415 protein-coding genes, 1 tRNA gene, 6 pseudogenes and 3 riboswitches (1 of these 425 only partly in view) are annotated in these 455694 nt (G+C 70.1%); of the genes and pseudogenes, 171 read left to right on the top strand and 251 right to left on the bottom strand.

Features of this window, described 5'->3' with window-relative positions; all coding sequences use genetic code 11:
* The first annotated feature begins 55 nt into the window (after nt 1-55).
* Nucleotides 56-1258, top strand: coding sequence for a phosphoserine phosphatase SerB (gene serB, locus ACW4TU_RS35770; protein ID WP_457420140.1), 1203 nt, complete (start codon nt 56-58; stop codon nt 1256-1258).
* A 99-nt stretch (nt 1259-1357) separates the two neighbouring features.
* On the opposite strand, the gene ACW4TU_RS35765 is transcribed toward serB, so the two are convergent.
* From ACW4TU_RS35765 to ACW4TU_RS35750, 4 genes are all read right to left on the bottom strand, one after another.
* Nucleotides 1358-1876: a SixA phosphatase family protein gene (locus tag ACW4TU_RS35765; RefSeq protein WP_457420138.1), complete on the bottom strand. Its 519-nt coding sequence runs from the start codon at nt 1874-1876 to the stop codon at nt 1358-1360.
* 85 nt (nt 1877-1961) lie between these two features.
* Nucleotides 1962-2168: a hypothetical protein gene (locus tag ACW4TU_RS35760; RefSeq protein ID WP_457430489.1), complete on the bottom strand. Its 207-nt coding sequence runs from the start codon at nt 2166-2168 to the stop codon at nt 1962-1964.
* Between the two features lie 157 nt (nt 2169-2325).
* On the bottom strand, nt 2326-2442 hold the full coding sequence (locus ACW4TU_RS35755; RefSeq protein ID WP_105974872.1) for an SGM_5486 family transporter-associated protein: 117 nt from the start codon (nt 2440-2442) through the stop codon (nt 2326-2328).
* Between the two features lie 66 nt (nt 2443-2508).
* The gene (locus tag ACW4TU_RS35750) at nt 2509-3834 is read right to left on the bottom strand and encodes a CynX/NimT family MFS transporter (protein ID WP_457420136.1); all 1326 of its coding nucleotides are present in this window, start codon (nt 3832-3834) and stop codon (nt 2509-2511) included.
* A 46-nt stretch (nt 3835-3880) separates the two neighbouring features.
* Here ACW4TU_RS35750 and ACW4TU_RS35745 point away from each other — a divergent pair, with 46 nt between their 5' ends.
* Complete coding sequence (locus ACW4TU_RS35745) at nt 3881-4570, top strand: FadR/GntR family transcriptional regulator (protein ID WP_457420134.1); 690 nt, start codon at nt 3881-3883, stop codon at nt 4568-4570.
* Here ACW4TU_RS35745 and ACW4TU_RS35740 read toward each other — a convergent pair.
* The 6 genes from ACW4TU_RS35740 to ACW4TU_RS35715 all read right to left on the bottom strand — a co-directional run bounded on the left by ACW4TU_RS35740 (nt 4545) and on the right by ACW4TU_RS35715 (nt 8493).
* Nucleotides 4545-4898, bottom strand: coding sequence for a hypothetical protein (locus ACW4TU_RS35740; RefSeq protein WP_457420132.1), 354 nt, complete (start codon nt 4896-4898; stop codon nt 4545-4547). The genes ACW4TU_RS35745 and ACW4TU_RS35740 overlap by 26 nt on opposite strands.
* 196 nt (nt 4899-5094) lie before the next feature.
* The gene (gene fabI / locus ACW4TU_RS35735) at nt 5095-5862 is read right to left on the bottom strand and encodes an enoyl-ACP reductase FabI (protein WP_457420130.1); all 768 of its coding nucleotides are present in this window, start codon (nt 5860-5862) and stop codon (nt 5095-5097) included.
* A 5-nt stretch (nt 5863-5867) separates the two neighbouring features.
* Nucleotides 5868-6572: a 3-oxoacyl-[acyl-carrier-protein] reductase gene (gene fabG / locus ACW4TU_RS35730; protein WP_457420128.1), complete on the bottom strand. Its 705-nt coding sequence runs from the start codon at nt 6570-6572 to the stop codon at nt 5868-5870.
* 160 nt (nt 6573-6732) lie between these two features.
* Complete coding sequence (locus ACW4TU_RS35725; protein WP_457420126.1) at nt 6733-7119, bottom strand: PIN domain-containing protein; 387 nt, start codon at nt 7117-7119, stop codon at nt 6733-6735.
* A 5-nt stretch (nt 7120-7124) separates the two neighbouring features.
* The gene (locus tag ACW4TU_RS35720) at nt 7125-7310 is read right to left on the bottom strand and encodes a hypothetical protein (RefSeq protein WP_457420124.1); all 186 of its coding nucleotides are present in this window, start codon (nt 7308-7310) and stop codon (nt 7125-7127) included.
* Between the two features lie 19 nt (nt 7311-7329).
* Complete coding sequence (locus ACW4TU_RS35715) at nt 7330-8493, bottom strand: SEC-C metal-binding domain-containing protein (RefSeq protein WP_457420122.1); 1164 nt, start codon at nt 8491-8493, stop codon at nt 7330-7332.
* A gap of 326 nt (nt 8494-8819) precedes the next feature.
* On the opposite strand from ACW4TU_RS35715, the gene ACW4TU_RS35710 reads away from it, so the two are divergent.
* From ACW4TU_RS35710 to tyrS, 3 genes are all read left to right on the top strand, one after another.
* Complete coding sequence (locus ACW4TU_RS35710; protein ID WP_457420120.1) at nt 8820-10343, top strand: TldD/PmbA family protein; 1524 nt, start codon at nt 8820-8822, stop codon at nt 10341-10343.
* Complete coding sequence (locus tag ACW4TU_RS35705) at nt 10340-11734, top strand: metallopeptidase TldD-related protein (RefSeq protein WP_457420118.1); 1395 nt, start codon at nt 10340-10342, stop codon at nt 11732-11734. Before ACW4TU_RS35710 ends, ACW4TU_RS35705 begins: the two co-directional genes overlap by 4 nt.
* Nucleotides 11735-11802: 68 nt before the next feature.
* Nucleotides 11803-13068 carry a tyrosine--tRNA ligase gene (gene tyrS, locus ACW4TU_RS35700; RefSeq protein ID WP_457420116.1) on the top strand — a complete coding sequence of 422 codons (1266 nt, stop codon included), beginning with the start codon at nt 11803-11805 and terminating at the stop codon, nt 13066-13068.
* Nucleotides 13069-13153: 85 nt separating this feature from the next.
* On the opposite strand, the gene ACW4TU_RS35695 is transcribed toward tyrS, so the two are convergent.
* On the bottom strand, nt 13154-13429 hold the full coding sequence (locus ACW4TU_RS35695) for a GlsB/YeaQ/YmgE family stress response membrane protein (RefSeq protein WP_457420114.1): 276 nt from the start codon (nt 13427-13429) through the stop codon (nt 13154-13156).
* Between the two features lie 246 nt (nt 13430-13675).
* On the opposite strand from ACW4TU_RS35695, the gene ACW4TU_RS35690 reads away from it, so the two are divergent.
* Nucleotides 13676-14074, top strand: a complete 399-nt coding sequence (locus ACW4TU_RS35690) for a DUF3099 domain-containing protein (protein WP_457420112.1) — start codon at nt 13676-13678, stop codon at nt 14072-14074.
* 208 nt (nt 14075-14282) lie between these two features.
* A complete protein-coding gene (locus ACW4TU_RS35685) occupies nt 14283-14507 on the top strand; it encodes a hypothetical protein (protein WP_457420110.1) in 225 nt (74 codons plus the stop codon).
* A 6-nt stretch (nt 14508-14513) separates the two neighbouring features.
* On the opposite strand, the gene moaA is transcribed toward ACW4TU_RS35685, so the two are convergent.
* From moaA to ACW4TU_RS35670, 3 genes are all read right to left on the bottom strand, one after another.
* Complete coding sequence (moaA, locus tag ACW4TU_RS35680) at nt 14514-15503, bottom strand: GTP 3',8-cyclase MoaA (protein ID WP_457420108.1); 990 nt, start codon at nt 15501-15503, stop codon at nt 14514-14516.
* A 177-nt stretch (nt 15504-15680) separates the two neighbouring features.
* On the bottom strand, nt 15681-17306 hold the full coding sequence (locus ACW4TU_RS35675; protein WP_457420106.1) for a solute symporter family protein: 1626 nt from the start codon (nt 17304-17306) through the stop codon (nt 15681-15683).
* Complete coding sequence (locus ACW4TU_RS35670) at nt 17303-17659, bottom strand: DUF485 domain-containing protein (RefSeq protein ID WP_457420104.1); 357 nt, start codon at nt 17657-17659, stop codon at nt 17303-17305. Before ACW4TU_RS35670 ends, ACW4TU_RS35675 begins: the two co-directional genes overlap by 4 nt.
* A gap of 460 nt (nt 17660-18119) precedes the next feature.
* Between ACW4TU_RS35670 and ACW4TU_RS35665 the strand changes: the two genes are divergently transcribed.
* From ACW4TU_RS35665 to ACW4TU_RS35655, 3 genes are all read left to right on the top strand, one after another.
* The gene (locus ACW4TU_RS35665) at nt 18120-19652 is read left to right on the top strand and encodes a S8 family peptidase (protein ID WP_457420102.1); all 1533 of its coding nucleotides are present in this window, start codon (nt 18120-18122) and stop codon (nt 19650-19652) included.
* A gap of 67 nt (nt 19653-19719) precedes the next feature.
* Nucleotides 19720-21258, top strand: coding sequence for a S8 family peptidase (locus ACW4TU_RS35660; protein WP_457420100.1), 1539 nt, complete (start codon nt 19720-19722; stop codon nt 21256-21258).
* A gap of 153 nt (nt 21259-21411) precedes the next feature.
* On the top strand, nt 21412-22440 hold the full coding sequence (locus tag ACW4TU_RS35655) for a CopD family protein (RefSeq protein ID WP_457420098.1): 1029 nt from the start codon (nt 21412-21414) through the stop codon (nt 22438-22440).
* Here ACW4TU_RS35655 and ACW4TU_RS35650 read toward each other — a convergent pair.
* A complete protein-coding gene (locus ACW4TU_RS35650) occupies nt 22406-23107 on the bottom strand; it encodes a lysoplasmalogenase (RefSeq protein ID WP_457420096.1) in 702 nt (233 codons plus the stop codon). The genes ACW4TU_RS35655 and ACW4TU_RS35650 overlap by 35 nt on opposite strands.
* Nucleotides 23104-23991, bottom strand: a complete 888-nt coding sequence (locus ACW4TU_RS35645; protein ID WP_457420094.1) for a sterol desaturase family protein — start codon at nt 23989-23991, stop codon at nt 23104-23106. The genes ACW4TU_RS35650 and ACW4TU_RS35645 overlap by 4 nt, the downstream gene beginning before the upstream one ends.
* A 142-nt stretch (nt 23992-24133) precedes the next feature.
* Between ACW4TU_RS35645 and ACW4TU_RS35640 the strand changes: the two genes are divergently transcribed.
* The 5 genes and pseudogenes from ACW4TU_RS35640 to ACW4TU_RS35620 all read left to right on the top strand — a co-directional run bounded on the left by ACW4TU_RS35640 (nt 24134) and on the right by ACW4TU_RS35620 (nt 30520).
* Complete coding sequence (locus tag ACW4TU_RS35640; RefSeq protein WP_457420092.1) at nt 24134-25156, top strand: DEDDh family exonuclease; 1023 nt, start codon at nt 24134-24136, stop codon at nt 25154-25156.
* A 249-nt stretch (nt 25157-25405) separates the two neighbouring features.
* A complete protein-coding gene (locus ACW4TU_RS35635) occupies nt 25406-25990 on the top strand; it encodes a hypothetical protein (protein WP_457420090.1) in 585 nt (194 codons plus the stop codon).
* A gap of 566 nt (nt 25991-26556) precedes the next feature.
* A pseudogene (locus tag ACW4TU_RS35630) lies at nt 26557-26754 on the top strand (transposase family protein); the annotation flags it as partial.
* Nucleotides 26755-26852: 98 nt separating this feature from the next.
* Nucleotides 26853-27203, top strand: coding sequence for a trypco2 family protein (locus ACW4TU_RS35625; protein WP_457420088.1), 351 nt, complete (start codon nt 26853-26855; stop codon nt 27201-27203).
* Nucleotides 27200-30520, top strand: coding sequence for an NACHT domain-containing protein (locus tag ACW4TU_RS35620; RefSeq protein ID WP_457420086.1), 3321 nt, complete (start codon nt 27200-27202; stop codon nt 30518-30520). Before ACW4TU_RS35625 ends, ACW4TU_RS35620 begins: the two co-directional genes overlap by 4 nt.
* Before the next feature lie 135 nt (nt 30521-30655).
* Here ACW4TU_RS35620 and ACW4TU_RS35615 read toward each other — a convergent pair whose 3' ends face one another.
* Complete coding sequence (locus tag ACW4TU_RS35615; RefSeq protein WP_457420084.1) at nt 30656-30904, bottom strand: hypothetical protein; 249 nt, start codon at nt 30902-30904, stop codon at nt 30656-30658.
* 659 nt (nt 30905-31563) lie between these two features.
* Here ACW4TU_RS35615 and ACW4TU_RS35610 point away from each other — a divergent pair.
* Nucleotides 31564-35766: a hypothetical protein gene (locus ACW4TU_RS35610; protein WP_457420082.1), complete on the top strand. Its 4203-nt coding sequence runs from the start codon at nt 31564-31566 to the stop codon at nt 35764-35766.
* A 56-nt stretch (nt 35767-35822) separates the two neighbouring features.
* On the opposite strand, the gene ACW4TU_RS35605 is transcribed toward ACW4TU_RS35610, so the two are convergent.
* From ACW4TU_RS35605 to ACW4TU_RS35595, 3 genes are all read right to left on the bottom strand, one after another.
* Nucleotides 35823-36440 (bottom strand): HAD family hydrolase, encoded by a 618-nt coding sequence (locus tag ACW4TU_RS35605; RefSeq protein ID WP_457420080.1) that lies wholly within the window; start codon nt 36438-36440, stop codon nt 35823-35825.
* A gap of 14 nt (nt 36441-36454) precedes the next feature.
* Nucleotides 36455-36877, bottom strand: coding sequence for a cupin domain-containing protein (locus ACW4TU_RS35600; RefSeq protein WP_457420078.1), 423 nt, complete (start codon nt 36875-36877; stop codon nt 36455-36457).
* Between the two features lie 219 nt (nt 36878-37096).
* Nucleotides 37097-37393: a hypothetical protein gene (locus ACW4TU_RS35595; protein WP_457420076.1), complete on the bottom strand. Its 297-nt coding sequence runs from the start codon at nt 37391-37393 to the stop codon at nt 37097-37099.
* A 67-nt stretch (nt 37394-37460) separates the two neighbouring features.
* Between ACW4TU_RS35595 and ACW4TU_RS35590 the strand changes: the two genes are divergently transcribed.
* The 3 genes from ACW4TU_RS35590 (at nt 37461) to ACW4TU_RS35580 (ending at nt 38914) form a co-directional block, all read left to right on the top strand.
* Entirely contained in the window at nt 37461-37862 is a 402-nt protein-coding gene (locus tag ACW4TU_RS35590; protein ID WP_457420074.1) for a hypothetical protein, read from the top strand.
* A gap of 102 nt (nt 37863-37964) precedes the next feature.
* Nucleotides 37965-38114 carry a hypothetical protein gene (locus ACW4TU_RS35585; protein ID WP_457420072.1) on the top strand — a complete coding sequence of 50 codons (150 nt, stop codon included), beginning with the start codon at nt 37965-37967 and terminating at the stop codon, nt 38112-38114.
* A 38-nt stretch (nt 38115-38152) separates the two neighbouring features.
* Nucleotides 38153-38914 carry an SMI1/KNR4 family protein gene (locus ACW4TU_RS35580; protein ID WP_457420070.1) on the top strand — a complete coding sequence of 254 codons (762 nt, stop codon included), beginning with the start codon at nt 38153-38155 and terminating at the stop codon, nt 38912-38914.
* A 259-nt stretch (nt 38915-39173) separates the two neighbouring features.
* Here the strand turns inward: ACW4TU_RS35580 and ACW4TU_RS35575 are convergent, their stop codons facing one another.
* Nucleotides 39174-39422 (bottom strand): hypothetical protein, encoded by a 249-nt coding sequence (locus ACW4TU_RS35575; protein ID WP_164316347.1) that lies wholly within the window; start codon nt 39420-39422, stop codon nt 39174-39176.
* Between the two features lie 403 nt (nt 39423-39825).
* Here ACW4TU_RS35575 and ACW4TU_RS35570 point away from each other — a divergent pair, with 403 nt between their 5' ends.
* The 4 genes from ACW4TU_RS35570 (at nt 39826) to ACW4TU_RS35555 (ending at nt 43591) form a co-directional block, all read left to right on the top strand.
* Nucleotides 39826-40017 (top strand): hypothetical protein, encoded by a 192-nt coding sequence (locus ACW4TU_RS35570; protein WP_164316404.1) that lies wholly within the window; start codon nt 39826-39828, stop codon nt 40015-40017.
* A 76-nt stretch (nt 40018-40093) separates the two neighbouring features.
* Nucleotides 40094-40900 carry an SURF1 family cytochrome oxidase biogenesis protein gene (locus ACW4TU_RS35565; protein ID WP_457420067.1) on the top strand — a complete coding sequence of 269 codons (807 nt, stop codon included), beginning with the start codon at nt 40094-40096 and terminating at the stop codon, nt 40898-40900.
* 61 nt (nt 40901-40961) lie between these two features.
* Entirely contained in the window at nt 40962-42830 is a 1869-nt protein-coding gene (locus ACW4TU_RS35560) for a glycoside hydrolase family 15 protein (protein ID WP_457420065.1), read from the top strand.
* 5 nt (nt 42831-42835) lie between these two features.
* Nucleotides 42836-43591 (top strand): SDR family oxidoreductase, encoded by a 756-nt coding sequence (locus ACW4TU_RS35555; RefSeq protein WP_457420063.1) that lies wholly within the window; start codon nt 42836-42838, stop codon nt 43589-43591.
* A gap of 85 nt (nt 43592-43676) precedes the next feature.
* Here the strand turns inward: ACW4TU_RS35555 and ACW4TU_RS35550 are convergent.
* Nucleotides 43677-44411: pseudogene (locus ACW4TU_RS35550) on the bottom strand (SDR family oxidoreductase); the annotation flags it as partial.
* Between the two features lie 92 nt (nt 44412-44503).
* On the opposite strand from ACW4TU_RS35550, the gene ACW4TU_RS35545 reads away from it, so the two are divergent.
* The 4 genes from ACW4TU_RS35545 (at nt 44504) to ACW4TU_RS35530 (ending at nt 49232) form a co-directional block, all read left to right on the top strand.
* The gene (locus ACW4TU_RS35545; RefSeq protein WP_457420061.1) at nt 44504-45343 is read left to right on the top strand and encodes a LysR family transcriptional regulator; all 840 of its coding nucleotides are present in this window, start codon (nt 44504-44506) and stop codon (nt 45341-45343) included.
* A 457-nt stretch (nt 45344-45800) separates the two neighbouring features.
* A complete protein-coding gene (locus ACW4TU_RS35540) occupies nt 45801-47807 on the top strand; it encodes a CASTOR/POLLUX-related putative ion channel (protein ID WP_457420059.1) in 2007 nt (668 codons plus the stop codon).
* A 167-nt stretch (nt 47808-47974) separates the two neighbouring features.
* Entirely contained in the window at nt 47975-48769 is a 795-nt protein-coding gene (locus tag ACW4TU_RS35535) for a hypothetical protein (protein WP_457420057.1), read from the top strand.
* Nucleotides 48762-49232 (top strand): GntR family transcriptional regulator, encoded by a 471-nt coding sequence (locus tag ACW4TU_RS35530; RefSeq protein ID WP_457420055.1) that lies wholly within the window; start codon nt 48762-48764, stop codon nt 49230-49232. The genes ACW4TU_RS35535 and ACW4TU_RS35530 overlap by 8 nt, the downstream gene beginning before the upstream one ends.
* Nucleotides 49233-49251: 19 nt before the next feature.
* Here ACW4TU_RS35530 and ACW4TU_RS35525 read toward each other — a convergent pair.
* From ACW4TU_RS35525 to ACW4TU_RS35485, 9 genes and pseudogenes are all read right to left on the bottom strand, one after another.
* Nucleotides 49252-50168: pseudogene (locus tag ACW4TU_RS35525) on the bottom strand (DUF6891 domain-containing protein).
* A gap of 42 nt (nt 50169-50210) precedes the next feature.
* Nucleotides 50211-50789 carry an alkaline shock response membrane anchor protein AmaP gene (gene amaP / locus ACW4TU_RS35520; protein ID WP_457420053.1) on the bottom strand — a complete coding sequence of 193 codons (579 nt, stop codon included), beginning with the start codon at nt 50787-50789 and terminating at the stop codon, nt 50211-50213.
* Nucleotides 50790-50795: 6 nt separating this feature from the next.
* Nucleotides 50796-51497 carry a DUF6286 domain-containing protein gene (locus ACW4TU_RS35515; RefSeq protein WP_457420051.1) on the bottom strand — a complete coding sequence of 234 codons (702 nt, stop codon included), beginning with the start codon at nt 51495-51497 and terminating at the stop codon, nt 50796-50798.
* Nucleotides 51494-51907, bottom strand: a complete 414-nt coding sequence (locus ACW4TU_RS35510; RefSeq protein WP_457420049.1) for an Asp23/Gls24 family envelope stress response protein — start codon at nt 51905-51907, stop codon at nt 51494-51496. Before ACW4TU_RS35510 ends, ACW4TU_RS35515 begins: the two co-directional genes overlap by 4 nt.
* A gap of 6 nt (nt 51908-51913) precedes the next feature.
* A complete protein-coding gene (locus ACW4TU_RS35505) occupies nt 51914-52099 on the bottom strand; it encodes a hypothetical protein (protein ID WP_457420047.1) in 186 nt (61 codons plus the stop codon).
* Between the two features lie 53 nt (nt 52100-52152).
* A complete protein-coding gene (locus tag ACW4TU_RS35500; protein ID WP_457420045.1) occupies nt 52153-52653 on the bottom strand; it encodes an Asp23/Gls24 family envelope stress response protein in 501 nt (166 codons plus the stop codon).
* A gap of 265 nt (nt 52654-52918) precedes the next feature.
* Nucleotides 52919-53740, bottom strand: coding sequence for an enoyl-CoA hydratase/isomerase family protein (locus ACW4TU_RS35495; RefSeq protein ID WP_457420043.1), 822 nt, complete (start codon nt 53738-53740; stop codon nt 52919-52921).
* A gap of 135 nt (nt 53741-53875) precedes the next feature.
* Complete coding sequence (locus ACW4TU_RS35490; RefSeq protein ID WP_006123601.1) at nt 53876-54097, bottom strand: helix-turn-helix domain-containing protein; 222 nt, start codon at nt 54095-54097, stop codon at nt 53876-53878.
* Nucleotides 54098-54461: 364 nt separating this feature from the next.
* A complete protein-coding gene (locus ACW4TU_RS35485) occupies nt 54462-56060 on the bottom strand; it encodes an ABC-F family ATP-binding cassette domain-containing protein (protein WP_457420041.1) in 1599 nt (532 codons plus the stop codon).
* Nucleotides 56061-56262: 202 nt separating this feature from the next.
* On the opposite strand from ACW4TU_RS35485, the pseudogene ypfJ reads away from it, so the two are divergent.
* Both ypfJ and ACW4TU_RS35475 read left to right on the top strand, forming a co-directional pair.
* Nucleotides 56263-57153, top strand: a pseudogene (ypfJ, locus tag ACW4TU_RS35480) (KPN_02809 family neutral zinc metallopeptidase).
* Nucleotides 57154-57300: 147 nt separating this feature from the next.
* Nucleotides 57301-57714, top strand: coding sequence for a VOC family protein (locus ACW4TU_RS35475; protein ID WP_457420039.1), 414 nt, complete (start codon nt 57301-57303; stop codon nt 57712-57714).
* A 181-nt stretch (nt 57715-57895) separates the two neighbouring features.
* Here ACW4TU_RS35475 and ACW4TU_RS35470 read toward each other — a convergent pair whose 3' ends face one another.
* The 3 genes from ACW4TU_RS35470 to ACW4TU_RS35460 form a co-directional block, all read right to left on the bottom strand.
* Nucleotides 57896-59308, bottom strand: a complete 1413-nt coding sequence (locus ACW4TU_RS35470; protein WP_457420037.1) for a hypothetical protein — start codon at nt 59306-59308, stop codon at nt 57896-57898.
* A gap of 234 nt (nt 59309-59542) precedes the next feature.
* Complete coding sequence (locus ACW4TU_RS35465; RefSeq protein WP_457420035.1) at nt 59543-60679, bottom strand: alpha/beta hydrolase family protein; 1137 nt, start codon at nt 60677-60679, stop codon at nt 59543-59545.
* Nucleotides 60680-60773: 94 nt separating this feature from the next.
* A complete protein-coding gene (locus ACW4TU_RS35460) occupies nt 60774-61496 on the bottom strand; it encodes a class II aldolase/adducin family protein (protein ID WP_457420033.1) in 723 nt (240 codons plus the stop codon).
* Between the two features lie 197 nt (nt 61497-61693).
* Here ACW4TU_RS35460 and ACW4TU_RS35455 point away from each other — a divergent pair, with 197 nt between their 5' ends.
* The 10 genes from ACW4TU_RS35455 to cobI all read left to right on the top strand — a co-directional run bounded on the left by ACW4TU_RS35455 (nt 61694) and on the right by cobI (nt 75589).
* On the top strand, nt 61694-62440 hold the full coding sequence (locus ACW4TU_RS35455) for a lysozyme (protein ID WP_457420031.1): 747 nt from the start codon (nt 61694-61696) through the stop codon (nt 62438-62440).
* Between the two features lie 144 nt (nt 62441-62584).
* On the top strand, nt 62585-63859 hold the full coding sequence (locus tag ACW4TU_RS35450; RefSeq protein ID WP_457420029.1) for an inorganic phosphate transporter: 1275 nt from the start codon (nt 62585-62587) through the stop codon (nt 63857-63859).
* 52 nt (nt 63860-63911) lie between these two features.
* Nucleotides 63912-64133, top strand: a complete 222-nt coding sequence (locus ACW4TU_RS35445; protein WP_457420027.1) for a hypothetical protein — start codon at nt 63912-63914, stop codon at nt 64131-64133.
* Nucleotides 64134-64293: 160 nt separating this feature from the next.
* Nucleotides 64294-64433: riboswitch (cobalamin riboswitch) on the top strand.
* Between the two features lie 101 nt (nt 64434-64534).
* Nucleotides 64535-65521, top strand: a complete 987-nt coding sequence (locus ACW4TU_RS35440) for a cobalamin biosynthesis protein (protein WP_457420025.1) — start codon at nt 64535-64537, stop codon at nt 65519-65521.
* Nucleotides 65518-67041 carry a cobyric acid synthase gene (locus ACW4TU_RS35435; protein WP_457420023.1) on the top strand — a complete coding sequence of 508 codons (1524 nt, stop codon included), beginning with the start codon at nt 65518-65520 and terminating at the stop codon, nt 67039-67041. The genes ACW4TU_RS35440 and ACW4TU_RS35435 overlap by 4 nt, the downstream gene beginning before the upstream one ends.
* On the top strand, nt 67038-70694 hold the full coding sequence (gene cobN / locus ACW4TU_RS35430) for a cobaltochelatase subunit CobN (RefSeq protein ID WP_457420021.1): 3657 nt from the start codon (nt 67038-67040) through the stop codon (nt 70692-70694). The genes ACW4TU_RS35435 and cobN overlap by 4 nt, the downstream gene beginning before the upstream one ends.
* On the top strand, nt 70691-72715 hold the full coding sequence (locus ACW4TU_RS35425; protein ID WP_457420019.1) for a putative cobaltochelatase: 2025 nt from the start codon (nt 70691-70693) through the stop codon (nt 72713-72715). The genes cobN and ACW4TU_RS35425 overlap by 4 nt, the downstream gene beginning before the upstream one ends.
* Nucleotides 72715-73314, top strand: a complete 600-nt coding sequence (gene cobO / locus ACW4TU_RS35420) for a cob(I)yrinic acid a,c-diamide adenosyltransferase (RefSeq protein ID WP_457420017.1) — start codon at nt 72715-72717, stop codon at nt 73312-73314. The genes ACW4TU_RS35425 and cobO overlap by 1 nt, the downstream gene beginning before the upstream one ends.
* A complete protein-coding gene (locus ACW4TU_RS35415) occupies nt 73308-74861 on the top strand; it encodes a cobyrinic acid a,c-diamide synthase CobB (RefSeq protein ID WP_457420015.1) in 1554 nt (517 codons plus the stop codon). Before cobO ends, ACW4TU_RS35415 begins: the two co-directional genes overlap by 7 nt.
* The gene (gene cobI, locus ACW4TU_RS35410) at nt 74858-75589 is read left to right on the top strand and encodes a precorrin-2 C(20)-methyltransferase (protein WP_457420013.1); all 732 of its coding nucleotides are present in this window, start codon (nt 74858-74860) and stop codon (nt 75587-75589) included. The genes ACW4TU_RS35415 and cobI overlap by 4 nt, the downstream gene beginning before the upstream one ends.
* 8 nt (nt 75590-75597) lie before the next feature.
* On the opposite strand, the gene ACW4TU_RS35405 is transcribed toward cobI, so the two are convergent.
* On the bottom strand, nt 75598-76338 hold the full coding sequence (locus ACW4TU_RS35405; protein WP_457420011.1) for a ZIP family metal transporter: 741 nt from the start codon (nt 76336-76338) through the stop codon (nt 75598-75600).
* Nucleotides 76339-76436: 98 nt separating this feature from the next.
* Here ACW4TU_RS35405 and cobM point away from each other — a divergent pair, with 98 nt between their 5' ends.
* The 5 genes from cobM to cobC all read left to right on the top strand — a co-directional run bounded on the left by cobM (nt 76437) and on the right by cobC (nt 82370).
* A complete protein-coding gene (cobM, locus tag ACW4TU_RS35400) occupies nt 76437-77276 on the top strand; it encodes a precorrin-4 C(11)-methyltransferase (RefSeq protein ID WP_457420009.1) in 840 nt (279 codons plus the stop codon).
* Complete coding sequence (gene cbiE / locus ACW4TU_RS35395) at nt 77273-78559, top strand: precorrin-6y C5,15-methyltransferase (decarboxylating) subunit CbiE (RefSeq protein ID WP_457420007.1); 1287 nt, start codon at nt 77273-77275, stop codon at nt 78557-78559. The genes cobM and cbiE overlap by 4 nt, the downstream gene beginning before the upstream one ends.
* Nucleotides 78556-80286 carry a precorrin-3B C(17)-methyltransferase gene (cobJ, locus tag ACW4TU_RS35390; RefSeq protein ID WP_457420005.1) on the top strand — a complete coding sequence of 577 codons (1731 nt, stop codon included), beginning with the start codon at nt 78556-78558 and terminating at the stop codon, nt 80284-80286. Before cbiE ends, cobJ begins: the two co-directional genes overlap by 4 nt.
* Before the next feature lie 82 nt (nt 80287-80368).
* The gene (locus tag ACW4TU_RS35385; RefSeq protein ID WP_457420003.1) at nt 80369-81307 is read left to right on the top strand and encodes a sirohydrochlorin chelatase; all 939 of its coding nucleotides are present in this window, start codon (nt 80369-80371) and stop codon (nt 81305-81307) included.
* Entirely contained in the window at nt 81297-82370 is a 1074-nt protein-coding gene (gene cobC / locus ACW4TU_RS35380; RefSeq protein ID WP_457420001.1) for an Rv2231c family histidinol phosphate aminotransferase CobC, read from the top strand. The genes ACW4TU_RS35385 and cobC overlap by 11 nt, the downstream gene beginning before the upstream one ends.
* Before the next feature lie 183 nt (nt 82371-82553).
* Here cobC and ACW4TU_RS35375 read toward each other — a convergent pair whose 3' ends face one another.
* From ACW4TU_RS35375 to ACW4TU_RS35355, 5 genes are all read right to left on the bottom strand, one after another.
* Nucleotides 82554-83441, bottom strand: coding sequence for an SCO1860 family LAETG-anchored protein (locus ACW4TU_RS35375; RefSeq protein ID WP_457419999.1), 888 nt, complete (start codon nt 83439-83441; stop codon nt 82554-82556).
* Nucleotides 83442-83597: 156 nt separating this feature from the next.
* Nucleotides 83598-84689 carry an amidohydrolase family protein gene (locus ACW4TU_RS35370; RefSeq protein ID WP_457419997.1) on the bottom strand — a complete coding sequence of 364 codons (1092 nt, stop codon included), beginning with the start codon at nt 84687-84689 and terminating at the stop codon, nt 83598-83600.
* Between the two features lie 10 nt (nt 84690-84699).
* Nucleotides 84700-85551 carry an amino acid ABC transporter ATP-binding protein gene (locus ACW4TU_RS35365; RefSeq protein WP_457419995.1) on the bottom strand — a complete coding sequence of 284 codons (852 nt, stop codon included), beginning with the start codon at nt 85549-85551 and terminating at the stop codon, nt 84700-84702.
* Entirely contained in the window at nt 85548-86384 is an 837-nt protein-coding gene (locus ACW4TU_RS35360; RefSeq protein WP_457419993.1) for an amino acid ABC transporter permease, read from the bottom strand. The genes ACW4TU_RS35365 and ACW4TU_RS35360 overlap by 4 nt, the downstream gene beginning before the upstream one ends.
* Complete coding sequence (locus tag ACW4TU_RS35355; RefSeq protein WP_457419991.1) at nt 86381-87223, bottom strand: transporter substrate-binding domain-containing protein; 843 nt, start codon at nt 87221-87223, stop codon at nt 86381-86383. Before ACW4TU_RS35355 ends, ACW4TU_RS35360 begins: the two co-directional genes overlap by 4 nt.
* 169 nt (nt 87224-87392) lie before the next feature.
* On the opposite strand from ACW4TU_RS35355, the gene ACW4TU_RS35350 reads away from it, so the two are divergent.
* The 4 genes from ACW4TU_RS35350 (at nt 87393) to ACW4TU_RS35335 (ending at nt 91088) form a co-directional block, all read left to right on the top strand.
* The gene (locus tag ACW4TU_RS35350) at nt 87393-88496 is read left to right on the top strand and encodes a pyridoxal-phosphate-dependent aminotransferase family protein (RefSeq protein WP_457419989.1); all 1104 of its coding nucleotides are present in this window, start codon (nt 87393-87395) and stop codon (nt 88494-88496) included.
* Between the two features lie 275 nt (nt 88497-88771).
* Complete coding sequence (ectA, locus tag ACW4TU_RS35345) at nt 88772-89323, top strand: diaminobutyrate acetyltransferase (RefSeq protein ID WP_457419987.1); 552 nt, start codon at nt 88772-88774, stop codon at nt 89321-89323.
* 30 nt (nt 89324-89353) lie between these two features.
* Nucleotides 89354-90634 (top strand): diaminobutyrate--2-oxoglutarate transaminase, encoded by a 1281-nt coding sequence (gene ectB, locus ACW4TU_RS35340; RefSeq protein ID WP_457419985.1) that lies wholly within the window; start codon nt 89354-89356, stop codon nt 90632-90634.
* A 19-nt stretch (nt 90635-90653) separates the two neighbouring features.
* Entirely contained in the window at nt 90654-91088 is a 435-nt protein-coding gene (locus ACW4TU_RS35335) for an ectoine synthase (protein WP_457419983.1), read from the top strand.
* A gap of 152 nt (nt 91089-91240) precedes the next feature.
* Here ACW4TU_RS35335 and ACW4TU_RS35330 read toward each other — a convergent pair whose 3' ends face one another.
* Nucleotides 91241-92485, bottom strand: coding sequence for an RNA-guided endonuclease InsQ/TnpB family protein (locus tag ACW4TU_RS35330; protein WP_457419981.1), 1245 nt, complete (start codon nt 92483-92485; stop codon nt 91241-91243).
* Between the two features lie 90 nt (nt 92486-92575).
* On the opposite strand from ACW4TU_RS35330, the gene ACW4TU_RS35325 reads away from it, so the two are divergent.
* The gene (locus tag ACW4TU_RS35325; protein WP_457419979.1) at nt 92576-92782 is read left to right on the top strand and encodes an Arc family DNA-binding protein; all 207 of its coding nucleotides are present in this window, start codon (nt 92576-92578) and stop codon (nt 92780-92782) included.
* Nucleotides 92783-92958: 176 nt separating this feature from the next.
* On the opposite strand, the gene ACW4TU_RS35320 is transcribed toward ACW4TU_RS35325, so the two are convergent.
* From ACW4TU_RS35320 to ACW4TU_RS35300, 5 genes are all read right to left on the bottom strand, one after another.
* The gene (locus ACW4TU_RS35320; RefSeq protein WP_457419977.1) at nt 92959-94071 is read right to left on the bottom strand and encodes an aminotransferase class V-fold PLP-dependent enzyme; all 1113 of its coding nucleotides are present in this window, start codon (nt 94069-94071) and stop codon (nt 92959-92961) included.
* Nucleotides 94072-94143: 72 nt separating this feature from the next.
* Nucleotides 94144-94866, bottom strand: a complete 723-nt coding sequence (locus tag ACW4TU_RS35315) for a DsbA family oxidoreductase (protein ID WP_457419975.1) — start codon at nt 94864-94866, stop codon at nt 94144-94146.
* A 47-nt stretch (nt 94867-94913) separates the two neighbouring features.
* Nucleotides 94914-95420 carry a GNAT family N-acetyltransferase gene (locus ACW4TU_RS35310; RefSeq protein WP_457419973.1) on the bottom strand — a complete coding sequence of 169 codons (507 nt, stop codon included), beginning with the start codon at nt 95418-95420 and terminating at the stop codon, nt 94914-94916.
* Between the two features lie 39 nt (nt 95421-95459).
* A complete protein-coding gene (locus ACW4TU_RS35305; protein WP_457419971.1) occupies nt 95460-96068 on the bottom strand; it encodes a DUF1349 domain-containing protein in 609 nt (202 codons plus the stop codon).
* Nucleotides 96069-96173: 105 nt separating this feature from the next.
* The gene (locus ACW4TU_RS35300; RefSeq protein ID WP_457419969.1) at nt 96174-97703 is read right to left on the bottom strand and encodes an aldehyde dehydrogenase (NADP(+)); all 1530 of its coding nucleotides are present in this window, start codon (nt 97701-97703) and stop codon (nt 96174-96176) included.
* A 144-nt stretch (nt 97704-97847) separates the two neighbouring features.
* Here ACW4TU_RS35300 and ACW4TU_RS35295 point away from each other — a divergent pair, with 144 nt between their 5' ends.
* From ACW4TU_RS35295 to ACW4TU_RS35285, 3 genes are all read left to right on the top strand, one after another.
* Complete coding sequence (locus ACW4TU_RS35295; RefSeq protein WP_164413102.1) at nt 97848-98621, top strand: IclR family transcriptional regulator; 774 nt, start codon at nt 97848-97850, stop codon at nt 98619-98621.
* Between the two features lie 3 nt (nt 98622-98624).
* Nucleotides 98625-99116 (top strand): GNAT family N-acetyltransferase, encoded by a 492-nt coding sequence (locus ACW4TU_RS35290; RefSeq protein ID WP_457419966.1) that lies wholly within the window; start codon nt 98625-98627, stop codon nt 99114-99116.
* 146 nt (nt 99117-99262) lie between these two features.
* Nucleotides 99263-100717, top strand: a complete 1455-nt coding sequence (locus ACW4TU_RS35285; protein WP_457419964.1) for a peptidoglycan D,D-transpeptidase FtsI family protein — start codon at nt 99263-99265, stop codon at nt 100715-100717.
* Between the two features lie 107 nt (nt 100718-100824).
* Here the strand turns inward: ACW4TU_RS35285 and ACW4TU_RS35280 are convergent, their stop codons facing one another.
* On the bottom strand, nt 100825-102276 hold the full coding sequence (locus tag ACW4TU_RS35280; RefSeq protein ID WP_457419962.1) for an NCS2 family permease: 1452 nt from the start codon (nt 102274-102276) through the stop codon (nt 100825-100827).
* A gap of 285 nt (nt 102277-102561) precedes the next feature.
* On the opposite strand from ACW4TU_RS35280, the gene ACW4TU_RS35275 reads away from it, so the two are divergent.
* The 4 genes from ACW4TU_RS35275 (at nt 102562) to ACW4TU_RS35260 (ending at nt 106150) form a co-directional block, all read left to right on the top strand.
* Complete coding sequence (locus ACW4TU_RS35275; protein ID WP_457419960.1) at nt 102562-103128, top strand: SigE family RNA polymerase sigma factor; 567 nt, start codon at nt 102562-102564, stop codon at nt 103126-103128.
* Nucleotides 103125-103997: a hypothetical protein gene (locus ACW4TU_RS35270; protein ID WP_457419958.1), complete on the top strand. Its 873-nt coding sequence runs from the start codon at nt 103125-103127 to the stop codon at nt 103995-103997. Before ACW4TU_RS35275 ends, ACW4TU_RS35270 begins: the two co-directional genes overlap by 4 nt.
* Before the next feature lie 107 nt (nt 103998-104104).
* Nucleotides 104105-104413 carry a hypothetical protein gene (locus ACW4TU_RS35265; protein ID WP_457419956.1) on the top strand — a complete coding sequence of 103 codons (309 nt, stop codon included), beginning with the start codon at nt 104105-104107 and terminating at the stop codon, nt 104411-104413.
* A gap of 48 nt (nt 104414-104461) precedes the next feature.
* Entirely contained in the window at nt 104462-106150 is a 1689-nt protein-coding gene (locus ACW4TU_RS35260) for a rhamnogalacturonan lyase B N-terminal domain-containing protein (protein ID WP_457419954.1), read from the top strand.
* Nucleotides 106151-106223: 73 nt separating this feature from the next.
* Here ACW4TU_RS35260 and ACW4TU_RS35255 read toward each other — a convergent pair whose 3' ends face one another.
* The 22 genes from ACW4TU_RS35255 to ACW4TU_RS35150 all read right to left on the bottom strand — a co-directional run bounded on the left by ACW4TU_RS35255 (nt 106224) and on the right by ACW4TU_RS35150 (nt 131335).
* Nucleotides 106224-107378: a right-handed parallel beta-helix repeat-containing protein gene (locus ACW4TU_RS35255; protein ID WP_457419952.1), complete on the bottom strand. Its 1155-nt coding sequence runs from the start codon at nt 107376-107378 to the stop codon at nt 106224-106226.
* A gap of 172 nt (nt 107379-107550) precedes the next feature.
* The gene (locus ACW4TU_RS35250; RefSeq protein WP_457419950.1) at nt 107551-108345 is read right to left on the bottom strand and encodes an HAD family acid phosphatase; all 795 of its coding nucleotides are present in this window, start codon (nt 108343-108345) and stop codon (nt 107551-107553) included.
* A 155-nt stretch (nt 108346-108500) separates the two neighbouring features.
* Nucleotides 108501-109643 carry a right-handed parallel beta-helix repeat-containing protein gene (locus ACW4TU_RS35245; RefSeq protein WP_457419948.1) on the bottom strand — a complete coding sequence of 381 codons (1143 nt, stop codon included), beginning with the start codon at nt 109641-109643 and terminating at the stop codon, nt 108501-108503.
* Nucleotides 109644-109781: 138 nt separating this feature from the next.
* Nucleotides 109782-109853 carry a hypothetical protein gene (locus ACW4TU_RS35240; RefSeq protein WP_457430487.1) on the bottom strand — a complete coding sequence of 24 codons (72 nt, stop codon included), beginning with the start codon at nt 109851-109853 and terminating at the stop codon, nt 109782-109784.
* 158 nt (nt 109854-110011) lie between these two features.
* The gene (locus tag ACW4TU_RS35235; protein ID WP_457419946.1) at nt 110012-111055 is read right to left on the bottom strand and encodes a pectinesterase family protein; all 1044 of its coding nucleotides are present in this window, start codon (nt 111053-111055) and stop codon (nt 110012-110014) included.
* Nucleotide 111056: 1 nt separating this feature from the next.
* Nucleotides 111057-112178: a pectinesterase family protein gene (locus ACW4TU_RS35230; protein WP_457419944.1), complete on the bottom strand. Its 1122-nt coding sequence runs from the start codon at nt 112176-112178 to the stop codon at nt 111057-111059.
* 2 nt (nt 112179-112180) lie between these two features.
* Entirely contained in the window at nt 112181-113500 is a 1320-nt protein-coding gene (locus ACW4TU_RS35225; RefSeq protein WP_457419942.1) for a pectate lyase family protein, read from the bottom strand.
* A 53-nt stretch (nt 113501-113553) separates the two neighbouring features.
* The gene (locus tag ACW4TU_RS35220) at nt 113554-114354 is read right to left on the bottom strand and encodes a rhamnogalacturonan acetylesterase (RefSeq protein WP_457419940.1); all 801 of its coding nucleotides are present in this window, start codon (nt 114352-114354) and stop codon (nt 113554-113556) included.
* Between the two features lie 128 nt (nt 114355-114482).
* On the bottom strand, nt 114483-115820 hold the full coding sequence (locus ACW4TU_RS35215) for an ABC transporter substrate-binding protein (protein ID WP_457419938.1): 1338 nt from the start codon (nt 115818-115820) through the stop codon (nt 114483-114485).
* 52 nt (nt 115821-115872) lie between these two features.
* A complete protein-coding gene (locus ACW4TU_RS35210; RefSeq protein ID WP_457419936.1) occupies nt 115873-117900 on the bottom strand; it encodes a pectinesterase family protein in 2028 nt (675 codons plus the stop codon).
* Nucleotides 117901-117933: 33 nt separating this feature from the next.
* On the bottom strand, nt 117934-119487 hold the full coding sequence (locus ACW4TU_RS35205; RefSeq protein WP_457419934.1) for a glycoside hydrolase family 43 protein: 1554 nt from the start codon (nt 119485-119487) through the stop codon (nt 117934-117936).
* Nucleotides 119484-120335, bottom strand: coding sequence for a DUF6807 domain-containing protein (locus tag ACW4TU_RS35200; protein ID WP_457419932.1), 852 nt, complete (start codon nt 120333-120335; stop codon nt 119484-119486). Before ACW4TU_RS35200 ends, ACW4TU_RS35205 begins: the two co-directional genes overlap by 4 nt.
* On the bottom strand, nt 120335-121525 hold the full coding sequence (locus ACW4TU_RS35195; RefSeq protein WP_457419930.1) for a Gfo/Idh/MocA family protein: 1191 nt from the start codon (nt 121523-121525) through the stop codon (nt 120335-120337). The genes ACW4TU_RS35200 and ACW4TU_RS35195 overlap by 1 nt, the downstream gene beginning before the upstream one ends.
* Nucleotides 121522-122820 carry a pectate lyase family protein gene (locus ACW4TU_RS35190; RefSeq protein ID WP_457419928.1) on the bottom strand — a complete coding sequence of 433 codons (1299 nt, stop codon included), beginning with the start codon at nt 122818-122820 and terminating at the stop codon, nt 121522-121524. The genes ACW4TU_RS35195 and ACW4TU_RS35190 overlap by 4 nt, the downstream gene beginning before the upstream one ends.
* Nucleotides 122817-123716 (bottom strand): carbohydrate ABC transporter permease, encoded by a 900-nt coding sequence (locus ACW4TU_RS35185; RefSeq protein ID WP_457419926.1) that lies wholly within the window; start codon nt 123714-123716, stop codon nt 122817-122819. The genes ACW4TU_RS35190 and ACW4TU_RS35185 overlap by 4 nt, the downstream gene beginning before the upstream one ends.
* A complete protein-coding gene (locus ACW4TU_RS35180) occupies nt 123713-124648 on the bottom strand; it encodes a carbohydrate ABC transporter permease (RefSeq protein ID WP_457419924.1) in 936 nt (311 codons plus the stop codon). The genes ACW4TU_RS35185 and ACW4TU_RS35180 overlap by 4 nt, the downstream gene beginning before the upstream one ends.
* A gap of 111 nt (nt 124649-124759) precedes the next feature.
* On the bottom strand, nt 124760-126499 hold the full coding sequence (araD, locus tag ACW4TU_RS35175) for an L-arabinonate dehydratase (protein ID WP_457419922.1): 1740 nt from the start codon (nt 126497-126499) through the stop codon (nt 124760-124762).
* Nucleotides 126496-127407 (bottom strand): dihydrodipicolinate synthase family protein, encoded by a 912-nt coding sequence (locus ACW4TU_RS35170; protein WP_457419920.1) that lies wholly within the window; start codon nt 127405-127407, stop codon nt 126496-126498. Before ACW4TU_RS35170 ends, araD begins: the two co-directional genes overlap by 4 nt.
* Nucleotides 127404-128072: a GntR family transcriptional regulator gene (locus ACW4TU_RS35165; RefSeq protein ID WP_457419918.1), complete on the bottom strand. Its 669-nt coding sequence runs from the start codon at nt 128070-128072 to the stop codon at nt 127404-127406. Before ACW4TU_RS35165 ends, ACW4TU_RS35170 begins: the two co-directional genes overlap by 4 nt.
* A gap of 188 nt (nt 128073-128260) precedes the next feature.
* Nucleotides 128261-129013: an MBL fold metallo-hydrolase gene (locus tag ACW4TU_RS35160; RefSeq protein ID WP_457419916.1), complete on the bottom strand. Its 753-nt coding sequence runs from the start codon at nt 129011-129013 to the stop codon at nt 128261-128263.
* A gap of 157 nt (nt 129014-129170) precedes the next feature.
* The gene (locus tag ACW4TU_RS35155) at nt 129171-130343 is read right to left on the bottom strand and encodes a hypothetical protein (RefSeq protein ID WP_457419914.1); all 1173 of its coding nucleotides are present in this window, start codon (nt 130341-130343) and stop codon (nt 129171-129173) included.
* A complete protein-coding gene (locus ACW4TU_RS35150; protein ID WP_457419912.1) occupies nt 130340-131335 on the bottom strand; it encodes a 5-dehydro-4-deoxyglucarate dehydratase in 996 nt (331 codons plus the stop codon). Before ACW4TU_RS35150 ends, ACW4TU_RS35155 begins: the two co-directional genes overlap by 4 nt.
* Before the next feature lie 251 nt (nt 131336-131586).
* On the opposite strand from ACW4TU_RS35150, the gene ACW4TU_RS35145 reads away from it, so the two are divergent.
* The 8 genes from ACW4TU_RS35145 (at nt 131587) to ACW4TU_RS35110 (ending at nt 139353) form a co-directional block, all read left to right on the top strand.
* Nucleotides 131587-132396, top strand: a complete 810-nt coding sequence (locus tag ACW4TU_RS35145; RefSeq protein ID WP_457419910.1) for an NAD-dependent epimerase/dehydratase family protein — start codon at nt 131587-131589, stop codon at nt 132394-132396.
* 254 nt (nt 132397-132650) lie between these two features.
* The gene (locus ACW4TU_RS35140; RefSeq protein ID WP_457419908.1) at nt 132651-133421 is read left to right on the top strand and encodes a DeoR/GlpR family DNA-binding transcription regulator; all 771 of its coding nucleotides are present in this window, start codon (nt 132651-132653) and stop codon (nt 133419-133421) included.
* A gap of 93 nt (nt 133422-133514) precedes the next feature.
* On the top strand, nt 133515-134885 hold the full coding sequence (locus ACW4TU_RS35135) for an ABC transporter substrate-binding protein (protein WP_457419906.1): 1371 nt from the start codon (nt 133515-133517) through the stop codon (nt 134883-134885).
* A complete protein-coding gene (locus tag ACW4TU_RS35130; RefSeq protein ID WP_457419904.1) occupies nt 134882-135823 on the top strand; it encodes a carbohydrate ABC transporter permease in 942 nt (313 codons plus the stop codon). Before ACW4TU_RS35135 ends, ACW4TU_RS35130 begins: the two co-directional genes overlap by 4 nt.
* Entirely contained in the window at nt 135820-136680 is an 861-nt protein-coding gene (locus tag ACW4TU_RS35125; RefSeq protein WP_457419902.1) for a carbohydrate ABC transporter permease, read from the top strand. The genes ACW4TU_RS35130 and ACW4TU_RS35125 overlap by 4 nt, the downstream gene beginning before the upstream one ends.
* Nucleotides 136677-137666 (top strand): zinc-dependent alcohol dehydrogenase family protein, encoded by a 990-nt coding sequence (locus tag ACW4TU_RS35120; RefSeq protein ID WP_457419900.1) that lies wholly within the window; start codon nt 136677-136679, stop codon nt 137664-137666. The genes ACW4TU_RS35125 and ACW4TU_RS35120 overlap by 4 nt, the downstream gene beginning before the upstream one ends.
* A 170-nt stretch (nt 137667-137836) precedes the next feature.
* The gene (locus ACW4TU_RS35115) at nt 137837-138058 is read left to right on the top strand and encodes a hypothetical protein (RefSeq protein ID WP_330291892.1); all 222 of its coding nucleotides are present in this window, start codon (nt 137837-137839) and stop codon (nt 138056-138058) included.
* Nucleotides 138059-138135: 77 nt separating this feature from the next.
* Nucleotides 138136-139353 carry a TerD family protein gene (locus tag ACW4TU_RS35110; RefSeq protein ID WP_457430486.1) on the top strand — a complete coding sequence of 406 codons (1218 nt, stop codon included), beginning with the start codon at nt 138136-138138 and terminating at the stop codon, nt 139351-139353.
* An 82-nt stretch (nt 139354-139435) separates the two neighbouring features.
* On the opposite strand, the gene ACW4TU_RS35105 is transcribed toward ACW4TU_RS35110, so the two are convergent.
* Nucleotides 139436-139927 carry an FBP domain-containing protein gene (locus ACW4TU_RS35105; RefSeq protein ID WP_457419898.1) on the bottom strand — a complete coding sequence of 164 codons (492 nt, stop codon included), beginning with the start codon at nt 139925-139927 and terminating at the stop codon, nt 139436-139438.
* Between the two features lie 70 nt (nt 139928-139997).
* On the opposite strand from ACW4TU_RS35105, the gene ACW4TU_RS35100 reads away from it, so the two are divergent.
* Both ACW4TU_RS35100 and ACW4TU_RS35095 read left to right on the top strand, forming a co-directional pair.
* On the top strand, nt 139998-140576 hold the full coding sequence (locus ACW4TU_RS35100) for a TetR/AcrR family transcriptional regulator (RefSeq protein ID WP_457419896.1): 579 nt from the start codon (nt 139998-140000) through the stop codon (nt 140574-140576).
* Between the two features lie 20 nt (nt 140577-140596).
* Entirely contained in the window at nt 140597-141808 is a 1212-nt protein-coding gene (locus ACW4TU_RS35095) for an SGNH/GDSL hydrolase family protein (RefSeq protein WP_457419894.1), read from the top strand.
* Here the strand turns inward: ACW4TU_RS35095 and ACW4TU_RS35090 are convergent.
* The 5 genes from ACW4TU_RS35090 to ACW4TU_RS35070 all read right to left on the bottom strand — a co-directional run bounded on the left by ACW4TU_RS35090 (nt 141805) and on the right by ACW4TU_RS35070 (nt 148810).
* Nucleotides 141805-142821 carry a 1-aminocyclopropane-1-carboxylate deaminase gene (locus ACW4TU_RS35090; RefSeq protein WP_457419892.1) on the bottom strand — a complete coding sequence of 339 codons (1017 nt, stop codon included), beginning with the start codon at nt 142819-142821 and terminating at the stop codon, nt 141805-141807. The two genes, ACW4TU_RS35095 and ACW4TU_RS35090, sit on opposite strands and share 4 nt — an antisense overlap.
* A gap of 20 nt (nt 142822-142841) precedes the next feature.
* Nucleotides 142842-143489 carry a GntR family transcriptional regulator gene (locus ACW4TU_RS35085; protein ID WP_457419890.1) on the bottom strand — a complete coding sequence of 216 codons (648 nt, stop codon included), beginning with the start codon at nt 143487-143489 and terminating at the stop codon, nt 142842-142844.
* A 126-nt stretch (nt 143490-143615) separates the two neighbouring features.
* Nucleotides 143616-145199 (bottom strand): TROVE domain-containing protein, encoded by a 1584-nt coding sequence (locus ACW4TU_RS35080; RefSeq protein WP_457419888.1) that lies wholly within the window; start codon nt 145197-145199, stop codon nt 143616-143618.
* Nucleotides 145200-145673: 474 nt separating this feature from the next.
* Nucleotides 145674-147116 carry an alkaline phosphatase PhoX gene (locus ACW4TU_RS35075; protein WP_457419886.1) on the bottom strand — a complete coding sequence of 481 codons (1443 nt, stop codon included), beginning with the start codon at nt 147114-147116 and terminating at the stop codon, nt 145674-145676.
* 233 nt (nt 147117-147349) lie between these two features.
* Nucleotides 147350-148810: a hypothetical protein gene (locus ACW4TU_RS35070; protein ID WP_457419884.1), complete on the bottom strand. Its 1461-nt coding sequence runs from the start codon at nt 148808-148810 to the stop codon at nt 147350-147352.
* A gap of 480 nt (nt 148811-149290) precedes the next feature.
* Between ACW4TU_RS35070 and ACW4TU_RS35065 the strand changes: the two genes are divergently transcribed.
* Nucleotides 149291-151120, top strand: a complete 1830-nt coding sequence (locus tag ACW4TU_RS35065; RefSeq protein WP_457419882.1) for an endonuclease/exonuclease/phosphatase family protein — start codon at nt 149291-149293, stop codon at nt 151118-151120.
* Between the two features lie 37 nt (nt 151121-151157).
* On the opposite strand, the gene ACW4TU_RS35060 is transcribed toward ACW4TU_RS35065, so the two are convergent.
* The 5 genes from ACW4TU_RS35060 to ACW4TU_RS35040 form a co-directional block, all read right to left on the bottom strand.
* On the bottom strand, nt 151158-151913 hold the full coding sequence (locus ACW4TU_RS35060; protein WP_457419880.1) for an SRPBCC family protein: 756 nt from the start codon (nt 151911-151913) through the stop codon (nt 151158-151160).
* Nucleotides 151914-151918: 5 nt separating this feature from the next.
* Entirely contained in the window at nt 151919-152590 is a 672-nt protein-coding gene (locus ACW4TU_RS35055) for an ArsR/SmtB family transcription factor (protein WP_457419878.1), read from the bottom strand.
* Nucleotides 152591-152658: 68 nt separating this feature from the next.
* Nucleotides 152659-153366 carry an antibiotic biosynthesis monooxygenase gene (locus ACW4TU_RS35050; protein WP_457419876.1) on the bottom strand — a complete coding sequence of 236 codons (708 nt, stop codon included), beginning with the start codon at nt 153364-153366 and terminating at the stop codon, nt 152659-152661.
* 92 nt (nt 153367-153458) lie between these two features.
* Entirely contained in the window at nt 153459-154154 is a 696-nt protein-coding gene (locus ACW4TU_RS35045; protein ID WP_457419874.1) for a hypothetical protein, read from the bottom strand.
* Nucleotides 154151-154324, bottom strand: coding sequence for a hypothetical protein (locus tag ACW4TU_RS35040; RefSeq protein WP_457419872.1), 174 nt, complete (start codon nt 154322-154324; stop codon nt 154151-154153). Before ACW4TU_RS35040 ends, ACW4TU_RS35045 begins: the two co-directional genes overlap by 4 nt.
* A gap of 132 nt (nt 154325-154456) precedes the next feature.
* Here ACW4TU_RS35040 and dapA point away from each other — a divergent pair, with 132 nt between their 5' ends.
* Nucleotides 154457-155359, top strand: coding sequence for a 4-hydroxy-tetrahydrodipicolinate synthase (gene dapA, locus ACW4TU_RS35035; RefSeq protein WP_457419870.1), 903 nt, complete (start codon nt 154457-154459; stop codon nt 155357-155359).
* A gap of 150 nt (nt 155360-155509) precedes the next feature.
* Here the strand turns inward: dapA and dapD are convergent, their stop codons facing one another.
* The 3 genes from dapD to ACW4TU_RS35020 form a co-directional block, all read right to left on the bottom strand.
* A complete protein-coding gene (gene dapD, locus ACW4TU_RS35030; protein WP_457419868.1) occupies nt 155510-156499 on the bottom strand; it encodes a 2,3,4,5-tetrahydropyridine-2,6-dicarboxylate N-succinyltransferase in 990 nt (329 codons plus the stop codon).
* A 238-nt stretch (nt 156500-156737) separates the two neighbouring features.
* Nucleotides 156738-157277: a TetR/AcrR family transcriptional regulator gene (locus tag ACW4TU_RS35025; RefSeq protein ID WP_457419866.1), complete on the bottom strand. Its 540-nt coding sequence runs from the start codon at nt 157275-157277 to the stop codon at nt 156738-156740.
* A complete protein-coding gene (locus ACW4TU_RS35020) occupies nt 157277-157597 on the bottom strand; it encodes a DMT family transporter (RefSeq protein ID WP_164316260.1) in 321 nt (106 codons plus the stop codon). The genes ACW4TU_RS35025 and ACW4TU_RS35020 overlap by 1 nt, the downstream gene beginning before the upstream one ends.
* Nucleotides 157598-157809: 212 nt before the next feature.
* Here ACW4TU_RS35020 and ACW4TU_RS35015 point away from each other — a divergent pair, with 212 nt between their 5' ends.
* Complete coding sequence (locus ACW4TU_RS35015) at nt 157810-158688, top strand: AbfB domain-containing protein (protein WP_457419864.1); 879 nt, start codon at nt 157810-157812, stop codon at nt 158686-158688.
* Nucleotides 158689-158764: 76 nt separating this feature from the next.
* Here ACW4TU_RS35015 and ACW4TU_RS35010 read toward each other — a convergent pair whose 3' ends face one another.
* From ACW4TU_RS35010 to ACW4TU_RS34975, 8 genes are all read right to left on the bottom strand, one after another.
* Nucleotides 158765-159097 carry a metal-sulfur cluster assembly factor gene (locus tag ACW4TU_RS35010; protein ID WP_164316258.1) on the bottom strand — a complete coding sequence of 111 codons (333 nt, stop codon included), beginning with the start codon at nt 159095-159097 and terminating at the stop codon, nt 158765-158767.
* The gene (sufU, locus tag ACW4TU_RS35005) at nt 159094-159561 is read right to left on the bottom strand and encodes a Fe-S cluster assembly sulfur transfer protein SufU (protein WP_457419862.1); all 468 of its coding nucleotides are present in this window, start codon (nt 159559-159561) and stop codon (nt 159094-159096) included. The genes ACW4TU_RS35010 and sufU overlap by 4 nt, the downstream gene beginning before the upstream one ends.
* A gap of 104 nt (nt 159562-159665) precedes the next feature.
* Nucleotides 159666-160922: a cysteine desulfurase gene (locus tag ACW4TU_RS35000; RefSeq protein ID WP_457419860.1), complete on the bottom strand. Its 1257-nt coding sequence runs from the start codon at nt 160920-160922 to the stop codon at nt 159666-159668.
* Complete coding sequence (gene sufC / locus ACW4TU_RS34995) at nt 160919-161713, bottom strand: Fe-S cluster assembly ATPase SufC (protein WP_457419858.1); 795 nt, start codon at nt 161711-161713, stop codon at nt 160919-160921. The genes ACW4TU_RS35000 and sufC overlap by 4 nt, the downstream gene beginning before the upstream one ends.
* Before the next feature lie 7 nt (nt 161714-161720).
* A complete protein-coding gene (locus ACW4TU_RS34990) occupies nt 161721-162050 on the bottom strand; it encodes a non-heme iron oxygenase ferredoxin subunit (RefSeq protein ID WP_053741505.1) in 330 nt (109 codons plus the stop codon).
* Nucleotides 162050-163237, bottom strand: a complete 1188-nt coding sequence (sufD, locus tag ACW4TU_RS34985; protein ID WP_457419856.1) for a Fe-S cluster assembly protein SufD — start codon at nt 163235-163237, stop codon at nt 162050-162052. The genes ACW4TU_RS34990 and sufD overlap by 1 nt, the downstream gene beginning before the upstream one ends.
* A gap of 58 nt (nt 163238-163295) precedes the next feature.
* Nucleotides 163296-164720 (bottom strand): Fe-S cluster assembly protein SufB, encoded by a 1425-nt coding sequence (gene sufB / locus ACW4TU_RS34980; protein WP_457419854.1) that lies wholly within the window; start codon nt 164718-164720, stop codon nt 163296-163298.
* Complete coding sequence (locus ACW4TU_RS34975) at nt 164717-165493, bottom strand: helix-turn-helix transcriptional regulator (protein ID WP_457419852.1); 777 nt, start codon at nt 165491-165493, stop codon at nt 164717-164719. The genes sufB and ACW4TU_RS34975 overlap by 4 nt, the downstream gene beginning before the upstream one ends.
* Nucleotides 165494-165719: 226 nt before the next feature.
* On the opposite strand from ACW4TU_RS34975, the gene ACW4TU_RS34970 reads away from it, so the two are divergent.
* The 3 genes from ACW4TU_RS34970 (at nt 165720) to ACW4TU_RS34960 (ending at nt 168512) form a co-directional block, all read left to right on the top strand.
* Nucleotides 165720-166643, top strand: a complete 924-nt coding sequence (locus tag ACW4TU_RS34970; protein ID WP_457419850.1) for an ABC transporter ATP-binding protein — start codon at nt 165720-165722, stop codon at nt 166641-166643.
* Nucleotides 166640-167422 (top strand): ABC transporter permease, encoded by a 783-nt coding sequence (locus ACW4TU_RS34965; protein ID WP_457419848.1) that lies wholly within the window; start codon nt 166640-166642, stop codon nt 167420-167422. The genes ACW4TU_RS34970 and ACW4TU_RS34965 overlap by 4 nt, the downstream gene beginning before the upstream one ends.
* A gap of 73 nt (nt 167423-167495) precedes the next feature.
* Nucleotides 167496-168512: a COX15/CtaA family protein gene (locus ACW4TU_RS34960; protein WP_457419846.1), complete on the top strand. Its 1017-nt coding sequence runs from the start codon at nt 167496-167498 to the stop codon at nt 168510-168512.
* A 46-nt stretch (nt 168513-168558) separates the two neighbouring features.
* Here ACW4TU_RS34960 and ACW4TU_RS34955 read toward each other — a convergent pair whose 3' ends face one another.
* The 4 genes from ACW4TU_RS34955 to ACW4TU_RS34940 all read right to left on the bottom strand — a co-directional run bounded on the left by ACW4TU_RS34955 (nt 168559) and on the right by ACW4TU_RS34940 (nt 172012).
* Nucleotides 168559-169329, bottom strand: coding sequence for a nucleotidyltransferase (locus ACW4TU_RS34955; protein ID WP_457419844.1), 771 nt, complete (start codon nt 169327-169329; stop codon nt 168559-168561).
* A gap of 21 nt (nt 169330-169350) precedes the next feature.
* Nucleotides 169351-170454: an amidohydrolase family protein gene (locus ACW4TU_RS34950; RefSeq protein WP_457419842.1), complete on the bottom strand. Its 1104-nt coding sequence runs from the start codon at nt 170452-170454 to the stop codon at nt 169351-169353.
* 119 nt (nt 170455-170573) lie between these two features.
* On the bottom strand, nt 170574-170930 hold the full coding sequence (locus ACW4TU_RS34945) for a hypothetical protein (protein WP_457419840.1): 357 nt from the start codon (nt 170928-170930) through the stop codon (nt 170574-170576).
* Between the two features lie 95 nt (nt 170931-171025).
* Entirely contained in the window at nt 171026-172012 is a 987-nt protein-coding gene (locus tag ACW4TU_RS34940; protein ID WP_457430484.1) for a heme o synthase, read from the bottom strand.
* A 359-nt stretch (nt 172013-172371) separates the two neighbouring features.
* On the opposite strand from ACW4TU_RS34940, the gene tkt reads away from it, so the two are divergent.
* From tkt to pgl, 5 genes are read left to right on the top strand one after another with little or no spacing between them, the layout of a single operon-like run.
* A complete protein-coding gene (gene tkt, locus ACW4TU_RS34935) occupies nt 172372-174459 on the top strand; it encodes a transketolase (RefSeq protein ID WP_457419838.1) in 2088 nt (695 codons plus the stop codon).
* Between the two features lie 35 nt (nt 174460-174494).
* Nucleotides 174495-175613 carry a transaldolase gene (gene tal / locus ACW4TU_RS34930; RefSeq protein ID WP_457419836.1) on the top strand — a complete coding sequence of 373 codons (1119 nt, stop codon included), beginning with the start codon at nt 174495-174497 and terminating at the stop codon, nt 175611-175613.
* 4 nt (nt 175614-175617) lie between these two features.
* A complete protein-coding gene (zwf, locus tag ACW4TU_RS34925; protein WP_457419834.1) occupies nt 175618-177141 on the top strand; it encodes a glucose-6-phosphate dehydrogenase in 1524 nt (507 codons plus the stop codon).
* A complete protein-coding gene (gene opcA / locus ACW4TU_RS34920; protein ID WP_457419832.1) occupies nt 177138-178214 on the top strand; it encodes a glucose-6-phosphate dehydrogenase assembly protein OpcA in 1077 nt (358 codons plus the stop codon). Before zwf ends, opcA begins: the two co-directional genes overlap by 4 nt.
* A gap of 41 nt (nt 178215-178255) precedes the next feature.
* Nucleotides 178256-178996 (top strand): 6-phosphogluconolactonase, encoded by a 741-nt coding sequence (gene pgl, locus ACW4TU_RS34915; RefSeq protein WP_457430483.1) that lies wholly within the window; start codon nt 178256-178258, stop codon nt 178994-178996.
* Between the two features lie 219 nt (nt 178997-179215).
* Here pgl and pgi read toward each other — a convergent pair whose 3' ends face one another.
* The 12 genes from pgi to uvrC all read right to left on the bottom strand — a co-directional run bounded on the left by pgi (nt 179216) and on the right by uvrC (nt 194926).
* Nucleotides 179216-180868 (bottom strand): glucose-6-phosphate isomerase, encoded by a 1653-nt coding sequence (gene pgi / locus ACW4TU_RS34910; protein ID WP_457419830.1) that lies wholly within the window; start codon nt 180866-180868, stop codon nt 179216-179218.
* Between the two features lie 57 nt (nt 180869-180925).
* The gene (locus ACW4TU_RS34905) at nt 180926-182194 is read right to left on the bottom strand and encodes an MFS transporter (RefSeq protein WP_457430481.1); all 1269 of its coding nucleotides are present in this window, start codon (nt 182192-182194) and stop codon (nt 180926-180928) included.
* Between the two features lie 133 nt (nt 182195-182327).
* A complete protein-coding gene (locus tag ACW4TU_RS34900; protein WP_054243002.1) occupies nt 182328-182615 on the bottom strand; it encodes an RNA polymerase-binding protein RbpA in 288 nt (95 codons plus the stop codon).
* Between the two features lie 291 nt (nt 182616-182906).
* On the bottom strand, nt 182907-183143 hold the full coding sequence (gene secG / locus ACW4TU_RS34895; RefSeq protein ID WP_079054207.1) for a preprotein translocase subunit SecG: 237 nt from the start codon (nt 183141-183143) through the stop codon (nt 182907-182909).
* A gap of 122 nt (nt 183144-183265) precedes the next feature.
* A complete protein-coding gene (gene tpiA, locus ACW4TU_RS34890; protein WP_457419828.1) occupies nt 183266-184042 on the bottom strand; it encodes a triose-phosphate isomerase in 777 nt (258 codons plus the stop codon).
* A gap of 8 nt (nt 184043-184050) precedes the next feature.
* Nucleotides 184051-185262 carry a phosphoglycerate kinase gene (locus tag ACW4TU_RS34885; RefSeq protein WP_457419826.1) on the bottom strand — a complete coding sequence of 404 codons (1212 nt, stop codon included), beginning with the start codon at nt 185260-185262 and terminating at the stop codon, nt 184051-184053.
* 131 nt (nt 185263-185393) lie between these two features.
* On the bottom strand, nt 185394-186398 hold the full coding sequence (gene gap, locus ACW4TU_RS34880) for a type I glyceraldehyde-3-phosphate dehydrogenase (RefSeq protein ID WP_164316235.1): 1005 nt from the start codon (nt 186396-186398) through the stop codon (nt 185394-185396).
* 224 nt (nt 186399-186622) lie between these two features.
* Complete coding sequence (locus ACW4TU_RS34875) at nt 186623-189574, bottom strand: M14 family metallopeptidase (protein ID WP_457419824.1); 2952 nt, start codon at nt 189572-189574, stop codon at nt 186623-186625.
* Nucleotides 189575-189742: 168 nt separating this feature from the next.
* Nucleotides 189743-190726, bottom strand: coding sequence for a DNA-binding protein WhiA (gene whiA / locus ACW4TU_RS34870; protein ID WP_318324018.1), 984 nt, complete (start codon nt 190724-190726; stop codon nt 189743-189745).
* Nucleotides 190717-191784, bottom strand: a complete 1068-nt coding sequence (locus ACW4TU_RS34865) for a gluconeogenesis factor YvcK family protein (protein ID WP_457419822.1) — start codon at nt 191782-191784, stop codon at nt 190717-190719. The genes whiA and ACW4TU_RS34865 overlap by 10 nt, the downstream gene beginning before the upstream one ends.
* Nucleotides 191781-192836 carry an RNase adapter RapZ gene (gene rapZ / locus ACW4TU_RS34860; RefSeq protein ID WP_457419820.1) on the bottom strand — a complete coding sequence of 352 codons (1056 nt, stop codon included), beginning with the start codon at nt 192834-192836 and terminating at the stop codon, nt 191781-191783. Before rapZ ends, ACW4TU_RS34865 begins: the two co-directional genes overlap by 4 nt.
* On the bottom strand, nt 192833-194926 hold the full coding sequence (gene uvrC, locus ACW4TU_RS34855) for an excinuclease ABC subunit UvrC (protein ID WP_457419818.1): 2094 nt from the start codon (nt 194924-194926) through the stop codon (nt 192833-192835). Before uvrC ends, rapZ begins: the two co-directional genes overlap by 4 nt.
* Nucleotides 194927-195240: 314 nt before the next feature.
* Here uvrC and ACW4TU_RS34850 point away from each other — a divergent pair, with 314 nt between their 5' ends.
* From ACW4TU_RS34850 to ACW4TU_RS34840, 3 genes are all read left to right on the top strand, one after another.
* Nucleotides 195241-196206: a hypothetical protein gene (locus ACW4TU_RS34850; RefSeq protein ID WP_457419816.1), complete on the top strand. Its 966-nt coding sequence runs from the start codon at nt 195241-195243 to the stop codon at nt 196204-196206.
* 102 nt (nt 196207-196308) lie between these two features.
* On the top strand, nt 196309-197373 hold the full coding sequence (locus ACW4TU_RS34845; protein WP_457419814.1) for a LacI family DNA-binding transcriptional regulator: 1065 nt from the start codon (nt 196309-196311) through the stop codon (nt 197371-197373).
* Nucleotides 197370-198281: a carbohydrate kinase family protein gene (locus ACW4TU_RS34840; RefSeq protein ID WP_457419812.1), complete on the top strand. Its 912-nt coding sequence runs from the start codon at nt 197370-197372 to the stop codon at nt 198279-198281. Before ACW4TU_RS34845 ends, ACW4TU_RS34840 begins: the two co-directional genes overlap by 4 nt.
* 109 nt (nt 198282-198390) lie before the next feature.
* Here the strand turns inward: ACW4TU_RS34840 and uvrA are convergent, their stop codons facing one another.
* Nucleotides 198391-201381: an excinuclease ABC subunit UvrA gene (gene uvrA, locus ACW4TU_RS34835; protein WP_457419810.1), complete on the bottom strand. Its 2991-nt coding sequence runs from the start codon at nt 201379-201381 to the stop codon at nt 198391-198393.
* 223 nt (nt 201382-201604) lie between these two features.
* Here uvrA and ACW4TU_RS34830 point away from each other — a divergent pair, with 223 nt between their 5' ends.
* The 5 genes from ACW4TU_RS34830 to ACW4TU_RS34810 all read left to right on the top strand — a co-directional run bounded on the left by ACW4TU_RS34830 (nt 201605) and on the right by ACW4TU_RS34810 (nt 205851).
* Nucleotides 201605-202291, top strand: a complete 687-nt coding sequence (locus ACW4TU_RS34830) for a maleylpyruvate isomerase family mycothiol-dependent enzyme (RefSeq protein ID WP_457419808.1) — start codon at nt 201605-201607, stop codon at nt 202289-202291.
* A 30-nt stretch (nt 202292-202321) separates the two neighbouring features.
* Nucleotides 202322-202978, top strand: a complete 657-nt coding sequence (locus ACW4TU_RS34825; protein ID WP_457419806.1) for an MBL fold metallo-hydrolase — start codon at nt 202322-202324, stop codon at nt 202976-202978.
* Between the two features lie 316 nt (nt 202979-203294).
* Nucleotides 203295-204182 (top strand): ABC transporter substrate-binding protein, encoded by an 888-nt coding sequence (locus tag ACW4TU_RS34820; protein ID WP_457419804.1) that lies wholly within the window; start codon nt 203295-203297, stop codon nt 204180-204182.
* Nucleotides 204179-205087 (top strand): amino acid ABC transporter permease, encoded by a 909-nt coding sequence (locus tag ACW4TU_RS34815; RefSeq protein WP_457419802.1) that lies wholly within the window; start codon nt 204179-204181, stop codon nt 205085-205087. Before ACW4TU_RS34820 ends, ACW4TU_RS34815 begins: the two co-directional genes overlap by 4 nt.
* Nucleotides 205088-205122: 35 nt before the next feature.
* Nucleotides 205123-205851, top strand: coding sequence for an amino acid ABC transporter ATP-binding protein (locus ACW4TU_RS34810; RefSeq protein ID WP_457430479.1), 729 nt, complete (start codon nt 205123-205125; stop codon nt 205849-205851).
* On the opposite strand, the gene aroQ is transcribed toward ACW4TU_RS34810, so the two are convergent.
* Nucleotides 205852-206295 (bottom strand): type II 3-dehydroquinate dehydratase, encoded by a 444-nt coding sequence (aroQ, locus tag ACW4TU_RS34805; protein ID WP_457430477.1) that lies wholly within the window; start codon nt 206293-206295, stop codon nt 205852-205854.
* Nucleotides 206296-206480: 185 nt separating this feature from the next.
* Between aroQ and ACW4TU_RS34800 the strand changes: the two are divergent.
* Nucleotides 206481-206653 (top strand): annotated as a pseudogene (locus ACW4TU_RS34800) (MFS transporter); the annotation flags it as partial.
* Nucleotides 206654-206666: 13 nt separating this feature from the next.
* Here the strand turns inward: ACW4TU_RS34800 and ACW4TU_RS34795 are convergent.
* The 7 genes from ACW4TU_RS34795 to ACW4TU_RS34765 form a co-directional block, all read right to left on the bottom strand.
* Nucleotides 206667-207767 (bottom strand): calcium:cation antiporter, encoded by a 1101-nt coding sequence (locus ACW4TU_RS34795; RefSeq protein ID WP_457419800.1) that lies wholly within the window; start codon nt 207765-207767, stop codon nt 206667-206669.
* Between the two features lie 321 nt (nt 207768-208088).
* Nucleotides 208089-208403, bottom strand: a complete 315-nt coding sequence (locus ACW4TU_RS34790) for a DUF1330 domain-containing protein (protein WP_457419798.1) — start codon at nt 208401-208403, stop codon at nt 208089-208091.
* Nucleotides 208404-208529: 126 nt separating this feature from the next.
* Complete coding sequence (locus ACW4TU_RS34785) at nt 208530-209531, bottom strand: TerC family protein (protein WP_457419796.1); 1002 nt, start codon at nt 209529-209531, stop codon at nt 208530-208532.
* Nucleotides 209532-209817: 286 nt separating this feature from the next.
* Entirely contained in the window at nt 209818-211872 is a 2055-nt protein-coding gene (locus ACW4TU_RS34780) for a TerD family protein (RefSeq protein WP_457419794.1), read from the bottom strand.
* A gap of 50 nt (nt 211873-211922) precedes the next feature.
* Nucleotides 211923-212489, bottom strand: a complete 567-nt coding sequence (locus ACW4TU_RS34775) for a TerD family protein (protein ID WP_164316392.1) — start codon at nt 212487-212489, stop codon at nt 211923-211925.
* Between the two features lie 247 nt (nt 212490-212736).
* Nucleotides 212737-214872 carry an excinuclease ABC subunit UvrB gene (gene uvrB / locus ACW4TU_RS34770; protein ID WP_457419792.1) on the bottom strand — a complete coding sequence of 712 codons (2136 nt, stop codon included), beginning with the start codon at nt 214870-214872 and terminating at the stop codon, nt 212737-212739.
* Between the two features lie 39 nt (nt 214873-214911).
* Nucleotides 214912-215778 carry an MHYT domain-containing protein gene (locus ACW4TU_RS34765; protein WP_457419790.1) on the bottom strand — a complete coding sequence of 289 codons (867 nt, stop codon included), beginning with the start codon at nt 215776-215778 and terminating at the stop codon, nt 214912-214914.
* Nucleotides 215779-216098: 320 nt separating this feature from the next.
* Between ACW4TU_RS34765 and ACW4TU_RS34760 the strand changes: the two genes are divergently transcribed.
* The 4 genes from ACW4TU_RS34760 (at nt 216099) to ACW4TU_RS34745 (ending at nt 220066) form a co-directional block, all read left to right on the top strand.
* Nucleotides 216099-216674: a methylated-DNA--[protein]-cysteine S-methyltransferase gene (locus ACW4TU_RS34760; RefSeq protein ID WP_457419788.1), complete on the top strand. Its 576-nt coding sequence runs from the start codon at nt 216099-216101 to the stop codon at nt 216672-216674.
* A 155-nt stretch (nt 216675-216829) separates the two neighbouring features.
* Nucleotides 216830-218122: an MFS transporter gene (locus ACW4TU_RS34755; RefSeq protein WP_457419786.1), complete on the top strand. Its 1293-nt coding sequence runs from the start codon at nt 216830-216832 to the stop codon at nt 218120-218122.
* Between the two features lie 130 nt (nt 218123-218252).
* Nucleotides 218253-219158, top strand: a complete 906-nt coding sequence (locus ACW4TU_RS34750) for a pseudouridine-5'-phosphate glycosidase (RefSeq protein ID WP_457430475.1) — start codon at nt 218253-218255, stop codon at nt 219156-219158.
* Complete coding sequence (locus ACW4TU_RS34745; RefSeq protein ID WP_457419784.1) at nt 219155-220066, top strand: carbohydrate kinase family protein; 912 nt, start codon at nt 219155-219157, stop codon at nt 220064-220066. The genes ACW4TU_RS34750 and ACW4TU_RS34745 overlap by 4 nt, the downstream gene beginning before the upstream one ends.
* 39 nt (nt 220067-220105) lie before the next feature.
* On the opposite strand, the gene ACW4TU_RS34740 is transcribed toward ACW4TU_RS34745, so the two are convergent.
* Nucleotides 220106-220900, bottom strand: coding sequence for a methyltransferase domain-containing protein (locus tag ACW4TU_RS34740; protein WP_457419782.1), 795 nt, complete (start codon nt 220898-220900; stop codon nt 220106-220108).
* A gap of 209 nt (nt 220901-221109) precedes the next feature.
* Here ACW4TU_RS34740 and ACW4TU_RS34735 point away from each other — a divergent pair, with 209 nt between their 5' ends.
* Entirely contained in the window at nt 221110-222237 is a 1128-nt protein-coding gene (locus ACW4TU_RS34735) for a magnesium and cobalt transport protein CorA (protein WP_457419780.1), read from the top strand.
* A 55-nt stretch (nt 222238-222292) separates the two neighbouring features.
* Here ACW4TU_RS34735 and ACW4TU_RS34730 read toward each other — a convergent pair whose 3' ends face one another.
* Both ACW4TU_RS34730 and ACW4TU_RS34725 read right to left on the bottom strand, forming a co-directional pair.
* Entirely contained in the window at nt 222293-222721 is a 429-nt protein-coding gene (locus ACW4TU_RS34730) for a CBS domain-containing protein (protein ID WP_457419778.1), read from the bottom strand.
* A 135-nt stretch (nt 222722-222856) separates the two neighbouring features.
* Nucleotides 222857-223498, bottom strand: coding sequence for a nucleoside/nucleotide kinase family protein (locus ACW4TU_RS34725; protein ID WP_457419776.1), 642 nt, complete (start codon nt 223496-223498; stop codon nt 222857-222859).
* Nucleotides 223499-223575: 77 nt separating this feature from the next.
* On the opposite strand from ACW4TU_RS34725, the gene ACW4TU_RS34720 reads away from it, so the two are divergent.
* The 3 genes from ACW4TU_RS34720 to ACW4TU_RS34710 all read left to right on the top strand — a co-directional run bounded on the left by ACW4TU_RS34720 (nt 223576) and on the right by ACW4TU_RS34710 (nt 226569).
* Nucleotides 223576-224331, top strand: a complete 756-nt coding sequence (locus ACW4TU_RS34720) for a DUF2293 domain-containing protein (RefSeq protein WP_457419774.1) — start codon at nt 223576-223578, stop codon at nt 224329-224331.
* A 153-nt stretch (nt 224332-224484) separates the two neighbouring features.
* The gene (locus ACW4TU_RS34715; protein ID WP_457419772.1) at nt 224485-224964 is read left to right on the top strand and encodes an anthrone oxygenase family protein; all 480 of its coding nucleotides are present in this window, start codon (nt 224485-224487) and stop codon (nt 224962-224964) included.
* A 117-nt stretch (nt 224965-225081) separates the two neighbouring features.
* Entirely contained in the window at nt 225082-226569 is a 1488-nt protein-coding gene (locus ACW4TU_RS34710) for a glutamate synthase subunit beta (RefSeq protein ID WP_457419770.1), read from the top strand.
* 37 nt (nt 226570-226606) lie between these two features.
* Here ACW4TU_RS34710 and ACW4TU_RS34705 read toward each other — a convergent pair whose 3' ends face one another.
* Nucleotides 226607-227119 carry a carboxymuconolactone decarboxylase family protein gene (locus ACW4TU_RS34705; RefSeq protein WP_457419768.1) on the bottom strand — a complete coding sequence of 171 codons (513 nt, stop codon included), beginning with the start codon at nt 227117-227119 and terminating at the stop codon, nt 226607-226609.
* A 41-nt stretch (nt 227120-227160) separates the two neighbouring features.
* On the opposite strand from ACW4TU_RS34705, the gene pdxR reads away from it, so the two are divergent.
* On the top strand, nt 227161-228636 hold the full coding sequence (gene pdxR, locus ACW4TU_RS34700) for a MocR-like pyridoxine biosynthesis transcription factor PdxR (RefSeq protein ID WP_457419766.1): 1476 nt from the start codon (nt 227161-227163) through the stop codon (nt 228634-228636).
* A gap of 104 nt (nt 228637-228740) precedes the next feature.
* Nucleotides 228741-228902 carry a hypothetical protein gene (locus tag ACW4TU_RS34695; protein WP_457419764.1) on the top strand — a complete coding sequence of 54 codons (162 nt, stop codon included), beginning with the start codon at nt 228741-228743 and terminating at the stop codon, nt 228900-228902.
* 52 nt (nt 228903-228954) lie between these two features.
* Here the strand turns inward: ACW4TU_RS34695 and ACW4TU_RS34690 are convergent, their stop codons facing one another.
* The 3 genes from ACW4TU_RS34690 to ACW4TU_RS34680 form a co-directional block, all read right to left on the bottom strand.
* Nucleotides 228955-229758: an SAM-dependent methyltransferase gene (locus ACW4TU_RS34690; RefSeq protein ID WP_457419762.1), complete on the bottom strand. Its 804-nt coding sequence runs from the start codon at nt 229756-229758 to the stop codon at nt 228955-228957.
* A gap of 126 nt (nt 229759-229884) precedes the next feature.
* On the bottom strand, nt 229885-230100 hold the full coding sequence (locus ACW4TU_RS34685; protein ID WP_055525969.1) for a DUF397 domain-containing protein: 216 nt from the start codon (nt 230098-230100) through the stop codon (nt 229885-229887).
* Nucleotides 230101-230210: 110 nt separating this feature from the next.
* Nucleotides 230211-231071, bottom strand: a complete 861-nt coding sequence (locus tag ACW4TU_RS34680) for a helix-turn-helix domain-containing protein (RefSeq protein ID WP_457419760.1) — start codon at nt 231069-231071, stop codon at nt 230211-230213.
* Nucleotides 231072-231294: 223 nt separating this feature from the next.
* Between ACW4TU_RS34680 and ACW4TU_RS34675 the strand changes: the two genes are divergently transcribed.
* A complete protein-coding gene (locus ACW4TU_RS34675; RefSeq protein ID WP_457419758.1) occupies nt 231295-231969 on the top strand; it encodes an ATP-binding protein in 675 nt (224 codons plus the stop codon).
* On the top strand, nt 231960-232412 hold the full coding sequence (locus tag ACW4TU_RS34670; RefSeq protein WP_457419756.1) for a hypothetical protein: 453 nt from the start codon (nt 231960-231962) through the stop codon (nt 232410-232412). Before ACW4TU_RS34675 ends, ACW4TU_RS34670 begins: the two co-directional genes overlap by 10 nt.
* Before the next feature lie 29 nt (nt 232413-232441).
* Here the strand turns inward: ACW4TU_RS34670 and ACW4TU_RS34665 are convergent, their stop codons facing one another.
* The 3 genes and pseudogenes from ACW4TU_RS34665 to ACW4TU_RS34655 form a co-directional block, all read right to left on the bottom strand.
* On the bottom strand, nt 232442-232615 hold the full coding sequence (locus tag ACW4TU_RS34665) for a hypothetical protein (RefSeq protein ID WP_457419754.1): 174 nt from the start codon (nt 232613-232615) through the stop codon (nt 232442-232444).
* A gap of 169 nt (nt 232616-232784) precedes the next feature.
* Nucleotides 232785-233291, bottom strand: a pseudogene (locus tag ACW4TU_RS34660) (DUF899 family protein).
* A 142-nt stretch (nt 233292-233433) separates the two neighbouring features.
* Nucleotides 233434-234798, bottom strand: coding sequence for an amidohydrolase (locus tag ACW4TU_RS34655; protein ID WP_457419752.1), 1365 nt, complete (start codon nt 234796-234798; stop codon nt 233434-233436).
* A gap of 147 nt (nt 234799-234945) precedes the next feature.
* Between ACW4TU_RS34655 and ACW4TU_RS34650 the strand changes: the two genes are divergently transcribed.
* The gene (locus ACW4TU_RS34650; protein WP_457419750.1) at nt 234946-235896 is read left to right on the top strand and encodes an endonuclease/exonuclease/phosphatase family protein; all 951 of its coding nucleotides are present in this window, start codon (nt 234946-234948) and stop codon (nt 235894-235896) included.
* A 22-nt stretch (nt 235897-235918) separates the two neighbouring features.
* Here ACW4TU_RS34650 and ACW4TU_RS34645 read toward each other — a convergent pair whose 3' ends face one another.
* Nucleotides 235919-237784: an FUSC family protein gene (locus tag ACW4TU_RS34645; protein WP_457419748.1), complete on the bottom strand. Its 1866-nt coding sequence runs from the start codon at nt 237782-237784 to the stop codon at nt 235919-235921.
* Between the two features lie 588 nt (nt 237785-238372).
* Here ACW4TU_RS34645 and ACW4TU_RS34640 point away from each other — a divergent pair.
* From ACW4TU_RS34640 to ACW4TU_RS34630, 3 genes are all read left to right on the top strand, one after another.
* A complete protein-coding gene (locus ACW4TU_RS34640) occupies nt 238373-239074 on the top strand; it encodes a hypothetical protein (protein ID WP_457419747.1) in 702 nt (233 codons plus the stop codon).
* Nucleotides 239075-239159: 85 nt separating this feature from the next.
* A complete protein-coding gene (locus tag ACW4TU_RS34635) occupies nt 239160-240116 on the top strand; it encodes a GNAT family N-acetyltransferase (RefSeq protein ID WP_457419745.1) in 957 nt (318 codons plus the stop codon).
* 354 nt (nt 240117-240470) lie between these two features.
* Complete coding sequence (locus ACW4TU_RS34630) at nt 240471-240941, top strand: GNAT family N-acetyltransferase (RefSeq protein ID WP_457419743.1); 471 nt, start codon at nt 240471-240473, stop codon at nt 240939-240941.
* Nucleotides 240942-240974: 33 nt separating this feature from the next.
* On the opposite strand, the gene ACW4TU_RS34625 is transcribed toward ACW4TU_RS34630, so the two are convergent.
* Nucleotides 240975-242048, bottom strand: coding sequence for a glycoside hydrolase family 6 protein (locus ACW4TU_RS34625; protein ID WP_457419742.1), 1074 nt, complete (start codon nt 242046-242048; stop codon nt 240975-240977).
* Nucleotides 242049-242359: 311 nt separating this feature from the next.
* Between ACW4TU_RS34625 and ACW4TU_RS34620 the strand changes: the two genes are divergently transcribed.
* Complete coding sequence (locus ACW4TU_RS34620) at nt 242360-242770, top strand: (2Fe-2S) ferredoxin domain-containing protein (RefSeq protein WP_457419740.1); 411 nt, start codon at nt 242360-242362, stop codon at nt 242768-242770.
* A 15-nt stretch (nt 242771-242785) separates the two neighbouring features.
* On the opposite strand, the gene pip is transcribed toward ACW4TU_RS34620, so the two are convergent.
* Together pip and ACW4TU_RS34610 are read right to left on the bottom strand one after the other, a co-directional pair.
* On the bottom strand, nt 242786-243757 hold the full coding sequence (gene pip / locus ACW4TU_RS34615) for a prolyl aminopeptidase (RefSeq protein WP_457419738.1): 972 nt from the start codon (nt 243755-243757) through the stop codon (nt 242786-242788).
* Complete coding sequence (locus ACW4TU_RS34610) at nt 243757-244530, bottom strand: uracil-DNA glycosylase (protein ID WP_457419736.1); 774 nt, start codon at nt 244528-244530, stop codon at nt 243757-243759. The genes pip and ACW4TU_RS34610 overlap by 1 nt, the downstream gene beginning before the upstream one ends.
* Nucleotides 244531-244670: 140 nt before the next feature.
* On the opposite strand from ACW4TU_RS34610, the gene ACW4TU_RS34605 reads away from it, so the two are divergent.
* Nucleotides 244671-245192, top strand: a complete 522-nt coding sequence (locus ACW4TU_RS34605; protein ID WP_457419734.1) for an RNA-binding S4 domain-containing protein — start codon at nt 244671-244673, stop codon at nt 245190-245192.
* Between the two features lie 137 nt (nt 245193-245329).
* Here ACW4TU_RS34605 and ACW4TU_RS34600 read toward each other — a convergent pair whose 3' ends face one another.
* From ACW4TU_RS34600 to ACW4TU_RS34585, 4 genes are all read right to left on the bottom strand, one after another.
* The gene (locus tag ACW4TU_RS34600; RefSeq protein WP_457419732.1) at nt 245330-245797 is read right to left on the bottom strand and encodes a DoxX family protein; all 468 of its coding nucleotides are present in this window, start codon (nt 245795-245797) and stop codon (nt 245330-245332) included.
* An 89-nt stretch (nt 245798-245886) separates the two neighbouring features.
* On the bottom strand, nt 245887-246429 hold the full coding sequence (locus ACW4TU_RS34595; RefSeq protein WP_457419730.1) for an MOSC domain-containing protein: 543 nt from the start codon (nt 246427-246429) through the stop codon (nt 245887-245889).
* A 48-nt stretch (nt 246430-246477) separates the two neighbouring features.
* The gene (locus tag ACW4TU_RS34590; RefSeq protein WP_457419728.1) at nt 246478-247167 is read right to left on the bottom strand and encodes a class I SAM-dependent methyltransferase; all 690 of its coding nucleotides are present in this window, start codon (nt 247165-247167) and stop codon (nt 246478-246480) included.
* Nucleotides 247168-247229: 62 nt separating this feature from the next.
* Nucleotides 247230-248180, bottom strand: coding sequence for an acyltransferase domain-containing protein (locus ACW4TU_RS34585; RefSeq protein WP_457419726.1), 951 nt, complete (start codon nt 248178-248180; stop codon nt 247230-247232).
* Nucleotides 248181-248283: 103 nt separating this feature from the next.
* On the opposite strand from ACW4TU_RS34585, the gene ACW4TU_RS34580 reads away from it, so the two are divergent.
* Nucleotides 248284-248550, top strand: a complete 267-nt coding sequence (locus ACW4TU_RS34580; protein ID WP_457419724.1) for a DUF6343 family protein — start codon at nt 248284-248286, stop codon at nt 248548-248550.
* A 52-nt stretch (nt 248551-248602) separates the two neighbouring features.
* On the opposite strand, the gene ACW4TU_RS34575 is transcribed toward ACW4TU_RS34580, so the two are convergent.
* The 4 genes from ACW4TU_RS34575 to rpsA form a co-directional block, all read right to left on the bottom strand.
* Nucleotides 248603-248992: a tetratricopeptide repeat protein gene (locus tag ACW4TU_RS34575; RefSeq protein ID WP_369033646.1), complete on the bottom strand. Its 390-nt coding sequence runs from the start codon at nt 248990-248992 to the stop codon at nt 248603-248605.
* Nucleotides 248993-249042: 50 nt separating this feature from the next.
* Nucleotides 249043-249651 (bottom strand): dephospho-CoA kinase, encoded by a 609-nt coding sequence (coaE, locus tag ACW4TU_RS34570; protein WP_457419722.1) that lies wholly within the window; start codon nt 249649-249651, stop codon nt 249043-249045.
* A gap of 72 nt (nt 249652-249723) precedes the next feature.
* Entirely contained in the window at nt 249724-250662 is a 939-nt protein-coding gene (locus ACW4TU_RS34565; RefSeq protein WP_457419720.1) for a PAC2 family protein, read from the bottom strand.
* Nucleotides 250663-250935: 273 nt separating this feature from the next.
* A complete protein-coding gene (gene rpsA / locus ACW4TU_RS34560) occupies nt 250936-252444 on the bottom strand; it encodes a 30S ribosomal protein S1 (RefSeq protein ID WP_457419718.1) in 1509 nt (502 codons plus the stop codon).
* A 385-nt stretch (nt 252445-252829) separates the two neighbouring features.
* Here rpsA and ACW4TU_RS34555 point away from each other — a divergent pair, with 385 nt between their 5' ends.
* The gene (locus ACW4TU_RS34555) at nt 252830-253639 is read left to right on the top strand and encodes a class I SAM-dependent methyltransferase (protein ID WP_457430474.1); all 810 of its coding nucleotides are present in this window, start codon (nt 252830-252832) and stop codon (nt 253637-253639) included.
* Between the two features lie 81 nt (nt 253640-253720).
* The gene (gene hrpB / locus ACW4TU_RS34550) at nt 253721-256246 is read left to right on the top strand and encodes an ATP-dependent helicase HrpB (RefSeq protein ID WP_457419716.1); all 2526 of its coding nucleotides are present in this window, start codon (nt 253721-253723) and stop codon (nt 256244-256246) included.
* Here the strand turns inward: hrpB and pgfA are convergent.
* The 3 genes from pgfA to ACW4TU_RS34535 form a co-directional block, all read right to left on the bottom strand.
* Nucleotides 256236-257228: a cell envelope lipid trafficking protein PgfA gene (gene pgfA / locus ACW4TU_RS34545; RefSeq protein WP_457419714.1), complete on the bottom strand. Its 993-nt coding sequence runs from the start codon at nt 257226-257228 to the stop codon at nt 256236-256238. The two genes, hrpB and pgfA, sit on opposite strands and share 11 nt — an antisense overlap.
* A gap of 30 nt (nt 257229-257258) precedes the next feature.
* Nucleotides 257259-257393, bottom strand: coding sequence for an SPW_0924 family protein (locus tag ACW4TU_RS34540; RefSeq protein WP_164314740.1), 135 nt, complete (start codon nt 257391-257393; stop codon nt 257259-257261).
* 159 nt (nt 257394-257552) lie between these two features.
* The gene (locus ACW4TU_RS34535) at nt 257553-259319 is read right to left on the bottom strand and encodes a lytic transglycosylase domain-containing protein (protein ID WP_457419712.1); all 1767 of its coding nucleotides are present in this window, start codon (nt 259317-259319) and stop codon (nt 257553-257555) included.
* A 429-nt stretch (nt 259320-259748) separates the two neighbouring features.
* On the opposite strand from ACW4TU_RS34535, the gene ACW4TU_RS34530 reads away from it, so the two are divergent.
* The gene (locus ACW4TU_RS34530) at nt 259749-260660 is read left to right on the top strand and encodes a DUF4184 family protein (RefSeq protein WP_457419710.1); all 912 of its coding nucleotides are present in this window, start codon (nt 259749-259751) and stop codon (nt 260658-260660) included.
* Nucleotides 260661-261172: 512 nt separating this feature from the next.
* On the opposite strand, the gene polA is transcribed toward ACW4TU_RS34530, so the two are convergent.
* A complete protein-coding gene (gene polA / locus ACW4TU_RS34525) occupies nt 261173-263899 on the bottom strand; it encodes a DNA polymerase I (RefSeq protein WP_457419708.1) in 2727 nt (908 codons plus the stop codon).
* Between the two features lie 176 nt (nt 263900-264075).
* Here polA and ACW4TU_RS34520 point away from each other — a divergent pair, with 176 nt between their 5' ends.
* The 8 genes from ACW4TU_RS34520 (at nt 264076) to ACW4TU_RS34485 (ending at nt 273615) form a co-directional block, all read left to right on the top strand.
* On the top strand, nt 264076-266394 hold the full coding sequence (locus tag ACW4TU_RS34520; protein ID WP_457419706.1) for an FdhF/YdeP family oxidoreductase: 2319 nt from the start codon (nt 264076-264078) through the stop codon (nt 266392-266394).
* Between the two features lie 69 nt (nt 266395-266463).
* A complete protein-coding gene (locus ACW4TU_RS34515) occupies nt 266464-266928 on the top strand; it encodes a PaaI family thioesterase (RefSeq protein WP_457419704.1) in 465 nt (154 codons plus the stop codon).
* Nucleotides 266929-267067: 139 nt separating this feature from the next.
* Nucleotides 267068-267745 carry a hypothetical protein gene (locus ACW4TU_RS34510; RefSeq protein WP_457419702.1) on the top strand — a complete coding sequence of 226 codons (678 nt, stop codon included), beginning with the start codon at nt 267068-267070 and terminating at the stop codon, nt 267743-267745.
* A gap of 240 nt (nt 267746-267985) precedes the next feature.
* A complete protein-coding gene (locus ACW4TU_RS34505) occupies nt 267986-269203 on the top strand; it encodes a branched-chain amino acid ABC transporter substrate-binding protein (RefSeq protein ID WP_457419700.1) in 1218 nt (405 codons plus the stop codon).
* Between the two features lie 110 nt (nt 269204-269313).
* A complete protein-coding gene (locus ACW4TU_RS34500) occupies nt 269314-270246 on the top strand; it encodes a branched-chain amino acid ABC transporter permease (protein ID WP_457419698.1) in 933 nt (310 codons plus the stop codon).
* Nucleotides 270247-270251: 5 nt separating this feature from the next.
* Nucleotides 270252-272024 carry a branched-chain amino acid ABC transporter permease gene (locus ACW4TU_RS34495; protein WP_457430473.1) on the top strand — a complete coding sequence of 591 codons (1773 nt, stop codon included), beginning with the start codon at nt 270252-270254 and terminating at the stop codon, nt 272022-272024.
* Nucleotides 272021-272902, top strand: coding sequence for an ABC transporter ATP-binding protein (locus tag ACW4TU_RS34490; protein WP_457419696.1), 882 nt, complete (start codon nt 272021-272023; stop codon nt 272900-272902). The genes ACW4TU_RS34495 and ACW4TU_RS34490 overlap by 4 nt, the downstream gene beginning before the upstream one ends.
* On the top strand, nt 272899-273615 hold the full coding sequence (locus ACW4TU_RS34485; protein ID WP_457419694.1) for an ABC transporter ATP-binding protein: 717 nt from the start codon (nt 272899-272901) through the stop codon (nt 273613-273615). The genes ACW4TU_RS34490 and ACW4TU_RS34485 overlap by 4 nt, the downstream gene beginning before the upstream one ends.
* Before the next feature lie 98 nt (nt 273616-273713).
* Here the strand turns inward: ACW4TU_RS34485 and ACW4TU_RS34480 are convergent, their stop codons facing one another.
* Nucleotides 273714-274370: an ANTAR domain-containing response regulator gene (locus ACW4TU_RS34480; protein WP_457419692.1), complete on the bottom strand. Its 657-nt coding sequence runs from the start codon at nt 274368-274370 to the stop codon at nt 273714-273716.
* 93 nt (nt 274371-274463) lie between these two features.
* Between ACW4TU_RS34480 and ACW4TU_RS34475 the strand changes: the two genes are divergently transcribed.
* Nucleotides 274464-274547, top strand: a tRNA-Leu gene (locus ACW4TU_RS34475).
* A gap of 81 nt (nt 274548-274628) precedes the next feature.
* On the top strand, nt 274629-275417 hold the full coding sequence (locus tag ACW4TU_RS34470) for a helix-turn-helix domain-containing protein (protein WP_457419690.1): 789 nt from the start codon (nt 274629-274631) through the stop codon (nt 275415-275417).
* 45 nt (nt 275418-275462) lie between these two features.
* On the opposite strand, the gene pyk is transcribed toward ACW4TU_RS34470, so the two are convergent.
* Both pyk and ACW4TU_RS34460 read right to left on the bottom strand, forming a co-directional pair.
* Nucleotides 275463-276899 carry a pyruvate kinase gene (gene pyk, locus ACW4TU_RS34465; RefSeq protein WP_457419688.1) on the bottom strand — a complete coding sequence of 479 codons (1437 nt, stop codon included), beginning with the start codon at nt 276897-276899 and terminating at the stop codon, nt 275463-275465.
* Between the two features lie 157 nt (nt 276900-277056).
* Entirely contained in the window at nt 277057-277773 is a 717-nt protein-coding gene (locus ACW4TU_RS34460; protein WP_457419686.1) for an SIMPL domain-containing protein, read from the bottom strand.
* Between the two features lie 150 nt (nt 277774-277923).
* Here ACW4TU_RS34460 and ACW4TU_RS34455 point away from each other — a divergent pair, with 150 nt between their 5' ends.
* Nucleotides 277924-279729 (top strand): bifunctional metallophosphatase/5'-nucleotidase, encoded by a 1806-nt coding sequence (locus tag ACW4TU_RS34455; RefSeq protein ID WP_457419684.1) that lies wholly within the window; start codon nt 277924-277926, stop codon nt 279727-279729.
* A 53-nt stretch (nt 279730-279782) separates the two neighbouring features.
* On the opposite strand, the gene ACW4TU_RS34450 is transcribed toward ACW4TU_RS34455, so the two are convergent.
* From ACW4TU_RS34450 to ACW4TU_RS34425, 6 genes are all read right to left on the bottom strand, one after another.
* Nucleotides 279783-281249 carry a lysine N(6)-hydroxylase/L-ornithine N(5)-oxygenase family protein gene (locus ACW4TU_RS34450; protein ID WP_457419682.1) on the bottom strand — a complete coding sequence of 489 codons (1467 nt, stop codon included), beginning with the start codon at nt 281247-281249 and terminating at the stop codon, nt 279783-279785.
* Complete coding sequence (locus ACW4TU_RS34445; protein ID WP_457419680.1) at nt 281246-282610, bottom strand: pyridoxal phosphate-dependent decarboxylase family protein; 1365 nt, start codon at nt 282608-282610, stop codon at nt 281246-281248. The genes ACW4TU_RS34450 and ACW4TU_RS34445 overlap by 4 nt, the downstream gene beginning before the upstream one ends.
* Nucleotides 282611-282988: 378 nt before the next feature.
* Nucleotides 282989-285505, bottom strand: a complete 2517-nt coding sequence (gene pepN, locus ACW4TU_RS34440) for an aminopeptidase N (protein ID WP_457419678.1) — start codon at nt 285503-285505, stop codon at nt 282989-282991.
* A gap of 126 nt (nt 285506-285631) precedes the next feature.
* A complete protein-coding gene (locus tag ACW4TU_RS34435) occupies nt 285632-286108 on the bottom strand; it encodes a response regulator (RefSeq protein ID WP_457419676.1) in 477 nt (158 codons plus the stop codon).
* 140 nt (nt 286109-286248) lie between these two features.
* Nucleotides 286249-286593 carry a chorismate mutase gene (locus ACW4TU_RS34430; protein WP_457419674.1) on the bottom strand — a complete coding sequence of 115 codons (345 nt, stop codon included), beginning with the start codon at nt 286591-286593 and terminating at the stop codon, nt 286249-286251.
* An 86-nt stretch (nt 286594-286679) separates the two neighbouring features.
* Nucleotides 286680-287570 (bottom strand): helix-turn-helix domain-containing protein, encoded by an 891-nt coding sequence (locus tag ACW4TU_RS34425; RefSeq protein WP_457419672.1) that lies wholly within the window; start codon nt 287568-287570, stop codon nt 286680-286682.
* Between the two features lie 150 nt (nt 287571-287720).
* On the opposite strand from ACW4TU_RS34425, the gene ACW4TU_RS34420 reads away from it, so the two are divergent.
* Entirely contained in the window at nt 287721-289490 is a 1770-nt protein-coding gene (locus tag ACW4TU_RS34420) for a glycoside hydrolase family 35 protein (protein ID WP_457419670.1), read from the top strand.
* A gap of 344 nt (nt 289491-289834) precedes the next feature.
* Here ACW4TU_RS34420 and ACW4TU_RS34415 read toward each other — a convergent pair whose 3' ends face one another.
* Nucleotides 289835-290629: a S1 family peptidase gene (locus ACW4TU_RS34415; protein WP_457419668.1), complete on the bottom strand. Its 795-nt coding sequence runs from the start codon at nt 290627-290629 to the stop codon at nt 289835-289837.
* A gap of 178 nt (nt 290630-290807) precedes the next feature.
* Between ACW4TU_RS34415 and ACW4TU_RS34410 the strand changes: the two genes are divergently transcribed.
* Nucleotides 290808-291746: a hypothetical protein gene (locus ACW4TU_RS34410; protein ID WP_457419666.1), complete on the top strand. Its 939-nt coding sequence runs from the start codon at nt 290808-290810 to the stop codon at nt 291744-291746.
* 75 nt (nt 291747-291821) lie between these two features.
* Nucleotides 291822-292559 (top strand): ankyrin repeat domain-containing protein, encoded by a 738-nt coding sequence (locus tag ACW4TU_RS34405; RefSeq protein WP_457419664.1) that lies wholly within the window; start codon nt 291822-291824, stop codon nt 292557-292559.
* Nucleotides 292560-292650: 91 nt separating this feature from the next.
* Here the strand turns inward: ACW4TU_RS34405 and ACW4TU_RS34400 are convergent, their stop codons facing one another.
* The 5 genes from ACW4TU_RS34400 to ACW4TU_RS34380 are packed head-to-tail and all read right to left on the bottom strand — an operon-like array spanning nt 292651 to nt 296848.
* The gene (locus ACW4TU_RS34400; RefSeq protein ID WP_457419662.1) at nt 292651-293433 is read right to left on the bottom strand and encodes an SDR family oxidoreductase; all 783 of its coding nucleotides are present in this window, start codon (nt 293431-293433) and stop codon (nt 292651-292653) included.
* On the bottom strand, nt 293430-294587 hold the full coding sequence (locus tag ACW4TU_RS34395) for an acetyl-CoA C-acetyltransferase (protein ID WP_457419660.1): 1158 nt from the start codon (nt 294585-294587) through the stop codon (nt 293430-293432). Before ACW4TU_RS34395 ends, ACW4TU_RS34400 begins: the two co-directional genes overlap by 4 nt.
* 41 nt (nt 294588-294628) lie before the next feature.
* Nucleotides 294629-295267, bottom strand: coding sequence for a TetR/AcrR family transcriptional regulator (locus ACW4TU_RS34390; RefSeq protein WP_457419658.1), 639 nt, complete (start codon nt 295265-295267; stop codon nt 294629-294631).
* 31 nt (nt 295268-295298) lie between these two features.
* Nucleotides 295299-296084, bottom strand: a complete 786-nt coding sequence (locus tag ACW4TU_RS34385) for an SDR family oxidoreductase (protein WP_457419656.1) — start codon at nt 296082-296084, stop codon at nt 295299-295301.
* Between the two features lie 44 nt (nt 296085-296128).
* On the bottom strand, nt 296129-296848 hold the full coding sequence (locus tag ACW4TU_RS34380; RefSeq protein WP_457419654.1) for a VWA domain-containing protein: 720 nt from the start codon (nt 296846-296848) through the stop codon (nt 296129-296131).
* A gap of 92 nt (nt 296849-296940) precedes the next feature.
* On the opposite strand from ACW4TU_RS34380, the gene ACW4TU_RS34375 reads away from it, so the two are divergent.
* Complete coding sequence (locus ACW4TU_RS34375; RefSeq protein WP_457419652.1) at nt 296941-297783, top strand: chitosanase; 843 nt, start codon at nt 296941-296943, stop codon at nt 297781-297783.
* Nucleotides 297784-297906: 123 nt separating this feature from the next.
* Here ACW4TU_RS34375 and ACW4TU_RS34370 read toward each other — a convergent pair whose 3' ends face one another.
* The 3 genes from ACW4TU_RS34370 to ACW4TU_RS34360 all read right to left on the bottom strand — a co-directional run bounded on the left by ACW4TU_RS34370 (nt 297907) and on the right by ACW4TU_RS34360 (nt 305086).
* The gene (locus tag ACW4TU_RS34370; protein WP_457419650.1) at nt 297907-299367 is read right to left on the bottom strand and encodes a glutamate synthase subunit beta; all 1461 of its coding nucleotides are present in this window, start codon (nt 299365-299367) and stop codon (nt 297907-297909) included.
* Nucleotides 299360-303991, bottom strand: a complete 4632-nt coding sequence (gene gltB / locus ACW4TU_RS34365) for a glutamate synthase large subunit (RefSeq protein ID WP_457419648.1) — start codon at nt 303989-303991, stop codon at nt 299360-299362. Before gltB ends, ACW4TU_RS34370 begins: the two co-directional genes overlap by 8 nt.
* A 363-nt stretch (nt 303992-304354) precedes the next feature.
* Entirely contained in the window at nt 304355-305086 is a 732-nt protein-coding gene (locus tag ACW4TU_RS34360) for a VIT1/CCC1 transporter family protein (protein ID WP_457419646.1), read from the bottom strand.
* A 294-nt stretch (nt 305087-305380) separates the two neighbouring features.
* Here ACW4TU_RS34360 and ACW4TU_RS34355 point away from each other — a divergent pair, with 294 nt between their 5' ends.
* The 7 genes from ACW4TU_RS34355 (at nt 305381) to ACW4TU_RS34325 (ending at nt 313380) form a co-directional block, all read left to right on the top strand.
* Nucleotides 305381-306487 carry an ADP-ribosylglycohydrolase family protein gene (locus ACW4TU_RS34355; protein ID WP_457419644.1) on the top strand — a complete coding sequence of 369 codons (1107 nt, stop codon included), beginning with the start codon at nt 305381-305383 and terminating at the stop codon, nt 306485-306487.
* Nucleotides 306488-306695: 208 nt separating this feature from the next.
* Nucleotides 306696-307814: an ADP-ribosylglycohydrolase family protein gene (locus ACW4TU_RS34350; RefSeq protein WP_457419642.1), complete on the top strand. Its 1119-nt coding sequence runs from the start codon at nt 306696-306698 to the stop codon at nt 307812-307814.
* 8 nt (nt 307815-307822) lie between these two features.
* Nucleotides 307823-309010, top strand: a complete 1188-nt coding sequence (locus ACW4TU_RS34345) for an ADP-ribosylglycohydrolase family protein (RefSeq protein ID WP_457419640.1) — start codon at nt 307823-307825, stop codon at nt 309008-309010.
* Nucleotides 308998-310380 (top strand): ADP-ribosylglycohydrolase family protein, encoded by a 1383-nt coding sequence (locus ACW4TU_RS34340; RefSeq protein WP_457419638.1) that lies wholly within the window; start codon nt 308998-309000, stop codon nt 310378-310380. Before ACW4TU_RS34345 ends, ACW4TU_RS34340 begins: the two co-directional genes overlap by 13 nt.
* Nucleotides 310377-311309: a ribokinase gene (locus tag ACW4TU_RS34335; protein ID WP_457419636.1), complete on the top strand. Its 933-nt coding sequence runs from the start codon at nt 310377-310379 to the stop codon at nt 311307-311309. Before ACW4TU_RS34340 ends, ACW4TU_RS34335 begins: the two co-directional genes overlap by 4 nt.
* Nucleotides 311306-312541: a CaiB/BaiF CoA transferase family protein gene (locus ACW4TU_RS34330; protein ID WP_457419634.1), complete on the top strand. Its 1236-nt coding sequence runs from the start codon at nt 311306-311308 to the stop codon at nt 312539-312541. The genes ACW4TU_RS34335 and ACW4TU_RS34330 overlap by 4 nt, the downstream gene beginning before the upstream one ends.
* The gene (locus ACW4TU_RS34325) at nt 312538-313380 is read left to right on the top strand and encodes an HpcH/HpaI aldolase/citrate lyase family protein (protein WP_457419632.1); all 843 of its coding nucleotides are present in this window, start codon (nt 312538-312540) and stop codon (nt 313378-313380) included. Before ACW4TU_RS34330 ends, ACW4TU_RS34325 begins: the two co-directional genes overlap by 4 nt.
* 64 nt (nt 313381-313444) lie before the next feature.
* On the opposite strand, the gene lgt is transcribed toward ACW4TU_RS34325, so the two are convergent.
* From lgt to hisI, 11 genes are all read right to left on the bottom strand, one after another.
* Nucleotides 313445-314515, bottom strand: coding sequence for a prolipoprotein diacylglyceryl transferase (lgt, locus tag ACW4TU_RS34320; protein ID WP_457419630.1), 1071 nt, complete (start codon nt 314513-314515; stop codon nt 313445-313447).
* A gap of 137 nt (nt 314516-314652) precedes the next feature.
* Nucleotides 314653-315429 (bottom strand): DsbA family protein, encoded by a 777-nt coding sequence (locus ACW4TU_RS34315; RefSeq protein WP_457419628.1) that lies wholly within the window; start codon nt 315427-315429, stop codon nt 314653-314655.
* An 89-nt stretch (nt 315430-315518) separates the two neighbouring features.
* Nucleotides 315519-316337, bottom strand: a complete 819-nt coding sequence (gene trpA / locus ACW4TU_RS34310) for a tryptophan synthase subunit alpha (protein ID WP_457419626.1) — start codon at nt 316335-316337, stop codon at nt 315519-315521.
* Nucleotides 316334-317617, bottom strand: coding sequence for a tryptophan synthase subunit beta (gene trpB, locus ACW4TU_RS34305; protein ID WP_457419624.1), 1284 nt, complete (start codon nt 317615-317617; stop codon nt 316334-316336). The genes trpA and trpB overlap by 4 nt, the downstream gene beginning before the upstream one ends.
* A gap of 203 nt (nt 317618-317820) precedes the next feature.
* Nucleotides 317821-317994, bottom strand: coding sequence for a tryptophan biosynthesis modulator TrpM (gene trpM, locus ACW4TU_RS34300; protein ID WP_457419622.1), 174 nt, complete (start codon nt 317992-317994; stop codon nt 317821-317823).
* A 22-nt stretch (nt 317995-318016) separates the two neighbouring features.
* Complete coding sequence (gene trpC, locus ACW4TU_RS34295; protein WP_457419620.1) at nt 318017-318826, bottom strand: indole-3-glycerol phosphate synthase TrpC; 810 nt, start codon at nt 318824-318826, stop codon at nt 318017-318019.
* A 166-nt stretch (nt 318827-318992) separates the two neighbouring features.
* On the bottom strand, nt 318993-319442 hold the full coding sequence (locus ACW4TU_RS34290; protein ID WP_457419618.1) for a DUF2752 domain-containing protein: 450 nt from the start codon (nt 319440-319442) through the stop codon (nt 318993-318995).
* Nucleotides 319443-319534: 92 nt separating this feature from the next.
* A complete protein-coding gene (locus ACW4TU_RS34285) occupies nt 319535-319789 on the bottom strand; it encodes an HGxxPAAW family protein (RefSeq protein ID WP_457419616.1) in 255 nt (84 codons plus the stop codon).
* 284 nt (nt 319790-320073) lie between these two features.
* Complete coding sequence (locus ACW4TU_RS34280; protein ID WP_457419614.1) at nt 320074-320721, bottom strand: TIGR02234 family membrane protein; 648 nt, start codon at nt 320719-320721, stop codon at nt 320074-320076.
* A 70-nt stretch (nt 320722-320791) separates the two neighbouring features.
* A complete protein-coding gene (locus tag ACW4TU_RS34275) occupies nt 320792-322270 on the bottom strand; it encodes an anthranilate synthase component I (protein WP_457419612.1) in 1479 nt (492 codons plus the stop codon).
* A gap of 11 nt (nt 322271-322281) precedes the next feature.
* Nucleotides 322282-322707, bottom strand: a complete 426-nt coding sequence (hisI, locus tag ACW4TU_RS34270; protein WP_457419610.1) for a phosphoribosyl-AMP cyclohydrolase — start codon at nt 322705-322707, stop codon at nt 322282-322284.
* Nucleotides 322708-322789: 82 nt separating this feature from the next.
* On the opposite strand from hisI, the gene ACW4TU_RS34265 reads away from it, so the two are divergent.
* Nucleotides 322790-323425, top strand: coding sequence for a TIGR03085 family metal-binding protein (locus tag ACW4TU_RS34265; RefSeq protein ID WP_457419608.1), 636 nt, complete (start codon nt 322790-322792; stop codon nt 323423-323425).
* Nucleotides 323426-323465: 40 nt separating this feature from the next.
* Here ACW4TU_RS34265 and hisF read toward each other — a convergent pair whose 3' ends face one another.
* The 8 genes from hisF to hisD are packed head-to-tail and all read right to left on the bottom strand — an operon-like array spanning nt 323466 to nt 329192.
* Nucleotides 323466-324227 carry an imidazole glycerol phosphate synthase subunit HisF gene (gene hisF / locus ACW4TU_RS34260; RefSeq protein WP_457419606.1) on the bottom strand — a complete coding sequence of 254 codons (762 nt, stop codon included), beginning with the start codon at nt 324225-324227 and terminating at the stop codon, nt 323466-323468.
* Entirely contained in the window at nt 324224-324622 is a 399-nt protein-coding gene (locus ACW4TU_RS34255) for a RidA family protein (RefSeq protein WP_457419604.1), read from the bottom strand. The genes hisF and ACW4TU_RS34255 overlap by 4 nt, the downstream gene beginning before the upstream one ends.
* A complete protein-coding gene (priA, locus tag ACW4TU_RS34250; protein ID WP_457419602.1) occupies nt 324619-325359 on the bottom strand; it encodes a bifunctional 1-(5-phosphoribosyl)-5-((5-phosphoribosylamino)methylideneamino)imidazole-4-carboxamide isomerase/phosphoribosylanthranilate isomerase PriA in 741 nt (246 codons plus the stop codon). The genes ACW4TU_RS34255 and priA overlap by 4 nt, the downstream gene beginning before the upstream one ends.
* The gene (gene hisH / locus ACW4TU_RS34245; RefSeq protein ID WP_457419600.1) at nt 325359-326012 is read right to left on the bottom strand and encodes an imidazole glycerol phosphate synthase subunit HisH; all 654 of its coding nucleotides are present in this window, start codon (nt 326010-326012) and stop codon (nt 325359-325361) included. The genes priA and hisH overlap by 1 nt, the downstream gene beginning before the upstream one ends.
* Nucleotides 326003-326167: a hypothetical protein gene (locus tag ACW4TU_RS34240; protein WP_203690639.1), complete on the bottom strand. Its 165-nt coding sequence runs from the start codon at nt 326165-326167 to the stop codon at nt 326003-326005. Before ACW4TU_RS34240 ends, hisH begins: the two co-directional genes overlap by 10 nt.
* A gap of 3 nt (nt 326168-326170) precedes the next feature.
* On the bottom strand, nt 326171-326764 hold the full coding sequence (hisB, locus tag ACW4TU_RS34235; RefSeq protein ID WP_006377508.1) for an imidazoleglycerol-phosphate dehydratase HisB: 594 nt from the start codon (nt 326762-326764) through the stop codon (nt 326171-326173).
* A complete protein-coding gene (locus ACW4TU_RS34230) occupies nt 326761-327870 on the bottom strand; it encodes a histidinol-phosphate transaminase (protein ID WP_457419597.1) in 1110 nt (369 codons plus the stop codon). Before ACW4TU_RS34230 ends, hisB begins: the two co-directional genes overlap by 4 nt.
* Entirely contained in the window at nt 327867-329192 is a 1326-nt protein-coding gene (hisD, locus tag ACW4TU_RS34225; protein ID WP_457419595.1) for a histidinol dehydrogenase, read from the bottom strand. The genes ACW4TU_RS34230 and hisD overlap by 4 nt, the downstream gene beginning before the upstream one ends.
* A gap of 195 nt (nt 329193-329387) precedes the next feature.
* Between hisD and ACW4TU_RS34220 the strand changes: the two genes are divergently transcribed.
* The 4 genes from ACW4TU_RS34220 to ybaK all read left to right on the top strand — a co-directional run bounded on the left by ACW4TU_RS34220 (nt 329388) and on the right by ybaK (nt 333439).
* Nucleotides 329388-330986, top strand: coding sequence for an oxidoreductase (locus tag ACW4TU_RS34220; RefSeq protein WP_457419593.1), 1599 nt, complete (start codon nt 329388-329390; stop codon nt 330984-330986).
* Nucleotides 330987-331084: 98 nt separating this feature from the next.
* A complete protein-coding gene (locus tag ACW4TU_RS34215) occupies nt 331085-332161 on the top strand; it encodes a hypothetical protein (protein WP_457430471.1) in 1077 nt (358 codons plus the stop codon).
* Between the two features lie 11 nt (nt 332162-332172).
* Nucleotides 332173-332913: an LON peptidase substrate-binding domain-containing protein gene (locus tag ACW4TU_RS34210; RefSeq protein ID WP_457419591.1), complete on the top strand. Its 741-nt coding sequence runs from the start codon at nt 332173-332175 to the stop codon at nt 332911-332913.
* Nucleotides 332914-332935: 22 nt separating this feature from the next.
* Nucleotides 332936-333439 (top strand): Cys-tRNA(Pro) deacylase, encoded by a 504-nt coding sequence (gene ybaK / locus ACW4TU_RS34205; protein WP_457419589.1) that lies wholly within the window; start codon nt 332936-332938, stop codon nt 333437-333439.
* Between the two features lie 207 nt (nt 333440-333646).
* On the opposite strand, the gene ACW4TU_RS34200 is transcribed toward ybaK, so the two are convergent.
* The 4 genes from ACW4TU_RS34200 to ACW4TU_RS34185 form a co-directional block, all read right to left on the bottom strand.
* Nucleotides 333647-334375 (bottom strand): hypothetical protein, encoded by a 729-nt coding sequence (locus ACW4TU_RS34200; protein ID WP_457419587.1) that lies wholly within the window; start codon nt 334373-334375, stop codon nt 333647-333649.
* Nucleotides 334376-334409: 34 nt separating this feature from the next.
* On the bottom strand, nt 334410-335237 hold the full coding sequence (locus tag ACW4TU_RS34195) for an ABC transporter permease (protein ID WP_457419585.1): 828 nt from the start codon (nt 335235-335237) through the stop codon (nt 334410-334412).
* 121 nt (nt 335238-335358) lie between these two features.
* Nucleotides 335359-336330 carry an ABC transporter ATP-binding protein gene (locus ACW4TU_RS34190; RefSeq protein WP_457430469.1) on the bottom strand — a complete coding sequence of 324 codons (972 nt, stop codon included), beginning with the start codon at nt 336328-336330 and terminating at the stop codon, nt 335359-335361.
* A 118-nt stretch (nt 336331-336448) separates the two neighbouring features.
* Nucleotides 336449-337669: an NYN domain-containing protein gene (locus ACW4TU_RS34185; protein WP_457419583.1), complete on the bottom strand. Its 1221-nt coding sequence runs from the start codon at nt 337667-337669 to the stop codon at nt 336449-336451.
* Nucleotides 337670-337918: 249 nt separating this feature from the next.
* Here ACW4TU_RS34185 and ACW4TU_RS34180 point away from each other — a divergent pair, with 249 nt between their 5' ends.
* Complete coding sequence (locus ACW4TU_RS34180) at nt 337919-338092, top strand: hypothetical protein (protein ID WP_457419581.1); 174 nt, start codon at nt 337919-337921, stop codon at nt 338090-338092.
* A gap of 124 nt (nt 338093-338216) precedes the next feature.
* Here the strand turns inward: ACW4TU_RS34180 and dnaE are convergent, their stop codons facing one another.
* Nucleotides 338217-341756: a DNA polymerase III subunit alpha gene (gene dnaE, locus ACW4TU_RS34175; RefSeq protein WP_457419579.1), complete on the bottom strand. Its 3540-nt coding sequence runs from the start codon at nt 341754-341756 to the stop codon at nt 338217-338219.
* 236 nt (nt 341757-341992) lie between these two features.
* Between dnaE and ACW4TU_RS34170 the strand changes: the two genes are divergently transcribed.
* The 4 genes from ACW4TU_RS34170 to ACW4TU_RS34155 all read left to right on the top strand — a co-directional run bounded on the left by ACW4TU_RS34170 (nt 341993) and on the right by ACW4TU_RS34155 (nt 346853).
* Nucleotides 341993-343318: a DUF2252 domain-containing protein gene (locus ACW4TU_RS34170; protein WP_457419577.1), complete on the top strand. Its 1326-nt coding sequence runs from the start codon at nt 341993-341995 to the stop codon at nt 343316-343318.
* Nucleotides 343319-343411: 93 nt separating this feature from the next.
* Nucleotides 343412-344107: a hypothetical protein gene (locus ACW4TU_RS34165; protein WP_457419575.1), complete on the top strand. Its 696-nt coding sequence runs from the start codon at nt 343412-343414 to the stop codon at nt 344105-344107.
* 87 nt (nt 344108-344194) lie between these two features.
* Nucleotides 344195-345043 (top strand): thioredoxin domain-containing protein, encoded by an 849-nt coding sequence (locus tag ACW4TU_RS34160; RefSeq protein WP_457419573.1) that lies wholly within the window; start codon nt 344195-344197, stop codon nt 345041-345043.
* Nucleotides 345044-345179: 136 nt separating this feature from the next.
* Nucleotides 345180-346853, top strand: a complete 1674-nt coding sequence (locus ACW4TU_RS34155) for an alkaline phosphatase D family protein (protein ID WP_457419571.1) — start codon at nt 345180-345182, stop codon at nt 346851-346853.
* Nucleotides 346854-346895: 42 nt separating this feature from the next.
* Here ACW4TU_RS34155 and ACW4TU_RS34150 read toward each other — a convergent pair whose 3' ends face one another.
* Nucleotides 346896-347465: a dienelactone hydrolase family protein gene (locus ACW4TU_RS34150; protein ID WP_457419569.1), complete on the bottom strand. Its 570-nt coding sequence runs from the start codon at nt 347463-347465 to the stop codon at nt 346896-346898.
* A gap of 80 nt (nt 347466-347545) precedes the next feature.
* Here ACW4TU_RS34150 and ACW4TU_RS34145 point away from each other — a divergent pair, with 80 nt between their 5' ends.
* Nucleotides 347546-348661: a mechanosensitive ion channel family protein gene (locus ACW4TU_RS34145; protein WP_457419567.1), complete on the top strand. Its 1116-nt coding sequence runs from the start codon at nt 347546-347548 to the stop codon at nt 348659-348661.
* Nucleotides 348662-348698: 37 nt separating this feature from the next.
* Here ACW4TU_RS34145 and ACW4TU_RS34140 read toward each other — a convergent pair whose 3' ends face one another.
* The 4 genes from ACW4TU_RS34140 to ACW4TU_RS34125 form a co-directional block, all read right to left on the bottom strand.
* Nucleotides 348699-349169 (bottom strand): GNAT family N-acetyltransferase, encoded by a 471-nt coding sequence (locus ACW4TU_RS34140; RefSeq protein WP_457419565.1) that lies wholly within the window; start codon nt 349167-349169, stop codon nt 348699-348701.
* Nucleotides 349166-350110: an RluA family pseudouridine synthase gene (locus tag ACW4TU_RS34135; protein WP_457419563.1), complete on the bottom strand. Its 945-nt coding sequence runs from the start codon at nt 350108-350110 to the stop codon at nt 349166-349168. Before ACW4TU_RS34135 ends, ACW4TU_RS34140 begins: the two co-directional genes overlap by 4 nt.
* A gap of 66 nt (nt 350111-350176) precedes the next feature.
* A complete protein-coding gene (gene lspA / locus ACW4TU_RS34130; protein ID WP_457419561.1) occupies nt 350177-350749 on the bottom strand; it encodes a signal peptidase II in 573 nt (190 codons plus the stop codon).
* A gap of 99 nt (nt 350750-350848) precedes the next feature.
* Nucleotides 350849-351667 carry a TraR/DksA family transcriptional regulator gene (locus ACW4TU_RS34125; protein ID WP_457419559.1) on the bottom strand — a complete coding sequence of 273 codons (819 nt, stop codon included), beginning with the start codon at nt 351665-351667 and terminating at the stop codon, nt 350849-350851.
* Nucleotides 351668-352247: 580 nt separating this feature from the next.
* Here ACW4TU_RS34125 and ileS point away from each other — a divergent pair.
* Nucleotides 352248-355406: an isoleucine--tRNA ligase gene (gene ileS / locus ACW4TU_RS34120; protein WP_457419557.1), complete on the top strand. Its 3159-nt coding sequence runs from the start codon at nt 352248-352250 to the stop codon at nt 355404-355406.
* A gap of 179 nt (nt 355407-355585) precedes the next feature.
* Here the strand turns inward: ileS and ACW4TU_RS34115 are convergent, their stop codons facing one another.
* From ACW4TU_RS34115 to rsmH, 16 genes are all read right to left on the bottom strand, one after another.
* On the bottom strand, nt 355586-356848 hold the full coding sequence (locus ACW4TU_RS34115) for a DivIVA domain-containing protein (protein ID WP_457419555.1): 1263 nt from the start codon (nt 356846-356848) through the stop codon (nt 355586-355588).
* Nucleotides 356849-356894: 46 nt separating this feature from the next.
* Nucleotides 356895-357185 carry a YggT family protein gene (locus ACW4TU_RS34110; protein WP_457419553.1) on the bottom strand — a complete coding sequence of 97 codons (291 nt, stop codon included), beginning with the start codon at nt 357183-357185 and terminating at the stop codon, nt 356895-356897.
* A gap of 86 nt (nt 357186-357271) precedes the next feature.
* Nucleotides 357272-357931, bottom strand: coding sequence for a cell division protein SepF (locus ACW4TU_RS34105; protein ID WP_457419551.1), 660 nt, complete (start codon nt 357929-357931; stop codon nt 357272-357274).
* A gap of 129 nt (nt 357932-358060) precedes the next feature.
* Nucleotides 358061-358780 (bottom strand): YggS family pyridoxal phosphate-dependent enzyme, encoded by a 720-nt coding sequence (locus ACW4TU_RS34100; protein ID WP_457419549.1) that lies wholly within the window; start codon nt 358778-358780, stop codon nt 358061-358063.
* Between the two features lie 6 nt (nt 358781-358786).
* Complete coding sequence (pgeF, locus tag ACW4TU_RS34095; protein WP_457419547.1) at nt 358787-359524, bottom strand: peptidoglycan editing factor PgeF; 738 nt, start codon at nt 359522-359524, stop codon at nt 358787-358789.
* Nucleotides 359521-360708: a cell division protein FtsZ gene (ftsZ, locus tag ACW4TU_RS34090; protein ID WP_164412768.1), complete on the bottom strand. Its 1188-nt coding sequence runs from the start codon at nt 360706-360708 to the stop codon at nt 359521-359523. The genes pgeF and ftsZ overlap by 4 nt, the downstream gene beginning before the upstream one ends.
* Before the next feature lie 276 nt (nt 360709-360984).
* Entirely contained in the window at nt 360985-361803 is an 819-nt protein-coding gene (locus ACW4TU_RS34085; RefSeq protein ID WP_457419544.1) for a cell division protein FtsQ/DivIB, read from the bottom strand.
* A 25-nt stretch (nt 361804-361828) separates the two neighbouring features.
* A complete protein-coding gene (gene murG, locus ACW4TU_RS34080) occupies nt 361829-362920 on the bottom strand; it encodes an undecaprenyldiphospho-muramoylpentapeptide beta-N-acetylglucosaminyltransferase (RefSeq protein ID WP_457419542.1) in 1092 nt (363 codons plus the stop codon).
* A 6-nt stretch (nt 362921-362926) separates the two neighbouring features.
* Nucleotides 362927-364309: a putative lipid II flippase FtsW gene (ftsW, locus tag ACW4TU_RS34075; protein ID WP_457419540.1), complete on the bottom strand. Its 1383-nt coding sequence runs from the start codon at nt 364307-364309 to the stop codon at nt 362927-362929.
* 200 nt (nt 364310-364509) lie between these two features.
* Nucleotides 364510-365952 carry a UDP-N-acetylmuramoyl-L-alanine--D-glutamate ligase gene (gene murD / locus ACW4TU_RS34070; RefSeq protein ID WP_457419538.1) on the bottom strand — a complete coding sequence of 481 codons (1443 nt, stop codon included), beginning with the start codon at nt 365950-365952 and terminating at the stop codon, nt 364510-364512.
* Nucleotides 365934-367007, bottom strand: coding sequence for a phospho-N-acetylmuramoyl-pentapeptide-transferase (mraY, locus tag ACW4TU_RS34065; RefSeq protein ID WP_457419537.1), 1074 nt, complete (start codon nt 367005-367007; stop codon nt 365934-365936). The genes murD and mraY overlap by 19 nt, the downstream gene beginning before the upstream one ends.
* Nucleotides 367004-368434 carry a UDP-N-acetylmuramoyl-tripeptide--D-alanyl-D-alanine ligase gene (locus tag ACW4TU_RS34060; protein WP_457419535.1) on the bottom strand — a complete coding sequence of 477 codons (1431 nt, stop codon included), beginning with the start codon at nt 368432-368434 and terminating at the stop codon, nt 367004-367006. The genes mraY and ACW4TU_RS34060 overlap by 4 nt, the downstream gene beginning before the upstream one ends.
* A gap of 4 nt (nt 368435-368438) precedes the next feature.
* Entirely contained in the window at nt 368439-369974 is a 1536-nt protein-coding gene (locus ACW4TU_RS34055; RefSeq protein ID WP_457419533.1) for a UDP-N-acetylmuramoyl-L-alanyl-D-glutamate--2,6-diaminopimelate ligase, read from the bottom strand.
* Nucleotides 369975-370160: 186 nt separating this feature from the next.
* On the bottom strand, nt 370161-372113 hold the full coding sequence (locus tag ACW4TU_RS34050; RefSeq protein WP_457419531.1) for a peptidoglycan D,D-transpeptidase FtsI family protein: 1953 nt from the start codon (nt 372111-372113) through the stop codon (nt 370161-370163).
* Nucleotides 372114-372118: 5 nt separating this feature from the next.
* Nucleotides 372119-372658: a cell division protein FtsL gene (gene ftsL / locus ACW4TU_RS34045; RefSeq protein ID WP_457419529.1), complete on the bottom strand. Its 540-nt coding sequence runs from the start codon at nt 372656-372658 to the stop codon at nt 372119-372121.
* Nucleotides 372659-372679: 21 nt separating this feature from the next.
* Nucleotides 372680-373636, bottom strand: a complete 957-nt coding sequence (gene rsmH, locus ACW4TU_RS34040; protein WP_457419527.1) for a 16S rRNA (cytosine(1402)-N(4))-methyltransferase RsmH — start codon at nt 373634-373636, stop codon at nt 372680-372682.
* 388 nt (nt 373637-374024) lie between these two features.
* Between rsmH and ACW4TU_RS34035 the strand changes: the two genes are divergently transcribed.
* The 4 genes from ACW4TU_RS34035 to ACW4TU_RS34020 all read left to right on the top strand — a co-directional run bounded on the left by ACW4TU_RS34035 (nt 374025) and on the right by ACW4TU_RS34020 (nt 379612).
* Nucleotides 374025-374573 (top strand): beta-class carbonic anhydrase, encoded by a 549-nt coding sequence (locus ACW4TU_RS34035; protein ID WP_457419525.1) that lies wholly within the window; start codon nt 374025-374027, stop codon nt 374571-374573.
* Between the two features lie 250 nt (nt 374574-374823).
* Complete coding sequence (locus ACW4TU_RS34030; protein WP_457419523.1) at nt 374824-375864, top strand: AAA family ATPase; 1041 nt, start codon at nt 374824-374826, stop codon at nt 375862-375864.
* A complete protein-coding gene (locus tag ACW4TU_RS34025) occupies nt 375861-377225 on the top strand; it encodes a DUF58 domain-containing protein (protein WP_457419521.1) in 1365 nt (454 codons plus the stop codon). The genes ACW4TU_RS34030 and ACW4TU_RS34025 overlap by 4 nt, the downstream gene beginning before the upstream one ends.
* Complete coding sequence (locus ACW4TU_RS34020) at nt 377222-379612, top strand: transglutaminase TgpA family protein (RefSeq protein WP_457419520.1); 2391 nt, start codon at nt 377222-377224, stop codon at nt 379610-379612. The genes ACW4TU_RS34025 and ACW4TU_RS34020 overlap by 4 nt, the downstream gene beginning before the upstream one ends.
* A 105-nt stretch (nt 379613-379717) precedes the next feature.
* On the opposite strand, the gene ACW4TU_RS34015 is transcribed toward ACW4TU_RS34020, so the two are convergent.
* The 3 genes from ACW4TU_RS34015 to ACW4TU_RS34005 form a co-directional block, all read right to left on the bottom strand.
* A complete protein-coding gene (locus ACW4TU_RS34015; RefSeq protein WP_329278142.1) occupies nt 379718-380128 on the bottom strand; it encodes a DUF3040 domain-containing protein in 411 nt (136 codons plus the stop codon).
* A gap of 276 nt (nt 380129-380404) precedes the next feature.
* Nucleotides 380405-381175, bottom strand: a complete 771-nt coding sequence (locus ACW4TU_RS34010) for a methyltransferase (RefSeq protein ID WP_457419518.1) — start codon at nt 381173-381175, stop codon at nt 380405-380407.
* A gap of 133 nt (nt 381176-381308) precedes the next feature.
* Entirely contained in the window at nt 381309-381845 is a 537-nt protein-coding gene (locus ACW4TU_RS34005) for an SAV_6107 family HEPN domain-containing protein (protein WP_457419516.1), read from the bottom strand.
* Nucleotides 381846-382021: 176 nt separating this feature from the next.
* Between ACW4TU_RS34005 and ACW4TU_RS34000 the strand changes: the two genes are divergently transcribed.
* From ACW4TU_RS34000 to ACW4TU_RS33980, 5 genes are all read left to right on the top strand, one after another.
* Entirely contained in the window at nt 382022-382819 is a 798-nt protein-coding gene (locus ACW4TU_RS34000; RefSeq protein ID WP_457419514.1) for an ATP-binding cassette domain-containing protein, read from the top strand.
* Complete coding sequence (locus ACW4TU_RS33995) at nt 382791-384875, top strand: YhgE/Pip family protein (protein ID WP_457419512.1); 2085 nt, start codon at nt 382791-382793, stop codon at nt 384873-384875. The genes ACW4TU_RS34000 and ACW4TU_RS33995 overlap by 29 nt, the downstream gene beginning before the upstream one ends.
* A 44-nt stretch (nt 384876-384919) precedes the next feature.
* Complete coding sequence (locus tag ACW4TU_RS33990; RefSeq protein ID WP_457419510.1) at nt 384920-385549, top strand: TetR/AcrR family transcriptional regulator; 630 nt, start codon at nt 384920-384922, stop codon at nt 385547-385549.
* 397 nt (nt 385550-385946) lie between these two features.
* On the top strand, nt 385947-386561 hold the full coding sequence (locus ACW4TU_RS33985; RefSeq protein WP_457419508.1) for a DUF4126 domain-containing protein: 615 nt from the start codon (nt 385947-385949) through the stop codon (nt 386559-386561).
* 177 nt (nt 386562-386738) lie between these two features.
* Nucleotides 386739-388247 carry a phytoene desaturase family protein gene (locus ACW4TU_RS33980; RefSeq protein WP_457419506.1) on the top strand — a complete coding sequence of 503 codons (1509 nt, stop codon included), beginning with the start codon at nt 386739-386741 and terminating at the stop codon, nt 388245-388247.
* Between the two features lie 46 nt (nt 388248-388293).
* Here ACW4TU_RS33980 and ACW4TU_RS33975 read toward each other — a convergent pair whose 3' ends face one another.
* The 6 genes from ACW4TU_RS33975 to ACW4TU_RS33950 all read right to left on the bottom strand — a co-directional run bounded on the left by ACW4TU_RS33975 (nt 388294) and on the right by ACW4TU_RS33950 (nt 393360).
* Nucleotides 388294-389352, bottom strand: a complete 1059-nt coding sequence (locus tag ACW4TU_RS33975; RefSeq protein ID WP_457419504.1) for an SCO2102 family sporulation regulator — start codon at nt 389350-389352, stop codon at nt 388294-388296.
* Nucleotides 389353-389408: 56 nt separating this feature from the next.
* Nucleotides 389409-390332 carry a methylenetetrahydrofolate reductase [NAD(P)H] gene (gene metF, locus ACW4TU_RS33970; protein ID WP_164314545.1) on the bottom strand — a complete coding sequence of 308 codons (924 nt, stop codon included), beginning with the start codon at nt 390330-390332 and terminating at the stop codon, nt 389409-389411.
* A gap of 112 nt (nt 390333-390444) precedes the next feature.
* Complete coding sequence (gene thiE, locus ACW4TU_RS33965) at nt 390445-391131, bottom strand: thiamine phosphate synthase (protein ID WP_457430467.1); 687 nt, start codon at nt 391129-391131, stop codon at nt 390445-390447.
* Between the two features lie 108 nt (nt 391132-391239).
* On the bottom strand, nt 391240-391611 hold the full coding sequence (locus tag ACW4TU_RS33960; protein WP_457419502.1) for an Rv2175c family DNA-binding protein: 372 nt from the start codon (nt 391609-391611) through the stop codon (nt 391240-391242).
* 85 nt (nt 391612-391696) lie between these two features.
* Entirely contained in the window at nt 391697-392935 is a 1239-nt protein-coding gene (locus tag ACW4TU_RS33955; RefSeq protein ID WP_457419500.1) for an NAD(P)/FAD-dependent oxidoreductase, read from the bottom strand.
* Nucleotides 392936-392988: 53 nt separating this feature from the next.
* Nucleotides 392989-393360, bottom strand: coding sequence for an avidin-fold protein (locus tag ACW4TU_RS33950; RefSeq protein WP_457419498.1), 372 nt, complete (start codon nt 393358-393360; stop codon nt 392989-392991).
* 51 nt (nt 393361-393411) lie between these two features.
* A riboswitch (TPP riboswitch) is annotated at nt 393412-393524 on the top strand.
* Between ACW4TU_RS33950 and thiO the strand changes: the two genes are divergently transcribed.
* The 6 genes from thiO to ACW4TU_RS33920 all read left to right on the top strand — a co-directional run bounded on the left by thiO (nt 393522) and on the right by ACW4TU_RS33920 (nt 399345).
* Nucleotides 393522-394685 (top strand): glycine oxidase ThiO, encoded by a 1164-nt coding sequence (gene thiO / locus ACW4TU_RS33945; protein ID WP_457419497.1) that lies wholly within the window; start codon nt 393522-393524, stop codon nt 394683-394685. Its footprint overlaps the riboswitch before it by 3 nt.
* Nucleotides 394686-394693: 8 nt before the next feature.
* Nucleotides 394694-394894 carry a sulfur carrier protein ThiS gene (gene thiS / locus ACW4TU_RS33940; RefSeq protein ID WP_457430466.1) on the top strand — a complete coding sequence of 67 codons (201 nt, stop codon included), beginning with the start codon at nt 394694-394696 and terminating at the stop codon, nt 394892-394894.
* 3 nt (nt 394895-394897) lie between these two features.
* The gene (locus ACW4TU_RS33935; protein WP_457419496.1) at nt 394898-395692 is read left to right on the top strand and encodes a thiazole synthase; all 795 of its coding nucleotides are present in this window, start codon (nt 394898-394900) and stop codon (nt 395690-395692) included.
* Nucleotides 395693-395901: 209 nt separating this feature from the next.
* Nucleotides 395902-397860 carry a Stk1 family PASTA domain-containing Ser/Thr kinase gene (gene pknB, locus ACW4TU_RS33930; protein WP_457419494.1) on the top strand — a complete coding sequence of 653 codons (1959 nt, stop codon included), beginning with the start codon at nt 395902-395904 and terminating at the stop codon, nt 397858-397860.
* Between the two features lie 34 nt (nt 397861-397894).
* Nucleotides 397895-398767 (top strand): deoxyribonuclease IV, encoded by an 873-nt coding sequence (locus ACW4TU_RS33925; protein WP_457419492.1) that lies wholly within the window; start codon nt 397895-397897, stop codon nt 398765-398767.
* A 68-nt stretch (nt 398768-398835) separates the two neighbouring features.
* Nucleotides 398836-399345, top strand: coding sequence for a DUF4396 domain-containing protein (locus tag ACW4TU_RS33920; RefSeq protein WP_457419490.1), 510 nt, complete (start codon nt 398836-398838; stop codon nt 399343-399345).
* A 25-nt stretch (nt 399346-399370) separates the two neighbouring features.
* Here ACW4TU_RS33920 and ACW4TU_RS33915 read toward each other — a convergent pair whose 3' ends face one another.
* A complete protein-coding gene (locus tag ACW4TU_RS33915; RefSeq protein WP_457419488.1) occupies nt 399371-400018 on the bottom strand; it encodes a sulfite oxidase-like oxidoreductase in 648 nt (215 codons plus the stop codon).
* A 184-nt stretch (nt 400019-400202) separates the two neighbouring features.
* On the opposite strand from ACW4TU_RS33915, the gene bfr reads away from it, so the two are divergent.
* Nucleotides 400203-400682 carry a bacterioferritin gene (gene bfr / locus ACW4TU_RS33910; RefSeq protein ID WP_164314527.1) on the top strand — a complete coding sequence of 160 codons (480 nt, stop codon included), beginning with the start codon at nt 400203-400205 and terminating at the stop codon, nt 400680-400682.
* On the opposite strand, the gene ACW4TU_RS33905 is transcribed toward bfr, so the two are convergent.
* On the bottom strand, nt 400679-400915 hold the full coding sequence (locus tag ACW4TU_RS33905; protein ID WP_457419486.1) for a (2Fe-2S)-binding protein: 237 nt from the start codon (nt 400913-400915) through the stop codon (nt 400679-400681). The two genes, bfr and ACW4TU_RS33905, sit on opposite strands and share 4 nt — an antisense overlap.
* A 176-nt stretch (nt 400916-401091) precedes the next feature.
* Complete coding sequence (locus tag ACW4TU_RS33900) at nt 401092-402444, bottom strand: class II 3-deoxy-7-phosphoheptulonate synthase (protein ID WP_457419484.1); 1353 nt, start codon at nt 402442-402444, stop codon at nt 401092-401094.
* 334 nt (nt 402445-402778) lie between these two features.
* Here ACW4TU_RS33900 and ACW4TU_RS33895 point away from each other — a divergent pair, with 334 nt between their 5' ends.
* Complete coding sequence (locus ACW4TU_RS33895) at nt 402779-404650, top strand: anthranilate synthase family protein (protein WP_457419482.1); 1872 nt, start codon at nt 402779-402781, stop codon at nt 404648-404650.
* 45 nt (nt 404651-404695) lie between these two features.
* On the opposite strand, the gene ACW4TU_RS33890 is transcribed toward ACW4TU_RS33895, so the two are convergent.
* The 4 genes from ACW4TU_RS33890 to ACW4TU_RS33875 form a co-directional block, all read right to left on the bottom strand.
* Nucleotides 404696-405724, bottom strand: a complete 1029-nt coding sequence (locus tag ACW4TU_RS33890; protein ID WP_457419480.1) for a 6-phosphofructokinase — start codon at nt 405722-405724, stop codon at nt 404696-404698.
* Nucleotides 405725-405797: 73 nt separating this feature from the next.
* The gene (locus ACW4TU_RS33885; protein ID WP_457430464.1) at nt 405798-406445 is read right to left on the bottom strand and encodes a response regulator; all 648 of its coding nucleotides are present in this window, start codon (nt 406443-406445) and stop codon (nt 405798-405800) included.
* Between the two features lie 74 nt (nt 406446-406519).
* A complete protein-coding gene (macS, locus tag ACW4TU_RS33880; protein ID WP_457430462.1) occupies nt 406520-407716 on the bottom strand; it encodes a MacS family sensor histidine kinase in 1197 nt (398 codons plus the stop codon).
* Nucleotides 407717-407840: 124 nt separating this feature from the next.
* Nucleotides 407841-408581 carry a lysophospholipid acyltransferase family protein gene (locus ACW4TU_RS33875; RefSeq protein WP_457419478.1) on the bottom strand — a complete coding sequence of 247 codons (741 nt, stop codon included), beginning with the start codon at nt 408579-408581 and terminating at the stop codon, nt 407841-407843.
* Nucleotides 408582-408770: 189 nt separating this feature from the next.
* Here ACW4TU_RS33875 and ACW4TU_RS33870 point away from each other — a divergent pair, with 189 nt between their 5' ends.
* Both ACW4TU_RS33870 and ACW4TU_RS33865 read left to right on the top strand, forming a co-directional pair.
* Entirely contained in the window at nt 408771-409604 is an 834-nt protein-coding gene (locus tag ACW4TU_RS33870) for an alpha/beta hydrolase (protein WP_457430460.1), read from the top strand.
* Nucleotides 409597-410190, top strand: a complete 594-nt coding sequence (locus tag ACW4TU_RS33865; protein WP_457419476.1) for a hypothetical protein — start codon at nt 409597-409599, stop codon at nt 410188-410190. The genes ACW4TU_RS33870 and ACW4TU_RS33865 overlap by 8 nt, the downstream gene beginning before the upstream one ends.
* Nucleotides 410191-410339: 149 nt before the next feature.
* Here ACW4TU_RS33865 and ACW4TU_RS33860 read toward each other — a convergent pair whose 3' ends face one another.
* From ACW4TU_RS33860 to ACW4TU_RS33835, 6 genes are all read right to left on the bottom strand, one after another.
* Nucleotides 410340-411095: an endonuclease/exonuclease/phosphatase family protein gene (locus ACW4TU_RS33860; protein WP_457419474.1), complete on the bottom strand. Its 756-nt coding sequence runs from the start codon at nt 411093-411095 to the stop codon at nt 410340-410342.
* A 200-nt stretch (nt 411096-411295) separates the two neighbouring features.
* Nucleotides 411296-412249: an ROK family glucokinase gene (locus ACW4TU_RS33855; protein WP_457419472.1), complete on the bottom strand. Its 954-nt coding sequence runs from the start codon at nt 412247-412249 to the stop codon at nt 411296-411298.
* Nucleotides 412250-412363: 114 nt separating this feature from the next.
* Nucleotides 412364-412873: a DUF5304 domain-containing protein gene (locus ACW4TU_RS33850; RefSeq protein WP_457419470.1), complete on the bottom strand. Its 510-nt coding sequence runs from the start codon at nt 412871-412873 to the stop codon at nt 412364-412366.
* 57 nt (nt 412874-412930) lie between these two features.
* Nucleotides 412931-414106, bottom strand: a complete 1176-nt coding sequence (locus tag ACW4TU_RS33845; protein WP_457419468.1) for an ArsA family ATPase — start codon at nt 414104-414106, stop codon at nt 412931-412933.
* A gap of 229 nt (nt 414107-414335) precedes the next feature.
* Entirely contained in the window at nt 414336-414776 is a 441-nt protein-coding gene (locus ACW4TU_RS33840; protein WP_457419466.1) for an SRPBCC family protein, read from the bottom strand.
* A 133-nt stretch (nt 414777-414909) separates the two neighbouring features.
* Nucleotides 414910-415665 (bottom strand): metallophosphoesterase family protein, encoded by a 756-nt coding sequence (locus ACW4TU_RS33835; RefSeq protein ID WP_457430458.1) that lies wholly within the window; start codon nt 415663-415665, stop codon nt 414910-414912.
* Between the two features lie 346 nt (nt 415666-416011).
* On the opposite strand from ACW4TU_RS33835, the gene ACW4TU_RS33830 reads away from it, so the two are divergent.
* Nucleotides 416012-417808 (top strand): AMP-dependent synthetase/ligase, encoded by a 1797-nt coding sequence (locus ACW4TU_RS33830; RefSeq protein WP_457419464.1) that lies wholly within the window; start codon nt 416012-416014, stop codon nt 417806-417808.
* A 37-nt stretch (nt 417809-417845) separates the two neighbouring features.
* Here the strand turns inward: ACW4TU_RS33830 and ACW4TU_RS33825 are convergent, their stop codons facing one another.
* Both ACW4TU_RS33825 and ACW4TU_RS33820 read right to left on the bottom strand, forming a co-directional pair.
* Nucleotides 417846-419498: a GMC oxidoreductase gene (locus tag ACW4TU_RS33825; RefSeq protein ID WP_457419462.1), complete on the bottom strand. Its 1653-nt coding sequence runs from the start codon at nt 419496-419498 to the stop codon at nt 417846-417848.
* Between the two features lie 80 nt (nt 419499-419578).
* On the bottom strand, nt 419579-420721 hold the full coding sequence (locus tag ACW4TU_RS33820; RefSeq protein ID WP_457419460.1) for a glycosyltransferase family 4 protein: 1143 nt from the start codon (nt 420719-420721) through the stop codon (nt 419579-419581).
* A 178-nt stretch (nt 420722-420899) separates the two neighbouring features.
* Between ACW4TU_RS33820 and ACW4TU_RS33815 the strand changes: the two genes are divergently transcribed.
* Entirely contained in the window at nt 420900-422141 is a 1242-nt protein-coding gene (locus ACW4TU_RS33815; protein WP_457419458.1) for a glycosyltransferase 87 family protein, read from the top strand.
* On the opposite strand, the gene ACW4TU_RS33810 is transcribed toward ACW4TU_RS33815, so the two are convergent.
* From ACW4TU_RS33810 to ACW4TU_RS33790, 5 genes are all read right to left on the bottom strand, one after another.
* Nucleotides 422129-423328, bottom strand: a complete 1200-nt coding sequence (locus ACW4TU_RS33810; RefSeq protein WP_457419456.1) for a hypothetical protein — start codon at nt 423326-423328, stop codon at nt 422129-422131. The genes ACW4TU_RS33815 and ACW4TU_RS33810 overlap by 13 nt on opposite strands.
* Nucleotides 423329-423386: 58 nt before the next feature.
* On the bottom strand, nt 423387-424415 hold the full coding sequence (locus ACW4TU_RS33805) for a C40 family peptidase (RefSeq protein WP_457419454.1): 1029 nt from the start codon (nt 424413-424415) through the stop codon (nt 423387-423389).
* Between the two features lie 256 nt (nt 424416-424671).
* Nucleotides 424672-425721 (bottom strand): C40 family peptidase, encoded by a 1050-nt coding sequence (locus ACW4TU_RS33800; protein WP_457419452.1) that lies wholly within the window; start codon nt 425719-425721, stop codon nt 424672-424674.
* Nucleotides 425722-425955: 234 nt separating this feature from the next.
* Nucleotides 425956-427305 carry an NYN domain-containing protein gene (locus ACW4TU_RS33795; RefSeq protein ID WP_457419450.1) on the bottom strand — a complete coding sequence of 450 codons (1350 nt, stop codon included), beginning with the start codon at nt 427303-427305 and terminating at the stop codon, nt 425956-425958.
* 39 nt (nt 427306-427344) lie between these two features.
* Nucleotides 427345-427584 (bottom strand): hypothetical protein, encoded by a 240-nt coding sequence (locus ACW4TU_RS33790; RefSeq protein ID WP_164314491.1) that lies wholly within the window; start codon nt 427582-427584, stop codon nt 427345-427347.
* A 158-nt stretch (nt 427585-427742) separates the two neighbouring features.
* Here ACW4TU_RS33790 and ACW4TU_RS33785 point away from each other — a divergent pair, with 158 nt between their 5' ends.
* Nucleotides 427743-428486, top strand: coding sequence for a rhomboid family intramembrane serine protease (locus ACW4TU_RS33785; protein WP_457419448.1), 744 nt, complete (start codon nt 427743-427745; stop codon nt 428484-428486).
* Complete coding sequence (locus ACW4TU_RS33780) at nt 428483-428764, top strand: Lrp/AsnC family transcriptional regulator (RefSeq protein WP_164314487.1); 282 nt, start codon at nt 428483-428485, stop codon at nt 428762-428764. Before ACW4TU_RS33785 ends, ACW4TU_RS33780 begins: the two co-directional genes overlap by 4 nt.
* 119 nt (nt 428765-428883) lie before the next feature.
* On the opposite strand, the gene ACW4TU_RS33775 is transcribed toward ACW4TU_RS33780, so the two are convergent.
* The 6 genes from ACW4TU_RS33775 to ctaE form a co-directional block, all read right to left on the bottom strand.
* Nucleotides 428884-430260: an aminotransferase class V-fold PLP-dependent enzyme gene (locus ACW4TU_RS33775; RefSeq protein ID WP_457419446.1), complete on the bottom strand. Its 1377-nt coding sequence runs from the start codon at nt 430258-430260 to the stop codon at nt 428884-428886.
* Nucleotides 430261-430424: 164 nt separating this feature from the next.
* Nucleotides 430425-430542, bottom strand: a riboswitch (SAM riboswitch).
* A 110-nt stretch (nt 430543-430652) separates the two neighbouring features.
* Nucleotides 430653-431717, bottom strand: a complete 1065-nt coding sequence (gene trpD / locus ACW4TU_RS33770) for an anthranilate phosphoribosyltransferase (RefSeq protein ID WP_457419444.1) — start codon at nt 431715-431717, stop codon at nt 430653-430655.
* A 152-nt stretch (nt 431718-431869) separates the two neighbouring features.
* Nucleotides 431870-433510: a cytochrome bc1 complex cytochrome b subunit gene (gene qcrB / locus ACW4TU_RS33765; protein WP_457419442.1), complete on the bottom strand. Its 1641-nt coding sequence runs from the start codon at nt 433508-433510 to the stop codon at nt 431870-431872.
* Nucleotides 433507-434565, bottom strand: a complete 1059-nt coding sequence (gene qcrA / locus ACW4TU_RS33760) for a cytochrome bc1 complex Rieske iron-sulfur subunit (protein ID WP_457419440.1) — start codon at nt 434563-434565, stop codon at nt 433507-433509. Before qcrA ends, qcrB begins: the two co-directional genes overlap by 4 nt.
* Nucleotides 434562-435374, bottom strand: a complete 813-nt coding sequence (qcrC, locus tag ACW4TU_RS33755) for a cytochrome bc1 complex diheme cytochrome c subunit (RefSeq protein ID WP_457419438.1) — start codon at nt 435372-435374, stop codon at nt 434562-434564. The genes qcrA and qcrC overlap by 4 nt, the downstream gene beginning before the upstream one ends.
* An 83-nt stretch (nt 435375-435457) precedes the next feature.
* Entirely contained in the window at nt 435458-436078 is a 621-nt protein-coding gene (ctaE, locus tag ACW4TU_RS33750) for an aa3-type cytochrome oxidase subunit III (RefSeq protein WP_457419436.1), read from the bottom strand.
* Between the two features lie 190 nt (nt 436079-436268).
* On the opposite strand from ctaE, the gene ACW4TU_RS33745 reads away from it, so the two are divergent.
* Nucleotides 436269-436670, top strand: a complete 402-nt coding sequence (locus ACW4TU_RS33745) for a response regulator (protein WP_457419434.1) — start codon at nt 436269-436271, stop codon at nt 436668-436670.
* A 34-nt stretch (nt 436671-436704) separates the two neighbouring features.
* Here ACW4TU_RS33745 and ACW4TU_RS33740 read toward each other — a convergent pair whose 3' ends face one another.
* The 4 genes from ACW4TU_RS33740 to ctaC all read right to left on the bottom strand — a co-directional run bounded on the left by ACW4TU_RS33740 (nt 436705) and on the right by ctaC (nt 441218).
* Nucleotides 436705-437967 (bottom strand): L,D-transpeptidase, encoded by a 1263-nt coding sequence (locus tag ACW4TU_RS33740; RefSeq protein ID WP_457419432.1) that lies wholly within the window; start codon nt 437965-437967, stop codon nt 436705-436707.
* 130 nt (nt 437968-438097) lie between these two features.
* Nucleotides 438098-438496, bottom strand: coding sequence for a cytochrome c oxidase subunit 4 (locus ACW4TU_RS33735; protein ID WP_457419430.1), 399 nt, complete (start codon nt 438494-438496; stop codon nt 438098-438100).
* Nucleotides 438493-440229, bottom strand: coding sequence for an aa3-type cytochrome oxidase subunit I (gene ctaD, locus ACW4TU_RS33730; protein WP_457419428.1), 1737 nt, complete (start codon nt 440227-440229; stop codon nt 438493-438495). Before ctaD ends, ACW4TU_RS33735 begins: the two co-directional genes overlap by 4 nt.
* Nucleotides 440226-441218 carry an aa3-type cytochrome oxidase subunit II gene (gene ctaC / locus ACW4TU_RS33725; RefSeq protein WP_457419426.1) on the bottom strand — a complete coding sequence of 331 codons (993 nt, stop codon included), beginning with the start codon at nt 441216-441218 and terminating at the stop codon, nt 440226-440228. The genes ctaD and ctaC overlap by 4 nt, the downstream gene beginning before the upstream one ends.
* A gap of 363 nt (nt 441219-441581) precedes the next feature.
* Between ctaC and ACW4TU_RS33720 the strand changes: the two genes are divergently transcribed.
* The gene (locus ACW4TU_RS33720; protein ID WP_457419424.1) at nt 441582-442991 is read left to right on the top strand and encodes a cysteine desulfurase/sulfurtransferase TusA family protein; all 1410 of its coding nucleotides are present in this window, start codon (nt 441582-441584) and stop codon (nt 442989-442991) included.
* A gap of 1 nt (nt 442992) precedes the next feature.
* Here the strand turns inward: ACW4TU_RS33720 and ACW4TU_RS33715 are convergent, their stop codons facing one another.
* Nucleotides 442993-443967, bottom strand: coding sequence for a carbohydrate kinase family protein (locus ACW4TU_RS33715; protein WP_457419422.1), 975 nt, complete (start codon nt 443965-443967; stop codon nt 442993-442995).
* A 133-nt stretch (nt 443968-444100) separates the two neighbouring features.
* Here ACW4TU_RS33715 and ACW4TU_RS33710 point away from each other — a divergent pair, with 133 nt between their 5' ends.
* Together ACW4TU_RS33710 and ACW4TU_RS33705 are read left to right on the top strand one after the other, a co-directional pair.
* Entirely contained in the window at nt 444101-444346 is a 246-nt protein-coding gene (locus tag ACW4TU_RS33710; protein ID WP_457419420.1) for a hypothetical protein, read from the top strand.
* A gap of 194 nt (nt 444347-444540) precedes the next feature.
* Nucleotides 444541-446166, top strand: coding sequence for a hypothetical protein (locus ACW4TU_RS33705; protein WP_457419418.1), 1626 nt, complete (start codon nt 444541-444543; stop codon nt 446164-446166).
* 102 nt (nt 446167-446268) lie between these two features.
* On the opposite strand, the gene ACW4TU_RS33700 is transcribed toward ACW4TU_RS33705, so the two are convergent.
* On the bottom strand, nt 446269-446625 hold the full coding sequence (locus tag ACW4TU_RS33700; RefSeq protein ID WP_006380335.1) for an iron-sulfur cluster assembly accessory protein: 357 nt from the start codon (nt 446623-446625) through the stop codon (nt 446269-446271).
* 282 nt (nt 446626-446907) lie between these two features.
* Here ACW4TU_RS33700 and nadA point away from each other — a divergent pair, with 282 nt between their 5' ends.
* Together nadA and ACW4TU_RS33690 are read left to right on the top strand one after the other, a co-directional pair.
* Entirely contained in the window at nt 446908-448092 is a 1185-nt protein-coding gene (nadA, locus tag ACW4TU_RS33695) for a quinolinate synthase NadA (protein WP_457419416.1), read from the top strand.
* 109 nt (nt 448093-448201) lie between these two features.
* Nucleotides 448202-449692 (top strand): AAA family ATPase, encoded by a 1491-nt coding sequence (locus ACW4TU_RS33690; RefSeq protein ID WP_457419415.1) that lies wholly within the window; start codon nt 448202-448204, stop codon nt 449690-449692.
* Between the two features lie 104 nt (nt 449693-449796).
* Here ACW4TU_RS33690 and ACW4TU_RS33685 read toward each other — a convergent pair whose 3' ends face one another.
* The 5 genes from ACW4TU_RS33685 to ACW4TU_RS33665 form a co-directional block, all read right to left on the bottom strand.
* Entirely contained in the window at nt 449797-450258 is a 462-nt protein-coding gene (locus ACW4TU_RS33685) for a hypothetical protein (protein WP_457419413.1), read from the bottom strand.
* A 95-nt stretch (nt 450259-450353) separates the two neighbouring features.
* Complete coding sequence (locus ACW4TU_RS33680; RefSeq protein WP_457419411.1) at nt 450354-450521, bottom strand: hypothetical protein; 168 nt, start codon at nt 450519-450521, stop codon at nt 450354-450356.
* 750 nt (nt 450522-451271) lie between these two features.
* Nucleotides 451272-454376: an efflux RND transporter permease subunit gene (locus ACW4TU_RS33675; RefSeq protein WP_457419409.1), complete on the bottom strand. Its 3105-nt coding sequence runs from the start codon at nt 454374-454376 to the stop codon at nt 451272-451274.
* Nucleotides 454377-454544: 168 nt separating this feature from the next.
* Entirely contained in the window at nt 454545-455228 is a 684-nt protein-coding gene (locus tag ACW4TU_RS33670) for a response regulator (protein ID WP_457419407.1), read from the bottom strand.
* Between the two features lie 79 nt (nt 455229-455307).
* Nucleotides 455308-455694 carry the 3' portion of a sensor histidine kinase gene (locus tag ACW4TU_RS33665; RefSeq protein ID WP_457430457.1) on the bottom strand. It continues 864 nt past the right edge of the window, so 387 of the gene's 1251 nt are visible here — the last part of the coding sequence; the start codon falls outside the window, past its right edge; it ends in the stop codon at nt 455308-455310.

The following is a 455694-nucleotide window of genomic DNA, read 5'->3' as shown; positions in this document are numbered from 1 at the left end:
GTCAGGCGGACCATGTGCGCGGTAGGCACTGGGTGCCGGATACGGTGGAAACACCATGAACGCTACGCAGACCGCTGACGTACCCACTCTTCTCGTCAAAATCTTCGGCAAGGACAGGCCGGGCATCACCGCTGGTCTGTTCGACACGCTTGCCGCCTACTCCGTGGACGTGGTCGACATCGAGCAGGTCGTCACGCGTGGCCGCATGGTGCTGTGCGCGCTCGTGACACAGCCGCCTGCCGGGCTCGAAGGCGATCTGCGGGCCACCGTCCACAGCTGGGCGGAGTCCATGAAGATGCAGGCGGAGATCATCTCCGGGCTCGGTGACAACCGGCCGCGCGGGCTCGGGCGTTCCGTCGTCACCGTGCTCGGTCATCCGCTGACCGCCGAGTCGACCGCCGCGATCGCCGCACGGATCACCCAGACCGGCGGCAACATCGACCGTATCTTCCGGCTCGCCAAGTATCCCGTGACGGCGGTCGAGTTCGCCGTCTCCGGGGTCGCGACCGAGCTACTGCGCACCGCGCTGGTCACCGACGCGGCGGCACTGGGTGTCGATGTCGCGGTCGTCGCGGCGGGGCTGCACCGGCGGGCCCAGCGGCTGGTCGTCATGGACGTGGACTCGACGCTCATCCAGGACGAGGTGATCGAGCTCTTCGCCGCGCACGCGGGATGTGAGGACGAGGTCGCCAAGGTGACCGCCGCCGCGATGCGCGGGGAACTGGACTTCGAGCAGTCGCTGCACGCGCGGGTGGCGCTGCTCAAGGGGCTCGACGCGTCGGTGGTGGACAAGGTGCGCAGCGAGGTCCGGCTCACGCCGGGGGCGCGCACGCTGATCCGTACGCTGAAGCGGCTCGGCTTCGAGGTGGGTGTCGTCTCGGGTGGGTTCACCCAGGTCACGGATGATCTGAAGGAGCGGCTCGGGTTGGACTTCGCCCAGGCCAACACGTTGGAGATCGTCGACGGGAAACTGACGGGCAAGGTTGTCGGCGAGATCGTGGACCGGGCGGGCAAGGCCCGGCTGCTGCGGCGGTTCGCGGCGGAGGCCGGGGTGCCGCTGGATCAGACCGTGGCGATCGGTGACGGGGCGAACGACCTGGACATGCTGAACGCGGCGGGGCTCGGTGTCGCCTTCAACGCCAAGCCGGTCGTGCGGGAGGCCGCGCACACGGCGGTCAACTTTCCCTTCCTGGACACCGTGCTGTATCTGCTGGGGGTCACTCGGGAAGAGGTCGAGGCGGCGGATACGCAGGAGTAGTCCGCTGGGAGTTTCGTGGGGCGGCGACTCTTCGGTGGGGCCTGTGCTTCAGCCGGGCCAGCAGGCGGCACAGGCTGTGCCGCCTGCTGGCACCGGGGCCTACTCCGTCGGTGCCCAGAAGTCGAGCAGTGTTGCCGTCTTTGGCTCCAGGACCTTCCAGGAGCCTGTGAAGGACAGGGTCGCGAAGGCCGCCGCCGGGAAGCCTCGGCTGGACAGCCTTGTACGGAGGTCGCTCTCGGACTCGCCGGCCAGGATGTCGGTGAGGGCCTGCACTCCTGGATTGTGGCCGATCAGGACCACGTTCTGGATGTCGTCCGAGGTTTCGTTGAGCAGGGCGATGAGCTCGCCGGGTGAGGCGTCGTAGATCCGCTCCTCATAGACGGTCTTCGGCCGTCGCGGGAACTCCTGGACGGCGAGTTTCCAGGTCTCGCGGGTCCGGGCTGCCGTGGAGCAGAGAGCCAGGTCGAAAGGGATGCCGGTGTCGGCCAGTTTGCGCCCGGCGACAGCGGCGTCCTTGCGGCCCCGGTCAGCGAGTGGCCGCTCGTGGTCGGCGACCTGGGGCCAGTCTGCTTTCGCGTGCCGGAAGAGGACGATCCTGCGGGGTTCTGCGACGCTCATGGCACCCAGCTTCGCATGAAACACGCCATGGGGCGCAGGGAGTTGACGGGCGGCTCCGCAGGTGGGAAAGAGGTATTCACGGCGCTCAGCGCGTCACCAGGTCGCGTGCGCGCTCAAGGAAGTGAGCGATGGCCGGGTCCCCCGTCGCGGCCTGTGCGTCGGTCGGGTTCAGCATCAGTACGAGCAGTGCGACGAACGCCAGCGTCGGCAGGGCCAGGGCCCACCACGGCAGCCGTATGTCGACTCCACGCGTGGTCGCCGGGAGGGGCCGGGAGTGCGTGCGGGCCGACATGATGCCTCCGTGGGTCTTCGAGCGGTCCGTGGCCGGCATCTCGCGGCCACACCTCGAAGTTACGGAACCCCCGGCCCTCAACCCATCCGGTGATCCACCCACTTGACCCTGAGACTCGCCCCCTAGGGGTTGGTGGGGATATCCCCACCAACGGTTCTCACGGTGAGGCGATCGTCGCGATGACGGCGATGATCACGAAGATGGCGAAGAAAGAGCCGAAGACGAGCAGCATCTTCTTCTGGCCGTTCTGGGGGTTCGGGTCGAGCACTGGCATACCGCCAGTTTCGCACCCGCCCCGCCCGTCCGTACTCCCGGGGTGTCCGCATCTGGTGGGGTGGGGTCAGCGGACCGCAGCCTCGTCCTCCACGGTGCGATCACGTCCCGCCAGTACGCCCACGACCATCTGCGGCAGCAGCAGGCCCGCCATCAGCGCGAGCGGCAGCCCCCAGCCGCCGCTGTGCTGGTAGAGAACGCCGACGACGAGGGGCCCCGGGATGGAGATCAGGTAACCGGCGCTCTGGGCGAAGGCCGACAGCTGGGCGACGCCCGCGCCCGTCCTGGCCCGCATCCCGACCATCGTGAGGGCCAGCGGGAAGGCGCAGTTGGCGATGCCGAGCAGTACGGCCCAGGCCCAGGCGCCGCCCGCCGGCGCGATGTAGAGGCCCGCGTATCCGAGAAGTCCGCAGCAGCCGAGGACGACCACGATGGGCCCCTGGCGTGGCAGGCGCGTGGCGACGCGCGGGATGACGAAGGCGAGCGGCACCCCCATCGCCATGGTCACGGCCAGCAGCAGTCCGGCGGTGCCTGCCGGGACGCCCGCGTCCCGGAAGATCTGCGCCATCCAGCCCATGGTGACGTAGGCGGCGGTGGCCTGGAGCCCGAAGAACACGGCGAGCGCCCAGGCCGTGCGGCTGCGGGTGATGCGCAGTGCCCCGGCGCCCTCCTCCCCCGTGACGGACGTCCCGCGCGCGGAGGGCGCCTCCCCCTTCGACCCGCCCGTGCCCCGTTCCCGTGCCAGCGGGATCCAGGGCACCACGGCCGCCGCCGCGAGAACCGCCCAGACGGTCAGTCCCGACCGCCAACTCCCGCCCAGCGCTTCGGTCATGGGCACGGTGATCGCCGCCGCGGCGGCGGTACCGAGGGCGAGGGCCATCGAGTACAGGCCCGTCATGGAACCGACCCGGTCCGGGAACCAGCGCTTGACGACGACCGGCATCAGGACGTTGCTGACCGCGATGCCCATGAGGGCGAGCGCGCTGGCGGCCAGGAACCCGGCCGCGGTGCCCGTCCAGGGGCGGATCGCCAGGCCTGCGGCAATGGCGGCCATGCCCGCGCAGACGACCGCGCCGACACCGAAGCGGCGGGCCAGGCGCGGCGCCATGACGCCGAAGAGTGCGAAGCAGAACGGGGGTACGGAGGTGAGCACCCCGGCCGCGGTGCCGCTCATGCCGAGTCCGTCACGCACCTCTTCGAGGAGGGCGCCGAGGCTGGTGATGGCGGGCCGGAGGTTGAGGGCGGACAGCACGATGCCGACGACGACCAGCCGCGTGACCCACGCGCGCGTGGCCGGCCCCCCGCTCTGTTTCTCCGGCTCGGTCGAGCCGCGTACGGACATGGCTGTGGACGTCGTCGTCCGGGTTTCCTCGCTCACCATGACACCCAGCATAGAATCATAGGATGATTGGTTGTACTCCCTCGTGCGAAGATGTGCCATGCCGCCGCTGAGCCACCCCCGTCGATCGGCCCTGTCCGAGCAGGTCATCGCCGCACTGCGGAACCAGATCACCTCGGGTGAGTGGCCCGTCGGCTCGCGCATCCCGACCGAGCCCGAGCTGGTCGCGCAGCTCGGGGTGGCCCGGAACACGGTCCGTGAGGCGGTCCGGGCTCTCGCCCACAACGGACTGCTGGACATCCGCCAGGGCTCGGGCACGTACGTCGTGGCGACCAGTGAACTGGCCGGTGTGATGCACCGCCGGTTCGCCGACGCCGACCCCCGGCACATCGCCGAGCTGCGGTCCACGCTGGAGTCGGGCGCGGCCGAGCTGGCGGCCCTGCGACGCACCGAACGCGACCTCAAGCAGCTGGACGCGCTTCTGGGGCGCCGGGAGGAGGCCTGGGCGTCCGGCGACGCGGAGGCGTTCGTGACGGCCGACGCGAGCCTGCACATGGCGGTGGTGGCCGCGTCCCACAACGACGTGATGACGGCGATGTACGCGGACCTGGGTGAGGTGCTGCGGGACTGGCTGCGCGACGACGTGGGCGGGAAGCTGACCCCTCGGACGTACGTGGACCACGCCCCGCTCGTCGAAGCGATCCGCGCCGGTGACGCGGCGGCTGCCGCCAGGGAGGCGGCGGGTTATCCGTTCGCGTGCCGGCTCAGGTCGTCCGCTTCTGGTGGCTGACCCACACGGAGCGGACTTCCTTCCAGCAGCGGCCGGTGAGCCGTACCGTCTCCGCGGGCCCGGCCTCGACCGAGGAGCCGTCGCTGTCGAGGTCCCACCAGCGGTCGCACTCGATGTGCAGACGTACGCGGTCGGCGGGCACATAGGGGTTGTGGCAGTAGGCGGTCACCCTGGAGCCGGTGACCCGGGTGTGGCAGGTGGAGCCGAAGGGCTCGGGCCGCTCCTGTTGTCGTCCCTCCACGCGCGTGTGCGGAACGGCCTCGTACGGAAGGCCTGCTATGAGGGCGGCGGCGACGAGCAGCGGGGCGAAGCTGCGGAACAGGCGCACAAGGGGGAACCTCCTCGGCCGTGCTGGGGAGGGAACGCGAGGTGAACGCGTAATCCAGAGTGCCCAGTTACCTCTCTCCCCCGCCCGATCGGATGAGCCGAACGGGTGACGGCGCACCGGCACGCCGAAGGCCCGCGCCGGAACGGAACGCGGGCCCTCGAAATGTCGGCCGAGCCTTTGACGGCAGCGGCAGTGGTCACGCGCCGATCGCGTGCAGCCCGCCGTCCACGTGGATGATCTCGCCGGTGGTCTTCGGGAACCAGTCGCTCAGCAGGGCGACGATGCCGCGGCCGGCCGGCTCCGGGTCCTTGAGGTCCCACTCCAGCGGGGAGCGGTTGTCCCACACGGCGGCCAGGTCACTGAAGCCTGGGATGGACTTGGCGGCCATCGAGGCGAGCGGGCCCGCGGAGATGAGGTTGCAGCGGATGTTCTGCTTGCCCAGGTCGCGCGCCACGTAGCGGCTGGTGGCCTCCAGGGCGGCCTTGGCCGGGCCCATCCAGTCGTACTGCGGCCAGGCGTACTGGGCGTCGAAGGTGAGGCCGACGACCGAGCCGCCGTTCTGCATCAGCGGCAGACAGGCCATGGTGAGCGACTTCAGGGAGTACGCCGAGACGTGCATGGCGGTGGCCACGGACTCGAACGGCGTGTTGAGGAAGTTGCCGCCGAGGGCGTCCTGCGGGGCGAAGCCGATGGAGTGGACGACGCCGTCGAGACCGCCGAGCTCCTCGCCGACGAGGTCGGCCAGGCGGCCCAGGTGCTCCTCGTTCGTGACGTCGAGCTCCACGACCTTGGTGGGCTTGGGAAGCTTCCTGGCGATGCGCTCGGTCAGCGTGGGCCGCGGGAACGCGGTCAGGATGATCTCGGCACCCTGCTCCTGGGCCAGCTTGGCGGCGTGGAAGGCGATGGAGGACTCCATCAGCACACCGGAGATCAGGACGCGCTTGCCCTCGAGAATTCCGCTCATGGTGATCAGTGACCCATTCCCAGTCCGCCGTCAACGGGGATGACGGCTCCAGTGATGTACGAGGCGTCGTCCGAGGCGAGGAACCGCACCGTCGCGGCGATCTCCTCCGGCTGCGCGTACCGGCCGAGCGGCACCTGGGCGACGATGCCCTTGCGCTGCTCTTCGGTGAGGACCTTGGTCATGTCGGTGTCGACGAAGCCGGGCGCGACCACGTTGAACGTGATGTTGCGGGAGCCCAGCTCACGGGCGAGGGAGCGGGCGAACCCGACGAGACCGGCCTTGGAGGCGGCGTAGTTGGCCTGCCCCGGCGAGCCGTACAGCCCGACGACCGACGAGATCAGGACGACGCGGCCCTTCTTGGCGCGGAGCATGCCGCGGTTGGCACGCTTGACGACGCGGAAGGTGCCGGTGAGGTTGGTGTCGAGGACGGACGTGAAGTCGTCCTCGGACATCCGCATCAGAAGCTGGTCCTTGGTGACACCGGCGTTGGCGACGAGGACCTCGACCGGGCCGTGCTCCGCCTCGATCTCCTTGTAGGCCTGCTCCACCTGCTCGGTGTCGGTGATGTCGCACTTGACGGCGAGGAAGCCTGCCGGTGGCTCACCGGAACGGTACGTGATGGCGACCTTGTCGCCGGCATCGGCGAACGCGCGGGCGATGGCGAGGCCGATGCCCCGGTTGCCTCCGGTGACGAGAACCGAGCGGCTCAACGGATCACCCTTTCGATAGCGGTTCAGGACCTGTCCGAACACCCGGGTTGACAGGCTGCTTCCCCGAAAACCTATCGGTCCCCCCATGCCCGCGGACAATCGGGCACCGACAGTGGCTCACCCCTGGTCCTGTCGGGTCCCTACAGTCGGTGTGCCTGGGTCAGCCGGCCGCACCGGGCGCGTGGGCCGGCAGTCCGGCCTCCCGGGCCGCGTCCGGCATCCGTTTGTCGTAGGTGACAAGCGAGTCGAGCGCGTCCTCGATGACCAGGGCACTCGCCACCTGGATGGCGTCGAGAGACCGGAGCGTGGCCGGAACCCTGGTCGCCAGGTCTCGCACCTCCTCGGTCAGGAGGATCTCGGTGACCATACGGTCCAGTTCGGCCAACGCGTTCGGGAACGACCCGACCTTGTCGAGTTGCCGAACCGTCTCGACCATCCCGACGGTGCTGGTGCCCATGGGAAGACCGGGGCGCCGGGCAAGGAATTCCCGGAGTTCGGCCGCTCGGGTACGACCTGTCAGTGGCGTCAGCAGGGCCGAGGAACCCATGGAGATCAACGGTCGTCCTCATCACGTTCGGCCAGGAGAAGCCCGACCGGGTCGGGAGCATCGGCGGGCAGGTCGTAGCCGGGCAGGCGGTCCAGGTCGGAGGTGGTGGCCGCCTTCAGCCGGGTCCTGCCCTGGGCGACGAGGTCGGAGTAGCGGGCGACCGGCCCGGCACCCGGCAGCAGTACATTCATGCGGGGCGATCCCGTCGCTTCAGTCGAGCGCCGGGTTTCCGCAGCACTTCTTGTACTTGCGCTCCGAGCCGCACCAGCACGGACCGTTGCGGGGCGGTGGCCAGTCGGCCGCCTCGCCCCTGCGGGCGAGTTCGGCTCCGTACGCGGAACGGGTGGCCGGTGAGTCGGGTGATCCACCATCTCCGGCCGCGTAGGCCGTCAAGCCGGTCAGCGTGGCGTGACCGACCGCGAGGCTGGGGGCTCCTTCGTCGGAGAGTTCGCGTAGTGTCCGCTCGACCTGGCGCCGGTGGCCGGCCTGGTCGTCGCCGTAGGCGTCCGCCGCCTTCGGCCAGCGGGTCAGGAGCTGGGCGAACTCCTCCGGCGGCCAGTACAGGACGCAGACGCTCCGCAGGGTGGCACGGGTGGGACGGTCGTCGGCCGGCAGGCTGTCCAGCAGCCCCCTGAGCTCGTCCTCCAGCATCACCGAGCCCTCCTCCTTCAGCCGCCTGAGCCGGACCGGATCGTGCCTCTCGTCCAGCGTGTTCACCCGGCCGAGCAGGGGAGACGCGCGCCGCTCGTGCAGCGCGTCGGCCACGTCGTCCCAGTCGTCGTGCGGCTCGTCGAGCAGTCTGCGCACCCGGTGGCGCCCGATGAAGAGCGTCCCGACGTCGAAGTGGTGCGGGTCCGCCTCGACCGTGTCCACCGTCACCGGTGCACCCGTGCCGAGAGCGTGCGTGACACCGGCCGTGTAGCACTCGGCGGCCGTGGCCGTCTCACCCCGCTCTTCGAAGGCCTCGGCGACGAAGTTCCAGGCGCCCGCGTCCCGGGGGTGCCGCTTACGGAAGGCGGTGACCGCCGCGCGGGCTTCCTCTTCCCGCCCGGCGTCCCACAACGTACCGATGCGGAAGGCGTCGACGAGGTCCGGTTCCGCGCAGCCTTCGCCCTCCGGGTCCAGGAACCGCTCGTACAGGGCGACCGCCCGGTCGTACTCACCCGCGTCGCTCCACGCGTCGGCGGCTTCCATCAGCAACTGCTCACGGTCCTCGGGATACCGCTCCGCCAGTTCCTCGCTCTCCTGCGCGAACCTGGTGTGGTCGTCCCGGGTCGGAGGGGATGCGCCGGGGCGGGGTGCGAGGGCGCGCCCGTTCGTACGCGCGCTCTTGTTCTTGCTGCTCCTGCCGCTGGTGCGGCGCTTGCTGGACATGAATCCACCGTAGTACGGGCGGAGTTGACGCGACCGGACACTCCTGCGGATCACTCGCACGGGTGATCGACACCCGGTCACCCACCAGCCTCGGTTCCCTCCCTGCCGAGGACGCGTGTCCAGGAGGAGGCGATTTCGTCGTACGCGTACGAGTGCCGGGCTGTTCCGGGTTGTCCCGCTGTCCCGGCGGACCGCTCCTGGCAGGACTTTCTCCAGTTTGCGCCTCCGGCCGGGACCGTACGTATTTCCTGAGGATCCAGCGGGTGCAACATGATTCACTGCCCGTGACGGCCATCGCAGGAGAGCACCCCGAAGGGATCCCACCCGTGCCTCATGAAGTCGATCAGTCATTCCTGGCACTGCCCCTACGTGCTTTGGCCGACGCCGCCCTGGCACGCGCGCGTGCGCTCGGTGCCGACCACGCGGACTTCCGGTTCGAGCGGGTGCGCAGCGCGTCCTGGCGGCTGCGGGACGCCAAGCCGTCCGGCACGTCGGACACCACGGACCTGGGGTACGCGGTACGGGTGGTGCACGGCGGCACCTGGGGCTTCGCGTCGGGCGTGGATCTGAGCATGGACGCCGCCGCGAAGGTCGCCTCGCAGGCCGTGGCCATGGCGAAACTGTCCGCCCAGGTGATCAAGGCGGCGGGGTCCGACGAGCGCGTGGAGCTGGCCGGCGAGCCGGTCCACGTCGACAAGACGTGGGTCTCGTCGTACGAGATCGACCCGTTCACCGTGCCCGACGAGGAGAAGGCGGGCCTGCTGGCCGAGTGGAGTGGGCGGCTGCTCGCGGCGAACGGGGTCAACCATGTCGACGCCTCGCTGCTCACGGTGCACGAGAACAAGTTCTACGCCGACACCGCGGGGACCGTCACCACCCAGCAACGGGTGCGCCTCCACCCGCAGTTCACGGCCGTCTCCGTCGACGAGTCGAGCGGCGAGTTCGACTCGATGCGGACCATCGCGCCGCCCGTCGGGCGCGGCTGGGAGTACCTCACGGGCCGGGGCTGGGACTGGGAGTCCGAGCTCGAACAGATCCCCGAGCTGCTCGCCGAGAAGATGCGGGCGCCGAGCGTCGAGGCGGGGCTGTACGACCTGGTCGTCGACCCGTCGAACCTGTGGCTGACCATCCACGAGTCCATCGGCCACGCCACCGAGCTGGACCGGGCCCTCGGCTACGAGGCGGCGTACGCGGGCACGTCCTTCGCTACCTTCGACCAGCTCGGCAAGCTCAGGTACGGCTCCGAGCTGATGAACGTCACCGGTGACCGCACCGCCGAACACGGCCTGGCGACCATCGGCTACGACGACGAGGGCGTCGCCGGCCAGTCGTGGGACCTGGTGAAGGACGGCACCCTCGTGGGGTACCAGCTGGACCGGCGGATCGCGAAGCTGACCGGGTTCGAGCGGTCCAACGGGTGCGCCTACGCCGACTCGCCCGGGCATGTGCCCGTGCAGCGCATGGCCAATGTGTCGTTGCGGCCGGACCCGGGCGGGCTGGCGACCGAGGATCTCATCGGCGGCGTCGACCGCGGGATCTATGTCGTCGGGGACCGGTCCTGGTCGATCGACATGCAGCGCTACAACTTCCAGTTCACCGGGCAGCGGTTCTTCAGGATCGAGAACGGCCGGATCACCGGGCAGTTGCGGGACGTGGCCTACCAGGCGACGACCACCGACTTCTGGGGTTCCATGGCGGCCGTCGGCGGTCCGCAGACATACGTCCTGGGCGGTGCCTTCAACTGTGGCAAGGCCCAGCCGGGGCAGGTCGCGGCCGTGTCCCACGGATGCCCGTCGGCCCTCTTCAGGGGCGTCAACATTCTGAACACCACGCAGGAGGCCGGTCGATGAGCACCCGTTTGATCAAGCCGCACGAAATCGTCGAGCGGGCCATCGAGCTCTCCCGGGCCGACGGGTGTGTCGTCATCGCCGACGAGGAGTCGACCGCCAATCTGCGCTGGGCGGGCAACGCCCTCACCACCAACGGGGTCACCCGGGGGCGCACGCTCACGGTCGTCGCCACCGTCGGCGGCAAGCAGGGCACGGCCTCCGGGGTGGTCTCCCGGGCCGCCGTCACCGCCGACGAGCTGGAGCCGCTCGTACGGGCCGCCGAGGCCGCCGCGCGCGGTGCCGGGCCCGCGGAGGACGCCCAGGCGCTGGTCGCGGGTGTGCCGGAGTCCGGCGACTTCAGGGACGCGCCCGCCGAGACCTCGTCCGCGGTGTTTGCCGACTTCGCGCCGGCGCTCGGTGAGGCGTTCGCACGCGCGCGTGCGGGCGGCCGGGAGCTGTACGGCTTCGCCAACCACGAGCTGGTGTCGAGCTATGTCGGTACGTCGACGGGGCTGCGCCTGCGTCATGACCAGCCCAACGGGACGCTGGAGCTGAACGCCAAGTCCCCGGACCGTACGCGCTCGGCGTGGGCCGGACGGTCGACGCGGGACTTCAAGGACGTCGATCCGGCCGCCCTCGACGCCGAACTCGCCGTACGCCTCGGCTGGGCGGAGCGGCGGATCGAGCTGCCCGCCGGACGGTACGAGACGCTCCTGCCGCCGACCGCCGTCGCCGACCTGCTGATCTACCAGATGTGGTCGGCGTCCGCGCGGGACGCCGCCGAGGGGCGCACGGTGTTCTCCAAGCCGGGTGGCGGGACCCGTATCGGCGAGAGGCTCACCGAGCTGCCGCTGACGCTGCGCAGCGACCCGAACGAACCCGGCCTGGAGGCCTCCCCCTTCCTCCTCGCCCACTCCTCCGGCGACGACCAGTCGGTGTTCGACAACGGGCTGCCGCTGAGCGCCACGGAGTGGATCCGCGAGGGCGAACTGAACCGGCTGATCACCTCCCGGCACACCGCCGGGCTGACCGGCCTGCCCGTGTCCCCGGCGATCGGGAACATCGTCCTGGACGGGGGTGAGGACAAGTCCCTGGAGGAGATGGTCGCGAACACCGAGCGCGGGCTGCTGCTGACCTGCCTCTGGTACATCCGCGAGGTCGACCCGGCCACCCTGCTGCTGACCGGCCTGACCCGTGACGGGGTGTACCTCGTCGAGAACGGCGAGGTCAGCGGGGAGGTCAACAACTTCCGGTTCAACGAGTCGCCGGTGGACCTGCTCGGGCGGGCCGTCGAGGCGGGGCGTACGGAGAAGACGCTGCCCCGGGAGTGGAGCGACTGGTTCACCAGGGCCGCGATGCCGGCGCTGCGGGTGCCGGACTTCAATATGAGCTCTGTCAGTCAGGGCGTATAACCTCGTTGCCGGTAGTCACTCGGCTGCCGTAGAACTGCGTGAAGACCACTCAAGGAGATACGAGAACCGTGACGGACATCGTCGACGAGCTGAAGTGGCGCGGGCTGTTCGCCCAGTCCACCGACGAGGACGCTTTGCGCAAGGCTCTCGCGGACGGTCCCGTCACGTTCTATTGCGGCTTCGACCCGACCGCGGCCAGTCTGCACGTCGGTCATCTGGTGCAGGTGCTCACCATGCGCCGCCTCCAGCAGGCCGGCCTGCGTCCGCTGGCCCTGGTCGGCGGGGCGACCGGTCAGATCGGCGATCCGCGTCCCACCGCGGAGCGCACGCTGAACGACCCGGAGACGGTCGCCAACTGGGTGACCCGGCTCCGCGCGCAGATCGAGCCGTTCCTGTCCTTCGAGGGCGAGAACGCCGCGGTGATGGTGAACAACCTGGACTGGACGGCCGGCCTGTCCGCCATCGAGTTCCTCCGGGACATCGGCAAGCACTTCCGCGTCAACAAGATGCTGACGAAGGACTCGGTCGCCCGTCGTCTGGAGTCGGACCAGGGCATCAGTTACACGGAGTTCAGCTACCAGCTCCTCCAGGGCATGGACTTCCTGGAGCTGTACCGGAGGTACGGCTGCACGCTCCAGCAGGGCGGCAGCGACCAGTGGGGCAACCTCACCGCCGGTCTCGACCTGATCCACCGTCTCGAGCCGGAAGCCTCCGCGCACGCGCTGGCGACACCGCTGATGACGAAGGCGGACGGCACCAAGTTCGGCAAGACCGAGGGCGGCGCCATCTGGCTCGACCCGGAGATGACGACGCCGTACGCGTTCTACCAGTTCTGGCTGAACGTGGACGACCGGGACATCTCGGCGTACATGCGCATCCTGTCCTTCCGGTCCCGGGAGGAGCTGGAGGCGATGGAGGCGCAGACCGCGGAGCGTCCGCAGGCGCGGGCCGCCCAGCGCGCGCTCGCCGAGGAGCTGACGACGCTGGTGCACGGCGCCGGGCAGACGGCCGCCGTGATCGCCGCGTCCAAGGCCCTCTTCGGCCAGGGCGAGCTGAGTGAGCTGGACGAGCGGACGCTGAGCGCGGCCCTCTCCGAGGTGCCGCACATCCAGGTCGCCGAGGCGGGGCCGGTCGTCGACCTGTTCGCCGAGGTCGGGCTGGTGGCCAGCAAGTCCGCCGCGCGGCGCACGGTGAAGGAGGGCGGCGCCTACGTGAACAACACGAAGGTCACCGCCGAGGACGCGGTTCCCACGAAGGAGGACCTGCTGCACGGGCGGTGGCTGGTCCTGCGCCGGGGCAAGAAGAACCTCGCGGCGGTGGAGGTCACCGGCTGACCGGTCCGCAGGTGGCGGATGCCTGTCGCGTATACGTGTGAAGGGGGCGGCCCGATCGACAGGGCCGCCCCCTTCACACGTACCGCTAGGCCCGCTGTCTCCTGCCGCGCATCATCGAGTACGCCATGTCGCCCAGGAACACGATCACGACGGCCACAGCGAGCTGGAGCGCGTGTCGGCCCCAGTCGATGCCGCTCGTCTCGTCGATACCGAGACCTCGTGCGATCGCGTTGCCGATGACGGCACCGATGATGCCGAAGATGGTCGTCAGCCAGAGCGGGCTGTGCTGCTTGCCCGGAATGATCGCCTTGGCCAGCAGACCCAGCACGAATCCCACGATGATCGCCCACAACCAGCCCATGGATGCCTCCTCGTACGGCTCTACGTGAGCATTACGCCCAGTGTCGGCCTGTTCGCGCTACGGCGCATGTCGGGGACCTCGGTACGCGGTACGGCGCAGCCGGGTCACCCCGACGGAAGATGCCCCGGTCTCGTAGGCGGCGCAGGCGCGGCGTAACGTGGAATCGGTCCGGGCCTGGTTTACCGACCGGGTTCGGCGCGGGGTACGGGCCGGGGCGTGTCCGATTCGGGTGGATGGTGGAACGTGATGCGGAAGCGGAGCAACAGCGGCGGCGCCCAGGTCTTCCGGATCACCGGGGCCCGGCAGGGGCTCGCGGACGATGTCCGTGCCAGACAGCGCCGGTACATCATCTCCATGTCCGTGCGCACGGTGGCCGTGGTCCTCGCGGCGGTGCTCTGGAACGTCGAACGGCACGTCGCGTTCGTGGCGTTGGTGCTCGGCATGGTCCTGCCCTACATCTCCGTGGTGATCGCCAACGCGGGCCGGGAGAACGCGCCGGGGCTCCCGTCGACGTTCGTGACGGTTCCGGTGCGGCCGATGATCACACCGCCCCGGCCTGAAGAGGGCTTCGCCGAATCCTCGGCGGATGACGCCGGGGGCGATCAGGGGGCCGGAGTACGGGGCAATCCGCGCGAACGATCCTGACCAGAAGTCAGTGCGTACAGCGTCGCGAAGCTCAAGAAAAGCTCAGATCAATCATGAAGTTCCGGTGCCGGTCGGACGGTTCCCCGTGACATACTTCGTACGCGCTCCGCATCCCCCGTCGGAGCGACAGACCGACGCCGGGCAGCTCCCCCCGTGGCTGCTCGGCGTCGCCTTTTGAGCCCTGTTTCCGCCGGGTTAGGGTCAGCAGATGATCAGTCCAGACCCTGATTCCCCCATCTGTTCCGCCAAGGCATGCCGGGCGGACGCGGAGTGGGTGCTCGCCTGGAACAACCCGAAACTGCACACGCCGGAGCGGCGGAAGACGTGGCTCGCGTGCGAGGAGCATCGCGAGCACCTGTCGCAGTTCCTGGGGGTGCGGGGATTCCTCAAGGACGTCGTGAAACTCGAGGCCTGGGAGTCTCCGGACAGCTGAGCCGCTTCAGCCCCCGATCGCCGACATCGGCCTGTCCGGCTGGACGAACGACGGGTCGTCGAGGCCCGCGCCCGCCTTCTTGCCCCACATGGCCTCGCGCCAGATGCGGGCCACCTCCTCGTCGGGTGCGCCGGAGCGGAGGGCCGCTCGCAGGTCCGTCTCCTCGCGGGCGAAGAGGCAGGTGCGGATCTGGCCGTCGGCCGTCAGCCGGGTGCGGTCGCAGGCGGCGCAGAACGGGCGGGTGACGGAGGCGATGACGCCCACGCGGTGCGGGCCGCCGTCGACCAGCCAGCGCTCGGCGGGGGCCGAGCCGCGTTCGTCGGTGCCCTCCTCCGTCAGGTCGAAGCGGGTGCGGAGGGAGGCGAGGATGTCACCGGCGGTGACCATGCCCTCGCGCGTCCAGCCGTGCTGGGCGTCCAGGGGCATCTGCTCGATGAAGCGCAGTTCGTAGTCGTGCTCGACCGCCCAGGCGAGAAGGTCCGGAGCCTCGTCCTCGTTGAGCCCCGGCATCAGCACCGTGTTGACCTTCACCGGGGTCAGGCCGGCCTCGCGGGCGGCTTCCAGGCCCGCGATGACGTCCTTGTGGCGGTCGCGGCGGGTGAGGGTCTTGAAGACGTCCGGGCGGAGGGTGTCCAGGGAGACGTTGACGCGGTCCAGGCCCGCCGCCTTCAGGGCGGTCGCCGTACGGCCCAGGCCGATGCCGTTCGTCGTCAGGGACATCTGGGGGCGTGGGGCCAGGGCGGCGACCCGCTCCACGATGCCGACCAGGCCAGGGCGCAGCAGCGGCTCGCCGCCGGTGAAGCGGACCTCTTCGATGCCCAGGATGCGGACGGCTATGTCTATGAGGCGGACGATCTCGTCGTCCGTGAGCAGGTCCGGCTTGGCCAGCCACTGCAGGCCCTCCTCGGGCATGCAGTACGTGCACCGCAGGTTGCAGCGGTCGGTCAGGGAGACGCGCAGATCGGTGGCGACTCGGCCGTAGGTGTCGATGAGCACGTGGGCCCCCTCCCTCGTAGCGGATCGCGTGGGTAGAAGTTTCTCCTGCACCTGCGAGCCTACGTGACCCCACCGACAACGAGGCCGGCCCGATGCCACAGGATGCGGCGTGGGGCCGCCGTAGATCCCTACGACAGCCCCACGCGGTGCCTTGCCGGCGAACCGGCCGACGAACGCCTAGTGCGCTCCGGTCCCCGTGAGGGACCGCACCTCCAGCTCCGCGTACTTGCCGGTGTCGGGCTCCTCCTTGGAGAGGACGGTGCCGAGCCAGCCCATGACGAAGCCGAACGGGATGGAGATGATCCCGGGGTTCTTCAGCGGGAACCAGTGGAAGTCGACGCCCGGGAACATCGCCTTCGGGTCGCCGGAGACGACCGGCGAGAACAGCACCAGACCGACCGCCACGATCAGGCCGCCGTAGATCGACCACAGGGCGCCCTGGGTGGTGAACCTCTTCCAGAACAGGCTGTAGAGGATCGTGGGCAGGTTGGCGGACGCGGCGACCGCGAACGCCAGCGCGACCAGGCCGGCCACGTTGAGGTCGCGGGCGAGGGCACCCAGGGCGATGGAGACGATACCGATGAAGACGGTGGCCCAGCGGACCGCCTTCATCTCCTCCTTCTCGGTGGCCTGCCCCTTGCGGATGACGTTGGCGTAGATGTCGTGCGCGAAGGACGACGACGAGGCCAGCGTGAGGCCGGCGACGACGGCGAGGATCGTCGCGAAGGCGACCGCCGAGATCGTCGCGAGCAGCACGGCGCCCCAGGTCGAGTCGACACCGCCGATGTGGAGGGCGAGCAGCGGCGCCGCCGTGTTGCCCGATGGGTTGGAGTCGGTGATCTCTTTCGGGTCGATCAGCGCGGCGGCGCCGAAGCCGAGCGCGATCGTCATCAGGTAGAAGCCGCCGATGATGCCGATCGCCCAGTTCACGGACTTCCGGGCGGCCTTAGCCGTGGGCACCGTGTAGAAGCGGATCAGGATGTGCGGCAGGCCGGCGGTGCCGAGGACCAGGGCGATGCCCAGGGAGATGAAGTCCAGCTTGGTGGTGCCGGTGGCGCCGTACTGGAGGCCGGGCTCCAGGAAGGCGTCGCCCTTGCCGCTGCGTTCGGCGGCGGTGCCGAGCAGATCGGAGATGTTGAAGTTGAACTTCAGCAGCACCAGGAACGTGATGAGGATCGTGCCGCTGATGAGCAGCACGGCCTTGACCATCTGGACCCAGGTGGTGCCCTTCATGCCGCCGATGGAGACGTACACGATCATCAGGACGCCGACGAGGGCGACGATGGCGACCTTGCCCGCGTCGGAGGTGATGCCGAGGAGGAGCGAGACGAGGACGCCCGCGCCGGCCATCTGGGCCAGCAGGTAGAAGATCGAGACGACGATCGTCGACGTACCGGCGGCGGTGCGGACCGGGCGCTGGCGCATGCGGTACGCGAGGACGTCACCCATGGTGTAGCGGCCGGAGTTGCGCAGTGGTTCGGCCACGAGGAGCAGGGCGACGAGCCAGGCGACGAGGAAGCCGATGGAGTACAGGAAGCCGTCGTACCCGAAGAGGGCGATCGCGCCCGCGATGCCGAGGAAGGACGCGGCGGACATGTAGTCGCCGGAGACCGCGAGACCGTTCTGGAAGGCGCTGAACTGGCGCCCGCCGGCGTAGAAGTCGGCGGCGCTCTTGGTCTGGCGGCCCGCCCAGACGGTGATGACGAGGGTCGCGACGACGAACACCGCGAAGAGGGTGATGATCAGCGGCCGGTGCTCGCTGGCCTCACCGGCGGCGAGAACACTCTGCTGTACGGGGCTCATGCCTCGCCCTCCATCCGGGACTTGATCGCCTCGCCCTTCGGGTCGAGGTTGGCGGCGGCGTGCCGCGCGTACCACCAGGCGATGAGGAACGTGGTGACGAACTGGGCGATGCCCAGGACGAAGGCGACGTTGATGTGGCCGACGAGCTTGGTGCCCATGAAGCCGCCCGCGTAGTTCGACAGCAGGACGTACAGCAGGTACCAGGCGATGAAGGCCATGGTCAGCGGAAAGGCGAAGGAGCGGTGGGCGCGGCGCAGTTCACCGAACTCGGCGCTCTGCTGGACCTCGACGTACTCCTCCGTGCTGGGGAGGTGGCGTTCTGTCTTCGAGGGGGGCGGTGCGTCGGTAGCCACGGAGTCTCCTCGCGTTGCGGGTGCGGTCACGACAGTGGACGGGGGTGCGTGGTCTTTCCGGGACGGGGTCGGGCTGGGTAGGGACATGTCTCTTCTCTGACCTCGCGGTGATCTGGATCACAGGTGGTCGGCTCGCGATGGTAGGGCCCCCACGCGTGATCCGACAGGGGGCCCGATGGTCCTCGCGCTCCCTTCCCAAGGTCACGGCGCCGCACGTGGACCGGTTCAACTCGCCGCGCTTCTTTCCGAACTGGTCTCCGGAAGTCATTGCTGGCCAGCGGCGATGCGGGATAGCTTCGCCCTGTACCAACCGTCATGTACCTGCAAAATCTGTGGTGCGGGCCGTGCGCCCGTGCCCGCCTTTTCGCGCGTACTCACTTGTTGTCCGTCCCTGCTACGCGCTTGCCCGGCAACCATCCTTGTCCGGGCGGGCCTCGTTTCCGGATGATGTGGAGAACCCATGGCTCATCTGCGCTCCAGACGCCGGCTCGCTCTCGCGGTGCCTGTCGTGCTGTCCCTGACCGCCTCCCTCGGCTTCCTGCCCGTGGCCGCGTCGGCCGCCGAACCGGCGGCTTCCGCCGCCCGTGCGGCGGACGGTCCGAACCTCGCGTATGTCGTCAACACCAAGAGCACCGACCGTCACACGATCGGGGCGGTGACGAAGGCGGTCTCCAAGGCCGGCGGCACCGTCGTGGTCACGTACGACAAGATCGGTGTGATCGTCGTCCACTCCACGAACCCCTCCTTCGGGGCGGAGATCCGCGCCGAACGCGGTGTGCGGTCCGCCGGCGCCACGCGGACCACGCCACTGGTCGCCGCCGGGACGACCGACGAGGGTGCGGCGGACTACCTGACGGCCGCGGAAGCGGCCAAGGTCGAGGCGGTTTCGGCCAAGACCCCCGAGAGCGAGCCCCTCGAAGCCGACCAGTGGGACCTGCGGTCGATCGGCGCCGACAAGGCGGCGAAGATCAACCCGGGCAGCCGCAAGGTCACCGTCGCCGTGATCGACACCGGCGTCGACGACACCCACCCCGACCTCGCCCCGAACTTCTCCGCGGCCCAGTCGGCGAACTGCGTCGGCGGCATCGCGGACACCAGCGCGGGCGCGTGGCGCCCGTACACCGCCGAGGACTACCACGGCACCCATGTCGCCGGTGAGATCGCCGCCGCCCGCAACGGCATCGGCGTGGCCGGTGTCGCGCCCGGTGTGAAGGTCGCCGGCATCAAGGTGAGCGACCCCAATGACGGACTCTTCTACCCGGAAAGCGTCGTGTGCGCCTTCGTGTTCGCCGCCGACCACGGCGTCGAGATCACGAACAACAGCTACTACGTTGATCCATGGCTGTACAACTGCATGGACGACCCCGACCAGCGGGCCATTGTCGACGCGGTCAACAGGGCGCAGCTGTACGCGACGAAGAAGGGCACCCTCAACCTGGCGTCGGCGGGCAACTCCAGCCACGACCTGGCCTCCGACGCGATCGTCGACGACAGCAGTCCCGACGACTCGACGCCGGTCACCCGCACGATCGACCCGCACGAGTGCTTCGACGTACCGACCCAGCTCCCGGGTGTCGTCACGGTGAGCGCCACGGGCGTCGACAACGTCAAGTCGTACTACTCCACCTACGGCAACGGTGTCATCGACATCGCGGCTCCGGGTGGCGACCGCAAGTACCAGATACCGGACACGCCGTCGCAGAACGGCCGCATCCTGTCCACCATGCCGAACGGCGAGTACGGCTTCCTGCAGGGCACTTCGATGGCCTCGCCGCACGCCGCGGGTGTCGCCGCGCTGCTGAAGTCGAAGCACCCGAAGGCGACCCCGGCCCAGCTCCAGACGCTGCTCAAGGTCCAGGCGAACAACCCGGGCTGCCCGGCGTCGTACGACCAGGACGGTGACGGCACGCAGGACGCGGTGTGCGAGGGCGGCAAGCGGGTCAACGGATTCTTCGGGTTCGGGATCGTCGACGCGCTGCGCGCGGTCAAGTGACCCGCGCGTTCCTCCGAGTCTCCCGCACGGTCCGCACGTCCCACGAACGAAGCAACTGGAGAACCTTATGACAGCGCCTCACCCGCGCTCCCGTCGCGCCGCGGCGATCCCGGTCGGGATGGTCATGGCGACGGCGTTCGCCTTCCTGCCGAACATCCAGGCCGTCGCGGCCGACGCCGACGTCACCACCGGTACCACCGCCGTCGCAGCCGACGCGACCTCGCTCAGCTACGTCGTCAACGTGTTCCCCGGGTTCGGCACTCCCCCGTACGTGAAGAAGGCCATCGCGAAGGCCGACGGCACGATCGTGACGTCGTACGACCGGATAGGCGTGATCGTCGTCCACTCGGCGAACCCCGACTTCGCGAAGATCATCCGCAAGGTGCCGGGCGTGCAGTCGGCCGGCAACACGCGCAACGCGCCGCTGCCCGCGCAGTCGACCACCGACGAGGGCGCCCCGAAGGTGCTCTCCGCGGCGGAGATCGCGAGCGCCACCGCCGACGCCGCAGCGGGCCAGGACCCGCTGGAGCCGTTGCAGTGGGACCTGCCCGCCATCAAGGCGGACAAGGCGCACGAGAAGTCGCTCGGCAGCTCCAAGGTGACCGTCGCCGTGATCGACACCGGTGTCGACGACACCCACCCCGACATCGCGCCGAACTTCGACCGCGCCGCCTCCGTCAACTGCGTGACGGGCAAGCCCGACACCACCGACGGGGCCTGGCGGCCGACCGCGGGCGAGAGCCCGCACGGCACGCACGTGGCCGGTGAGATAGCCGCCGCCAAGAACGGCGTCGGCGTCACGGGCGTCGCACCCGGCGTGAAGGTGTCCGGCATCAAGGTGTCGACCACGGCCGGCTACTTCTACACGGAGGCCGTCGTCTGCGGCTTCGTGTGGGCCGCCGAGCACGGCGTCGACGTCACGAACAACAGCTATTACACGGACCCCTGGTACTTCAACTGCAAGAACGACCCGGACCAGAAGGCCCTGGTCGACGCCATCACACGGGCCACGCAGTACGCGGAGCACAAGGGTGTCGTCAACGTCGCGGCGGCCGGCAACGAGAACTACGACCTCGCGGCCGACGAGATCACCGACCCGGTCTCCCCCAACGACGCGACGCCCTCGGACCGGGTCATCGACCCGTCCAAGTGCTACGACATCCCGACCCAGCTCCCGGGCGTGGTGACGGTCGCCTCGACCGGCGCCAAGGGCATCAAGTCGTCCTTCTCCAACCACGGCCTGGGCGTCATCGACATAGCCGCCCCGGGCGGCGACTCGACCCGCTACCAGACCCCGGCCCCGCCGGCCACCAGCGGCCTGATCCTCGGCCCGCTGCCCGGCGGCACCTGGGGCTACATGGCCGGTACGTCGATGGCGTCCCCGCACGTCGCGGGCGTGGCCGCCCTGATCAAGTCGACGCACCCGCACGCGTCGGCCGCCCTGGTGAAGGCGCTCCTGTACGCCGAGGCGGACGCCACGCCGTGCACGGACCCGTACGACATCAACGGTGACGGCAAGGTCGACGCGGTGTGCGAGGGCCCGAAGAACTACAACGGCTTCTACGGCCACGGCATCGCGGACGCGCTGGACGCGGTGACGAAGTAGGTCTTTTGTAGACCTCTTCAGATCCCTGTAGATCCCTTCGGTTCGGATTCTCCTGGAATTTTCCTCGGTGGGCCGGGCAGCATCGCGCTGTCCGGCCCGCCGTGTTGATCCAGTGCATATGTTGATACCCGGTGCGGAAGACGCGGCATTGGGGTGGGCTTGACACGATCGACAGACGGGGCGTCCGACGAGGGCGCGCCCGCGGGAGCGCCCGGCAGTCGGCGCCCCGGAACCGGACGGGCCGTCGCCCTGCTCGTGCTGGTGGCGTTGGCCGCGCTGATACCGCTGCTCGGCCCGTCCGTCGCGCTGGACGGCACCGGGGAGGCCGCCGCGCCCGGTGTGGGTGGGATCGGGCTGCTGCGGACGGTGCTGTTCGCCGCCCTGTGCGTTCCGGTGGGCGAGCTGTTCGTGCGGAGGCTGGCCGACAGGTTGCCCGGGGCGCCGCCGGAGCGGGCGCGCGGCTGGGCGCCGTACGCGACCGGGGTCGGTTTCGTCGCCGCGCTGGGCCTTGCCTCGGTGGTGTCGACCGGCAACCTCGTACCGCACAGCCTGGCCGCCATCGATGTGGGCGGCCTGTACGAGTCCCGGGACGGCAAGCTCGCGCTGCTGGAGGTCAACGGGTTCGCCGCGGCGGGCCTGTGCGCTCTCTCGGCCCGTCCGGCCACACAGGTCTGGCCGTTGGGCGCGGTGGCCGTGGCGGAGGCGCTGCGGGCCCATCCGGCGCCGGAGACCGATCCGCTGACCGGCTCGGCGCTGACCTTCGTCCACCTCACGAGCGCGGCACTGTGGGTGGGCGGACTGCTGTACGTACTGCGGACGTTGCCCCTCTGGGGGCCTGCCCGGGAGGCACGCGTGGCGTTGCTGGGCCTCTACGCGCGCGTGGCGGCCGTTCTGCTCGCCCTCATCACCGCCACGGGCATCTGGAGCACGCTGCGCCGGATGCCGCCGGACACGGTCCTGGACCAGCTGACGTCGACGGCGTACGGCCGCACCCTGCTCGCCAAGGTGATCGTCGTGGCCGCCGTCGCCGTGCTCGCCCTGTGGGCGCGGCTGCGGCTGAGCCGGGCGGCCGACCCCCTGACTGCGTGCTCCCCCGCGCGCGCGGAGGTCGCCGCGCTGGGGCTGGTGGTCGCCGCGTCGGGGCTGCTCACCGCACTGCCGGTACCGATCCACTGGACGTGACCGGTGGGGGTGTCGCGGGTCTCGCCGCCGCGAGTACGCCGCCGGTCAGGAGCCACTGGGCCGCGAGGTACGTGAGCATGATCCAGAAGTCGGGTCGGGGGAGCTGGGGCAGGTCCGCGACGCCGGTCGCGATGAGCGTGTCGGAGAGCAGGAAGAGCGCGCCGCCCGTGCCGGCGAGGAGACCGAGTGCGGTGGCCCGGTAGGCCATCGCGGTCAGGAGGAGGCTGTAACCGGCGACGGGTACCCGGAGTTCGGCGGGGAGGCCGGGCCAGAGGGCGCCGAGGGTGCCCACCAGGGCCAGGGCGTAGGCCCCCGCGAGCCTTGTGCGTGCGGCACGCGCGCGTGGGGTGCCGTTCGCGGTGAGGTCCCTTTTGCCGTACGTCCTGAAGAGGGCGAGGTAGCAGACGTGACCGGCCGCGAAACAGGCCATGCCCGCCAGGAACGCCAGGTCGGCGCCGGCGAGGAGCAGGACGTCGCCGGCCCAGCCGAGGAGGAGAGCGACGGGCAGGAGGCGCGGGGCGCCGCGCAGTTGGGCGTGGGCGGCGAGGAGGGGCATCAGGAGGGGCTTGGCGAGGGCGTGCCCGGTGCCGGAGCCCGCCGCGAGGGCGATCAGGTCGACGGCCGCGGTGAGGGCGAAGGCGGTGAGGAGGACCCGGGCCGGTCTCACGCGACGACGGTCTCTTCGGCCGGCTCCTGGCGCACGGACGCAGGGGACGCAGGGGACGCGGGCTGCCAGCCCGGCCCCCGGAACACCCGCCCGGCACACTCACGCCAACTGCCCGCCGCCTTGATGTCCTTGACGATCGCGACGTACTCATGGGTGGCGACCTTGACCGGGTTGAACGTGTTGATGTTCTTCGTCAACCCGTAGACAGGCCGTTCGGTCTCGGCGACGAACGAGCCGAAGAGCCGGTCCCAGACGATGAGGATTCCACCGAAGTTCCGGTCCAGGTAGCCGCCTTGGGAGGCGTGGTGGACGCGGTGGTGGGAGGGCGTGTTGAGGACGTACTCGAACCACCGGGGCATGCGGTCGATCCGCTCGGTGTGGATCCAGAACTGGTACACGAGGTTCGCGGAGGAGCAGAAGGCGAGCGCGGCCGGGTGCACACCGAGGGCGACGAGGGGGACGTAGAACGGCCAGACGGTGAGCGTGGTCCAGGGCTGGCGCAAAGCCGTCGTCAGGTTGAACCTCCGGCTGGAGTGGTGGACGACATGGCAGGCCCAGAGGATGCGGACGACGTGGTGGCCGCGGTGGGACCAGTAGGAGAAGAAGTCCTGCGCGAGCAGCATGAGCGGGACGGTCCACCAGAGGACGGGGACGCGGAGCGGGGTGAGTTCGTGGATCGCCGTGTAGACGGCGAGGATCGGGATCTTCCAGAGGAAGTCGAAGGCCAGGCTGCCGAGTCCCATGCCGACACTGGTCGCGGCGTCCTTCGCCCCGTACCCGGCGGCGTTCTCCTCGGGGTGGATCCGGACACTGATCATCTCGATGACGGTGAGCAGCACGAAGGCGGGTATCGACCAGGCCACGACGTCGGGAAGGTTGGGCATGACTGCACGTTAGAGCGGCTCACAGGTGGCGCATAGACGTTGTTACTGACAAGTATTCAGGGTGGTACGCGCTTGCTTGTTGGTGGCCTCCGCCAACGGGTGCGCGACGGACTGTCAGTCGCGGCCCGTATTCTCTGGGACCATGCTCGAAGACCTGACGCCCACGCCGTCCCCCGCCCCGTGGCCGACCGCATATCCCCAGGGATACGCGGTCGTTGACGTCGAGACGACCGGTCTGTCCCGGGACGACCGGATAATCTCCGCCGCCGTCTACCGGCTGGACGCGCGCGGTGAGGTCGAGGACCACTGGTACACGACGGTCAACCCGGAGCGGGATCCGGGGCCGGTGTGGATCCACGGGCTGACGAGTGACGCCCTGGAGGGTGCCCCGCTCTTCGTGGACATCGCCGAGGAGTTCGCGTCCCGGCTCGCCGACCGCGTGCTCGTCGCGCACAACGCCGTCTTCGACTGGTCGATGATCGCCCGGGAGTACGCGCGCGCGGAGCGCGAGGCGCCGGTGCGTCAGCGGCTGTGCACCATCGCGCTGTCCAAGGAGCTGGGGCTGCCGCTGCCCAACCACAAGCTGGAGACACTCGCCGCGCACTTCGGGGTGGTCCAGCAGCGGGCCCACCACGCGCTGGACGACGCGCGGGTGCTCGCCGAGGCGTTCCGGCCCAGTCTGCACGCGGCGGCCCGGGGCGGCGTACGGCTCCCACTGCTGGAGTGCCGGGCGCTGACGGAGTGGTCGGCGCCGGCGACCGGCGCCACCCGGCCGCAGATCGGGCGGCAGGCCTCCGGGGGCTACGGCGGCTACGGCGGCTACGGCGGCTACCAGCAGACCAGTTGGCGGCCGGCCCGCAAACGGCCCGCGTGTCCGTACCCCAACCCGGGGCGGTACGAGGACGGCAAGCCGCTCAGGCAGGGCATGCGGGTGGCGTTCTCCGGGGACACCTCGGTCGAGCGCGACCTGCTGGAGGACCGGGCCGTCGAGGCGGGGCTGCATGTCGCGACGAGCCTGTCCCGGCTGACCAGCCTGCTCGTCACCAACGACCCCGACTCCATGACCTCGAAGGTGGTCAAGGCCCGGCAGTTCGGCACGCCGGTCCTCGACGAGGCGGCCTTCGGGCAGTTGCTGCGGGACGTGGAACCCGCGGCGGGGCAATGACCGTACGGACGGGTGATTGGCGCCCGACTCGCCCGGCGCAGTCTCGCTCGGGCGCCACCGACGGCCCACCCTGTGGCCCATGGCCAGTTGCGAAGTCTGCGGGAACAATTACGGGATGACCTTCGAGGTGCACGCGCAGGGGTCGGTTCTGAGCATCGCCTCCTTTACCCGCTTGCAGCGGCTGGGCGTCGTGGAGTCGTGCGTGGTCGGCTGTGACAAGGCGTCCGCGGCGAGGAGACAATCCACCGCATGGATGACGCGTTCACACTGCTTCGGCAAGCCGTCGAGTTGCTGCCCGAGGATGCCGTGGCAGAGAACGGCGTGACGGTCGGGGATGTGCGTGAGGACATCGAGCGCCAGGAATGGGAGATGGTGCTCGGCCTTCTCATCGAGATCGCGGACATCCATCCCGTGACCGTGCACTTCTGGGAACTGCTCGCCGAAGCAGCTCGGCAGATGATGCTCGACCGCAGCCGCCGGTGGTGCGAGTGGCGGGGCTGGGAAGTCCAACACGGCACCTTCCGGGCGACGCTGAGCCTGTCGGAGGCAGAAGAGGGCGGACGCCAGAGTGCCTTCCACGGGGAAGGTCGCCTCAGACCACTGTGGGACATCGGCAACCTCACCGCCAGCGGAGAGCGAGACCTGAACATCGCGACGTTGTGGGTGGAGTTCGCGGAAGAACTCGGTCCCGGCGAGACCGCCGACGTTCGGCTGGCGCCCCTGAGCCCCGAGCAATGGCGGCATCTGAAGGTCGGTGACGTGATCACGATGCACGAAGGCAGACCCGTAGGAGGCACCGCCACGATCATCGAGACGATGCCTCCTCGCACCTGAGCCCACCCCATGGCCAGCCAGGTGCGAAGCGAAGCAGCCGGAGGTCGATGGTCCCCCATCCCTGCCAGGCCGTCAGTCCGCTCACCGAGAGGGCCGATCTGCTCGGCACACAAGATCGGAATGCACCCCCAGCCCACAGGAACCACCGAAGGCTGGTACGAGAGCGAAACGGACTTGGCAGGCCCACCGGTGTGGTGCTGCCGGGATGGGACGTGCCACGACGTCTGCCTGGTAGGCGAATTGGCCGCCGCTCTGCCGGGAAAACTGCGTCGGTCCCTGCGGCGTAGCGAGGACAAACAGGACGGTCGCCGACAACCGTAGGCCAGACGACTGCGCGTTACCGCTGGAACCCACCATTCGCCGCCACCCGCGAAGTACGGAGCCAGTACTGCAGCCGCAGATCTTGATCCATCGGTCAGAACCGATCAGGCTCGGTCTCCGAGCCTGACCCGGCTCCTCGCACCGTGGAGTTGGGCGGGTGTCGGAGCGCGAACCGCAGAGAAGATCTGCGGCTGTGACACTTGTTGGCTGCCTATTCTGCCGCACTCGACCTGCTTCACACCCGGGTCGGCCTGGTGTACTTGCGGCGGCACGACCCCCTCGCCCAACTCGCGGCCGGCTTCGGCATTTCCGTCGGCACCGCCCACGCCTGCACGGCAGCCCTCATCACTCTGCTCCCCGACCCCGCGCCCCGGCTCCAGCGGCCCCTGCGCGAAGCCGACCCCGACTTCGTCCTGTTGGACTGCACCCTCGCGGAGGTCGATGCCGGCGCTGCGGATGATGCTCTTCGTATTGCTGCCCAACCTGGTGGGGCTCATCATGATGTGACCCAAATGGTCTGGCGTCACGAGGAGTTGAAAAGATGTGGTTCTCTCTCGGCAGGCCGGATAGCGGTCCCGGTGAAGCCCCCGTCGAGTTGGTGTCAGCCGTGCGAGCACTCCGTGCACAGATCACCGAGGCAGCCGCAACCGATCCCGACTCAGATCTTCGCTTCCAAGTAGGCCCGATACAGCTGGAGTTCACAGTTTCACTGACCCATGATCGGACTACAAAGGGCGGCGTCAAGGCATGGGTCGTCACGGCCGACGCGGAGGCCAAGCGGTCGATGGCACGCACCCATCGTGTGACGCTCAACCTCATCCCGGTGTCGACCATAACCGGCGAGAGCCCAGAGATCCGTAACACCGACTCCGGCCACCGCATCGTCCGATGACTGATCTTGCCCGCCACCCCAGCCGCTCCCACTTGGTAGCACTCACCACGAAGGGCGATCAGGTACGCGGCAGCGGATACCTTCTCAACAGCCGCGTCATCGTGACAGCGGGGCACGTTGTCGAGGGCGTCCCGGCTGAGGATCTGCGTGTCTGTCGACTGCATACCCTGCGTACGACGACTGCCGAGGTATTGCGTATTGAGAAGGACATCGCTGTACTCCTTACGTCCGAAGACTTGGCCGTCCCCGGTGAACTGGCTCCCGTGGAATTGCGCGAGCTAGCATCTGACGCGCGCTTCGGTGACTGCTCAGCCCTGGGTTTGCCAGCAGTGATGACACGGTTGGCCGCAGGCGTCGCCCCGCTTGAGGCCAGCTTTCAGGTTGCATCAAACAGTGCAGAAAAACACGGCTACCTTTCCCTCGAGCTTGACGGGTTCCCGCCGACCGGTCCGGATCCCTGGCGCGGCATGTCGGGTGCACCTGTGTTCCACGCGGGTCGATGGCTGATCGGTGTCATCGTGCGCGACTCGACAGGTTGGAATCATTCCCGACTTGAGGCGAGCCCTATCAGTGCCGTATTCGAAGGGCTGCCACTCGCTGATACGCTGTTCCGCGTCCGTTCCTCACCGCCGGTCATCGAGTCGGACGCCCGCGACGCCATCTTTCTGGATACGTATCGTAAGGAGACGATCCGCCGCTACGGTCACATTGAACTGTTCGGCCTCGGAATCCAAGGCCACCTCGCGGACGACATCAGCATCGACCATGCGTACGTGAGCCTCCATGCGGGCGTTCCTTCGCTCCGATTATCATCCACGGCGGAGCAGACACGACCAGTCGAACCCCTGATCGCAAAGAATTCGCGACTCCTACTCCGGGGCAGCCCGGGTGCGGGAAAATCCACCCTCCTCGAATGGCTTGCCGTATCCATGGCACGCGGTTCATGCAAGGGCGAACTCGAACCGTTCAACGACCGGATCCCCTTCCTGCTGCGCCTGCGCGACATGTACGCACCGAGATGGAAGCGGATCGATGGAATGGACGGGATTCCGCCACGGCCGGGGCAGTTCCTTGAATTCAGTGGGATGGCGAGCGATTTCACCCCGCCGGACGGATGGACCCGCCGAATGCTCGAGCAGGAGCGGGCAATCTTGCTCGTAGACGGCCTGGACGAGGTGCTGGAAGGTCATCGGGACGGCGTGCTGCGGTGGATCAGCGAACTCCTGCGGGATTTCCCTGCGCTACAGGTCATTGTCACTGGGCGCCCGGAGGCGCTGCGACACTCGTCTCCTCCTGCCAGGCTCGGCTTCGCGGAGCTGAAGCTCGTTGAACTCGATGCCAACCAGCGAGCCGAACTCATCCATAAGTGGCACCAGGCCGCGATCCTCGGGGTCCGCTCGTCGCACCTTGGCGAAGAGGACCGCCATCGGCGGATTTCCCGTCTCTCCGCCTACGAAACTTCTCTGACTCGCCACATCAACGCCTCTCGGGATCTCTCCGCGCTCGCCGCGACCCCACTCCTTTGTGCGGTGCTGTGTAAACTTCACGAGGTTCACGGCACCCGGCTCCCGCGCTTCCGACAGGAACTATATGCGCGCACTGTCGACATGATGCTCGGTCTGCGGGATGCAGATCGTGAGGTTCCCGAGCCGCTGCCCGGGCTGGACATCGACCAACGCCGAGCCATCCTCTCCTGGATCGCTGGCTACCTGACAGCCGAAGGCGAACGAGAGATTACTTTTACCCGCTTCGACGAGAAGGTGCGTAGTCGGCTGCCTAGTTTGGGTCGAGAGACCGGCACTCACACCCCCGGCGAGATTCGCAAATCCTTGCATGAGCGGAGTGGCCTTCTCGTTGCTCCAGCTGAAGACACCCTCCGCTTCAGTCATCGCACCTTCCAGGACTATCTCGCGGCAACCGACCTGGTGGCCCAGCGGTCCTTCGGGCAACTCGCTGGCCATGCTGGGGACGAAATGTGGGATGACGTCCTGCGTTTCGCCATGAGTCAGTGCAACCTCGCCGACACTCGTGAGTTCGTTGCTCAGATGCGCCGCAAGGCACGTCTTATGACCAACCGGAGGCAACGTGCGCGAATGCGCCTAGCCGCCGCATCGTGCATTCCTTACGCGGTACAGATGGAGGAAGGAGACCGCGCCTCTCTGGTCTCGGGAGTCGCAAAAACATTTCGAGTTGCGGCGAAGCGAGAGAGCAAGGCAATCACTGCTGGTACGGAGAAAGTCCCTGCCCAGCCCGCAGGATTAGACGACGAAAGCCTCCCGCACGAGACGGACCAATACGCCTCGGTAGGGCCCGACCTGCTTTTGGCTTTGCAGCGTGACTTCGACTGGCAGGATATGGACCTCTGCCGCAGCGCCGCCCAGTTGGCTGGCAGACTTGGCGGATCCGAGGCTCTCGCCTTTCTTTCCCAAATGCCATTCGAGCAGCGGAAGCAGCTTGCCTCCGTACTCGTCGGCGTATGGGAGAACTGCCCGGGACAGGAATACGCCGATTCAGTACTCGCAGGTTTGGATGTTCCCCGGCTTTGGGCAGAATCGGTCGAACAGCTCGGGCAGGCGCACGTTCTAGGATCGGTCGACGGCTTGACGGTGCGAAAGGCCATACCTGTCGCAGCGGTCGTTTCCTTCGCGAAAATGCATCAGACCAGCTTGCTGAACTGGACTCCCACCGCCCTCAAGGACACCGAATCTTTCGACCTGCTACGCGAGGCACCGGGACTGACCAGCCTTCTGCTCGGAATCGCGCCGACCACGAGCGACCCGCTATTCCTTGCTTCCATGATTCTCATGCCCAATCGGCAGTACGACAAGATTCGGTTCTCAATGCCCGCGCTGCCCGGAGTGAGGGATCTGGCACTCGCCTCCATGCCCACCGATTGGCTGACACACGTTGCCGACTGGGCGAGCTTGGACCAGGTCTGGCTAACTGGCTCTGCGGTGGAAGGGATCGACTTGCTCAGGGACCTGCCGGCCCTCACACGGTTGTTCGCTTCATGCACCGCGCGGCAATTCAATACGTCGACCCACCTGGGCCACGCTGGAGTGAACCACCTCGGCCTCATGATCCATGAGGACTACAGAATGTTGGGTGGCGGAGAAATTGACCTGACGCACGTGCCGGGCATGTTTCCAGCCCTGCACAGACTCACGCTCGGCTTCACAGGGCCCATCTGGGAAGCAGACGTGACCGGGCTGGAGCACATGCCGGACCTGCGCATACAGATCCTCGGCGTACCACGGAATCACCGCGGTATCCGCGGCGCCGAAAATTTTCCCAAGGAACGGATAAAATGGAGCTGATGTACTACCTTCCGCACCATGCACGCGGCAATAGCGAGGAAACGGCGTGCTCAGAAGTCTATGAAGAACCGCAGGATCAGCGCCGCGCCCGACGCGTTCAAAGCCAATTGACTCAAACCCCAAGGGGTCCGCCGACTACACGGCAGAGCCCACCTTGTCCACGATACCTACCTTGCCCTCCGCGCGTGCACAGTGCGCCCCGCAGTACCAGTGACCCTCGGCCTCGACGCCCTGCCCGATGATCTGGACCCGGCAGTGCTCACAGATGGGGGCCATGCGATGGATCGCGCAAGCGAACGAATCGAAAACGTGGCGTGCCCCGTCCCGGGTCTCGACAGTGAACGCCAGCTCGTAGTCATTCCCACAGACTTCACAACGTGCCATAAGCCGCATCGTCAGGGACGAAGCGGACACTCGCAAGTTGACGTCGCTGGCAGACCATTCGCCCGCACCCGTGTCGCACCCCAACGGCGTACCGCACCCTCGGCTTGGGCTCTCGGCGGCTGTGCCCCGCCAGCCCTCACCGAGCACGGCGGATTGCCGTATCAGGTCAGTCTTCATCGCCTCCCACAGTCGTAAGGATGTGCTCGATGTCGTCCAGAACGTCCTCCGACAACATCGGCGCCCGTGACAACCAGTACTCAAGCCACTCACTCTTCGTCATAGCCACAGGTAATACACCCTCTTCGAAGTATCAGTTGCATCAAAGAGGAGAGTTCTCTTGGACGGGTGCACATGGTCTCGCCATCGGTCAAACTGCGGCGGATGAGCAGAGCAGTCCGTCCTCGAACGCCGTGTTCTCGCCGGTCAGTTCGACCAGCACATTTTTGCAGGGAGAGTTGCACGGTGACTCGCTTCTTGGCCAGGAGCGGCCACCCGTGTCAAGTGCGCGCCCCCGGGCAAACGCCCGTCCACTCCCACGCCTTGACCGACTGCACCACATGGCGAGCACCATGCGAGGAGAGCCGAGTCCGCCTCACACATGCGGCTGCCGAGTCACCGTTTCCGCCCGTGGGCACCCCAGAAGCTCATAGTCTGCGACCGTGTCCGTACTGGGAGGCGAAATGGTCGACGTATTGATCATGACGGCGTTGCCGATGGAGTTCGAAGCCGCACGCTTGGCCGGGTTGGCGCCGATCGCAGGCGGGGCTGGTGTCGCCCGGTGGGAAGAGCGAGGGGCTGACACTCACGAACCGTACCTCCTGGGCGAATACGTCGGTCCGGACAGCGTCAGCCTTTCGGTGGCCCTTGCCCTGTCACCCCGGATGGGGAGCCGAACAACCGCGCCGCTCACCTTGGCCCTTGCCGGGCGGTTGAAGCCACGCTGCCTGGCCATGAGCGGAGTGTGCGCCGGAAACCCGGCAAAGGCCGCACTCGGCGATGTACTCGTCGCGGAAATGGTGTACGCCCACGACGAGGGCAAGCAGACGGCAGAGGGATTCCAAGGAGACCACCGTCAGATCGCCCAGGACGAACGGGTGATCCGTGCGGCGTGGGACCTCGACACCACGAAATTGCCGAGTTTCGTCGCCGCCACCGACGAGGACGCGAAGCTCTGGTTCCTGGAACTTCTCCTCTTCGGGCAGGACCCGAAATCCCATCCCGCCCGCGAACGCTATTTTCCCCGGGGTAAGTGGCGGGGCCTGCTCGATGCGTTCGAGCACGAGGGTCTGATCACGTGGCAGGACGCCGGGTGCACGTTGACCAAACTGGGACGCTCCCTCATCGCGCGAGCCATATACGAAAATGTCGATGCACCGGAGCGGCTTCCATTCGGCCTCGTAGTAGGCCCGATGGCGACCGGCAACGCGGTCATCCAAGACGGGACAACCTGGACACGACTCGGCGGCATGGGCGTCCGTACCATCACCGGCCTGGAGATGGAGGCCGCAACCATCGCCACCATCGCGGAGACACAACAGATCCCATTCTGGCTCGTCGCCAAGGGCGTCATGGACCACGCCGATCCGAACAAGCGCGACCGATATAAGGGCTTCGCCGCGAAGGCGTCGGCAGAGGTGCTGTACGCGCTGCTCGGTAAGCTCGCCGGCACGATCACCGCCGAGCGCGCGGTCGGAGGGCAGCCTGAGAGATCTGACTGGCGGACCCGTCTGCGGAAACAGGGGCTGCACGTCTGGACCGACGAGTTGTTCGCCGCCGGGACGGCAACGACCGACGCCGTGGGTGTGCTTCCGCCTCTGCGCCAGAATGAGGCCGTCGATGCGGTCCTGCTGGGCGGCGGCCGACTGCCGAACCTGCAGCGGGAGTTCGACGGCGTCGGCCGGGCGTTCGACACGTGGGTGGTGGGTACCAACCGAAAGCACGGCGAGGGCGGCCTCCGGGTTTTCTGGCTGGTCGGCGAGGCCGGGCCGCACCGGAGCAAGGCACTGCTCGCCGCAGTGTCACGAGCCCAGGCCGCCGGACGTACCGTCTACGACCCGGGACGCAACCTCACTCTCGGCGCCGCGATCATCGCCGAGTTGGGCCTTGCCGATCTCCCGGCGGGGCCGGCGCTCATCGCCGTGGACCTCCCTGCCCAACAGCCCAGCGCCGACTGGATCAAGCTTCTTGAGGCGTTGGACGGGGTCCGTCGGTACCAGAACGCGCAGAAGAATCCCCATCCAGTTCTGGTCGTCGGGGGCACAGCGGCGCAGGAACAGCTCGCGTACGGCATCCTTGAATCGTCGATCGAGATCGAACCGTTCGATGTGATGGGTCGCCCGCACCAGCGCCCGTACAGTTACGCCGGTACGGAGAGCATGGCGAGTCAGTCGCTTCCGGCGGAGCACATCTTCAACCGGGGGCTGCCTAAAACAGCGCCGCAGTTGTTCGGCCGCGAGGGAGAGTTGGCGAGGCTGCGGGACGCCTGGCTGTCCGACGAGACCCGGATCCTGTCCGTCGTCGCCCCTGGTGGGGTCGGGAAGTCCGCACTCGTCAACCATTGGCTGCGGGAAATGCGCAACCACGACTACCTGGGCGCTCGGAAATTCCTGGCCTGGTCGTTCTACAGCCAGGGGACGAGGAAGAACCTGGTCTCCGCCGACGCGTTCGTCACCTTCGCTTTGGACTGGCTTGGCGACGACGCGCCGCCGTCCATGAGCCCGTCGGCACAGGGCACCCGCCTGGCCAAACTGATCCGTGAGCATCATTTCCTGCTTGTATTGGATGGGCTGGAGCCGCTCCAGCACCCGGAAACGGCGCCGGATGTCGGCGGCATGCTCACCGACTCGTCGATCGCGGCTCTCCTCCGCGAGCTGGCAAAACCCGGGTGGGACGGGCTCTGTCTGATCACCACGCGGGTGCCACTCACCGACCTCACGCCCCATAGGCAGAGCGCACCAGCGGCCGTCGCCCAACTGCGACTGGACAACCTCGATGACAGGGCGGGCGCAGATCTCCTCCAGTCCCTGATCGGCCGGCAGCGCGATGTCGTGGAGGCCGAGCAGGCGGTCCGGGAGGTCCACGGTCACGCACTCGCGGTCAACCTGCTCGGGCGCTACCTTCGGGACGTCCATGGCGGGAAGCTCACTGGACGCTTCGAACTGCGGGGCCTCACCGTGGCGGTAGCCGACGGCGGCCATGCACGGCGGATCACCGAGACGTATGCCGAATGGCTGAACCGGTACGGGCGATCCGGCGAGCTTGCCATCCTCGACATCATCGGCCTCTTCGACCGGCCCGCCCCGTACGCGGCGATCGCGGCCGTCTTGGCCGACACCGAGCTGGGCATGGCGGCGCCGGAACTGGGCGAAGTCGGCAGCGCCGAGTGGGATCGGTGTGTCGCGGAATTGCGACGGATGGGGCTGCTCGGCAGCGAGACGGCGGGCCTGCCGGGAACCCTCGACGCCCATCCGTTGATCCGTGAGCATTTCCGCGACCGGCTGCAGGACACGCCGAATGACCTGTGGAGAGCAGGCAACCGCGCGCTCTACACGTACTACCAGAGGCGCGCACCGGAGCTGCCGTCGAACGCAGCGGATATGAACCTGCTGTACGCGGCGGTGAACCACGGTTGTGCGATCGGGCTGCACCAGGAGGTCTTCGACACGGTGCTCCTCCCCCGAGTGTGGCGCGGTCCGCGCGCCAGCTACTCCACCCGGATCCTGGGTATGACCGGGTCTGAGGTCGTCGCGCTGTCCAACTACTTTTGCGTGTCGTCCTGGACCGAACTGCGACGGCAGGATCCCCCGTTGTCTCAGCAGGCCCGGCTCATGGTGATGACCAATGCCGGCCTACGGCTGCGACAGCTCGGTCTGCTCGACAAGGCCCGGGACAGCTGCGGTGCAGTGTTCCAACACGAATCGTCGACGGACGAGTCGGCGGTGTTACCCGACACCTCCCTGCCGGCCGGCGATCCGACGGTGATGGCAGACGCAGCCTTCACCGCGTCGCTTTACTGCGAGCTGCTGGTGATCGCCGGCCAGCTCCAGACCCCCGCCCCTGGCGCTCCCGACGGCGCCCGGTCGAGCGCCGAACGCGCCATCGCATTCGCGGATCGCTGCGACGACCCCTACTTCAAGATGTATTCCCGCTCCTGCCTCGCCGAGGTGTACTTCATGGTGGGCAAAATCCGCCGAGCGCGAGACCTGTTCGCGGAGGCCAGGGCCATCGCGGCCGAGCAGGAGGCGAAACCGCCTTTTCTGTACTCCCAGAACCTCTACCGCTACGGCTACTTCGTCATCGAGACGGGCGGCGCCACAACGCTCCTGTCCGACGCTGAGCAGGACCCCGGGTGGGGTCTGAATGGAGACGACTCCTCCCAGCTCTCGCGTGCGATCCGCCAGCTCGTCCTGGGCGCGGCCCGCCGATCACTGGTCGAGCAGGGCGCCCTGGGCCGGGAACACTTGGCGGCTGCCAGCGCACAGGTGGACGACGCGATCGTGGAACTCCGCGGCGTCGGCTACATCGACTACATCGTGCGTGGGCTCCTCGAACGGGCACACCTGCTGCGCATCCGGGGAAACCCTGAGGATTACGCAAGCGCCCTCGACGATCTCGACGAAGCGCTCACCGAGACCACCCGCGGCAGCATGAAGCTACTGACCGCCGACGTGTATCTGCAACGGGCAGCCTGCCACCTCGCAGCCTGGCCGTCCATGACGTCCGATCAGCACACGGCCATGAAGGCGCACATTGCGGAAACCCTGGTTGAGGCCGACCAACGGATCGGGGTCCTCGGGTACAAGCGCCGAGACACGATGCTGGACGAATTGGACCAACAGGCCCGCGACTACGGCGTCATCTGACCGGCGGCCCACCGCAGGATGTCCACGACCCCGCGGGTCGCGGGAAACGGCGACACCTAGTCGACCAGGGTTTCGACTTCCGGCACGGCGTTCGCCGGGCACGCCGACAGCCGGGCTGCCCGGAGCATCGGAAGGTCGTTCCAGGAGTCGCCGATCGCCAACACGTCGGACCAGCGTGCACCGGTGTGCTCAAGGAGCTTTTGGACGCCGTACTTCTTGTCGACGCCCTGGGGCGTTACATCCACAGAGGCCATCGAGCGGTTGATCTCAACCCCGGTCAGGCCGCCGGCCGAGATGAGCTCGAAGAGGGCGTCGACCGTGTAACCCGGCTCCGGGTACACGGTGTAGCACGTCACCTTGCCGAGTTCCTCGCGATAGGAGCCAGCAGGCAGGAGCGCCCGGACGGCATCGGCGTGCACCTGCCCAGCGAGAACCTCGTAACGGTCATCTCGCGGCAGGTAGAACATCCCCCCGCCCTCGCACACACACGGGGTCGCCGCGTCGATGAGACCCAACACCTGCACCATGGCCTCGACGTACGGAACGGCGCGCCCGGTGCAAATCGTGAACGTACCGGAAAAACTGGCGACAGCAGCGGCGAGGTCGTGCAGTGCCGGCAGGTCGAATCGCTGGCCTTTCGCATCGACGATGCAGCCCTCGTTGTCACAGACCACTAGCACAAACACTCCTACGGGGTCTGGGCTGGAACCACCATTCGCGAAAAGGCATCAGGGTTGTCGGCGTCATATGGGCCATCGGTCAACCCCAGCATCCTCATCGCAACCGCCCCGTCGTTGCGGATGGCATGCGACATGCCGATCGGTACCGTCACCAGGACAGCTCCTGGCCCGTCGAAACTGCGCTGCTGGACCGGCGTACCCGCACCCTCGTCCCAATGCAACGACCAGCGGTCGGCAGCCATGACGACCAACAACTCACGCCTCACGGCGTGGAAGTGGTTCCCTCGCACGGCACCGGGCTCGATGGTGGCGATGTGCATGTCCGCCACCGGGAACCGCCCGTCAAACAACTCCGCGGGAACACTGAAGCTGCTGCCACGAGCATCACCAGAGTCGTGCAATTCGACGGCCGAGAAGCTCTGATTTTTCACTACGAGACCGTCTCACAGACCTTCCCATCGACTCAACTATCGGCTGTCGCGTAGTTCGGCTCTGGCGATCCCTTGGAACCCTCATTCAGAAAGCTGGGCGTTCACAGCCAGCCAGCCGACCGTCTTCAAACCATCACGACTGTTCTCTCTGACAACCGCTGCGCCAGTACTTCGGAACAGCAGCCGCCCACCCTCGCTCGCAGCCTGGCCACCAACGCGTCACCGATCGCCCAGCGCGATATCGAGGAGCAGTGGCGCCGCTTCCAGCGCCAGGCACCCGAGCACTTCACCGGCGAGGAACGGGAAACTGTCCGGCAGGCCGCCGTGGACCTGCCCCGTCTCTCGGAGGCACCCGGGGTCACCCATGCCGACCGCAAGGAAGTCGTCCGAACCGTCCTCGACGAGATCACCGTCAGCATCCGCGGTCACAGCGAACTCGTCGACCTCACCCTGCACTGGGCCGCCGGCTCGACCACCACAGCCGTCATCCGCCGCCCGATCCAGTACTTCGAGCACCTCAGCTACTACCCCTCCCCGCCTCGAACAGCGCATCCTGCAACTCGCCGATACCGGCCTCAGCACCGTGAAGATCGCCGATCAGCTCAACCGCGACGGCGTCCGCTCGGCACGCGGTGACAACCCCATCCGCCGACGCGTCGTCGCACGGATCCTTCAGCGCAACGGCAGACCACTGCCGCCCCAGAAGGGGCCATGGCCGGTCGATCCAGCCGAAGCGCCCCGGGAACACGAGTGGTGGCTGGGCGACCTCGCCGCCCACCTCGGCTACACCCTCGGCACCGTCCGCAAATGGATCACAGACGGGCACCTCACCGGACGACAGGAGACACGACACCCCTACCGGTGGATCATGAACGCCCCACCAGACAAGATCACCGAACTCGAAGAACGCCTCGCCAAGGCGCGCGGGCCACGCACCCGCATCCACCCCCGCTTCGCCGAACTCCTCGACGAAGACAACTCATAGGTGCAGCCTGCTTGACGCATCGAGAACTCCTCGCACCACATCAGGGATGTCACCTTCGCCGAGGACGCCTCCACCGTCCACGCCGGAACCGCACCACGGGCCATGGCGACCCTCCGCAACCTCGCCATCGGCGTGCTGAAAACCCTCGGAGCCGACAACATCGCCAAGACCACCCGCGCGATCCGCGACGAGCCCCAACGAGCACTCCCCATCCTGGGCATCACCAACGAACCGGACACCTACGGAACTTGATCAAGCCCTGCCCGCCGAGTGCGCGATATACATGCTGTATGTCTCACGCATCGCTCGACACCGCACAGCTGTGGCGGCGTCTCGAACGCTGGCTGGCCGATAACGCCCCTGGTGAACACGCATCCCTGCGCGACGGGGCCACGGAGGCGGACATCGCACAGTTGGAGGAAGGGCTGGGCTTCCCTCTCCATCCGGAGTTGAAGGCGCTCCTGGCGCGACACGATGGAGTGACCCCACCACGGAGAAGCGCCGAACCGGGGACGTTTCTGCTGAACTACGCGTTGCTGGACACCCGGAGGATCCTGGAGCAGCAGCGCCACCTCGCATCGATGGCAGAGGGTGCGGCGGTGGAGGGCGACGAGGATCTAGTGGTCGGCAGGATCGCGCATGGAGAGTGGGTGCCATTCGCCCAGGGCTTCTCGGGCGACATGCTGTTCGTGGATCACCGGCGAGGTGCCCACTACGGTGAGGTCGGCGAGACGTCCTTCGGCGACCCCGATTACCGGGTGTTGTGGGCGAGTCAGGAACTGATGCTGGAGGAGCTGTGCGCGGGAGTCGAGAATGGTTCCCCGGTCACCTCGCTTCCCCGGGTCCCCTCCGTGTACGAAGGGCGCAAGCTGGAGTGGCTCGTCTTCCGGGCACGGGGCTGCGGAGCACGGCGCCGGCCTGCCAGATCCGTGGAGGGGATCTGGCAGGCCGTCGCCGTGAGGGGGCCGGATCGGTCAGCTGAGATCGCAGACCGAGTCGATGTCGCAGCCCTCCAGGCCCGTCTGGACGTAGTACGCGTCGTTGTCCAGTAGCCGTACTTCCGAGGTGAACCGCCCGACACGAGTCCGCTGCTCGCTGCCAGCCACAACGCCGTCCGCACCTCCGTTTCGCCGCCGCCGTTACCCGGCGATGAAACGGTCTGGCTCACCGACACGCGCAATGTCCGCTACGCCCTGTCCTGACCACCGTGGACCGTGCGACCCGAGCAAAGCTATGCCTGACCAGCAAGAACCAAACGGTCACGTTCGATTGAGAGACGGCTTCTGACTCAAGCCCCAAGGGGTTCGCCGACTACACGGCAGAGCCCACCTTGTCCACGATGCCTACCTTGCCCTCCGCGCGGGCACAATGCGCCCCGCAGTACCAGTGCCCCTCAGCCTCGACACCCTGCCCGATGATCTGCACCCGGCAGTGCTCACAGATGGGGGCCATGCGATGGATCGCGCAAGCGAACGAATCGAAAACGTGGCGCGCCCCGTCCCGAGTCTCGACAGTGAACGCCAGCTCGTAGTCGTTCCCACACACTTCGCAACGTGTCATAAGCCGCATCGTCAGGGGCGGAGCGGACACTCGCAAGCTGACGTCGCTGGGCCGACCAGGAGTTACCCCTGGTCGGCCCAGCGACGTCACTGACCGGCAGACCATTCGCCCGCACCCGTGCCTCACCTTTCGCGGCGCTCAACCCCACGGGATCAGATCCAGCAGCCGGAATGGACCAATGGCGTCCCGCACCCTCTGTCGGGGCTCTCGGCGGCTGTGCCCCCCGCCAGCCCTCACCAAGCACGGCGGTTTGCCGTATCAGGTCAGTCTTCATCGCCTCCCGCAGTCGTAAGGATGTACTCGATGTCGTCCAGAACGTCCTCCGACAACATCGGCGCCCGTGACAACCAGTACTCAAGCCACTCACTCTTCGTCATAACCACAGGCAACCACCCCTCCTGAGATGCCAGTTACGTCAAAGAGGAGAGTGCACGTCTTCGACTGCTTCGCCTGCGCGATCCACCGCATGGCGCCCATCTGCGAGCACTGCCGGGTGCAGATCATCGGGCAGGGCGTCGAGGCCGAGGGGCACTGGTACTGCGGGGCGCACTGCGCACGCGCGGAGGGGAGGGTGGGGATCGTCGACAGGGTCTGAGAGGGCCCGAGCGGGTCCGCGTCCGAGTCCGTACCCCCCTGAATGCACCCCACGGGCGAGTTGTACCGTCAGTGGGGTGTACCGCTTCCTCTTGTCCCGGCAGTGGGTGATCCTCACGCTGGTCGCCCTCCTCCTCATCCCCACGATGATCAGGCTGGGCATCTGGCAGATGCACCGCTACGAAGAGCGCAGCGCCCGCAACCAGCTGGTCGCCGACGCGCTGTCCGCCGAGCCGGTGCCCGTGGAGGAGCTGACCTCCCCCGGACACGCCGTCACCACCGACGAGCGCTACCACACCGTCAGTGCGAAGGGTCACTTCGACACCGCCGACGAGGTCGTCGTCCGCCGCCGCACCAACTCCGACGACGAGGTCGGCTACCACGTCCTGACCCCCTTCGTCCTCGACGACGGCAAGGTTCTGCTGGTCAACCGGGGCTGGATCCCCTCGGACGGGCCGAGCCAGACCGCGTTCCCCACGATCCCGGCGCCCCCGAGGGGCGAGATCACCGTCACCGGGCGGCTGATGCCCGCCGAGACGACCGCGGCGAGCGGCATCAAGAATCTCAAGGGGCTGCCGGACCGCCAGGTGATGCTGATCAACAGCGAGCAGGAGGCCCGGCGGCTGGGCGCCGAGGTGCTCGGCGGCTACATCGTGCTGACGACGCCCGAGCCGAAGGGCAGCACCCCCGAGCTGCTGGGCAGGCCAGGCGACGAGAACGCCGCCCTGAACTACGCCTACGCCATCCAGTGGTGGCTGTTCTCCGCGGGCGTCCCCCTGGGCTGGGTCATCCTCGTGCGCCGGGAACGCCGGGACCGGGTGGAGGCCGACGCGGCGGCGCGGGAGGCGCAGGATTCGCCGGACACCGAGCCCGCCGCCGTGTGACGTGACCGGCCGTGTGACGTAACCGGGGATTCTCGGCGTGTGACAGGACGATCTCGCCCGAATGCCGGGGCCCCACAGCGGGAACCTGCACGTCGTGCACCCCCATCAGAATGACCGTATCCCCCATATTCCCCGTATCCCGCGTATCCCCCGTATCGAGGACTACGCCCTCGTCGGCGACCACCAGACCGCCGCGCTCGTCGGCATGAACGGTTCCGTCGACTGGCTCTGTCTGCCCCGCTTCGACTCGGCCGCCTGTTTCGCCGCGCTGCTCGGCGACGAGCGCAACGGGCACTGGCGGATCGCTCCCCAGGGCGCCGACCGGTGCACCCGGCGCGGCTACCGGCCCGGCACCCTCGTCCTCGACACCGAGTGGGAGACCGACGAGGGCGCGGTGCGCGTCACCGACCTGATGCCCCAGCGCGACCGCTCCCCCGACCTCGTACGGATCGTCGAGGGCGTACGCGGTGAGGTGACCGTCCGCAGCACGCTGCGGCTGCGGTTCGACTACGGGTCGGTCGTACCGTGGATGCGCCGGGTGAACGGGCACCGGGTGGCCGTCGCGGGGCCGGACTCGGTGTGGCTGCGTACCGACGAGGGGGTGCGTACCTGGGGCCGGGACTTCACCACGCACTCGGAGTTCACCGTCGCCGAGGGCGAGCGGGTCGCGTTCGTGCTGACCTGGCATCCCTCGCACGAGCCGCATCCGCCGTTCGTCGACCCGTACGAGGCGCTGGACGCGGCCGTCTCGGACTGGCAGGACTGGTCGGCGCGCTGTACGTACGACGGGCCGCACCGGGACGCCGTCGTGCGCTCGCTGATCACCCTGAAGGCACTGACGTACGCGCCGACCGGCGGCATCGTGGCCGCCCCCACCACCTCCCTCCCCGAGGAACTGGGCGGTGTACGCAACTGGGACTACCGCTACTGCTGGCTGCGCGACTCCACACTCACCCTGAACGCGCTGCTGTCGGCTGGCTACCACGAGGAGGCCGAGAGCTGGCGTGACTGGCTGCTGCGGGCGGTCGCGGGCGACCCTGCGGACCTCCAGATCATGTACGGCCTCGCCGGTGAACGCCGGCTTCCCGAGTTCGAGCTGGACTGGCTGCCCGGTTTCGCGGGCTCGGCCCCGGTGCGAATCGGCAACGCGGCCGTACGGCAGCTCCAGCTCGACGTGTACGGCGAGGTGATCGACTCGCTGGCGCTGGCCCGGCGTTCGGGTCTGCCGTCCAAGCCGCACATGTGGCGGGTGCAGGTCGCGCTGATGGAGTTCCTGCGGACGGCGTGGCGGCAGCCGGACGAGGGGCTGTGGGAGGTGCGCGGCCCGCGCCGGCACTTCGTGCACTCGAAGGTGATGGCCTGGGTGGCCGCCGACCGCGCGGTGCGTCAGCTCGAACTGAACCCGAAGCTCAACGGCGGCGATCTCGAAGGCTGGCGGGCCATGCGCGACGAGGTGCACCGGGAGGTGTGCGAACGCGGCTACGACCCGGAGCGGAACACGTTCACGCAGTTCTACGGCTCCCGCGAACTCGACGCCGCCGTACTGCTCCTGCCCCGCGTCGGCTTCCTGCCCCCGGACGACCCGAGGATCGTCGGCACCATCGACGCCGTCAGGGACGAGCTGGGGAGCAACGGATTCGTACGCCGTTACAGCACGGACGGTCCCGTGGTCGACGGGCTGCCCGGTGACGAGGGCGTGTTCCTGGCCTGCTCGTTCTGGCTGGCGGACGCCCTGCACATGATCGGCCGTACCAAGGAGGCACGCACGCTCTTCGAACGTCTGGTCGGCCTCACCAACGACGTGGGGCTGCTGGCGGAGGAGTACGATCCGGTCGCCGACCGCCAGCTCGGCAACTTCCCCCAGGCGTTCAGCCACATCGGGCTCGTCAACACGGCCCTCGCCCTGTACGGCGACGAGCAGGCAGGATAGGGACCATGGATCTTGGACTGAAGGACCGGGTGTACGTCGTCACCGGAGCCACCCGTGGGCTGGGCAACGCCGCCGCGCGCGAACTCGTCGCCGACGGCGCGAAGGTGGTCATCACGGGGCGGGACGAGAAGACGGTCGCGGAGGCCGTGGCCGAACTGGGCCCGGGGGCGGTGGGCGTGGCCGCTGACAACTCCGACCCGGAGGTCGCCCAGCGGCTCGTCGCGGCGGCCCGCGAGCACTTCGGGCGCTTCAACGGCATCCTCATCAGCGTGGGCGGTCCGGCGCCCGGGTTCGTCGCCGACAACACGGACGAGCAGTGGCGGGCCGCGTTCGACTCGGTGTTCCTGGGGGCGGTACGGCTGGCCCGTACGGCGGTGTCGGAGCTGGAGGCGGGCGGGGTCGTCGGGTTCGTGCTGTCCGGGTCGGTGCACGAGCCGATTCCGGGGCTGACCATCTCCAACGGCCTGCGGCCGGGGCTCGCCGGGTTCGCCAAGTCCCTCGCGGACGAGGTGGGGCCGCGGGGGATCCGGGTGGTGGGGTTGCTGCCGGCGCGCATCGACACGGACCGCGTGCGCGAGCTGGACGGGTTGTCCGCGGATCCTGGGGCGACCCGGGTCGCCAACGAGTCGCGGATTCCGTTGCGGCGGTATGGGAGGCCGGAGGAGTTCGGGCGTACGGCGGCGTTTCTGCTGTCGCCCGCGGCGAGCTATCTGACGGGGGTCATGGTGCCTGTCGACGGGGGGATGCGGCACGGGTTCTGAGCGGCCGCGGGAACGGCCGCTCACACGGCGATGGCGGGACGCGCCGGGCCGCGTCCCCGTCGAGCTGGAACACCTCAGGACTTCGCCATGGCACGACTCCGTTGTCGTCGAACATCTGACCAGTGGGCCCGTCGTCGGGAAGAGCCGCCAACCGGACGGCGATCGCCGCGCCCTGCTCGGGGGTCTGGGTACCGCTGAACCCGTTGAGGTCGGTGGCCACGTAGCCGGGGCAGGCGTTGTTGATCAGAATGTTGCTGCCGCTCAGCTCCTTGGCGTACTGGATGGTGACGGCGTTGAGGTAGGTCTTCGTCGGCGCGTAGGCCCCGCTGATCCCTCCCAGGTCGACACCGGGCGTGGTCTGCAGGGCCAGCGAGCCGACATGGCTGGACTGGTTGACGATCCGCGGGTGCGCCGAGCGGCGGAGCAACGGCAGCATCGCGTTGGTGACCCGGATGACGCCGATGACGTTGGTCTCCACCAGCCGCCGCACGGTCTCCAGGTCGACGGTCGTCGGCTCCTCCGGCGGGCCGCCCGCCACGCCGGCGTTGTTGACCAGCACGTCAAGGCGCCCGACTCGCTCCTCGATCAGCCGCGCCGCGGCGGTCACGCTTCCGTCGTCGGTCACGTCCAGGGGGACGCCGAACGCGTCGGCACCTGCCGCGCGCAGTTTCGCCACGGCGTCCGTCCTGCGCCGCTCGTCCCGAGCGCCGACACCGACACTCCAGCCCAACGCGCCCAGCGCGGCCGCGATCTCGTACCCGATTCCCTTGTTCGCGCCGGTGACCAGCGCGATCGTCTTCTCGCTCATGACAACGAGCATGGCCGCGCCTCGACCAGGCACCAACACCACCTCGGTAACGCACCGATACCCGGGCGACATGGATCGATCGTCCGCCGCACTACTGTGCGGGCATGGAGATACGCGAGTTGCGGTACTTCGTCGCCCTCGCCGAGGAACTGCACTTCGGCAGGGCCGCCCAGCGTCTGGAGATGGCCCAGCCGCCCCTGTCCCGCGCGATCGCCCGGCTCGAACGACAGCTGGGGGTCACCCTGTTGGAGCGCACGAGCCGCAAGGTCACGCTCACCGAGGCCGGCGCCGTACTGCTGTCCGAGGGCCGCGCGATCCTCAGCGCGGTGGCCGCGGCCGAGCGGCGTACCCAGCAGGCTGCGCGAAGGCGCCCCCGCCTCGTCCTCGCCGTCAAATCCGGCACCGCCGACGAGTTGTTGGCCAAACTGCTCGATGTCTACCGCGCGGAGCCCGGCGCGGCCACCGTCGATCTGTTGCTCTGTGAGGCGCACCAGCAACAGGAACTACTGCGGAACGGGCAAGCCGATGTGGCTCTGCTGCATTTGCCGTTCGATTCGGTGGTCGGACTCGACACCGAGATTCTGCGCACCGAGGGACAGGTGGCGATCCTGCCCAGCTCTCACCCAGTTGCCGGCCGCTCACGGATTCGCATGGCCGAGGTCACCACACTGCCGGAACTCCCGATGGCGCGCTGGCCCGGCCCTGGCGGCAGCTACCCGGAGGGACCGGGCGCGGAGGTACGGAACCTGACACAGCTCTTCCAACTGATCGCGCTCGGCCGTACCACCGCGATCGTGCCCGAGTCCGCCGGCGCCGACCTGCGCCGGGATCTCACGGCCGTGCCGGTCCTCGACGCACCACCCGTGACAACGGTGATCGCGTGGCCGTCGCAGAGCCGACTTCGCGCAGCCGCCGACCTGATCCGCGTAGCAACACGTCTTTGACCGGCTGCTCCGCATCTGCTCGCACGAAAGCGATCGGGTGTTCGGGTCGGTGACCGGAGAACCCGTCCAACGACCCGACAACCTCACGGAGCGATCCGGGGGTCTCCACCAGAACCTGTGGGCATCGTCCGGCAGTTCCCTCGGCCGTGCCAGGCGCCGGCTCGTGCTTCCGCCACGGCGTCTGTGTCCCCCGCGCTGTCGACGACTGCAGGGCGACGCCGGGCGAACACCTCCGCACCGACCACGACTCCGGCACTCACCGATGTAACCAGGCGCACGCCCCCCTCGGCGTAACACGCCCACCGTTTCACCCGCCGTGGAACCCGTCGGGCCCGCCCAGGTTTCGGCCCGCGGCGCTGCCCGAAAGGATGAAGATCCCGGCGGAACGGCGTGTCGCGGACGGCGGGACCGGCACGCTTCGAGTCCCGACGGCGGGCACGGAGATCAGGGGGCTGACGTGGAACGGCGACTGGCACGAACTTCGTTACACCACCGGACGCGTTACCTGTTCGACAGGACACTGGCCCGCAGCACCGGCACCCTGCTCGGCTGGCTCGCCCTGTGCTGTCTGGCGATCGTCGTACCCGTCAGCGCACTGCTGGTGTGGACGGACCCCGCCGCCCCGCACTCCCTGTCCGGCCGGCTCACCCAGGTATGGCGCACCAGCGCGGAGACCCTGCGGCTCGGCGCCGCGACCGGCGCACCCCTGCGCATGCTGCTGTCCGTACTGCTCGGCCTGATCGCCCTGCTGTGCGTGTCGACAGTCGTCGGAGTCGTCACCACCGGCCTGGGAGACCGGCTCACGGAACTGAGACGAGGCCGCTCCCGGATCCTGGAACACGACCACACCGTGGTGCTCGGCTGGTCCGACCAGATCTTCCCTCTGGTCGCCGAACTGATCGCCGCCCGCCCCGCCGGCGTCCGGCATGTGATCACCATCCTCGCGGACCGGGACCCGGCCACCATGGAAACGGCCCTCACCACCGCTTTGGGAGCCACCGTCGGCGTCCGCCTGGAATGCCGCACCGGAGCACCGACCGACCCCGACGCCCTGGCCCTGGTCACCCCGGGCACGGCACGGACGGTGACGGTACTGCCCGCCGAGGACACCGGCGGCGATCTGACCGTCGTACGGACCCTGCTGGCCCTGCGCACCCTGCTCCCCGCCGAGAACGGCCCGCGTGTGGTGGCCGCCGTACGCGACGGACGCTACCTGCCGGCCGCGCGGCTCGCCGCCGGACCGCGCGGCACCGTCCTGGAGACCGACCGGACCACCGCGCGGCTGCTCCTGCAGTCCGCCGGGCGCCCCGGGATGTCGTCGGTGCTGCGCGACCTCCTGGACTTCTCCGGAGCCGAGTTCCACGTGAGCGACATCCCGCAGGCGGCGGGACTGTCCTTCGAAGAGGTGGCGCTGCGTCTCGAGACGGCCTGCGCCGTGGGAGTCCTGCGGGCGGACGGCGCTCCGCTGCTCACTCCGGCGCCGGGGACCGTGCTGGAACCGGGGGACCGGCTGGTGACCGTCGCCCACGACGACAGCCCCGTCCCGCTCACCGGCTCCCGCGCGCGGGTCGACACCACGGCCATGGCACCACCCCGCTCACGGCCCGGCCCTCCCTCCCGGCTGCTGCTCCTGGGATGGAACCGCCGCGCCCCGCTGATCGTGGACATCCTGCGCCGGACCGCCCGGCCGGGCTCCGTCCTCGACGTGGTCACGGCCGGGGACACCGGTCCCCCACCGAACCGGACCCCGGGCCGCGAAGACCCCTCGCCGCTGCGCGTCGCGCACCAAACCGGTGACCCTGCCGCCCCCGAGACCCTCAGCGGCCTCGATCTCCACGCCTACGACAGCGTCATCGCCCTGGGAGCGGACCAGGAGACGTGTCCCCAACGGTCCGACGACCGGACGCTGCTGAACATGCTGACCCTGCGGTCCTGGGAAGAGAGAAACCACCGGGTACTGCCCGTGGTGGCCGAGATGTGCGACCACCGCAGCCGGAGGGTCGCCCCGCTCGGCCGCGCGTCCGACATCGTCCTTCGGGGCGAACTCACCGCCCTGCTGATGGCACAGATCGTCCACAACCCCGAACTGGCCGCCGTGTTCGAGGAGATCTTCGCCGTGCGCGGCGGAGCACTCGCCCTGCACACAGCCGACCACTACGTGCTGCCCGGCCGGGAAGCCTCCTTCGCCACCGTGGTCGCGGCAGCACTGGGACACGGCGAGTGCGCGATCGGCTACCGCGCCCACGACCCGCACGCGCTCCGCCCCCACGACATCGTCCAGCTGTGTCCCGCCAAGTCCGGGCGGCGCGTCTGGAGCGCCGAGGACGAGGTCCTGGTGCTGACAGCGGGGCGGGGCAGCCCCGACTCCCCCGACCTCAGCCGGTACGCGCTGCCCGGTATGCGAGCGGAGCACGGGGACGGAGACTCACCGCCGAGCATGCCTCAGGCCGACGTCTCTCCTTGAACACCCTGAGTACCTGGAATACCTGGAATACGGGGAGCGGGGATCGCCGCCAGAGGCCCTCTTCTCCTTTCTCCCCACCCATCTTGTATCGAGCATTTGACACAAGATCCCGGCCAGGGCATCTTGTATCCACCGCTTGATACAAGATACTCCGGGGGGATCTCCATATGCTCGACACCGTCCCGCTCCAGGCCCGGTTCCTCGACCATGCCGACTACTACGCCCGCTGGTCCGGTCTGGCCATCGGCGTCGTGGCCGCACAGCAGTTGCTCGAGATGCACAGCGGCGACATCGCGATGCCCCTCGTGTTCGCCATCACGGCTTTCGGCCTGTGCGCGGTGGGCGGTGTCCTGCTCGGCGACGCCCTGACCCTGCGTCCCCAGGAAGCGGTACGCACCGCGAGTCTCGCCCCGCGCCTGGTACGGGACCAGGTTCCGCCCCGTATGGCGCCCCTGCTTCTGCTGCAGGCGGCGTCCCTCGTCACCCTGCTGGTGATCGGTGCCGTCACGGCCTCTTCCGACCCCGGCCGGACAGGCAGAGCGGGGCATGTCCTCACCGTCACCTGCGAAGGGCTGCGCACCTCCCTCGGTCCCTGGCCCGGCCTGTACTACAGCGGCCCGATGTTCGCCGCCCTCGCCGTCGGAACCCCCGTGTGCGTCTGGGCCCTGCGCCGCATCGCCCACGGCCCGGGTGACGACCAGCAGCGCCGGGACCGCGCGTGGGCGATCACCGGAGCCTGGGGGCTGCTGGTGTCGACCCAGGTGCTGCTCGTCGTGGTGATGATCTTCGTCGCGCTCACGGAGAAGGCATGCGCCGGCCCGCTGGGCGCCGCCACCATAGTGGCGCTCTGCCCCCTGGGCCTTTTTGGCCTGTTCACCTTCGGATGGTCGCTGGTCACGGTGGTGGCACCCCGGGCGGTCGACGACGAGGCGGCCGAGGACGGGGTTCTCGACGATGAGTGACCCCGCCGTCCGCGTCGACACCACCAGCCAGGTACCGCCGTACGAGCAGATCCGCGCCCAGCTGGCCGCGCTGATCCGCACCGGCCGGCTGGCCGAGGGTGAGCGCCTGCCGACCGTGCGCCAGCTCGCCGCCGACCTCGATCTGGCGCCGGGCACCGTGGCCCGCGCCTACCACGCGCTGGAGGCCGCCGAACTGATCCGCACCCGCCGTGGCGCGGGCACCCGGGTCGCGGCGCTCCCGTCCGAACCGCACACCCTCGATGCCGGCCAACTCACCACTCTGGCCCGTGATTTCACCTCCGCGGCGCGAGCGCTCGGCGCCGGCACCCAGGACATCCTGACCGCCGTACGCGACGCCCTGGGCCCGGGGCCCGCCTCCTCGTCGGCCGCCACCGGCAGTGGAGCGGGCGGCCCCAGGACCGCCAGCGTCGGCGCGGGCCACCGGAGTGACGAACAGGCCTGACCGGCTCCGGTGCCGAGCTCTAGCCGACCAGGCGGCGACGCCAGTCCAGCGGAGTGATGGTGATGGCCCGGTCGGGTTCACGGTCCCAGTCCACCTGGAGACCGGCTGCTTCCAGGGCGGCCACGACCTCGTGGCCGATGGCCGCGGTGGTCTCGGACGAGCCGTCGAAGCCTCCGTAGAGGAGCGTCAGGCCGCGGCCCGCCGCGGCGGAGTCCGTGCACTGGGAGTGGAAGTAGACGAAGCCGCGGGCGTCGGTCCCGCCTTCACCGCCGATCTCGGACTGGCCGCAGCCTCGGCAGCAGATGAAGTTCTCGCGGGCGGTGATTCCGGCCTCCCGCAGAGCGGTGAACGCGCGGGTGAGCCGTTCCGGGTCGGTCTCGCCCTTCCACTCGGCCTGCTCCGCGACCCGCTCCCGCCACATCCGGTCGGCCAGCGCCGCCGCCTGCTCGCGCGACACGGGCCGACGGTCCGCGGTGACCAGGTACTCCTCGGCCAGCTCCGCCAGTTCGGCACGGTCCGCGTAGCCGCCGACCAGCACCTCCCGGACGCGCTTCGCCAGTTCATCGCGCTCGCCCTCGTCCAGGTCGAGCGGCGGCACCTCGCGAGTGGGGCCCGTATCCACGAGCGACCAGGCCGGCTCGGTGTTCCGACCAGATCCTGGCCGGGCCCAGCCGGTCATCGCCTCGATCACGGCTTCGGAGCCGTCGACCAGCACCTGGAAGTGCCGGGCGGCGGCACCGTCGCGGTGCTCCAGCGTGTAGTCCCCGCCGGTCTCGTGCCAGACCTGGGCGAAGACGTCGGGCAGGTCCGGTATCCGTTGGACGACCAGGAACCGGTCACCAGCACCGCCGATTCGCCGGACCAGCCGGCCAGTTCCTCCGCGGACACACGAACGTGCCGCTCCCCGTTCTCCGTCCTCACCACGATCTCGAGCATGCCCAGACTCTGACACGTCCCACTGACAGCGGGCCCCGCGGCTCAGCTCACCCTTTCCGCCGAGTGCTTCGCGCCCCGCAGACTCACCTCTGTCGGCAGCGACTTGAGGCCCGCTGAGTCGCGGGCGTTGGCCAACGTCTCCGTCGTGAGGCGGGATACCGCCTCGCCCGGGGCCGCGTGTGGCTGCAGGAGAAGTCGGACTCGGGCCTCGGGGGCTGTTCGGCGGCCCGCCAGGGTGACATGGGCTCGCTGTACGCCCTCCAGACGGGCCGCCTCTCCCGCGATCGCGTTCTCCATGGCCCGTCCTCGCAGCAGGGCGCCCTCGCCGTCGCCCGTGTCGACCAGGACCTCCGTGAGGCGGCGTCGGCGGAGTACCGCGGCCAGCCACCACAGGGACAGGAGGACCAGGGCGGCCAGGACGGCGAGTACCGCCGGCCACCACCAGCCGGCGTCCCGGTAGTGGGTCCGTTCGGCGTTGCTCAGCAGTACGTCGTGGCGGTCGTCGTGGATCCACCACGTCGGCCATCGGCTGCCGAGCCCCACGGCCAGTACCGAGCCGCCGATGACGGTCAGGCCCAGTCCCACGAGGCCCAGCAGTACGCGGTTGACGATGCGCGACATCCGCTCTCACCCCTTCCGGCCGGCGCGGGCAACGCGCACCGACAGGGCCGGCGGCCGGGACAGGCCGAGGCTCCTGATCGCGTCGGTGAGCACGTCGTCCAGGTCGGCCCGTACGTCGTCGAGTTCGCGGAAGTGGGACACGGCCCGGATGTCGGCCCTGGTACGGGTCATCCGGACCCGTACCGACTGGATGCCGGACACCTCCACGGCCCGGTCGCGCAGCACCATCGCGGCGGCGGCCCGGTGGAGGCCCGCCCGGACCTCGGCGTGGGTGCGCCGCATCGGCAGGACGCCGCGCAGGCCGGGGGTGAGGGCGAGGACGAGCAGCCAGACGCCGAGGACCACGGCGATACCGGCGCCGACCAGGACCCAGGTGTCGTCGAGGGGGCGCTGCGCGAGCTGCCTGGCCAGTGACCTGCGCCAGCTCATGGCGGAGCGGTTGGCGCGTACGGCGGTGATGTCGTAGAGGAACGCGCCCGCGCCGCAGAGGAGCAGCAGCGCGAGAACGGCCGCGGGGACCCGGCGCGCCGACCAGAAGCGGTGGCCGGGGGCGTCGTACGTGTCGTCGAGCGTGGGCAGTGGGTCGTGGACGGGGGCGGCCGAGGGCCGCCCCGGTCCCGTGGTGTCGGTCTCCGCGTCGTTCGTTTTCTCCAGTACTGGCAGTCGTCGGGTGTTCCCGGAGCCGTCGAAGCCCTGGGGCTCGCTCATCGCGTCCTCCCCTGTGCCTTCCCTGGTGCCGCACCGTGCGGCGGTGTCAGGTGCAGCCGCTCGATCTCCACGGCGACCTCCGGCACATCCATTCCCGCCAGCCCGTGTACCCGCGAAGTGACCCGATCACGCACTGTCGCGCACTGGCCCCCGATATCGGAGGGATAGAGGAGTTCCAGGCTCACGCGGACGCGGGCCCTGTTGTGGTGGACGACGACCGTGGCGTGCGGAGGGACCGCGTCCGGGGGCAGCTCGCCCAGCGCCTCCCGGGCCGCCTGCGCGGCGATCTTCGCGACGACCCGGTCGGCGATCCGGGTGGCACCACGCTCGCCCGGCGGCACGGCCGTCGGTGCCCTGCCGGGCGTACGGGTCTGTCCGGACCGCTCCTCACCGGACTGCTCCTCGGCCACGGGGCGTCAGCGCCGTCGGTTGTCACGGGTGCGGAAGAAGTCGCCCAGGTCCAGGTCGCCGTCCAGGAACCGGCCGACGACGAAGCCGAGGGCGCCCAGGGCCGCCACCAGCAGAAACGCGCCGAAGCCGCCGAAGTACCCGGCGAATCCCAGCGCCATTCCGGCGATCATGCCGATCACGGCGATGCTCATGCTGCCCTGCCTTCCCGGTCCTTCTCCGGTCCCTTTCCGATGCCCCGAATCCGTCACTGCAGCCGGGGTCCGGGTTCTTCTTCCTCTTCCTCGGGCAGCTTGACGTCCGTCACCGCGATGTTGACCTCGACGACCTCCAGGCCGGTCATGCGCTCGACGGCCGCGATGACGTTCTCGCGCACGGCCCGGGCGACGTCGCCGATGGAGACGCCGTACTCGACGACGATCTCCAGGTCGAGGGCGGTCTGCACCTCACCGACCTCGGCCTTCACCCCGCGACCGACCGATTTGGAGGCACCGCCCGGCACCCGGTCGCGGACCACGCCGAAGGTCCGGGACAGGCCGCTGCCCATGGCGTGCACGCCGACGACGTCACGGGCGGCGAGCCCGGCGATCTTCTCGACGACTCCGTCGGCGATCGTGGTGCGTCCCCGGTCGGCGGGGTCGCCGCCGCCGCGTCGGGTGACGTTCGTCTTCCGGAGCTGCGAGGCCGACGACTCGTCGCCCTCGTTCTCGGGCTGCTCGGGCCGGTTCCGCCCGGTCATGTCGGTCATCGCCGTAGATCCCTTTCGGTCGTCCTCCACGGCCCACAGTAGGCGGGGTCGGGCGGACGCGCGCCGGGGATGCGGCAGGCAGGCGATGCGGGCGTGGGCGGACGGTCCGGGAGCCGGGCCCGATCGCCGCGGAGACGCGGCCGTCGGCGACCGCGACCAGAGCTGCCCGCCGCTCGGTTCGAACGGCGGGCCGGTGCGCCACAGACGGAGAACAGGGGCCACCGCCCACCGGCAGGGGCCCCTGAGGAGCGTGTGCGGGCAGGGATCAGTCGCCGACGCCCGCCAGGTCCCGCAGTCGGCGGGCCTGGGCAGCGCGTTCGGCGGTGCGCTGTTCGTCGTACGACCGGCCCTGGACGCCGCGCAGCAGCGCCTTCGTCTCGACGAGTGCGTCGCGGGGCGCGGCGAGCAACGCGGCGAGCAGCTCGCGTACGGCGTCGTCGAGCCGCTCGGCCGGTACGGCGATGTTGGCGAGGCCCGTGTTCACGGCCTCCTCGGCCTGGACGAAGCGGCCGGTCGCGCAGATCTCCAGCGCGCGGGCGTAGCCGACGAGGCCGACGAGCGGATGGGTGCCCGTCAGGTCGGGGACGAGGCCCAGGCTGGTCTCGCGCATGGCGAACTGCACGTCGTCGGCGACGACGCGCAGGTCACAGGCGAGCGCGAGCTGGAAGCCCGCGCCGACGGCGTGTCCCTGGACGGCGGCGATGGACACGAGGTCACTGCGCCGCCACCAGGTGAAGCCCTCCTGGTACTCGGCGATGGTGCCGTCCAGGGTGGCGTCGTCGCTGCGCGCGAGCTCGATGAACGACGGCTCGCCGTCGAACCCCTCGGGCGTGAACGCCTGTCGGTCGAGTCCGGCCGAGAACGACCTGCCCTCGGCGCGCAGCACGACGACACGCACGGTGCCCGGCAGCAGCCGGCCCGCCTCGGCCAGCGCCCGCCACAGAGCGGGGCTCTGCGCGTTGCGCTTGGCCGGGTTGGACAGCGTCACCGTGGCGACCGCGTCGTCGACGGTGAGCCGTACGCCGTCCTTGTCGAGTACGGAAACTTCGGGACCTTGGCCAACAACGTCCTGGTCGAGCGAAGCCATGGGGCGCCTCCGATGAGTGCGGTCGGATCAGATGCGGACCCCTGCGGGACGCACCTAAGTGACTGCACAGTAACCACCCGGCGGGTCAGCAGACCGACCGGGTGGTCACCATCGAAGCCGACGAGTCGTCGGGGATCAGGCCGAAGCGGCCTTCTTGCCCCGTGTCGCCCCGCCCCGACCACGGAGCGTGACGCCCGACTCGCTGAGCATCCGGTGTACGAAGCCATACGAGCGACCGGTTTCTTCGGCCAGCGCTCGAATGCTCGCACCGGAGTCGTACTTCTTCTTCAGGTCTGCCGCGAGCTTGTCGCGCGCGGCGCCGGTTACCCGGCTGCCCTTCTTCAGAGTCTCGGCCACCCGTGCCTCCTCGTGCGGAAGTGCGCTCTGGTCCTCTCATGATCACCCCTCAAGCGCCTCATGGCCACCCATTCGGCAAGGTCCGTGAGACAAGGTTTTGACGACAGGAGCACGTCCCCACAAGCGGAATCAGAAATTCCGCACGGGCTTGTCCGTACGGCCGAACGAGTTGTTCCGCGAAGTGCCTGGTCAGGAACGCGCGACGGCCGGGCCCTTGTCGATGAAGGGCCCGGCCGTGAAATGGATGTAGGACACACCTCGGTATGAGGAGATCTCACTCAGATGATGGATCACGGATCGGCCGAATGATCCAGAGGAAGTGGATCAGCGATTCGATCACGCGACCGTGAGCACCGAGGAGCGGTCAGGCGAGTGCCACCAGGTCCGCGTAGTCGGCTCCCCACAGGTCCTCGACGCCGTCCGGCAGCAGGATGATCCGCTCCGGCTGGAGCGCGTGTACGGCGCCCTCGTCGTGGGTGACGAGAACGACGGCGCCCTTGTACGTGCGCAACGCGCCGAGGATCTCCTCGCGGCTGGCCGGGTCGAGGTTGTTCGTCGGCTCGTCGAGAAGGAGCACGTTCGCGGAGGAGACCACGAGGGTCGCGAGCGCGAGGCGGGTCTTCTCGCCGCCGGAGAGCACGCCGGCGGGCTTGTCGACGTCGTCGCCGGAGAACAGGAACGAGCCGAGCGTCTTGCGGACCTCGACCAGGTCGAGGTCGGGGTTGGCGGAGCGCATGTTCTCCAGGACCGAGCGCTCGGGGTCGAGGGTCTCGTGCTCCTGCGCGTAGTAGCCGAGCTTGAGGCCGTGGCCCTCGATGACCTCTCCGGTGTCGGGCTTCTCGGCGCCGCCGAGCAGGCGCAGGAGGGTCGTCTTGCCGGCGCCGTTCAGGCCGAGGATGACGACGCGGGAGCCCTTGTCGATGGCCAGGTCGACGTCGGTGAAGATCTCCAGGGAGCCGTACGACTTCGACAGGCCCTCCGCCATGAGCGGGGTCTTGCCGCAGGGCGCGGGCTCGGGGAAGCGCAGCTTGGCGACCTTGTCGGAGACCCGGACCGCGTCGAGCCCGGCGAGCAGCCGGTCGGCACGCTTGGCCATGTTCTGCGCGGCGACCGTCTTGGTGGCCTTGGCGCGCATCTTGTCGGCCTGCGCGTTCAGCGCGGCGGCCTTCTTCTCGGCGTTCTGGCGCTCGCGCTTGCGGCGCTTCTCGTCGGCCTCGCGCTGTTGCTGGTAGAGCTTCCAGCCCATGTTGTAGACGTCGATCTGGGCCCGGTTGGCGTCCAGGTAGAACACCTTGTTGACGACCGTCTCGACCAGGTCGACGTCGTGGGAGATCACGATGAAGCCGCCGCGGTAGGTCTTCAGGTAGTCGCGCAGCCAGACGATCGAGTCCGCGTCGAGGTGGTTGGTCGGCTCGTCGAGGAGCAGGGTGTCCGCGTCCGAGAAGAGGATGCGGGCCAGCTCGATACGGCGGCGCTGACCGCCGGAGAGCGTGTGCAGGGGCTGGCCGAGCACCCGGTCGGGCAGGTTGAGCGCGGCGGCGATGGTGGCCGCCTCGGCCTCCGCGGAGTAGCCGCCCTTGGTGAGGAACTCCGTCTCCTGGCGCTCGTACTGCCGCATGGCCTTCTCGCGTGTGGCGCCCGAGCCGTTGGCGATGCGCTGCTCGTTCTCGCGCATCTTGCGGATCAGGGCGTCCAGCCCGCGCGCGGAGAGGATACGGTCGCTCGCCAGTACGTCCAGGTCGCCGGTGCGGGGGTCCTGGGGGAGGTAGCCGACCTCGCCGGAGCGGGCGATCTGGCCCGCCGCGGGGATGCCCTCACCCGCGAGGACCTTGGTGAGGGTCGTCTTGCCGGCGCCGTTGCGGCCGACCAGGCCGATGCGGTCGCCCTTGGTGATGCGGAAGGTGGCGGACTCGATGAGGACACGGGCACCGGCGCGCAGCTCGATACCGGAGGCGGAGATCACGGACAGACTCCAGGCGGGGGTTGTTGTTGGCGGGTTGGGCGGCTGAGGACGTTCCCGCCGTCTAATGCGCGAGGAGAAGGGCCATGGGGCCAGTCTAACGGGGTCGTGCAAGCACTTTCCCAGCGTGCTGGTGTTCGGGACGGGTCCCCCGTTCGGACCTCCGTCCGACGCCGCAGCTCAGGCGGCGTATCAGGATGACGCCATGCAGTTCGACGACGACGCCGATCGCGACACCTCCGAGGTGCAGGACGTACGCGGCAGCCGTGTCCCGGGTGGCAGGGCGACCGTCGGGGGTGGCATCGGCGTCCTGCTCGCGCTGCTGCTGGGGCTGTTCTTCGGTGTCGGCCCGGACCAGCTGGGCCTGTCCTCCGGCGGCGAAGGGCCCACGGCGACCGCCTCCTCCCTCGCGCGGGTGCAGCAGACCTGCCGGACCGGCCGGGACGCGAACACCAGGGACGACTGCCGCATCGTGGCGGTGGTGGGCAGCGTCCAGGACTTCTGGGACGCGGAGTTCACACGCGGCCCGGGCACGTACACGCGGTCGCCGACCGTGGTCTTCAGCGAGCGGGTGGGCACCGCGTGCGGCACGGCGACCTCGGCGGTGGGCCCGTTCTACTGTCCCGGCGACCGCAAGGTCTATCTGGACCTCGGCTTCTTCGACGAGCTGCGGACGACGTTCGATGCCGGCGGCGGTCCGTTCGCACAGGCGTAGGTGGTGGCGCACGAGTACGGGCATCACGTCCAGGACCTCATGGGCACCCTGGGCAGGTCCCAGGACGGCCGTACGGGCGCGAACAGCAACGCGGTACGGGTGGAGCTCCAGGCCGACTGCTACGCGGGCGTGTGGGCACACCACGCGACCACGACGAACGACGAGCCGACGGGCCGCCCGCTGATCACCAGCCTCACGGACGCCGACATCCGGGACGGCCTGGACGCGGCGGCGGCCGTGGGCGACGACCGCATCCAGGAGCGCTTCCAGGGCCGGGTGACACCGGAGACATGGACGCACGGCTCGGCGAAGCAGCGGCAGCAGTGGTTCCGCGAGGGGTACCGCACCGGGGACACGGCACGCTGCGACACGTTCCGCTGAGCGGGGCGACGGAACGGGGCGGGCGCGGGGCTGCTTTCCAGGGCGTTGTCAGTGGCTGGTGCAAGACTGGGCGCAGGCCATTTTTTCCGGTTTCCGGTTGTCCGGTCTCCGGTTTTCCGGCAGCGGGACCCAGGGAGTGTGATGGGCATGGCAGGCACGGGCGGCGGGCGTCCCAGCGTCTACCCGACACTGGTGTACGCGGACGCGAAAGCGGCGATCCGGCAGCTCACAGAGGCCTTCGGCTTCACCGAGGCGTCGGTGTACGAGGGGGAGGACGGCTCGGTGCTGCACGCCGAGCTGGTGCAGGGCAACGGCGCGGTGATGCTCGGCTCGAAGGGCCGCGGCGGTGTCTTCGACACGGCGATGAAGGACGCGGGCCCGTGCGGGGTGTATGTCGTCGTGGACGACGTCGACACACACCACCTGCAGGCCGTGGAGCACGGCGCGGACATCCTGATGCCCCCGACGGACCAGGAGTACGGCTCGCGCGACTACATGGCACGCGACATCGAGGGCAACATCTGGAGCTTCGGCACGTACGCGCCCGAGATACAGGCCTGACCCCGTCCTCCCCCAGGGCAGCCCGAGGCCGCCGCGCGGTACGGCTGCGCGGCCTCGGTGGAAGCCCGGCGCGCCACCGCGGCCCGCGAGGGCGGGCGACTGTGGCAGTGCGGCTCCGCCGCGTGGGCGCGGCCGGGCTGCACCGGCCCGCGACAGACCGACCGCACAGCCGGCGGAGCCTTCAGCTGCCTCCGGTGTGCACCTGGAAGGCGGCGCGGCGTACGGCCTTGGCGAGGGCCGGGTCGGGGTGGGCGGCGGCGAGGGCGACCAGGACCTGGACGGTGCGGGGGTGGCCGACCGCGCGCACCTCGTCGAGGAGCGCGGGGATGGTCGGCTGCACCGCGGACTCCAGATGGCGGACGAGCAGCGGCGCCTCGCCGTGGTCGGCGACGGCAGCGGCGGTGTCGACCCACATCCAGGTGGCCTCCTCGCGGGTGAGCACCTCGTGGGCGTCCTCGGGGTCGATCCCGTCGTGCTCGGCCAGCCACAGCAGGGCGTAGGGCCGCAGCGGGGTCTTCTCCGTCACGGCGCGCACGTCGGGCTCGGCGGGGCCGCCGACCACGCGCAGCGCCTCGAAGGCGAGACCGCGCAGCAGGGCGTCCTCACCGCGGGCGGCGTCGAGGAGCTCGGCGACCGCGCTGCCGACGGGGCGGGCGGCGAGCCAGGCCCGGTACTCGGCGCGGGCCGCGTTGGGGCGCAGCTGGGAGCAGCCGCGCAGCATGTCCTCGGCGTTCTGCTCGATGTTGCCGGCCGGGCTCTGCGCGGCGACGCAGATCTGCTCCAGCTTGACCCACACCGCCCAGCTGCCGAGCGGGGTGAGCGTGGCATGGCCGTCGCCGTAGGTGAGGGCGCCGACGGAGGCCAGGGCGCGCAGGGCCCAGTCGAGGAGGGGGGCGAGCGGGGTGTCTTCGACGGGGGTCGCCTCGGGCTGCTGCGACACCGGCTCGGGCTGGGGGCCGTAGGGGATCTCGCAGCGCTCGGTGCGCAGTTCCGTGACCCGCTGCTCCAGGAGGTCCAGGAGCTGCTCCATGGGGACGGGTCCCGCGGACAGCTGGAGGAAGGAGAGCACCTGGGGCATCGCGGAGACGACCTCGGCGACGGCGGCGGGCTCGTGGTCCGCCTCCTCCGGGTGGGCGATCGACCAGGCGTCGAAGAGCGCGACCCAGCCGCGCAGTACGGCGCTGTCGTCACGGTTCCAGGCGCGCAGGCGCCAGCCGGGGCGGGCGATGTCGCCGTGCACCTCGACGAGGCCGGCGAGCCGGGCGGTGTCCCAGTCGTGGCGGACCTGATCCGGGGTCAGCCCCAGTTCGGAGGCTGCCCGTTCGGCGGTGGCGTCGGACAGGGTGCCCCTGCCGTCGGAGGACCCGCCGTCGTGGCCGGGCCGCAGGGAGGGGTCGGCCCAGCGGGCCACGCGGGCCGCGCCGGCCAGACCGGAGCGGGCCATTCTGGCCAGTTCCGCCGGGGCGGGTGTGCCCTCGGGCGGACGCGGGGCGGGGCGGCGCGAGCGCCGCTGGTTCATCGCTCGTGGGGCGGCGGCCAGGGGTCGCGGGCGGACAAGTCGAAGCCTGGAGTCGCGCGGGATACGGGACGTCACGGGTGCAGTCTTCCGGTTGACGGTCCGAAAACCCAAACGGAATGTCACGGCGGGCCGCAGGGCCGGCCGGGGGAAGGGGTTCGGGCAGGGGTCCAGGGGGGTGTTCAAGCCAGTGGTCCAGGCTTGAACGGAAGGGAGCGTGTAGTGCGGCGGCGCGTGGACGAAGGGCCGCGGACCTGGCGTTTCGCATGACGGGCGACTGCGGGACCGCCGACGGCGGGGTGGCCTGGTCGCCTACATCAGCGGGGTCAGGAAGCGGCGCAGGGTTTCCTCGTACGTCGCCGGGTCCGCGTTCCACATCGCGCCGTGCGGGGCGTCCTGGACCGGGTGCAGGGTGATCAGGTCGGGCCGGCGGGCCGCGAGACGGCGGGAGGGGCCCCAGGGGGCGATCGTGTCGGCGGGGCCGTGGAGGATCAGGACCGGGACGGTGAGCCGGGCGGGGTCGGCGGCACGGGCGGCGGGTCCCTCGGGGCCACCGTGCAGACCGGTGCGGCCCTGGGCGGCGCGCACGGCCAGCGGGAGCAGCGCTCCCGGGGTGCGGCGGGCCGTGGCGAGGGCGCGCAGGGTGGTCTCCCAGCTGAGCACCGGCGAGTCCAGGACCAGCCCGGAGACCCGGTCGCGCAGCGCGGAGTGGGCGGCGGCCCGCAGGGCCATGGTGGCGCCGGTGGACCAGCCGTACAGGACGACGCGCTCGGCGCCGTGGCTCAGGGCGTACCGGATCGCCGCGTCGAGGTCGCGCCACTCGGTCTCGCCGAGGTGACCGAGGCCGTCCTGGGGCCGGGGCGCGCCGGGATCGCCCCGGTAGGCGAGGTCGAGGACCGGGAGGCGCCGGCGGTGCAGGAACGGCAGGACGTTCAGGGGGTGCTCGCGGGTGGCACCGAGGCCGTGCACGGTGATCACCCAGGTGCTGCGGGCCCCGGGCACGAACCACGCGGGCAGGGCACCGAGTTCGCCGGGGATCTCGATGTCGAGGTGGTCGAGTCCGAGCGCGGTGCCGGGATCGCCGACGTGCAGGTTCGGGGTGAGCCAGACCTTGCCCCGGGGTTCCAGGGTGCCGTGGGTGACCCGTTCGAGGCGGCGTACGACGGTGTCGGCGGAGTGGGCCGCGTGGTCCAGGACGGGACCGACGACCGCGTGGGTCCCGTCACCGACGAGACCGTAGGTGCCGGGGCGCTGGGAGGCCAGGGCCCGGGTGAGCACGACCCGGCCGGCGGCGGTGGAGTGCACGGTGAGCCGGGGTTCGGTGGGCAGGGGCCTGCCCGGGGGCGCCTTGAGGGCGGCGTCGCTGGCGTAGCGGCCGGCGGCGACACTGGCGGCGCCTGCTGCCAGGGCTGCGGTGACGGCAGCGGCCGTCGCGGTGACTGGGCGCACGGATCCAGTCTCCTTGCGGAGCGCTCCGACGGCCAGTGGGCGAGTGGGCGAACGGAGTGGGAGTGGGGCCTCTCCCCCCTTACCCCCGCGCTCACTACCTCCGCTGCCCGTATCCCTTGAGCCGCTCCCCCGCCTCTCTGACCTGTTCCTCCGACAGCAGCGTCGGGGACAGTCCGGGCAGGGAGGACGCCGTCAGCCAGACGCGGCACATCCACTCCAGCTGGGCGGTGCGGTCGTACGCCTGGTCGAGGGTGGCGCCGTGGGCGAGTGTGCCGTGGTTCTGCAGGAGGCAGGCGGCGCGGCCGGTCAGGGCCCGGAGCACGTTCTCGGCCAGCTCCTCCGTGCCGTATGTCGCGTACGGGGCGACTCGGACGGGGCCGCCGAGGTCGCCCGCCATGTAGTGGATCAGCGGCAGCTCCCGCACGAGCGTCGAGACGGCGGTCGCGTGGACGGCGTGGGTGTGGACGACGGCACGGGCGTCGGTGGCGCGGTAGACGGCGAGATGCATGGGCAGTTCGCTCGTCGGGGTCAGGGTGCCGAGGGTCTGGCGGCCGGTCAGGTCGACGCCGACGACACCGTCGGGGGTGAGCCGGTCGTACGGAACGCCGGACGGTGTGACCAGGACGGTGTCCCCGACGCGCACGGAGACGTTGCCGGAGGTGCCGACCACCAGACCGTCGGCCACCGTGCGGCGGGCCGTCGCGACGAGCCCGGCCCAGGCGCGCGCCGTCTCGTCGGACCCGGCGCGCCCCTCCGCCGCACCCGCCCCCTGCACGTCGTCCCGCACGTCACGTCCGTCCCGTCGCTGCTCAGCCATGCCCCGATCCTGCCAGGCGCGGCCCTGGACCGGCGCCGGGCGAGGGCACTGTAGGGGTGAACCCCAGGGACCGTAAGGGCGCGTAAGCGCGTACATCGGCGCGTGTGTGCGCTTTGGCCGGGGAACGCAGGAAATCGGTTGATCTTCCAGTAGCCTCCTGGAGATTTGTCACGCGCGCAGCCGTTCCGGGGGGACACATGGCCCGTGATCACCGACTCTTACGCCGTCGCTCCCGCGCCCTCGCGGCCACCGCGGCGGCGATCACCATCGGAGGGACCGTCCTGACGGAGGTTCCGGTGTCGGCGGCGGGTGAGCCGAAGGGGCACGACGTCTCGGCGCACCAGAAGGACGTCGACTGGCGGTCCGCGAAGGCGAAGGGCGCCACGTTCGTATACATCAAGGCGACCGAGTCCCACACCTACCGCAGTCCGTACTTCAGCCGGCAGTACGACGGTTCACGCGCCGCGGGCCTGCTCCGCAGTGCCTACCACTTCGCCCTGCCGGACAAGTCGTCCGGCATCACCCAGGCCCGGTTCTTCGTGCGCAACGGCGGGGCCTGGCGTGCGGACGGCTGGACACTGCCGCCCGCGCTCGACGTCGAGTACAACCCGTACGGGAAGAACAAGTGCTACGGCCTCGACAAGGCGGAGATGGCCGGTTGGATCACGGCCTTCAGCAACGAGGTCGACCGGCTCACCGGTCGCCGTCCGGTCATCTACACGACCGCCCACTGGTGGAACACCTGCACGAACAGCAGCAGTGCCTTCACCTCGAAGCACGCGCTGTGGCTGGCCCGCTACAACGCGTCCGACGCGGGGGCGCTGCCATCGGGCGGCTGGAAGTTCTGGACGTTCTGGCAGTACGACAACAGCGGGGTGCTGCCGGGCGACCAGAACCTCTTCAACGGGTCGTCGGCCCAGCTCAAACGGTTCGCGAAGGGGTGACGAGCACGGGCCTCACCCGTCCGGAAGCTCGGGGGGAACGGCGCTCCACTCCCGGACACCCGGCATCCCCCGTCAGTTCATCTTCCGTTCATCCAGGTTACCTACGGTCCAAGAGCCAATACCGTACGGAAGAAATCTGGGTAAATGGAAAGCTTCTCGCTGATCCTCGCGATCGTGGTCGTCACCGCGCTTGCGTTCGATTTCACGAACGGTTTCCACGACACCGCCAACGCGATGGCCACCACCATCTCGACCGGTGCGCTCAAGCCCAAGGTCGCGGTCGCCATGTCGGCCGTGCTCAACCTCGTGGGCGCCTTCCTCTCCGTCGAGGTCGCCAACACGATCTCCAAGGGCCTCGTGGACGAGAGCGGTATCCGTCCCGAGGTGATCTTCGCCGCGCTGGTCGGGGCGATCCTCTGGAACCTGCTGACCTGGCTGGTCGGGCTGCCGTCCAGCTCCTCGCACGCCCTGATGGGCGGTCTGATCGGCGCGACCATCGCCTCGGCGGGCACGGGCGCCGTCCACGGCGACGTGCTGGTGACGAAGGTACTGATCCCGGCGATCGCCGCTCCACTGGTGGCGGGCATGGCGGCCATGCTGGCCACCCGGCTGTCGTACACGCTCAGCGCCGAGCGGGCCGAGGGCAGGGCGGCGGAGAAGGGCTTCCGGGTCGGCCAGATCGCCTCCGCGGGCCTGGTGTCGCTGGCCCACGGCACGAACGACGCGCAGAAGACGATGGGCATCATCACCCTCGCCCTGGTCGCCGGCGGCGCCGTCTCCCCCGACTCCGATCCCCCGGTGTGGGTCATCCTCTCCGCGGGCCTGGCCATCGCGCTCGGCACCTACCTGGGCGGCTGGCGCATCATCCGTACGATGGGCAAGGGCCTGACCGACCTCCAGCCCCAGCAGGGCTTCGCCGCCCAGACCAGCGCGGCGACGGTCATCCTGGCCTCCTCCCACCTCGGCTTCTCCCTCTCCACCACGCACTCGGTGTCGGGCTCGGTGATGGGCGCGGGCCTCGGCCGCAAGGGCGGCGTGGTCCGCTGGTCGACGGCGACCCGGATGTTCGTGGCCTGGGGGCTGACACTGCCCGCGGCGGCTCTCGTCGGCGCGCTGGCGGAGTACGTCACCGGCCTCGGCGACTGGGGCACGGCGCTGGTGGCCGTCTTCCTCATCGCTTCGAGCACGGCGATCTGGGTCGTGTCGCGCCGCGAGGTGATCGACCACACGAACGTCAACCAGGTCGAGGGCGAGACCACCGAGTCCGGTGAGAACGCCGAGCCCGCGGGCATCGTCACGACGGCCATCGCCGCTGTGACCCCGCCCCCGGTGGGCGCCGTCTCCGTCACCGAGGACCTGACGGCGACCATCCCGTCCCCGGCCGAGGTCACGGCGAAGCCGTCGGCCACGGCCCTGTGAGTCCGGCTCCCGGCCCCAGGGCCTGTCGTAGCGAGAAGCAGAAGGAAGCAACATGAAGATCGACTGGGCAGCCCTCGGCTCCGTCTTCGGCGTCAGTCTCGTCATCACCGTGGCCATGGTGGCCGTGTTCACCCTGGGCATCGTCGGACTCTCGCGCCGCGAACGGGCGGTCGCGCAGGGCGAGTCGGCGGGGCCGGCCGTCACCGGGGCGTACGCGTGCTTCGCCGCCTGCGCGGCAGTGGTGGCGTACGGGATCTATCTGATCGTGGCCTGACAGGGCCGGACACCGGGACACCTCCTCTTCGTCGCCCGCTCCGACCGTGGCCGCCTCACTGGTGGTCACGGTCGGGGCGGGCGCTTTTTCGGCGCCTCGATCCGGTCGTGGTGTGGGGCTCAGCACAGTCCTCCTTTCCAGGTCAACGGCAAGTTGACGGGTGTTCCGGGCCCGTGGTGGACTGCCGGAGCCATGTACGGCGGCAGAAGAGGAAGCCGGTGTGAATCCGGCGCGGTCCCGCCACTGTCACCGGGGTAGGTAACCCCGGGAGCCAGGAACTCTCGCCGCCGGTCTCGTCGAACCAGGGCGTGGACACCCTGAGTGAGGACATATCGCCATGTTCGGCTGCCGTTCGAGGTACAGCACCAGGTCGCTCCCCGACCCCACGGCCGGCTGAGCCGGTGCGTGCCGATCGCGTCTTCGCGTACGGCGCCACCGCCGGACTTCTCGGTGATCTGATCCTGGGCGACCCTCGCCGCGGGCATCCGGTCGCCCTGTTCGGGCGGGCCGCCGGCGCCGTCGAGCGGGTGCTGTGGCGGGACCACCGGGGGTGGGGCGCGCTGCACACCGCCGTGTGTGTGGGAGGCGCCGTCGCCCTTGCCACGGCGGCCGGTCGCGTCGTACGTCCGTCCCGTGCCGCTTCTGTCGCACTCACCGCCGCCGCGACCTGGGCCGTCGTCGGCGGCACCTCCCTCGGCCGGGAGGCGCGGGCCATCGGCTGGTACCTGGAGACCGGGGACGTCGAGAGGGCGCGCGAGCGGCTGCCCCACCTCTGCGGACGCGATCCGCAGGCCCTCGACTCCGACGGGATCGCCCGCGCCGTCGTCGAGTCCGTCGCCGAGAACACCTCCGACGCCGTCGTGGGCGCGCTGGTCTGGGGAGCCCTGGGCGGGGTGCCCGGGCTGGTCGGGTTCCGGGCCGTCAACACCCTTGACGCGATGGTCGGGCACAGGTCGGAGCGGTACCGGCGGTACGGGTGGGCCTCCGCGCGGCTCGACGACCTCGCCGGGTGGCCGGGGGCGCGGCTGACCGCCGTGCTCGCCGCCGTCGCCGGCGGTGATCCGCGCGGGGCCGTCCGGGCCTGGCGTGCCGATGCCCGACGCCATCCCAGTCCCAACGCCGGGCCCGTGGAGGCCTCGTTCGCGGGGGCGCTGGGGGTTCGGCTCGGCGGGACGCTGTCCTACGGGGGGCGGGTCGAGCATCGGCCCGTACTCAACGCGGAGTCCGGGCGGGCTGTCGGTGTCCCCGACGTCGAACGGGCCGTACGGCTGTCGCGGCGCGTCACCTGGCTGGCCCTCGGTGTCAGTGTCGCCGCGCGGCTGCTCGTGAACACGAGCAAGAACAGGCGCATGAACGGGCGTATGAACACGAAGGGGCGTATCTCATGAGTGGCGAGAGCCTCGGTGGTGGGCTGCTCGTCGCCGGGACCACCTCCGACGCCGGCAAGAGTGTCGTCACCGCCGGGATCTGCCGGTGGCTGGTGCGACAGGGCGTCAAGGTCGCGCCGTTCAAGGCGCAGAACATGTCTCTCAACTCCTTCGTCACGCGTGAGGGCGCCGAGATCGGGCGGGCGCAGGCCATGCAGGCGCAGGCGTGCCGGATCGAGCCGACGGCGCTCATGAATCCCGTTCTGCTGAAGCCGGGGAGCGACCAGAGCAGTCAGGTCGTGCTCATGGGGAAGCCGGTGGGCGAGATGAGTGCGCGTGGGTATCACGGGGGGCGGCAGCGGCAACTTCTCGGGACCGTGCTGGAGTGCCTCGCCGAACTGCGGGGCACGTATGACGCGGTGATCTGTGAGGGGGCGGGTTCTCCCGCCGAGATCAATCTCCGGCGGACCGACATCGTCAACATGGGAATCGCGCGCAATGCCCGGCTCCCGGTGCTCGTCGTCGGCGACATCGACCGTGGCGGGGTCTTCGCCTCCTTCTTCGGGACGGTCGCCCTGCTGTCCCCCGAGGACCAGGCGCTCGTCGCCGGGTTCCTCGTCAACAAGTTCCGCGGTGACGTCAGCCTGCTGGAACCCGGGCTCGACATGCTGCTCGGGCTCACCGGACGGCCGACCTACGGTGTGCTGCCCTTCCGGCACGGGCTCGGCATCGACGAGGAGGACGGGCTGCGGGTCTCCCTGCGGGGGACGGTCCGGGAGTCGAACGTCGCGCCGCCGGTCGGGGAGGACGTGCTGCGGGTCGCCGTCTGTGCCGTCCCGCTGATGTCCAACTTCACCGACGTGGACGCGCTCGCCGCCGAACCGGGCGTCGTGGTGCGGTTCGTGGACCGGCCGGAGGAACTGGCCGACGCCGATCTCGTCGTCATTCCCGGCACCCGGGGAACCGTGAGGGCGCTGGCGTGGCTGCGGGAGCGCGGGCTCGCGGACGCCATCCTGCGCCGGGCAGCCGAGGGGCGGCCCGTGCTCGGCATCTGCGGCGGCTTCCAGGTTCTCGGCGAGCACATCGAGGACGACGTCGAGAGCCGACAGGGCCATGTCGAAGGGCTCGGGGTCCTTCCGGTACGGGTGCGGTTCGCCCGGGAGAAGACCCTCACCCGGCCCGTCGGCACCGCCCTCGGCGAACAGGTCGAGGGGTACGAGATCCATCACGGGGTCGCCGAGGTCACCGGCGGGGAGACCTTCTTGGACGGGTGCCGGGTCGGGAGCGTCTGGGGTACGCACTGGCACGGCTCGCTCGAGTCCGACGGGTTCCGGCGGGCGTTCCTGCGCGAGGTGGCCGCCGCCGCGGGCCGCCGCTTCGTACCGGCCGCCGACACCTCCTTCGCCGGGTTGCGTGAGGAACAGCTCGACCTGCTCGGCGATCTCGTCGAACAGCACGCGGACACCGACGCGCTCTGGCGGCTCATCGAGTCGGGCGCGCCGCAAGGACTGCCTTTCATTCCACCGGGAGCGCCCGCATGAGCACAGTGTTGTTGTTGTCGACCGCCGACACGGACCTGCTGGCGGCCCGGGCCGCTGCCGGTGCCTCGTACCGGATCGGCAATCCGACCCGGGTCGATGTCACGGAGGAACTGCCCGCGCTCGTCGAGGGCGCGGACATCGCCGTCGTACGGCTGCTGGGCGGCAAGCGGGCCTGGGAGGACGGGCTCGCGTATCTGAAGAGGTCCGGTGTGCCGACCGTGCTGCTCGGCGGGGAGACGGTTCCCGACGCCGAGCTGATGGCCGAGTCGTCGGTGCCCGCCGGAGTGGTCGCGGAGGCGCTGCGCTATCTCGTCGAGGGCGGACCCGCCAACCTCGTGGAGATGGCACGGTTCCTGTCCGACACCGTGCTGCTGACCGGCGAGGGGTTCGACGAGCCGCAGAAGATGCCCGAGTACGGGGTGCACGGCTCGTACGCGCGGGAGAGCGGCCGTCCGACCATCGGGGTGCTCTTCTACCGGGCCCACGAACTCAGCGGCAACACCGGGTTCGTCGACACGCTGTGCGACGCGATCGAGGCCCGGGGCGCCAACGCCCTTCCCGTGTACTGCGGTTCACTGCGCGGGGCGGATCCGGGTCTGTACGAGCTGCTCGCCGGCGCCGATGCCCTGATCGCCACCGTCCTCGCAGCCGGCGGCACGCACGCCTCGGAGGCGTCGGCCGGCGGTGACGAGGAGGCCTGGGACATCGGGGCGCTCGCCGACCTCGACGTCCCTGTGCTGCAAGGGCTTTGCCTTACGTCGTCGAGGGCCACCTGGGACGCGTCCGACGCCGCCCTCTCCCCCATGGACGCGGCCATGCAGGTCGCGATCCCCGAGTTCGACGGCCGGCTGATCACCGTCCCGTTCTCCTTCAAGGAGGACGGCCCCGGTGGTGTACCCGTCTACGTCGCCGACCCCGAGCGGGCCGCCCGCGTCGCCGGAATCGCCGTACGCCACGCCCGGTTGAAGTACAAGCCGAACGCGGACAAAAAGCTCGCGCTCGTCTTCACCGCCTACCCGACCAAGCACTCGCGCGTTGGCAACGCGGTGGGCCTGGACACGCCCGCGTCGGCGGTACGGGTGCTGGACGCGCTGCGCGCCGCCGGGTACTCCCTCACCGAATACCCGGACAACGGCGACGAGTTGATCCACCGGCTCATCGCGGCCGGCGGTCACGACGTGGAGTGGCTGACGGAGGACCAGCTGGCCGCCGCGCCCGCGCGCGTGCCGCTGGCCGACTATCAGGCGTGGTTCGACAAACTGGACGGTGAGCTGCGGGACGGGATGCTGGAGACGTGGGGCGAGCCTCCGGGCAACCTGTACGTCGACGGGGACGACATCGTCCTGGCCTCCCTCCAGTTCGGGAACGTCGTCGTGATGATCCAGCCGCCGCGTGGCTTCGGCGAGAACCCGATCGCGATCTACCACGACCCGGACATGCCGCCGTCCCACCACTACATGGCGGCCTACAGGTGGCTGGAGTCCTCGTTCGGCGCGGACGCCATCGTCCACATGGGCAAGCACGGCACCATGGAGTGGCTGCCCGGCAAGGGACTCGGGCTGAGCAAGGGGTGCGGGCCGGACGCCGTGCTCGGTGAACTCCCCCTCGTCTACCCCTTCATCGTCAACGACCCCGGCGAGGGCACCCAGGCCAAGCGGCGCGGGCACGCCACGGTCGTCGACCACCTCGTACCGCCGATGGCGCGCGCGGACACGTACGGCGACCTGGCGAAACTGGAGCAGCTCCTCGACGAGTACGCGCTCGTCTCCGACCTGGACCCGACGAAGGCGCCGGCGGTGCGCGCGCAGATCTGGACGCTGGTCAAGGCGGCCGAACTGCATCACGACCTGCATGTGGACGACCAGCCGGACGACGACGCGTTCGACTCGTTCGTCATGCACATCGACGGCTATCTGTGCGAGATCAAGGACGTACAGATCCGCGACGGGCTGCACATCCTCGGCGGCGGCCCGGAGGCCGAGCCGCGCGTGAACCTCGTCCTGGCGGTGCTGCGTGCCTCGCAGGTGTGGGGCGGTACGGCAAACGCGCTGCCGGGTCTGCGGGCCTGCCTGGCCGAGTACTTCGGGCTGGTCGAGAAGGAGCTGCTGGCCGAGCCGGGCGCTCCGCTGAAGCTGCCGGTCGAACTGACGGATCTGGTCGGGGGGCCGGCGCGTTCGGCCGCCGACGCGATCGATCTGCTGGAGCAGCTGTGCCGGCGGCTCGCGGAGGGCATGGAGGAGCGGGCGTGGGAGGCCACGACGGTTCCCGCTCTCGTACGGGACGTGCTGGGTCTCGAACTTCCGGCCGCCGTCGCGGTGTTGGAGTTCGCCTGCCGTGAGGTGGTGCCCCGGCTGGCCCGTACGACGGACGAGATCACCCACATCCTCAAGGCACTTGACGGCGGTTTCGTCCCGGCGGGGCCCTCGGGTTCACCCACGCGCGGACTCGTCAACGTCCTGCCGACCGGCCGCAACTTCTACTCCGTCGACCCCAAGGCCATTCCGTCCAGGCTGAGTTGGGAGGTCGGACAGGCGCTCGCCGACTCGCTCGTGCAGCGGTATCTGACCGACAACGGCGAGTACCCGACGTCCGTCGGTCTGACGGTCTGGGGTACGTCGGCCATGCGGACACAGGGCGACGACATCGCCGAGATCCTGGCGCTGCTGGGCTGCCGTCCGGTGTGGGACGACGCGTCGAGGCGGGTGACCGGGTTCGAGGTGGTGCCGGTGGCCGAGCTGGGACGGCCCCGTATCGACGTCACGGTCCGTATCTCCGGGTTCTTCCGGGACGCGTTCCCGCACGTGGTCGGGCTGATCGACGACGCGGTGCGGGCGGTCGCGGACCTGGACGAGCCGGCCGAGTCCAACTTCGTACGGGCCCACGTGGACGCCGATGCCGCCGAGCACGGCGACCGGCGGCGGGCCACGGCCCGTATCTTCGGGTCGAAGCCGGGGGCCTATGGGGCTGGTTTGCTGCCGTTGATCGACGCGCGGAACTGGCGGTCGGACGCCGATCTCGCCGAGGTGTACGCGGTGTGGGGCGGTTACGCGTACGGGCGTGGGCTGGACGGGCGGGCTGCCCGGGGGGACATGGAGACGGCGTTCCGGCGGATCGCGGTGGCGGCGAAGAACGTCGACACGCGCGAGCACGATCTTGTCGACGCGGACGACTACTTCCAGTACCACGGCGGGATGGTCGCGATGGTGCGGCATCTGACGGGGGCGAGCCCCGAGGCGTATGTGGGGGATTCGGCGACACCCGACCAGGTGAAGACGCGGACGCTGGGCGAGGAGACGCACCGGGTGTTCCGGGCCCGGGTGGTCAATCCACGCTGGATGGCGGCGATGCGGCGGCACGGGTACAAGGGCGCGTTCGAGATGGCCGCGACCGTGGACTATCTCTTCGGGTACGACGCCACGGCCGGGGTCGTGGACGACTGGATGTACGAGAAGTTGTCGGCGGAGTACGTCTTCGATCCCGAGAACCGTGACTTCATGAAGAAGTCCAACCCGTGGGCGTTGCGCGGGATCACGGAACGGCTGCTGGAAGCCGCCGACCGTGGGTTGTGGGCCGAGCCGGACGCCGACACGATCGAGCGGCTGCGCGCGACCTACCTGGAGCTCGAAGGCGATCTGGAGGGCGACGACAAGTGAGTACCCCGTTTCCGTTCACGGCCGTTGTCGGCCAGGACGACCTGCGGCTCGCGCTGCTGCTGAACGCCGTCTCGCCGGCGGTGGGCGGTGTGCTGGTGCGCGGCGAGAAGGGCACCGCCAAGTCCACTGCCGTGCGCGCCCTTTCGGTGCTGCTGCCCGCGGTCGATGTCGTCGCCGGGTGCCGGTTCTCGTGTGATCCCGGAGCACCCGATCCGGCCTGTCCCGACGGGCCGCACCAGACCGGGGCCCACGCGTCCCGGGCCGCCAGGATGGTCGAGCTGCCTGTCGGTGCCTCCGAGGACCGGCTCGTCGGGGCCCTCGACATCGAGCGGGCGCTCGCGGAGGGCGTGAAGGCGTTCGAGCCGGGCCTGCTGGCCGACGCGCATCGCGGGATTCTCTACGTCGACGAGGTCAATCTCCTGCACGACCACCTCGTCGACCTGCTGCTGGACGCAGCCGCGATGGGCGCCTCCTACGTCGAGCGTGAAGGTGTCTCCGTACGGCATGCGGCGAAGTTCCTGCTGGTCGGCACCATGAATCCCGAGGAAGGCGAGCTTCGGCCGCAGCTTCTCGACCGGTTCGGGCTGACCGTCGAGGTCGCGGCCTCGCGGGAGCCCGATCAGCGGGTGGAGGTCGTGCGGCGGCGGCTGGCGTACGACGACGATCCCGCAGGGTTCTCCGCGCGGTGGGCCGACGAGGAGTCCGCCGTACGGGCCCGGATCGTGGCCGCGAGGGAGCTGTTGCCGTCCGTGCGGCTGGGCGACGGGGCGTTGCGGCAGATCGCCGCCACCTGTGCCGCCTTCGAGGTGGACGGGATGCGGGCCGACATCGTGATGGCGCGGACTGCGGTCGCACTGGCCGCCTGGGACGGGCGTACCGACGTACTCGCGGAGGATGTTCGGCAGGCCGCGTTGCTCGCTCTGCCTCATCGGCGGCGGCGGAATCCCTTTGACGCGCCGGGACTTGACGAGAACAAGCTCGACGAGACGTTGGAGGAGTTCGGCGGGCAGGGGTCGGGTGAGGATGAGGATCCTGAGCCCGATCCTGGGCCGGACGGGCCCGGCGGTGGCGGTGGCGGTGGTCAGACTCCGGAGTCCGACGGGCCGCAGGGCGGCGACGCCGGTGCGCAGCCCGAGGCCGGGGAGGGCGGGGAGCCGCAGGCTTCGGGGGGTGGTGCCGGGGAGCAGCAGCCCGTACGGGCCGGTGAGCCCTTTCGTACCAAGGTGCTGAGCGTTCCCGGTGTGGGTGAGGGTGCCGCCGGGCGGCGGTCGCGGGCGCGGACCGAGCGGGGGCGGACGACGGGGTCCCGGCGGCCTCGAGGGGCGCTCACCAAACTGCACCTGGCGGCCACCGTGCAGGCCGCCGCGCCGCATCAGCGGGCGCGGGGACGGGTCGGGCGTGGGCTGGTGGTGCGGCGGGACGATCTGCGGCAGGCCACTCGGGAGGGGCGCGAGGGGAATCTGGTCCTGTTCGTCGTCGACGCCTCGGGGTCGATGGCGGCCCGGCAGCGGATGAGTGCCGTCAAGGGCGCTGTGCTGTCGTTGCTGCTCGACGCGTATCAGCGGCGGGACAAGGTGGGGCTCGTGACGTTCCGGGGGGCGGCCGGCGATGTCGCTCTGCCGCCGACCTCGTCCGTGGACGCGGCGGCCGTCCGGCTGGAGTCACTGCCGACCGGTGGGCGTACGCCGATCGCGGCGGGGCTGCTGAAGGCGCACGACGTGCTCCGGGTGGAGCGGATGCGGGATCCGGCCCGGCGCGCGCTGGTGGTGGTCGTGACCGACGGGCGGGCCACGGGTGGCCCGGAGCCGGTCGCGCTGGCCGGGCGGGCGGCACGCCTGTTCGCTGCCGAGGGGGTCGCTTCCGTGGTCGTCGACTGCGAGTCCGGGCCGGTACGGCTGGGGCTCGCCGGGCAGCTCGCGGGTGAGCTCGGGGGTACGGCGGTGACGCTGGACGAGTTGCGGGCGGACTCCATCGCCGGTCTGGTGAGGGATGTGCAGGGGACTTCGAGGAGGGCCGCGTAATGCCGCAGGGGCAGCCGAGTGTCGTACCGGAAGATGGACTGACGACCAGGCAGCGGCGTAATCGGCCGCTTGTCGTCGTGCATACGGGAGTCGGGAAGGGCAAGTCCACCGCCGCTTTCGGACTTGCGTTGCGCGCCTGGAATCAGGGGTGGCCCATCGGGGTGTTCCAGTTCGTCAAGTCGGCGAAGTGGAAGGTGGGCGAAGAGAACGCGCTCCGGGTGCTGGGGGCCAGCGGCGAGGGCGGGACCGTCGACTGGCACAAGATGGGCGAGGGCTGGTCCTGGGTTCAGCGGGACGCGCAGCTCGACAACGAGGAGAAGGCCCGGGAGGGCTGGGAGCAGGTCAAGCGGGATCTCGCCGCCGAGACGTACAAGCTGTACGTGCTGGACGAGTTCGCCTATCCCATGCACTGGGGGTGGGTCGACGTCGACGAGGTCGTCGCTGTGCTGCGGGACCGGCCGGGGACCCAGCATGTGGTGATCACCGGGCGCAACGCCCCGGAGAAGCTGGTGGAGTTCGCGGATCTGGTGACGGACATGTCCAAGGTCAAGCATCCGATGGACGCCGGGCAGAAGGGGCAGCGGGGGATCGAGTGGTGACATCTGTGCCCCGGCTGGTCATCGCCGCGCCCTCATCGGGCAGCGGCAAGACCACCGTTGCCACGGGGTTGATGGCCGCGTTCGCCGCGCGGGGGCTTGCCGTGTCTCCGCACAAGGTGGGGCCGGACTACATCGATCCCGGGTATCACGCGCTCGCCACCGGGCGGGTGGGGCGGAACCTCGACGCGTACATGTGCGGGCCCGAGTTGGTCGGGCCATTGTTCGTGCACGGGGCACGGGGGTGTGACATCGCCGTGGTCGAGGGCGTGATGGGGCTGTACGACGGGGCCGCGGGCGAGGGGGAGCTCGCGTCCACGGCTCAGGTGGCCAAGTTGCTGCGGGCGCCGGTGGTGCTGGTGGTGGACGCGTCCTCGCAGGCCCGGTCCGTGGCGGCGCTCGTGCACGGGTTCGTGTCGTGGGATCCGGAGGTGCGGGTCGGGGGCGTGATCCTCAACAAGGTCGCGACGGACCGGCATGAGGAGATGCTGCGGGAGGCGTTGGAGTCGGTGGGGGTGCCTGTGGTGGGGGTGCTTCGGCGGGTTCCGCAGGTGGATGTGCCTTCTCGGCATCTGGGGTTGGTGCCGGTTGCCGAGCGGCGGGAGGCCGCCCTGGCGGCCGTTGCGGCCATGGCCGCGCAGGTTTCGGCAGGGTGCGATCTCGAGGCGCTGTGGGGATTGGCGCGGGGCGCCGGTGAGTTGGCGTGTGTGGGGTGGGATGCGGGTGAGGTTCTGCCCGCGGCGGAGCCGCTGAAGGATGCAGCCTCGCCCCCGCCGCCCCTACCCGTCCCTCCCCCAGAGGGGGGACCCCCACCGGGGGCCGCGCCCCCAGACCCCGCTACGGCCCTGAACGGGCCTCGTCCTCAAGCGCCGGACGGGCTGGAAATGCCGGGCGGCGCCTCAAAAGTGGCCGGAGGCAGGCTGGGGACTCCGGGCGGGCACACCAGGGCACCTGTGATCGCTCTCGCCGGCGGAGCCGCCTTCACGTTCTCCTACGCCGAGCATGTCGAGTTGTTGCGGGCCGCCGGGGCCGAGGTTGTTGTGTTCGATCCGCTTCGGGATGAGCAACTGCCCGACGGGACACGGGGGTTGGTCATCGGGGGCGGGTTTCCCGAGGTGTTCGGTGCCGAGTTGTCCGACAATGAGCCCCTGCGCAAGTCCGTCGCCGCTCTTGCCGGGAGTGGGGCGCCCGTCGCCGCGGAGTGTGCCGGGTTGCTGTATCTGGGGCGGGAGTTGGACGGGCGGCCCATGTGCGGGGTGCTCGATGCCACCGCCCGGATGAGTGATCGGCTCACCCTCGGCTATCGGGATGCCGTGGCCGTGAGCGACAGTTCCCTCGCGGTGGCCGGTACCCGGATGCGGGGGCACGAGTTTCATCGGACCGTCGTCGAGCCCGGGGCGGGGGCGGAGCCGGCCTGGGGCGTGCGTAACCCGGTCCGGCGGGTCGAGGGATTTGTACAGCGCGGTGTGCACGCGAGCTATCTGCACACGCACTGGGCGTCGGCGCCCGGTGTCGCCCGTCGGTTCGTGGAGAGGTGCCGGACGTCATGAGCAGCAGGCTTATTGGTGTGGGGGTCGGGCCCGGTGATCCCGAGCTCGTGACCGTCAAGGGCGTCAACGCGTTGCGGGCCGCCGATGTGGTCGTCGTACCCGTGATGGACAGCCTTGAGCGGGGGCGGGCCGAGGCCACCGTGCTGCACTACGTGGGCGCCGAGAAGATCGTCCGGGTCGTCTTCGCGCTCAACGAGCGCTCCGACCACGCTCGGCGTGAGGCCGCCTGGGATGCCGCCGGTGCCCGGGTCGCCGAGTTGCTCGGCGCGCATTCCGTCGTCGCCTTCGCGACCATCGGCGACCCCAACGTGTACTCGACGTTCACCTATCTCGCCCACACGATCGGGGAGCTGGTGCCGTCCGCCGCCATCGAGACCGTGCCCGGTATCACCGCGATGCAGGATCTGGCGGCGCGGTCGGGGGCCGTGCTCACCGAGGGGACCGAGCCGCTCACCCTCGTGCCCGTGACCGCGGGGGCCGCTGTGCTCAAGGAGGCTCTGGGCGGGCCGGGCACTGTCGTGGCGTACAAGTTCGGGCGGCAGGCCCAGGAGGTCGCCGAGGCGTTGCGGGAGAGCGGGCGGATCGGCGACGCCGTGTGGGGGTCGGCGCTGGGGCTGGAGGACGAGTCCATCCGGCCCGCCGCCGAACTCGACGGTGCGCCGCTCCCGTACCTCTCCACTCTCATCGCGCCCGCGCCCCGCGACGGCGGCAGGGGCGGCAAGTTGTGAACCACCGCTCAGCCCGACAGGCCCACCACCAGCCAGATGAACGCCGCGCCCGCGATCGTGCACAGCACCGTCGAGTGGGTGGGGTGGTCGTGGTGGGCCTCGGGGAGGATCTCGGCGGCGGCGAGGTAGAGCAGTACGCCGGCGAAGAGGCCGAGATAGCCGCCGAGCGCCTGTTCGGGAATCGTGAAGAAGAGGGTCGAGGCCGCGCCCACGACCGGTGCCGCCGCGTCGGCGAACAGCATGGCCAGGGCCTTGCGGCGGGCGTTTCCGTACAGGCTCGTGATCGTGTAGGTGTTGAAGCCGTCGGCGAAGTCGTGGGCGATCACGGCGAGCGCGACCGCGAGGCCCATACCGCCGCCCACCTGGAAGGCGGCGCCGATCGCGACGCCGTCCATCGCGCTGTGGCCGACCATGGCCGCGGCGGCCGTCAGGCCCACCTGGGGCGTCCGGCCGCCGTGCTCGCCGGTCCCCTCGGAGGCGCCGTGCGAGGCCTGCCGCACGGCGAGCAGACGTTCCACCAGATGGGCCAGCAGGAAACCGGCGACGAACAGCAGCAGCGCGGCCGGTACGCCGAACACCTCCCGGCCCGCCGCGTACAGCGCCTCCGGCAGCAGGTCGAGGCCGACCACGCCCAGCATCAGGCCGCCGGCCAGGCCCAGGACGAGATGGCGGCGGTCGGTCACACGCAGTGCCGTCCAGCCGCCGGCCAGCGTCATCAGGAACGCGCCGAGCGCGACGAAGACCGCCATGTGCTCTTGCTATCCGATCAACCCGCCTTCGCGCACCTCCACACCCATCCGCACACTTACTGACGTTTTCGACATTCCGTACGAGAGGATCTCGACCCATGGCTCCCACGGCCGACGTTTCGACCGGCGCCCCCACCGGCAAGGTGACGTTCGTCGGTGCCGGCCCCGGCGCCGCCGATCTGCTGACCTTCCGCGCCGCCCGCGCCATCGCCGACGCGGACATCGTGATCTGGGCGGCCAGCCTCGTACAGGAGGCGGTCCTCGAACACGCTCGCGAGGGGGCGGAGATCCTCGACTCGGCGACCATGTCGCTGGAGGACGTCGTCGCCGTGTACGGGCGTGCCGTGCGCGAGGGCCTGCGCGTGGCCCGGATCCACTCCGGCGATCCCGCGCTCTGGGGCGGTACCCAGGAGCAGGTCGACCGGTGTGCCGAGATCGGGATCGAAACGGAGATCGTCCCCGGGGTCTCCTCCTTCTCCGCTGTCGCCGCCCTCGCCCAGCGTGAGCTGACCATCCCCGAGGTCGCGCAGTCCGTGATCCTCACCCGGCTGGGCGGCGGCAAGACGCCGATGCCGCCGGGCGAGGAGGTGCGGGAGTTCGCCCGGCACGGGACCACCATGGCGATCTTCCTGTCCGCCGCCCGCAGCGGACAGCTCGTACGGGAGCTGCTGGAGGGCGGTTATCCGACGTCCACAGCGGTCGTCATCGCCTATCAGGCGACCTGGCCCGAGGAGCTGGTCGTGCGGTGCACGATCGAGACGCTGGAGGAGACGGTCAAGGAGCACAAGCTGTGGAAGCACACCTTGTTCCTGATCGGCCCGGCCCTCGACGCCAGCGGCACCCGCTCGCACCTCTACCACCCCGGCCACTTCCACGGCTTCCGCAAGGCCGACCCGGCGGCCCGCCGGGCGTTGCGCGAGCGAGGGGCGAGTACGTGATCACCGTCATCGGTACGGGGACGGGGGCACCGCTTCCGCCGGACGCCACGGCAGCCGTCGCCGGGGCCGCGCTGGTCGTGGGCGCCCGACGGCATCTGGCCGCGGTGTCGGCGGCTGTGGCGGAGGGTGCCGAGCGGGTTGTCCTCGGGGCACTGGCTCCGGCGCTCGACACCATCGAGGAGTACGTCGGGAAGGAACGGCCCGTTGTCGTGCTCGCCTCCGGTGATCCGGGGTTCTTCGGGATCGTGCGGGCGCTGGCCGAGCGGTTCGGGGCCGGGCGGCTCGATGTCCGGCCGGGGGTGTCCTCCGTGGCCGCCGCGTTCGCCCGGACCGGGCTGACCTGGGACGACGCGGTGGTCGTCAGCGCGCACGGGCGGGAACTGCGGACGGCGGTCAACGTGTGCCGGGCACGGCCCAAGGTGGCGGTGCTGACCGGGCCGGGCGCGGGGCCCGCCGAACTGGGCTCGGCCCTGGTGGGCGGTCCGGGGGCGCGTGTTCTGGTCGTCGCGTCGGCGCTGGGCGATCCCGAGCTCGAACGCGTCGAGCGGGTCACGCCTGCCGAGGCGGCGGCGCGGGACTGGGGCGACGCGGTGAGTGTGGTGCTGTGTCTGGACGAGGCGCAGGCCCTCGCGCGCGTCGGTGTCACGGTCGCCGGGTCGGCTGTCGGGCCCGGTCAATGGGCCCTGGACGAGCAGGAGTTCGCCCACCGCGACTCGATGATCACCAAGTTCGAGGTACGGGCCCTGGCACTGTCCCGGCTCGGGCCGCGCCTCGGTGACCTGGTCTGGGACATCGGCGCGGGCTCCGGGTCCGTGGCCGTGGAGTGCGCGCGGCTGGGGGCGGCCGTGGTCGCCGTCGAGAAGACGCCGGATGGGGCGGAGCGGGTGCGGGCGAACGCCGCCGCGCACGGTGTCGATGTGCGGGTGGTGGAGGGGAGCGCCCCTGATGACCTGCCCGCGCTGTCCCAACTCGACGACCCCGACGCCGTGTTCATCGGCGGGGGCGGGCGCGAGCTGCCCTCGATCGTCACCGCGTGTGCGCGGCGGGCCCGGCGGACGGTGGTGGTCGCGATGGCCGCCCTCGACCGGGTCCCGGCCGTGCGTGCGGCACTCATCGGCGCCGGCCTCGACTGCGACGGCGTTCTGCTGCAGTCGTCCCGGCTCGCACCGCTGCCGGGTGAGGTGACCCGGCTCGCGGCGACCAACCCCGTTTTCCTGCTGTGGGGCACGCGTCCCGCGGCACATACAGACAGACATACCGGTAGCGAAGGAGATGCTCTGTGATCGGCCTGATTTCCGCGACGGCGGCGGGCGCGGCGGCGCGTGATCGGCTTGCCGCCGCCTGGCCCGACCGTACGCGTGTGTACGAGGGGCCGGTCGCCGACGCCGTCCGGCGCGCGTTCGGAGAGTGCTCGCAGCTCGTGTGCTTCCTGGCCACGGGGGCGGTCGTACGGCTGGTCGCCCCGCTGCTGGCCGACAAGGCGTCCGATCCCGGAGTGGTGTGCGTCGACGAGGGCGGACGGTTCGCCGTGTCGCTGGTCGGCGGGCACGGCGGCGGGGCCAATGAACTCGCCCGCGAGGTCGGGCGGTTGCTGGGTGCGGAGCCGGTGGTGACCACCGCGACGGACGCCGTGGGGGTGCCGGGGCTCGACACCCTCGGGCTGCCCGTCGAGGGCGACGTCGCGGGAGTCACACGGGCACTGCTCGACGGTGAACCCGTCGCGCTGGAACTGGAGTCGAGCTGGCCGCTGCCCGCGCTGCCGTCCAATGTGCTGCCGTCCGGTGCCGGGAGCACGGTGCCGGGCGCCGGGCCGACGATCCGGGTGACCGACCGGCTGATCGACGGTGACGGTGTGGGTGCGGGTGTGGTCGTGTTGCGTCCGCCGTCCCTCGTCGTCGGTGTGGGCGCCTCCAAGGGGGCGCCGGTCGACGAGGTACTCGGGCTGGTCGAGGGGGCGTTGGCGGACGCGGGGCTCTCGGTGGCCTCCGTCGCCGCGCTGGCCACCGTCGACGCGAAGGCGGGCGAGCCCGGGATCGTCGGGGCCGCCGAGCGGCTCGGGGTGCCCGTGGTGACGTACTCCGCCGACGAGTTGGCCGGGGTCGACGTGCCGAATCCCTCCGACGCGCCGCTCGCAGCCGTCGGTACGCCGTCCGTGGCGGAGGCTGCCGCGCTGCTCGGCGGGGGCGAACTCCTCGTACCCAAGAGGAAGTCGGAGCGTGCGGACGGGGCGCCGGCCATGGCGACCTGTGCCGTCGTACGGCGGCCGGGCCGTGGGCGGCTCGCGGTCGTGGGGCTCGGGCCCGGGGCGCGGGATCTGCTGACGCCGCGTGCCGAGGCGGAGTTGCGGCGGGCGTCCGTGCTGGTCGGGCTCGATCAGTACGTCGACCAGATCCGTGATCTGCTGCGGCCCGGGACCCGCGTCCTGGAGTCGGGGCTCGGCGCCGAGGAGGAGCGGGCGCGGACGGCGGTGGCCGAGGCCAGGAAGGGGCAGGCGGTCGCACTGATCGGCAGCGGGGACGCCGGCGTGTACGCGATGGCGTCGCCCGCGCTCGCCGAGGCGTCCGACGACATCGACGTGGTCGGGGTGCCCGGTGTCACGGCCGCCCTCGCCGCCGGCGCGATTCTCGGGGCTCCGCTCGGCCACGACCATGTGTCCATCAGCCTCTCCGATCTGCACACGCCCTGGCATGTCATCGAGCGGCGGGTGCAGGCGGCGGCCGAGGCGGACATCGTCGTGACGTTCTACAACCCGCGCAGCCGGGGCCGCGACTGGCAACTGCCCAAGGCGCTCGCCATCCTCGGCGCGCACCGGGAGCCGACGACGCCCGTGGGTGTCGTACGGAACGCGTCGCGGCCCGACGAGTCCAGCCGCGTCACGACGCTGGCCGGACTCGACCCGGCGACGGTCGACATGATGACGGTCGTGACCGTCGGCAACACCGCGACCCGGAACATCGCGGGCCGGATGGTCACGCCTCGCGGGTATCGCTGGCAGGAGACGACGCGATGACCACCGATGGTCCGGCGTTGCTGCCCGGCGCCCGTCCCAACACCCTTTCCCTTCATCCCACTTCACCGTCCGAGGAGACATCGTGACCACCCCGCCGCCCGCCCTGCTCATCGCCGGCCACGGCACCCGGGACGAGGCCGGGGCTGAGGCGTTCCGTGACTTCGTACGGGAGTTGGGGCGCCGCAACCCCGAACTGCCCGTCGCGGGCGGCTTCATCGAGCTGTCGCCGCCACCGCTGGGTGATGCCGTGACCGAGCTGGTGGAGCGGGGGGTACGGCGGTTCGCCGCCGTTCCGCTGATGCTGGTGTCCGCCGGACACGCCAAGGGGGACATCCCGGCGGCACTGTCCCGGGAGAAGGAGCGGCACCCGGGGATCTCCTACACGTACGGACGTCCGCTGGGCCCGCACCCGGCGCTGCTGGCGGTGCTGGAGCGGCGGCTGGAGGAGGCGCTGGGCGGTGGGGCTCGTACGCCCGCCGACCGGGCCGACGTGACCGTGCTGCTGGTCGGGCGCGGCTCCACCGACCCGGACGCCAACGCCGAGGTGCTCAAGGCGGCTCGGCTGCTGTGGGAGGGGCGCGGCTACGCCGGTGTGGAGACGGCGTTCGTGTCGCTGGCGGCGCCGGACGTGCCGTCGGGGCTCGACCGGTGCGTGAAGCTGGGTGCGCGGCGGATCGTCGTCCTGCCCTACTTCCTGTTCACCGGGATTCTGCCGGACCGGGTGCGGCAGCAGACGGAGGGCTGGGCCGCCGCGCACCCGGAGGTCGAGGTGCGGTCCGCCGAAGTCATCGGTCCGGAGCCGGAGTTGCTCGACCTGGTGATGGAACGGTACCGGGAGGCCGTGCGGGGGGATCTGCGGATGAACTGCGACTCGTGCGTGTACCGGATCGCACTGCCCGGCTTCGAGGACAAGGTCGGAATGCCTCAGCAGCCGCACTTCCATCCGGACGACGAAGGCGACCACGATGGTCACCATCATGGACATCACTCACACGGGCACTCGCACTCACATGCGCACTGACTCAGACACCGACGGGCATGACCTTCGGCATCACGGGGACGCCGAAGTGCGCGACGACGGCGCCAAGTTGATCGACCTCGCCGTGAACGTCCGGGCCGACGCTCCCCCTGCCTGGCTGCGTGAACACATCGCCGGGTCGCTCGGCGGGCTCGCCGCGTATCCCGACGGACGGGCCGCGCGGGCCGCGGTGGCGGCCCGGCACGGGGTGCCGGTGGAGCGGGTGCTGCTCACCGCCGGGGCCGCGGAGGCCTTCGTGCTGCTCGCGCGCGCCCTGAAGGTACGCCGGCCGGTGGTCGTGCATCCGCAGTTCACGGAGCCGGAGGCGGCACTGCGGGATGCCGGGCACAGCGTGGACCGGGTGCTGCTGCGGGCGGCGGACGGATTCCGGCTGGACCCGGCACTCGTGCCCGACGATGCCGACCTCGTGGTGATCGGCAACCCGACCAACCCGACGTCGATCCTGCATCCGGCGGCTGCCATCGCCCGACTTGCCCGCCCTGGACGGACGTTGGTGGTCGACGAGGCGTTCATGGACGCGGTGCCGGGTGAGCGGGAGGCGCTGGCCGGGCGTACGGACGTGCCCGGGCTTGTGGTGCTGCGGAGCCTGACGAAGACGTGGGGGCTGGCGGGGCTGCGGATCGGGTACGTGCTGGCGGCGCCGGAGACGATCGTGGAGCTGGAGCGGGCGCAGCCGTTGTGGCCGGTGTCCACGCCGGCGCTGGCCGCGGCGGAGGTGTGCGTGTCCGGGCCGGCGCTGGTGGAGGCGGAGGAGGGGGCGCGGCGTATCGCCGCCGACCGGGCTCATCTGGTCGCCGGGCTCGCCGAGTTCGGGTCCGACGGGGTGCGGGTGGTGACGCCGGCGGAGGGGCCGTTCGTGCTGGTGCGGGTGCCTCGGGCCGTTGTGGTGCGGGGGCATCTGCGGGGGCTGGGGTATGCGGTGCGGCGGGGGGACACGTTTCCCGGGTTGGGGGAGGAGTGGTTGCGGGTGGCTGTGCGGGATCGGGTGACGGTGAACGGGTTTCTGCAGGCGTTCGACCGGGCGGTGACGCTCGCCGGACGGTGAGTTTCTTCGCCCCCGCCGCCCCTACCCGTCCCATCCTGTTCCTGGGGGCTGCGCCCCCAGAGGGGGGACCCCCAACGGGCTGAATATTCAGCCCCTCCGGCGTTTGAGGAGCGGGGGTTCGGGGGCAGCGCCCCCGAGGACGGGACGGGTAGGGGCGGCGGGGGCGAGAAAACGCCCCCTGCGTCAGCTCTTGCCTCGGCGCGCCAGCGCGACCGCTCCTCCGCCCGCTACCAGCAGCACGGCCACCCCGCCCACGAGGTACGGCATCATCGAGCCGCCCCCCGTCTCCGCGAGCCCCGCCTGGGCCGGTGCCCCCTGCGGCTTCACCTCCGGTGCCGGTTTCGTCGGCGTCGGAGCCTGCGCCGCCGGTGCCTCGCAACTCACCTTCGCCAGCGTCACCGTGCCCTCGACCTCCGCCACGTTGAGGTCCAACGGGTTGACGGACACCTTGAGTTCGAGCGCGGTCGCAGCCGCCGTACGGGTCGTCGTCTCCGTCTGTGCCAGGTCGAGGCGTACCTCGCCGACTCCTGGCACCTTGACCTCGACGGGACCGCTCGGCGTCAGCGTCACCTTCTTTCCGAGAGCCGTCACCGCACCCAGGAGGTTCGAGGAGGCGACCGGCTTCTCCCCCGCGACGCAGGTCGCCTTCGACGTGACCTGCTCGACCTCGACGAGTGACAGGAGCGGGAGGCCGGGCACATGGAGTTTGGCGTGTACGAGCCTCGTCGACGCCTCCGCCTTCCCGTCCGACACCGCCGCCTTCTCCTCCGCGGCCTCCGCACCGAGCACGGTGAACGGCTTTCCGCCGTCCACGCCGTCCAACGTGGCGGTCAGCGCCGTCTGCTGGGCGCTCCGCGGCGCCTGGACCTCGTTCAGGGCGACCGCAAGCGGGACGTTGACGCTCTTGTTGAGGAGTGACACGTTCAGGCCGGTGCGGAGGACGACCGCGCTCGCGCGGCCCTGGTCCTCCGTCGCGTGGGCCAGGGCCGCGGGACCGGCGGCCACCAGGGCCGTGGCTGCCGCGACGGTGGCCAGACGGCGTGCGGGCATGCGGAAGTTGGTGGCGTTCACGGCTGGGGACCCCTCGGAAGAGACCCGCTCGGGACCCGGTAAGAATTACGTACAGGGCGTCAACGGTCAGCAATCTGACGGGACTTCACTCCTCCGTGGGGTTTCCGCGCAGATCTTCGAATCCCACGGCACGGATGTTCACCGCATTCACCCGGATCACCCCACGACCCGCCCGTTCAGCACCACCCGCGACGGCGCCCCCAACACCCGTACGTCCGCCCGCGGATCGCTCTCGTACACCACCAGGTCCGCCGCCGCCCCCTCCGCGAGGCCGGGCCGCCCCAGCCACTCCCGCGCACCCCAGGTCGTCGCCGACAGCGCCTCGACCGCCGGGATGCCCGCCTTGGTCAGCTCGGCCACCTCCGCCGCGACCAGCCCGTGCGGCAACGTGCCCCCCGCGTCCGTGCCGACGTACACCGGGATCCCCGCGTCGTACGCGGAACGCACCGTGTCGTAGCGGCGTTCGTGCAGGCGGCGCATGTGGGCCGACCAGGTCGGGAACTTGGCTTCGCCGGATGCCGCCAGGTTCGGGAACGTCGCGATGTTCACCAGGGTCGGGACGATCGCCACGCCGCGTGCGGCGAACAGGGGGATCGTGTCCTCGGTCAGGCCCGTCGCGTGCTCGACACAGTCGATGCCCGCCTCGACCAGGTCCCGCAGGGAGTCCTCCGCGAAGCAGTGGGCCGTGACCCGCGCACCCAGGCGGTGGGCCTCCGCGATCGCCGCCGCCACCTCCTCGCGCGGCCAGCAGGCGGAGAGGTCTCCGGTGCCGCGGTCCAGCCAGTCCCCCACCAGCTTCACCCAGCCGTCGCCGCGCCGGGCCTCCCGGGCGACGTACGCCACCAGGTCGTCCGGCTCGATCTCGTGCGCGAAGCCCCGGATGTAGCGGCGGGTACGGGCGATGTGCCGGCCCGCCCTGATGATCTCCGGGAGGTCCTCGCGGGCGTCGGTCCAGCGGGTGTCCGACGGTGAGCCGGCGTCCCGGATGAGGAGGGTCCCGGCGTCCCGGTCGGTCAGCGCCTGCTTCTCCGCCGTGTCGTCGGGCACCGGGCCGTCCGGGCCGAGGCCCACATGGCAGTGCGCGTCGACCAGACCGGGCAGCGCCCAGCCCTCCACCGTACGGATGTCCCGGGCGCCGGGCGGGCGGTCGTACGCGATCCTGCCGCCGACCACCCACAGCTCGTCCCGGATCTCCTCCGGGCCGACCAGCACCCGCCCCTTCACCCGCAGCACCGCCTGATCGCTCATGGACGGCACCTTAGTTCGGCTGCTCCGGCTTCTCCCCCTCCGCCTGTCCCTCCGCCTGTCCCTCCGCCTCCTGCGCCGTCTCCTCCTCCACGTCCGCCATCGCCGGGTCCAGCAGGCGGGAGAGGAAGTGACGGGTGCGTTCATGGCTCGGGTTGGTGATGACCTGCGCCGGAGGGCCGTCCTCGACGATCACTCCGCCGTCCATGAAGACGACCCGGTCGGCGACCTCGCGGGCGAACGTCATCTCGTGGGTGACGACCATCATCGTCATGCCCTCGTTCGCCAGCCTGCGCATCACCGCCAGTACGTCCCCCACCAGCTCGGGGTCGAGTGCCGACGTCGGCTCGTCGAAGAGCATGACCTCCGGGCCCATCGCCAACGCCCTCGCGATGGCGACCCGTTGCTGCTGGCCGCCGGAGAGGGACGACGGGTACGCGTCCGCCTTCTCCGAGAGGCCCACCCGCTCCAGGTTCTCCGCGGCCACCCGCGCGGCCTGAGCCTTGTCCCGCTTCAGCACCCGGCGTTGCGGCAGCGTCAGGTTCTGCGTCACCGTCAGATGCGGGAAGAGGTTGAACTGCTGGAAGACCATGCCGATACGACGGCGGACCTCGTCGATGTCGACGTCCGGGTGCGTGACCTCCGTACCGCCGACGAGGACCTGGCCCTTCGTCGGCTCCTCCAGCAGGTTCACACAGCGCAGCAGCGTCGACTTGCCGGACCCGGACGGGCCGATCACACACACGACCTCGCCCTGCCCGATCTCCAGGTCGATGCCGCGCAGCACCTCGTTGTCGCCGAACGCCTTGTACAGGTCCCGGACTTCGATCTCCGGCACACTCGTGTCCTCGGTAACGTCACTCACCTGGTCGCCTCCCCCGCCTTCGTCTCCAGCCGTCGTACGACGAAGCCCAGCGGCACCGTCACCAGCAGATAGCACAGGCCCGCCACCAGGATCGGCGTGGAATTGGCGGTCTGGCTGGCCAGGTCGCGGCCGTACTTGGCCAGTTCGCGTTCGTCCAGGGTGACACCGAGGAACAGCACCAGCGAGGAGTCCTTGAACAGGAGCACCAACTCGTTGGTGAGCGGCGGGATCACGATGCGGAACGCCTGCGGGATGATGATCGAGACCATGGCCCGCGCATGCGAGAAGCCCAGTGAACGGGCCGCCTCCATCTGGCCTTTGGGCACCGCCTGGATGCCCGCGCGGATCGTCTCCGCCATGTACGCCGCCGACACCAGACCGAGTGCCAGCGCCACCTTGCCGTACGTCCCGCCCGGGATCTCCGTGCCGGGGAAGGCGAGGGGCACCGCCACGCCCACGAAGATGAAGATCAGCAGGGCCGGCAGACCGCGGAAGATCTCGATGTAGATGCCGGCGACCCAGCGGTAGGGGCCCACCGGTGACAGCCGCATCAGGGCGATCGCCATCCCCAGCACCAGGCCGAAGACGAAGCCCGACAGGGTGTAGAGGACGGTGTTCTTGAGCGCCAGCGTGATGATCTCCGGGAACATCTGCTTGGCCAGGTCCGCCTGCGCGAACTGGTTCTTCAGACGGGCCCAGTCGGCCGACACCGCGAGGGCGACGACGGCCGCGACGAACAGCGCGTACTGGGCGCCACGGGACAGCGCCCGCTTCTGAGTGCGGCTCAACCCCTGCTTGCGGGGCTGCAGTTGCTTCGCTGAGGCATCGGTCATGACGCGGACGGAGCGGCGGCGGACTCGTCGTACGGGCCGATCCACTGCTCGTACAGCTTCTTGTACGTGCCGTCCGCCTTCGAGTCGGTGATCACCTTGTTGAGCGCGGCGAGCAGCTTGGTGTTGCCCTTCTTCACCGAGAAGCCGTACTGCTCACCGGTGTTGAGGTTGTCCACCACCTTGAAGGCGTCCGCGTTGGCCGGGGTCTTGAGCCAGCCCTGGACGACCGGGTAGTCGATGATCACGGCCTCCACCTGTCCGGTGCGCAGGCCGTTGAGGACGGCGTCGGAGGACTCGAAGGAGACCGGGTCGAGGTCCTTGCCCTTGGCGTAGTCCTCGCCGGTCGTCTGCGCCTGGGCGCCGACCTTCTTGTCCTTGAGGTCGGCGAAGGAGGTGATGCCGCTCTTCTTGTCGACGAGGACGGCCTGCGTCGCGGCGAAGTAGGGGTCGGAGAAGTCGACGTTCTTCTTGCGTTCGTCGGTGATGGTCATGCCGGCCGCGCCGAGATCGCACTGGTCCGAGTTGAGGAAGGCACCCGTCTTGAAGTTCTCGAAGGGCGTGTCGAGGATCTTCTGCTTCACGCCGAGGTTCTTGGCCACGAGGTCGACGAGCGACACGTCGAAGCCCTGCACCTTGCCGTCGATCTCCGACTGGAAGGGCGGGTAGGGGAGGTGGGTGCAGACGGTGAGCTGACCGCCCTTGACGAGTTCGACCCCGCCGGCGGCGGTCTTCGAGGCGCCGCCGGCGTCGTCGGAGGAGCAGCCGGCGACGAGCAGGAGCCCGGCCGTCGCGGTGGTGGCGGCCAGCATGCGGGACCGTCGGGCGAGGACCGTGTTCAAGGGGACCTCCTGTGGGGGGACTGTGGGTTCTGATTATAAGGAGAAGTTTGACTATCTCAAATCATTACTATGGCTGTGGCGCCGCGTGACCTGCGCTTTCGAGGCCGCGCGGCCTCGCGGTTAGTCTCGACTCGACTCCCCTACCCCGCGATCCGAAGAGAGCACCACCGTGACCACGCACCCCTTCCTGGACCTGGCGCCACTGACCGCCGCGCGCTTCGCGTCGATCGAGGACCGCGTGGCGCGGCTGCTCTCCACCGAGCAGGACGTCGTGATCATGCAGGGCGAGGCACTGCTGCCCCTGGAAGGCGCCATCAGGGGGACCACGGGGCCTGGCACGACCGCCCTCAACGTCGTCACGGGCCCCTACGGGCAGACGTTCGGCGACTGGCTGCGGGACTGCGGCGCCACGGTCGTCGATCTCACGGTGCCCTTCCACTCGGCGGTCACGGCCGCGCAGATCCGGGAGGCGTTCGCCGAGCATCCGGAGATCGACTTCGTCTCACTGGTGCACGCCGAGGCGGCGACCGGCAACACCAATCCGGTCGCGGAGATCGGCGAGGCGGTACGGGAACACGGCGCCCTCTTCTACCTCGACGCCGTCGCGTCGGTCGGCGCCGAGCCGGTGCTGCCGGACGCGTGGGGTGTCGACCTGTGCGTGATCGGGGCACAGAAGGCGATGGGCGGGCCGGCCGGGGTGTCGGCGGTGTCGGTGAGCGAGCGGGCGTGGGCGCGGATGGCGGCGAATCCCGGGGCTCCCCGGCGGTCGTACCTCTCGCTGCTGGACTGGAAGGAGCGGTGGATCGACGGCGGCCGGCGCACGCTTCCGCACGCTCCCGCCCAGTTGGAGATGCTCGCGCTGGAGGCGTGCGTCGAGCGGATCGAGGCGGCGGGGCTCGACTCGGTGATCGCCCGGCACACCGCCGCGGCGGCGGCCACCCGGGCGGGGGCGCTCGCGCTGGGCGGCGGCCTTGAGCCGTATGTGTACGAGGCCGTGGACGCGGCGCCGGTCGCGACGACCCTGCGGGCACCCTCCGGGGTTGTCGCGTCGGAGCTGGTGGCGAGCGCGCTGGCCGCCGATCCGGCGCTGCCGCTCGCGGCGGGCGGGGGCGCGCTGGCCAAGGAGATGATCCGGGTCAACCACTACGGGGCGGACGCCACGCGAGAGGCGGTGCTCGGGAGTCTGGCCGCGCTGGGCGCGGCGCTGGCGGACCGGGGGCCGGCGGTGGACGCCGAAGGCGCCAGACGACAGGCGGTCGCGAATTTCTCGTGAATGCGCGATGAGATTGAACAACTGAATAGCAGATACTTTACGGCAGATAGTTTCCCATGCTCTCCTGCCCGCTTTCCATCACCCTAAACGCAAAGGTTTTGCGAACGAATCAAGTGAATTGCATGTTGTGACACGCTCAACAATGCGCCCGCTTTGTCTCGTTACGAGCTGGACAAAGCGGGCGTTCCAGTACTCGCGGAATAACACATTCCGCGTCGGCGCGGAACCCCGACCGGCCATGCATTTTTGAATTTCTCTCGGTAAGTTCAATTTGCATGAGCGCAGCACGGACAGACCTGCAAATCGACCGCCCGGCGATTGCCGACGGGTCCGCGCTGTGGCGGATCGCCCGGGACTCGAAGGTTCTCGATCTCAACTCGTCGTACAGCTATCTGCTGTGGTGCCGGGACTTCGCCGCCACCTCGGCCGTCGCCCGGGACTCCTACGGGTGCCCGGTCGGCTTCGTCACCGGGTACGTCCGGCCGGACCGGCCGGGCACCCTGCTCGTCTGGCAGGTGGCCGTCGACGCCGGCCACCAGGGGCGCGGGCTCGCCGCCGCGCTGCTCGACGGGCTGACCCGGCGGGTCGGCGCCGAGCAGGGGCTCACCGCCGTCGAGACCACCATCACCCCCGGCAACACCGCCTCGGAGCGGCTGTTCACCTCGTTCGCGGAGCGCCACGGCGCCACCGTCGAGCGCGAGGTGCTGTTCGACGCGGGCCTGTTCCCCAACAGTCCGCACGACCCCGAGATCCTGTACCGCATCGGCCCCCTCTCCGAACTTGCCGGCTTCTCCGGGCACTCCCGGCTTTCCCGGCTCTCCGGCTGATCTCGCCCCCACCTCAAGGAGTTCACCGACGTGACCATCACCCAGTCCGACCTGAGTGTCTTCGAGACCGTCGAGTCCGAGGTGCGCAGCTACTGCCGCAGCTGGCCCGCCGTGTTCGACCGCGCGCAGGGCAGCCGTATGTACGACGAGGACGGCCACGCCTACCTCGACTTCTTCGCGGGCGCCGGATCACTCAACTACGGCCACAACAACCCCGTACTGAAACGGGCGTTGATCGACTATCTGGAGCGGGACGGTGTCACGCACGGGCTCGACATGTCGACCTCCGCGAAACGCGCGTTCCTGGAGTCCTTCCATGAGCTGGTGCTGCGGCCCCGTGACCTGCCGTACAAGGTCATGTTCCCGGGCCCGACCGGCACCAACGCCGTCGAGGCGGCGCTGAAACTGGCGCGCAAGGTGAAGGGGCGGGAGGCCATCGTGTCCTTCACCAACGCCTTCCACGGCATGTCCCTCGGGTCGCTCGCCGTGACCGGCAACGCCTTCAAGCGGGCCGGTGCGGGCGTTCCGCTGGTGCACGGGACGCCGATGCCGTTCGACAACTACTTCGAGGGGACCGTCCCCGACTTCCTGTGGTTCGAGCGGCTGTTGGAGGACCAGGGCTCCGGCCTCAACAAGCCGGCCGCCGTGATCGTGGAGACCGTGCAGGGCGAGGGCGGCATCAACGTGGCGCGCCCGGAGTGGCTGCGGGCGCTGGCCGACCTGTGCGTACGGCAGGACATGCTGCTGATCGTCGACGACATCCAGATGGGCTGCGGGCGCACCGGCGCCTTCTTCTCCTTCGAGGAGGCGGGCGTCGTGCCCGACATCGTCACCGTGTCGAAGTCCATCAGCGGGTACGGACTCCCCATGTCCCTCTGCCTGTTCAGGCCCGAGCTGGACGTCTGGGAGCCGGGCGAGCACAACGGCACGTTCCGCGGCAACAACCCGGCGTTCGTGACGGCCACCGCCACGCTGGAGACGTACTGGTCCGACGGATCCGCCATGGAGAAGCAGACGCGCACCCGTGGCGAGCAGGTCGAGGAGGCGCTGATCTCGATCACCGAGGAGAACCTCGCCGACGTCAAGGAGTACCGGGGCCGGGGGCTGGTGTGGGGCCTGGAGTTCCACGAGAAGGCGCGCGCGGGGCGGGTGGCGCGGCGGGCCTTCGAACTCGGGCTGCTCGTCGAGACGTCCGGTCCGGAGAGCGAGGTCGTGAAGTTCCTGCCGGCGCTCACCATCACTCCCGAGGAACTGGACGAGGGCCTGCGGATCGTCGCCCGCGCCGTACGCGAGACCGTCGAGACCGTCTGAGAGAGGGGTTGTTGAGCACGTGATCGTCCGTTCGTTCAAGGACATCGAAGGCACCGACCGGCATGTGAGGGCGGCGTCCGGTACCTGGGAGAGCAAACGCATCGTCCTCGCCAAGGAGCGGGTCGGCTTCTCGCTCCACGAGACCGTCCTGTACGCGGGCACGAAGACGTCGATGTGGTACGCGAACCACGTCGAGGCCGTCGTGTGCGTCGAGGGCGAGGCCCTGCTGACCGACGACGAGACCGGGCGGACCTACACGATCACCCCGGGCACCATGTACCTCCTCGACGGACACGAGCGGCACACGATGCGGATCAAGGAGGACTTCCGCTGCCTGTGCGTCTTCAACCCGCCCGTGACCGGCCGCGAGGACCACGACGAGAACGGCGTCTATCCCCTGCTGACGGAACCCGACCCAGATTTCGACCTCAACTCCGACTCCGAGGAGGTCTGACACCCATGTCACCCATCCCACCCACGTCCACTCTCACCGACCTGTACCCCACCCGGGGCGCCGCCGGGTCTCCGCCCCCAGTCCAGGACCCGGCCTCATGGGGGGGCGCCGGGGCCGGACATCGTGTTCAACAGCTTGACATCCTCCCCCTCTTAGAAGAGAGGGATTTCAACCCGGTTGGGTTGGGGTTCACGGACGCTCGGCCGCTGTGTGGGCGGTGTCGTCCCTCCGGCACCGGCTGTTCGCCGGGGGCGAGGGATCCCGCCCTGTCCTGCCGCGACGTTGTTTGCTGCGTTGGTGTCCGCGTTGCAGGTGAAGCCGCAGGAGGAGCAACAGAATTCGGCTTGGCTCTTGCGCGAGTTCTTGTCGATCCATCCGCAGGCGCTGCAGCGCAGGCTGGTGTAGGGGGCGGGGACGTCTTCGACCCGGCCGGGGGCCTTGTGTTCGGTACGCCGGCGAAGCACGCCCCAGCCTTGGGCGAGGATGGCCCGGTTGAGTCCGGCTTTCTGACGCACGTTCTTGCCGGGCTGTTCGACGGTGCCCTTCGCCGAGCGGGTCATGTTCGTGATGTTGAGTTTCTCGAACCGCACCAGGTCGTAGGTGCCGGCGAGTGTGGTGCTCGTCTTTTCGCACCAGTCCTTGCGCCGGTCCGCCTCTCGCGTCTTGAGCTTGGCGACCTTGGCGTACTCGACGGTCTTGGCCTCGCTGCCCTTGGGTGCTCTGGCTGCTCGCCGCTGGTGCTTGCGAACCTGTGCCCGTTCTTTGACCGTGAGCTGCGGGCAGTTCAGCTTCCGGCCGTCGGACAGTGCGGCCGTGATCGTCACGCCCCGGTCGATGCCGATGACCTCACCCGTACCGGGGGCGTCGATCGGTTCGGGGACGATGGCGAACGCCGCGTGCCACTGTCCGTTGCGCCAGGTGATCCGGAACGTCTTCGCGCTGGGCAGCCCGGTACGGGTGAGGCGGAAGCGGACCCAGCCGCAGCCGGGCACCTTCACCTGCGCCCACCGCCTGTTGAGCTTCCGCACCACCACCGAACGGCCCATGACCTGCCTGGCGGTCTTCGTGTTCACCTTCGGTGAGCCGTTCGCCTCGAACTCCGGCACGCGGTCGGTGCCGATGACCCGGAAACCCTCGTGCCGGTACTTCTTGCGCCAGGTCGGCTCGCCGAACCCGGACGTGAACCGCGCGTTCTTGGCCTGCGCGAAGTCCTTGAGTGCCTGCTGCTGCACGTCCGCGTTCCCGGCACCCAGCCATTCATTGTCCCGTCGGGCTTCGGTGAGCTGGCGGCACTGTTCGGCGAAACCGGGTGCGGCCTTGCGGCCCTTGTACCAGTGAGAGTGCTGCTCGACGGCCAGGTTCCACACGTACCGGGCGTGCGCGCAGTGCTCACGCATGACCGCCTCCTGGGCGGCCGTCGGGTACATGCGAAACCTGGAGATGGTCCCATCTTAGCATCGAGTTGGGTCCGGTGTCAGAATGGGACCATGACAAAGCATGTGAACCTCCGCCTACCCGATGACGTGCACGAGATGGCCGTCGCCGCCGCGACTGCCGACGACCGCTCCCTGAACTCGTGGCTGATCGCAGTCGTACGCCGCGCTACCGAGTCGAGTGAGGCGCTGAATCGCGTTGGCGGCAATTCGGCGATCCCTGCCCCACTACACGGGAGCGACCGTTCACCCCGACCCTGAAGGGCCGGACACCTTGCCCGAAAGCAAGGTGGAGAACCAGGCGTTGGAGCCTTTCGCGGCACCGGTGCGCAGGCCGGAGTTCGTTGGGGCGCGGGACTTCACGCCGGTGAGGTGAGCGCCCTGCCTCGGAGCCACGGCGGTGAGGCAGGACGCTCCCGGGATCGCGCGTCGCCGGTTCAGCCGGACAGCACGTCCAGGAGTCGGTCGACGTCCGACGGCGTGTTGTAGAGATGGAAGGCCGCGCGCAGGTTTCCGGCCCGGTCGGAGACCTCGACCCCGGCCCGGCTCAAGTCGGCCTGCCGGTGCCCGAGTCGCGGGACGGACACGATGGCCGAACCGGGCGCCGGTACGGGCTGGTGTCCCAGCCGGTCGAGCCCGGCGCGGAACCGGTCGGCGAGCGCGAGGTCATGGGCGCGTACGGTGTCCACGCCCAACTCCTCGATCAGGGCGAGGGAGTGGCGGGCGCCGGCGTAGGAGAACAGGCTCGGGCTCTCGTCGAACCGCCTTGCGGAGTGGGCTAGTTCGCGCACCGGGCCGTAGCAGCTGTCCCAGGGCTCCTCCCCCGCGACCCAGCCCGCGAACACGGGGGTCAGCCCGCCCAGGTCCTCGGGTACGACGAGGAAGGCCACGCCTCGCGGGCAGACCAGCCATTTGAAGGCGACGGAGGCGACGTAGTCGTAGGCGTCCGCGTCGACGGGCAGCCAGCCGGTGGCCTGGGAGGCGTCGATGTACGTACGGGCCCCGTGCTCGCGGGCGGCCTCGCGCAGCGCGGGCAGGTCGACGATGCGTCCGTCGGCGGACTGGGCGGCACTGACGGCGACAAGGGCGGTGCCGGGCCGGACGGATTCGGGGATCCGCTCCAGCGGCACGGTCCGTACCTTCAGGTCCCCGCGTACGTGGAACGGGTTGAGGACGGAGGTGAAGTCGTCCTCGGCGGTGAGGACTTCGGCGCCGGCGGGCAGCGAGGCGGCGATCAGCCCGCTGTAGACGGCGACGGAGCCGCCCGCCGCGACCCTGCGGTCGGACACCCCGACGAGCCGCGCGAAGGAGGAGCGCGCGGCCTCCACGTCGGCGAACATGTCCTGCGGCCGACCGTCGGCCACGGACTGCACGGCGTCGCGCATGGCGGCCACGGCGCGGGCGGGGAGGAGCCCGGTGCTCGCGGTGTTCAGATAGGTGGTCTTCGGAGCGAACTCGGCATGGACGAGGTCGCGGAGGTTCTCGGACGTCGAGGCTTTCGCGGAGGTCTCCATGGGACCACTCTGCGGCCCGACGATCCCCTCGTCCATTGCCGAATTCTGCACGGAGTCACGAAGGACTGCTTATGGATACGCCCTGAGCTGTGGTTTTCCTCCGCTGGGCTACTGCTGGGGTACGGCACACCCGTCGGGCCCGCAGACCTCGGCGCCGCCGCCCTCCGCCCGGACGACCTTGAGGGGAGCGGGCCGCTCGCCCCACGCCTGGGTGAGCGCCTGGGCGAAGACGTCGGCGGGCTGGGCGCCGGAGACGCCGTACTTCCGGTCGAGGACGAAGAACGGCACGCCGTTGGCGCCCAGTTCGGCGGCCTCGCGCTCGTCGGCGCGCACGGCGTCGGCGTACGCGTCCGGGTCGGCGAGTACGCCCCGGACGTCGTCGGCGTCGAGGCCGGCGGTGACGGCCAGCTCCACGAGCCGTTCGTCGTCGCCGAAGACGGACCGCTCCTCGGCGAAGTTCGCCCGGTAGAAGAGCTGGATCAGCTCGTCCTGGCGGCCCTTGTCCTTGGCGAGGTGGAGCAGCCGGTGCATGTCGAACGTGTTGCCGTTGTCACGGTCCCGGGTGCGGTACGCGAGCCCCTCGGCGGCGGCCTGCGCGCCCAGGTTCTCCTCCCCGGCCTGCGCCTGCGCCTCGCTCATGCCGTACTTCTTGGTGAGCATCTTGAGGACGGGCTGGATGTCACCCTTGGCGAGCCCCGGGTCCAGCTCGAACGACCGGTGCACCACCTCGACGCCGTCCCGGTGCGGGAAGGCGTCCAGCGCCTTCTCGAAGCGGGCCTTGCCGACGTAGCACCAGGGGCAGGCGATGTCGCTCCAGATCTCGACGCGCATGTCTTTGGCTCTCTCCAGGTCGAACGGGTACGGATTTATATGAACATTCAATCGGCTGGTTTCATTCCGTACCGCAGGAAGAGGTGGTGATCGCCCTCGGCAGGCGGGTTCTCCGGGTCCGGGACCCAGCCCAGACGCCGGTAGAAGGCCTGGGCGCGCTGGTTGTCGATGTGCACGTCGAGGGTGGCGGCCCGTTTGCCGTCGGCCCGCCAGCGCTCGACGCAGGCGGCGTGCAGGTCGGTGCCGATGCGGGCTCGCCAGAGGTCGGGGGCGACGTGGAACTGGAAGAGCTTGACCGTGTCGGCGGGGGCGCCCTCGTCCCTGCGGAAGGAGGCGACGCCGACGATGCGGTCCTGCTCGACCACGCACAGGACATGCGCGTCGGGACGCTCGATGCTGCTCCGCCAGGCGGCGACCCAGTCGCGGTCTGCGTCCGGCAGCCCGTCCGGGTAGTACGTCGACCGGGCGCGCAGGTACAGGTCCGTGATGGCGGCGGCCTCGGCGGGCAGCGCCGCCCGGATCACCCGGCTTCCGGTCACATGGTCATTGATCATGCACCGGAAGACGTGGCGGGTGGCCGCGACGGTTCCGGCTCAGCTGCCGTCCCGCAGGTCCTTCGGCCATTCCGGCCGGAACTCGATGTGGTCGTACGTCACCACGCACCCCTCCCCCATCGGCGACTGGGTCATGAAGCCGACCAGGGCCGCGTCGGCCTCCTTGTCGCCGCCCAGGGTGAACAGGCGGACGAAGGTCCACTTCTCCCCGTCGCGCGAGGCGTGGAAGGCGAAGGCACGGCCGGTGCGGCTGATCCGGAGCCAGACCGAACTGCCGTCCACGGTGAAGGAGTTGGCGTCATCGGAGTGTCCCCGGGTGACCACCGTGCAGACGGTCGGCACATCCGGGGAGTACTCCAGGCAGAGCTTGGCCCAGGCCCGTTCGCCGACATGGACGTAGAGCACCCCGGCGTCGAAGGCCGCCCCGAACCCGACGGTGACCCGGGCGATCAGCTGGAACTCCCCCTCCGGGGCGCCCAGCAGCCGCGGCGCGTCGGCGGCCGGGTCCAGCGCCTCCCCGGTGGGCGACACGAACCGATCCTGCCGGGGCCCTGCCCACCCGGTGAGCACTCCGTCCTCGAAGGACCAGTGCCCGTCGGGTCCATAAGTACGGAGGGGGAAAGGCAGTGGGGAAAGCTCCAAGTCCATTACCTGATTATCGCAGGCCCAGGCAGGCGCACCGATGGGGGCGCGGGGAACGCGACAAGCCACAACAGGCCCGCAGCCGCGAAATCCACCGCACCCCGAACGGCGTCAGCGCTCCAGGCGACCGTTGAACCGCCGAGGCAGCCCCAGCACGTTCTCGTCCCGCAGCTCGACCGGCAGCAGCGCGACAGGTGTGTTCTGGTAAGCCACCGGCCGCAGCCACCGCTCGACAGCCGTCCCACCGACCGAAGTCGACGTGGACGTCGTGGCAGGGTACGGCCCCCCGTGATGCTGGGCCGCGGCCACCGCGACCCCGGTCGGCCACGCGTTCACCAGCACGCGCCCGGCCAGCGGCGTCAGCTCGGCCAGGATCTCGGCGCCACGCCCCTCCCCCGCGGCTTCCTCCGCCGAGAGGTGGACCGTCGCCGTCAGGTTCCCCGGCAGCCGCGAGAGCACGGCGTTCGCCTCGGCGTCGTCCGCGTAGCGGGCCACCACGGTGACCGGCCCGAAGCACTCCTCCAGGAGCAGGTCGTACGCCCCCTCCACCGCCAGCTTCTCCGCCGCCACCGTGAGGAACCCCGCGCTGACCGTGTGCTCGCCGCCCGCACCCGGCGTCACCGGGGACTCGACGTCGGGCAGCTCGGCGCGCTCGGCGACCCCGGCGACGAAGTTGTCGCGCATCCGGTGGTCCAGGAGGACACCGGACGCGGTGTCGCTGACCGCCTCCGTCAGGGACTTCAGCAGGCGGTCGCCCGCCGCGCCGGCCGGCGCCAGCACCAGGCCGGGCTTCACGCAGAACTGGCCGACGCCCAGCGTCATGGAGCCCGCGAGCCCCGTACCGATCGCCTCGGCGCGCTCGTTGGCCGCCGCCTCCGTGATCACCACGGGGTTCAGCGAGCCCAGCTCGCCGTGGAACGGGATCGGGACCGGACGGGCCGCCGCCGCGTCGAACAGGGCCCGGCCGCCTCGTACGGAACCGGTGAAACCGGCCGCCGCGACCAGCGGGTGCTTGACCAGCTCGACGCCCGCCTCGAAGCCGTGGACCAGGCCGACGACACCCCCGGGGATGTCGTGCAGGGCCGCGGCCCGGCGCAGGACGGACGCGACCAGCTCGGACAGGCCCGGGTGGTCCGGGTGGGCCTTGACGACCACCGGGCAGCCGGCCGCGAGCGCGCTCGCGGTGTCGCCGCCGGCCACGGAGAAGGCGAAGGGGAAGTTGGAGGCCGAGTAGACGGCCACGACGCCCAGCGGCACCTTGTAGCGCCGCAGGTCCGGGATCGGCGGGGTCGCGGTGTCGTCGGGGTGGTTGATGACGACGTCGAGGTAGGCGCCCTCGTCGACGATGTCCGCGAAGGCCCGCAACTGGTAGCAGGTGCGGGCGAGTTCGCCGGTCAGCCGGACCGGGCCGAGCGCGGTCTCCGCGTCGGCCACCTCGACGAGCTGCTCCTTGGCCGCTTCGAGCTGCTCGGCGGCGCTGCGCAGGAAGGCCGCGCGGACCGTGCGGTCCACGAGGGCCGGGCGCGCGGCGTGCGCGGCGCGGACGGTGGAGTCCACCTCCTGGGCCGTGGCCTCGACAGCGACCTGCTCCCGCTGCTTCCCGGTACGGGGGTCGACACTCCAGACTGGTGCTGCTGCCACCGGGGGTCCCTCCAGATTGTGTTGCCATGTGTGATGCGAATTTCCCGCGTCATTCACCAGGTGCGTTCGATATGCTGAACACCGTCTCTGATGATGAATATGCTGTTGGAGACTATTTCCCGTCGAACGAAGGGGTCAAGGGCGATGTCGGCAGCCGAGACAGGCGGCGGGGCGCAGGTCAAGTCCGCGGTACGGACCGTTGAACTGCTGGAATACTTCGCCGGACGTCCCGGCATGCACTCCCTGGCAGTGGTCCAGGAGGCCGTCGGTTATCCCAAGTCCAGTCTCTACATGCTCCTGCGCACACTTGTCGACCTCGGCTGGGTCGAGACGGACGCCACGGGCACGCGCTACGGCATCGGCGTACGGGCCCTGTTGGTCGGCACCTCGTACATCGACGGCGACGAGGTGGTCGCAGTGGCCCGCCCGACCCTCGACCGGCTCTCCGACGACACGACGGAGACCATCCACCTGGCCCGGCTCGACGGCACGAACGTCGTCTACCTCGCCACCCGCCAGTCGCAGCACTACCTGCGCCCCTTCACCCGCGTCGGCCGCCGGCTGCCCGCCCATTCGACCTCCCTCGGCAAGGCGCTGCTGGCCACCCACACCGACGAGCAGGTCCGCAAGCTGCTCCCGGAGACGCTGCCCGCGCTGACCGAGCACACGATCACCGACCGGGAGAAGCTCATCGAGGAACTGCACCTGGTGCGCGAGCAGGGCTTCGCGGTGGACCGCGAGGAGAACACTCTGGGGCTGCGCTGTTTCGGCGTGGCGGTCCCGTACCGCACCCCCGCGCGGGACGCGATCAGCTGCTCGGTGCCCGTCGCGCGGCTCACCCCGGCCCATGAACAGATGGTCAAGGACGCCCTGTTCGACGCGCGCGACCGGCTGACGCTGGCCACCCGGAGGCTCTGAACGATGCGCTACTCACCTTCCCTGGACGTCGTGCTCCGCGAGGTCCACGACAGTGACCTGCCGGTCTTCTTCCGGCTGACGAACGACCCGGAGTCGCTGCGGATGGCCGCGTTCACGGCGGCGGACCCGACCGACCGGGACGCCTTCGAGGCCCACTGGGAGCGGATCCGTGCCGCGCCGGACGTTCTGAACCGCACGGTCCTCGTCGACGGTGACGTGGTGGGCAGCGCGGCGGTGTACGGCGAGCCGGGCGACCGCGAGGTGACGTACTGGATCGACCGCGCCTACTGGGGGCGCGGTGTCGCGACGGCCGCCCTGCGCGCGCTGGTCGCCGAGGCCGCGGAGCGCCCCCTGCACGCGCGTGCCGCCGCCGACAACGCGGGCTCGCTGCGGGTCCTGGAGAAGTGCGGTTTCCGCGTGTCCGGGCACGACCGGGGGTTCGCGCAGGCGCGCGGCACGGAGATCGACGAGGTCCTGCTGACGCTGGAGGCCTGACCGGACCGTCGTGCGACCGCACAGGCGGCACAGGCCCGCACAGGCAGCACAGGTGTCCCTTACAGCTTCCCGGGTTTCCTGAATGCGCCATGAGAAATCAGGCGGAGGGGAACGTTCCGTTCGGCGCCGCTCGTCTTCGGAGCGGGATGAACAAAACGATCAGGCGCGCCTCCGTCTTCTCACTGCTGCTTGTGCTCTCCCTGCTGGTCAGGGCGACATGGGTGCAGTTCTACGACGGTCAGGCGCTCGCGGACGACAGCAAGAACCGGCGGAACGCGATCGCGCTGTACGCGAACCCGCTCGGGAACATCATCGTGGCCGGCGAGTCGGTCACCGGCTCGAAGGAGACAAGCAGCGGAGATCTGAAGTACCAGCGGACGTACACGGACGGGAAGCTCTACGCCGCCGTGACCGGTTACAGCACGCCGCTGTTCACGCCGACGCAGCTGGAGGGCATCTACAAGGACGTGCTCGACGGCTCGGACAGCAGACTCACGACCGTCATGGACACGGTCACCAAGGAGCACGCGGCTCCGGGGAACGTGATCACGACGATCGACCCCGACGTGCAGAAGGCGGCCTACGCGGCGCTCGGCGACAAGAAGGGCGCGGCCGTCGCCATCGACCCGAGGACCGGCAAGATCCTCGCCATGGTGTCGACTCCGTCGTACGACCCGTCGACGATCACCGGCGCGAGCGACGGCGCCGCCTGGACCAAGCTCACCGAGGACGCCGACAAACCGCTGGTCAACCGGGCGATACGGCAGCCGCTGCCGCCGGGTTCGACGTTCAAGCTGGTGGTCGCGGCGGCGGCCCTGGAGGACGGGCTGTACGGGTCGGTGGACGAGCGCACGGACAGCCCGGACCCTTACACGCTGCCCGGGACGACCCGTGAGCTGACGAACGAGAACCCGAACGCGCCCTGTGAGAACGCCACGATGCGGGTCGCGCTGCAGTACTCCTGCAACAACGTCTTCGCGAAGATGGCCGTCGACCTCGGGCAGGACAAGGTCAGGGCGATGGCGGAGAAGTTCGGCTTCAACGACGAGAAGCAGGACGTGCCGGTGCGGGCGTACCCGAGCGTGTACCCCTCGGACATGGAGAAGTCGCAGACCGCGCTGACGGGCATCGGGCAGTTCGATGTCACGGCGACGCCGTTGCAGATGGCGATGGTGTCCGCCGCGATAGCCAACGGCGGCAAGCTGGTCTCGCCGCACATGGTGTCGCAGGTCACGAACTCCGACGGGGATGTGCTGGAGGACTACGACAACGAGGCGTCGACGAAGGAGATCGTCAGCTCCGGGACGGCTGAGCAACTGCAGTCGGCCATGCAGACGGTCGTCTCCGACGGGACGGGGACGAACGCGCGGATCGCCGGGGCGACGGTGGGAGGCAAGACGGGGACGGCTCAGCACGGGGAGAACAACAGCCAGACGCCCTATGCCTGGTTCACGTCCTACGCGAAGTCCGACTCCAACGGGAAGGAGGTCGCCGTGACCGTGCTGGTCGAGCAGTCGGGGGCGGCCCGGTCCGAGGTGAGTGGGAACGGGCTGGCTGCACCGGTTGCCAAGGCGATGATGAGCGCCGCGCTGGCTGGGTAGGTTTCTCGGCTGCTGCGCCGTCGTGGTTTTTCGCGCCCACGCAGTGGAGCCGCAAATCGATACAGCCCCGCGCCCCCATAAAGGGCGCGGGTTCCCTGCACCCCTGTCTACTTCGTACCGAAGAGCTGCTGAACGGGGTCGATCGCGAAGTAGATCAGGAACAGTGCGCTCGTGCCCCACAGGAGCCAGTGGACCTCCTTCGCCTTGCCGAGGACCGCCTTGATGAGGACGTAGGCCAGGAAGCCGGCGCCGATGCCGTTGGTGATCGAGTACGTGAACGGCATCACGGCGATCGTCAGGAACGCGGGGATGGCGACCTCGTACTTGTCCCAGTCGATGTGCTTGACCTGGGTCATCATCAGGAAGCCCACCGCGACCAGGGCGGGGGCGGCGGCCTGCATCGGGACGATCGTCAGGATCGGCGTGAAGAAGAGCGCGCAGGCGAACAGGCCACCGGTGACCAGGTTGGCGAAGCCGGTACGCGCACCTTCGCCGACGCCCGCCGCCGACTCGATGAACGAGGTCGCCGAGGACGAGGAGCTCGCGCCGCCCGCGACCGCCGCCGCGCCGTCGATGAGCAGCACGCGGCCGAGGCCCGGGACCTTGCCGTCCTCGTCGAGCAGGCCGGCCTCGGCGGTGATGCCGACGACCGTGCCCATGGTGTCGAAGAAGTCCGACAGGATCAGGGTGAAGATCAGCAGGACGACGGTGATCACCGTGGTCTCACCGAACGCGCCGAACAGGCTGAAGCGGCCGATCAGCCCGAAGTCGGGGGTGTCCGCGATCTTGTCGGGCCAGGCCGGCGTGGTCAGGCCCCAGCTCTTGACGTCGGCGACCGAGTTGATGATCAGTGCGAGGAACGTCATCGTGACGATGCTGATCAGGATCGCGCCCCTCACCTTGCGCGCGATCAGCCCGATGGTCAGCAGGACACCGAGGCAGAAGACGACGATCGGCCAGCCGCTGAGCGTGCCCGTGCCGCCGAGCTGCACCGGGACCGTGGTGTTCGCGGCGTCCGGGATACGGCTGACGAAACCGGCGTCGACAAAGCCGATGAAGGCGATGAACAGGCCGATGCCCACACCGATCGCCGCCTTGAGCGGCCCCGGGATGGCGTGCATGATCGCTTCTCTGAGGCCGGTCACCACCAGGACGCAGATCAGCAGACCTTCCAGGACGACCAGGCCCATCGCGTCGTCCCAGCTCATCAGCGGGGCGATCTGGAAGGCGACCACCGCGTTGAGGCCGAGGCCCGCGGCGAGGGCGAGCGGGAGGTTGCCGCCGACGCCCATGATGATCGTCATCACCGCGGCCACCAGGGCGGTGGCGGTGACGAGCTGGACGTTGTCGAGCTGGTGGCCGAACTTGTCCTTGGCGCTGCCCAGGATGATGGGATTCAGGACAAGGATGTAGGCCATCGTGAAGAAGGTGGCGAAGCCGCCGCGTACTTCACGGACGAAGGTGGATCCCCGCTCGGAGATCTTGAAGAAGCCGTCGACGCTGTTCGCCGCGGGAGGCGCGGCGTTCGGCCGGTCAGCCACCTTCTGTGGGTCGGACATTGCGGATACTCCTCGTTGCCTGGTTGTCGGTGTGCGGATGCAGGCTGGATTGTTCCTGTGTTGAACCGTTCTCAGGTTTTCTCCGTGTTACGGAATCAGGATCGGCCTGTCGTACGACCCTCGAAGAGCCGTACCCACGCCTGATACTCTCTCGGCTCTCGCGCCAAACGATCACCATCCCTTCACCGGCGCACCACGGCGGCCGTATACGCAGACGCCCGGTTTCGGCCGTCAGCCACCGCCGGCCTGGGAAAACTCAGTGAAACTAAGGGGGAGAGTTCGCCCGTGGGCACTGTGGTCGACGACGCAGCCTCCGTGGAGTTCCATGCCTTCTTCGAGCGGCACTACGCCGAACTCGCACGCCTGGCCCACCTGCTGACGGGCGAGGCGGACGCAGCCGACGACCTGGCGGCGGACGCGCTGCTCGCGCTGTGGCACCGCTGGGACCGGGTGCGGGCCGCCGACCATCCGGTGGCGTACGCACGTGGTGTGGTCGCCAATCTGGCCAAGACCCGTATCCGCAGCGCGGTCCGGGAACGCCGGAGGATCACCCTGTTCTGGTCACAGCGGGACGAGAAGACGGAGAATCCCGACATACCTGGCGCCGTGGATGTCCAGGAGGCCCTGCGCAGGCTGCCGTTCCGCAAGAGGGCGTGTGTGGTGCTCCGGCACGCCTTCGACCTCTCGGAGAAGGACACGGCGCTCGCACTGGGCGTTACTGTCGGTACGGTCAAAAGCCAGACGTCCAAGGGAATGGCCGAACTGCAGCGGCTCCTTGGCGCCGACGAGGCCCCGCTTCGAGTGCGTACCCCTGTACGCACCACCGGCGGAGCGGGAGGGACGAACCGATGAGGACGCCGCACGACGAGCTGCGCGCCGGGCTGCACGAGGCGGCCGAGGCGTACGAGCCCGACCGCGCGCGCATCCTCGCGCGGGTCGAGCGCGGTATGGCCGCCGGTCCCGAGGAGAAGCGCTCCCGGCGCCGGGCGACGCGTCCGCCGCTGCTGGCCTGGGCTCGGGTCGCGGGTGCCACCGCCGCCGTCTCCGGGATTCTCGCGATGGGCGGGTACGCGCTGGCCTCCGTGGTGAAGAGCGACGAGACCCCGGCCGATCCGACCGTCTCGGTCTCGCCGTTGCCGACCCCGTCGCCGGACGCGACCAGCCGTGCACCGGTCCAGCCGGCCCCGGACCCGTCGGGCGGCGGCAAGGCCCGGGACGACGAGCCGAGTTCGACGCCGACGCCCACTCCGACGCCGAAGGCCTCGAACACGGCGGCGGCGCAGGCCGCGAAGGGCACCGAGGACGGGCCCCTGTGGTCGGACGGCTCGATCGATCCGCACAGCAACGACTTCTGGGCGCAGAGCAACGTCACCATCAAGACGTCCAAGCAGCTCACCGCGCTCACCGTCGAGCTGAAGGTCGCCGACACCGGCGGGGTCACCTCCACGGGCGCCTGGCGAGCGGCTCCGGAGGACGACTTCGACCTGACGGTCGCCGAGCGCGACGGCTTCCTGGTCTACACGTGGGTCCTCAAGGAGGGCCGCACGGTCCAGCCGGGCGAGTGGGTCTTCGCGGGCCAGTACGACCACACGCGCGGTGGCCGGGACGCGAAGGACGACACCTACGGGGTGACGGCGGAAGCGGCGGGCAAACAGCTCGCCGTGAAGGGCGACTTCGCAGGCCAGGACGACAACGACAAGTCCGACGAGGGCGACTCGTGAAGCGGTAGCGGCACCTCGCGAAGAATTTCCGCGGACGCGGCAACCCTTTCCGCTCGGGCGGCGACCAGGAGACGCACACATCTCCTCGCCACCAGGGAACACGGTTCATGACCGCACGAGTCGAACAGCGCGTCCGCCGCCGGGCCACCGGCCGGCAGGCCGCGATCGCCAGTGCCGCCGCCATCCGGCCGACGGCCAGGGGCAGCGAGGACGAGGGCCGGTACCCGATCTTCGAGCCGCGCTCCTGCGGCAACCGCGGGACGCGGGTCGGGCGCACGATCGTGAGCAGCGAGATCGACGCGACCGCGCCGGGCAAGGTGCTGGTCGGCGTGAACGCGAACCAACAACAAGAGCAAGGAACCGACCGAAACCGGCAGCGGTACGGACGGAACCACAGACAAGTTCTCGCCATCTGACATCACGTACAAGTAAGTCACCCTTCCAGCACGACGGAGCCGGCAGCCGTGAGCACGCACAAGAGAAACCTCAGTCGCCGCAGGTTGCTGGCCGCTTCCGCCGTGGGCGTGGCCGGTACGGGCGCCGCGGTGGCGACCGGCAGCGGTCTGCTGTCGTCCGCTTCAGCGGCTACTTTCGGCCACACCGACGACGGCACCAACTTCGTGATCAACACCGGGGCCTCGCTCGTCTTCAAGGTCTCCAAGAAGACCGGCGACCTCACCTCCCTGGTCTACCGGGGCAAGGAGTACGAGGGCTACGGCGGCAGGCACTCGCACGTCGAGTCGGGGCTCGGGGCGTCCACGGTGACCGTCAGGCAGTCGGGCTCGACGATCCTGGTGAAGGTCGTGCACGGGCCGATCACCCAGTGGTACGCGGCGCGCAGCGGCCAGAACAACGTCTACCTGTGGACGAACAAGGCGGACGCCTCCTTCACGGCGACCCGCTTCCTCGTCCGCCTCAGGCCGGGGATGTTCCCGAACGAGGGATCCGACTCCTGGATCGAGGCCTCCGACAAGATCATCGAGGCCGGGGACGTCTGGAGGCGCGGTGACGGCACCACGCACTCCAAGCACTACTCGGGCAAGCGGGTCATCGACTACGACCACATCGGCTTCACCACCGGTTCGGTCGGCCTGTGGATCGTGCGCTCCAACCACGAGAAGGCCTCCGGCGGCCCCTTCTACCGCTCGCTGCTGCGCCACTCGAACGACAAGGGCGCGGGACTGTACGAGATCCTGCACTACAACGAGGCCCAGACAGAGCCGGAACGTTTCGGCCTGCAGGGCCCGTACGTCCTCGCCTTCACGGACGGCGGCGCCCCCTCGTCCTCCCTCGCCGCCGCCCGCCTCGACACCTCCTGGGTGGACGGGCTCGGCATCACGGGCTGGGTGGGCGCGGCCGGGCGCGGCAAGGTGGCCGGCGTCGGCATCAAGGGGATGGATGCGAAGTACCCGTACACCGTGGGCTTCGCGAACGCGGGCGCCCAGTACTGGGCGAGGGCTGCCTCCGGCACCGGCGCCTTCTCCTGCAAGGGGATGCTGCCGGGGACGTACACGCTGACCGTGTACAAGGGTGAGCTGGCCGTACACAGCGGGTCGGTGACGGTGAAGGCGGGCGGCACGACCGCCCTCAACAGCGTCACCGTGACCGGGGACCCGTCCGCCGCGAAGACCATCTGGCGGCTCGGGGACTGGGACGGCACGCCCGGCGAGTTCAAGAACGCCAAGCTGATGACGTACGCGCATCCGTCGGACGGCCGCGCCGCGAAGTGGACGGGGAACGTCACCATCGGCGGCGGCTCACAGACACCGTCGGCGGACTTCCCGGCCTACATGTGGAGCGGCGTCAACGACGGCATCCTCGTCTACTTCAAGCTGACCGCGGCCCAGGCCGCCGCCACGCACACCCTGCGCATCGGCGTGACGGACGCCTTTGCGGGCGGGCGCCCGCGCGTCACGGTCAACGACTGGGTGTCGGCGATCCCCTCGGCATCCGCTCAGCCCTCGACCCGCTCCCTCACCACTGGGTCATATCGGGGGAACAACCGTACGATCACGTACAGCGTCCCCAGTAGTGCGTGGAAGACCGACACGAGTCAGTACAACGTGCTGAAGATCAACATCGTCAGTGGTTCGAGCGGCACGGCGTTCCTCAGCCCGGGCACCTCGTTCGACTGCCTGGATCTGCTGGCCTGACCCCCCCTCGGCCAGTCAGAGAGCCCCCTGCCGGTGACGACCGGCAGGGGGCTCGTTCTCCTTACGGGGTACGTCAGTTCATGGTCGCCCCGATGACCGTCGAGGCCACGGTCAGGAACGTGGTCGCCGGCAGCGAGCCGTTCGACTGGCGGGCACCGTAGGCCGTCGTGGCGTCCTTCGACTTCAGCGCCGGTGTCGAGACGCCGCTGTCCCAGTTGTTGGCCGCCGAGACGGTGGACGAACCGAGCTTGGACAGGCCGCCCTTGTTGCCCACCGCGAGGTTTCTCGCGAGGCGGGCCTTGCCGGTGGCGAAGTAGAAGCCGGTCTGGGCGTTGGCGTAGGCGGTGTTGCGGTTGAGCAGGATCGCACCGGTGTTGGAGTTCTCCGTGAACCCGTGCAGGTTGTTGTCCCAGGCCGCGTTGTTGTTGACGACATGCGCGACCGAGGCGCCCCCGCCGCCCAGCTTGAAGCCGTTGCCGTTGCCCTCGAACGCGGAGTCGTGCCAGCGGTTCCTGCCGTTGCCGAAGGCCCAGCTGTGCTCGATGGTGACGGGGGTGGAGAACTGCCAGAGGTCGAGCCCGTCGTCCGCGTTGTTGTAGAGGCGCGCTCCGGTGATCCGGTTTCCGGTGCCGGAGCCGAACTTGATGGCGAGGCCGTCGGCGTTCTGGCCGTGGCCCGCGGGGTCGTAGTTGAGGTAACTGTCCAGGTTCTGCACGAGGTTGTCGCTCGTACCGTCGCCGCGCAGGGTGAACCCGGAGTCGCCGTTGCTCGCGGTGACGAGGTTCCTGAAGATCCCGCCGACGGACGAGGTGACGACGAAGCCCTGGGCCGGGGAGTTCTGGAAGGCCAGGTCCTGAACGGTCCAGTAGTCGCCGTAGATCCCGGCCAGCCAGGACCCGGCGGGCAGCTTGGAACCGTCGATCCTCACCTTCTCGCCGCCGTACGCCCGGAGCGTGATCCTGGCCGAACTCGTGCCGTTCGCCGTCGACTTGAGGGTGGCCTTCGGGTAGTACGTGCCGGCGCGCACCTGGATGACGGTGCCGGCCGCCGCGTTCTTCACCGCGGACTCCAGCTGAGCGGTACTGGAGACGGTGACCGTGGTGCCGGCAGCGCTCGCTCCGTCGGGCGAGAGGCCGAGATAGACGCCACCCGCACCCGAGGCGAGGGCCACCGCCGCGGCGATGGAGAAGGTGGGGTTTCTGCGGTGACGGCCGGTGCCGATGCGCACGGGGCGTTCCTTTCCTCGGGGCTGGGACCGCGTTCGTTCCCTGAGAGACAAGCCGGGCTGAGGCCCCGATGAGGTGAGGCCACAGCCCGGCTCTGCCGTCTTGTTGCCGCCCGGCCGAAAAGGGTTGCCGTGGTCCGTACGATGTGCGATCGGACCAGTGAGGAGCCGAGGCTCAGCTCACGAAGTACGTCGGGTTGGGAAGCTTGTACGTCTTGTCCGCGTAGCCGCCGTCGAGATCCGAGTACTGGTCGCCGAAGTTGGCGATGATGTCGTACCCGAGGTCCTCGATGTGCCCCCGGGTGCCGGACTTGTACTGCACGGTCGTGCAGGTCCAGGCACCGGGCGTGGCGCAGGCGCTCAGGTAGGCGGGCGGGTTGGCCGCGTCCTTGAGGAACATGTGGTCGGCGTCGAGGTTGATGTCGGCGCCGACCTTCTTCAGGTTCGCGACGGCCGCGGCGCGCTGCGACTCCTTCAGACCGGAGTTGTAGAACACCTCGACGCCCTTGGCCTTGGCGTAGGCGACCAGCTCGGGCGTGCCGAAGACGGCCGGGCGGTCGGCCTTGGCCACGTAGTCGGCCCAAGTGGCCGAGTTGTACGTGTAGTTGGTCTTCCTCTCGTAGTCGAGAGAGAGCAGCAGCGTGTCGTCGATGTCGAAGACGACCGCGGGCTTCTCGCCCTTGTGCAGCGCCTTGCGCGCCGTCTTGTCGATGTAGTGCCTGGCCGCCGACTCGATCTGAGCCAGGTCCTTGGCGTACTGGCTGCTCGTCGAGGCCTGGTACACACCGTTGGCGTCCGGCGCGGTGCCGTAGTAGGTGTCGATGTCCTTGACCAGGAGCCCGATGTTGTAGGGCTCGTGGGTGGAGTTCGCCGTGGACTGGTGGGCGGTGGCCGCGCCTGTGCCGTACAGGGCGGCGCCCGCGACGGCACAGGCGACAGTGAGCGTCGCGAACCGGAGTGACTTATGCATGTCAGGTTTCTACGCGCGTCACCCTCGCGGTTGCCAGACCTTTTGCCTGATCTATATCAAGTCGATAGGGGTAGGAAACCAGCCATTGAGGAGTGGAGGGTGCGGCAGTGACGCCGCACCCCTCGGTTCATCTCTCAGCTCGCCTTGACGGGCGGTCAGTTCATCGTCGCCCCGATCGTGCTGCTGCCCGTGGTCAGGAACGTGGTCGCGGGCAACGTCCCGTCCGCGGCACGGGAGTTGTACGTGGTCGAGGCGTTCGTGGACACGAAGGACGGGGTCGGGATCCCGGAGTCCCAGTTGTTGCCGGACGAGGTGACCGACGAGCTCCTGCTCACCGACCCGGAGCTGTTGCCGACCGCCAGGTTCTTGCCGAGTTTGGCGGCACCGGTGGCGAAGTAGTAGCCCCACTTGGCGTTGGCGTAGGCGGTGGTGCGGTTGATGACGATGGCGCCCTTGTTGCTGTTCTCGGTGAAGCCGTTGCCCGCGTTGTCCCAGGCGGCCGAGTTGTTGATGACATGGGCCACGGTCTCGCCGTCGCCGCCCAGCTTGTAGCCGTTGCCGTCACCCGCGAACGCCGAGTCGGACCAGCGGTTCCTGCCGTTGCCCATCGACCAGGTGTGCTCGACGGTGACCGGCGACGAGAAGGACCAGAAGTCCAGCCCGTCGTCCGAGTTGTTGTAGAGGCGGGCGCCGGTGATGAGGTTGCCGGTGCCGGAGCCGAACTTCACGGCGATGCCGTCGGCGTTCTCGCCGTGGTTGGCGGGGTCGTAGTTGCCGTACGAGTCGATGTTCCTGACGGTGTTGTTCGTGGTGTTGTCGCCGGTGAGCGTGAAGCCGGAGTCGCCGCCGTTGATGGTCTTGATGTTGCTCCAGACCGTGGAGGCGCAGGACTGGCAGACGACCGCGCTGTCCGGCGAGTTCTGGAACGTGATGTTGGAGACGGTCCAGTAGTCGGCGGTCAGCTTGAAGATCCAGTCACCGTCGGGCAGGTTCGACCCGTCGATCCTGACCGTCTCCGAGCCGTACGGCTGGAGGTATATGCGGCTGGCGGACGTGCCGTTGGCCGTCGACTGGAGGGTGGCCGTCGGGTAGTACGTACCGGCCCGCACCTGGATGACGGTACCGGCGGTGGCGCTGGAGATGGCGCTGCTCAGCTGGGCGGAGGTGGAGACGACCACGGTCGCGGCCTGGGCGGGGGTGGGGAGTACCGCGAGGCCGACACCGGCGGTGGTGACGGCGAGAGCGGCGAGCGAGCTCTTGGTGCGAGTGGCGCGGGTGGTACGAGTGATACGACGCATGACGTGCGGGTCCTTTCGTCGTAACGGGGAGGGGAGTCGGTGCAGCGGTGGGGGGTTGGGGAAAAGCGGTCGGGGGCGGGTTGCGGGGGTTGGGGACGGCGTCCAGCCATGTGAAGACGTCGTCCTGCGGGGGTGCGGTCACCTTCTCGGCCGTGAACCCGAGTCACAGCGCTGCGAGGTGCGGGCGGCGTTCACCTCACGAAACGCCACTCCGGCCTTGCGGGCCTCATAGGCGAGGAGGTGCTGCCCGAGCTGATGGAACGGCCTTCAGACGGCGGGCCGGCCTACGAGTGGCGGACGGTGTGTTCTTCGTCCGGAGTTCAGCACGCTTGCCGGTCTGCCGGCGCGTACGTCGCCCCACCTCCCGGTCACGGCCGTTCATAGGGGCACCAGTCGCCGAGATACGTCCGCCGCGTGTGCTCGGCGGCCTCCGCCGGTGTGAGCTGCGGCCGGTTCTCCGGCACCGGGATCACCGCGCCCGGACCGGAGTTGCCGTACTCACGAAAGCGCATGGTCTGCCAGGGGTAGGCCTCGCGCATGTTGATGTAGGGGGTCACCGCGTCGATGCCCGGGCCGAGCCAGGTGTCCCGAACGACCAACGAGGGCCAGGCGGTTGTCTCGTACGACGGCACCCAGGGCCGGGCGATCCTGTACGCGCCGTCCTCCGCGCCCGAGGTCACCAGTCCGCGCACGGCCAGGAAGCCGTAGGGGTTGGCGCGGGCCGTGGCGGGCGCGAAGACCATGCCCTCGGGCTTGAAGGCGACGTCCCGGTCGAGGGTGTGGAAGTGGCAGCGCTCGAAGACGGCCCGCGCCCGCCCGAAGACGAAGTCGACGTCGCCCTCGATGTAGCAGTCGCGGTAGTAGTGCCGGTCGAAGGCGGTCAGTGCCGTCGTGTCCGCGAACAGGGTGTCCTGGTGGGCCAGGAACCGGACACGCGTGAACTGCGACCGGTCCCCCGTGACATACGCGGCGACGGCCTGCGTCCCCGTGATCTCGGGGTGGTCCGCGCGCAGCCAGTCGTTGGCGAGGGTCAGGTCGCGTACGGTCAGGCCGGGCGCCGCCGAGGTGAGGGTGGCGGAGCCGGCGGTGCCGTAGGTGCCCGAACCGTCGGGTTTCCGGGTGCCGTTGGCGTTGTCGTACACGATGACGGTGTCGCGCGGGTCGTGGGTGGCACCGCGAATCGTCAACTCGGCTGCCGAGGCAGGGATGTTGACGACTTCGCGGTACGTCCCCGGATGCACGACGATCGTCCGGCCGGCCCCGCCCGCCGCCACCACCGTGTCCACGGCGGCCTGGACCGACCCGCCGGGACGGACATGCAGGACGCGGCGGCCGGCGGACGCGAGGGCGGGAGCCGTGCCGGTGGCGATCAGGCCGCCGGTGAACCCGGTGAGCAGTGTGCGTCGGCGCATCTCAGCACCACCGTCCGCGCCATGGCGTCCAGTCGCCGAGGTAGGTCTCCCGGGTCGCCGACCCGGCTTCGGCGGGCGTGAGTTGGGGGCGGTTCCCGGGGACGACGATCCGGGCTCCCGGGCCCGTGTTCCGGTACTCGGCGAACCGCTGGCTCTGCCAGGGATAGGTGTCCGACATGTTGGTGTAGGGCGCGACCGCGTCGATGCCCGGCCCGAGGTGGGTGTCCCGGACGGTGAGCATCGGGCGGGCGGCGGTGTCCGAGCTGGGCACCCAGGGGCGGGCCAGCTTGTAGGCGGCGTCCGGGGCTTCACTGGTGACGCGGCTGTCGGTGACCAGGTATCCGCGGGGGTTGGTGCCCACGGTGGAGGGCGCGAAGACGAAGCCGTAGGGGGTGCCCGCGAGGTCGCTGCGGTTGAGGGTGCGGAAGTGGCAGCGCTCGTACACGGCGGTGGCCCGGCCGAAGACGAAGTCGACGTCCCCTTCGGCGTAGCAGTGCGCGAAGTACTGCCGGGCGTACGCCTCACGGCTCATCGAGTCGGCGTACAGGGTGTCCTGGTGGCCGAGGAACCGGCAGTGGTGGAACGCCGCACGGTCGCCCTGCACCTTGATGGCGACGGCCTGGGTCCCCGTGATCTCCGGGTGGTCGGCGCGCAGCCAGTCGTTGGCGAAGGTGATCCAGCGGGCCGTGAAGTCGGCCGCCTGCACGAGGGTGGTGGCGGAGCCGGTGGTGCCGTAGGTGCCGCCCCCGGGTTTCGGGGTGCCGGCGGCGTTGTCGTACACGATGACGACGTCGCGCGGGTTCTCGGAGGCGCCGATCAGGGTCAGTTCCGTCCGGGCGGCCGTGACGGTGACGGTCTCGCGGTAGACGCCCGGCGCGATGACCAGTGTGTATCCCGTGCCGCCGACGGCGGTCACGGCGGCCTGGACGCCCGTGAAGTCACCGGTGCCCGCCGCGTCGACGTACAGGGTCTGTTCGGTCAGGCGGCGGGACGGGGAGCCGTAGCGGCCGAACCGGGTTCGGCCGGCCGCGCGGGCGGGGGCCGCGAGCCCCAGGGCCAGTGCGGCCCCGGAGCTCGCGACGACGAACGAGCGTCTGCTGAAGGGGAGTTGAGGACTCGCCATGATCAGCAGACCTTGCCCGCGCCCGCACCGCGGTTGACGATGTACGGCACGGCGCGCGGCGAGTCGACCTTCGTGCGGAGGGTGGGCGTCCAGCCGGCGCCCGACTGGAGCGTCTCGGCGGGGATCTCGGCGTTGTGGACGGCGATCAGGTCGGTCAGTTGGCCGTTGACGTAGTTGTTCACGGCGGTGAGCGGTGACTCCTTCCACTTCTTCAGCACCTTGCCGACACTGGTGCCGGCCGGCAGCGAGACGGCGTTGTCGCTGGCGTACAGCTGCGAGGAGATGCCGACACCGAAGATGTAGTAGTCGGACTTCTGCTCCTCGGTCACCACGTAGCTGTTGTTGTAGACGTCGACCTGTCCGAAGCGCACGCGCGGAGAGCGCTGGAGGATCCCTTCGAACTTGTTGTGGTGCATCGTGACCTTGAGCTTGCCCGCGTCCGTCGCGGCGGCGCTGTCGCTGTTTCCGATCAGCATGTTCTTGTCATGGTCCTTGAACGAGTTCCACGACATCGTGACGTAGTTGGCGCCGCGCACGATGTCCGTCAGCCCGTCGTGCTGCTGGAAGATCTTGCCGAAGTAGCTCGGCCGCTCGCTGTCGGGGTAGCGGCCGTCGGTGAGGGTGTTGTGGTCGATCCACACGTGGTCGGTGCCGTAGACGACCACGGCGTCGTACTCGGAGTTCCAGGCCCCGGTGCCGGTGTCGTCGGTCGGGTCCCACATCGGGAAGCAGTCGAGGGGTGCCTCGATGGTGAGGTTGCGCAGGATGACGTTCGAGACGCCCTTGACCTGGAGGCTGCCGCCGAGGATGCCGGAGTTCCTGCCGACGCCGACGATGGTGGTGTTGCTGGGGACGTCGGCCTTGATGACGCTGTCCTGGTTGGCGGCGGACGCGACCCGCGCGTCCTCCTGCGGACCGCTGGCGACCTTGTCGTTGCCCCAGACGGCGGGGTCGTAGTCCTTGAGGTACTGCTGGAGGTCGTACCCCCCGGCGACGAAGGCCTCGCAGCCCTCGGACACGGCCTCGATCATGCCCTTGACCTTGATGATCTTGGGCGCGTTGCCGCCGTCCTTCAGCGCGGCCTTGAACTGCGCCCAGGTGGTGACGGTGTAGACGTGATCGGCGTCGGCGGCCGAACCGCCGGTCGTGCCACCCGCGTCGGACGCCCAGCCGTCACCGGCGGCGAGGGTCTGCCGGCCGAGGTCACGGGCCGGAGCGGCGGCCTGGGCGGCGGGGCCGGTGACGGTCAGGACGAGGGCGGTGCAGCCGAGCAGGACGGCTGCCCTCATGGTGACATGATCATGACATGCGCGAGCGTTCATGGTGCGGCTCTCCTTCTGGAGGAACGGGCTGGGCGGACGTGAGGGGAAAGCGGCTACGCGGCGGCCGGCGGCCAGGTGATCCAGGACTCCGGGATCGCGTCGTCGAGGCGGCGCACGTCCCTGCGCGCCAGCACCCTTCGCCGCTCCAGGCCTGCGGCGACGAGCCGGGCCACGGCGATGGCACCCGGCGGATTGAAGTGCGTGTTGTCCTGCTCGGTCGCTGTCCAGTTGAAGTACTTCTTCGTCTCCTCGACCCCCAACTCCTGCCAGAGCGCGATCGACAGGGCCTGGATGTCGAGCAGCGCCACGTGCTCCTCCTCGGCGAGCGCACGCATCGCCGCCGGGTAGTCGCCGTGGGTCGGCAGCGCGTTGCCGCTCGCGTCGAACTTTCTCCGCTCGACGGAGGTGGCGAGCACCGGCCGGGCACCCCGGGCCCGCGCACCGTCGACGTACAGCCGCAGATGGTCCTGGTACGTCGTCCAGGGCTCGGTGTAACGGACGGGGTCGGCGCTCTTCTCGTCGTTGTGCCCGAACTGGATGAGAAGGAGGTCACCGGGGGCGATCACATCGAGAATGGCGGCCAGCCGCCCCTCATCGAAGAAACTCTTGGAACTACGCCCGTTCACCGCGTGATTGGCGACAACCAGGCCTTCCCGAAGAAAGAAGGGAAGCGCCATTCCCCACCCGGTCTCCGGGGCGGCGTCAGCGTATTTCTGGGCGGCGGTGGAATCACCGGCGATATAGATCGTGCGAGAACGACGACCGGAATGCGCTGAGGCGCTCTCCGAGGTACCGACAGCGAGAGGAACGGCGGCTAGAACAGCCGCGGTCACCTGTCGACGGCTAAGAGACACGACGTTGTGCCTTTCAGAGAGGGGGTCAGGGGACCCGCGCCCCCAAAAGGGGCGCGGGGCTGTATCTATGTGCGGCTCCGCCGCGGGGCGCGACCAGCCACGGCAGAAACCGCAGCCGAAGAGCCGACCTAGCTCACCTGCTCGTTCCACTCAGCCTGCGCAGCGTTCAGCTGCTCGGCCAGCGTGTCCAGGAATTCCTTCGCACTCATCTTCTTCAGCAACACCTTCTGGAAGTTCGGCTCGTTGTCCGCCTTCGAGATCGTGTTCCAGTCGGGCAGGTAGTACGGCAACTGCACGATCTTGATCGTGCCGCTGTTCAGCGACTCGGCCGCCAGCTTCGTCGCCTCCGCGGACTGGATCCACGCGTCCTTCGCCGCCTCCGTGTTGGACGGAATGGCGCCGGCGGACTCGTTCCACTTGCTGTTGGACGCGTGCGAGACGGCGAACTCGATGAACTTCCACGAGGCCGTCTTGTTCTTGCTGGACTTGAACAGACCGAGCCCGTCAACGGGGTTGGAGACCTGAACCCGGGTCCCGTCGTCCTGCGTCGGGTTCGGAATGCCCCGGAACTTGCCGTCCAGCGCCTTCAGGTGGTCCTGGTAGGAACCGAGGTTGTGGCTCAGCATGCCGATGTCGCCGCTGTCCCACTGGGCGACCATCTTCTTGAAGTCGTTGTTGACGTCGGCGGACGGAGTGTCCTTCTTGAACAGCGCGGTGTACTTCTCCAGCGCCGCCACGTTCTTCGGGTCGTTGACGGTGGTCTTCGCGTCCTTCCAGAACGACGTGATGCCGGACTGCCCGTACATCGCGTCCAGGGCCTGCGCGATCGACCCCTCGCCACCGCGAATGGTGTAACCGAACTTGTTCTTGCTCGCGTCGGTGAGCTTGTCCGCGGCGGCGTAGAACTTCGACCAGGTCGTCGGCGGGTCCAGCTTCGCCGCTTCGAACAGGTCGGTGCGGTACCAGAGCGTGCCGTTGTTCGCGGAGGTCGGGACGGTGAACAGGTCGTCGCCGCCGCCCGCGCTGCGCACGCTGTCGATCATGCCCGGGGTCAGCTTGCCGTTCAGCGAACTGCTCTTGAGCCGGTCGTCCAGCGGCTCCAGGGCGTTCTGGGCGGCGATGCCGGCGAGCATGGCCGCGCCGACTCCGCCGACGTCGGGCAGGCCGCCGCCCTGGATCGCGGTGTCGTACTTGGACTGGATGCTGTCCGACGGTATCCCGACGTACTTGACCTTGATGTCGGGGTTGGCCTTCTCGAAGTCGGCGATGATCTCCTTCCAGACGTCGGTACGCACACCGCCGTTGTTGTCCCAGAAGGTGATCCGGCCCTTGCCCGAGCCCTCGTTGCCCTTGTCCCCGCCCGCTCCGCTGCCGTCGTCGCCGCAGGCGGTGGCGGTCAGGGCGAGCACGGAACCCAGGGCCACGGCGATGGCCGCGCGCCTGCTTCTGCGGATGCTGATCTTCATTGGTCGGCACTCTCTCTTCTGGATCAATCGGAGACTGTGAAGTTGTGGGGGGTCAGCGGCGGACGTGGGGGGCCCAGCCGTCCGTACCGTTCAGGTAGTCGGCCACGGTGTGCGTGGCCGCGTCGGACTCGCTCATCTGCGGCCGGTCGGCGGTCACTTCGGCGCCGGGTCCGTAGGTCCGGTACTCGGTGAAGCGCGCGTCCTTCCACGAGAAGCCGCTCATGTCGGTCCACGGCGAGGCCTTGATCGCGGCGGGCAACTCGGTGTCCCGGAACAGGACCTGGGCCACGGCGTTCGGCTCGCCGCCCGGGTGCCAGGGCCGCCCGAGGTGGAAGGAGCCGGCGGGCGCGTCGCTCACGACCTTGGAGCGGGTGATCAGGAAGCCGTACGGATTGCCCGTCCAGGTCGAAGCGGCGGTGAGGTAGCCGTTGTTGGTGGTGGAACCGCGGCTCAGCGCGCGGATCACCGACCGCTCGATGACGGTCGTCGCGCGCCCGTAGACGAAGTCGACGTCGCCCTCGATGTACGAGTCGCGGACGTAGACGCGGCTGATCACGTCCAGCTTGGGGCTGTCGGTCATCAGGGTGTCCTGGTTGCCCAGGAAGGCGGTGTTCTCGAAGACGATCCGGTCGCCGGTCGTCTTCATCGCGAGCGCCTGCTCGCCCTTCAGCTCGACCGCGGCCTCGTCGAAGTCGTTGCTGAAGGTGAGGTTGCGGGCGGTGACGTCGCTCGCGGCGATGCGGACCGTGGCGCTTCCCGTCGAACCGCCGTACTCGGCGGGCGTGTTGTAGACGATGACGGTGTCGGAGCGGTTCCGGCCGGTCCCCTGGAGCAGGATGTGCGCCTTGCCGGCCGGGATGAAGACCTTCTCGCGGTACGTGCCCGGCGCGACGGCGATGGTCACCGGGCTGTCATTGCCGGCGGGCACGGCGTCGACGGCGGCCTGAACGGTCGGGTAGGCGGCGGGGACGTGGAGTGTCACCGCGGCGCCGATCCGCTGCTGCGGCCCGGAGAAGCGCTTGACCAGCGCGGGTACGGCGGCGGCCGGGTCCAGCCGGTAGGCGTAGAAGTCACGGGGTTCGAAGGCGGTACCCCACGCGTCCTGCCGCCCGCTGACGTTCCTCAGGATCGACCCGCGCTGCACCAACTCGGCGGTGGCGTCCGCCTGGTAGGGATGCTGGACACCGTCGTAGTAGCTGTTCTCGATGACCATCTTCGTCCTGCCGCGCGACCAGTTCCCGTACGTCCAGACGGGATCGCCGTCGGCGACCTGCGCCGACACGTAGTTGTTGTAGAGGTGCGCGTAGGCGCAGTTGTCGGCGGAAGGGTTGCGCTGCTTCGTGCCCGTGAACCAGTTGTGGTCGATGGTGATCTGGGTGAGCACATTGGCCGTCCAGCCGATCCCGAACGCCTTGTTGTGGTGGGTGAACTGATTGCTGGACACGGTGATGTACTGACTGTCCTTGCGGATGTCGAGCAGCCCGTCGCCCATGTGCGTGAAGCGGTTGTGGTCGATCCAGACGTGGTCGACGGTGTCCATCTGGATGGCGTCGAAGTCGGTCGTCTTGCCGTCCCAGTCGCCCTCGACATACGAGTCACGGATCGTCAGATTGCGGATGATCACGTTGCTGGTGCCGGGGTTCAGGTGCAGTTCACCGTGGACGATCTCGCCGGTGTCGTCGACGCCGATGAGCGTCTTGTTCGAGGTGACGACGACATCCGCTCCGAAGGGCGCCACGTCGATCGAGCCCGCGACCCGGATGACGTACGGCTCCTCGGCCGCCGCGTACTTCACCAGCGAGGCCTGGTCGGTGACCGTGACGACCTCGCCGCCCGCTCCGCCGGAGGTGCCGCCGGCGAGGGAGGCGAAACCGTGGGCCCGGTCGGTCCAGCGGGGGGCCGCCGTCACGGGGCCCTTGGCCGTGGAGGGAGCGGCGGCCGTCACGGAGGTGACCGCGGTCGCCTCACCGGCCGCTCCGAGGGCCAGGGCGGCCACCAGAGCCACGACGGTCGCCAGGGTTCTGCCGACGGCGACGGGGCCAGGGGCGCCCGGTAAGCGCTTGCTAGGGAAGTGCGTCATTGCGGCTCCCAACAGGCATACGAATAAGGTGAGTTACGTAGAGGTGACGCTGAACTGTGTGAACGTGGCCGCGCCGGCCTGTCCCCCGCCGACGGGTGCGAGCGCGAAGAGGCCGAGCAGGGCGCCGACCCAGCGCCAGGGGGTGGCGGCGAACACCGGCCCGGACGACTCCCAGCCCTCCCCGGCACCGAGGTCGTACGCGAACCGGCAGCGCGCCCCCGCCCCGACCGCGATCCGCAGCCGGACCCGTCCCCCGGGAGCCACCCGCGGATGACCGGCGTCCCGCTCCCGGTCGGCGACGGACTCCGCGAACCGGTGGACGAGCCGGACCGTACCGTCGTCCGCACGCTCCAGGCCGATCCAGCCGAAGGAGTCGCCCAGCACGGCGAGCCCGGCCCGGGCCCCCGGCTCCTCGCTGTCGAGGCGTAGCTCCACCTCGACCACGCATTCGACGCCGGGCAGCCGCTGGGTGAGGACGTTCGGGAGTTTCCGCAGGTCATGGGCGTCGGCACTGCGTACGCAGCTCAGCCGTAGCCCGTCCCCCGAGTGCTGGGTGGCCCAGCCGTCCTGGGGGTTGGCCGTCCACTGCCACTGACGGCCGTACCGTCCGCCGGGGAAGTCGTCGTCGGTGGCGGGCGCGGTGGGCGGCTGCGCCGGCAGACCGGGCTTGCGGTGTACGGCGACGGGGACGCCGGCGTTGCCCACGACCGGCCAGCCGTCCGCACCCTCCGGCCCCTCCGCTCCACCCCAGCTCATCGGCTGGAGGTGCACGACACGGCCGTACGGGCCGCGCTGCTGGAAGTGGAGGAACCAGTCCTCGCCGGCCGACGTGCGCACCCAGCCGCCCTGGTGGGGCCCGTTGACGTCGGTGTCCCCCTGCTCCAGGACGATTCGCTCCTCGTACGGCCCGAAGAAGTCCCGGGAGCGGAAGGCGCCCTGCCAGCCGGTCTCCACTCCCCCGGCGGGTGCCAGGATCCAGAACCAGCCGTCGTGCCGGTAGAGCTTCGGGCCCTCAAGGGTGAACCAGCCGGGGATGCGGTCGCCGTCGACGATCACCTTGCCCTCGTCCAGAAGTCCCGTGCCCTCGGGGTGCATCCGGTGGCCGGTGAGCCGGTTCTTGATGCCCGACCGGGACTTGGCCCAGGCGTGCACGAGATACGCCTCGCCGGTCTCCTCGTCCCACAGCGGGCACGCGTCGATGAGTCCCTTGCCCTCCTTGACCAGGTGCGGACTGGTCCAAGGGCCGCGTATCGCCGGGGAGTTGACCTGGAAGATGCCGTGGTCGGGGTCGCCCCAGAAGATCCAGAACCGGTCGTCGTGATAGCGCAGCGAGGGTGCCCAGACACCGCAGTCGTGGCGCGGAACCGTGAACTCACTGTCCGGTCGCAGGCGTTCGAGGGCATGGCCGACGAGGGTCCAGTTGACGAGGTCCCGGGAGTGGAGAAGGGGCAGGCCCGGTGCCCTGCCGAAGCTGGACGCGGTGAGGTAGAAGTCGTCGCCGACACGGACGACGTCCGGGTCGGACCAGTCGGCGTTCAGGACCGGGTTGCGATAGGTCCCGTCGCCGAGATCGGCACCGGTGATCACGCGCTCACCGCCTTCCGTACCAGAGCCGCGGCCTCGCCCCGGTCGAGGCGCCCGTCGGCGACGACGGTGACGATCCGGCGTACGGCGGTCTCACCGGCGTCGATCGGCAGCCGCTCGTCGTACGCGAGCGACGAGCCGACCCCCGGGTACTCCTCGGCCCGGACGAACCACGGGTCGCGGCGGGTCTGTTCGGTGGCGCCGGCGAAGACGAGCGTCCAGTTGGTACCGGCCAGGGCGAGCCAGTCTGCGCGGGTGCCGTGGACCGCCGACTCACCCTCGGTGGCGGCCGTGAAGACGTCGGGGGCGCCGGGCTCCTTGCGCGCCCGCCAGAAGAAGCCGCCGTAGGCGGCGCCGGGGCGGCCGTTGGTGGCGGGGCTGCCGATGGAGAGGGGGCCGGTGGTGGTGTTGGTGAGGGAGAAGGTGAAGTCCAACGCCCAGGCGGAGCCGGTGAGTTCGGTGGCGGCGACCGTTCGGCGCTCGCGCAGCAGCTCGGCCCCGCCCACCATCCAGCGCAGTTCCTCGACGAAGCCGTCGGGGTCGCGGAGCTGGTAGGCGGTGTGCCGCTGGGCGCCGTGGTTGTCCAGCTCGGTCGGACCCTGGTCCCGGACATAGGTGCGCCCGCCCCAGAAGTTGTTCCCCTCGACGTCGGGAATGGCGACACCGACGCCGAGGTGGTGGGTGTGGTCGGCGGGGCTGAGCTCGGTGACGGCGGTGCCGGCCAGGGTGGTGACGGGGTGCAGATACGGGCGGGGCGCGTGGCGGAGCGGCAGCTCCGGCCGGCCGGTGTAGCGGCCGACCGGGCGGCCCGCGACCCGCAGGACCAGCGACTCGTTGGGCATCTGGTTCATCAGGTGCTCACCTCTTTCGGGAGCGCCCAGGAGGCGCCCAGCTCGGAGTAGAGGGAGAGGGTGTCGGCGGCGGCAGCGACGAGACCGTCGATGCCGGGGACCACTCGGCGGGGGGTCTCCCCGGGCGCGAACTCCCATGCTTCAGAGGGGAGTTCAGCCGGGTCGGAGGCCTGGCGGATCGCCTCGACGACCCGCATGAACGCGCCGGTCACGTCGGGCACGACCAGCAGTTCCGCGCCCTCGGTGAGATGGTCGACGAGGTTCTCCAGCAGGTCGGTGCGGTCGTACTCGTACTCCTCCGGGCCGTGTCCGGAACGCTGGAGGAGCACGCGGTCCTGCTTGTACCAGAAGGTGATCCGGCCGCTGGTGCCGTGCACGAGGACATACGGGTCGCCCGGGTGTTCGGCGCACAGGGTGGCGGCGACGGTGACCGGGACGCCGTTCACCGTGGAGACGCGGACGCACGAGGTGTCGTCGGACTCGATGTCGTTGGCGCGCAGCAGCTCGGTCTCGATACCGGTGACGTCCTTGGCGCGGGTGCTCCCGGCAAGGGCGAGGCCGGTGGCGACCGCGTGCGCGAGGGGGTTGGTGAGGGCGCCGTCGATGACGTCCACGCCGTTCAGCCTGCGCTTGCCTGCCCAGGGCGCACGCCGGTAGTACGCCTCGTCGCGCGCCCACGCGCCCGCCCCGCCGACGCCGGTCACCGTGCCGATGGCGCCCTCGGAGATCAGTTCCCGGATCGCGGGCAGGGCGTGCGAGCCCAGCGACTGGAACCCGATCTGGCAGGCGACCCCGGCCGCCGCGACCCCGTCGGCCATCCGGCGGAACTCCGCGTACGAGGGCGCCGGCGGCTTCTCCAGCAGCAGGTGCACGCCCTTGGCGGCGGCGATGAGCGCGAGGTCGGTGTGGGTGGGGATCGGCGTGCAGATCACGGCGACGGCGGCGCCGGTGGAGTCGAGGAGCGCGCCGAAGTCGGCGGACTGCTCGGGGGTGCCGAGGCCGTCCAGCTCCTCGTCGGTCAGCGGGGTCAGCTCGCAGACGCCCGCCAGCCGGACGAGCCCCTTGTCCTGGAGCCGGCGGATGTTCGCCAGATGCCAGTGGCCGTGACCGCGCGCTCCCGCGAGAACCACCGGAACCGGGGTGACCAGCGACGAAGTGGCCGTCGATGTGGCCGTCGGTGTCGTGTTCATGTGAGCCTCCCTGCGCCCGCGCCGCGTGCCACCTCTCGGTCGGCCGTGTCGGCGCTGTCGATCTTTGTGTGCAGGGTAGGCGTCCAGCCGACGTCGGCCGTGAGGTCACGCTCACTGCCCGAGTTGTAGGCGTTGTAGATGGTCAGAAGATCGACCGGGAAGCCGTTGAAGAGGGTGCCGGTCTGGTGCAGGGCGGTGCCGTTCCAGCTCTTGACCAGGTCGGCGGCCTCGACGTGCCCTGGGGTGGTGAAGGCGTTGTTCTCGGCGTACACGGCGGACTCGGTGGAGACGCCGACCGAGTAGCGGTAGTCGTCGTCGTGGTCGACCAGGTAGCGGTTGTTGTAGACGTGCACCTGTCCGAAGCGGACGCGCGGGGCGCGCTGCGTCACCGAGCGGAACTCGTTGTGGTGCAGGGTGACACGGAGCTTCCCGCGGTCACCGGTGGCCGTGTCGCCGCTGCCGATGAGCATCGCCTTGTCGTGGTCGGCGAACCGGCTCCAGGAGACGGTGACCAGGTCGGAGCCGTTGGTGATGTCCAACAGACCGTCGTGGCGCAGGTAGTTGCGGGCGAAGTAGGTGGGCTCGTCGGCGTCCGGGTGGCCCTTGTCGGAGGCGGTGACGTGGTCGACCCACACATGGGTGGCGCCGTTCAGCCAGATCGTGTCGTACGCCGTCTTCCAGTCGCCCAGGCCACCGGAGTTGGGCTGCCAGACGGGGAAGCAGTCGTAGGCGTCGCGGAGTTCGAGGTTGCGGACGATCACGTTGTCCGCGTTCTTGACCTGGAGGCTCGCGCCCTTGAGGACGGCGCCCGAACCGAGCCCGAGGATGGTCGTGTTGGAGCCGACGGGCAGCACGATCCGCTCGGCCTGCCGGGCCGCCGCGATCTGCCGGGCCTCTTCCTGCGCCCCGCTCGGCTTGGCGGAACCCCAGGTGCGCGGGTCGTACGCGGCCAGGTATTTCCGCACCGTGTAGCCGGTCCCGGACGCGTAGTCACCACACCCCAAGTGCCCACCGTCATCAGCGGTGTTGGCATCAATGACCCCCGCGACACGGATGATCTTCGGGGTGGCGCTGCCGCCGTCGAGGGCGCGGACGAGTTCGGCGCGGCTGCGTACGGTGAACACGTGGGCGTCGTCCGCCGCCGCGCCGCCGGTGGTGCCGCCCTCGGCGGCGGCCCAGCCGTCGTTCGCGGGCAGGGTGTCGCGGCTGAGGTCACGGGCGTCTGCGCCGGCCGGGGTGCTCAGTACGGCGCCCAACAAGCCGATGGACGCGGCTACTTGAAGAAGGCGTCTCATCCCTTCACCGCCCCCGCGCTGAAGCCGGTGATCAGCCACTTCTGGATGAAGGCGAACACGATCACCACGGGTACGGCGGCGATGATGCCGCCCGCCGCGAGGGCGCCCAGGTCGACGCTGTCCGCGCTCATCAGGGTGTTGAGGCCGACCGGGATGGTCTGCTTGCCCTGGTCGCTGAGGAACATCAGGGCGAACAGGAAGTGGTTCCAGGAGTGCACGAAGGCGAAGGAGCCGACGGCGATCAACCCGGGCCGCAGCAACGGCAGTACGACGATCCGGAACGCGGTGAAACGGTTGCATCCGTCGACCCAGGCGGCCTCCTCCAGGGTGTACGGCACGTTCTTGATGAATCCGCTGATGAGGATCATCGACAGCGGGAGCTGGAAGACCGTCTCGGCGATGATGACCGCGCCCAGCGAGTTGATCATCTGAAGCTCGGCGAAGATCTGGAACAGCGGCACCAGCAGCAGGGCGCCCGGCACGAACTGGGAGCAGAGCAGGGCCAGCATGAAGGCGCGCTTGACCTTGAAGTCGAAGCGGGCGAGGGCGTAACCGCCGGCCAGGGCGACGAGCGTCGTCATCACCAGCGTGGCGAGGCCGACGAGGATGCTGTTCTCGAAGTACGTGCCGAAGCTTCGCTCGGTCCACACCTTGTCGAAGTGGTCGAGGGTCATCGGCCAGGGGACGAGGGAGGTCGACCCGGCCGGGCGCAGCGCGAAGAGGAGGATCCAGTAGAAGGGGATGAGGGTGAAGACGAGGTAGATCCCGAGGGGGAGGTAGATCTGCCAGCGCGGGGCCTCGTCCCAGGCGCGTCGTTGCTTCCTGGCCGGACGCGGCGGCTCGGGGATGTCGTCCACGGGCGTGGGCACGATCACGGTGGCTTCCTTGGTGATCACTTGTTCTCCCCTCCGAACTTGCTCAGCCGCAGGTAGACGATCGAGAAGAAGAGCAGGATCACGAACGCGACCGTGGTGAGGGCCGACGCGTAGCCGAAGTTGTGGGCGTCGACGCTGGTGTTGGCGATGTAGAGCGGGAGTGTCGTGGTCTCGCCGGCCGGTCCGCCGCCCGTGAGGGTGTAGAGGAGGTCGACGTTGTTGAACTCCCAGACCGCGCGCAGCAGCGTGGACAGGACGATGGCGTCCTTGAGGTGCGGCAGCGTGATGTGCCAGAACTGCTTGAACCGGCTGGCGCCGTCGACCTCGGCGGCCTCGTACAGGTCCTTCGAGACGGACTGGAGGTCGGCGAGGATGAGGATCGCGAAGAAGGGCACGCCTCGCCACAGGTCGGCGACGATCGCCGCCGGGAACACGGTGGAGGTCTCCGACAGCCAGCTCGTGCCGTACGTGCCGATGCCCGCGTCGGCGAGGTAACGGGTGATGCCCGTCTGGGAGTTGTAGAGCAGCACCCAGATCGCGGAGGTGAGTACGCCCGAGACGGCCCAGGGCGAGAAGACCAGCGCACGGCCGATCGACCGCCCCACGAAGGTCTGGTTGACGATCAGCGCGAGCGCCAGACCGAACATCAGCTGCAGGCCGACCTCGACGACGACCCACTTGCCGCTGAAGACCAGCGTGTCCCAGAACTGGGGGTCGTCGGTGAAGGCGTGCGTGAAGTTGTCGAAGCCCGCGAAGCCGTTGCGCCAGGGCTTGGTGGGGTTGAAGTGCTGCAGGCTGTAGTAGAAGACGCTGATGACCGGGTAGGCGATGAAGCCCACCATGAGCAGGGCGGCCGGTGCGATCAGCAGATACGGGAGCCTTCGCGGCGTCGCGGAGGCACGCCGCCGCCGGGGAGGCGCGGGCGGTTTCGCCACGACTGCGGCTTGGGCCATGACTGTTCTCCGTTCTCGGTACGTCGTGCGTGCGTCGTGCCTGCGTCGTACGGGAAGCGCTTTCTCCTGGTGCAGGGTTGTGCGATGTGGTGCTGCTTGCTGCTGCTGTGGTCAGCCCGCGTACGGGTCGCGCACCTTGCCCGGCCTGGCCAGGAACTCGAAGTCGCAGCCGGTGTCGGCCTGTGTGATCTGCTCGTTGTAGAGCGCGCCGTACCCGCGCTCGTACCGTTCGGCCGGCGGCGTCCAATCCGCCCGCCTGCGCGCCAACTCGTCGTCGTCCACGTTGAGTTGAAGCGACCGTCCCTCGACGTCGAGGGTGATGGAGTCCCCGGTGCGGACGAGTGCGAGCGGCCCGCCGACATGTGACTCGGGGGCCACGTGCAGCACGCACGTGCCGTAACTCGTCCCGCTCATCCGGGCGTCGGAGATCCGCACCATGTCCCGTATCCCCTGCTTGAGCAGGTGGTCGGGGATGGGCAGCATCCCGTACTCGGGCATGCCCGGGCCACCCTTGGGGCCGGAGCCGCGCAGCACCAGGACCGTGTCGGCGGTGATGTCCAACTCCGGGTCGTTGATGGTGCGTTGCATGGTCCGGTAGTCGTCGAAGACGACCGCGCGTCCGGTGTGCTGGAGCAGGTGCGGCTCGGCGGAGATGTGCTTGATGACCGCACCGTCCGGACAGAGGTTGCCGCGCAGGACGGCGACCCCGCCCTCGTTCGCGACGGGCTTGTCGCGCGGGCGGATGACGTCGTCGTTGTGCACCTGCGCGCCGTCGAGCTGCTCACGCATGCTGTCGAACGACACCGTCGGCCGTTCCAGATGCAGCAGATCCGTGATCCGGGAGAGGAATCCGGGCAGGCCCCCGGCGAAGTGGAAGTCCTCCATGAGGTACGTCTGTCCACCGGGCCGTACGTTGGCGAGCACCGGTACGGTCCGCGCGATGCGGTCGAAGTCGTCGAGGGTGAGCCGGACACCGGCCCGGCCCGCCATGGCGATCAGATGGATCACGGCGTTGGTGGAGCCGCCGAGGCCGAGGACGGTCGTGACCGCGTCGGTGAAGGCGTCGGCGGTGAGGATGTCGCTCAACTTCCGGTCCTGGTGGACCAGTTCGACGATCCTGAGGCCCGACGCGGCGGCCATCCGATCGTGCCCGGAGTCGACGGCGGGGATACTGGACGCCCCCGGCACGGTCACCCCGAGCGCCTCGGCGGCGGCGGTGAGCGTGGACGCCGTCCCCATGGTCATGCAGTGCCCGGGGGAACGGGCGAGCCCGCTCTCCAGCTCCGTCATCTCGCAGTCGCCGATGAGCCCGGCGCGCTTGTCGTCCCAGTACTTCCACATGTCGGTGCCGGAGCCGAGGATCTCGCCTCGCCAGTGCCCCGGCAGCATGGGCCCGGCCGGCACGAAGACGGCGGGCAGGTCGACGCTGGCCGCCCCCATGAGCAGGGCGGGCGTGGACTTGTCGCAGCCGCCCATCAGGACGGCCCCGTCGACGGGGTACGAGCGCAGCAGCTCCTCCGTCTCCATGGCGAGGAGGTTGCGGTAGAGCATGGGGGTCGGCTTCTGGAAGGTCTCGCTGAGGGTGGAGACCGGGAACTCCAGGGGGAATCCGCCCGCCTGCCACACACCCCGCTTCACGGCCTGCGCCCGGTCACGCAGGTGCACATGACAGGGGTTGATGTCCGACCAGGTGTTGAGGATCGCGATGACGGGCTTGCCGAGGTGCTCCTCGGGGAGGTAGCCGAGCTGGCGGGTGCGGGCCCGGTGGCTGAAGGAGCGCAGCCCGTCGGTCCCGTACCACTGATGGCTCCTGAGCTCCTCCGGTGCTTTTCGTGCCTGGCCGGGCTTCATATGGACCACCCGGCGGCTATCTCGGCGACCTCGGCGCGTTCGTCCTCGGGCAGGGCGCGGCTCGGCGGGCGGACGTCGCGGCGGCACAGGTCGAGAGAGGCGAGGGCCTCCTTGACGACGGTCACGTTGTTCGCGGAGGCGTTGGCGCCGCGCAGTTCCTCGAAGCGGCGGATCTGCTCCCAGACCTTCATGGCACCCGGGTAGTCCCCCGATCGAAGCGCTTCGATCATGTTCAGCGAAACGGCCGGGGCGACGTTCACCAGCCCGGAGGTGAAGCCGGTGGCGCCGGCCGAGAAGTAGGAGGGCGCGTAGGGCTCGGCGAGCCCGGCCACCCACACGAAACGTTCGAGGCCGGCGTCCCGTGCGAAGGCGGCGAAACGGGCGGCGTCCGGGACGGCGTACTTCACGCCGATGACGTTCGGGCAGACGTCGGCGAGTTCGGCGAGCCTGAGGCCGCTCAGCGAGGCGTTGCGGATGTACGGGACGACCCCCAGTCGGGGCACGGCCTCGGCGATGGCCCGGTGGTAGTCGACCCAGCCGCCCTGCGAGACGTACGGGTGGATGGGCTGATGGACCATCACCATCGCGGCCCCGGCGTCCTGGGCGTGCCGGGCGGCTGCCACGGCGGTCGGTACGTCGTGCCCGACCCCGACGAGAATCACGGCCCGGTCACCGACCTCGTCGACGGTCAACTCGGTGACGAGGCGCCGCTCTTCGGGGGTCAGGGTGTAGAACTCACCCGTGTTGCCGTTCGGCGTGAGGGTGGTGATGCCGCCGTCGATCAGTCGGCGCAGGAGGGCCCGGTGGGCGGTCCGGTCGACGGTGCCGTCCTCGGCGAACGGGGTCACCGGGATCGCCACCACGTCGGCCAGGGCCGCCCGTTGTGCCTCGAACGCCACGCCGCTCATTCCTGACCGTCCTCTCCCTGGGCCTCGGACTCCCCTGCCGGGTAAGCCCGTTGCACGAACGACTCGATGTGCGCGTGCAGGGCGCGCGCCGCGCCGTCCGAGTCACCGGCGAGGGCGAGCCGCAGGATCTCGCGGTGCTCGTCCGCCTCCCGCTCCCAGGAGGGGTTGGCGGCCCAGGCGACGGCGGAGACCAGGGCGGCCTGGTCGCGGACCTCGTCGAGCATCCGGCCGAGCAGCGGATTGCCGCACCGGACGTAGAGCGAGCGGTGGAACTCCCGGTTGGCCAGGGAGCGTTCGGCGGTGTCGGTGGCCTGGTCGGCGCGGGTGAGCGCGTCCCGGGCGGCATCGAGCGAGGCGCCTCTGCGCACGGACCGCTTGAGGGCCTCCGGCTCCAGCAGGAGCCGTACGTCGTAGACCTCGCGCGCCATGTCCGCGTCCACCATGCGCACCGTGACGCCCTTGTACTGGTTCATCACGACCAGCCCGGTGCCGGCCAGCGTCTTGAGCGCCTCGCGCACCGGGGTCTTCGACACCCCGAACTGTGCGGCGAGCTCGGTCTCGACCAGGGCCTGCCCCGGCGTCAACTGTCCGGTGAGGATGCGGTGTTTGATCCCTTCCTGCACGAACTGCGTGCGGGACGGGATCGGCGTGGGCACAGAGGTCATGCGTGCCTCTCGGAAGCTTGACGGACCGGATCCACCGGATCAGATCTCGCGTATCGGATCTCACATATCGCGTCTCATATATGACGTACGAAGTACGACGGCTTGAAGGTAGGAGGGGCTCCGTGTTTCGTCAACGCTTCCGACAAAGAAAGTAAAGAAGACGCATGATGCGGGGGCCGTCACGCGGGTCAGATGAGCTTCGTGGTGCCCTCGTACGCCGTGTCGGTGGGCCCGCCGAAGACGGCGGCGGCACGGTCGGTGGCCGCGTCGGGAGTGAGCGTGGGTCCGACGTGGGTGACGAGCAGCGAGCCGGCGCCCTTCGCGTACGCGCCGGCGTCCTCCGGCGTCAGATGTACCTGTTCGCCATCGTTATCACCATGCCGGTCGATGTCGGCCTCGCACAGGAACAGGTCGGCACCCTTGGCGAGTTCCCCGAGCGCCTCGCAGGGTCCGGTGTCCCCGGAGTACGCGAGAACCTTCCCCTGCGACTCGGCGCGCAGTCCGTACGCCTCCATGCCGTGGGAGACGGCACGGGTCGTGAGGCGCAGGTTCCAGTGCCGGACGGTGTGGCCGTCGTACAGCGGCCTGAAGTCGAGGATTCCGCTCAGGAAGTAGAGGTTGGGCTGCCCGAAGAACCCCGCGAGCCGGCGCGCGCACTCACGCGGCGCGTAGACGGGAATCGGCGCGGGCGGGGTCAGCCCGCCGTACGCGAACCCGTACACGGCGGCGATCAGATCGGCGAGGTGATCGGCGTGCAGATGGGAGATCCAGATCGCGGTGAGCCGTGCGGGATCGGTGTGCCTCTGCAACTCTGCGAAGGTGCCGGGCCCGGCGTCCACCCACACCTCGGCACCACCGCCGCGCACCAGATAGCCGGAGCAGGGGCGTCCCGGCTCCGGATGCGGAGAGGCGGTGCCGAGGACGGTGAGGCTCAGGGGCATGCGGGGAGCGTACGGGGCGAGGCGGTCCGCACAGGGCTGCTCGCCCTCATTTCAGCCCGTCCGGGGGTCCCCCCTCTGGGGGAATTTCAGGACGAGGCCCCTTCAACACCCTGATGTCGGCGCCCACGGCGATCGGGCCGGCCGCGGTCCCGCTGTCTCAGCGCCGGGCCAGCGCGTCCCGTACCGCGTCCAGGTCGGCGTCCGACGCCAACCCGGCGTGATAGAGCCGCAGTTCCGTGGCCCCGAGTTCGGCCGCGTGCTCCGCGTCCGCCGCGAGGGTGCCCGGGCTGCCGCCCATCCCGGAGACCACGACGAGGTTGGCGGCCAGGACGGCGCCCGGGCGGTCCGCCTCCGCGAACGGCGTCAGCAGGCCCGCTCCGCCCGTGCACGGCACCACCACACCGTCCGCGACGGACAGGATGTGCGCGGGGTCCACACCCGGGTTGGCGCCGACGTGGTACGGGACGGGGTCGGCGTGCAGCAGGACCTGGAAGCCGGCCGGGGCCGCCGCCCGGACCGCCGTGACGGCCGCCTCCTGGAGCGTGCGGGCGGTTTCCTCGCGCCACGCGCGCGTGAGGGCCGCCTTCTCCTCACCGAGGGTCTTCTCGACCCCCACCCATCCCCCGTGATCCGGCTCGCCACGCCACAGCGGCTCCAGCGCGGCGCGTACGGCCGCCGCCAGCTCGTCGGGGTCCAGGCCCTGGCCGCCGTACCCCGCCCGGCAGGACGGGCAGAAGCACAGGGCCATCAGATACTGGCCGGCGTCGCCGAGCCCGATGGCGCCGGTCTTGTCGTGGGCGTGCAGATGCGCGAGTCCGTACCAGCCGAGGGACTCCAGTTCCGTACCGCGCGCCCCGGGCCGTACGGCGGCCTCGGCGGCGAGATCGACGAGGTACGCGCGCGTGGCGGGCTGCGCGATGCAGGGCGCCCACGGGTAACGGTCCCCGTAGGCGTTGACCACGGAGGTTTCCGGACGGTCGGCGCCCAGGCGGGAGTTGTGGGCGAGGACGACCCAGGTGTGCACGTCGAGGCCCGCGTCGGCGAGGGCGTCGGCAGCCTCGCCGTACGCGTCCCCGGGGGCCCAGGCCCCGGCGGCGTAGGGGCGCAGTTCACGGCCCGCCCAGCGCTCGTCCGTGGGGTCGGTGGGGTACAGCACGGCCGTGTGCTCGGCGGTGACGATGCGGTGGCGCGGGTGACGGGGGGTCAACGCGCGCGTGGAGTGGTACGCGGAGGCGAGGGTCACCTGTTCCACGCCGAGCGCGGCGATCCGGCGGGCGGCGTCGGGGTCGCCGTTGACGTCCCAGGGATAGACGAATGCGGACGCCTTCACACGCTCTCCTCGAACTCGGAACCGACAACGGCCGCGGTCTCGGACGCGGCCTCCAGAAGCGTGTGACCACGCTCGACGAGCCGCACCAGCTGCTTGACATGATCCTCGGTCGGCTCGTGCAGCGGCGGCCGGACCTCCCCGACGTCGAGCCCGGAGTGCCGTACGCCGGCCTTGACGAGCGAGACGGCGTACCCGCGCCCCTGCGCCCGCAGCTCGACGAACGGCCGGTAGAAGCCGTCCAGGAGCCGGTTCGCGGTCACGTCGTCACCGGTGCCCAGCGCCTTGTGGAAGGCGAGCGCGATCTCGGGCGCGAAGCAGAAGACGGCCGACGAGTAGAGGGTGACGCCGATGCCCCGGTAGGCGAGCTGGGTCAGTTCCGCGGTCGGCAGCCCGTTGAAGTACAGGAAGTCACCGGGATCCTCGGCACGTACGGCGCTCACGATCCGCTGCATCAGGTCCAGGTCGCCGAGCCCGTCCTTGAGCCCGATGATCCCCTCGGTGCGTGCCAGCCCGACGACGGTCTCGGGCGTGAACACGGCGTTGTCGCGCTGGTAGACGATGACCGGCAGGGCGGTGGCCGCGGCCAGCTCCCGGTAGTGGCGCAGCAGCCCCTCCTGCCCGGCCACGACCAGATACGGCGGCATGGCGAGCAGCCCGTCGGCCCCGGCCTCCTCCGCGAGACGCGCGTAGCGCACGGCGAGCGCGGTGCCGTATCCGGCGCCCGCGACCACGGGCACGCGCCCGGCCGTCTCCTCCACCGCGGCCCGTACGCAGTCCTGGAACTCCTCGGGCGTCAGCGCGTGGAACTCCCCCGTTCCGCAGCACGCGAAGACGGCCGCGGCGCCGGCCTCCACGCCCTGGCGCACATGCGTGCGGAAGACGTCGAGATCGAGCGAGCCGTCGGGGCCGTACGCGGTGACGGGGAAGAACAGCGGACCGCTCGGAACGGTGAGTCGGGCGGCTAGGGCGGCGGTGAGAGGGGCTGGCGTCACGGGCTCTCCCTGGACATACAATCGTGCACGCTTCTGATTAACGTCTACATTTCTGAACACTTTCACGCTAAGGGCCCCCGCGGGGCGGGTCAAGGCGACCGACAGCCAACTACGGGGCAGAATCCCCAGCTCTACGTCACACTTGACGACACCGGCCACCCCTCCCTAGCGTGTCCACGGATGTGAATGTCGTACACACATGCGGCTTCACCTCAAGGAGACCCCTCCAGGACCCCCAAGGAGACCCGAGGATGCCCGCTCCCCGCACCGTTCTGCTCACCGGCGCCGCCGGCGGACTCGGCACCCTGATGCGGGACCTGCTCCCGTCCTACGGCTACGAACTCCGCCTGTTCGACCTGCTCCCCGTCGAGGGCGAACCCGACGCGATCACCGCGGACCTCACCGACAGTGCGGCGCTGCGCGAGGCCGTGCGGGGCGTCGACGCGATCGTCCACCTCGCCGGCATCTCGCTGGAATCCTCCTTCGAGAAGATCCTCAGGGCGAACATCGAGGGCACGTACAACCTGTACGAGGCCGCGCGCCAGGAGGGCGTGGGACGCGTCGTCTTCGCCTCCTCGAACCACGCGGTGGGCTTCACCCCCCGCCCCCAGGGCGCCGATCCCCTGATCCCGGTCGACACCCCGCGCCGCCCGGACACCTTCTACGGCCTCTCCAAGTCCTTCGGCGAGGACCTGGCCCAGCTCTACTGGGACAAGCACGGCCTGGAGACCGTCTCCGTCCGCATCGGCTCCTGCTTCCCCGAGCCGACCAGCGTGCGCATGCTGTCGCTGTGGATGAGCCCCGCCGACGGCGCCCGCCTCTTCCACGCGGCCCTGACCGCCGAGGAGGTCGGCCACACCGTCGTCTACGGTTCCTCCGCCAACACCCGCCTGTGGTGGGACCTGGGCACCGCGCGGGCGCTCGGTTACGCGCCGCAGGACGACTCCGAGCCGTACGCGGAGAAACTGATCGCCGAACAGGGCGACCTCGACCCGGAGAACGTGGCCCACGCCCACCTGGGCGGCCACTTCGTGAGCGACCCGCCGATCTGGCCGTACTGAGCGCACACCTGGGACGGGCGGGCACCGAACGGGCCCGCCCGTCGTCGTGTTCGGGCACCGGCCCTGCCCGATCCCACGCCCCGCTCCACAGCGCCGCAGGTCCGCGACGGTCACCGCCTCCCTCAAACGGGCCCACCCGGGCAGCATCGGGCCTGCGACAGACCTGGTCAGTGCCGCACACCGACGGTAGAACTTCCCCCATGGGTCCCACCGGGCCCGAACGGGCAGCCAAGCGGCGAAAGCGGGTGTCGGCCATGGACTCCAGGACGGCGGAGGAGCGCCAGCGGGAGATCGTGCGCGCCGCCCGTGCCACCGGCTCGGTCGACGTGACCACGCTCGCCGCCGATCTGGGCGTGGCCAAGGAGACCGTACGGCGCGATCTGCGCGCCCTGGAGGACCACGGCCTGGTCCGCCGCACCCACGGCGGCGCCTATCCCGTGGAGAGCGCCGGTTTCGAGACGACGCTCGCCTTCCGCGCCACCAGTCACGTACCCGAGAAGCGCCGGATCGCCGCCGCGGCGGCCGATCTGCTCGGGGACGCCGAAACGGTCTTCGTCGACGAGGGGTTCACCCCGCAGCTCATCGCCGAGGCACTGCCCGGGGACCGGCCGCTGACCGTGGTCACCGCGTCCCTGCCCGTCGCCGGCGCGCTCGCGGAGGCCGAGAACACCTCGGTCCTGCTGCTCGGCGGCCGGGTCCGCCCCGGCACCCTCGCGACGGTCGACCACTGGACGACGAAGATGCTGGCCGGCTTCGTCCTCGACCTGGCCTACATCGGCGCCAACGGCATCTCCCGCGAACACGGCCTGACCACGCCCGACCCCGCCGTCAGCGAGGTCAAGGCACAGGCGATCCGGGCCTCGCGGCGCACGGTGTTCGCGGGCGTGCACACCAAGTTCGGGGCGGTCAGCTTCTGCCGGTTCGCCGACATCGGCGACCTGGACACGATCGTCACGAGCACCCTGCTGCCCACGGCGGAAGCACACCGCTATTCCCTGCGCGGCCCACAGGTCGTCCGAGTCTGAGACCAAGACCCCGGCCCACCCACCTCTCACCCCTTACCGGCACCCCCACACCCACACATGCCCGCTATGCCCCCATATCTCCAGGAGCGATCCATGCGAACCCCGAGCCGACGGAGGCCGCGAGCCACACTCGCCCTGGCCGCCGCAGGGACGCTGCTCGCCCCGCTGCTCTCCGGCTGCTGGGCCGGAGCGGGCGGGTCCGGTTCCGGCGGCGACGCCGTCAACGTCCTGATGGTGAACAACCCGCAGATGGTCGAGTTGCAGAAGCTCACCGCGGCCCACTTCACCAAGGAGACCGGCATCAAGGTCAACTTCACCGTCCTGCCCGAGAACGACGTCCGCGACAAGATCAGCCAGGACTTCGCCAACCAGGCGGGGCAGTACGACGTGGCGACCCTCTCCAACTACGAGATACCGATCTACGCCCGCAACGGCTGGCTGCACGAGATGAACACGTACGTCGCGAAGGACGGCGCGTACGACGAACAGGACGTCCTCGCGCCGATGCGCCAGTCCCTGACCGGCGACGACGGCAAACTGTACGGCCAGCCCTTCTACGGCGAGTCGTCCTTCCTGATGTACCGCAAGGACGTGTTCGAAGCGAAGGGCCTCACCATGCCCCCGCACCCCACCTGGACCCAGGTCGCCGACCTGGCGGCGAAGGCCGACGGCGCCGAGTCCGGCATGAAGGGCATCTGTCTGCGCGGACTGCCGGGCTGGGGCGAGGTCATGGCCCCGCTGACAACGGTCGTGAACACGTTCGGCGGCACCTGGTTCGACAAGGACTGGAAGGCGAGGCTCGACTCCCCCGAGTGGCAGCGGGCCGTGACGTTCTACGTCGGCCTGGTCCGCGACCACGGCGAGTCCGGCGCCCCCCAGGCCGGCTTCGCCGAGTGCCTCAACAACATCACCCAGGGCAAGGTCGCCATGTGGTACGACGCCACGTCCGCGGCCGGCTCCCTGGAGTCGGCGAACTCCCCGGTCAAGGGAAAGATCGGCTACGTACCGGCCCCCGTCGAGAAGACGGAGTCCTCCGGCTGGCTCTACACCTGGGCCTGGGGCATCCAGAAGGCCTCCCGCAACCCCGGCGACGCCTGGAAGTTCGTGTCCTGGGCGTCCGGCAAGCAGTACGAACAGCTGGTCGGTGACGAGATCGGCTGGTCCGACGTCCCGGCGGGCAAGCGCGCGTCGACGTACGAGAACCCCGCCTATCGCCAGGAGGCCGCCGCCTTCCAGGAGATGACGAAGGAGGCCATCGAGGGCGCCCGCCCGGACGACCCCGGAGTACAGCCGCGCCCGGCGCCCGGCATCCAGTTCGTCGGCATCCCCGAGTTCACCGATCTCGGCACCAAGGTGTCGCAGGAGATCAGCGCGGCCATCGCGGGACGCCAGTCCGTCGAGTCGGCCCTGAAGAAGTCCCAGAAGCTGGCAGAGGAGATCTCCGAGGAGTACGAGGGACGATGACCGCGACCACGACAGCCCCGACAGCCGCCGCAGCAGCCGTCCGCGCCGAGAAGCGCCCCTCGAAGCGCATGCGCGCCTGGGCCACCCGGGCCCCGCTGCTCCCCGCCCTGATCTTCATGATCGCCGTGACCCAACTCCCGTTCGTGGCCACGCTGGTGATCTCGTTCTTCGACTGGAACGCGCTCTACCCGAAGGCCCGCCGCTTCACGGGCTTCGCCAACTACACCGAGGTCCTGACCGACGCCGACCTGCGCCACTCCGTGTGGACGACGGTCCTGCTCACCGCGGCGGTGGTCCTGGCCAGCCTGGTCCTGGGCCTGGCCCTGGCGCTCCTCCTGGACCGCAGGTTCCGCGGCCGGGGCCTCGTCCGCACGCTCCTCATCGCCCCCTTCCTGGTGGTCCCGGTGGCGGCGGCCCTGCTCTGGAAGCACGTGCTCTACAACCCCGAATACGGCCTGCTGAACGGCCTGTTGCACTACGTGGGAGGCCCCCAGCCGGACTGGATCTCGAACACCCCGCTGCTCGCGGTGGAGGCCTCGCTGGTCTGGCAGTGGACGCCGTTCATGATGCTGATCCTGCTGGCCGGACTGCAGAGCCGCGACCAGCAGCAGCTGGAGGCCGCCCGGGTGGACGGCGCGAGCGACTGGCAGTTCTTCCGGTATCTGACGCTCCCGCACCTGCGCCGCTACCTCGAACTGGGGGCACTTCTGGGCTCGATCTACATCGTCCAGAACTTCGACGCGGTCTTCACGATCACCTCGGGCGGCCTGGGCACGGCGAACCTCCCCTACACCGTCTACCAGAGCTTCTACCAGGCGCACGAGAACGGTCTGGCCTCCGCCGCCGGCGTCCTGGTGGTCATCGGCTCGATCATCATCGCGACCTTCGCCCTGCGCGTGGTCTCGTCCCTGTTCCGCGAGGAGGCGTCCCGAGCATGAGCGCCACGGCAGAATCGGCAGTACGCGTACGTCCCCGCCGCACCCGAGGAGCGGGCCTGGGTCTGCTGGCCTGGCTGGCGGGCATCCTCTTCTTCCTCCCGATCGCGTGGATGGCCCTGACGTCCCTCCACTCGGAGGAGGACGCGGCGACCAACCCCCCGTCCATCGGCGCCTCGCTGACCCTCGACGGCTACCGCGAGTTCTTCGGCACGGGAGGCGGCGCGAGCCCCTGGCCGTCGCTGATCAACTCGACGGTGGCGTCGGTGGTGTCGACGCTGTGCGTCCTGGTCCTTGCCCTCCCCGCGGCATACGCGCTCTCCATCCGCCCGGTGCGGAAATGGACGGACGTCCTGTTCTTCTTCCTGTCGACGAAGATGCTGCCGGTGGTGGCGGGCCTGCTCCCGATCTACCTGTTCGCGAAGAACACGGACATGCTGGACAACATCTGGCTGCTGGTCATCCTCTACACGTCCATGAACCTGCCGATCGCGGTGTGGATGATGCAGTCCTTCCTCTCCGAGGTCCCGGTGGCGATCATCGAGGCAGCCCAGATCGACGGCGCGAAGCTGCCGACGATCCTGGCCCGGGTGATCGCCCCGATCGCGCTCCCCGGCATCGCCGCCACCGCCCTGATCTGCTTCATCTTCAGCTGGAACGAGCTGCTGTTCGCGCGAGTGCTGACAGGTGTGGTCGCGGAGACGGCCCCCGTCTTCCTGACCGGTTTCATCACCAGCCAGGGTCTGTTCCTGGCGAAGGTGTGCGCCGCGTCGCTCGTCATCTCCCTGCCGGTGCTCGCCGCGGGGTTCGCCGCCCAGGACAAACTGGTCCAGGGCCTGTCGCTGGGAGCCGTGAAGTGAAGGCAGCCGTCATCGAGTCCGTCGGCAAGGCCGTCGTCACCGAGGTCCCGGACCCGACTCCGGGCCCCCGCGAGGTCGTCGTCGAGGTCGCGGCCTGCGGCCTGTGCGGCACCGACCTGCACATCCTCCAGGGCGAGTTCGCCCCCACGCTGCCGATCGTGCCCGGGCACGAGTTCGCGGGCGAGGTGGTGGCCGTGGGTACGGCGGTCACGGAACTGGCGCTGGGCGACCGCGTGGCCGTGGACCCCTCCCTCTACTGCCACGAGTGCCGCTACTGCCGCACGGGCCACAACAACCTCTGCGAACGCTGGGCGGCGATCGGCGTGACGACGGCGGGCGGTGCGGCGCAGTACGCGGTGGCGCCGGTCGCGAACTGCGTACGTCTGCCGGAGCACATCCGCACCCAGGACGCGGCGCTGGTGGAGCCCCTGTCGTGCGCGGTACGGGGCTACGACGTACTCCGGTCCCGCCTGGGCGCCCACGTCCTGATCTACGGCTCGGGCACGATGGGGCTGATGATGCTGGAGCTGGCCAAGCGGACGGGCGCGGCGAGCGTCGACGTGGTCGACATCAACGCGCAACGCCTGTCGACGGCCCAGCTGCTCGGCGTGACGGGGGCGGCGACGAACGCGGACGAGCTGGAGCGCCCACAGGGCTGGGACGTTGTGGTGGACGCGACGGGCAACGCGGCGGCGATCCAGGACGGCCTGGACCGGGTCACGAAGGCGGGCACGTTCCTCCAGTTCGGCGTGGCGGACTACGCGACCCGGGTCACGATCGACCCGTACCGCATCTACAACCAGGAGATCACCATCACGGGGTCGATGGCGGTCCTGCACAGCTTCGAACGGGCGGCGGAACTGTTCGCGGCGGGTGCCCTGGACCCGGAGATCTTCATCAGCGACCGCCTGCCCCTGGCCCAGTACCCCCAGGCCCTGGACCAGTTCGCCGCAGGGGTGGGCCGGAAGATAGTGGTGGTGCCGTAGGTCACCTTCTCGGTGCCGACCGGCATTTTCAGCCCGTCCGGCGTTTGAGGACGAGCGCGTTCAGCGCGAAAGGGGGGTCTGGGGGCGCAGCCCCCAGGGATGGGACGGGTAGGGGCGGCGGGGGCGAAAACCCTTCGGCGGAACCCACCCCACCCGCCTACCATCCCCCCATGCCCCGCCCCAACGGCTTCGCCTACACCCACCACCCCGACGGCACAGTCAAGATCACACACGGCACCCACCCCGCCACCACCCTCCGCGGCCCGAGGGCCACCGAGTTCCTGGCGGAAGTGGAATCCGGCGACCCCCAACTGGTCATGGCCCGCTGGACCGGCAATTACAAGCGCGGCAACGAGCGAACGGCCCGCAACCACCCCCGCAACCGGCACTGAACCAATTGACTGAACCAATTGGCGGCAAGGTAAGGGAACGGCAAAGCGGGTCCGCTCGTTCACCGGTCATGACAGCTATGACCCCCGGCTCGAACATCCCTCTCCCCGTCACCCGAGTGACGGTGGACGTCGCTGCCCCGGTGCGGCTCGACGTATCGAGCCTGCTGCTCACCGCCGACGGCAAGGTGCGCTCCGACGACGACTTCATCTTCTACAACCAGCCCAACGGCCCGGGCGTGACCTACCGCTCCGGCGGCGGCACCAGCGCCGACTCGATCACGGTCGACACCACCGCCGTCCCCCCGGGCATCGAGAAGATCGTCGTCACGGCGAGCCCGGACGCGGCCGGCCAGACCTTCCAGGGCATCGAACCGACGGCCACGATCCGCAACGCGGCCGACAACTCCGTACTGGCGACGTTCACCCCGCCCCAGCTCGGCGCGGAAACAGCGCTGGTGATCGTCGAGGTCTACCTCCGCAACGGCGCCTGGAAGGCCCGCGCGGTCGGCCAGGGCTACGCGAACGGCCTGGCCGGCATCGCCACGGACTTCGGCGTGAGCGTGGAGGAGCCGACACCGGCTGCCGCACCGGCCGCGCAGCCGGCCCCGGTCCAGCCCCCCGCGCCCCCGGCGGCACCGCCCGTCCCTGCCGGGTCGTTCTCCGCTCCCTCCGCGCCGGCCGCACCCCCGGCTCCGCCCGCCCCGGCTCCCGGCGCCGGAAAGATCAACCTCGACAAGGGTCGGGTAAGCCTCCAGAAGAACCAGACCGTCTCCCTGGTCAAGGGCGGCCGGCCCCTCCTCTCCCAGGTCAAGATGGGCCTCGGCTGGGAGCCGGCCTACCGGGGCAAGGACATCGACCTGGACGCGTCGGTCATCGCGTACGGCCCGCAGCGCAACCACATCGACAGCTGCTACTTCGGCAAGCTCTCCATCGTGAACGGCGCGATCAAGCACTCCGGCGACAACCTCACGGGCGAGGGCGGCGGCGACGACGAGGTCATCGTGGTCGACCTGGGCCGTCTCCCCCAGGAGGTCACCGGCCTGGTCTTCACGGTCAACTCCTTCTCCGGGCAGAAGTTCACCGAGGTGGCGAAGGCGTACTGCCGCCTCCTGGACGCGGCGACGGGCGAGGAGCTGGTCCGCTTCGACCTGACCAGCGCCGAACCGCAGACGGGCGTGATGATGGCGAAGATGATCAAGCAGTTCTCGGGCGAGTGGGAGATGACGGCGATCGGCGACTTCGTGAAGTCCCGCACGGTCAGGGGCATGGTGAAGCCGGCCGCCCAGTCGCTGTAGCCACGCACGGCCGAACCACCACCGAACCACCACCGAAGCGGACCGTGGGGCGACACCGCCACCCCGTCGTGCCGTTGCACCGTCAAGCCGTCACCTTGGCGACGAACGCGGCGACGTTCCCCACGGTCCGCCGGATCTTCTCCTCCAGAGTGATCGTCTCGTGGAGTCGCGACCCGGCGCCCGCGTCCTTCCTGCCCCGCACATACAGCGAGCAGCAGAGGTCGCCGCATATGTACGCACCCACCGAGTTGCCCTGTTTCCCGGCCTTCCCCGCCTTCGGCGCGACCATCAGGGAAACGCCTCCGGTGTGGGATGTCAGGCACATCGAGCACATGCTGCGCCGCGCCTGCCCGAAGGCGGGCGCCGCACTGCGCAGGGCGAGGCCGGTCACCCGGCCCTCCAGCTCGGTGACGAGGTAGGCGCGGTCGGGGGCCTGGGGGTCCCGCCAGCCGAGGTAGTCCAGGTCCACCCAGGGCCGCTCGGCGAGGTCGCGCGGCACGGACAGGCGCTGCGCCTCGCCCTTGGTGCAGTTCACGAACGCGGCGCGGATCTCTTGCTCAGTCAGCGGTTCCATAACGGCAGGCTAATTTGCCTAAAGGCCTTAGGCAAATCTATATTCACCTAAGCCAAAAGGGAGGAGGGTCATGGCACGCGCAGGACTCACCGCGGAACGCCTGACCAGAGCCGGGGCGGAACTCGCCGACGAGGTCGGATTCGACCAGGTGACCGCCTCGGAGCTCGCCCGGCGGTTCGACGTCAAGGTCGCGAGTCTCTACTCGCACGTCAAGAACACCCAGGACCTCAGGACCAGGATCGCCCTGCTCTCCCTGGAGGAACTCGCCGACCGGGCCGCCGATGCCGTGGCCGGACGGGCCGGGAAGGACGCCCTGACCGCCTTCGCGAACGTCTACCGCGACTACGGCCGAGAACACCCCGGCCGCGCCGCCGCCACCCGGATGAGGCTCGACCCCGAGACGGCCGCCGCCAGTGCGGGCGTCCGGCACGCCCGGATGACGCGGGCCATCCTGCGGGGTTACGAGCTGACGGAGCCCGACCAGACACACGCGGTCCGCCTTCTGGGCAGCGTCTTCCACGGTTACACCAGCCTGGAATCGGCAGGCGGCTTCAGCCACAGCACGCCCGACTCGGAGGAGAGCTGGACCCGGATCCTGGACGCCCTCGACGCCCTGCTGCGCAACTGGCCGACCCCTCCCACCCGTTGACCGACAGGCCGAGGACAGACATGCACACCGAGCGCAAGTGGACGACCACGCAGATCACCGCGGACCTCGTACGCGGCGCCCTCGACCTGGAACACACCGCCCACGGCGTGCTCCCCCACCGACTGCCCGCCCGGGCCCGCGCCCAGTGCGCGGACCCCCAGCTCGCCGCGGCGGAGTCCCAACCCTCCGGCGTACGGCTGGTCTTCCGCACCCGGGCGACCTCCGTCGAACTGGACACGCTGCCCACCAGGCGGGTCTACGTGGGCGCCCCACCCCGACCCGACGGCGTGTACGACCTGCTCGTCGACGGCCGGCTGACCGCCCAGTCCACCGTGCCCGGCGGGGGCAACACCCTGACCGTCGACATGACCGCCGGAACCGCGACGCACGAACCCGGCCCGCCCGGCACCCTCCGCTTCACCGGCCTGCCGGACCACATGAAGAGCGTCGAGATCTGGCTGCCCCACAACGAGACCACCGAGCTCGTCGCCCTGCGCACCGACGCCCCCGCCGAACCGGTACCGCTCCGCGACCGGGACCACAGGGTCTGGCTGCACCACGGCAGTTCGATCAGCCACGGCTCCGACGCCGCGAGCCCCACCACCATCTGGCCCGCGCTCGCCGCGGCCCTCGGCGGCGTGGAACTGATCAACCTGGGCCTGGCCGGCAGCGCCCTGCTCGACCCGTTCACCGCCCGCGCGATGCGCGACACCCCCGCCGATCTGATCAGCGTCAAGATCGGCATCAACCTGGTCAACACCGATCTGATGCGTCTGCGTGCCTTCGGCCCGGCGGTCCACGGCTTCCTCGACACGATCCGCGAGGGCCACCCGGCCACCCCGCTCCTGCTCGTCTCGCCCCTCTACTGCCCCATGCACGAGGACACGCCGGGCCCCACCGCCCTGGACCTCTCCACGATCGGCGCCGGCGAACTGCGCTTCCAGCCCATGGGCGACCCCGCCGAGCGCGCCACCGGCAAACTGACGCTCAACGTCATCAGGGAGGAGCTGTCCCGCATCGTGGAGCAGCGGTCGGCGGACGACCCGCACCTCCACCACCTCGACGGCCGCGCCCTGTACGGGGAGTCCGACTTCGCCGAACTCCCCCTGCCCGACCAGCTCCACCCGGACGCGGCCACCCACCGCCGCATCGGTGAACGCTTCGCCGAACTCGCCTTCACCGCCCCGGAACCACTCTTCCCGAACCCGGAGCCAACCCTCCGGAAGGACTAGAACAGCGCGCTGTACGCGTTCAGCGCCGGCTGTCCGCCCAAGTGCGCGTACAGCACTGTGGAGTCCCGTCCGATCTCTCCCCGCGCCACCAGATCGACCATCCCGGCCATCGACTTCCCCTCGTACACGGGATCGGTGACCATCCCCTCCGTACGGGCGGCGAGCCGCATCGCGTCCAGGGTGGCGTCGTCGGGGATGCCATATGTACCCGCGTGGTAGCGCCCGTCCAGCTCGACGTCCGCCTGCGTCAACTCCCGCTTGACACCGATGAGTTGACCGGTGCTGTGGGCGATCCGCGCGATCTGCTCCTTGGTCCGGGCGGGCGCCGCCGACGCGTCGATGCCGAGCACGCGCCGCGTACGGCCGCCCGCCTCCTCCAGCGCCGCGAACCCGGCGACCATGCCGGCCTGGGTCGACCCGGTCACCGAGCACACCACCACGGTGTCGAAGAAGACCCCCAACTCCCGCTCCTGCTCAGCGACTTCGTACGCCCAACCGGCGAACCCGAGGCCGCCGAGCGGGTGGTCGGAGGCGCCCGCCGGAATCGCGTACGGCTTACCGCCGCCTTCCTCCACCTCCCGCAGCGCCAGTTCCCAGCTCTCCTTGAACCCGATACCGAACCCGGCACGCACCAACCGCACATCGGCCCCGGCGAGCCGGCTGATCAGGATGTTGCCGACCTTGTCGTAGACGGAGTCGGGCCACTCCACCCAACTCTCCTGTACGAGCACGCACTTGAGCCCGGCGCGGGCCGCGCAGGCGGCGACCTGACGGGTGTGGTTGGACTGCACACCGCCGATCGAGACGAGCGTGTCGCAGCCCTGGGCGAGGGCGTCGGCGACGAGGTACTCCAGCTTGCGGGTCTTGTTGCCGCCGTACGCGACACCGGAGTTGCAGTCCTCCCGCTTGGCCCAGAGGGCGGCACCGCCGAGATGAGCGGTGAGCCTCTCCAGGGGGTGCACGGGCGAGGGCCCGAAGAGGAGGGGGTAACGCTCGTACGAGGCAAGGGACATGAGTCCTCCGGGAGTCGGGATCAGTCGCTGTCGGCGAGTTCGGCCAGCCCGCGCCAGATCTCCGCGGTGACCCGGACCGCTTCGTCCGTGTCACCGGCCGCGCAGGCGTCGAGGAGCCGGTCGTGCAGGCCGGCCGAACGACAGTTGCCGCCCTCGCTGAAGCGTCGCCGCTCCAGGCGGCGGATGAGTGGTGTGTAGCGGGCGGCGGTGGCAGCCGCCGCGCGATTGCCGCTGACCCGGACGAGGACGTCGTGCAGTTGGTCGTCGGCGCGCAGGGCGGACTCCACATCACCGGCACGGACGGCCGCCGCGAACCGCTCGTTGGCCGTGCGCATCGCCTCGACGTCCGCGGCGAACAGCCGGGGTACCGCGACCCGCGTGACCAGTTCATGCATGGCCCCGACCACGGCCGCCGCGTCCCGCACATCGGCGGCCACGACCGGCGTCACCTTCGTGTAGCTCTGGGGCTTGCTCTCCAGCAACCCCTCGTCGACCAGCCGCGCGAACGCCTCCCGCACCGGCGCCCGGGACAGCCCGAGCCGTTCGGCGAGCTCGGCGTCGCGCACCACCGCGCCGGGTTCGATCTCCCCGGAGACGATGGCGTCGCGGATCGCTTCGTACGCGCGATCCCTGAGCAGGGTCCGGGGGACGGGTCGTATTGCTTCCACAACTGAAATGTTAGATGTCAGAGAGGCGGGCGCACAAGGGTGCGCTGAGCGCGCGGACAAGAGTGTGGCCCGCACCGAAGTACGGGCCACAGCCCACTCAACCCACTCGACTCGCCTCTGATCAGCTCAGCCGACCCACGGCCAGTCCGAGTCGTGCGCCCCTTCCAGCAGCGGAATCATCCGGAAGGCCGCGTCCGAGAGACCGCCGAACGTGTGCCGGTTCCCCGTCCCCGACGGGCCGTGGCCCGCCCGGTAACCGGCGAGGTTCCAGGTGTAGACCGGTACGTCGGCCGGCACCTGCTCGGTCGGGTCGCCGTGCACGCTGTGCGCGTACTGCTCGTCCGTGACGATCAGGACCCGGTCGTGCCCTCGGTAGTGGCGCCGGACCGCCTCGGTGGTGTCGGTGCCGCCCAGGTCGCCGAAGCGGTCCAGGATCCTCAGCACCGACTCGCCCTCGCGGAACGACACCCGGTTGCTCGACGTACCGAACTCGACCAGATCCGCGTCCGCCGCCCGCAGTGCGAGCGCCGAGCCGAAGATCGCCGCCGCGTCGGCCCGGCTGAGTTCCGAACGATCGGACAGCCGGGAGTAGAACATCGAGCCCGAGCGGTCGACGAGGACGAGCGTCCGCCCGCCCAGGACCGGCACATTGGCCAGCGAGTGCCCGAGCGCCTGCTCCAGCGGGTACGACCAGCGCAGCGAGGGCGCGTGCCGGTACGCGGCGAGGTACCGGAAGGGGAACTGCCGCGAGCGCGCGACCTCCGACGGGTCGCTGATCTTCGCGGCGACCCGTACCGCGACCTCGTCACTCACCCCCGCCTCGTCGAAGTTCCGCAGGTTGCGCACCAACGCCATCGCGCCCATGGACGGAATCACCGCCTCCCAGGCCGCCTTGTCCATCGGTCCCTGCAGCCAGCCCGCCAGCGCCTCCCAGGTGATCCCCGCGTCCGCGAGCCGCTCGGCGCCACGCGCTCCGGTCACGACCTTGCGCCGCTTGGCCGGCCGCAGCGCCATCAGGTCACGGTGTGCGGTGAGCACGGGCAGCGACTTGGGGACGACGGCCGTGTCCGGGTTGTGGCGCCGGTCCAGCGCGTACTGGAACAGCTCGCCCTGCCACGGCTTGTCCGGGTCCGGCGCCGCGTGCACGAGGTTGAGGATGTCGCCGAAGCGGTAGCCCCTGGACGCGGTGTCGTACTTCAGCAGCGACTTGGCGCTGTAGAGCCGTCGTACGGCGTCGGCGACGCCGCGCTTCACCGGCTTGGGGATGTTCCGGCCGTACCGGGAGGTCCAGTAGGCGAGCAGCTCGCCGGGCTCGTCCGGGCGGCGCAGTACGGAGTCGACGACCTGGCGGTTGGTGGGGCCGTCGGTGGCGTTCGCGTCGAGGCGTGCCTTCACGTACTCGGCGGCGCCCACGATGGCGGCCGTACGGAGGTTGCCCTCGCCGCGCAGCCAGCCGAGCAGGCCGGCCGTCCACGCCGGGTCGGTGACGGCGAGCCGGCGTACGAGCGCGGCGAACCGGTCGTCCCGGTCCTCGCCGCTCTCGTAGAAGGTCTTCTGTGCGACGAAGTTGGCGATCGACAGCAGGAACAGTTCCGAGCGCTCGTCCCGCTCACGGCCGCGGCCACCCTGATACGTACGGAGCACTCGCCCCGTCGAGGTGACCCGCGAGGCGGGCTGCGCCTTGGCGGCCTTGGTGTTGAATCGCGCCATGATGAATTCCCCCCCATTCGCCAGCACTTCGTGCGTGGAACAGTTTTATGGAGGGAGGCGCGGCAAAAGGAGGGTGCCCGAGGTCGAAATCGGCGACGGTCGCTTATAAACTGGCGCGTCTTCCGTTCCGCCACACCGACCCGAGGTCGATGACGGGATTCGAACCCGCATGAGGAGTTACCCCCACCAGTTCCCGAAGTATCCGCTGCCTTCGCACCGGGCACCCACCATCTGCTGCGCCTCCCCGAGATCGAATCGCGTCGCACCGGGAGGTGCATGAAGTTCTGGGTGTCCAGAGATCGAAGCCGGCGGAACCGACGTAGGCGCTCTAACCCCTGAGCTACACCGGCGTGTTGTACCGGTGACGGGACTCGAACCCGCGGCCGCCCCATTATGAGTGGAAGTAGGTCCTGCCTTCGCACCTGGACGTTCATCACTCTAGGAGGCGTACCGCGGGACGAGCGACCCAATTAATTATCCGCGCTTCTGCCTCTTCCAGGGTCCCGTGATCGCCAGCATGATCCCCGGCGTCTGAATGTTGGCGTACAGCGTCTTCCCGTCGGGTGAGAAGGTCACGCCGGTGAACTCGCTGTATTCGGGTGCCTCTTCGGTGCCGGCGTTGAGTTCGTTGCGGGCGATCGGGTAGGTGCGCCCGCTGTCCGTCGCGCCGAACAGGTGCTGCACGCCTTCGCCGTCCTCGGCGATGACCAGGCCGCCGTACGGGGAGACGGTGATGTTGTCGGGGCCGTCGAAGGCGCCGTCGGCCGACGGGTCGGGGTTCACGCCCAGCAGGACCTTCAGGGTGAGCGTGCGCCGCTTGGGGTCGTAGAACCAGACCTGGCCGTCGTGCTGGACGGGGCTCTCGGCGCGGGCGTACGAGGAGACGATGTAGGTGCCGCCGTCGCCCCACCACATGCCTTCGAGCTTGCGGGCCCGGGTGATCTCCCCGGCGCCGAACTGCTTGCGCACGTCGACGGTCTTGGCGTCGCGGTCGGGCACGTCGACCCAGTCGACGCCGTACACCGTGCCGATCTTCGTGGCGCGGGAGAGGTCGTCGACGAACTGGCCCGCGGAGTCGAAGCACTTGGGCGCCTGGAGGGTGCCCGCGGTGTCGGAGAGGGTGCGGAAGTTGCCGTGACCGTGGTGGCACTGCTGGGGCGGGGTCCAGCGGTAGAGGAGGCCGTTGGGGGACGCGGCGTCCTCGGTGAGGTAGGCGTCGCCGCGCTTGGGGTCGATGACGACCGCCTCGTGGTTGTAACGCCCGAAGAACTTCAGGGGCTTGGGGTTCCGGTTGGCGCGCTTGTCGCTGGGGTCGACCTCGAAGACGTAACCGTGGTCCTTGGTCATGCCGTTGACGCCGGCGCGGTCGGAGTTCTCCTCGCAGGTGAGCCAGGTGCCCCAGGGGGTGCTGCCGCCCGCGCAGTTGGTGGAGGTGCCCGCGATGCCCACCCACTCGGCGACGCGACCGTCGGGGCGCACCTCGACGACCGTGCAGCCGCCGGCGGCGGCGGGGTCGTAGACGAGGCCCTCGGTGAGCGGCACCGGGTACGTCCAGCCGGCGCGCGGGCCCTTCAGCTCGTGGTTGTTGACGAGGAGGGTGGTGCCGCGCGGGCCCGCGAAGGCGGCGGTGCCGTCATGGTTGGACGGGGTGATCTCGCCGGAGTCCAGCTTGGTCTTCCCGCTGTGGGTGATCACGCGGTACGAGAATCCGGCGGGGAGCGCCAGCAGGCCCTTGGGGTCGGGCAGGAGCGGGCCGTAGCCGACATCGTGGTGCCGGTCCGCCGATTCCCCGGCCGCGCTCTCCGTGGACGCGAGGGCGCCCGGCGCGGTGGCGAGGGCACCGACGGTGCCGGCCAGCGCGACCCCGGCCGAGGTGATCGCGGACTGTCTGGTGAAGTCCCTGCGGGTGAGCGACATGGTGTCTCCTGTGACGGTGGGTGTGCCGGGGAGGGTGACTCGGGCGGAGGGAGCGTGGAGGGCGGCGCACTCGGTTCGCCGCCACCGTCCCGCCCACGCCTGAACGCGAGTTGAACGGAGCACGACTTCACGGGACCCGCTTCCGTCACGTCCCCCGGACGTCACTCCCGAGGCCGCGCCGCTTCCTCCCCCGGCCCTTCCCCTCAACCACTCCCCGCAGCCCCTCCCCCGGCTCAACCCCCTTGCTGCGACCGCGCCTTGAACGCGGCCTTCCGCGCCTCCTTGGCCACCCGCTTGTCCGGGTGCAGCCGCCCCATCGCCTCCAGCACGTCCGGCGTCGCCGGATGTTCCACGCGCCAGGCCGCCTCGAAGAAGCCGCCGTGCTGCTGCGCCAGCCCCTCCACCAGTCCGCGCAGTTCCGCCGAGTTGCCCTCGGCCGCCAGTTGCGCGGCCACCGTGTCGATGGTCAGCCAGAACACCATCGCCTCGGACGGGGCCGGCACGTCCGGCGCGCCGTACTCGCTGAGCCAGACACGGGCGAGGCCGCCCAGCTCGGCGTCGTCGAGGACCTCGCGCAGCGCGGGCTCGGCCTCGCCGCCGACGAGGGACAGCGCCTGCTGGCAGTGCAGCCGCCGCAGTGGCGCTCCGGCGTCGCCGCCCCGGGCCGCGGCGAGCAACTCCCGTGCCGCGGCAAGGGGTTCACGGCGCGTCAGCCACTGTTCGGTCTCGGCTCGCGCGGCCGTCGCGGGGAAAGCCGCCATGCCGTCGAGCAGCGCGTCCGCGCCCTTGTCGGCGAGGTCTCCGACAGCGGGCGCCTCGAAGCCGGACTCCAGCAGCCGCGCCCGTACGCCGAACAGACCGAGCGGGGTCAGCCGCACCATGCCGTAGCGGGAGACGTCGGTCTCGTCGCCCGACATCGCGCCCTCGGCGGGGTCGTCGGTGTCCGCCATGAGCGCCTCGTCGACGGGCCGGTAGGCGACGAGCCCGATGGGTTCGAGCAGCCTGAACTGGTCGTCGAGGCGCATCATCATGTCCGAGACCTGCTCCAGGACGTCATTGGTGGGCTCGCTCATGTCGCTCGGTACGACCATGGACGCGGCCAGCGCCGGCAGCGGAACCGGGATGTCGGCGGGGCCGCCCTCGCTGACGCTCAGCAGGTACAGGTTGGCGAGCACACCGTCGAGGAAGGCGGCCTCCGCGTCGGGGTCCCAGTCCAGCCGGGAGAAGTCGACCTCGCCGCCCTCTCCCATGGCGTCGACGAGATCGTCGAGGTCGGGCACGCCCGCGTCGGCGAGGACGGTCTCCAGTGCCCCGAGCCACACCCCGAGCACCTCGTGCGGCGACCCGGAGGTGAGCAGCGCCAGGCCCTCGCCCACCGTGACGGTGCCCTCCTCCTCGTCGACGACCTCGACGAGCCCGGTGTCCACGGCGACCCGCCAGGCCTCACCGGCGTGGGCGAGCGCGTCCTCGACACTCACGTCCTCCGCGTCCTCGCCGTCGATCAGCCCCAGCGCCCGAGCCGCCGCCGGGAGTTGTTCCTCGACGAGTACGCCACCGGTCTCGACCCGGGTGTCCGGCCCGGCCCAGCGGGCGAGGCGGGCGGCGCGGGAGACCAGCGGGGCGGCGAGCGCGTCCCGCGCCAGCTCCGCTTCGGAGTGCAGTCGCACCGGCGGCAGGGGGGAGCTGTCTGACATCGGCTGTTTTCTCCTCAGGCGCCCGAAAGGCCGTACGGCGGCACCCGGCAAGCGTCCGGAGTCCGACGACGGCGTCTGACGACCGTACGACGCTGCGTTGAAGGCCGTACGACTCAGCCGCTCAGCCTAGACGGATTTGGCACCATGCCGCCCGGTTCATGTACCTGTCAGAGGCGGTAGATGGCTGAAACCTTGACAAGTGGCCTGACCAGGCAGGAGATTGACGCGCGTAGAAGTGGAGGGGACGCCGATTCACCGCATCCCCTGCCTTCCACCGTGCTCCATCGTGTTCACTGTTCTCCCAAGCCGGGCGTTCACTGCCGATCGCCTGGTGCCGAACCCTCGGCGCGGAGCCTTCCGCACCGAGTGTTCACCGGATGTCTACGCGCGTCGCCAGCCGCCCTGCGGGTCGCGTTCCCCCACTGCACCACCCTTGTCACTTTCGTCCCGGCACCCATGTTTGTCCCCGGAGGGATCCCGTTGCCGAGCAAGTCTTCCGCGCGTCTCGCCGCGCTCACTGTCGCCGCCGTCTGTTCCACGGTCGCCACCATGGTCGTGGTTCCGTCGGCCGCACACGCCGACACCGTGCGCATTCATGACATCCAGGGCACCACGCGCCTGTCCCCGCTCGCCGGCCAGAAGGTCACGGACGTGGCGGGAATCGTCACCGGTGTCCGTACCTACGGTTCGTCGCGCGGTTTCTGGATCCAGGACACGACCCCGGACGCCGACCCGGCCACCAGCGAGGGCGTCTTCGTCTTCACCAGCTCCAAGCCGACCGTCGCGGTCGGCGACTCGGTCACCGTCACCGGCACGGTCTCGGAGTACGTGCCCGGCGGCGCCTCGTCCGGCAACCAGACGGTGACGGAGATCGTCAAGCCGACGGTTACCGTCGTCTCCAGCGGCAACGCGGTCCCGGCCCCGGTCGTCGTCGACGCCTGGTCCGTACCGACCGCCTACACCCCGGCCGGCGACACCGCCGCGAGCGGCTCGGTGAACGCGCTGACGCTGCAGCCCAAGAAGTACGCCCTGGACTACTACGAGTCCCTCGAGGGCGAGAACGTCCAGGTCAAGGACGCCCGCGTGGTCACCGCGACCGACCCGTACACCGAGCTGTGGGTCACGGTGAAGCCGTGGGAGAACCCCAACCGGCGGGGCGGCACGGTGTACGGCTCGTACACCTCGCAGAACACCGGCCGGCTCCAGATCCAGTCCCTGGGCGCGGTCGCCGACTTCCCGACCGCGAACGTCGGCGACAGCCTCAAGGGCACCACCACCGGCCCGCTGGACTACAACCAGTTCGGTGGCTACACGCTCGTCGCCAACGAGCTCGGCACCCTCAAGCAGGGCGGCCTGAAGCGCGAGACGACCCGCAAGCAGTCGCGCGGCGAGCTCGCGGTGGCGACGTACAACGTCGAGAACCTCGACCCGTCGGACAACACCTTCGACGCGCACGCCGCCGCGATCGTGAACAACCTGCAGTCGCCCGACATCCTGTCCCTGGAGGAGATCCAGGACAACAACGGCGCGACGAAGGACGGTACGGTCGCCGCCGACCAGACGGTCAAGAAGCTGATCGACGCGATCGTGGCGGCCGGCGGCCCGGCGTACGAGTCGCGCTCCATCGACCCGGTGGACCTCGCGGACGGCGGCGAGCCCGGCGGCAACATCCGTCAGGTGTTCCTGTTCAACCCGGCGCGGGTCTCCTTCACCGACCGGCCGGGCGGCGACGCCACGACCGCCGTCGGTGTCACCAAGGACCACGGCAAGGCGGCCCTGACCCTCTCGCCGGGCCGGATAGACCCGACCAACGTGGCCTGGACGAACAGCCGCAAGCCGCTCGCGGGCGAGTTCGTCTTCCGCGGCAAGACCGTCATCCTGATCGCCAACCACTTCGCCTCGAAGGGCGGCGACCAGGGCCTCACCTCGCAGTTCCAGCCGCCGACGCGCAGCTCGGAGACCCAGCGTCACCTCCAGGCGACCGCGGTGAACACGTTCGTCAAGGACATCCTGAAGGTCCAGAAGAACGCGGACGTGATCACGCTCGGCGACATCAACGACTTCGAGTTCTCCGACACCGCCAAGCTGCTGGAAGGCGACGGCGAACTGTGGTCGGCGATCAAGTCGCTGCCGAAGAGCGAGCGTTACACCTACGACTACCAGGGCAACACCCAGGTCCTGGACCAGATCCTGATCAGCCCGTCGATCAGCCGCAGCTGCGACTTCGACTACGACTCCGTGCACGTCAACTCGGAGTTCAACGACCAGATCAGCGACCACGACCCGCAGGTGCTGCGGTTCCAGCCGTGACCACTGACTCCTGGTCCCGGTAGTCGTACCCGGCCGCTCAGGACTGGCTGAACACGCCGTTCAGCCAGTCCTGCCAGGCGGTCTCGCACTCCTTGATCTCCTTGGTGTCGGCGCCCGGCGTGAAGTCGTGCAGGGAGATGCCGACCGGGTAGCCCCAGTGGTTCCGCCCGAAGAAGCGGGTGAGACCCCGGTCCGTGCGCAGCCCGATGAAGTAGGGGCTGCGGAAGTCGACGACGGCCTCGAACTCGTCGGGCCCCCGGACCGTGACCCGCGCACCGACGGCCACGTCCTCCCCGACCCCGAGCGCCCGCCCGACGACAGCCAGGGCGTCGGCGGCCCTGGACGCCTCGGGCCCGTCGAAGGTGGCGAACGCGGCCGGGCGGGGCGCGAAGTGGGTCAGGTACTCGCGCAGGGTGTGCAGATAGAAGTCGGTGTGCCGGGCGGCGCCGTCGTACTGGTTGTCCCAGTCGTCGACGAACATGCCGCTGTGCACGTAACGCACCCAGGCCCGCCGGCCATCGTCGCGCGGTTCGACGGTGTAGTCGAGCTGGTTGAGGGTCTGCTCGGAGATGCCCTCGACGTCCTCGACGCGGTTGGTGTACCGGTGCGGCGGGTCCCAGGCGATGACCTTGGATCCGAAGGGCCCCTTGCCGCCGACCCGCGGCTCGGGCGGCTCCATCGGCCACAGATAGCCTCCGGTCCCGGTGGTGATCGCCTCCCACACCTCCTCCGGACTGGCGTCGACCTCGAACTCGCGCGCGATCTCGAATTCCCTGGAAACGTCCTTGGACATGGCGTTCACTCCTGAATTTCCGCGGTGCCTGTGATCTCTGTGGTGCCGGTGATGTCGGCGGTGTTTGTCGTGCCTGAAGTCGGTTCGCCCGGCTGGGGTTTGACCGTCGGGTGCACGGCCACGACGATCCGGTGATCGCGCCCGCCCTCGACACCGGGCGAGTCGTACTTGCGCAGCAACGCGCTGACGCCCGCCGTCAGCTCCTCGATGAACGCGGCCCGGTCACCGGCGGTGGCGAACCGCACCTCGCCGTCGAGCGCATAGGTGGCGAGCCGCTTACGGGCCCGGGTGGCGCCGGTGATCAGCGTGCCGACGTCCCGCACCAGCCGCGCCCCGACAGCCAGCAGCCAGCGCGCGGAGAGCTGGTCCCGGAAGCGGTCGGGATCGGGCTGTACGGCGGCCAGGGCGAGCGGCGAGATGACGTACGACGCCGCGGTCGCCCGCATCAGCCGCTCGGTGACATTGCCCTTGCGGCGCTCCCCGGCCAGTTCGACCAGCCCGTGCCGCTCCAGCGCCTTGAGGTGGTAGTTGACCTTCTGCCGAGGCAGTCCGACCTTGCCGGCCAGCATGGCGGCCGACGCGGGCCCGGCGGCCAGCTCGGCGAGCAGCCGGCCCCGTACGGGGTCAAGCGAGACGGCGGCGGCCGCCGGGTCCTCGATCACGGTGACGTCCAACATGGCTCCACCGTCCCACCGAACACTTTTTTTGTCCAGGGGAGAAAAGTCTTCGGTGAGACGCGGGCGGATCATTCAGAGACGAGCCCGAGGACGTACGAGTACCGACTGCCGGTCACCGACTTCACCGCGGGATACGTCCGTACGCGCTCCCACTGTGCGCCGGCCGCCGCCTCGGCACCCTCCCCCGGGTCGGCGATGGCCGCCTCATAGGACTCCGGGCTCTCCCACTCCGCGTAGTTCAGGACGTGGGTGCCGTCCTGGCTGAGATGGAAGTGGGCGGATATGAGCCCACGGTCGCTCTCCGACGACTCGGCGAGGGCGCCGAGCACCAGGTCGACCCACTCGCGCCGCCGCTCCGCGAACCCCTCCTCGAAGTCGATCCGGACGGTCACGACGAGCCCGGGGACACGCACGTCCCCGACGGCCCGCTCATGACTGCGGTACCGCCGGTACCGATCGAGGGCGACCCGCTCGATCCCCGGTACGGCGGTGTCGATCTCGTCGACACGCGCCTGCCGCTGGGTCTTGACGAAGGCCTCGTAGTCCTGCTCGCGGGCCCACTGGGAGTGATGGAGCAGAGTGGTCCCGTCATGACCGGCGTAGACGAAGTAGCCGAGCACTCCGCCCACCGGCCAGGCCTGGCGCTCCCAGGTCGCGGCGATGGCGTCGACCGCCTTCCGCTGCCGCTCGGGTGTGCCGACCCGCCAGGTACTGAAGAAGGGCGCTCCGACGTCAGGGCGGGTGAGGTCGGGGTACGTGTCGGTACGACGGGTCATGGCGGGCTCCGTTGATCGGCGTCGATGGGTACGCCGACCACCCTCCGACCTCGACCGAGGTTGAGGTCAAGCCCTGCTGGACGCCAACTCGCTTACCGCTCGGGCCCGTTGTCCGGTCCTCGCTCGCCCAGTCGCGCCAACTGCCCCTGGAACCAGTCCAGCCGGGCCTGCAACAGCGCGGCCTCGGCGACGAGTTCGGGCACCCCCAGTCCCTCGACCACGCCCGGCGGGCCGGAAACAGCACCGGTGACGCCGTTCCCCGCCACGACCCGCAGCCCGTCCCCGGCCAGCCGCGCGAACCCCGCGAGCGACACAGCCGTACGCCCACGCACACAGCCCGGACACGCGGCGGCCAGGGCGCGCCACCCGGGCCTTCCCCAGCCGGCGTCGGCGAGCACGGCGGCGACGGCACCGCAGGCGCAGGGTCCTGCTGTCGCGACGCGCACCCGCTGACGGGCGTACCGGAAGCCGAGTTCGAAGCGGATGTAGGCACCGAGGACGGTGATGTCGAGCAGGACTGCGGCCCGGTGCTCGGCGGTGCACAGCAGCCCTTCGGCTGTCGCCCGGTCGTGCACGCAGTGGAAGCCGCAGTCGCAGCGGCGGTGCGGTACACGGTGTCGCAGGCCGTAGACGCAGGACGCGTCGGCGAGAACGCCGTACGGCAGCGCGCCGCCCAGCGACACTCCGGTGAACCCGGCCCGGGTGCCGTCCTGGGACAGCACCGGGTGGGCGATCTTGTATCCGGTCGGCGGCTCCGCCGGACGTTCATCGGGGAGCCGCAGCCTCATCGGGCGACCGGAACCTCTTCGACGGAAGCCTCCAACTCATCTGCCTCTTCCGGGAGTTGGAATTCCTCCTCGTGGACGGGGACCTGTTCCTCCGCGACACCGGTGCCGAGTGCCTTGCCGAGCCTCATGACGCCTCCCATGACCTGCTGTTCGGTGACCGTCCCAGCCATGGTGACTCATGGGGCCCCGAGTTGGCACTAGCGCCTCCCGCTTCTCCATCCCTCATCCATGAAGCATCACTTATGAATATCAGGTATAAGAATTAAGTAGAGCTTCACGAATGTCTTGCCGAGACTGGTCGCATGACAACACCACCCGCGCCTCCTCCTCCCCCCTTCGGCCGCGCCCTCTGCGCGATGGTCACCCCCTTCACCGCCGAGGGCGCCCTGGACCTCGACGGTGCCCAGCGGCTCGCCGACCGGCTGGTGGCCGGGGGCTGCGACGGCCTCGTCCTCTCCGGTACGACGGGCGAGTCCCCGACCACGACGGACACGGAGAAGTCGGCGCTCGTACGGGCGGTGCGGGAGGCGGTCGGTGCGCGGGCGTCGATCGTGGCGGGCGTCGGCACCGCGGACACCCTGCACTCCGTCGAACTGGCGCGGGCGGCCGAGAAGGCGGGAGCAGACGGCCTGTTGGCGGTCGCCCCCTACTACAGCCGCCCTCCGCAGGACGCGATCGAGGCCCACTTCCGAGACCTGGCGGACGCCACCTCGCTGCCCCTCGCCCTGTACGACATCCCGGGCCGCACCGGTGTCCGCATCGAGCCGGAGACGATGATCCGCCTCGCCGGCCACCCGAGGATCGTCGCCGTGAAGGACTGCGCGTACGACCTGATGGGCACCCAGAAGGTGCTGTCCCGGACCGACCTGGCGCTCTACACGGGCTGCGACGAATACGCGCTGGCGCTGTACGCACTGGGCGGCGCCGGATACATCAGCACCGTGGCCAATGTGATCCCCCGTCACTTCCGTTCCGTCATCGACACGTTCGACGCGGGCGGCACCACCGAGGCCGCCCGCCTCCAGCAACGGGCCTTTCCGCTCACCGAGTTGATGATGGCGTCCGGACTGCCGGGCGCGGTCACGGCCAAGGCCCTGCTCGGCGGTCTGGGCCTGCCCTCGGGCCCGGTGCGGGCACCGCTGCGACCGGCCGACCGGCCGACGACAGACGAACTACTGGCGGCGTACGAGGAGTTGACCGCGTAGCCACCCGGCCGAAGACCGGGGAACCGGGACCTGGAACCGAAGAAGGGCCGCGACCCGTACCGTCGCGTCAGCGCGCGATACGACCCACGACCCTCCCCGAACCGCTCCCGCCTACACCCGCAGGTCACAGCCGGCAGTACACGGTGTACGTCAGTTGTGGCTGTGCAGGACCTCGTTCAGGCCGCCCCAGACCGCGTTGTTCGGACGGGCCTCGACCCGGCCCGTGACGGAGTTGCGGCGGAAGAGGATGTTGGAGGCGCCGGAGAGTTCGCGGGCCTTGACGATCTGTCCGTCGGGCATGGTGACGAGGGTGCCGGCGGTGACGTACAGCCCGGCCTCGACCACGCACTCGTCGCCGAGGGCGATCCCCACGCCGGCCTCGGCACCGACCAGGCAGCGCTCGCCGATGGTGATACGGACCTGGCCGCCACCGGACAGGGTGCCCATCGTCGAGGCACCGCCACCGATGTCGGAACCGTCGCCGACCACGACACCCGCGGAGATACGGCCTTCGACCATCGACGTACCGAGCGTGCCCGCGTTGAAGTTGACGAAGCCCTCGTGCATGACGGTCGTGCCCTCGGCGAGGTGCGCGCCGAGGCGCACCCGGTCGGCGTCGGCGACGCGGACGCCCTTGGGGACCACGTAGTCGGTCATGCGGGGGAACTTGTCGATGGACGTGACCTGGAGGTACAGGCCCTCGGCGCGGGCGTTGAGCCGTACCTTCTCGACGTCGTCCACGGCGACCGGGCCGAGCGAGGTCCAGGCGACGTTGGCGAGGTGGGCGAACATGCCGTCCAGGGACTGCCCGTGGGGCTGCACGAGCCGGTGCGAGAGCAGGTGGAGGCGGAGATAGACGTCGTGCGCGTCGAGCGGCTTGTCGTCGAGGGAGGCGATGACCGTACGGACCGCGACCACCTCGACGCCCCGGCGCGCGTCCGGCCCGACCGCTTTCGCCGCACCCTCACCGAGCGCCTCGACGGCCCGCTCGACGGACAGCCGCTCGGTACCGGCGGGGCCGGGCTCGGCGGACAGTTCGGGGGCGGGGAACCAGGTGTCGAGAACGGTGCCGTCAGCGGCGACGGTGGCGAGCCCGGCGGCCACCGCGCCGGTGGTGCGGGGAACAGTCGTGTCGGTCATGGAGAAAACCTAACTTGCCCAAGCCCGCGGGGGCGAACCAGCACGGAACGGATCTCAAGGGCCGGTCACAGGGCTGATCCGAGTTCGAGGACAAGCCCGCCCCAGGCGCATCCAGCCCGTCTGGGGGTCCCCCCTCTGGGGGAGCTTGATGACGAGGCCGTTCAGGCCGAAGGGGGGTCTGGGGGCGCAGCCCCCAGGACGGGACGGGACGGTGCTGCGGGGGCGAGGAAACTCCCCCTCACCCCCGCAGCACCCGCCCGAACATCTCCCGAGCAAACCCCTCGTCATAAACACCGCCGGTAAGCAGCACCTGCAGACAGATCCCGTCCATCACAGCCACCAGCGCCCGCGCGGTGACCGCGTCCGTCCGCCCACCCAACAACTCCACAACGCCCTCCGCCCACTCGGCGGCGACAGGCCGCAACGCCGGCCGCCGAAGCGCCGCCAGATACAACTCGCACTCCAGCTCGACCCCGGCCCGGTCCCCCGAAAGCCACTCCCCCAACAACCCGGCGAGTTCCCCCGCCAGGTCGACCCGGTCGTCCCGCAGCCCGCCCCGCGCGGCCACCACCTTCGCGAACCCCTCGTTCGCCTGCCGCAGCGCGGCGACGAGAAGCTCGTCGAGGGTGCTGAAGTGATATGTCGTGGACCCCAGCGGCACATCCGCCTCCGCGGCCACCGACCGATGGCTCAGCCCGGCGATCCCCTTCCGGCCCACCACCCGGATCGCCGCGTCGATGATCCGCCGGCGCCGCTCGGGGTCGTACCGCCGAACCATCAGTGCGCACCGCCCATGTTCAGCACGACGACCCCGCCGATGATGAGCACGATTCCCGCGACCTTCGTCACACTCATGCCCTCCCCGAGGAACACCGCGCCGATCGTCGCGACGGCCGCCGTCCCGATCCCCGACCAGATCGCGTACGCCGTGCCGACGGACACGGTCTTCAGCGTCTGCGCGAGCAGCACGAACGCGACGGCATACCCCAGTCCGGTCAGCACGGAGGGCCACAACCTGCTGAAACCGTCGCTGTACTTCATGGCGGTCGTGGCGCCCACCTCGGCGGCGATGGCTCCGACCAGCAACACATATCCCATGTGTACGATTGTACGCATCGATACGTACGGCCGTACACAGCGACCGCCCAAATCCACCCTCACTCCGCACCCCGCCACCAACTCCCCCGGTCGCCGGTCTCATTGAGGAAACAACCCTTCTCACGGCACTGGACGTCCCCTAGCCTCGCGTCCATTACTGTTTCAACCACACGTTCACACGTTCGCCACAGGCGACGCCGGAGGAACAGCGCATGACAGAAGAAAAGCCCCGGCTCATCCCAACTCAACCGTGGGAGAACGGCTGGGCCCCGGACACCTCGCGTGTGCCCGGGACGCGGCGGCTCTGGATGGCGGGCACCCTGGCCCTGTCGGTCGTGGCCGCCTGTGTGACCGCGATCATCGTCACGGACCGGCAGACCGAGGACCCGGTACCCGTGGCGAAGGCACCCGTGCCTTCGCCCGGTTCGACGTACCCCGGCCTCCTCACCTTCGCCTCGCCGTCGGCGTCCGGAGACACGCCCCCGGGCGGAAAGAGCGGCCTGTCGTCGGCTCAGCAGTCCACGCCGACCATCTCGACCGGCGCCACATCCCCCGCCCCGGCCCCGGACGTCAAGGGATCCGCCTCCGCCTCCGCGCCCGTCAAGGAGGCCCCCGGAAAGCCCGCCGCCTCCCCGTCCCCCAGCAAGTCCCAGGCCGCGCCCACGAAGCCGGACAACTCCAACCTGAGGTCCGTCGAAGCGGTCAACTACCCCGGCCGCTACTGGCACGTGTCAGGCGGCCTGGTGAAGCTCGATCCGGTCGCCGGCTCGGAATCCCGCGAGGACTCCACTTTCAGCGTGGTCCAAGGGCTGTCCAACGGCTCCTGCTACTCGTTCAAGACGCACGACGGCAAGTACCTGCGCCACCGTAACTTCATCCTGCGCGCCGAACGCAACGACGGCTCCTCGCTGTTCAGGCAGGACGCCACCTTCTGCTCCGGATACGCGGGAAGCATGACTCTGCTCCAGTCGGTGAACTACCCCAACTACGCGCTGCGCCAGAAGGACTCCCAGATGCGCCTGGACCCGTACGGCTACAACACGACCAACCGGCAGGACTTCTCCTTCCGCGTGGTTGCCCCACTGGCCTGAGACGCACACGAAAGCGGCGGCACCCGAGCAGGGTGCCGCCGCTTTCGTGTGCGCGACGTGCGGGAAACACAGGACCTCAGACGTTGAACCCGAGCGCCCGAAGCTGGTCCCGTCCGTCGTCCGTGATCTTGTCCGGGCCCCACGGCGGCATCCACACCCAGTTGATGCGCAGTTCGTTGACGATGCCGTCCGTGGCGGACTTGGCCTGGTCCTCGATGACGTCCGTGAGCGGGCAGGCCGCCGACGTCAGGGTCATGTCGATCGTCGCGATGTTCGCGTCGTCGACGTGGATGCCGTAGATCAGGCCCAGATTGACGACGTCGATGCCCAGTTCGGGGTCGACGACGTCGTACAGCGCCTCGCGGACCTCGTCCTCCGAGGCCGGCTTCATCTCAATGGTCTCGCTCATGCCGTCTTCCTTTCGGCGGCGTCCGAGCCCAGGGCCTGGGCCGTCGCGTCCTTCCACGCCATCCAGCTGAGCAGCGCGCACTTCACCCGGGCCGGGTACTTGGAGACACCGGCGAACGCGACAGCGTCCTCCAGCACCTCCTCCATCGCGTCGTCCGGTTCGAGCCGGCCCTTGGACTGCATCAGCTCCAGGAAGGTCTCCTGGATCTTCTGCGCCTCGGACAGTTCCTTGCCGACCAGAAGCTCGTTCAGCACGGAGGCCGATGCCTGGCTGATCGAGCAGCCCTGCCCCTCGTACGAGACGTCGCTGATCGTCGTACCGTCGTACTTCACGCGCAGGGTGATCTCGTCGCCGCATGTCGGGTTGACGTGGTGCACCTCGGCGTCGCCGTCCCGGAGACCGCGCCCGTGCGGGTGCTTGTAGTGGTCCAGGATGACTTCCTGGTACATCGAATCCAGTTTCACACCCATCGACCTCGCGTCTCTACCAAGGCTCGCACCACGTGTATTTTCGGCCGGGGGTCCGGGGGTTGTCCCCCGGGAAAACACAGCACGACTCAGCCAGCTCCTCAGCCGAAGAAGTTCCGTACGTGCTCCAGGCCGTCGATCAAAGCATCGATCTCGGTCGGCGTGGAGTACAGATAGAACGACGCTCGCGTGGTCGCGGGAATTCCGTAGCGCAGGCAGACCGGCCGGGCGCAGTGGTGGCCGACCCGGACCGCTATGCCCTGCTCGTCGAGGACCTGGCCCACGTCGTGCGGATGGATGTCACCGAGGGTGAAGGAGATCGCCGCGCCCCGGTCCTCGGCCGTGGACGGGCCGATGATCCGCAGACCGGGGACCTCGCCGAGCCGCTTCACCGCGTACTCGGTGAGCGCGTGCTCATGGGCGAGGATCTTGTCCATGCCGATCGCGGAGAGATAGTCGATCGCCGCACCGAGGCCGACCGCCTGCGCGATCGGCGGAGTGCCCGCCTCGAACTTGTGCGGGGCCGGAGCATACGTCGACGAGTGCATCGACACGGTCTCGATCATCTCGCCGCCGCCCAAGAACGGCGGGAGGTCCTCCAGCAGCTCCTGGCGGCCCCACAGCACCCCGATGCCCGTCGGGCCGCACATCTTGTGACCGGTGAAGGCCACGAAGTCGGCCTGGAGGGCCTGGACGTCCAGCGGCATGTGCGGGGCGGCCTGCGAGGCGTCGATCAGGACCAGGGCCCCGACCTCCTGCGCCCGGCGCACGATCTTCTCGACCGGGTTGACCGTGCCGAGGATGTTGGAGACCAGCACGAAGGAGACGATCTTCGTCTTCTCGGTGATGACCTCGTCTATGTTCGACAGGTCGAGGCGGCCGTCGTCGGTCAGGCCGAACCACTTCAGCTTCGCTCCCGTGCGCTGCGCGAGCAGCTGCCACGGCACGATGTTGGAGTGGTGCTCCATCTCCGTGATGACGATCTCGGTCTCGTGGTCGACCCGGTAGGGCTCGTCGGCCCAGCCCAGCATGTTGGCCACGAGGTTGAGCGACTCGGAGGCGTTCTTGGTGAAGATCACCTCGTCGCGGCTGGGCGCGTTGATGAACGCGGCGACCTTGTCGCGCGCGCCCTCGTACAGCGCCGTGGCCTCCTCCGCGAGCACATGGATGCCACGGTGCACGTTGGCGTTGTGCTGCTCGTAGTACTCGGAGAGAGTGTCGATCACCTGGCGGGGCGTCTGCGAGGTCGCCGCGTTGTCCAGGTAGACGAGCTTCTTGCCGTCGTGGATCACCCGGTCGAGGATCGGGAAGTCCTTACGGATCGCCTCGGTGTCGAGGAGGCCAGGCAGCTGTGTCACGCTACTTCCTCCCCTGAGTTCGCTCCGCTCACGGGGCCACCCTTCACGTCGTACGACTCGTAACCCTCGTTCTCCAGCTTGTCGGCGAGCTCGGGGCCACCCGACTCCACGATCCGGCCGGCCGAGAACACGTGGACGTGGTCGGGCTTGATGTAGCGCAGGATGCGCGTGTAGTGCGTGATCAGCAGGGTGCCGACCTCGCCGCTCTCGCGGACGCGGTTGACGCCCTCGGAGACGATACGCAGCGCGTCGACGTCCAGACCGGAGTCCGTCTCGTCCAGGATCGCGATCTTCGGCTTGAGCAGCTCCAGCTGGAGGATCTCGTGGCGCTTCTTCTCACCGCCGGAGAAGCCCTCGTTGACGTTGCGCTCGGCGAAGGTGGGGTCCATGTTGAGGCGCTGCATGGCCTCCTTGACCTCCTTGACCCACAGGCGCAGCTTCGGCGCCTCACCGCGGATGGCGGTGGCGGACGTACGAAGGAAGTTGGAGACGGAGACGCCGGGGATCTCGACCGGGTACTGCATCGCCAGGAACAGGCCCGCGCGGGCGCGCTCGTCGACGGACATCTCCAGGACGTTCTCGCCGTCGAGCAGCACGGTGCCGCCGGTGATCGTGTACTTCGGGTGACCCGCGAGCGAGTAGGCGAGGGTCGACTTGCCGGAGCCGTTGGGGCCCATGATGGCGTGGGTCTCGCCCTGCTTCACGGTGAGGTCGACGCCCTTGAGGATCTCCTTCGTGGCGTTGTCGGCCTCGACGGTGACGTGCAGGTCGTGGATTTCAAGCGTTGCCATGGGTTCCTCAGGACTCCTGGGTGAGGGAGACGAGCACGTCGTCCCCTTCGATCTTTACGGGGTATACGGGGACGGGGCGCGTCGCGGGAAGGCCGGACGGCTTGCCGGTGCGGAGGTCGAAGCTGGAGCCGTGCAGCCAGCACTCGATCTGACAGTCCTCCACCTCGCCCTCGGAGAGCGAGACGTTCGCGTGCGAGCAGATGTCGTGGATCGCGAACACCTCACCCTCGGTACGGACGACCGAGACCGGCGTGCCGTCGAGTTCCACCCGCTTCGGGGTGTCCTCGTCCAGCTCGCTCAGCCCGCAGGCGCGTACGAAGGTCGGAGCGGCAGTCATCAGACGGACGCCTCCAGCTCCTCGTCGATCTTCGTGAGAAGGCGCTCCTGGATGTCGTCGACGCCGATCTGCTGGACCAGCTCGGCGAAGAAGCCGCGGACGACCAGCCGACGGGCGTCGTCGGCCGGGATACCGCGGGCCATCAGATAGAACAGCTGCTCGTCGTCGAACCGCCCGGTGGCACTCGCGTGCCCGGCGCCGACGATCTCACCGGTCTCGATCTCGAGGTTCGGTACGGAGTCCACGCGGGCGCCGTCCGTGAGAACCAGGTTGCGGTTCAGCTCGTAGGTGTCGGTGCCCTCGGCCTTGGCCTCGATGAGCACGTCGCCGATCCACACGGCGTGGGCGCCCTCGCCCTGGAGCGCGCCCTTGTAGGCCACGTTCGACTTGCAGTGCGGGGTGTTGTGGTCGACGAGGAGGCGGTGCTCCTGGTGCTGGCCGGCGTCCGTGAAGTACAGGCCGAACAGCTCGGCCTCGCCGCCGGGGCCGGCGTAGGAGACGCGCGGGTGCAGGCGTACCAGGTCACCGCCGAAGGTGACCACGAACGACTTGAAGGTGGCGTCACGGCCGATCAGCGCGTTGTGCTGACCGACGTGCACGGCCTGGTCGTCCCAGTCCTGGACGGAGACGACGGTGAGCTTGGCGCCGTCGCCGAGGACGTACTCGACGTTGGCGGCGAGCACGGCGTCACCGGTGTGGTCGATGACGACGACGGCTTCGGCGAAGGCGCCCAGCTCGATGATCTGGTGGCCGTAGGCCACCCCGCCCTCGCCGTGCACGGCGACGCGGATCGGCTCGGTGAGGACCGTCTCCTTGGGGACAGTGATCACACCGGCCGCCTCGAAGGCGGAGTACGCCTGGGCGGCGACGCGGTCCACGGGGGTGCCGGCGCGGCCGAGGCGCGCGTCGTCACGGCCGACGGCCTCGACGGTGACGCCCTCGGGTGCCTGGACGTCCACCTTCACACCGGCGCCGGTGGCGACGGCGGTGCCGTCGTGCAGCCCGCGCAGGCGCTCCAGCGGGGTGAACCGCCACTCCTCCTCGCGGCCGTGGGGGACGGGGAAGTCCGCCACGTCGAAGGACGGCGGCGCGCTCATGCGCGTCGCTACGGTCGACTCGGCGGCAGCGGCCACCGCGATCGAGCCGGCGGTGGTGCTGCCCACCGGAATGTTCTGAGCCTCAGCCATGGCTGTCGGTCTGCTCTCTTCCCTGCGTAAGTGACTTGTTGGGGACGACAACCGGCAATCAGCCGACCGAGCCTTCCATCTGGAGCTCGATCAGCCGGTTGAGTTCCAGCGCGTACTCCATGGGCAGTTCCTTGGCGATCGGCTCGACGAAGCCGCGCACGATCATCGCCATAGCCTCGAACTCGGACATACCGCGGCTCATCAGGTAGAAGAGCTGGTCGTCGGAGACCTTGGAGACGGTCGCCTCGTGGCCCATGGACACGTCGTCCTCGCGGACGTCGACGTACGGGTACGTGTCGGAGCGGGAGATGGTGTCCACCAGCAGCGCGTCGCACAGCACGTTGGACTTGGAGCCGTGGGCGCCCTCGGCGATCTCGACGAGACCGCGGTAGGACGTACGGCCGCCACCGCGCGCCACCGACTTCGACACGATGTTCGAGGAGGTGTTCGGCGCCATGTGGACCATCTTGGAGCCTGCGTCCTGGTGCTGGCCCTCGCCCGCGAAGGCGATGGAGAGGGTCTCGCCCTTGGCGTGCTCGCCCATCAGGTAGACGGCCGGGTACTTCATCGTCACCTTGGAGCCGATGTTGCCGTCGATCCACTCCATGGTCGCGCCCTCGTACGCCACGGCGCGCTTGGTGACCAGGTTGTAGACGTTGTTCGACCAGTTCTGGATGGTCGTGTAGCGACAGCGGGCGTTCTTCTTGACGATGATCTCGACGACCGCGCTGTGCAGGGAGTCCGACTTGTAGATCGGCGCCGTACAGCCCTCGACGTAGTGCACGTAGGCACCCTCGTCGACGATGATCAGGGTCCGCTCGAACTGGCCCATGTTCTCCGTGTTGATACGGAAGTAGGCCTGGAGCGGGATCTCGACCTGCACGCCCTTCGGCACGTAGATGAAGGAGCCGCCGGACCACACCGCGGAGTTCAGCGACGCGAACTTGTTGTCGCCGACCGGGATGACCGTCCCGAAGTACTCCTTGAAGAGCTCCGGGTGCTGCTTCAGCGCGGTGTCGGTGTCGAGGAAGATGACGCCCTGCTCCTCCAGGTCCTCACGGATCTGGTGGTAGACGACCTCCGACTCGTACTGCGCGGCGACACCGGCGACGAGGCGCTGCTTCTCCGCCTCGGGGATGCCGAGCCTGTCGTACGTGTTCTTGATGTCCTCGGGCAGGTCCTCCCAGGACTCCGCCTGCTTCTCCGTGGAACGCACGAAGTACTTGATGTTGTCGAAGTCGATCCCCGACAGGTCCGAGCCCCAGCTCGGCATGGGCTTCTTGTCGAAGAGGCGCAGACCCTTGAGGCGGAGCTTGGTCATCCACTCGGGCTCGGACTTCTTCGCCGAGATGTCGCGGACGACGTCCTCGTTGATGCCGCGCCTGGCAGAGGCACCGGCCACGTCGGAGTCGGCCCAGCCGTATTCGTACGTGCCCAGACCCTCGAGCTCGGGGTGGGCGGTCTCCTCGATGGGCAGCGTCATGCTGGGTTCCTCCCGGCGGTACGTACAGATGCTTTATGGGTGGCGGTGGACAACTGTGGAGCGGGTGGGACCGAGGCGTGCGAGGCCTTGGGGATGAATGTCGTGCACACACCGTCGCCGTGGGCGATGGTCGCGAGCCGCTGGACATGCGTTCCGAGCAGCTGGGAGAAGATCTCGGTCTCCGCCTCGCAGAGCTGCGGGAACTTTTCCGCGACGTGGACCACCGGGCAGTGGTGCTGGCAGAGCTGCTCGCCGACCGGTGCGCTGCGCGCCGTAGCAGCGTACCCGTCCGTACTCAGGGCCCTGGCCAGGGCTTCGGCGCGCTTTTCGGGACCGGCCGCCTCGACGGCCTCCCGGTAGTTCGCGGCCTGCTCGGCGAACCGGGCACGCGCGAAGGCGAGCACCGCCTCGTCGCCGCCCTCACGCTCGGCGATCCAGCTCAGCGCACCCATGGCGAGCTTGTCGTAGGACTGGTCGAAGGCGTCGCGTCCACAGTCGGTGAGCGCGAAGGCCTTGGCGGGCCGGCCACGGGTGCGCGCCCCGTAGACCCGCTGCTCACGCGGTTGTACGACGTCGTCGGCGACCAGCGCGTCAAGGTGCCGCCGTACGGCCGCATGGGTCAGGCCCAGACGCCCGGCGAGCTCGGCGACAGTCGACGGACCGTGGTCCAGGATGGATCGCGCGACGCGGTTGCGCGTCGAGCGCTCACCGGTCGCGATCTCCTCCTGGGGGGCGCCCGTGGGGGCCTCCCGATCCTCGCCGTCGTATTTCACAACACCATTGTTGCGTAATTCCTCAGAGCGCGGCAAGCCGCGTCCGGCCCACTCGACGGTGCCCTGCATCACTTAGGTTCACCTAACCTGACCTGCGAAAACGATCTTTGATCGATCAGAGACCGCCCCGGAGCAGCACAGGAGCACGACCGGACCCCGTCCCACATCAGGCCCGATCCGGCCCCGCGCGCCCGGGCCGGCCCTCCCGTACCTAGACTCTGGAACCATGCGAAGCGAGCCCGTGGTCCAGGTCCAGGCCCTGGTGAAGCGGTACGGCACGAAGACCGCGGTGGACGGCCTCGACCTGGTGGCCCTGGCAGGCATCACCGCCGTACTCGGCCCGAACGGCGCGGGCAAGACGACCACCGTCGAGACCTGTGAGGGATACCGCAGACCGGACTCCGGGACGGTACGTGTCCTGGGCCTCGACCCCGTTCGGGAAGCCGCCGCCCTGCGTCCACGGGTCGGCGTGATGCTCCAGTCCGGCGGCGTCTACTCGGGCGCCCGCGCCGACGAGATGCTCCGCCACATGGCCAAGCTGCACGCGAACCCCCTGGACGTGGACGCGCTTGTCGAACGCCTCGGCCTCGGCAGCTGCGGCCGGACGACCTACCGCCGCCTCTCCGGGGGCCAGCAGCAGCGCCTCGCGCTCGCGATGGCCGTCGTCGGCCGCCCGGAGCTGGTCTTCCTCGACGAACCGACCGCCGGCCTCGACCCCCAGGCCCGCCGAGCCACCTGGGACCTGGTCCGCGACCTGCGCGCCGACGGCGTCTCCGTCATCCTCACCACCCATCACATGGACGAGGCCGAGCAGCTCGCCGACGACGTCGCGATCATCGACGCCGGCAAGGTCATCGCCCAGGGCAGCCCGGAACAGCTGTGCCGCGGCGGCGCCGAGAACACCCTGCGCTTCATGGGCCGGCCGGGTCTGGACGTGCACTCCCTGCTGAAGGCCCTCCCGGCGGACTGCACGGCCGTCGAGCTGACCCCGGGCGCCTACCGCGTCGGCGGCAAGGTCAACCCGCAGCTCCTCGCGACGGTGACGTCCTGGTGCGCCCAGCACGGGGTGATGCCGGACCGGATCTCGGTGGAACGGCACACCCTGGAAGACGTCTTCTTGGAGCTCACCGGCAAGGAGCTGCGTTCATGACCACCACCCCGACCGCCCCGGGGACCTACACCCCGCGGCCCGGCGCCGCGCCGCTCCCCCGCATGATCGGGGCGCAGGCGGCCCTGGAGACGAAGATGCTGCTGCGCAACGGCGAGCAGCTGCTGCTGACGGTGGTCATCCCGGCCCTGCTTCTGCTGCTGTTCGGTTCGGTGGACATCGTCGACACGGGCGCCGGCAAGGCGGTCGACTTCCTCGCCCCGGGCATCCTCGCGCTCGCCGTGATGTCGACGGCGTTCACCGGCCAGGCCATCGCGACGGGCTTCGAACGCCGGTACGGCGTCCTCAAGCGGCTCGCCTCCTCACCGCTCCCCCGCTGGGGCCTGATGACGGCCAAGACGGCATCCGTGCTGGTCACCGAGGTCCTCCAGATCGCCCTGCTGACGGTGATCGCCTTCGCGCTCGGCTGGTCCCCGCGCGGCAACCCCTTCGCCGTACTCCTCCTGCTCCTCCTCGGCACCGCCGCCTTCTCGGGCCTCGGCCTGCTGATGGCGGGCACCCTGAAGGCGGAGGCCACGCTGGCCGCCGCGAACCTCGTCTTCCTGCTGCTCCTGGTCGGCGGCGGGGTGATCGTCCCGCTGGACAAGTTCCCGTCCGGCGCCCAGGACGTACTGGCCCTGCTCCCGATCTCGGCCCTGTCGGACGGCCTGCGGGACGTGCTGCAGCACGGCGCCGGGATGCCCTGGGGCGACCTGGGGATCCTCGCCGTGTGGGCGGTCGTGGGGCTGGCGGCGGCCGGCCGGTTCTTCCGCTGGGAGTGAGTCGGAAGCCGGCCGGGAGCGACCGAGGGGCCGGGGGACCCCTCGTGAAAGCGTGCACAAGCAGCCGCCTACGATGGGACGCGTGCCAAAGATGACCCCCGCCGAGGCCCTGTCCGCCCTGCGGAACCCGCTCGCCCTCATCGCCGCCCGCTGGACGCCGACCCCCCGGACCGTGCGGCGTGCGGCGCTCGCCGCGCTCGTCATGTCGGTGGTCATCGTGGTCACCGGCGGTGCCGTACGGCTGACCGGATCGGGCCTCGGCTGCCCGACCTGGCCCAAGTGCACCGACGACTCGCTGACGACGACCAGCGCGATGGGCGTGCACGGCGTCATCGAGTTCACCAACCGCATGCTGACGTACGTGCTGTGCGCGGCGGTCGGCTGGGCGATCATCGCCGCCCGCTCGGAGAAGCCCTACCGCCGCAGCCTGACCCGGCTGGGCTGGGCGCAGTTCTGGGTCGTCATGAGCAACGCGGTCCTGGGCGGCGTCGTCGTCCTGGTCGGCCTCAACCCGTACACGGTCGCGGCCCACTTCCTGCTGTCCTCGGCCCTGATCGCGGTCGCCGCGGTGATGTGGCAGCGCACCCAGGAGGGCGACGGGGCGCCTCACCCGCTGGTCGGCAAGGCCGTGCAGCAGCTGGTGTGGTTCCTGGTGGTCGCCTCGGTGCTGCTGATCGCGGTCGGCACGGTGGTGACCGGGTCGGGCCCGCACGCGGGTGACTCCAGCGAGATCGAGCGCATGCCGCTGGACTGGGAGAACGTCAGCAAGCTGCACGCGGTGCTCGCCTGGATCGTGGTGACGCTGACGTTCGCCCTGTGGTTCGTCCTGAAGGCGGTCGACGCCCCCAAGGGCCCGCTGGACCGCACGCGGGACCTGTTCCTGATCCTGCTCTCACAGGGCGTCATCGGGTACGTCCAGTACTTCACGAACCTCCCCGAGGTCCTGGTCGGCCTGCACATGCTCGGCTCGGCACTGGTGTGGATCGCGGTCCTGCGTGTCCTGTTCGCCCTGCGCGAGCGCTCCGAGACGGGCTCCCTGACCGACGTGCCCGGCCCCGCGACCGAGGCGACGGTCGGGACGCGCGCGTAGACCTGGAGCGGGACGCACGCGTGCGGGTGCGTCCCGCTCCACGAAGTCACGTGTACGAGGTCACCAAGCGGTCGATCGCGGCGCCCAGGTAGCCCCGCGTCAGCTCGCCGCGCCGCTCACGCCACCCGGCATCCACCGGCCCGCCCTCCTGCCCGTACCGCCGCCGCACGACGTCCTCGACGACCTCCACAGGCGCCCCCAGCCCCGGCAACAGGTCCAGCGCCTCCCGTTTCGAGATCAGGGTGCCGTCCCTCAGGGTCACGGTCGCCCGGGCGAAGGTGACCAGCCCGTAGTCGACCCAGACGTCCTGCGTCCAGAGCCGGGCCTTGTCCACGGCGGGCCGCAGGAAGTCGCGCTGGTCGCGTACGACGAAGTCGGCCAGTTGCCGGTCCGACACCGCCGGGAGCAGCTCCCCGGGCGCCCTGCCGAACAGCACCCGCCCGAAGGTGTGCAGCTCGCGCCGGGTCACCGGAGTGACCGTCCGCCGGAACAGGTGGCTGTGGGCCCAGGTGAGGTGCCTGCGCGCCGGATCGGCCATCGTCGCATCCGTCAGATAGGTGCAGTGCAGCAGCGGGGCGAGCGGGTCGGTGCGCAGGCGGGCGTGCAGCTTGGCCACGTTCCAGGCGGTGCCCGGCCCGATCGGCCCCTTCAGGACGGCGATCAGGTCGAGGTCACTGCGGCCCTCCTGGTAGTCGCCGCCGCCGAGCGATCCATGGGCCCAGACGGCGACCGGGGCGAGTGTTCGCAGCCCACTCAGGAAACGGTCCAGTAGAGCGTCGGTCAAGGCGGCATCCGCACGAGTCCCGTGTGTCGTCATGCCCCCAGTCTTCACAGCTCACTACAGCCCGTACACGCGCCGCGCGTTGCCCGCCGCGATCATTCCCGCCACCCGTTGCGCGTCCCCCAGCGACCACGCCCCCTCGGCGACCCAGCCGCCGAGCACCTGGCCGAGGGCCTCGCGGAAGAGGCGGGCGCCCACCACATGGAGTTCGGGCAGGCCGTGGGCGCCGCTGGAGAAAATGATCTTTCCGAAGGGGGCGAGTTCGAGGATCTCGGCGAGAACGGCGGCGGCCCGGGCGCCGGTACGAATCAGGGCGGCGCCCAGGTCGGCGTACACATGCGGGAAGACGCCGGCGAGGTGGGCCGCGTGGCGGTGGTACGGGTATCCGTGCAGCAGTACCAGGTCCGTGCCCAGCCCGGCCGTCGCGCGGACGAAGTCCGTGAGCAGGACCGGGTCGGTGCGGTCGATGCGTAAGCCCGGTTCGCCCAGTCCGGCGTGCAGCTGGAGCGGCAGGCCCGAGGCGACCGCGATCCACAGCAGGTGGCGCAGCAGCACCGGGTCGCTGAGCGCGCCGCCGACCCGGCGCCCGGCCAGCCAGCGGCCCGCCGCGCCCCGGACCTCCCCCGGCCCCGGCGGATCGGGCGCGAGCGCCAGTCCGTGCCGTACGCCCGCCACGGAGGTGAAGGCGACGGCGCTCGTCGCCGCGCCGTGCACCGACTCGGCGAGGTTGGCGAGGAAGGACTCGACGGTGCCGGAGGTGTCGGCCACCTGTTCGGCGAGGAGTTCGAGCCGGACGATCTCATGGGCGTCGGCGGCCCCGGCGGCGGCCATCTCACCGGGCCCGGTGAGGTCGCCGGGCAGCCCGGCGTCCACCAGATATGTCGTGATTCCGCTCCCCCGCAGCAGCCGCCGGCCCGATTCCAGTACGCCGAGTTCACGGCGCCGGGCGAGATAACGGGCGGGGGAGGCGTGCGGTTCCAGGCCGAGCAGCGGGGGGCACCAGCGGCGTACGGCGAACCCGGTCTGGGTGTCGAACAGGGTGGTACCGGCGGCGGGCGGCCCCTCGGTACGCGCGAGCTGGGCCTCGAAGGTGCCGAGGCCCAGCTCTGTTCGCAGGACGCCGTGGCAGTACTGGTCCACGAGGGACGGCGTTTCGATCATCCGGGCTCCCCGTGACTGGACCGTGTGTTCCTAAGGTCCTAACGGGTGAACCGACTGTCAGGTGTTGCTCGCGCACACCCCGTGGGAACGACCGACACCGACCGGCCACTCCCCGCACCTCACGGGTTGCCCGGCCCGCCCACCTGGATCCCCGCCATGCGCGTCCACTCGTACGGCCCGGTGGTCACCTTTGCCGCGAACTCGCCGTCGAAGCCCTCGTGGACGGTGATGCCGGCCTTCTCGACGGCCTGCTGGGCGATCGCGTACGTGGGGGCCACAAGGTCACCCCAGCCGCCGTCCTCGCCGACGAGCACGATCCTGGCGCCGCGCTCCCCGATGTACGCCACCTGCCCCTCGGCACCACCGTGCCGCTTGGCGAAGCCGTCGATCTGCTTGGCGAGCTTGGCCGCCCCGCGCTCCGCCTTGGCGGCCTGCTTGGCGTCGGCGGTGTCGTCAACCTGCTGCGTGTCTGCCATGACCAGGATGCTACCGACGGGTAGATCGAACGGCGACGGGCGGGGTGCGTGGCCTTGACCACGTACCCCGCCCGTAAGGACGTACGAAGAGTCGCCTACCGGAGGAACGGGTCCACGGCGACCGCCACGAACAGCAGCGACACATAGGTGATCGACCAGTGGAACAGACGCATCTCCTTGAGCTTGCCGCCCGCCACCTCCGACTTCGCCCGGTTCTGCAGCCCGTGCGCCTCCCACAGCCACCAGCCACCCGCCGCCAGCGCGACCGACGTGTAGAACCAGCCGGTGTAGCCGAGCGGGGTGAGCAGCAGCGAGACGAAGACCATCGCCCAGCTGTACGCCACGATCTGCCGGGCGACCGTCTTGTTGGAGGCGATGACCGGAAGCATCGGCACGCCCACGCGCGCGTAGTCGTCCCGCACCTTCATGGACAGCGGCCAGTAGTGCGGCGGGGTCCAGAAGAACATGACCAGGAAGAGGATGAGCGGCGCCCAGGAGAGCGAGTCCGTGACGGCGGACCAGCCGATGAGGACCGGCATGCAGCCCGCGATGCCGCCCCACACGATGTTCTGCGACGTGCGCCGCTTGAGGATCATCGTGTAAACGACCACGTAGAAGAGGAGCGCGCCCAGCGCCAGCCAGGCCGACAGCCAGTTGACCGTGAGGCCGAAGAGGAGGGTGGAGGCGACGGCGAGCGTGATACCGAAGGCCAGACACTCGCGCGGGCTGACCATGCCGGTGACCAGCGGACGCTGCGAGGTGCGGTCCATGAGCGCGTCGATGTCACGGTCGATGTACATGTTGAACGCGTTGGCGCCGCCCGCGGAGAGATAGCCGCCGAGGCAGGTGAGGAGGACCAGTCCCAGGTCCGGTACACCCTGCTCCGCCAGGAACATCACCGGAACGGTGGTGATGAGCAGCAGCTCGATGATCCGCGGCTTTGTGAGAGCGACGAACGCCATGACCCGGGCCCCGAACGGCCGCCGGCTCGGGCTCTGGCTCGTCCCGGTCTCCCCCACAGCCTGAAGGGCGCGGGAGGTGCCCCCACCCGCTGGACGGGATTCAACGGCCGTCACGCACACCCCTGACAGAGACATTCCAACAAGCCCCCGGCTGTGAAGTCCCGGTAAAGGCTCGCGCTTACCACGCCACTGTAGACGTTGCCCAGACCCCGTTCTTCGCGGGGGTGGGGTCGTGTTGAGGGGTGCTTTGTGATGGGCATGACGTGGCTCGATTGAGCACTCCGACGGCCCGCTTCGTATTGCAGTCCGGCAGAGGTCGGGAGGCGGATGCGAAGCGGTCCCGGCAGTCTGGAATGACTCGAAATACTGCACGTTCTTACGAGGGTAGGCTCGACAAAGGCCGAGGGTGTCAGCCCCCGGCAGCCGGTGGACACCGAGGACGCCGGCATTAGACATGTGGAGAGGAGCCCTGACCCAGGGTGAGCACCAAGCCGACCACCACAGACCTCGAGTGGACCGAGCTGGACCAGCGGGCCGTCGACACCGCCCGCGTCCTGGCCGCCGATGCCGTACAGAAGGTCGGCAACGGCCATCCCGGTACGGCGATGAGCCTGGCCCCCGCCGCGTACACCCTCTTCCAGAAGGTGATGCGGCACGACCCGGCGGACGCCGACTGGGTCGGGCGCGACCGTTTCGTCCTGTCCGCCGGCCACTCGTCCCTGACCCTCTACACCCAGCTGTACCTGGCCGGTTTCGGCCTGGAACTGGACGACCTGAAGGCGTTCCGGACGTGGGGTTCCAAGACCCCCGGTCACCCCGAGTACGGGCACACTACGGGCGTCGAGACGACGACCGGTCCGCTCGGCCAGGGTGTCGCCAACGCCGTGGGCATGGCCATGGCCGCCCGCTACGAGCGCGGTCTGTTCGACCCGGAGGCACCCGAAGGGGAGTCCCCGTTCGACCACTTCATCTTCGCGATCGCCGGTGACGGCTGCCTCCAGGAGGGCATCTCCGGGGAGGCGTCCTCGCTGGCCGGCCACCAGAAGCTCGGCAACCTGGTGCTGCTGTGGGACGACAACCACATCTCGATCGAGGGCGACACCGAGACGGCCGTCTCCGAGGACGTCGCCAAGCGGTACGAGGCGTACGGCTGGCATGTGCAGCGGATCGCCCCGAAGCCGGACGGCGACCTCGACCCGCACGCCATCTACAACGCCGTGCAGGCCGCCAAGAAGGTGACGGACAAGCCGTCGTTCATCGCGATGCGCTCGATCATCGCCTGGCCCGCCCCGAACGCCCAGAACACCGAGGCCGCGCACGGCTCGGCGCTCGGCGACGACGAGGTGGCGGCCACCAAGCGCGTCCTCGGCTTCGACCCCGAGCAGTCGTTCGAGGTTTCGGACGCCGTTCTCAACCACACCCGCGAGGCGGTGGAGCGCGGCCGTCAGGCCAAGGCCGAGTGGGAGAAGTCGTTCCAGGAATGGCGCAACAACAACGCGGAGCGCGCCGCCGAGTTCGACCGTATCGCCGCGGGTGAGCTGCCCAAGGGCTGGGAGGAGAAGCTCCCGGTCTTCGAGGCGGGCAAGAGCGTCGCGACGCGTGCCGCGTCCGGCAAGGTACTGCAGGCGCTGGGTGCGGTCATCCCGGAGCTGTGGGGCGGCTCGGCCGACCTGGCCGGCTCGAACAACACGACCATCGACAAGACGTCCTCCTTCCTCCCGGCGGACAACCCGCTGCCGGAGGCGGACCCTTACGGCCGCACGATCCACTTCGGCATCCGCGAGCACTCGATGGCCGCCGAGATGAACGGCATCGCGCTGCACGGCAACACCCGTATCTACGGCGGGACCTTCCTCGTCTTCTCCGACTACATGCGCAACGCGGTACGCCTGTCCGCGCTGATGCACGTGCCGGTGACGTACGTGTGGACGCACGACTCCATCGGCCTCGGCGAGGACGGCCCGACGCACCAGCCGGTCGAGCACATCGCGTCGCTGCGCGCCATCCCGGGCCTGAACGTCGTCCGCCCGGCCGACGCCAACGAGACGGCCATCGCCTGGCGCGAGATCCTCAGGCGCTGGACGAAGGTCTTCGGCAAGGGCGCCCCGCACGGCCTCGCGCTGACCCGCCAGGGCGTGCCGACGTACGAGGCCAACGAGGACACGGCCAAGGGCGGCTACGTGCTGTTCGAGGCCGAGGGCGGCACTCCCGAGGTCATCCTCATCGCGACCGGTTCCGAGGTCCACGTGGCCGTCGGTGCCCGTGAACTGCTCCAGGCGGAGGGTGTGCCGACGCGGGTCGTGTCGATGCCGTCCGTGGAGTGGTTCGAGGAGCAGGACCAGGGGTACCGGGAGAGCGTTCTGCTCCCGTCCGTCAAGGCGCGGGTCGCGGTCGAGGCCGGTATCGGTCTCACCTGGCACAAGTACGTCGGGGACGCGGGTCGCATCGTTTCCCTGGAGCACTTCGGCGCGTCGGCCGACGGCAAGGTCCTCTTCCAGGAGTTCGGCTTCACTGCCGAGAACGTCGCATCCGTCGCCAGGGAATCGATCGCCGCAGCCCAGCGCTGACGCTGACATACCGACATGTAGGAGATGCATTTTCCATGACAGACGCACTCAAGCGCCTCTCCGAGGAAGGCGTCGCGATCTGGCTGGACGACCTGTCGCGCCAGCGGATCACGTCCGGCAACCTCGCCGAACTGATCGACCAGCAGCACGTCGTGGGCGTCACGACCAACCCGTCGATCTTCCAGAAGGCCATCAGCAGCGGTGACGGCTACGAGCCGCAGGTCACCGAGCTCGCGGCCCGCGGGGTCACCGTCGAAGAGGCGATCCGCATGATCACGACGGCGGACGTCCGTGACGCCGCCGACATCCTGCGTCCGGTCTTCGACGCGACGCAGGGCCAGGACGGCCGGGTGTCGATCGAGGTCGACCCCCGGCTCGCCCACAACACCCTCTCGACCGTCGCCGAGGCCAAGCAGCTCGCCTGGCTGGTGGACCGTCCGAACACCCTGATCAAGATCCCGGCCACCGAGGCGGGTCTCCCGGCGATCACCGAGGTCATCGGCCTCGGGATCAGCGTCAACGTCACGCTGATCTTCTCCCTGGAGCGCTACCGCAAGGTCATGGACGCCTACCTGTCCGGCCTGGAGAAGGCCAAGGAGCGCGGCCTGGACCTGTCGAAGATCCACTCCGTGGCATCCTTCTTCGTGTCCCGCGTGGACACCGAGATCGACAAGCGGCTCGACGCGCTGGGCACCGACGAGGCCAAGGCCGCCCGCGGCAAGGCCGGTCTGGCCAACGCGCGGCTCGCCTACCAGGCGTACGAGGAGATCTTCTCGTCCGACCGCTGGACGGCCCTCGACAAGGCGCGGGCCAACAAGCAGCGTCCGCTGTGGGCCTCGACCGGCGTCAAGGACCCCGCGTACAAGGACACCCTGTACGTCGACGACCTGGTCGCGCCGAACACGGTGAACACCATGCCGGAGGCGACCCTGTTCGCCACCGAGGACCACGGGCAGATCACCGGCAACACCATCGCCGGTACGTACGAGCAGGCCCGCGCCGAGATCGACGCGGTCGAGAAGCTCGGGATCTCGTACGACGAAGTGGTCCAGCTCCTGGAGGACGAGGGCGTCGAGAAGTTCGAGGCGTCCTGGACCGACCTGCTCAAGTCGACCGAGGCGGAACTGACGCGCCTCGCCCCCTCGGAGGGCTGAAACCTTGTCAAGCAGCAACCCGCTGCGTGACCCCGCAGACCGACGGCTCCCGCGTATCGCGGGGCCGTCGGGCCTGGTCATCTTCGGGGTCACCGGCGACCTGTCACGCAAGAAGCTGATGCCTGCCGTGTACGACCTCGCCAACCGCGGGTTGCTGCCACCAGGCTTCTCCCTCGTCGGCTTCGCCCGGCGCGAGTGGGCGAACGAGGACTTCGCGGCGGAGGTCCACGACGCCGTCAAGGAGCACGCCCGTACGCCGTTCCGTGAGGAGGTCTGGCAGCAGCTCATCCAGGGGATGCGCTTCGTCCAGGGCACCTTCGACGACGACGAGTCCTTCGAGCGGCTGCGCTCGACGATCGACGAGCTGGACAAGGCCCAGGGGACGGGCGGCAACTTCGCCTTCTACCTCTCCGTGCCGCCGTCCGCCTTCCCGGTGGTCATCAGGCAGCTGAAGAAGCACGGCCTTGCGGACCAGGACAACGGCTCCTGGCGGCGCGCGGTCATCGAGAAGCCCTTCGGCCACGACCTGAAGTCGGCCGAGGAGCTCAACTCGACCGTCGAGGAGGTCTTCGCCCCGGACCAGGTCTTCCGGATCGACCACTACCTCGGCAAGGAGACCGTCCAGAACATTCTGGCGCTCCGCTTCGCCAACCAGATGTTCGAGCCGATCTGGAACCGGTCCTTCGTGGACCACATCCAGATCACGATGGCCGAGGACATCGGCATCGGCGGCCGGGCCGGCTACTACGACGGCATCGGCGCGGCCCGTGACGTCATCCAGAACCACCTTCTGCAGCTGATGGCCCTGACGGCCATGGAGGAGCCCGCCTCCTTCGACGCGGACGCGCTGGCCGCCGAGAAGACCAAGGTCCTCGGCGCGGTCAAGCTGCCGCAGGACCTGGGCAAGGACACGGTCCGCGGGCAGTACGCGGCGGGCTGGCAGGGTGGCGAGAAGGCCATCGGCTACCTCCAGGAAGACGGTATCGACCCCAAGTCGAAGACCGACACCTACGCGGCGATCAAGGTCGAGGTCGACAACCGCCGCTGGGCGGGCGTCCCCTTCTACCTGCGCACCGGCAAGCGCCTGGGCCGTCGCGTCACGGAGATCGCGGTCGTCTTCCAGCGGGCACCGCACTCCCCCTTCGACCACACGGCGACGGAGGAACTGGGCCAGAACGCGATCGTCATCCGCGTCCAGCCCGACGAGGGCATCACGGTCCGCTTCGGCTCCAAGGTGCCCGGCACCTCGATGGAGATCCGGGACGTGTCCATGGACTTCGCGTACGGCGAGTCGTTCACGGAGTCGAGCCCGGAGGCGTACGAGCGTCTGATCCTGGACGTCCTGCTCGGCGACTCCAACCTCTTCCCGCGCACCGAGGAGGTCGAGCTGTCCTGGCGGATCCTCGACCCGATCGAGCAGTACTGGGACCAGCACGGCAAGCCCGCGCAGTACCCCTCGGGCACATGGGGCCCCGTCGAGGCGGACGAAATGCTCGAACGAGACGGACGGAGCTGGCGGCGCCCATGAAAATAGACCTCACGGACACCACGGCCAGCAAGGTCAACAAGGCGCTGGTGCAGGGCCGCCGGGCCATAGGCACACCGGCCGTCGGCATGGTCCTCACCCTCGTCATCGTCACCGACGAGGAGAACGCGTACGACGCCCTGAAGGCGGCGAACGACGCCTCGCTCGAACACCCCTCGCGCACCCTGGTCGTCGTCAAGCGGGTCTCCCGCTCCCCCCGCGACCGTACGACGTCCCGTCTCGACGCCGAGGTCAGGGTGGGCGCGGACGCGGGCAGCGGCGAGACGGTCGTCCTGCGGCTGTACGGCGAGGTCGTCGACCACGCCGACTCGGTGGTGCTGCCCCTGCTGCTGCCGGACGCCCCGGTGGTCGTCTGGTGGCCGGTGAACGCCCCGCTGGACCCGGCGAAGGACCCGCTGGGCGCTCTGGCGCAGCGCAGGGTGACGGACACGTACGCGGCCGAGCAGCCGGTACGGGAACTGGCGGCGCGCGCGGACGCCTACACGCCGGGTGACACGGACCTCTCCTGGACCCGTATCACCCCGTGGCGCTCGATGCTGGCCGCCGCCCTGGACCAGGTCACCTGCGAGGTGGACGCGGTCGAGGTGGAGGGCGAGGAGTTCAACCCGAGCTGCGAGCTGCTGGCGATGTGGCTCGCGGACCGCCTGGACGTCCCGGTGAAGCGCTCCCTTTCCTCGGGCCCCGGCCTGACGGCGGTCCGGATGAGGACGAGCACGGGCCCCATCACCCTCGACCGCGCCGACGGCTCCCTGGCGACCCTCTCCATCCAGGGCCAGCCCGACCGCGCGGTGGCGCTCAAGCGCCGTGAGACCGCCGAGCTGATGGCGGAGGAGCTGCGGCGCTTGGACCCGGACGACACATACGCGTCGGCGCTGCGGTACGGCGTGGAGCGGCTGGCCTCTTCGACCGCCCCCGAACCGCAGGCACCCACACCAGCGCCTGCGCCGGCGTCGGCACTGGCACTGGAACCGGCGAGGAAGGCCCCCGTGGCGGAGGACGCGGACAGGGCGACTCCGGCTCTGATGCCACCGGTGAAGAAGGTGTCCACGAAGTGAGTACGGCACCGCAGCTCGTCGTCCATCGTGACAAGGAGCTGATGGCCCAGGCCGCGGCTGCCCGCCTGATCACGAAGATCGTGGACGCGCAGGCCTCGCGGGGCTCGGCGTCGGTGGTGCTCACGGGCGGTCGCAACGGCAACGGCCTGTTGGCCGCGCTGGCCTCCGCGCCCGCCCGGGACGCGATCGACTGGGCCCGGCTCGACCTGTGGTGGGGCGACGAACGCTTCCTGCCCGAGGGTGACCCGGACCGCAACGTCACCCAGGCGAAGGAGGCGCTGCTGGACGCGGTGTCGCTGGACCCGGCCCGCGTCCACGCCATGCCCGCGTCGGACGGCCCGTACGGCTCCGACGTGGACGCGGCGGCCGAGGCGTACGCGGCGGAACTGGCGAAGGCGGCGGGCCCCGAATCCCACGGCCCCGTGCCCACGTTCGACGTCCTGATGCTGGGCGTGGGCCCGGACACACATGTGGCGTCACTGTTCCCGGAGCTGCCCGCGGTACGGGAGACGGAGCGCACGGTGGTGGGCGTCCACGGCGCCCCGAAGCCGCCGCCGACCCGGGTCACCCTCACCCTCCCGGCGATCCGCGCGGCCCGCGAGGTGTGGCTGCTGGCGGCGGGCGAGGACAAGGCGGGGGCGGCGGCCATAGCCCTGTCGGGCGCGGGCGAGATCCAGGCCCCGGCTGCAGGCGCCTACGGCAGGCAACGCACCCTGTGGCTGCTGGACGCCCCAGCGGCATCCCAGCTCCCAAGGACGCTGTACCCCCCGTCCTCACCCTGACGGTTAGGGCGGCGGGACCGAGCCATCTCGCCCCCGCCGCCCCTACCCGTCCCGTCCTTCTGGGGCTCCGCCCCAGACCCCGCTCCTCAAACGCCGGAGGGGCTGGATGTTCAGCCCGTCCGGCGATTGAGGACAAGGCCCCTTCAGGGCCGAAGGGGGGTCTGGGGGCGCAGCCCCCAGGAACGGGACGGGTAGGGGCGGCGGGGGCGAGAAAACCTCCTACCTCCCCCGCAGCTCCCGATACCGGCCGACCAACGCCACCGTGGACGCATCCAGCCCCGCCACCTCCACCCCCTCGGTCAGCGCCGGCTCAACCCGCTTCGCCAGCACCTTCCCCAGCTCAACCCCCCACTGGTCGAACGAGTCGATGTTCCACACCGCCCCCTGCACGAACACCTTGTGCTCATACAGCGCGATCAACTGCCCCAGCACCGACGGAGTCAACTCCCGCGCCAGCACAGTCGTCGTCGGATGGTTACCGAGGAACGTCTTGTGCGCCACCAGCTCCTCCGGCACCCCCTCCGCCCGCACCTCGTCCGGTGTCTTCCCGAACGCCAGCGCCTGGGTCTGCGCGAAGAAGTTGGCCATCAACAGGTCATGCTGGCCCTTGAGTTCGTCACTCAGCTCTCCCACCGGCTCGGCGAACCCGATGAAGTCCGCCGGGATCACCTTCGTCCCCTGGTGGATCAACTGGTAGTAGGCGTGCTGCCCGTTCGTCCCGGGCGTCCCCCACACCACCGGCCCCGTCTCCCACTCCACCGGCAACCCGTCACGCCCGACGGACTTGCCGTTGGACTCCATGTCCAGCTGCTGCAGGTATGCCGTGAACTTGGAGAGGTAGTGGCTGTAGGGCAGCACGGCATGCGTCTGCGCGCCGAAGAAGTTGCCGTACCAGATGCCCAACAGCCCCAGCAGCAGCGGCACATTGCCCTCCGCCGGAGCCGTCCGGAAGTGCTCGTCGACCAGCCCGAACCCGTCCAGCATCTCCCGGAACCGGTCCGGACCGATCGCGATCATCAGCGACAGCCCGATCGCCGAGTCGTACGAGTACCGCCCGCCGACCCAGTCCCAGAACTCGAACATGTTCGCCGTGTCGATCCCGAAATCGGCGACCTTCCCACCGTTCGTCGACAGCGCCACGAAGTGCCTGGCGACCGCCTCCTCCGCACCGCCCAGACCCGCGAGCAGCCAGGAACGGGCCGAGGTGGCGTTCGTGATGGTCTCGATGGTGGTGAACGTCTTCGACGCGACGATGAACAGCGTCTCCGCCGGGTCCAGGTCGCGGACCGCCTCGTGCAGATCGGCGCCGTCGACGTTCGACACGAACCGGAACGTCAACTCCCGCGCGGTGAAGGCCCGCAGGGCGTCGTACGCCATCGCCGGACCGAGGTCCGAGCCGCCGATGCCGATGTTGACGACGTTCTTGATACGCCTGCCCGTGTGACCGGTCCACTCGCCCGAGCGCACCCGGTCCGCGAACCCGGCCATCCGGTCCAGGACCGCGTGCACGGCCGGCACGACGTTCTCACCGTCGACCTCGATCACCGCGTCACGCGGCGCCCGCAGCGCGGTGTGCAGCACCGCCCGGTCCTCGGTGATGTTGATCCGGTCCCCCCGGAACATGGCGTCCCGCAGCCCGAACACATCCGTCGTGGCGGCCAGCTCGCGCAGCAGCCGCATCGTCTCGTCGGTGACGAGGTGCTTGGAGTAGTCGATGTGCAGATCACCGACCTGGAGCGTGTACCCGGCACCGCGGCCGGGGTCGGTCGCGAACAGGTCCCGCAGATGGGTGTCCGCCAGCTCCTCACGATGCTTGGCGAGGGCCGTCCACTCGGGCGTCTGGTTGAGCCTGCTACGGCTGTCTGCGTTCATCTCGGACTTCCGCCTCTTTCCTGCCTGGGCCCCCGCTGCCGGTCCCAACCTAATTGATCAGCGGGTTGGTCGAGCTGTCGTCGTACCGTCGTCCGGTCCGACAACAGATACGTCCGACCGAAGCGCCGGTATCAGCGCGGTGACCGACAGAACGAAGAAGGCGGCGGCCAGCAGCGCCGGCGTGTTGAGTCCCCACGCCGTCGCGACGGCTCCCCCCAGCAGCGCGCCCAGGGGTGCTCCGGCGACCGCGAGCGTGCGAAAGGCCGAGCTGACCCGGCCCAGCATTTCGGCGGGGCTGCGGCTCTGCATCAGGGTCGTGGTGTTGACGTTCCACACCATCCCCATGAGACCGAACACCGCCATGGCGGCCACCAGTGCGGCCAGGCCGCGCACCGAGCCCATGACGACCAGCGCGCCGATCTGCACCGTTCCGGCGAGCAGCACGGCCCGTATCCGCCCGAACCGGCCGACGAGCCAGCCGTTCAGCGCGCCGCCGGCGAGGCTGCCGACCGCGTACGCGGTCATCGCCGCCGCGTACCCCCCGTTGCCCGCGTCCAGCCAGTCGGTGACCAGCAGGACGAGGGTGGCGATCAGCGCGCCCATGCCCACGTTGCACAGTGCCGTGGCCGCGCACAGGCCACGCAGCGGCCCGTCGTGCCACAGGGCGCGCAGACCGGCCGTGATCTCCGCGCGCAGGGTGCTGCCCGCCGGTCTCGGCGCCCGCGCGGACACGTCGGGCCGCAGCGAGGCGACCAGCGCCGCTCCGACCAGGAAGGTGACGGCATCGGCCGCGAAGGGGACGGCCGCGCCCAGCGCGATCAGTACCGGCACCACCGGACCGGCCAGCAGACCGCCCGCGATGCGCTGACCGGTCATCAGGCGGGTGTTCGCGCCACCGAGCGACTCCTTGTCGACCAGGGTCGGCAGCAGGGCCGTAGAGGCGTTGTCGAAGAGGGTCTGAAGGGTTGTCAGCGCGAAGGCGAGTGCGATGAGCAGGCCGATCGAGGCATGCCCGAGGCCGACGGCCACGGCGAAGCAGGCGACCAGCAGTCCTCGTACCGCGTCCACCGTCCACATGGCGCGCCGCTGGTCGACCCGGTCCGCGACGGCCCCGCCGAGCAGGCCGAAGACGAGCCAGGGCAGATAGCCGCAGGCCGTCACGGAGGCGATGAGCAGGGGTTTGTCGGTGAGTGTCGCGGCGAGCAGGGGCAGCGCGGCCGTGCGCAGCGAGTCGCCGAAGCTGGAGAGTACGGCGGCACTCCACAACCGCCCGAAACCCCCGCGCCACGCCGGCACACGCGCTCCCGCCAACTCGACCGTCGTCACCATTCCCCCTCGCGGTTCGCCGATTCACAAACCGTAGAGGGCACCACTGACAATCGGTCGGGGAGCGGGTGGGTGACGCCCCGTCAAACGGCTCCGGCCAGGCACCTCTCGGTGTCTGACCGGCCGTCAACTTCTAGATCTCGCCCCGGAGTTTGGCGAGCGCCTCGGCGAGGATCGCCTCGCCGTCCGCATCGCTGCGTCGCTCCCGTACATACGCCAGATGCGTCTTGTACGGCTCGGTTCGCGGCGGGGCCGGTGGGTTGTCCCGGTCCTGTCCGGCCGGAAAGCCGCAGCGCGGGCAGTCCCAGGTTTCGGGAACCTGCGCGTCGCTGGCGAAGCTGGGCACCGTCTCGTGTCCGTTGGAGCACCAGAAGGAGATGCGCAGCCGTGGCGCGGACTCGCCACGCTCGGCCTCGCCCATCGGCCCCGCCCCGACCCGGCTTCCTCGGATCGCGTTGCCACTTGCCACGGTCGTAACTCCCTGCGTAATGGTGCCGCGAAGCGAGTCGACGTTTCGCTTCGTTGCGAGCGCCTCAGTCTACGTAAGGCCCAACGCGCGTCCAGTGCTTGGAGTTACAGGCCCTGCACCAAGACGCAAGCCCCATGATAGGCCGCCCTTGGCGGGGCGTACCGAACATGGGGCCTTACGTGCGGAATGTGCGTGCGTAATGTGCTGTCGTAACGATATTTGACGACCGGTGTCAGCCGCTGATCAGTTGTTCACCTTCATCAGGATGCCGAGCACCACAATGCACGCGAACCACAGCAGACCGAGCACCACGGTGATGCGGTCGAGGTTGCGCTCGGCGACCGAGGAGCCGCCGACGGACGACTGCATGCCGCCACCGAACATGTCGGAGAGGCCGCCGCCCTTCCCCTTGTGCATCAGCACGAGCAGCATCAGCAGCAGGCTGAAGACGATCAGGGCGATCGAGAACCCCAAAACCACGGCTGGACCAACTTCCTCGGATTCTGATGGACGACGGGGCCGGAACTTCATTCGGAACGCCAGGCGCACCAAATAGTGGTTTCGGCCCCGCCAGGGTACGACGGATCTCCGCTAGCGCATACTCACTGGTCGCGGAACCGAACGATCTTGACGAACTCTTCGGCGTCCAGCGCGGCCCCGCCGACCAGTGCGCCGTCGATGTCGGGCTTCGCCATGATCTCGGCGACGTTCCCGGACTTCACCGAACCGCCGTACTGAATGCGTACGGCGTCGGCCACGTCCTGGGAGTAGAGCTCGGCGAGCTTCGCGCGGATCGCCCCGCAGACCTCCTGGGCGTCGTCGGAGCCGCAGACCTTGCCGGTGCCGATGGCCCAGACGGGTTCGTACGCGATCACGACGGTCTCGGCCTGCTCGGCCGGGAGGTCCTTGAGGCCGCCCTCGACCTGCGCGAGCGTGTGGGAGACGTGGTTGCCCGCCTCGCGGACCTCCAGCTCCTCGCCGACGCACAGGATCGGGGTGAGGCCGTGCTTGTAGGCGGCCTTCACCTTGGCGTTGACGAGCTCGTCGGTCTCGTTGTGGTACTGGCGGCGCTCCGAGTGACCGATCGCCACGTAGGTGCACTTGAGCTTGGCCAGCATCGGGCCGGAGATCTCACCCGTGTAGGCGCCCGTGTCGTGCGCGGAGATGTCCTGGGCGCCGTACTTGATCTTGAGCTTGTCGCCGTCGACCAGGGTCTGGACCGAACGCAGGTCGGTGAAGGGCGGCAGGACCGCGACCTCACAGGCGTCGTAGTCCTTGTCCGCGAGGGCGAAGGCGAGCTTCTGGACGTGGGCGATGGCCTCGAGGTGGTTGAGGTTCATCTTCCAGTTGCCCGCCATCAGCGGCGTACGAGTGGTCATGTGCGGGGTCAGCCTTCCAGTGCGGCGAGACCGGGGAGCGTCTTGCCCTCGAGGTATTCGAGGGAGGCGCCGCCGCCGGTCGAGATGTGGCCGAATGCGTTCTCGTCGAAGCCCAGGATGCGCACGGCGGCGGCGGAGTCTCCGCCGCCGACGACCGTGAAGGCCGGGGAGTCGAGGAGGGCCTGGGCGACCGCCTTGGTGCCCTCGGCGTAGTCGGGGTGTTCGAAGACGCCCATGGGGCCGTTCCAGAAGACGGTGGCGGCGTCGGCGAGCTTCGAGGCGTACAGCGTGCTGGACTCCGGACCGATGTCCAGGCCCATCCGGTCGGCGGGCATCGCGTCCGCGGCGACGGTGGTGGGGTTCGCGGGAGCCTTGGTCTTCAGGTCCGGGAACGCGGAGCCGACCAGCACGTCGACGGGGAGGATCAGCTCGACGCCGTTCTTCTCCGCGCGCTCGATGTACTCGTTGACGACCGGGAGCTGGTCCTCCTGAACGAGGGAGGCACCGATCTCGTACCCCTTGGCCTTGAGGAAGGTGAACACCATGCCGCCGCCGACGAGGATGCGGTCGGCCTTGCCGAGCAGCTGGTCGATGACGGCGAGCTTGTCGGAGACCTTGGCGCCGCCCAGCACGACGACGTACGGCCGCTTGACGTCCTCGGTGAGCTTCTTGAGGACGCCGACCTCGGTGGCGATGAGGTATCCGGCGTAGTGCGGCAGCCGGGCCGGCAGGTCGAGGACCGAGGCGTGTCCGCGGTGCACGGCGCCGAAGCCGTCACCCACGTAGACATCGGCGAGGGCGGCTAGCTGATCGGCGAACTCGCCGCGTTCGGTGTCGTCCTTCGAGGTCTCACCGGCGTTGAAGCGCAGGTTCTCGAGCACCGCGACCTGGCCGGCCTTGAGGCCGTTCACGGCGTCGTGGGCGGCGGGGCCGACGGTGTCCTGGGCAAAGGCCACGGGGGCGTCCAGCAGCTCACCGAGGCGCTCGGCGGCGGGCAGCAGGGAGAAGACAGGGTCCGGGGCGCCCTTGGGGCGGCCCAGGTGGGAGGCGACGACGACCTTGGCGCCGGCGTCCGCGAGGGCCTTGACGGTGGGCAGGACGGCCCGGATGCGTCCGTCGTCGGTGATGACGCCGTCGGCCAGCGGCACGTTCAGGTCGGCGCGGACGAAGACCCGCTTGCCGTCGACTCCTTCAGCGAGGAGTTCGTCGATCGTCTTCATGAAGGGGACTCCTAAGGAGGGCTCTCTGGTCCGGGAGGGGCCGGATCGATCAGTACGTGCGACAGGGCCCGGGCAACGCCGCGTTGCGTCGCCCGAGCCCTGTGCTCACATCGAAGTGCCTGCCCTGGGACTCAGAGCTGGTTGCCGACGAAGACCGTGAGGTCGACGAGGCGGTTGGAGTAGCCCCACTCGTTGTCGTACCAGCCGATGATCTTCACGCTGTTGCCCTGCACCATGGTCAGGGAGGAGTCGAAGGTGCAGGACGACGGGTCGCTGACGATGTCCGAGGAGACGATCTGGTCCTCGGTGTAGGTCAGGTAGCCCTTCAGCTCGCCCTGGGCGGCCTTCTGGAACGCGGCGTTGACCTCTTCCTTGGTCACCACGCGCTCCGTCTCGACGACCAGGTCGGTGACGGATCCCGTCGGGACCGGCACCCGCATCGCCATGCCGTTGAGCTTGCCCGCCAGCTCCGGGATGACCACGCCGAGGGCCTTGGCCGCACCGGTGCTCGCCGGGATGATGTTCTCGGCGGCGGCGCGGGCGCGGCGCAGGTCCTTGTGCGGGAAGTCCTGGAGACGCTGGTCGCTGGTGTAGGCGTGGACCGTGGTCATCAGGCCCGAGACGACGCCGAAGTTCTCCAGGAGAACCTTGGCCATCGGCGCCACACAGTTGGTGGTGCAGGAGGCGTTGGAGATGATGTGGTGGTTCGCCGCGTCGTACTTGTCCTCGTTGACGCCGAGGACGATCGTGATGTCCTCGTCCGAGGCCGGAGCCGAGATGAGGACCTTCTTGGCGCCGCCGGCGATGTGCTTCGCGGCGTCGGCCTTCTTGGTGAAGATGCCGGTCGACTCGATGACGATGTCGACGCCCAGCTCACCCCAGGGGATGTCGGCCGGGTCGCGCTCGGAGAGCACCTTGATGGTGTGACCGTCGACCGTGATCGTGTCGGCGGTGTGCGTCACCTCAGCCTTGAGACGACCCAGGATCGTGTCGTACTTCAGAAGATGAGCTGTGGTCGCGGTGTCACCCAGGTCGTTGACAGCCACGATCTCGATGTCAGCACCCTGCTCCAGCAGCGCGCGGAAGTAGTTACGACCGATGCGGCCAAAGCCGTTGATGCCTACGCGGATCGTCACGAACCGATCTCCTCGTTAGGTACGCCGGCTTTCGTGCCGGCGAGTTGTATGGGATGTCCCCGACCGCCTACGACCCTACCTCTCTGAGGCCCGGGTGGTGACATCGAGATGCCCCATACACGGCAGGGCGGCCCGTACCCGCCAGTAGGGGTACGGACCGCCCAGGTTTCGCACCGCGACGACCCGGTCGGAATCGGCGCGACCACCCGATGAACGGGGGCTGATCAGCCCTTCAGCGCGGCCAGTGCCTTGCCGAGGAGTGCCTTCCGGTCGGCCGCCGTGGTGACGTGCTCCAGGCCGAAGCCCAGCAGCACGGTGTCATCGGTGGTGACCGCTCCGTACGTCTTGAACAGCTCGCCCGAGCGTCCCCAGTCGCTGATGACAGCGGGGCTGCCCGCGGGCGGTCCGGGGGTGCTCCAGGCGCCCAGGGACGTCTCGAAGCCCTCGACCGCGCCGGCCGTGCCGCCGGTCACGACGGTGGCGTTGTCGGCGAGGACGCCGCGACCGCCGGAGCCGGGGTCGGTGATGTAGCTGAGCGAGATCTCCACCGTTTTGCCCGCGTAGGCCGAGAGGTCGAAGTTGACTTCCTGCCAGCCCGCGGAGGCCCCGGTGAAGCTGTTCCAGGAGCCGCTGGTCCCGGTGGGCGTGCAGGCGCCCGACCCGAGGGTCAGATAGCGGGTGAGTGCGGGGTGGCCCTGGATGAAGAACCCGGCCTCGCACTCGGTGGGTACGGCGGTACTGGTGGCGCCGCCCTTCTCAGGGAGCGTGGTCCAGTCGTCGGCCCCGGCCGTGTGGGCTTCGAGTACGGCGTGGTCGTAGCCCTCCTCCGTGTCCCACAGGAGCTGGGTACGGAAGGTCGGCGCGGCCGCCGCGCTCACCCCGGTGAGGTCGATGGTGCGGGTGAGCCGGTTCCAGGCGTAGTCGGTGTGCCTGACGGCCGCCATGGAGGACCCCGCGTACGGGCCGTACGGGTTGACGGTGCCGGGATATCCGCCCGCGCCCGCGCCGGCGAACTGCGGGTACGTCGCCGCGGGCAGGGTGTCCGAGGTGACGCTGAAGGAGCCGGCCGCGTTCAGCGGGTTGCCCGGCGCGTCACCGAGCGCGCCCGTGAAACCGGTGAGCTTCCCGGAGCCGTTGAAGGCTTTGGCCGACGGTGTGGTCGTACGGGAGTAGGCGCCCAGGTAGTACTGGCTGAAGTCGTTCGACAGGGTGCCCCCGCCTAGGTCGACGGAGCCTCCCGCGCTCTCGCCGGCCTCGACCAGCTTGCCGCCCTCGTTGAGGTAGGCGCGCAGTTCGAGCTGGGTGGCGTTGCCCGGCCGTACGGCGCCGGTGTAGTGGACGACCGTCCTGAAGTGGCCGAGCACACCCAGCGCGTCGGGTGCGCCCAGGGCGGCGACGTCCCAGACGAGCGGCTTCCTGCCGTTGGCCTTCAGCGCGTCGACGTAGGTCTGCGTCTGTGTGGCGGTCGCGCCCTCCTCGGCGACGACGAGCGTGTCGGCGCGCGGCCGTTCGGCGACCGTGTACGTGAACCGTGTGCTCCTGGTGGGCTTTTTGGCCTTCGTCTCGCCGGTGAACCAGACCTCGACCCTGTCGCCCGGGTCACCGTCGGCGACCTTGGCGCGGTACTCGTCGAAGTACAGGTTGTCGTCACCGCCGAAGGTCTCGCCGCCCTTCCACGCCTTGAGCGCCCTGTGCTGCGTACGGCCGCCGTTGACGCGGTACTTGAGCTCCTTGTCGCGTACGGACCTGCGGACGACGACCGAGACCTCCTGGTCGGCGCCGCGCGAGTACGAGGTGGTGAAGGGTGCCGGGGTGAAGTCCGGGGCGTCGATGCCGACCGAGGACTTCGGCTGGTCGGGCCTGGCCGCGGACTCGGCGACGGACAGGGCGAACGGGATGTTCTTGGCGAACTCCTGCTGGATCAGCTTCTCGTCGTCCGGGAAGGTGAAGACCGAGGCGCAGTCCGCCGCGTTCCAGGCGTCGTCCGGGTAGAGGTTCGACGCGGTCTGGCAGGTCGACATCTCCGGGGTGAACATCGCCGTGCCGTTGACGTTGGCCGCGTGGCCGTCCGCCTCGCCGTTGGTGGTGTACAGCTCGGAGGAGAGCTGGGGGTGGTAGCCGGGGATCGCGGAGTTCTCCGGTGTACCGGCGAGCGACTTGTAGAGGACGTCGTCGGGGCTCGGCGAAGCCACCTGCCAGCCGACCCCGTAGAGGAGGAGTTCGGCGGCCGAGTGGTAGTTGATGCCGTACTTGAAGCCGACGCGCTTCTCGAAGGCGTCCAGGGCCTTGGTCTCGGGCTCCGAGCCCGGGCCCGGGCCACGGTAGGTCTCACTGGTGGGGAACGGCGACGAACCCTCGTTGTCGTAGCCCCACTTGTAGGCGAAGTTGCGGTTGAGGTCGACGCCGTCGCCGATGGTGATGGCGCCGTCGCCGTTGACGTCCCGCATGTTCTTGCGCCACTGGCGCTCGCCGTCGGCGCGGTGGGTGAAGTCGTAGCCGTCGGGGTTCGCGGACAGGACGAACCACAGTTCGGTCGAGTCGACGATCTTCTTGATGCGCCGGTCCTTGGAGTAGTTGTCCAAGTAGTAGTGCATCAGACGCCGGGTCATCTCCGGCGTGATCCATTCACGCGCGTGCTGGTTGGACATGTACAGGACGGACGGCTTGGCGCCGTCCTTGCCCTTCTTCGCGCCCTTGGTCAGTTTGAGCGCGAGGATGTCCTGCCCCTGAAGGGTCTTGCCGATGGAGACGACCTTGGTCAGGGCCGGGTTCTCCTGCGCGGTCCGGAGGATCTCCTCCTTGAGGTTCCCGGCCCCGCTGTACGGCCGGTAGACACCGTCGCCGGCGGCGGCCACGCGTGCGCGTGCCTTCGCGGTGAGCGTGTGCTCCTCGAGGCGGACTCCCTTGTCCTCCAGCTGGTCGGCCTGCTTGTCGGTGAGGTAGACCTCGACCGTGGCCGTGCCCTTCTCCGGCGCCTGCTCCCCGAGTTCGTGACCGTCCTGGCCCGCCGCGAGGAGCAGGGGTATCTGCGCCTTCGTGACCTCGGCCCGGAAGACCTTGACCTCGTCGGCGCCGGGCGTACCGGCGTCCTCCGCGGCCACGGCGACGGGTGCGAGTCCCGCGCCGCCCAGCAGGAGTGCGCCGGCGGCGAGGATCGTTCTCGCTCTGCGTCTCATGTACCCCCCTAGCGATGGTCCGCCGCAGTGGCGGACCAGATGCCAGGCTCATGACAGTTCATGATCCAGTCAAGGGGGCACCAACAACTGCCAAACGCCGATACCGGCACCCGAAGTGGGCACCGGCACCGGCGTGTTGCGAGTCGTTCGGCCTGCGGTGACGCTCCGTCAGCCCGCGTCGGCCATCTCTTCGGTGAGGTTGGACTCCGTCCCCGGGATGCCGAGGTCCTGGGCCCGCTTGTCGGCCATGGCGAGCAGCCGGCGGATCCGGCCCGCGACCGCGTCCTTGGTCAGCGGCGGGTCGGCCAGGGCGCCCAGCTCCTCCAGGGAGGCCTGCTTGTGGTCCATACGCAGCCGGCCGGCCGCCGCGAGGTGCTCGGGGACCTCGTCCGCCAGGATCTCCAGCGCGCGCTGGACCCTGGCTCCGGCGGCGACCGCGGCGCGCGCGGAACGGCGCAGGTTGGCGTCGTCGAAGTTGGCGAGTCGGTTCGCGGTGGCACGGACCTCGCGGCGCATCCGCCGCTCCTCCCAGGCCAGCACGGACTCGTGTGCGCCGAGCCGGGTGAGGAGGGCGCCGATCGCGTCCCCGTCCCGGACGACGACCCGGTCGACGCCTCGCACCTCGCGGGCCTTGGCCGCGATCGAGAGGCGCCGGGCCGCGCCGACAAGGGCGAGGGCGGCCTCGGGGCCCGGGCAGGTCACCTCCAGGGACGAGGAACGTCCCGGCTCGGTGAGCGAGCCGTGGGCCAGGAAGGCGCCTCTCCAGGCCGCCTCCGCGTCACAGGTCGCCCCGGAGACCACCTGCGGGGGCAGCCCTCTGATCGGCCGTCCACGGCCGTCCACGAGCCCTGTCTGGCGGGCCAGCTGGTCGCCGCCCGCGACCACCCGGACCACGTAACGGGAGCCGCGGCGAAGTCCGCCGGGCGCCATCACGATCAGTTCCGAGCTGTGGCCGAAAATCTCAAGAATGTCCCGCTTGAGCCGACGGGCCGCCATCGCGGTGTCCAGCTCCGCCTCGATCACGATGCGTCCGCTCACCAGGTGGAGGCCGCCGGCGAACCGCAGAACGGCAGAGACCTCCGCCTTCCTGCAGCAGGTACGGGTGACGGGGAGCCGGGAGATCTCGTCCTTCACCGCTGCCGTCATCGCCATGGGCCGATCCTTCCATGCATCCGAAAAATACGGTCGTACGCGGCGGCCAACAGCTCCGTATCGTGCCGAGGAGATCCGTCGGTCCGGGCCACCGGCGCCAGCTCGACCGCGGCACCGAACCGTTTGGCGGCATCGGTCAGCAAGTCGCGATCGGGCACGGCTGCCTCGTCGGCCAGCACCACGTCCAGGGCGAGTTTAGGGGCGTGTCGTCCCAAAACCTCCAAATGACGCTGCGGGGAGAAGCCATCGGTTTCTCCGGGTTGCGGCGCGAGGTTCAGCGAGAGTACCCGGCGGGCCTTCGTCTCGGTGAGCGCGTCGAGCAGTTCGGGCACCAGGAGGTGCGGGATCACGGAGGAGAACCAGGAGCCCGGCCCGAGGACCACCCAGTCGGCGTCCAGGACCGCCGCGACGGCTTCCGGGACGGCGGGCGGGTCGTGCGGCACGAGATGCACGCTCTGCACCTCGCCGGGCGTCAACGCGACGGTCGCCTGTCCCCGTACGGTGTCGACGTCGTCGGGCCGCTCCGGGTCGTGGCCCTTGACCAGGGCCTGCAGTTCCAGGGGTACGGCGGACATCGGCAGGACACGGCCGTGCGCGCCCAGGAGCCTGCCGACCAGGTCGAGTGCCTGGACATGGTCGCCGAGCTGCTCCCACAGGGCGACGATCAGCAGGTTGCCGACCGCGTGTTCGTGCAGGTCGCCCTTGGACTGGAAGCGGTGCTGGATGACGCGCGCCCAGGTCTGGCCCCATTCGTCGTCGCCGCACAGGGCGGCCAGGGCCTTGCGCAGGTCGCCGGGTGGCAGAACGCCCAGCTCGTCGCGCAGACGCCCGCTGGAGCCACCGTCGTCGGCCACGGTGACGACGGCGGTCAGGTCGCCGGTGATCCGGCGCAGTGCGGCGAGCGAGGCGGACAGGCCCATGCCGCCGCCCAGGGCGACGACCTTGGGCTGGGCTCCCCGGCGGCGCGGCTTGGCGCCGCGGGCCTCGACGGACCGGCCCGAGCGGCCCTCGGGGGTCACCCGGCGCAGCCTGCTCAGCCGCGGTGTACGTCCCGTCATTCCCGTCCCATGTCCCGGTGCACGATCACGGTCTCCACGCCCTGCGAGGCGAGGCGGGCGGCGAGCTTCTCGGAGGTGGCGACCGAACGGTGCTTGCCGCCCGTGCAGCCGACCGCGATCGTCACATAGCGCTTGCCTTCGCGGCGGTATCCGGCGGCGATGAGCTGGAGGAGCTCGGTGTACCGGTCGATGAACTCCTTGGCCCCGGGCTGGTTGAAGACGTACGCCGACACCTCCTCGTTGAGGCCGGTGTACGGGCGCAGCTCCGGGACCCAGTGCGGGTTGGGCAGGAACCGCATGTCCACGACCAGGTCGGCGTCGACCGGCAGGCCGTACTTGAAGCCGAAGGACATCACCGTGGCCCGCAGCTCGGGCTCCTCGTCGCCGGCGAACTGGGCGTCCATCTTGGCGCGCAGTTCGTGCACGTTGAGGCTGGAGGTGTCGATCACCAGGTCGGCGTCGCCGCGCAGTTCGCGCAGCAGTTCGCGCTCGGCGTCGATGCCGTCGACGATGCGGCCGTCGCCCTGGAGGGGGTGCGGCCGGCGCACCGACTCGAAACGGCGCACCAGGGCGTCGTCCGAGGACTCCAGGAAGACGATCCGCCGGGTGACGCCCTTCACCGCCAGATCGGCGAGCGACTCACGGAGGTTGTCGAAGAAACGCCTGCCGCGTACGTCGACGACGACCGCGATCCTGGCGACGTTGCCCTGGGACCGGGCGCCGAGCTCCACCATGGTGGGGATCAGCGCGGGCGGCAGGTTGTCGACGACGAACCAGCCGAGGTCCTCCAGACACTTGGCCGCCGTCGAACGGCCGGCTCCGGACATGCCGGAGATGATCACCAGCTCGGGGATGGCCACTTCGGCGACCCCGGCTGTCTCGATGCCCGTACCCACTTGCTCTCCGTCTTCCTGGCCCGGTGGTTCCTGGCCCGCCGCGTCGCCCGGTGCCGGACCCTCGGCGTGTCGCGAGCGATCATCGTCCGCTTCCTTGTGACCCGCCTGGCCATCCGCTGTGTGCTCGGCCTTCGGTGCCTCGTCGTGCTCGGTCATGTCTCCTGCCCCCGTCGCTCGTCCGGGGCGCCCGCGGCTACGGGCTCCCCCGGGGCATCCGCCCTCGTACCGGGTGCCCCGTCCTGCGTGTCCGCCGTGCTTTCCACGTCTTCCGTGTAATCCATGATCTCTCCGGTCGCCGTGTTCACGGCGGGTGCGGCCGGGGCCGCCTGTGCGAGGGCCACGGCGATCGTCTCGGCCGTCTTGAGGCCTATGCCGGGAACCTCGCGGATCTGGTCGATTGTGGCGGACCGCAGCTTTTTCACCGAACCGAAATGCTTGATCAGCGCCTGTTTCCGGGTTTCGCCGAGTCCGGGCACGTCGTCCAGCGGGCTCGCCCGGAACCGTTTGGCCCGTTTGACGCGCTGGTAGGTGATCGCGAAGCGGTGGGCCTCGTCACGTACGCGCTGGAGGAGGTACAGGCCCTCACTGGTGCGGGGCAGGATCACCGGGTCGTCCTCGCCGGGCACCCAGACCTCCTCCAGGCGCTTGGCGAGGCCACAGACGGCGATGTCGTCGATGCCCAGCTCATCCAGCGCCCGCTGGGCTGCGGCGACCTGCGGCTGCCCGCCGTCGACGACGACGAGCTGCGGCGGATAGGCGAACCGCTTGGGCCGCCCCTCGTCGTCCTTCAGCTCCTCGCCGGATTCCCGGCCGGGTTCCCGGCCCTCCGCCCACTCCCCGGTCTTCTCCTTCTCGGCGATGTAGCGCTTGAAGCGACGGCCGATGACCTCGTGCATGGACCGGACGTCGTCCTGCCCCTCGAAGCCCTTGATCTGGAAGCGGCGGTACTCGCTCTTGCGCTGCAGGCCGTCCTCGAAGACGACCATCGAGGCCACCACGTCGTCGCCCTGGAGGTGGGAGATGTCGTAGCACTCGATCCGCAGCGGGGCGCTGTCCAGGTCGAGGGCCTCGGCGATCTCCTCCAGGGCGCGCGAGCGGGTCGTCAGGTCGGAGGCGCGCCTGGTCTTGTGCAGTACGAGCGAATGCTGCGCGTTGCGCTGCACGGTCTCCATGAGGGCCTTCTTGTCGCCGCGCTGCGGGATGCGCAGCGAGACACCGGATCCGCGCCGCTCGGCCAGCCACTCCTGGACGGGCTCCACGGGGTCGGGCAGCGCGGGGACGAGGACTTCCTTGGGCACGGAGTCGCCCTTCTCCTCCCCGTAGAGCTGCTGGAGGGCGTGCTCGACCAGTGCCCCGGTGGTGATCTCCTCGACCTTGTCGGTCACCCAGCCCCGCTGGCCGCGCACCCGCCCACCGCGTACGTGGAAGATCTGCACGGCCGCTTCCAGCTCGTCCTCGGCGACCGCGATCAGGTCGGCGTCGGTCGCGTCGGCGAGCACGACCGCGCTCTTCTCCATGGCCTTCCGCAGGGCCTCGACGTCGTCGCGGAGCCGGGCCGCCCGCTCGTACTCCATCTCCTCGGCCGCTTCCGTCATCCGCTGTTCGAGACGGCGGATGTACGTGCCCGTGCGGCCGGCCATGAAGTCGCTGAACTCGTCGGCCAGGTCGCGGTGTTCCTCGGCCGAGACCCGCCCGACGCAGGGCGCCGAGCACTTGCCGATGTAGCCGAGGAGGCAGGGGCGGTCGGTGCGGGCGGCGTTCTTGAAGACGCCGGCCGAGCACGTGCGTACCGGGAAGACGCGCAGGAGCAGGTCCACGGTGTCGCGGATCGCCCACGCGTGCCCGTACGGCCCGAAGTAGCGGACGCCCTTGCGTTTCTGACCGCGCATCACCTGCACGCGCGGGTACTCCTCGTTCATCGTCACCGCGAGATACGGGTAGCTCTTGTCGTCGCGGTACTTGACGTTGAAACGGGGGTCGTACTCCTTGATCCAGGAGTACTCCAGCTGGAGCGCCTCGACCTCCGTGGACACCACGGTCCACTCCACGGAGGCGGCCGTGGTGACCATCGTGCGGGTGCGCGGGTGGAGGCCGGCCAGATCCTGGAAGTAGTTGGCCAGGCGCTGGCGCAGGCTTTTCGCCTTCCCGACGTAGATCACCCGGCGGTGCTCGTCGCGGAATCTGTACACCCCGGGAGAGTCCGGGATCTGTCCCGGCTTGGGGCGGTAGCTGGAGGGGTCGGCCATGTCTCACACCCTACTGGCGGGGTGTGACAGCGCGGTGATCCTGTGGACCGACGCCCCTGGTCCCCGGGGAGGGGTGAGCGGGAGAGCGGGAGCCTCGGCAGTTGCGCGTGTTGCGCCTCAGGTGTTGTCGCGCCTTGGTCAACACGCTTCAATGCGGGAGAACTCGGGGCGGTGAACGGCCGCGTACGCACGTGCGGACACAAGGACACGGGGACGAGGACGACAACTCCGTGTACGCCCGCCGGGCCGCCACGGTTCGACCCACGCGCGCGGTCCGACCAGCCGCCGCGCTCATTCACAGAAGGGCCCCCTGCATGCGCCAAGGCACACCGCACGCGGACGACGTCATCGGGGCGGACGCCGCCGCGGAACTGGAGACGGCTCTGCGAAACGGCCCCTTCCATGTGGCCCTGCGGGCCGCGATCACCGCGCGCGGGCTGCCGCTGCAGCGCGTCCAGCACCATCTGTGGCGGTACGGGGTCAAGGTCGGCGTCACCAGCCTGAGTTACTGGCAGCAGGGCGCCCGCCGCCCGCAGCGCCCCGAGTCGCTGCGGGCCGTGAGGGCCTTGGAGGAGATCCTCCAGCTACCGGACGAGTCGTTGATCCGGCTGCTCTCCCAGGACGACGAACGCGCCGGCACGCAGCATCCCGCCGGGCGTTCGTACCGCTCCCTGGTGGAGGCCTCCGGGGCCCTGGAACAGCTGTTGACGGAGCTGGAGGCGCTGCCGCTCGACGGCGGCCTGCACACCCTCGGCCTGCACGAACGGGTTCGGATCGGCACACACCGTGAACTTCTCGCCCGCGAGGCCCACCACATCGTGCGCGCCCACCGGGACGGCACCGACCGTTTCGTCGCCGTGCACCACGGCGACCCCGGCTGCGCGCCGGACCGTATGTCGGTCCACGCCCTGGAGAACTGCCGCACAGGGCGGATACGCCGGCACCACGACACCGGGGTACTCGTCGCCGAACTCCTCTTCGACACACGGCTGCGCGCAGGCGATACGTTCCTCTTCCGTTACTCCGTGGAGGACGGCACCGCGGGCGTCTCCCGTGAGTACGTGCGCGGATTCGGCGTGGCGGGCGGCCAGTACGCACTCCAGGTCCGCTTCGACGACGGTTCCCTGCCGGTGCGCTGCCACCGGTTCGCCCAGCACTCGGCCGCGGCACCCCGCAGTGGCCGCCAGGACCTGGCGGTGAGCGCCCGCCACCGCTCGGTCCACCTCGTCGAACCGAGGCTGCGACCGGGGATCCTGGGCATCGGCTGGGACTGGGAGTGACGTAAGCGCTTGCGTAAACGATTGCGCAAGCGTTTACGTCCCTCTGCGTATGCGATACGTTGCCGCCGTTGAAGCCCGATCGGGACGGGAAGGCGGAACTCCATGGCGACGATGGCCGACGTGGCGCGGCACGCCGGTGTGTCCGTGGCGACCGTCTCCCACGTCCTGAACGACACCCGTGTCGTGCGTCCCGCGACCCGTCAGGCCGTCCTCGACGCCATCGAGGTGCTGGGCTACACCCCGAACACGCTGGCCCGTTCCCTGGTCACCGCACGGACGCGGTCCATCGGCCTCGCGGTGTCGGCGATCAGCAACCCGTACTTCACGGAGATCCTCCAGGGCGTCGAGGCCGGTGCTCTGGAACACGGCTACAGCCTCCTCCTCGCCGACCCGCACGACGACCCCGAGCACGAGCGCAAGGTCGTCCAGTTGCTGCACGAACGACGCGTGGACGGGATGATCGTCGCCCCCTCGGCGGATCCCGGCGCCCTGGTCGCCTATCTGACACGGCACGACGTACCGACGGTGTTCCTGGACCGGCTGCTCGACACCCCCTCGGACAGCTCCCCGCGTTTCGACCAGGTGTGCGCCGAGAACGCCGAGCCCATGGCCCAGCTGATGGCGCACCTCACCGCACTCGGCCACAAGCGCATCGGTCTGGTCGCTGGCCGTCCCGGCCTGAGCACGACGGCGGAGCGCATCGCCGGCTACCGCATCGGCCTCGCGTCCGCCGGGCTGCCCCACGACGAACGCCTGGTGGCCCACGGCGACTCCGAGTCGGCGGGCGCCGAGCGGGCCACCGTCGTCCTTCTCTCCCTCGCGGCACCGCCGACCGCCCTCGTCACCGCCAACAACGCGATGACCATCGGTACCCTGCGTGCCCTGCGCGAGCGGGGCCTCACCGTGCCGGACGACCTGGCGCTGTGCTGCTTCGACGACTTCGCCTGGGCCGACCTGTTCTCCCCCCGGCTCACCGCGATCGCGCAGCCCGGCAAGGACATCGGCACCCAGGCCGTACGTCTGCTCCTGGACCGGCTGGCTGACCCGGACCGTCCGACGCGAACCGTGCGGCTCCCGTGCGCGTTCGTCCATCGCGAGTCGTGCGGATGCGCGGACCGGGAGCACCCCGAGAACTCCCGCCAGGCCGAGAAAGGACCCGTCTCATGATCGTCGTCGCCGGTGAGGCACTCATCGACCTGGTACCGCGCGCGGCGGGCGCCCTCGCGGATCTGCGTCCGGCGCTGGGTGGCGGGCCCTACAACACGGCGGTGGCCCTCGGCCGTCTCGGCTCGCCCACGGCGTTCCTCTCCCGCGTCTCGTCCGACGCCTTCGGCGAGGCGCTGCTCGACGGGCTGCGTGCGGCAGACGTCGACGTGTCGTCCGTGCAGCGTGGCAGCGAGCCGACGACGCTGGCGGTCGCCTCGATCGGTGCGGACGGCTCCGCCGCCTACTCCTTCTACGTCGAGGGCACCGCCGACCGGCTGTTCACCGCACCCGCTCGGCTCCCCGGCACAGCCCGGGCGGTGTCCTTCGGCACCTGCTCGCTGGTCCTGGAGCCGGGCGCGAGCGCGTACGAGGAACTGTTGCGGAACGCTGCCACGCAGGGCGTGTTCACCGCGCTCGATCCGAACATCAGGGCGGTGTTGATCCCCGATGCGGACGCCTACCGGGCCCGTTTCACGAGCTGGCTGCCCTCGGTGTCGCTGCTCAAGCTCTCGGAGGAGGACGCGAAGTGGCTCGGCGGGACTCCGCGCGAGTGGCTGGCCGCCGGCCCCTGTGCCGTCGTGGTCACCCGGGGCGGCGACGGGCTGACCGTCTTCACCCGTGACGGCGCAGAACACTCCGTGCCCGGCGAGGAGGTCGACGTCGTGGACACGATCGGCGCGGGCGACACCGTGAACGCGGCGCTGCTGCACGGCCTGGCGGCCCGGGACGCGCTGTCCCCGGCGGCCCTGGCCGACCTGGGCGCCGACGGCTGGACCGACCTGCTCCGCCTCGCGGCCCGCGCGGCGGCGATCACCTGTTCACGAGCGGGAGCGGAACCTCCGTACGCGGCCGAACTGGGGGCGCTGTAGCACCGGTTCGCTGAACTTGGGGGTCAGTAGACGTGCGGCGGCCCGCGGGGAGTTCCCGCGGGCCGCCGTGTCTGCTGTGATGGTCGTGCGGTCCGAGCTCGTCGACAGCTCAGGCCTTGCGGGCCCGAGTGGTCGTCTTCTTCACCGGGGCGGTCTTCTTCGTGGCCGCGGCCGTCTTCGTCGCCGTCGACCTGGCCGACACCGCCTTCTTGGCGGCCGTCTTGCGCGGGGCCTTCACCGAGGTGGCGTCACTGACCCGCTCGGCACCGAGTACCTCGCGCAGGAACTTGCCGGTGTGGCTGGTGGCGACCCCGGCGACCTCCTCGGGTGTGCCCTCGGCGACGACGAGACCACCGCCGGCGCCTCCCTCGGGGCCCATGTCGACGACCCAGTCGGCGGTCTTGATGACGTCGAGGTTGTGCTCGATGACAATGACCGTGTTGCCCTTGTCGACCAGGCCGGAGAGGACCTTGAGGAGCTTGCTGATGTCCTCGAAGTGCAGACCGGTGGTCGGCTCGTCCAGGACGTAGACCGTGCGGCCGGTGGAGCGCTTCTGGAGTTCGCTGGCGAGCTTCACCCGCTGGGCCTCGCCGCCGGACAGGGTCGTCGCGGACTGGCCGAGCCTGACGTAGCCGAGGCCGACGTCGTGCAGGGTGTTGAGGTGGCGGGCGATCGCCGGGACGGCCTCGAAGAAGTGACAGGCTTCCTCGATCGGCATGTTCAGGATGTCGGCGATGGACTTGCCCTTGTAGTGGACCTCCAGGGTCTCCCGGTTGTAGCGGGCGCCGTGGCAGACCTCGCACGGGACGTACACGTCCGGGAGGAAGTTCATCTCGATCTTGATGGTGCCGTCGCCCGCGCAGTTCTCGCAGCGTCCGCCCTTGACGTTGAAGGAGAAGCGGCCGGGCAGATAGCCCCGCACCTTCGCCTCTACCGTCTCCGCGAACAGCCTGCGGACGTGGTCGAAGACACCGGTGTACGTCGCCGGGTTCGACCGCGGGGTGCGGCCGATGGGCGACTGGTCGACGTGCACGACCTTGTCGACGAGGTCGTCGCCGTCCACGCGCGTGTGGCGGCCGGGCACACTGCGGGCGCCGTTCAGCTCGCGGGCGAGGTGCGTGTACAGGATGTCGTTGACCAGCGTCGACTTGCCGGAGCCGGACACCCCGGTGACGGCCGTGAGCACACCGAGCGGGAACGACACGTCGATGTCCTGCAGGTTGTTCTCGCGGGCCCCGTGCACGGTGAGTCGGCGGGAGGGGTCCAGCGGGCGCCGGATGTCGGGCAGCGGGATGGCCTTCTTGCCGGACAGGTACTGCCCGGTCAGCGACTCCTCGTTGGCGAGCAGCTCCTTCAGGGAGCCGCTGTGCACGACCCTGCCGCCGTGCTCGCCCGCGCCGGGGCCGATGTCGACGATCCAGTCGGCGACCTTGATGGTGTCCTCGTCGTGCTCGACGACGATGAGCGTGTTGCCCATGTCCCGCAGCCGGACCAGGGTCTCGATCAGCCGGTGGTTGTCGCGCTGGTGCAGGCCGATGGAGGGTTCGTCGAGGACGTAGAGGACGCCGACGAGTCCGGAGCCGATCTGGGTCGCGAGGCGGATGCGCTGGGCCTCGCCGCCGGACAGGGTGCCGGCCGCGCGGTTCAGCGAGAGGTAGTCGAGGCCGACGTCCACCAGGAACTTCAGCCGTTCGTTGACCTCCTTGAGCACCCGCTCGGCGATCTTCTTGTCGCGGGCGTCCAGCTTCAGCTTGGCCAGGAAGTCCGCGCAGTCGCTGATCGACATCGCCGCTACCTCGGCGATGGACCTCTCCATGACCGTGACCGCGAGGACGATCGGCTTGAGGCGGGTGCCCTGGCAGGTGGGGCAGGGCACCTCGCGCATGTAGCCCTCGAAGCGCTCCCGGCTGGCGTCGCTCTCCGACTCGCTGTGCCGCCGCTTGACGAACGGGACGGCGCCCTCGAAGGGCGTGGTGTACACGCGCTCCCTGCCGTACCTGTTTCGGTAACGCACCTCGATCTGGGTCTTGTGGCCGTGCAGGAGCGCCTTCCTGGCGCGCTGCGGGAGGCCCGCGAAGGGGATGTCGGTACGGAATCCCAGCGCGTCCGCGAGGGCCGTGATCAGGCGGCTGAAGTAGTCCTTGGTATGGCCGTGCGACCAGGGGTGGATGGCACCCTCGTCGAGGGACTTGTCCTCGTCCGGGACGATCAGCTCGGGGTCGACCTCCATGCGCGTGCCGATGCCCGAGCAGTCGGGGCAGGCACCGAAGGGCGAGTTGAAGGAGAAGGAGCGGGGCTCCAGTTCCTCGAAGGACAGGTCGTCGTACGGGCAGTACAGGTGCTCCGAGAACATGCGCTCGCGCTCGGGGTCGTCCTCGGCGAGGTCGATGAAGTCGAGCACGACCATGCCGCCGGAGAGGCCGAGGGCGGTCTCCACGGAGTCGGTGAGGCGCCGCTTGGCGGTGTCCTTGACCGTGAGGCGGTCGACGACCACCTCGATGGTGTGCTTCTCCTGCTTCTTCAGCGTGGGCGGCTCGGACAGCTGGATCGTCTCGCCGTCCACCCGCGCGCGGGAGTAGCCCTTGGTCTGGAGGTCCGCGAACAGGTCGACGAACTCGCCCTTGCGCTCCCGCACCAGCGGCGACAGCACCTGGAAACGGCTGCCCTCCGGCAGCTCCAGGACCCTGTCGACAATGGCCTGCGGGGACTGACGCGAGATGGGGCGACGGCACTCGGGGCAGTGCGGCTTGCCGATGCGCGCGAAGAGGAGACGCAGATAGTCGTAGACCTCGGTGATCGTGCCCACCGTCGAGCGCGGGTTGCGCGAGGTCGACTTCTGGTCGATCGAGACGGCCGGAGAGAGGCCCTCGATGAAGTCGACGTCCGGCTTGTCCATCTGGCCGAGGAACTGGCGGGCGTACGACGAGAGCGACTCGACGTAGCGGCGCTGGCCCTCGGCGAAGATCGTGTCGAAGGCCAGGGAGGACTTGCCCGACCCGGAGAGGCCCGTGAAGACGATGAGCGAGTCGCGCGGGAGGTCGAGCGAGACATTCTTGAGATTGTGCTCGCGCGCGCCACGGACGATGAGACGGTCGGCCACGCCGGTCCGCACCTTTCTTGGGAGAAGTGACAGGGGCGGGGCCCCCGTGCTTTCTCAGACTAGGGGGAGCCACTGACAACGCCGGTCGGATTCCTGGGGTGGTAACAATCCCCGGCCATCCAGCATGCCCGACGCCGCACTCGACCATATAGCACGCACATTCGATTTACGGGCCTGGTCCACCGGGTTCACCCGAACGTGTGGCGGGGCTATCGTCGACTTCATGGCCGATCATGCGCGCGACCTGGCATCTGTACGCGAAGCGACGGAACGACTCCTCACCGCAGCCGCGAAATTGAACAACGATTCGGTGGCCGAACCGTCACGATTGCCGGGCTGGACCCGCGGCCACGTCCTCGCCCATATCGCCCGCAACGCGGACGCCCTCGTGAACGTCCTGGCCGGGCGTCCGATGTACGCGTCCGCGGAGACCCGGGACGCCGACATCGGCCGGGACGGCCCGCGCCCCCTGGACGTACAGCTCTCGGACGTGCGCGAGAGCGCGGCCCGCTTCCAGGAGGCGGGAGCCGCGCCCGCGGACTGGTCGCGCACGGTGGAGCTGCGCAACGGGGTCACCGACACCGCCTCCAGGGTGCCGTTCCGCCGCTGGATCGAGGTCGAGCTGCACCACATGGACCTGGGGATCGGGTACGAGCTCGAAGACCTCCCGACGGAGTTCACGGAGCGGGAGATCGCCTTTCTGACAGACCGGTTCACCGGTCACCCCGAGGTGCCGCCCACCATGGTCACGGACGGCACGCGCGCGTGGAGCACGGGAAGCGAGGCGGGCGGGCCCGAGGTCACGGTCACCGGAGCGGTGCCCGAACTGCTGGGCTGGCTCTGCGGCCGACGCGACGGAGCGGAACTCGACGTCCGGGGTGGCGCCCTGCCCACGCTGCCCCCGCTCTAGGTCCAGCGGCACCGCTATAGGCTGAACGCTATGACGTACAGCGGAGCGGTGAAGGTCGGCGGCCCTGCCGATGTGCACGAGTTGCCCGACCTGATGATCACCAAGGTCGCGGTGGGCCCGATGAACAACAACGCCTATCTGCTGCGCTGCCGGGCCACGGACGAGCAGTTGCTGATCGACGCGGCGAGCGACGCCCAAACACTGATCACACTGATCGGCGACGACGGCATCGCGTCGGTCGTCACCACGCACCGGCACGGAGACCACTGGCAGGCGCTCGCGGAGGTCGTGGCGGCCACCGGCGCCCGTACGTACGCGGGCCGGGACGACGCCGAGGGCATCCCCGTACCGACCGATGTGCCGGTCGACGACGGGGACACGATCCGTGTCGGGCGAGTGGAGCTCACCGCGCGCCATCTGGTCGGGCACACGCCGGGCTCGATCGCGCTCGTCTACGACGACCCGCACGGGCACCCGCACGTGTTCACCGGGGACTGCCTCTTCCCGGGCGGCGTGGGCAACACACGCAAGGACCCGGAGGCCTTCGCCAGCCTGATCCACGACGTGGAGACGAAGATCTTCGGCCCGCTCCCGGACGAGAGCTGGGTCTATCCCGGACACGGCAACGACACCACCCTGGGTACGGAGCGGCCCCACCTGCCGGAGTGGCACGCACGGGGCTGGTGAGCCGGCGGCCAAGACCTCCTGTCCACGGTGGTGAACTCCGCCCGGGGGGCGTGCAGTTGATGACCGCGCGCCCCGTGTGAAACGAACACACGCGCCGGTGGCGCGCACGCGCTCCCCGCGTACGCCCTGGAGTAGTCCACTGAAGACAGCCCCGCCCAGGATGACGGCTCCTGAGCGGCACGGGCCGCCGACCTGTCGATCCCCGCCCTCGGTCGGCGGCCCCGGCGTTCACAAGAACGCAACACACGTTCCCATTATGCGGACAATTCCGCGTGTGACCTGGACAAATAGCACGGTCCGCTGCCAGTCTCCCGCCATGCACCTTGCCCCTTACATGTTGCGCCGCGCGCTCTCCGCCGCCACTGTCGCCCTGCTCGCCACCGCTGTCGGCTGCGCCCCGCAGCCGGAGGAGAAGAGCGCCGCCACACCCACCGGGACGGCCGGCGCGGCCGCCTGCGCGAAGGGCAAGCTGGCCACCCAGACCTCGGGCAAGCTGACGATCGCCACCGACGAGCCCGCGTACGAGCCGTGGTTCAAGGACGACAAGCCCGCGAACGGTGAGGGCTTCGAGTCGGCGGTCGCGTACGCCGTGGCGCGGCAGCTCGGCTACGACAAGGCGAACGTCGTGTGGCAGAGCGTGCCCTTCAACAAGGCGTTCGCGCCCGGGGCGAAGACCTTCGACTTCGACATCAACCAGGTGTCGATCAGCGCCGAGCGCAAGAAGGCCGTGGACTTCTCGTCCGGCTACTACGACGTGCGCCAGGCCGTCATCGCGCTGAAGACCTCCAAGGCCGCGAAGGCGACGAGCATCGCGGACCTCAAGGGCCTCAAGCTCGGGGCCCAGGTCGGCACCACCAGCCTCAACTACATCGACGACGTGGTGAAGCCCACCCAGGAGCCGGCCGCGTACGCGAAGAACGACCAGGCCAAGTCCGCGCTGCAGAACGGCCAGGTGGACGCCATCGTCGTCGACCTGCCGACCGCCTTCTACATCACCGCCGCCGAGGTGACCGACGCGAAGATCGTCGGACAGTTCGAGAACCAGGGCGGTACGCCGGAGCAGTTCGGGCTCGTGCTCGACAAGGGCAGCGCGCTCACCTCGTGCGTGACGACCGCGGTGGACGCCCTGCGCAAGGACGGCACCCTCGCCTCGATCGAGAAGCAGTGGCTGTCGGACGCCGTCGCCGCTCCGGTGCTCAAGTGACCGCAGTGAAGGAGGAGTCCGCGCAGGAGGACCCGGGCGACATGCCGGACCGGGGCGACGGTTACGTCCCCTCGCAGCGGCGGATCGACCGTGAGCGGTACAAGCACACCCGTGCGCGCCGCGCCACGTCGATCGCCGCGCTGTCCACCCTGGTCACCGGGGTCGTCCTCTATCTGGTCGTCGTGAGCGCGCCGGGCTGGCCGCGCACCAAGGAGACGTTCTTCAACGGGCAGTACGCGCGCGAGGCGTTCCCCAAGGTCCTCGAAGGGCTGTGGCTCAACGTACGGCTGCTGCTGATCTGCGGTGTCGCGGTGCTCGTCCTGGGCATGCTGATCGCCATCGCGCGCACGCTGCGCGGCCCGGTGTTCTTCCCGCTGCGCGCGCTGGCCGCCGCGTACACGGACTTCTTCCGCGGCCTCCCGCTGATCATCAACCTGATGATCGTCGTCCTGGGTGTCCCGGCGCTGCGGCTCCAGGGCATCACCGTGGACCCGGTACTTCTCGGCGGTACGGCGCTGACGCTGACGTACTCGGCGTACGTCGCCGAGGTGTTCCGCGCCGGCATCGAGTCCGTGCACCCGTCGCAACGGGCGGCGGCGCGCTCGCTCGGGCTGACCAACCGGCAGGCGCTGCGGTACGTCGTGCTGCCCCAGGCCGTACGGCGTCAGGTGCCGCCGCTGCTGAACGACCTGGTGTCACTGCAGAAGGACACCGGGCTGGTCTCGATCGGCGGTGCGGTCGACGCCGTACGCGCGGCCGACATCATCGTGGGCCGCAGCCTCAACTACACGCCGTACATCGTCGCGGGACTGGTCTTCGTCGCGCTGACCATCCCGATGACCCGCCTCACGGACTGGGTCACGGCCCGGATGGACCGGCAGCGGGCGCAGGGAGGAACACTGTGAGCGACATCCCCGACTCCTCCTCCCCCGTGCTCCGTATGGAGTCCGTGCGCAAGGCCTTCGGTGACTCCGTCGTCCTGCGGGACGTCGATCTGGAGGTCGCCCCGCACACGGTGACCGCTCTGATCGGCGCGTCCGGCTCCGGCAAGTCGACGCTGCTGCGGTGCGCGAACCTGCTGGAGGACATCGACGACGGCGCGATCTGGCTGGACGGCGAGGAGATCACCGACCCGCGGACCGACCAGGACGCCGTGCGCCGCCGGATCGGTGTGGTCTTCCAGGCGTACAACCTCTTCCCGCACATGACCGTCCTGGAGAACATCACCCTCGCCCCCCGCCGGGTGCACGGCGTGGACCGGGCGGCGGCCGAGCAGTACGCCCGTGAGCTGCTGGAGCGGCTCGGGCTCGGCGCGAAGGCGGGCGAGTACCCGGACCGGCTGAGCGGCGGCCAGCAGCAGCGGGCCGCGATCGTCCGCGCCCTGGCCGTACGCCCCCGGCTGCTGCTCCTCGACGAGATCACCGCGGCCCTCGACCCGGAACTCGTGGGCGAGGTCCTCGCCGTCGTCCGGGACCTGAAGGGCGACGGCATGACGATGGTCCTGGCCACGCACGAGATGGGCTTCGCCCGCGATGTCGCGGACCAGATCTGCTTCCTCGATGGCGGCGTGGTCCTGGAACGCGGCACGGCCGAGCAGGTGTTCGGCGATCCGCAGCAGGAGCGCACGCGGCAGTTCCTGCGTCGGATCGTGGAGGCGGGGCGGCTGTAGTCACGCCTCCGCGGTCGCCGCCTTCGCCAGCGCGGCGACCCGCTCGACCCCGAACACGTACCCCTGCACACCGCACCCCGCGATGACACCGTCGGCGCGCAGTGAGACGTACGAGTGGTGCCGGAACGTCTCGCGCTGGTGGATGTTGGAGATGTGGACCTCCAGCACCGGCATGCCGTCGCAGGTGTTGAGCGCGTCCAGGATCGCGACGGACGTGTGCGAGTAGGCGCCGGGGTTGATGACGATGCCGGCGTGGTGGAGGCGTGCCTCGTGGATCCAGTCGACCAGCTCGCCCTCGTGGTTGGACTGGCGGAAGTCCACCGTCCCGCCGTGCCCGGCCGCCGCCTTGGCGCACAGGGCCTCGACGTCGGCGAGCGTGTCGGAGCCGTAGATCTCCGGCTGGCGCTGACCCAGGAGGTTCAGGTTGGGCCCGTTGAGGATCATGATCGGGGCGTTGGCGAGGGTGCGGGTGCGGGGCACGGTTCCTCCGGTCCGTTGAGGGATGGCGGCCTGTCGAGGACCGCTGCTCAGCCCCCGGTTTATCACGGTGCGCCGACAGCGGGGCGGCCCCTACGCTCCCGGCATGACCACACCCGCCTATACGCACGGTAAGGGCGCCTTCCATGGCCGGCGGCGCGCTCACGCCGATCGCGGCGACGGCGCTCGCCGAGCACGGGGGCCGGGTCCGGTGGGGCGTGGGCGCCTATCTGAGGGGATCACGCTGTTCCGTCCGCGGCGCTTCGCCATGCTGCCGGAGACCCGGCAGGTATCCCGCCTCTCCGCCATGTCGGCCACGGGGTGACCTGCGGTGATGGTCAGGGGTTGATCGCCAACTCCAGGTACGCGGCGAACAGCACCAGGTGTACGCCTCCCTGGAGCGGCGTGGCCCGCCCGGGCACCACCGTCAGCGAACCGACCACCACGGTCAGGGCGAGCAGCACCATATGGGTGGCGCCGAGGCCGAGGACCAGTGGCCCGGAGAGCCAGACGGACGCCAGGGCCACGGCGGGGATGGTCAGGCCGATGCTGGCCATCGCGGATCCGAGAGCGAGGTTGAGGCTGGTCTGCACCCGGTCGCGGCGCGCGGAGCGCAGCGCGGCGATGGTCTCGGGAAGCAGCACGAGCAGGGCGATGATCACACCGACGACGGCATGCGGCAGGTCGGCCGCCTCCACCCCGGACTCGATGGTGGGCGACACGCCCTTCGCGAGGCCGACCACACCGACCAGTGCCAGGCCCAACAGCCCCAGGCTGATCCGGACGTCGCGGGCCGTCGGGAGCTCCGCGTGGGCGTCCGCGGTGATGACGTCGCCCTGCCGGGTGATCGGCAGGAAGTATTCGCGGTGCCGCACGGTCTGGGTCGCCACGAACAGGCCGTAAAGGATCAGTGAGGCGAGTGCGGCGAAGGTGAGCTGGGCGGTGGAGAACTCCGGGCCCGGCTTGCTCGTGGTGAACGTCGGCAGCACCAGGCTGAGCGTGGCCAGTGTCGCGACCGTCGCGAGGGCGGCGCCGGTGCCCTCCGGGTTGAAGACAGCGGTCCCATGACGGAGGGAGGCGGTGAGAAGACTCAGTCCGACGATGCCGTTGCAGGTGATCATCACGGCCGCGAAGACGGTGTCCCTGGCCAGGGTGGAACTCTTGTCCCCGCCGTCCGCCATCAGCGTGACGATCAGGGCGACCTCGATGATCGTGACGGCCACGGCCAGCACGAGCGAGCCGAAGGGTTCACCGACCCGGTGGGCGATCACCTCGGCGTGGTGCACGGCGGCCAGGACCGCTCCCGCGAGGACCAGCGTCACCAGCGCGACGACCGCGCCGGGAAGATCCCGTCCCCACGTGAACACCAGGAGGACGACCGCGGCAACCGGCACGACGGCCGTCCACCGCGTCACGAGCGACCGCAGCCGGACGATCATTCAGCGACCCTCGCAGACGGGCTCGGGCCACGCATGCCCACGCCGATCCGCGCGCGCTCCCTCACACCGGCCCCACAGACGGTCCTCCACACTGCACTGCCCCTTACGGTCTTCCCCGGCTTCGACCTGGTGCCCCGAATTCCCGGGCGCTTGCTCCGGTGCCCCGAGCCCTCGCACCGGCCTCCCGCACCGGTTCGACGGGCCCGGAGCCCCTCGGCGGCACGGGGCGACCGCGCCTGCCGCTGCGGAACCCCGCGCCGCCCTCCGCCGGGAGATGCCCGGCGTCCGCGCCTCGCGGGGCCCGCTCGGTGTCCGCTGCCGCTACTTCAGCTCGGTCATCTCCCGTACGTCGCAGTCGGTGAAGGACGGCGGCCTTGTACACAGCGAGGCCAGTTGCTCCGCCATCCTGGTCGTCTCGGGGTCGTCGCTGTTACGCATGGCCTCGTCGTACGAGTCGAACTCGATCGTCACCAGGAACCTGTTGGGCTGGTTCCTGTCCTGCAGAACGAGGCGGTGTGTGGGTCCGCCTGCCCGGCCGGCGAGGCGCTTGTCGGTCTCTTGGACCAGCGCCTGCATCTCCTCCATCCGGTCGGTCTCGATGTCGATGATCTGAACGAACTTCGCCTCTGTGTCCACGATGCCTCCACCCGGCTGTGGCGTCCCCGGCAGGGAACGCTCACCACCCAACGAAGCACCGGGAACGGTGCTCGGCAATTCGCCGCGCCCCGCTCCCGATGGTGGTTGTCCCTACGTCCGACGTGGTCAGGCGCCGATGCTGTCCTTCGGAGCGCCTTCGCTCTCCTTCTGCGCCGCCTCGGCCGCCTCCTGTTTCCTGGAGGCGATCAGGCTGGTGATGGTGGTGATCACCAGGACCCCGCAGATCACGCCGAGGGAGACCGGTATGGAGATCTCCGGTACGTGGACACCCGACTCGTGCAGCGCGTGCAGTACCAGCTTGACGCCGATGAAGCCGAGGATGACCGACAGACCGTACGAGAGGTGGACCAGCTTCCTCAGCAGGCCGCCGATGAGGAAGTACAGCTGACGCAGTCCCATCAGGGCGAAGGCGTTGGCGGTGAAGACGATGTACGGGTCCTGGGTCAGGCCGAAGATCGCCGGGATCGAGTCGAGGGCGAACAGGACGTCCGTGGTACCGATCGCGAGCATCACGACCAGCATCGGCGTCATGATCCGCTTGCCGTTCTGCTCGATCCACAGCTTGGTGCCGTGATAGCGGTCGGCCACACCGAACCGCTTCTCGACAGCCTTGAGCAGCTTGTTCTCCTCGAACTCCTCGTCCTCGTCGTCGGTGCGGGCCTCCTGGATCAGCTTCCAGGCGGTCCAGATGAGGAAGGCACCGAAGATGTAGAACACCCACGCGAAGCTCGCGAGGATCGCGGCGCCGGCGGCGATGAATATCGCCCGCAGGACGAGCGCTATGAGGACACCGACGAGGAGCACCCGCTGCTGGTACTGCGAGGGCACAGCGAACTTCGCCATGATCAGGACGAAGACGAAGAGATTGTCGACACTCAACGACTTCTCGGTGATGAAGCCCGCGAAGAACTCACCGGCGGGCTCACCGCCGCTGAAGACGAGCAGCCCCAGGCCGAATAGCCCGGCCAGGGCTATCCAGACAACCGTCCAGATGCCGGCTTCCTTGATGGATACGTCGTGGGGCTTGCGCCCGATGAAGAAGTCCACCGCGATCAGAGCGGCGAGACCCACGATGGTCAGGACCCATAGGGCCAGGGAAACATTCACTGCGCCTCCGGCAGTAGTAACGGCAAATTTCAGCGTCGTCGCTACCGGAGGTCTCTTCCACCCGCGACAGTCGGGCTCCTTCACGCGCCCGGATGCCTGCGGGCCGACGCCCCGGGATCTGGACTGATCCGTATTGACGGGTACGCCGCAGCAGGTAGGGAGTACTCCCCTCCGTTAGGGAAAACAGTACCCCAATCACCAAGAGAAGGTAAAGAGATTGGTAAAAGAAAATCAAAGTACCCAGGTCAGAAGCCTTTGCGGATGCTTGGTGAACGGTCTGCGGGCGTCAGCGGTTCCATGAGCGGCGGGCCGCCGCGACCTGGCTGAGCACCTGCTCGAGCACCTGACTGCCGCTCGGGACGACCGACGGCTCGTACGTCCACGCATGGCCGACCCACGGGTCGGCAAGGTGGTCGTCGGGTACCGGAGTGAGTCGCATGAGCGAACGCCAGAGCGGGTCGAGCAACGGGCCGTAGGCCGCTGCGTCCTCGCGGTCCGCGACCATCATCAGGTGGACGCCGACGGCCGGGCCCTCGTCCGCGAGGTAGCGCAGCTGGGTCACCGCACGGTCGTCGAAGCCGTGCGGGAAGTCATTGACGATCAACAGCTGCTGAGCGGTGTCCAGGTCGGGCGGCAGTGCGTCGGCCGCGCCGCCACGCACCGCCATCTGCACCAGGTCGACGCGCTGGGTAAGCCGGCCCAGGACGTCCGCGACACCGGTGGCTCCCACGGCGGGCGGACCCGCGAGCACACCGGTCCGCACCAGCGGCGCGAGGGCCGGGGCGCCCGAGCCCGCCGGATCGATGACGTGCACGGCGAATTCTCCCGCCGGATGGACGGCTAGCAGCCGGGCGGCGTGCGTGACCGCCGTGTCCATGGCGAGCCGCCGCAGCTCGTCGGAGTCGAGGAGCGAGCCGTCGAGGGACTCACCGCCGCTGTCGATCCACAGGCCGCGCTCCAACGGCAGCCGGACGAGCATCGGAATGCTCAGCTCGGCGCTCTCGGGCAGCCGGAGGTCGCCCAGCCGCAGCGCCATGGGCATCTCCATCGGTACGCGGTAGCCGTGCCAGACAGGGTTGTCCCAGCGCGCGTAGGAAAGGGGCAGCGCGGGCTCCACGACCTCGGCCTCGGCGACGAGCTGGGAGAGGTCGCGGTCGAGCGCGGCACGGGCCTGGTCGACGAGCTGGGCCTGCTTGGCGCGGGCCGCTTCCCGCGCGGCGTCGCCCCGGCCGCCGACCCTGCTGCGGGGATCGGCCAGCGCCTCGTCGATCTCCTTTTCAAGGCGCGAGTCGGCGAAGTCCACGGCGCTGCGGTACGCGGCGACGGTACGCGCCAGGTCCTCGAACATGCCCCAGACCTGGTTGTACAGCCGCTCGTCCATCGACCATCCGGTGGCGTCCCCCGCGACCGGCCGCGCCGCCTGTCCTGACTGGGCCGGGGGCGCGGTCGGCGGGGCCGGGGGCGGAGCGGCCGTACGGCGGCTGGGATGGCTGTAGTTGATCGGTGCTCCGGCGGCGGCGGACGACTGCGGGGTGGCGGAAGGGTCGGCCTGCGCCGGGGTGTGCTGCGGGTCCTGGACGTCGTACGGTGACGCGGGTTGGGCGGAACCAGTGCCCTGGCCGCCCTGGACCACCGGGCCGGCCTGCTCCGGTGCGCCGGGAACCGGGGTGTCCTGCGGCCCCTGAGCCGCGTACGGGGACGCGGACTGCGGGGGAGCGGGAGACGACGCGGTCCGGCGGGTGCGGTCGCCGTCCTGCGTGCGGGACGGCGGGGGTGCGACCGAGCGGGAGTGGGCCCGGGCCACCGCCGCGTCGATGACGTCCGCGAGCCGGCGGGCCTCGGGGAGGCCCTGGTCGGCGAGGAGTTCGGCGAGGCCGCCGGAGTATCCCTGGCCGATGGCGCGCACCTTCCAGGCGTCCTGTCTGCGGTAGAGCTCCAGGGCGACCACCGCCGACTCGGCCTCCAGGCCCGTGATCGTGTAACTGGCGACCTCGGTGCCGTCCAGACCGGTGACGGCGACGACGGGCGCGGCCACAGCGCCGAAGCGGACCGGCCCGCCCACACCGGACGGCAGGGCGAGCAGCACGCTGACCCGGTGCACCGACTCCGGCATGGCATCAAGGTCCACGGCGAGCCGGTGGTCGGCCGCCGCCTGCTTGGAGACCTCCAGGCCGGGGAGAGTGGGCGCACCGGGGTGGGCCACCCACTCGACGCCGTGGACCTTGCCCTGCTCGTCGCCGATCGTGGCCCCGGCCACGATCGGCGCGCCGGCCGAGATCCGCACTTCGAGGCGAACCTGGGAGAGCGGATGGTTCTGTCCCCGGACCAGCTCGGCCGTCATCGCCCTCGTCCCCCGTGTTGTTCTCTTGTTCCGTGGCTGCCCGGGACCGGCTACAGGTGCGGCAGGATCGCCGGCATCAGGTCCTGGAAGGTGCGGCCGTTGGCAGGCGTGCCCAGGGCGGTCATCTGCCAGCCCGTGCCCGCGCGGTGCACCTTCGCCATGATCTGGGCCGTGTACTGACCGCCGCCGTCCAGTGTGTAGCGGGCGAGTTCGTCACCGTTGGTCTCGTCGACCAGACGGCAGAACGCGTTCTGCACCTCCTGGAAGGTCTGGCCCGTGAACGAGTTCACGGTGAAGACGATCTGGTCGATGTGGACCGGCACCCGCGGCAGGTCGACGAGGATCGCCTCGTCGTCACCACCCTGGCCGACACCGCCGACGAGGTTGTCACCGGTGTGCCGCACGGAACCGTCGTCGCTCACCAGATGACGGAAGAACACGACGTCGACGGGCTGCTTGTCGGCGAACAACACGGCAGAGGCGTCGAGGTCGATCTCCCGCGTACGCGAGCCGAACAGGCCACGCCGGGGAGCCGCCTGCCAACCGAGGCCCATGCGCACCGCGGTGAGGGTGCCCCCGTCGTTCTTCTGCAGGTTGATGGCCTGACCCTTGGTCAGATTGACGCTGCCACTGGGCGTTCCACCCTTGGATACGTCCACCACGCGCTGTTCCCCTCTCGAGCCGTCCCCTGTTTCCGCGGGGTCCGCGGATGACCTGAACCCTACGCAGGGGCACTGACAGTGCCGAAGCCTCGGGCGCACTTTGTGTCGGTGTTGCAACACTGCGCGTACGACGCAGCTCACGCCCGCCGTCGGGGTGCCCGTCCGGTGCGGCGGCCGGCACCCCGTGTGCCCCGTGCGGCGGTCAGGCGATGCCCGCCTCCTTCATCTGCCGCAGTTCCTTCTTCATCTCCGACACCTCGTCGCGCAGCCGGGCGGCGACCTCGAACTGCAGGTCGGCCGCGGCAGCGCGCATCCGTGCCGTCATCTCCTCGATCTGCTCGGCGAGTTCGGCCGCGGGGCGGTCCGTCGGCACCGTCTCCCCCGCCTTGCCCTTGCCGGCCCGGGCTCCCCTGGCCGCCTTGCCGAGCGCGGGCACCGGGGCCCTGGCGGCCTTGCCGTCCTTCGACTTGCGGTAACCCGAGCCGAGGAGCTGTTCCGTGTCGACGTCCTCGCGGGCGATCTGCGCGACGATGTCGTTGATCTTCTTGCGGAGCGGCTGCGGGTCGATGCCCCGCTCCTTGTTGTACGCGACCTGCTTCTCCCGGCGGCGGTTGGTCTCCTCGATGGCCTTCTCCATCGCCGGGGTGATCCTGTCCGCGTACATATGGACCTGGCCGGACACGTTGCGTGCCGCGCGGCCGATGGTCTGGATCAGGGAGGTGCCGGAGCGCAGGAAGCCCTCCTTGTCGGCGTCGAGGATCGACACCAGGGACACCTCGGGAAGGTCGAGCCCCTCCCGGAGGAGGTTGATGCCGACCAGGACGTCGAACTCGCCGGCACGCAGCTCGCGCAGCAGCTCGATCCGGCGCAGGGTGTCGACGTCGCTGTGCAGATAGCGGACCTGGATGCCGAGTTCCAGGAAGTAGTCGGTGAGGTCCTCGGCCATCTTCTTGGTGAGCGTGGTGACCAGGACGCGCTCGTCCTTCTCGGCGCGCGTGCGGATCTCGTGCACCAGGTCGTCGATCTGGCCCTCGGTGGGCTTGACGACGACCTCGGGGTCGATGAGGCCGGTGGGACGGATGATCTGCTCGACGAAGCCGTCGCCACGGGAGAGCTCGTACTTGCCGGGGGTGGCCGACAGGTAGACGGTCTGCCCGATGCGCTTCTGGAACTCCTCCCACTTCAGGGGGCGGTTGTCCAGCGCGGAGGGCAGCCGGAAGCCGTGGTCGACGAGCGTGCGCTTGCGGGACGCGTCGCCCTCGTACATGGCTCCGATCTGCGGGACCGTGTTGTGGGACTCGTCGATGACGAGCAGGAAGTCGTCCGGGAAGTAGTCGATCAGGGTGTTCGGCGGGGAGCCGGGGAGGCGGCCGTCGAAGTGCATCGAGTAGTTCTCGACTCCGGAGCAGGAGCCGATCTGGCGGAGCATCTCGAGGTCGTACGTCGTCCGCATCCGCAGGCGCTGGGCCTCCAGGAGCTTGTTCTGCTTCTCCAGTTCGGCGAGCCGGTCGCCGAGTTCCTTCTCGATGTCGTTGACGGCCCGCGCCATGCGCTCCGGCCCTGCCACGTAGTGCGTGGCCGGGAAGACGTACATGTGCTCGTCTTCGCTGATGATCTCGCCGGTGAGCGGGTGGAGGGTGGAGAGTGCCTCGATCTCGTCGCCGAACATCTCGATGCGTACGGCCAGTTCCTCGTAGACCGGGAAGATCTCGATGGTGTCGCCGCGCACACGGAACGTGCCTCGGGTGAAGGCCAGGTCGTTGCGCGTGTACTGGATGTCGACGAAACGGCGCAGCAGCTGGTCCCGGTCGATCTCCTCGCCGACCTTGAGGGAGACCATCCGGTCCACGTACTCCTGCGGGGTGCCGAGGCCGTAGATGCAGGACACGGAGGCGACCACGATGACGTCCCGCCGGGTGAGCAGCGAGTTGGTCGCGGAGTGGCGCAGGCGTTCGACCTCCTCGTTGATCGAGGAGTCCTTCTCGATGTAGGTGTCCGACTGAGGGACGTACGCCTCGGGCTGGTAGTAGTCGTAGTACGAGACGAAGTACTCGACGGCGTTGTTCGGGAGCAGTTCCCGGAACTCGTTCGCCAGCTGGGCGGCCAGGGTCTTGTTCGGCGCCATGACGAGCGTGGGGCGCTGAAGCTTCTCGATCATCCACGCGGTGGTGGCGGACTTGCCCGTGCCGGTCGCGCCGAGGAGCACGACGTCCTTCTCACCCGCTTCGATGCGCCGAGCCAGCTCGGCGATGGCAGCCGGCTGGTCACCGCTCGGCTGGTAGGGGCTGACGACCTCGAAGGGCGCCACCGTGCGTTCGATCTTGGAAACAGGCCGCATGCATCCACCGTACGACCACCCACTGACAACGGGCCCGGATCACCGGTTCTGCGGGGTGCGGGAGCTGCGGTGCTCGTGCCGTCGGCCGGGGCGCGACGGGGGGCGTCGGCCGGGGTGCGGTACGGCCGGGTGGGCCGGGATGCCGGGCTTGTTGTCGGTGGGGTGACGCCCGGGCTTGCCCATGACCATCAGCGGGTCGAACAGCACGACGACGCCGGCCAGCAGGAGGAAGGCCAGCGGGCCGATCATCAAGGGGGCGAGCAGGGTCGCGGGCGAGTCGCCGTCCGGACTCCCGGGCGCGGTGTGGAGATGGACCCGCAGGGCGGCCATGCCCGTGTAGTGCATACCGCTGACGGCGAGTCCCATGACGAGGCTGGCGCCCACACTCCACAGGAAGCCGCGGATCTGCCCGGCCGCCCACAGGGCGGCGGTGGCGGCCACGACGGCTATCACGACCGAGGCGGAGACGGTGAAGGTGTTGTACTCCAGCTTCCCGTTGAGACGCATTCCGGCCATGCCCAGGTAGTGCATCGAGGCGATGCCGAGGCCCGTGATGGTGCCCCCGGTGAACAGTGCCGTTCCGCTCGCGCCCCGGTAGCCGACGATGAAGATCCCGACGCCGACCATGAGGACGGCGACGCCCAGACTGGCGAAGGTCAGCCCCATGTCGTAGTTGATCGGGGTCTCCTTGACGGTGAACCCCATCATCGCGACGAAGTGCATGGTCCATATGCCGGAGCCGATCGCGGCCGAGCCGAGCGCCAGCCAGCCTGGTCGCCACGAATGGGCGACCAGCATCGATCTGGTGGTGCAGCGCAGGCCGAGCGCACCGCCCAGGCAGGCCATGAGGTAGGCCACCAGCGGGGTGACGAGTCCGTAGCTGAATCCGTCGACCGTGCCCTGCATGCGCGGCTGCCCTTCCGCCCTGTGCGTCCCGGAATTCCCCGAAATGCTCCCCTGCCCCAGGACCGGCCAGCGGTCAGGGTTGTGGCAGAGAGTATGACTGGCTCCGGATGGGTCGAACGATTTTCCGGCAAAGAAACACGACCTTGCCCCACTTGTGCGGCAGGAGTGTGTGGACTCGGGCAACTCCGTTCAATCGGTGTCTGTGCCGCACCTCTTCTTTCGTTGTCACTCTCCTGTCCCTCCGCTGTCACCCGGGGCCGTCCACACCCGCTCGGACCGCGCGCCGGGCGTTGTCAGTGGCGGGTCGTACGGTGGGGCGCATGGACAGCCATGGGCGGGACGAGCAGCAGGACCCGGAGAACCGGCAGCGGGTCGTGTGGGCGGTTGTCGGCACCGACATCGGCCCGATGCTGCTCGCCGCGACGCACGAGGGTTTGGTGAACGTGGTGTTCCATGCCACAGAGCCGGTGCGCGAGAGGACTGTCGAGCGGCTCGCCTCCCGGCTGGGCGCGGAGCCCGTCGAGGCTCCCGGGTCCCCGCTCCTGGCCGAGGCGATACGCCAGTTCACTGCGTACTTCGCGGGCGAGCTGCACGACTTCGAACTGCCGCTCGACTGGTCTCTGATCTCCGGATTCAACCGGCAGGTGCTGCGCGAGCTCGCGTCGGGCGTGCCGTACGGAGCGGTCGTGGGGTACGGCGACCTGGCCGGCCGGGTCGGCCGGCCCGGCGGGGCGCAGGCGGTCGGAGCGGCCATGGGCGCCAACCCGCTGCCGGTCGTGGTGCCGTGCCATCGGGTCGTGGAGAGCGACGGCGGCCTCGGCGGGTTCGGGGGCGGCCTGGAGACCAAGCGGAAGCTGCTCGCACTCGAAGGAGTGCTGCCCGAGCCGCTGTTCTGAGGGTTTCAGCCTCGGGACCCGAGGGTTTCATCAGTAGGGGGACGTCGGTACGAGGGACAGTCCCGTACGGGAAGAGGTGCCGTGGGGGAACGCTGTGCGGAAGCAGGGGGGACCGCGCCGGTGACCACATCTTTCGCCCACCCGGGCGGAGTGCGATGACCGCCGTCGAGCGGAGCCTCGGCGTGCCTGTGGCCGGCGAGCAGTTGGCCTCACTGCGGCGCCGGGTCTCCGGTGTGCTGGTCGCGAGCCAGATCCTCGGCGGGCTCGGGGTGGCCACCGGGGTCGCGCTCGCTTCCGTACTGGCCCAGCGGATCAGCGGTACCGAGTCGTTGTCCGGGCTCGCGCCCACCGCGATGGTCACGGGCACGGCGGTGGCATCGCTGCCGCTGGCGGCGCTGATGACCGCGCGCGGGCGGCGCCCCGGCCTGATCCTGGGGTATCTCGTCGGCGCCCTGGGGGCGGGCGTCGTCGTGGTCGCGGCGGTCATCGACAGTTTTCCGCTGCTGCTGTGCGGTATGGCCGGGTTCGGGGCGGCCTCGTCGGCGAATCTGGGGGCGCGGTTCGCGGCCGCCGATCTCGCCGAGGCCGACCGGCGCGCACGGGCCATTTCGAACGTCGTGTGGGCGGCCACCATAGGGGCGGTCCTCGGGCCGAACATCGCCGCGCCCGCGGGACGCAGTGTGTCCGGGCTCGGGATACCCGCGGTGGCTGGCCCCTTCCTCTGGGCGGCCGGGATCTTCCTGGTCGCGGCGGTGACGGTGGCCGTTCTGTTGCGCCCGGATCCGCTGCTCACGGCCCGCGCGCTCGCCCCGGTGGAGGAGCGGTCGGCCGGGGGCCGGTCCCTGCGGGCGGGTCTTGCCGCCGTCATGGCCTCGCCGCGTGCCCGGCTCGCGCTCGTGACGGTGGCCGTGTGCCACACGGCCATGGTCTCGGTCATGTCGATGACCCCGGTCGCGCTCGGGCACCACGGCGCGAGCATCGATCTGATCGGGCTGGTCATCAGTGTCCACATCGCGGGCATGTACGCGTTCTCGCCACTCATGGGGCGACTGTCCGACGGGGTCGGGCGGCTGTCCGGCATCGGTCTCGCCGTGGGTCTGCTGGTCTGCGCGGCGTTCCTCGCGGGCACGGCCGACGGCAGTCACGGCCGTACCGCGGTGGGGCTCTTCGTCCTGGGACTGGGCTGGTCGGCCGGGCTTGTCTCCGGATCCGCCCTGCTCACGGACTCCGTGCCCGAGGCCGCGCGCGCCGCCGCGCAGGGGCTGTCCGACCTCACCATGAACACCTCGGCGGGGCTCGGCGGGGCAGCAGCCGGGCTCGTGATGGCCCAGGCGGGCTATGGGTGGCTGAATCTCGCCGCCGCGTGCCTGCTGATACCCGTGGGCGCGCTGGCGTTGTTCACACGCGACGACCTGCGGCGGGTCCGGGACGCGAAGGCGCGCGGCTGAGCCACGGAGCCGGAGGGACGGCGACCGCCTTCCCCGGGCTGGTGGCGTCTGCCACAGGCCGCGGGGGTTTGACCGGGCGCGCCGCCCGCCAGAGATGAGGGAAGACCGAACGACAGGAAGCAGGCGCGTGATGCTGGTGGTGTCCGAAGAAGTGCGGGAAGCGGTCGACGCGCGTCGACCCGTGGTGGCCCTGGAGTCCACGATCATCGCGCACGGGCTGCCGCGCCCCCGCAATCTGCAGGTGGCGCTGGAACTGGAGGACGTCGTGCGGCAGGAGGGCGCCGTACCGGCCACCATCGCCGTGCTTGACGGGCGCCCCCATGTCGGCCTGGACAAGGAGCAGTTGGAACGGGTCGCGAACGAGGACGGGATCCGCAAGCTGGGTCACCGCGATCTGCCGCTCGCGGTGGCCACCGGGGCGAGCGGGGCGACCACGGTGTCGGCTACCGCGCTGCTGGCCGCCCGTGCCGGCGTACGGGTGTTCGCCACGGGTGGGCTCGGCGGGGTGCACCGGGAGTGGACGGTGACCCAGGACGAGTCCGCAGACCTGGGGCTGCTGGCGCGCACCAGGATCACGGTCGTCTGCGCGGGCGTGAAGTCGATCCTGGATGTGCCGGCCACCCTGCAGCGGCTGGAGACCCTCGGGGTCGCCGTGGCCGGTTTCGGTACCGGCAACTTTCCCGGCTTCTACCTTTCGGACTCCGGGCATCCGGTGGACTGGACGCTCCACACGCCGGAGCAGGTCGCGGACGTGATGCGGGCCCAGGACGCGCTCGATTCCCCGGAGTCGGCGTTCATCGTCGCCAATCCGGTGCCCGAGCAGCAGCAGCTGGATCCCGGGCTCCACGCGCGCGTGCTCGCCGACGCGCTGCACGCGTGCGAGGAGCAGGGCGTGAGCGGGCAGGCGGTCACCCCGTTCCTGCTCGACTACCTGGTGCGGCACACCGACGGCGCCTCGCTCAGCGCCAACCTGGCAGCGGTCCGCGGCAACGTACGGCTCGCGGGGCGGATCGCGGCGGCCTGGGCCGGGGCGTGACGGAGCCGGGCGGGGCGCTGCTCGTCGTCGGGGACGTCATCACGGACATCGTCGCCCGGCACCGGGGTCCGCTCGCGTCGGGGACCGACACGAGCGCCGAGATCCGGACCCTGCCGGGTGGTGCGGGCGCCAATGTGGCCTGCTGGGCAGCCCATTGGGGCCGCGCGGAGGTACGGCTGCTCGGGCGGGTGGGCGCGGACTCGGCGGAGTGGCACGCGCGCGAGCTGACCGCCTGCGGGGTACGGCCACGCCTCGTCGTCGATCCCAAGGCGCCGACCGGGACGGTGATCTGCCTGGTGGACGCGGACGCGGCGGCGGAGCGCACGTTCCTGACCCAGAGCGGCGCCTCGCTGCGGCTGGACCCCGACGACTGGTCGGACGTACTGCTCGACGGTGTCGCACAGCTGCATCTCTCGGGCTACCTGCTGTTCTCGGCACCGAGCCGGGCGTTCGTGGCGGTGGCGCTGGAGTCGGCACGCGCGCGTGGCGTACCGGTGAGCCTGGATCCGGCGTCGGCGGGGTTCCTCGTCGAACTGGGTGTCGACCGCTTCCTGGATCTCGTGTCCGGAGTGGATGTCCTGCTGCCGAGCCGTGACGAGGCGTGTCTGCTCACCGGGTTGCCCGACCCGGCGGACGCGGCGGCCGAACTGAGCCGCCGCGTCCCACTGGTGGTCGCGAAGCAGGGTGCCGAAGGCGCGCTGGTGGCCCGGTCGGGGACCCTGTCCGCCCGTGTCCCGGCCGTGCCCGCGACACCTCGGGACACGACGGGCGCCGGCGACGCCTTCACCGGAGCGTTCCTCGCCACCCTGCTGACAGGCGCCGCACCCGAGGACGCGGCAGCACAGGGGTGCCTGGCGGGCGCGCGTGCGGTGGAGCGGGTGGGCGGGAGGCCGCCGGTGCTCGGTTGAGGGGACGGTGAGCAGTGCCTCCGACTGCCGTTGCCGTGGCTACCCCTTGCGTCCCCAGGCCGAGATCATCGGTGCCGTGGCCAGGTCCATCCCGCCCGCGGCGACATTGGCCAGGTGCCGGTCGATGTCCTGGTCCGTGGCGTGGCCCCCGGCGACGAGCCGCTCCCGGATCTGACGGATCGTCGCGGACTCCAGCGCGGCGCAGGCGGGCGAGGTGACGGGGAAGTACCCGTCGGCCTGTACGTTGTTCAGGCCCGCCTCGCGCAGCAGCCGCGGGAGTTTGCGGCCGTAGGCCAGGTCGGCGCCGCTGTCCGCGAGCAGTTGGCGGAAGCTGTGGCGCAGCCGGTTGGCGAGCTGCTGCTCGGGGCCGTGCTCGTCGGGGCAGAGCAGGGGTTGCAGAGCGGGATCGGCGTCCTCGACCAGGAGCCGTCCGCCGGGGCGCAGCGACTTGATCATCGAGCGCAACGCCCGTTCCCGGTCCGGCACATGGACGAGGACGAGCCGGGCGTGCACCAGGTCGAACCCCTCCCCCGGCGGCTCGTCGACGCCGACGTCGTGGACGCGTACCTCGACCGGCTGGCGGGCTGCCGGGGCCACCCACGAGGTGTCGAGGTCGGTCGCGACGACCTTCCCGGTCGGGCCCACCTTCTTGGCCAGCCAGGAGACCACCGAGGTGCCGCCGACACCGACCTCCCAGCAACGCCAGCCGGGTCCCACGCCGAACCCTTCGAGGTGACGGAAGGTCGTGGGATCGAAGAGGGCGGCGAATGCGTCGAAGCGTTGTCCCGCCTCGGTCTGCCGGTTGTCGAGGAGATAGCCGTCGGTTCGCGTCATGCCGAGATCATCCCAGTCATCCGCTTTGTTCGACCGGGTCGACGCTCCCGCACGACGAGATGTCCGACGATCACGCCGACCGGCGAAAACGGATCGGAACCTTCCGTTCCCACAGGCTCCTCCGGTGTTCGCGGAGGGCTGGCAAACTGGCGAGCCAGACGCATGGTGCGGACAGTGCGGCACGAGGAGATCCACACGAGGGGGTCCAGATGTCCATGGCGGGGAATCTGCGGAAGGTCACCGGCCTCGGCAGGGGCGGCGGCCTCCGCAAGGTGGCACGGCTGGCACGCCGGCGCCCGCGTGTCGACCTGAGTCACCACGCCCGGTCACCGCTGGGCTCCGCGGTCGTGAACTGCGTGGCCTACGAGGACGGCGTCCGGGTCCCGGCGGGCCGGGATCTGGTCGACGCCGTGCGGCGGGTCCGCAAGAGCGACGAGGGCTTCGTCTGGCTCGGCCTCCACGAGCCGACGGACCAGGAGTTCGCGGGCATCGCCCAGCTCTTCGACCTGCACCCGCTCGCGGTCGAGGACGCGGTCGACGCCCACCAGCGCCCGAAACTGGAACGGTACGGCGAAACCCTGTTCGCGGTGTTCAAGACGGTCTGCTACGTCGAGCACGCCGAGCTGACGGCGACCAGCGAGGTGGTGAACACCGGCGAGATCATGGTCTTCGTCGGCCGGGAGTTCGTGATCACGGTACGACATGGACGGCATGGCTCACTGGGCCCGCTGCGCGAGGGTCTGGAAGCCGACCCCCAGCAGCTCGCCAAGGGCCCGGCGGCCGTGCTGCACGCGATCGCGGACCATGTGGTCGACGACTACCTGCAGGTCACGGACGCGGTACAGGCAGACATCGACCAGGTCGAGACGGATGTCTTCGCGACGAACGGCGCGCGGGCCGACCCCGGCCGGATCTACCAGCTCAAGCGTGAACTCCTGGAGCTGAAGCGGGCCGTGGCTCCACTGCACCGACCGCTGCAGGAACTGGCGACGCGGCCGATACGGGTGATCGACCCGGAGATACAGGCCTACTTCAGGGACGTCTCCGACCATCAGATCCGGGCCACGGAGCAGATCGCGGCGTTCGACGAGCTGCTCAACTCGATTCTGCAGGCGCACCTCGCGCAGGTCACGGTCGCGCAGAACGAGGACATGCGCAGGATCACGGCCTGGGCGGCGGTGATCGCCGTACCGACGATGGTCTGCGGGGTCTACGGCATGAACTTCGATCACATGCCGGAACTGCGTTGGCGGTTCGGATATCCGCTGGTCATCGGTCTGATATCCGTCGTCTGTCTGACGCTGTACCGGAGCTTCCGGCGCAACGGCTGGCTCTGACACGGCCGGCCGTGTCACACACCCTCGCCACGAGGGTGTGTGACGGGGCGGCGGGTCAGCGCATCGTGGTCCTGGCGTAGACGCTCTCGGCCCAGGACGCGATCTGGTCGTCCGTGAGGTGCTGGGCCAGATCAGCCTCGCTGATCATGCCGACCAGACGCTTGTTCTCGATCACCGGAAGCCGGCGGATCTGGTGGTCCTTCATCTCTTCGAGCACCTCGCTGACATCGGCACTCGCGTCGATCCAGCGTGGGGTGCCCTGGGCCATCTCTCCCGCGGTGACCTTTGCCGGATCGTGGCCCATGGCGACACAGCCGACGACGATGTCGCGGTCGGTGAGGATGCCGCAGAGGCGTTCGTTCTCGTCGCTGATGGGCAGGGCGCCCACGTTGAGCTCGCGCATCATCTGGGCGGCCCGGTCGAGTGTCTCGTGGGCGGGAATCCACTGGGCGCCGCGATGCATGATGTCTCCGGCGGTGGTCATGAAGTACCTCCCGGTGCCGGACGGCCGGCGCGGCGCGGAGGGCACCGCTAGTCCCGGCGCCCTACATTCTTGCCGCGCTCACGGGGATACGCACCCGGAAGTCCGCGTTTTCCGGGCACCGCGTCCGGGGCCGGGTCAGCCGTTCCACGCCGGGTGACGCGGGTCGTCCGCGCGTATCAGGACGTCGGCCGTGGTGGCGGGGTCCGTCTCGCTCTCGTAGCGCTCGAAGGCGGGGAGGGTCCATTGCTCGGCCTCGGGGGTACGGCGGCGCAGGGCCGCCGGGGAGAGGAGGACATGGACGGTTCTGTCGAACGGGAACCAGTGGCGCAGCAGGAAGGGGCCGTGCAGCAACAGGATTCCGCCGGGCGGGAGTTGGACGTAGGGGCTGCGGGTGGAGCGGTCGGTGAGCGGGTCGCGGAGGTCGGGCAGGACACGGCCGTCGCCGCCGGGTTCGAGGGGGCCGAAGACCTCACGCCAGAGAGCGCCGGTGTCGAACCAGCCGTTGTAGTAGGCCTCCACGTCCTCGTGGCCGTACTCCAGCCGAAGAGAGGCGGGGCGCAGGAAGCCGGCGGTGTCGATGGCGAGCGAGGGCCGGCCGCGTAGGCGCAGCGCCTCGGCCACACGTTCCGCGAGGTCTCCTGGGCGGGCGGCCGGGGCCCCGTCGAAGGCGATGCGTGGCCAGGGGCTGCCGTCGTCCGGCTTCAGGTCGAGCACACGTTCGGCGAGGAGGTCGCCGAGCCGGTCCCAGGTGATCGGTTCCAGTCGCACACGGCCCATGATGCCGGGTGGCCGTCGGTGGCGAGAAGGTGAGGTCTGTCCGGGGATTCCTGGTCGCCAATGGGAATCAAGCACCCGTGACAGACGACCGTGCGACTCCCCCGCTCCACGCCGGACTTCTCGTCGTGCAGCCGCTCAGGCGGCGGCACTGTGCCGAGTGCCGGCGGGGACCGTTGACCTTGCTCGTGCTGGAGGACGGGGCGCCTCGGTGTCTTGACTGTGCCGACCTCGGGCATCTGGTGTTCCTGCCCAGGGGCGACACCGCGTTGACGCGCAGGTCGCGGGAGGAGAGCGGGCTGTCGGCGGTGGTCGTGCGCTTCAACCGGCGCCAGGGGCGGTACGAGCGGCAGGGCGTTCTGGTCGAGGAGGCGGGACTCTCCCGGGCCGAGGAGCGGTGCCTGGCGGACGCCGAGGCACGGCGGCGACGTCGGATGCGGGACGCGCGGCGGCGGGTCGCGGAGGATCTGCGGTTCACGGAGGCGTTCGCGCGCGAGATCCACCGGTTGTTTCCCGGATGCCCGCCGGATCGGGCCGAGGCGATCGCCGCGCACGCCTCGGTACGTGGCAGCGGGCGTGTGGGGCGTAGTGCGGCGGGGCGGGCGTTGTCCGAGGGGGCGGTGCTCGCGGCGGTCGTGGCGGCCGTACGACACGTGGACACGTCGTACGACCAGTTGCTGATGAGCGGGGTCGTGCGGCACGAGGCTCGGCGGCGGATCGCCGACGCCGTCGCGGCGAGGCTGCGGGAATGGGGGACGGAGGCGGAGGCGGAATCGGGTGGGGATGCTGGTGCCGGTGCGGAACAGAGGGACGGCTCCGGGGCCGGGTCTGCGTGAGGGGGACGGCGGGCCCCGTGACCCGGTCGCGACCCGTGCCGCTGCCTCCGCCGGACGCGTGCGTACGGCACCGTGGTGCTCGGCCATGGGCGTTGTCAGTGGCAGGAGGTTCACTGGTGGGGACCGATGGAGATGATCGACCGGGGAGTCGGCATGATCGATGGGGCGTACTTCGTACTCGTGGTGCTGGGTGTGCTCGGTACCGGGCTGGTGGCCGGGGTCTTCTGCGGGTTCTCGACCTTCGTGATGAGGGGGCTCGCCGCGTTGCCACCCGCGCAGGGGGTCGCCGCGATGCGGGCGATCAACGTCACCGCGGTGAATCCGCCCTTCATGTTCGTGTTCATCGGGTCGGCAGCCCTGTGTCTGGTGACCGTCGTGGTCACGTTCGTGGTGTGGCCGGACGAGGGTGCGGTGGAGCTGCTGGTGGGCAGCGCGCTGTATCTGTTCGGCTCGTTCGGGCTCACCATGGGCGCGAACGTGCCGCGCAACAACACGCTGGCGGAGCTGGAGCCGGGGACGGCGGAGGCCGCCGCGTACTGGCCCGTGTACGTGCGCGAGTGGACCCTGTGGAACCACATACGCACGGTCGCCTCGGGGGCCGCCTCCGTGCTGTACGTCCTGGCCGTCGCCTGAGCCACCGGCCCGCTCGGCGTGCATGGCCGATGAGCCGTATCGTGGCCGAAGGAGAGTGCCGCCCGATGACGCACGGCCCCGTCATGCGTACGCAGGGAAGACGGCGAGGACACGGTCATGGGCGATCCCAAGGGTTTTCTCACCACAGCACGCCAGAACTGGCCGCGCAGGCCCGTCGAGGAGCGGGTCCGTGACTGGGACGAGGTGTATGTCCCGGGGGCGCTGCTGCCCATCATCAGCAAGCAGGCCGGGCGCTGCATGGACTGCGGTGTCCCGTTCTGCCACGAGGCCTGTCCGCTGGGGAACCTGATCCCCGAGTGGAACGACCTGGTCTCCCGGGAGGACTGGCGTGCGGCGAGCGACCGGCTGCACGCCACGAACAACTTCCCCGAGTTCACCGGGAGGTTGTGCCCGGCGCCGTGCGAGGCGGGCTGTGTGCTGGCCATCAACCAGCCCGCGGTGACCATCAAGAACGTCGAGGTGGCCATCGCCGACCGGGCCTGGTCCGACGGCTTCGCACCGCCGAGACCGCCGGACCGGCTGTCGGGGCGTACGGTCGCGGTGATCGGGTCGGGGCCCACCGGGCTCGCCGCCGCCCAGCAGCTGACCCGCGCCGGACACACCGTCGCCGTGTACGAGAAGGATGACCGGCTCGGCGGGCTGATGCGGTACGGCATCCCCGGGTTCAAGATGGAGAAGCACCATCTTGAGCGGCGCGTCGACCAGATGCGGGCCGAGGGAACCAAGTTCCGTACGTCGACAGCCGTCGGGCGGGATGTCGGGGCCGCCGAGCTGCGGTCGCGCTACGACGCCGTGGTGCTGGCCGTTGGTGCCACCGCCTGGCGTGATCTGCCGCTTCCCGGGCGGGAGTTGGCCGGTGTTCATCAGGCGATGGAGTATCTTCCGCTGGCCAACCGGGTGTGCCAGGGGGATCTGGCGGCGTCCCCGATGTCCGCCGCCGGGAAGCACGTCGTCATCGTCGGCGGCGGTGACACGGGCGCCGACTGCCTGGGCACCGCGGTGCGTGAAGGGGCCGCCTCCGTCACCCAGTTGGACATCTACGCCCAGCCCGGCACGGAGCGCGACGAGGACTCCGATCCCTGGCCGACGTACCCGAAGATCTACCGGCTGTCGGCCGCCCACGAGGAGGCCCGTGACCTGGGGTCGGCGCCCGCGGCCGACGCCGACGCGCGGCTCTTCGCGGCGTCCACGCTCCACTTCTCGGGCGACGCCGACGGGCACGTACGGGCACTGCACCTCGTCGAGGTGGACACGGAGCGCCGTCCGCTGCCCGGATCCGGGCGGACGCTCCCCGCCGACCTCGTGCTGCTCGCCCTCGGCTTCTCCGGGCCCGACCAGGAGGACGGTCTGATCGACCAGCTCGGGCTCGCCCTGGACCCGCGCGGCACGATCGCCCGCGACGCGGACTTCGCGACGAACGTACCGGGCGTGTACGCGGCGGGGGACGCGGCCCGCGGGCAGTCGCTGATCGTGTGGGCGATAGCGGAGGGGCGGGCGGTCGCGGCGGCCGTGGACCGCCGGCTGACGGGCGCCACGCAGCTGCCGGCGCCCATAGGGCCGTACGACCGGCCGATGACCGTGTAAGCACGCCAGGGCCGCCCCCGTCCGTGCCTGACGCGGGTCAGCGCTCGTCCGTGCCGGCCACCTTGCGGGTCGCCAGGGACACCCGGTTCCAGGTGTTGATCGTGAGGATCAGGGCCAGGACCTGGGCGAGTTCCCGGTCGTCGAAGTGGGCCGCGGCCTCGGTGTAGACGTCGTCCGGGACACCGGCGTCGGCCACCAGGGTGACCGCCTCCGTGAGGGCCAGCGCCGCCTGTTCCCTCGGGGTGTAGAAGTGGCGGGCCTCGCGCCACACGGCGACCAGGTGCAGCCGGTCCTCGCTCTCGCCCGCCTTGCGCGCGTCGTTCGTGTGCATGTGGAGGCAGTACGCGCAGTGGTTGAGGTGCGAGGCGCGGATCTGGATCAGTTCGACCAGCGCCGGGTCGAGGCCCTCGCGGGCCGCCGCGTCGAAGCCGACGAGGGCGCGGAAGACCTTGGGGGCCGTCTTCGCGAAGTTCAGGCGGGGGGGTTCGGCGGCCCCCTCGAAGTGCGCGGTTGTGGGGTTCGCGGTGTTCGTGTTCGTCGTCATGACCATGAATCTACGGGCCGGAAAGACCGGCTGTAGGGTTCATTTCTGTGGCAGAGACATGGGTCAATTCAGCGGAGCGCATCGGCGCCGACCTCCATCTGGAACTGGAGTCGACGGGGCCGGGCGGGCGGCGGGCCGCGCTGATCCGTGCCCTGCGGGACGCCGTCCGCACCGGCCGGCTCCCGCCCGGCACTCTGTTGCCGCCGTACCGTTCCCTCGCCGCCGATCTCGGCGTGGCCCGCAACACGGTGGCCGACGCGTACGCCGAACTCGTCGCCGAGGGCTGGCTGACCGCCCGCCAGGGCTCGGGCACCCGGGTCGCGGAGCGCGCCGAACCTCTCGGGGCGGCGTCCCGTGTCGCCGTGAAGGCACCTCCACGCGCGCGTGGGCCACGGCACGACCTGCGCCAGGGCAAGCCGGACGCGTCGGGGTTCCCGCGTTCCGCCTGGCTGGCCTCGTACCGGCGGGCGCTCCAACAGGCGCCCAACGAGGCGTTCGGGCCCGGCGATCCGGCCGGCCGGGTCGAACTGCGGGAAGCGCTCGCGGAGTATCTGGCACGCGCGCGTGGCGTACGTACCGAACCCGCACGCATCGTCATCTGCTCGGGCTTCGCACACGCCCTGCGGCTCCTCTTCGGCGGCACGAGCGGCAGTGGGGGCGTTGACGCCGTACTGCGCGGGCCGTTGGCCGTGGAGGCGTACGGACTCGGCTTCCACCGGGAGCTGTTGGCCGCGGCCGGGGTACGGACCGTGCCGCTGCCCCTCGACGAGGACGGCGCACGGGTCGGTCTGCTCGACCGGGAGCGGGCCGTACTGCTCACGCCCGCGCACCAGTTCCCGACCGGCGGCCCGCTGCACCCCGAGCGCCGGGCGGCAGTGATCGACTGGGCACGCGCGCGTGGCGGACTGATCCTGGAGGACGACTACGACGGGGAGTTCCGTTACGACCGTCGGCCCGTCGGCGCGGTGCAGGGGCTGGACCCGGAGCGGGTGATCCATCTCGGCTCGGTCAGCAAGAGCCTTTCACCCGCGCTGCGGATGGGCTGGATGGTCCTTCCGGAGCGGTACGTGGAGCCGGTGCTCGCGCTGAAGGGTGAGCGGGAGGCGTGGACGAGCGCGCTCGATCAGCTGGCGCTCGCCGACTTCCTCGGGTCGGGGTCGTACGACCGTCATGTGCGGCGGATGCGGCAGCGGTACCGGCGCCGCCGTGACCGGCTGGTCGCCGCCCTCGCCGCGCACGCGCCGCATGTCGGGATCACCGGAGTCGCGGCCGGCCTGCACGCGGTGCTGCGGCTGCCGCCCGGGACGGAACGGTCGGCGGTGAAGGCGGCGGCCTGGCGGGGAATCGCCCTCGACGGGCTCGCGGAGTTCCGGCATCCCGAGCTCCACGAGTCGGAGAAGGCCCCGACCGAAGGCCGGGGTTCGATCGCACTCGACGGGCTCGTCGTGGGGTACGCGGCACCCTCCGAGCATGCCTACGGTGCGGCACTGGAGGCGCTCTGCCAGGCCCTTCCCCCGGGATGAGGGAGCACTGGCCGCGTCGCACCCGGTCGGCGAGGAGAGCAGCACCCTCACCCGGCGGGCAGCGGGCACATCACCACCGTCGCGGCGGATGCAAGGGTTCCTCGATGTGGTCGTCACGTCGTCCCGGGCCGGTGTTCGTGCGCTGCGGCGCCGCCGTCGGCCGTGCGCGGACGACGGCGGCGACGGATCTCGTCCGGACCGCCGAGCAGTCGCCGTCGGCGGCGGTCCGGCGCGACCCCGCGGTCGGACCGCCGTCATGGCAGTGAACCCGTGGCCCCCGTGAATCCCGACCCGTGAGCCCGCAGTCCGCAGTCCGTGTCAGGACGTGCGGCCCACCGCCCCGTACCCCGGAATCACGCCGTCCTCCTGGCCCGGGATCGGCTCGCCCAGCTCCGGATGCCACTTGTCGACCACCTCGACGCCGGGCTCGACCAGGTCGAGGCCGTCGAAGAAGTGGGCGAACTCGGTGCGGGAGCGCAGGGCGAGGGTGACGCCCGCGGCCTTGAGCTTCGCGGTCGCGGCAGCCGACTCCTCCGGGGAGAAGTCGGCGGTCGCGTGGGTCATCATCAGGTAGCTGCCGGCGGGCAGGGCGGCCAGCAGGCGGCCGACCAGGTCGTGCGCGCCGTCCTCGTCGGAGATGAAGTGCAGGAGGGCGACGAGGGAGAGTGCTATGGGCCGGTCGAAGTCCAGGACCTTCTGCGCGCCCTCGATGATGGCGTCCGGGTCGCGCACATCGGCCTGAAGGTACTCGGTGACGCCCTCCTCCGTACCCCGCAGCAGGGCCGCCGCGTGAGCCAGCACGATGGGATCGTTGTCGCAGTAGACGACGCGCGCGTCGGGCACGATCTCCTGAGCGATCTGGTGGAGATTGGGCTCGGTCGGGATACCGGTTCCGACGTCCAGGAACTGACGGACGCCGTGCCCGGCCAGCCAGCGCGTGGCACGCTGCATGAAGGCGCGGTTGACCTTTGCCATCACCGGGACGCGCGGGTCGAGCGCGAGCATCTGCCGGCCCATCGCCTCGTCGACCGGGTAGTTGTCCTTGCCACCCAGATACCAGTCGTACATCCGCGCGGGATGAGGCTTACTGGTGTCCATCTCGATGGGGTGCTGCCCGGTCATGGCGAACTCCGTGAATCTCTTCGGTCGCTGGCGTGGCAAGTGATCAACTGAGCACCAAATTAACCAATTTAGGGAATCGACTGAACGCAAAGGAACCGACGCCGCACAAACGGCCGGAACCGGACCTCAAGAAAGCAGGAAGTCGGCCTCCCCAGCCTTGGCGCCCTCGATGAAGGCGAGCATCTCGGCCGTGGTGTAGATCAGCGCCGGACCATCCGGGTCGGTGGACTGGCGTACGGCGATCCGGCCGTCGGCGAGTTTCATCGCCTCCAGGCAGTTGCCGCCGTTGCCGCCGCTCCACGGCTTGTGCCAGCCCTCGCTGCCCAGTTCACCGGCGGGCATGCCGTTGTAGATGCGGGCGCTCGCCCGTTCGGTGATCCGTTCAGTGGTCAGCTCATTGATTCGCTCGTGGCGTATCCGGGCCTTGGACGTCATGCGATCCATGCAGAGATTCAGAGCTCCTTGCGGAGATCCCGGAGGATCTCCTTCGTGCGATGTGCTGTAGCGGACTGAGCCGCCATGCGGTCCATGACCTCCAGGTGGGTGGCCACCTCGGTGCGCGAATCCAGATAGACGGCGCCGGTCAGGTACTCGCTGTAGACCATGTCCGGGAGTTCCGGCACGGCAAAACGGAACAGCACGAACGGCCCGTACGTGCCCGGGTGCGGCCCCGAGGAGAAGGGGGCGACCTGGATCGTGACATTGGGCAGGTCCGTGGCGTCGAGCAGTCTGTCGATCTGCGCACGCATCACCTCCGGGCCACCCACCGGGCGGCGCAGAACGGTCTCGTCCATCACGACCCACAGCCGGGGCGCGCCGTCACGGGTGAGCAGCCCCTGCCGTTCCATGCGCAGCGCGACATGGCGTTCGATGTCCTCGGGTCTGGTCTGGCCGATGGCGCCCGATTTCAGGACACCGAGGGCGTACTCCTCGGTCTGCAGCAGTCCGGGGAAGAAATGGGGCTCGTACTGGCGGATGAGGCTCGCCGCGCCCTCCAGGCTGACGTGCATGGAGAACCAGCCGGGCAGCACGTCATGGAACCGCTGCCACCACCCCGGCAGATTGGCGTCCTCGGCGAGCTGGACGAACGCCTCGGACTCCTCGTCCGAGACGCCGTACGACTTCAGGAGGAGCTGGAGGTACGGGATCTTGAGCGTGACCTCGGCCATCTCCATACGACGGACGGTGGCGGGGGCGACCCGGAGGATGCGCGCGGCCTCCTCGCGCCGCAGGCCCGCACGCTCCCGCAGGTCCAGCAGGCGCCGGCCGAGGACGACCTGTCCGACCGTCGGCGCGGACCGCGGTTCGCTCACGCTCCACCTCCATCGAGCACCGGCGAACGCCGGTGAAGATTCCTGACAGCCCGGCGGCGCCACCGGGAATTCGTTCGAAGGTTTATTCGAAAACCTGCCGAAAGTCCCAACTGGCGCCGCTCCGCGTGCTGTTGCGAGCAGTGTGCCACGCCGTTCCACTCCGTCACACCGCACTCTGCATTTTTCAGAGTGACACTTGCCAAGTGTTCACGGCGGGGAGATAGTGGCAAGCGTGATTCCGTCCCCGCCCTTAGGAACAGACGCCGCCGCGGACCGCTCCGGTCCCGGGTCCGCAGCCTCGCTGCGCCCCGGTACAGCGGCCGAGCGCCGGTTCCGCTTCGAGCTGGCCGCCCATCCGGGCTCGCCCGCGCAGGCCCGCCGCCTGACGCGGGCCCGGCTCACGGGCTGGTCGGTCTGCGAGGACACCTGCGACACGGCGGCCCTGGTCGTCACCGAGCTGGTCACCAACGCCATCGTGCACACCGCGAGCAGCCACATAGTCTGCGAGCTGCACGACGGAGACGACCTGGTGCGCATAGCGGTGCGTGACGAGGGCTGCGCTCCTGGTGTGCCCCATCAGTCGCCACAGCGCCCCGATGACGAGCAGGGGAGGGGGCTGCTCCTCGTCGAGGCCATGTGCAGGGCCTGGGGCGCCCAGGAACACGGCCCCGGCCTGCTGGTCTGGGCGGAACTCGCCCGGACGGGCGCCGAGGCCCACGACGGCACGGCGGCCCGCGGCGATCTCGGCTGGGGCGCGCCACCGCCCCGCCCCGGCACGGCCGGCGACCCGGAACCGGAGCCCGCCGACGACGCGCAGGCGCACCACGGACACCACGGGCGCCACCGGTTTCAGGGGCACGCGACAACGGGGACGGGGACAGAGGCCGAATGGGTGTAAGGGGTTCGTCCGCGGGTGGCCGGGTCGTCAGCATGGACACGCTGGTGCGCGTGAAGCGCGGCCTGCACAGTCCGCCCCACCCGGGAAACTCCCTGCACCTTCCGATACCGGACGGCATGACCGCCCCCCTGGGCTGCGACGCGGTGGCGGTGCCCGCCCGCTTCGGCCCCCAGATACTGCCCCGGCTACCGCGCGTGGGCTGTGTCTACGCGGACGCGGGCCACTGGTGGTGGCTCGTCCCCGCCGACTCCGACTACGCCCTGGAGTGGCCCTCCCCGGCGCACTACTCCACGGGAGCGGTGGTCCTCGACACCCCCCGCATCCCGCCCCTCCTGCACCGCCCGCACGACACCCTGCCGTACACCCCGCCGATACCCCTCTACCTCGCCCTGTGCCAGGTGACGGGGACGATTCCGACGTGGTCGAGGCCGATCAGCGCCTGAACCTCTTCACGAGGGGCCCGGCGGCCGTTTCACTCCCCCACGGCTCCGCCCGGGACGATCACCAGGAACATGTCCGTCGCGATGTCCATGACGACCTCCGCGGCCTGGCCCTCGAGGCGCCGCGCCTGCGCGAACTCCTCCGCGGGCCAGGAACCACGCGGTCCCCCGGCGGGAAAGCGTTCGAGCACCTTTCGCCCGTTCACCCTGCACCTCCATGTAGCGCTGATCTCATAGAGTTAAACGCTCATCATGGAGAAAGGTCCTCGCCAAATGACTGTACTGAGACGTAGTTGACACTCGTTCACCGCCGGATGTGAGGATGACCTCATCCTGTTACATCCTCTGCGCCCCTTTCGTCACCTTCCGTATCAGTTACTCGTACGCGTCGTGATGGCGCACCCGGTCGCCGCCCATCGGCGGTCCCAGGGGCATGAGGTCCAGGAAACTGGTGACCGAGCCGAGGCCTTCGAGGCCGCGTCCGTACGCCGGGTACGTGTGGAAGACCTGGTCACGGTCCCGCAGGAAGCAGCTCGCGCCGGACCGCTCGACGACCTCCCGCGCGCTCTCGGACGTCACCAGGATCGCGTGTACGGCGCCCGGGACACGGCCACGAACGAGGCGTCGCGTGCCCACAGGCGCGCCAGGTGACCGACGTCGTCGAGGAACTCCGAGCAGCCGGGGCAGCCCTCGGTCGACTCGGGGGCGAACATGAAGTGGTGGACGAGGAGCCGGTGGCGGCCCTCGAAGAGGTCGAGCAGGGTCGCCTTGCCGTCGCCGCCCTCGAACACGTACTCCGCGTCGACCTCGACCATGGGCAGCTCGCGACGCTCGGCGCCAAGCGCGTCACGCGCGCGTGACGACCTTCTCCTTGGCCAGCAACGCCTCGCGTGCCGCCCGTCACTCGTCGCGCGAAACGATCCGCGGCAGTGTCATCGCCCCTCCATGCCCCGTTGTGGAACCGTCCGTTCTCAGGGGTGGACCGGTGGGGCAAGCGAAACTCATCGGCGCCGGCGGCAGGACTTCAGGCGTCGTACTCCTGGATCCGCCTGCCGTGACTCCGGTCGACGAGCGCGGGCAGCCGCTCCCTCAGCTCCCGGACGATTCCCGGCACATCGAGGGTCAGCAGCTCGCGGTCGCGCATGAGGACACGGCCGTCGACGATCGTCGTACTGACGTCCGAGGAGCGGGCACTGTGGACGAGGGTGGCGGCGAGGTCGTGCACGGGCTGGGTGTGCGGCCCGGTGAGGTCCACGAGGATGATGTCGGCCTTCCGGCCCGGCGCGAGGCTGCCGATCCGCTCGCCGAGTCCCACCGCCCGCGCGCTCTGCAGCGTGGCGTGGTGCAGGGCCTGCCGGGAGGTCAGCCAGCGGGGGTCGCCCTCGGTCGACTTCTGGATCAGCGAGGTCAGCGCCATGGACTCCCACACGTCGAGCGAGCCGTTGGAGGCGGCGCCGTCGGTGGCGAGCCCGACGGGGACGCCGATCTCGCGCAGGGCGCGCACCGGAGTGGTGGTGGGCCAGGCGAACCTGAGGTATCCGCGGGGCGCGGTCGCCACGGCCGTACGTCCGTTCGTGCGCTCCAGTACGGGCAGGTCGCGCTCGATGATGCCGGTGCCGTGCGCGATGAGGACGTCGAGGTCGCCCGCCAGGATGCCGGCGCGGGCCAGGATCTCGATCGGGGTGAGGCCGTGCCGGGCGAGGCTGGTGTCGGTCTGGTCGCGGTTCTCGGCGGCGTGGATGTGCACGGGCAGGCCGTGTTCGCGGGCGAGGTCGGCGGTGGCGGCGAGGTCGGCGTCGTCGACGGTGTACGGGGCGTGCGGGGCGAGGGCGGTGGTGATGCGGCCATGGGCGCCGCCCCGGTGCCGCAGTGCGAACTCCAGCGACTTCTGGCGTCCTTGGGGACCTTGCGAGGAGAAGTACGCCTCACCGAGGTGCGCCCGGATCCCGCACTCCTCGACCACCGCGGCGACGGTCTCCATCGAGAAGTAGTGGTCGGCGAAGCAGGTGACACCACCGCGGATCATCTCGGCGCAGGCGAGCCGCGCGCCCAGCTCCACGTCGATGTCGGTGAGGTTGGACTCGATCGGCCACACGACGTCGTTGAACCACTCCTCGGTGGGGAGGTCCTCGGCGATCCCGCGCAACGCGACCATCGGGGCGTGCGTATGGCAGTTGATGAGCCCCGGCATGGCCAACTGCCCGCTCGCGTCGATGCGTTCACGTGCGTCCGGGAGATCGACGCCCACCCCGATCGCCTCGATGATCCCTCCCCGTACGACGATCGAGGCGTCCTCGGCGAACTCGATCCGTTCGCCGGCGTCGGTGTGGAGGAGAGCGGTGCAGCCGGTGATGACGAGATCCGCGGGAGCAGCGGGAGAAGGCGTCATGCGGCCACCGTACGGCGCGGTCGTGCCCGTGGGCGACGTGAACCGCGCATCCCGGCGCAGCCCTGTCGCCGGGGGCGACGGCGCGGGCACCCTGGACGCGTCACCGCGGAACTCGCGGAACCTGCTGGGACTTGAGGGGGAGCCGGCATGCTCGTCGCCACCTGGAACCTGGAGAACCTCTACCGCCCGGGCGGGCCGTCCGGCCCGAAGGACGAGGCGGCGTACGGGGCGAAACTCGCCGCCCTCGCCGCCGTGATCACGGAACTCGACCCGACGCTGCTCGCCGTCCAGGAGGTCGGGGACACCGAGGCGCTGGGTGATCTGGCCGGCCTGCTGGGCGACGGCTGGAGTGTCGCGACCTCGCGGCTCCCGGACAGCCGGGGCATCCGGGTGGGTTTCCTCGGCCGCGTGCCGTTCGAGGTGCTCGCCGACACGAACGTGTTCCCGGTGAAGCTGGCTCCGGTGCAGGTGGACGACTCGGGCCTGGAGATCTCCGTGGCGGGCCGCGGTTTCCTGGCGGTGGAGGCCGACATCGGGGGCGGGCCGGTACGGGCGGCCGTCGCCCATCTGAAGTCGAAGCTGCTGTCGTATCCGAACGGCCGCTTCCAGCCCCACGACGAGGGCGAACGGGCCCGCTTCGGCGCGTACGCCCTGTACCGGCGCACCGCCGAGGCGACCGCGCTGCGGGCCCTCGCGGACGGCCTGCTGGCCGGTGAGGGCCGTACGCGGGACGTGCTGGTCCTGGGCGATCTGAACGACGAGGTGCAGGCGGCGACCACCCAGATCCTGCTGGGCCCGCCCGGCTCGGAGATCGGCGCGCCCGGCTACGACCACGACGACAACGGCGATGCGACGCGCCTGTGGGACGTGGCTCCGCTCATCCCGGCCGAACAGCGCTACTCCCGGATCACCTCGGGGCGCCGCGAACTGATCGACCACATCCTCCTGAGCCACCGCCTGGTCCACCGCGCGGTGGAGGCGGGCACGGGCCTGCCGGGAAACGGCGCGCCCGCCCTCCCGTCGGTCGGCCCGGACCCGGAGGACCGACGGGACGCACCGGGCTCGGACCACGCACCGGTATGGGTACGCATCGACTGACACGATCAGCGCGGAACCGCCCTCAGCCCGCGAGGGGCGTCTCACCCGCGCGCGGGACACGCATTCGCAGCCCGGCGCGTTCGCGCCGTTCGGCGAGTTCGTCCAGGAGTTCGGAGAGGTGTTCGGTGTGCCGCCGGCTGAGGCGTCCGGTGTCGTCGAGGTGGACGGCACAGGCGGTTGCCGTGTCGACAAGTCGTTCGAGGGTGGCGGCGACCTCCTCCGTGCCCTCGGTGTGCCGTGCCAGGGCGGGCAGTTCGGCCGCGGAGTGCGCGATGGCGGTACGGGCCTCGGCGAGCGCGCGATAGGCCTCGCGACGCAGCATCCAGCGCGCGTGCCGGTCGTCCGAGCCGCTCATCACATGCTGGAGGTACGCCTGAGCGGCCTCGGCGGCCCGCGCCAGCCGCGCCCGAACACCCCCGCCGCGCTGCCCGGGCATCGGCAGATGTCCGACGATGAGTACGAGGGCACAGGCGACCAGCGTCTCGAGGATCCGGCTCCACGACGCCTGGGGCTCGCCGCCCACCATCACGAGGGCGAGCACGAGCACCGTGACGACGGCGGTCTGGGCGGCGAAGTGCCGGGTGGCGACCGGGATCAGCGCACCGCACACGGCGACGAGCACGACGAGCCCTCCAGGCCGGGGCAGAACAACGGCCAGCCCGGCGAACACGACGGCCCCGAGGACGGTCCCCGCGGCCCGGCACAGGACGCGCGAGACGAGCGGCCCCAGGTCGGGCTTGACGAGGAAGACCGCGGTGGCGGGAATCCAGTACCAGTGGGCGTGGTGCGTCGCCTGGGCGACGGCCGCCCCGGCCCCGAAGGAGAGCGCCACCCGCAGCCCGTACTCGCGTCCACCGGAGTCGACGGCCGTACGGAGCAGGGAGGCGACGGTACGGCGCCGGGTGTGCAGGTCGTGCGTGTCGCCGCCCCGGTCGAAGGCGTCGGCGGCGTGCAGCAGCGCGTCGTCGAGAGCGCGCAGCCCGGGTGCCGAGCGGGCGGGGGCGGGCAGCGGCCCGGTGTGTGTGTTGGTCCGTACGGCGGCGGCGAGGCGCCGGGGCCCTTCCGCCACGCGCGCGTGGAGAGCGTCCCCGGTCCAGGCGAGAGCGGTCGCGGCCTCGGCGAGGGGCAGCGCGGCGGCGTACTGGGTGCGCAGCCGCCGCTCGTCCCTCGAACTGGAGTACTGGCGGAGCCGGGGTCCGCCGAGGGCGTCCTGGGCGTGGTCGAGCGCGGCGGTGAGAGCGACGCGCCGGGCGCCGGCCTCGTCCGTACCGGCGGCGTCGAGGAGATGGGCGACGGCGTCGTACACCGCGGCGACGGCGGCACGTTCCCCGTCGAAGCGGAAGTCACCGGCGCCGCCGCCGGGGGTGGGCAGCGCGAGCCGCAGGGCGAGCAGCCAGCCGGCGCCCGCGACGAAGAACAGCGCCCGTTCCCAGCCCGGCTCGGGCAACGGCATCCCGGCCCCGATGGCGGCGGCGACGAGCAGTTGCGTACCGGCGCCGGACGCGACGGGCCCGATGGCGCTGACACCGCCCGCGAGGAGCCCGAGAACGGTGAGGAGAAGGGTCAGCGGCACAGCTCCGAACTGCTGTCCGGCGTACGTCCCGACGACCAGCCCGACAGCCCCCGCCGACGCGGGCACGCCGAGCCGCCTGACGGAGGAACGCCGGCTGCCCGGCCGGTCGTTGATCCCGGCGAGCATGGCACCGAGCGCGGCGACGACACCGAGGGAGGTCCGGTCGGCCAGCACGCCGGCCAGCAGCAACGGTCCCGCGGCCAGCGCACCCCGGACGACCGCGTTCCAGGGAACGGGCCCCCGCTGGGCGCGCAGCGCGTGGGCGAGCCAGGGCGGCAGGGCGAAACGCGGGCGCGTACTGGTGGGGCGTGACACAGGGCTCCTGTCGGGCGAGGGCGGGGTGCGATGCCTTCGGGCGACGTCGGCCGGGCTGTGGTGTCCACCGTAGATCGGGTCGGTGGAGGAGATGGGGCGCGAGTATTTCGAGGAGGTGACGGTCGGCGGGAAACCCGCGTTCTTTATGAACGCAACGCCGGGCACCCTCCCGCCTCCCGATGCCCCTGGCCCACGGCAGGAACGCCGAGGTCCGCACCCGAGATCCCGCCGAACCCCGCCACGCTACGCACCAACGGCTCGCGCAGCGCGGGTTCCTGCGGACGCCGACCCGGTCGCGTACGAACGGGCGTGAGAACACGCGGAGGCCCTGCGCCCGGAGAGCGCGGCGGCGCGCCAGACGCCGGCGCTCCTGGGCCGGGTCGCGGATTCGGCGTCCCCTCGCAGATCAGAGCCCTCATGACGATGGTTGAGGGCACGATCGGCTACGGACTCGGTCTGGTCCTGACCGCCCCAGAGCGAACCGTTCGACTCCTGGCTCCATGGCGGCTCGGGTGATTGTCAGTGGTGGGCGCTTCAATTGGAGGTGTCGTCACAGAGCGTCACGACCGAGCTACGGGGGAGGTAGCCATGGCTTGCCATGCCAGTGATCAGAGCTTCGAGGACAGCCAGGAACATCAGGGCTGTCAGCACGACGAAGGCTACGAAGAGGACGGGCAGCGGTACGTCTCCTCGGCGGGACTGCGGGCTCGCGGGTGGACCGGCGGGATGGTGCACCGGCTGCTCGGGACACCGGACCGCCTCAGCGTCAATCCACGGCTCAGGGCGGCGCCGCAGGTCAGGCTGTACCGCGTCGAGCGGGTCACGGCGGCCGAGCGGACCGACGAGTACCGGAAGGTGGCGCAATCCTCGGCGCGACGGTCGGAGGCGGTGCGGAACGCCGTACAGCGCCGCCGACTGGAGACCCTGGAGCGGATCAGGACCGAGCCGATCGAGGTACCGCGCCTGGACCCGGGCAAGCTGGCCCTGCGGGCGGTGGAACACCGGGCTCGTCAGGAGGCGGCGGCCGGCGGCCCGATCGAGCCGGCCGACGGAGGCTCCGCGCGGGAGACGGGCCATGTCGGCCGGGCTTCCCTCGCCCCCTGGAAGGTCGACTATCTGCGGCACCGGATGAGTCATTACGACCAGTTGCTGGACGGTCTGCCGGGAGGCGAGCGGGACTCCGGCCGGGCCGAGGCCGCGGAACTGCTCCGCCGACGGATCTGCGCGGCCATCGCCGAGGCGTATCCACCACTTGAACAGGAGTGCGAGAGGCAAACACGCGACCAATGAGCGGGTCCACCGCGAAGGTGAATCCCCAGGTGAGATCCCCTCCCGAGCCGGACAGGCACACCACCGACGTCCCTACGCTCCGGCCATGGAAGATGATCTCGCCCTGCGCGTGCACGAACGTCTGTCGGCGTGCCCCGGCCTGAGCCCGGTCGGGCCCGCCGAAGGGCAGCGGTTCGCACGCTGGGACCTGGCCTCACTCGCCGAGGGCGCCCTCGGCGAGTGCACGGATCCTGACTCGATCACGGCCTCGCACGAGAAGCGGTTACGCCTCCGACTCGGGGCGTCCGGACGGGAGTACGAACACGACGACTACTGCAGGAGGTACTGGATCCGGAACCCCACCGAGGACAGGGAAGGCGAGCGGCCGAGGGTGCCGCTCGGGACCATCGCCGTGGACACCTGGCCGAGCGGCGTGGGGTCGCTGCGCGTCTCGTCGCTGTACGTCCATCCCGTCGCCCGGCGGCGCGGCCTCGCCTCGTCGACGCTGGACACGGTGTACGAGGCGTGCCGCGCCGAGAGCCTGCACGGCTTCCGCCTCGACACGTGCTGGACCTGGCAGCGGAGCGTTCGCTACTACCTCAACCGGGGTCTGTGGGTGACGTCGTGGAAGCACGCGCTCGGGCTCGCCCGGCTGTCGTATCTGCCCCGGTACGAAGTCGCGGAGAGCGAGGGCGAGTTGACGTTCCTGGTGGCGGATCCGGATGCGTGCGCGCCCGGTGCCATGGTCCCGCTGCTCGTCGCCGCTGCCGTGGACGGGCGGTTGCGGCTGCGGGAGACCGAGCAGTACGCCCGTACCTGTGATGAGCTGAACGCCGTCCGGTACTACGCGCGGTCGACACTCGCGCTGCATCTCGCCGTGCGCGGACTGCCGTTGGTGAGAGGGAAGGAGGAATGGGCCGAGGCGGTCGCGGGCCGCTGGTGCGACATCGGCGACCCGGAGGGGCTCGCGCGGAAGATCGAGGTCTTCGAGCGAGTGGCACGCGACGACGGCTGGCGACTGACGGGCCTGTACGGCCAGTCGTCCCACACGCGCCACCTCTGACACGCCTTCGAGGCAGCCGAGAAGACCTGAGGCGCGAACGCAGGAACAACCACGGACGGACGGGCAGGCAGGCAGGCAGTGGACGCGGAGGGGCGGATCGTCGGCGTGGGCGGTCCCGTGCGACAAACGGAACAGGCGATCGTCGGCCTGGGTGCGCCACTCCGGACGGTCACCTGCCTCGGCCACCCGGGGCAGTTGGCGGAGATCACGGCAACAGCCGCCGTCCCGGAGCCGGAAGAGGACCCGAAGGCAGATTCGGAGGCAGATTCGGAGGCAGATTCGGAGCTGCCGGGCGCGCTGGGGCCGGTAAATCCAGGTGCGTTCGGCGCGGCACCTCTGACAGGCTCCGCCCCCGTGACCTCTTCCTCCCCCAGCCCGAAATTCACCCTCCGCCGTGCGACAGCCGACGATGCCGGCGCAGCGGCCGACGTCCTCCTTCGGTCCAGAGCCGCCGCCCTGCCGACCGTCGCCTGGCCACGGTCCGACGACGAGGTCCGCGACTACTTCCGGGACGTGGTGGTGCCGCACCACGAGACCTGGGTCGCGGACGCGTCGTCGGACGGGATCGTCGGCGTGATGGTGCTCGCCGGTGACAAGGTGTCGCAGCTGTACCTGCTCGCGGACTGGCGTGGCCACGGCATCGGCGGCCTTTGCATCGCCCTCGCGAAGGAGCGCAGCCCGGGTGGACTGACCCTGTGGACCTTCCAGGTCAACAAGCCCGCCCACCGCTTCTACGAACGCCACGGCTTCGTCGCCGTCGAGTACACGGACGGCAGCGGAAACGAGGAGCGGGAGCCGGACGTACGGTACGTCTGGCAGCCGTAGCCCGTGCAGGGGCATCGCATGCCCGGCCCAGGCTCACGACCGTGCGTTGCGGGCGAGTTCAAGGGCGTACGACGGCCACCACTGCCCGGCCGGCGGGCCACCCCGGCAGCCGCCGTCGGACTCGCCCGGCCGTTTGATCCACAGCTGGGCGTCGAGCCGCGGACGGCCGGTGACGGTCGTGGGCGGTGTCCCCAGGGCCCGTCCCGGCGGATTGCACCACGGCTCGGCGTCCGTACCGATACCTGTGTCGGTCGCGGTGTCAGTACCGGTGTCAGTACCCGTGTAGGGGCCGTTGCCGTTGCGGCTGGTGTCCACGACGTAGTGCTTGCCGCCGAGGGCCCTCGACAGTGCGTCGCCGTAGACCGAACTGTCCTGGTCGGTCTGGAAATTCGAGACGTTCAGGGCGAACCCGTCGGCCTGTCCCACCCCCGCCGCCCGCAACGCCTCGACCAGCCGCTCCGGCTGCGGAATCCAGCCGGAGTTGCCCGCGTCGAGGTACACACGCGCGTGCGGCTGCCGTTTGATCCGCTCGACCGCGTAGGCGAGCAGCGCGTACCGCTCCTGCGCTTCGACCTGGGCGCAGCCCGCGACCACCTGGGCGACGGCGTCCGGTTCGACGATCACATAGGCACCCCGGTCACCGAGGCCCGCCGCGAACTCGTCCGCCCAGGTGCGGTAGTCCAGCACGCCCAGGGCACCGCCACCGGAATACTGCCCGCAGTCCCGGCCCGGGATGTCGTACGCCACCAGCACCGCCGTCCGCCCGGCGCGCGCGGCGGCCGTGGTGACCGTCCGGACGACGGACCCAGGGCTCTGCCCGGTCACCCACTCGGCCTGGGGACGGCTCGCGATACGGTCCATCAGCTCGGCGTCCGCCGCACGCCCCACGACCCGCCACTCGGCGGCCTGCCGCGCCGCACGCGACCCAGGATCCACCCAGAGCGGTTCGAAAGCCGCCCCTACACGCCCCACCGCGTACTCCCCGGAACCGGCGGGCGCACCAGTCCCCGGCCCCGCCCTACGGTCACTCTCCTCCCCTGTCCCCAGCACCCCCACACAGCAGCCCCCTACGAGCAGTACGACGACAAGGGCTCGCGGCAACCACATGGGCAACCTGGCTGATCTGCGCAACCTGGGCACGGGCGACTCCGTTCCCGTCGCCGACGGGCCGTGCCGGCGACGACGATCCGACCTCCCCGGAGTCTGCGGTCACCACCGGCCGGCACCGCGCACAGCACCACCGAGCCGCCCCAGGATCACCCCACCGGCGGCCACCAGCCCCCAGACGCCGTAACGCACCCCCGGGTCGGCGAAGATGGGCCCATGACGAAGATCGAACCGCTCGAAGCAGTGCACGAGCCGACCGAGCGCTTCGACCGCGTCCCGGCCTCGGCCGGCAACAACCTGAAGGGCGACCTGTGACCGCCCGTACGGTGATCGGTGCCGCCCGCACCCGCCCCTGCACGCTGGTCGTCTGCCGTGGCTGCTGCTGCGGCGACCCGCGCAAGTACCCCGGCTACGACCACGACTGGCAGCTGGAGCGGCTGCGCGCGGCGGCCACGGCCTCCGCCGGGCGCCTCGCGGTCCGTACGACGGACTGCCTCGGCCCCTGCGACCAGGCGAACGTCATCGTCGTACAGCCCTCGGGCGAGGGCCGCGGACGGGGCGGGAAAGCCGTGTGGATCGGCTGGTCCATGGGCGACGACTGCACCGAAGAGATACTTCGCTGGGCGGAGGCGGGCGGCCCGGGTGTCGTCGCTCCCCCACCCACGCTGGAACTCCAGTTCGTACAGTCAGCGGGCGAACGCACCCGTGCCCGTCGTCGCTAGCCGCCGGCAGCCGGCTCAGCCACGGGCTGCGTACCGGTCCGTGGCCGCCACCAGCTCGTCCACCATGCCCGGCGCCCCCGCGTTGTGCCCCACCTCGTCGACGACGATCAGCTCACTGCCGGGCCAGGCGTGGTGGAGCCGCCAGACCGTGCCGAGCAGGTTCCCGGGGTCGAGGCTGCCCTGGACGAGGGTGCCGGGGATGTTCCCGAGCAGGTGCGCGTCGCGCAGTACGACGCCTTCCGCGCCCGCGTTCCCCTCGCCCAGGAAGTGGTCGTGGCCCCAGTAGTGGGCGACGGTCCGGGCGAAGCCCATGCGGAACACCGGGTCCTCGTAGCGCGGTACGGAACGGGGCGGTGCCGGGATCATGGCCGTCTCCCAGTCGGTCCACGCCCGTGCGGCACGTGCCCGGACCTCGGGGTCGGGCGACTCCAGCAGCCGGTTGTACGCGGCGGCCAGGTTCCCGTCCCGTTCGTCCTCGGGCACCCCGGCGCGGAACCTCTCGAACGCCTCGGGGAAGAGAGTCCCCAGTCCCCTGGTCAGCAGGGCCACTTCGGCGTCGGATCCGGTCGCGACCGCGGTGAGCACCAGCTCGGACACGACCTCCGGATGCGTCTGCGCGTACCGCAGCCCGAGCACCGACCCCCACGACACGCCCCACACCAGCCACTGTTCGATTCCCAAGTGCCGCCGCAGCAGCTCGAGATCGGCCAGGAGGTGGTCTGTCGTGTTGACGCTCATGTCGGTGTCGTAGGCGCTCGCGTGCGGTGTCGAACGCCCGGCCCCGCGCTGATCGAGCAGCACGATCCGGTAGGCGGACGGATCGAAGTACCGCCGGAAGTTCGCACTTGCCCTCGATCCCGGCCCACCGTGCAGCATCACCGCCGGCTTGCCCCGCGGATTCCCGCAGACCTCCCAATGGACGTGGTTGCCGTCCCCGACATCGAGCATGCCGTGGTCGTACGGTTCGATCTCCGGATACAGGCCCATCAGGGCAAGGTAACGTGCGGACGCCGGTCCGGTGGCGCCGATTTCCACCGCCGCCGCTCTCTCCGCTGATGGGGCAGACCGGCGGCGCTCGCCGCGTCCCGCAGCACGTCCTGGAGCATCGCGGGCGTGAGGCGGCCGGTGAAGGTGTTGCGCCGGCTGACGTGGAAGCAGCCGAGGAGCGGCAGCCCGCCGCCGAGCGTGACCCGCGCCCCGTGTGCGAAGGCGGGGCGCGGACGCGGCACGCTCCAGCCGGCCGCGTCGAGGACGGGCAGCGTCGCCTGCCAGCCGAACGCCCCGAGCACCACCACGGCCCGCAGCGTCGGCCGAAGCAGTTCCAGCTCGCTCACCAGCCATGGCCGGCACGTGTCCCGCTCCTCGGGCGTCGGTTTGTTGGCGGGCGGAGCGCAGTGCACGGGCGAGGTGATGCGTACGCCGTACAGTTCGAGCCCGTCGTCGGCGCTCACCGATCCGGCCTGCGACGCGAGCCCCACCTCGTGCAGCGCCTCGTACAGCACATCTCCGGAGCGGTCCCCGGTGAACATCCGCCCGGTCCGGTTCCCGCCGTGGGCGGCGGGCGCCAGCCCGACGATCAGCAGCCGGGCATCCGCCGGCCCGAACCCCGGCACCGGCCGCCCCCAGTAGTCCCAGTCCGCGAAGCCGGCCCGCTTGGTACGGGCGACCTCCTCCCGCCACGCGACCAGCCGAGGGCAGCGCCGGCACCCGGCGATCCGCTCGTCCAGCGCGGTCAGCCCGGCCGGGCCGTTGATGTCCATACGTCCACGGTAGAGCTGTGGACGCCTGCCGCCCCGGAGCCAGGCGCCGAAGACAGGATCAGGTATCAGGACCAGGTATGAGAACCAGGACCGGAAAAACCCGTCCTGTCCGCCCGATCCGGAGTACTAAGGTCGAGGGCATGGCATCTGGCAGGGCTTCCGAGGGCGCGGACACCGAAGGCAGCGCACACGCCGAAGACGGCACCATGACCGACACCGCATCGGCCCCGCCGGTCGCGCCTGCGGTGGCCGCGGCCGACGCCGCCCGTCCGGCGAGCGGCGAGACCGTCCGCATCGACAGCTGGATCTGGTCCGTACGTCTCGTGAAGACCCGTTCCATGGGCGCGACCGCCTGCCGAGGCGGCCATGTGCGCGTCAACGGCGAGCGGGTGAAGCCCGCGTACGCCGTACGCGTCGGTGACGAGGTCCGCCTCCGCCACGACGGCCAGGAACGGATCGTCGTGGTGAAGCGCCTGATCCGCAAGCGGGTCGGAGCCCCGGTGGCCATCCAGTGCTACGTCGACAACAGCCCTCCGCCGCCACCCCGCGAGGCCGTCGCCCCGGCCGGTATCCGCGACCGCGGCACGGGCCGCCCGACGAAACGCGACCGCCGGAGCATGGAGCGCCTACGGGGCCTCACCGCACCCGACGACGCCTCGTAAGGTCGCCGCCACCACAGGCCCCTCTCCCCCAAGGCCCGCAGGGACGCGACCCGGCGCGGCCCCGTGTATACGGCAGCGGCGCCCGAGCGGGTCTCCACGACCCGCCGAACGCCGCCCCCGGCCGCACGCCGACACCCTCACGCCCGGCGCCGCACCAGCCGCAGCAGGTCCGCGTTGTGTCCTCGGCGGGCCCAGGCGATGAGGGCGAGCGGCACGATGAGGATCAGCGGTGTCGCCGCGTACTGCCCGTCGAAAACAGCGACCTGCACGATGAACGCGCCCACCATCAGCGCGCCCAGTGCCATCGCGGCCACCGACTGCAGCACCGGGATCAACAGCGCGACGGCTCCGGCCAGTTCGAGCGCTCCGATGGTGTACATGCCCGCGCTGCCCCAGCCCATCCTGTCGAAGGACTCGGTGGCCGACGGGTGCGCGATCAGCTTGGGCAGCGCGCTCGCGAACCCGTAGAAGAGGGCGAGCACCACCTGAAGCGCGCGCAGCGCGATCCGGGCGCGCCGCCCGCGAGCCGACACGGACCTGGCGGAAGCGACCTCCGTGGTGGAGGTGGAGTCGAGAGAAGTCGCGGGAACGGTGGTCTCGGACATGGAGGTCTCCTGTGTGAAGCGGTTCGCGTTGCTTTCACAGAGGTAGACCCGGCATCGGCCCGGAACTCATCGCCGTTCGGCGGGACTTCTCAGACCGGGCGCAGAGCCTGGTGCGGTCCACTGGGAAGTTCGACCTTGACCGTGTCTCCGGGGCACACCTCACCGCCTTCCTTCACGACGCTCATGATTCCGGCCTTGCGGACGACGTTCCCTGCGTCGTCCCGTCCGACCACCCGCTTCAGCAGGCCGTCCTGGAAGTCGTCGATCTGACGACAGGGGTTGCGCAGGCCGGTCACCGCCAGGACCACGTCGTCGCCGATGTGCAGGAGGGTGCCGACCGGAAGCGCGAGCAGATCGACGCCTTGGGTGGTGATGTTCTCGCCCAGTTCTCCGGGCGCCACCCCGAACCCCTCCTCACCGACCTCTGTGAGGAGCTCCTCGTGTATCAGATGGACCTGGCGCAGATTCGGCTGCGTGGGGTCCTTCGCCATGCGCGAGCGGTGCTTGACGGTCGTCCCGGCATGCACGTCCCCCTCCACACCCAGCCCTGCCAGGAGTCTGACGCTGTCCCGGTTCGGTTTACTGAACGAGTACCCGCCGTTGCTGCTGACCGCCACGACCATGCCGCTCATCCTCAGAATCCCCTCGCCCGCGTATTCCCTGTTCGCTACACGCTTCCCCTACCCACTCACCGCCCTCACCCAGACCCCGTCCTCCGTCAGATACCGGTCCACCGTGAGCCCCGCTTCCCCCAGAGCCTCCTCGAACTGCTCCGGTGTCAACGGCCGGGCCAGGAAGGTCTGGGTCCACACCGCGTCCGGGAACTCGTACTCCGCGCGCACCGAGTGGACGCCGTCCCCGACCGGCTCCGACGACACCAGCCGTATCGTGGACCCGCTCGGGCCGACTCGCTCGCGCGGCAGGTTCGTGTGATAGTCCGCGCCCTCGCGCTGGATCAGCACATGGCCGTCCTTTGCGAGGTGCCGGGCGCAGGTGCGCAGCAGCCCCCGCCTGACCTCTGCGTCCCCGGCGTGCACGAGGAACGACGCGAGCATCACCACATCGAACTTCTCGCCCAGATCGAGATCCTCGATCGGGCTGCGTATCGTGCGCGCGCCCCGGACGCGCTCCAGCATCTCGGCCGACTCGTCCACCGCCGTGACCGTGAACCCGCGCTCCAGGAGCGGGTGGGTCATGCGTCCGACGCCACTGCCGAGTTCCAGGATGTGCGCGCCTGCGGGCACCGCCGCGGCGATGATGTCCGGCTCGTCCCCGATCGGCAGCCTCGAGTAGAGCTCCACCGCGCAGCCGTCCGGGGTGATCGCCCCCGGTCCTGTGCCTTCGTATCCTTGTCGCGTTCTCAGCCTCATACCCGCACAACGGCCCGTGCCGGCACGGCCGTTCCCACCTCTGGCCTGTTCACCCGTTCGAGTCAAACCGTCGGCAGCGGGAACCATCCGTGCCCGATGTACCAGTGGCCGCCCGCCCGCAGATGGTCTCCGACGGCCCGTTCCAACGTGCTCCGCCGGGGCAGCTCGGCCACCGGCAGATCCGGATTCCCGAACACGAACTGGACCGGCTGGGAGTCGGCCGGCTCGCCCGCGTCCTCCGCGGTCCGGAAGCGTTCCTGGAAGCGGACGATGTTGGAGTCCGCCCCCAGATACCGCTTGAGCTGCGGGTCCAGCAGCCAGGAGTGACAGACCCCGGCCGTGTACCGCTCCTCCGGGAAGTGCCGCGCGAAGAAGTCCAGGGCCAGTGCGAGGGACCGATCGCAGGCGGCCGGCGACAGCGGCCCGTGGAAGTCGGGGATGTGCAGGCTGAGACACATGGCGTCGGCGTCCGGGGCCGGACCGGTGGCGGCGAGCAACTCCGCCGTCCGCTCCCCCACGCGCGCCCGCTGGAACTGCAGCCGCCCCAGTTGGAACAGCTCCCCGTGAAAGTGCAGGCCGAGCCACCACGTCGTCTCCACACCGCCCCGGCCGTGCCTCCTGCGGTGCAGCGCCATGTTCCGCCCGAGATCGGCGAGCGTACGACGGGACACCTCGGGCGGAACCCCGAGGGCGTGGTGGTGAGCGCGTACGTACGGAAGGGCGGCGAGGAACGCGTACACGGCGAAATACCGGCTCAGTGCTCCCGGCTCCCCGCTGGCCCGTCCGTCCGACCGCCCGCCGAACAGCTCCGCGACCCGCTCGCCGGGCCAGGGCGCCGCCCCGCCGATCTCCCCCATGTCCCGCACCAGCCCCTCGACGCACTCCTCCAGGAGCCGCATCGCGCCGAAGTCGCGGGTCAACAGGCTTCGCAGTGCGACCAGTTCGTTGATGTCCTCATGGGGTACGGCCAGGTCGAGCAGGATCTCGGGAAGGTCGTCGGCATCCGGTAGCACGGTGTGGTTCTCCCCCGTCGTCTCAGCGGCCGGCGGCCCGGCCGACGGCCCTTGGTGAACGTCCGGAGCGAAGAGTACGTTGCAGGAAGGAGTAGTGGTTCCCATGCGTACAGGCAGTGAGCCGACGACAGCGCGCAGTGCCCTGCGGGCACGCCTGTGGCTGAGCGTGTGGGGGCTGGTCTGGGCGATCGCGGGGACGGCCGCGTTCGCGCTTGCCGGGCGCCCCGGGTGGGCGGCCGCCTGCGGTGTTCTGTGGCTGGTCGTCACGATCGACCTGACCATGATCCTCCGGCACATCCGACAGGGCCCGCACTACCAGCCGGGTCCCGACATCCCGCCGTACCGGCCGCCGGAACAACGCGGGCCGTGAACACCCGCACGCGCGTGAACCCGGGGGCATCGAACCTGGCGCTGTCGGCCGCTCAGGACGGCGAGTCGTCGAAGCGCGCCGCTTCCAGATAGCGCGGGTTCGGGTCGAGCGCCGCCGCCAGCCGGAAGTGGCGCTTGGCCTGCTCGGGTCGGCGCTGGCGCTCGTAGGTGCGGGCGAGCGCGTAGTGCGCGAACGCGTTGTCCGGCTCACGCTCCAGGACGATCGTGAACTCCAGCTCGGCGGGACGCAGTTGAGCGGCGGCGAAGAAAGCACGCGCGCGCAGCAGTCGGGCGGCCGTGTTCTCGGGGTGCGCGGCGATCACGGGGTCGAGCAGTTTCACCGCGCCACGGGGATCACGTGCGGCGAGCAGTCGCTCGGCCGCGCGGAAGTCGATGACATGCGTCTCCGGAGTACGTCCGGTCCATCCGCTGGTCTCGGGCACGGCTGAGTCCTTCCCTCACTGGGGCGGTTCAACGCCCGGCCACGGCAGCGCTATTCCCGCGCCGTCCGCGCTCTGCGCACCAGATCCGCCCAGACGTCCGTTACGCGCTGTGCCAGCTCCTCCAGGGGAACGTCGTTGTCGATGACGACGTCAGCGATCTCCAGGCGCTTCTCGCGGGTGGCCTGGGCGGCCATGCGCGCGCGTGCGTCGTGTTCCGTCATGCCGCGCAGCCGCACCAGCCGGTCGAGCTGTGTCTCGGCGCTCGCGTCGACGACGATCACGAGGTCGTACAACGACCTGAGACCGTTCTCCGCGAGCAGCGGTACGTCGTGGATCACGACGGCGTCGTCCGCCGCGGCGGCTTCGAGCGCGCGGGAGCGGACGCCCACCAAGGGGTGCACGATCGCGTTGAGCACGGCGAGCTTCTCCGGGTCGGCGAAGACGATCGAGCCCAGCTTGGGCCGGTCCAGGCCGCCGTCCTCGGCGAGCACCTCCGTACCGAAGGCGTCGACGACCGCCGCGAGACCTTCGGTCCCCGGCGCGACGACCTCGCGCGCGATGCGGTCCGCGTCGATCAGGACGGCGCCCCGCGCGACGAGCAGCCGCGACACCTCGCTCTTGCCGGCCCCGATGCCGCCGGTCAGGCCCACTGTCAGCATGCCCGGCAGCTTAGGGCCTGCCACTGACAGCGTCACCGACCGGGCGTCTGCCAGGGCTCGGCCCCTGAGGGCTCAGCCCTCGCCCTCCCGCTCCGCGAGGAACTTCTCGAACTCCAGCCCGATCTCGTCGGCGGAGGGGATGTCGACCGGTTCCGCGAGCATGTTGCCCCGGCTCTCGGCACCCGCAGCCGCGTCGTACTGGTGTTCAAGACCCTGCACCAGGGCCACGAGGTCCTCGTCGCCCTCCTGGATCTGGCGGTCGATCTCCGTCTGGGTGCGGTGGGCGTCCGTGCGCAGCGCGTGCGCGATGCCGGGCAGGACCAGGCCGGTGCCCGCCGTGATGGCTTCCAGGACGGTCAGGGCGGCGTCCGGGTACGGGGAGCGGGCGATGTAGTGCGGGACGTGCGCGGCGACGCCCAGGACGTCGTGGCCGGCCTCCATGAGGCGGTACTCGACGAGCGCCTCGGCGCTGCCGGGGACCTGCGCCTCCTCGAAGGGGCTGCGGTGGCCCGGCACCAGTTCGTTGCGGTTGCCGTGCGGGGTGAGCCCCACGGGACGCGTGTGCGGGACTCCCATCGGGATGCCGTGGAAGTTCACGGACAGGCGTACGCCGAGGCGCTCGATGATCTGCTGGACAGCCGCGGCGAAGCGCTCCCACTCGACGTCCGGCTCGGGTCCGGACAGCAGCAGAAAAGGCGCTCCGGTGGCGTCCTGGACGAGCCGCACATCGAGTGTGGGCACCTCGTAGTCGGTCCAGCGGTCGCGCTTGAACGTCAGCAGCGGGCGGCGTGCCCGGTAGTCCACGAGCCTGTCGTGGTCGAAGCGGGCGACCACTTGGTGGGGCAGCGTGTCGAGCAGCCGCTCGACGATCTGGTCACCGGTCTCGCCCGCGTCGATGTATCCGTCGAAGTGGTAGAGCATGACAAGACCGGCCGACTCCTGCGCCAGCGCCATGTCGACGACGGCGAGGCCTTTCGGCTCCCATGCGTACAAACCCTGCGGATCAAGCACAGTGACCGCTCCTCCTCGTGTTCACACTCCACAACGCCGCACGAGACATGAGCATTCCCGCCGGCACCCGCTCGGAGTCACAACTCGCGAGAACGGCAGGGCCAACTCCCTTGAGGGGCGCGGGGCCGCATTGATGTGCGGCTCCGCGGCGTGGGCGCGACGGGCCACAAACGACCCGCGGCCGAACGACAACCCGAAGCGCACAGGACTGAGGGGCCCGTACCTCGAAAGGTGCGGGCCCCTCAGTCAGCTGCTAAGCCTCAGCGGCAGCGATCAGCTCTGGCCACCGGCCAGCTTCTCGCGGAGCGCCGCAAGGGCCTCGTCCGACGCCAGGGCGCCGGACGTGTCGTCCGACTCCGAGGAGTACGAGCCGCCGCCGCCACCACCGGAGGCGGCCGGAGCCGCACCCGTCGTGCTGGTGCCCTCGGCCTCGGCCTGAGCGTCGGCCTCGCGGGACTTGATGACCTGAGCCTGGTGCTGCTCGAAGCGCTGCTGCGCCTCGGCGTACTGGTTCTCCCACACCTCGCGCTGGGATTCGAAGCCCTCGAGCCAGTCGTTGGTCTCGGGGTCGAAGCCCTCGGGGTAGATGTAGTTGCCCTGGTCGTCGTACGACGCGGCCATGCCGTACAGCGTCGGGTCGAACTCGACCGAGGCCGGGTCGGAACCGAAGGACTCGTTGGCCTGCTTCAGCGAGAGGCTGATGCGACGGCGCTCGAGGTCGATGTCGATGACCTTGACGAAGATCTCGTCGTTGACCTGGACGACCTGCTCCGGGATCTCCACGTGGCGCTCGGCCAGCTCGGAGATGTGGACCAGACCCTCGATGCCCTCGTCCACGCGGACGAACGCACCGAACGGGACGAGCTTCGTGACCTTACCCGGGACGACCTGACCGATCTGGTGCGTCCGGGCGAACTGCTGCCACGGGTCTTCCTGCGTCGCCTTCAGCGACAGGGAGACACGCTCGCGGTCCATGTCGACGTCGAGGACCTCGACGGTGACTTCCTGGCCGACCTCGACAACCTCGGAGGGGTGGTCGATGTGCTTCCAGGAAAGCTCGGAGACGTGCACGAGACCGTCGACGCCACCCAGGTCCACGAAGGCACCGAAGTTGACGATCGAGGAGACGACGCCGGAGCGGACCTGACCCTTCTGCAGGGTCGTGAGGAACGTCTGGCGCACCTCGGACTGGGTCTGCTCGAGCCAGGCGCGGCGGGACAGGACCACGTTGTTGCGGTTCTTGTCCAGCTCGATGATCTTCGCCTCGAGCTCCTTGCCCACGTAGGGCTGGAGGTCGCGGACTCGACGCATCTCGACGAGGGACGCCGGCAGGAAGCCACGGAGGCCGATGTCGAGGATGAGACCACCCTTGACGACCTCGATGACGGTACCGGTGACGATGCCGTCCTCTTCCTTGATCTTCTCGATGGTGCCCCAGGCGCGCTCGTACTGGGCGCGCTTCTTCGAGAGGATCAGGCGGCCTTCTTTGTCCTCCTTCTGGAGAACAAGGGCTTCGATCTCGTCGCCGACCTTGACGACCTCGTTCGGGTCGACGTCGTGCTTGATCGAGAGCTCGCGGCTCGGGATGACACCTTCGGTCTTGTAACCGATGTCGAGGAGAACCTCGTCCCGGTCAACCTTGACGATGACGCCGTCGACGATGTCGCCATCGTTGAAGTACTTGATCGTCTCGTCGATAGCGGCGAGGAATGCTTCCTCGTCACCGATGTCGTTGACCGCAACCTGCGGAGTGGTGGCGGTGATCTCGGTGCTGCTCGTCATGTGGGAAAGGGCTCCGGTACGGACAGAGAGTCGTAGGTACTGCTTACGCCGGGAGCCCGTTTCGCTCTGCAGAAGGCCGGACAGCCAAGGAAGCGCCACATCAGGACCGAAAGATCCTGTGGCGCCTCGACAACCGAGGGGACATACATACAGATGCGAGCGCAGCCTGCTACGTCTGAGGTGCGCAGGCCCGCAGCGCAACTTGTAGCATACGGGGGCAGCCAGGCAGGGTCAATGCGCGAAGGCGCACACCCGGGGCGGATCGCCGCATTCCCGGCACAAGACGTGCCCCAGGAGGCCACGCGGGCGCGATGACGTCCCATTCGCGACACCGCCGGAACAGGTCCGACGGAAGAGCCCGCAGACTAATACGAGGGAGCCGACCATCCAAGAGCCCGAATCGCCCGAGCCGGACGCCACCCGGCGCGCCGCCGGAGTCACCGAGAGCTCCCGGGCCAACCGGGGCTGGTGGGACCGGAACGCGGACGACTACCAGAACGAGCACGGCACCTTTCTCGGCGACGACCGTTTCGTCTGGTGCCCCGAGGGCCTCGACGAGGTGGAGGCGGAACTCCTCGGCCCGGCCGAGGACCTCAAGGGCAAGGACGTCCTGGAGATCGGCGCCGGCGCGGCCCAGTGCTCGCGCTGGCTGGCGGCCCAGGGCGCGCGTCCGGTGGCCCTGGACCTCTCCCACCGTCAGCTCCAGCACGCCCTGCGGATCGGCGGCGGTGTCCCTCTCGTGGAGGCGGACGCGGGCGCCCTGCCCTTCGCGGACGGCTCGTTCGACCTGGTGTGCTCGGCGTACGGGGCGATGCCGTTCGTCGCCGATCCGGTGCTGGTGCTGCGCGAGGTGCGCCGGGTGCTGCGCCCGGGCGGGCGCTTCGTCTTCTCGGTGACGCACCCGGTCCGCTGGGCGTTCCCCGACGAGCCGGGTCCTGAGGGCCTGTCCGTCTCGGGTTCGTACTTCGACCGCACGCCGTACGTCGAGCAGGACGACGACGGCAACGCGGTGTACGTCGAGCACCACAGGACGGTCGGCGACCGCGTCCGGGACGTGGTGGCGGGCGGCTTCCGCCTGGTGGACCTGGTCGAGCCGGAGTGGCCGGCCTGGAACACGTCCGAGTGGGGCGGCTGGTCCCCGCTGCGCGGCAACCTCATCCCGGGGACGGCGATCTTCGTCTGCGAGCGCGACTGAGCAGGCCCGAGCAGTCGGCTTCGAAAACGCCCTCCACGCACGCGTGGGGGGCGTTTTTCCTACACGTACGACACTGGGGGCGTGATCCGTTACGACGCCCTGGACGTTCTGCCCGTACGCGGTGCCCTGCCCGACCTGACCGACGCGCTCGACGCGCACGGCACCGCCGTCCTCGTGGCGCCGCCCGGTACCGGCAAGACGACGCTGGTGCCGCTGGCGCTGGCGGGTCTGCTGGGGGACGGCGGACCGGCGCGGCGGGTCGTGGTCGCCGAGCCGAGGCGGATCGCCGCGCGGGCGGCGGCGCGGCGGATGGCGTGGCTGCTGGGCGAGCAGGTCGGCGCGAGCGTCGGGTACACCGTGCGCGGGGAGCGGGTCGTCGGGCCACGCACGCGCGTGGAGGTCGTCACGACCGGCGTGCTGCTGCAACGGCTGCAGCGGGACCAGGAGTTGCCGGGCGTCGACGTGGTCGTGCTCGACGAGTGCCACGAACGGCACCTGGACGCGGACACCGCGGCGGCGTTCCTGGTCGACGTACGGGCGGCGCTGCGCCCCGAACTGCGGCTGCTGGCGGCGTCGGCGACGACCGACGCCGAGGGCTGGGCAGCCCTGCTGGGGGGTGCGCCGGTGGTCGAGGCCGCGGGTGTGTCGTATCCGGTGGAGGTGGTGTGGGCGCCGCCGGGACGTCCGGTACGGCCGCCGCACGGTATGCGCGTCGATCCGGCGCTGCTGACGCATGTGGCGTCGGTGGTGCGGCGGGCGCTGGCCGAGCGGGCGGGGGACGTGCTGTGTTTCCTGCCCGGCGTGGGGGAGATCGCGCGCGTGGCGGGCCAGTTGCGGGACCTCGGGCCCGCGGTGGAGGTGCTCCAGGTGCACGGGCGGGCGCCGGCGGCGGTGCAGGACGCGGTGCTGTCGGGCGGGTCGGGGCGCCGGGTGGTGCTGGCGACGTCGGTGGCGGAGTCGTCGCTGACGGTTCCGGGGGTGCGGGTGGTCGTGGACTCCGGGCTGGCGCGGGAGCCGAGGGTGGACCATGCGCGCGGGCTGAGCGCGCTGACGACGGTACGGGCCTCGCACGCGGCCGGGCGGCAGCGGGCGGGGCGGGCCGGGCGTGAGGCGCCGGGGGCGGTGTACCGCTGCTGGGCGGAGGCCGAGGACGCCCGCCTGACGCGCTTTCCGTCTCCCGAGATCAAGGTGGCCGACCTGACGGCGTTCGCCCTTCAGGCGGCCTGCTGGGGCGACCCTGATGCCTCCGGGCTGGCGTTGCTGGACCCGCCGCCGGGCGGTGCGATGGCGGCGGCGCGGGCGGTGCTGACGGCGATCGGCGCGGTGGACGCCGGTGGGCGGGCCACGGACCGGGGTGCCCGTATGTCCCGCCTCGGCCTGCACCCCCGGCTGGCCCGGGCCCTGTTGGACGCGGCTCCGGAGGTGGGCGCGGCCCGGGCCGCCGAGGTGGTCGCGCTGCTGAGCGAGGAGCCGCCGCGGGAGTACGGCGACGATCTCGCGGCGGCCTGGCGCACGGCCCGCCGCGGCAACGACGCGTACGCGGCCCGTTGGCGGACGGAGGCCCGCAGGCTGCGCTCGGCGGCGCCCGACCCCGTGTCCCGCGATCCCGCGAAAGGCTCCGCCCCGGCCAACGGGGACGACCGCGCGGTCGGGCTCGTCGCGGCGCTCGCCTTTCCCGAGCGGGTCGCCAGGGCTCAGGGGGGTTCGTATCTGATGGTGTCCGGTACCCGCGCCGAGGCCGGTGACGGTTCGGCGCTGCGGGGCGCGCCCTGGATCGCGGTCGCCGTGGCGGACCGGCCGGTGGGGTCCGGGCACGCGCGCGTGCGGCTGGCCGCCACCGTCGACGAGGACACCGCGCGGTCGGCCGCCGGTGCCCTGCACTCCACCGGCGAGGAGGTCCGCTGGGCCGACGGGGACGTCGTCGCCCGGCGGGTCGAGCGGCTCGGGGCGGTGGAGCTGGCGGTGCGTCCGCTGCGGGACCCCGACCGCGGACTCGTACGCGATGCCCTTCTTCAGGGGCTGCGGCAGGAGGGGCTCGGGTTGTTGCGGTGGTCCGCGGACGCCGGGACGCTGCGGCAGCGGCTCGCGTTTCTTCATCTGCACCTGGGCGCTCCCTGGCCGGACGTCTCCGACAACGCCCTCCACGCGCGCGTGGACGAGTGGCTGGAGCCCGAGCTGAGCCGGGCGCGGCGGCGGGCCGACCTGGGCCGGATCGAGGCGGGGCAGGCACTCAACCGGCTTCTGCCGTGGGCCTCCGGGGAGGCCGGCCGCCTCGACGAGCTGGCGCCGGAGCGGCTGGCCGTGCCGAGTGGGTCGAGGATCCGGATCGACTACTCCGATCCCGAACGGCCCGTGCTCGCCGTGAAGTTGCAGGAGATGTTCGGCCTGCGGGAGTCGCCCGCCGTGGCCGGTGTGCCGGTGCTCGTCCATCTGCTGTCGCCCGCCGGACGGCCCGCCGCCGTCACCGCCGACCTCGCCTCGTTCTGGAAGGACGGTTACAAGGGCGTGCGCGCCGAGTTGCGCGGCCGGTATCCGAAGCATCCGTGGCCCGAGGACCCGGCGACCGCCGAGCCGACGCGGCACACGAACGCACGGCTCAGGCGTTGACCGGCTCGGGGGTTGAGGTCTGCGCGCGGGCGGGGTCCGCCGGCCTGCGGCCACGGGCCTCCAGGTAGAGGGCGAGGGCCAGCAGGAGCACGCCCAGGGTCAGGAAGCCCCAGGGCAGGTACGAGGTCAGCAGCAGGACCAGTACGCGCTGGGACTTGACGAGGGCGACCGTCGAGTCGATGTAGTCCTCGCGCATTTTCACGTCCCCGGAGAAGGCCGTCACCTTCTCGCGCCCCTGAAGGATCCTGCCTCCGCGCAGTTCCTCCTGGTGGATCTCCTCGGCACGGACGGGCGCACCGGTGACCGGTTCCACCCAGAACTTCCGGACCGTGGTGTACCAGCGGGTCGTACCGGACGCGGCGACCTCCTCGGCGGTGATGCCCTTGACCGGCATGTAGTGGGGGAAGGGAATCTTCGTCCACGGGATGGTCTGCTCGAAGTAGTAGACCGACAGGCCGCGGAAGGTCTGTGTGCCCTTGTAGTGGATGGGGGCGGTCACCCGTGCCTGCGCGTCGAAGTACTCGTAGTCCCGTTTCTCGACCAGGAAGGGCCACTTGAACTCGATGCCCTCCCGTTTCACCGGGTAGCCGTCGACCATCTCCCCGGTGGCGTGGACGGGTTCCTGGGTGTGCGCGTCGAAGATGTAGCGCTCGGGGATCTTCGAGACCATCTTCCCGTCGGGCCCCTGGACGTAGGAGAGGCCGTCCCAGACGACGACGTCCCGCCCCGCCGTCTTCTCGATCTTCTCCGAGGCCTCGACGTTGCCCTTGAGGGTCTGCACGATGGTGACCTTGGGGACCTTTTTGGAGTGCAGCGAGTCGTAGTCGAGGAGGGTCGCGTCCTTCGCCTCCAGGACCATGGTCGTGTACTGGTTCGCCGGGATCTTGGCGAGGCGCGGGAAGGCGTACCAGCGCAGCAGCGGGGACAGCGCCGCGAAGAACACGGCGAGGGCGAGCAGGATCAGGCCGGACTTTCGGCGCATCTCGGCCTCCCTCCCGGAGAGGTGCGGCGACTAGGGGTGTGACGGGACCGTGGTCAGCAGCGGCTTCGGGGACGTCGTGCCCGCCGGAGAGCCCAGGGCCGTGATCGTGAGGACGAGCGCGAACGCGAGGGCGAGGCCGGTCGCGGCGGCGATCAGGGCACGCATACGGGGCCTCCCCGGCCGTCGACCATGAACTGACGGGGTGTCAGGTCGGGCACGGTAGCAACGGGCGGCCGAGATGAGAACAGCCCGCACACACGAGAAAGCGGCACCCCTCGCCGTGAACGGGGTGCCGCTTTCCCGCGTATTGACGCGTACGACGACCTACGCGCTCGGGGAGCTGGAGGCCGAGGGACTGGCCGACTCGGTCGGAGTCGTCGATTCCGTCGTGGATTCGGTAGCGGTGGGTGCCGCTGTCACCGTCAGCTCGACCGTCAGGGTGGCGCCGCCGGTGGTGGTGATGCGGAGCAGGAAGGTGCCGGTGGTGTCGTCCGCGTACAGCTTCGGCAGCTTGAGCAGGCCGTTCGCGTCCGTTTCGAGGCCCGTGAGGGTGCGGACCGTCTTACCGTCCGCGTCCTTGAAGTAGGGGCCCTTGGCGTTCGCGGTCGCGTCGTCGGCCGAGGTGACCAGGGTCGCGGTGGCCGCGACACCGTCCGCGACAGCGCCGTCGTACGTCGCCTTGACCTCGACCTGGTCGGCGAACTCGCCGCCCGCCACACAGGTGAGCGCGGTGGTGCCGGTGCGGGCGAGGGTGTCGGCGGCGCGGGCGGTGACGGTGACCGAGTAGTCGAGGGCGCTGACGGTACGGCCGACGACGACCGCGCGGACCGTGAAGGCGCCCGTCGTCTCGCCCGCCTGGAGCACGGGTGCGACCGCGACTCCGGTGCTGTCGGTGACGACGGTGGCGACGTTCTCGCCGCCGGTGAAGGTGGTGTCGGTGTCGCCGACGATCGTGAAGCGGATCCTGACCTTGCCGACCGCCTCGCCGGCCGCGGTCTCCGCGCGCGTGCTGATCCTCTTGGTGAACGCGTCGCCCGCCGTCGCGGTGAGCTTGGCGGTACCCGCGTCCTCCAGGTGGTCCACCGTGTCGGTGGCCGTCGGCGTGGGCACGGGCGTCGGGGTCGGCACGGTGGGCCTGCCGGGCTTCGCCGGGGCCGGGGTGCTCGTCCCCGGCGTGCTCGGGGCGGGGCGCGGCGTCGTCGTGACCGGCGACGTCGTGGGGCCCGCTCCGGAGGTGCCGTCGCTGCGGCTGACGGGCACCGTGCCCGTGCCGTCCGGGACCTCGTGGGTGCCCTTGCGGTAGTACTCCAGCCACGACAGGACGAGGTTCAGATAGTCCGTCGAGTTGTTGTAGCTGAGGATCGCGCGGTTGAGATCGGCCTGTGTCGACAGGTCCCAGCCGTACCGGCACAGGTAGTGGCCGGCGGCGAGGGCCGCGTCGTAGACGTTGTTGGGGTCCGACTTGCCGTCGCCGTTGCCGTCGCGGCCCGCCCACGCCCAGGTCGACGGGATGAACTGCATGGGCCCGACGGCCTGGTCGTAGCTGCTGTTGCCGTCGTACGCGCCGTTGTCGGTGTCCTTGATGAGCGCGAAGCCGTTGCCGTCGAGCTGCGGGCCCAGGATCGGGCTGGTGGTGGTGCCGTTCGCGTCGACCTGGCCACCGCGGGCCTGACCGGACTCGACCTTGCCGATGGCCGCGAGGAGCTGCCAGGGCAGGTTGCAGCCGGGCTTGGCCGTGCCCAGCGCCGCCTCGGCCTTCTTGTAGGCGTCGAGGACGGTCGCGGGTATGCCGGCCTCGGCCTCACCGAGCGAGACCGGCGTGCCTATGGTCGACGACTGCGCCGGGCTCGGACTGGGGTTCGGGCTGTGGAGCGGTGGAAGGTCCGTGTAGTACGGCGAGTTGCCGGTCGCGCTCGCGCTGTCGTCGGCCGTCACCTCGGACGTGGGCTGGGAGTCGCTGGCGGTCTGCCTGCCCTGGTCGTCGACCGTCGCCCCCGGAGCCTGGGACGCGGACAGAGCCGCGACCGCGAGTGCGGCCACAGCGGTCGTCGCCGCCCCCTTGCGGAGCCTCCTGCCGATGTACGCCGCCATACAGAGAACCCTCCCGTGGGCGGCAAGCCGCCCTGTTCCGCCTGTTTTCGTCCGGTCCTGGCCGATCTCGACCAGTCCCAAGCGATCTCGGCCAGCCTTGCGAATCGGCCATTTCGCCCGATTACACGCCTTGTTGGCGCGTTACGCCTACGTTGCGCTTCCGTGTTCGACCATGCTCCCCAGCAGGCCGACCCAGGCGACCCTACGACAACTTGCGTTGCGCGGACACCCGTTCGTGCCCGATATTCACCGATTGGCCAACTGTGGTTCGTCGCTTTCCACAGAGCCGGGCGGCCCGCGCGCGGCTTTTCACGTGCCCCTCCCACCGTCCTCTCACCGCCCGCCGCAGCCCGCGGCCGTCCCGCATACTGGACGACGGTGATCATCGGGGTGGCCCACCCCCGTCAACATCCGCTCCAGGGAGCCTCCTTGCCGTTCACTCTCAGCCACGCGGCGGCCGTACTGCCCGCCGTACGCGCCGACGGAACCGGACGCGGCCGACTGGTACCGGCGGTACTCGTCGCCGGCTCCTTCTCCCCCGATCTGACCTACTTCGCGGCGAGCGTCCTGCCCCGGGCGATGGAGTTCGGCGCCGTCACCCACTCCTTCCCGGGCGTCTTCACGATCGACGTGGCCGTCGCCTGGGTCCTGGTGGCCCTGTGGCTGCTCCTGCGTGAGCCGCTGGTCGCCCTGCTGCCACGCTCCCGGCAGGGCCGGACAGCGACCCTGCTGCGCTGCGGAACCCCCCGCGCGCGGGTGACTCCGTCCCTGATCCTCCGGTGGTACGCCTCGGCGGCCTTCGGCGCCCTGACCCATGTCGTCTGGGACGCCTTCACGCACCACGACCGGTGGGGGGTGCGGCTGTTCCCCGTCCTGGACGCCGAACTGCGGGGCTCACCTCTGTACTGGTACCTGCAGTACGGCGGTTCGGCCCTGGCCATGGTGGTCATCGCGGGGTTCGTGTACCACGCGCTGCGGCGGACCGGCGCGGGCGGGCCGAGCGGCGTACCGGTGCTGTCGGTACGCGACCGGTGGCTGGCCCTCGCCGTGATCGGCGGCTGCGCGGCGGCGGGGGCGGTACAGCGGGTGGTCCACTGGTGGGCGTACTGGGGTGCGACGGCAAGGCCGTGGGAGGTGATCCCGACACTGTGCTTCGGAGCGGGTGCGGGCCTGCTGTCGGGGCTGATCCTGTACGCGGCGGGGGTCAGGGTCCGGCGCCCCGGGGAGCGGACGGGGGCCCACGCCCCGGAAGACCAGCACGTCCGTACAGAAGGTCGTACGGAGAGGGACGCGGAGGATCACGCGGGAGGACGGGCCGGCGGGCGTACGGGCTCTCGCTGACCGCCACGAAGCGGCCGGCGCAGCCACTCGCGCCCCCGGCCGGCCCACAGGCGCCAGGCCTGGACGCGGCCGGACACCGGGGGCCCGGAGGGCGGGCCGAGGCGGGCACGGCGAGTGCGGGCGGGCGGCGCGAGGGCTCGACGGAGTGCGTCCGCACGGCATCCGAGGGATGCGACGGCCAGGTTGCCGCCGGGAATACGGGCGGTGCTCGCGTCGGCCGCGAAGGCCGGTATCGGAGAGCGCGTGGGGGCCGTCCGGCGGATGAGCGTGCGTATACCCATGCCCGCATCCTGTCGGGCGGACCCGGGGCAGGCGTGCCCGCGAGGGCCACGCGGGTGACGGGCTCGGCGGAGGCCGGGGCGAGTCCCTGGGGCCGCCCAGGACTGGCCGGCCGAGGCGGCTCACCCGCGCCCCGCAGGGGCGCGGGTGAGCCGCGCGACCAGCCCTCACCGGCCCGAGGCAGACAACCCGCCCGCCCGAACGAACCGCCCACCCAGCGGAGCGCCAGAGCGCTAGTGTGCCGCCGACTCCCAGTCGAGCCCCGAGCCCACCGACACGTCCAGCGGTGCCCGGAGGGTCACCGCGCCCGCCATCTCCCGGCGGACCAGCTCCTCCGTGGCCTCGCGCTCGCCCGGGGCGATCTCCAGGACGATTTCGTCGTGGACCTGGAGCAGCATGCGGGACTTGAGCTTCGTCTCCTCCAGCGCCCGGCCCACGTTCAGCATGGCGATCTTGACGATGTCCGCCGCCGTGCCCTGGATCGGGGCGTTCAGGGCCATGCGCTCGGCCATCTCGCGCCGCTGGCGGTTGTCGCTGTTCAGGTCGGGAAGGTACCGGCGGCGGCCGAAGAGGGTCTCCGTGTAGCCCGTCGCCCTCGCCTCGTCGACAGCCCGGCGCAGATAGTCCCGTACGCCGCCGAACCGTTCGAAGTACGTGTCCATCAGACCGCGGGCCTCGCCCGCGTCGATGTTCAGCTGCCCGGACAGGCCGAAGGCCGACAGACCGTACGCCAGGCCGTACGACATCGCCTTGATCTTGCGGCGCATCTCCGCGTCCACCGCGTCGCGGTCGACCGCGAACACCTGGGAGGCGACCGTGGTGTGCAGGTCCTCCCCCGACGTGAACGCCTCCAACAGGCCCTCGTCCTCCGAGAGATGGGCCATCACCCGGAGTTCGATCTGGCTGTAGTCCGCGGTCATCAGCGACTCGAAGCCCTCGCCGACCACGAAGCCGCGCCGGATGGCACGGCCCTCGTCCGTACGGACCGGGATGTTCTGGAGGTTGGGGTCCGTGGAGGACAGCCGGCCCGTCGCCGCCACCGTCTGGTTGAACGTGGTGTGGATACGGCCGTCCGCCGCGATCGTCTTGATCAGGCCCTCGACGGTGACACGCAGCTTCGCCTGCTCGCGGTGGCGGAGCATGATGACCGGCAGTTCGTTGTCCGTCTGGGTCGCCAGCCACGCCAGGGCGTCCGCGTCCGTCGTGTAGCCCGTCTTGGTCTTCTTCGTCCTCGGCAGACCCAGCTCCCCGAAGAGGACCTCCTGAAGCTGCTTGGGCGAGCCGAGGTTGAACTCGTGACCGACCGCCGCGTGCGCCTCCTTCACCGCCTGCTGCACAGCGCTCGCGAACATCTGCTCCATGGCTTCCAGGTGGGCCCGGTCCGCCGCGATGCCGTGCCGCTCCATACGGGCCAGCAGCGCCGACGTCGGCAGCTCCATGTCCCTCAGCAGATCCGCCGCGCCGACCTCCTGGAGGCGCTCGCCGAACGCCTCGCCCAGGTCGACGATCGTGCGGGCCTGCACCATCAGGGAGTCGGCCTCCGCGCCCTCGTCCGTACCGAAGGCCAGCTGGCCGTCAGCCGTCGCGGCGGGCGCCAGTTCACGGCCGAGGTACTCCAGGGACAGCGCGTCCAGATCGAAGGAACGCCGGCCCGGCTTGACCAGGTACGCGGCCAGGGCCGTGTCCATGCTCACCCCGGCCACGGTCCAGCCGTGCTCCGCGAAGACCCGCATCGCGCCCTTGGCACTGTGGAACACCTTGGGCCGGTCCGCGTCGGCCAGCCAGGCCGCGAACGCGTTCTCGTCGGCCTCGTCCAGCTCCGCCGGATCGAACCAGGCTGCCGCTCCCCCGGCCGAGGCGAACGCCACCTCGGCGACCGAGCCGCTGCCCAGCGCCCAGGTGTCGACCGTCGCGACGCCGAGGACCTCCGTGCCGTGCCCGGTGAGCCAGGGGGCCAGCTCGCCCGTGCCGAGCACCGTGCCGTCCACCTCGACCCCGGGCTCGGCGACCGGGCCCGCGTCGGCCTCCTCGGCGCCCGGATCGACGGCCAGCAGCCGCTCGCGCAGCGAGGGGTTGCGGATCTCCAGGGTGTCGAGGACGACCGCCACCGCCGTACGGTCGTACGCGGCACGCCCCAGGTCCGTGACCGTCTTCGGGAGTTCGACGTCCCGGACCATCTCCGTGAGCCGGCGGTTGAGCTTGACGGCGTCCAAGTGGTCGCGCAGGTTCTGCCCGGCCTTGCCCTTGACCTCCTCGACCCGCTCGACCAGGTCCGCGAACGACCCGAACTGGTTGATCCACTTCGCCGCCGTCTTCTCACCGACCCCGGGAATGCCTGGCAGGTTGTCGGACGGGTCGCCGCGCAGCGCCGCGAAGTCCGGGTACTGGGCCGGCGTCAACCCGTACTTCTCGAAGACCTTCTCCGGCGTGAACCGGGTCAGCTCGGAGACGCCCTTCGTCGGATACAGCACCGTCGTGTTCTCGGTGACCAGCTGGAAGGAGTCCCGGTCGCCGGTGACGATCAGCACCTCGAAGCCCTCGGCCTCGGCCTGCGTGGCCAGCGTGGCGATGACGTCGTCGGCCTCGAAACCGTCGACCGCGAACCGCTCCGCGTGCATCGCGTCGAGCAGCTCGCCGATCAGCTCGACCTGCCCCTTGAACTCGTCCGGCGTCTTCGACCGGTTCGCCTTGTACTCCGTGAACTCCTCGGAGCGCCAGGTCTTGCGGGACACGTCGAACGCCACCGCGAAGTGCGTGGGCGCCTCGTCGCGCAGCGTGTTGGCGAGCATCGACGCGAAGCCGTAGATCGCGTTCGTCGGCTGTCCCGTCGCGGTCGTGAAATTCTCCGCGGGCAGCGCGAAGAACGCGCGGTACGCCAACGAGTGCCCGTCCATGAGCATCAGCCGGGGGCGGCCGGTGCCGGAGGTCTTCTCGGTCTTCTTCGATGCTGTTTCTGCCACGACCCCGATCCTGCCACGTGCCACTGACAACGCGGGACGCCCGAGCCCTCCAGACCTGTCCACACCGTTGTCGCCACCCCGTGCGAGGATCGAACAGGTGGCACACACGCAGGTGAGTGATGCGCACACCCACCACGTGCAAGCGGAGAGACACGTGCAAGCGAAGGGGCTCAGCCATGGCCAGCAAGCCGCCCAAGAGTGATCCGGTCCAGGACGCGCCGCAGGTCACCGACCCCAAGCATGCCGCGGCCGGACTGCCCGCCATCGGCCACACCCTGCGCATCGCCCAGCAGCAGATGGGCGTCCGCCGCACCGCGCTCACCCTCCTGCGGGTCAACCAGAAGGACGGCTTCGACTGCCCCGGCTGCGCCTGGCCGGAGCCCGAGCACCGGCACGCCGCGGAGTTCTGCGAGAACGGCGCGAAGGCCGTCGCCGAGGAAGCCACCCTGCGCCGCGTCACCCCCGAGTTCTTCGCCGCCCACACCGTGACCGACCTGGCCGGCCGCAGCGGCTACTGGCTGGGCCAGCAGGGCCGTCTCACCCACCCCATGTACCTGCCCGAGGGCGCCGACCGCTACGAACCGGTCTCCTGGGACCGCGCCTTCGACATCGTCGCCGAGGAGCTGAAGGCCCTCGGCTCGCCGAACGAGGCCCTCTTCTACACCTCGGGCCGCACCAGCAACGAGGCGGCCTTCCTCTACCAGCTGTTCGCCCGCGAGCTGGGCACGAACAACCTCCCCGACTGCTCCAACATGTGCCACGAGTCGTCGGGTTCCGCGCTCTCCGAGACCATCGGCATCGGCAAGGGCAGCGTCCTCCTGGAGGACCTCTACAAGGCCGATCTGATCATCGTCGCCGGCCAGAACCCGGGTACCAACCACCCCCGGATGCTCTCCGCCCTGGAGAAGGCGAAGGCGAACGGCGCGCGGATCATCAGCGTCAACCCGCTGCCCGAGGCCGGGCTGGAACGCTTCAAGAACCCGCAGACCCCCCAGGGCATGATCAAGGGCGCGGCCCTCACGGACCTGTTCCTGCAGATCCGCATCGGCGGCGACCAGGCCCTCTTCCGTCTCCTCAACAAGCTCGTCCTGGCTGCATCCGACAGCGCCTCCGGCGCGGGCCAGGGCGCGGTCGACGAGGCCTTCATCCGTGAACACACCCACGGCTACGAGGAGTTCGCGGAGGCGGCCCGCGCCGCCGACTGGGACGAGACCCTCACCGCGACGGGCCTCACGCGCGCGGAGATCGAAAAGGCCCTCGGCATGGTCCTGGCCTCCGAACGCACCATCGTGTGCTGGGCGATGGGCCTGACCCAGCACAAGCACTCCGTGCCCACCATCCGCGAAGTGGTCAACTTCCTTCTCCTGCGCGGCAACATCGGCCGCCCGGGCGCCGGCGTGTGCCCGGTGCGCGGCCACTCGAACGTGCAGGGCGACCGCACGATGGGCATCTTCGAGCGCCCCGCCCCCGCCTTCCTCGACGCCCTGGAGAAGGAGTTCGGCTTCGCCCCGCCCCGCGAACACGGCTACGACGTCGTACGGGCCATCCGCGCCCTGCGCGACGGCGAGGCGAAGGTCTTCTTCGCCATGGGCGGCAACTTCGTCTCCGCCTCCCCCGACACGGAGGTCACCGAGGCGGCCATGCGCCGCGCCCGGCTCACCGTGCACGTGTCGACGAAGCTGAACCGCTCGCACGCCGTCACGGGCGCGCGTGCGCTGATCCTGCCGACGCTCGGCCGCACCGAGCGCGACCTCCAGGTCGGCCCGAACGGGAGAAGCACAGAGCAGTTCGTGACGGTCGAGGACTCCATGGGCATGGTGCACGCCTCCAGGGGCCGTCTGGAGCCGGCGAGCACGCATCTCCTCTCCGAACCGGCCATCGTCTGCCGGCTGGCCCGGCGCGTCCTGGGCGAGGGCTCCCGCACCCCCTGGGAGGAGTTCGAGAAGGACTACGCCACGGTCCGCGACCGCATCGCGCGCGTGATCCCCGGTTTCGAGGACTTCAACGCGCGCGTGGCCCGCCCGGAAGGCTTCACCCTCCCGCACGCCCCGCGCGACGAGCGCCGCTTCCCGACGGCCACCGGCAAGGCGAACTTCACCGCGGCACCCGTCGAGTTCCCGAAGCTCCCCGAAGGCCGCCTGCTGCTGCAGACCCTGCGCTCGCACGACCAGTACAACACCACGATCTACGGCCTGGACGACCGCTACCGGGGCATCAGGAACGGCCGCCGTGTGGTCCTGGTGAACCCCGAGGACGCGCGGACCCTCGGGGTCGCCGACGGGTCGTACGTCGACCTCGTGAGCGAGTGGAAGGACGGCGTCGAGCGCCGGGCGCCCGGGTTCCGGATCGTGTTCTACCCGACGGCCCGGGGATGCGCGGCGGCCTACTACCCGGAGACGAACGTCCTGGTTCCGCTGGACGCCACCGCCGACACCAGCAACACCCCGGCCAGCAAGTCCGTGGTCGTGCGTCTGGAACAATCGGCTACCGACTGAGCGTTTGCTCAGTCGATGGACACAGACGTACGAACGCCGCGCCGACCACGACGAACGGAGCCGGACCCCATGGGTGAGCAGCAGCATGTGAAGTTCCCGCAAGAGGTCATCGACGAGTACGCGGCGCTGGGTGTCGACGTGGTCGCCATGTTCTCCGCGGGACACCTGGGGAACCGGATGGGCGTGCAGATCGTGGAGGCGTCGGCCGACCGGGTCGTCGGCACGATGCCCGTCGAGGGCAACACACAGCCGTACGGACTGCTGCACGGAGGCGCGTCCGCGGTGCTGGCCGAGACGCTCGGGTCGGTCGGAGCGATGCTGCACGGGGGCAGCACGAAGATCGCCGTCGGCGTGGACCTGAACTGCACCCACCATCGCGGGGCCCGCTCCGGGCTGGTCACCGGCGTGGCCACGCCGGTGCACCGGGGGCGGACGACGGCGACGTACGAGGTCGTGATCACGGACGAGGCCGGCAAGCGGGTGTGCACGGCACGCCTGACGTGCCTGCTGCGGGACGCGCCCACGGCCGGCTGAGGGGGGTTCCCGCTCTCGCCGCCCCCGCCCCGTCCACCCCTGGGGGCGGCGCCCCCGGACCCTCCTACGGCCCCGAACCGGCCGCACCCTCGAACGCGGGACGGGCCGGGGTCTACCGTTCCCCCATGAGGCTGCGACCATGACCGGCATCGGCCCCGTCGAACCCGTCAACTCGCCGGACGCGCAAGAGACTTACGAAGTCATCGGTGCCGACACACCACCCATCACGGATCGCTGGCGGGCTCTGTCGCCGCGCGTCCGCAGAACCCTTCTCGGCACCGCCGCGCTCGCCGCCGCGACAGCCGGCGTCATCGTCCTCCTGCCCCCGGAGCCGTCCGCCCCTACCAGCACCCTCACCGCCATTCCGTGGCCCGCGAACGTGACCACGTTCCGGTACACAGGACTCGCCGCGACCTTCGACTCCGCGCCCACCAGCGGCCTGTTCCGGTTCGCGGTGACCGTGCAGGGCGGGCCACCCGTCACCCTGCGCGTCACCGGCGCCGCCGTCGACGGTCTCAGCGCCCGCATCTCGCCCACCGAGGCCTCCACCGTCAGCGCCGGGACCACGCGCCGGATCACCGTCCAGATCTCCGTGGTCGACTGCACGGGCCTCCCCCTCGACACGGATCTGCCATTTCTTGACGTAACGCTGCGTAACACGCGCGCAATACAGCAGCACCGTTTCAGGTTCGGCGGCGCCTACCCCGACGACCTCTCCCAGCTTCTCGACAGGGCCTGCCACCCCTTGCCCCGGGGGCCAAGCACAAGGGCACAGGCAGAGGCAATCGAGGACGCGGATTCTCAAAGTATGGACTGACAAAAATTCAGGCCAAACTGGCTGAGATCCGCTTCAGCCAAGGATCATCAACCGACACGTCATAACAAGAAAGTCACAAGCAAGCCCTCCCATATGCTCCCACCCACAGCGGGGCTTAGAGTCACGGCCAGTCACCGCGCCGCCGGGCGCGTCTACAGAACGACCTGCTCCACCCCAGTACGGCCCGGCGAGACACACGGCAGCCCAGCAGGGCCGCTGCGCCAGGGAGAGGATTTAATCGTGCGTCAGCGTTCTTTGGTCGTACTCACCTCCATGCTCACCACGGGAGCACTCGCACTGACCGCGTGTGGTTCACGCGACGACAGCGGAGACAAGAGCGACAGTAAGACCGAGATCATCATCGGCGTCGACGCCCCACTGACCGGCCAGAACTCCGCCACGGGCCTCGGCATCCAGGGCGGCGTGCAGATCGCCGTCGATGACGCCAACAAGAACAACACCGTCCCCGGCGTGACCTTCAAGGTCCAGGCGCTGGACGACAAGGCGATCCCCGCCAGCGGCCAGCAGAACGCCACCCAGCTCGTCAGCAACGACAAGGTCCTCGGCGTCGTCGGCCCGCTGAACTCCGGCGTCGCCACCCAGATGCAGCAGGTCTTCGCCACCGCCAACCTGGTTCAGATCTCGCCCTCCAACACGGCGCCCGAGCTCACCCAGGGCAAGAACTGGCAGACCGCGAAGTCACGTCCCTTCAAGACGTACTTCCGCACCGCCACCACCGACGCCCTCCAGGGCGGCTTCGCGGCCGAATACGCCTACACCACGCTCAAGAAGCGCAGCGTCTTCGTCGTCGACGACAAGCAGACCTACGGTGCGGGCCTGGCCAAGCTCTTCAAGGCCGGCTTCACCGGCTCCGGCGGCAAGGTCGCCGGCGAGGACCACGTCAACACCGGCGACACGGACTTCTCGGCCCTCGTCACCAAGATCAAGAACTCCAAGGCCGACCTCGTCTACTACGGCGGCCAGTACGACGAGTCCGAGAAGCTCACCAAGCAGCTCAAGGACGGCGGCGCCAAGGTCCCGCTGTTCGGCGGTGACGGCATGTTCACCCCGACCTACATCGAGAGCGCCGGCAAGACCTCGGAGGGCGACCTCGTCACCTCCGTCGGCGCGCCCGTCGACTCCCTGCCCTCCGCCGCGGACTTCATCAAGAAGTACAAGGCCTCCGGCCTCAAGGGCGACTACGGCACCTACGGCGGTTACTCCTACGACGCCGCGACCGCCATCATCAAGGCGATCGGCAACGTCGTGAAGGACGGCAAGGTCCCGGACGACGCCCGCGCCCAGATCGTCGCCGAGGTGCAGAAGACCAAGTTCGAGGGCATCGCCGGCCCCGTGGCCTTCGACGAGTACGGTGACACGACCAACAAGCAGCTCACCGTCTACCAGGTCGTCGACGGCAAGTGGAAGGCCGTCAAGAGCGGCACGTTCAACGGCTGATCTCCACCGCCGCTAGCACCACCCCCGGGCCGCGCGGCCACGACCACACGTCACCGCGCGGCCCGTTTCACGCCCTGCTCACTCCCCACCACCCACATGGAGGCCATGCGGTGAACACTCTGCCGCAGCAGCTGGCCAACGGGCTGTTCCTCGGCTCGATGTACGGGCTGATCGCCATCGGATACACGATGGTGTACGGCATCGTCCAGCTCATCAACTTCGCCCATGGCGAGATCTTCATGACCGGCGGCTTCGGCGCACTCACGGTCTACCTCTTCGTTCTCCCGGACAACACCTCCATGTGGCTAGCCCTACCGGCGATGCTCATCGGCGGCGGACTCGTCTCCGTCCTCATCGCGGTCGGGGCAGAACGTTTCGCCTACCGACCACTACGCGGAGCGCCACGCCTCGCACCCCTCATCACCGCCATCGGCCTCTCCCTCGCCCTCCAGCAGGCCGTCTTCAACTGGTACCCCGACGCCAAGACCGACCGGAACTTCCCCCAGCTCGGCTTCGGCCCCTTGCACATCGGCTCCGTCAGCGTGAGCAGCGGCTCCGTGTTCGTCATCGTCGCCGCCCCCCTCTGCATGGCAGCCCTTGCCCTCTTCGTCAACCTCTCCCGCACCGGCCGCGCCATGCAGGCCACCGCGCAGGACCCCGACACCGCCCAGCTCATGGGCATCGACACCAACCGCATCATCGTGATCGCCTTCGCCATCGGCGGGTTCTTCGCCGCGGTCGCCGCGGTCGCCTACGGCCTGCGCTACGGCTCGGTCAAGTACGACATGGGCTTCCAGATGGGGCTCAAGGCCTTCACCGCCGCCGTCCTCGGCGGCATCGGCAACATCTACGGCGCCATGATCGGCGGCCTCGTCCTCGGCCTCGCCGAAACCATGGCGACCTCCTACATCGACGGCATCCCCGGCATGCAGCAGCTCGGAGGCGGCGGCTGGGCATCCGTCTGGGCCTTCGTCCTCCTCATCCTCGTACTGCTGTTCAGGCCACAAGGCCTGGTCGGCGAACGCGTCGCGGACAGGGCGTGAGCACCATGGCAACCACCGACCAGACCACGGCCACCCCCCGCGGCCTCATCGCACTCCCCCAGAGCACCGCACGCGTCCTCATCGCCATCGGCGCCGCCGGCACCATCGCCAGCACCTTCATGTCGTGGACCTACACGTCCGAATTCCCCGGGGACCTCACCTACTACGGCTCCCCGGCCGGACTCCAGATCCTCGCCCTCGTCGCCGGCGTACTCACCCTCCTGTACGCGCTCACCCTCTGGAACGTACGCGGCCTCAACTGGCTCAACCCGGCAGGCGCCACCGCGCCCGTCGCTCTCGCCGCCGCCTCCGCGTTCGCCGTCAGCTGGTTCACCACCATCGCGATCGTCGTCGACCTCAAGGGCCTCGTGGCCCTCGACCCCGGCGCCTACGTCGCCGCGATCTCCTCACTGGTGGCCCTCCTCGGCGCCCTCGCGCTCCCCCAGCCCGGCGACACGGTCAAGAGCTACATCACCAAGCCCGAGAACATCCCCGCGGCGGTCAGGCTCCCCGGCTGGGTCGAACGCCTCGTCATCTCCGCAGCCACCGCCCTCGCCCTGCTCGTCTTCGCCTACGGCATCGGCGTCGACCCGGACGCCAGCGAAACGTTCCTCGGCTACCTGCTGCTGATCGTCTTCGGCGCCTGGGCACTGCTCACCGCCGGCCTCTTCGACCGCATCTCGGAACTCAACGCCCGCCACAAGGGATTCGCCACCTCCATGGCGTTCCTCGCCGCGGCGCTCTTCCCCTTCGTCGAGAACGACGAACACAACGCCAACATCGGCGTGAACATCCTCGTCGTCGCCACCGTCGCCCTCGGCCTCAACATCGTCGTCGGCCTCACCGGACTCCTCGACCTCGGATACGTAGCCTTCCTCGGCGTCGGCGCCTACGCCGCAGCCCTGGTCTCCGGCTCCGAGTTCTCCCGGTTCTCCGGCGTCCAGTTCCCCTTCTGGGCCGCCATGCTCACCGGCATGCTCGCCTCGCTCGTCTTCGGCGTCCTCATCGGCGCCCCCACCCTGCGACTGCGCGGCGACTACCTCGCCATCGTCACCCTGGGCTTCGGAGAGATCTTCCGCATCACCGTCAACAACCTGGACGGCACCTCCGGCCCCAATATCACCAACGGCCCCAACGGCATCTCGATGATCCCCGACCTGGACATCTTCGGCTTCAACTTCGGGACCTCCCACGACATCGGCTCGATCACCCTCGGCCGGTTCGCGAACTACTTCCTGCTGATGCTGATCATCACCGCGATCGTCGTGGTCGTCTTCAACAGGGCAGCCGACTCCCGCATCGGCCGCTCCTGGATCGCCATCCGCGAGGACGAGACCGCCGCCACCGCCATGGGCATCAACGGCTTCCGCGTCAAACTCATCGCCTTCGCACTCGGCGCCTCCCTCGCCGGCCTCGCCGGTACGGTCAGCGCCCACGTCGGCTACAGCGTCAACCCCGCCCCCTACCAGTTCGCCGGATCCGTCCCGCCGAACTCCGCCTTCCTGCTCGCCGCGGTCGTCCTCGGCGGCATGGGCACCGTCAACGGCCCCATCCTCGGCGCCACGCTCCTCTACCTCCTCCCCGAGAAGCTCGGCTTCCTCAAGGAGTACCAGCTCTTCGCCTTCGGACTCGCCCTCGTGGTCCTCATGCGCTTCCGGCCCGAAGGCATCATCGCCAACCGGCGCCGCCAGCTCGAATTCCACGAAACAGGCCAACTCGACAACCCCGAAACCGGCCTCCCCGACAGCACCGTCGGCGTCACCAAGGCAGGGGCGTGACCCGCATGACCACCACCACGGCCACCAGCCCCGTCCTCGAAGCCACCGGCGTGACCATGCGCTTCGGCGGCCTCACCGCCGTACGCAACGTCGACCTCACCGTCAACACCGGTGAGATCGTCGGCCTCATCGGCCCCAACGGCGCGGGCAAGACCACCTTCTTCAACTGCCTGACAGGCCTGTACGTCCCCACCGAAGGCAGGGTCGCCTACAAGGGCAAGGTCCTCCCGCCCAAGCCCCACCTCGTGACCAGCGCCGGCATCGCCCGCACCTTCCAGAACATCCGGCTCTTCGCCAACATGACCGTCCTGGAAAACGTCCTCGTCGGCCGTCACACCAGAACGAAGGAAGGCCTCTGGTCGGCCCTCCTCCGCGGCCCCGGCTTCCGCAAGGCCGAAGCCACCTCCCGCGAACGCGCCATGGAACTCCTCGAGTTCATCGGCCTCGCCCACAAGGCCGACCACCTCTCCCGCAACCTCCCCTACGGCGAACAGCGCAAGCTCGAAATCGCCCGGGCCATGGCGAGCGAACCCGGCCTCCTCCTCCTGGACGAGCCCACCGCCGGCATGAACCCCCAGGAGACACGGGCCACCGAAGACCTCGTCTTCGCCATCCGCGACCGGGGCATGGCCGTCCTCGTCATTGAGCACGACATGCGCTTCATCTTCAATCTGAGCGACCGCGTCGCCTGTCTCGTCCAGGGTGAAAAGCTCGTCGAAGGCACCTCGGAAGTCGTCCAGAACGACGACCGCGTCATCGCCGCCTACCTCGGCACACCCTTCGAAGGCGCCCCCGGCGCCGAGGAGATCGCCGAAGTCGAAGCGGCCGAGGCCGCCGGAGCGCAGAGCACCACCAGCACGGAAGGACCCGCCCAGTGACCGCACTGCTAGAGGTCGAGGACCTCAAGGTCGCCTACGGCAAGATCGAAGCCGTCAAGGGCATCTCCTTCACCGTCGAGGCCGGCCAGATCGTCACCCTCATCGGCACCAACGGCGCCGGCAAGACCACCACCCTGCGCACCCTCTCGGGGCTCCTCAAGCCCAGCAGCGGCCGCGTCCTCTTCGACGGCAAGCCGATCAGCGGAGTCCCCGCGCACAAGATCGTCGCCCTCGGCCTCGCCCACTCGCCCGAGGGACGCCACATCTTCCCCCGGCTGACAATCACCGAAAACCTCCAGCTCGGAGCGTTCCTGCGCACCGACAAGGCCGGCATCGAGAAGGACATCCAGCGCGCCTACGACCTGTTCCCCATCCTGGGCGAACGCAGGAAGCAGGCGGCAGGCACCCTCTCGGGCGGCGAACAGCAGATGCTCGCCATGGGCCGCGCCCTGATGTCCCAGCCCAAACTGCTCATGCTCGACGAGCCCTCCATGGGCCTCTCCCCGATCATGATGCAGAAGATCATGGCCACCATCGCCGAGCTCAAGGCCTCCGGCACGACCATCCTCCTCGTCGAGCAGAACGCCCAGGCGGCGCTCTCCCTCGCCGACCAGGGACACGTCATGGAGGTCGGCAACATCGTGCTCTCCGGCACCGGCCAGCACCTGTTGCACGACGACTCGGTCAGAAAGGCGTACCTCGGCGAGGACTGAGTCCTTCGACGGTACGCACACGGCTGTACACGAGGAGGCCCGCACCCCTGGCCGGGGGTGCGGGCCTCCTCGTACTCGTACGTCCGTCCGTGGCCGCGTCAGCCCTTGGCGGCCTTCTTCTCCTCGGCGTCCGCGATGACCGCCTCCGCGACCTGCTGCATGGACATACGCCGGTCCATCGACGTCTTCTGGATCCACCGGAACGCGGCGGGCTCGGACAGGCCGTACTCCGTCTGCAGGACCGACTTGGCACGGTCGACGAGCTTGCGGGTCTCCAGCCTCAGGGTGAGATCCGCGATCTCCTTCTCCAGCGTGCGCAGCTCGTTGAACCGCGACACCGCCATCTCGATCGCCGGCACGACATCGCTCTTGCTGAACGGCTTCACGAGGTACGCCATGGCTCCGGCGTCCCGGGCCCGCTCGACGAGGTCGCGCTGCGAGAAGGCGGTCAGCATCAGCACCGGCGCGATGGACTCCTCGGCGATCTTCTCGGCCGCCGAGATGCCGTCGAGCTTCGGCATCTTCACATCGAGGATGACGAGGTCGGGCCGGTGCAGACGGGCCAGCTCCACGGCCTCCTCGCCGTCACCGGCCTCACCGACGACGGAGTAGCCCTCTTCTTCGAGCATCTCCTTGAGGTCGAGCCGGATGAGCGCCTCGTCCTCGGCAATGACGACACGGGTCGTCAGCGGAGGCACGTGCGACTTGTCGTCGTCGGGCGCGTCTGCGGGCTGGGGCGACTCGGGGGCGGTCACGGGGGCTCCTCGTTCAGGGCGGGGTGCTGCTGGCAAGAGCGTACCTAGATGATGCCGACAGTGGGCACCGGGTATACTCCCAACAGCACTCGGGCCGGGTTGGCGCAATCGGCTGACGCGGAGGTCTCAAACACCTCTGTCCGAAAGGACATGTGGGTTCGAATCCCATACCCGGCACCCCCGAAGCGGATGTCCACGTTCTCGTGAACATCCGCTTTTTGCTGCGCGCCGTCGCGATCAGTGACACTGAGTGTTCGCATGAACTTTCACGGCACTGACGTGCGACAGAAGGCGGTCACACTGCTACGCGGCGGTGCAAAGAACGCAGAGGTGGCGCGGCGCCTCAACGTCCCACTCGGGACGGTCGGCTACTGGAAGCACATGGACCGAGCCAAGCGCGGCGAATGTCCCGGGAGGCACGACCCCAAGTGCCATCGCTGCGACGGCCGGGAACTCGACGAAGAGGCCTACAGCTACCTGCTCGGCCTCTACCTTGGTGACGGCCACATCAGCCAATACTCCGAGCACCGCGTACCCAACCTGATGATCACCTGCACCGAGTCATGGACCGGCCTCATGGACGAGTGTGAGCGGGCCATGCGCGCGGTCTTCCCCGACAACTCCGTCTGCCGTGTCCGCAGGACCGGCTGCAGCAACGTAAAGGTCTATTCGAAGCACCTGCATTGCCTCTTCCCTCAGCACGGCCCCGGCAAGAAGCACGACCGCCGCATCGCCCTGGAGCCCTGGCAACAGGACATCGTCGACGCGCACCCCTGGGCATTTATTCGCGGCCTCATCCACTCCGACGGCTGCCGCATCACCAACTGGACGACTCGCCTTGTCGCCGGTGAGCGTAAGCGCTACGAATACCCTCGCTACTTCTTCGCCAACAAGTCCGACGACATCCGGAAGCTCTTCAGCGACACCCTCAACAAAGTCGGCGTCGAGTGGACCAGCCTCGCCCGAGGCAGTGACCCCTTCAACATCTCCGTCGCCCGCAAAGCCTCCGTAGCCCTGATGGACATCCACGTAGGCCCCAAGCACTGAACCGAAAGGGCCCCTCCGTCAAAGAAGGGCTCATCGGGGGAACTCCTACTTGGGACTGTCGTCCTCGCCGATGTGGTGTACCCGCACCAGGTTCGTGGACCCCGATACGCCGGGCGGGGAGCCGGCCGTGATCACCACCACGTCGCCCTGCTGACAGCGCCCGTACTTCAGCAGCAGTTCGTCCACCTGGTCGACCATCGCGTCCGTCGAGTCGACATGCGGGCCCAGGAACGTCTCCACGCCCCACGTCAGCGCCAGCTGGGACCGTGTCGCCGGGTCCGGGGTGAAGGCCAGGAGCGGGATCGGGGACCTGTAGCGCGAAAGGCGCTTCACCGTGTCGCCGCTCTGCGTGAACGCCACCAGGAACTTCGCGCCGAGGAAGTCGCCCATCTCGGCCGCCGCTCGGGCCACCGCGCCGCCCTGCGTGCGGGGCTTGTTGCGGTCCGTCAGCGGGGGCAGGCCCTTCGCGAGGATGTCCTCCTCGGCCGCCTCGATGATCTTCGCCATCGTACGGACCGTCTCGATGGCGTACTTGCCCACGCTCGTCTCGCCGGACAGCATCACCGCGTCCGTACCGTCGATGACCGCGTTCGCGACGTCCGACGCCTCCGCCCTCGTCGGGCGGGAGTTCTCGATCATCGATTCGAGCATCTGTGTGGCGACGATGACCGGCTTGGCGTTGCGCTTCGCCAGCTTGATCGCGCGCTTCTGGACGATGGGGACCTGTTCCAGGGGCATCTCGACGCCGAGGTCGCCGCGGGCGACCATGATGCCGTCGAAGGCGGCGACGATGTCGTCGATCGCTTCGACCGCCTGCGGCTTCTCGACCTTGGCGATGACCGGGAGGCGGCGGTGCTCCTCGTCCATGATGCGGTGGACGTCGTCGATGTCGCGTCCGCTGCGCACGAAGGACAGGGCGATGACGTCGAAGCCGGTGCGCAGCGCCCAGCGGAGGTCCGCCTCGTCCTTGTCGGAGAGGGCGGGGACCGACACCGCCACGCCGGGGAGGTTGAGGCCCTTGTGGTCGGAGATCACTCCGCCTTCGACGACCTTGGTGTGGACGCGGGGTCCGTCGACTGCGGTGACCTGGAGGCAGACCTTGCCGTCGTCGACGAGGACGAGTTCGCCGGGGGTGACGTCGGTGGCGAGGCCCGCGTAGGTGGTGCCGCAGGTCTGCTGGTTGCCTTCGACGCCTTCTTCGACGGTGATGGTGAAGGTGTCCCCGCGTTCGAGGAGTACGGGGCCTTCGGTGAAGCGGCCGAGTCGGATCTTCGGGCCTTGAAGGTCGGCGAGGAGGCCGATGCTGCGGCCGGTTTCGTCGGCGGCCTTGCGGACGTGCTGGTAACGCACCTCGTGTTCGGCGTGGCTGCCGTGGCTGAGGTTGAAGCGGGCTACGTCCATTCCGGCATCGACCAGTGCTTTGATCTGGTCGTACGAGTCGGTGGCGGGGCCCAGGGTACAGACGATCTTTGCTCGACGCATACTTCGAGCGTAGGCCTTACCGGTGGGTAGCGAATTGGCCCTGCATGACTACTCAACAACCGTTGAGTGAAGGGTTATTGACAATAGTTGAATTGTGCGACGGGTTGCTCCGATGAGCATTTCAGTGCCCTGTCCACAGGCTTGACCGAAAGCCTGTTCACAGTTGTGGGGGCACCATCGTGAAGCGGGCGTTCACCTGTGCGTAGACCTGTTGCCGCTGCGGCTCCAGATCGAGTGGTGCCGCCTCGTCCGCGACCTCGGCGCCGGCGAAGGCCGCGCGCCGGAGAGAACGGGACTGGGCCTCGTACGCCATGGGCTGTGCGGCCTCGGCGCCCACGTCCGCCAGCTCCACCAGGGCAGCCAGCGAGGTGCCCAGGGCTTCCGCGTACTCGCGAGCCCGTTGCACCGCCTCCCGTACGGCCTGGCGGCGGGCGTCCCGGTGGGCCGGGGAGTCGGGGCGCAGGGCCCACCAGGGGCCGTCGACGCCGGTGAGCTCCAGGTCGGCGAGTTTGCTGGTCAGTTCGCCGAGGGCGGTGAAGTCGGTGAGTTCGGCGGTGAGGTGGACGCGGCCGTGGTAGGCGCGGACGCGTTCTCCGCGGCCGTGTCTGGTGAGTTCCGGGGCGATGGAGAAGGCTCCTGTCTCCAGGCGTTCCACCGCCTCGCCGTAGGTCTTCACGAGGTCCAGGACGGTGGCGTTGCGGCGGGTCAGGTCGTCCAGGGCCGAGCGGCGGTCCGTGCCCCTTGCGCCGATCGTGATGCCGATGCGGGCGATCTCGGGGTCGACTTCGAGGTGGGCTTCGCCGCGGACGGCGATGCGGGGGGCGTCCGGGGTGCCGTAGGGGACAGCGGTGGGGTGCTCCGGGCTGGAGGTCATACGCCCCACTCTGTCACTCGTAGGGCGGTTGCGGACCGTGTTGCGGAGTCTGCCGGTCACCAGATCGAAACCTTTGGGGGCTGTTGCCGCCGGTCATGCGCGGGTCAGAATCTACGCGCGTCGTTGACCATTCCCCGAGGAGCCCGAAACATGCCGTTGAACCGCCGGAAGTTCCTGAAGAAGTCCGCTGTGACCGGGGCGGGGGTGGCGTTGACCAGTGCTGTCGTGGCTCCGGCGGCGCAGGCCGCGGAGGCGAAGAAGCCCGCGAAGCCGGTGAAGCGGTACTCCCTGACCGTGATGGGTACGACCGACCTGCACGGTCACGTCTTCAACTGGGACTACTTCAAGAACGCGGAGTACTCCGACGCGAAGGGCAACGCGCAGGGGCTGGCCCGTATCTCGACGCTGGTGGAGCAGGTCCGCAAGGAGAAGGGGCGTTGCAACACGCTGTTGCTCGACGCGGGCGACACGATTCAGGGCACGCCGCTGACGTACTACTACGCGAAGGTCGACCCGATCACCGCCAAGGGCGGTCCGGTGCATCCGATGGCGCAGGCGATGAACGCCATCGGGTACGACGCGGTGGCGCTCGGCAACCACGAGTTCAACTACGGCATCGAGACGCTGCGCAAGTTCGAGTCGCAGTGCCGTTTCCCGCTGCTGGGTGCGAACGCGCTGGACGCGAGGACGCTGAAGCCGGCGTTTCCTCCGTACCTCATGAAGACGTTCCATGTGAAGGGCGCTCCGCCGGTCAAGGTGGCGGTGCTGGGGCTGACGAACCCGGGTATCGCGATCTGGGACAAGGCGTATGTGCAGGGGAAGCTGACGTTCCCGGGTCTGGAGGAGCAGGCGGCGAAGTGGGTGCCGAAGCTGCGTTCGATGGGCGCGGACGTGGTGGTCGTGTCGGCGCACTCGGGGTCCTCGGGGACTTCTTCGTACGGTGACCAGTTGCCGTACGTCGAGAACTCGGCGGCGCTGGTGGCGCAGCAGGTGCCGGGTATCGACGCGATTCTGGTGGGGCACGCGCACACGGAGATCGCCGAGCTGAAGGTCACGAACACGGCGACCGGTAAGACGGTGGTGCTGTCGGAGCCGCTGGCGTACGCGGAGCGGTTGTCACTGTTCGATGTCGAGCTGGTGTTCGAGAAGGGTAAGTGGGCCGTCGAGTCGGTCGCGGCGACCGTGCGTGACTCGAAGACGGTCGCGGACGACCCGAGGATCACCAAGCTGCTGAAGGACGAGCACGACGTTGTCGTGGCGTACGTCAACCAGGTGGTCGGTACGGCGACGGACACGTTGACGACGGTCGAGGCGCGGTACAAGGACGCTCCGATCATCGACCTGATCACGAAGGTCCAGGAGGACGTGGTGAAGGCGGCGCTGGTGGGGACGTCGTATGCGTCGCTGCCGGTGATCGCGCAGGCGTCGCCGTTCTCGCGGACGTCGGAGATCCCGGCCGGCCAGGTGACGATCCGGGATCTGTCGAGTCTGTACGTGTACGACAACACGCTGGTCGCGAAGTTGCTGACGGGCGCGCAGGTGCGGGCGTACCTGGAGTACTCGGCGCAGTACTTCGTGCAGACGGCGGCGGGCGCGGTGATCGACGTGGACAAGCTGACGAACGCGGCGAACCGGCCGGACTACAACTACGACTACGTGTCGGGGCTGACGTACGACATCGACATCGCGCAGGCGGCCGGTTCGCGGATCAAGAACCTGGCCTACAACGGTGCCGCGCTGGACGACGCCCAGCAGTTCGTGTTCGCGGTGAACAACTACCGTGCCAACGGCGGCGGGGCGTTCCCGCATGTGGCGTCGGCGCAGGAGTTGTGGTCGGAGTCGACGGAGATCCGGACGCGGATCTCCGAGTGGGTGACGGCGAAGGGTGTGCTGGATCCGAAGGAGTTCGCGTCGGTGGACTGGAAGCTGACGCGCGACGGCACGCCGGTGTTCTAGTCGGCGTTCTCCGGTGGGCTGTCTCCGGTAGGCGGCGAGTCGCCTTGGATTCCTCAGATTCCTTCCACGAGGGGGGTCAGCACATGGTGCTGGCCCTTTTCTCGTTCCTGGCTCTGCCGGGGGGTGGGAACCGCGGCCAGTGGTGGTTCGAGGCCGAAGGTGGTGAAGGCGGTTCTGGCCGGCTGGGGGTAGGGGTCCTTGCCGGTGAGGGAGTTGAGGATGGCGGCGCTGCGCCAGGCGACGAGTCCGAGGTCGGGGGTGCCCACGCCGTGGGTGTGGAGTTCTGCGTTCTGGACGTAGACGTGGCTGTCCGAGCCGGTGATGGCGGGGTCGAAGACGAGTCTGAACTGTTCGTCGATGCGGGGGCGTTCGGCGTTGTCGCGGCGGAGGTAGGGGTCGAGGCCGGCGAGGACGCGGTCGAGGGGGCGGTCGCGGTAGCCGGTGGCGAGGACGACGGCGTCGGTGGTGAGGCGGGAGCGGGTGCCCTGCTGGGTGTGTTCGAGGTGGAGTTCGACCTTGGTGGTGGCGACGCGGCCGGCGGTGCGGACGCGGACGCCGGGGGTGAGGACGGCTTCGGGCCAGCCGCCGTGGAGGGTGCGGCGGTAGAGCTCGTCGTGGATGGCGGCGATGGTGTCGGCGCCGATGCCTTTGTGGAGTTGCCATTGGGCGGCGACGAGGCGGTCGCGCACGGGTTCGGTGAGGGCGTGGAAGTAGCGGGTGTGGTCGGGGGTGAAGTGTTCGAGGCCGAGTTTGGAGTACTCCATGGGGGCGAAGGCCTCGGTGCGTCCCAGCCAGTGGATTTTTTCGCGTCCGGCGGGGCGGTGGCGCAGGAGGTCGAGGAAGATCTCGGCGCCGGTCTGTCCCGAGCCGATGACGGTGACGTGTTCGGCGGTGAGGAGCCGGTCGCGGTGGGCGAGGTAGTCGGCCGCGTGCAGGACGGGCACGGTGGGGGCGTCGACGAGGGGTTTGAGGGGGTCGGGGATGTAGGGCTCGCTGCCGATGCCGAGGACGACGTTCTTCGTGTACGTCCGGCCGAGGGCCTCCGCTTCTCCGTCGGCGTCGAGTTGGGTGAAGTCGACTTCGAACACGTCTCGTTCGGGGTTCCAGCGGACGGCGTCGACCTGGTGTCCGAAGTGCAGTCGGGGCAGGTTCTCGCTGACCCAGCGGCAGTAGGCGTCGTATTCGGCACGCTGGATGTGGAATCGCTCGGCGAAGTAGAACGGGAAGAGCCGGTCGCGGCTTTTGAGATAGCTGAGGAAGGACCAGGGGCTGGCGGGGTCGGCGAGGGTCACCAGGTCGGCGAGGAAGGGGACTTGGACGGTGGCGCCGTCGATGAGGAGTCCGGGGTGCCAGTCGAAGCGGGGGTGTTGTTCGTAGAAGACGGTGTTGAGGTCGGGGAGGGGGTGGGCGAGGGCGGCGAGGGAGAGGTTGCAGGGGCCGATACCGATGCCGACGAGGTCGTGGGGGGCGTCGGGGGTGGGGGTGGCGGCCGGGTTGTCGGCGGGCGTGGGGGGTGTCATCGGGGGGTGTTTCCTTCCACCAGCTTCAGGAGTGCGGCCAGGTCGTCCGGCCGGGTGTGGGGGTTGAGGAGGGTGACCTTGAGCCAGAGGCGGCCGTCGAGGTGGGCGCGGCCGAGGACGGCGCGTCCGTCGTGGAGGAGTTTTCGGCGTACGGCGGCGACGGTGTCGTCGGTTGTTCCGGCGGGCCGGAAGAGGACGGTGCTGATGGTGGGCGGGTCGTGGAGTTCGAAGCCGGGGTGGGCCCGGACGAGGCGGGCGAACTCGTGGGCGTGGGCGCAGACCTGGTCGACGAGGGCGCCGAGTCCGTCGCGGCCGAGGGTTTTGAGGGTGACGGCGATCTTGAGGATGTCGGGCCGTCGGGTGGTGCGCAGGGAGCGGCCGAGGAGGTCGGGGAGGCCTGCTTCGGTGTCGTCGTCGGCGTTGAGGTAGTCGGCGTGCTGGACGAGGGCGGTGAGGTCGTGGGGGTTCTTGACGGTGAGGAGGCCTGCCGCGACGGGTTGCCAGCCGAGTTTGTGCAGGTCGAGGGTGACGGTGTCGGCGTGTTCGAGGCCGGCGAGTTTGGTGCGGTGGCGTGCGCTGAAGAGGAGTCCGCCGCCGTAGGCGGCGTCGACGTGGAGCCGGGCGCCGTGGGCGGCGCAGAGGGCGGCGATCTGGGGCAGCGGGTCGATGAGCCCGGCGTCGGTGGTCCCGGCGGTGGCGGCGACGAGGAGCGAGCCGCGAGGGCCTGGCAGCGCGGTGAGGGCTTCGTCGAGGGCGGCCGGGTCGAGGGTGCCGGCGGGGGCGGGGACCGTGACGGGTTCGGGGAGGCCGAGGAGCCAGGCGGCGCGGGGCAGGGAGTGGTGGGCGTTGGCGCCGCACACGAGGCGGACGCCGGGGTGTGCCTCGCGGGCGAGGAGCAGGGCGAGTTGGTTGGACTCGGTGCCGCCGGTGGTGACGAGGGCGTCGGCGGCGCCGGTCTCTGCGGCGAGGGCGCGTGTGACGAGGGTTTCCAGCTCGGAGGCGGCCGGGGCCTGGTCCCAGGAGTCGAGGGACGGGTTGAGGACGCTGGCGGCGAGGTCGGCGGCGGTGGCGACGGCCAGGGGTGGGCAGTGGAGGTGGGCGGCGCAGTGGGGGTGGGCGGGGTCGGCGGCGCCTTCGGCGAGGGCGCGCACGAGGTCGTACAGGGCGTTGTCGTCGCCTTTGTCGGGCAGTACGTCCCCGACCGCGGCGCGTATCCGCTGGGCGACGGTTTCGGGTCCGCCGGCCGGGAGGGGGCCTCCGCGTGCGTGTCCGCCGTCCGCGAGGGCACCGAGGACCGTGTCGAGCAACGGCCGCAGGGTGTCGGGGCCTTCGGCACCTGAGGCGAGGGGCGGCATGCGCATGGTGGTCCTCCCGGGGCGCGTGGCTGGGGAGTTCCAGCTTGGACGGGGCTGGGGCGACGCGCCCGGGAAGACCAACGATCGGAACCCGAAAGGGGGGCGGTGGCTGCTTGCAGAGGGGTGCGTTCGGGGCGGAGTTAGCTCGATCGTGTGATGGTCGGCTCCTGGGGTTGTTGTGCCTCTGCTCCACCGGAGCGATGGTTCAGGGCCTCCGAGTCGCCTCTGGCCGTACGCGACGGGCCAGGTCGCGCAGGGCTGTGCCCTCAGCGGTCTCCGGCCCCGGGGCGCCTCCCGGGCCCGGACCCCGCGCAGGACGCGTGTCGGCGCCCCGGGGGCGGGTACGTCGGAGCGACACGCGTCCTGAGGTGCGTTCGAGGGGCGTTACGCCTGTTCCCGTGCCCCTTCCCGTACGCGCAGTGCGCGGCCCAGGTCGTCGAGCTGGTCGACGAGTTTGCGGCGCAGGGCCGGTATCGGGGCGGCGTCGCGCAGGCACTCCTCGCCGAGGCGGAGGGTGTCGGGGGTGACGGCGTGGGTCGGGAAGGCCCAGCGGCCGGCGGCGTCGGCCATGGCGGGGCCCCGGCTGGCGGCGACGGAGACGGCGTCGGTCCAGTACCGCTTGACGTACTCCTCGGTGAGGTCGGTCTGTTCGGGCTGCCAGAAGCCCTGGGCGGTGGCGACGAAGAGGTAGTTGGAGAGCGCGTCCGAGTTGAACATCTGTTCCCAGGCCCGGAGTTTGGCCTCGGGGTCGGGCAGGGCGGCCCGGCAGCGGGCGGCGCCTTCCTGGCCGGAGGCGCTGGGGTCGCGGGCGAGTTCCGCGTCGATCTCCGCCTCGTCGGTGGCGCCGAGGACGGCGAGCCGGGCGAGGACGCGCCAGCGCAGTTCGGGGTCGAGTTCGGGGCCGCCAGGGACCGTGCCGTCGGCGAGCCAGGCGGCGATGGTGTCGGGGTGGGCGGCGACGTCGATGAAGTGGCGTACGGCGATGAGGCGCAGGCCGGGGTGGTCGCCGTCCTCGGTGCGGCGGATGAGGTCGCGGCACAGGGAGGCGAGGGCGGCCAGGGCGGCGGGGCGGTCCTGCGGGGGCAGGTAGCGGTCGGCGACGACGGTCGAGGCGAAGGTGAGGACGCCCTGGACGAGGGCGAGGTCCGTTTCGCGCGGGAGGTGGGCTCGGACGGTCTCCAGGTAGACGGCGGGCGGGAGTTGGCCGTCGCGTACGGCGTCGCGCAGGGAGTTCCAGACGACCGCGCGGGTGAGCGGGTCGGGGAGGCCGGAGAGGGCGGCGCGGACGGTCTTGAAGGACTCGGGGTCGAAGCGGACCTTGGCGTAGGTCAGGTCGCCGTCGTTGACGAGGAGCAGGGCGGGGCGCTTGCCGATGGGCTCCGGGGCGTCCTGGGGGACGTCGACGTCGAGGCGCTCGCGGAGGGTGAGGGTGCCGTCGCCGGCGACGTCGTGGTCGTAGAGGCCGACGGCGACGCGGTGGGGGCGGCTGCCGTTGTGGCGGACGGTGAGGGTGTAACCGCCGGCGTCGCCGTTGGTGAGGCGCGGGGTGAGGGTGTCGACGCCGGTGGTGCGCAGCCAGGCGTCGGCCCAGGCGTGGACGTCGCGTTCGGTGGCGGCGGCGAGGGAGTCGATGAAGTCGGCGAGGGTGGCGTTGCCGAAGCGGTGGCGGGCGAAATGGGTGTTGATGCCGGCCAGGAAGTCCTTCTCGCCGAGCCAGGCGACGAGTTGGCGCAGGGCGGAGGCGCCCTTGGCGTAGGAGATGCCGTCGAAGTTGACGAGGGCGGCGGCGGTGTCGTCGACGGCCTCGGGGGCGACGGGGTGGGTGGAGGGGCGCTGGTCGGCGTCGTAGCCCCAGGGTTTGCGGGTGACACCGAAGTCGGTCCAGGTGCCGGTGTAGCGGGTGGCCTCGGTGAGGGTCTGGTAGCCCATGTACTCCGCGAAGGACTCGTTCAGCCAGATGTCGTCCCACCACTGGAGGGTGACGAGGTCGCCGAACCACATGTGGGCCATCTCGTGGGCGATGACCATGGCGCGGGTCTGGCGTTCGGTGTCGGTGACGGCGGAGCGGTAGACGAACTCGTCGCGGAAGGTGACGAGGCCGGGGTTCTCCATGGCGCCGAAGTTGAACTCGGGGACGAACGCCTGGTCGTAGGAGTCGAAGGGGTAGGGCTCCTCGAACTTCTCGTGGTAGCGGTCGTAGCACGCGCGCGTGATGTCGAGGAGTTCGTCGGCGTCGGTGTCGAGGTGGGGGGCGAGGGAGCGGCGGCAGTGCAGGCCGAAGGGCAGGCCGCGGTGCTCGCTGCGGACGGAGTGCCAGGGGCCGGCGGCGACGGCGACGAGGTAGGTGGAGATGCGGGGGGTGGGGGCGGCCTGCCAGAGTCCGTCGGCGGTCTCGGTGGTGATGCCGTTGGCGAGGACGGTCCAGCCCTCGGGGGCGCGCACGGTGAACTCGAAGACGGCCTTGAGGTCGGGCTGGTTGAAGTTGGCGAAGACGGCTGCCGCGTCCTCCAGGGACATCTGGGTGTAGAGGTAGGTCTCGTCGTCGACGGGGTCGGTGAAGCGGTGCATGCCCTCGCCGGTGCGGGAGTAGCGCATCGCGGCGTCCACGCGCAGTTCGTGCTCGCCCTCGGCGAGGCCCGTCAGGGGCAGTCGGCCGTCGGTGAGAGTGCCGGTGTCCAGGGGCTGGCCGTCGAGGGTGGCCGAGCGCAGCTCGGCGGGCCTGACCTCGACGAACGTGTCCGCGCCGGTGTGGCCCGCCGTCACCGCGAAGCGGATCACGGTACGGGAGTCGAAGGTGTCGTCCCCGGTGGTGAGGTCGAGTTCGACCGTGTACCGGTGGACGTCCAGGAGGGTGGCACGGGCTTGCGCTTCGTCGCGCGTCAGTACGGACATGGAGGACATGCTGCCTGATGCCGCTGACACGGCACAGGGGCGGATCGGTACACGGCCTTTGTCCGTGCGCGCGCCCCTGCCCCCGGTGCGGCCCGGGGAGCCGTTCGGGGGCTGTTCAAGGACCGTTTGCGGTGTCTAGGCGCGGTCCTTCTCCAGGGTGCGGGTGAGTACGCCGTGGTCCTTGACGAGGGCGCGGAGTTCCCGTGCCTCCTGTTCGAGGGCCAGGTGGCGGCGGTGGGCGTCGTACAGGTAGCGGACCTTGGTGCGCAGGGTCCAGGGGTCGATGGGTTTCCTGACGAGGTCGGCGACGCCGAGTCCGAAGGCGGTGGCGGTGAGTTCGGCGTCGGGGCCGAAGCCGGTGAGCAGGACGACGGGGATGTGCTGGGTCTGTTCGAGGCGGCGCATGTACCGCACGACGTCGAGGCCGCCGGCGCCGGGCATGCGTACGTCGAGCAGGAGGAGGCCGACCTGGCCGCGCAGTACCTGTTTGAGCGCTTCGTCGCCGCTGGTGGCGCGGGCGAGCAGGTAGCCGAGCGGGGCCAGGGCGCTCTCCAGGGCGTACAGGGTGTCCTCGTGGTCGTCGACGATGAGGATCTTGGCATCCGACGGCATGGCCCGACGTCCCCTCCCGTGTGGACAACCGACCGGCACCCGCGCCGCTGACGCGCAGTGCCCGTCGGCTGACTACGAGTGCACAAGGAGTGCACAGCGCAGCATGCCCCCGCGGGCACCCTGCTGTCACGCCCCGGGGGTCAATTCACCGGTGGTTTCCCGCCGTTCAGAGTGTCCTCGGCGATGCGCTCGTGGTGTCTGATCACCTCGGCGATGATGAAGGTGAGGAGTTTCTCGGCGAACGCGGGATCGAGGTTGGCGCTCTCGGCGAGCCGGCGCAGGCGGGCGATCTGCTGGGCCTCGCGGTTCGGGTCGGCGGGCGGCAGCTGGTGTACGGCCTTGAGGTGGCCGACCTGCTGGGTGCACTTGAAGCGCTCGGCGAGCATGTGGACGACGGCGGCGTCGATGTTGTCGATGCTCTCGCGCAGCCGGCCGAGTTCCGCTCGGATCGCGGGGTCGACTTCACGGTTGTTGCTGGTGGTCATGGGCGTCCACATTACGTGGCACGGATCGGGCGGGTTCGTGGGGCGTCGGGGTCGTGCGGGGTGGGGGGACGGGCGGGTGCCCGGCGTCACGCCGGGTGCGGGTGTTCGATCGTCGGGGGGTCGGCGGGGTCGGGGACGCGGTCGCTCCAGCCGCCGGGGACCGTGCGTCCCTGTTGGGCCCGGAAGCGGACGGGGGGCATGCCGACGCGGCGGGTGAAGAGGCGGGAGAAGTACGCGGGGTCGTCGTAGCCGACGCGGCGGGCGACGGCGGCGACGGGCAGTTCGGTGGCGGCGAGGAGTTCCTTGGCGCGGCTCAGCCGGATGCCGAGGAGGTAGTCCTTGGGGCTGCAGCCGGCGCCGCGTCGTACCGCGGTGCGCAGTTCGGCGGGGGTCATGCCGTGCCGGGCGGCGTGTTCGGCGACGCTCAGGGGCCGGCAGGCGTCCCGGGCGAGGGCGGCGAGGACCTGGTCGCCGTCGGGTGCCAGGTCGGCGCGGGTGCGGCGCAGGGCGACGAGCAGTTCGTGCACGGCGGCGGCCGTCTCGACCTCCAGGACGGGGTTGTCGCGGCGTGCGGCGCGGGCCATGCGCCCGATCACGGCCCGGGCGGGGCCGGCGTCGGTGAGGGGTACGAGGGGCCGCTCGGGCTCGATGTAGCCGAGTTCGGCGTACGTGGCGGTGGCGGGGCCGGTGAAGTCGACGAACGCCTCGTCCCAGCCGGTGTCGGGGTCGGGCCCGTAGTGGTGGGCGGTGCCGGGGGTGAGCCAGATCAGGGTGGGCGCGGTGACGGGCCGGCGGCGTCCGTCGGTGCCCTGGAACCAGCCCCGGCCGCTGCTCACGACGACGGCCACGTGGTGGTCGAGGACGCGCGGACCGACGGTGGGCAGGGCGCCGTGCTGGAGGCCGACGCCGAGGCAGACGAGGCCGAGCCGGTGGTGGGCGGGCGCGGGGCTGAAGAAACGCATCCAGGTGCGGTACATCCGCGGTCCTCCCGCCTGTGCCGTGGTCGTCTTTCCCGGTCGACGGTCGAAAACCCGCCGTGCGCCGCTGTGAGCCGTCGCGAGCCCGGTCCAACTGAAGCTGATCTTTGTCCATGGACCTGCCGGCCGCCAGAGGTGAGGGTGGGGCACATGAGCGAGTTCACGGTGGGGGACACGGACTTCCTGCTGGACGGGCGGCCGGTGCGGCTGCTGTCCGGGGCGCTGCACTACTTCCGGGTGCACGAGGAGCAGTGGGCGCACCGGCTGGCGATGCTGCGGGCGATGGGTCTCAACTGCGTGGAGACGTATGTCCCGTGGAACCTGCACGAGCCGCGCCCCGGTGACTTCCGCGATGTCGGGCAGCTGGGCAGGTTCCTGGACGCGGCGCGGGAGGCGGGGCTGTGGGCGATCGTGCGGCCGGGTCCGTACATCTGCGCGGAATGGGACAACGGCGGTCTCCCGCACTGGCTGACGGGACACACGCGCACGCGTGACGCCCGTTTTCTGCGCCCCGTGGAACGCTGGTTCGACCGTCTCCTCCCGGAGATCGTGTCGCGGCAGATCGACCTGGGCGGCCCGGTGCTGATGGTGCAGGTGGAGAACGAGTACGGCAGTTACGGCTCCGACCGGGAGTACCTGGACCGGCTGACGGGCCTGCTGCGGGCCGGGGGCGTGAGCGTCCCGCTGTTCACCTCGGACGGCCCCGAGGACCACATGCTGACGGGCGGCTCGCTGCCGGGCGTCCTGGCGACGGTGAATTTCGGTGCCCACGCGCGCGTGGCCTTCGAGACGCTGCGCCGGCACCGGCCGACGGGCCCGCTGATGTGCATGGAGTTCTGGTGCGGCTGGTTCGACCACTGGGGCGCCGGGCACGCCGTACGGGATCCCGAGGACGCGGCGCGGGCCCTGCGCGAACTCCTGGAGTGCGGGGCGTCGGTCAACGTCTACGTGGCGCACGGCGGTACGAGTTTCGCGGGCTGGGCGGGCGCGAACCGGGCCGGCGGCACGGATCTCGGGGAGGTCCACGAGGGCGCTCTGGAGCCGGACGTGACGTCGTACGACTACGACGCGCCGATCGACGAACACGGGCGCCCCACGGAGAAGTTCTGGCGCTTCAGGGAGATCCTCTCCGCGTACGCGGACGCCCCGCCGCCAGAACCGCCGCCCACGCCCTCTCCCCTGGGCGCCACGGCCGACGTGCGGCTGACGGAGTGGGCGCCGTTGACCGCCGTGCTGGACACCCTGGGGGGTCCCGAGACGGAGCACGCCGTGCCGCCCACGTTCGAGGAACTGGACGTGGACCGCGGGCTCGTGCGCTACACGGTGACCGTTCCGGGTCCCCGGCGGCCGTATCCGCTGTCGGTGCGCGGGCTGCGGGATCTGGCGGTGGTGTACGTCGACGGGGTACGGGCCGGGGTGCTCGGTGAGGGCGACGTGCGGCTCGCTGAGCCGGTCGCGGGGCACGCGCGCGTGGAGCTGTGGGTGGAGTCCCTGGGGAGGGTCAGCTACGGGCCGCGCGTCGGTGAGCCGAAGGGCATCACCGGGGGCGTGCTGCACGAGCGGCAGTTTCTGCACGGGGTGCGGGCGCGCGGGCTGCGGCTGGACGCGTTCGAGGAGGGTGCCGTGCGGGAGGTGCCCTTCGCGGGGCTGCCCTCCGAGGACGCCCCGGGGCTGTACCGGGGGGCCGTGACGGTGCGCGGGGCCGGGGACGCCCGGCTCGAACTGCCGGGGTGGACACGGGGGTTCGCGTGGGTCAACGGGTTCGGCCTGGGGCGCTACTGGTGCGTGGGCCCGCAGCGCTCGCTGTACGTGCCCGGGCCGGTGCTGCGGGAGGGCGTGAACGAGGTGTGGGTGCTGGAGCTGGAGGGCGCGGGGCGGACGGGGCCGGTCCTGAGCCCCGTCGAGCCGAGCGGGGACTGAGGTGCCCGTGCACGCGCGCGTGCAGGCAACCGGATCCGGCGAGGCCGTGCGGCCCGGCCGGACCCGGAGCCCAGGGCCTGTCGTCACATTCCCGTCGTGCGCCCGAAGGGCGGGCCTCGCGCCCGCCGCGGCAGCGGCAGCGGCAGCGGCAGCGGCAGCGGCAGCGGCAGCGGCAGCGGCTGATGTTCGGGGAGGCGCGTGCTCTCGGCGTGCCGGGCACAGACCCTCGTACTGGTTGTACGTGGGTCTGTGCCCGTTGCGGCGAGTGGGGGCACTCCCTCGCTCTCAAGGCAGTGGGGAGCGTGCCTGGCGTCGTCAGGCGGACGGGAAGGTGACGACAGGTCCTACAGGGCGGACGCCGCCCGCGCTATGTCCTTCGCGAACGTGGACACCTGGGAGTAGACGCCGGGTACCCCGGGCCGGGCGCAGCCGTCGCCCCAGCTGACGATGCCGACCTGGATCCAGGCGCCGGTGTCGTCCTTGCGGAACATGGGCCCGCCGGAGTCGCCCTGGCAGGTGTCGACGCCGCCGGCCAGATAGCCGGCGCACAGTTCGTCGCCGGGCACGAGCCGCTTGCCGTAGTGCAGTTTGCAGCCCGCGTCGCTGACGTAGGGGACGGTGGCCTTGAGCAGCTTGGTCGTGCCGGTGCCGGCGTTCTCCGTGGTGTCGCCCCAGCCCGCGATGGTGAACGTGCCGCGGTTGTACTGGGTGGTCGTGGCGATCTTCAGCGTGGGCTTGTTGATCGGCCGGGCGAGCTTGATGAGCGCCCAGTCCTTGCCGCTGCCGTCGTAACCCGGGGCCTGGCGGACCTTGGTCGACTTGACCTTGATCGCCCCCGAGGCGTTCAGGTCGGCGACGCCCGCGGTGACGGTGATGCCCGTGGTGGCGCCGGAGCCGTCCACGCAGTGGGCGGCGGTCAGGACGACGTCCTTCTTGTAGAGCGCTCCGCCGCAGCCCATCGAGAGGTGCACCAGCCACGGGAACTCGTTCTGCGCGGCTGGCGTTCCTCCTACGACGGGCACGGGCGCGGCCTGCGCGGCGAGCGGCTGGAGGCTCGCGATCGCGAGGGCCGCGGCACCGACCGCCGCGGCCCGCTTGACCAGGGAGAAACCTCTTCCGACCGACGAGGTGTGGGTCAACGTACGTCCTTTCGTGGGGATGACGACAAAGAACGCAAGTATGAAGATCGTGCGGGTGTGAAACAAGGGCGGATCTCACGTGCCCGCGGCGGAACCCGGCGGGAGGAAATCCGCTCTTACCGACAGCTCCCCGGCACGTAGGATGGAAGAGAGTTCAGGGCGTCTTGGGGGTAAGGACGTGGCGAACGGCGGACCGGTCGAGCACGGCTACCCGCATCTGGAGACGGTGCGGGCCGCGATCAACGCGCTCTACAAGAGGCTGTCGTACGACACCGTCCAGACCTTCGCGACCAGTGTGGCCCCGGCCGACGTGGCCTTCTGCGACACCGACGACCTGCATCTGGGCGTGCAGCGCGTGGCCCGCGAGATGGTGCGCCACTACCGGCTCCCGGACGCGCGCATGATCGTCGGATTCCGCGAGATGACCCACGCGGCGAACGTCGAACTGGCGGCCGGGCCCGAGTACTTCATCGAGCTGAACGACCGTTTCCGCACCCACCGCAGGGACATCGGCGCGGCTCTCGCGCACGAGGTGATGCACGTCTGTCTGCACCGTCTCGACCTGTCCTTCCCCGGGACGCGGGACAACGAGATCCTCACGGACACGGCGGCTGCGTACCTGGGCGCGGGCTGGCTGCTTCTCGACGCCTTCCGCGAGGACGCGGCCTCCTCGCAGAAGCTCGGCTATCTCACGCCGGAGGAGTTCGGGTACGTCCTGGCCAAGCGTGCGCTGGTCTTCGACGAGGACCCGGCGATCTGGTTCACCAGCCCGCAGGCGTACACCGCGTACACGGCGGGCATGGAGCTGGCCCGCCACGACACGCGCCAGCCCCCACTGACGGCGGCGGGCTGGGCGGGCCGCCGCCGCTACGCACGCGACCGCCGCCATGCCCAGGACCACCACTCGCCGGACACGTCACAGCCGGGCGGGGTCCCGTACAGCTTCACGCCCGACTCCCCCGACTCCCCCGACTCCCCCGGCAGCCACGGCGGCCACGGTCCGCTGCGGGTCTCGTTCCCCTGTCCGACCTGCCACCAGCGCATCAGGGTGCCGGTACGGGGGCGGGTGCGGGCGCGGTGCGGGGTGTGCCGGACGGTGCTGGAGTGCGACACATGACGTCGGGGAAGCGTGGGGCACCTCACCCCGAAACCCTTTGCCTCACCGGCCCTTCGCGAGCGAAGGTCGGAAGGTATGAACGGGCAAGAACCGCATATCGGCAGTGAACGCGATCTCTTCACGGCGGTGTACGCGGGTGACGAGGACGCGGTCGTAGGGCTGTTGCGTCTCGGTGTGAGCCCGGAAGCGGTGGACGAGGACGGCCAGAGCGCCCTGTACGCGGCGGCGGTGAGCGACGCGCCCGGCATCGTACGGCTGCTGCTGTCCGCCGGTGCCGCGCCCGACCGGCTGAGCGCGGGGTCGGACCTCCCCCTGTGCGGGGCGGCCTGTGGCGGGCACACGGAGGTCGTCCGGGCGCTGTTGGCCTCGGGGGCCGTTCCCGACGCGGTGGAGGCGTTCGGTTTCACGGCCCTGACCTGGGCTCTGCGATGCGGTCACGCGGCGGTGGCGGAGGCCCTGCTCGCCGCGGGCGCGGACCCCAACCGCCCCGACCCGACCGGTTTGTCTCCACTGGTCGCGGCCGCCCGCCGGGGCTCCCCCGCCTGCGTACGGTCCCTGCTGGCGCACGGCGCCGGGTCGAGGGGGGAGGCACTGGCGGAGGCCCGCCGCTGGACCTGGCTGGACGTGGCGTCGGAGCTTCGGGCAGGGCTGGGGCGTGCGCATGGGTTCGGCGGGGAGTACGTGACGCGGCGCTGGGCGGAGGGGGTGGCAGTGGAGCTTGTGCGCGACGGGAACGTGGTGGCGGGGATTGATCAGGGGACCGGGCACGCGGAGATCGTGGCGGTGCTGGAGGAGGTACTGGGGATGGGCTGAGCCTTTTCCTCGCCCCCGCCGCCCCTACCCGTCCCGTCCTCGGGGGCGCAGCCCCCAGGAACGGGACGGGACGGACCCCCCGACCTCATCCTCATCCACCACCCCTGTTCGCGGTCGCCGCGTCCAGAAACGCGGGCCGTTCTCCCCCGCCGTGCACCAGCAGACTCGCCCCGCTGACATACGCCGCGGCATCGGAGGCGAGGAAGACAGCGGCGGCCCCGATGTCGGACGGATCGGCGAGGCGGCCCGCCGGGACCGTGCGGGCGACGGCGTCGAGACCGTCGTCACCGCCGTAGTGCAGATGGGACAGCTCGGTCCGGACCATCCCGACGACGAGGGTGTTGACCCGTACGTCGGGCGCCCATTCCACGGCCATCGACCGGGCGAGATGCTCCAGCCCGGCCTTGGCGGCACCGTACGCGGCGGTCCCGGGCGAGGGACGGCTCCCGCTGACGCTGCCGATCATCACGACGGATCCCCGGGCCTGTTTCAGATGCTCGTACGCGGCGAGGGAGACGGTCAGCGGCGTGATCAGGTTCAGCTCGATGACACGGACGTGCCGCTCGACATCGCCACCCCCGTCTCCACCCAACGGTCGATAAGGACTCCCCCCTACGTTGTTGACGAGTACATCAAGTCGAGGCAGACCTCCGACGAAGTCGTACACCGCGCTCCGGTCCCGCAGGTCGACAGCCGTGAACTCCACGCCGGGCAGCGGGACTTCGGGCGGCCGACGAGCGCAGGCCAGCACCTCCGCACCGGCCTCGACGAGAGCCCGCGCGACACCCGCGCCGACTCCGCGGGTACCGCCGGTGACCAGAGCGACACGGCCCTTCAGGCCGTTCGAAACGTTCGAGCCGTTCACGTCGGTCAAAGCCGTTCGATGATCGTCACGTTCGCCTGTCCCCCGCCCTCGCACATCGTCTGGAGCCCGAACCGCCCGCCCGTGCGCTCCAGTTCGTGCAGGAGGGTCGTCATCAGCTTGACGCCGGTCGCGCCAAGAGGGTGGCCCAGGGCTATCGCGCCACCGTTGACGTTGACCCTGGCAGGGTCCGCGCCGGTCTCCTTCAGCCAGGCCAGGACGACCGGCGCGAAGGCCTCGTTGATCTCGACGAGGTCGATGTCGTCGATGGACAGGCCGGTCTTCTTGAGGGCGTGGGCGGTGGCCGGGATCGGCGCCGTCAGCATCCGGATCGGGTCCTCGCCCCGTACGGACAGATGGTGGACGCGGGCCCGTGGCCGCAGCCCGTGCTCGCGTACCGCCCGCTCGGAGGCGATCAGCATCGCGGCGGCGCCGTCGGAGACCTGGGAGGAGACGGCGGCGGTGATGGTGCCGCCGTCGATGACGGGCTTCAGGCCGGCCATCTTCGCCAGGGAGGTGTCCCGGCGCGGGCCCTCGTCGACGGTCACCGTCTCGTAGGCCACGGTCTCGCGGGTGAAGCGGCCCTCGTCGATGGCCAGGACCGCGCGTTCGTGCGAGCGCAGCGCGTACTCCTCCTGGTCCTGCCTGCTGATGCCCCACTTGGCGGCGATCATCTCGGCGCCGGCGAACTGGTTCACCGGTCGTTCCCCGTACCGCGCCCGCCAGCCCGCGCTGCCCGCGAAGGGGCCCTCGGTGAGCCCCAGGGGCAGGGCCGCCTGACGGGAGGCGAAGGCGATCGGGATCATCGACATGTTCTGGACGCCACCCGCGACGACGAGATCCTGGGTGCCGGACAGCACGGCCTGCGCGGCGAAGTGGACGGCCTGCTGCGAGGATCCGCACTGCCGGTCGACGGTCACCCCCGGCACCTCCTCGGGCAGTCCGGCGGCCAGCCAGCTGGTGCGGGCGATGTCACCGGCCTGCGGCCCCACCGTGTCCAGGCACCCGAAGACGACGTCCTCCACGGCGGCCGGGTCCACCCCGGCCCGCGACATGAGCGCCGTCAGCGCGTGCGCGCCCAGGTCCGCCGGATGGACACCGCTCAGACCACCCCCACGCCGCCCGACGGGCGTACGGACCGCTTCGACGATATAGGCCTCGGCCATGGCAACTCCCTCACAGAAAAGGGTTGTTCACGTACGACTCTTCAGGTGCGACTCTTCACATACGGCTGTTCACGTACGGCGATTCCGTCCAGCACCATCGACAGGTACTGGCGGGCGATCTCCTCCGGGCTGTGCTGTCCGCCCGGCCGGTACCAGGACGCGGCGACCCACACGGTGTCGCGCACGAAGCGGTAGGTGAGCCGGATGTCGAGGTCGGCACGGAAGACCTCGGCGGCGACTCCGCGTTCCAGCGTGGACAGCCACGCCTTCTCGAATCTGCGCTGCGACTCGGCGAGGAACGCGAACCGCTCCTGCGCGACGAGTTGCCTGGACTCCTTCTGGTAGATCGCGACGGCGGCGCGGTGCCGGTCGATCTCCCGGAACGACTCGGTGACCAGCGCCTCCAGCGTCTCGCGCGGCCCGGACTCGGCGTCCAGGACGGTGTCGTAGCCTTCCCACAGCTCGTCGAGGAACGTGCGCAGGATCTCCTCCAGCATCGATTCCTTGGAGTCGAAGTGGTAGTAGAGGCTGCCCGCGAGCATGCCGGCGTGGTCCGCGATCTTGCGTACGGTGGTGGCGTTGTAGCCCTGTTCGGCGAAGACCTCGGCGGCGGTGCCGAGGATTTCGCGGCGGCGGGCGGGCACGGCGGTCACCTGGGGCTTCTTCTTCGTAGGAGGCACGCGTCCATTGTGGTCACAGGCATGTGCCGTCCTAGGGGTGCTGGCTGCTGACGGAGACGACTTCCCCCGTCAGGTACGAGGAGTAGCCGGACGCCAGGAACACGATCACGTTGGCGACCTCCCATGGCTCGGCGTACCGCCCGAAGGCTTCACGGGCCGTCAGTTCGGCCAGGAGTTCGGGAGTGGTCACCTTCGCCAGGTGGGGATGCATGGCGAGGCTCGGTGACACCGCGTTGACCCGGACCCCGTACTCCGCGGCCTCGATCGCCGCGCTCCGGGTCAGTGCCATCACGCCCGCCTTGGCGGCGGCGTAGTGTGCCTGTCCGGCCTGGGCACGCCAGCCGACGACGGACGCGTTGTTGACAACGACGCCTCCTGCCCCGCTCTCCCGGAAGATCCGCAACGCGGCCCGCACGCACCGGAACGTGCCGCCCAGCGTCACGTCCAGCACTCTCGACCACTGCTCGTCCGTCATGTCGACGAGAGTCGAAGTGCCGCCGAGACCGGCGTTGTTGACGACTATGTCGAGCCGCCCGTGTACTTCCACGGCCGTGTCGAAGAGGGCCCGCACCTGGCGTTCGTCGGTGACGTCGCAGGGCAGCGAGTCGACACCCTCGAACTCCCCGGCCAGCTCCCCCTCGTACTCCTTGAGCCGCCGCGCGTGCGCGTCGCTGATCAGCACGCGTGCGCCTTCCTCCAGGAACCGGCGGGCGGTGGCCCCGCCGATCCCCGCACCGGCGGCTGCCGTGATGACGGCGGTGCGCCCCTTCAGCAGCCCATGTCCGGGTACGTACGCCGGACTGTCGACGTCTCCCATGCGGCCACACTAGCCTACCAAACACTTGTTAGGGAAGGTCCGTGTCAGCCGACGATTCCCTCCGCCCGAGCGGCGACCAGCCACTTCGGGAACTCGCCCACCAGCCGGTCGTACAACTCGTCGTCGGACACGGCGCGCGGATCGGAACCGGCGTGGAAGAACCCGGCGTTGTCGACGACCCGCCGCTCCGGCACCGCCAGCTCGTCGAGCTTGCGCAGGAAGTCGAACTGTTTGCTGCCGGCGTCCCCGAAGCCGATGAACTGCCAGAACAGCGGCAGCCGCGCCGACTTGCACACGTACCGTTCGGCGGCGAGCTTGTTGATCGGGCCGCCGTCGGTCTGGAAGACGACGAGGGCGGGGGCCGTCGACCCGCTGTCGAGGTAGTGCTCGATGACGGCGTCCATGGCGAGGTGATAGCTCGTCCTGCCCATGTGCCCGAGCCCGGCGGCGATCCGGTCGATGCTCCCCGTGTGGTCGTCGAGCGCGATACCGGTCACGGCGTCGACGTCGGTGGAGAAGAAGACGACGGGAACCGTCCCGTCGTCGTCGAAGTGGGCCGCCAGCCCCAACACCCGGTCGGCGAGCGCCTGCACGCTGCCGTTCTGGTAGTACGGCTTCATCGAACCGGAGTAGTCGACCACGAGGTAGACGGCGGCCCGCTGACCGTCGAGCCCGTGCCGGTCCACAGCCGCCCCGGCACTCTTGTACAGGCTGACCAGCGCGGGAGCGCTCTCCTCCACCTTGGTGAGACTGATCGCGGCCACGCATGGGCTCCTTACCGGAATGCGACGGACTGATGCAAACGCTGAGAGTACGTCACCCGGACGAGCGAGAGCCCCCCGTACCCTTGTGCCCCATGAAACGACCCGGCGCCCTCCTCCTCGCCGTGCTCCCCCTGCTGGCAGCGACCGCATGCCTGTCCGTCGCGTCGGACGACTCGCCCGCCCCCGACGCCAAGCGCGTGGAGGAGGCCGGCTCCCTGGACGCGGAGGCCACACTCGCCGATCCGGCGAAGAAGGAGCTGGCCCAGCAGATCGTGGCGAGCGCCGAGAACGGGACGCTCGACTGGCGCAGCGCGTACGGCTACGTCGAGGACATCGGCGACGGGCAGGGTTACACGGCCGGCATCATCGGTTTCTGCACCGGGACCCACGACCTGCTCACCCTCGTCGAGGACTACACGAAGAACCACCCGGACAACGCCCTCGCGCCCTACCTTCCGGCGCTGCGCGAGGTCGACGGCACGGACTCCCACGAGGGGCTGGATCCGGGGTTCCCGGCGGCCTGGAAGCAGGAATCGAAGGTCGCCGCCTTCCGCGAGGCCCAGGACGAGAAGCGGGACACCGTCTACTTCGGACCGGCTCTGCGTCTCGCCGTCGGCGACGGGCTGGGTCTGCTGGGCCAGTTCGTCTACTACGACGCGATGGTCTACCACGGCCCGGGCATCGACTCGTTCAGCGTGGGCGGCATCCGCGCCGCCGCGCTGAAGGAGGCCGACAGCCCCGCGGAGGGCGGCGACGAGACCACGTACCTGGACGCGTTCCTCGACGCCCGTCGCACGGCGATGCTGGTCAAGCGGCCGGGCGTGAACACCAGCCGCGTCGACACGGCCCAACGGCGCTTCCTCGACGAGGGCAACCTGGACCTCCGTACACCGCTGGAGTGGAAGGTGTACGGGGACACGTACAAGGTGCCGTAGCCGACCGGCGACTGTCCCGGACGCGCCGCGGCGCCCGCCGTGTCCGGTCGGGGACTGTGGCGAGCGCCGTGGTGTGTTCGTTCCGTACGCCGTTGTACGGGACGTCTTTTTGGGGGTACCCCGTCAGACCATCAGGGAACGGTCCGTCGGGCGGATCGGGGCCGGGAGGTCGCTCGCGCCGGTGAGGAAGCGGTCGACTCCGCGGGCCGCCGAGCGGCCCTCGGCGATGGCCCACACGATGAGCGACTGGCCGCGGCCGGCGTCACCGGCGACGTACACGCCCGGGACGTTGGTCGCGAAGTCGGCGTCGCGGGCGATGTTGCCGCGCTCGTCGAGGTCCAGGCCGAACTGCGAGACGAGGCCGTTGTCCTGGTCGGTGCCCGTGAAGCCCATGGCGAGGGTGACCAGCTGGGCGGGGATCCTGCGCTCCGTGCCCGGCTTCTGGGTCAGCCTGCCGTCGATGAACTCGACCTCGGTGAGGTGCAGCCACTGCACGTTGCCGTGCTCGTCGCCCTCGAAGTGGGTCGTCGAGACGGAGTAGACGCGCTCGCCGCCCTCCTCGTGCGCCGAGGTGACCTTGTAGAGCATCGGGAAGGTCGGCCAGGGCTGCCCGGGGCTGCGGTCCTCGCCCGGGCGGGGCATGATCTCCAGCTGGGTGACAGAGGCCGCGCCCTGGCGGTGGGCGGTGCCCACGCAGTCCGCGCCCGTGTCGCCGCCGCCGATGACCACGACGTGCTTGCCCTCGGCGGTGACCGGCGGGGCCACGAAGTCGCCCTCCTGCACCTTGTTCGCCAGGGGCAGGTACTCCATCGCCTGGTAGACGCCCTTCAGCTCCCGCCCGGGGACGGGAAGATCGCGGGCGGTCGTCGCACCGGCGGCGATCACGACGGCGTCGTACCGCTTGCGCAGGTCCGTCGCCTTGAGGTCGCGGCCGATCTCGATGCCCGTACGGAAGCGGGTGCCCTCCGCGCGCATCTGCTCGATACGGCGGTTGATGTGCCGCTTCTCCATCTTGAACTCGGGGATGCCGTAACGCAGGAGGCCGCCGATGCGGTCCGCGCGCTCGTACACCGCGACCGTGTGACCGGCCCGCGTGAGCTGCTGGGCGGCGGCGAGACCCGCCGGGCCCGAGCCGATGACCGCGACCGTCTTGCCGGAGAGGCGCTCCGGGGCCTGGGCGGCGACATCGCCGGTCTCCCAGGCCTTGTCGATGATCGAGACCTCGACGTTCTTGATGGTGACCGCGGGCTGGTTGATGCCCAGCACGCACGCCGACTCGCAGGGAGCCGGGCACAGGCGGCCGGTGAACTCCGGGAAGTTGTTGGTGGCGTGCAGCCGCTCGGACGCCGACGTCCAGTCCTCGCGGTAGGCGTAGTCGTTCCACTCGGGGATCAGGTTCCCCAGCGGACAGCCGTTGTGGCAGAACGGGATACCGCAGTCCATGCAGCGGCCGGCCTGCTTGCTGATGATCGGCAGCAGGGAGCCGGGGACGTAGACCTCGTTCCAGTCCTTGAGACGGACGTCCACCGGGCGGGACTTGGCGACCTCGCGGCCGTGGGTCAGAAAGCCCTTGGGATCAGCCATTGGTCGCCGCCTCCATCATCTTCTCGGTGATCTCGGACTCGGTGAGCCCGGCTCGCTCGGCGGCGTCCTTGGCGGCGAGCACTGCCTTGTACGTGCTGGGGATGATCTTACTGAAGCGCTCCACCGCGACGTCCCACTCGGCCAGGAGCTTCTCCGCGACCGTCGAGCCGCTCTCCTCCTGGTGCCGGCGCACGACATCGTGCAGCCACTGCTTGTCGGTGTCGTCGAGGGGCTCGACCGCGTCCGCGTTGCCGACGTTGACGTTGTCGCGGTTCAGGTCGATGACGTACGCGACGCCGCCCGACATACCGGCCGCGAAGTTGCGGCCCGTCTCGCCGAGGACGACCGCGTGACCGCCGGTCATGTACTCGCAACCGTGGTCGCCGACGCCCTCGGACACCACCGTGGCGCCGGAGTTGCGGACGCAGAACCGCTCGCCCGAACGACCGCGCAGGAACAGCTCGCCGCCGGTCGCGCCGTACGCGATGGTGTTGCCCGCGATGGTGGAGAACTCGGCGAGGTGGTCGGCGCCCCGGTCGGGGCGGACGATCACCCGGCCGCCGGAGAGGCCCTTGCCGACGTAGTCGTTGGCGTCGCCTTCGAGCCGGAGGGTGACACCGCGCGGCAGGAAGGCGCCGAAGGACTGGCCGGCGCTGCCGGTGAAGGTGATGTCGATGGTGTCGTCGGGCAGACCGGCCCCGCCGAACTTCTTCGTCACCTCGTGGCCGAGCATCGTGCCGACCGTGCGGTTGATGTTGCGGATGGCGACCTGGGCGCGGACCGGCTGGGCGTCGGTGGCGCTGTTCGCGGCGAGGGCGTCGGCGGCGAGCTTGATCAGCTCGTTGTCGAGCGCCTTCTCCAGGCCGTGGTCCTGCACGATGACCTGGTGGAGCGGGGTGCCCTCGGGCAGCTCGGGCACGTAGAAGAGCGGGGACAGGTCCAGGCCCTGCGCCTTCCAGTGGGTGACCGCCCGCTCCACGTCGAGGGTCTCGGCGTGGCCGACGGCCTCCTCGATGGTGCGGAAGCCCAGCTCGGCGAGGATCTCGCGGACCTCTTCGGCGATGAACTGGAAGAAGTTCACGACGTACTCGGCCTTGCCGGCGAACCGGTCGCGGAGCACCGGGTTCTGGGTGGCGATACCGACCGGGCAGGTGTCCAGGTGGCAGACGCGCATCATGACGCAGCCGGAGACGACGAGGGGCGCGGTCGCGAAACCGAACTCCTCGGCGCCGAGCAGCGCGGCGATGACGACGTCACGGCCGGTCTTGAGCTGGCCGTCGGTCTGGACGACGATCCGGTCGCGCAGGCCGTTGAGGAGCAGCGTCTGCTGGGTCTCGGCGAGGCCGAGCTCCCAGGGACCGCCGGCATGCTTCAGCGAGGTGAGCGGCGAGGCGCCCGTACCGCCGTCGTGGCCGGAGATGAGGACGACGTCCGCGTGGGCCTTGGACACACCGGCGGCGACCGTGCCGACGCCGACCTCCGAGACCAGCTTCACGTGGATCCGCGCCTGCGGGTTCGCGTTCTTCAGGTCGTGGATGAGCTGGGCGAGGTCCTCGATGGAGTAGATGTCGTGGTGCGGCGGCGGCGAGATGAGGCCGACACCGGGGGTGCTGTGCCGGGTCTTGGCGACCCACGGGTACACCTTGTGGCCGGGCAGCTGGCCGCCCTCGCCGGGCTTGGCGCCCTGGGCCATCTTGATCTGGATGTCGTCCGCGTTGACCAGGTACTCGCTGGTCACACCGAAGCGGCCGGACGCGACCTGCTTGATCGACGAGCGGCGCGCCGGGTCGTACAGACGGTCCGCGTCCTCGCCGCCCTCACCGGTGTTGGACTTGGCGCCCAGCTGGTTCATGGCGATGGCGAGGGTCTCGTGCGCCTCCAGGGAGATGGAGCCGTACGACATGGCGCCGGTGGAGAACCGCTTGACGATCTCGCTGACCGGCTCGACCTCGTCGATGGAGATCGACGGGCGGTCCGACTTGAAGCCGAAGAGCCCGCGGAGCGTCATGAGGCGCTCCGACTGCTCGTTCACCCGGTCCGTGTACTTCTTGAAGATGTCGTAGCGGCGGGTTCGCGTGGAGTGCTGGAGGCGGAAGACCGTCTCCGGGTCGAACAGGTGCGGCTCGCCCTCGCGGCGCCACTGGTACTCGCCGCCTATGTCGAGGGCGCGGTGCGCCGGGGCGATGCCGGAGGCGGGGTACGCCTTGGCGTGCCGGGCGGCGACCTCCTTGGCGATGACGTCGATGCCGACGCCGCCGATCTTGGTGGCGGTGCCCTTGAAGTACTTCTCGACGAAGGCCGTGTCGAGACCGACGGCCTCGAAGACCTGGGCGCCCCGGTAGGAGGCGACGGTCGAGATGCCCATCTTGGACATGACCTTGAGGACGCCCTTGCCGAGCGCGTAGATCAGGTTGCGGATGGCCTGCTCGGGCGCGACGTCGATGGCACGCAGGAAGGTGCCGGCGCGGACCAGGTCCTCGACGGACTCCATCGCCAGGTACGGGTTCACCGCGGCGGCGCCGAACCCTATGAGCAGGGCGACGTGGTGGACCTCGCGGACGTCACCGGCCTCGACCAGCAGGCCCACCTGGGTGCGCTCCTTGGTACGGATGAGGTGGTGGTGGACGGCGGAGGTGAGCAGCAGCGACGGGATCGGGGCGTGCTCGGCGTCCGAGTGGCGGTCCGACAGGACGATGAGACGGGCGCCGTTGTCGATGGCCGCGTCGGCCTCGGCGCAGATCTCCTCGATACGGGCGGCGAGGGAGTCGCCACCGCCACTGACCCGGTAGAGGCCGGAGAGGGTCGCGGCCTTCATGCCGGGCATGTCGCCGTCGGCGTTGATGTGGATGAGCTTGGCCAGCTCGTCGTTGTCGATCACCGGGAAGGGCAGGGTGACGCTGCGACAGGAGGCGGCGGTCGGCTCCAGCAGGTTGCTGGCGGGGCCGAGGGAGGAGCGCAGGCTGGTGACCAGCTCCTCGCGGATGGCGTCCAGCGGCGGGTTGGTGACCTGCGCGAACAGCTGGGTGAAGTAGTCGAAGAGCAGTCGCGGACGCTCGCTCAGCGCGGCGATCGGCGAGTCGGTGCCCATGGAGCCGAGCGGCTCGCCGCCGGTCTTGGCCATCGGCGCGATGATGACGCGCAGCTCTTCCTCGGTGTAGCCGAAGGTCTGCTGGCGGCGGGTGACCGAGGCGTGGGTGTGCACGATGTGCTCGCGCTCGGGCAGGTCGGAGAGCTCGATCTCGCCGGCCTCCAGCCACTCCGCGTAGGGCTGCTCGGCGGCGAGGCCCGCCTTGATCTCGTCGTCCTCGATGATGCGGTGCTCGGCGGTGTCGACGAGGAACATCTTGCCGGGCTGGAGGCGGCCCTTGCGGACGACCTTCGCGGGGTCGATGTCGAGGACGCCGACCTCGGAGCCGAGGACGACGAGTCCGTCGTCGGTGACCCAGTAGCGGCCGGGGCGCAGTCCGTTGCGGTCGAGGACCGCGCCGACCTGGACGCCGTCGGTGAAGGTGACACAGGCCGGGCCGTCCCACGGTTCCATCATCGTGGCGTGGAACTGGTAGAAGGCGCGCCGGGCCGGATCCATGGTGGTGTGGTTCTCCCACGCCTCCGGGATCATCATCAGCACGGAGTGGGGCAGCGAACGGCCACCGAGGTGGAGCAGTTCGAGCACCTCGTCGAAGGACGCGGAGTCGGAGGCCTCGGGCGTACAGATCGGGAAGATACGGTCGATCTTCTCCTGGTCGCCGAAGAGGTCGGAGGCGAGCTGCGACTCGCGGGCCGCCATCCAGTTCCGGTTGCCCTTGACCGTGTTGATCTCGCCGTTGTGCGCGACGAAGCGGTACGGGTGGGCGAGCGGCCACGACGGGAAGGTGTTCGTGGAGAAGCGCGAGTGGACGAGCGCGACGGCCGACGCGAAGCGGCGGTCGGACAGGTCCGGGAAGAAGGGCTCCAGCTGGCCGGTGGTCAGCATGCCCTTGTAGACGATGGTCCGCGCGGAGAGCGAGGGGAAGTAGACGCCGACCTCGCGCTCGGCGCGCTTGCGCAGCGCGAAGGCCTTGCGGTCGAGGTCGATGCCCTTGGCGGGCACCGCGGCGCTGTCCGCGACGAAGATCTGCCGGAAGGCGGGCATCGTCGAACGGGCGGTGGCGCCGAGGAGTCCGGGGGCGACCGGCACCTCGCGCCAGCCGAGGACGGTCAGGCCCTCTTCGGCGGCGATCGTGTCGATATGTGAGACGGCCTCGGCGGTCGTCGGGACGGCGTCAGTCGCCGTCCCCTCCGGGAGGAAGGCGATACCGACCGCGTAGGCACCCGCCTCGGGCAGCTTGAATTCGGCCACCTCACGGAAGAACGCGTCCGGAACCTGCGAGAGAATGCCGGCGCCGTCGCCGGAATCGGGCTCGGAGCCGGTGGCACCGCGGTGCTCCAGGTTGCGGAGAACCGTGAGCGCCTGCTCGACCAGCGCATGGCTCGCCTCGCCGGTGAGGGTGGCCACGAAGCCGACGCCACAGGCGTCATGCTCGTTGCGGGGGTCGTACATACCCTGCGCAGCAGGGCGAGCATCCATGAAGGACCACTTCTGGCCATTCTCGGAATGCTGGGACGGCTGGCGCGGCGTACGCATCGGCTCTCCCGTCGTCGTTGTGTGGCATATGCATTAAGCCGAGGGACGACGTTGGCCCTCTTGGAGTGCAAAATTTCACGCAGGTTACATGATGGGGCGATTCTCGGGAACCGGATACCGCGTACCAACATGCGGACACCGCAGCGCGCGGCATGGTGACCGCGCGGCAGTGGAAGCAATGGGGGCCGAATCGGACAGATCGGTGTCCCTCGACCCATGGCGAGGAGAGCGTCGTCGCCCTCTCCGCGAGTGCGCCGCATGCCTCGTTGCCCACAGCGCGTACGGCTCATGCCCGGTGGTTAAGCGTTCGAAACCAGCGAGTAACGGCTACTTATGCGGCCCATCGCATAAGTGCACGATCCCCTATCCTACGGCCGCACCGAACAGGTTGCCCAGGGCGTACGTCACACCGGCCGCCGCCCCGCCCAGCGCGAGCTGCCGCAACCCGCTGAACCACCAGCTCCGGGCGGTCACCCGGGCCACCACCGCACCACACCCGAAGAGCCCGAACAGCGCGACCAGCACGGCGGGCCACAACGCGGTGGCCCCGAGAAGATACGGGAGCACGGGCAACAGCGCGCCCAGCGCGAACGCCCCGAAGGACGACACCGCGGCGACGGCGGGCGAGGGCAGATCACCGGGGTCGATGCCCAGCTCCTCGCGGGCGTGTATCTCCAGGGCCTGCTCGGGGTCGCGCGAGAGCTGCCGGGCCACTTCACGGGCGAGCTTCGGCTCGACGCCCCGGGACTCGTAGAGCTCGGCGAGCTCCCGCTCCTCGTCCTTGGGGTGCTTCCTCAACTCCCGCCGCTCGACGGCGAGTTCGGCCTCGACGAGCTCGCGCTGCGAGGCGACGGAGGTGTACTCGCCGGCGGCCATGGAGAAGGCGCCGGCGGCAAGACCGGCGAGTCCGGTGATGACGACGGTCCGATGCGAGACGGCCCCGCCCGCCACACCGGTCATCAGGGCGAGGTTGGAGACGAGCCCGTCCATCGCCCCGAAAACGGCAGGCCGCAACCACCCGCCGGTGACATCCCGGTGGGTGTGGTTGTCGCGGTGCGCCTCGTGCAGCGCCGCCTCGGTCTCGATGATGGCCATGCCGTCCCCCAACTCGCTCGACTCCGAACCCGACTCCGAAACCGGATTTAGACTCATTCCAGTTGTCGACAACACCAAAAATACGCCCCGAATTCCCTTCCCGCCAGCAAGGAAAGGCTGCCCTCACCTGCACCTTCGCCGTGATCGCTCATCCGTAGGGGCTCTCGCACAAATGTCGACCGGGTGATGCTGGGGCGCCTGAGGCGCACCTGAACCCCTCCGGTGGGACAGTTCCGCAAAGGGTTCCGCTCCCCGGGAGGGAGCCCCCGGAACCCTCCGGAGGAGAGGCCGCGTATGGCATCGATCGCCTGCATTCCCTCGGTCCCGGCGCACCAGGACGCCGCCCTGCTCCGCGACAGAGCACGCGGCGCCCTGCTCGGTCTGGCCGTGGGGGACGCGCTCGGCGCCCCCGCCGAGAACATGAAGCCCTCGGAGATCCGCGCCCGCTGGGGCCGCATCACCGGGTACGTGGCCGAAAACCCCGCCGGCACGGACGACACGGAGTACGCGATCTTCTCGGGCCTCCTCCTCGCCCGGCACGGTTCCGCCCTCACCCCGGCCCATGTGGAGGCGGCCTGGCACCAGTGGATCGCCGACCTCGACGAAGGCCCCTTCCGAGGCGCCGGTTTCAGCGAACGCGGCACCCTGGAGAACCTGCGCCGGGGCCTCGCCGCCCCCATCTCGGCCCAGCACCGGCACGCCTGGAGCGACGGTCTCGCGATGCGCGCAGCCCCTTTCGGCGTCTTCGCGGCGGGCCGCCCGGCCGAGGCGGCCCGGCTGGTGGCGATCGACGGCTCGGTGAGCCACGACGGCGAGGGCATCTACGGCGGCCAGGCGGTCGCGGCGGGCGTGGCGGCGGCGATGGCGGGCGCGCCGACCATCGCCGTGGTGGCCTCCGCCCTGGCGGTGGTCCCCGACGACTCCTGGACGGCACGCTCCCTGCGCCGCGCGGTGGCGGTCGCCCACCGTGGCGAACGCGCGGTCCGCTCCGCGGTGGTGATCGGCGGCTACCCCTGGACCGACCTGGCCCCCGAGGCGGTCGCCCTCGCCTTCGGCGCGTACGCGGTGGCCGACGGCGACTTCGCGGAGTCGGTGCTGACAGCCGTCAACATGGGCCGCGACGCGGACACGACAGCAGCGGTGGCGGGCGCCCTGGCAGGCGCCACCCGCGGCGCCTCGGCGATCCCGCCCGAGTGGGCGGAGGCGATCGGCCCGGCCCGCGGCACCTGCCTCCCCTCCATGGCGGGCCACCACATCCTCGACATCGCGGAACTCCTGACCCCGGGCGAGGGCGGCAAGTGGGGCGCGAAGCCGGTCCTACGGGAACCCGCACCGGACCAGGCGGCGTACGTCCTCGCCTCGGACGGCGACACGCCGACCGCAACGGAGGTACGGCCATGAGCCCGCACGCTCAGCCTCTCCGGCATCCCCTCCAGCGTCCCTTTCAGCCCCTCCGGCATCCCCTCCAGCCCCTCCGGCGTTTGAGGAGCGGGGGTTCGGGGGCAGCGCCCCCGATGGGGGTCCCCCCTCTGGGGGAGGGACGGGTAGGGGCGGCGGGGGCGAAACACACCACCCACCCCCGAGCCGGAGCCAAAGCCGAGGTCCGCCCATGACAAGCCGCCGCATCGAGGGACTCCTGCTCGGCCTGGCCGCAGGCGACGCCGCAGGCTGGCCCGCCGCCAGGCACCGAGCCGCCCGGATGCCCGACTGGACCCGCCGCCTCACCCGCGAACTGGACACCTTCGCCGAGCAGAACGCGACCACCACCCTCCCCGTACCGATCGCCCTCAACCAGCCCCCGGAACCCCTCCGGCTCGGCCCCTCGGACGACGCGGAGTGGGCGGCGTTCTCGGCCGAGGCCCTGCTGAAGGCCGGGGACGACAGCGTGCTGGGCGACCTGAGCCGGGAGCGCCGGGCGCGGGCCGCCATCGACCTGTCCTGGAACGCGGTCGCCAGCGAGGTGGCAGCCGCGGCGGAACGCGCCCCCGAGGTCGAGTCGGCGGTGCTTCCGCTGCGCGCCCGTATCTCCGTACGGGCCGGCCTCGGCAACCTCGCCGCCGGTCTACGGCCGCCCGCCACCGGCCACGACAACCCGCACTACTTCGACGACGCGGCCTGTGTACGGGCCTGTGTGCTGGCGGTGGCCCACCCGGGCGACCCCCGACTCGCCGCCGAACTGGCCGAGTTCGACGCCCGCTACACCCAGGACGGCGACGGTGTGCACGGCGCCCGCGCGATGGCGGCGGCACTCTCCCTGGCCCTGGTCGGCGAGGAGGTGGACGCCTGCGTGAACGCGGCGCTGGCGGAACTGCCCGAGTTCACGGAGATCGGCCGGAACGCCCGCCACGCGCTGAAGCTCGCGCGGGACGCAGACAGCGCGTTCGCCCTGGTACCACTCCTCGAACACCAGATCGTGGACCACGTCTACAGCTACGGCATCGCCGCCGCCGAAACGGTCCCGGTAGCCCTCGCGCTGGCCACGGCGGCGCACGGCCGGATCGCCGAAGCGGTCCCGGCCGCCGCCTGTCTGTCGCGGGTCGCGGACTCGGCCCCCGCACTCGCGGGCGCCCTCACCGGCGCGCTCGGCGGCGGTGCCGCGATCCCGGCGGCCTGGCGGGACGCCTGCCGCACCCTCTCCGGCTGCGCCCTTCCCAGGCTTACCGGTACCGACCTCGTGGAACTCGCCGAACTGCTGGAAGCCACACAACGGGTCACCCCAGGAGGATGATTCGCGACATGACACCCAAAACAGAAGAAAGCCGGGAAGGCGCTCAACTGGCGGGCCTGGACGAGCGGATCACCGGCGCCCTGGTCGGCGCGGCCGTCGGCGACGCGCTCGGGGGTCCCGTGGAGGGCTACACCCCCGAGCAGATCCTCGAACGCCACGCGGGCCGCGTCCACGGCATCGTCGGCCCCTGGAACGGCGACGCCTGGCGCACCGCCCGCCCGATCGCCCCGTACCACAAGGGCGACGGCCACGTCACCGACGACACCCTGATGACCCATGCGCTGGTACGGGTGTACGCCCAGGTCCGGGACCACCTGGACGCGTACGCGGTCGCCGACCACCTGGTCCCGGACCTGATGACGAACCCGCGCTGGATCCCGGAGCTGGAGGCGGAGGCGCTCCCCCTGCAGCGCATCTTCCTGGCGGAGAAGTGGCTGGTGGCCCGGATCCACTACGGCCACATCGACCCCCGCGAGGCAGGCGTGGGCAACATCGTCAACTGCGGTGCGGCGATGTACATGGCCCCGGTCGGCCTGGTCAACGCGGCCAACCCGGCGGGCGCGTACGCCGAGGCCCTCGACATCGCGGGCGCCCACCAGTCCTCGTACGGCAGAGAGGCGGCGGCAGTCTTCGCGGCGGCGGTGGCGGCGGCGTGCACCCCGGGCGCGACCCCCGGCTCGGTGATCGGGGCCTGCCTCTCCCTGGCGAAGGACGGCACCCGGGCGGCGATCGAGACGGTGTGCGAAGTGGCCTCCCGTTACTCGGACTTCGAGTCGGCGCTGCGGCCACTGCGGGAGGCGGTGACTCCGTACGACACGGTGGGTGCGGACTACCGCAGCCCGTCCCTGGGTGCCCGTCGGCCCTCCCGTCTCCACACGATCGAGGAACTCCCGGTGGCGCTGGGCATGTTGGTGGTGTCCGGCGGCAACTTCCGCCATGCGGTGCTGGGTTCGGTGAACTACGGCCGCGACTGCGACTCGATCGCGACGATGGCGGGGGCGCTTGCCGGTGCGCTGGGCTCCGAGGTGCCGTCCGACTGGTCGAAGACGGTCGCGGAGGCGAGCCGCCTGGATCTGTGGGAACCCGCCCGGACACTGACCGAGGTGACCCGGGAGGTCTTCGAACGGGACGTACTCCGACGCCGTTCCCACGAAGGGGCGTTCGCCCGGCTCAGGAGCGTGGGATGCTCCGACTGACCTGGGTCCAGCCGGAGGACCTGATCGGCCACGAGCTGCGCCAGGCGACCCAGGACGGCCGCGAGCCCAGCAGAATCGCCGCTCGCTGGCGGGCCGCGGGCGGATCGGAGGCACCGTCGCGTGCCGGCGCGTCAGCCGGCCCGGTCTCCCGCTACCTGCGCCTGCTGGCCGAAGATCTCCTGGACGAACTGGCGGACCTGCCAAGCAGGTTGGCGGACGACGAGCCAACAGAGCTGACCCGGATCCGGGCGCTGTGCCCCGACTGGCCCGCGCAGCCCGCCTCGGCCGCCCGGCCCGCGCCCACTCCCCTCCGCCTGGAAGCCGCCTGGCTGGGCAGAGCGGCCGGCTGCCTCCTGGGCAAACCGGTGGAGAAACTCCCCCTCGCCGCCATCCGCGACCTCGCCCGGTCCACCGGCAACTGGCCCCTGAACACCTGGTTCACCGCCAGAGGAGTCCCCGAGGAACTGGCCACCGCACACCCCTGGAACCGCCGGTCGGCAACAACCTCCCTCGCCGAGAACATCGACGGCATGCCAGAGGACGACGACCTCAACTACCCCCTCCTCAACCTGCTCCTGCTCGGGCGCCACGGCCCCCACTTCACCACCACCGACGTGGCACAACTCTGGCTGGACGAACTCCCCGCGGGCCGCACCTTCACCGCCGAACGCATCGCCTACCGAAACCTCCTCTCCGGCCTCGAACCCCCGCTCACCGCCCGCCACCGCAACCCGTTCCGCGAATGGATCGGCGCCCTGATCCGCGCCGACGTCCACGGCTGGACCAACCCCGGCGCCCCGGCCACCGCCGCCGAACAGGCGTACCGCGACGCCGCCCTCACCCACACCGCCAACGGCGTCTACGCGGCGATGTTCACGGCGGCCGCCATCGCCGAGGCCGCCACCGGCACCCACGACATCCACGCCTGCCTGCGCACCGGCCTGACAGTCGTCCCGCCACGCTCCCGCCTCGCCGAGGCGATCCGCCAGGGCATCCAACTGGCCGAGTCCCACCGCGACTTCACCACCGTCGTCGACGAACTCCACGCGACCCACGCGGCCGCCTACCACTGGGTCCACGCCATCCCCAACACCGCCCTGATCGCCGCCGCCCTCACCCACGCCGACGGCGACTTCACCGGCTCCATCTGCCGTGCCGTGTCCGGAGGCTGGGACACCGACTCCAACGGCGCGACCACCGGGAGCATCGCCGCCCTCCTCGCGGGCTCCCCCGCCGCCCTTCCCGAACGCTGGACCAGCCCCCTGAAGAACCGGCTCGCCACCTCCGTCGCGGACTTCAACGGCACCGGCTTCGACACCCTCGCCCGACTGACCCATTCCCTCACCCACCTGGAGACAGCCCACCCATGACCCATATCGCCGTGCTGGGCAGCACGAACATGGACCTCGTCGCGTACGTCTCCAAGGCCCCACAGCGCGGAGAGACCGTGACAGGACGGGAGTTCCGTACGATCCCCGGCGGCAAGGGTGCCAACCAGTCCGCAGCCGCGGCCCGCGCGGGCGCCGACGTCTCGATGGTCGGCGCGGTGGGCAACGACGCGTACGGCAGCCAACTCCGTTCCGTACTGGAGATCCCCCACTCTCGGCTTCGCTCGAGCGGGGGGACCCCCATGGGCGTCGGCACCGGCCATCTCCGCACCGCCGAGGGCGCCTCCGGCACCGCGCACATCGTCGTGGACGACGAGGGCGGCAACGCGATCGTCGTCATCCCCGCCGCCAACGGCACCGTCACCGGTCTCGCCCCCGGCGACGAGGGCCTGATCGCCACCGCCGACGCGCTGCTGCTCCAGCTGGAGATCCCGCTCACGGCGGCCGTCGAGGGTGCCCGGGCCGCTCACCGCCACGGCGTCCGCACGATCCTCACTCCGGCCCCCGTCCAACCGCTCCCACCCGAACTTCTCGCCGCCACCGACCTGTTGGTACCGAACGAGCACGAGGCGGCGGCCCTGACCGGCCTGACCGACCCGCACAAGGCGGCCACCGCACGCCTCGACCAGGTGCGGGAGGTCGTCATCACGCTGGGCGCGGCCGGCAGCCTCTACGCGTCCAGGGACCTCGCCGAACCGGTCACCGTCCCCGCGCCGTCCGTCACCGCCGTGGACTCGACCGGCGCCGGCGACACCTTCGTCGGCGCCCTCGCGGTGGCCCTGGCCGAGGGCCGCCCGATGCCGGACGCCCTGGCGTGGGCCTCGGCGGCGGGGGCACTGTCCGTACAACGGCCGGGCGCGTCGGCGTCGATGCCGTACCGCGCCGAGATCGAGGCGCGGTACACGTCATGAACACACCTGACACGACCGCACCCGCACCCGGCGGGAACACAACCGCCGCGGCCCCCCTCACCGGTCTTCGCGTCCTCGACCTGGCCACCCTCTTCGCCGGCCCGCTCGCCGCCACCATGCTCGGCGACTTCGGGGCCGAGGTGATCAAGATCGAGCACCCGGTGAAACCGGACCCCTCCCGGGGCCACGGCCCGTCCAAGGACGGCATCGGCCTCTGGTGGAAGCTGCTGGGCCGAAACAAGCGCACGATGACCCTCGACCTCTCCCGGACCGGCGGCCGGGCCACCCTCCTCCGGCTCGCCGCCACCGCCGACGTCGTCATCGAGAACTTCCGCCCGGGCACCCTGGAAAAGTGGGACCTGGGCTGGCCGGAGCTGTCCGCCGCCAACCCGCGCCTGGTCCTCGCCCGGGTCACCGCCTTCGGCCAGTTCGGCCCGTACGCGCACCGCCCCGGCTTCGGCACCCTCGCGGAGGCGATGAGCGGCTTCGCCGCGATCACCGGCGAACCGGACGCACCCCCGACGCTCCCGCCCTTCGGCCTCGCCGACTCGATCGCGGGGCTGGCCACGGCGTACGCCGTCATGACGGCCCTGTCCGCCCGCGCCCGCACCGGCGAGGGTCAGGTCGTCGACATGGCGATCATCGAGCCGATCCTCACCGTCCTGGGCCCGCAGCCGCTCTGGTACGACCAGTTGGGCCACGTCCAGCCACGCACCGGCAACCGCTCGCAGAACAACGCGCCCCGCAACACCTACCGCACGGCCGACGGCACCTGGGTCGCCGTGTCGACCTCGGCCCAGTCGATCGCCGAGCGCGTGATGCGCCTGGTCGGCCGCCCCGAGCTGATCGACGAGCCCTGGTTCGCCACCGGCGCCGACCGCGCCCGCCACTCGGACGTCCTCGACGAGGCGGTCGGCGCGTGGATCGCCCGCCACTCCCACTCCGAGGTCCTCGCGGCCTTCGAGAAGGCGGAGGCGGCGGTGGCTCCGGTCCAGGACGTACGGGAGGTGATGACCGACCCGCAGTACCAGGCCCTCGACACCATCACCACGGTCGAGGACCCCGAGCTGGGCCCGCTCCGTATGCAGAACGTTCTCTTCCGGCTCTCCGCGACCCCCGGCGCGATCCGCTGGGCGGGCCGCCCGCACGGCGCGGACACCACGGCCGTCCTCACCGAACTGGGCCTGACCGGGCCCGACATCGACGCCCTGCGAACCGAGGGAGCCCTGTGACAGCCGTCCCCCTGACCTGGCTGTACGTCCCTGGCGACCGCCCCGAGGTGGTGTCCAAGGCCCTCGCGTCCGGCGCCGACGTGGTGGTCGTCGACCTGGAGGACGCGGTCGCCCCCGACCGCAAGGAGTATGCCCGCACAGCCACCGCCGAGCGCCTCACCGACCCCCAGCCGGTCCCGGTCCACGTCCGGATCAACGCCCTGGACGGTCCCCTGGCCACCTGCGACCTCCGGGCCCTCGAAGGACTCCCCGGCATCTCGGGCCTACGGCTCCCGAAGGTGACGACACCGCAGGAGGTCGTCCGCGTGGCGACCCGCACGACCGTCGCCACGGCCACCGGGGCCGGGCTCCCGCTCCACGCCCTCCTCGAAACCGCCCTCGGCATCGAACACGCCTTCGCCATCGCGACCGCCCACCCCGCCCTGCACGGCATCGCGCTCGGCGAGGCCGACCTGCGGGCGGATCTGGGGGTACGGGGGGACGCGGGCCTCGACTGGTGCCGCTCCCGGGTCGTCGTGGCCGCACGGGCGGCCGGACTCGCCCCGCCGCCCCAGTCGGTCCACCCGGACATCCGGGATCTCGACACCCTGGCCGTCTCCTGCGCCTACGGGCGCGCCCTGGGCTTCCTGGGCCGGGCGGCCATCCACCCCCGCCAGCTCCCGGTGATCGAACGCGCGTACCTCCCCACCCCGGAGGAGATCGAGGACGCCGAGCAGATCGTCAAGGCGGCGGCGACGGACGAGGGCGCCCAGGCCCTCCCGGACGGCCGCTTCATCGACGCGGCGGTGGTCGCGACGGCCCGCAGAACCCTGTCCCTGGCCGACCGCGACCGCCCCTGACCCGCACGACGAACGAGGGCGCCCCGGTCCGACCGGGGCGCCCTCTTCTTCGTACGGCCAGATCTCAAATCTTCTTGGTCGGCTCCGCCTCGGCCTTGGCGACGTCCTCGGAGTCGGCCTTGCGCTCGTCCTCGTCGTCGGGTTCGGGCCCGGCCTTGTCCTCTGTCTTGTCCTCGGCCCCGGAGTCGGCCTTGCCGTCGCTATCCGTATCGGGCTCGGAATCGGAATCGGAATCAGCCTTCACCTCCGCCGATTCACCGTCACCCTTGTCGCTGTCATCACCCTCGGCACCGTCCTCCGCCGAACCGTCGGGGACATCCGCACCCGGCTCCACGACTTCCTCCCGGCCCGGCCGCTTCTTCGCCGAGAGCACGAAGTAGATCACCGCGAGGATGAAGACGAAGATCGCGGTCCAGTTGTTCAGCCGCATACCCATGATGTGGTGGGCGTCGTCGACGCGCAGGTACTCGATCCAGAAGCGTCCTACGCAGTACGTCGCGACGTACAGCGCGAACGCCCGGCCGTGTCCCAGTGTGAACCGGCGGTCGGCCCAGATGACCAGCAGCGCGACACCGACGCACCACAGGGACTCGTACAGGAACGTCGGGTGGTAGTAGCCCGGGACCCGGCCGTCGGTCGTGGAGGTGATGTGCAGCGCCCAGGGGAGGGTGGTCTCCCGCCCGTACAGCTCCTGGTTGAACCAGTTGCCCCATCGCCCGCACGCCTGTGCGAGGGCGATACCGGGGGCGAGGGCGTCGGCCCAGGCGGGCAGCGGGATACCGCGCCGGCGGCAGCCGATCCACGCACCCAGCCCACCGACGGCGATCGCGCCCCAGATACCGAGGCCGCCCTCCCAGATCTTGAAGGCGTCCACCCAGTCGCGGCCCTCGCTGAAGTACAGCTCGTAGTCCGTGATCACGTGATACAGGCGGCCACCGACCAGGCCGAAGGGCACGGCCCAGACCGCGATGTCGGCCACCGTGCCGGGTCGGCCACCGCGGGCGAGCCAGCGCTTGTTGCCGAGCCAGACCGCGACGAAGACACCGATGATGATGCAGAACGCGTAGCCGCGCAGCGGAATGGGTCCAAGGTGCAGCACCCCGCGCGACGGACTGGGAATGTAGGCGATTTCCATGGCAGCCCCGACGCTACCTTGACGGACGCGGCGGATGTGAGCCGCCCCGGGCAACGGCTCCATAACGGGCGGTGCCTCCGGTTCCGCCGACGACGGTGGACCGGAGGCACCCGGGACGCCCTGGGAACACCCAGCCGCTACGCCTTGTCGGCGGCCTCGACCAGCTGCTTGAGTTTCGCCGGGGTCATCGTCTGGTCCTGGTAGATGTTCTTCCCGTCGAGCAGCACGGTCGGCGTGCCGCCGAAACGGCCGCTCTGGAAGGCCTGGTTCGACTTCACGACCCAGCTGTTGTGCGTGCCGTCCTCGACACATGTCCGGAACGCGGGCGTGTCGAGCCCGTCGGCCTTCGCCGCCAGCTCGATGAGCCTGCTGTCCTTCGCGAAGGCGTCGTCGGTCTCCTGCGGCTGGTTCTCGTAGAGCACGTCGTGGTACGCGGTGAACTTGCCGGCGTCCTGGGCGCAGGCGGCGGCGTTGGCCGCGTGCCGGGAGCCGCTGCCGCCCATGTTGCCGTCGATGATCGTCGCCAGGTGGTACTGCACCTTCAGCTTGCCCGCATCCGTCAACTCATGGATGACCGCACGGTAGTTGGTCTCGAAGGACTGGCAGGCGGGACAGCGGAAGTCCTCCCACACCGTGAGCGTCGACTTGGCGCTCTCCTCGCCCACGGGGATCGCGAGGCTGTCCTTGCCCTGCGCGCCCGAGGGCGCCACGACCGGGCCGGCGCTCTCGCTCTTGCTGTCCTTTCCGGAGTTGGCGGCGACGACACCGATCACCGCCGCGAGTCCCAGCACGCAGACGACACTGGCGCCCACGATCAACGCCCGCCGCCGCTTCTCCGCGGACCTCTGCTTCTCACGCTCGACCGCCAGCCGCTCGCGGGCGGTGCGCTTTCCGTCACGATTCTTCTCGCTCACACCCCGCAGAACGAACCGGGGAGACGCATTGCGTCTCCCCGGCCCCAGGTCCACCCGTTCGGGCTACCTGTACGAAATGTCCCGCCCGGCTACGCGGTGCCGCGCACGCCCTTGGCGAGGTCGGCGGCGAGTTCCCGCACGGCCTCGACACCGGACGCGTGGTCCGGGGCGTCCAGCATCCGCTTCACGAAGGCCGATCCGACGATCACACCGTCGGCGAAGCCGGCGACCTCGGCGGCCTGGACCGCGTCGGAGACACCGAGCCCGACACAGACCGGCAGGTCGGTGCCGGTGCCCCGGGTGCGCCGGACCAGGTCCTGGGCCTGGGCGCCGACCGACGCCCGGGTTCCCGTGACGCCCATGAGCGAGGCGGCGTACACGAACCCGCTGCCCGCCGCAGTGATCTCGGCGAGCCGTGCGTCCCTGCTGCTGGGCGCGACGACGAACACGGTCGCGAGCCCGTGCTTCTCGGCGTGCTCCCTCCACAGCGCGGACTCCTGCACGGGCAGGTCGGGCAGGATGCACCCGGCGCCGCCCGCCTCAGCGAGTTCGGCGGTGAACCGCTCCACGCCGTAGCGGTCGATCGGGTTCCAGTACGTCATGACGAGCACCGGCTTCCCGGTGGCTGCGTACGCCTCCCGGACCGTGCGCATCACGTCCGCGATCCTGACGCCACCGCGCAGGGCGATGTCGTCGGCGGTCTGGATGACGGGCCCGTCGAGCACCGGGTCGCTGTGCGGCAGCCCGACCTCGACGATGTCGGCACCGCCCTCGAACACGGCCTTGATGGCGTCGATCCCGCCGTCGACGGTCGGGAACCCGGCGGGGAGGTACGCGATGAGCGCGGCGCGTCCCTCGGCCTTGGCGCCGGCGAGGGTGTCCGACAGCAGCCGAATGTTCCCGCTCACTTGGCGTCCCCCTCGATCTCGGCGGTGTCGGCCGCGTTCGCGGCGACCTCGGCATCGGTGTCGTACAGGTTGAAGTACCGGGCAGCGGTGTCCATGTCCTTGTCGCCGCGCCCGGAGAGGTTGATGACGATCAGCCCGTCCTTGCCGAGCTCCCTGCCGACCTCCAGGGCACCGGCCAGCGCGTGCGCGCTCTCGATGGCCGGGATGATGCCCTCGGTACGGGACAGCAGGCGCAGCGCCTGCATGGCGGCGTCGTCGGTCACCGCGCGGTACTCGGCGCGACCGCTGTCCTTGAGGTAGGAGTGCTCGGGCCCGATGCCCGGGTAGTCGAGTCCGGCGGAGATGGAGTAGGGCTCGGTGATCTGCCCCTCCTCGTCCTGCAGGACGTACGACCGCGACCCGTGCAGGATGCCCGGCTCACCGGCGGTGAGGGTGGCGGCGTGCTCGCCGGTCTCGACACCGTGCCCGGCGGGCTCGCACCCGATGAGCCGGACGTCGGCGTCGGGGATGAAGGCGTGGAAGAGCCCGATGGCGTTGGATCCGCCGCCGACACAGGCGACGGCGGCGTCGGGCAGCCGCCCGGCCTGCTCCAGAAGCTGCCGCCGGGCCTCGACACCGATCACCCGGTGGAAGTCGCGCACCATGGCCGGGAAGGGATGCGGGCCGGCCACGGTCCCGAACAGGTAGTGCGTGCGGTCGACGTTGGCGACCCAGTCGCGGAACGCCTCGTTGATGGCGTCCTTGAGGGTGCGCGACCCGGACTTCACGGCGACGACCTCGGCGCCGAGCATGCGCATCCGGGCGACGTTGAGGGCCTGGCGCCGGGTGTCGATCTCGCCCATGTAGATGGTGCACTCGAGCCCGAACAGCGCACAGGCGGTCGCGGTGGCGACCCCGTGCTGACCGGCACCGGTCTCGGCGATGACCCGGGTCTTGCCCATCCTCTTGGTGAGGAGGGCCTGTCCGAGCACGTTGTTGATCTTGTGGGACCCGGTGTGGTTCAGGTCCTCCCGCTTGAGGAAGACCCGGGCGCCACCGGCGTGCTCGGCGAACCGGCGCACCTCGGTGAGGGAACTGGGCCGCCCGGTGTAGTGGACAAGCAGATCGTCGAGCTCACGGGCGAACTCCGGGTCGGACTTCGCCTTGTCGTACTCGACGGCGACCTCGTCCACGGCGGCGACGAGCGCCTCCGGGATGAACTTGCCGCCGAAAGCACCGAAGTACCCGTCGACGTTGGGTACTTGACCCTCAAGGTCAGGAATGAAGAACTCACTGGACATACGGCTACCTCGCAGGGGCGGAGCCCCGGGGTCGAACCGGACAGGGGAAGCGTGAGGGGGACGCGCCGCCATGGGGGCGCGGGGCTGTGTCGATTTGCGGCTCCGCCGCGTGGGCGCGCCCAGCCACAACGAACCCGCGGCCGAAAACGCGCCCCTCGCGAAGCGCAAAGCCAGGGCGCAGCCCGAATCAGCCGAGCCGCACCCTACTGCCAAGCCCCGCAGGGCCATCGCATCCCGTTGACCTGTCCAGGCTCGTCCCCGATGACATAGCGAACCCGCCGCCCGTGCACACGCCTCGCGGGCGCGCGGCAGCCACGGGGTCGGCAGCCGCGCGCGAGGCGGGCGTACCGGTCCATGGGTGCCAGGGTGAGTGTCATCGGGGTCAACTCTAGCGGGGGATCAGCCGCGGCCGTGGCGCAACGCGGGATGCTCGCCCGCCGCCACCAGGTCCGACACCGCGGACTTGGGGTCACGGCCGGTCACGAGGGACTCGCCCACCAGCACCGCGTCGGCGCCCGCGTTGGCGTACGCGATCAGATCGTGCGGGCCACGGACACCGGACTCGGCGATCTTGACGACGCTGTCGGGGATCTCGGGGGCGACCCGCTCGAACGTGGTGCGGTCGACCTCCAGCGTCTTCAGGTCGCGCGCGTTGACACCGATGATCCGGGCCCCCGCGTCGACCGCCCGCTCGACCTCCTCCTCGTCGTGCACCTCGACGAGCGGGGTGAGCCCGATGGACTCGGCGCGCTCGATGAGGGACTCCAGGGCGGACTGGTCGAGGGCGGAGACGATCAGCAGGGCCAGATCCGCGCCGTACGCCCGCGCCTCCCACAGCTGGTACGACGTGACGATGAAGTCCTTGCGCAGCACCGGGATGTCCACCCGGGCGCGCACCGCCTCCAGATCCGCCAGTGAGCCGCCGAAGCGGCGCTGTTCGGTGAGGACGGAGATGACGGCCGCGCCGCCCGCCTCGTAGTCCGCCGCGAGGCCGGCGGGGTCGGCGATCGCCGCGAGGGCGCCCTTGGAGGGGCTGGACCGCTTGACCTCGCAGATGACCTTGACGCCGTCGCCGCGCAGTGCGGCGACCCCGTCCTTGGCGGCGGGAGCCTTCGCCGCGCGCTCCTTCAGCTCGTCGAGGCTGACGCGCGCCTGTCGCTCCGCGAGGTCGGCACGGACTCCGTCGATGATCTCGTCGAGCACACTCACGCGAGCGGCCCCCTTCCGGACGGTAGGCGATCGGCTGTTCAAGCCGTTCGCACCAATTGAAGCTGCACAAACTGTCAAAGTAGGTCACTCCGATGGTATCCGGAGGAGGGCAAGCCCCTCGCATCCGGTTGACACCGGTCCCACTACCTGGACATTCATCATTTGATCAAGGGTGGAGCCAGCCACCGAACGGCAGGTTCCGGACAACCGTGAAGACCAGCAGCAACGCGCCCAGGCTCCACAGCTGCACCGGCCCGAGGTCGATCCGCATCGGCCGTCCGCGCACCGCGCGAACCACCCAGACGGTCCACAGGACGGCGAAGGCCACGTATCCCGTCACGGCGAGCGCGTTGGCCCCGAGGGCCGTCACCCAGTCGCCGTGCACGAAGGCGTAGGCGCTGCGCAGTCCGCCGCAGCCCGGGCAGTACACGCCGGTCAGCCGCAGCAGCGGGCAGACGGGGTAGTGGCCGGGTCGGTTGGGGTCGACCGTCCCGACGTAGGCGAAGGCCCCGACGACGGCCGCGAGGACGCCGACAGGCACGGCCACCCGTCCCGCCACGGCACCGGCGCCCGTCGGCACGCCCTGCTGAGCCCGCTCGGTGTTCACCCCACGCATTGTGCCCCCTGCGGGGCGTACACGCCCGAGGGGCGGCCCGGCGCTTTCGGCGGGCCGCCCCTGCCGGTCCGAAAACCGGTCCCCTACGGGGTTCAGCTCCCGGCACCCGCCGGCTCGCGCGTGACCTGGTGGCCCTCGCGGCCCTGGGTGGTCGGCTTCTGCTTGCCGAGGCCCATCGCGGCCATGATCCAGCCGACGACACCGCCGAGGACCGAGAGCACCATGCCGGCCCAGAAGCCCAGCGGCTCCGCCATCACCATGAAGGCGCCTGCTACGCAGAAACCGATGATGGAGATGGTGACGCCGGTCCAGGCGGCCAAAGTGTGACCGTGGCTGCTGCCCGCCATGACTTGCTCCTCGTTGCTGAGTTGCTGGTTGCTGAGTTGTTGAGTCGTTGAGTCGTTGAACGCGGTACGTGGGTGAGCCGGACGCTCGTCGCTCATTGTCCCGCACGCGCACGCGTGGGGAATGCCCGGGGTCGACCCAGCGACTCGCCCGGGCCTGAACAAGCCCGGCGAAGGCGGCAATCGCCCGGCAGGGGCGCGAGGCCGCGTCGATCTGCGGCTCCCCCGCGTGGGCGCGGCCGGCCATCACGGACCCGCAGACAACGCACCGCCCTTCGAGCGGGTGCCTACGCCCCCGTCGGGTCCTCGCCCCGGTCGAGGGCCTTCCAGATCTCCTCGGGCCGGTCGGGGTCGGCGGCCCTCGCCCGGGGGCGCGGACGGGGCGCGCCGGCTCGCTCGTACCGGCCGGACATGGCGGGCCACAGGCGGCCGTAGCGCAGGGCGAGGAGGCCGGCGAGGAGGATCAGCGCGCCGCCGACGGCTGCCGCGTACGGCCAGGCGGTGTGGCTGAGGGTGCTCACGGTGGCGGCGGTGTCGCCGGTGACCCGCGCGGCCTTCTCGTCGAGCGCGGAGCTGTCGGAGGCGCCGAGGACGGCCGCGGCGACCGTGCCGGCGCCGGACAGCGCGAGCAGGGCGGCGACCAGGAGGCGGCCGGAGCGGCGGACGGCGAAGACGGCGACGAGCGCGGCGAGGCCCACTATGGCGAGGGCCGCGGGCACGCCCGTGACGTCGCTGCCGCTGGCGGTCAGCGGAAAGGCGCCGCCGGCCACCGTCGTGGTGCCCTCGGACCAGCGCTGGCGGGTGGCGAGCAGCGCGACGGCCGCGCCGAGCGCACCGGCCAGCAGGGCGACGGCGAGGCTGAGCCGGCCGGCCCGGCCGGGAAGGGGGGCTTCGGAACGCGGGGAAGGTACGGGTACGGCAGTCACGTACCCCACTATCGCCTGAACCCCGGGTGAACCGTCACCCGGGGCTTACGTGAGAAGCGCCCCATTCGTGGGAAACGCCCTACCGTCCGAGGCGGTTCGCCGTGTGGACCGCGCGCAGGACGGCCGCCGCCTTGTTGCGGCACTCGTTGTCCTCCGCGACCGGGTCGGAGTCGGCGACGACGCCGGCGCCCGCCTGGACGTACGCCGTGCCGCCGCGCAGGAGGGCCGTGCGGATGGCGATGGCGGTGTCGGAGTCGCCCGCGAAGTCGAGATAGCCGACGGCGCCGCCGTACAACCCCCGCCTGGACGGCTCCAGTTCGTCGATGATCTGCATCGCGCGCGGCTTGGGCGCTCCGGAGAGCGTGCCGGCCGGGAAGCAGGCCGTCAGGACGTCGAAGGCGGTACGGCCGGGCGCCACGCGGCCGGTGACGGTCGAGACGATGTGCATGACGTGCGAGTACCGCTCGACGGACATGAAGTCGACGACCTCGACGGAGCCGGGCTCACAGACCCGGCCGAGGTCGTTGCGCCCGAGGTCGACGAGCATGAGGTGCTCGGCGCGCTCCTTGGGGTCGGCGAGCAGCTCCTCGGCGAGTGCCTGGTCCTCCTGCGGGGTCGCCCCGCGGTGCCGGGTGCCCGCGATGGGGTGAACCATCGCGCGCCCGTCCTCGACCTTGACGAGGGCCTCGGGGGACGATCCGACGACGTCGAACCCGTCGAAGCGGAACAGGTACATGTACGGGGACGGGTTGGTGGCGCGCAGAACCCGGTAGACGTCCAACGCGCTTGCCGTGCACGGTGTTTCGAAGCGCTGGGAGGGAACCACCTGGAAGGCCTCCCCGGCCCGGATGCGCTCCTTGATGTCCTCGACGGCCACCTGGTAGTCGGGGCCGCCCCACAGGGCCGTGTACTCGGGGAGTTCGGAGGGCGGGAGCACGGCGGGGGGCTGGGAGACCGCGCGCGAGAGGTCGGCCTGCATGGCGTCGAGGCGGGCCACGGCGTCGGCGTACGCCTCGTCGACGCCCGTGTCGAGGTCGTTGTGGTTGATCGCGTTGGCGATCAGCAGGACCGAGCCCTCCCAGTGGTCCATGACGGCCAGGTCGCTGGTGAGCAGCATGGTCAGCTCGGGCAGCTTGAGGTCGTCACGCTCGCCGGGGCCGATCTTCTCCAGGCGGCGCACGATGTCGTAGCCGAGGTAGCCGACCATGCCACCGGTGAACGGCGGCAGGCCCTCCTGATGGGGGGTGTGGAGGGTCTCGATGGTGGCGCGCAGGGCGGCGAGCGGGTCACCGTCCGTGGGCACGCCGACGGGCGGGGTGCCGAGCCAGTGGGCCTCGCCGTCGCGGGCCGTGAGGGTGGCGCCGGAGCGGACGCCGACGAAGGAGTAGCGGGACCAGGACCGACCGTTCTCGGCGGACTCCAGCAGGAAGGTGCCGGAGCGCTCGGCGGCGAGCTTGCGGTAGAGCGCGACCGGGGTGTCGCCGTCGGCGAGGAGCTTGCGGGTGACGGGGATGACGCGCCGGTCGGTGGCCAGCTTGCGGAAGGTCTCGAGGTCCATGCCCGCTGACCTTACTGACCTTGCGGGAGTACGCCGGAATCGGCGTCCTCGAACGACACGTCGAGCAGGACGTCGGCGTCGAAGCAGTTCCGCGCGCCGGTGTGGCAGGCGGCGCCCACCTGGTCGACCTTGACGAGCACGGTGTCGGCGTCGCAGTCGAGGGCGACGGACTTCACGTGCTGGAAGTGGCCGGAGGTGTCGCCCTTGACCCAGTACTCCTGGCGGCTGCGCGACCAGTAGGTGCAGCGGCCGGTGGTCAGGGTGCGGTGGAGCGCCTCGTCGTCCATCCAGCCGAGCATGAGCACCTCACCGGTGTCGTACTGCTGGGCGACGGCGGGGACGAGCCCGTCGGGGCCGCGCTTGAGGCGTGCGGCGATCTCCGGGGCCAGGGGGCTGGGGCCGCCGGTCCTGCTGGGCGGAGGCGTGCTGCTGGTCATGGGGCCATTGTGCCGCGCTCCACCGACACTCCCCGTAGATGTCCATTGGGCGGACCGTGGGGACAGTCGTACGCTTGCTGGCATGTCTACCTACGCGAAGCGTGAACGACTTCTTCTCGCCGACCTGTTGGAGACCGAGGGTCCCGACGCGCCGACCCTGTGCGAGGGCTGGCGGACCCGTGATCTCGCCGCTCACGTGGTGGTGCGCGAGCGCCGCCCGGACGCCGCAGGCGGACTGCTGATCAAGCAGCTCGGCTCCCGTCTCGAGCGGGTGATGGCGGAGTTCGCCGACAAGCCGTACGACGAGCTGATCCAGCTCATCCGTACCGGCCCGCCGCGTTTCTCGCCGTTCTCACTGAAGCAGGTGGACGAGGCGTCGAACACCGTCGAGTTCTACGTCCACACGGAGGACGTCCGCCGGGCGCGGCCCGACTGGACGCCCCGCGAGCTGGACCCGGTCTTCCAGGACGCCCTGTGGTCCCGGCTGGAGCGCACCGCCCGTCTGACGGGCCGCGGCGCGGCGACGGGCCTGGTGCTGCGCCGCCCGGACGGCCAGACGGCGGTCGCCCACCGCGGTACCCCGGTGGTCACGGTGACCGGCGAGCCGTCCGAGCTGCTGCTGTTCGTGTACGGCCGCCAGAACGTCGCCGATGTGGAGCTGGAGGGCGACAAGGACGCGATCGCGAAGCTGCACGAGTCGAAACAGCTGGGCATCTGAGCTCCGGGCCGGGCGCGTCTCCGCGCCCGGCCCACGCCGCTCAGACCTGTCGGACGGGGTGCCCGGCGTTCCGCAACGTCTCCTTGACCTGCCCGATCCGCAGATCCCCGAAGTGGAACACGGAGGCCGCCAGGACGGCGTCCGCGCCCGCGGCGACGGCGGGCGGGAAGTCGGCGAGGCTGCCCGCTCCCCCGCTGGCGATCAGCGGCACGCGCACGTGCTTGCGTACGGCCTCGATCATCTCGATGTCGTAGCCGTCCTTGGTGCCGTCCGCGTCCATCGAGTTGAGCAGGATCTCGCCGGCGCCCAGTTCGGCGGCCTGGTGCGCCCACTCGACCGCGTCGATTCCGGTACCACGCCGGCCACCGTGGGTGGTGACCTCGAAGGACCCGGATTCGGTGCGGCGGGCGTCCACGGACAGCACCAGCACCTGGCGGCCGAACCGCTCGGCGATCTCGCGGATCAGTTCCGGACGCGCGATGGCGGCCGTGTTGACGCCCACCTTGTCGGCACCGGCGCGCAGCAGCTTGTCGACGTCCTCGGCCGCGCGCACCCCGCCGCCCACGGTCAGCGGGATGAACACCTGTTCGGCGGTGCGCCGCACCACGTCGTAGGTGGTCTCGCGGTTGCCCGAGGAGGCGGTGATGTCCAGGAACGTCAGTTCGTCGGCGCCCTCGGCGTCGTACACCTTGGCCATCTCGACGGGGTCGCCCGCGTCGCGGAGGTTCTGGAAGTTGACGCCCTTGACGACCCGGCCGTTGTCCACGTCCAGGCAGGGGATGACTCGTACGGCAAGGGTCATGCTGCGGACACCCCTCGGAACGCCTCCACCTCGACCTCGACGACCAGACTGGGGTCCACGAGGCCGGCGACGATGATCATGGACGCGGCCGGCCGGACGGAGTCGAACAGCTCCTTGTGAGCGCGTCCGATGTCGTCCACGTCGCGCGCGTGGGTGATGTACATGCGCGTGCGCACCACGTCGTCGCGGCCGAGGCCCAGCTGCTCCAGCGCCGCGAAGGCGACGTTGAAGGCGTTGACCGCCTGCTCGTAGGGACCGCCGCCGGCGATCTCGCCGTCCACGATCGAGGTGCAGCCGGAGACCAGCACCAGGCCGTTGGGCAGCTCCACCGCGCGGGAGTACCCGAAGGTGTCCTCCCAGGGCGCACCGGTCGTGACACGCCGTACGTCGCTCACTTGGCCACCGCCTCCAAGGCCTCTTCCAGGGTGAACGCCTTCGCGTACAGGGCCTTCCCGACGATGGAGCCCTCGACACCGAGGGGTACCAGCTCGGCGATGGCCCGCAGGTCGTCCAGCGACGACACGCCGCCGGACGCCACGACCGGCCGGTCGGTCGCCGCGCAGACGTTCCTCAGCAGCTCCAGGTTCGGGCCCTGGAGCGTGCCGTCCTTGGCGATGTCGGTCACGACATACCGCGCGCAGCCCTCGGAGTCGAGACGCTCCAGCGTCTCGTAGAGGTCGCCGCCGTCCCGGGTCCAGCCGCGTCCGCGGAGGGTGGTTCCGCGTACGTCCAGACCGACCGCGATCTTGTCGCCGTGCTCGGCGATGACCTTGGCGACCCACTCCGGGGTCTCCAGGGCGGCCGTGCCGAGATTCACCCGGGTGCAGCCGGTGGCGAGGGCCGCGGCCAGCGTGTCGTCGTCCCGGATGCCGCCGGACAGCTCCACCTTGATGTCCATCGCGCCGGCGACCTCGGCGATCAGCTCGCGGTTGTCGCCGGTGCCGAAGGCGGCGTCCAGGTCGACCAGGTGCAGCCACTCGGCACCCGAGCGCTGCCAGGCGAGGGCTGCCTCCAGGGGGGAGCCGTACGAGGTCTCCGTACCGGACTCGCCGTGCACGAGGCGGACGGCCTGGCCGTCGCGGACGTCCACGGCGGGGAGGAGTTTGAGCTTCGCGGAAGAGATCGAGGGCATCAGAGGGTTCCGATCCAGTTGTTCAACAGCTGCGCTCCGGCGTCGCCGGACTTCTCGGGGTGGAACTGGGTGGCCCACAGGGCGCCGTTCTCGACGGCCGACACAAAGGGCTTGCCGTGCGTCGACCAGGTGACCCTGGGGGCACGCATCGCGGCGTTCGTGATCTCCAGGGACCAGTCGTGGACGGCGTACGAGTGGACGAAGTAGAAGCGCGCGTCGGCGTCCAGGCCCGCGAAGAGCTGGGAGTCGGCCGGGGCCTCGACGGTGTTCCAGCCCATGTGGGGCACGATGTCGGCCTGGAGCGGCTCCACGGAGCCGGGCCACTCGTCGAGGCCCTCGGTCTCCACGCCGTGCTCGATACCGCGCGCGAAGAGGATCTGCATGCCCACGCAGATGCCCAGCACGGGGCGCCCGCCGGACAGCCGTCGCCCGACGATCCAGTCGCCGCGCGCCTCCTTGAGGCCATGCATACAGGCGGCGAAGGCGCCGACGCCCGGCACCAGCAGCCCGTCCGCGTTCATCGCCGTGTCGAAGTCACGCGTTATCTCGACGTCGGCGCCCGCGCGCGCGAGAGCGCGTTCGGCGGACCGCACGTTCCCGAAGCCGTAGTCGAAGACGACCACCTTCTTGGACGCTGTCGCGCTCAATTCCATACCTCCAGCCTCATGACACCCGCGACCAGACACATCGCGGCGCCTATCGAGAGCAGCACGATGAGGCTCATCGGCATCTTCTGCTTGACGAAGGAGTAGATCCCGCCGAGCAGGAAGAGTCCGACGACGATCAGGATGGTGGAGAGGCCGCTCATGGCTTACAGGGCGCCCTTCGTGGAGGGGAGGATGCCCGCCGCGCGCGGGTCGCGCTCGGAGGCGTACCGCAGCGCCCGTGCGAGGGCCTTGAACTGGCACTCCACGATGTGGTGCGCGTTGCGACCGTAGGGCACGTGCACGTGCAGCGCGATCTGGGCCTGGGCGACGAAGGACTCCAGGATGTGCCGGGTCATCGTGGTGTCGTACTCGCCGATCATCGGCGCCATCTTCTCGGGCTCGGTGTGCACGAGGTAGGGGCGGCCGGACAGGTCCACCGTCACCTGGGCGAGGGACTCGTCCAGGGGGACCGTGCAGTTGCCGAAGCGGTAGATGCCGACCTTGTCGCCGAGCGCCTGCTTGAAGGCGGCGCCGAGGGCGAGGGCGGTGTCCTCGATGGTGTGGTGCGAGTCGATGTGCAGGTCGCCCTCGGTCTTCACGGTCAGGTCGAACAGACCGTGCCGGCCGAGCTGGTCGAGCATGTGGTCGTAGAAGCCGACGCCCGTCGACACCTCGACCTTGCCGGTGCCGTCGAGATCGATCTCGACGAGGACCGACGTCTCCTTGGTGGTGCGCTCCACGCGTCCGACGCGGCTCATGACTTGCCCTGCGCTTTCTTCAGTTCACGTACCGCGTCGAGGAACGCGTCGTTTTCGGCGGGAGTTCCGGCGGTGACCCGCAGCCATCCCGGTACACCGTTGTCCCGGACCAGAACGCCTTGGTCGAGGATCTTCTGCCAGGCGACATGGGAGTCCGCGAAGGTGCCGAACTGTACGAAGTTGGCGTCGGACTCGGTGACGTCGAACCCGATGGCGCGCAGTTCGGCGACCAGCCGGTCCCGCTCGGCCTTCAGCTGCTCGACGTACTTGAGCAGCGTGTCGGTGTGCTCCAGGGCCGCCAGCGCGGTCGCCTGCGCCACGGCCGACAGGTGGTACGGCAGCCGTACGAGCTGTACGGCGTCGACGACTGCCGGGTGCGCGGCGAGATAGCCGAGGCGCAGACCCGCCGCGCCGAACGCCTTCGACATGGTCCGCGAGACGACGAGATTCGGCCGTCCTTCGATCAGCGGCAGCAGTGAGTCGCCGTGGCTGAACTCGACGTACGCCTCGTCGACCACCACCATCGACGGCCTGGCGGCCTGCGCGGCCTCGTACAGCGCGAGGACGGTCTCGCGCGGGACCGCGTTACCGGTGGGGTTGTTGGGGGTGGTGATGAACACGACGTCGGGCCGGTGCTCGGCGATGGCCTTCTCGGCCGCCGGGAGATCGATGGTGAAGTCGTCGTTGCGGGGGCCGGAGATCCACCCGGTGCCCGTCCCGCGCGCGATGAGCCCGTGCATCGAGTACGACGGCTCGAAGCCGATCGCGGTACGGCCGGGCCCGCCGAAGGTCTGCAGCAGCTGCTGGATGACCTCGTTGGAGCCGTTGGCGGCCCACACGTTGGCGAGGCCGACCTCGTGCCCCGAGGTGTCGGTCAGATACCTGGCGAGCTGCGTGCGCAGCTCCACGGCGTCCCGGTCGGGGTAGCGGTTGAGGTTCCGGGCCGCCTCGCGCACCCGCTCGGCGATACGCTCGACGAGCGCTTCGGGCAGCGGGTAGGGGTTCTCGTTGGTGTTCAGCCGTACGGGGACGTCGAGCTGGGGCGCGCCGTACGGCGACTTGCCGCGCAGCTCGTCCCGTACGGGGAGATCGTCGATGCCGGTCACTTGCTTCCGGGTACCTTCCAGTCGAACCGAGCCTTGACCGCCGCGCCGTGCGCGGGCAGGTCCTCCGCCTCCGCCAGCGTCACCACGTGCCGCGCCACGTCGGCCAGCGCGTCCCGCGTGTAGTCGACGATGTGGATGCCGCGCAGGAAGGACTGGACGGAGAGACCGGAGGAGTGGCAGGCGCAGCCGCCGGTCGGCAGGACGTGGTTGGACCCGGCCGCGTAGTCGCCGAGCGAGACCGGCGACCAGGGCCCGACGAAGATCGCGCCGGCGTTGCGCACCCGGTCGGCCACGGCCGCCGCGTTCGCGGTCTGGATCTCCAGGTGCTCGGCGCCGTAGGCGTTGACGACCCGCAGCCCTTCCTCGACACCGTCCACGACGACGATCGCGGACTGCCGGCCGGCCAGCGCCGGGGCGATCCGGTCCTCGATGTGCCTGGTGGCCGCGACCTGCGGTTCCAGCTCCTTCTCGACCGCGTCCGCGAGCGCCACGGAGTCCGTGACGAGGACGGCGGCGGCCAGCGGGTCGTGCTCGGCCTGGCTGATCAGGTCGGCGGCGACGTGCACCGGGTCGGCGGTGTCGTCGGCGAGGATCGCGATCTCGGTCGGGCCGGCCTCGGTGTCGATGCCGATCCTCCCCGCGAAGTACCGCTTGGCGGCGGCGACCCAGATGTTGCCGGGGCCGGTCACCATGTTGGCGGGCGCGCACGACTCGGTGCCGTACGCGAACATCGCGACGGCGGTGGCGCCACCGGCCGCGTACACCTCGTCGACGCCGAGGAGGGCGCAGGCGGCGAGGATGGTGGGGTGCGGCAGCCCGTCGAACTCGGCCTGGGCCGGGGAGGCGAGGGCGATCGACTCGACGCCCGCCTCCTGCGCGGGCACGACGTTCATGATCACGGAGGACGGGTACACGGACCGGCCGCCGGGCGCGTACAGCCCGACCCGGTCCACGGGCACCCACTTCTCGGTGACCGAGCCACCGGGCACGACCTGGGTCGTGTGCGTCGTACGGCGCTGCTCGCGGTGGACGAGACGGGCGCGGCGGATGGACTCCTCCAGGGCCGCGCGGACGGCCGGGTCGAGCTGCTCCAGCGCGTCGGCGAGGGCGCGGGCGGGCACGCGTACGGATTCCAGCCGTACTCCGTCGAACTTCTCGGCGAAGTCGATCAGCGCCGCGTCGCCCCGGTGATGCACGGCCTCGCAGATCGGACGCACCTTCTCCAGGGCGGCCGAGACGTCGAAGTCGGCTCGGGGCAGCAGGTCGCGCAGGGCGGGTCCCTCAGGGAGGGCGTCGCCGCGCAGATCGATTCGAGAGATCACGCGGTCAATTCTCTCAGACGGGGATCGGGCGCCGTTCGCGCGTATCAGTGGCTGATACAGAGCGTTGCGAACCCCCGCAGGGGAACTTGGAAGATCAGCTTCCCGTCTTGAGTTCAGAGAGTTACTGAGCGGGCAGAACGGTTGTACGAAACCCGCTGGTAGTGCTTGTTGACGCGGGGAGGAGTAGGAAAAGTCGTGACAGAGGGTGCCGGCATCCGCACGGGGGGCTCGGCGAACACGGGGGAACCACCGGACGACCTGAGCGCCGCCGAACTCGGCATGTGGCTGGCCTTCCGCAACGGCAGCGTGTACGACCTGAGCAGCGGCGACACCGTCGTCGACGATCCGCACGGCGGGCATCCGTGGGGCGCCGATCGCACCGTACGGGCCCGCATCGTGTGCTGGCTGCTCCTCGACGGCCCGCCTGCGCTCGCCGGGCGCGTGGCGTCCCTCAAGCTCACCGGTGTGCAGGTCAACGGCACGCTGGATCTGGCGGGCGGCACGGTCGTGCCGTACGTCGAGCTGAAGAGCTGCCGGTTCGAGAAGGAGATCCTCCTGCCGGAGGCCCACTTCACGACCGTACGGCTGGTGAACTGCTCGGTGCCGCGGCTGGAGGCGGCCCGGGTGCACACCGAGGGCGATCTGCACCTCCCCCGCTGCCGCTTCCACAACGGCGCACGGCTCACCGACGCGCAGATCGGTACGGATCTGCTGCTCAACCAGGCCATCGTCTACCGGGACCGGCGCGGGCGCTCGATCGTCGCGGACGGCATGAGCGTCGGCCAGGACCTCCAGGCCGAGATGCTGGAGTCGCACGGCGAGCTGAGCCTGCGCGGGGCGACGATCGGCGTGTCGCTGAGCCTGCGCGGCAGCCGGCTCGCCAACCCGTACGGGAGACTCGCGCTCAACGCCCCCCAGCTGACCGTGGGCCGCACGCTGTATCTGACCCCCGCGGGCGTCTGGAACCCCATTCTGACCAGCGGCACGACCCCCGCGCGCGGGACGCGCATCCAGCGCTTCGAGTGCGAGGGCGGGATCCGGCTCGACGACGGCCGGTTCGGCGACGCCGTCGACCTCGAACGCGCCCGTCTCGTCTTCACCGACGATCAGCAGCTGTCGCTGCTCCGGGTGCAGACACCCGAGCTGCGCTTCCTCGGCGAGCGGCCGGAGCGCGGCAAGGTGGTGCTGTCGGGCGCCAAGGTCGTCAACCTCGTGGACCGGGCGGACAGTTGGCCGGGACCGGGCAACCTGCACATGGGCGGCTTCACCTACGAGAACCTCGTACCGCAGGGGCCGTTCCCGCCGGTGGAGCGGCTGGCGTGGGTGGCGGCGGCGACCGCCGAGTACAGCCCGGAGCCGTACGAGCGGCTGGCCACCGTGCTGCGCAACAGCGGCGAGGACGAGGACGCGCGCGAGGTTCTGCTCGCCAAGCAGCGCCGGCGCCGCGAGACCCTGCCGCCCGCGGCGAAGCTGTGGGGGTACGTGCAGGACTGGACGGTCGCCTACGGGTACCGGCCCGGCCGGGCCGCCGTGTGGATGGCGGTGCTGTGGGCGGCGACCTCGGTGGCGTTCGCGCACGCGAGCCATCCGCCGCTGAAGAGCGGGGAACACCCGCCGTGGAACCCTTCCCTCTTCGCCCTCGACCTGCTCCTGCCGGTGATCGACCTGGGCCAGGTCGGCTTCTGGCAGCTGCGCGGCGGCTGGCAGTGGCTGTCCGCGGCGATCATCATGCTGGGCTGGGTGCTGGCGACGACGGTGGCGGCGGGGGCGACCCGCCTGTTGCGCAGAAACTGAGCAGGGCTCATTTTTCTTCACCATCTCCTCACCTCGGGCCGTACAACTAAAAACAGGGTGTGCGTTTGCTCTGGCGTGAGCCCGACCTGCGCCTTTCAATGGTCGACACCATGGCTTCGCTGCGTGCGTTCCTCCGTGTCACCAGGGCGGAACGGAACACTCCGCCGTCTCCACGCCTCGCCACCGCCGGACTGCCCGCCGACGACGAGGTACTGCTCGACGCGCCCGACGCCCGTCTCGGTCCCGCGCTCGTCGCGGCGGGCCGGGGCGAGTACGGACCGGCGGCCGAACTGCTGGCCGGCACCCGCGCCACGGCCGAGTGGGAGAACCGCGACCGGTACGTGATCCGGCTGGCCGCGTTCGCGCACTCCCGCGCCGAGTGGTTCACGTCCTGGCGCGCCGCCGCCCCGCACGACCCGGACGCGCTGCTGGTCGGTGCCGAACTGGCGGTGACCCGCGCCTGGGCCTCTCCGGCCCGCGCCGAGCTCCTCCACCAGACCGGCCCGCTGGTCGAGGCCGCCGCGGCGGCCGACCCGCGCGACCCGGTGCCCTGGCGCGTCGCGCTGGACCGGGCCCGGGGCAGCGACGCGGACCACGGTGAGTTCGAGAAGCTGTGGGGCGAGGCCGTACGCCGCTCCCCGCACCACTACGGATGCCATGTGGCGGCGCTCCAGTACCTGTCCACGAGCCCTTTCGGGTCCTCGGGCGGACACGGCTCGCACCGCGAGTGCTTCGACTTCGCCGAGCGGGCCGCACAGGACGCCCTGCCCGGCTCACTCGTCCAGGCGCTGCCCCTGCACGCCGCCTTCGCCTGTCTGGCCGAGGACGACGGCACAACGGTGGTGGACCGGGCCCGCCTGGACTCGGCGGCGGACGCCGCCGTCGCCCTGTCGGCGACGCAGCCGTCGGCCGACCCCTGGCCGGCCGAGCTGCGCAACCTGCTGACATACGTCCTGGTGGGACTCGAACGCTGGCAGGACGCCCTCCTCCAACTGCGGCTGACCGGCCCGTACGCCGCGTCCTTCCCCTGGGACAGGTTCTCGGACGACCCCCTCGGCAGGTTCCTCGAAACACGCGAGGAGGTCCGCCGGAACGCGCCCGCCGCCCGCTGCGCGGCCTGCGCCGGTCAGCCACGAAGTGAGCACGGCGGACGCGCACACTCCGGCGACCATTAGGCTTTCCCGTTGTGACCATTGTTCGGCTGCCCCTGTTTCCGCTGAACTCGGTGCTGTTCCCGGGACTCGTCCTCCCGCTGAACATCTTCGAGGAGCGATATCGCGCCATGATGCGCGAACTCCTGAAGACCCCCGAGGACGAACCACGCCGGTTCGCCGTCGTGACGATCCGCGACGGCCACGAGGTGGCGCCCAGCGCACAGGGCCTGCCCGACCAGGCGGCGGTGCCCGAACCAGGGGCCACGGCGGGCTTCGGCGACGACCCGCTCAAGGCGTTCCACTCCGTGGGGTGCGTGGCGGACGCCGCGACGATCAGGGAGCGCGCGGACGGCACGTACGAGGTCCTGGCCACCGGTACGACCCGGGTACGGCTGGTGTCGGTGGAGGCCTCGGGCCCGTTCCTGACGGCCGAGCTGGAGGAGCTGGAGGAGTCCGCCGGTGACGGGGCCGGCGCGCTGGCAGAAGGCGTCCTGAGGGCCTTCCGCCAGTACCAGAAGCGCCTGGCGGGCGCGCGGGAACGCTCCCTGTCGACGGGCGCCGACCTTCCCGACGAGCCGTCGGTGGTGTCGTACCTGGTGGCGGCGGCGATGATGCTGGACACCCCGTCCAAGCAGCGCCTGCTCCAGGCCCCGGACACGTCGTCCCGCCTCCGCGAGGAACTGAAGCTCCTGCGCACGGAGACGGCGATCATCCGCAACCTCCCGTCGCTGCCGGCGTCGGAACTGACGCGCGGCCCGACAAGTCTCAACTGACTGAGGGGGAGCAGGACTCGGGATGGCGAAGAAGAACAAGAAGCAGCAGCAGTCGGGCGGAACCCCGGCGACGGTGGCGCTGGCGGCGGCGGGCGTCCCGTACACGGTGCACGCGTACGAGCACGACCCCGCGCATCCCTCGTACGGCGAGGAGGCCGCCGAGGCGATGGGGGTGTCGCCGGAGCGCGTCTTCAAGACCCTGGTGGCGGACGTGGACGGGGTACTGACGGTCGCGGTGGTCCCGGTGGCCGGCCAACTGGACCTGAAGGCGCTGGCGACGGCGGTGTCGGGCAAACGGGCGTCGATGGCGGACCCCACCCTGGCGGAACGCACGACGGGCTATGTCAGGGGCGGCATCTCCCCCCTGGGCCAGCGCAAGAAGCTCCGGACGGTCCTGGACACGTCGGCGGACGCCCACGCCACGATCTGTGTCTCGGCGGGCCGCCGGGGCCTGGAGGTCGAACTGTCCCCCGAAGCCCTCACCACCCTCACCGAGGCGGTAAGGGCCCCGATCGCCCGCACGTGATCACGCGATACCGGCCGACATCGCCAGCCCGAGCGGTGATTCCCACCCGCCCGCCCCCGCCGTCGCTGCAGCCCAGGCCCAGGCAACCTCCAGCCCGTCCGGCGCTGGAGGACAAGGCCCCTTCAGGGCCGATAGCGGGGGTCTGGGGGCGCAGCCCCCAGGAACGGGACGGGACGGGTAGGGGCGGCGGGGGCGAGAAACCGCACGTCAAGCAGGAGGCACCTGCCCATACTCCCCCAGCTCCGGATCCCGAGGCCCGAACAACCCCGTCAACCCCAGATGCACCACCAGCGCGCCCACGGACCACACCAGCAACGCCCCCTTCGCCCCCAACTTCAACGGCGCCGAGAACGTCACCCCCTTACCCACGTCCTTCGCGTGCGCGAGCACATCCTGGGTGGGCCCCAGCCACACCCCGAGCCGCCACGCCAGCACCGACCCGAGCACACCCCCGACCGTCAGCGCGACCACCAGCGGCACACCCCCACGCCGCCGCACCAGGAACGCCCCCAGCGCGCTCACCGCCCCCAGGGCGAACGCCAGCAGAGTGAACGTTCCGTCGACCCCGATCGCCTGTTCGCCCTCGCTGTCCTTGACGTACACGATCCACCGGTTCTCGACGATGTCGCCGACCAGCGGCACACTCGGCGCCAGCCACCACCACAACAGCCCGAGCAGCACCCCACCGAGCGCCAGAGCCACCGTGACGACGGCGGCCTCCCGCAGCTCGGTCTTCATCCCGGGGCCGTCCTGGCTGTACGCCGGTGCGAACCCGCTTCCCCCCGACGGCTCCGGCCAGAACTGCCGGGACCGGCCGTCCGGGGCCTGCTGGAGCGAGGGCTGCTGCTGCAGGGGCTGCTGGGACCGCGAGGCCTCGTCACGGTCGTGGGAGGGCTCTTGATGCGGCGGCGGAGGCGGAGTCAGCGGTGCGGTCACCCTGACATCGTGCCAGGCCCGTCTGTGCGGCGCGTCACCGGACGGCCGCCCGACGGTACGCCCAGGTCGCGACGGCCAGCGAGGCCACCCCGACCCCCGCGCACACGGCGAGGTCACCGAACACGAAGGCCCAGTCGGGGTCGGACCCGAAGGTCCGGGCGAAGGCCTCCACGCCGTAGGTGGAAGGCAGTAGATCCCGCGCGAACCGCACCACCCCCGGCATCCGGTCCGCCGGCAGCACCCCCAGCAAAAGCGCCGCCGACATGCCCAACTGCCCGAGCAGCGTCGCGAGTTCCGGCCGGGGCGCGAGCAGCCCGAACGCGGCGCCGAGCCCGGCGAGCGCGGCCCCCGCGAGCGGGATCACCAGGGCGAGCACCCACAGGTGTGTCAGCGGCAGCCCGTACAGCAGACACCCGAACACCGCTGTCACGACGGTCCCCGGCACGGTGAAGGAGGCGTACGCCCCCGCCGCGCCGAGCACCACGGCCGCGGGCGGTACCGGCAGCGTCGCGTAGTGGTCGAGTCCACCGCTGGCCCGCAGCTGCCCGAAGTACTGGGCGAGCAGATTCAGCGCGACGAAAGCCACGACGAGCACCGAAGCCCCGGCCACCACGGCCCGAGCCTCGTTGCCCCCATCCACGACACCCCGCATCAGGATCATGATCCCGACGGACTGGAAGGTGGCCACGAACAGCAGCGGAATCCGCGCGACCCGGGCCCGGGACAACTGCGCCCGGTACACCGCGACGAGCGCGGGCCACAGGCGCGCACGCGGCCCGAGCTCGGCCGTCGCGCGGCGCGCGGGCGTCTCCTCCATGGCCAGGGCGCTGCCCGGCAGCGCCTCGGCGGGTACGACACTCACGTCGAGCTGCTCCTCTTCGTCCCGGTCACGACAGCCGCCCTCTCCCCCGACGGCGTCCGCCCGCCCACCCGTACGGATCCGGAGCCCCGCGCACTCACGCCGGTCGTACCCGCCCTGCCGCTCACGCCTTCACCAGCCCCTGCGCTTTCCCGCCGAGCGCCAGGTACACGTCCTCCAGGCTCGGCGTGGCCAGGGTGAAGTCGTCCAGCGCCGTGAAGGCGGCCCCGCCGGTGACGGTGGCGACGGCCGCGCGGGCCTCCTCGGGAGCCAGCCGCAACGTCCACCTGCGCCCCGACTCGACCGCCCGGTCCCGCAGCGCGGCGACCTCGGGGACGTGCAGGGGCGCCGCCTCCCGCCAGACCAGATCGACCCGGACCTCGCCGGCCACCTGCTCCTTCAGCCCGGACGGGGTGTCGCACGCGATCACCCGTCCCCGGTCGAGAACAGCCACCCGGTCGAGAACCGTCTCGGCCTCGATCACGTTGTGCGTCACCAGCAGCACCGTCGTACCGCGCTCGGCGCGCCGCCGGTCGACCGCCGACCACACCGCCCGCCGCGCCACCGGATCCATCCCGGTCGTCGGCTCGTCGAGGACGAGCAGCGGACGTTCCCCGACGAGCGCGGTGGCGAAGCACGCGAGCCGCCGCTGCCCGCCGGACAGTTTGCGGATGGGCCGGGCGGCAAGGGAGGTGAGCCCGAGTTCCTCCAGGACCGCGTCCCGTTCCGCGCGCGCCTGCCGTACCTCCAGGCCGCGCAGCCGCGCGGTGGTCTCGACGGCGAGTGAGACGGTCAGTTCGTCGAGGGCGCTGGACTCCTGGCCGAGATAGGCGAGGATGCGCGCGGCGCGCTCGGGGTGGCGCACCACGTCGTGGCCCAGGATCTCGACGCTGCCCCGGTCGGGGCGCATCAGGCCGGTGATCTGCCGGACGAGGCTCGACTTGCCGGCGCCGTTCGGCCCGAGCAGGCCGAAGATCTCACCGCGCCGGACGTCCAGGTCCACGGCGTCGGTGGCCTGCACCTCGGGTGTTCCCGGGGCGCCGCGTCGGCCGCGTACCGCGCGATAGGTCTTGGTGAGATCGCGCACCGCGCACACGACGTCGTCACCGTGTCGGGCTGCGTGTGCCGTGCGCGTACTCACGAAGGCGAGAGTACGGGGTGCCCGACTCCGCCTGAAATCCAACCCCCGCCCGTCCTTCCACCGCGGGGGCCGGTCAATCCCCGGCGGGCGCGTGTTCCGCGGTCGTACGGACGTCGATCTCGCGCCAGAAGCCGGCCCTGATCGCGTACCGGTCGTGCTCGTCGATCTGGTCGTCCTTGTGGGCGAGCAGGCCGAAGCGGGCGGCGTAGCGCAGCAGTTCGCCGTCGATGCGGTGCGGGATGCGGGGGTACATCGTGGACAGTTTCTGCACCTGGGCGGGCTCCGGGAGGCGCTCCATCCAGCGGCGCGAGAACACCTGTCCGACCTCGTACGGATCACCGCCGACCGTGGTGATGTCCTCCTCGCGGTCGGCCCACCGCTGCTCGGCCGAGGTGAGCTGGGCGAGCGTCGGCATGGCGGCGATCTCGGGGGGCTCGGCGGCCACGCCCGGCCGGTCGACCCAGCCCTTGTCGGAGGACCAGCGCAGGGTCGCGTTGGCGGGAGGCTGGGCGGGCTGGGCGCCGGGGGCCCGCAGCGCGGCCAGGTCCTTGGGGGTCGGTACGCCCTTGGCGGTGGGTACGCGCTCCTGCTCGCCGTTCTGCTCGGCGGGTGCCGCCGAGTGCTCCTGCCGCTCGCCGGTGTCCCGCTCGGCCGCCTGCGCGTGCGCCGACTCGGGCAGCGGCGCGGACAGGATCGCGGCGATCTCGGGGCGGGGCGCGGGCTGCGGTGCGCAGACCCCGCCGAGCTCCTTGGCCCGTACGGCCTTGGTGATCCACGTACGGTCGAGGACGCGCCGCTCGTCGGCCTCGGCGACCAGGTCCTCGGACTGGTTGTAGTCGCCGTCGGCGGCCTGCACGGCCCACAGGTGTACGGCGACCCCGTGCTCCTTGGCCGCCATCATGCCCGGCAGCAGATCGCCGTCGCCGGTGACGAGGACGATGTCGGAGCAGGCGCGGTTGCGGGCCAGCTCGGTCAGCTCGGCGTGCATGGCGGCGTCGACGCCCTTCTGGGCCCACCGTCCGTCGCTGCGGGTCAGGGCGCCGAGCCGGACGGTGACCCGGGGCATCACGCGGAGTCTGCGGTGCTCGGGCTGGGGCACCCGGTCGGGGGCGCCGTCGAACCAGTAGATGCGCAGCAGTGGCCGTTCGGTGTCCGATTCGGCGCGCTCTCGCAGGCCCTGGATGAGGGCGGGGTGGTCGACGGTGATGCGGGACCGCGAGGGCTCTCCGGCGAGAAGACTCGCGGCGGCCCCCAGCAGATACCCGGCGTCCACCAGGACGATGCAGCGGTCCACGCGATCCACCCTCTTTCCGGGAGGTTTGCTTCGGGCTTGCTTCGAGTCTGCCCGACCGCGCGGGGGTTAACGGCCCGAACTCGATCTTCGGCGTGGCGTTCCCCGGGTCGGCCGAGGGTCCCACCGCACGATTCGACCCTATTACGTACGACATTACGCACGGTAATTCTCTGACATGCGCGCTTTGTCGGGCCATGTGAATCTGATTCCGGATTTGGCCCCTAGATCCCCCTCAGGAGGAAGATCACCATGGCCAAGAACAAAAAGCAGAGTCGCCCGCACGAACAGGCGTCGCAGGCCGAGCGCGGAACCGAGCAGGCGAAGTCCTCCTCGATGGAGTCGCAGGTCGAGCAGCGCGCCACCCAGGTGACTCCCGGTGACATGGCACGCAAGGGCCGGCAGAAGCGCTTCGGCCACAACTGAGCCGCCCTGACCGCCACTGACCCGCCACTCGGTACGACAGACAGCTGAACAGCGGGCTGTTGAAGCCCGGACACAGTGAGGGGCGCACCCGGAACCGGGTGCGCCCCTCACTCACATCCGCCGGTCAGCCGGCGAGGCAGGACGGTCCGAGCAGCACCTTCAGGTCGCCGAAGAGTGCCGGGTCGGGCTTCACCCGGTGGCGGTCGAGCCGCAGCACGGTGGTCTTGCTCGGTCCCTGGAGTCTGATGCGGACCTCGCTCTCGCCCTTGTGGTGGCTGAGGATCTCGCCGAGCCTGCTGATCATCGGCGGGGTGACCTTCAGCGCGGGGATCGTGAGGATCACGGGCGCGTTGGTGCCGGCGTTGGACAGGTCGGGGACCTGGAGTTCCATCGCGACCAGCCGGGGCACGTCCTCGCGCTTGTCGAGGCGTCCCTTGACGAAGACGACGGCGTCCTCGACGAGTTGGGTCGACACCAGCTGGTAGGTCGCCGGGAAGAACATGCACTCGATGGAACCGGCGAGGTCCTCGACGGTGGCGATGGCCCAGGCGTTGCCCTGTTTGGTCATCTTGCGCTGGAGGCCGGAGATGATGCCGCCGATGGTGACGACCGCGCCGTCCGCGTGCTCACCTCCGGTGAGCTGGGAGATGCCGGCGTCGGCCTTGTCGGACAGGACGTGCTCCAGGCCGAAGAGCGGGTGGTCGGAGACGTACAGGCCGAGCATCTCCCGCTCCTGGGCGAGCAGATAGGCCTTGTCCCACTCGTCGGTGGTGAACTCGACGTCGAGGCCGAAGCCGGGCTCGCTGGTCTCCGCCTCGCCCATGCCGCCGAAGAGGTCGAACTGTCCCTCGGCCTCTTTCCGCTTCACCGCGACCACGTTGTCGATCATCGGCTCGAAGTGCGCGGTGAGGCCCTTACGGGTGTGCCCCATGCTGTCGAAGGCGCCGGCCTTGATCAGCGACTCCGTGGTCCGCTTGTTGCAGACGACGGCCTCGACCTTGTCGAGGTAGTCGGGGAAGGAGCCGTACTTCCCCTTGGCGTTGCGGGACTTGATGATCGACTCGACGACGTTCGTGCCGACGTTGCGCACCGCGGAGAGGCCGAAGAGGATCACGTCGTCGCCCTGGGCGGCGAAGTTGGACATCGACTCGTTGACGTTCGGCGGGAGCACCTTGATACCCATGCGCCGGCACTCGTTCAGATAGATCGCGGACTTGTCCTTGTCGTCCTTGACCGAGGTGAGCAGACCCGCCATGTACTCGGCCGGGTAGTTGGCCTTCAGATAGGCGGTCCAGTAGGACACCAGTCCGTACGCGGCCGAGTGGGCCTTGTTGAAGGCGTATCCGGCGAAGGGGACCAGGACGTCCCACAGGGCCTTGATCGCCTCGTCGCTGTAGCCGTTCTTCTTGGCGCCGGCCTGGAAGATGGTGAAGTTCTTGGCCAGTTCGTCGGGCTTCTTCTTGCCCATCACACGGCGCAGGATGTCGGCCTCGCCGAGGGAGTACCCGGCGATGATCTGGGCGGCCTTCTGCACCTGCTCCTGGTAGACGATCAGACCGTAGGTGACCGCGAGGACCTCCTGGAGAGGCTCCTCCAGCTCCTTGTGGATCGGGGTGATCTCCTGGAGCTTGTTCTTGCGCAGCGCGTAGTTGGTGTGCGAGTCCATGCCCATCGGGCCGGGACGGTAGAGCGCCGAGACGGCGGAGATGTCCTCGAAGTTGTCGGGCTTCATCAGGCGCAGCAGCGAGCGCATGGGGCCGCCGTCGAACTGGAACACCCCGAGGGTGTCACCGCGCTGGAGCAGTTCGAACGTCGCCGGATCGTCCAGCGGCAGGGCCAGCAGGTCGAGGTCGACGGCCTTGCCGGCCTTCACCATCTTGACGGCGTCGTCCATGATGGTCAGGTTGCGCAGGCCCAGGAAGTCCATCTTCAGCAGGCCCAGCGACTCGCACTGCGGGTAGTCCCACTGGGTGATGGTCACGCCGTCGGTGTGCCGCACCCAGATCGGGGCGTGGTCCACGATGGGCTCGCTGGACATGATGACGCCGGCCGCGTGCACACCCATCTGCCGGACCAGACCCTCGACGCCCTTGGCGGTGTCGATGACCTTCTTCACGTCGGGCTCGTTCTCGTACATCGCCCGGATCTCACCGGCCTCGCTGTAACGCGGGTGCGAGGGGTCGGTGATGCCGTTGAGGTCGATGCCCTTGCCGAGGACGTCGGCGGGCATCGCCTTGGTGAGCCGGTCCCCCATGGCGTACGGATAGCCCAGCACGCGCGCGGAGTCCTTGATGGCGTTCTTCGCCTTGATCTTGCCGTAGGTGCCGATCATGGCGACCTTGTCGGCGCCGTACTTCTCGGTCACGTACCGGATCACCTCGACGCGCCGGCGTTCGTCGAAGTCGATGTCGACGTCGGGCATGGAGACGCGCTCGGGGTTGAGGAACCGCTCGAAGATCAGGCCGTGCGGGATCGGGTCGAGGTCGGTGATGCCCATGGCGTACGCGACGATCGAACCGGCCGCGGAACCACGGCCGGGGCCGACCGCGATGCCCTGCTTCTTGGCCCACATGATGAAGTCGGCGACGACGAGGAAGTACCCCGGGAACCCCATCTGGATGATGACGTCCATCTCGTACTCCGCCTGCTTCTGGCGGTCCTCGGGGACACCGCCGGGGAAGCGGCGGTTCATGCCGAGCCGGACCTCTTCCTGGAACCAGGTGATCTCGGTGAAGCCGTCCGGGATGTCGAACTTCGGCATGAGGTTTTTGGCCTCGAACATGCCTGCGGTGTCGATCTGTTCGGCGACCAGGAGGGTGTTGGCGCAGCCCTCCTGCCAGGCGTCCGAGGAGTCGATGGCGTACATCTCGTCCGTGGACTTCAGGTAGTAGCCGGTGCCGTCGAAGCGGAAGCGGTCGGGGTCGGAGAGGTTCTTGCCGGTCTGGATGCACAGCAGCGCGTCGTGTGCGACCGACTCGTGCGCGTACGTGTAGTGCGAGTCGTTCGTCACCAGGGGCGGGATGCCGAGCTTCTTGCCGATCTCCAGGAGGCCGTCACGGACCCGGCTCTCGATCTCGATGCCGTGGTCCATCAGCTCCAGGAAGTACCGGTCCTTGCCGAAGATGTCCTGGTACTCGGAGGCCGCCTTGAGCGCCTCCTCCTTCTGGCCGAGGCGCAGCCTGGTCTGGAGCTCGCCGGAGGGGCAGCCGGTGGAGGCGATGAGCCCCTCGGACCACTGGGAGATGGTCTCCTTGTCCATGCGCGGCCACTTCTGCAGCCAGCCCTCCGCGTAGGCGTCCGAGGACAGCCTGAAGAGGTTGTGCAGGCCCTTCGCGTTGGACGCCCAGATCGTCTTGTGGGTGTAACCGCCGGAACCCGACACGTCGTCGCGCTTCTGGTGCGGCTGGCCCCACTGGATCTTCCGCTTGTTGCGCCGCGACTCGGGCGCCACATACGCCTCGATGCCGATGATCGGCGTGACACCGGCCTTCTTGGCGGTGTGGAAGAAGTCGTACGCGCCATGGAGGTTGCCGTGGTCGGACATGGCGATATGGGTCATGCCCATCTCGTTGCACGCCTCGAACATGTCCTTGAGCCGCGCGGCACCGTCCAGCAGCGAGTACTGGGTGTGGACGTGCAGGTGCGTGAACGGCGGCTTTGACACGGCATGGCCTCCATGGAAAACGCTCGGCGACAGGCTGCGGGCAGTCTGGGGGGACAGCGACGAAGTCTAAGCCTCGGCACTGACAGCGGGAGGCGGCTCCCCGTACGTTCGTGAGCGGGTCGTGGGCACTGAGGCGTACCTTCGGACGTTGGGGGGACGACGGAGTCATTCGTCTCCCCGGTCGGCCTGTCCGGCCCCATTCGTCTTGCACCACCTGCACCAGGAGGCACCCAGCGATGTCGGTTCCGCAGCTCAGCGCCGAGCACCGCGGCGAGGAGATCCTCACCGTCTTCGACACCGCGTTCGGAGAGCTTCTGGCCGCCGATCCGGCCGCGTTCCGCGTGAAGTTCCGCAAGATGGCGGCTTCCGCGTTCGCGTTCTACCGGGGTACGGCGTGCCTCTTCTACCACGACCTGGAGGCCGAGCGGCGGGGCGGACCCTACCTGGACGACCGCACCGCGCGCGTGTGGATCCACGGCGACCTGCACGCGGAGAACTTCGGCACGTACATGGACGCCGAGGGCCGGCTGATCTTCAACGTGAACGACTTCGACGAGGCGTACGTCGGGCCCTTCACCTGGGACCTCAAGCGTCTCGCCGCCTCCCTGGCCCTCATCGGGTACGCGAAGGCGCTCTCCGACGAGCAGATCACCGAGCTCGTCCGGACGTACGCGGGCGCGTACCGCGAGCGCATCCGTGCCCTCGCGACCGGCGCGAAGAGCGACGAGGTGCCGCCGTTCACCCTGGACACCGCCCAGGGTCCGCTGCTGGACGCGCTGCGCGACGCGCGCTCGCTGACGCGGTTCGGGCTGCTCGACTCGATGACGGAGATCCGTGACTTCGAGCGCCGGTTCGCGCCGGGCGGCGGCTCCATCGAGCTGGACGCGGCCACGCGCTACAAGGTGCTGGCCGCCTTCGACGGCTATCTGGAGACGCTGCCGGAGTCGTCCCTGACCCGCCCGGACTCGTACCGGGTGAAGGACGTCGTCGGCCGTCGCGGCATCGGCATCGGCTCGGCCGGGCTGCCCTCCTACAACATCCTTCTGGAGGGCGCCACGGACGCCCTGGAGAACGATGTGGTGATCTACATCAAGCAGGCCCAGACCCCGGCCGTCTCCCGGCACATCACCGACCCGGCGATCCGCGGCTACTTCCAGCACGAGGGCCACCGCACGGTGATCTCGCAGCGCGCCCTCCAGGACCACGCCGACCCGTGGCTGGGCTGGACCGAGCTGGACGGCCGCGGTCAGCTGGTCGCCGAGGTGTCGCCGTACGCCGTTGACCTGGACTGGGGTGACATCGACGACCCGGTGGAGATCGCGGCCGTCGTCGCCGACCTGGGCCGGGCGACGGCCACGATGCACGCGGCGGCGGACGACCAGTCCGGCGAGTCCCTGGTGCCCTTCTCCACGGAGCGGGCCATCGACGCGGTGATCGCGGCCGACGAGGCGGGCTTCGCGGACGTCCTGGTGGACTTCGCCCACGAGTACGGCGCACGCGCGCGCAGCGACCACCAGACCTTCGTGGACCTGTTCCGCAACGGCCGGATCCCGGGTCTCTAGACAGCCCATTGGACACCTCTTCCGACAGTGCACAGGCTCACAGGGAGCTTTTAGGGGCCTCTTACAGGAGTCCGTGACACACTCACCTCCGCTATGGACATATCCGGGACCCACCTCAGAGCCGTACGCGCGGCACTGTTCACGGCACTCGTCGTGACACTCAGCAGCGCGTCGCACGTGCTGCTGTCCCGGGTCCCGCTGCCGATGGGGACGGTGGCCGTGATCGCCGCCGCCGTCTTCGTCGTCGCGTACGCCCTGGCCGGCCGTGAGCGCGGCTTCGCCCGGATCGCGGCTCTGCTGATCCCGCTGGAGCTGGCCGCCGACACGGTCTTCACCACCGGCCAGACCGTCTGTTACGGCCGGGCGGGCGGCCCGGTGGCCGGCCCGCTGCGTTCGGTCGGCTTCGACGTGCTGTGCGCCGGCGACGGTGTGAGCACCCCGCTGGCCCGGGTGGCGGGTACCGACACCGACCGGGTGGCGGCGCTGCTCGCCCACTCGGGCCCGTCGACGGCCTGGCTGCTGCTGGCCGCGCATGTCGGCGTGGGGCTGCTGGCCGCCGCCTGGCTGCGCCGGGGCGAGCGGGCCCTGGCCCAGCTGCTGGGCGCGCTCACCACCTCCACCTTCCGTCCGCTGCTGCTGGCCGCCGCCGCGGTGACGGTCCGGTCCGCCCCGGCGGTACGCCGTCTGCCGCGGCCGGCTCAGCGCGTCGCCGCCCTCCGCGCGCGTCTGCTCGTGCACTCCCTGGGACGACGGGGACCGCCGCGCCCGAGCCTGCTCGCCTTCGCCTGAGCGACAGCACCGAGCACCGGCAGGCCCTCATTCGTTTCCGTGTACGCCGCCCATGCCGCGTACGCGTCCCCCAGGGAGATCACCAGCATGAGCAAGCGAAACAGCCAGGCGTCCAAGAACGCGGCCCGTGAACGTCTGCGCGAGGAGCGCGAGCGCCAGGCCAAGCGCGACAAGGTCAAGCGGCAGGTCATCGTGGCCGGTGCCGTCGTCGCCGTCCTCGCGATAGCCGGCGGTATCGGCTACGCGGTCGTGCAGAACAACAAGCCGGGCTACTGGGACACGGCGAAGGACGCGAAGGTCGTCGCGCCGGCCAACACCACGGGCACCAACGGCACGACGGTGATCCTCGGCAAGAGCACCGCCAAGAAGACCCTCAAGCTGTACGAGGACCCGCGCTGCCCGATCTGCGCCCAGTTCGAGCAGACGGTCGGCTCGACCCTCAAGCAGGACTTCGACGCGGGCAAGTTCAAGATCCAGTACATCGGTGGCACGTTCCTCGACGGTGACACCGACGACAGCGGGAAGATCCAGATCGGCTCCCGCGGCGAGGGCTCCAAGAACGCGATGAGCGCCATGGGTGCCGCGCTGAACGTGAGCCCGGAGGCGTTCCTGGAGTACAAGACCGCGCTCTACTCGGCGAAGTACCACCCCGAGGAGACGGACGACAAGTTCAAGAGCGACGACTACCTGATCAAGGTGGCGGACACGGTCGGCGCGCTCAAGAACAACACGAAGTTCCAGACCGCCGTCAAGAACGGCACGTACGACGCCTGGGCGCTGGCGATGTCCCAGACGTTCAACACCAACAAGGACGGCGTCAACGGCACTCCGAGCCTGGTGATGGACGGCAAGAAGCTCACGGCCCCGAACAGTGAGAACGCGCCCATGACGGTCGCCGACTTCACCACGGCGATCACGGCGGCGCTGAAGGCCTGAGCAGCGGGTTCCGGCGCGTTCGGAGCGCCTGTCGTACGGTCCGCCGCTCGGCCCCGGTGGACGTTCAGCCGAAGAGCGGGCGAACTTTTGTCGTTCGCCCGCTCTTCTGGCCTACTGATCAGTAATCTCAGCGCCCGTGACGAGTCGAAGCTCTTCCTCCGAGTCCACGGGCGCCCGGGTCAACTCCCTCGCCCCACGCCGCCGTACGGTCGTCAAGGCCGCCGCGGCGACCGCCGTACTGGCCGGTCCGCTGGCCGCCGCGCTGCCCGCCCGTGCCGCTGCCGAGGTCCCCGCGTTCCTGCACGGGGTCGCCTCCGGCGATCCGCTGCCGGACGGCGTCCTGTTGTGGACGCGCGTGACACCCACCGCCGAGGCGATACCAGGCTCCGGGCTCGGCCCGGACACCGAGGTGAGCTGGACCGTCGCCCTCGACAAGGCGTTCGCGAACGTCGTCTCCAAGGGCTCGACCACCGCGACGGCCGCCGCCGACCACACGGTCAAGGCCGACATCCGTGGTCTCTCGCCCGCCACGGACTACTGGTTCCGCTTCTCCGCCGGCGGCACGGACTCCCCCGCCGCCCGCACCCGCACCGCGCCCGCCGCGGACGCCGCGGTGACGGGTCTGCGCTTCGGCGTGGTCTCCTGCGCCAACTGGGAGGCCGGCTACTTCTCCTCGTACCGCCACCTCGCGGCGCGCGGCGACCTGGACGCCTGGCTGCACCTCGGCGACTACATCTACGAGTACGGCACCGGCGGGTACGGCACCCGCGGCACCGTCGTACGACCGCACTCCCCCGCGCACGAGATCCTCACGCTCGCCGACTACCGCGTACGGCACGGGCGTTACAAGACCGACTCCGACCTCCAGGCCCTGCACGCGGCGGCCCCCGTCGTCGCGATCTGGGACGACCACGAGTTCGCCAACGACGCGTGGTCGGGCGGCGCCGAGAACCACACCGAGGGCACGGAGGGCACCTGGTCGAGCCGGCAGTCGGCGGCGAAGCAGGCCTACTTCGAGTGGATGCCGGTCCGCCCGGCGATCGCGGGCACCACCTACCGGCGCCTCCGCTTCGGCAAGCTCGCCGACCTCTCCCTCCTCGACCTGCGCTCCTTCCGCTCCCAGCAGGTGTCCACCGGCAGCGGTACGGTCGACGACCCGGCTCGTACGATCACCGGCCGGGCCCAACTGGACTGGCTGAAGGCGGGGTTGAAGGCCTCCGACACCGCCTGGCGGCTGGTCGGGAACTCGGTGATGATCTCGCCGTTCGTCATCGGCTCCCTCACCGCCGACCTCCTGAAGCCGCTCGCCGAACTGCTCGGCCTGCCCAAGGAGGGGCTCGCCCTCAACACCGACCAGTGGGACGGCTACACGGACGACCGCCGTGAACTCCTCGCCCACCTCCGCTCCAACGCGATCCGCAACACGGTCTTCCTGACCGGCGACATCCACATGGCCTGGGCCAACGACGTGCCCGTGGACGCCGGCACCTACCCGCTGTCGGCCTCGGCCGCCACGGAGTTCGTCGTCACGTCGGTCACCTCCGACAACCTCGACGACATCCTCAAGGTCCCCGAGGGCACCGTCACCGCGCTCGCCGCGCCGATCATCCAGGCGGCCAACCGGCACGTCCACTGGGTCGACACCGACCGGCACGGCTACGGCGTCCTGGACATCACCGCGGACCGCGCGCAGATGGACTACTACGTGCTGTCCGACCGCACGAAGGCGAACGCGACCTCGACCTGGTGGCGCTCGTACCGCACGCTCAGCGGCACCCAGAAGGTGGAGCGGACGTACGCCCCGGTGTAGCCCGCGGACGGCCGGTCGGCTGACGATCCCGAAGAACCGGCCCTACAGACTGTCGAGGAAGCCGAGCGCCACCCGCCAGGTGGCCCCGGCCGCCTCCTCGTCGTAGTCCGGCAGGTCGGGGTCGGTGTAGAGGTGACCGGCCCCGGCGTACCGGTAGATCTCCACGTCGGCGCCCGCCTTGCCCATCTGGAGATACCAGGAGCCCAGCCAGTCGTCGGTCTCGAACGCGTCCGGCTCGGCCACGTGCAGCTGGACCGGCAGCTCGTCCACCGACGCGGTCTCGGCGATGTCCGACGTGCCGTGCAGCAGCAACAGCCCGCGCGCCTTGGCGTCGCCGAGCGCGAGCGTCTGCGCGGTCGCGGCACCGAACGAGAACCCCGCGTACACCAGCCCCCGCCCGGAGTAGGGCGCGGCGGCCAGGATCGCCCGTCTGAGCAGCTCGTCCTTGCCTATGGCGTCCTTGAAGGCCATGCCCTCCTCGACGGTCTCGAAGGTGTGCCCGTCGAAGAGGTCGGGGGTCCACACCTCGTGTCCGGCCGCCCGCAGCCGGTCCGCCGCGGCACGTACGGCGGGGCGAAGCCCATAGGTCGAGTGAAAGAGCATCACGTTCATGTGGACATCGTGCCAGTGACCACTGACACAGAAGCCCCCCACATGTTCAGGACCGCCCTCCACCGGTTACGTTCTCCGGCATGGAGAACGTACTGCGCCCGCTGATCGTCCTCGGTGGCTCGGTCGTGCTCACGCTGCTCATCGGCTGGGCCACGGACCGCGTGCTGCGCAAGGCGGACGAACGGCAGACCGAGACACCGCTGTGGGGACTGCTGCGCCGGGGCCGCGTGCCCTACCAGCTCGTCCTGTGCGCGGCGCTGCTCAGAGGGTCCTACCACCAGGCCGACCTGCTCAAGGAGCACCAGGTCGCCGTCGGCCGGGCCCTGACGCTGGTGCTGATCGGCTCGACGGCCTGGCTGATCGTCCGCATCGCGACGGCGGTCGTGGACACCTCATACACCCGCTACGCCCGTATCCACCCCGACCCGGCCCGGGTCCGCCGGGTCCGCACCCAGGTGTCGCTGATCACGCGGGTGGTCGCGGCGGTCGTGGGCGTCGTGGCGGTGGCGGCGATGCTGCTGACGTTCCCGGCGATGCGGGCGGCCGGCGCCTCGCTGCTGGCGTCGGCCGGAATCCTGGGCATCGTCGCGGGTGTGGCGGCCCAGTCGACGCTGAGCAACATGTTCGCGGGGTTCCAGATCGCCTTCGGCGACATGGTGCGCCTGGGCGACACCGTCGTGGTGGACGGCGAGTGGGGCACGGTCGACGAGATCACGCTCACGTTCCTGAGCGTGCGCACCTGGGACGAGCGCCGCATCACGATGCCGGTGTCCTACTTCACCTCGAAGCCCTTCGAGAACTGGTCGCGGGGCGGGGCCCAGATGACCGGCATAGTCTTCTGGCACCTCGACCACAGCGCGCCCATGGAGGCGATGCGGGAGAAGCTCCGCGACCTCCTGCGCGAGTGCCCGGCCTGGGACGGCCGCGCCTGCGACCTGTCCGTCACGGACGCCACGCCGAGCACCATGGAGGTACGCGCCCTGGTGACGGCGAAGGACGCGGACGACGTCTGGAAGGTCCGGGTACACGTCCGCGAGGGCATGATCCGCTGGCTGACCGAGCAGCACCCGTACGCCCTCCCCCGGGTCAACACGGCGGACGCGTCCCTGCCTCCGGGCAACCAGACGGCCCGCCGCTTCCAGGACGGAACACCGCGCAGGGCCCACGAAACACCGAGGACAGCCGGCCGAGGCTAGATACCTCCGACGGGCGGTGCGTGGGTGGGAGGGAACCCTAGAAAGAACGCCGCATCGCACGATGCGCGATACCGGCCTCGTGGAACTCGACCCCGTACCCCGCATACCCGAGCCGCTCGTAGAACCCCAGCGCGGAGGTCTGCGCATGCAGATCCACCGCGGCAAGCCCCAGCCCCCGAGCCGCCGCCTCGATACCCCGCACGAGGGCGGCCCCGACCCCGAGCCCCCGCGCTTCCTTCCGCACCGCGAGCCGCCCGAGCGACCCCACGGACAGGTCGCCCCCGGTCCGGCCGACCGCGGCCTCCCCGTACAGCAACCGTCCCGTGCCGAGCGCCGCCCCGTCCTCCCGGACGGCCACCACATGCAGCGCGCCCGCGTCGAACTCGTCGTACTCCAGGTCCTCCGGCACCCGCTGCTCGGCGACGAAGACCTCCTTGCGCACCGCGAAACAGGCCTCGCGGTCGGCGGGATCCTCGGCGACGCGCACCACGTACGACGGCAGGGTCATGCGTAGGTCTCCTCGCGCACCCGCTCCAGGGCGGTGGCCAGGTCGTCCGGGTAGTCGCTCTCGAACTCGACCCAGGTCCCGTCCCCCGGGTGCTCGAAGCCGAGGCGTACGGCGTGCAGCCACTGGCGGGTCAGGCCGAGCCGCTTCGAGAGCGTCGGGTCCGCCCCGTACGTCAGGTCGCCGACGCAGGGATGCCGGTGGGCGGCCATGTGGACGCGGATCTGGTGGGTGCGGCCGGTCTCCAGCTTCACGTCGAGCAGGGAGGCCGCGCGGAACGCCTCGATGAGGTCGTAGTGCGTGACGGACGCCTTGCCCTCGGCCGTGACCGCCCACTTGTAGTCGTGGGTGGGGTGCCGGCCGATGGGCGCGTCGATCGTGCCGCTCATCGGGTCGGGGTGGCCCTGGACCAGCGCGTGGTAGCGCTTGTCGACCGTGCGCTCCTTGAACTGGCGCTTGAGCGACGTGTACGCACGTTCCGACTTGGCCACCGCCATCAGGCCGGACGTGCCGACGTCGAGCCGGTGCACGATGCCCTGGCGCTCGGCGGCACCGGAGGTGGAGATGCGGTATCCGGCGGCGGCGAGCCCGCCGATGACGGTCGTCCCGGTCCAGCCGGGCGAGGGGTGCGCGGCCACGCCGACGGGCTTGACGATCACGACGATGTCGTCGTCGTCATGCACGATCACCATGCCCTCGACCGGCTCGGCCACCACCTGCACGGGGGCGGGCGCCTGCGGCATCTCGACCTCGAGCCAGGCCCCGCCGTGCACCCGCTCCGACTTGCCGACCACCGAGCCGTCGACCATGACCTTCCCCGCCGCGGCCAGCTCGGCGGCCTTCGTACGGGAGAAGCCGAACATCCGGGAGATGGCGGCGTCGACACGCTCACCCTCCAGGCCGTCCGGCACGGGCAGGTTGCGGATCTCGGGAATCGTACTCACCTGTCGAGTATGCAGGACGGGCCCGACACCCCCGACCGCGCCTGTGGACAAACCCCGCCCAGCCCGTCAGTCCCTGTGGACGGTCCCGTCCGGGTCGAGCCCCTTGAAGGACAGCAGAACGATCAGGACGCCGCCGCAGACGATCGCCGAGTCGGCCAGGTTGAAGACCGCGAAGTGCTTGGGCGCGATGAAGTCGACGACCGCGCCCTCGAAGACGCCCGGTGAGCGGAAGATCCGGTCGGTCAGATTGCCCAGCGCGCCGCCGAGCAGCAGACCGAGCGCGATCGCCCAGGGCACGCTGTAGAGCTTGCGGGCCAGACGGGCGATCACGACGATCACGGACGCGGCGATGACCGTGAAGATCACCGTGAAGGCCTCACCCATGCCGAAGGCGGCGCCCGCGTTGCGGATCGCCTCGAACCTCAGCCAGTCCCCGATGATCTCGATCGGCGCGTGGTGCTCCAGCTTGGCGACCACGATCATCTTGCTGGCGAGGTCCAGCGCGTACGCCAGCGCGGCGACCGTGAACAGCACGAGGATCCGGCGCCTGCCCCGGGGCCGCTCGTCCGGGGTTTCCGGCTCGGCTCCCGCCGCGTCTGGGATGTCCGGCGTACCGATGATGCGCTCCGCCTCTGCCACGTGAGTCCCTCAACCTAGGTTCCTGACTGAGGACGAGAGTACGACACGCCTCCTGGCACACAGGAGCGCAGGAGGCACACGGCGAGGATCGGCGGCCGGTCAGTAGCGGCGCTCCTGCTTCTGCTTGCATTCGACGCACAGCGTCGCGCGCGGGAAGGCCTGCATACGCGCCTTGCCGATCGCGTTGCCGCAGTTCTCGCACAGGCCGTACGTGCTCGTGTCCAGCCGTTCCAGGGCCCGCTCGTCCTGGACGAGCATCTCGCGCGCGTTGGCCGCCAGCGCCATCTCGTGCTCGCGCGTGGTGTTCTTGGTGCCGGTGTCCGCCTGGTCGTCGCCCGCGCCGTCCCCGGAGTCCCGCATCAGACCCGCGAGCGACTGCTCGGAGGCCGCGATCTCGGCGCGCAGCCGCTGCACCTCGGACTGCAGCTCGTCGCGTGCCTCCGCCACCTCCTCCGGGGTCCATGGGTCCTCACCGGGGCGTACGGCGAGTTCGCCCGGCTCCGGCGCCGCGACGATCCGCGCCTTGGGGACCGCGCTGGGCTTCTTCGCCGTCGTGGTCGTACCCGCAGTCTTCTTCGCAACCACCGTCGTGGCTCCCGTCGTCTTCGCGGCCTCGGCCGCGCCCGCCCTGCTGGCGGTGCTCTTCCTGGTCGTGCTCTTCGTGGAGGTGCTCTTCGTGGCAGTGCGTTTACCGGCGCCGCCCTGAGCTGTGGTGCTTCTGGGAGCGGCAGCCCTCTTCCCGACGGCTGTCCTCACCGCGGCTGTCTTCACGACAGCCGCGGTCTTCTTCGCGGCGCCCTTCTTGAGAGCGCTCTTCTTCGCGTCCGTGCCCTTGCCACTGCCGGAGGCCCCCGAGGCCGTGGATCCGGTGGATCTGCCGGTCGTCGACTGCTGCTCGGCGGTCTTTTTCGCCACCATGGCCGCGGCCCCTTCACATATCGTGATCTTGCTCGCGAATCGTGCTGGGACGATAAATCGACTTGAGTCCCGCGGCAACGGGGAGCGCCACCCGATTCGCCCACCCCACCGCTCCCGCGGGGCAGGCCTGCAAGCGTTGTGCCCAGCTCCCCGCCCGGTAATCCGCCGAGCCGCGCGTCCCGGAATCCGGACACCCGGCCCTGGCCATTCGGGTGGCCCGGAAAACCGGTCGGCCGCCGTCCGCGGGGCGCCGTACACTGGCCGGAGCGAGAAGCGTGGATGGGGACGAGTAGCGGCGTACGCAGCCCAGAGCGACCCGGGGACGGTGGAAGCCCGGGGGCGAGCGCGACGCGAAGATCACCCCGGAGCCGCCGGAAGAAAGCCGAAGCGGGGCGAGCAGCCCAGCCAAGGCCAGTAGACCCGGTATCGCGACCCCAATGAGGGGGCTCATCGGTGCGCACGACGCACCGGAGAGCCAAGGAGGGTGGTACCGCGGGAGTACGCCGTACACGGCGTCCGGAGAATTCCGGCTCTCGTCCCTCCGACGGAAGGCAGAAAGTCCGCCGGAGGAAGCTCGCTGATGACAACGCCGACGTACCGCCAGGTGCCCGCCCAGGTCGACCTGCCCGCCCTTGAGCACGCCGTGCTCGACTTCTGGCACGACCAGAAGATCTTCGCCAAGACCCTTGAGCAGTCCGAGGGGCGCCCCGAATGGGTGTTCTACGAGGGCCCGCCCACCGCGAACGGCATGCCGGGCGCCCACCACATCGAGGCACGCGTCTTCAAGGACGTGTTCCCGCGCTTCCGCACCATGCGCGGCTACCACGTGGCCCGTAAGGCCGGCTGGGACTGCCACGGCCTCCCGGTGGAGCTGGCGGTCGAGAAGGAGCTCGGCTTCTCCGGCAAGCAGGACATCGAGGCGTACGGCATCGCCGAGTTCAACGCCAAGTGCCGCGAGTCGGTGACCCGGCACACGGACGCCTTCGAGGCGCTCACGACCCGCATGGGGTACTGGACCGACCTCCACGACCCCTACCGCACGATGGACCCCGAGTACATCGAGTCGGTCTGGTGGTCGCTGAAGGAGATCTTCACCAAGGGCCTGCTGACCCAGGACCACCGCGTCGCCCCCTGGTGCCCGCGCTGCGGCACCGGCCTGTCGGACCACGAGCTGGCCCAGGGCTACGAGACGGTCGTCGACCCCTCCGTGTACGTCCGTTTCCCGCTCACCTCCGGTCCGCTGGCCGGCGAGGCCGCCCTCGTCGTCTGGACGACGACGCCCTGGACGCTGGTCTCCAACACCGCGGTCGCCGCCCACCCCGACGTCACCTACGTGGTCGCGACGAACGGTTCGCCCGACAGCGAGAAGCTCGTCGTCGCCGAGCCGCTCCTCACCAAGGCGCTCGGCGAGGAGTGGCAGCCCACCGGACAGACCTTCACCGGCGCCGAGATGGAGCGCTGGTCCTATCAACGTCCGTTCGAGCTCGTCGAGTTCCCGACGGACGTCCCCACCCACTACGTGGTGAACGCGGACTATGTGACGACCGAGGACGGCACGGGTCTGGTCCACCAGTCCCCCGCCTTCGGTGAGGAAGACCTCAAGGTGTGCCGCGCGTACGGCCTGCCGGTCGTGAACCCCGTCCGCCCGGACGGCACCTTCGAGGCGGACGTCCCCCTCGTGGGCGGTGTCTTCTTCAAGAAGGCGGACGAAAAGCTCACCGAGGACCTCCAGCAGCGCGGCCTCCTCTTCAAGCACATCCCGTACGAGCACAGCTACCCGCACTGCTGGCGCTGCCACACCGCGCTCCTCTACTACGCGCAGCCGTCCTGGTACATCCGCACCACGGCCGTCAAGGACCGTCTCCTCCAGGAGAACGAGAAGACCAACTGGTACCCGGAGACGGTCAAGAACGGCCGCTTCGGCGACTGGCTGAACAACAACATCGACTGGGCACTCTCGCGCAGCCGTTACTGGGGCACCCCGCTCCCGATCTGGCGCTGCGAGGAGGACCACCTCACGGTCGTCGGCTCCCGCGCGGAGCTGACCGGGCTCACGGGCACCGACCAGTCGGACCTGGACCCGCACCGCCCCTTCATCGACGCGGTCACCTTCGCCTGCCCCCAGGACGGCTGCGGACAGACGGCCACGCGCGTGCCGGAGGTCATCGACGCCTGGTACGACTCGGGTTCGATGCCGTTCGCGCAGTGGGGATACCCGTACCGGAACAAGGAACTGTTCGAGTCGCGCTACCCGGCGCAGTTCATCAGCGAGGCCATCGACCAGACCCGCGGCTGGTTCTACACGCTGATGGCGGTCGGCACGCTCGTCTTCGACAAGTCGTCGTACGAGAACGTGGTCTGCCTCGGCCACATCCTCGCCGAGGACGGCCGCAAGATGTCCAAGCACCTGGGCAACACCCTGGACCCCATCCCGCTGATGGACCGGCACGGCGCGGACGCGGTGCGCTGGTTCATGGCGGCCGGCGGTTCCCCGTGGGCGGCCCGCCGCGTCGGGCACGGCACCATCCAGGAGGTCGTCCGCAAGACGCTCCTCACGTACTGGAACACGGTCGCCTTCCAGGCCCTGTACGCGCGCACGTCGAACTGGGCCCCGTCCGCGGCGGACCCGGCCCCGGCCGACCGCCCGGTCCTGGACCGCTGGCTCCTGTCCGAACTCCACGCCCTCACCGACCAGGTGACGCAGGCCCTGGAGGCGTACGACACCCAGCGCGCCGGCAAGCTCCTGTCGGCGTTCGTCGACGACCTGTCCAACTGGTACGTCCGCCGGTCCCGGCGCCGCTTCTGGCAGGGCGACAAGGCCGCGCTGCGCACCCTGCACGAGGTCGTCGAGACGGTCACGAAGCTGATGGCCCCGCTGACCCCGTTCATCACCGAGCGGGTCTGGCAGGACCTGGTGGTGCCGGTGACCCCGGGCAGCCCCGAATCCGTCCACCTGACGTCCTGGCCCGAGGCGGACCTGTCCGCGATCGACCCGGAGCTGTCGAAGCAGATGGTGCTCGTTCGGCGGCTGGTCGAGCTGGGCCGTGCCACGCGCGCGGAGTCGGGCGTGAAGACGCGTCAGCCGCTGTCCCGCGCCTTGGTCGCGGCGGCCGGCTTCGACACCCTCGACCGCGAACTGCACGCGCAGATCACGGAGGAGCTGAACGTCAGCTCGCTGGCGTCCCTCTCCGAGGTGGGCGGCTCGCTGGTCGACACCACCGCCAAGGCCAACTTCCGCGCCCTGGGCAAGCGGTTCGGCAAGCGCGTCCAGGACGTCGCGAAGGCCGTCGCGAACGCCGACGCGGCAGCGCTGTCCCTCGCCCTGCGCGCGGGCACGGCGTCGGTGGAGGTCGACGGCGAGACGGTCACGCTGGCGCCGGACGAGGTCATCATCACGGAGACCCCGCGCGAGGGCTGGTCGGTGGCGTCCGACTCGGGCGCGACGGTCGCCCTCGACCTGGAGATCACGGAGGAGCTGCGTCAGGCGGGCCTCGCCCGTGACGCGATCCGGCTGATCCAGGAGGCCCGCAAGAACAGCGGCCTCGACGTGGCCGACCGCATCGCGCTCCGCTGGACGTCCACGGACCCGGCGGTCACCGCGGCGCTGACCGAGCACTCGGGCCTGATCGCCGACGAGGTCCTGGCGACGGACTTCGTTCAGGGCGAGGCGGACGACACCTACGGGGACCCGTTCACGGACGAGGGCCTGTCACTGACGTTCCGCCTGCGCAAGGCGTAACGCCACGCACAGCACACACGAAGGCCCGGTTCCGCCGACCACGAGAACCCAAGGACTTGGCGGAACCGGGCCTTCGGCGTCACCGGCGTGAAAGAGGCAACGCAAAAGGGTGGGGCCCCGGATGAAAATCCGGGGCCCCACCCTGAACGCCGACGACGCCTAAGGCGTACTAAAGGCCGTCAGTTGTCGTCCTCGTCGATCAGGAAGCCGCGCATCGGTGAGGGAGCCTGACCCATCGGAGACGGGCCCTGCGGCCGGACCGGAGCCATGGGCTGGGTCATGGCCGGGGACATCTGCTGCTGGCCGCCGTAGGACGGACCGGCCGGGCCGGGACCACCCATGCCCTGGTTGCCCATGCCCTGGTTGCCGCCGTACGACGGAGCACCGGCGCCGGCCGGAGCCATCGAGGGCGCCGGGGACGGCGGCAGGGAGGCCGCGGCCGGAGCACGCGGCGGGGCCAGCGAGTCGTCGGCCTGGGTCTCCAGCTGACGCAGCTGCGACTCCAGGTAGGACTTCAGACGGGTGCGGTACTCGCGCTCGAAGCCGCGCAGATCCTCGACCTTGCGCTCCAGCGTGGCGCGGGCGGACTCCAGGGAGCCCATCGCGACGCGGTGCTTCTCCTGCGCGTCCCGCTCAAGAGCGTCGGCCTTGGCGCGGGCGTCGCGCTCCAGGCCCTCGGCGCGGCTGCGTGCCTCGCCGACGATCTTGTTGGCCTCGGAACGGGCCTCGGCGATCGCCTGGTCGGCGGTCTGCTGGGCCAGCGAGAGAACACGTGCGGCGCTGTCGCCACCGGGACCCTGACCGGGGCCGCCCATCATCTGCGGGGGACCGCCCATCGGGCCGCCCATCTGCTGCATCTGACCCTGCATCTGCTGACCGGGCATCTGCTGCATCTGGCCGGGCATACCGCCCTGGCCCATCTGGCCCTGCATCGGACCCTGGCCCATGGGGCCCTGGCCCATCTGACCCTGCATCGGGTTCTGGCCCATGGGGCCCTGACCCATCGGGCCGGGACCCTGCTGGCCACCCTGGCCGGGGGGCAACTGCGGGGCACCGCTGGGCAGCTGGGGCGGGCCGCCCATGGGGCCGCCCATCTGCTGCTGCGGCGGACCAGATATGCCGGCGGGCACCGGGCCGCCGGGGCCTCGCATGCCCTGCGGCATACCCTGCTGCGGCATGCCTTGCTGGGGCATGCCCTGTTGCTGCATACCCTGCTGCTGGTCCTGTTCCGGAGGCTTGCGCATGCCCTGTTGCTGGTTCTGGGCAGCGGCACGCGTGGCAGCTGCCAGCTTGGCGCGCAGGTCCTCGTTCTCGCGGAGCAGGCGGGTCAGTTCGGCTTCAACCTCGTCGAGGAAGGCATCGACCTCGTCCTCGTCATAGCCTTCTCGGAGGCGGACGGTCGTGAACTGCTTGTTCCGCACATCCTCGGGGGTCAATGGCATCTCTTCACCTCAACGTAGTCGTCGGCATTCGGCAAGACCGTATCGTTCACACCAACACCTTCGTGACGACGGTGATCAGGATGTACACGATGATCATCAGTACGAAGAAGGACAGGTCGAGCGCCACGCCCCCGAGACGCAACGGCGGGATGACCCGCCGCAGAAGCTTGAGCGGTGGATCAGTGACAGTGTAGGTGGCCTCCAGAATGACCACCATCGCCTTGCCGGGCTGCCATGAGCGGGCGAACTGGAAGACGTAGTCCATGACCAACCGGAAGATCAGCACGATGAGGAAGCACATCAGCGCGATGTAGAGAACCTGTCCAACCACGCTCATGATCCGCGCTTCCCTCTCCCCATGTTTCCGTGCTGTCGGTGCTGCTGCTGGTACTGCCTTGTTACCGCTGTTTCCGGTCGTGCGTCTCAGCTCTGGTTGAAGAACCCGCCCTCTGCGATGCGGGCCTTGTCCTCCGCCGTGACATCGACGTTAGCAGGCGACAACAGGAACACCTTCTGCGTCACCCGCTCGATGCTGCCGTGAAGACCAAACACCAAACCGGCCGCAAAGTCGACAAGTCGCTTCGCATCTGTGTCATCCATCTCAGTGAGATTCATGATCACAGGCGTGCCCTCACGGAAGTGTTCCCCGATGGTACGGGCCTCGTTGTACGTCCGGGGGTGGAGCGTGGTGATCCGGTAAGGCTCTCGTTCGGACACGACCTTGGGCATGATCACCGGTGCGTTCTTCTCCAGGCTTTGACGTTCTTGTGTGATGGACGCCACGGGTGCGATCCGCGCCGGACGCCCGGATTCCGCGCCCAGCGAAGCGGAATGCGGCAGCGGATCACGCGGAGCGGACGGCTGCACCACTCGTACCGATTCGTCCCTTTGGGACTGATGAGGCTGGTGGGACTGGTGCGAACCGTGCGGCTGGTGCGAGGGCTCACGCCGCCGCAGGTCGCGCTCGGGTTCCGGGTCGAGTTCGGGCTCGAAGTCGTCATCGGGGTCGAATCCCCGGCCGTCGTACCCATCGTCCTCCACGAGGCCGAGGTAGACCGCCATCTTGCGCATCGCGCCGGCCATGCTCTGAGTCCTCCGCTCTGTGGTGGATCGACTGACGTATGCCAAGTGCCCGCGATCCACGAGGTCGTTATTACCGCCTCTCAGCGATAATGACCATATTTTCTGCTGTGGTCCGACTTCCTGGCGACGTTACCCGAGCCTGGGACGGACTCCGAGTACCGCACTGCCGACGCGTACATGTGTCGCCCCGGCAGCCACGGCCTTTTCAAGGTCCGCACTCATCCCTGCGGACACCATGTTCGCAGCCGGATGGGTGCGGCGCATAGCAGTCGACAAATCCATCAGCCGCTCGAACGCCGCAAGTTCACGTCCGGCGTACGGTCCGGTCAGCGGTGCGACGGTCATCAGCCCCTCCAGCCTGAGCCCCTCGGCCCCGGCGACCAGGTCGGCCAACTCCCCGACTCCGCCCGGCCCCACGCCTCCACGCTCCCCGCGCGCGCTCTCCTCCGCGTCCAGCGCGACCTGGATCAGACAGCCGACCTCGCGCCCGGCCCGTACGGCCTCCCTGGACAGCCCGGAGACCAGCCGGTCACGGTCGACGGACTGCACGACACCGGCGTAACCGACCACGGAACGTACCTTGTTGGTCTGCAACTGGCCCACGAAATGCCAGGTGAGCGACAGATCCGCACACGCCTCGGCCTTGGGCGCCGCGTCCTGGTCGCGGTTCTCGGCCACATGACGCACACCGAGCTCCCACAGAATCCGCACATCGCTCACGGGGTAGGTCTTGGTGACGACGATCAGCGTCACCTCCTCGCGCTTGCGGCCCGCCGCCGAGCAGGCCGTCGCGATACGCTCCTCGACTGCCGCCAGATTCGCGGTGAGTTCGCCCTTACGGTCTGTCATGTCCTATCAGTCCAGCCAGACATAGCCCGCGAGCCGCCCGGTGGTGCGGTCTCGGCGGTACGAGAAGTGGTCGGCGGACTCCCGTGTGCACACCGGCGACCGCTGCCGGTCACGCACCCCGAGCCGCTCCAACTGGGCGTGCACTCCCGCGACCACGTCGACCGCCGGGGTGCCCCAGCCGGTCTCGGCGTACGCGGCGGGTTCGACGGCGGCGACGTCGGCACGCATCTCCCCCGGTACCTCGTAGCACCGGCCGCAGACCGCGGGGCCGGTGCGGGCGACGATCCGTGCGGGTTCGGCGCCGAGCGATTCCATGGCGTCCACCGCGGCGGGGACGATCCCGGCGACCATACCCGGCCGGCCCGCGTGTGCCGCGGCGACCACCCCGGCGACCGGATCGGCCAGCAGGACCGGGACACAGTCGGCGGTGAGGACGGCGAGGGCGAGACCGCGGGCCACGGTGACCAGGCCGTCGACGGGCGGGGTGAGCCGGGTGGTCCACGGCCCGTCGACCTCGGCCACGAGGTTGCCGTGCACCTGGTTCATCCAGACCACCCGGTCCGGGTCGAGACCCAGGGACTTGGCGGCCAGTTCACGATTCGTGCGGACGGCTTCGGGGTCGTCGCCGACCGCTCCGCCGAGATTGAGCTCCTCGTACGGAACGGCGCTCACCCCGCCCCACCGGTCGGTGAAGGCGAAGTGCGCGCCGCTCGCGTCGCTCGCTTCGGAGCGTTGTCCTATCACTTCAGGAAGTCCGGCACGTCCAGCTCCTCCGCCGTGCTGTCCGAGTAGGACCGGGACGGCGGGACCGGCGGGGAGACCTGGATCTCGTTGACCGGCTCCGGGGCGGGCGCCGGGGCCTCCCTCGGCGTGACGCTGCCGAGCGACCCGAAGGACGGACGGCTCTCGGCGCGTACCGGCGTGGGTTCGTCACGCTTGGCGCCGGCCGAGCCGAGGATGTTGTCGCGCTTCGGCGGAGGCTGACCCCCGTCGAAGCCGGCCGCGATGACCGTGACCCGGACCTCGTCGCCGAGCGCGTCGTCGATGACCGCGCCGAAGATGATGTTCGCCTCGGGGTGCGCGGCCTCGCTGACCAGCTGGGCGGCCTCGTTGATCTCGAACAGGCCGAGGTCGGAGCCGCCGGAGATGGAGAGCAGGACGCCCCGGGCGCCGTCGATGGAGGCCTCGAGGAGAGGCGAGGAGATCGCCATCTCCGCCGCCGCCACCGCGCGGTCGTCGCCGCGGGCCGAGCCGATCCCCATGAGGGCCGAACCGGCCTCGGACATCACGGACTTGACGTCCGCGAAGTCGAGGTTGATCAGACCGGGGGTGGTGATCAGATCGGTGATGCCCTGAACGCCGGAGAGCAGGACCTGGTCCGCCGACTTGAAGGCGTCGAGGACCGAGACCTGGCGGTCCGAGATGGACAGCAGCCGGTCGTTGGGGATGACGATGAGGGTGTCGACCTCTTCGCGGAGTTCCGCGATGCCGTCCTCGGCCTGGTTGGCGCGGCGCCGCCCCTCGAAGGTGAAGGGCCGGGTGACCACGCCGATGGTGAGGGCGCCGAGGTTGCGGGCGATGTTGGCCACGACGGGCGCGCCGCCGGTGCCGGTGCCACCCCCCTCGCCGGCCGTCACGAAGACCATGTCGGCCCCCTTGAGGACCTCCTCGATCTCCTCGCGGTGGTCCTCTGCCGCCTTGCGGCCGACGGCCGGGTTGGCGCCGGCGCCGAGTCCGCGGGTGAGTTCGCGGCCGACGTCGAGCTTGACGTCGGCGTCGCTCATCAACAGCGCCTGAGCATCGGTGTTGATGGCGATGAACTCGACGCCCTTCAGACCGACCTCGATCATCCGGTTGATGGCGTTGACACCACCGCCGCCGACACCGATGACTTTGATGACTGCGAGGTAGTTCTGCGGTGCTGCCACGTCGAAGGCCTCTCGCCTCGAGTTACGTGTCGCCGTTCGCGATTACGGCGAACGGACAACTCATGCCGAAGTGGGACGGTCCGAACGCCGACCCGAACCCTAACGTTGAAGTTTAGGGTTACCAGTGTGTCTGTTCCTTGGACTCTTCCGAACAGGACACTAAGTCGACAAGTGGCGCACGTTCAACGAACACGCCGAACCTCCCGTTTTTCTTTTCACCCTATGTGATCAGCCATAGCGATGCCCAACCAGGGTGGTGGCCTGCACGGACAGGCGTCAACTCCCTGATGACGCAGGGGCGGTGGGCACGCTCACGTCGAAGTGCCGCGCGCCCGGAGCCGCTTTCATGAGGGCGGTGAGCGCACGGGCTTTCGCGCCGCCCTTCTCGCCGCTCCCCCACGCGACGGTCCGGCCGTCGCCCAACTCCAGCGAGACGGAGTCGTACGAGCCCACCTTGACGGTCCGGACGGCGCGCGCGACGGCACTCGGCAGTTCGCCCGCCACCCGCACCGCCTCGCGCACCAGCCGGTCGCTGCCGAAGCGGCGCAGACTGGCGGTCTGCGAGCCGGTCCGGGACAGCGTCAATTCCAATACGGGTACACCTTTGGGCGCATCCGAAACCCGCGCGAAGCGCACGCCTTTCGCGTCCACTTCGACATACTTGCCCCCGTTCCCGGCGCTTTCGACAATCAGGACCGGGGTACGTTCGACCACTTTCAGCCCGATTCCGTGCGGCCAGGATCGAGTGACCTCAACCGAGTCAATTCGGGGCAATTCATGGAGCAGTCGGGACTCGATCGCGTCGGTGTCGACAGAAACGAGCGGTTTCCCGACCGGCACGTCGGCGGCTTCCCGCACCTGTGCCTGCGTCAGGACACCGGTCCCCGACACCGATACGCGCTCCACTCGCGTCCACCGGGAGCCGTAGAGCACCCACAGGACGCCCCCGCCGAGGACGAGCAGGGCGAGGGCCAGGACGGCCACCGTACGCAGCCTGCGCGGCCCCAGGCGGCCGAGGAGGCCCGGCCGGCGGGGCGGGCCGGAGGTGTCCTGCTGCCGTTCGCCGCGCTCGGCGGTCGTCGCTCCTCCGGCCACGCCCTTTCCTGCCTTCCCTCGTCGCCTAGCGGTGGCGCGAGGCGATCGCCTCGTACACCATGCCGACGAGCAGTTCGTCGGCGTCCCGGCGGCCGAACTCGCTGGCGGCGCGGGACATCTCGTACAGCCGGTGCGGGTCGGCGAGGACGGGCAGGACCTGTCGCTGGACCCACTCGGGCGTCAGTTCCGCGTCGTCGACCAGGAGTCCACCGCCGGCCTTGACCACCGGCTGGGCGTTCAGCCGCTGTTCGCCGTTGCCGATGGGCAGCGGGACGTAGGCGGCCGGGAGTCCGACGGCGGAGAGTTCGGCGACGGTCATCGCGCCCGCGCGGCAGAGCATCATGTCGGCCGCGGCGTACGCGAGGTCCATCCGGTCCACGTACGGTACCGGGATGTAGGGGGGCATCCCCGGCATCTGGTGCACCTGTGGCAGTTCGTTCTTCGGGCCGACCACGTGCAGCACCTGGATGCCGGCCTGCTGGAGGTACGGCGCGACCCGCTCGATCACCTCGTTGAGGTGCCGGGCGCCCTGCGAGCCGCCGGAGACCAGCAGCGTCGGCAGGCTCGGGTCGAGCCCGAACGCGGCCCGCGCCTCGGGGCGTACGGCGGCCCGGTCGAGGGTGGCGATGGTGCGTCGCAACGGGATGCCGATGTAGCGGGCGTCGCGGAGCTTGCTGTCCGGGGTGGAGACGGCGACCTGGGCGGCGTACCGCGAGCCGATCTTGTTGGCGAGGCCGGGACGGGCGTTGGCCTCGTGGACGACGATCGGCACGCCCAGGCGCTTGGCGGCGAGGTAGCCGGGCAGGGCCACATAGCCGCCGAAGCCGACGACGGCGTCGGCCTTGGTGCGCTCCAGGATCTGCTCGGCGGCCTTGATCGTGCCGCGCAGCCGCCCGGGGACGGTGATCAGTTCGGGGGTGGGCTTGCGCGGCAGGGGGACCGCTGGGATCAGCGCCAGGTCATAGCCCCGCTCGGGGACCAGCCGGGTCTCCAGACCGCGTTCCGTGCCCAGGGCCGTGATCCCCACTGTGGGATCACGCCTGCGCAGGGCGTCCGCGAGGGCGAGCGCGGGCTCGATGTGACCGGCGGTCCCCCCACCGGCGAGTACGACATGCACCGAAATTCACCGCTCTCCGGACGAACGCGCCGCCGAGGCACGCCGTCTCATCGTGTTCCATCTCCGGGAGGTTCCGGCCGGCCTTTCCGACCGAACAGAGCCCCCAGCTCCCCGCTTTCTACCAAAGCGGGGTTGCCGCAACGAAAGCGCCGCCCGCGCACCCGGTTCGTCGCGGGCGAAGGCGATCAGCAGTCCGACGGCGAACATGGTCGGCAGCAGGGCGGAGCCCCCGTAGGAGAACAGCGGGAGCGGGACCCCGGCGATCGGCAGCAGGCCGAGCACCGCACCGATGTTGATCACTGCCTGAGCGGTGATCCAGGTGGTCACACCTCCCGCGGCGTACCTCACGAAGGGGTCCTCCGTGCGTCCGGCCACGCGGATACCCGCATAGCCTAGAGCCGCGAAGAGGGCGAGTACCGACAGCGTCCCCGCGAGGCCCAGTTCCTCACCGGTGACGGCAAAGATGAAGTCGGTGTGCGCTTCGGGCAGTTGCCCCCATTTTTCCACACTCGCGCCGAGGCCCGAACCGAACAGGCCACCGGAGGCGAGCGCGTAGATGCCGTGCACGGCCTGCCAGCAGGAGGTGGCCCCGGTGCCGGGCTCGGTGGCGCCGATGCACTGGAAGCGGGCCATGCGGTTGGGGCTGGTCTTGATCAGGACGAGGCCGATGAACGCGGCGACGGACAGCACACCCACGAACAGTCGCGTGGGCGCCCCGGCCAGCCACAGCAGGCCGAACAGGATGGCGGTGAGGATGATCGCCGTCCCCATGTCGCCGCCGAGCATGATCAGGCCGAGCAGCATGAACGTCACCGGGACCAGCGGCACCAGCATGTGCTTCCACTGCGTGAGCAGCCGCTTGTCCTCCTTGCGCGCGATCAGGTCGGCGCCCCACAGCACCAGGGCAAGCTTGCCGAACTCGCTCGGCTGGATCTGGAAGGAGCCGCCCAGCGAGATCCAGTTCTGGTTGCCGTTGATCGCCAGCCCTATCCCGGGCACCTGCACGAGGATCATCAGGAAGACGGAGCCCGCGAGGATCGGGTAGGCGAGCGCCCGGTGCAGCTTCACCGGCATGCGCGAGGCCGCGAACAGCAGCACGCCGCCGATGGTGGCCGCGAGGAACTGTTTGCGGAAGAAGTAGGACCCGGGCAGCGACAGCTGGAGCGCCTTGATCTGGGAGGCCGAGTAGACCATCACCAGCCCGAGCACCGTGATCAGCAGGGAGCCGCCGAGGATCAGGTAGTACGCGGTCAGCGGCCGGTCCCAGGCCCGCTGCACGCGCCCGTGGAGGCGTCGTACGGGGTTGTCCCGGGGCAGCCGGGGGGCGGCGGGCCGACGAGCCCGCACGCGCCCCTGAACGGGCGCCTGCCCGGTACGGCTACTGGGCATCAGCAGCCCCCGCGCGACCGAGAGGGGCGCGAAGCGCCCTCGAAGGGGCGCGGGGCTGTGTCGATCTGCGGCTCCGCCGCGGGGCGCGACCAGCCTCCACCGACCCGCGGCGAGCGAACCGCCGATAGTTCCCGGGCCACATCCGACCTCACGTGTCCCTCCAAGGGTCCCGAGGCACCGAACGTGGCCGAGACCGACCGTCAGGTACCCGCACCGAGTTCGCGAACCGCCTGCGCGAACGCGTCACCGCGCTTGTTGTAGTTGGCGAACATGTCCATGGAGGCACAGGCCGGTGCCAGCAGCACCGTGTCACCCGCCTCGGCCAGCCGCCGGGCCTCCTGAACAGCCGCGAGCATCGCCCCAGTGTCGGTCCGGTCGAGGTCGACGACGGGTACTTCCGGGGCGTGTCGCGCCAGGGCTTCGCCGATCTGCGCACGGTCGGCGCCGATCAGCACCACCCCGCGAAGTCGCTTTGCCGACTTGGCGACCAGTTCGTCGAAGGTCGCGCCCTTGGCGAGCCCGCCGGCGATCCACACGATCGACTCGTACGCCGCCAAGGAGGCCTCGGCCGCGTGGGTGTTGGTCGCCTTGGAGTCGTCGACGTAGGCGACCCCGTCCACGTCGGCCACGTGCGCGATGCGGTGCGCGTCCGGGGTGAAGGCCCGAAGGCCGTCCCGGACCGCCTTCGCGGGCACCCCGAAGGCGCGTGCGAGGGCAGCCGCGGCAAGGGCGTTGGCGATGTTGTGCGGGGCCGGCGGGTTGACGTCCGCGACCTCGGCCAGCTCCTGGGCGTTCCGCTGCCGGTTCTCGACGAAGGCCCGGTCGACCAGGATGCCCTCGACGACGCCGAGTTGGGACGGTCGGGGCGCGCCGAGCGTGAACCCGACGGCCCGGCAGCCCTCCTCGACGTCCGCTCCGCGCACGAGGTCCTCGGTGGACGGTTTGCCGGTGGCATCCACGTTGTAGACGCAGGCGACCCGATTGCCCTCGTAGATACGGCCCTTGTCGGCGGCGTACGCCTCCATGGAGCCGTGCCAGTCGAGGTGGTCGGGGGCGAGGTTGAGGACGGCGGCGGAGTGGGCGCGCAGGGAGGGCGCCCAGTGGAGCTGGTAGCTGGAGAGCTCGACGGCCAGGACGTCGTACGTCTCCTCGCCGAGGACCACGTCGATGATCGGCGTGCCGATGTTGCCGACGGCGGCCGTACGCAGGCCGGCCGCGCGCAGGATCGAGGCGAGCATCTGGGTGGTGGTCGTCTTGCCGTTGGTGCCGGTGATCGCCAGCCAGGGCGCGGCATCCGGGCCGCGCAGCCGCCAGGCGATCTCCACGTCACCGACGACGTCCACGCCCGCCTCGGCCGCCGCCGCGAAGAGCGGTGAACTCGGCTTCCAGCCGGGCGAGGTGACGACGAGTCCGGTCCCCTCGGGCAGCGTCTCCGCGTCCCCGAGGCGTACCTCGACGCCCTCCAGGGCCGCCGCGCGTTCCCGGTGGGCCTCGGAGTCCCCGCCGTCCACGACGGTGACCAGGGCGCCGAGCGCGGTCAGGGCGCGGGCGGCGCTGATGCCGCTCACACCGAGACCGGCGACGGTGACCCGCATGCCCTCCCAGTCGCCGCCCTGACCGGACGTCACTTGTCGGCCGCCCATCCCGCGTAGAAGATGCCCAGTCCGACGATCACGCAGATGCCCTGGATGATCCAGAAGCGGACCACGACAAGGACTTCGGACCATCCCTTGAGTTCGAAGTGGTGCTGGAGTGGCGCCATCCGGAAGACCCGCTTGCCGGTGAGCTTGAAGGAGCCGACCTGGATGACCACCGACATGGTGATCAGGACGAACAGGCCGCCGAGGAGCGCCAGCAGCATTTCCGTACGGGAGCAGATCGCGAGGCCGGCGAGCGCGCCGCCCAGGGCCAGGGAACCGGTGTCGCCCATGAAGATCTTGGCGGGTGACGTGTTCCACCACAGGAAGCCGAGGCAGGCACCCATCAGCGCCGAGGAGACGACGGCGAGGTCCAGTGGATCTCGTACCTCGTAACAGGCGGACGGGTTGGTCAGGGTCAACGCGTTGGCGCAGGACTCCTGGAACTGCCAGACGCCGATGAACGTGTAGGCACCGAAGACGAGGACGGAGGCGCCGGTGGCGAGGCCGTCCAGACCGTCCGTCAGGTTCACGCCGTTCGACATCGCCAGGATCATGAAGAGCGCCCAGACGACGAACAGCACCGGGCCGATCGTCCACCCGAAGTCCTGGACGAAGGAGAGCTTCGTCGAGGCCGGCGTGTTGCCGCGGTCGTCCGCGAACTGCAGCGAGAGCACCGCGAAGGTGATACCGCCGGTCAGCTGGCCGGCCATCTTCGCCTTGGCCCGCAGGCCGAGCGAACGCCGCTTGACGATCTTGATGTAGTCGTCCAGGAAGCCGACCAGGCCCATACCCGCCATCAGGCCGAGCACCAGCACCCCGGAGAAGGTCGGCGGCTTGCCGGTGATCACCTTGGACAGGAAGTACGCGATGACCGTCGCCAGGATGAAGGCGATACCGCCCATGGTCGGCGTACCGCGCTTGGCATGGTGCTCGCGCGGGCCGTCGTCACGGATGTACTGGCCGTAGCCCTTCCGTGCCAGCAGCTTGATCAGCAGCGGGGTGCCGATCAGCGTCAGGAACATACCGATGACGCCCGAGAACAGGATCTGGTTCATCATCGGGCCGAAACCTCACCCTCGGCAGCACCGGGAAGCAGCGCCTGCGCCACCCGTTCGAGCCCGACCGACCGGGACGCCTTCACGAGCACGACATCCCCCGGGCGCAACTCGCTGCGCAACAGGTCGACAGCCGCCTGTGCGTCGGACACGTGCACCGACTCCTCACCCCACGAACCCTCGTTATATGCGCCCAGTTGGAGCCAGGACGCTTCCCTGCCCCCGACCGCGACGAGCTTGCCGACATTGAGCCGGACGGCGAGCCGTCCGATCGCGTCGTGCTCGGCGAGCGCCTCGTCCCCGAGCTCGGCCATCTTGCCGAGCACCGCCCACGTACGACCCCCCTTTGCCCGTGAGGCTGTGCCCATTGCCGCGAGCGCGCGCAAAGCCGCTCGCATGGACTCGGGGTTCGCGTTGTAGGCGTCGTTGACGATCGTCACGCCGTCCGGGCGCTCGGTGACCTCCATCCGCCAGCGGGAGAGGGAGCCCGCCTCGGAGAGCGCGGTGGCGATCTCGTCTGCGGACATGCCCAGCTCATGGGCGACGGCGGCGGCGGCGAGCGCGTTCGACACGTGATGCTCACCGTACAGGCGCATGGTCACGTCGCTTGCACCGGAGGGTGTGTGGAGCCTGAAGGCGGGCTGTCCCCTGTCCGTGAGTCGCACGTTCTCGGCGCGTACGTCCGCTTCGCCGGACTCGCCGAAGAAGATCACCTTCGCCTTTGTTCGAGTCGCCATGGCGCGTACGAGGGGATCGTCGGCATTGAGGATCGCGGTGCCGCCGTCGGCCTCGGAGGGCAGCGCCTCGACGAGTTCGCCCTTCGCTTGTGCGATCTGCTCGCGTCCGCCGAACTCGCCGATGTGGGCGGTGCCCACGTTGATGACGAGGCCGATCCGCGGGGGCGTCAGTTCCGTCAGGTAACGGATGTGACCGATGCCGCGGGCGCCCATCTCCAGGACCAGGAACCTGGTCTCCTCGGTGGCGCTCAGCGCGGTCAGCGGCAGCCCGATCTCGTTGTTGAGCGAGCCGGGCGTGAAGACCGTCGGTGCCTTGTGCCGGAGCACCTGGGCGATCAGGTCCTTGGTGCTGGTCTTGCCCGCGGAGCCGGTGAGGGCCACGAGGGTCGCGCCGAGCTTCTGGACCACGTGCCGCGCGAGGGCGCCCAGCGCCCGCTGTACGTCGTCCACGACGACCGCGGGCACCCCGACCGGCCGGGAGGCCAGTACGGCGACCGCGCCCGCCTCGACGACCGCGGCCGCGAAGTCGTGGCCGTCGACGTGCTCGCCGGCGAAGGCGACGAAGAGGCTGCCGGGCTCCACCTCACGGGAGTCCCTGACGACCCGTCCGGTGACCTGGACCGACGGGTCCGGTATGTCGTAAGTCTGCCCGCCGACGACTGCTGCGATCTCGGCGAGGGAGAGGGCGATCACAAGTTCATCCCTGGGTCTTCTGGATAGCTTCGCGAAGCACCTGGCGGTCGTCGAACGGACGGACCACCCCGGCGATGTCCTGGCCCTGCTCGTGGCCCTTGCCCGCGACCAGCACGGTGTCCCCGGGCCGCGCGCGGGTCACGGCGGCGGTGATGGCCGCGGCCCGGTCCTCGAACACCTGGACCTCGCCGCGCTCGTGGGCCGGCACCGAGGCCGCGCCTTCGAGCATGGCCGCGAGGATCGCGAGGGGGTCCTCGGAGCGGGGGTTGTCGGAGGTCAGTACGGCGGTGTCGGCGAGCCGGGCCGCGGCGGCGCCCATGGGCGCGCGCTTGGTCGTGTCCCGGTCCCCGCCGCAGCCGAGCACGACGTGCAGGCTGCCCTCGGTGACCTTGCGCAGGGCGCGCAGCACCGATTCGACGGCGTCCGTCTTGTGCGCGTAGTCGACGACCGCGAGATACGGCTGGCCCACGTCCACCCGCTCCAGGCGCCCCGGCACTCCCGGTACGGCGGCGATGCCGTCGGCGACGGCCTGCGGGTCGAACCCCGCCTCGGCGAGGGCGACGATCGCGGCGAGGGTGTTGGCGACGTTGAAGGTGCCCGCGAGCGGCGATTTCGCGCTGATCCGCTGCGCCTTGGGGCCGACCACGGTGAACGTCGAGTCCATCGGGCCGACCTGGACGTTCTCGGCGCGCCAGTCGGCGTCCGGGTGGCCCTCGGCGGAGAAGGTGACGACCGGGACGGTGGCCTCCCGGGCGAGCCGCCGGCCGTAGGCGTCGTCCTGGTTGACGACCCCGAGTTTGCTGCGTTCGGGAGTGAACAGCCGCGCCTTGGCCTGGAAGTAGTCCTCCATGCCGGAGTGGAACTCCATGTGTTCCGGGCTGAGGTTGGTGAAGACGGCGATGTCGAAGACGCAGCCGTCGACCCGGCCGAGGACCAGCGCGTGGCTGGAGACCTCCATGGCGACCGCCTCGACCCCGCGTTCGCGCATCACCGCGAACAGGGCCTGGAGGTCGGTGGCCTCGGGCGTGGTGCGTTCGGACTTGATGCGCTCGTCGCCGATGCGCGTCTCGACCGTGCCGATCAGCCCGGTGGCCCGCTCCGTCCGGAGACCGCCCTCGACGAGGTACGCGGTGGTGGTCTTGCCTGACGTGCCGGTGATCCCGATCTGGAGCAGGTCGCGCCCTGGACGGCCGTAGATCGTGGCCGCCAGTTCGCCCATCCGCGCGCGCGGGTCGTCGGCCACCAGCACCGGAAGCCCGGTGGCGGCGGCGCGTTCGGCCCCGGTGGGGTCGGTCAGCACGGCGGCGGCGCCGAGGCCGGCGGCCTGGGTCACGAAGTCGGCGCCGTGCAGCCGGGCCCCCGGGAGGGCGGCGTACAGGTCGCCGGGGCGGACGGCGCGCGAGTCGTGGGTGATGCCCGTGACCGCGACGATCACGTCCTGTGCGGCCGGGGGCTGTGGGGCACCACCCAGCTGGCCGACCAGTTCCGCGAGGGGTGTGGCGGAGACGTGAACCGGCCTCGGCGGTCCCGGATATGTCACAGGAACGCCCTTCTGGGTGGTTTGGTACTGATCAGGGTGTGGCACGGCGGTGAGCGTACCGGGCGCACCCCCGGACGAGCGAAGTGAGGGCGCGGCCGGGGCGTGCGCCGGGGCGCTGTGCCCCGGGTCGGGAGAGTCGGGAGAGATCGTGTTCACGAGCTGTTTCCTGGCTGGTTTCCGTGCTGATCAGGGCGTGAAGGACACGGGGAGATTCGCGGCCTTGGCCCCGGTGGGCGGCACCTGAAGGGTCTTCAGGGCGAACTCCATGACCTCCTTGTAGATGGGGCCACAGATCTGACCTCCGAAGTAACTGCCCTTGGTGGCGTTCTGGATGGCGCAGTAGACAGTGATGCGGGGGCTGTCGGCGGGCGCGAACCCGGCGAACGACGACGTGTAGCCGTGGTAACGGCCGGTGGCCGGATCCACGCGGTTGGCCGTGCCCGTCTTGCCCGCGACCCGGTAGCCGGGAATGCGCGCCTTGGCGCCGGTGCCCTCCTCGTCGTCCACGACGGACTCCAGCATCTTGGCGAGGGTCTTCGCCGTCTTCTCGCTGACGACCCTGGTCCTCTTCGGCTCGGCGGCGGGGGTGAACCGGCCGTCGGCGCCCTTGGTGCCCCGGATCAGGCTGGGCTCCACGCGGACACCGCCGTTGGCGATCGTCGAGTAGACGGAGGCCGCCTGCAGCGCGTTGAGGGACACGCCCTGGCCGAAGGGGATCGTGAACTGCTGGGAGGTCGACCACTGGTCGGGCGGCGCGAGGATGCCCTTGGTCTCGCCCGGGAAGTCGAGCCCGGTGTAGCTGCCGAGGCCGAACTTGCGCAGGTAGGAGTAGAGGACCTGGTTGGACTGCGCCTGGGACTTGCCGAGTTGCCCGGTGGCCAGGATGGTGCCGATGTTGCTGGACTTGGCGAGCACGCCGTTGAGGGTGAGGTACCAGGTCGGGTGGTCGATGTCGTCCTTGAAGAGCCGGTCGCCCCGGTGCAGCCGGTTGGGCACCACGACATGCGTCGCCGGCGTGGCGACGTTCTCCTCCAGTACGGCGGCCATCGACATGACCTTGGCGGTGGAGCCGGGCTCGTAGGCGTCCTGGAGGGACGCGTTGCCCAGCGCGTCCGGGTTCGCCTTGCTGAGGTCGTTGGGGTCGAAGCCGGGCGAGTTGGCCATGGCCAGGATCTGGCCGGTCCGGGTGTCCTGCACTATCACGTACCCGCGGTCCGCCTTCGACTTCTTGACCTGCTCGGTGATGGCGTTCTGCGCGGCCCACTGGATGTCGCGGTCGATGGTCAGTTCGACGTCGGAGCCGGGCACGGCGGGCGTCTCGGTGGAGTCGGCGGTGGGCACCTGCCGTCCTCCTGACTGTGCGTACCGGATCTCGCCGTCCTGCCCGGCCAGTTCGCCGTTCAGCTGCTGTTCGAGGCCGCCGCCGCCCTTGCCGTCGGCGCTGACCCAGCCCAGCAGTCCGGCGGCGAGTCCGGCGTTCGGATAGACGCGCTTGCTCGCGGGCACGGCCAGCACACCGGCGAGGACGTTGACGGTGTCCGGATCGGTTCCGGACTTGGCGGCCAGGGTGGACTTCAGGTCCTTGATCTGCGTCCACACCTGGGGGGTCTGACGGTGCGCGAGCAGCGTGTAGCGCGTGTCCGGCGTCTTCAGCTTCTCGGCGATGCCGGCCGCGTCCTGCCCGAGGATCGGCGCGAGGAGAGCGGCGGCCTGCTCGGGGGCGTCGCCCAGTTTCGTGCTCTTCGGCGTGAACATCGACGGGTCGGCGGTGATGTCGTACGCGTCCACGCTGGTCGCCAGTTCGACGCCGTCGCGGTCGGTGATCTCGCCGCGTTCGGCGGCCAGGGTGCGGCCGACGTACCGGTTCTGCTCGGCCTTGGCGGCGTACTCGCTCGCGTCGACGGCCTGCACCTGGAGCAGCCGTACGACGAAGGCGGTCATCACCAGGGCCAGCGCGAGGCCGACCATGCGCAGCCGGGGCCGGGGGCTGCCGAGCCGGATGACCTTGGGCCCGGCGGGGCGGCGGGGGGCGGGGCGGCGGGTGGGTCGGGCGCCGGGGCCGGGACGCCGGGCGGGGCCGGGGCGGGCGGACCTGGCCGGGGCGGGCACGCGACGGCGCGGCGGTTCCCTGTCGGACACTTCCGTCACCTGCCGGGGGTCGTGGAGGGGAGGGTGGGGGTGGGGGTGACCGCGGGGGCCCGCTCCGGGGACGCCGTCGCGGAGGGGGTCGGCGTGGGCGTCGGTGTGGGGGTGGCCGTTGGCGTCGGTTCCGGGACGTTCACCTCGGGCGGGATCACCGCCGGGATCCGCAGCGCCGCCGGCTCCGCGGCCCCCGGGACACCCTTGACGGTGCCGTCGGGGTCGAGGAAGGCCGGGTCGCCGCCGGGCACCATGCCGAGTTCCCTGGCCCGGCGCTGGAGGGCGTCGGGCGCGGCGTAGGCGTCCACGTCCCGCTGGAGGGCCTGTTCCTCGTCGGTGAGGCTCTTGGTGTCCTTCTGGAGGTCGTCGAGGCGGAACCCGCCTTCGCTGAGCGCGGAGTTCAGCACGAGGAGCGCGATGAGACCGCCGCCCAGCAGGAAGACGACGAGCAGGACAAAGGGGGTACGGGCGGCCTGCCCCGGCCCCGTGGGGAAGAGCCGGGCCAGCCTGGCGGCCCGGCCCTTGAGTTCGGGATTCCTACTCACCCGCGGTTCCCTCCGTACGCCTCACTCGGTGTCCTCCCTGATGCGCTGGGCCCCGCGCAGCCGTGCCGGGGCGGCTCGCCGGTTCTCGGCGATCTCTTCCTCGGTGGGAAGTTCGGCACCACGGGTGAGCAGCTTGAGCCGGGGCTGGTAACGCTCGGGCACGACCGGCAGGCCGGGCGGCGCGGTGTTGGCGGCGCCGGCCGCGAACACCTGCTTGACCAGCCGGTCCTCGAGCGAGTGGTACGACAGGACGGCGATCCGGCCGCCGACGGCGAGCGCCTTCACCGCGGCCGGGATCGCCCGTTCCAGGACGGTCAGTTCACCGTTGACCTCGATGCGCAGCGCCTGGAAGGTCCGCTTGGCGGGGTTGCCGCCGGTGCGCTTGGCGGCCTGCGGCAACGAGTCGCGGATCAGTTCGACGAGCCGGGCGCTGTTGCCGAACGGCTCCCTGTCGCGCTCGCGCACGACCGCGGAAACGATCCGCTTGGCCTGCTTCTCCTCGCCGTACGCCCTGAGGATCCGGACGAGCTCGCCCGGCGGGTAGGTGTTGAGGACCTCCGCGGCGCTGATGCCGGTCGTCTGGTCCATGCGCATGTCGAGCGGCGCGTCCTGGGCGTAGGCGAACCCCCGGTCGGCCTCGTCGAGCTGCATGGAGGAGACACCGAGGTCGAAGAGGACACCGTCGACCTTCGACAGGCCCAGCCGGTCGAGCACGTCGGGCAGTTCGTCGTACACCGCGTGCACCAGGTCGGCCCGCTCGCCGTAGGGGGCGAGCCGCTCCCCGGAGAGGCGCAGCGCCTCCTTGTCGCGGTCGAGGGCGACCAGCCGGACCTCGGGGAAACGGGCGAGCAGCGCCTCGCTGTGGCCGCCGAGACCGAGGGTGCAGTCGACGACGACCGCGCCGGGCCGCTCCAGTGCGGGGGCCAACAGGTCCAGGCACCGCTGGAGCATCACCGGGACATGTCGACTGTTGCTCAAGGGGCCCTCTCAGGTCCGGCGCGGCCGACACGCACCGCCGGGTCCCCGCCCGCTCGGAGAAGGGGAGGCCGCCGGCGCCGGAAGCGTCAGCCGACCGGGAGCGGGAGGAGGCCGAGCCGTACGTACGCGCCGCGCACGCGGGGGATCAATCAATCCAGCAGGGAGTCTCGCCTCCCGCTTCGCGTCACTTTAGTCCACGGTGTCGCGCGGTCAATCAACCGGCCCGCGCGTGGTGCGCTCTGCCCAGGCAAGCCGCAAACCGCCCAGAATCAGTCGTACGGGCATACTCACACCACCCGTGTGGGTTACCTCACAACAACGCTCATTGATGTTCTTTGTCCCCTCTCACAGCAGGCCCGTGAGGGGCGTGACCAGTACCGTCATGCTTATGACGACTTCCGCATCAGTTCCCACCGGACCCGAAGGCGCCATAGCCACCGACGACACCGTCATCGACCGTCTCGTCGAGGCCAACGGAGAGTACGCGGCCGCCTTCACCGACCCGGGGATGGACGCCCGCCCCGTGCTCCGGGTGGCGGTCGTGGCCTGCATGGACGCCCGTCTGGATCTGCACGCCGCGCTCGGTCTGGAGCTCGGCGACTGCCACACCATCCGCAACGCGGGCGGCGCCGTCACCGACGACGTGATCCGCTCCCTGACCATCAGCCAGCGGGCGCTCGGCACCCGCAGCGTCGTCCTCATCCACCACACCGGCTGCGGCCTGGAGTCCCTCACGGAGGACTTCCGGCAGGAGCTGGAGGCCGAGGTCGGCCAGCGCCCCGCCTGGGCCGTGGAGGCCTTCCGGGACGTCGACCAGGACGTACGCCAGTCGATGCAGCGTGTGCGCACCAACCCGTTCCTGCTGCACACCGACGACATCCGCGGCTTCGTCTTCGACGTGAAGTCCGGCCTGCTGCGTGAGATCGATCCCGCATAACCGAACCGGACCGCGCATCCGTACGTATGTCTCTACGAAATTTACCCTTCACTTCAGCGCCGAAAAGGCCTGAAAATCAGACATACCCCTGCCAGTTGTCCACAGGCGAGTGACACGAACCGGTAACGGCAACAAGAATGCGTGTGTGACGTCACGCGGGGCTTTCCCCGCGTGGTGTCCGTGTTTCGGGGTGGGCCGGTCCTCATCGCAGAGCGTCGGCCCGGAGAAAGAACGGGCCTAGGAGGGCCGTGTGACGACCTATGACGATCGAGCTAGCCTCACTGATCTGACCGCCACCGCGGAGCGAGTCCGCAGCTCGGTGGAGGGAGTGATCGAGGGCAAGCCTGAGGTCGTACGGCTTTCGCTGACCGTGCTGCTCGCCGAGGGGCATCTTCTGATCGAGGATGTCCCCGGCGTCGGCAAGACCATGCTGGCGAAGACGCTGGCCAAGTCCATCGACTGTTCCGTGCGGCGCATTCAGTTCACGCCGGACCTGCTGCCCTCGGACATCACGGGTGTGTCCATCTGGGACCAGCAGCGCCGCGACTTCGAGTTCAAACCGGGGGCGATCTTCGCGCAGATCGTGATCGGCGACGAGATCAACCGCGCGTCACCGAAGACCCAGTCCGCGCTCCTGGAGTCCATGGAGGAGCGCCAGGTCACCATCGACGGGCAGACCTACGAACTGCCCAGCCCCTTCATGGTGGTGGCCACCCAGAACCCGGTCGAGATGGAGGGCACCTACCCGCTCCCCGAGGCCCAGCGCGACCGCTTCATGGCCCGCGTCTCCATCGGCTACCCGAGCCCGGAGGCCGAGCTGCAGATGCTGGACACGCACGGCGGCGTCTCACCGCTGGACGACCTCCAGCCGGTGGCCCACGCGCACGACATCGTGAAACTCGTCGAGGCCGTCCGCAACGTCCATGTCGCGGACTCGGTCCGGCGGTACGCCGTGGACCTGGTCGGCGCCACGCGCACGCACCCCGACCTCAGACTCGGCGCCTCGCCGCGCGCCACGCTGCATCTGCTGCGCGCCGCGAAGGCGTCGGCCGCCCTGAGCGGCCGGGAGTACGCGCTGCCGGACGACATCCAGGCCCTCGCCGTGGCCGTCCTGTCCCACCGCCTGCTGCCCACCGCCCAGGCCCAGCTGAACCGCCGCACCTCCGAGCAGGTCGTCCAGGAGATCCTCCAGCGCACCCCGGTGCCCGCGGCGCCCCAGCAGCAGAGCGGCTTCGGCATGGGCCGCTCCGCGCCCGACTTCGGCCAGCAGCCGCCCCGGAGGCTTGGATGAGCGCAGGGGCACCCGGACACCCGGAGGACGACCAGGGCGAGAAGGGCGGGGTGCGCACGGCGCTGGCCGGTCTCACCACCCGCGGGCGCTCCTTCCTGGCCGCCGGGGTCGCCGCCGCCATCTGCGCGTACGTCCTGGGGCAGAGCGATCTGCTCCGGGTGGGCCTGCTGCTCTCCGTACTGCCGCTGGTCTGCGCGACCGTCCTCTACCGCACGCGATACCGGGTGGCCGGCAGCCGCCGGCTCTCCCCCGCGCGCGTGGCCGCCGCCGCCGAGGCCCGTGTCCATCTCCGGATGGACAACGTCTCGCGGCTGCCCACGGGCCTGCTGATGCTCCAGGACCGGGTGCCGTACGTGCTCGGTCCGCGCCCCCGTTTCGTCCTGGACCGGGTGGAGGCGGGCGGGCGCCGCGAGGTGTCCTACCGCGTCCGCTCCGACCTGCGGGGCCGCTATCCGCTGGGCCCGCTCCAGCTGCGGCTGACCGACCCGTTCGGCATGTGCGAGCTGACCCGTTCCTTCTCGACGTACGACACCCTGACGGTGATCCCGCGCGTGGACGCGCTGCCACCGGTGCGGCTGACCGGCGAGGCCAGGGGGTACGGCGAGGGACGGCAACGCTCGCTGGCGCTGGCCGGCGAGGACGACATGATCCCGCGCGGGTACCGCTACGGCGACGACCTGCGCCGCGTGCACTGGCGTTCCACCGCCCGCTACGGCGAGCTGATGGTGCGCCGCGAGGAGCAGCCGCAGCGGGCCCGCTGCACGGTGCTCCTCGACACCCGGGGCATCGCCTACCTGGGCGCGGGCCCGGACTCGGCCTTCGAGTGGGCGGTGTCGGGCGCCGCGTCCGTCCTTGTCCACATGCTCGAACGAGGCTTCTCCGTACGACTGCTGACGGACACGGGCACCTCCGTGCCCGGCGAGGGCGCCGAGGGTTTCGCGGGCGCCAGCCAGGGATCGGCCGACGCGGCCGGACTGATGATGGACACACTCGCGGTGATCGACCACTCGGACGGCGAGGACATCTCCCGGGCGTACGACGTGCTGCGGGCCGGCGGCGAGGGGCTGCTGATGGCGTTCTTCGGCGACCTCGACGAGGAGCAGGCCGCGGTGGCCGCCAAGATGCGGCAGCGCAGCGGCGGTGCGGTCGCCTTCGTGCTGGACAGTGAGACCTGGGTGCGGGAACCCCACGATGTGCCGGGTCCCGAGGACCCGGGCGAGGAGTCGCTGCGGATGCTGCGCGAGGCGGGCTGGACGGCGGTGCGGGTACCGCGAGGGGTCGCGATGAGCGAGCTGTGGCGCCAGGCGGACCGGGAGCGTTCCGGTCCCGGTGCCCTCAGCGGCAGGGAGGGACGGTCATGAGCGGGCGCGCACGACTGGCGCTGTGCGGCTGGGTGGCCACCCTCCTGACGGCGTGCTCTCTGGTGCCGCTGGTCGAGGACCGGAACTGGCTGCTCCAGGTCGTCATCCTGCTGGGCATACAGACGATCGTCGGCGCGGGCGCCCGGCGGGTGCCGCTGGCCTGGCCGCTGACGATGGCGGCACAGCTCCTCGTCACCCTCGTCCTGCTGACCCTGGTCTTCGCCCGGGAACAGTCCCTCTTCGGCCTGATTCCCGGCCCCGACACCTTCCAGCGGTTCGGCACGCTGCTCCAGACCGGCACGGACGACGTGGGGCGGTACGCGATCCCGGCGCCGCTCTCCGACGGCATACGCCTGATGCTGGTCGGCGGCGCCCTGCTGATCGGGCTCGCGGTGGACACCCTCGCGGTGACGTTCCGCAGCGCGGCTCCGGCCGGCCTGCCGCTGCTGGCGCTGTACTCGGTCGCCGCCGGGCTGTCCGACGGCAGCTGGGCCTGGCTGTGGTTCCTGCTGGCCGCCACGGGCTATCTGATGCTGCTCCTGGCCGAGGGCCGGGACCGGCTCTCCCAGTGGGGCCGGGTCTTCGGTGGCGGTCCGCGCGCCCCTGGCGAGCAGTCGGCCGGCGGTGCGATCGCCCCCGTACGCACAGGGTGGCTGGTCGGCGCGGTCGCGCTGGTCGTGGCTCTGCTCCTGCCGCATGCGCTGCCCTCGCTCGACGGCGGGCTCCTGAGCGCGGCGGGCGGCGGGGTCGGCTCGGGCAGCGGAGGCGGCGGCACGATCTCCGCCGTGAACCCGCTGGTGTCACTGCGCGACAGCCTGAACGTGGACGAGGACCGCCAGGTCATGTCGGTGCGCAACAGCAGCGAGGACACCCAGGACCTGTATCTGCGGATCGTCGCGCTCGACTCCTTCGACGGCACCGCCTGGAAGCCGTCCCAACGGCACATCGAGGACGTACCGAAGGCGTTCCCGAACCCGCTGGGTCTGCGGGCGGACGTGCGGCGCGCCGAGATCACGACGACCGTCGCGGCGGCGGACTGGTACGCCCAGGACTGGCTGCCGATGCCGTACCCCGCGACCGGTGTGAAGATCGACGGCAACTGGCGCTTCGAGCCGGTGGGCCGCACCCTCGTCGGTGACCACGGCCAGAACACGCGCGGCGTGCGGTACACGGTGACGAGCCTCGACGTGCAGCCGACCGCGCAGCAGCTCGCCGAGGCGCCGGATCCGGACCCGGCGCTGGTGCGCGAGTTCACTCAGGTCCCGGAGTCACTGCCGGCGATCGTGTCGCGCACCGCGCAGGAGGTCACCGCCGGTTCGGCCAACGCCTACGAGCAGGCGGTCAAGCTCCAGGACTACTTCGCGGTGAGCGGCGGCTTCCGGTACGACACACAGGTGCAGGTCGGCAGCGGCTCCAACGCGATCGCGCGGTTCCTGAGGGACAAGGAGGGCTTCTGCGTCCACTTCTCCTTCGCGATGGCCTCGATGGCCCGCACGCTGGGCATTCCGGCCCGCGTCGCGGTGGGCTTCGCGCCGGGCACCCCGCAGCCGGACGGCACGGTCTCGGTGGGGCTGCGTGACGCGCACGCCTGGCCGGAGCTGTACTTCGAGGGGGTCGGCTGGACCCGTTTCGAGCCGACCCCGACCCGTGGTTCGGTGCCGGAGTACACGCAGTCCCAGGCTCCGGGGAACCAGATCCCGAACCCGGACGTACCGTCCCAGAACGCCTCCGTGGCACCCTCCGACTCCGCTTCGGCGGGCGAGACCTGCACGGCGGCACAGCGGCGGCTGGACGGCGGGTGCGCGAGCGAGTCCGCGCAGGCCCCGCCGGGCCAGGACGACGACAGCTTCTGGTGGTTGGTGCCACTGGCCTGGACGCTTGGCGGACTGGCGGCGCTGGCTCTTCTGCTGCTGCCGATGCTGTGGCGGCTGCGGGTCCGGGGAGTACGGATCGGGGGACACGGCCGCACCGACGCCGACGCGACGGTCCACACGCTGTCGGCCTGGCATGAACTGGCCGACAGCGCCTGGGACTTCGGCATCAGCCCGGAGGAGTCCCAGACGCCCCGGCAGGCGGCTGCCCGCATCGTGAGCCTCGGCCGTCTCGATCCGTCGACGGCGGGCGCCGTGCACCGGGTGGCGGATGCCGTGGAGCAGATCCTCTACGCGCCGAGTCCACGCCCGGTGGCCGGGCTCGCGGAGGATGTGCACCGGGTGACCGAAGCCCTGCGGACCACGGTGAGCCGGGGCACGCAGTTGCGCGCGGCGTTCGCCCCCCGTTCGACCGTCCGTGTGCTGTGGGCGCTCTCGGCACGCTGGGACGCGCTCAGCAAGCGGGCGTCGGCGGCCAGGCCGGCCCTGCGCAAGCCGTGGGGCCAGCACGGCTGACGGCACGACGGCAGGACATGCCGGTGGCCCGGAACCCCTGGGGGTTCCGGGCCACCGGCGTTTCACGTCTTGCGGTCACAACGCGGGGAACTGCGGCCCGACGGGCTACTGGCCACCCTGCTGTTCGTCACGGCGACGCTGCCAGCGCTCTTCGATGCGATCCATCATGGAGCGTCGCTGCCGGCCCTGTCGGCGAGCGTGCGGAGCTCCGGGGGCGGCACCCGCGGCGGGCTGTTCGCCCGGCTTGGGGGCCTTGCGCCAACCCGTCACGGCCAGCACCGCACAGCCCAGCATGACGAGGAATCCCACCACGCTCAGCCAGATCTGCACTGCGACCATTCCGGCCATGAGGAGCGCGATACCTACGAGGAAGCCCGCGACCGCCTGGTAGACCCGTCGCCGGGTGTACGTGCGCAGCCCGCTTCCTTCAAGCGCTGTCGCGAACTTGGGATCTTCGGCGTACAGCGCTCGCTCCATCTGCTCGAGCATTCGCTGCTCGTGCTCCGAGAGCGGCACGGAGTCCTCCTCATTCGTGCAGTCGCCGGGGCGACCGGGGGTCCCCTTCAGGATAGGCAGGGAATCGCCCCCGTGAAACCCGCCCCTCTACGCCAATTGGCAACCGGAATCCGCCATGGCGGTCCCGGCTCACTGAGGCGTTCATTCCCCAGCAACCGGCCCGTCATGCAGAGCGGTGTCCCTCGATCATACGGCTCCGGGCGGCCGATCGGGGGGCCTGTGGCGTACTCCATCTGCGGCCGAGCCCCTGATCAGCGGTCCGCCACCGGAGGGGACTCAGACCTCGGTGGCACCCGGAGTCTCGCCGAGCACGTGAAGCTGGGTGGCGACGGAGTGGAACGCGGGCTGCTCGGCCGCCGCGGCCTCCAGTTTCAGCAGTGCGTCCAGGGCGCCCGGTTCGGTGTCCACGAGGACGCCGGGGACCAGGTCGGCGAAGATCCGCACGCCGTGCACGGCGCCCACGCGCAGGCCCGCGCCCTCGACGAGCGCGGTGAGCTGTTCGGCGGTGAACCGGTGGGGAACGGGGTCACTCTCGCCCCAGCGGCCGTTCGGGTCGTCGAGCGCCCGTTTGGCCTCCGTGAAGTGTCCGGCGAGGGCCCGCGCGAGCACGGCGCCGCCGAGTCCGGCGGCGAGCAGGCTGAGGACGCCCTCGGAGCGCAGCGCGGCCACCACGTTGCGGACGCCCTCGGCGGGGTCGTCCACGTACTCCAGGACGCCGTGGCAGAGCACCGCGTCGTAGCCGCCGCGCTCGACCACGTCGAAGAGGCCGTGCGCGTCGCCCTGGACGCCCCTGACCCGGTCGGCGACGCCGGCCTCGGCGGCCCGGCGCTCCAGCGCGAACAGCGCGTTGGGGCTCGGGTCGACGACGGTGACGCGGTGACCGAGGCGGGCGACGGGCACCGCGAAGTTGCCGCTGCCGCCGCCGGTGTCGAGGACGTCCAGCGCTTCACGCCCCGTGGCTTTGACGCGGCGCTCCAGGGCGTCCGACACGACTTCCCAGACCACGGCGGTACGGAGGGAGGAGCGGGGACGCGTGGGGTCCGGCACGGCAGGTGACTCCTCGGCGCGGCACCGCCTCTTGCGCGGCGGAGCGAACGGGGTGCCTTCCCGGCCCGATGGGCTGCGGAAAGGCGCGGCTTCTCCACCTTATTGCCTTCCGTGACATGGCCGGTCATCCGTCTCAGCTCGCGTCCGGGGGCGTGTCCGGGTCCTGGCGCGGTTGTGGAAGCACCGGCTGGAGGACGAGCATCCGCTCGACCAGGCGCAGAAACATCGCCACATCGCGTATCAGGTCGTCGGCGTCGCGGTTGCCGGCCGCGCCCTGGATGCCGGCCTCGGCGCGGGCCCGGCGGCGGGCGCCGGAGGCGAACAGCGCGCTCCACTCGGCGAGTTCGGGCGCTATCTCGGGGAGCACCTCCCAGGCGCTGCGGATGCGTGCCCGGCGCCTGGGGGTGGGTTCGGGGCGGCCGCGGGCGGCGAGCACCGCGGCGGCGGTGCGCAGGGCGGCGAGGTGGGCGGTGGCGTACCGCTCGTTCGCGGTCTCCAGGACGGCCGCCTCGTCGAGTCCGGCGCGGGCCTGGGCGAGCAGGTCGAGGGCTGCGGGCGGGGCCGTGGCCCGGCGGAGCACGGGGTGCACGTCTCCCGCCGGACCGTTCAGTGAGGGGGCAGGGCCGGGGGCGCGGCGCCGAGGGGCGGCGGCTGCGTTCGAACTGGCCATGACGAACCTCCTGTCGTCTGTGTGACGGCGCTTCCCGACGGGAGGTGCCGTATGTGCCCATCGTGCGGTATGCCACTGACAATCCGTTCTGACCTGGTCTTTTGCTTCGATCGAAGGTTCGGGTTAGTTTTTGCACTGACCAGTCAGTGCAAACAAATGCCAAGGGGGCGGGAACTGTGGACGGTCCGTACGGGCTCGGGTTGACCACCCGGGCCTTCGGGCTCAAGGGGCCTCGCGGCTGGGCGTTCCGTGAGGTGTCCTTCGACGCGGAGCCCGGCTCGCTGATCGCGGTGGAGGGGCCGTCCGGTTCCGGACGCACCTGCCTCCTGCTCGCGCTCACGGGCCGGATGAGGGCCACCGAGGGGTCGGCCGCGGTCGGCGGGCTGAGCCTGCCCAAGCAGTCGGCGGCGGTGCGTCGCGTGAGCGCGCTCGCGCACGTCCCCGGCGTCACCGACCTCGACCCCGCCCTGACCGTCGGGGAGCACCTGCGGGAACGGGCGCTGCTGGAGCGCCGGTTCGGCGGTTCCCTGCGCGGGCTGCTGCGGCCACGGGCACAGCGGGCGGCCGAGACGGAGCGGCGCGTCCACGCCGCGCTGACGGCCGCCGGTCTCGACCGCGAGGCGCTGCCCAAGGGCTCCCGGACCGCCGTACGCGATCTGGAACGGCTGGAGGCGCTGCGGCTGTCCGTGGCGCTGGCCCTGATCGGCCGGCCGCGGCTGCTGGGGGTGGACGACACCGACCTGAAGCTGTCGGACGCCGAACGGGCCGAGGTGTGGGCGCTGTTGCGGTCCCTCGCCGAGGCCGGGACGACCGTCGTCGCGGTGTGCAGCGAGGCTCCGGAAGGGGCCGTCACCGTGTCGACCGCCGTGTCGACGTCGCCGCGCGAACAGGACACCGACGGGACAAGGACGAACGCGAAAGAGACTCACGAGAAGGAGACGGTGGATGCGCTCCCCGAGACTGGCCGCGCTTGAGCTCAGGCGTTTCGGCCGGGGCAGGCTCCCGCGGGCCGCGCTGGCCTCGCTCCTGCTGCTGCCGCTGCTGTACGGCGCCCTGTACCTGTGGTCCTTCTGGGACCCGTACGGCAGGCTCGACCGCATCCCCGTGGCGCTGGTGAACGACGACAAGGGGGCGAGCGTCGCGGGGAAGAAGCTCGCCGCCGGTGCCGACATCGTCAAGGGGCTGCGCGACAGCGACACCTTCGAGTGGCACGAGGTGACCGCGGCCGAGGCCCGGGAGGGCGTCGAGGACGGCACGTACTACCTGTCGCTGACCATGCCGGCCGACTTCAGCCGACGGATCGCGTCCAGTTCGGGCGACTCCCCGGAGACGGGCGCGCTCCAGGTGCGGACGAACGACGCCAACAACTACATCGTCGGGCAGATCTCCCGGACGGTGTTCGGCGAGGTGCGTACGGCCGCCTCCACCAAGGCGTCGCGGTCCTTCCTGGACCGGATCTTCGTCTCGTTCTCCGACATCCACGGGCAGACCGTGAAGGCCGCCAAGGGCGCCGACACCCTCACGGGCGGCATCGGCAAGGCCGAGCAGGGCTCCAAGGACCTCGCCGACGGGCTGAGGGACGCCAAGGCGGGCAGCGGCAAGCTGGTCCGGGGGCTGAAGAAGCTCGACACCGGCGCGGGCGATCTGGCGGACGGCTCACGGCAGGTCGCGGCGGGCACGCAGACGCTCGCCGACCGGGTCAACGGCGTCTCGGACCGGCTGGGGCCGTTCCTCAAGGACAACGAGAAGACCATCGGGGACGCCGCCCAGCTCGTCGCCGACTCGGCCGGTACGGTCCGGCGCAACCTCGGCACCCTGGTGAAGGCCGCCCCGGTCGCCGCCAAGGGCGCCCACACGGCCTCCGACACCCTGAACGGGGTCTACAGGGCACGCTGCGAGACCGCGGTGCTGCCCGACGCCGCGTGCGCCGACCTGAAGAAGGCCAGGAAGGCGGCGGCGGACGTGGCGACGGTCGCCGACGACGTCAACACCCTGATCGCCGACCAGAACGGCGATCTGGACCGGCTCGACCAGCACCTCGCCACGCTCCAGAAGCAGGCCCAGGCGCTCGCCGACCGCGCCCCGCGTCTCTCCGAGGACCTCGACGACGCCGTCCGGAAGGTCGACAGGCTCAACGACGGTGCCGCACAGGTCGCCGTGGGAGCGCGGAAGCTGCACACCGGGCTCGCCACCGCCAGGACCGGCGCGACCACCCTGGACACGGGCGTCGGCGACCTCAGGACGGGCGCGGACGACCTCTCCGGAGGCATGTTCAAACTCGTCGACGGCTCCGGGAAACTCGCCGGCGGGCTGCACGACGGCGCCGGGCGGATCCCCGACTACGACCGGCAGGACCGCGACGCGCGCACCGAGGTGATGTCCGACCCGGTCCAACTCGCCTCCAGGGACCTGCACAAGGCGCCCAACTACGGCACCGGTTTCGCCCCGTACTTCATCCCGCTGTCCCTGTGGGTGGGCGCGATGGTCGCCTACATGCTGATCCCGCCGCTCAACCGGCGGGCGCTCGCCGCGGGCGCCCCGGCGTGGCGCATCGCACTGGCCGGCTGGCTCCCGGTGGCCGCCCTGGGCGTGCTGCAGACCGTGGCCCTGATGTCCGTACTGCACTGGGCGATCGGCCTGGAGATGGTGCGGGCGGCCGGGACGGTGGGCTTCCTGTTCCTGGTCACGGCGTGCTTCGCGGCGATCGTCCAGTGGCTGAACGCGCGCTTCGGAGCGGCGGGCCGGATTCTCGTACTCGCCCTCCTGATGCTCCAGTTGACGTCCGCGGGCGGCACCTATCCCGTGCAGACCAGTCCCGGCTTCTTCAACGCGATCCACCCCTTCATGCCGATGAGTTACGTCGTCGAGGCCCTGCGCAGGCTCATCACGGGCGGTGGGCTCGGCCCGGTGTGGCAGGCGTGTGCCGTGCTGGTGGCGTTCACGGCCGGCGCCCTGGCGCTGACCGCCGTGTCGGCCCGCCGCCGGCAGGTGTGGACCCTGGACCGGCTGCACCCGGAGCTGAGCCTGTGACGTCTCGTCAGCGTGGGCCTCGTGTTCCTGTGAGAATCAGGGCCATGGAACGCAGCAGCACCCCGCCGGGCGGCAGTCCGCGCCGCGAGGCAACCCGGCAGAAGCTCTACGAGGCCGCCGTCACGCTCATCGCGGAACAGGGCTTCTCCGCCACCACGGTGGACGAGATCGCCGAGCGGGCCGGAGTCGCCAAGGGCACGGTCTACTACAACTTCGCGAGCAAGTCGGTCCTCTTCGAGGAGTTGCTCCGGCACGGCGTGGAACTCCTCACCGCCTCCCTCAGGGAGGCGGCCGAGCGGACCGACCGGGACGGCGGCACCAAGGTCGACGCCCTGGACGCGATGATCCGGGCCGGGCTCGTCTTCATCAGCCGCTATCCGGCCTTCACCCAGCTCTACGTGGCCGAGCTGTGGCGCACCAACCGGGCCTGGCAGTCCACCCTGATGGTGGTCAGACAGCAGGCGGTGGCGGTCATCGAGGACGTCCTGCGCGAGGCGGTGGCGGGCGGCGAGCTCAGCGACGAGATCGACATCCCGCTGACCGCGGCGGCCCTGGTCGGGATGGTCCTGGTCGCCGCCCTGGACTGGCAGTCCTTCCAGCCGGAACGCTCCCTGGACGACGTCCACTCGGCGCTGTCCCGGCTCCTCCAGGGACGGGTGAGCGGCAACCGCTGAGCGAGCGGGGCCGGACTCGGGCGCGCAGAAAAGCGCCGGTCCCAGGTGGCCGCGTCCCCCGCGGGCCACCTCGAACCGGCGCTTCCTTCCTGCTCCCCCGTTTCCCCGTCCCCCCGTGTTCCCCCGTGTTCCCCCGTGTTCCCCCGTGCGGTCGTTCCCCCGGGTGCCTCGCTCCCGCCGACGGATCGGCGGAAGGAGCGGTCCAGGGCGCCGGCACCGTTCCGCCGCCCCGTGTCGGCGGTACCGGAGCCGTGCCCCTTTCCGTGCCCCCAGTCTTTCGTTCCCGCAGGTCGCGGCCCATCCGTGCGCCTACTCATCTCTCGCCCTAGGTACGCGTACTCAGCCCTGCGCACTCAACCCCAGGACGCGCCGTTGCCGACTGGTTACCATCGCGTCCGTGTCGGTACTCCCTTTGGTCTTCACCAGCGGCTGGGCCAGCGGCATCAACGCCTACGCGGTGGTGCTGCTCCTCGGCGTCTTCGGCGCGACCGGGCTGAGCGACGAGGTCCCCGAGTCGTTGCAGCGCCCCGAGGTGCTCATCGTGGCGGGCGTGCTGTTCCTGTGCGAGGCGGTCGCCGACAAGATCCCGTACGTGGACTCGGCATGGGACGCGGTGCACACCGTGATCCGGCCGGTCTCCGGGGCCGTCATCGGGGCGCTGCTGGCCGGTCAGAGCGGTTCGCTGCCCGATCTGGCGGCGGGTGCGATCGGCGGTTCGACGGCGTTGGCCAGCCATGCGGTCAAGGCCGGGACGCGGATGGCGGTCAACACCTCGCCGGAGCCGTTCAGCAACGTGATCCTGAGCTTCGCCGAGGATCTCGGGGTCGGCGCCATCGTGACGTTCGCGATGTTCCACCCCGAGGCGGCGGCGATCATCGCGGGCGCGCTGCTGCTCACCGGCCTGATCGTGCTGTACTTCCTCGTCTCCCGGATCAGACGGTTCCTGCGGCGCCGGGCCCAGCGGCGCGAGGAGAGGCGGCTCGCGGCCCGGGCAGGCAGGCCGCCAGGGTGACCGCCAGCTTGTCCCGGCCCTTGGGGCCGGGACCGTCCTGCTGATGCCGGGACCGATAAAGTCCCTCGCGTGACTCCGCTCCCCCACACGAGGCGGGGGCTTCCAGCCCGAAGGCTGCGGTCCAGCCCGAACCGGCCCTTTCAGGGCATAGCAAAAACACCATCCGCTAGGAGACTGATGGCACGGACTGCGGTGATCGGCGCCGGCATGGGCGCGATGGCGGCCGCTGCCCGGCTGGCCGTCGCGGGCCACCAGGTGGCGGTGTACGAGCGTGGGGAGACGTACGGCGGAGCGGTGCGCCGCTTCGAGCGCGACGGCTTCGCGTTCGACACGGGCCCCGGGCTGCTCACCCTGCCCGCGGTCTACCGCGACCTGTTCGTCAAGACCGGCAAGCAGTCCCTGGAGGAGTGCGTCGAGCTGGTCCAGGTCGACCCGTCCTCCCGGCACGTCTTCCCGGACGGCACGGAGGTCGCCCTGCCGAACGCGTCCCGCGCGGGCGTCGTCCAGGCCCTGGAGGCGGCTCTCGGGGCCGGGGCGGGTGACCGCTGGGGCGACTTCCTGATCAGGGCCCGGGAAGCCTGGGACCGCACCCGCAGACCGCTCCTGGAGGAGCCTCTGTGGGCCGACTGGCAGGCGCTGGCCGAGCGGGAACCCTATCCGGCGGTCCCCCACAGGCGGCTGCTGCGTACCCGTCGGGCCGGCACGCTCGCCGAGGTCGCCGCCTGGGAGCTGCGCGACCCGCGCCTGACCGCCCTCCTGGACAGCCACGCCCTGGCGTACGGCCTCGACCCCCAGGACGTTCCCGCGAGCGCGGCCGTGCTGCCGTACATGGAGCACGCCTTCGGCACCTGGTACGTCCGGGGCGGCATCCGGGAGTTGGCGCGTGCGGTGTACGAGCGGTGTCTGGAGCGGCGGGTCGAGTTCGTCTTCGGCGCCGAGGTCACGCGGATCGTCGAGAAGGACGGCCGCGCGACGGGGCTGGAGCTGGCCGACGGGACGGTGACGGAGGCGGACCATGTCGTGGCGGGCGTGGATCCCGGACGGCTGAGGGGACTCACGAGGCACACGCTCGACGAGGACGGTGACGTGTGCGCCGACGCGTCGGCGCCGTCGCCGGGCCGGTTCACCGTGCTGCTGGCCCTGCGCGGGGCCCGGGAGGCGGGTGCCGCGCATCGCACGGTCGTGCACGCGCCGGACCGGGAGGCCGAGCTGAACTGGGTGAGCGGGGAGGGACCCGGCCCGGTGCGGCCCACGGTGACCGTGCTGCGGCCGGACGATCCCGCGCTGCGGCCCGACGAGGAGCACGAGTCGGTGGTCCTGACGGCGACGGCACGGCCGAAGGGCGACTGGGCTGCGGACGGCTCGGCGAAGCGGTTCGTGGAACGGATGGTCCACGAGGCCGGGGTCGCGATTCCCGGGCTGCGTGAGCGGATCCTGTGGCAGGAGACACGAACACCCGGTCACAGCGGGGACGAGACGGGCGCCTTCTGCGGGGGCATGCCGGCCCCCTCGCTCGCGGGCGGCAGGGGGGACTTCCTGCATCCCGCCAACAGCACCAGGCTGCCGGGGCTGTACCGCGTGGGCGGCTGGTCGCACCCCGGGGGCGGACTTCCGCACGCGGGCATGTCGGGCGCGCTGGTGGCGGGGCTGATCGTGGAGGGGCCGGGCTTCCGGGGCTCGCAGTGAACCCCCGGGTGCCCGGGCGGGGCGGCGGTCCCCGGATGCGGCGCGGCTAGAAGCGGTACTGCTGCTCGTCGTACCCGTGCCCGTTCGACTGACCGTTGCCGTTGTCCTGGCTGTTGCCGTTGCCCTGGCTGTTGCCGTTGTCCTGGCCGTTGTCCTGGTAGGGGTACTGCTGCTCCGGCGGGAGTTCACCGCCGAAGAACGGGTCGTCGGTGTTGCGCTGCTGCGGGACCCAGACACCGCCCCCCGGGGTCTCGTTGTAGCCGCCGTTGCCGTACTGGTCCTGGCCGTAGCCCTGCTGACCGTACTGCTGCTGGTCGTAGCCGGCGTCGTACGAGGTGCCGCCGTAGCCCTGGCCGATGTACGGGTCGGAGTAGGCGGCGTACTGCTGCTGGCCCGAGGCGTCGTAGCCGTACTGCTGCTGGTCGTAGCCGGTGTAGCCGTCGTACCCGTAGTTCTGGTCGCCGCTCTGGGCCGCCGCCGCGTACGACTGGTCCTGGCCGGCGCCGGCGTACGACTGGTCCTGGCCGGTCGCCGCCGCGTACGCGGCATCGCTGTACACGCCGTACGAGCCGGTGTCGTCGGGGAGGGGCTGCGGTTCGTAGACGGCCGCGGGCCGGGCGGGGGTGAAGACGTCGTCCCGGTCGTAGTCGCGGTCGAAGTCGTCGCCCTGGCGGTACGTTCCGGCACCGGTGTCGTAGGCGTCGTTCCCGGCGCCGTCGGCGGAATCGTTTCCGAAGCCGTTGCCCGGCGCGTAGGCGCCCTCCGGCGCCTCCAGGCCGGAGACCTCAAGCGTCGGGTCCTTGTACTCCCCCTCGCCGCGGCCCTTGCCGAACCGCCCGAGGAAGCCCGGGCGGCCCGCGACGGCCCAACCGGCCGAGAAGCCGCTGCGGAACGACAGGGTGACGTACGTCTGCCCGACCGCGAAGGCCGCGGCGCCCAAACCGATGACCAGCACATTCGGAATGAGCACGCCGAGGACCACGCCGAGGAAGCCGACGAAGGCCAGCAGCCGCCAGCGCAGCCGCGCCTTGTACTGCAGCAGAACCTCTCCGAGTAGCCACAACGCGACGATGCCAAACGCGATGTAGAGGACCGTCCAGCCCATGTACGCCCCTCTCCCAGTGGCCGCTACGCAGTGTGTCGTACGCCGGTGCGGCCGGTCTAGGCCCGCTGTGGGTGGTGCAGACCCAGGTTTTCGTAGATTTCCAACGATGCCGTCGAGTTGTTCAGCGTAATGAAGTGCAGTCCGGGGATTCCCTCGGCCAGCAGTCGCGCGCAGAACTCCGTGGCGAACTCGATGCCAATGGAGCGTACAGCCGCCGCGTCGTCTTTGGCTGTGAGGATCCGCTCTTTCAGGGTAGACGGGATGGCCGCGTTGCTGAGCTGCGGCAACCGTTCCAGCATCCGCACGCTGGTCACGGGCATGACCTCGGGGATGACCGGGGTCGGGCAGCCCGCCGCCGCGACGGCGTCCCGCAGCCGCAGATACGACTCCGGGTGGAAGAACATCTGGGTGATCGCGTAGTCCGCGCCGGCCCGGCACTTGTCGACGAAGTGGGTGACGTCCGTGTCCCGGTCGGGAGAGCGCGGGTGCGTCTCGGGGAAGGCGGCGACACCTACGCAGAAGTCGCCCGACTCCTTGATGAGGCGCACGAGTTCGGCCGCGTACGTCAGACCGCTCGGGTGCGGTACCCACTCGGCCATCGGGTCGCCGGGCGGGTCTCCGCGCACGGCCAGGATGTTGCGGATGCCCGCGTCGGCGTACTGGCCGATGATGTTGCGCAGTTCGGCCACGGAGTGGTTGACCGCGGTGAGGTGGGCGACCGGGGTGAGCGTCGTGTCGGAGACGATCTGCTGGGTCTCCTTGACGGTGCCCGCGCGCGTCGATCCGCCGGCGCCGTACGTCACGGACACGAAGTCCGGCGCGACCGCCTCGACCCTCCTCAGCGCGTTCCAGAGGTTCCGCTCGCCCTTGGGGGTCTTGGGCGCCGAGAACTCGAAGGAATACGTGGTCTTGCCGGACGCGAGCATGTCACGCACCGTGCGCGCGTGGTCGGTCCTGGTGGACGCGGTTCCTAGGGCCATACCCGCAGGTTAGTCAGGGGGCGGCGGTCCCCCAACCGGACTGCGGAAATTTGCCCGGATTGTCGACTTGTTGTCCACGCCTCGGACACCGGGACCCGGACCCCTGGACCTCCTACAGGGAACGCAGCCGCTTGGCGAACTCCGCCGCCGCCGCGCCCGGGTCGTCGGCCTCCGTGATCGCCCGTACGACGACGACCCGGCGGGCGCCCGCCGCCAGCACCTCGTCCAGGTTGCCCAGATCGATGCCGCCGATGGCGAACCAGGGGCGCTCGGTGGCGAGCCCGGCCGTGTACCGGACCAGGCCGAGGCCGGGCGCGTGGCGGCCCGGCTTGGTGGGGGTCGGCCAGCAGGGGCCGGTGCAGAAGTAGTCGACGCCCTCCTGGACGGCGGCTGCGGCGGCCTCGGACGGGGCGTGTGTGGAACGGCCGACGAGCACGCCGGGGCCGAGGATCGCGCGGGCCGCCGGGACGGGCAGGTCGCCCTGGCCAAGGTGGAGTACGTCGGCACGGGCCGCGTGCGCGACGTCCGCGCGGTCGTTGACCGCGAGAAGCCTGCCGTGCCGGGCGCAGGCGTCGGCGAAGACCTGGAGGTGGTCCAGCTCCTCGGCCGCCTCCATGCCCTTGTCGCGCAGCTGCACGATGTCGACCCCGCCGGCCAGGACGGCGTCCAGGAACTCGGCGAGGTCGCCCTGCCGTCTGCGGGCGTCGGTACAGAGGTAGACCCGGGCGTCGGCGAGCCGGGCGCGGGCCGTGCCGGCGTCGGCGGTCGCCCCGGGCACGATGTCGGTCGTCTCGGGCATACGGATGTCCCCCATGGGCGCGCCCATGGGGGGTTCTCCCCCGGGCGCACCCCTGTGCGGTGTGGAGGTGTACGGACCGCGGCCCGCACACCGGAACGGCTGTTCGGATCAGACGGCGAGCGCCTGGGCGCGACGCTTCACCTCCGTGCCGCGGTTCTCACTGAGGGCCTGCGCGGGGGTGCCGGGCAGGCTCGGGTCGGGAGTGAAGAGCCACTCCAGCATCTCTTCGTCGGAGTAGCCGTCGTCCCGCAGGAGCGTCAAGGTGCCGGTGAGGCCCTTGACGACCTTCTGCTCGACCCCGTCGATGAAGGCGGCGGGGACGTGCAGCGCGCGGTTCTCGCCACGGCGTACGGCGATCACTTGGCCCTCCCTGACCAGCTGCCGGACGCGTGTCACCTCGATATCGAGGATTTCCGCGATGTCGGGCAGCGTGAGCCAGGCGGGGACGAGAGCATCGATCTTTGCGTCAATCTCGGTCACGGGACAAGCGTGCCATCCCGCACTGACAGTCGGAAGCCAGGCCCCTCCGACCTGGGCCGATCCGGTGGTGTCGGGTGGCCTCGGGCTACGCCGTGGCCGCCTTCAGGGGCCGGGACGGGTCCGTCAGCGCCTCGGCGTCCATCAGGGCGCCCGCCTCGACCAGGCGGCGCCCCTGGGCCAGGTCCCGGGGACGGCCGACGGCCAGCAGGGCGACCAGGCGACCCTCCCGCAGCCAGCAGACCGTCCAGGCGGGGCCGGACGGGTCGCCGCGCCACAGGGTGGTGTCGGCGGTCTGGTGGTGGCCGACGTACTGGACGAAGCGGCCGAACTGCTCCGACCAGAAGTACGGGACCGGGTCGTAGACCGCCGGGGACTCCCCGATGATGTTCGCGGCGACCACGCGGGGTCCCTGGAGGGCGTTGTCCCAGTGGTGGACCAGAAGGCGCCGGCCGTACCTTCCCGAGGGGAAGGAGGCGCAGTCGCCGACCGCGTAGACGTCCGCCGCGGAGGTGCGCAGATGGTCGTCGGCGACGATCTCGCGGTGGTCGCCCAGGGTGATCCCGGAGCCCGCGAGCCAGGCCGTGGCCGGGCGGGCCCCGATGCCGACGACGACGGCGCCCGCGGGCAGCCGCGAGCCGTCGTCGAGCACCACCGCGCCGGGCTCGACGCGGGCCACGCGCGCGTGGGTGCGCAGCGAGGTGCCGCTGTCGGCGTACCAGGCGGCCATCGGCGCGGCCACCTCGGCGGGCAGGGCGCCCGCGAGCGGCCGGTCGGCGGCCTCGACGACGGTGACGGCGCAGCCGGCCTCGCGCGCGGCGGTGGCGAACTCGGCGCCGATCCAGCCGGCCCCGACGACCACGATGTCGTGCTGGCGCGCGAGTACGGGCCGCAGCCGCTCGGCGTCGTCGAGGGTGCGCAGCAGATGCACACCGGGTACGCCCTCGGTGCCCGGCAGCCGGATCGGTTCGGCGCCGGTCGCGAGGACCAGGGCGTCGTAGGGCAGGGGTCCCTCGGGGGTGTCCAGCTCGTGTGCGCCGGTGCGGACGCCCAGCACCTCGCACCCGAGCCGCAGTTCGATGCCGAGGGCCTCGAAGTCGACGTCGAAGGCGGAGCCCTCCGCCTTGCCGAGCAGGACGGCCTTGGACAGCGGCGGCCGGTCGTACGGCTGATGGGGTTCGGCGCCGAGCAGCGTGACGGTGCCGGTGAATCCCTGCTCCCGCAGGGCGACCGCGGTCTGCACCCCGGCCATGCCCGCGCCCACGACGACCACGCGTCGCGGCTGCGGCCCGCCCGGTGTGCCCTGTGCCTGCGTCTGCTCGCTCACCCGATCACCATAGACAACTGACAAATTGTCAGTCAGCGGGCGCGGGAAGTGACCTACTGCACACCCAAGCGCTCGACGTCCTGGACCCGCGCGACCTGCTCGACCAGGCTCGTCCCGCTGCCCGGCCGCGACTCCCACTCCCAGGTCTCCGTCAACCGCAGCCGCCCGTCCGGCAGTTCGGTCACCTCGGACGCACAGTGGCCCGAGGACGTCGTCCCGTCGTGCGTCAGCTGCACGTACCGGAAGTCGAGACGGTCACCCTCCCGCGTACCCACGAGACGGCCGCGTACGACATCCCCGCCCGCGTACTCGGCCCAGATCTCGCCGTCCTGCTCGTGATAGGTGAACCGGGTGCCCGTACCCACCTGGCCCGGCGCCTGGTCCACTACCGGGGCGAGGACGAGTCCGTCGAGCGAGCGGGGCATGGGCGAAGGCTCCCTTACGTGTGTGTCGCTCTGCGGGCTAGGCTGACCAGCGTAAGCACTCGCGGGAGTCCGGACGCACCGGGCTGAGAGGGAGGCTGGGCGGCCTCCGACCGTACGAACCTGATCCGGGTCATGCCGGCGAAGGGAGGGGCTGGACGCCCATGTCGCGTACACACACCTCGGACGTCGTTGTCGTCGGGGGCGGGATCATCGGGCTGGTGACGGCCTGGCGGGCCGCGCAGCGCGGGTTCACCACGACCGTCGTGGATCCCGTGCCGGGCGGCGGGGCCGCGCAGGTGGCGGCCGGGATGCTGGCCGCCGTCACGGAGCTGCACCACGGCGAGCAGACCCTGCTGGGGCTGAACCTGGAGTCGGCCCGCCGCTACCCGGACTTCGTGGCCGAGCTCACCGAGCTGACCGGCCGCGATCTCGGCTACCGCCGCTGCGGCACGCTCGCCGTCGCACTCGACGCCGACGACCGCGCCGAACTGCGTGAACTGCACGCCCTGCAACAGCGGTCCGGCCTGGAGTCGGAGTGGCTCTCGGGGCGTGAATGCCGGCGCCTGGAGCCGATGCTCGCGCCCGGCGTGCGCGGGGGGCTGCGGGTGGACGGCGACCACCAGATCGATCCGCGGCGGCTGGCCGGGGCACTGGTGGAAGCGTGCGAGCGGGCCGGGGTGGTGCTGCGCCGGACCTGGGCCGAGCGGCTCGACGTACGGCGGGGTCGGGCCGTGTCGGTCACGGACTCGGACGGCGACGAACTGGCCGCCGGGTCGATCGTGCTGGCCGGGGGCAGCCTCAGCGGGCGGCTCGCGGGCGTCCCCGAGGCCGTGCTGCCGCCCGTACGGCCCGTGAAGGGGCAGGTGTTGCGGGTGACCGTGCCGAAGCGGTACGCGCCGTTCCTGAGCCGGACCGTGCGGGCCGTGGTGCGCGGCAGCCAGGTCTATCTGGTGCCGCGCGAGAACGGCGAGCTGGTCGTCGGGGCGACCAGCGAGGAGCTGGGCTGGGACACGACCGTCACGGCGGGCGGTGTGTACGAGCTGCTGCGCGACGCCCACGAACTCGTCCCGGGGATCACCGAGTTGCCGTTGACGGAGACACGGGCCGGCCTGCGCCCCGCGTCCCCCGACAACGCGCCGCTGCTCGGCCCGACCGCGCTGGAGGGGCTGCTGCTGGCCACCGGGCACTATCGCAACGGTGTGCTACTGACGCCGGTCACGGGAGATGCCATGGCCACCGTCCTGGCCACCGGTGAACTGCCCGACGAGGCCCGGGCCTTCACGCCCCGCCGGTTCGACACCGTACGCATGGAGCAGTTCGCATGAGCCATCACTTGAACATCCTGGTCAACGGCCGGCGGCGTGAGGTCTCCCCGGGTACCGCGCTCGACACTCTGGTGAAGTCCCTCACCCCGGCACCCTCCGGTGTGGCCGCCGCGCTCAACGAAACCGTCGTCCCACGCGCGCGGTGGTCGGCCACCTCCCTCTCCGAGGGTGACCGCGTCGAGGTCCTCACCGCCGTCCAGGGAGGCTGAGCCATGGCCGACGATCCCTTTGTCCTCGGGGGTACGACCTTCACGTCCCGGCTGATCATGGGTACGGGGGGTGCGCCCAGCCTCGACGTGCTGGAGCGGGCGCTGGTGGCCTCCGGCACGGAACTGACGACGGTCGCGATGCGGCGCGTCGATCCCTCGGTGCACGGGTCGGTGCTGTCGGTGCTGGAACGGCTCGGCATCCAGGTGCTGCCCAACACCGCGGGGTGCTTCACCGCCGGGGAGGCCGTGCTGACGGCCCGGCTGGCCCGGGAGGCGCTCGGTACGGACATGGTGAAGCTGGAGGTCATCGCCGACGAGCGGACACTGCTGCCGGACCCGATCGAGTTGCTGGACGCGGCGGAGGTGCTGGTGGAGGACGGGTTCACGGTGTTGCCGTACACGAACGACGACCCGGTGCTGGCGCGCAAGCTGGAGGACGCGGGCTGCGCGGCGATCATGCCGCTCGGGTCGCCGATCGGGTCGGGGCTGGGCATTCGCAACCCGCACAACTTCCAGCTGATCGTGGAGCACGCGCGTGTGCCGGTGATTCTGGACGCGGGGGCGGGGACGGCGTCGGATGCGGCGTTGGCGATGGAGTTGGGGTGTGCGGGGGTGATGCTGGCGTCGGCCGTCACCCGGGCGCGGGAGCCTGTGCTGATGGCTGCCGCCATGCGGAGCGGGGTGAAGGCGGGGCGGTTGGCAAACCGGGCGGGTCGGATACCCCGGCGGCACTTTGCCGCGGCGTCGTCCCCTGTCGCCGGGCTGGCTGCGCTGGATCCTGAGCGGCCCGCTTTTTAGGCGCCCGGCGCTTCCCTCCCGTTCGATCTCGCACCGCGCACCACCCGTTTCCAGCCCGTTCACCAGGGGAGCTCTCCCGTGGGGGTTCCGCTCCGCCGACGGCTGCCCGGTGCGATCCGCGTCACAGGACAGCTTCAGTCCCGCTGCTTTCCTGTGCTTTCCTGGCCGAAACCGCGGGCTTGTCAGCGACGGCTCGTACACTCACCTGCGTGGACACGACCCTTCAGGACCCTCTCGTCGGGCAGGTGCTCGACGGCCGCTACCGCGTGGACGCTCGGATCGCGGTCGGCGGGATGGCCACGGTCTACCGGGCCGTGGACACCCGCCTCGACCGTGTGCTCGCCCTCAAGGTGATGCATCCGACGCTCGCGGCGGACGTGTCCTTCGTCGAGCGGTTCATCCGGGAGGCGAAGTCCGTGGCCCGGCTCGCGCACCCCAACGTGGTGCAGGTCTTCGACCAGGGCACCGACGGGCCGTATGTCTATCTCGCCATGGAGTACGTCGCCGGCTGCACCCTGCGTGACGTGCTGCGCGAGCGCGGCGCGCTCCAGCCGAGGGCCACGCTCGACATCCTGGAGCCGGTGCTCGCCGCCCTCGGCGCCGCGCACCGGGCCGGGTTCGTGCACCGCGACATGAAGCCCGAGAACGTGCTGATAGGGGACGACGGGCGGGTCAAGGTCGCCGACTTCGGACTCGTGCGGGTCGTGGACACGGTCACCAGCACGACCGGGTCCGTCCTCGGTACCGTCTCCTACCTGGCGCCCGAGCAGATCGAGAGCGGCACCGCCGATCCCCGGGTCGACGTGTACGCCTGCGGAATCGTCCTCTACGAGATGCTGACCGGCGACCAGCCGCACTACGGAGACTCCCCCGCGCTGGTGCTCTACAAGCACCTGCACGAGGACGTGCCGCCGCCGTCGGCCCTCGTACCGGGGCTGGCCTTCGAGCTGGACGCGCTGGTCGCCTCGGCCACCGCGCGCAACGCCGACATCCGCCCGTACGACGCCGTGGCGCTGCTCTCGCAGGTCCTGGAGACGCGCGGCTCGCTCGACACCGAGCAGCTGGACGCCGTACCGCCGCAGGCCATCGCCTCGGGACACGGCAACGCCGAGAACCTGACGAGTGTCATCCCGCGCGCGCTGTCCGTGCCGTGGCCCCTGCCCGTCAACGAGGACGAACCCCCGGTCGGCGAGCGGCGGTTGAACCGGACCAGTGTGCTGGGAGCTGTCGGCGCTCCCCCGGCGCCCGCCCCGCCCTCCCGGCGGGCCGCGCGGAGTCCGAGACGGCGTGCGCCGCTCGTCATCCTCGTCGCCGCCGTACTGCTCGTCCTCGGTGTGGGTGCGGGCGTCTGGTACATCAACTCCGGGCAGTTCACGCGTGTCCCGGCGGTGCTGTCGCAGTCCGAGGAACAGGCGACGGAGCGACTGACGGACGCCGGGCTCGAGGTGAAGCACGACGAGGCCTACAGCGACACAGTGGCTCGCGGCGCTGTCATCAGCACGGACCCCGACGTCAGAACGCGCATCCGGGTCAACGACACCGTGACCCTGACCATCTCCCTGGGGCCGGAGACCGTACCCGTGCCCCAGATCACGGGCTTCCGCCTCGACAAGGCCAGGGCGCTGCTGAAGCGGGACGGTCTGGCGCCGGGGAGGGTCACCCGGGAGTTCAGCGAGGAGGTGCCCCGCGGCTCCGTGATCAGCACCAGCCCGGATGCCGGCACCGAGCGGCGCGCGGGTTCCGCGGTCGCCCTCGTCGTCAGCAAGGGCAGCCCGGTGGAGGTCTCCGACGTCACCGGCGCGAGCCTCGCCGACGCGCAGGCCGAGCTGGAGGAGGCGGGGCTGAAGGTCAAGGTCACCGCCGAGACCGTCAACTCGGACGAGTTCGAGCAGGGAGAGGTCGCCGTCCAGTCACCGGAGGGCGGCAGCGAGGCCGAGCAGGGCGACACGGTCACGCTGACGATCTCCAAGGGCCCCGAGATGATCGAGGTCCCGGATGTCGTGGGCGACAGCGTCGACGACGCGACGGCGGCCCTGGAGGGGGCCGGGTTCGCGGTCGAGGAGGACCGGGGGCTGCTCGGGCTCTTCGGCGACACCGTGAAGAAGCAGTCCGTGGACGGCGGTGACACCGCCGCCAAGGGGTCGACGATCACCATCACGATCCGCTGACGGGACGCGGAGCGCCGCGTGACACCCTGAAAAGGTGACCAGCAAGCAGCTCCGCAACCCCGTTGGCGGCCATGTTCCCGTGGCCGGCGGTCTCCACTCCGTCGGCCTGTCCTACGCCCGTGACCTCCTGGCCGAGACCGTGCAGGTCTTCGTCGCCAACCCGCGCGGCTGGGCGACGCCCGTGGGCAGCCCCCGGCAGGACGAGGCGTTCCGGACGGCCTGTGCCGACGGCGCGATCCCGGCGTACGTCCATGCCCCGTACCTGATCAACTTCGGCTCGCACACCGAGGCGACCGTCGAACGGTCGGTGGAGTCGCTGCGGCACTCGCTGCGGCGCGGGCGGGAGATCGGCGCGCTGGGTGTGGTGGTGCACACCGGGAGCGCGACCGGCGGACGGGACCGGTCCGTGGCCCTGAAGCAGGTGCGGGAACATCTGCTGCCGCTGCTCGACGAGCTCACCCACGACGACGACCCGTTTCTGCTCCTGGAGTCGACCGCCGGGCAGGGCTCCTCCCTGTGCTCGCGCACCTGGGACTTCGGGCCGTACTTCGAGGCGCTCGACGCCCATCCCAGGCTCGGCGTCTGTCTCGACACCTGCCACATCTTCGCCGCCGGGCACGATCTGACCGGGCCCAGCGGGATGCACCAGACCCTCGACCTGCTCGTGGACACGGTCGGCGAGGGGCGGCTGAAGCTGATCCATGCCAACGACTCCAAGGACGTGGCCGGCGCACACAAGGACCGGCACGAGAACATCGGCGCGGGTCATATCGGCGAGGACCCGTTCCGCGCGCTGATGACGCACCCCGCGACCGCGGGCGTACCGCTGATCATCGAGACGCCCGGCGGGAAGGAAGGGCACGCGGCGGACGTGGAGCGGCTGAAGAAACTCCGGGACGGGGAGTAGCTTCGGGAATACCCCCAGGGGGTATGTTGCTGCCGAGTGCAGTCAGCCGAACCTCACCGGGAGTACTCATGGAGCACGAGGCACACGCGCACCAGCACCAGCACCAGCACCAGCACATACACGATCACCAGCAGGCCCCGGCCGCCACCTGGGCCGTGGCCGTCCAGGCCACCCTCCACTGCCTCACCGGCTGCGCCATCGGCGAGGTGCTCGGCATGATCATCGGCACGGCGCTCGGCTGGGGCAACCTGCCCACCACTGTCCTGGCGATCGTCCTGGCGTTCTTCTTCGGCTACTCACTCACCCTGCGCGGCGTCCTGCGAGCCGGCGTCGGCCTCCGTACGGCCGTCCGGATCGCGCTGGCCGCGGACACCCTGTCGATCGCCGTGATGGAACTGGTCGACAACGGCGTGATCGTGCTGTGGCCGGGAGCGATGGACGCCCAGCTGGACGATCTGCTCTTCTGGGGCGCGCTGGCGATCTCGCTGGCCATCGCGTTCGTCGTCACCACGCCGGTCAACAAGTGGACGATCGGCCGCGGCAAGGGCCACGCGGTGGTGCACCAGTACCACCACTGACCTCAGACCTCAGAACCCCAGGACCTCAGAACTCGGGGCCGTCGCCGGGCTCCTCCTGGTACGAGTAGCGCTGCTCGCGCCACGGGTCGCCGACGTTGTGATAGCCGCGCTCCTCCCAGAAGCCGCGGCGGTCGGCGGTCATGTACTCCACCCCGCGCACCCACTTGGGGCCCTTCCAGGCGTACAGGTGGGGCACCACCAGCCGGAGCGGGAAGCCGTGTTCGGCGGTGAGGAGTTCGCCGTCCTTGTGGGTGGCGAAGATCGTGCCGTCGGAGGCGAAATCCGCCAGTCGGAGATTCGAGCTGAAGCCGTATTCCGCCCAGACCATGACGTGCGTGACCTCGGGCGCCGGCGGAGCGGCCGTGAGGATCGTCCGCGCCGGAATTCCGCCCCACTCGGCGCCGAGCATGCTGAACTTCGTGACGCAGTGCAGGTCTGCCAGAACGGAGGAGTACGGCAGGGCCGTGAACTCCGTGTGGTTCCAGCAGTGCTTCTCGCCGTCGGCGGTGGCGCCGAAAACCCTGAACTCCCAGCGTTCGGGACGGAATTTGGGCACCGGACCGTAATGGGTGACCGGCCAGCCGCGCTGCACTCGCTGTCCCGGCGGCAATTCGGGCTGCGGCGCACCCGCTGAATCGCGCTCTCCCGATTCGCTTTCCACCGGCTGACCCATGTCTCCATCCTGACAGACCAGGGAGAGTGCGCATGACCAGGCCAGTCCAGATTCCAACAAGTCCGGATAACTTGGACTAAGCATGCCCTTACTTACTAAGTGCGCACTTACTGGACGATCTTCGGCAGCGATGCGATCATTCGGCGGCAACCCAGCAAGTCCCCGTTTGGAAGGAGCCTCTGCGATGCAGGGCGACCCCGAGGTCCTCGAATTCCTCAACGAGCAGCTGACCGCTGAACTCACGGCGATCAACCAGTACTTCCTGCACGCGAAAATGCAGGAGAACTTCGGCTGGACGAAGCTCGCGAAGTACACGCGGCACGAGTCCATCGACGAGATGAAGCACGCGGAGATCCTCACCGACCGGATCCTGTTCCTGGAGGGCCTGCCGAACTACCAGCGGCTCTTCCATGTGCGGGTGGGCCAGACCCTCACGGAGATGTTCCAGGCGGACCGGCAGGTCGAGGTCGAGGCGATCGACCGCCTCAAGCGCGGTATCGAGGTCATGCGCGGCAAGGGCGACATCACGTCCGCGAACATCTTCGAGTCGATCCTCGCGGACGAGGAGCACCACATCGACTACCTGGACACTCAGCTGGAACTGGTGGAGAAGCTCGGCGAGCCGCTCTACATCGCGCAGCTCATCGAGCAGCCGGAGAGCTAGGCAGCCTCGTCCAGCTGTTCGGCCAGGACCTGTCGGCCCTCGTCCACGAGCCCGCGGGTCGGGCAGGTGCCCCTGCCCAGCAGCGCCTGGATGCGTCGTACGCACGAGCCGCAGTCCGTGCCCGCCTTGCAGGCCGACGCTATCTGCCGGGGGGTGCTGGCGCCGTCCGCCGCATGCTTCTTCACCTGCGTCTCGGTCACTCCGAAGCAGTTGCAGACGTACACGCGGGTCACCTCCCGACGGGGCCAAAGGTCGTGCCGCACCAAGACCAAGCATGTCCGTCTGGCCGGTGAGGCAAACCTAACCTTACCCGGCTCGCGGGTGCCCGAAAAGTGGTGTGGGGCGCGGATCGTATGTGATCCGCGCCCCATGGCACGCGCCGGTAAGAGGCGCAACAACTGGTGATCTGCTACTGGTCCCGGTACATCTCCGCGACCAGGAACGCCAGGTCGAGCGACTGGCTGCGGTTCAGCCGGGGGTCGCAGGCCGTCTCGTAGCGGTGGTGCAGGTCGTCGACGAAGATCTCGTCGCCGCCGCCCACGCACTCGGTGACGTCGTCGCCGGTCAGCTCCACATGGATACCGCCGGGGTGCGTGCCGAGCTCCTTGTGGACCTCGAAGAAGCCCTTGACCTCGTCGAGCACATCGTCGAAGCGGCGGGTCTTGTGGCCGGAGGCCGCCTCGTAGGTGTTGCCGTGCATCGGGTCGGTGATCCAGGCCACCGTCGAACCCGACGCCGTGACCTTCTCGACCAGCTCGGGCAGCTTGTCGCGGACCTTGTCGGCGCCCATACGGACGATGAAGGTCAGCCGGCCCGGCTCACGGTCCGGGTCGAGGCGCTCGATGTACCGCAGCGCCTCCTCGGCCGTCGTCGTCGGGCCGAGCTTGATGCCGATCGGGTTGCGGACCTGGGAGGCGAACTCGATGTGCGCGCCGTCCAGCTGCCGGGTGCGCTCACCGATCCAGACCATGTGCGCCGAGACGTCGTAGAGCCGTCCGGTGCGGGAGTCGACGCGGGTCAGCGCCGACTCGTAGTCCAGCAGGAGTGCCTCGTGCGAGGAGTAGAACTCGACCGTCTGGAACTCGGCCGGGTCCGTGCCGCAGGCGCGCATGAAGTTCAGCGCGTTGTCGATCTCGCGGGCCAGCTGCTCGTACCGCTGGCCGGACGGGGACGACTTCACGAAGTCCTGGTTCCAGGCGTGCACCTGGCGCAGGTCGGCGTACCCGCCGGTGGTGAAGGCGCGGACCAGGTTGAGCGTGGAGGCGGAGGCGTTGTACATCCGCTTCAGGCGCTCGGGGTCCGGGATCCGGGACTTCTCGTCGAAGTCGAAGCCGTTGACCGAGTCACCGCGATAGGTCGGCAGGGTCACGCCGTCGCGGGTCTCGGTGCCCTTGGAGCGCGGCTTGGAGTACTGGCCGGCGATCCGGCCGACCTTCACCACCGGCACGGAGGCCGCGTAGGTGAGGACGGCACCCATCTGCAGGAGGGTCTTCAGCTTGGCCCTGATGTGGTCGGCGCCGACAGCGTCGAAGGACTCCGCGCAGTCGCCGCCCTGGAGGAGGAACGCCTCTCCCTTGGCGACGGCCGCCATCCGGGCGCGCAGCTGGTCGCACTCGCCCGCGAAGACGAGCGGCGGATACGACTCGAGCTCCGCAACGACTGCGCGCAGAGCCTCGGTGTCGGGGTACTCGGGCTGCTGCGCCGCGGGCAGGTCTCGCCAGGTGTTGCCGGCGCTGGCGCTGGTCTTAGCGTTCACGGTCACGGGCTCAACATTACGGGGTCGTGTCGGGCGTCCATCCGCCTGCTCATCAAGTGAGACGCGGTTCGCTCGTTCGGGTCCGGTGAACGGAACGGCCGGTCCGTGCGCCGGTTCACGATCTGCCCGTGACCCGTGGTGTATGGTCCGTCGCATGTTCGCGCACTCGACCCAGAACCAGAACTGGTGGTGGCCCGCTCACTCGGCGGCCCACTGACTGCGCGTACGCAAGACTTCGCGAAGGCCGCCCGAGGGGCGGCCTTCGGTGTTTCCGCGGACTTCCGCGCCGGGCCGTTCCTCCCGATCACTGATCTGTTCATCGATCGATGGAAGAGGAACGATGCGACTCGACCGGCTCCTGCACGACAACCGCCCGTTCGCGCTGCTCCGCCGCCGTACCCCGGGTCACGACCACGCCGTGGTCGAACTGCTGCTCGGCCCGGTGAGCACGTACGACCGGCTCGCCGACATTCCCGACGAGGGTCTCGCCCTCATCCCCTTCCGCCAGATCCGCGAGCGCGGCTTCGACGTCCGCGACGACGGCACTCCGCTCACGGTGCTCACGCCCGAGGAGACGTACGAACTCCCGCTGCGGGAGGCGCTGGCCCAGCTCCCCGCGCACGACGTGCGGGTCGAGGGCGGTGGCTTCGACGTCGGCGACGAGGAGTACGCGGACATCGTCGGGCGGGTGCTGCGGGAGGAGATCGGGCGCGGCGAAGGAGCGAACTTCGTCATCCGGCGGACGTACGAGGGCGAGATCTCGGGGTTCGGACGCGCCGACGCCCTCGCCCTGTTCCGGCGGCTGCTGGTGGGGGAGCGAGGCGCCTACTGGACGTTCGTCGTGCACACCGGTGAGCGGACTCTCGTGGGCGCCAGTCCCGAGGTGCACGTCCGGATGTCCGGCGGGACCGTGGTCATGAACCCGATCAGCGGCACGTACCGCTATCCGGCCGAGGGGCCCACCCCCGAGCACCTGCTCTCCTTCCTCGCCGACGGCAAGGAGATCGAGGAGCTGTCGATGGTCGTCGACGAGGAGCTCAAGATGATGTGCACCGTCGGCGACATGGGCGGGGTGGTGATCGGGCCCCGGCTGAAGGAGATGGCCCATCTCGCGCACACGGAGTACGAGTTGCGGGGGCGGTCCTCGCTGGATGTGCGCGAGGTGCTGAAGGAGACCATGTTCGCGGCGACGGTCACCGGCTCGCCCGTCCAGAACGCCTGCCGGGTGATCGAGCGGCACGAGGTCGGTGGGCGCGGTTATTACGCGGGCGCGTTGGCGCTCGTCGGGCGGGATGCGGGCGGGGCGCAGACCCTCGACTCGCCGATCCTCATCCGGACCGCCGACATCGCGCCGGACGGGCGGCTGAGGGTGCCGGTCGGTGCCACGCTCGTCCGTGGCTCGGACCCGGCGGGGGAGGTCGCCGAGACCCACGCCAAGGCGGCCGGGGTGCTGGCGGCGCTCGGTGTCGTACCGGGAAGACCCCGGGAGGCGGGCGTACGGCCGCGGCTGATGGACGATCCGCGGGTGCGGGCGGCGCTGGACGGGCGGCGGGCCTCGCTGGCGCCGTTCTGGCTGCGGATGCGGGAAGCCACCGAAAAGGGAACGGAGCTGACCGGGCACGCCCTGGTCATCGACGCCGAGGACACCTTCACGGCGATGCTCGCGCACGTCCTGCGGTCCTCGGGCCTCGACGTGACCGTGCGGCGCTACGAAGAGCCGGGGCTGCGGGAGGCCGTCGTACGGCATGAAGGACCGTTGGTTCTCGGGCCCGGCCCCGGTGACCCGGGTGACCTGACCGACCCGAGGATGCGGTTCCTGCGCGAACTGACCGCCGAGGTCGTGCGGGACCACCGGCACGGTGTCCTCGGGGTCTGTCTCGGGCACGAGCTGATCGCGGCGGAGCTGGGGCTGGGGATCGTACGGAAGGAAGTGCCGTACCAGGGCGCGCAGACGGAGATCGATCTGTTCGGGCGGCCGGAGACCGTCGGTTTCTACAACAGCTTCGTGGCGCACTGCGACGACGAGGCGTCCAGGGAGCTGGCGGCGCGCGAGGTCGAGGTCAGCCGGAGCGCGAGCGGGGAGGTGCACGCGCTGCGGGGGCCCGGGTTCGCGGGTGTGCAGTTCCATCCGGAGTCGGTGCTGACGCTCAACGGTGCCGCTGTCGTACGGGAGTTGATGGGGCGGCTGCGGGGTGCGGGCACCCTCGGGTGAGGCGGACGGGCGCCCGGGCCGTTGCCCGGGCGCCCTTGCGCGCCGTCAGCCGAAGAAGACGCCGACCTCCTCGTACAGCTTCGGGTCGACCGTCTTGAGTTTCGCCGTGGCCTCCGCGATCGGGACGCGGACGATGTCCGTGCCGCGCAGGGCGACCATCTTGCCGAAGTCGCCGTCGCGGACCGCCTCGATGGCGTGCAGGCCGAAACGGGTGGCGAGCCAGCGGTCGAAGGCGCTGGGTGTGCCACCGCGCTGGACATGACCCAGCACCGTGGTGCGCGCCTCCTTGCCGGTCCGCTTCTCGATCTCCTTGGCCAGCCATTCGCCGACGCCGGACAGGCGCACATGGCCGAAGGAGTCGAGGGTCTGGTCCTTCAGCACCAAGTCGCCGTCCTTGGGCATGGCGCCTTCCGAGACGACCACTATCGGCGCGTAGGAGGCACTGAAGCGCGAGGTCACCCAGGCGCACACCTGTTCGATGTCGAAGCGCTGTTCGGGGATGAGGATGACGTTCGCGCCGCCGGCGAGGCCGGAGTGGAGAGCGATCCAGCCGGCGTGGCGGCCCATCACCTCGCAGACGAGGACGCGCATGTGCGACTCGGCGGTGGTGTGCAGCCGGTCGATCGCCTCCGTCGCGATGCCGACCGCGGTGTCGAAGCCGAAGGTGTAGTCGGTGGCGGACAGGTCGTTGTCGATCGTCTTCGGTACGGCGACGACCGGCACCCCGTACTCGTCGGTGAGGCGGGCCGCGACGCCGAGGGTGTCCTCGCCGCCGATCGCGATGAGCGCGTCGACCTCCAGCGCGGCGAGGTTCTCCCGGATGCGGGCGATGCCGTTCTCCTGCTTGAGGGGGTTGGTCCGCGAGGAGCCGAGGATGGTGCCGCCGCGCGGAAGGATGCCGCGGACGGCGGGGATGTCGAGGCGCACGCTCGCGCCCTCCAGCGGACCTCGCCAGCCGTCCCGGAAGCCGACGAAGTCGTACTCGTACTCCTGTACGCCCTTGCGGACGATGGCCCGGATGACGGCGTTGAGCCCGGGGCAGTCGCCGCCTCCGGTCAGTACTCCGACGCGCATGGAAATGTCCCTTCGCCGCGGGTTCCTGACGAAGGATCAGTGTGACGTGCGCCTCACTCGGCGTCGAGGCTTCTCACTCGTCGTCCAGGCCGCGCTGTATCGCGTACCGCACCAGTTCCACCCGGTTGTGCAGCTGCAGCTTGCCCAGGGTGTTCTGGACGTGGTTCTGGACCGTGCGGTGGGAGATGACCAGGCGTTCGGCGATCTGCTTGTAGCTGAGGCCCTTGGCCACCAGCCGCAGCACCTCCGTCTCGCGGTCGGTGAGCTCCGGGGCCCTGGGCTCGTCGGCGCCCGCGGCCGGGGCGGGCTCGGAGGCCAGCCGGCGGTACTCGCCGAGGACCAGACCGGCCAGGCCCGGGGTGAACACCGGGTCGCCGACCGCCGTACGGCGCACCGCGTCCAGGAGTTCCTCCGTCGAGGCCGACTTCAGCAGGTAGCCGGTCGCGCCCGACTTCACCGCCTCCAGCACGTCGGCGTGCTCGCCGCTCGCCGAGAGGACCAGTACCCGCAGGGCGGGGTTGGACCCGACCAGTTCCTTGCAGACCTGGACGCCGGGTTTGGCGGGCAGGTTCAGGTCGAGCACGAGGACGTCCGGTGCGACGGCGCGGGCACGGCGTACGGCCTGCTCGCCGTCGCCCGCCGTGGCGACCACGTCGAACCCGGACTCGGCCAGGTCGCGGGCGACCGCGTCGCGCCACATGGGGTGGTCGTCCACCACCATCACCCGCAGCGGGCCCTGGCGTGCTTCCCCGTCCCCGTCCCCACTCATGCCCTTGTTCCCGTTCCCGGTGGCCGTCATCGCCGCTCCGCCTTCCCCCGTGCCGCTCTGGTGTCCTTCGGTACCTTCAGTTCGACCTCGGTGCCCTGCCCCGGCACCGAGATCAGTTCGGCGTCGCCGCCGAGGTCGCGCAGCCGGCCGCGGATCGACTGGGCCACCCCGAGCCGCCCCTCGCCCTCGGCCTGCGCGAGCCGCCCCTCCGGGATGCCCGGCCCGTCGTCGCGCACGGTCACGACGACGGAGTCCGGCTCGTCCTCGACCAGGATCCAGGCCCGGGCGCCCTCCCCGGCGTGCTTCCGTACGTTGTCCAGGGCGGCGCCGACCGCGGCGGCCAGCTCCTTCGCCGCGGCCCGGGCGAGCGGCACGGGGGCACCGGGCTCGGAGAGGGTGATCGTCGAGGTGGCGTACGGGACGAGCAGGGTGCGCAGGTCCACCGGGTCCGGCGCGTCCGGTCCGGCCGGCGCGGACTCCCCCGCCGCGTGTACGGCGGTGCCCGGCGCCCCGGGCTCCGGTACGAGGCCGGCGGAGACGAGGGCACGCAGCGCGACCTCCTGCTCGCCGGCCATCCGGCCCAGTTCCCCGGCCTCGCCGCCGAGCACGGCACCGCGCCGCTGCACCATCGCCAGTACCTGGAGGACGCTGTCGTGGATGTCCCGGGCGAGCCGCTCCCGTTCGCGGGTCGCGGCCTGGATCTCCAGGGCGCGGGCGAGGGTGCGCTCGGAGGCGCGGGCGACCTCGACGACGTATCCGATGGCGATGGAGGCGACCCACACCAGGACCACGTTGTGGACGGTGTCGCGGGCCGGGGTGCCGCGCTCGACCAGGTTCACTACGGCTACCAGCGTCGAGGCGACGGCCGCCCAGCGCCAGCCGCCCTTGATCGCGAAGGCCAGCACAGCGCCCGCGGTCCATATCGACGGCAGGGTCGGGCCGCCCGACTGGACGCGTTCATGGGTGTCGGCGAGGGGCGTGAGGAGGATGCCGGTGAGGGCGACCGTGAGGTCGGCGGCGAGGAAGCGCTTGGTGCAACTGGCCGCGTTCGCGACCCAGGGCAGGGTGGCCAGGGTCCAGACGAACAGGACGCAGTAGTAGGCGACGGCGACCCAGGGACGCTGGAACCCGTCGTAGGCGGTGGCGAAGAACCCCACCGCGTACAGCATGGTGAGCACCCGGTAGCCGGCCAGCGCACGCCACAGCGGCTGCTCGACCGACATCCGCGCGATCCTCGGACGTCCGGTCCGCCGACGCCCGGCCGTCTCATCCACGGCCGCCTCGTCTACGGCCTTCTCACGTACGGCCATGTCCCCCGCCCATCCCCGAACCCGCCCCCAGGTACTGCTACTTGGTGCCCAACCGTTCCTTCTCCAGGGCCTTCTGCGCCTGCTTCTCCGCCAGTTTCTCCGCCTTCGCGGCTTCCGCGATCCGGCGCTTGGCGGCCGACGCGTAGATGTCGACGTACTCCTGGCCGGAGAGCTTCATGATCTCGTACATGACCTCGTCGGTCACGGCCCGGAGTACGAAACGGTCGTGTTCCATGCCCTGGTACCGGCTGAAGTCGAGCGGCTTGCCGATGCGGATGCCGGGGCGCATCAGCTTGGGCATCACCTTGCCCGGCGGCTGGATCTTCTCGGTGTCGATCATCGCCACGGGGATGACCGGCGCCCCGGTGGCCAGCGCCACGCGCGCGAGGCCGCCGGGCTTGCCCCGGTAGAGGCGGCCGTCGGGCGAGCGCGTGCCCTCCGGGTAGATACCGAACAGCTCACCGCGCTCGATGACCTCGACACCGCTTTTGATCGCGGCCTCACCCGCGCCGCGCGCCCCCGAGCGGTCCACCGGGAGCTGGCCGACGCCCTTGAAGAAGGCGGCGGTCATCCTGCCCTTGAGGCCGGGCGTCGTGAAGTACTCGGCCTTCGCGATGAAGGTGACCTTGCGGTCGAGGACCGCGGGGAGGAAGAACGAGTCGGAGAAGGACAGGTGATTGCTCGCCAGGATCCCCGGGCCGTCGGCCGGAACGTTCTCCAGGCCTTCCACCCAGGGCCTGAAGGCGACCTTCAGCGGGACCCCGACGGAAAGCTTCATCGCGCCGTACAACAACCGACTGCCTCCTGTGTCTGTGGATCAGACCTTATCCCGCGGCACTGTCAAAGAACCCGACGGCCCTGGTCGGTGTCAGTGCGGTCGCGTACGGTGAAGTACGCCTCGAAGCCTCGTGGCTTCCACGCGTGATCACCCACCCCAGTCACCCACCCCATGAACAGGAGACCGATGGTGCCGGTCCTGCCTGGAGCCGAGCCGTACCGCCATGAGGGCGGAGAGGTCGGAGTCCTCCTCTGCCACGGTTTCACCGGTTCCCCGCAGTCGTTGCGCCCCTGGGCGGAGTACCTCGCCGAGCGCGGCCTGACCGTCTCGCTGCCCCTGCTGCCCGGGCACGGCACGCGCTGGGAGGACATGCAGCTCACCGGCTGGCAGGACTGGTACGCGGAGGTGGACCGCGAGCTGCGCGCCCTGCTGGAGCGCTGCACCCAGGTGTTCGTCTTCGGCCTCTCGATGGGCGGCGCGCTCACCCTGCGGCTCGCCGCGCGGTACGGCGACCGGATCAGCGGCATCGTGGTCGTCAACCCGGCGAACAAGGTGCACGGCCTTGCCGCGTACGCCCTTCCGGTGGTGCGTCATCTGGTGCCCTCGGTGCCCGGCATCGTGAGCGACATAAAGAAGGAGGGCGTCGCGGAGGTCGGATACCCCAGGGTTCCGCTGCACGCGGCGCACTCGATGCGGAGGTTCTACCGCCTGGTCGACGGCGAGCTGCCGCAGGTCACCCAGCCGATGCTGCTGCTGCACAGCCGCGCCGACCATGTGGTGCCGCCGGCCGACTCGGCCCGGGTGCTCAGCCGGGTGTCGTCCACGGACGTGACGGAGATCGTGCTGGAACAGAGCTACCACGTCGCGACGTTGGACCATGATGCGGACAGGATCTTCGAGGAGAGCCACGCGTTCGTCCTCCGGCTCGCACCCGCGGCCGGTAAGGGGTCCGGGGAGTCGAAGGACTCGGTGGGGCTGGGAGACCAAGTGGGGCAGCAGGAAGGGACGGCCACGGGTGGCTGAGCACGACTCCGACCGCGAGCCGGAGGAGAAGGGCGTGCCCTTCGACGAGGCGGCCGCGTGGGCCGCGATCGTGGACGCGTACGGCGACGAGCCGCCGGACCCGCCCGGCGCCAAGCCGTTCAAGTCCGTCGAGGACCTGGCGCTGCTCGAGCCGGACACGAACGACGACACCGACGACACCGTCGACCCCGATCCCAAGGGCAACGCCGACAAGGTGGCCAAGGGCGACGGGCAGCCCGCGAAGCCGCTGGGCAGCTCCGTCGCCTTCGCCCCGGGCGTCGGCGGCCCGCGCGACTACACGTCCTCCGACGCGTCGGAGGACGACTTCGACGATGGCGACGAGGGCCACTTCGTGCCGCCGGAGCCGCCTCCGCTGCCGTCCTCCGACACGACCGCCCGGTTCGCCTGGCTGGCGGTGCTCGGCGGTCCGGTTCTGCTGATGCTCGCCGTGCTGCTGGGCTGGGACATGACCTGGTGGCTGACGACGCTGGGCATCGGCGGCTTCCTCGGCGGGTTCGCGACGCTGGTGATGCGGATGCAGGGCGACGAGGACGAGGAGGATCCGGGGCGGGGTGCCGTGGTCTGACGACCGCGGTCCGGCTCCGGGGACGTTTCCAGGACGCGTCTTGAGCGTCTGAAGCACAAGAATTCTGAGGGCGGCCAGGACCGGAAGGTGGTCCGTGGCCGCCCTCGGGCAGTTCCCCCCGACGCCGGACTTTGCCCGGCGGGCCGGGCTCAGGATGCCGGTACCCGCAGTGCCGCCAGCACGGGCAGGTGATCCGTCGCCGCCCTCAGGTCCGACGCCAGCACCCCCGGGTGCCCCGTCGGCACCCCGCAGCCGAGGACCTCGATGCCCGGCGTGGCCAGGATCGCGTCGATCCGCTGGTGCGGGTCGGTGGGCGTCGAGGTGTACTCCGTACCCCAGGGGGCGGTGGTCCAGCAGTCCTGGAGGCCGGTGGCCAGGCGCCGGAAGCTGCGGCCGGTGGGGCGTTCGTTGAGGTCGCCGCCCGCGACCGCGTGCGGTACGTCCAGCGCGGCGAGGCGGTCGAGGAGCAGGCCGGACTGCTCGTACCGTTCGTCCTTCTCCAGGCTGAGGTGACAGCTCAGGACGCCGAGCCGGGCGCCCCCGAAGCGGACGACCGCCGTCGCGAAGCCGCGTCGGTGCTGACCGGGGGTGAGCGGAAGGAGGACGTCGTCGGTGCGTTCGACGGTCGCGCGCAGGGAGCAGAGGAGGGCGGGGCCGGCTGCGGTGGCGCCGCCGGAGAGGAGCACCTGGCCGGAGGCCGCCGCGAGGCGGGAGAGTTTCTTGCGCCAGCGGAAGAAGCGGGGGGCTTCCTGGATGAGGACGAGGTCGGGGGCACAGGCGGTGATGACTCGGGCGAGGGCGGTGGTGTCGTCGCGCATCGAGCGGATGTTGTAGCTGAGCACTCGGATGACGGCGGAACCGTCGGGGTCCGTGCGGGGGGTGGGGAGCGGGGGGTTGGTCGCCATGTTGGTCAAGATACGGAGGCCGGTTGCGGGAAATGCCGGGAACTCGCCGTTCGGGGTGCGGTAGTTGACCGTCTGACGGCCCGCTGTGGCTTGTCGCGCCCGCGCGGCGGAGCCGCATGATGACACAGCCCCGCGCTCCTAGGTGCAACAGCTCGCCGCCCCCTGCAAGGGGACGGCGAGCAGCTACACGTATGAAGGTGTTACATGATCGGGTCTGGTTCTCTCGCCAGGTCCGCCGCGCCCACCATGCCCGCCTTGTTGCCCAGTTGGGCGGCGATGACGTCGGCCACCGGGCGCCAGTTGCCGCCCACCAGCCAGCGTTTGTAGGACTTGCGGATGGGGTCGAGGACCAGTTCGCCCTCGTCCGAGAGACCGCCGCCGACGATGAAGGCGGAGGGGTCGAAGAGAGAGGCCAGGTCGGCGAGGCCCGAGCCGGCCCAGCGGGCCAGTTCGCGGTACGAGTCGACGGCGACCGCGTCGCCCTGTCTCGCGGCCATCGAGATGTGCTTGCCCTCGATGCCCTCGGGCGTGCCGTCACCGAGGGAGAGGAGCAGTTCGGCGTGCTCGGGGGTCGCGTTGGCGCGCTGCTTCGCGTACCGGACGAGGGCACGCCCGGACGCGTACTGCTCCCAGCAGCCCTGGCTGCCGCAGCCGCACAGCAGCCCGTCCGGGACCACGCGGATGTGGCCGAACTCGGCGGCCACGCCGAAGTGGCCGCGGCGCAGCTTGTTGCCGATGATGATGCCGCCGCCGAGACCGGTGCCCAGGGTGATGCAGATGACGTTGCGATGGCCCTTGCCCGCGCCGAACTTGTACTCGCCCCACGCCGCCGCGTTCGCGTCGTTCTCGACGACGACCGGCAGGCCCACGCGGGTCTCGACCTTGTCCTTCAGCGGTTCCTCGCGCCAGTCGATGTTGGGCGCGAAGTAGACCGTGGATCGCTGGCGGTTCACGTATCCGGCGGCGCCGATGCCGACGCCCACGATCTCGTGCCCGGCGCGCGCGCCCTCGACGGCGGCGGCGATGGCGTCCACGATGCCCTCGGGTGTGCCCGGGGTCGGCACCTTGTGGGTCGAGAGGATGTTGCCTTCCTCGTCGACCACGCCGGCCGCGATCTTCGTGCCGCCGATGTCGACGCCGATGGTGAGTCCCATGAATCCCTCAGTTTCGGTGGAGCCCCGCTACGGCCAACCGTACCCGAGGCCCTGTCGCCGGGTGCCCTTCGTCCGCACGGTGGGCGGGCCCGGCGGGAGGTGACGCAGGGGGTGTCAGTCCAGGTCGATGCGCTCGCCGGAGCCGGTGCCGTCACCCCGGTCCTCGCCCCGGTTCTTTCCGCGGTCGGCCTCCCGGGTCGTCCAGCGGCGTTCCTGGGTCTCGACGGCCGAGCGGTAGGCGGCGAGCAGTTCGTTGCCCGCGGCTGCCAGGTGGTCGAAGACATCCGGGTTGCGTTCGATCACCGGTTCGACGGCCGCCCTGGCCTGCTGGACGACCTGCTGCACCACCTGCTGGGCGGTGCCCTGGGCGACCGCGCCGAGCAGCGGTGACTGGAGGGACGACAGCTTCTCCGAGACGGCGTCGACGAGTTTGCGCAGTTCCTCGGCGGCGGAGGCGGGCGGCCGGCCGTAGCGGGCCCGGCGGCGCGCCTTCTCCGCTTCCAGGTCCTCTGCGCAGGCCTTCGCCCACGCGTCGGCGTCGGCGTCGGAGGCGGGCGTCTCGTACGGTGCCTCGTCGGCCGCGTCCCCCCGAGCGGTTTCGGATGTGGGGCGCTCTTCGCTCATGGCGGGCTCCTGACTACGGTTCGTCTCTCCGACGGTACCCGAATGGACGTACGCCGTTCATCGTGCCTGCGGCCACAGATCGGGGTCCGGCGCGAAACGGACCCTCAGCTCGCCGTCGCGCAGGGCGGCGCCGGCCACCGTGCAGCGGCGCAGTGCCGAGGGCAGCGGCACGATACGGCGGAACGGGCCGACGGTGACGACGAGTTCGTCGCCGCGCCGGACCAGGTCGAGCTCGTCGCGTATCGCGCCGGGCAGCGGAATGTGCCAGACGAGCACACCGTCGTCGGCGAGGTCGTCGGTGACGGGCCACTCGACGGTGGCGGGGGTCCGGTTGACGGCGGGTGCGCGGAGGGCGGCCAGGTCGTCCGAGCCGCGCGGGTCGTGTCCGAGGTGCGGGACCTGGTGGAGGGCGTACGCCTCCTGCCAGTCCTCCAGCGACTTCCGCTGCTGGGCGGTGACGGAGGCCAGCCAGGGGTCGGTCGAGGGCTCCGGCAGGACGCGGTTGGCGAGCAGCACGTCCGCGCGCAGGCCGCGCAGGGCGAGTCCGGTGGTGGCGGCGCGTACGGCGTCGGTGCCGGCCGGGCCGGGTTCGGCGACCAGTCGTACGACGGTGTCCCGGTCCTCGACGACCGCGGTGACGGCGGCCAGTTCCACGTCCCAGCGGGCGGCGGCCTCGTACAGCCAGTCCGTGGGCATCGGGACACCGGCGAGGCGGCCGAGTACGGGGCGCAGGGCGCGGGCGGCCTGGCGTTCCGCCGGGAGGAGGCGGCGCAGATAGCGGCGGAGTTCCTCGGGGAGGGCGAGGAGCGCGAGCGCCTGCGCGGTGGGCGGGAGGTCGACGACGAGGAGGTCGTACGCCTCCGAGAGCGCGGCGTCGCGCAGGGCGCGCAGCAGGGCGAGTTCCTCGGCGCCGGGGAGGGGGGTGGGTTCCTCGGGGTCGAGCCGGGAGGCGCCGAGGAAGTCGAGGACGTTCGCGGCGCGGTCCTGGAAGGCGGTGAGGTCGGCGCGGAAGCGCTCGGCGGCGTCGGGGCGCCAGGCCGTGAGGTGGGGGGTGCCCGGTACGGGTACGGGGGTGGGGCCGGTGGGGGTGCCGAGGGCGGCGCCGAGGGTGTCGGTGCGGTCGGTGCTGAGGACGAGGGTGGGGGTGCCGTCGCGCGCCGCGGTCAGTGCGGTGGCCGCGGCGAGGGTGGTACGGCCCGAGCCGCCGGGGCCGGTAAGGAGGAGGGTGCGCATGTGGGTGAACGGTACCGGTGCCTGCGCCGCACCCCTGGGGGCTGCGCCCCCGGACCCCCGCTTTCGGCCCTGAAGGGGCCTCGTCCTCAAACTCCCCCAGAGGGGGGACCCCCAACGGGCTGAATATCCAGCCTCTCCGGCGTTTGAGGAGCGGGGGTTCGGGGGCAGCGCCCCCGATGGGGGTCCCCCCTCTGGGGGAGGGACGGGTAGGGGCGGCGGGGGCGAGAAACTACTTGGGTTCCTCCACGCGCTTCTTCAGCCCCGCCAGCGCCCGGTCGATGATGACCTTCTCCGCCTTGCGCTTGATCATGCCCAGCATCGGGATCTTGACGTCCACCGTCAGCTGGTAGGTGACCTCGGTCGCCCCGGCGCCCGCCGCCTTCAGGATGTACGAGCCGTCCAGCGCACGCAGCATCTGCGACTTGACCAGGGTCCACGAGACCTCGTGCTCGCCGGTCCAGGTGTAGCCGAGGGTCTGGTCGTCCTTGATCGCGCCGGCGTCCATGACGAGGCGGACCTGCTCGGCGCGGCCCTGGGCGTCGGTCTTCAGGATCTGCGCCTCCTTCACCTCGCCGGTCCAGTCCGGGTAACGGGCGAAGTCGGCGATCACCGCCATCACCTCGTTCGGTGCCGCCTCGATCGTGATGCTCGAACTGGTGAATTCCGCCATCGAAGTGGCTCCTCCAGATGCGGTCCGGTGAGGGAGGGTTGGTGCGCACGTATGTGCAGCGTGAAGGCTACCCCGCGGCGGGCAGGCCGTTGCCACCAGGACCCGGGCCGCCGTCGGTCGTCGGGCCCTGGGATCACCATTCGAGCGCCCACGGCTGCCCGCTCCCCGCGAAGTGCCCTACGTTCACGCACTCCGTGGCGCCGATCCGCATCCGCCGCGCCAGCGGCTGGTGGACATGACCGAAGAGCGCGTACCGGGGGCGCGTGCGCCGGATCGCGTCCAGGAGGGCGCGGCTGCCGCGCTCGAAGCGGCGCGCGACCGTGTCGTACACCAGCTCCGGGACCTCCGGCGGGATGTGCGAGCACAGCACGTCGACCTCGCCGACCGCCTCGATCTTCGCCGCGTACTCCTCGTCGCTGATCTCGTACGGCGTGCGCATGGGTGTCTTCAGCCCGCCGCCGACGAAGCCGAAGGTCCGGCCCCCGATCTCCACCCGCTCCCCGTCCAGGACCCGGGTGCCCGGGCCGGCGTACTCCGGCCACAGTGCCGGTATGTCGACGTTGCCGTAGGTGGCGTACGTCGGTGTCGGGAAAGCGGCGAACAGTTCGGCGTACTGCCTGCGTACCGCCTTCTCGATGGCCGTCGCCCGGTCCATACCGATGCCGGACCAGAGCCGGGCCCCGAGCTCGCGTGCCTCCTCGAAGCGGCGGGCCGTGCGCAGCGCCACGAGGCGGCTCGCGTTCTCGGCGCCGAAGAGGTCGGGGAAGATGCCGCGCGAGTGGTCGGCGTAGTCGAGGAAGAGGACCAGGTCGCCCAGACAGATCAGGGCGTCCGCGCCCGCACCGGCCACGGCCAGGTCACGCACGTTGCCGTGCACGTCGCTGACCACATGAACGCGCGTCCTCTTCTCCTGTGGGTTGCCCCGCGGTGTGGGTGCCATGGCGATCAAGGGTAGGCGTGTGCGGCATGCGTGAACAGGACAGGGAGGCGCTCACGGTTACTGGTCAGTCAAGAAAACCGTGCACTACTGTGCGTAAAAGACACCCAGCCGTGTGACGCCGCGAACATCTCGGCGGACCCCCTGTCGTAGAAGCCATACCGGCGGGTAACGTCCGGGCAGTCCAGTCGTGCTCAGGATTTCAACTACGAGATCCGTGAGTACTTGCCCGAGCCATGGACCGCACCGTCGCATCGCACAACGTCGTGGCGCCGGCGCCCTATGAGGAGCAGCAGTCTTGCGCGAGTTCAGCCTTCCGGCTTTGTACGAGGTCCCCGCGGACGGAAATCTGACCGACATCGTGCGCCGAAACGCCGCGCAGCATCCGGATGTCGCCGTCATCGCCCGCAAGGTGGGTGGCGCCTGGCAGGACGTGACGGCCACGACGTTCCTCGCCGAGGTGCACGCCGCCGCGAAGGGCCTCATCGCCTCCGGGGTCGCACAGGGCGACCGGGTCGCCCTGATGTCCCGTACGCGCTACGAGTGGACCCTGTTCGACTTCGCGATCTGGTGCGCGGGCGCGGTGACCGTACCCGTGTACGAGACCAGTTCCGCCGAGCAGGTGCAGTGGATCCTCAGCGACTCGGGGGCCACCGCGATCATCGTGGAGCTGGACGGTCACGCGGCCTCCGTCGAGTCGGTGCGCGACCGGCTGCCCGAACTCAAGCACGTCTGGCAGATCGACGCGGGCGCGGTGGAGGAGCTGGGGCGGGCCGGCAAGGACGTCAGCGACGCGACCGTCGAGGAACGCAGCGCGGGGACGAAGGCCGACGACCCGGCGACCATCGTGTACACGAGCGGTACGACCGGCCGGCCCAAGGGCTGTGTGCTCACGCACCGCAGCTTCTTCGCCGAGTGCGGGAACGTCGTCGAGCGGCTGCGGCCCCTGTTCCGGACCGGCGAGTGCTCGGTCCTCCTCTTCCTGCCGCTCGCACACGTCTTCGGACGGCTCGTGCAGATCGCGCCGATGATGGCGCCGATCAAGCTGGGCACCGTCCCGGACATCAAGAACCTCACCGACGAACTGGCCGCGTTCCGGCCGACGTTGATCCTCGGTGTGCCGCGCGTCTTCGAGAAGGTCTACAACTCGGCGCGGGCCAGGGCGCAGGCGGACGGCAAGGGCAAGATCTTCGACAAGGCGGCGGACACGGCGATCGCGTACAGCCGCGCGCTGGACGAGCCGTCCGGCCCGTCGGTCGGACTGAGGTTCAAGCACAAGGTCTTCGACCGGCTGGTCTACAGCAAGCTGCGGAACGTCCTCGGCGGCAGGGGCGAGTACGCCATCTCCGGCGGCGCCCCGCTCGGTGAGCGGCTCGGGCACTTCTTCCGCGGGATCGGCTTCACGGTGCTGGAGGGCTACGGCCTCACCGAGTCCTGTGCCGCCACCACGTTCAACCCCTGGGACCGGCAGAAGATCGGCTCGGTCGGCCAGCCGCTGCCCGGCTCGGTGGTGCGCATCGCCGACGACGGCGAGGTGCTGCTGCACGGCGAGCACCTGTTCAAGGAGTACTGGAACAACCCGGGCGCGACCGAGGAGGCGCTGGCCGACGGCTGGTTCCACACCGGCGACATCGGCACCCTCGACGAGGACGGCTACCTGAGCATCACCGGCCGCAAGAAGGAGATCATCGTCACGGCGGGCGGCAAGAACGTCGCCCCGGCCGTGATCGAGGACCGTATCCGCGCGCACGCGCTGGTCGGGGAGTGCATGGTGGTGGGCGACGGGCGGCCGTTCGTGGGCGCGCTGGTCACCATCGACGAGGAGTTCCTGGGCCGTTGGGCCGACGAGCACGGCAAGCCGGCCGGGTCCACCGCGGCGTCGCTCGCCCATGACCCGGATCTCCTCGCGGCGATCCAGGGCGCGGTCGACGACGGCAACGCCGCGGTGTCGAAGGCGGAATCGGTGCGGAAGTTCCGCATTCTGGCCTCCCAGTTCACCGAGGAGTCGGGCCACCTGACGCCGTCCCTGAAGCTCAAGCGCAATGTGGTGGCGAAGGACTACGCGGACGAGATCGAGGCTATTTACCAGGGTTAGTACAGGAGTTGGTACCGGAGTTGGTACCGGAGTCGGGTCATGGCGCGGTGTCCTCGGCGAGGACCCGCGCCATCGTCCGTTCCGCGAGCGCGGTGATCGTCACGAACGGGTTCACCCCGATCGAGCCGGGCACCAGCGAGCCGTCGGTGATGTACAGCTTCGAATACCCCTTCACCCGCCCGTAGTTGTCGGTCGCCCTGCCCAACACGCAGCCGCCCAGCGGGTGGTAGGTGAAGTCGTCGGCGAACACCTTGTTGCCGGTGCCGAACAGGTCGTACCGGTAGATGGTGTTGTTGGCCGCGTTGATCCGGTCGAACAGCTTCTTGGCCATGGCGACGGACACCGCGCTCTGGGCGGCGCTCCAGCCGAGGCGTGCCGAGTCGGTCGCCGCGTCGTAGGTGAACGACGCCCGCTGCGGGTTCTTGGTGATCGCCAGATAGAGACTCACCCAGTGTTCCAACCCCGTGGGCAGCGGGGCGATCTCGGCGAAGACGGGGTTGTCGGTGTTGGCCCAGTCGTCGATGCCCATGACCGGCATCGTCGACTGGTTCGCCCCGACCGTGTCCCACAGGTGGTTGGCGCGCCCGAGCATCACGTTGCCGTTGGTCCCCCAGCCGGTCCCGACGCTGGCGTCGAGCGCGGGCAGCGCGCCCGTCTCCCGGGCCCGGACGAGGAGTTCGGTGGTTCCGATGCTGCCGCCGCCGAGGAACAGATAGGTGCACCCGTACTGCTTGGTCTGGACGACCGCGCCGGTGTCGTCGATCCGGTCGGCGGTCAGGACGTACGTCCCGTCGGCGGCCCGGGTGATCGCCCTGACCCGCTCCATGGTGGTGATGGTGACGTTGCCGGTGCCCAGCGCCGAGGCGAGGTACGTCTTGTCGAGGCTGCGCTTGCCGTAGTTGTTGCCGTAGATGACCTCCTGCCCGAGCGCGGACTTGGTCGCCGTACCGGCCGCCTCGCGCTGCATGTAGTCGAAGTCGTAGACGCTCGGTACGAAGGTGGTCTTCAGGCCGGTGTTCTGCGCGTGCTTACGGGAGATCCGGCTGAAGCGGTACCACTCCGTCGACTCGAACCAGGCGGGGTCGACGCTGTTGACGCCGAGCATCGCGCGGGCTCTCGGGAAGTAGGTGCCGTACATCTCGGTGGCGTTGACGCCGGGGAACTGCTCGGCGAAGTACGACTGGAGCGGGGTGACGGCCATGCTGCCGTTGACCAGCGAACCGCCGCCGACCCCCCGTCCGAGGAACACGGACATGTCGTTGTAGTGCACGCGGTCCAGTGCGCCGGGGTAGGGCGGGATGTCCCTGTTGACGACGTCCAGCCACAGGAAGCTGGCGAGGGGGGCCTCGGTGCGGGTCTTGAACCACATGGAGCGCTTGTCGGGGGCGGCCGTGGAGCAGAAGATCTTGCCGTCGGAGCCCGCCGTGTTCCAGAGGCGGCCCATCTCGATGACAAGGGTGCGGATGCCGGCCTGGCCGAGGCGGAGAGCGGCGACCGCACCGCCGTATCCGGAACCGATGACGATCGCGGGGGCGGATTCGACGGCGGCGGGTTCGACGGCCTGGGCGGACTGGAGGCCGACGCGGGTGAATCCGAGGGCGGCGGCCGTCTGGAAGGCGGCCATGCCCAGTATTTGACGTCTCGTCAGCTGATGCTGCGTCAACTGACGGTGTATCAGTTTTTCTGTCATGAGCGCAGCATCGGCGGAATATTGGGTTCCGCCTAGTAGGTGCGTACCAGCACATGTTCAAAAACAGCGGACGCCCGCCGTCACAGCAGCGCCTTCAGCTCCTCCGCCAGCAGGTCCCAGCGCCACTTCTCCTCGACCCAGGCCCGCCCCCGCTCCCCCATCCGGGCGCGCAGTTCGGCGTCGCCCAGCAGGACGGTGATCCGGTCGGCCGCCTCCTCCACGGAGGTGCCGCGCACCACCCAGCCGGTCTCGCCGTCCAGGACAGCGTCCGGCGCGCCCCCCGAGTCACCGGCGACCACCGGCAGCCCGGTCGCGGACGCCTCCAGGTACACGATCCCGAGCCCCTCGACGTCGAGGCCGCCCCGGCGCGTCCGGCACGGCATCGCGAAGACGTCACCGGCGCCGTAGTGGGCGGGCAGTTCGGCCCAGGGCACCGGCCCCGTGAACCGGACCGAGTCGGCGACGCCGGTCTCGTGCGCCAGCTTGCGCAGCTCCCGCGCGTAGGGCCCGCCGCCGACGATCAGCAGGACCGTCTCCGGCTCGACCGCGAGGATGCGGGGCATCGCCAGGATCAGCGTGTCCTGCCCCTTGCGCGGGACCAGCCGCGAGACACACACGACGACGGGCCGGCCGGTGAGCCCGAGCCGGGCGCGGACCGCGGCGCCCCCCGACTCCGGGTGGAAGGTCTTCTCGTCGACCCCGGGCGGCAGTTGGACCATCCGCCGGGCCGCCCGGGGGCTCAGCGCGGCGGCGATCCGCGACCGCGTGTACTCGCCCAGGTAGGTGATCGTGTCCGTCGACTCGCCGATCCTGCGCAGCAGTTGACGCGCCGCCGGCAGTTGCGCCCACCCGGCCTCGTGACCGTGGGTCGTCGCCACCAGCCGCTCGGCGCCCGCCTTCCGCAGGGCCGGCGCCATCAGCCCGAGCGGCGCCGCCGCCCCGAACCACACCGACGTGCACCCGTGTTCACGCAGCAGCCCGACGGCCCGCCCGGTGACCGCGGGCGTGGGCAGCAGCATCGTCGTCCGGTCCCGTACGACGGTGAAGGGCTGCTCGGCGTCGAAGGCGGCCGTCGCCCGGGCGCCCTCCGGGCCGCGCTTCCAGGTGGAGGCGTAGACGACGACCCGGTCGGGGTCGAGCCGTAGCGCCATGTTGTGCAGGAAGGCCTGGATACCCCCCGGACGGGGCGGGAAGTCGTTCGTCACGATCAGGGTCTTGTGCACGCCGCCGACCCTACCGAACCGTCTCCCAGACCCTCCCAGAACCCTCACAGGTGTCCGGCCCCGCTTGATGGCGTTCGCACAGCCGAGCGGGAGATCATGGCCGCCCACCGGTTGACGCACCATGAATCAGCCACGAAGAACCAGAAGAACCAGCCACGAGGAACGGACAGGGATTCACGTGGACAACGCGGGCGGAGGGCGGCTGCGGCTCCCCGTGGCACTGCTGGGCACCTGGGGCCTGACCCGGCTGCTCCTGCTGCTGTTCGTGTTCAAGGTGTTCGTCTTCCCGGGCCCGGACGTCACGAGCGACGTCACGGTGATCTACCACGGCTGGTACGAGGTGCTGCGCCACGGCACCTTCCCGCTGGCCGACGTCACCTGGCAGTACCCGCCCGCCGCCGCCCTCGCGATCCTCTCCCCCGCCGCCCTGCCGTTCCTGGACTACGCGACGGCGTTCTTCCTCCTGGCCCTCCTCGCCGATCTCGTCGCCCTCTCCCTCCTCCTCTACGCGGGCGCGCGCCCCGGCCGGACGCCGCGCGGCGCCTGGGTGTGGGTGGTGGGCGTACCACTGCTGGGCCCGACCGTGTACGCCCGGTACGACGTGATGGTGACCGCCGTGGCGGTGGCCGCCCTGCTCGCCGGGGCCCGGCGTCCGCGCCTCATGGGGGCGCTGGCGGGCTTCGGGGCCCTGCTGAAGGTCTGGCCCGCCCTGCTGCTGGTGGGGGCCGTACAGCGGCGTGCGTGGGCCTCGGCGGCCGTCACGGTGGCCGCGCTGGCGTCACTGTTCGCGCTGGCCATGCCCGGCGCCTTCGCCTTCCTGACCTTCCAGGGCGGGCGGGGCACCGAGGTGGAGTCGCTGGGCGCGCTCGTCTTCCATGCCGGCCGGCACTTCGGCTGGACGGGCCGGGTGGCGCTGAACTACGGCTCGATCGAGTTCCTGGGCCCGTTCGTGCGGACGGTGAGCACGGTGGCGCTGCTGCTGACGGTGGCCGTCTTCGGCTGGCTGCTGCTGTGGCGGCTGCGCGCCACCCGGTTCCTGCCGCACACCCTGGCCGACGCGGCCTTCGTGGCGGTGCTGCTGTTCGCGGTGACCAGCCGGGTGATCAGCCCGCAGTACATGGTGTGGCTGGTGGGCCTCGCCGCCGTCTGCCTGTGCTTCCGGGCCAGCCCGATGACCCTGCCGGCCGCCCTGGTCGTCGTCGCCTGCCTGGTGACGGTCCTGGAGTTCCCTATCGGCTTCGGACACGTGGTCGCCAGTGACGCCTACGGCACGGCCCTCCTGTTCACCCGCAACGGCGTCCTGGCCGTCGCGGCCCTCACGGCGGCCCGGGAGCTGTGGCGCACGACGGCCCCGCCCCGGGCACAGCTCCCGCCACTGCCCGACCAGTCCGCCCGCGCCCGGGAGACTCAGCCGAGCTGAGCGCGGAGATACTCCCGCCACCACCCGGTGAACTGCCCCGGCGTCGTCCCCAGCACCTCCGCCAGGGCCCCCTCGACGGCCCCCGCCCGCTTCCCGTGCGCCCCGACGGCCCGGTAGAACTCCCCGAGCCGCACCTCGCCCCACCGGTCGGCGACCATCCGGCACGCCAGCCAGCCGCCCTCGTACGCCCGGGCCAGCTTCGCCGCGTCCCCGCCGAAGCCGAAGTCCGCGTCCCCGGGCAGCGCCTCCGGCACCTCGCCCGAAGACACGGCGAGCGCCAGTTCGGGCGCCGCCTGGGCCGGCGTACGGCCCGTGGACCGGTAGCCGACCCAGTCCGCGTACCCCTCGGAGAGCCACAGGGGCGTGGCCGCCGTGGTGGCGGTACGGGTCGCCACATGCGTGGTCTCGTGGGTGAGCACGACCTGCTTGCCGAAGTCGCCGAGCACGCCGTACGCCTCGGGGTTGACGATGATCCGGTCCGCGGGCGCCTGCACCGACCCTCCTGTCTCCCCGGTCGTGACGGCCGCGATCCCCCGGTACGCGGAGGCGGGCGACCCGAGCAGCTCCGCCATCCCCGCCAGCGACTTCGGTACGAGGACCACGACCCGCCCGGTCCACGACCCGCCCCACGCGTCCGTCACCGCGGGCACGGCACGGTCGGCGAGGCCCGCGTAGCGGCGCAGGGACTCCGGTGACTGGCCGACCCCCAGGACGAGGCTGTGCGCCCCGCGTACGGCCCGTACGGTCCCCTGGTCCCACAACTGCCGGCCCGTCTTCCGGGCGGGCTCGTCGTCGTCGACATACCACTGCCCGCCGTCCCGCTCGGTGAGGCTCAGCGTGCGCCCGACCCGCACGGGCGCCTTGTCGATGCCCTCGACGCGGTAGCTCAGCTCGACGTCGGCGGTGGCCTTGCCGCCGTCGGTGCGGTGCAGAGCGGTCAACCGGTACGACCAGGCCGCCAGCGGGAGCGCGCGCAGCCGCGTGAACTCCGGTGACGCACCGGTCCGCGCGTACGCCGGTTCGTCGCCGGCGAGAACGGCGGCGGCCCGTCGGTCCAGCAGCCGTCGTACGTCGGCTGAGGCGGTGTCGGTCGCCGACCGGCCGCCGCCGCACGCGACGAGGGAGACGAGAGCGCCGAGCAGCAGCCAGAGCGCCACTCCCCACCACACACGCCTTCGACCAGCCACGCCGACGATCGTACGGGCCGATTGTCAGGAAGTTCAGGAAAGGTACCGCTCCGGACGTTCAGACCCTGGTGACCGACGAGACGGGCATCATGCCCACCGGGTCGTACCGCACCGGCGCGCCCGGATAGGGGGCGTGGATCACCTGGCCGTTGCCCACGTACATCCCGACGTGGCTGGCATCGGACCGGTAGGTGACCAGGTCGCCGGGCTGGGCCTGGGAGAGCGGGACCTGCTGCCCGGCGTACCGCTGGGCCTGCGAGGTGCGCGGCAGGGCGACCCCGGCCTTCGCGTACGACCACTGCATCAGGCCCGAACAGTCGAAGCCGGAGGGCCCGTTGGAGCCCCAGACGTACGGACTGCCCAGCGCCGCCCGGGCCGCGGCGACGGCGGCTGCCGCCCGGGCGCTGGGCGCGGCGGCGTTGCCGAGGTCGGGCAGGTCGGTGCGGTCGGACCGGGAGGCCCGGTCGTAGGCGGCCCGGTCTGCGGACGGCAGCGAGTTGAGCAGCGCCCGCGCCTTCGCCAGCTTCTGTTCGACTGTCCGCTTGTGCACGGCGACCGCCTTGCGGCTGCGGTCGAGCTCGGCGAGCTTGCCGGTGGCCTCCGTGCGCTCCTGGGCGAGTTCCCGCATGGCTGCCTGGAGTTCCCTCAGCTCACCGGCCTGGTGAACGTTGATCCGGTCGAGCGCGGCGGCCTTCTCCAGGTACTCGTCCGGGTTGTCGGAGAACAGCAGCGCGAGCGACGGGTCCAGGCCCCCGGCCCGGTACTGGGCGCCCGCGAGCGAACCGAGCGTCTCCCGCATGGTGTTGATGCGCAGCTGCTGCCGGGCGATCCGGTCCTGCGCCCGGGTCACCTGCTCGCGCAGCGCATCGGCGCGTTCGTCGGCCCGGTTGTAGGACTCGGTGGCCTTCTCGGCCGCCGCGTAGAGCCGGTCCACCTCGGCCCGGGTGTGGTCGGTCGGCGCGGCGCTGGCCGACGGCACGGCGGCGCCGAGAGCCGCGGCTGCGGCGGACAACACGGTGAGGGCGGCGCCTGCGGCGCTGGCTCCCCGGTCGAACCCGGACGGTACAAGGCGGCGATGGAACCCCACGAGAAGCCGCACTCCTTCCGCTGGCGGACGCATGTGCTCCCCCGGTGTTGGGGGCGCGCCAGACAGTAGCCGTGCGACTACGCGCGGACCAAGGACCTCGACGGCCACACACGGTGACGCCCCGCCTATGACGCAGGTCATCGGCGGGGCGCGGGGTCAGCGGACGGTGTCGGGATTCGCTCGTTCGGGCGTCAACGTGTCCTGATCCTGAACAGACCCGGAAGGAGTACGACGATCGGATCCGTCGACGAGAGGATCAGATCCGAACGCCGAACTGGAACGGCATGTTGTCGATCGACTCGTACCGCACGACCGTGCCGGTGCGCGGCGCGTGCAGGACCTGGCCGTTGCCGGCGTAGAAACCGACGTGGTGGAAGTCGCCGTAGAAGATGACCAGGTCGCCGACCTCGAGATCGCTCTGCGAGTAGATACGCGTACCGGCGTTGGCCTGCGCTTCCGAGGTCCGGGGTATCGAGATGCCGGCCTGGGCGAACGCCCAGGAGGTCAGTCCCGAGCAGTCGAAGGAGTTGGGGCCCGAGCCGCCGTAGACGTACGGCGAGCCGATCTTGCTCTGCGCGGCGGCGTACGCGGAACCGGCGCGGCCCGTGACGGCCGAGCCCGAATCGCCCGTGTTCGAATCGCTGAGGGCGGAGCGCTCGCTGGCCCGGCTGGCGCGGGCGTCGGCGGCGGCGATGGCCGCCTTCTCCGCTGCCGTCATCGAGTTGAGGAGCTTCTGGGCCTCGGCGAGCCTGCTCTGGACTTCCTTCTTCTTCTTGGCCAGCTCGGTGCGGGTGTCCGCGAGGTCCTCGAGCTTCTCGCCGGCCTCGGAGCGCTGCTGCGCGAGCGCGCGCTGCTTCTCCTGGACCTTCTTGAGCGACTCGACCTGCTGAGCGCTCAGCTGGTCCATCGTGGACGCCTTGTCGAGGTAGTCGTCCGGGTCGGCGGAGAGGAAGAGCTGCACGGAGGGGTCGATGCTGCCACTGCGGTACTGGGCGGCGGCGGCGAGTCCGAGGCCGTCGCGCAGCTCGTTGAGCTCTTCCTGGCCGCGGGCGACGTTGTCCTGGAGGGTGGAGATCTCCTTCTCCAGCCGGTTCTGCTTCTCCTCGGCCCCGTTGAGCTTCTCGGTGGCCTGCTCCGCCTGCTCGTAGAGCTTGTCGACCTTGGCCTTGACCTCGTCCTTGCTCGGCTTCTCGCTCGGCGCCGCGTTGGCGGCATTGGCGCTGAGGGCCACGGCGGCAGCCGCGGCGGTGGTGAGCACGGTCACGCGGGTGCGGCTCGGCTGCTTCGGTCGACGATGGGACGCCACGGAGGCGAACTCCTTCTTCTCCCGCTGTCACTCCCTTTGAGCGATCACCCGAGCGGAGGTTCGAGGCCTGACCCTAGTGACCTTCTTGTGATCAGTTCAAATCCTGAAGCGAAAAATGTTTGTCACTCCTCGCATTTTTTACACACAACACACATACAGCAATGCCCGATTGACGCTACGTTGCGTGACACTTCCGCCAATTCGGTCATTGCGCCCGTATGTTGCCGGCGGTTGTCAACCGCGCGAGAACCGCTTGAGCAGCACCACCGAAGCCACCGGCCGGGCACCCGCCTTGGCGATCCCGTCGGCCACCTCGCGGTCCGTCGACACGACGATGACCGGCCGGCCGGGCGGCTCCGCGCGCACCAGTTGACGGATCAGCTCGTCGGCGCTGATACCGGCCTTGGAGAACAGCACCCGCACCCCGCGCGGCGGCGCCAGCAGCACCGGCGCGGCCAGCTCGGCCCCGTCGAAGACACAGGTGACCTCGGCCCCGGTCTGCGCGGCGAGCTGCGACAGCTGCCCCAGCAGGCGCAGCCGCTGCTTCTCCAGCGGCATCTGCGGATAGCCGGTCTTCGTCACGTTGTAGCCGTCGACGACCAGATGCGCCTGGGGCAGCGCGAGCAGCTGGTCGAGAATCGCCGGATCGTTCTCGGACAGCGCACGGGCGGCGATGTCCTTCGGTGTCATCCGCCCCGGCTCGACCGCCTCCACGGTCTCGGCCGGCCGCACCGACAGCGGCGGCAACGCCAGCTCCCGCCGCAGCCCCTGGGCCGCCTCCAGCACGGTGTCCAGCAGCAGCCGTACCCGCATGTCCTCGACACTGCGCCCCTCCCGGGCGGCGCGTCTGCTGGCCTCCAGCGCGGCCTCGACCTCGCTCAGCCGTCCCTTGAGCCGCCGCGCCTCGCTCTCGGACGCGGAGACCTGCGTGTGCCCCTCGGTGCGCAGGGTCTCCATCTCGGCGTGCGCCTTGCGCAGGGCCGCCTCGCCGCGCTTGACGTCGCTGAGGGCGGCGCGCAGCTTGCGGTGAAGCGATTCGGCTTCCTTCTTCGTCGACTCCAGCTCCGTACGCAGCCGCTCGGTCTCGGTACGGGTGTGGTCGCGGGCTGCGGTCAACTCCTCGCGCAGCCGCTCCAGTTCGGCCCGGCTCTCCTCGTCGGCACGCTCGGCGTCGGCGCGCTGCGCCTCCTCGCCGGCCGCGGTGACGAGCTTGACCCAGCCCGTGGGACGCAGCACATAGGCCGCGGCGGCCACATCCAGCGGATCGGCGGCCGGGGGCGGCGAGCCGGAGTCGAGAGCCCCGGCCAGCTCCGGCTGGGCCTCCCTGAGCTTCTCCCCGATGCGCTGCCGGAACAGCGTGTCGGTCTCCAGCGCGGAGGCCATCGCGTTGCCGGCGAACTTGGCCCGCCGATTGGGCGCGAAGCGCGCGTACTGCCTCAGCTGGGCGGGCAGCTCGGCCACGGTGAGCCCGCCGAACCCGTCCGACACGATCTGCACGACGCGCCTGCGCACGCCGTCGGGCAGCGGACGGTCGAGCACCTCGGCGGCGCCGTCGCCCGGCTCCCCGCCTGTGGTCTCCACCATCCGTCACCCCAACCAGTTCCGGTGCGGGGCCGGCTCCCGTCAGGAGCCGGCGCCCGGCCTGTCCACGAGTTCCACCTGATCCACGGCGTTGCACCAACGGCAGCGCACCGACTCGATGGTCTCACTGACCACCTCGCGCTCCTCCACCTTCGGGTCTCCGGCAAGGTCGAGGTGCACGTACTCCACGACCTTGGAGGAGCGGGTCACGTCGAAACGCGTGAGGTTGCCGCAGAGAGCACAGCGCCACCGGGTCGAGTCGGTAGGCAGAGGAACCGTCATCGTGGATATGTTCGCTTTCCTTCTAGTATCCGTGCTGCGCCCGTTTCCCGGCGCGTGTGGCTCGTAACCCTAAGGCCTGGCGGGTACTCGCCGCCCGTCCGTCCACAGCGGCGAGGCGGTCTGCACTGTTCGGTCCCGTTACGTCATGCTCTGTGTCCATGATCGGCGAGTTCGAAAAGTGGCGTACGGCGTTCCGCAGATCGGTCCGCGCCCAGTCGGCGCCGGTGACGTACGGGCTGATCGCCGTCTGCTGTCTGCTCTTCGTCATCGGCCCCGCCTCGGGCCTGAACCCCGGGTACGGCACCGGGGACGCCCTGCTGGCCGCCCAGCGGGCCTACTTCCGCCGCTGGGGCGTGGTCCCCGCCGACCTCTTCACCGGCGCCCCGCGGGCCACGCTCACCCCCGCCACGGCACTGTTCGTGCACGGCAGCTGGGTCCACCTGCTGGGCAACATGCTCTTTCTCTACGTCTTCGGCGCGATGACCGAGGAACGCCTCGGGCACCTGGAGTTCGCCCTCTTCTACGTGGGCTGCGGCTACCTCGCCCTGCTGGGGTACGCCGCGGCCAACGCGGGCTCGCAGCAGACGCTGGTGGGGGCGTCCGGCGCGATCTCGGCGATCCTGGGCGCGTTCCTGTACCTGTTCCCCGGCGCCCGCGTCACGAGCCTCTTCCCGTTCCTCTTCTTCCTCCCGCTGCGCTTCCCGGCCTGGCTGACCCTGCCGTTCTGGGCGGCCCTCCAGTGGGTGGCGGCGGGCCGGGCGTCCTCCGGGCCCGGGGTGGCGTATCTGGCGCACGTGGTGGGGTTCGGGCTGGGCTTCGCCTACGCGTGGGTGCGATATCGGCGTACCACTAGAGTGAGGTCCGCCCCAGCGCCGGCCACCGAGGGAGAGAACCAGCCGTGATCACCGCGATCGTGCTCATCAAGACCAGCGTGGACCGGATCCCCGAGATCGCGGAGTCGATCGCCGCACTGGACAGCGTGAGCGAGGTCTTCTCCGTCACCGGCACGTACGACCTGATCGCGATGGTCCGCGTCAAGGCCCACGAGGACCTGGCGGAGATCATCCCCGGCAGCATCAGCAAGATCCCGGGCGTGGAGGCGACGGACACCCACGTGGCGTTCCGCACGTACTCCCAGCACGACCTGGAAGCGGCGTTCGCGATCGGCCTGGACAGCTGAGGACGTTCAGCCCTGAAATCCAGCCCCCGCCGGCAAAAATCCAGCCCCTCCGGCGCTTGAGGAGCGGGAGTCCGGGGGCAGAGCCCCCGGGATGGGACGGGTAAGGACGGCGGGGGCGATCAAACCGCCGGCACGCAGCGCCCGTCCTCGGTCCGGTACTGCCACCGGGCCCCGTCCCGCACAAGCTCCTTCACCGCACCCACGAACCGCTCGACGTGCTCATCAGGCGTCCCCGCCCCGAAGCTCACCCGAATCGCGTTGAGCGACTTCTCGCCGGGAGCGGCCTCGGGGGCCCCGCACTCCCCCTGCGTCTGCGGGTCACTGCCCAGCAGCGTCCGCACCAGCGGATGCGCGCAGAACAGCCCGTCCCGCACCCCGATCCCGTACTCCGCGGAGAGCGCCGCGGCGAAGTGCGAGCTGTTCCAGCCCTCGACGACGAACGAGATGACGCCGACGCGCGGAGCCTCGTCGCCGAACAGCGAGAGCACCCTGACCTCGGGCACCTCCGCCAGCCCCGCCCGCACGGTGTCGATCAGGTGCTGCTCGCGGGCCACGAGCGTGTCGAAGCCGGCCTCCGTGAGGGCCTTGCAGGCGGCGGCGATCGAGTAGGCGCCGATGACGTTCGGCGAGCCGGCCTCGTGCCGGGCGGCGGTGTCGTGCCACTCCACGTCCACTCCCCCGTCCGTGCGCCGCGTGACCTTGCGGCTGGCGCCGCCACCGGCGAGGTACGGGTCGGCGGCGCGCAGCCAGTCGGCGCGGCCGGCGAGGACGCCGGAGCCGAAGGGCGCGTACAGCTTGTGGCCGGAGAAGGCGACCCAGTCGACGTCCAGGTCCTGGACGGAGACCGGGTGGTGCGGGGCCAGCTGGGCTGCGTCCAGGACGATCCGGGCACCGTGCGCGTGAGCGGCGTCGGCCAGCTCCCGTACGGGCCACAGCTCGCCGGTGACGTTGGAGGCGCCGGTGACGCAGACGAGGGCCGGGCCCTGACCCTCTTGAATGGATGCAGTGCGGGCGGCGAGGGCCTCCCGCAGGGTCGCCACGGCCTGCTGGGGGGTGCGCGGGGCGTTGAGGTAGGTGACCTGGGCGTCCCGCCAGGGCAGCAGGGAGGCGTGGTGCTCGGTCTCGAAGACGAAGACCTGGCAGCCGGCGGGAAGGGCGGCGGCGAGGAGGTTGAGGGAGTCGGTGGTGGACCGGGTGAAGATCAGCTGGTCGTCGGCACGGCAGTCCAGGAACTCGGTGACCGTCCTGCGGGCGTTCTCGAAGAGGTCCGTCGACAGCTGGGAGAGGTAGCCGGCCCCCCGGTGCACGCTGCCGTAGTAGGGCGCGTACGCGGCCACGTCGTCCCAGACCCGCTGGAGCGCGGGGGCGCTGGCGGCGTAGTCGAGCGCGGCGTAGGTGACTTCGCCGCCCGTCACGAGCGGGACGGTGACATCTCGTCCCAGAACGGGCAGCGGAGTACAAACGGACTGCTCGGCGGCAACGGTGGAGACAGACATGGCGAACTCCCGTGAGAAGCAAGAGGAATCGCTGTGCGAGCGGACATGGCTCAGCACAGGAAAAGGGTGAAAAGGGTGCGCGGAGGCGGGGCTCGGCAGCCCTATCGCATTCGCTTGCTCACGGAGGACTCCCTCGTACGACCAGGACCCCTGGTGTCGAGAGGGGCCCGCGCTTGCCGTAAGCCTTGCTGCCTACGGCCTGGTCTTCATCCCGGGGCACCCCGCCACGGACGGAGGGTTGCCGGACAGTCGGCCGGGGCCTCATGACTGTCACTCATGACCTGGCACAGAACGTAACCGAAGTGATCGACGTCCCGCAACCCATGTCCGGATCGCGGGACGCCCATGCCCGAAGAAGCGAAGACGCGAAGACGCGAAGACGCAGGGAACGTCTACGCGTTGCTGACCGCCGCCCACCGCTCCAGCGTCCGCTTCGCCGCACCGGAGTCGACGGATTCGGCCGCCTTCACCATCCCGGCGCCGATCTGTTCGGCCAGCGAGCCCGGCCCCGGGTCCAGCGCCACCAGCGCCGCCGCCGAGTTGAGCAGCACGGCATCCCGTACGGGCCCGGTCTCACCGTCCAGCAGTCGCCGGGCGACCGCCGCGTTGTAGGCGGCGTCACCGCCGCGCAGGGCCTCGATCGGGACCAGCTCGATGCCGACGTCGCGCGGGTCGAAGGCCTCCTCCGTCACCTTGCCGTCCCGGACGACCCACACCCGGGAGGTGGCGGTGATCGTCAGCTCGTCGAGGCCGTCGTCGCCCCGGAACACCAGGGAGGAGTTGCCGCGTTCGGCGAAGACACCGGCGACGATGGGGGCCATCCGGGGATCGGCGACCCCGACCGCCTGCGCCCTGACCTTGGCCGGGTTGGTCAGCGGGCCCAGGATGTTGAAGACCGTGCGGATGCCCAACTGGCCGCGTGCGGCGCCCACATGACGCATCGCCGGATGGAACCTGGCCGCGAAGCAGAAGGTGATCCCGGCCTCCTCCGCCACCTCGGCCACCCGCTTCGGCGTCAGCTCCAGATTGACCCCGAGCTGCCCCAGTACGTCCGACGCCCCCGAGGCCGAGGAGGCCGCCCGGTTGCCGTGCTTGACGACCTTGGCGCCCGTGCCGGCGATGACGATCGCCGACATGGTGGAGATGTTCACCGTGTTGGCGCCGTCGCCGCCGGTGCCGACGATGTCGACGGTTCGCCCCGGCACCTCGATCACGTTGGCGTGCTCGTACATCGCCTGGACGAACCCGGTGATCTCCTCGACGGTCTCGCCCTTGGCCCGCAGCGCCACCACGAACCCGGCGATCTGCGCGTCGGTCGCCTCGCCGCCCATGATCAGGTTCATCGCCCAGGCGGTGTCGGCGGCGCTCAGGTCATGGCCGTCGAGCAGGCCGTTCAGCACGCGGGGCCAGGAACGGACCGCCGCGGTATCGCCTCCGGCGGGGTTCACAGCGCTCATCTGCCGCTCCTGGGTCGGTCCCGGCGGGACTCCGCGGGGACTTCTGGTGGAATGGGAACACCCTATCCAGCCCGGCGGCACGGCGAAGGGCCCCGTCCGATGTACGGACGGGGCCCTTCTGCCGTTCTACCGTGTGTGGCGAAGCGAGGTGATCAGTGGTGGCCGTGGCCGCTCGTGATCTCCTTGTACTCCTCGGTTGTCGGCTTGGCGATCTGGCTGTCCTCGCCGTAGTACGACTTGCTGAGCTTGGCGCGCAGCTTCTCCGCGCCCTTCACCTTGCGCTCGACACCGTTCTCGTCGACCGTCGCGCCGATCATGGCCGGCTCGTACTGCTCGTGCGCGGTGAGCGTGTGCAGGGCCTCCTGGCTGAGCGGCTCGTGCACCTCGATGAACTCACCGTGCGGCAGGCGCTTGATGATGCCCGACTCGCGGCCGTGCAGCACCTTGTCCCTGTCGCGGCGCTGGAGGCCGAGGCAGATCCGCTTGGTGGCGATGAACGCGAGGACCGGGGCGACGAAGAAGGCGACCCGTACGAACCAGGTGATCGCGTTGATCGACAGGTGGAAGTGGGTGGCCCAGAGGTCGTTTCCACCACCGATCAGCAGCACCAGGTACCAGGTGATCCACGCGACGCCGAAGGCCGTACGCGTCGGCACGTTGCGCGGGCGGTCCAGGATGTGGTGCTCGCGCTTGTCGCCGGTGACCCAGGACTCGATGAACGGGTAGACCGCGATCGCGACCAGGACCAACGGGAAGACGATCAGCGGGATGAACACGCCCAGGACGAGCGTGTGACCCCAGAAGTTGATCTCCCAGCCCGGCATGACCCGGATCAGGCCCTCGGAGAAGCCCATGTACCAGTCGGGCTGGGCGCCCGTCGACACCTGGTCCGGACGGTAGGGGCCCATGGCCCAGATCGGGTTGATCGAGGCGATGGCCGCGATGACCGCGATGACACCGAAGACCAGGAAGAAGAAGCCTCCGGCCTTGGCCATGTAGACCGGCAGCAGCGGCATGCCGACGACGTTGTTGTTCGTCTTTCCGGGGCCCGCGAACTGCGTGTGCTTGTGGTAGAAGACCAGGATCAGGTGCGCCACCATCAGGCCGAGCATGATGCCCGGCAGCAGCAGGACGTGGACCGAGTAGAACCGGGCCACGAAGTCGCCGCCGGGGAACTCCCCGCCGAACAGGAAGAACGACAGGTAGGTGCCCACGACCGGCACGGACAGGACCGCGCCCTCCATGAAGCGCACACCGGTGCCGGAGAGCAGGTCGTCCGGGAGCGAGTAGCCGGTGAACCCGGTGAACATGCCCAGGACGAACAGCAGGAACCCGAACAGCCAGTTGACCTCACGGGGCTTGCGGAACGCACCCGTGAAGAACACGCGCATCATGTGCACGAACATGCCGGCGAGGAAGATCAGCGCCGCCCAGTGGTGGATCTGCCGGATCAGCAGACCACCGCGCACATCGAAGGAGATGTGCATGGTCGAGTTGAACGCCTCGGACATCAGCTGGCCCTGCAGCGGGATGTAGCTGCCGTGGTACTCCACCTCGTTCATCGACGGGTGGAAGAACAGCGTCAGATACACACCCGTGAGGATGATGATGATGAAGCTGTACATGCAGACTTCGCCGAGCATGAACGACCAGTGGTCGGGGAAGATCTTGCGCATGTTGGTCTTGGCGAGGGAGTAGATCCCCAGCCGGCCGTCGGCCCAGTCGGCGACCCGCTCACCGGCGGGCGCCTTCTCGCGCGACGAACGCGTGTCCGTTTTTGCCGTAGTACTCATCCGCGCTCCCAGAAGGCAGGACCGACGGGCTCGGAGAAGTCGCCGAGCGCCTCAAGGTAGCCCTCGTCGTTCACGCCGATGCGCAGCTGCGGCAGGGCGTGACCGGCGGGGCCGAAGATCACCCGGGCGCCGTCGGAGAGGTCGAAGGTGGACTGGTGGCAGGGGCAGAGCACGTGGTGCGTCTGCTGCTCGTACAGGGAGATCGGGCAACCGACGTGGGTGCAGATCTTCGAGTACGCCACGATGCCCTCGTGGGACCACTCGAGCTCGCGCTTGTCCTTGATGTTGTCCGGCTGGATACGGACGATCATCAGGGCGGACTTGGCGATCTCGGTCTGGAACTCGTGGTCGTCCTCCTCCAGGCCGTCGGGCTTGGCGAAGGTGAGCGAACCGACCGCGATGTCCGAGGCGCGGAGCGGCTCGTTCGTGTTCATGTTGACGAGCAGCTTGCCCTTGGACCACAGGGTGTGGCGCAGCTTCGTGCCGGGCAGCGTGCCGAGGTCGCGCAGCAGCATGACGCCGGAGAGCGGGAACAGGGCCAGCGCGCCGAACATCGTGTTGCGGACCAGCTTGCGCCGGCCGATCGCGGACTCCTTGGCGCCCTGCTTGAAGTCGGCCAGGACCTTCGCCTTGACCTCGGGCGGCGCGGAGATCGCGTGCCGCTCGTCGACGAGCTCCTCGTCGGACATCAGGGTGCGGGCCCAGTGGACCGCGCCCGCGCCGATCAGGAAGAGCGCCAGGCCGAGGGACACGCCCAGCGCGAAGTTCAGCGCGCTGAGGTGCCCGATCGGGAAGACGTAGATGGCCCTGTCGACCGGGATCGCCACGTACGAGACGATGAAGGCGACGGTGGCCACCATCGACAGCGTGAACAGGAAGGCGATCGCACGCTCGGACCGCTTGGCGGCCCGCTCGTCGATGTCCTGGACGCGGTGTTCGTGGGGCGGCAGCCCCGGGTCCGCGAACGGGTTCTTCTCGTCCGCGACGCCGGCGACACCGTGCTCGTTCTCCTGCTCAGCGGGCAGGTTCTCTTCTGAAATGTCTTGGCTACTCATGACTTCTTGGCCTTTGCGGTCCGAGCGGCGACCCAAACGGCGACCGCGATGAGCGCTCCGAGGCCGAAGATCCAGGCGAACAGGCCTTCACTGACCGGTCCGAGACCGCCCAGGCCGAGACCGCCGGGCTCCACGGTGTCCTCGCCGTTGACCGCGTCGAGGTACGCGATGATGTCCTTCTTGTTCTTCTCCGACAGCGTCGTGTCGGGGAAGGACGGCATGTTCTGCGGGCCGGTCTGCATGGCCTCGTAGATGTGCTTCGGGTCGACACCCTCAAGGTCCGGGGCGAACTTGCCGTGCGTGAGCGCACCGCCCTTGCCGGTGAAGTTGTGGCACTGGGCGCAGTTGGTGCGGAAGAGCTCGCCACCCTTGGCGATGTCCGCGCCGTCGGGGCCGTACTGCTCCTCGGTGGGCACGGACGGACCGGCGCCCAGCGACGCGATGTACGCCGCGAGCTGGTCGATCTGGGCCTGCGAGTAGATGTTCCTCTTCTTCGGGATCTGCGCGCCCTGCGAGGTCGCGGCCGGCATGCGGCCGGTCGCCACCTGGAAGTCGACCGCCGCGGCGCCGACGCCCACCAGGCTCGGACCGTCGGAGGACCCCTTGCCGCCGGTGCCGTGGCAGCTGGCGCAGCCCACGGAGTACAGCCGCTGCCCCTCCGTGATGGTGAGGGACTGAGCGGTTTCATCGGCCTTCGCCTGGCCCGTAGGCGCGACAGCGGAGTACAGCCCCCCGATGGCCGCCAGCGCGATGAGTAGGACGACGACCGCCGCCATCGGATGGCGTCGTCGTGCGGAGAGCTTTTTCACGGATTACCCCGGTGTCAGGATCTTCAGCGTCGAGTCTTCTGGAGGTGTCGGGCGGACCCGATGTGAGGATCGGGCGGGCCCGGCTACTTGATCATGTAGATCGTGGCGAAGAGCCCGATCCAGACGACGTCGACGAAGTGCCAGTAGTAGGACACGACGATCGCGGCGGTCGCCTGCTCATGGGTGAACCTTCGCGCCGCGTACGTCCTGCCGAGGACGAACAGGAACGCGATGAGACCGCCCGTCACATGCATGCCGTGGAAGCCGGTGGTCAGGTAGAACACCGAGCCGTACGGGTCGGAGGAGAGCGAGAGCCCGTCCTTCTTGACCAGCTCGGTGTACTCGAAGATCTGACCGCCGACGAAGATCGCACCCATGACAAAGGTGACGATGAACCACATCCGGAGCTTCTTCACGTCACCGCGCTCGGCGGCGAACACGCCGAGCTGGCAGGTGAGGGAGGAGAGCACCAGGATCGTGGTGTTGGTCAAGGAGAACGGGAAGTTCAGGCTTGACGCCATCTCCTTCCAGTGATTCGGACCTGTCACCGATCGCAGGGTGAAGTACATCGCGAAGAGGGCCGCGAAGAACATCAGCTCGGAACTCAGCCAGATGATGGTTCCGACGCTGGTGAGGTTCGGCCGGTTGACCGACGGGTGCGCGTGCCCGGTTTCTACTGTCGTTGCTGTCGCCACGACCGACATTATGTCGGTCGCTTATCCCGCCCTCACGCCGGGGGGTGCCGTTCGGGGTGTCTGTGGGGTGTGTCCAGCCCGTATGGCCCATCGGACGGCTGTCCGAGCGGGGTTCAGACAGGGGGTCCGAGGGAGTAGCATCCGGCCCAACGGACCCGGTCCGTCTGTCCGTACGACGCTGATGTCTCGGAGGGGAACAATGCAGCCGACCGCCACGGTGCTGGTCTACAGCGATGACTCCAACACCCGCGAGCAGGTGCGGTTGGCGACGGGGCGGCGACCCGCTCCGGACGTTCCCGCCGTCGAGTTCCTCGAGTGCGCGACGCCCGCCGCTGTCCTGACGGAGCTGGCCAAGGGCGGGATCGACGTCTGTGTGCTGGACGGTGAGGCCGTGCCCATGGGGGGCATGGGCATGTGCCGGCAGATCAAGGACGAGGTTTTCGCGTGTCCGCCGGTGCTGTTGCTGATCGGGCGGCCGCAGGACGCGTGGCTGGCGACGTGGAGTCGGGCCGACGCGGCGGTCACCCTGCCGGTGGATCCGGTGGAGTTCGCGTCGTCGTTGGCTTCTTTGCTGCGGGTCAAGCGGGCTCTGAGCGCCTGAGAGCTCGGGGGTGCGGCCCCGTCGGCGCCCCGCGTCAGATGTTCTCCGGAGTCAGGCGTGCCCGGTTGGCTGGATTTGAGCCCTGTGAAGAGGTGCTGACGAGGGCGCTGCCTCCCTGCCACTTCTGCCAGTTCAGGTTCCAGTCGCCGAAGCCGTTGCCGAAGGTTTCCATGGTGTCGCCGTAGGAGTTGACGACCTTGACGACGTCGCCCTCCCGGACGTGGTCGTAGAACCACTCGGCGTTGGCGGTGCTCATGCCGGTGCAGCCGTGGCTGACGTTGTCGGAGCCCTGGGAGCCCACGGACCAGGGGGCGGCGTGCACGTACTCGCCGCTCCAGGTCACCCGGGTGGCGTAGTAGACCGGCAGGTCGTACGAGTCGGCGCTGCCCTCGGCTATGCCGATGCTGGTGCCGCGCATCTGTACGAAGTACTCCTTGCCGAGTACGACCTTGACGCCGTTGCGGGTCTCGAAGCCGGGCTTGCCCGTCGTGACGGGGATGGTGTTGATCACCTTGTCGTTCTTGTAGACGGTCATCTCGTGGGACGACGCGTCCGTGACGGCGATGACCCGGTCGCCGGTGGTGAACTTCAGGGGCTTGGCACTGCCGCCCCAGAGCCGGTCGGCGATCTTGATACCGGGCAGGTTGCTGTGCACCTGGACGGTGGCCCGGGCGGGCCAGTACTCCTTGGGCCGGTAGTGCAGTTCCTTGTCGTCCACCCAGTGCCACGCGCCCTCGGTGGCGGGGGTCGAGTCCACCTTGAGGGCGCGCTCGACTATCGCGCGCTGCGCCTTTCCCCGTACGGGTTCGCTGAGTTCGGCCGTCACCGGCCGGCCCACGCCGTAGGTGCCCGTCTTGGGGCCGAAGGTGACGTTCAGGCGCTTCTTGGTGGTCGGCCTGCTGGTGTCGAAGGTGCGGGTCCCGCGGCCGGGGGCGCCGTCCTCGTCCTCCGTGCTCACCCGGACCGTGTAGCGGGCTCCTGCGGCCAGGGGGGAGGTGCTGTGCCAGCGGCTGCCGTCGGCGGAGAGTTCGCCGGCCACGTAGCGTCCGGACGCGTCGACGGCGGTGACGTCCGTGATGCGGTCGTCGGAGTCGTCGGCGGTGACCTCCAGGGGCTTGTCGGGGTCGGCCTTCTCCCCGTCGCCGACAGAGCCGCCGAAGGAGATCCGCTCAGCCGCGTCGTACGGCTTCGCCGAGAGGGGATGGCCGTCGGAGCCGCAGGCGCTGGCGGACGCGCCCAGGGCGGCCACCAGGAGGGTGCAGCTGACGACCGTACGGTTACGCGGTGAGTGCCTCATGCCCTCACGCTAAGAACGTACGTCGGCCTCGGCGCGGCGGGTGATCCGTGCGAGGGAACGGGGGTGTGGCAAAAGAGGGAGCCCGGACTCTCCTGACGGAGTGTCCGGGCTCCCCTGAGCACCGAGCGTGTTACTGGGTGCGGTTCTCACCGCGGTAGTACTCGAAGACCCATCCCCACAGGCCGATCAGGAGGATCGGCGCCGCGAAGAACGCCAGCCACCAGCCGATCGCGACGCTCAGGAACAGGAACGCGCCACCGATGCCCAGCGCGAGCGGCTGCCAGCTGTGCGGGCTGAAGAACCCGACCTCGCCGGCGTCGTCCGCGACGTCCGCTTCCTTGTTGTCCTGGGCTCCCACGTCGACCCGCCGGGCCGTGAAGGCCAGGTAGTAGCCGACCATGATGCACAGGCCGAAGGCCAGGAAGAGTGCCGTGGTGCCCGCGGGCTCCTTCGACCACACGCCGTAGACGATCGCCATGACGAGGACGAAGACGGCGAGCCAGATGAACATCTTGCCCTGGATCTTCACTTGCCCGCCTCCTTGCCGCCGGCGAGAGCCTTCTCGCCGTGCCCGGCGTTCTCCAGCTGGTCCAGCGCTGCGATCTCAGGGTGGTGCAGGTCGAACGCCGGGGATTCGCTGCGGATCCGCGGCAGGGTGAGGAAGTTGTGCCGCGGGGGCGGGCAGGACGTGGCCCACTCCAGTGAACGGCCGTAGCCCCACGGGTCGTCGACCTCGACCTTCTTGCCGTACTTCGCGGTCTTCCACACGTTGTAGAGGAACGGGAGCACGGACAGACCGAGCAGGAACGAGCTGATCGTCGAGATCGTGTTCAGCGCGGTGAAGCCGTCCGCCGCGAGGTAGTCCGCGTACCGGCGCGGCATGCCCTCGGCGCCCAGCCAGTGCTGGACGAGGAAGGTGCCGTGGAAGCCGATGAACAGCGTCCAGAACGTGATCTTGCCGAGGCGTTCGTCGAGCATCTTGCCGGTCATCTTCGGCCACCAGAAGTGGAAGCCGGAGAACATCGCGAACACGACCGTCCCGAAGACGACGTAGTGGAAGTGCGCCACCACGAAGTAGGAGTCCGAGACGTGGAAGTCCATCGGCGGCGAGGCCAGGATGACACCGGTCAGACCACCGAAGGTGAAGGTGATGAGGAAGCCGGTGGCCCACAGCATCGGGGTCTCGAAACTCAGTGACCCCTTCCACATCGTTCCGATCCAGTTGAAGAACTTCACGCCCGTTGGCACGGCGATCAGGAACGTCATGAAGGAGAAGAACGGGAGCAGTACACCGCCGGTGACGTACATGTGGTGGGCCCACACCGTCACGGACAGACCCGCGATGGCGATGGTCGCGCCGATCAGGCCCATGTAGCCGAACATCGGCTTGCGGGAGAAGACCGGGATGACCTCGCTGATGATGCCGAAGAACGGCAGCGCGATGATGTACACCTCCGGATGCCCGAAGAACCAGAACAGGTGCTGCCACAGCAGGGCACCACCGTTGGCGGCATCGAAGATGTGTGCGCCGAATTTCCGATCCGCCTCCAGCGCGAAGAGCGCGGCGGCGAGGACGGGGAAGGCGAGCAGGACGAGGACCGCGGTCAGCAGCACGTTCCACACGAAGATCGGCATGCGGAACATGGTCATGCCGGGGGCGCGCATGCAGATGATCGTGGTGATGAAGTTGACCGCGCCGAGGATGGTGCCGAAGCCGGAGAAGGCCAGGCCCATGATCCACAGGTCGGCGCCGATGCCCGGGGAGCGGACGGCGTCCGAGAGCGGGGAGTAGGCGAACCAGCCGAAGTCGGCCGCACCGGAGGGGGTGAGGAAGCCGCCGACCGCGATCGTCGAGCCGAACAGGTACAGCCAGTAGGCGAACATGTTCAGCCGCGGGAACGCGACGTCGGGGGCGCCGATCTGCAGCGGCATGATCCAGTTGGTGAAACCGGCGAACAGCGGCGTCGCGAACATCAGCAGCATGATCGTGCCGTGCATCGTGAACGCCTGGTTGAACTGCTCGTTCGACATGATCTGCAGACCCGGCCGGGCCAGCTCGGCGCGCATGAACAGCGCCATCACGCCACCGATGCAGAAGAACGCGAACGACGTCACCAGATACAGCGTGCCGATCGTCTTGTGGTCCGTGGTGGTGAGCCACTTGATGACCACGTTGCCGGGCTGCTTGCGCCGTACCGGCAGTTCGTTCTCGTACGAGTCCTCAGCCGCGACGGCATCCTGGGGTTCGTTGGTGATGCTCACAGGTTTGTCGTCTCCCGGTTCTTCTCGTGGCTCGTCTGCGCGATGCCGGCGGGAATGTAACCGGTCTGCCCCTTCTTCGCGAGGTCCTTGAGGTGCTGCTCGTAGCGCTCGGGGGAGACGACCTTCACGTTGAAGAGCATCCGGGAGTGGTCGACGCCGCAAAGCTCCGCACACTTGCCCAGGAAGGTGCCCTCCTTGTTGGGGGTCACCTGGAAGGCGTTGGTGTGGCCCGGGATGACGTCCTGCTTCATCAGGAACGGCACCACCCAGAAGGAGTGGATGACGTCACGCGAGGTGAGGACGAAGCGGACCGTCTTGCCCTTGGGGAGCCAGAGGGTCGGGCCGGGGTTGCCGGTCTGCGGGTTCTTCGTACCGGGGGTGCCGACGTCGTAGACGCCGCCGGCGTTGGCCGGGAAGTCCTTCTTGAACCGGTCCGGGATGGCGGCCAGGTTCTCGTCGGTGTCCGCGTTTCCGGTGGAACCCTCGACGTTCTCGATGTAGTTGAAGCCCCAGCTCCACTGGAAGCCCACCACGTTGACCGTGAGGTCGGGCTTCTTGGAGGTGTCGAGGAGCTTCGACTCGTCACGTGCCGTGAAGTAGAAGAGCACCGAGACGATGATCAGCGGAACCACGGTGTACAGCGCCTCGATGGGCATGTTGTACCGGGTCTGCGGAGGTACTTCGACCTTGGTGCGGCTGCGCCGGTGGAACATGGCGCTCCACAGGATCAGGCCCCAGACCAGCACGCCGGTGGCGAGCGCGGCTGCCCAGGATCCCTGCCACAGGGAGAGGATCCGCGGAGCCTCTTCCGTGGTCGGGGTGGGCATACCAAGGCGGGGGAAGTCCTTGTATGTGCAACCGGTCGCGGTCGCCAGGACCAGGCCCGCAGTCAATGCCTGCAGCAGCTTCCGCCGCAACGGGCGCCGCGGCGTGGGGGTACCGCCCGCGCCCCCCAGGGCGTGGGGGAGGTCGGAGCCGTTGGGACTCACGTAGCGCCTTCCCGAGAGTCTCGCCCGCGCGGATCGGCTGCGGCCTGCCTTCTCGGGGTCGGTCGCCGCCCTGCGTCGGGCAGGGGTTTGGATGTTTATGCGGACCAAACCCTACTGGACGCAATTTGGGGTCGCGCGGGGAGGGTCCCCAACGCGCCGGGGGTCACCCCGAAGGGGTGGGCTGGGCCGGGTTGGGGGTGTTCTGACGGGGGGTCGGGCGCCCCCTGGGGTGCGGGTTCGGGTGGTACGACGGGTACCGGCCGTCCGTGGCTTGTCGCGCCCGCGGCGGAGCCGCTGATGTGACAGCCCCGCGCCCCTCTGGGTGGGACCACGTACCCCTTGTTGAGGACTTAGCGTTGGTTCGTGTCCTACTTCGATGCCGCATCCTCTGCCCCCCTCCACCCCGTTGCCCGGCAGGCTCTCCTGGCCTCGCTCGACGAGGGGTGGGCCGATCCCGCGCGTTTGTACAGGGAGGGGCGGCGGGCCCGGATGTTGCTGGATGCGGCGCGGGAGGCGGCGGCCGAGGCGGTGGAGTGCCGGGCCGATGAGCTGACGTTCACGTCGTCGGGTACGCGCGCCGTGCACACCGGTATGGCGGGCGCTCTCGCTGGTCGGCGCCGCGTCGGACGTCACCTGATCGTGTCAGCGGTCGAACACTCTTCGGTGCTCCATTCGGCGGAGGAGTGGGAGGCGACGGGCGGCGAGGTGACGACCGTCGCGGTGGATCGTGCCGGGGCTGTGGCCGTCGGGGCGTACGAGGCCGCCGTACGGCCCGACACCGCGCTGGCGTGTCTTCAGTCGGCCAACCACGAGGTGGGGACCGAGCAGCCGGTGGCCGAGGTGGCCGAGGTGTGCCGGGCGGCCGGGGTGCCGTTGCTGGTGGACGCGGCGCAGTCGTTGGGGTGGGGGGCTGTTCCGGGGCCCTGGTCGCTGCTCGCCGCGAGTGCCCATAAATGGGGTGGGCCTTCCGGGGTCGGGCTGCTCGCCGTCCGTAAAGGGGTGCGGTTCGCGGTGCGTGGGCCCGTGGACGAGCGGGAGTCGGGGCGGGCGGCCGGGTTCGAGAACCTTCCGGCGATCGTCGCGGCGGCGGCCTCGTTGCGGGCGGTACGGGCCGAGGCGGCGCAGGAGGCGGTACGGCTGAGGGAGTTGACGGAGCGGATCCGGGCGCGGGTGCCGGTGCTGGTGGCGGACGTGGAGGTGGTCGGCGATCCGGTGCGGCGGCTGCCCGGTGTCGTCACCTTCTCCTGTCTCTATGTCGACGGGGAGACACTGCTGCACGAGCTGGACCGCGCCGGTTTCTCCGTCTCCTCCGGATCGTCCTGTACGAGCAGCACGTTGACGCCGAGCCATGTGCTGAGGGCGATGGGGGTGCTGAGTGAGGGCAATGTGAGGGTGTCACTGCCGGTCGGGACCCCGGCCGAGGAGGTCGACCGGTTCCTGTCCGTCCTGCCGGGCGCGGTGGCGACCGTACGGGAGAAGCTGGGCGCGCCGCTTCCGGTGACGGTGGCTGTCGTCGGCGACGGGGAAGGTGACGGGGAAGGTGACGGGGACTCGCTCGTTGTCGATGCCCTCGGCAGGCGCTGCCCGATCCCGGTGATCGAGCTGGCGAAGCGGATCGGTGAGGTGCCGGTGGGCGCCAGGGTGCGGGTTCTCTCGGACGACGAGGCGGCGCGGCTGGACATTCCGGCGTGGTGCGAGATGCGGGGGCAGGAGTACGTCGGTGAGGAGCCGGCGGACCGGGGTGCGGCCTACGTGGTCCGCCGGCTCTCCTGACTCACTTCAGGTGCTGCTGGACCTCGGTCACGGCGTCGTCGCCGTACGCCTTGCGGAAGCGGTCCATGAAGTGGGCGCGCCGGAGCTGGTACTCCTGGGTGCCGACCGTCTCGATGACCAGGGTGGCGAGCATGCAGCCGACCTGTGCGGCACGCTCCAGGGAGACGCCCCACGCCAGGCCGGACAGGAAGCCGGCGCGGAAGGCGTCGCCGACGCCCGTGGGCTCGACCTTGGCCTCCTCGTCCGGGCAGCCGACCTCGATCGGCTCCTCGCCGACGCGCTCGACGCGTACGCCCTTGGCGCCGAGGGTGGTCACCCGGGTGCCGACCTTGGCGAGGATCTCGGCGTCGGACCAGCCGGTCTTCGACTCGATGAGGCCCTTCTCGTACTCGTTCGAGAAGAGGTAGGCGGCGCCCTCCAGCAGGACCTTGATGTCGTCGCCGCCCATGCGGGCGATCTGCTGGGAGAAGTCGGCGGCGAACGGGATGGACCGGGTGCGGCACTCCTCGGTGTGGCGGAGCATCGCCTCCGGGTCGTCCGCGCCGATCGAGACCAGGTCGAGGCCGCCGACGCGGTCGGCGACGGTCTTCAGCTCGATCAGCCGGGCCTCGCTCATGGCGCCGGTGTAGAAGGAGCCGATCTGGTTGTGGTCGGAGTCGGTGGTGCACACGAAACGCGCGGTGTGCAGCGTCTCGGAGATACGCACCGAGTCGGTGTCCACACCGTGGCGGTCCAGCCAGGCGCGGTACTCGTCGAAGTCGGCGCCGGCGGCCCCGACCAGGATCGGCCTGGTGCCGAGCTGGCCCATGCCGAAGGCGATGTTCGCGCCCACGCCACCCCGGCGTACGTCGAGGTTGTCGACCAGGAAGGACAGCGAGACCGTGTGCAGCTGGTCCGCTACGAACTGGTCGGCGAAACGGCCGGGGAAGGTCATGAGGTGGTCGGTGGCGATGGAGCCGGTGACTGCGATACGCACGACGGGGACACTCTCCTGCGAGGGGAGGGGGATTGACAGTTCACGCTACCCGGTCGGCCCGTGCCGGTTGAAGCGGCAAAACTACCCGATAGTAGATCTTTCTCGCCGGGTATCCGGTGCATACGGTTCCGATATGACGAACTTCAAGGTCCACCAGGCCCTTCAGGTCCAGCAACTGCACTCGGGACCGGGTGCCGCTCCGCTCGACGTCGAAGGGGGTCTGGCCGCCCTGCGCGGCGACTGCGCCCGGATGGCGCCGCACTGGGCGGCCCCGGACCGGGTCATCGCCCTGCCCGTCTCCCCGTCCCGTATCCACGGCGTGACCGTCCCGCCCGCCTCCGCCCGGCTGGTGGACGCGATGCCCGAGTACGGCGACTAGGCCCGGCCCGGACGACGGCCCGCGACCGACGGCACCCCGTCGACCAGCGCTCGACGGGAACCGTGCGCTCCCCCGCTGCGTCCCATCGCTGTCCCCCGTAAAGAGGACGCGGTGTACGACCCCCCGGCGCCTGTCTGTGACAGGGTCGGCCGGTCGGGACAGCCGGGACAGCTGGGAGCCCAAGGAGCGATGCGGTGAACACCGAGCGACCCGATCACGACGACGCCGACGACAAGGCCGACGACAAGGCCACCGAGGCCGAAGCGGACGTCACCACCGAGGCCACGCCGGAGGAGAGCGACCCGGAGCGCCCGTCCCGGCGCCGGTCCCCGGTGCTCGTCGCCTCGGTCGCCGCCGCGGTCCTGCTCGTCGGGGGTGGCGGGGCCTACCTCACCGCCGGCCTGACCGGCGGCTCGGGCGACGACGACCGTACGGACAACTCCGCGCCCGGCGGGGACAGCACCACTCCCCCGCCACTGGCCCTCGACGGCTACACCGAGGGCGGTACGGGTGACACGGGCGGTACGAGCGGCATCGCGCCCGGCGAGCCCGACCCGAACGGGGTGACCTACCGGGCGGACGGCGCGCTGCCCGCCGGGCCCGCCTCGGCGCCGGTGTACACGATGACGAAGAACGGCGAGGAATCGATCACCGCCGCCGAGGTGACCCGGCTGGCCAAGGCGCTCGGCGTCGAGGGGAAGCCGGTGACGGAGGCCGACAGCTGGCTGGTCGGCACCGCGAAGGACGGGACGGGCCCGTTCCTGCGAGTGAACAAGCAGGCGCCGGGGACCTGGTCCTTCAGCCGGTACCTTGCCGGGGGCTCCGACAACTGCAAGAGCACGACCGTGTGCGCGCGGAACTCCGGCACCGCCGCCGAGGGGACGACCGTCGATCCGGTGAGCGAGGCAGCCGCGAAGAAGGCCGTGGCGCCGGTCCTGAAGGCCGTCGGCCAGGACGACGCGAAACTGGACGCGAGCCGGCTGACGGGCACCCAGCGGTCGGTGAACGCCGACCCGGTGGTCGGCGGGCTGCCCACCTACGGCTGGACGACCGGCCTCCAGGTCAGCGCGCAGGGCGAAGTGGTGAGCGGCAGCGGCCAGTTGGCGACGCCGGTGAAGAGTGACACCTACCCGGTGATCGGCGCCAAGGCCACCCTGGCCCTGCTCAACGAGCCTGGGGCCGGGGCGACTCCCGGGCACCGCATGGGCATCGGGGGCTGCGCAAGCTCCGTACCGCTGAAGGACCGCCTGGAGGCGCCGTGCGGTACCGGTACCGGTACTACCACGACGACGGGGCAGAAGGAGTCCCTCACCGTCGACAAGGCGGTGTTCGGGCTGGCCTCGCACTCCGTGTCCGGGCGGCCGGCGCTGGTGCCGTCGTGGCTGTTCGAGGTACGGGCGCAGGGTGCCGCCGAGGGCTTCACGGTGACGTATCCGGCGGTCGACCCCCGGTATCTGACCGGGGCCACCATCAGCGCGGAGCCGTCCCCGACGGCCACGCCGACCGCGCCGGGCGACGAGCCGACCTCCGGGACGACGACGCGTGGCACGAAGATCGAGGGCTACACGGTCTCCGGCGACGGCAAGGAGCTGACCGTGGGCTTCTGGGCGGGGGTGTGCAGCAAGTACTCCGCGTCGGCGAAGGAGGAGGACGGCGAGGTGACCGTGACGGTGACCTCGAAGTCCGAGAAGGGCAAGATCTGCATCATGATCGCCAAGGCCACGTACGAGACCGTGCGGCTGGACGAGCCGCTGGGTGACCGGAAGGTCGTGGGGACGGACGGACAGTCGATCCCCGAGGGCGACTTCGTCAAACGGTAATCAGCCCGGGCCCCTGTTGGGCTCCCCCGGTACGCGTGAAGGCGGCGCCCCCGTCGGAGGGGGGCGCCGCCTTCACGCGTACCGGCCTTGCGGCCCTACGGCCTAGCTGAAGGAGTCACCGCAGGCGCAGGAGCCCGTCGCGTTCGGGTTGTCGATCGTGAAGCCCTGCTTCTCGATGGTGTCGACGAAGTCGATGGAGGCGCCACCGAGGTAGGGAGCGCTCATACGGTCGGTGACGACCTTGACGCCGTCGAAGTCCTTGAGAACGTCACCGTCGAGGGAACGCTCGTCGAAGAACAGCTGGTAGCGCAGACCCGAGCAACCGCCGGGCTGGACCGCGACACGCAGGGCGAGGTCCTCGCGGCCTTCCTGGTCGAGCAGGGCCTTGACCTTCGCCGCGGCGGCGTCGGACAGGATGATGCCGTCGGTGACGGTGCTGGTCTCGTCCGATACGGACATCTACATCTCTCCCGGGTTGTACGGAGACTTCTGCCGACGAGTGCAACCGGCGGGGCCGCGGATTCATTCCGGGCCGAGAGTCTGTTTCTTTCCGTTCTCCTCTCCATGCTCGCACACACGCGGAAACGCGAACAGCGGCCCTGTGGACGGGCTCGCACCCACGCTCCGGGATTCATGTCACATCGACGCTATGAGACTCGTCAAAGTGACGTGAAGGGGTTACGATAGATAACGTCAATTCGACGAAAAGGCGTGAACCGCAGAACAGAAAGGGTGCGTGTCGTGACCACCGCCCAGACCCAGGACCTCGACGTACAGCCGACGCCCCTCGCCCTGCTGCTCCTCGGCCGTGAGGCCGACCCGCGGAGCGAGCGTGGCGTGGAGTGCCCCGGCGACCTGCCCTCCCCCTCCGACCCGGACCTGGTGGCACGTGCCCGTGCGGCCAAGGACAAGCTCGGCGAGAAGGTCTTCGTCCTCGGCCATCACTACCAGCGCGACGAGGTCATCCAGTTCGCGGACGTCACGGGCGACTCCTTCAAGCTGGCCCGGGACGCGGCGGCGCGTCCGGAGGCGGAGTACATCGTGTTCTGCGGTGTGCACTTCATGGCGGAGTCGGCGGACATCCTGACCGGCGACGACCAGAAGGTGGTCCTGCCCGACCTGGCCGCCGGCTGCTCGATGGCGGACATGGCGACGGCCGAACAGGTGGCCGAGTGCTGGGACGTCCTGACGGAGGCCGGGGTGGCCGACCAGGTCGTACCCGTCTCCTACATGAACTCCTCGGCGGACATCAAGGCGTTCACGGGCAAGCACGGCGGCACGATCTGTACGTCGTCCAATGCCGAACGCGCCCTCGAGTGGGCGTTCGAGCAGGGTGAGAAGGTCCTGTTCCTGCCGGACCAGCACCTGGGCCGCAACACGGCGGTACGGAACATGGGGATGTCGCTCGACGACTGCGTCCTCTACAACCCGCACAAGCCGAACGGCGGCCTGACCACGGAGCAGCTGCGCGCCGCGAAGATGATCCTGTGGCGCGGCCACTGCTCGGTGCACGGGAGGTTCTCGCTGGACTCGGTGAACGACGTCCGCGCCCGGATCCCCGGCGTGAACGTCCTGGTCCACCCGGAGTGCAAGCACGAGGTGGTGGAGGCGGCGGACCACGTCGGCTCGACCGAGTACATCATCAAGGCGCTGGAGGCGGCCCCGGCCGGCTCCAAGTGGGCCATCGGCACGGAGCTGAACCTGGTACGCCGCCTGGCGAACCGTTTCGCACCCGAGGGCAAGGAGATCGTCTTCCTCGACAAGACGGTCTGCTTCTGCTCGACCATGAACCGCATCGACCTCCCCCACCTGGTCTGGACCCTGGAGTCCCTGGCCGACGGCAAGCTGGTGAACCAGATCTCGGTGGACCGGGAGACGGAGACGTTCGCGAAACTGGCACTGGAGCGGATGCTGGCGCTGCCGTAGGCGGTGCCCCGCAGGCGGTGCCTCTCCCGCCCGTGTCCATTCAGGTGCGCTGCCGTTCTTAGGGATGTACATCTTAGATGTGCATCCCTAAGAACGAGGTGACCTGACAGTGCCCCGACCGCCCCACCGCAACATCCCCAAGCCGTCCCATATCTTCGAACGCGACTGGGAGTGGAGCGAGCTGACCGCGTTCGCCTCCAACGAGGAACCCGGACCACGCCTCGCGGTCGTGTCCGGACGTCGCCGCCAGGGGAAGAGCTTCCTGCTCGAAGCCCTCACCAAGGCAACCGACGGCTTCTACTTCGCCGCGGTCGAGGGCACCAGGGCCGAAGCGCTGATGTTGCTCGGCAAGGAGATCGCACACTTCACCGATGCTCCCGTGCCACCCCGCCCCCAGGACTGGACCGAAGCCCTGGAGCTGCTCTTCGACCTGGCCACGCAGCGCCCCGTCCCGATTGTCATCGACGAGTTCCCCTATCTGGTCCGGGGCGACGCCTCCCTCCCATCCCGCCTCCAGCGGGCCATCGGAGTCCGCGCGGGCAGTCATCTGCGCCGCCATCCCCGCATCCTCCTCTGCGGCAGCGCGATGTCGTTCATGGGCGGCCTACTGTCCGGTACGTCACCGCTGTACGGCCGCGCGGGACTCGACCTCGTCGTGCACTCCCTCGGCTACCGGGAAGCAGCCACGTTCTGGGAGATCACCGACCCGAGGCTCGCGGTCCTCACCCACTCCGTGGTCGGCGGAACCCCTGCCTACCGACGGGAGTTCGTGGACGACGACACTCCGACAGGACTGGACGACTTCGACAACTGGGTCAGCCGGACAGCCCTCAACCCGGCCCGTCCGCTGTACGGCGAGGCGGAGTTCCTGCTGGCCTCGGAACCGGATGTACGCGATCGCGCGCTCTACCACTCCGTCCTCGCGGCGGTCGCGGCCGGCAATCACACCAGCGGTGGCATCGCGAGTGCGGTGGGCCGCAAGGCGACGGACATCTCCCAGCCGCTGACGGTACTCAAGCGCTGCGGACTGCTGACCGTGGAACCGGACGCCTTCCGCGGCAACCGCAGCGCGTACCGCATCGCCGAACCCCTGATCACGTTCCACCACGCGGTAGTACGCCCCAACCAGGCCCGCCTGACCCGCCGCCACAACGCCGCGCCGGCCTGGGCGCTGTCCAGGGACACGTTCCTGAGCAAGGTCGTCGGCCCCCACTTCGAGCACCTGTGCCGTGAGTGGGTCTCCTGGCACGCGGAACCCGACACCTTCGGCGGTCTGCCCATCGACGTCACCTCGGGAACCGTCCCCGATCCGGCCGCGCACACCTCCCACGAGGTCGACGTCGTCGTACGCGGTGCCGTCGGCCAGGACCACGGCATCCTGCTGTCGGTCGGCGAGGCGAAGTGGAACAGGGTGATGAACGTCGGCCACCTCGAACGGCTCCGCCACATCCTCGGGCTCCTCGCAGCGCGCGGCATCGACACGAGCCATGCCCGCCCCGCCTGTTACAGCGGGGTCGGATTCTCGGCGGACCTGCGGGCGGCGGCGGACCGGGGTGAGGTCGTCCTCGTCGACCTGAAACGGCTGTACGGCGGGTCATGACCATGCCCGCGTGTGCAGACGAAGGGGCGCCGCGCGCACACGGAGTTCGTCAAGTACAGGCACGGGCAAGGGGCGATGCCGACCCTCTGACCTGGCCCTCGGCGTCACGCCAAGGAAGGAGCCACCGATCCGCTGGTCGTACCCTCCGCCTCACCGGCGAAGGCCAGAATTCCGTGCACGTGACACACAGGGGAGGTATTTCCCTTGCGGTGCGCAAAATCTTCCAGTAATTGATAGCCGGCGCACAGAACGACCTCGCTCCCCTGATATGACTCCAGGTTAATTACGGCAGCCTCAAGAAGACCAATCTCGTCGACAAGTAAAGGAATACTGCGGCGCCCTTGGATTGAACTGAATCCAGCTCGCGCGTAAAGCATCGGTATCAAACTGGATCCACTGGCCCTGGCGAGGGTTTCTTTGTCGACCTCACTCACATCGTCTATGAGGGCATGGGCGTGCTCGAAGATCTCTATAAGGGTGACTACCTCTGAGATCGCAATCGCAATCGCGTCCGGGAGCGCTGACGCCAAGGGATCGCGAGGCTGGTCACGGTGCCGTCGACGCATGAATCTACTCCCGCAAGAGGCCTGCATGAGGACTGGATTCCGCTTGCCATCCAGCCATTTCGCACCACGGCCGACAACGAAGGAGTCAAGCGGTCCTAAAGCTTATCGTAAGCGCTTTCCATTTCGACAGTCATCGACTGTCTTCGATTACCTTTTATGTCATTTTCTCCATATCGTGCACCCAGTCGTCGGGCATCGCCGTTGACCGCCACGGCGGGCGGCACGTCGAAGCCCTGAGCGATGCGGGCGACCTCGTGGTTCACCGGCATCAATCCAGAGCTTCGCCACACGGGAGGCCACTCGTCGGAGCATCGTCAGACTGTCGTGGCCATCACGGATCGCCGACCGGCAGGACTTCGGAACCGTCGCGAGGGGTGAACGACGCGGAACCTTCACCTTTGCGACTACGGAGATTTCCGGTGTCGGCGGATTCGGAGGCCCACGGCTACGCCTGTGGGACTCATGGAAAACGCACGGGTACTGGCTTTCCGGCAATCGCGCCCCCGACTCACCACAATCCGCAACACATCTCGCAGCGCCTCAGCCAGCCGTGCCCCGGCGAACCTCAACTCCCGCTCCCCCACAGCCCGGTCGCCAAGCAGCGTCCTCGCCCGGCCGAGGACGAACTCCCCCGAGTCGAGCAGTTCCGTCTCCAACTCGTCCGCCAGGCAAGACAGTCGGATGTTCGGGTCGGACGTGCTGAGGCAGCAGGGGTCGCCCTCCGGTGTGGCCTCCCTCCGGTCTGGTCCCTCTGGCGGCCACAAGCACCGATGATTACCTTTCGTGTCTCCATGGTCACCGTGTGACATGCGTCCCAACAGAGGGTCCGTGTCCCAGCGTTGAGATCCGGATGCCGGCGGGGGCAATTGCGTCGAGATCACCGAGGACCTCCCCGGCGTCGTCCCAGCCGCGATCTGGGACACGTTCGTCAACTCCCCGAAGACATAAGACAGAACGAAAGGGCGGCCGGGTCACGTACGCGACCCGGCCGCCCTTCTCAATCTGTCAGCCGGTCACACCCCGGCCGGCTCCAACACCTCCGCCTTCGGCTCCCTCTTCGCCGCCTTCTTCTTCGCCCGGCGTTCCTTCCGTAGTTCCACCACCGCGTACAGGGTCGGAACGAGCAGCAGTGTCAGGGCAGTTGACGTGATCAGGCCGCCGATGACGACCACCGCCAGGGGCTGGGCGATGAAGCCGCCCTCGCCCGTCACGCCCAGTGCCATCGGGAGGAGGGCGAAGATGGTCGCCAGGGCTGTCATCAGGATCGGGCGGAGGCGGTGCCGGCCGCCTTCGACCACAGCCTCGACCACTCCGTAGCCCTGGCCGCGGTACTGGTTGATCAGGTCGATCAGGACGATCGCGTTCGTCACCACGATGCCGATCAGCATCAGCATGCCGATCATCGCCGGGACGCCCATCGGGGTGCCCGTGGCGATCAGCAGGCCGATCGCGCCCGTTGCCGCGAACGGAATCGACACCAGGAGGATCAGTGGCTGGACCAGGGAACGGAACGTCGCGACCAGCAGCATGAAGACGATCGCGATCGCCGCCAGCATCGCCAGCGCCAGGTTCTTGAACGCGTCGTCCTGGTCCGACGACACCCCGCCGATCTCCGCCGTCGCGCCCGCGGGGAGCTTGAGGGCGTCCAGCCTCGAGGTGAGGTCCGCGCTGACCGCGCCCGTGTTGTCGCCGGTCGGGCGAGCGGTGATCGTCGCGGCCCGCTGGCCGTCGATCCGGGTCATCGACACCGGGCCGTCCACCAGTTGTACGTCCGCGATGTCGCCCAGTTTCGCCGCGCCCAGCCGCAGAGCCTTCAGCTCGGCCAGGGTGCCTGCCGGCTTCGCCGGACTGATGACGACGTCGCGCTCGGTGTCGTCCAGGGTCGCCTTGGCGGCCGTCGTGCCCTTGACCGCCTCGGCCACCGCCAGGCCCAGCGTCTGCTGGTTGTAACCGGCCGCCGCCGCCTTGGAGTTGGCCCGCACCGAGATGCGCGGCACGCTCTGCGCCAGGTTGCTGGTGACGTCGGTGACGTCGTCCAGGCCCGCCACCGTGTCGCGGACCTCGTCCGCCGCCTTGCGCAGGACGTCCGCGTCGGCCGCCTTCACGACCACGCTCAGATCCTGGCTGCCGAAGCCGTCACCGGCCGCGATCGTGGTCGTACCGATGCCGGAGAGCTTCGCCAGGCCCTCTTCGATCCTGTCCTGGACGTCGTCCGCCGACGCCGAGTCCGCCAGCATGACCTGGTAGGAGGCCTGGTTGGTGTCCGTGCCGCCGCCGAAGGCCGCCAGGAAGCCGGACGAGCCGATCGTCACCTGGTAGTCCTTGACGCCCTTGACGTCCGCGAGCAGTTGCTCGACCTTCCTCGCCTGGACGTCCGTGGCCGCCAGGCTCGTCCCCGGCTTCAGCTGCTGCTTGACCGTGAGGACTTCCTGCTCGCCCTGGTCGAAGAAGTTCGTCTTCAGGAGCGGTGCCATGCCGAAGGTGCCGATCAGGACCACCGCCGCGATGGCCACACTCGTCAGACGGCGCCGGGTCGCGAAGCGCAGGACAGGGACGTACACGCGCTGGAGCCTGCTCTTCGCCTCCTTCTCCTCCGCCAGCCTGCGGGCCTCGTCCGCGTCGTCCGGGGTGTCCCTCGGGGCGCGGAGGAACCAGTAGGAGAGGACCGGTACGACCGTCAGGGAGACCAGGAGCGATGCCAGCAGGGCCGCCGTCACCGTCAGGCTGAACGAGCCGAACAGCTGGCCGACCATGCCGCCGACCAGGCCGATCGGCAGGAACACCGCGACCGTCGTGAGCGTCGAGGAGGTGACCGCGCCGGCCACCTCACGGACCGCCTTGAGGATCGCCTCCTGGCGCTCCTCGCCGTAGCCGAGATGGCGCTTGATGTTCTCCAGGACCACGATCGAGTCGTCGACGACCCGGCCGATCGCGATCGTCAGCGCGCCCAGCGTCAGCATGTTCAGGGACAGGTCCCTGGTCCACAGGACGATCAGGGCCAGGACCACCGACAGCGGGATCGAGACCGCCGTGACGAGGGTGGAGCGGATCGACGCCAGGAAGACCAGGATGACGATCACCGCGAAGAGCAGGCCGAGGCCGCCCTCCGTCGTCAGGCCCTTGATGGACTTCGCCACCGCCGGGCCCTGGTCGCTGACCACCGTGATCGTGGACCCCGTGCCCAGATCCTTGCGCATGTCGGCGAGTTTGTCCTCGACCGCGTTCGAGATCGACACCGCGCTGCCGTCGTTGTCCATCGTGACGGTGACCGCGAGGCTCGGCTTGCCGTCCGTACGCGTGATCGAGTCGGCCTTCGCGGACTCCTGCCTGACGGCCGCGACGTCGGCGAGGCGCACCGGCTTGGCTTGAGAACCGGGCGCGCCCGTGACCATCAGGTCCGCGATCTGCTCCACCGAGGTGAAGCCGCCGCCGACCTGGACCGTGCGGTTGCTGCCGGCCTCGTCGAAGGAGCCCGCCGGGACGGTCGCGCCGCCCGCCTGCAGTGCCTGGGCGAGGGCGGCGGAGGTGAGACCGGCCGCCGTCAGCTTCCTGTCGTCCGGGGTGACGGTGACCTGGACGTCGCGTACCCCGTCGACCGTGACCTGGCCGACGCCGTCGATGGCCCGCAGGTCGGGGACCACCGTGCGGTCGAGCCGGTCGGCGAGGGCCTGCTGGTCCTGGTCGGAGGTGACGGCGAGGACGACCGTCGGGATGTCGTCCGTCGAACCGGCGACGACCTGCGGGTCCACGTCGTCCGGGAGCAGTACACGGGCCCGGTTGACGGCCTGCTGGACGTCGGCGACCAGCTGCTTGGTGTCGTTGCCGTAGTCGAAGGACGCCGTGATCAGGGCGTTGCCCTCGCTGGCCGTGGAGGTGACGCCGGTGATGCCGTCGACGCCTTCGAGGTTGTCCTCGATGGGCTCGACGACCTGCTTCTCGACCACATCGGGGGACGCACCCTGGTACGGCGCGAGGACGGACACCACCGGGAGCTCGATGGTGGGCAGCAGCTGTTGCTTGAGCTGCGGTATCGCTATCGCCCCGAAGACGATCGCGACGATCGACATCAGCCCTATCAGGGCCCGTTGCGCGAGGCTGAACCTGGACAGCCAGGACATGGGTGAGCGTCTCTCTTCTGTGGCCTGAGCGGAGGAAGGGCGCATGAGTGACACACCTGTGCAGCGCCTGCCTCTACACCCTGAGCCATGGGCGACCCCTGTTTCGTAGCCCCCAGGTCCCGTTTCCTTACCTGGCCCCTACTCCGGCCGCAGTACGCCCCGCGAAGCTCACTCCACCCTTGGACGTACCAGTCCCGACTCGTAGGCGATGACGACGAGTTGGGCCCGGTCCCGGGCGCCCAGCTTGGCCATGGCCCGGTTGACGTGCGTCTTCACCGTCAGCGGGCTGACCTCCAGCCGCTCCGCGATCTCGTCGTTCGAGTGCCCGCCGGCGACCTGCACCAACACCTCGCGCTCCCGCCCGGTCAGCGCGTCCAGCCGCTCGGCACGGGCCGGGTCGCGGCCGTCGTCCAGCACGTCGCCCTGCGCGAGGAACTGGGCGATCAGCCCCTTGGTGGCGGCCGGCGACAGCAGTGCCTCGCCCCCGGCCGCGACCCGGATGGCGTTCAGCAGTTCGTCGGGCTCGGCCCCCTTGCCGAGGAACCCGGACGCACCCGCGCGCAGCGACTGCACCACGTACTCGTCGACCTCGAACGTCGTCAGCATCACGACCCGTACATGTGCGAGCGCCGGATCCGCGCTGATCAGCCGGGTCGCGGCCAGTCCGTCGGTGCCCGGCATCCGGATGTCCATCAGCACGACGTCGGCATGCTGCTCCCGCGCCAGCCGCACCGCCTCCGCCCCGTCGGACGCCTCCCCGACCACCTCCATGTCGGCCTCCGAGTCCACGAGCACGCGGAAGGCGCTGCGCAGCAGGGCCTGGTCGTCGGCGAGCAGGACACGGATCGTCATGGGCGGTCCTCGTTGAAATCGGTGAATCGGCGAACGGTGAATCGGCGTGCGGCTGTCTCTGCGTGTGTACGGCGGCCGTCTACGCGGTTCTCTGTACGGGGGTGCCCGCGCCGTCCGCGGGACGCGGTCTGCTCTTCACCGGCAGGATCGCATGCACCCGGAAGCCGCCTCCGTACCGGGGACCGGCGGTGCAGCCGCCGCCGACCGCGGTGACGCGCTCCCGCATCCCGAGCAGCCCGTGCCCGCCGCCCTCCTCCGGGCCGTCCTGGCCTTCTCCCCTGCCCGGCCCGTTGTCCAGCACGGTGATCTCGATGTTCGACCCCACCCGTACGACGCTGACCTCGGCCTTCGCCTCCGCTCCCGCGTGCTTCTGTACGTTCGTCAGGGCCTCCTGGATCACCCGGTAGGCGGCCAGATCGATGGCCGCGGGGAGGGTGGTGTCCTGGTCGGCGCGGGCTACCTCGAC

It is taken from the genome of Streptomyces kryoterrae, assembly GCF_054072135.1.
This window is presented reverse-complemented; position numbering and strand designations above follow the sequence as displayed.

Excerpts from the sequence above, each read along its gene's own strand:
- serB (WP_457420140.1), top strand. The coding sequence starts at position 56 with ATGAACGCTACGCAGACCGCTGACGTACCCACTCTTCTCGTCAAAATC.
- ACW4TU_RS35765 (WP_457420138.1), bottom strand. The coding sequence starts at position 1,876 with ATGAGCGTCGCAGAACCCCGCAGGATCGTCCTCTTCCGGCACGCGAAA.
- ACW4TU_RS35760 (WP_457430489.1), bottom strand. The coding sequence starts at position 2,168 with ATGTCGGCCCGCACGCACTCCCGGCCCCTCCCGGCGACCACGCGTGGA.
- ACW4TU_RS35755 (WP_105974872.1), bottom strand. The coding sequence starts at position 2,442 with ATGCCAGTGCTCGACCCGAACCCCCAGAACGGCCAGAAGAAGATGCTG.
- ACW4TU_RS35750 (WP_457420136.1), bottom strand. The coding sequence starts at position 3,834 with ATGCTGGGTGTCATGGTGAGCGAGGAAACCCGGACGACGACGTCCACA.
- ACW4TU_RS35745 (WP_457420134.1), top strand. The coding sequence starts at position 3,881 with ATGCCGCCGCTGAGCCACCCCCGTCGATCGGCCCTGTCCGAGCAGGTC.
- fabI (WP_457420130.1), bottom strand. The coding sequence starts at position 5,862 with ATGAGCGGAATTCTCGAGGGCAAGCGCGTCCTGATCTCCGGTGTGCTG.
- ACW4TU_RS35725 (WP_457420126.1), bottom strand. The coding sequence starts at position 7,119 with ATGGGTTCCTCGGCCCTGCTGACGCCACTGACAGGTCGTACCCGAGCG.
- ACW4TU_RS35720 (WP_457420124.1), bottom strand. The coding sequence starts at position 7,310 with ATGAATGTACTGCTGCCGGGTGCCGGGCCGGTCGCCCGCTACTCCGAC.
- ACW4TU_RS35715 (WP_457420122.1), bottom strand. The coding sequence starts at position 8,493 with ATGTCCAGCAAGCGCCGCACCAGCGGCAGGAGCAGCAAGAACAAGAGC.
- ACW4TU_RS35705 (WP_457420118.1), top strand. The coding sequence starts at position 10,340 with ATGAGCACCCGTTTGATCAAGCCGCACGAAATCGTCGAGCGGGCCATC.
- ACW4TU_RS35695 (WP_457420114.1), bottom strand. The coding sequence starts at position 13,429 with ATGGGCTGGTTGTGGGCGATCATCGTGGGATTCGTGCTGGGTCTGCTG.
- ACW4TU_RS35690 (WP_457420112.1), top strand. The coding sequence starts at position 13,676 with ATGCGGAAGCGGAGCAACAGCGGCGGCGCCCAGGTCTTCCGGATCACC.
- ACW4TU_RS35685 (WP_457420110.1), top strand. The coding sequence starts at position 14,283 with ATGATCAGTCCAGACCCTGATTCCCCCATCTGTTCCGCCAAGGCATGC.
- ACW4TU_RS35675 (WP_457420106.1), bottom strand. The coding sequence starts at position 17,306 with ATGAGCCCCGTACAGCAGAGTGTTCTCGCCGCCGGTGAGGCCAGCGAG.
- ACW4TU_RS35665 (WP_457420102.1), top strand. The coding sequence starts at position 18,120 with ATGGCTCATCTGCGCTCCAGACGCCGGCTCGCTCTCGCGGTGCCTGTC.
- ACW4TU_RS35660 (WP_457420100.1), top strand. The coding sequence starts at position 19,720 with ATGACAGCGCCTCACCCGCGCTCCCGTCGCGCCGCGGCGATCCCGGTC.
- ACW4TU_RS35645 (WP_457420094.1), bottom strand. The coding sequence starts at position 23,991 with ATGCCCAACCTTCCCGACGTCGTGGCCTGGTCGATACCCGCCTTCGTG.
- ACW4TU_RS35640 (WP_457420092.1), top strand. The coding sequence starts at position 24,134 with ATGCTCGAAGACCTGACGCCCACGCCGTCCCCCGCCCCGTGGCCGACC.
- ACW4TU_RS35635 (WP_457420090.1), top strand. The coding sequence starts at position 25,406 with ATGGATGACGCGTTCACACTGCTTCGGCAAGCCGTCGAGTTGCTGCCC.
- ACW4TU_RS35625 (WP_457420088.1), top strand. The coding sequence starts at position 26,853 with ATGTGGTTCTCTCTCGGCAGGCCGGATAGCGGTCCCGGTGAAGCCCCC.
- ACW4TU_RS35620 (WP_457420086.1), top strand. The coding sequence starts at position 27,200 with ATGACTGATCTTGCCCGCCACCCCAGCCGCTCCCACTTGGTAGCACTC.
- ACW4TU_RS35615 (WP_457420084.1), bottom strand. The coding sequence starts at position 30,904 with ATGGCACGTTGTGAAGTCTGTGGGAATGACTACGAGCTGGCGTTCACT.
- ACW4TU_RS35585 (WP_457420072.1), top strand. The coding sequence starts at position 37,965 with ATGGCGACCCTCCGCAACCTCGCCATCGGCGTGCTGAAAACCCTCGGA.
- ACW4TU_RS35580 (WP_457420070.1), top strand. The coding sequence starts at position 38,153 with ATGTCTCACGCATCGCTCGACACCGCACAGCTGTGGCGGCGTCTCGAA.
- ACW4TU_RS35575 (WP_164316347.1), bottom strand. The coding sequence starts at position 39,422 with ATGACACGTTGCGAAGTGTGTGGGAACGACTACGAGCTGGCGTTCACT.
- ACW4TU_RS35570 (WP_164316404.1), top strand. The coding sequence starts at position 39,826 with ATGCCAGTTACGTCAAAGAGGAGAGTGCACGTCTTCGACTGCTTCGCC.
- ACW4TU_RS35560 (WP_457420065.1), top strand. The coding sequence starts at position 40,962 with ATGCCGGGGCCCCACAGCGGGAACCTGCACGTCGTGCACCCCCATCAG.
- ACW4TU_RS35555 (WP_457420063.1), top strand. The coding sequence starts at position 42,836 with ATGGATCTTGGACTGAAGGACCGGGTGTACGTCGTCACCGGAGCCACC.
- ACW4TU_RS35545 (WP_457420061.1), top strand. The coding sequence starts at position 44,504 with ATGGAGATACGCGAGTTGCGGTACTTCGTCGCCCTCGCCGAGGAACTG.
- ACW4TU_RS35535 (WP_457420057.1), top strand. The coding sequence starts at position 47,975 with ATGCTCGACACCGTCCCGCTCCAGGCCCGGTTCCTCGACCATGCCGAC.
- ACW4TU_RS35530 (WP_457420055.1), top strand. The coding sequence starts at position 48,762 with ATGAGTGACCCCGCCGTCCGCGTCGACACCACCAGCCAGGTACCGCCG.
- amaP (WP_457420053.1), bottom strand. The coding sequence starts at position 50,789 with ATGTCGCGCATCGTCAACCGCGTACTGCTGGGCCTCGTGGGACTGGGC.
- ACW4TU_RS35515 (WP_457420051.1), bottom strand. The coding sequence starts at position 51,497 with ATGAGCGAGCCCCAGGGCTTCGACGGCTCCGGGAACACCCGACGACTG.
- ACW4TU_RS35505 (WP_457420047.1), bottom strand. The coding sequence starts at position 52,099 with ATGAGCATCGCCGTGATCGGCATGATCGCCGGAATGGCGCTGGGATTC.
- ACW4TU_RS35500 (WP_457420045.1), bottom strand. The coding sequence starts at position 52,653 with ATGACCGACATGACCGGGCGGAACCGGCCCGAGCAGCCCGAGAACGAG.
- ACW4TU_RS35495 (WP_457420043.1), bottom strand. The coding sequence starts at position 53,740 with ATGGCTTCGCTCGACCAGGACGTTGTTGGCCAAGGTCCCGAAGTTTCC.
- ACW4TU_RS35475 (WP_457420039.1), top strand. The coding sequence starts at position 57,301 with ATGGCAGGCACGGGCGGCGGGCGTCCCAGCGTCTACCCGACACTGGTG.
- ACW4TU_RS35460 (WP_457420033.1), bottom strand. The coding sequence starts at position 61,496 with ATGGCTGAGCAGCGACGGGACGGACGTGACGTGCGGGACGACGTGCAG.
- ACW4TU_RS35455 (WP_457420031.1), top strand. The coding sequence starts at position 61,694 with ATGGCCCGTGATCACCGACTCTTACGCCGTCGCTCCCGCGCCCTCGCG.
- ACW4TU_RS35450 (WP_457420029.1), top strand. The coding sequence starts at position 62,585 with ATGGAAAGCTTCTCGCTGATCCTCGCGATCGTGGTCGTCACCGCGCTT.
- ACW4TU_RS35445 (WP_457420027.1), top strand. The coding sequence starts at position 63,912 with ATGAAGATCGACTGGGCAGCCCTCGGCTCCGTCTTCGGCGTCAGTCTC.
- ACW4TU_RS35435 (WP_457420023.1), top strand. The coding sequence starts at position 65,518 with ATGAGTGGCGAGAGCCTCGGTGGTGGGCTGCTCGTCGCCGGGACCACC.
- cobN (WP_457420021.1), top strand. The coding sequence starts at position 67,038 with ATGAGCACAGTGTTGTTGTTGTCGACCGCCGACACGGACCTGCTGGCG.
- cobO (WP_457420017.1), top strand. The coding sequence starts at position 72,715 with ATGCCGCAGGGGCAGCCGAGTGTCGTACCGGAAGATGGACTGACGACC.
- cobI (WP_457420013.1), top strand. The coding sequence starts at position 74,858 with ATGAGCAGCAGGCTTATTGGTGTGGGGGTCGGGCCCGGTGATCCCGAG.
- ACW4TU_RS35405 (WP_457420011.1), bottom strand. The coding sequence starts at position 76,338 with ATGGCGGTCTTCGTCGCGCTCGGCGCGTTCCTGATGACGCTGGCCGGC.
- cobM (WP_457420009.1), top strand. The coding sequence starts at position 76,437 with ATGGCTCCCACGGCCGACGTTTCGACCGGCGCCCCCACCGGCAAGGTG.
- cobC (WP_457420001.1), top strand. The coding sequence starts at position 81,297 with ATGCGCACTGACTCAGACACCGACGGGCATGACCTTCGGCATCACGGG.
- ACW4TU_RS35370 (WP_457419997.1), bottom strand. The coding sequence starts at position 84,689 with ATGAGCGATCAGGCGGTGCTGCGGGTGAAGGGGCGGGTGCTGGTCGGC.
- ACW4TU_RS35360 (WP_457419993.1), bottom strand. The coding sequence starts at position 86,384 with ATGACCGATGCCTCAGCGAAGCAACTGCAGCCCCGCAAGCAGGGGTTG.
- ectA (WP_457419987.1), top strand. The coding sequence starts at position 88,772 with ATGAGCGCAGCACGGACAGACCTGCAAATCGACCGCCCGGCGATTGCC.
- ACW4TU_RS35330 (WP_457419981.1), bottom strand. The coding sequence starts at position 92,485 with ATGCGTGAGCACTGCGCGCACGCCCGGTACGTGTGGAACCTGGCCGTC.
- ACW4TU_RS35325 (WP_457419979.1), top strand. The coding sequence starts at position 92,576 with ATGACAAAGCATGTGAACCTCCGCCTACCCGATGACGTGCACGAGATG.
- ACW4TU_RS35320 (WP_457419977.1), bottom strand. The coding sequence starts at position 94,071 with ATGGACGAGGGGATCGTCGGGCCGCAGAGTGGTCCCATGGAGACCTCC.
- ACW4TU_RS35315 (WP_457419975.1), bottom strand. The coding sequence starts at position 94,866 with ATGCGCGTCGAGATCTGGAGCGACATCGCCTGCCCCTGGTGCTACGTC.
- ACW4TU_RS35310 (WP_457419973.1), bottom strand. The coding sequence starts at position 95,420 with ATGATCAATGACCATGTGACCGGAAGCCGGGTGATCCGGGCGGCGCTG.
- ACW4TU_RS35305 (WP_457419971.1), bottom strand. The coding sequence starts at position 96,068 with ATGGACTTGGAGCTTTCCCCACTGCCTTTCCCCCTCCGTACTTATGGA.
- ACW4TU_RS35295 (WP_164413102.1), top strand. The coding sequence starts at position 97,848 with ATGTCGGCAGCCGAGACAGGCGGCGGGGCGCAGGTCAAGTCCGCGGTA.
- ACW4TU_RS35290 (WP_457419966.1), top strand. The coding sequence starts at position 98,625 with ATGCGCTACTCACCTTCCCTGGACGTCGTGCTCCGCGAGGTCCACGAC.
- ACW4TU_RS35285 (WP_457419964.1), top strand. The coding sequence starts at position 99,263 with ATGAACAAAACGATCAGGCGCGCCTCCGTCTTCTCACTGCTGCTTGTG.
- ACW4TU_RS35280 (WP_457419962.1), bottom strand. The coding sequence starts at position 102,276 with ATGTCCGACCCACAGAAGGTGGCTGACCGGCCGAACGCCGCGCCTCCC.
- ACW4TU_RS35270 (WP_457419958.1), top strand. The coding sequence starts at position 103,125 with ATGAGGACGCCGCACGACGAGCTGCGCGCCGGGCTGCACGAGGCGGCC.
- ACW4TU_RS35265 (WP_457419956.1), top strand. The coding sequence starts at position 104,105 with ATGACCGCACGAGTCGAACAGCGCGTCCGCCGCCGGGCCACCGGCCGG.
- ACW4TU_RS35250 (WP_457419950.1), bottom strand. The coding sequence starts at position 108,345 with ATGCATAAGTCACTCCGGTTCGCGACGCTCACTGTCGCCTGTGCCGTC.
- ACW4TU_RS35245 (WP_457419948.1), bottom strand. The coding sequence starts at position 109,643 with ATGCGTCGTATCACTCGTACCACCCGCGCCACTCGCACCAAGAGCTCG.
- ACW4TU_RS35235 (WP_457419946.1), bottom strand. The coding sequence starts at position 111,055 with ATGCGCCGACGCACACTGCTCACCGGGTTCACCGGCGGCCTGATCGCC.
- ACW4TU_RS35230 (WP_457419944.1), bottom strand. The coding sequence starts at position 112,178 with ATGGCGAGTCCTCAACTCCCCTTCAGCAGACGCTCGTTCGTCGTCGCG.
- ACW4TU_RS35225 (WP_457419942.1), bottom strand. The coding sequence starts at position 113,500 with ATGAACGCTCGCGCATGTCATGATCATGTCACCATGAGGGCAGCCGTC.
- ACW4TU_RS35215 (WP_457419938.1), bottom strand. The coding sequence starts at position 115,820 with ATGAAGATCAGCATCCGCAGAAGCAGGCGCGCGGCCATCGCCGTGGCC.
- ACW4TU_RS35210 (WP_457419936.1), bottom strand. The coding sequence starts at position 117,900 with ATGACGCACTTCCCTAGCAAGCGCTTACCGGGCGCCCCTGGCCCCGTC.
- ACW4TU_RS35200 (WP_457419932.1), bottom strand. The coding sequence starts at position 120,335 with ATGAACCAGATGCCCAACGAGTCGCTGGTCCTGCGGGTCGCGGGCCGC.
- ACW4TU_RS35195 (WP_457419930.1), bottom strand. The coding sequence starts at position 121,525 with ATGAACACGACACCGACGGCCACATCGACGGCCACTTCGTCGCTGGTC.
- ACW4TU_RS35190 (WP_457419928.1), bottom strand. The coding sequence starts at position 122,820 with ATGAGACGCCTTCTTCAAGTAGCCGCGTCCATCGGCTTGTTGGGCGCC.
- ACW4TU_RS35180 (WP_457419924.1), bottom strand. The coding sequence starts at position 124,648 with ATGGCCCAAGCCGCAGTCGTGGCGAAACCGCCCGCGCCTCCCCGGCGG.
- araD (WP_457419922.1), bottom strand. The coding sequence starts at position 126,499 with ATGAAGCCCGGCCAGGCACGAAAAGCACCGGAGGAGCTCAGGAGCCAT.
- ACW4TU_RS35170 (WP_457419920.1), bottom strand. The coding sequence starts at position 127,407 with ATGAGCGGCGTGGCGTTCGAGGCACAACGGGCGGCCCTGGCCGACGTG.
- ACW4TU_RS35165 (WP_457419918.1), bottom strand. The coding sequence starts at position 128,072 with ATGACCTCTGTGCCCACGCCGATCCCGTCCCGCACGCAGTTCGTGCAG.
- ACW4TU_RS35160 (WP_457419916.1), bottom strand. The coding sequence starts at position 129,013 with ATGCCCCTGAGCCTCACCGTCCTCGGCACCGCCTCTCCGCATCCGGAG.
- ACW4TU_RS35145 (WP_457419910.1), top strand. The coding sequence starts at position 131,587 with ATGCCCGCTCCCCGCACCGTTCTGCTCACCGGCGCCGCCGGCGGACTC.
- ACW4TU_RS35140 (WP_457419908.1), top strand. The coding sequence starts at position 132,651 with ATGGACTCCAGGACGGCGGAGGAGCGCCAGCGGGAGATCGTGCGCGCC.
- ACW4TU_RS35135 (WP_457419906.1), top strand. The coding sequence starts at position 133,515 with ATGCGAACCCCGAGCCGACGGAGGCCGCGAGCCACACTCGCCCTGGCC.
- ACW4TU_RS35130 (WP_457419904.1), top strand. The coding sequence starts at position 134,882 with ATGACCGCGACCACGACAGCCCCGACAGCCGCCGCAGCAGCCGTCCGC.
- ACW4TU_RS35125 (WP_457419902.1), top strand. The coding sequence starts at position 135,820 with ATGAGCGCCACGGCAGAATCGGCAGTACGCGTACGTCCCCGCCGCACC.
- ACW4TU_RS35115 (WP_330291892.1), top strand. The coding sequence starts at position 137,837 with ATGCCCCGCCCCAACGGCTTCGCCTACACCCACCACCCCGACGGCACA.
- ACW4TU_RS35110 (WP_457430486.1), top strand. The coding sequence starts at position 138,136 with ATGACCCCCGGCTCGAACATCCCTCTCCCCGTCACCCGAGTGACGGTG.
- ACW4TU_RS35105 (WP_457419898.1), bottom strand. The coding sequence starts at position 139,927 with ATGGAACCGCTGACTGAGCAAGAGATCCGCGCCGCGTTCGTGAACTGC.
- ACW4TU_RS35100 (WP_457419896.1), top strand. The coding sequence starts at position 139,998 with ATGGCACGCGCAGGACTCACCGCGGAACGCCTGACCAGAGCCGGGGCG.
- ACW4TU_RS35095 (WP_457419894.1), top strand. The coding sequence starts at position 140,597 with ATGCACACCGAGCGCAAGTGGACGACCACGCAGATCACCGCGGACCTC.
- ACW4TU_RS35090 (WP_457419892.1), bottom strand. The coding sequence starts at position 142,821 with ATGTCCCTTGCCTCGTACGAGCGTTACCCCCTCCTCTTCGGGCCCTCG.
- ACW4TU_RS35080 (WP_457419888.1), bottom strand. The coding sequence starts at position 145,199 with ATGGCGCGATTCAACACCAAGGCCGCCAAGGCGCAGCCCGCCTCGCGG.
- ACW4TU_RS35075 (WP_457419886.1), bottom strand. The coding sequence starts at position 147,116 with ATGTCGCTCACCCGCAGGGACTTCACCAGACAGTCCGCGATCACCTCG.
- ACW4TU_RS35070 (WP_457419884.1), bottom strand. The coding sequence starts at position 148,810 with ATGTCAGACAGCTCCCCCCTGCCGCCGGTGCGACTGCACTCCGAAGCG.
- ACW4TU_RS35060 (WP_457419880.1), bottom strand. The coding sequence starts at position 151,913 with ATGTCCAAGGACGTTTCCAGGGAATTCGAGATCGCGCGCGAGTTCGAG.
- ACW4TU_RS35055 (WP_457419878.1), bottom strand. The coding sequence starts at position 152,590 with ATGTTGGACGTCACCGTGATCGAGGACCCGGCGGCCGCCGCCGTCTCG.
- ACW4TU_RS35050 (WP_457419876.1), bottom strand. The coding sequence starts at position 153,366 with ATGACCCGTCGTACCGACACGTACCCCGACCTCACCCGCCCTGACGTC.
- ACW4TU_RS35045 (WP_457419874.1), bottom strand. The coding sequence starts at position 154,154 with ATGAGGCTGCGGCTCCCCGATGAACGTCCGGCGGAGCCGCCGACCGGA.
- ACW4TU_RS35040 (WP_457419872.1), bottom strand. The coding sequence starts at position 154,324 with ATGGCTGGGACGGTCACCGAACAGCAGGTCATGGGAGGCGTCATGAGG.
- dapA (WP_457419870.1), top strand. The coding sequence starts at position 154,457 with ATGACAACACCACCCGCGCCTCCTCCTCCCCCCTTCGGCCGCGCCCTC.
- dapD (WP_457419868.1), bottom strand. The coding sequence starts at position 156,499 with ATGACCGACACGACTGTTCCCCGCACCACCGGCGCGGTGGCCGCCGGG.
- ACW4TU_RS35025 (WP_457419866.1), bottom strand. The coding sequence starts at position 157,277 with ATGGTTCGGCGGTACGACCCCGAGCGGCGCCGGCGGATCATCGACGCG.
- ACW4TU_RS35020 (WP_164316260.1), bottom strand. The coding sequence starts at position 157,597 with ATGGGATATGTGTTGCTGGTCGGAGCCATCGCCGCCGAGGTGGGCGCC.
- ACW4TU_RS35015 (WP_457419864.1), top strand. The coding sequence starts at position 157,810 with ATGACAGAAGAAAAGCCCCGGCTCATCCCAACTCAACCGTGGGAGAAC.
- ACW4TU_RS35010 (WP_164316258.1), bottom strand. The coding sequence starts at position 159,097 with ATGAGCGAGACCATTGAGATGAAGCCGGCCTCGGAGGACGAGGTCCGC.
- sufC (WP_457419858.1), bottom strand. The coding sequence starts at position 161,713 with ATGGCAACGCTTGAAATCCACGACCTGCACGTCACCGTCGAGGCCGAC.
- ACW4TU_RS34990 (WP_053741505.1), bottom strand. The coding sequence starts at position 162,050 with ATGACTGCCGCTCCGACCTTCGTACGCGCCTGCGGGCTGAGCGAGCTG.
- sufD (WP_457419856.1), bottom strand. The coding sequence starts at position 163,237 with ATGGCTGAGGCTCAGAACATTCCGGTGGGCAGCACCACCGCCGGCTCG.
- sufB (WP_457419854.1), bottom strand. The coding sequence starts at position 164,720 with ATGACGCTGCCCATCGAGGAGACCGCCCACCCCGAGCTCGAGGGTCTG.
- ACW4TU_RS34970 (WP_457419850.1), top strand. The coding sequence starts at position 165,720 with ATGCGAAGCGAGCCCGTGGTCCAGGTCCAGGCCCTGGTGAAGCGGTAC.
- ACW4TU_RS34965 (WP_457419848.1), top strand. The coding sequence starts at position 166,640 with ATGACCACCACCCCGACCGCCCCGGGGACCTACACCCCGCGGCCCGGC.
- ACW4TU_RS34960 (WP_457419846.1), top strand. The coding sequence starts at position 167,496 with ATGGGACGCGTGCCAAAGATGACCCCCGCCGAGGCCCTGTCCGCCCTG.
- ACW4TU_RS34955 (WP_457419844.1), bottom strand. The coding sequence starts at position 169,329 with ATGACGACACACGGGACTCGTGCGGATGCCGCCTTGACCGACGCTCTA.
- ACW4TU_RS34950 (WP_457419842.1), bottom strand. The coding sequence starts at position 170,454 with ATGATCGAAACGCCGTCCCTCGTGGACCAGTACTGCCACGGCGTCCTG.
- ACW4TU_RS34945 (WP_457419840.1), bottom strand. The coding sequence starts at position 170,930 with ATGGCAGACACGCAGCAGGTTGACGACACCGCCGACGCCAAGCAGGCC.
- tal (WP_457419836.1), top strand. The coding sequence starts at position 174,495 with ATGACAGACGCACTCAAGCGCCTCTCCGAGGAAGGCGTCGCGATCTGG.
- opcA (WP_457419832.1), top strand. The coding sequence starts at position 177,138 with ATGAAAATAGACCTCACGGACACCACGGCCAGCAAGGTCAACAAGGCG.
- pgl (WP_457430483.1), top strand. The coding sequence starts at position 178,256 with ATGGCCCAGGCCGCGGCTGCCCGCCTGATCACGAAGATCGTGGACGCG.
- pgi (WP_457419830.1), bottom strand. The coding sequence starts at position 180,868 with ATGAACGCAGACAGCCGTAGCAGGCTCAACCAGACGCCCGAGTGGACG.
- ACW4TU_RS34900 (WP_054243002.1), bottom strand. The coding sequence starts at position 182,615 with ATGGGCGAGGCCGAGCGTGGCGAGTCCGCGCCACGGCTGCGCATCTCC.
- tpiA (WP_457419828.1), bottom strand. The coding sequence starts at position 184,042 with ATGACCACTCGTACGCCGCTGATGGCGGGCAACTGGAAGATGAACCTC.
- ACW4TU_RS34885 (WP_457419826.1), bottom strand. The coding sequence starts at position 185,262 with ATGAAGACGATCGACGAACTCCTCGCTGAAGGAGTCGACGGCAAGCGG.
- ACW4TU_RS34875 (WP_457419824.1), bottom strand. The coding sequence starts at position 189,574 with ATGAGACGCAGAGCGAGAACGATCCTCGCCGCCGGCGCACTCCTGCTG.
- whiA (WP_318324018.1), bottom strand. The coding sequence starts at position 190,726 with ATGGCGATGACGGCAGCGGTGAAGGACGAGATCTCCCGGCTCCCCGTC.
- ACW4TU_RS34865 (WP_457419822.1), bottom strand. The coding sequence starts at position 191,784 with ATGACGGGACGTACACCGCGGCTGAGCAGGCTGCGCCGGGTGACCCCC.
- rapZ (WP_457419820.1), bottom strand. The coding sequence starts at position 192,836 with ATGACCGAGCACGACGAGGCACCGAAGGCCGAGCACACAGCGGATGGC.
- uvrC (WP_457419818.1), bottom strand. The coding sequence starts at position 194,926 with ATGGCCGACCCCTCCAGCTACCGCCCCAAGCCGGGACAGATCCCGGAC.
- ACW4TU_RS34850 (WP_457419816.1), top strand. The coding sequence starts at position 195,241 with ATGCGCCAAGGCACACCGCACGCGGACGACGTCATCGGGGCGGACGCC.
- ACW4TU_RS34845 (WP_457419814.1), top strand. The coding sequence starts at position 196,309 with ATGGCGACGATGGCCGACGTGGCGCGGCACGCCGGTGTGTCCGTGGCG.
- ACW4TU_RS34840 (WP_457419812.1), top strand. The coding sequence starts at position 197,370 with ATGATCGTCGTCGCCGGTGAGGCACTCATCGACCTGGTACCGCGCGCG.
- ACW4TU_RS34830 (WP_457419808.1), top strand. The coding sequence starts at position 201,605 with ATGGCCGATCATGCGCGCGACCTGGCATCTGTACGCGAAGCGACGGAA.
- ACW4TU_RS34825 (WP_457419806.1), top strand. The coding sequence starts at position 202,322 with ATGACGTACAGCGGAGCGGTGAAGGTCGGCGGCCCTGCCGATGTGCAC.
- ACW4TU_RS34820 (WP_457419804.1), top strand. The coding sequence starts at position 203,295 with ATGCACCTTGCCCCTTACATGTTGCGCCGCGCGCTCTCCGCCGCCACT.
- ACW4TU_RS34810 (WP_457430479.1), top strand. The coding sequence starts at position 205,123 with ATGGAGTCCGTGCGCAAGGCCTTCGGTGACTCCGTCGTCCTGCGGGAC.
- aroQ (WP_457430477.1), bottom strand. The coding sequence starts at position 206,295 with ATGATCCTCAACGGGCCCAACCTGAACCTCCTGGGTCAGCGCCAGCCG.
- ACW4TU_RS34795 (WP_457419800.1), bottom strand. The coding sequence starts at position 207,767 with ATGATCGTCCGGCTGCGGTCGCTCGTGACGCGGTGGACGGCCGTCGTG.
- ACW4TU_RS34780 (WP_457419794.1), bottom strand. The coding sequence starts at position 211,872 with ATGACGGCCGAGCTGGTCCGGGGACAGAACCATCCGCTCTCCCAGGTT.
- uvrB (WP_457419792.1), bottom strand. The coding sequence starts at position 214,872 with ATGCGGCCTGTTTCCAAGATCGAACGCACGGTGGCGCCCTTCGAGGTC.
- ACW4TU_RS34765 (WP_457419790.1), bottom strand. The coding sequence starts at position 215,778 with ATGCAGGGCACGGTCGACGGATTCAGCTACGGACTCGTCACCCCGCTG.
- ACW4TU_RS34760 (WP_457419788.1), top strand. The coding sequence starts at position 216,099 with ATGGACAGCCATGGGCGGGACGAGCAGCAGGACCCGGAGAACCGGCAG.
- ACW4TU_RS34755 (WP_457419786.1), top strand. The coding sequence starts at position 216,830 with ATGACCGCCGTCGAGCGGAGCCTCGGCGTGCCTGTGGCCGGCGAGCAG.
- ACW4TU_RS34750 (WP_457430475.1), top strand. The coding sequence starts at position 218,253 with ATGCTGGTGGTGTCCGAAGAAGTGCGGGAAGCGGTCGACGCGCGTCGA.
- ACW4TU_RS34740 (WP_457419782.1), bottom strand. The coding sequence starts at position 220,900 with ATGACGCGAACCGACGGCTATCTCCTCGACAACCGGCAGACCGAGGCG.
- ACW4TU_RS34735 (WP_457419780.1), top strand. The coding sequence starts at position 221,110 with ATGTCCATGGCGGGGAATCTGCGGAAGGTCACCGGCCTCGGCAGGGGC.
- ACW4TU_RS34730 (WP_457419778.1), bottom strand. The coding sequence starts at position 222,721 with ATGACCACCGCCGGAGACATCATGCATCGCGGCGCCCAGTGGATTCCC.
- ACW4TU_RS34725 (WP_457419776.1), bottom strand. The coding sequence starts at position 223,498 with ATGGGCCGTGTGCGACTGGAACCGATCACCTGGGACCGGCTCGGCGAC.
- ACW4TU_RS34715 (WP_457419772.1), top strand. The coding sequence starts at position 224,485 with ATGATCGATGGGGCGTACTTCGTACTCGTGGTGCTGGGTGTGCTCGGT.
- ACW4TU_RS34710 (WP_457419770.1), top strand. The coding sequence starts at position 225,082 with ATGGGCGATCCCAAGGGTTTTCTCACCACAGCACGCCAGAACTGGCCG.
- ACW4TU_RS34705 (WP_457419768.1), bottom strand. The coding sequence starts at position 227,119 with ATGGTCATGACGACGAACACGAACACCGCGAACCCCACAACCGCGCAC.
- ACW4TU_RS34695 (WP_457419764.1), top strand. The coding sequence starts at position 228,741 with ATGTGGTCGTCACGTCGTCCCGGGCCGGTGTTCGTGCGCTGCGGCGCC.
- ACW4TU_RS34690 (WP_457419762.1), bottom strand. The coding sequence starts at position 229,758 with ATGACCGGGCAGCACCCCATCGAGATGGACACCAGTAAGCCTCATCCC.
- ACW4TU_RS34685 (WP_055525969.1), bottom strand. The coding sequence starts at position 230,100 with ATGCCCGCCGGTGAACTGGGCAGCGAGGGCTGGCACAAGCCGTGGAGC.
- ACW4TU_RS34670 (WP_457419756.1), top strand. The coding sequence starts at position 231,960 with ATGGGTGTAAGGGGTTCGTCCGCGGGTGGCCGGGTCGTCAGCATGGAC.
- ACW4TU_RS34655 (WP_457419752.1), bottom strand. The coding sequence starts at position 234,798 with ATGACGCCTTCTCCCGCTGCTCCCGCGGATCTCGTCATCACCGGCTGC.
- ACW4TU_RS34650 (WP_457419750.1), top strand. The coding sequence starts at position 234,946 with ATGCTCGTCGCCACCTGGAACCTGGAGAACCTCTACCGCCCGGGCGGG.
- ACW4TU_RS34640 (WP_457419747.1), top strand. The coding sequence starts at position 238,373 with ATGGCTTGCCATGCCAGTGATCAGAGCTTCGAGGACAGCCAGGAACAT.
- ACW4TU_RS34635 (WP_457419745.1), top strand. The coding sequence starts at position 239,160 with ATGGAAGATGATCTCGCCCTGCGCGTGCACGAACGTCTGTCGGCGTGC.
- ACW4TU_RS34625 (WP_457419742.1), bottom strand. The coding sequence starts at position 242,048 with ATGTGGTTGCCGCGAGCCCTTGTCGTCGTACTGCTCGTAGGGGGCTGC.
- pip (WP_457419738.1), bottom strand. The coding sequence starts at position 243,757 with ATGGGCCTGTATCCGGAGATCGAACCGTACGACCACGGCATGCTCGAT.
- ACW4TU_RS34610 (WP_457419736.1), bottom strand. The coding sequence starts at position 244,530 with ATGGACATCAACGGCCCGGCCGGGCTGACCGCGCTGGACGAGCGGATC.
- ACW4TU_RS34605 (WP_457419734.1), top strand. The coding sequence starts at position 244,671 with ATGGCATCTGGCAGGGCTTCCGAGGGCGCGGACACCGAAGGCAGCGCA.
- ACW4TU_RS34600 (WP_457419732.1), bottom strand. The coding sequence starts at position 245,797 with ATGTCCGAGACCACCGTTCCCGCGACTTCTCTCGACTCCACCTCCACC.
- ACW4TU_RS34595 (WP_457419730.1), bottom strand. The coding sequence starts at position 246,429 with ATGAGCGGCATGGTCGTGGCGGTCAGCAGCAACGGCGGGTACTCGTTC.
- ACW4TU_RS34590 (WP_457419728.1), bottom strand. The coding sequence starts at position 247,167 with ATGAGGCTGAGAACGCGACAAGGATACGAAGGCACAGGACCGGGGGCG.
- ACW4TU_RS34580 (WP_457419724.1), top strand. The coding sequence starts at position 248,284 with ATGCGTACAGGCAGTGAGCCGACGACAGCGCGCAGTGCCCTGCGGGCA.
- coaE (WP_457419722.1), bottom strand. The coding sequence starts at position 249,651 with ATGCTGACAGTGGGCCTGACCGGCGGCATCGGGGCCGGCAAGAGCGAG.
- rpsA (WP_457419718.1), bottom strand. The coding sequence starts at position 252,444 with ATGACGAGCAGCACCGAGATCACCGCCACCACTCCGCAGGTTGCGGTC.
- pgfA (WP_457419714.1), bottom strand. The coding sequence starts at position 257,228 with ATGCGCCGAAAGTCCGGCCTGATCCTGCTCGCCCTCGCCGTGTTCTTC.
- ACW4TU_RS34540 (WP_164314740.1), bottom strand. The coding sequence starts at position 257,393 with ATGCGTGCCCTGATCGCCGCCGCGACCGGCCTCGCCCTCGCGTTCGCG.
- ACW4TU_RS34535 (WP_457419712.1), bottom strand. The coding sequence starts at position 259,319 with ATGGCGGCGTACATCGGCAGGAGGCTCCGCAAGGGGGCGGCGACGACC.
- ACW4TU_RS34520 (WP_457419706.1), top strand. The coding sequence starts at position 264,076 with ATGGCCAGCAAGCCGCCCAAGAGTGATCCGGTCCAGGACGCGCCGCAG.
- ACW4TU_RS34515 (WP_457419704.1), top strand. The coding sequence starts at position 266,464 with ATGGGTGAGCAGCAGCATGTGAAGTTCCCGCAAGAGGTCATCGACGAG.
- ACW4TU_RS34510 (WP_457419702.1), top strand. The coding sequence starts at position 267,068 with ATGACCGGCATCGGCCCCGTCGAACCCGTCAACTCGCCGGACGCGCAA.
- ACW4TU_RS34495 (WP_457430473.1), top strand. The coding sequence starts at position 270,252 with ATGGCAACCACCGACCAGACCACGGCCACCCCCCGCGGCCTCATCGCA.
- ACW4TU_RS34470 (WP_457419690.1), top strand. The coding sequence starts at position 274,629 with ATGAACTTTCACGGCACTGACGTGCGACAGAAGGCGGTCACACTGCTA.
- pyk (WP_457419688.1), bottom strand. The coding sequence starts at position 276,899 with ATGCGTCGAGCAAAGATCGTCTGTACCCTGGGCCCCGCCACCGACTCG.
- ACW4TU_RS34460 (WP_457419686.1), bottom strand. The coding sequence starts at position 277,773 with ATGACCTCCAGCCCGGAGCACCCCACCGCTGTCCCCTACGGCACCCCG.
- ACW4TU_RS34455 (WP_457419684.1), top strand. The coding sequence starts at position 277,924 with ATGCCGTTGAACCGCCGGAAGTTCCTGAAGAAGTCCGCTGTGACCGGG.
- ACW4TU_RS34450 (WP_457419682.1), bottom strand. The coding sequence starts at position 281,249 with ATGACACCCCCCACGCCCGCCGACAACCCGGCCGCCACCCCCACCCCC.
- ACW4TU_RS34445 (WP_457419680.1), bottom strand. The coding sequence starts at position 282,610 with ATGCGCATGCCGCCCCTCGCCTCAGGTGCCGAAGGCCCCGACACCCTG.
- pepN (WP_457419678.1), bottom strand. The coding sequence starts at position 285,505 with ATGTCCTCCATGTCCGTACTGACGCGCGACGAAGCGCAAGCCCGTGCC.
- ACW4TU_RS34435 (WP_457419676.1), bottom strand. The coding sequence starts at position 286,108 with ATGCCGTCGGATGCCAAGATCCTCATCGTCGACGACCACGAGGACACC.
- ACW4TU_RS34430 (WP_457419674.1), bottom strand. The coding sequence starts at position 286,593 with ATGACCACCAGCAACAACCGTGAAGTCGACCCCGCGATCCGAGCGGAA.
- ACW4TU_RS34425 (WP_457419672.1), bottom strand. The coding sequence starts at position 287,570 with ATGTACCGCACCTGGATGCGTTTCTTCAGCCCCGCGCCCGCCCACCAC.
- ACW4TU_RS34420 (WP_457419670.1), top strand. The coding sequence starts at position 287,721 with ATGAGCGAGTTCACGGTGGGGGACACGGACTTCCTGCTGGACGGGCGG.
- ACW4TU_RS34405 (WP_457419664.1), top strand. The coding sequence starts at position 291,822 with ATGAACGGGCAAGAACCGCATATCGGCAGTGAACGCGATCTCTTCACG.
- ACW4TU_RS34395 (WP_457419660.1), bottom strand. The coding sequence starts at position 294,587 with ATGGCCGAGGCCTATATCGTCGAAGCGGTCCGTACGCCCGTCGGGCGG.
- ACW4TU_RS34385 (WP_457419656.1), bottom strand. The coding sequence starts at position 296,084 with ATGGGAGACGTCGACAGTCCGGCGTACGTACCCGGACATGGGCTGCTG.
- ACW4TU_RS34375 (WP_457419652.1), top strand. The coding sequence starts at position 296,941 with ATGAAACGACCCGGCGCCCTCCTCCTCGCCGTGCTCCCCCTGCTGGCA.
- ACW4TU_RS34370 (WP_457419650.1), bottom strand. The coding sequence starts at position 299,367 with ATGGCTGATCCCAAGGGCTTTCTGACCCACGGCCGCGAGGTCGCCAAG.
- gltB (WP_457419648.1), bottom strand. The coding sequence starts at position 303,991 with ATGCGTACGCCGCGCCAGCCGTCCCAGCATTCCGAGAATGGCCAGAAG.
- ACW4TU_RS34360 (WP_457419646.1), bottom strand. The coding sequence starts at position 305,086 with ATGGCCATCATCGAGACCGAGGCGGCGCTGCACGAGGCGCACCGCGAC.
- ACW4TU_RS34355 (WP_457419644.1), top strand. The coding sequence starts at position 305,381 with ATGGCATCGATCGCCTGCATTCCCTCGGTCCCGGCGCACCAGGACGCC.
- ACW4TU_RS34350 (WP_457419642.1), top strand. The coding sequence starts at position 306,696 with ATGACAAGCCGCCGCATCGAGGGACTCCTGCTCGGCCTGGCCGCAGGC.
- ACW4TU_RS34345 (WP_457419640.1), top strand. The coding sequence starts at position 307,823 with ATGACACCCAAAACAGAAGAAAGCCGGGAAGGCGCTCAACTGGCGGGC.
- ACW4TU_RS34340 (WP_457419638.1), top strand. The coding sequence starts at position 308,998 with ATGCTCCGACTGACCTGGGTCCAGCCGGAGGACCTGATCGGCCACGAG.
- ACW4TU_RS34335 (WP_457419636.1), top strand. The coding sequence starts at position 310,377 with ATGACCCATATCGCCGTGCTGGGCAGCACGAACATGGACCTCGTCGCG.
- ACW4TU_RS34330 (WP_457419634.1), top strand. The coding sequence starts at position 311,306 with ATGAACACACCTGACACGACCGCACCCGCACCCGGCGGGAACACAACC.
- lgt (WP_457419630.1), bottom strand. The coding sequence starts at position 314,515 with ATGGAAATCGCCTACATTCCCAGTCCGTCGCGCGGGGTGCTGCACCTT.
- trpB (WP_457419624.1), bottom strand. The coding sequence starts at position 317,617 with ATGTCCAGTGAGTTCTTCATTCCTGACCTTGAGGGTCAAGTACCCAAC.
- trpM (WP_457419622.1), bottom strand. The coding sequence starts at position 317,994 with ATGACACTCACCCTGGCACCCATGGACCGGTACGCCCGCCTCGCGCGC.
- ACW4TU_RS34290 (WP_457419618.1), bottom strand. The coding sequence starts at position 319,442 with ATGCGTGGGGTGAACACCGAGCGGGCTCAGCAGGGCGTGCCGACGGGC.
- ACW4TU_RS34285 (WP_457419616.1), bottom strand. The coding sequence starts at position 319,789 with ATGGCGGGCAGCAGCCACGGTCACACTTTGGCCGCCTGGACCGGCGTC.
- ACW4TU_RS34275 (WP_457419612.1), bottom strand. The coding sequence starts at position 322,270 with ATGGACCTCGAGACCTTCCGCAAGCTGGCCACCGACCGGCGCGTCATC.
- hisI (WP_457419610.1), bottom strand. The coding sequence starts at position 322,707 with ATGACCAGCAGCACGCCTCCGCCCAGCAGGACCGGCGGCCCCAGCCCC.
- ACW4TU_RS34265 (WP_457419608.1), top strand. The coding sequence starts at position 322,790 with ATGTCTACCTACGCGAAGCGTGAACGACTTCTTCTCGCCGACCTGTTG.
- hisF (WP_457419606.1), bottom strand. The coding sequence starts at position 324,227 with ATGACCCTTGCCGTACGAGTCATCCCCTGCCTGGACGTGGACAACGGC.
- priA (WP_457419602.1), bottom strand. The coding sequence starts at position 325,359 with ATGCCCTCGATCTCTTCCGCGAAGCTCAAACTCCTCCCCGCCGTGGAC.
- hisH (WP_457419600.1), bottom strand. The coding sequence starts at position 326,012 with ATGGAATTGAGCGCGACAGCGTCCAAGAAGGTGGTCGTCTTCGACTAC.
- ACW4TU_RS34240 (WP_203690639.1), bottom strand. The coding sequence starts at position 326,167 with ATGAGCGGCCTCTCCACCATCCTGATCGTCGTCGGACTCTTCCTGCTC.
- hisB (WP_006377508.1), bottom strand. The coding sequence starts at position 326,764 with ATGAGCCGCGTCGGACGCGTGGAGCGCACCACCAAGGAGACGTCGGTC.
- ACW4TU_RS34215 (WP_457430471.1), top strand. The coding sequence starts at position 331,085 with ATGGTCGACACCATGGCTTCGCTGCGTGCGTTCCTCCGTGTCACCAGG.
- ybaK (WP_457419589.1), top strand. The coding sequence starts at position 332,936 with ATGGCGAAGAAGAACAAGAAGCAGCAGCAGTCGGGCGGAACCCCGGCG.
- ACW4TU_RS34180 (WP_457419581.1), top strand. The coding sequence starts at position 337,919 with ATGGCCAAGAACAAAAAGCAGAGTCGCCCGCACGAACAGGCGTCGCAG.
- ACW4TU_RS34170 (WP_457419577.1), top strand. The coding sequence starts at position 341,993 with ATGTCGGTTCCGCAGCTCAGCGCCGAGCACCGCGGCGAGGAGATCCTC.
- ACW4TU_RS34165 (WP_457419575.1), top strand. The coding sequence starts at position 343,412 with ATGGACATATCCGGGACCCACCTCAGAGCCGTACGCGCGGCACTGTTC.
- ACW4TU_RS34160 (WP_457419573.1), top strand. The coding sequence starts at position 344,195 with ATGAGCAAGCGAAACAGCCAGGCGTCCAAGAACGCGGCCCGTGAACGT.
- ACW4TU_RS34150 (WP_457419569.1), bottom strand. The coding sequence starts at position 347,465 with ATGAACGTGATGCTCTTTCACTCGACCTATGGGCTTCGCCCCGCCGTA.
- ACW4TU_RS34145 (WP_457419567.1), top strand. The coding sequence starts at position 347,546 with ATGGAGAACGTACTGCGCCCGCTGATCGTCCTCGGTGGCTCGGTCGTG.
- ACW4TU_RS34140 (WP_457419565.1), bottom strand. The coding sequence starts at position 349,169 with ATGACCCTGCCGTCGTACGTGGTGCGCGTCGCCGAGGATCCCGCCGAC.
- ACW4TU_RS34125 (WP_457419559.1), bottom strand. The coding sequence starts at position 351,667 with ATGGTGGCGAAAAAGACCGCCGAGCAGCAGTCGACGACCGGCAGATCC.
- ileS (WP_457419557.1), top strand. The coding sequence starts at position 352,248 with ATGACAACGCCGACGTACCGCCAGGTGCCCGCCCAGGTCGACCTGCCC.
- ACW4TU_RS34115 (WP_457419555.1), bottom strand. The coding sequence starts at position 356,848 with ATGCCATTGACCCCCGAGGATGTGCGGAACAAGCAGTTCACGACCGTC.
- ACW4TU_RS34110 (WP_457419553.1), bottom strand. The coding sequence starts at position 357,185 with ATGAGCGTGGTTGGACAGGTTCTCTACATCGCGCTGATGTGCTTCCTC.
- ACW4TU_RS34105 (WP_457419551.1), bottom strand. The coding sequence starts at position 357,931 with ATGGCCGGCGCGATGCGCAAGATGGCGGTCTACCTCGGCCTCGTGGAG.
- ACW4TU_RS34100 (WP_457419549.1), bottom strand. The coding sequence starts at position 358,780 with ATGACAGACCGTAAGGGCGAACTCACCGCGAATCTGGCGGCAGTCGAG.
- ftsW (WP_457419540.1), bottom strand. The coding sequence starts at position 364,309 with ATGCCCAGTAGCCGTACCGGGCAGGCGCCCGTTCAGGGGCGCGTGCGG.
- murD (WP_457419538.1), bottom strand. The coding sequence starts at position 365,952 with ATGGGCGGCCGACAAGTGACGTCCGGTCAGGGCGGCGACTGGGAGGGC.
- mraY (WP_457419537.1), bottom strand. The coding sequence starts at position 367,007 with ATGATGAACCAGATCCTGTTCTCGGGCGTCATCGGTATGTTCCTGACG.
- ACW4TU_RS34035 (WP_457419525.1), top strand. The coding sequence starts at position 374,025 with ATGACGACTTCCGCATCAGTTCCCACCGGACCCGAAGGCGCCATAGCC.
- ACW4TU_RS34025 (WP_457419521.1), top strand. The coding sequence starts at position 375,861 with ATGAGCGCAGGGGCACCCGGACACCCGGAGGACGACCAGGGCGAGAAG.
- ACW4TU_RS34020 (WP_457419520.1), top strand. The coding sequence starts at position 377,222 with ATGAGCGGGCGCGCACGACTGGCGCTGTGCGGCTGGGTGGCCACCCTC.
- ACW4TU_RS34005 (WP_457419516.1), bottom strand. The coding sequence starts at position 381,845 with ATGGCCAGTTCGAACGCAGCCGCCGCCCCTCGGCGCCGCGCCCCCGGC.
- ACW4TU_RS33995 (WP_457419512.1), top strand. The coding sequence starts at position 382,791 with ATGCGCTCCCCGAGACTGGCCGCGCTTGAGCTCAGGCGTTTCGGCCGG.
- ACW4TU_RS33990 (WP_457419510.1), top strand. The coding sequence starts at position 384,920 with ATGGAACGCAGCAGCACCCCGCCGGGCGGCAGTCCGCGCCGCGAGGCA.
- ACW4TU_RS33980 (WP_457419506.1), top strand. The coding sequence starts at position 386,739 with ATGGCACGGACTGCGGTGATCGGCGCCGGCATGGGCGCGATGGCGGCC.
- ACW4TU_RS33975 (WP_457419504.1), bottom strand. The coding sequence starts at position 389,352 with ATGGGCTGGACGGTCCTCTACATCGCGTTTGGCATCGTCGCGTTGTGG.
- metF (WP_164314545.1), bottom strand. The coding sequence starts at position 390,332 with ATGGCCCTAGGAACCGCGTCCACCAGGACCGACCACGCGCGCACGGTG.
- thiE (WP_457430467.1), bottom strand. The coding sequence starts at position 391,131 with ATGCCCGAGACGACCGACATCGTGCCCGGGGCGACCGCCGACGCCGGC.
- ACW4TU_RS33950 (WP_457419498.1), bottom strand. The coding sequence starts at position 393,360 with ATGCCCCGCTCGCTCGACGGACTCGTCCTCGCCCCGGTAGTGGACCAG.
- thiO (WP_457419497.1), top strand. The coding sequence starts at position 393,522 with ATGTCGCGTACACACACCTCGGACGTCGTTGTCGTCGGGGGCGGGATC.
- ACW4TU_RS33935 (WP_457419496.1), top strand. The coding sequence starts at position 394,898 with ATGGCCGACGATCCCTTTGTCCTCGGGGGTACGACCTTCACGTCCCGG.
- ACW4TU_RS33920 (WP_457419490.1), top strand. The coding sequence starts at position 398,836 with ATGGAGCACGAGGCACACGCGCACCAGCACCAGCACCAGCACCAGCAC.
- ACW4TU_RS33915 (WP_457419488.1), bottom strand. The coding sequence starts at position 400,018 with ATGGGTCAGCCGGTGGAAAGCGAATCGGGAGAGCGCGATTCAGCGGGT.
- bfr (WP_164314527.1), top strand. The coding sequence starts at position 400,203 with ATGCAGGGCGACCCCGAGGTCCTCGAATTCCTCAACGAGCAGCTGACC.
- ACW4TU_RS33895 (WP_457419482.1), top strand. The coding sequence starts at position 402,779 with ATGCGACTCGACCGGCTCCTGCACGACAACCGCCCGTTCGCGCTGCTC.
- ACW4TU_RS33890 (WP_457419480.1), bottom strand. The coding sequence starts at position 405,724 with ATGCGCGTCGGAGTACTGACCGGAGGCGGCGACTGCCCCGGGCTCAAC.
- ACW4TU_RS33885 (WP_457430464.1), bottom strand. The coding sequence starts at position 406,445 with ATGGTGGTGGACGACCACCCCATGTGGCGCGACGCGGTCGCCCGCGAC.
- macS (WP_457430462.1), bottom strand. The coding sequence starts at position 407,716 with ATGTCGGTCGAGCAGCCGCTGTGGCGTGCGCTGGCCGGCTACCGGGTG.
- ACW4TU_RS33875 (WP_457419478.1), bottom strand. The coding sequence starts at position 408,581 with ATGAAGCTTTCCGTCGGGGTCCCGCTGAAGGTCGCCTTCAGGCCCTGG.
- ACW4TU_RS33860 (WP_457419474.1), bottom strand. The coding sequence starts at position 411,095 with ATGGCGACCAACCCCCCGCTCCCCACCCCCCGCACGGACCCCGACGGT.
- ACW4TU_RS33855 (WP_457419472.1), bottom strand. The coding sequence starts at position 412,249 with ATGGGACTCACCATCGGCGTCGACATCGGCGGCACGAAGATCGCGGCC.
- ACW4TU_RS33850 (WP_457419470.1), bottom strand. The coding sequence starts at position 412,873 with ATGAGCGAAGAGCGCCCCACATCCGAAACCGCTCGGGGGGACGCGGCC.
- ACW4TU_RS33845 (WP_457419468.1), bottom strand. The coding sequence starts at position 414,106 with ATGCGCACCCTCCTCCTTACCGGCCCCGGCGGCTCGGGCCGTACCACC.
- ACW4TU_RS33840 (WP_457419466.1), bottom strand. The coding sequence starts at position 414,776 with ATGGCGGAATTCACCAGTTCGAGCATCACGATCGAGGCGGCACCGAAC.
- ACW4TU_RS33825 (WP_457419462.1), bottom strand. The coding sequence starts at position 419,498 with ATGACAGAAAAACTGATACACCGTCAGTTGACGCAGCATCAGCTGACG.
- ACW4TU_RS33795 (WP_457419450.1), bottom strand. The coding sequence starts at position 427,305 with ATGGTGGAGACCACAGGCGGGGAGCCGGGCGACGGCGCCGCCGAGGTG.
- ACW4TU_RS33790 (WP_164314491.1), bottom strand. The coding sequence starts at position 427,584 with ATGACGGTTCCTCTGCCTACCGACTCGACCCGGTGGCGCTGTGCTCTC.
- ACW4TU_RS33785 (WP_457419448.1), top strand. The coding sequence starts at position 427,743 with ATGATCGGCGAGTTCGAAAAGTGGCGTACGGCGTTCCGCAGATCGGTC.
- ACW4TU_RS33775 (WP_457419446.1), bottom strand. The coding sequence starts at position 430,260 with ATGTCTGTCTCCACCGTTGCCGCCGAGCAGTCCGTTTGTACTCCGCTG.
- trpD (WP_457419444.1), bottom strand. The coding sequence starts at position 431,717 with ATGAGCGCTGTGAACCCCGCCGGAGGCGATACCGCGGCGGTCCGTTCC.
- qcrB (WP_457419442.1), bottom strand. The coding sequence starts at position 433,510 with ATGAGTACTACGGCAAAAACGGACACGCGTTCGTCGCGCGAGAAGGCG.
- qcrA (WP_457419440.1), bottom strand. The coding sequence starts at position 434,565 with ATGAGTAGCCAAGACATTTCAGAAGAGAACCTGCCCGCTGAGCAGGAG.
- ctaE (WP_457419436.1), bottom strand. The coding sequence starts at position 436,078 with ATGTCGGTCGTGGCGACAGCAACGACAGTAGAAACCGGGCACGCGCAC.
- ACW4TU_RS33745 (WP_457419434.1), top strand. The coding sequence starts at position 436,269 with ATGCAGCCGACCGCCACGGTGCTGGTCTACAGCGATGACTCCAACACC.
- ACW4TU_RS33740 (WP_457419432.1), bottom strand. The coding sequence starts at position 437,967 with ATGAGGCACTCACCGCGTAACCGTACGGTCGTCAGCTGCACCCTCCTG.
- ACW4TU_RS33710 (WP_457419420.1), top strand. The coding sequence starts at position 444,101 with ATGACGAACTTCAAGGTCCACCAGGCCCTTCAGGTCCAGCAACTGCAC.
- ACW4TU_RS33700 (WP_006380335.1), bottom strand. The coding sequence starts at position 446,625 with ATGTCCGTATCGGACGAGACCAGCACCGTCACCGACGGCATCATCCTG.
- ACW4TU_RS33685 (WP_457419413.1), bottom strand. The coding sequence starts at position 450,258 with ATGCGTCGACGGCACCGTGACCAGCCTCGCGATCCCTTGGCGTCAGCG.
- ACW4TU_RS33675 (WP_457419409.1), bottom strand. The coding sequence starts at position 454,376 with ATGTCCTGGCTGTCCAGGTTCAGCCTCGCGCAACGGGCCCTGATAGGG.
- ACW4TU_RS33670 (WP_457419407.1), bottom strand. The coding sequence starts at position 455,228 with ATGACGATCCGTGTCCTGCTCGCCGACGACCAGGCCCTGCTGCGCAGC.